This is a genomic window from Paenibacillus kyungheensis (assembly GCF_028606985.1).
GTDB classification, from domain to species: domain Bacteria; phylum Bacillota; class Bacilli; order Paenibacillales; family Paenibacillaceae; genus Saccharibacillus; species Saccharibacillus kyungheensis.
Map to the genome: position 1 here is coordinate 2,911,512 of NZ_CP117416.1, position 461,373 is coordinate 3,372,884.

At 38.8% G+C, this 461,373-nt stretch carries 410 protein-coding genes, 1 tRNA gene, 2 pseudogenes, 2 riboswitches and 3 other annotated features (2 of these 418 running past the window's edge); of the genes and pseudogenes, 82 read left to right on the forward strand and 331 right to left on the reverse strand.

What is annotated here, in order from left to right:
- The 5 genes from PQ456_RS12365 to PQ456_RS12385 all read right to left on the reverse strand — a co-directional run.
- Positions 1-756: the 5' portion of a cytochrome ubiquinol oxidase subunit I gene (locus PQ456_RS12365; RefSeq protein WP_273612557.1), read on the reverse strand. Its footprint begins 657 nt before the window's first position; the window shows 756 of its 1,413 coding nt (coding positions 1-756); the start codon lies at positions 754-756; the stop codon falls past the left edge of the window.
- Between the two features lie 216 nt (positions 757-972).
- On the reverse strand, positions 973-1,662 hold the full coding sequence (locus PQ456_RS12370) for an LrgB family protein (RefSeq protein WP_273612558.1): 690 nt from the start codon (positions 1,660-1,662) through the stop codon (positions 973-975).
- Positions 1,659-2,093 carry a CidA/LrgA family protein gene (locus PQ456_RS12375; protein ID WP_273612559.1) on the reverse strand — a complete coding sequence of 145 codons (435 nt, stop codon included), beginning with the start codon at positions 2,091-2,093 and terminating at the stop codon, positions 1,659-1,661. The genes PQ456_RS12370 and PQ456_RS12375 overlap by 4 nt, the downstream gene beginning before the upstream one ends.
- Before the next feature lie 171 nt (positions 2,094-2,264).
- On the reverse strand, positions 2,265-3,194 hold the full coding sequence (yidC, locus tag PQ456_RS12380) for a membrane protein insertase YidC (RefSeq protein WP_273612560.1): 930 nt from the start codon (positions 3,192-3,194) through the stop codon (positions 2,265-2,267).
- On the reverse strand, positions 3,137-3,481 hold the full coding sequence (locus PQ456_RS12385) for a hypothetical protein (RefSeq protein ID WP_273612561.1): 345 nt from the start codon (positions 3,479-3,481) through the stop codon (positions 3,137-3,139). The genes yidC and PQ456_RS12385 overlap by 58 nt, the downstream gene beginning before the upstream one ends.
- A 354-nt stretch (positions 3,482-3,835) precedes the next feature.
- On the opposite strand from PQ456_RS12385, the gene licT reads away from it, so the two are divergent.
- From licT to PQ456_RS12400, 3 genes are all read left to right on the forward strand, one after another.
- Positions 3,836-4,693 carry a BglG family transcription antiterminator LicT gene (licT, locus tag PQ456_RS12390; RefSeq protein WP_273612562.1) on the forward strand — a complete coding sequence of 286 codons (858 nt, stop codon included), beginning with the start codon at positions 3,836-3,838 and terminating at the stop codon, positions 4,691-4,693.
- 258 nt (positions 4,694-4,951) lie between these two features.
- A complete protein-coding gene (locus tag PQ456_RS12395) occupies positions 4,952-6,838 on the forward strand; it encodes a beta-glucoside-specific PTS transporter subunit IIABC (protein ID WP_273612563.1) in 1,887 nt (628 codons plus the stop codon).
- A 253-nt stretch (positions 6,839-7,091) separates the two neighbouring features.
- Positions 7,092-8,552 carry a glycoside hydrolase family 1 protein gene (locus PQ456_RS12400; RefSeq protein WP_204823925.1) on the forward strand — a complete coding sequence of 487 codons (1,461 nt, stop codon included), beginning with the start codon at positions 7,092-7,094 and terminating at the stop codon, positions 8,550-8,552.
- A 167-nt stretch (positions 8,553-8,719) separates the two neighbouring features.
- Here PQ456_RS12400 and PQ456_RS12405 read toward each other — a convergent pair whose 3' ends face one another.
- The 23 genes from PQ456_RS12405 to PQ456_RS12515 form a co-directional block, all read right to left on the reverse strand.
- Positions 8,720-9,169 carry a MerR family transcriptional regulator gene (locus tag PQ456_RS12405; protein WP_273612564.1) on the reverse strand — a complete coding sequence of 150 codons (450 nt, stop codon included), beginning with the start codon at positions 9,167-9,169 and terminating at the stop codon, positions 8,720-8,722.
- 29 nt (positions 9,170-9,198) lie between these two features.
- The gene (locus tag PQ456_RS12410; RefSeq protein ID WP_273612565.1) at positions 9,199-9,927 is read right to left on the reverse strand and encodes an SDR family oxidoreductase; all 729 of its coding nucleotides are present in this window, start codon (positions 9,925-9,927) and stop codon (positions 9,199-9,201) included.
- Positions 9,928-10,195: 268 nt separating this feature from the next.
- Entirely contained in the window at positions 10,196-11,335 is a 1,140-nt protein-coding gene (locus PQ456_RS12415; protein ID WP_273612566.1) for an SLAC1 family transporter, read from the reverse strand.
- 325 nt (positions 11,336-11,660) lie between these two features.
- On the reverse strand, positions 11,661-12,587 hold the full coding sequence (gene rbsB / locus PQ456_RS12420) for a ribose ABC transporter substrate-binding protein RbsB (RefSeq protein ID WP_273612567.1): 927 nt from the start codon (positions 12,585-12,587) through the stop codon (positions 11,661-11,663).
- Positions 12,588-12,621: 34 nt separating this feature from the next.
- Positions 12,622-13,590, reverse strand: a complete 969-nt coding sequence (gene rbsC / locus PQ456_RS12425; protein WP_273612568.1) for a ribose ABC transporter permease RbsC — start codon at positions 13,588-13,590, stop codon at positions 12,622-12,624.
- A 1-nt stretch (position 13,591) separates the two neighbouring features.
- Positions 13,592-15,073 carry a sugar ABC transporter ATP-binding protein gene (locus PQ456_RS12430; RefSeq protein WP_273612569.1) on the reverse strand — a complete coding sequence of 494 codons (1,482 nt, stop codon included), beginning with the start codon at positions 15,071-15,073 and terminating at the stop codon, positions 13,592-13,594.
- 58 nt (positions 15,074-15,131) lie between these two features.
- A complete protein-coding gene (gene rbsD / locus PQ456_RS12435; protein WP_273612570.1) occupies positions 15,132-15,542 on the reverse strand; it encodes a D-ribose pyranase in 411 nt (136 codons plus the stop codon).
- Complete coding sequence (gene rbsK, locus PQ456_RS12440) at positions 15,542-16,447, reverse strand: ribokinase (protein ID WP_273612571.1); 906 nt, start codon at positions 16,445-16,447, stop codon at positions 15,542-15,544. Before rbsK ends, rbsD begins: the two co-directional genes overlap by 1 nt.
- Before the next feature lie 111 nt (positions 16,448-16,558).
- Positions 16,559-17,536: a LacI family DNA-binding transcriptional regulator gene (locus PQ456_RS12445; protein WP_273612572.1), complete on the reverse strand. Its 978-nt coding sequence runs from the start codon at positions 17,534-17,536 to the stop codon at positions 16,559-16,561.
- A gap of 354 nt (positions 17,537-17,890) precedes the next feature.
- Positions 17,891-18,787, reverse strand: coding sequence for an aldo/keto reductase (locus tag PQ456_RS12450; protein WP_273612573.1), 897 nt, complete (start codon positions 18,785-18,787; stop codon positions 17,891-17,893).
- Between the two features lie 61 nt (positions 18,788-18,848).
- On the reverse strand, positions 18,849-19,511 hold the full coding sequence (locus tag PQ456_RS12455) for a hypothetical protein (RefSeq protein ID WP_273612574.1): 663 nt from the start codon (positions 19,509-19,511) through the stop codon (positions 18,849-18,851).
- A 6-nt stretch (positions 19,512-19,517) separates the two neighbouring features.
- The gene (locus tag PQ456_RS12460) at positions 19,518-20,159 is read right to left on the reverse strand and encodes a hypothetical protein (protein ID WP_273612575.1); all 642 of its coding nucleotides are present in this window, start codon (positions 20,157-20,159) and stop codon (positions 19,518-19,520) included.
- 30 nt (positions 20,160-20,189) lie between these two features.
- Positions 20,190-20,804, reverse strand: a complete 615-nt coding sequence (locus tag PQ456_RS12465) for a YdcF family protein (RefSeq protein WP_273612576.1) — start codon at positions 20,802-20,804, stop codon at positions 20,190-20,192.
- A 65-nt stretch (positions 20,805-20,869) separates the two neighbouring features.
- Positions 20,870-21,106 (reverse strand): DUF3953 domain-containing protein, encoded by a 237-nt coding sequence (locus PQ456_RS12470; protein WP_273612577.1) that lies wholly within the window; start codon positions 21,104-21,106, stop codon positions 20,870-20,872.
- Positions 21,107-21,256: 150 nt separating this feature from the next.
- Positions 21,257-23,923, reverse strand: a complete 2,667-nt coding sequence (locus PQ456_RS12475; protein ID WP_273612578.1) for a transglutaminase-like domain-containing protein — start codon at positions 23,921-23,923, stop codon at positions 21,257-21,259.
- 56 nt (positions 23,924-23,979) lie between these two features.
- Entirely contained in the window at positions 23,980-25,071 is a 1,092-nt protein-coding gene (locus PQ456_RS12480; protein ID WP_273612579.1) for a carbohydrate-binding family 9-like protein, read from the reverse strand.
- A gap of 240 nt (positions 25,072-25,311) precedes the next feature.
- Entirely contained in the window at positions 25,312-25,974 is a 663-nt protein-coding gene (locus PQ456_RS12485; protein ID WP_273612580.1) for a DUF2625 family protein, read from the reverse strand.
- 50 nt (positions 25,975-26,024) lie between these two features.
- Positions 26,025-26,600, reverse strand: a complete 576-nt coding sequence (locus tag PQ456_RS12490; protein ID WP_273612581.1) for a GNAT family N-acetyltransferase — start codon at positions 26,598-26,600, stop codon at positions 26,025-26,027.
- 58 nt (positions 26,601-26,658) lie between these two features.
- Complete coding sequence (locus PQ456_RS12495) at positions 26,659-27,093, reverse strand: YxiJ family protein (RefSeq protein WP_273612582.1); 435 nt, start codon at positions 27,091-27,093, stop codon at positions 26,659-26,661.
- A gap of 43 nt (positions 27,094-27,136) precedes the next feature.
- Entirely contained in the window at positions 27,137-27,433 is a 297-nt protein-coding gene (locus tag PQ456_RS12500) for an MbcA/ParS/Xre antitoxin family protein (RefSeq protein ID WP_273612583.1), read from the reverse strand.
- 457 nt (positions 27,434-27,890) lie between these two features.
- On the reverse strand, positions 27,891-32,609 hold the full coding sequence (locus tag PQ456_RS12505) for a fibronectin type III domain-containing protein (RefSeq protein WP_273612584.1): 4,719 nt from the start codon (positions 32,607-32,609) through the stop codon (positions 27,891-27,893).
- Positions 32,610-32,776: 167 nt separating this feature from the next.
- Positions 32,777-33,550 carry an SDR family NAD(P)-dependent oxidoreductase gene (locus PQ456_RS12510; RefSeq protein ID WP_273612585.1) on the reverse strand — a complete coding sequence of 258 codons (774 nt, stop codon included), beginning with the start codon at positions 33,548-33,550 and terminating at the stop codon, positions 32,777-32,779.
- A gap of 48 nt (positions 33,551-33,598) precedes the next feature.
- The gene (locus tag PQ456_RS12515) at positions 33,599-34,096 is read right to left on the reverse strand and encodes a GNAT family N-acetyltransferase (protein ID WP_273612586.1); all 498 of its coding nucleotides are present in this window, start codon (positions 34,094-34,096) and stop codon (positions 33,599-33,601) included.
- A gap of 167 nt (positions 34,097-34,263) precedes the next feature.
- On the opposite strand from PQ456_RS12515, the gene xerS reads away from it, so the two are divergent.
- Complete coding sequence (gene xerS, locus PQ456_RS12520) at positions 34,264-35,346, forward strand: tyrosine recombinase XerS (RefSeq protein WP_273612587.1); 1,083 nt, start codon at positions 34,264-34,266, stop codon at positions 35,344-35,346.
- A gap of 281 nt (positions 35,347-35,627) precedes the next feature.
- On the opposite strand, the gene PQ456_RS12525 is transcribed toward xerS, so the two are convergent.
- The 11 genes from PQ456_RS12525 to PQ456_RS12575 all read right to left on the reverse strand — a co-directional run bounded on the left by PQ456_RS12525 (position 35,628) and on the right by PQ456_RS12575 (position 47,114).
- Positions 35,628-36,170 carry an NADPH-dependent FMN reductase gene (locus PQ456_RS12525; RefSeq protein WP_273612588.1) on the reverse strand — a complete coding sequence of 181 codons (543 nt, stop codon included), beginning with the start codon at positions 36,168-36,170 and terminating at the stop codon, positions 35,628-35,630.
- Complete coding sequence (mobB, locus tag PQ456_RS12530; RefSeq protein ID WP_273612589.1) at positions 36,167-36,730, reverse strand: molybdopterin-guanine dinucleotide biosynthesis protein B; 564 nt, start codon at positions 36,728-36,730, stop codon at positions 36,167-36,169. The genes PQ456_RS12525 and mobB overlap by 4 nt, the downstream gene beginning before the upstream one ends.
- Before the next feature lie 4 nt (positions 36,731-36,734).
- Entirely contained in the window at positions 36,735-38,042 is a 1,308-nt protein-coding gene (locus PQ456_RS12535) for a molybdopterin molybdotransferase MoeA (RefSeq protein ID WP_273612590.1), read from the reverse strand.
- Between the two features lie 565 nt (positions 38,043-38,607).
- A complete protein-coding gene (locus tag PQ456_RS12540; RefSeq protein ID WP_273612591.1) occupies positions 38,608-39,369 on the reverse strand; it encodes a DUF4247 domain-containing protein in 762 nt (253 codons plus the stop codon).
- Between the two features lie 12 nt (positions 39,370-39,381).
- Positions 39,382-39,888, reverse strand: a complete 507-nt coding sequence (locus PQ456_RS12545) for a DUF4178 domain-containing protein (RefSeq protein ID WP_273612592.1) — start codon at positions 39,886-39,888, stop codon at positions 39,382-39,384.
- Between the two features lie 24 nt (positions 39,889-39,912).
- Positions 39,913-40,317 carry a DUF350 domain-containing protein gene (locus PQ456_RS12550; RefSeq protein ID WP_273612593.1) on the reverse strand — a complete coding sequence of 135 codons (405 nt, stop codon included), beginning with the start codon at positions 40,315-40,317 and terminating at the stop codon, positions 39,913-39,915.
- Between the two features lie 205 nt (positions 40,318-40,522).
- A complete protein-coding gene (locus PQ456_RS12555) occupies positions 40,523-41,194 on the reverse strand; it encodes a PspA/IM30 family protein (protein ID WP_069328148.1) in 672 nt (223 codons plus the stop codon).
- Positions 41,195-41,564: 370 nt separating this feature from the next.
- The gene (locus PQ456_RS12560; protein WP_273612594.1) at positions 41,565-43,235 is read right to left on the reverse strand and encodes a copper amine oxidase N-terminal domain-containing protein; all 1,671 of its coding nucleotides are present in this window, start codon (positions 43,233-43,235) and stop codon (positions 41,565-41,567) included.
- 360 nt (positions 43,236-43,595) lie between these two features.
- Entirely contained in the window at positions 43,596-44,624 is a 1,029-nt protein-coding gene (locus PQ456_RS12565) for an NADH:flavin oxidoreductase/NADH oxidase (protein ID WP_273612595.1), read from the reverse strand.
- Between the two features lie 293 nt (positions 44,625-44,917).
- Positions 44,918-45,640, reverse strand: coding sequence for an amino acid ABC transporter ATP-binding protein (locus PQ456_RS12570; protein WP_137221604.1), 723 nt, complete (start codon positions 45,638-45,640; stop codon positions 44,918-44,920).
- The gene (locus PQ456_RS12575; protein ID WP_420540613.1) at positions 45,627-47,114 is read right to left on the reverse strand and encodes an ABC transporter substrate-binding protein/permease; all 1,488 of its coding nucleotides are present in this window, start codon (positions 47,112-47,114) and stop codon (positions 45,627-45,629) included. The genes PQ456_RS12570 and PQ456_RS12575 overlap by 14 nt, the downstream gene beginning before the upstream one ends.
- A gap of 235 nt (positions 47,115-47,349) precedes the next feature.
- Here PQ456_RS12575 and PQ456_RS12580 point away from each other — a divergent pair, with 235 nt between their 5' ends.
- From PQ456_RS12580 to PQ456_RS12590, 3 genes are all read left to right on the forward strand, one after another.
- Complete coding sequence (locus PQ456_RS12580; RefSeq protein WP_273616313.1) at positions 47,350-48,522, forward strand: M20 family metallopeptidase; 1,173 nt, start codon at positions 47,350-47,352, stop codon at positions 48,520-48,522.
- A 178-nt stretch (positions 48,523-48,700) separates the two neighbouring features.
- Positions 48,701-49,807, forward strand: a complete 1,107-nt coding sequence (locus tag PQ456_RS12585; RefSeq protein WP_273612596.1) for a glycine-rich domain-containing protein — start codon at positions 48,701-48,703, stop codon at positions 49,805-49,807.
- A 129-nt stretch (positions 49,808-49,936) separates the two neighbouring features.
- Positions 49,937-51,172 (forward strand): MFS transporter, encoded by a 1,236-nt coding sequence (locus PQ456_RS12590; protein ID WP_273612597.1) that lies wholly within the window; start codon positions 49,937-49,939, stop codon positions 51,170-51,172.
- A 144-nt stretch (positions 51,173-51,316) separates the two neighbouring features.
- On the opposite strand, the gene PQ456_RS12595 is transcribed toward PQ456_RS12590, so the two are convergent.
- The 3 genes from PQ456_RS12595 to PQ456_RS12605 form a co-directional block, all read right to left on the reverse strand.
- Complete coding sequence (locus PQ456_RS12595; RefSeq protein ID WP_273612598.1) at positions 51,317-52,618, reverse strand: extracellular solute-binding protein; 1,302 nt, start codon at positions 52,616-52,618, stop codon at positions 51,317-51,319.
- Positions 52,619-52,772: 154 nt separating this feature from the next.
- Complete coding sequence (locus PQ456_RS12600) at positions 52,773-54,425, reverse strand: response regulator (protein ID WP_273612599.1); 1,653 nt, start codon at positions 54,423-54,425, stop codon at positions 52,773-52,775.
- A 1-nt stretch (position 54,426) separates the two neighbouring features.
- Complete coding sequence (locus PQ456_RS12605; RefSeq protein ID WP_337957854.1) at positions 54,427-56,334, reverse strand: sensor histidine kinase; 1,908 nt, start codon at positions 56,332-56,334, stop codon at positions 54,427-54,429.
- Positions 56,335-56,484: 150 nt separating this feature from the next.
- On the opposite strand from PQ456_RS12605, the gene PQ456_RS12610 reads away from it, so the two are divergent.
- Entirely contained in the window at positions 56,485-57,369 is an 885-nt protein-coding gene (locus PQ456_RS12610; RefSeq protein ID WP_273612600.1) for a carbohydrate ABC transporter permease, read from the forward strand.
- Positions 57,369-58,199, forward strand: a complete 831-nt coding sequence (locus tag PQ456_RS12615; protein WP_273612601.1) for a carbohydrate ABC transporter permease — start codon at positions 57,369-57,371, stop codon at positions 58,197-58,199. Before PQ456_RS12610 ends, PQ456_RS12615 begins: the two co-directional genes overlap by 1 nt.
- A gap of 62 nt (positions 58,200-58,261) precedes the next feature.
- Here PQ456_RS12615 and PQ456_RS12620 read toward each other — a convergent pair whose 3' ends face one another.
- The 4 genes from PQ456_RS12620 to PQ456_RS12635 all read right to left on the reverse strand — a co-directional run bounded on the left by PQ456_RS12620 (position 58,262) and on the right by PQ456_RS12635 (position 62,217).
- A complete protein-coding gene (locus tag PQ456_RS12620) occupies positions 58,262-59,074 on the reverse strand; it encodes a sulfotransferase family protein (RefSeq protein ID WP_273612602.1) in 813 nt (270 codons plus the stop codon).
- A 142-nt stretch (positions 59,075-59,216) separates the two neighbouring features.
- Positions 59,217-60,179 (reverse strand): ABC transporter substrate-binding protein, encoded by a 963-nt coding sequence (locus PQ456_RS12625; RefSeq protein ID WP_273612603.1) that lies wholly within the window; start codon positions 60,177-60,179, stop codon positions 59,217-59,219.
- A 194-nt stretch (positions 60,180-60,373) separates the two neighbouring features.
- Complete coding sequence (locus PQ456_RS12630) at positions 60,374-61,879, reverse strand: TROVE domain-containing protein (RefSeq protein WP_273612604.1); 1,506 nt, start codon at positions 61,877-61,879, stop codon at positions 60,374-60,376.
- Positions 61,880-62,152: 273 nt separating this feature from the next.
- Positions 62,153-62,217, reverse strand: a tRNA-OTHER gene (locus PQ456_RS12635).
- Between the two features lie 191 nt (positions 62,218-62,408).
- Here PQ456_RS12635 and PQ456_RS12640 point away from each other — a divergent pair.
- Both PQ456_RS12640 and PQ456_RS12645 read left to right on the forward strand, forming a co-directional pair.
- Positions 62,409-63,722 carry a helix-turn-helix transcriptional regulator gene (locus tag PQ456_RS12640; RefSeq protein ID WP_273612605.1) on the forward strand — a complete coding sequence of 438 codons (1,314 nt, stop codon included), beginning with the start codon at positions 62,409-62,411 and terminating at the stop codon, positions 63,720-63,722.
- On the forward strand, positions 63,697-64,506 hold the full coding sequence (locus PQ456_RS12645; protein WP_273612606.1) for a WYL domain-containing protein: 810 nt from the start codon (positions 63,697-63,699) through the stop codon (positions 64,504-64,506). The genes PQ456_RS12640 and PQ456_RS12645 overlap by 26 nt, the downstream gene beginning before the upstream one ends.
- Positions 64,507-64,613: 107 nt before the next feature.
- Here PQ456_RS12645 and PQ456_RS12650 read toward each other — a convergent pair whose 3' ends face one another.
- The gene (locus PQ456_RS12650) at positions 64,614-65,618 is read right to left on the reverse strand and encodes a hypothetical protein (RefSeq protein ID WP_273612607.1); all 1,005 of its coding nucleotides are present in this window, start codon (positions 65,616-65,618) and stop codon (positions 64,614-64,616) included.
- Positions 65,619-65,887: 269 nt separating this feature from the next.
- Here PQ456_RS12650 and PQ456_RS12655 point away from each other — a divergent pair, with 269 nt between their 5' ends.
- Both PQ456_RS12655 and PQ456_RS12660 read left to right on the forward strand, forming a co-directional pair.
- Positions 65,888-66,067, forward strand: coding sequence for a hypothetical protein (locus PQ456_RS12655; protein ID WP_273612608.1), 180 nt, complete (start codon positions 65,888-65,890; stop codon positions 66,065-66,067).
- Between the two features lie 20 nt (positions 66,068-66,087).
- Entirely contained in the window at positions 66,088-66,351 is a 264-nt protein-coding gene (locus PQ456_RS12660; RefSeq protein WP_273612609.1) for a hypothetical protein, read from the forward strand.
- Between the two features lie 23 nt (positions 66,352-66,374).
- Here the strand turns inward: PQ456_RS12660 and PQ456_RS12665 are convergent, their stop codons facing one another.
- The 3 genes from PQ456_RS12665 to PQ456_RS12675 all read right to left on the reverse strand — a co-directional run bounded on the left by PQ456_RS12665 (position 66,375) and on the right by PQ456_RS12675 (position 67,595).
- Positions 66,375-66,662 (reverse strand): hypothetical protein, encoded by a 288-nt coding sequence (locus PQ456_RS12665; protein WP_273612610.1) that lies wholly within the window; start codon positions 66,660-66,662, stop codon positions 66,375-66,377.
- 25 nt (positions 66,663-66,687) lie between these two features.
- Entirely contained in the window at positions 66,688-66,996 is a 309-nt protein-coding gene (locus tag PQ456_RS12670; protein WP_273612611.1) for a hypothetical protein, read from the reverse strand.
- A 155-nt stretch (positions 66,997-67,151) separates the two neighbouring features.
- Positions 67,152-67,595, reverse strand: coding sequence for a YybH family protein (locus PQ456_RS12675; RefSeq protein WP_273612612.1), 444 nt, complete (start codon positions 67,593-67,595; stop codon positions 67,152-67,154).
- A 151-nt stretch (positions 67,596-67,746) separates the two neighbouring features.
- Between PQ456_RS12675 and PQ456_RS12680 the strand changes: the two genes are divergently transcribed.
- A complete protein-coding gene (locus PQ456_RS12680; RefSeq protein WP_273612613.1) occupies positions 67,747-68,640 on the forward strand; it encodes an AraC family transcriptional regulator in 894 nt (297 codons plus the stop codon).
- Positions 68,641-68,722: 82 nt separating this feature from the next.
- Here the strand turns inward: PQ456_RS12680 and PQ456_RS12685 are convergent, their stop codons facing one another.
- The 4 genes from PQ456_RS12685 to glgB form a co-directional block, all read right to left on the reverse strand.
- Entirely contained in the window at positions 68,723-71,485 is a 2,763-nt protein-coding gene (locus tag PQ456_RS12685) for a PAS domain-containing hybrid sensor histidine kinase/response regulator (RefSeq protein WP_273612614.1), read from the reverse strand.
- 72 nt (positions 71,486-71,557) lie between these two features.
- Positions 71,558-72,397, reverse strand: coding sequence for a hypothetical protein (locus PQ456_RS12690; protein WP_273612615.1), 840 nt, complete (start codon positions 72,395-72,397; stop codon positions 71,558-71,560).
- A gap of 213 nt (positions 72,398-72,610) precedes the next feature.
- Positions 72,611-74,044 (reverse strand): glycogen synthase GlgA, encoded by a 1,434-nt coding sequence (glgA, locus tag PQ456_RS12695; RefSeq protein WP_273612616.1) that lies wholly within the window; start codon positions 74,042-74,044, stop codon positions 72,611-72,613.
- Positions 74,045-74,060: 16 nt separating this feature from the next.
- Positions 74,061-75,983: a 1,4-alpha-glucan branching protein GlgB gene (glgB, locus tag PQ456_RS12700; protein WP_273612617.1), complete on the reverse strand. Its 1,923-nt coding sequence runs from the start codon at positions 75,981-75,983 to the stop codon at positions 74,061-74,063.
- Between the two features lie 295 nt (positions 75,984-76,278).
- On the opposite strand from glgB, the gene PQ456_RS12705 reads away from it, so the two are divergent.
- Complete coding sequence (locus tag PQ456_RS12705) at positions 76,279-77,481, forward strand: glucose-1-phosphate adenylyltransferase (protein WP_273612618.1); 1,203 nt, start codon at positions 76,279-76,281, stop codon at positions 77,479-77,481.
- A 95-nt stretch (positions 77,482-77,576) separates the two neighbouring features.
- Here the strand turns inward: PQ456_RS12705 and PQ456_RS12710 are convergent, their stop codons facing one another.
- From PQ456_RS12710 to PQ456_RS12735, 6 genes are all read right to left on the reverse strand, one after another.
- A complete protein-coding gene (locus PQ456_RS12710) occupies positions 77,577-78,656 on the reverse strand; it encodes a GNAT family N-acetyltransferase (protein WP_273612619.1) in 1,080 nt (359 codons plus the stop codon).
- A gap of 26 nt (positions 78,657-78,682) precedes the next feature.
- Positions 78,683-80,086, reverse strand: a complete 1,404-nt coding sequence (locus PQ456_RS12715; protein ID WP_273612620.1) for a sensor histidine kinase — start codon at positions 80,084-80,086, stop codon at positions 78,683-78,685.
- On the reverse strand, positions 80,086-80,784 hold the full coding sequence (locus PQ456_RS12720) for a response regulator transcription factor (protein WP_069325954.1): 699 nt from the start codon (positions 80,782-80,784) through the stop codon (positions 80,086-80,088). The genes PQ456_RS12715 and PQ456_RS12720 overlap by 1 nt, the downstream gene beginning before the upstream one ends.
- Before the next feature lie 14 nt (positions 80,785-80,798).
- A complete protein-coding gene (locus PQ456_RS12725; RefSeq protein WP_273612621.1) occupies positions 80,799-82,064 on the reverse strand; it encodes a hypothetical protein in 1,266 nt (421 codons plus the stop codon).
- A 30-nt stretch (positions 82,065-82,094) separates the two neighbouring features.
- Complete coding sequence (locus PQ456_RS12730) at positions 82,095-82,820, reverse strand: phosphonate ABC transporter ATP-binding protein (protein WP_273616315.1); 726 nt, start codon at positions 82,818-82,820, stop codon at positions 82,095-82,097.
- 160 nt (positions 82,821-82,980) lie between these two features.
- The gene (locus PQ456_RS12735; protein WP_337957855.1) at positions 82,981-84,165 is read right to left on the reverse strand and encodes an MFS transporter; all 1,185 of its coding nucleotides are present in this window, start codon (positions 84,163-84,165) and stop codon (positions 82,981-82,983) included.
- 244 nt (positions 84,166-84,409) lie between these two features.
- Here PQ456_RS12735 and PQ456_RS12740 point away from each other — a divergent pair, with 244 nt between their 5' ends.
- Together PQ456_RS12740 and PQ456_RS12745 are read left to right on the forward strand one after the other, a co-directional pair.
- Positions 84,410-85,327: a winged helix-turn-helix domain-containing protein gene (locus tag PQ456_RS12740; protein WP_273612622.1), complete on the forward strand. Its 918-nt coding sequence runs from the start codon at positions 84,410-84,412 to the stop codon at positions 85,325-85,327.
- A gap of 12 nt (positions 85,328-85,339) precedes the next feature.
- Positions 85,340-86,107 carry an HAD family hydrolase gene (locus PQ456_RS12745; protein ID WP_273612623.1) on the forward strand — a complete coding sequence of 256 codons (768 nt, stop codon included), beginning with the start codon at positions 85,340-85,342 and terminating at the stop codon, positions 86,105-86,107.
- Between the two features lie 103 nt (positions 86,108-86,210).
- Here the strand turns inward: PQ456_RS12745 and PQ456_RS12750 are convergent, their stop codons facing one another.
- From PQ456_RS12750 to pdhA, 10 genes are all read right to left on the reverse strand, one after another.
- Positions 86,211-88,541 carry a type IA DNA topoisomerase gene (locus PQ456_RS12750; protein ID WP_273612624.1) on the reverse strand — a complete coding sequence of 777 codons (2,331 nt, stop codon included), beginning with the start codon at positions 88,539-88,541 and terminating at the stop codon, positions 86,211-86,213.
- Positions 88,542-88,862: 321 nt separating this feature from the next.
- The gene (locus PQ456_RS12755) at positions 88,863-90,350 is read right to left on the reverse strand and encodes a glutamate synthase subunit beta (RefSeq protein WP_204823856.1); all 1,488 of its coding nucleotides are present in this window, start codon (positions 90,348-90,350) and stop codon (positions 88,863-88,865) included.
- Between the two features lie 408 nt (positions 90,351-90,758).
- On the reverse strand, positions 90,759-91,247 hold the full coding sequence (locus PQ456_RS12760) for a dihydrofolate reductase (protein ID WP_273612625.1): 489 nt from the start codon (positions 91,245-91,247) through the stop codon (positions 90,759-90,761).
- Between the two features lie 412 nt (positions 91,248-91,659).
- Positions 91,660-92,454: a thymidylate synthase gene (gene thyA / locus PQ456_RS12765; protein WP_273612626.1), complete on the reverse strand. Its 795-nt coding sequence runs from the start codon at positions 92,452-92,454 to the stop codon at positions 91,660-91,662.
- A 307-nt stretch (positions 92,455-92,761) separates the two neighbouring features.
- The gene (gene rpmG, locus PQ456_RS12770) at positions 92,762-92,911 is read right to left on the reverse strand and encodes a 50S ribosomal protein L33 (protein WP_083243303.1); all 150 of its coding nucleotides are present in this window, start codon (positions 92,909-92,911) and stop codon (positions 92,762-92,764) included.
- Positions 92,912-93,183: 272 nt separating this feature from the next.
- Entirely contained in the window at positions 93,184-94,425 is a 1,242-nt protein-coding gene (locus tag PQ456_RS12775; RefSeq protein ID WP_273612627.1) for a GTP-binding protein, read from the reverse strand.
- 228 nt (positions 94,426-94,653) lie between these two features.
- Positions 94,654-96,078, reverse strand: coding sequence for a dihydrolipoyl dehydrogenase (gene lpdA, locus PQ456_RS12780; protein ID WP_273612628.1), 1,425 nt, complete (start codon positions 96,076-96,078; stop codon positions 94,654-94,656).
- Positions 96,079-96,081: 3 nt separating this feature from the next.
- A complete protein-coding gene (locus PQ456_RS12785; protein ID WP_273612629.1) occupies positions 96,082-97,422 on the reverse strand; it encodes a dihydrolipoamide acetyltransferase family protein in 1,341 nt (446 codons plus the stop codon).
- Positions 97,423-97,629: 207 nt separating this feature from the next.
- Positions 97,630-98,607: an alpha-ketoacid dehydrogenase subunit beta gene (locus tag PQ456_RS12790; protein WP_273612630.1), complete on the reverse strand. Its 978-nt coding sequence runs from the start codon at positions 98,605-98,607 to the stop codon at positions 97,630-97,632.
- 83 nt (positions 98,608-98,690) lie between these two features.
- The gene (gene pdhA, locus PQ456_RS12795; RefSeq protein ID WP_069325966.1) at positions 98,691-99,758 is read right to left on the reverse strand and encodes a pyruvate dehydrogenase (acetyl-transferring) E1 component subunit alpha; all 1,068 of its coding nucleotides are present in this window, start codon (positions 99,756-99,758) and stop codon (positions 98,691-98,693) included.
- 253 nt (positions 99,759-100,011) lie between these two features.
- On the opposite strand from pdhA, the gene PQ456_RS12800 reads away from it, so the two are divergent.
- Together PQ456_RS12800 and PQ456_RS12805 are read left to right on the forward strand one after the other, a co-directional pair.
- A complete protein-coding gene (locus PQ456_RS12800) occupies positions 100,012-100,746 on the forward strand; it encodes an alpha/beta hydrolase (protein WP_273612631.1) in 735 nt (244 codons plus the stop codon).
- Between the two features lie 239 nt (positions 100,747-100,985).
- Complete coding sequence (locus PQ456_RS12805) at positions 100,986-101,633, forward strand: thiamine diphosphokinase (RefSeq protein WP_273612632.1); 648 nt, start codon at positions 100,986-100,988, stop codon at positions 101,631-101,633.
- Positions 101,634-102,006: 373 nt separating this feature from the next.
- Here the strand turns inward: PQ456_RS12805 and PQ456_RS12810 are convergent, their stop codons facing one another.
- The 7 genes from PQ456_RS12810 to PQ456_RS12840 all read right to left on the reverse strand — a co-directional run bounded on the left by PQ456_RS12810 (position 102,007) and on the right by PQ456_RS12840 (position 108,603).
- Positions 102,007-102,564: a GrpB family protein gene (locus PQ456_RS12810; RefSeq protein WP_273612633.1), complete on the reverse strand. Its 558-nt coding sequence runs from the start codon at positions 102,562-102,564 to the stop codon at positions 102,007-102,009.
- A gap of 15 nt (positions 102,565-102,579) precedes the next feature.
- Complete coding sequence (locus tag PQ456_RS12815; RefSeq protein WP_273616317.1) at positions 102,580-103,638, reverse strand: MoeB/ThiF family adenylyltransferase; 1,059 nt, start codon at positions 103,636-103,638, stop codon at positions 102,580-102,582.
- Positions 103,639-103,640: 2 nt separating this feature from the next.
- Positions 103,641-104,408, reverse strand: a complete 768-nt coding sequence (locus PQ456_RS12820; protein ID WP_273612634.1) for a thiazole synthase — start codon at positions 104,406-104,408, stop codon at positions 103,641-103,643.
- A gap of 1 nt (position 104,409) precedes the next feature.
- Positions 104,410-104,613 carry a sulfur carrier protein ThiS gene (gene thiS, locus PQ456_RS12825; protein WP_273612635.1) on the reverse strand — a complete coding sequence of 68 codons (204 nt, stop codon included), beginning with the start codon at positions 104,611-104,613 and terminating at the stop codon, positions 104,410-104,412.
- Positions 104,604-105,881, reverse strand: coding sequence for an NAD(P)/FAD-dependent oxidoreductase (locus PQ456_RS12830; RefSeq protein ID WP_273612636.1), 1,278 nt, complete (start codon positions 105,879-105,881; stop codon positions 104,604-104,606). Before PQ456_RS12830 ends, thiS begins: the two co-directional genes overlap by 10 nt.
- 8 nt (positions 105,882-105,889) lie before the next feature.
- Positions 105,890-106,519 (reverse strand): thiamine phosphate synthase, encoded by a 630-nt coding sequence (locus PQ456_RS12835; protein ID WP_273612637.1) that lies wholly within the window; start codon positions 106,517-106,519, stop codon positions 105,890-105,892.
- Between the two features lie 236 nt (positions 106,520-106,755).
- Positions 106,756-106,865: riboswitch (TPP riboswitch) on the reverse strand.
- Between the two features lie 181 nt (positions 106,866-107,046).
- Positions 107,047-108,603 carry an ABC-F family ATP-binding cassette domain-containing protein gene (locus PQ456_RS12840; protein WP_273612638.1) on the reverse strand — a complete coding sequence of 519 codons (1,557 nt, stop codon included), beginning with the start codon at positions 108,601-108,603 and terminating at the stop codon, positions 107,047-107,049.
- Positions 108,604-109,153: 550 nt separating this feature from the next.
- Between PQ456_RS12840 and PQ456_RS12845 the strand changes: the two genes are divergently transcribed.
- Complete coding sequence (locus PQ456_RS12845) at positions 109,154-109,696, forward strand: tetratricopeptide repeat protein (protein ID WP_273612639.1); 543 nt, start codon at positions 109,154-109,156, stop codon at positions 109,694-109,696.
- A gap of 142 nt (positions 109,697-109,838) precedes the next feature.
- Here PQ456_RS12845 and PQ456_RS12850 read toward each other — a convergent pair whose 3' ends face one another.
- The 18 genes from PQ456_RS12850 to metH form a co-directional block, all read right to left on the reverse strand.
- Entirely contained in the window at positions 109,839-110,831 is a 993-nt protein-coding gene (locus tag PQ456_RS12850; protein ID WP_273612640.1) for a hypothetical protein, read from the reverse strand.
- The gene (locus PQ456_RS12855) at positions 110,818-111,369 is read right to left on the reverse strand and encodes a hypothetical protein (RefSeq protein WP_273612641.1); all 552 of its coding nucleotides are present in this window, start codon (positions 111,367-111,369) and stop codon (positions 110,818-110,820) included. The genes PQ456_RS12850 and PQ456_RS12855 overlap by 14 nt, the downstream gene beginning before the upstream one ends.
- 56 nt (positions 111,370-111,425) lie before the next feature.
- On the reverse strand, positions 111,426-111,806 hold the full coding sequence (locus tag PQ456_RS12860; RefSeq protein ID WP_273612642.1) for a hypothetical protein: 381 nt from the start codon (positions 111,804-111,806) through the stop codon (positions 111,426-111,428).
- Between the two features lie 10 nt (positions 111,807-111,816).
- Complete coding sequence (locus PQ456_RS12865; protein WP_204823836.1) at positions 111,817-112,302, reverse strand: ABC transporter permease; 486 nt, start codon at positions 112,300-112,302, stop codon at positions 111,817-111,819.
- A gap of 56 nt (positions 112,303-112,358) precedes the next feature.
- A complete protein-coding gene (locus tag PQ456_RS12870) occupies positions 112,359-114,428 on the reverse strand; it encodes a hypothetical protein (protein WP_273612643.1) in 2,070 nt (689 codons plus the stop codon).
- Positions 114,425-116,242, reverse strand: coding sequence for a P-loop NTPase family protein (locus PQ456_RS12875; protein WP_273612644.1), 1,818 nt, complete (start codon positions 116,240-116,242; stop codon positions 114,425-114,427). The genes PQ456_RS12870 and PQ456_RS12875 overlap by 4 nt, the downstream gene beginning before the upstream one ends.
- Complete coding sequence (locus PQ456_RS12880) at positions 116,232-117,071, reverse strand: P-loop NTPase family protein (protein WP_273612645.1); 840 nt, start codon at positions 117,069-117,071, stop codon at positions 116,232-116,234. The genes PQ456_RS12875 and PQ456_RS12880 overlap by 11 nt, the downstream gene beginning before the upstream one ends.
- Positions 117,068-117,793, reverse strand: a complete 726-nt coding sequence (locus PQ456_RS12885) for a hypothetical protein (RefSeq protein ID WP_273612646.1) — start codon at positions 117,791-117,793, stop codon at positions 117,068-117,070. Before PQ456_RS12885 ends, PQ456_RS12880 begins: the two co-directional genes overlap by 4 nt.
- Positions 117,794-117,842: 49 nt before the next feature.
- Entirely contained in the window at positions 117,843-118,868 is a 1,026-nt protein-coding gene (locus PQ456_RS12890) for an SAF domain-containing protein (RefSeq protein WP_273612647.1), read from the reverse strand.
- A gap of 27 nt (positions 118,869-118,895) precedes the next feature.
- Positions 118,896-120,380 carry a serine/threonine-protein kinase gene (locus PQ456_RS12895; RefSeq protein ID WP_273612648.1) on the reverse strand — a complete coding sequence of 495 codons (1,485 nt, stop codon included), beginning with the start codon at positions 120,378-120,380 and terminating at the stop codon, positions 118,896-118,898.
- A 238-nt stretch (positions 120,381-120,618) separates the two neighbouring features.
- On the reverse strand, positions 120,619-121,089 hold the full coding sequence (locus tag PQ456_RS12900; protein WP_273612649.1) for a DinB family protein: 471 nt from the start codon (positions 121,087-121,089) through the stop codon (positions 120,619-120,621).
- A 68-nt stretch (positions 121,090-121,157) separates the two neighbouring features.
- The gene (locus PQ456_RS12905) at positions 121,158-122,222 is read right to left on the reverse strand and encodes an SAM-dependent methyltransferase (protein ID WP_273612650.1); all 1,065 of its coding nucleotides are present in this window, start codon (positions 122,220-122,222) and stop codon (positions 121,158-121,160) included.
- 25 nt (positions 122,223-122,247) lie between these two features.
- On the reverse strand, positions 122,248-122,571 hold the full coding sequence (locus PQ456_RS12910; RefSeq protein ID WP_273612651.1) for a thioredoxin family protein: 324 nt from the start codon (positions 122,569-122,571) through the stop codon (positions 122,248-122,250).
- A 5-nt stretch (positions 122,572-122,576) separates the two neighbouring features.
- Positions 122,577-122,927 (reverse strand): cyclic-phosphate processing receiver domain-containing protein, encoded by a 351-nt coding sequence (locus PQ456_RS12915; protein ID WP_273612652.1) that lies wholly within the window; start codon positions 122,925-122,927, stop codon positions 122,577-122,579.
- A 33-nt stretch (positions 122,928-122,960) separates the two neighbouring features.
- On the reverse strand, positions 122,961-123,785 hold the full coding sequence (locus PQ456_RS12920; protein WP_273612653.1) for an Fpg/Nei family DNA glycosylase: 825 nt from the start codon (positions 123,783-123,785) through the stop codon (positions 122,961-122,963).
- Between the two features lie 26 nt (positions 123,786-123,811).
- Positions 123,812-124,618 (reverse strand): TIGR01457 family HAD-type hydrolase, encoded by an 807-nt coding sequence (locus PQ456_RS12925; RefSeq protein ID WP_273612654.1) that lies wholly within the window; start codon positions 124,616-124,618, stop codon positions 123,812-123,814.
- Positions 124,619-124,711: 93 nt separating this feature from the next.
- A complete protein-coding gene (gene rnz, locus PQ456_RS12930; protein ID WP_273612655.1) occupies positions 124,712-125,644 on the reverse strand; it encodes a ribonuclease Z in 933 nt (310 codons plus the stop codon).
- A 103-nt stretch (positions 125,645-125,747) separates the two neighbouring features.
- Positions 125,748-129,188 carry a methionine synthase gene (metH, locus tag PQ456_RS12935; RefSeq protein ID WP_273612656.1) on the reverse strand — a complete coding sequence of 1,147 codons (3,441 nt, stop codon included), beginning with the start codon at positions 129,186-129,188 and terminating at the stop codon, positions 125,748-125,750.
- 218 nt (positions 129,189-129,406) lie between these two features.
- On the opposite strand from metH, the gene PQ456_RS12940 reads away from it, so the two are divergent.
- Positions 129,407-129,946 carry a cupin domain-containing protein gene (locus tag PQ456_RS12940; RefSeq protein WP_273612657.1) on the forward strand — a complete coding sequence of 180 codons (540 nt, stop codon included), beginning with the start codon at positions 129,407-129,409 and terminating at the stop codon, positions 129,944-129,946.
- Between the two features lie 100 nt (positions 129,947-130,046).
- Here the strand turns inward: PQ456_RS12940 and PQ456_RS12945 are convergent, their stop codons facing one another.
- From PQ456_RS12945 to yneA, 4 genes are all read right to left on the reverse strand, one after another.
- The gene (locus PQ456_RS12945; protein ID WP_273612658.1) at positions 130,047-130,844 is read right to left on the reverse strand and encodes an HAD family hydrolase; all 798 of its coding nucleotides are present in this window, start codon (positions 130,842-130,844) and stop codon (positions 130,047-130,049) included.
- 92 nt (positions 130,845-130,936) lie between these two features.
- Positions 130,937-131,458, reverse strand: coding sequence for a methyltransferase (locus PQ456_RS12950; protein WP_273612659.1), 522 nt, complete (start codon positions 131,456-131,458; stop codon positions 130,937-130,939).
- 192 nt (positions 131,459-131,650) lie between these two features.
- On the reverse strand, positions 131,651-131,851 hold the full coding sequence (locus tag PQ456_RS12955; RefSeq protein WP_273612660.1) for a DUF896 domain-containing protein: 201 nt from the start codon (positions 131,849-131,851) through the stop codon (positions 131,651-131,653).
- 169 nt (positions 131,852-132,020) lie between these two features.
- Positions 132,021-132,581, reverse strand: a complete 561-nt coding sequence (gene yneA / locus PQ456_RS12960; RefSeq protein WP_273612661.1) for a cell division suppressor protein YneA — start codon at positions 132,579-132,581, stop codon at positions 132,021-132,023.
- Between the two features lie 267 nt (positions 132,582-132,848).
- Here yneA and lexA point away from each other — a divergent pair, with 267 nt between their 5' ends.
- Complete coding sequence (lexA, locus tag PQ456_RS12965; protein WP_069325997.1) at positions 132,849-133,475, forward strand: transcriptional repressor LexA; 627 nt, start codon at positions 132,849-132,851, stop codon at positions 133,473-133,475.
- Between the two features lie 118 nt (positions 133,476-133,593).
- Here the strand turns inward: lexA and PQ456_RS12970 are convergent, their stop codons facing one another.
- The 4 genes from PQ456_RS12970 to PQ456_RS12985 form a co-directional block, all read right to left on the reverse strand.
- A complete protein-coding gene (locus PQ456_RS12970; RefSeq protein WP_273612662.1) occupies positions 133,594-134,064 on the reverse strand; it encodes a hypothetical protein in 471 nt (156 codons plus the stop codon).
- Positions 134,065-134,338: 274 nt separating this feature from the next.
- Positions 134,339-134,575, reverse strand: coding sequence for a hypothetical protein (locus PQ456_RS12975; RefSeq protein ID WP_273612663.1), 237 nt, complete (start codon positions 134,573-134,575; stop codon positions 134,339-134,341).
- A 25-nt stretch (positions 134,576-134,600) separates the two neighbouring features.
- A complete protein-coding gene (locus PQ456_RS12980; RefSeq protein WP_273612664.1) occupies positions 134,601-136,577 on the reverse strand; it encodes a glycoside hydrolase family 127 protein in 1,977 nt (658 codons plus the stop codon).
- A gap of 54 nt (positions 136,578-136,631) precedes the next feature.
- Positions 136,632-138,029, reverse strand: a complete 1,398-nt coding sequence (locus PQ456_RS12985) for a glycoside-pentoside-hexuronide (GPH):cation symporter (protein WP_273612665.1) — start codon at positions 138,027-138,029, stop codon at positions 136,632-136,634.
- Positions 138,030-138,289: 260 nt separating this feature from the next.
- On the opposite strand from PQ456_RS12985, the gene PQ456_RS12990 reads away from it, so the two are divergent.
- Entirely contained in the window at positions 138,290-139,243 is a 954-nt protein-coding gene (locus tag PQ456_RS12990) for an AraC family transcriptional regulator (RefSeq protein ID WP_273612666.1), read from the forward strand.
- Between the two features lie 97 nt (positions 139,244-139,340).
- Here the strand turns inward: PQ456_RS12990 and PQ456_RS12995 are convergent, their stop codons facing one another.
- A complete protein-coding gene (locus tag PQ456_RS12995) occupies positions 139,341-141,452 on the reverse strand; it encodes a CBM35 domain-containing protein (RefSeq protein ID WP_273612667.1) in 2,112 nt (703 codons plus the stop codon).
- A 404-nt stretch (positions 141,453-141,856) separates the two neighbouring features.
- On the opposite strand from PQ456_RS12995, the gene PQ456_RS13000 reads away from it, so the two are divergent.
- Positions 141,857-142,336: a hypothetical protein gene (locus tag PQ456_RS13000; RefSeq protein WP_273612668.1), complete on the forward strand. Its 480-nt coding sequence runs from the start codon at positions 141,857-141,859 to the stop codon at positions 142,334-142,336.
- 169 nt (positions 142,337-142,505) lie between these two features.
- Here PQ456_RS13000 and glnA read toward each other — a convergent pair whose 3' ends face one another.
- From glnA to PQ456_RS13090, 18 genes are all read right to left on the reverse strand, one after another.
- Entirely contained in the window at positions 142,506-143,843 is a 1,338-nt protein-coding gene (gene glnA, locus PQ456_RS13005; protein WP_273612669.1) for a type I glutamate--ammonia ligase, read from the reverse strand.
- Between the two features lie 24 nt (positions 143,844-143,867).
- Entirely contained in the window at positions 143,868-144,281 is a 414-nt protein-coding gene (locus PQ456_RS13010; RefSeq protein WP_017812459.1) for a MerR family transcriptional regulator, read from the reverse strand.
- A gap of 209 nt (positions 144,282-144,490) precedes the next feature.
- Entirely contained in the window at positions 144,491-145,744 is a 1,254-nt protein-coding gene (locus PQ456_RS13015) for a methionine gamma-lyase family protein (protein ID WP_273612670.1), read from the reverse strand.
- A 211-nt stretch (positions 145,745-145,955) separates the two neighbouring features.
- Positions 145,956-147,242 (reverse strand): GTPase HflX, encoded by a 1,287-nt coding sequence (hflX, locus tag PQ456_RS13020; protein ID WP_273612671.1) that lies wholly within the window; start codon positions 147,240-147,242, stop codon positions 145,956-145,958.
- A 99-nt stretch (positions 147,243-147,341) separates the two neighbouring features.
- Entirely contained in the window at positions 147,342-147,890 is a 549-nt protein-coding gene (locus PQ456_RS13025) for a ribonuclease FAU-1 family protein (RefSeq protein ID WP_204823752.1), read from the reverse strand.
- Positions 147,891-147,995: 105 nt separating this feature from the next.
- On the reverse strand, positions 147,996-150,620 hold the full coding sequence (locus tag PQ456_RS13030) for a PBP1A family penicillin-binding protein (protein ID WP_273612672.1): 2,625 nt from the start codon (positions 150,618-150,620) through the stop codon (positions 147,996-147,998).
- Positions 150,621-150,804: 184 nt separating this feature from the next.
- Complete coding sequence (gene hfq / locus PQ456_RS13035) at positions 150,805-151,044, reverse strand: RNA chaperone Hfq (RefSeq protein WP_204823750.1); 240 nt, start codon at positions 151,042-151,044, stop codon at positions 150,805-150,807.
- 84 nt (positions 151,045-151,128) lie between these two features.
- Positions 151,129-152,106 carry a tRNA (adenosine(37)-N6)-dimethylallyltransferase MiaA gene (gene miaA / locus PQ456_RS13040; RefSeq protein ID WP_273612673.1) on the reverse strand — a complete coding sequence of 326 codons (978 nt, stop codon included), beginning with the start codon at positions 152,104-152,106 and terminating at the stop codon, positions 151,129-151,131.
- Positions 152,103-152,876, reverse strand: a complete 774-nt coding sequence (locus PQ456_RS13045; protein ID WP_273612674.1) for a class I SAM-dependent methyltransferase — start codon at positions 152,874-152,876, stop codon at positions 152,103-152,105. The genes miaA and PQ456_RS13045 overlap by 4 nt, the downstream gene beginning before the upstream one ends.
- 137 nt (positions 152,877-153,013) lie before the next feature.
- Positions 153,014-155,176: a DNA mismatch repair endonuclease MutL gene (gene mutL / locus PQ456_RS13050; protein ID WP_273612675.1), complete on the reverse strand. Its 2,163-nt coding sequence runs from the start codon at positions 155,174-155,176 to the stop codon at positions 153,014-153,016.
- An 80-nt stretch (positions 155,177-155,256) separates the two neighbouring features.
- A complete protein-coding gene (mutS, locus tag PQ456_RS13055) occupies positions 155,257-158,118 on the reverse strand; it encodes a DNA mismatch repair protein MutS (RefSeq protein ID WP_273612676.1) in 2,862 nt (953 codons plus the stop codon).
- 238 nt (positions 158,119-158,356) lie between these two features.
- A complete protein-coding gene (opp4A, locus tag PQ456_RS13060) occupies positions 158,357-160,153 on the reverse strand; it encodes an oligopeptide ABC transporter substrate-binding protein (protein WP_273612677.1) in 1,797 nt (598 codons plus the stop codon).
- 38 nt (positions 160,154-160,191) lie between these two features.
- On the reverse strand, positions 160,192-161,097 hold the full coding sequence (locus PQ456_RS13065; protein ID WP_273612678.1) for an ABC transporter permease: 906 nt from the start codon (positions 161,095-161,097) through the stop codon (positions 160,192-160,194).
- 60 nt (positions 161,098-161,157) lie between these two features.
- Complete coding sequence (gene opp4B / locus PQ456_RS13070) at positions 161,158-162,126, reverse strand: oligopeptide ABC transporter permease (RefSeq protein ID WP_273612679.1); 969 nt, start codon at positions 162,124-162,126, stop codon at positions 161,158-161,160.
- Between the two features lie 15 nt (positions 162,127-162,141).
- Entirely contained in the window at positions 162,142-163,068 is a 927-nt protein-coding gene (locus PQ456_RS13075; protein WP_273612680.1) for an ABC transporter ATP-binding protein, read from the reverse strand.
- Positions 163,046-164,086: an ABC transporter ATP-binding protein gene (locus tag PQ456_RS13080; protein ID WP_273612681.1), complete on the reverse strand. Its 1,041-nt coding sequence runs from the start codon at positions 164,084-164,086 to the stop codon at positions 163,046-163,048. Before PQ456_RS13080 ends, PQ456_RS13075 begins: the two co-directional genes overlap by 23 nt.
- Positions 164,087-164,278: 192 nt before the next feature.
- Positions 164,279-165,253 carry an aromatic acid exporter family protein gene (locus PQ456_RS13085; protein ID WP_273612682.1) on the reverse strand — a complete coding sequence of 325 codons (975 nt, stop codon included), beginning with the start codon at positions 165,251-165,253 and terminating at the stop codon, positions 164,279-164,281.
- Positions 165,254-165,450: 197 nt separating this feature from the next.
- Entirely contained in the window at positions 165,451-166,983 is a 1,533-nt protein-coding gene (locus PQ456_RS13090) for a carboxypeptidase M32 (RefSeq protein ID WP_273612683.1), read from the reverse strand.
- A 244-nt stretch (positions 166,984-167,227) separates the two neighbouring features.
- Here PQ456_RS13090 and PQ456_RS13095 point away from each other — a divergent pair, with 244 nt between their 5' ends.
- The 5 genes from PQ456_RS13095 (at position 167,228) to PQ456_RS13115 (ending at position 169,893) form a co-directional block, all read left to right on the forward strand.
- Entirely contained in the window at positions 167,228-167,566 is a 339-nt protein-coding gene (locus PQ456_RS13095) for an iron-sulfur cluster biosynthesis family protein (RefSeq protein WP_273612684.1), read from the forward strand.
- A gap of 41 nt (positions 167,567-167,607) precedes the next feature.
- Entirely contained in the window at positions 167,608-168,192 is a 585-nt protein-coding gene (locus tag PQ456_RS13100) for a beta-class carbonic anhydrase (RefSeq protein ID WP_069326019.1), read from the forward strand.
- Between the two features lie 278 nt (positions 168,193-168,470).
- Positions 168,471-169,031: a PadR family transcriptional regulator gene (locus PQ456_RS13105; RefSeq protein ID WP_273612685.1), complete on the forward strand. Its 561-nt coding sequence runs from the start codon at positions 168,471-168,473 to the stop codon at positions 169,029-169,031.
- 131 nt (positions 169,032-169,162) lie between these two features.
- Entirely contained in the window at positions 169,163-169,597 is a 435-nt protein-coding gene (locus PQ456_RS13110) for a hypothetical protein (RefSeq protein WP_273612686.1), read from the forward strand.
- A gap of 5 nt (positions 169,598-169,602) precedes the next feature.
- Positions 169,603-169,893 carry a YxcD family protein gene (locus PQ456_RS13115; protein ID WP_273612687.1) on the forward strand — a complete coding sequence of 97 codons (291 nt, stop codon included), beginning with the start codon at positions 169,603-169,605 and terminating at the stop codon, positions 169,891-169,893.
- A gap of 60 nt (positions 169,894-169,953) precedes the next feature.
- Here PQ456_RS13115 and PQ456_RS13120 read toward each other — a convergent pair whose 3' ends face one another.
- From PQ456_RS13120 to PQ456_RS13155, 8 genes are all read right to left on the reverse strand, one after another.
- Positions 169,954-170,988: a dienelactone hydrolase family protein gene (locus tag PQ456_RS13120; protein ID WP_273612688.1), complete on the reverse strand. Its 1,035-nt coding sequence runs from the start codon at positions 170,986-170,988 to the stop codon at positions 169,954-169,956.
- Between the two features lie 171 nt (positions 170,989-171,159).
- On the reverse strand, positions 171,160-173,163 hold the full coding sequence (locus tag PQ456_RS13125) for an HD domain-containing phosphohydrolase (protein WP_273612689.1): 2,004 nt from the start codon (positions 173,161-173,163) through the stop codon (positions 171,160-171,162).
- Between the two features lie 53 nt (positions 173,164-173,216).
- Complete coding sequence (locus PQ456_RS13130) at positions 173,217-173,528, reverse strand: STAS domain-containing protein (protein ID WP_273612690.1); 312 nt, start codon at positions 173,526-173,528, stop codon at positions 173,217-173,219.
- Positions 173,529-173,541: 13 nt separating this feature from the next.
- On the reverse strand, positions 173,542-175,602 hold the full coding sequence (locus tag PQ456_RS13135; RefSeq protein WP_273612692.1) for a FapA family protein: 2,061 nt from the start codon (positions 175,600-175,602) through the stop codon (positions 173,542-173,544).
- Between the two features lie 25 nt (positions 175,603-175,627).
- The gene (locus tag PQ456_RS13140; protein WP_307299050.1) at positions 175,628-176,758 is read right to left on the reverse strand and encodes a PP2C family protein-serine/threonine phosphatase; all 1,131 of its coding nucleotides are present in this window, start codon (positions 176,756-176,758) and stop codon (positions 175,628-175,630) included.
- A gap of 199 nt (positions 176,759-176,957) precedes the next feature.
- Positions 176,958-177,530: an RDD family protein gene (locus PQ456_RS13145; RefSeq protein ID WP_307299052.1), complete on the reverse strand. Its 573-nt coding sequence runs from the start codon at positions 177,528-177,530 to the stop codon at positions 176,958-176,960.
- Entirely contained in the window at positions 177,521-178,105 is a 585-nt protein-coding gene (locus PQ456_RS13150) for an RDD family protein (protein ID WP_273612694.1), read from the reverse strand. The genes PQ456_RS13145 and PQ456_RS13150 overlap by 10 nt, the downstream gene beginning before the upstream one ends.
- A 216-nt stretch (positions 178,106-178,321) precedes the next feature.
- Positions 178,322-180,412 carry a thioredoxin domain-containing protein gene (locus PQ456_RS13155; protein WP_273612695.1) on the reverse strand — a complete coding sequence of 697 codons (2,091 nt, stop codon included), beginning with the start codon at positions 180,410-180,412 and terminating at the stop codon, positions 178,322-178,324.
- 377 nt (positions 180,413-180,789) lie between these two features.
- Here PQ456_RS13155 and PQ456_RS13160 point away from each other — a divergent pair, with 377 nt between their 5' ends.
- The gene (locus tag PQ456_RS13160; protein WP_273612696.1) at positions 180,790-181,455 is read left to right on the forward strand and encodes an MBL fold metallo-hydrolase; all 666 of its coding nucleotides are present in this window, start codon (positions 180,790-180,792) and stop codon (positions 181,453-181,455) included.
- A gap of 106 nt (positions 181,456-181,561) precedes the next feature.
- Here PQ456_RS13160 and PQ456_RS13165 read toward each other — a convergent pair whose 3' ends face one another.
- On the reverse strand, positions 181,562-182,476 hold the full coding sequence (locus PQ456_RS13165; protein ID WP_273612697.1) for a methyl-accepting chemotaxis protein: 915 nt from the start codon (positions 182,474-182,476) through the stop codon (positions 181,562-181,564).
- Between the two features lie 348 nt (positions 182,477-182,824).
- On the opposite strand from PQ456_RS13165, the pseudogene PQ456_RS13170 reads away from it, so the two are divergent.
- Positions 182,825-182,923: pseudogene (locus PQ456_RS13170) on the forward strand (metal-dependent hydrolase); the annotation flags it as partial.
- Positions 182,924-183,208: 285 nt separating this feature from the next.
- Here the strand turns inward: PQ456_RS13170 and PQ456_RS13175 are convergent.
- Together PQ456_RS13175 and PQ456_RS13180 are read right to left on the reverse strand one after the other, a co-directional pair.
- Positions 183,209-183,697 (reverse strand): hypothetical protein, encoded by a 489-nt coding sequence (locus PQ456_RS13175; RefSeq protein ID WP_273612698.1) that lies wholly within the window; start codon positions 183,695-183,697, stop codon positions 183,209-183,211.
- Between the two features lie 36 nt (positions 183,698-183,733).
- A complete protein-coding gene (locus PQ456_RS13180) occupies positions 183,734-183,961 on the reverse strand; it encodes a hypothetical protein (protein ID WP_273612699.1) in 228 nt (75 codons plus the stop codon).
- Between the two features lie 262 nt (positions 183,962-184,223).
- Here PQ456_RS13180 and PQ456_RS13185 point away from each other — a divergent pair, with 262 nt between their 5' ends.
- Positions 184,224-185,459, forward strand: coding sequence for a PQQ-binding-like beta-propeller repeat protein (locus PQ456_RS13185; RefSeq protein WP_273612700.1), 1,236 nt, complete (start codon positions 184,224-184,226; stop codon positions 185,457-185,459).
- Between the two features lie 713 nt (positions 185,460-186,172).
- Here PQ456_RS13185 and PQ456_RS13190 read toward each other — a convergent pair.
- Complete coding sequence (locus tag PQ456_RS13190) at positions 186,173-187,033, reverse strand: Cof-type HAD-IIB family hydrolase (protein ID WP_273612701.1); 861 nt, start codon at positions 187,031-187,033, stop codon at positions 186,173-186,175.
- A 324-nt stretch (positions 187,034-187,357) separates the two neighbouring features.
- Here PQ456_RS13190 and PQ456_RS13195 point away from each other — a divergent pair, with 324 nt between their 5' ends.
- The gene (locus PQ456_RS13195) at positions 187,358-187,930 is read left to right on the forward strand and encodes a GNAT family N-acetyltransferase (RefSeq protein WP_273612702.1); all 573 of its coding nucleotides are present in this window, start codon (positions 187,358-187,360) and stop codon (positions 187,928-187,930) included.
- Between the two features lie 101 nt (positions 187,931-188,031).
- Here PQ456_RS13195 and PQ456_RS13200 read toward each other — a convergent pair whose 3' ends face one another.
- Positions 188,032-188,706 carry a hypothetical protein gene (locus tag PQ456_RS13200; RefSeq protein ID WP_273612703.1) on the reverse strand — a complete coding sequence of 225 codons (675 nt, stop codon included), beginning with the start codon at positions 188,704-188,706 and terminating at the stop codon, positions 188,032-188,034.
- A gap of 12 nt (positions 188,707-188,718) precedes the next feature.
- Positions 188,719-189,600: an RNA ligase family protein gene (locus tag PQ456_RS13205; protein ID WP_273612704.1), complete on the reverse strand. Its 882-nt coding sequence runs from the start codon at positions 189,598-189,600 to the stop codon at positions 188,719-188,721.
- Between the two features lie 134 nt (positions 189,601-189,734).
- Between PQ456_RS13205 and PQ456_RS13210 the strand changes: the two genes are divergently transcribed.
- Positions 189,735-191,261, forward strand: coding sequence for a hypothetical protein (locus PQ456_RS13210; RefSeq protein ID WP_273612705.1), 1,527 nt, complete (start codon positions 189,735-189,737; stop codon positions 191,259-191,261).
- 10 nt (positions 191,262-191,271) lie between these two features.
- On the opposite strand, the gene PQ456_RS13215 is transcribed toward PQ456_RS13210, so the two are convergent.
- The 7 genes from PQ456_RS13215 to PQ456_RS13245 all read right to left on the reverse strand — a co-directional run bounded on the left by PQ456_RS13215 (position 191,272) and on the right by PQ456_RS13245 (position 197,334).
- Complete coding sequence (locus PQ456_RS13215; protein WP_273612706.1) at positions 191,272-191,883, reverse strand: response regulator transcription factor; 612 nt, start codon at positions 191,881-191,883, stop codon at positions 191,272-191,274.
- Positions 191,861-193,306 carry an ATP-binding protein gene (locus tag PQ456_RS13220; protein WP_273612707.1) on the reverse strand — a complete coding sequence of 482 codons (1,446 nt, stop codon included), beginning with the start codon at positions 193,304-193,306 and terminating at the stop codon, positions 191,861-191,863. The genes PQ456_RS13215 and PQ456_RS13220 overlap by 23 nt, the downstream gene beginning before the upstream one ends.
- Before the next feature lie 266 nt (positions 193,307-193,572).
- On the reverse strand, positions 193,573-193,710 hold the full coding sequence (locus tag PQ456_RS13225; protein ID WP_273612708.1) for a type A2 lanthipeptide: 138 nt from the start codon (positions 193,708-193,710) through the stop codon (positions 193,573-193,575).
- Positions 193,711-194,020: 310 nt separating this feature from the next.
- Positions 194,021-194,155: a hypothetical protein gene (locus PQ456_RS13230; protein WP_273612709.1), complete on the reverse strand. Its 135-nt coding sequence runs from the start codon at positions 194,153-194,155 to the stop codon at positions 194,021-194,023.
- 73 nt (positions 194,156-194,228) lie between these two features.
- A complete protein-coding gene (locus PQ456_RS13235) occupies positions 194,229-195,035 on the reverse strand; it encodes a nucleotidyltransferase domain-containing protein (RefSeq protein ID WP_273612710.1) in 807 nt (268 codons plus the stop codon).
- A 640-nt stretch (positions 195,036-195,675) separates the two neighbouring features.
- Positions 195,676-196,722, reverse strand: coding sequence for an adenosine deaminase (gene add, locus PQ456_RS13240; RefSeq protein WP_273612711.1), 1,047 nt, complete (start codon positions 196,720-196,722; stop codon positions 195,676-195,678).
- 171 nt (positions 196,723-196,893) lie between these two features.
- A complete protein-coding gene (locus PQ456_RS13245) occupies positions 196,894-197,334 on the reverse strand; it encodes an SMI1/KNR4 family protein (protein ID WP_273612712.1) in 441 nt (146 codons plus the stop codon).
- A gap of 360 nt (positions 197,335-197,694) precedes the next feature.
- Between PQ456_RS13245 and PQ456_RS13250 the strand changes: the two genes are divergently transcribed.
- The 3 genes from PQ456_RS13250 (at position 197,695) to PQ456_RS13260 (ending at position 201,106) form a co-directional block, all read left to right on the forward strand.
- Positions 197,695-198,381 carry a response regulator transcription factor gene (locus PQ456_RS13250; RefSeq protein ID WP_273612713.1) on the forward strand — a complete coding sequence of 229 codons (687 nt, stop codon included), beginning with the start codon at positions 197,695-197,697 and terminating at the stop codon, positions 198,379-198,381.
- On the forward strand, positions 198,378-199,898 hold the full coding sequence (locus PQ456_RS13255) for a HAMP domain-containing sensor histidine kinase (protein ID WP_273612714.1): 1,521 nt from the start codon (positions 198,378-198,380) through the stop codon (positions 199,896-199,898). Before PQ456_RS13250 ends, PQ456_RS13255 begins: the two co-directional genes overlap by 4 nt.
- Positions 199,899-200,005: 107 nt before the next feature.
- Complete coding sequence (locus tag PQ456_RS13260; RefSeq protein WP_273612715.1) at positions 200,006-201,106, forward strand: WD40 repeat domain-containing protein; 1,101 nt, start codon at positions 200,006-200,008, stop codon at positions 201,104-201,106.
- A gap of 181 nt (positions 201,107-201,287) precedes the next feature.
- Here PQ456_RS13260 and PQ456_RS13265 read toward each other — a convergent pair whose 3' ends face one another.
- A complete protein-coding gene (locus tag PQ456_RS13265; protein WP_273612716.1) occupies positions 201,288-201,635 on the reverse strand; it encodes a hypothetical protein in 348 nt (115 codons plus the stop codon).
- A 175-nt stretch (positions 201,636-201,810) separates the two neighbouring features.
- Here PQ456_RS13265 and PQ456_RS13270 point away from each other — a divergent pair, with 175 nt between their 5' ends.
- The gene (locus PQ456_RS13270) at positions 201,811-202,311 is read left to right on the forward strand and encodes a hypothetical protein (protein ID WP_273612717.1); all 501 of its coding nucleotides are present in this window, start codon (positions 201,811-201,813) and stop codon (positions 202,309-202,311) included.
- Between the two features lie 146 nt (positions 202,312-202,457).
- Here PQ456_RS13270 and PQ456_RS13275 read toward each other — a convergent pair whose 3' ends face one another.
- From PQ456_RS13275 to PQ456_RS13290, 4 genes are all read right to left on the reverse strand, one after another.
- A complete protein-coding gene (locus PQ456_RS13275; protein WP_273612718.1) occupies positions 202,458-204,545 on the reverse strand; it encodes a glycosyl hydrolase in 2,088 nt (695 codons plus the stop codon).
- A gap of 184 nt (positions 204,546-204,729) precedes the next feature.
- The gene (locus PQ456_RS13280; RefSeq protein WP_273612719.1) at positions 204,730-205,101 is read right to left on the reverse strand and encodes a retropepsin-like aspartic protease; all 372 of its coding nucleotides are present in this window, start codon (positions 205,099-205,101) and stop codon (positions 204,730-204,732) included.
- Positions 205,091-205,345: a hypothetical protein gene (locus PQ456_RS13285; RefSeq protein ID WP_204823674.1), complete on the reverse strand. Its 255-nt coding sequence runs from the start codon at positions 205,343-205,345 to the stop codon at positions 205,091-205,093. The genes PQ456_RS13280 and PQ456_RS13285 overlap by 11 nt, the downstream gene beginning before the upstream one ends.
- 117 nt (positions 205,346-205,462) lie before the next feature.
- Entirely contained in the window at positions 205,463-205,870 is a 408-nt protein-coding gene (locus PQ456_RS13290) for a hypothetical protein (RefSeq protein WP_273612720.1), read from the reverse strand.
- A gap of 270 nt (positions 205,871-206,140) precedes the next feature.
- Between PQ456_RS13290 and PQ456_RS13295 the strand changes: the two genes are divergently transcribed.
- Complete coding sequence (locus PQ456_RS13295) at positions 206,141-206,518, forward strand: GNAT family N-acetyltransferase (RefSeq protein WP_475721673.1); 378 nt, start codon at positions 206,141-206,143, stop codon at positions 206,516-206,518.
- A gap of 99 nt (positions 206,519-206,617) precedes the next feature.
- Here PQ456_RS13295 and PQ456_RS13300 read toward each other — a convergent pair whose 3' ends face one another.
- From PQ456_RS13300 to PQ456_RS13325, 6 genes are all read right to left on the reverse strand, one after another.
- A complete protein-coding gene (locus PQ456_RS13300) occupies positions 206,618-206,857 on the reverse strand; it encodes a hypothetical protein (protein ID WP_273612721.1) in 240 nt (79 codons plus the stop codon).
- A 176-nt stretch (positions 206,858-207,033) separates the two neighbouring features.
- Complete coding sequence (locus tag PQ456_RS13305) at positions 207,034-207,915, reverse strand: hypothetical protein (RefSeq protein ID WP_273612722.1); 882 nt, start codon at positions 207,913-207,915, stop codon at positions 207,034-207,036.
- A gap of 111 nt (positions 207,916-208,026) precedes the next feature.
- Positions 208,027-208,659 carry a hypothetical protein gene (locus PQ456_RS13310; protein ID WP_273612723.1) on the reverse strand — a complete coding sequence of 211 codons (633 nt, stop codon included), beginning with the start codon at positions 208,657-208,659 and terminating at the stop codon, positions 208,027-208,029.
- Positions 208,660-208,745: 86 nt separating this feature from the next.
- Complete coding sequence (locus PQ456_RS13315) at positions 208,746-209,321, reverse strand: restriction endonuclease (RefSeq protein WP_273612724.1); 576 nt, start codon at positions 209,319-209,321, stop codon at positions 208,746-208,748.
- Between the two features lie 34 nt (positions 209,322-209,355).
- Positions 209,356-211,305: a 3'-5' exonuclease gene (locus tag PQ456_RS13320; protein WP_273612725.1), complete on the reverse strand. Its 1,950-nt coding sequence runs from the start codon at positions 211,303-211,305 to the stop codon at positions 209,356-209,358.
- A 320-nt stretch (positions 211,306-211,625) separates the two neighbouring features.
- A complete protein-coding gene (locus PQ456_RS13325) occupies positions 211,626-212,921 on the reverse strand; it encodes an alpha-galactosidase (RefSeq protein WP_273612726.1) in 1,296 nt (431 codons plus the stop codon).
- A gap of 345 nt (positions 212,922-213,266) precedes the next feature.
- On the opposite strand from PQ456_RS13325, the gene PQ456_RS13330 reads away from it, so the two are divergent.
- Positions 213,267-214,967: a methyl-accepting chemotaxis protein gene (locus tag PQ456_RS13330; RefSeq protein ID WP_273612727.1), complete on the forward strand. Its 1,701-nt coding sequence runs from the start codon at positions 213,267-213,269 to the stop codon at positions 214,965-214,967.
- 141 nt (positions 214,968-215,108) lie between these two features.
- Here the strand turns inward: PQ456_RS13330 and PQ456_RS13335 are convergent, their stop codons facing one another.
- Positions 215,109-215,714, reverse strand: a complete 606-nt coding sequence (locus tag PQ456_RS13335; RefSeq protein ID WP_273612728.1) for a DUF1836 domain-containing protein — start codon at positions 215,712-215,714, stop codon at positions 215,109-215,111.
- A 183-nt stretch (positions 215,715-215,897) separates the two neighbouring features.
- Between PQ456_RS13335 and PQ456_RS13340 the strand changes: the two genes are divergently transcribed.
- From PQ456_RS13340 to PQ456_RS13350, 3 genes are all read left to right on the forward strand, one after another.
- Positions 215,898-216,734 carry a DegV family protein gene (locus PQ456_RS13340; RefSeq protein ID WP_273612729.1) on the forward strand — a complete coding sequence of 279 codons (837 nt, stop codon included), beginning with the start codon at positions 215,898-215,900 and terminating at the stop codon, positions 216,732-216,734.
- Positions 216,735-217,099: 365 nt separating this feature from the next.
- Positions 217,100-218,824 (forward strand): methyl-accepting chemotaxis protein, encoded by a 1,725-nt coding sequence (locus PQ456_RS13345; RefSeq protein ID WP_273612730.1) that lies wholly within the window; start codon positions 217,100-217,102, stop codon positions 218,822-218,824.
- A gap of 336 nt (positions 218,825-219,160) precedes the next feature.
- Positions 219,161-220,267: a DUF4179 domain-containing protein gene (locus tag PQ456_RS13350; RefSeq protein WP_273612731.1), complete on the forward strand. Its 1,107-nt coding sequence runs from the start codon at positions 219,161-219,163 to the stop codon at positions 220,265-220,267.
- A gap of 8 nt (positions 220,268-220,275) precedes the next feature.
- On the opposite strand, the gene PQ456_RS13355 is transcribed toward PQ456_RS13350, so the two are convergent.
- The 5 genes from PQ456_RS13355 to PQ456_RS13375 all read right to left on the reverse strand — a co-directional run bounded on the left by PQ456_RS13355 (position 220,276) and on the right by PQ456_RS13375 (position 225,322).
- Positions 220,276-220,836 (reverse strand): VOC family protein, encoded by a 561-nt coding sequence (locus tag PQ456_RS13355; protein WP_273612732.1) that lies wholly within the window; start codon positions 220,834-220,836, stop codon positions 220,276-220,278.
- 75 nt (positions 220,837-220,911) lie between these two features.
- Positions 220,912-222,681 carry a SulP family inorganic anion transporter gene (locus PQ456_RS13360; RefSeq protein ID WP_273612733.1) on the reverse strand — a complete coding sequence of 590 codons (1,770 nt, stop codon included), beginning with the start codon at positions 222,679-222,681 and terminating at the stop codon, positions 220,912-220,914.
- A 210-nt stretch (positions 222,682-222,891) separates the two neighbouring features.
- Entirely contained in the window at positions 222,892-223,245 is a 354-nt protein-coding gene (locus tag PQ456_RS13365) for an ArsR/SmtB family transcription factor (RefSeq protein WP_273612734.1), read from the reverse strand.
- Positions 223,246-223,307: 62 nt separating this feature from the next.
- A complete protein-coding gene (locus PQ456_RS13370; RefSeq protein ID WP_273612735.1) occupies positions 223,308-224,276 on the reverse strand; it encodes an NAD(+)/NADH kinase in 969 nt (322 codons plus the stop codon).
- Positions 224,273-225,322 carry an SPFH domain-containing protein gene (locus tag PQ456_RS13375; protein WP_273612736.1) on the reverse strand — a complete coding sequence of 350 codons (1,050 nt, stop codon included), beginning with the start codon at positions 225,320-225,322 and terminating at the stop codon, positions 224,273-224,275. Before PQ456_RS13375 ends, PQ456_RS13370 begins: the two co-directional genes overlap by 4 nt.
- A 220-nt stretch (positions 225,323-225,542) precedes the next feature.
- Between PQ456_RS13375 and PQ456_RS13380 the strand changes: the two genes are divergently transcribed.
- The 3 genes from PQ456_RS13380 to PQ456_RS13390 all read left to right on the forward strand — a co-directional run bounded on the left by PQ456_RS13380 (position 225,543) and on the right by PQ456_RS13390 (position 227,684).
- Entirely contained in the window at positions 225,543-226,367 is an 825-nt protein-coding gene (locus tag PQ456_RS13380; protein WP_273612737.1) for a helix-turn-helix transcriptional regulator, read from the forward strand.
- A gap of 172 nt (positions 226,368-226,539) precedes the next feature.
- A complete protein-coding gene (locus tag PQ456_RS13385; protein WP_273612738.1) occupies positions 226,540-226,923 on the forward strand; it encodes a VOC family protein in 384 nt (127 codons plus the stop codon).
- Positions 226,924-227,255: 332 nt separating this feature from the next.
- On the forward strand, positions 227,256-227,684 hold the full coding sequence (locus tag PQ456_RS13390) for a hypothetical protein (protein ID WP_273612739.1): 429 nt from the start codon (positions 227,256-227,258) through the stop codon (positions 227,682-227,684).
- 111 nt (positions 227,685-227,795) lie between these two features.
- On the opposite strand, the gene PQ456_RS13395 is transcribed toward PQ456_RS13390, so the two are convergent.
- The 4 genes from PQ456_RS13395 to PQ456_RS13410 all read right to left on the reverse strand — a co-directional run bounded on the left by PQ456_RS13395 (position 227,796) and on the right by PQ456_RS13410 (position 232,538).
- Positions 227,796-229,550 carry a type 2 periplasmic-binding domain-containing protein gene (locus tag PQ456_RS13395; RefSeq protein WP_273612740.1) on the reverse strand — a complete coding sequence of 585 codons (1,755 nt, stop codon included), beginning with the start codon at positions 229,548-229,550 and terminating at the stop codon, positions 227,796-227,798.
- A 72-nt stretch (positions 229,551-229,622) separates the two neighbouring features.
- Positions 229,623-230,525: a carbohydrate ABC transporter permease gene (locus PQ456_RS13400; protein WP_273612741.1), complete on the reverse strand. Its 903-nt coding sequence runs from the start codon at positions 230,523-230,525 to the stop codon at positions 229,623-229,625.
- A gap of 27 nt (positions 230,526-230,552) precedes the next feature.
- Positions 230,553-231,491, reverse strand: coding sequence for an ABC transporter permease (locus tag PQ456_RS13405; RefSeq protein WP_273612742.1), 939 nt, complete (start codon positions 231,489-231,491; stop codon positions 230,553-230,555).
- 288 nt (positions 231,492-231,779) lie between these two features.
- On the reverse strand, positions 231,780-232,538 hold the full coding sequence (locus PQ456_RS13410) for an SDR family oxidoreductase (protein WP_273612743.1): 759 nt from the start codon (positions 232,536-232,538) through the stop codon (positions 231,780-231,782).
- A 251-nt stretch (positions 232,539-232,789) separates the two neighbouring features.
- Here PQ456_RS13410 and PQ456_RS13415 point away from each other — a divergent pair, with 251 nt between their 5' ends.
- Entirely contained in the window at positions 232,790-233,383 is a 594-nt protein-coding gene (locus PQ456_RS13415; RefSeq protein ID WP_273616320.1) for a TetR/AcrR family transcriptional regulator, read from the forward strand.
- 9 nt (positions 233,384-233,392) lie between these two features.
- Here PQ456_RS13415 and PQ456_RS13420 read toward each other — a convergent pair whose 3' ends face one another.
- The 7 genes from PQ456_RS13420 to PQ456_RS13450 form a co-directional block, all read right to left on the reverse strand.
- Positions 233,393-233,617 (reverse strand): bacteriocin immunity protein, encoded by a 225-nt coding sequence (locus PQ456_RS13420; RefSeq protein ID WP_273612744.1) that lies wholly within the window; start codon positions 233,615-233,617, stop codon positions 233,393-233,395.
- Positions 233,618-233,639: 22 nt separating this feature from the next.
- Positions 233,640-235,502, reverse strand: coding sequence for a cache domain-containing sensor histidine kinase (locus tag PQ456_RS13425; protein WP_273612745.1), 1,863 nt, complete (start codon positions 235,500-235,502; stop codon positions 233,640-233,642).
- Positions 235,499-237,166 carry a response regulator transcription factor gene (locus tag PQ456_RS13430; RefSeq protein WP_273612746.1) on the reverse strand — a complete coding sequence of 556 codons (1,668 nt, stop codon included), beginning with the start codon at positions 237,164-237,166 and terminating at the stop codon, positions 235,499-235,501. The genes PQ456_RS13425 and PQ456_RS13430 overlap by 4 nt, the downstream gene beginning before the upstream one ends.
- Before the next feature lie 6 nt (positions 237,167-237,172).
- Positions 237,173-238,537, reverse strand: a complete 1,365-nt coding sequence (locus PQ456_RS13435) for a glycoside hydrolase family 140 protein (RefSeq protein ID WP_273612747.1) — start codon at positions 238,535-238,537, stop codon at positions 237,173-237,175.
- 134 nt (positions 238,538-238,671) lie between these two features.
- Positions 238,672-241,869: a glycosyl hydrolase gene (locus PQ456_RS13440; RefSeq protein WP_273612748.1), complete on the reverse strand. Its 3,198-nt coding sequence runs from the start codon at positions 241,867-241,869 to the stop codon at positions 238,672-238,674.
- A gap of 63 nt (positions 241,870-241,932) precedes the next feature.
- A complete protein-coding gene (locus tag PQ456_RS13445; protein WP_273612749.1) occupies positions 241,933-244,653 on the reverse strand; it encodes a glycoside hydrolase family 2 protein in 2,721 nt (906 codons plus the stop codon).
- 165 nt (positions 244,654-244,818) lie between these two features.
- On the reverse strand, positions 244,819-248,124 hold the full coding sequence (locus tag PQ456_RS13450; RefSeq protein ID WP_273612750.1) for a chitobiase/beta-hexosaminidase C-terminal domain-containing protein: 3,306 nt from the start codon (positions 248,122-248,124) through the stop codon (positions 244,819-244,821).
- A gap of 340 nt (positions 248,125-248,464) precedes the next feature.
- Positions 248,465-248,710 (forward strand) — a binding site (T-box leader).
- 103 nt (positions 248,711-248,813) lie between these two features.
- Between PQ456_RS13450 and PQ456_RS13455 the strand changes: the two genes are divergently transcribed.
- The gene (locus PQ456_RS13455; RefSeq protein ID WP_273612751.1) at positions 248,814-249,989 is read left to right on the forward strand and encodes an aminotransferase class I/II-fold pyridoxal phosphate-dependent enzyme; all 1,176 of its coding nucleotides are present in this window, start codon (positions 248,814-248,816) and stop codon (positions 249,987-249,989) included.
- Positions 249,990-250,034: 45 nt separating this feature from the next.
- On the opposite strand, the gene PQ456_RS13460 is transcribed toward PQ456_RS13455, so the two are convergent.
- Positions 250,035-251,219, reverse strand: coding sequence for a saccharopine dehydrogenase NADP-binding domain-containing protein (locus tag PQ456_RS13460; RefSeq protein WP_273612752.1), 1,185 nt, complete (start codon positions 251,217-251,219; stop codon positions 250,035-250,037).
- Between the two features lie 332 nt (positions 251,220-251,551).
- Between PQ456_RS13460 and PQ456_RS13465 the strand changes: the two genes are divergently transcribed.
- Positions 251,552-252,676 (forward strand): LuxR C-terminal-related transcriptional regulator, encoded by a 1,125-nt coding sequence (locus PQ456_RS13465; protein WP_273612753.1) that lies wholly within the window; start codon positions 251,552-251,554, stop codon positions 252,674-252,676.
- 103 nt (positions 252,677-252,779) lie between these two features.
- Here PQ456_RS13465 and PQ456_RS13470 read toward each other — a convergent pair whose 3' ends face one another.
- The 7 genes from PQ456_RS13470 to PQ456_RS13500 all read right to left on the reverse strand — a co-directional run bounded on the left by PQ456_RS13470 (position 252,780) and on the right by PQ456_RS13500 (position 260,163).
- Positions 252,780-252,950 carry a hypothetical protein gene (locus PQ456_RS13470; protein WP_273612754.1) on the reverse strand — a complete coding sequence of 57 codons (171 nt, stop codon included), beginning with the start codon at positions 252,948-252,950 and terminating at the stop codon, positions 252,780-252,782.
- Between the two features lie 258 nt (positions 252,951-253,208).
- A complete protein-coding gene (locus PQ456_RS13475) occupies positions 253,209-254,090 on the reverse strand; it encodes a carbohydrate ABC transporter permease (RefSeq protein WP_273612755.1) in 882 nt (293 codons plus the stop codon).
- Between the two features lie 30 nt (positions 254,091-254,120).
- Complete coding sequence (locus tag PQ456_RS13480; RefSeq protein ID WP_273612756.1) at positions 254,121-255,005, reverse strand: carbohydrate ABC transporter permease; 885 nt, start codon at positions 255,003-255,005, stop codon at positions 254,121-254,123.
- A 169-nt stretch (positions 255,006-255,174) separates the two neighbouring features.
- Positions 255,175-256,497 carry an ABC transporter substrate-binding protein gene (locus tag PQ456_RS13485; RefSeq protein WP_273612757.1) on the reverse strand — a complete coding sequence of 441 codons (1,323 nt, stop codon included), beginning with the start codon at positions 256,495-256,497 and terminating at the stop codon, positions 255,175-255,177.
- 90 nt (positions 256,498-256,587) lie between these two features.
- Positions 256,588-258,384: a sensor histidine kinase gene (locus PQ456_RS13490; RefSeq protein WP_273612758.1), complete on the reverse strand. Its 1,797-nt coding sequence runs from the start codon at positions 258,382-258,384 to the stop codon at positions 256,588-256,590.
- Complete coding sequence (locus tag PQ456_RS13495; RefSeq protein WP_273612759.1) at positions 258,377-259,183, reverse strand: response regulator transcription factor; 807 nt, start codon at positions 259,181-259,183, stop codon at positions 258,377-258,379. The genes PQ456_RS13490 and PQ456_RS13495 overlap by 8 nt, the downstream gene beginning before the upstream one ends.
- Positions 259,180-260,163: a hypothetical protein gene (locus PQ456_RS13500; RefSeq protein ID WP_273612760.1), complete on the reverse strand. Its 984-nt coding sequence runs from the start codon at positions 260,161-260,163 to the stop codon at positions 259,180-259,182. Before PQ456_RS13500 ends, PQ456_RS13495 begins: the two co-directional genes overlap by 4 nt.
- Positions 260,164-260,290: 127 nt before the next feature.
- On the opposite strand from PQ456_RS13500, the gene PQ456_RS13505 reads away from it, so the two are divergent.
- Both PQ456_RS13505 and PQ456_RS13510 read left to right on the forward strand, forming a co-directional pair.
- The gene (locus PQ456_RS13505) at positions 260,291-261,265 is read left to right on the forward strand and encodes an aldo/keto reductase family protein (RefSeq protein WP_273612761.1); all 975 of its coding nucleotides are present in this window, start codon (positions 260,291-260,293) and stop codon (positions 261,263-261,265) included.
- Between the two features lie 74 nt (positions 261,266-261,339).
- Positions 261,340-261,888: an O-acetyl-ADP-ribose deacetylase gene (locus PQ456_RS13510; RefSeq protein ID WP_273612762.1), complete on the forward strand. Its 549-nt coding sequence runs from the start codon at positions 261,340-261,342 to the stop codon at positions 261,886-261,888.
- A 135-nt stretch (positions 261,889-262,023) separates the two neighbouring features.
- Here PQ456_RS13510 and PQ456_RS13515 read toward each other — a convergent pair whose 3' ends face one another.
- The 5 genes from PQ456_RS13515 to PQ456_RS13535 form a co-directional block, all read right to left on the reverse strand.
- On the reverse strand, positions 262,024-262,785 hold the full coding sequence (locus PQ456_RS13515) for a polysaccharide deacetylase family protein (RefSeq protein WP_273612763.1): 762 nt from the start codon (positions 262,783-262,785) through the stop codon (positions 262,024-262,026).
- A 237-nt stretch (positions 262,786-263,022) separates the two neighbouring features.
- Positions 263,023-263,712: a DNA alkylation repair protein gene (locus tag PQ456_RS13520; protein ID WP_273616321.1), complete on the reverse strand. Its 690-nt coding sequence runs from the start codon at positions 263,710-263,712 to the stop codon at positions 263,023-263,025.
- 90 nt (positions 263,713-263,802) lie between these two features.
- The gene (locus PQ456_RS13525) at positions 263,803-264,363 is read right to left on the reverse strand and encodes a methylated-DNA--[protein]-cysteine S-methyltransferase (RefSeq protein WP_273612764.1); all 561 of its coding nucleotides are present in this window, start codon (positions 264,361-264,363) and stop codon (positions 263,803-263,805) included.
- A 5-nt stretch (positions 264,364-264,368) separates the two neighbouring features.
- Complete coding sequence (locus PQ456_RS13530) at positions 264,369-264,971, reverse strand: bifunctional transcriptional activator/DNA repair enzyme AdaA (protein ID WP_273612765.1); 603 nt, start codon at positions 264,969-264,971, stop codon at positions 264,369-264,371.
- A gap of 165 nt (positions 264,972-265,136) precedes the next feature.
- Positions 265,137-265,844 carry a YceI family protein gene (locus PQ456_RS13535; protein WP_273612766.1) on the reverse strand — a complete coding sequence of 236 codons (708 nt, stop codon included), beginning with the start codon at positions 265,842-265,844 and terminating at the stop codon, positions 265,137-265,139.
- A gap of 217 nt (positions 265,845-266,061) precedes the next feature.
- Between PQ456_RS13535 and PQ456_RS13540 the strand changes: the two genes are divergently transcribed.
- Complete coding sequence (locus PQ456_RS13540) at positions 266,062-266,745, forward strand: response regulator transcription factor (RefSeq protein ID WP_273612767.1); 684 nt, start codon at positions 266,062-266,064, stop codon at positions 266,743-266,745.
- Positions 266,730-268,130 (forward strand): HAMP domain-containing sensor histidine kinase, encoded by a 1,401-nt coding sequence (locus tag PQ456_RS13545; protein ID WP_273612768.1) that lies wholly within the window; start codon positions 266,730-266,732, stop codon positions 268,128-268,130. The genes PQ456_RS13540 and PQ456_RS13545 overlap by 16 nt, the downstream gene beginning before the upstream one ends.
- A 129-nt stretch (positions 268,131-268,259) precedes the next feature.
- On the opposite strand, the pseudogene PQ456_RS13550 reads toward PQ456_RS13545, so the two are convergent.
- From PQ456_RS13550 to PQ456_RS13620, 15 genes and pseudogenes are all read right to left on the reverse strand, one after another.
- Positions 268,260-268,385: pseudogene (locus tag PQ456_RS13550) on the reverse strand (excalibur calcium-binding domain-containing protein); the annotation flags it as partial.
- A 320-nt stretch (positions 268,386-268,705) separates the two neighbouring features.
- On the reverse strand, positions 268,706-269,638 hold the full coding sequence (locus PQ456_RS13555) for a TIGR02452 family protein (RefSeq protein ID WP_273612769.1): 933 nt from the start codon (positions 269,636-269,638) through the stop codon (positions 268,706-268,708).
- 31 nt (positions 269,639-269,669) lie between these two features.
- A complete protein-coding gene (locus PQ456_RS13560; RefSeq protein WP_273612770.1) occupies positions 269,670-270,170 on the reverse strand; it encodes a riboflavin biosynthesis intermediates N-glycosidase in 501 nt (166 codons plus the stop codon).
- Between the two features lie 30 nt (positions 270,171-270,200).
- Positions 270,201-271,130, reverse strand: a complete 930-nt coding sequence (locus PQ456_RS13565; protein ID WP_273612771.1) for an NUDIX hydrolase — start codon at positions 271,128-271,130, stop codon at positions 270,201-270,203.
- A 327-nt stretch (positions 271,131-271,457) separates the two neighbouring features.
- Positions 271,458-271,787, reverse strand: coding sequence for a hypothetical protein (locus PQ456_RS13570; protein ID WP_273612772.1), 330 nt, complete (start codon positions 271,785-271,787; stop codon positions 271,458-271,460).
- A 185-nt stretch (positions 271,788-271,972) separates the two neighbouring features.
- Positions 271,973-272,545, reverse strand: coding sequence for a TetR/AcrR family transcriptional regulator (locus tag PQ456_RS13575; RefSeq protein ID WP_273612773.1), 573 nt, complete (start codon positions 272,543-272,545; stop codon positions 271,973-271,975).
- Positions 272,546-272,602: 57 nt separating this feature from the next.
- Positions 272,603-273,136: a GNAT family N-acetyltransferase gene (locus PQ456_RS13580; protein ID WP_273612774.1), complete on the reverse strand. Its 534-nt coding sequence runs from the start codon at positions 273,134-273,136 to the stop codon at positions 272,603-272,605.
- A 59-nt stretch (positions 273,137-273,195) separates the two neighbouring features.
- Complete coding sequence (locus PQ456_RS13585; protein ID WP_273612775.1) at positions 273,196-274,209, reverse strand: NADP-dependent oxidoreductase; 1,014 nt, start codon at positions 274,207-274,209, stop codon at positions 273,196-273,198.
- A 159-nt stretch (positions 274,210-274,368) separates the two neighbouring features.
- Positions 274,369-275,115, reverse strand: a complete 747-nt coding sequence (locus tag PQ456_RS13590) for an SDR family NAD(P)-dependent oxidoreductase (protein WP_273612776.1) — start codon at positions 275,113-275,115, stop codon at positions 274,369-274,371.
- Positions 275,116-275,270: 155 nt separating this feature from the next.
- Positions 275,271-276,056 carry an SDR family NAD(P)-dependent oxidoreductase gene (locus PQ456_RS13595; RefSeq protein WP_273612777.1) on the reverse strand — a complete coding sequence of 262 codons (786 nt, stop codon included), beginning with the start codon at positions 276,054-276,056 and terminating at the stop codon, positions 275,271-275,273.
- A gap of 488 nt (positions 276,057-276,544) precedes the next feature.
- Positions 276,545-276,868 carry a hypothetical protein gene (locus tag PQ456_RS13600; protein WP_273612778.1) on the reverse strand — a complete coding sequence of 108 codons (324 nt, stop codon included), beginning with the start codon at positions 276,866-276,868 and terminating at the stop codon, positions 276,545-276,547.
- Between the two features lie 106 nt (positions 276,869-276,974).
- Complete coding sequence (locus tag PQ456_RS13605) at positions 276,975-277,463, reverse strand: NUDIX hydrolase (RefSeq protein WP_273612779.1); 489 nt, start codon at positions 277,461-277,463, stop codon at positions 276,975-276,977.
- A 320-nt stretch (positions 277,464-277,783) separates the two neighbouring features.
- Positions 277,784-278,629, reverse strand: coding sequence for an NAD(+) diphosphatase (gene nudC / locus PQ456_RS13610; protein WP_273612780.1), 846 nt, complete (start codon positions 278,627-278,629; stop codon positions 277,784-277,786).
- A 1,120-nt stretch (positions 278,630-279,749) separates the two neighbouring features.
- A complete protein-coding gene (locus PQ456_RS13615; protein ID WP_273612781.1) occupies positions 279,750-280,349 on the reverse strand; it encodes a nucleotidyltransferase domain-containing protein in 600 nt (199 codons plus the stop codon).
- Between the two features lie 169 nt (positions 280,350-280,518).
- Complete coding sequence (locus PQ456_RS13620) at positions 280,519-281,478, reverse strand: NADP-dependent oxidoreductase (RefSeq protein WP_273612782.1); 960 nt, start codon at positions 281,476-281,478, stop codon at positions 280,519-280,521.
- 300 nt (positions 281,479-281,778) lie between these two features.
- Here PQ456_RS13620 and PQ456_RS13625 point away from each other — a divergent pair, with 300 nt between their 5' ends.
- Positions 281,779-282,720 (forward strand): HEAT repeat domain-containing protein, encoded by a 942-nt coding sequence (locus tag PQ456_RS13625; protein ID WP_273612783.1) that lies wholly within the window; start codon positions 281,779-281,781, stop codon positions 282,718-282,720.
- Between the two features lie 77 nt (positions 282,721-282,797).
- On the opposite strand, the gene cydC is transcribed toward PQ456_RS13625, so the two are convergent.
- From cydC to PQ456_RS13650, 5 genes are all read right to left on the reverse strand, one after another.
- Positions 282,798-284,522 (reverse strand): thiol reductant ABC exporter subunit CydC, encoded by a 1,725-nt coding sequence (cydC, locus tag PQ456_RS13630; protein WP_273612784.1) that lies wholly within the window; start codon positions 284,520-284,522, stop codon positions 282,798-282,800.
- Positions 284,519-286,324 (reverse strand): thiol reductant ABC exporter subunit CydD, encoded by a 1,806-nt coding sequence (gene cydD / locus PQ456_RS13635; protein ID WP_273612785.1) that lies wholly within the window; start codon positions 286,322-286,324, stop codon positions 284,519-284,521. The genes cydC and cydD overlap by 4 nt, the downstream gene beginning before the upstream one ends.
- A gap of 72 nt (positions 286,325-286,396) precedes the next feature.
- Positions 286,397-287,413 carry a cytochrome d ubiquinol oxidase subunit II gene (locus PQ456_RS13640; RefSeq protein WP_273612786.1) on the reverse strand — a complete coding sequence of 339 codons (1,017 nt, stop codon included), beginning with the start codon at positions 287,411-287,413 and terminating at the stop codon, positions 286,397-286,399.
- Positions 287,410-288,780: a cytochrome ubiquinol oxidase subunit I gene (locus tag PQ456_RS13645; protein WP_273612787.1), complete on the reverse strand. Its 1,371-nt coding sequence runs from the start codon at positions 288,778-288,780 to the stop codon at positions 287,410-287,412. Before PQ456_RS13645 ends, PQ456_RS13640 begins: the two co-directional genes overlap by 4 nt.
- Positions 288,781-289,198: 418 nt before the next feature.
- Positions 289,199-289,519, reverse strand: a complete 321-nt coding sequence (locus PQ456_RS13650) for an antibiotic biosynthesis monooxygenase family protein (RefSeq protein WP_273612788.1) — start codon at positions 289,517-289,519, stop codon at positions 289,199-289,201.
- A 191-nt stretch (positions 289,520-289,710) separates the two neighbouring features.
- Between PQ456_RS13650 and PQ456_RS13655 the strand changes: the two genes are divergently transcribed.
- On the forward strand, positions 289,711-290,559 hold the full coding sequence (locus tag PQ456_RS13655) for an AraC family transcriptional regulator (protein ID WP_273612789.1): 849 nt from the start codon (positions 289,711-289,713) through the stop codon (positions 290,557-290,559).
- A 133-nt stretch (positions 290,560-290,692) separates the two neighbouring features.
- Here PQ456_RS13655 and PQ456_RS13660 read toward each other — a convergent pair whose 3' ends face one another.
- The gene (locus PQ456_RS13660; protein ID WP_273612790.1) at positions 290,693-291,313 is read right to left on the reverse strand and encodes a hypothetical protein; all 621 of its coding nucleotides are present in this window, start codon (positions 291,311-291,313) and stop codon (positions 290,693-290,695) included.
- Positions 291,314-291,338: 25 nt separating this feature from the next.
- The gene (locus PQ456_RS13665; protein ID WP_273612791.1) at positions 291,339-292,508 is read right to left on the reverse strand and encodes a helix-turn-helix transcriptional regulator; all 1,170 of its coding nucleotides are present in this window, start codon (positions 292,506-292,508) and stop codon (positions 291,339-291,341) included.
- Positions 292,509-292,793: 285 nt separating this feature from the next.
- Between PQ456_RS13665 and modA the strand changes: the two genes are divergently transcribed.
- From modA to PQ456_RS13680, 3 genes are all read left to right on the forward strand, one after another.
- Positions 292,794-293,603: a molybdate ABC transporter substrate-binding protein gene (modA, locus tag PQ456_RS13670; RefSeq protein ID WP_420540670.1), complete on the forward strand. Its 810-nt coding sequence runs from the start codon at positions 292,794-292,796 to the stop codon at positions 293,601-293,603.
- On the forward strand, positions 293,600-294,280 hold the full coding sequence (gene modB / locus PQ456_RS13675) for a molybdate ABC transporter permease subunit (RefSeq protein WP_273612793.1): 681 nt from the start codon (positions 293,600-293,602) through the stop codon (positions 294,278-294,280). The genes modA and modB overlap by 4 nt, the downstream gene beginning before the upstream one ends.
- Positions 294,281-294,481: 201 nt before the next feature.
- Positions 294,482-295,333, forward strand: a complete 852-nt coding sequence (locus PQ456_RS13680; protein WP_273612794.1) for a GNAT family N-acetyltransferase — start codon at positions 294,482-294,484, stop codon at positions 295,331-295,333.
- 237 nt (positions 295,334-295,570) lie between these two features.
- On the opposite strand, the gene PQ456_RS13685 is transcribed toward PQ456_RS13680, so the two are convergent.
- The gene (locus tag PQ456_RS13685) at positions 295,571-296,353 is read right to left on the reverse strand and encodes a hypothetical protein (protein ID WP_273612795.1); all 783 of its coding nucleotides are present in this window, start codon (positions 296,351-296,353) and stop codon (positions 295,571-295,573) included.
- Positions 296,354-296,437: 84 nt separating this feature from the next.
- Complete coding sequence (locus PQ456_RS13690) at positions 296,438-296,890, reverse strand: flavodoxin (RefSeq protein WP_273612796.1); 453 nt, start codon at positions 296,888-296,890, stop codon at positions 296,438-296,440.
- 405 nt (positions 296,891-297,295) lie between these two features.
- Here PQ456_RS13690 and PQ456_RS13695 point away from each other — a divergent pair, with 405 nt between their 5' ends.
- On the forward strand, positions 297,296-298,165 hold the full coding sequence (locus PQ456_RS13695) for a class I SAM-dependent methyltransferase (protein WP_273612797.1): 870 nt from the start codon (positions 297,296-297,298) through the stop codon (positions 298,163-298,165).
- A gap of 10 nt (positions 298,166-298,175) precedes the next feature.
- Entirely contained in the window at positions 298,176-298,946 is a 771-nt protein-coding gene (locus PQ456_RS13700; protein WP_273612798.1) for an RluA family pseudouridine synthase, read from the forward strand.
- 498 nt (positions 298,947-299,444) lie between these two features.
- Here PQ456_RS13700 and gyrA read toward each other — a convergent pair whose 3' ends face one another.
- The 18 genes from gyrA to leuC all read right to left on the reverse strand — a co-directional run bounded on the left by gyrA (position 299,445) and on the right by leuC (position 323,676).
- The gene (gyrA, locus tag PQ456_RS13705; protein ID WP_420540614.1) at positions 299,445-301,907 is read right to left on the reverse strand and encodes a DNA gyrase subunit A; all 2,463 of its coding nucleotides are present in this window, start codon (positions 301,905-301,907) and stop codon (positions 299,445-299,447) included.
- Between the two features lie 9 nt (positions 301,908-301,916).
- Complete coding sequence (locus tag PQ456_RS13710) at positions 301,917-302,039, reverse strand: hypothetical protein (RefSeq protein WP_273612799.1); 123 nt, start codon at positions 302,037-302,039, stop codon at positions 301,917-301,919.
- A 46-nt stretch (positions 302,040-302,085) separates the two neighbouring features.
- The gene (parE, locus tag PQ456_RS13715; RefSeq protein WP_273612800.1) at positions 302,086-304,071 is read right to left on the reverse strand and encodes a DNA topoisomerase IV subunit B; all 1,986 of its coding nucleotides are present in this window, start codon (positions 304,069-304,071) and stop codon (positions 302,086-302,088) included.
- Positions 304,072-304,439: 368 nt separating this feature from the next.
- Positions 304,440-305,429 carry an ABC transporter permease gene (locus PQ456_RS13720; protein WP_273612801.1) on the reverse strand — a complete coding sequence of 330 codons (990 nt, stop codon included), beginning with the start codon at positions 305,427-305,429 and terminating at the stop codon, positions 304,440-304,442.
- Positions 305,422-306,426 (reverse strand): ABC transporter ATP-binding protein, encoded by a 1,005-nt coding sequence (locus tag PQ456_RS13725; protein WP_273612802.1) that lies wholly within the window; start codon positions 306,424-306,426, stop codon positions 305,422-305,424. The genes PQ456_RS13720 and PQ456_RS13725 overlap by 8 nt, the downstream gene beginning before the upstream one ends.
- A 40-nt stretch (positions 306,427-306,466) precedes the next feature.
- A complete protein-coding gene (locus tag PQ456_RS13730) occupies positions 306,467-307,297 on the reverse strand; it encodes a GDSL-type esterase/lipase family protein (protein ID WP_273612803.1) in 831 nt (276 codons plus the stop codon).
- A 222-nt stretch (positions 307,298-307,519) separates the two neighbouring features.
- On the reverse strand, positions 307,520-307,792 hold the full coding sequence (locus tag PQ456_RS13735; RefSeq protein WP_273612804.1) for a DUF1450 domain-containing protein: 273 nt from the start codon (positions 307,790-307,792) through the stop codon (positions 307,520-307,522).
- Between the two features lie 214 nt (positions 307,793-308,006).
- Complete coding sequence (locus tag PQ456_RS13740; RefSeq protein WP_373461969.1) at positions 308,007-308,534, reverse strand: CAP domain-containing protein; 528 nt, start codon at positions 308,532-308,534, stop codon at positions 308,007-308,009.
- Positions 308,535-308,680: 146 nt separating this feature from the next.
- Positions 308,681-309,136, reverse strand: a complete 456-nt coding sequence (locus PQ456_RS13745) for a GNAT family N-acetyltransferase (protein ID WP_161594173.1) — start codon at positions 309,134-309,136, stop codon at positions 308,681-308,683.
- Positions 309,126-310,313, reverse strand: a complete 1,188-nt coding sequence (gene purT, locus PQ456_RS13750) for a formate-dependent phosphoribosylglycinamide formyltransferase (RefSeq protein ID WP_273612805.1) — start codon at positions 310,311-310,313, stop codon at positions 309,126-309,128. The genes PQ456_RS13745 and purT overlap by 11 nt, the downstream gene beginning before the upstream one ends.
- Positions 310,314-310,575: 262 nt before the next feature.
- The gene (locus PQ456_RS13755) at positions 310,576-312,438 is read right to left on the reverse strand and encodes an ABC transporter ATP-binding protein (protein WP_273612806.1); all 1,863 of its coding nucleotides are present in this window, start codon (positions 312,436-312,438) and stop codon (positions 310,576-310,578) included.
- Complete coding sequence (locus PQ456_RS13760; RefSeq protein WP_273612807.1) at positions 312,431-314,263, reverse strand: ABC transporter ATP-binding protein; 1,833 nt, start codon at positions 314,261-314,263, stop codon at positions 312,431-312,433. Before PQ456_RS13760 ends, PQ456_RS13755 begins: the two co-directional genes overlap by 8 nt.
- 383 nt (positions 314,264-314,646) lie before the next feature.
- Positions 314,647-318,357, reverse strand: coding sequence for a dynamin family protein (locus tag PQ456_RS13765; RefSeq protein ID WP_273612808.1), 3,711 nt, complete (start codon positions 318,355-318,357; stop codon positions 314,647-314,649).
- A 250-nt stretch (positions 318,358-318,607) separates the two neighbouring features.
- Positions 318,608-318,886, reverse strand: coding sequence for an NAD/NADP transhydrogenase alpha subunit (locus tag PQ456_RS13770; RefSeq protein WP_204823577.1), 279 nt, complete (start codon positions 318,884-318,886; stop codon positions 318,608-318,610).
- Between the two features lie 16 nt (positions 318,887-318,902).
- Positions 318,903-319,616, reverse strand: a complete 714-nt coding sequence (gene nth, locus PQ456_RS13775; protein ID WP_273612809.1) for an endonuclease III — start codon at positions 319,614-319,616, stop codon at positions 318,903-318,905.
- Positions 319,617-319,937: 321 nt separating this feature from the next.
- On the reverse strand, positions 319,938-321,365 hold the full coding sequence (locus PQ456_RS13780; RefSeq protein WP_273612810.1) for an N-acetylmuramoyl-L-alanine amidase family protein: 1,428 nt from the start codon (positions 321,363-321,365) through the stop codon (positions 319,938-319,940).
- 269 nt (positions 321,366-321,634) lie between these two features.
- Entirely contained in the window at positions 321,635-322,237 is a 603-nt protein-coding gene (leuD, locus tag PQ456_RS13785; protein ID WP_273612811.1) for a 3-isopropylmalate dehydratase small subunit, read from the reverse strand.
- Positions 322,238-322,254: 17 nt separating this feature from the next.
- Positions 322,255-323,676: a 3-isopropylmalate dehydratase large subunit gene (gene leuC / locus PQ456_RS13790; protein WP_273612812.1), complete on the reverse strand. Its 1,422-nt coding sequence runs from the start codon at positions 323,674-323,676 to the stop codon at positions 322,255-322,257.
- 244 nt (positions 323,677-323,920) lie between these two features.
- On the opposite strand from leuC, the gene PQ456_RS13795 reads away from it, so the two are divergent.
- Positions 323,921-324,844: a LysR family transcriptional regulator gene (locus PQ456_RS13795; protein ID WP_273612813.1), complete on the forward strand. Its 924-nt coding sequence runs from the start codon at positions 323,921-323,923 to the stop codon at positions 324,842-324,844.
- A gap of 116 nt (positions 324,845-324,960) precedes the next feature.
- On the opposite strand, the gene PQ456_RS13800 is transcribed toward PQ456_RS13795, so the two are convergent.
- Positions 324,961-325,488: an NAD(P)H-dependent oxidoreductase gene (locus PQ456_RS13800; RefSeq protein WP_273612814.1), complete on the reverse strand. Its 528-nt coding sequence runs from the start codon at positions 325,486-325,488 to the stop codon at positions 324,961-324,963.
- A gap of 141 nt (positions 325,489-325,629) precedes the next feature.
- On the opposite strand from PQ456_RS13800, the gene PQ456_RS13805 reads away from it, so the two are divergent.
- Together PQ456_RS13805 and PQ456_RS13810 are read left to right on the forward strand one after the other, a co-directional pair.
- Positions 325,630-325,980, forward strand: coding sequence for a winged helix-turn-helix transcriptional regulator (locus tag PQ456_RS13805; protein ID WP_273612815.1), 351 nt, complete (start codon positions 325,630-325,632; stop codon positions 325,978-325,980).
- 138 nt (positions 325,981-326,118) lie between these two features.
- Positions 326,119-326,832 (forward strand): DsbA family oxidoreductase, encoded by a 714-nt coding sequence (locus tag PQ456_RS13810; protein ID WP_273612816.1) that lies wholly within the window; start codon positions 326,119-326,121, stop codon positions 326,830-326,832.
- Positions 326,833-327,040: 208 nt separating this feature from the next.
- On the opposite strand, the gene PQ456_RS13815 is transcribed toward PQ456_RS13810, so the two are convergent.
- The 3 genes from PQ456_RS13815 to PQ456_RS13825 all read right to left on the reverse strand — a co-directional run bounded on the left by PQ456_RS13815 (position 327,041) and on the right by PQ456_RS13825 (position 329,905).
- The gene (locus tag PQ456_RS13815; RefSeq protein WP_273612817.1) at positions 327,041-327,664 is read right to left on the reverse strand and encodes an alpha/beta hydrolase; all 624 of its coding nucleotides are present in this window, start codon (positions 327,662-327,664) and stop codon (positions 327,041-327,043) included.
- A 99-nt stretch (positions 327,665-327,763) separates the two neighbouring features.
- Positions 327,764-328,711, reverse strand: coding sequence for a ring-cleaving dioxygenase (locus tag PQ456_RS13820; RefSeq protein WP_273612818.1), 948 nt, complete (start codon positions 328,709-328,711; stop codon positions 327,764-327,766).
- A 378-nt stretch (positions 328,712-329,089) separates the two neighbouring features.
- Positions 329,090-329,905 carry a carbon-nitrogen family hydrolase gene (locus PQ456_RS13825; RefSeq protein ID WP_273612819.1) on the reverse strand — a complete coding sequence of 272 codons (816 nt, stop codon included), beginning with the start codon at positions 329,903-329,905 and terminating at the stop codon, positions 329,090-329,092.
- A 242-nt stretch (positions 329,906-330,147) separates the two neighbouring features.
- Here PQ456_RS13825 and PQ456_RS13830 point away from each other — a divergent pair, with 242 nt between their 5' ends.
- From PQ456_RS13830 to mtnB, 7 genes are all read left to right on the forward strand, one after another.
- Positions 330,148-331,368, forward strand: a complete 1,221-nt coding sequence (locus PQ456_RS13830) for a pyridoxal phosphate-dependent aminotransferase (protein WP_273612820.1) — start codon at positions 330,148-330,150, stop codon at positions 331,366-331,368.
- A 98-nt stretch (positions 331,369-331,466) separates the two neighbouring features.
- Positions 331,467-331,693, forward strand: a binding site (T-box leader).
- 92 nt (positions 331,694-331,785) lie between these two features.
- Positions 331,786-332,895 carry a glutamate 5-kinase gene (proB, locus tag PQ456_RS13835; RefSeq protein ID WP_273612821.1) on the forward strand — a complete coding sequence of 370 codons (1,110 nt, stop codon included), beginning with the start codon at positions 331,786-331,788 and terminating at the stop codon, positions 332,893-332,895.
- Between the two features lie 57 nt (positions 332,896-332,952).
- Complete coding sequence (locus PQ456_RS13840; RefSeq protein ID WP_273612822.1) at positions 332,953-334,200, forward strand: glutamate-5-semialdehyde dehydrogenase; 1,248 nt, start codon at positions 332,953-332,955, stop codon at positions 334,198-334,200.
- Between the two features lie 196 nt (positions 334,201-334,396).
- Positions 334,397-335,266, forward strand: a complete 870-nt coding sequence (gene proC, locus PQ456_RS13845; RefSeq protein ID WP_273612823.1) for a pyrroline-5-carboxylate reductase — start codon at positions 334,397-334,399, stop codon at positions 335,264-335,266.
- Positions 335,263-336,477, forward strand: a complete 1,215-nt coding sequence (locus tag PQ456_RS13850) for a 2,3-diketo-5-methylthiopentyl-1-phosphate enolase (RefSeq protein ID WP_273612824.1) — start codon at positions 335,263-335,265, stop codon at positions 336,475-336,477. The genes proC and PQ456_RS13850 overlap by 4 nt, the downstream gene beginning before the upstream one ends.
- Positions 336,474-337,151, forward strand: coding sequence for a 2-hydroxy-3-keto-5-methylthiopentenyl-1-phosphate phosphatase (locus tag PQ456_RS13855; protein WP_273612825.1), 678 nt, complete (start codon positions 336,474-336,476; stop codon positions 337,149-337,151). The genes PQ456_RS13850 and PQ456_RS13855 overlap by 4 nt, the downstream gene beginning before the upstream one ends.
- Positions 337,148-337,792, forward strand: a complete 645-nt coding sequence (gene mtnB / locus PQ456_RS13860; protein ID WP_273612826.1) for a methylthioribulose 1-phosphate dehydratase — start codon at positions 337,148-337,150, stop codon at positions 337,790-337,792. The genes PQ456_RS13855 and mtnB overlap by 4 nt, the downstream gene beginning before the upstream one ends.
- Positions 337,793-338,264: 472 nt before the next feature.
- Here mtnB and PQ456_RS13865 read toward each other — a convergent pair whose 3' ends face one another.
- The 7 genes from PQ456_RS13865 to PQ456_RS13895 form a co-directional block, all read right to left on the reverse strand.
- Positions 338,265-338,696: a LysM peptidoglycan-binding domain-containing protein gene (locus PQ456_RS13865; RefSeq protein WP_273612827.1), complete on the reverse strand. Its 432-nt coding sequence runs from the start codon at positions 338,694-338,696 to the stop codon at positions 338,265-338,267.
- A gap of 1,180 nt (positions 338,697-339,876) precedes the next feature.
- On the reverse strand, positions 339,877-340,578 hold the full coding sequence (locus PQ456_RS13870; protein ID WP_273612828.1) for a DnaD domain-containing protein: 702 nt from the start codon (positions 340,576-340,578) through the stop codon (positions 339,877-339,879).
- 51 nt (positions 340,579-340,629) lie between these two features.
- Positions 340,630-341,925 (reverse strand): asparagine--tRNA ligase, encoded by a 1,296-nt coding sequence (gene asnS, locus PQ456_RS13875; RefSeq protein ID WP_273612829.1) that lies wholly within the window; start codon positions 341,923-341,925, stop codon positions 340,630-340,632.
- A 218-nt stretch (positions 341,926-342,143) separates the two neighbouring features.
- The gene (locus PQ456_RS13880; RefSeq protein ID WP_273612830.1) at positions 342,144-343,343 is read right to left on the reverse strand and encodes an acetate kinase; all 1,200 of its coding nucleotides are present in this window, start codon (positions 343,341-343,343) and stop codon (positions 342,144-342,146) included.
- Positions 343,340-344,212, reverse strand: coding sequence for a 3-hydroxyacyl-CoA dehydrogenase family protein (locus tag PQ456_RS13885; protein WP_273612831.1), 873 nt, complete (start codon positions 344,210-344,212; stop codon positions 343,340-343,342). The genes PQ456_RS13880 and PQ456_RS13885 overlap by 4 nt, the downstream gene beginning before the upstream one ends.
- 263 nt (positions 344,213-344,475) lie before the next feature.
- Entirely contained in the window at positions 344,476-345,978 is a 1,503-nt protein-coding gene (locus tag PQ456_RS13890) for an AAA family ATPase (RefSeq protein ID WP_273612832.1), read from the reverse strand.
- The gene (locus tag PQ456_RS13895; RefSeq protein ID WP_273612833.1) at positions 345,978-346,505 is read right to left on the reverse strand and encodes a hypothetical protein; all 528 of its coding nucleotides are present in this window, start codon (positions 346,503-346,505) and stop codon (positions 345,978-345,980) included. Before PQ456_RS13895 ends, PQ456_RS13890 begins: the two co-directional genes overlap by 1 nt.
- A gap of 362 nt (positions 346,506-346,867) precedes the next feature.
- Here PQ456_RS13895 and PQ456_RS13900 point away from each other — a divergent pair, with 362 nt between their 5' ends.
- Together PQ456_RS13900 and PQ456_RS13905 are read left to right on the forward strand one after the other, a co-directional pair.
- Complete coding sequence (locus PQ456_RS13900; protein WP_273612834.1) at positions 346,868-347,899, forward strand: sugar ABC transporter substrate-binding protein; 1,032 nt, start codon at positions 346,868-346,870, stop codon at positions 347,897-347,899.
- Between the two features lie 24 nt (positions 347,900-347,923).
- The gene (locus PQ456_RS13905) at positions 347,924-349,612 is read left to right on the forward strand and encodes a methyl-accepting chemotaxis protein (RefSeq protein ID WP_273612835.1); all 1,689 of its coding nucleotides are present in this window, start codon (positions 347,924-347,926) and stop codon (positions 349,610-349,612) included.
- Positions 349,613-349,704: 92 nt separating this feature from the next.
- Here the strand turns inward: PQ456_RS13905 and PQ456_RS13910 are convergent, their stop codons facing one another.
- Genes PQ456_RS13910 through dinG form a run of 4 tightly spaced genes read right to left on the reverse strand, consistent with a single transcriptional unit; the run spans position 349,705 to position 355,119 of the window.
- Positions 349,705-350,250 (reverse strand): cell wall elongation regulator TseB-like domain-containing protein, encoded by a 546-nt coding sequence (locus PQ456_RS13910; protein ID WP_273612836.1) that lies wholly within the window; start codon positions 350,248-350,250, stop codon positions 349,705-349,707.
- Positions 350,251-350,280: 30 nt separating this feature from the next.
- Positions 350,281-351,588: an amidohydrolase gene (locus tag PQ456_RS13915; protein ID WP_273612837.1), complete on the reverse strand. Its 1,308-nt coding sequence runs from the start codon at positions 351,586-351,588 to the stop codon at positions 350,281-350,283.
- Positions 351,581-352,228: a redox-sensing transcriptional repressor Rex gene (locus tag PQ456_RS13920; RefSeq protein ID WP_273612838.1), complete on the reverse strand. Its 648-nt coding sequence runs from the start codon at positions 352,226-352,228 to the stop codon at positions 351,581-351,583. Before PQ456_RS13920 ends, PQ456_RS13915 begins: the two co-directional genes overlap by 8 nt.
- A complete protein-coding gene (gene dinG, locus PQ456_RS13925) occupies positions 352,225-355,119 on the reverse strand; it encodes an ATP-dependent DNA helicase DinG (RefSeq protein ID WP_273612839.1) in 2,895 nt (964 codons plus the stop codon). Before dinG ends, PQ456_RS13920 begins: the two co-directional genes overlap by 4 nt.
- A 454-nt stretch (positions 355,120-355,573) precedes the next feature.
- On the opposite strand from dinG, the gene PQ456_RS13930 reads away from it, so the two are divergent.
- Positions 355,574-359,293 carry an S-layer homology domain-containing protein gene (locus tag PQ456_RS13930; RefSeq protein WP_273612840.1) on the forward strand — a complete coding sequence of 1,240 codons (3,720 nt, stop codon included), beginning with the start codon at positions 355,574-355,576 and terminating at the stop codon, positions 359,291-359,293.
- A 483-nt stretch (positions 359,294-359,776) separates the two neighbouring features.
- Here the strand turns inward: PQ456_RS13930 and panD are convergent, their stop codons facing one another.
- From panD to PQ456_RS13980, 10 genes are all read right to left on the reverse strand, one after another.
- Positions 359,777-360,160 (reverse strand): aspartate 1-decarboxylase, encoded by a 384-nt coding sequence (gene panD / locus PQ456_RS13935; protein ID WP_273612841.1) that lies wholly within the window; start codon positions 360,158-360,160, stop codon positions 359,777-359,779.
- On the reverse strand, positions 360,153-361,058 hold the full coding sequence (panC, locus tag PQ456_RS13940; protein ID WP_273612842.1) for a pantoate--beta-alanine ligase: 906 nt from the start codon (positions 361,056-361,058) through the stop codon (positions 360,153-360,155). Before panC ends, panD begins: the two co-directional genes overlap by 8 nt.
- Positions 361,055-361,927: a 3-methyl-2-oxobutanoate hydroxymethyltransferase gene (panB, locus tag PQ456_RS13945; RefSeq protein ID WP_273612843.1), complete on the reverse strand. Its 873-nt coding sequence runs from the start codon at positions 361,925-361,927 to the stop codon at positions 361,055-361,057. The genes panC and panB overlap by 4 nt, the downstream gene beginning before the upstream one ends.
- 613 nt (positions 361,928-362,540) lie before the next feature.
- Positions 362,541-363,512, reverse strand: coding sequence for a biotin--[acetyl-CoA-carboxylase] ligase (locus PQ456_RS13950; RefSeq protein WP_273612844.1), 972 nt, complete (start codon positions 363,510-363,512; stop codon positions 362,541-362,543).
- The gene (locus PQ456_RS13955; protein ID WP_273612845.1) at positions 363,509-364,837 is read right to left on the reverse strand and encodes a CCA tRNA nucleotidyltransferase; all 1,329 of its coding nucleotides are present in this window, start codon (positions 364,835-364,837) and stop codon (positions 363,509-363,511) included. Before PQ456_RS13955 ends, PQ456_RS13950 begins: the two co-directional genes overlap by 4 nt.
- Before the next feature lie 12 nt (positions 364,838-364,849).
- Positions 364,850-366,010, reverse strand: coding sequence for an N-acetyl-alpha-D-glucosaminyl L-malate synthase BshA (gene bshA, locus PQ456_RS13960; protein ID WP_273612846.1), 1,161 nt, complete (start codon positions 366,008-366,010; stop codon positions 364,850-364,852).
- Positions 366,011-366,133: 123 nt separating this feature from the next.
- The gene (bshB1, locus tag PQ456_RS13965) at positions 366,134-366,832 is read right to left on the reverse strand and encodes a bacillithiol biosynthesis deacetylase BshB1 (RefSeq protein ID WP_273612847.1); all 699 of its coding nucleotides are present in this window, start codon (positions 366,830-366,832) and stop codon (positions 366,134-366,136) included.
- On the reverse strand, positions 366,832-367,251 hold the full coding sequence (locus PQ456_RS13970; RefSeq protein ID WP_273612848.1) for a methylglyoxal synthase: 420 nt from the start codon (positions 367,249-367,251) through the stop codon (positions 366,832-366,834). Before PQ456_RS13970 ends, bshB1 begins: the two co-directional genes overlap by 1 nt.
- A gap of 33 nt (positions 367,252-367,284) precedes the next feature.
- The gene (gene dapB, locus PQ456_RS13975) at positions 367,285-368,088 is read right to left on the reverse strand and encodes a 4-hydroxy-tetrahydrodipicolinate reductase (RefSeq protein ID WP_273612849.1); all 804 of its coding nucleotides are present in this window, start codon (positions 368,086-368,088) and stop codon (positions 367,285-367,287) included.
- Positions 368,089-368,125: 37 nt separating this feature from the next.
- Complete coding sequence (locus PQ456_RS13980) at positions 368,126-368,473, reverse strand: nucleotide pyrophosphohydrolase (protein ID WP_273612850.1); 348 nt, start codon at positions 368,471-368,473, stop codon at positions 368,126-368,128.
- 219 nt (positions 368,474-368,692) lie between these two features.
- Between PQ456_RS13980 and PQ456_RS13985 the strand changes: the two genes are divergently transcribed.
- A complete protein-coding gene (locus PQ456_RS13985) occupies positions 368,693-369,565 on the forward strand; it encodes a YitT family protein (RefSeq protein WP_273612851.1) in 873 nt (290 codons plus the stop codon).
- 337 nt (positions 369,566-369,902) lie between these two features.
- Here the strand turns inward: PQ456_RS13985 and PQ456_RS13990 are convergent, their stop codons facing one another.
- From PQ456_RS13990 to PQ456_RS14185, 40 genes are all read right to left on the reverse strand, one after another.
- Positions 369,903-370,541 (reverse strand): DUF1405 domain-containing protein, encoded by a 639-nt coding sequence (locus tag PQ456_RS13990; RefSeq protein WP_273612852.1) that lies wholly within the window; start codon positions 370,539-370,541, stop codon positions 369,903-369,905.
- 290 nt (positions 370,542-370,831) lie between these two features.
- Complete coding sequence (locus tag PQ456_RS13995; RefSeq protein WP_273612853.1) at positions 370,832-371,071, reverse strand: IDEAL domain-containing protein; 240 nt, start codon at positions 371,069-371,071, stop codon at positions 370,832-370,834.
- Positions 371,072-371,095: 24 nt separating this feature from the next.
- On the reverse strand, positions 371,096-371,602 hold the full coding sequence (locus tag PQ456_RS14000; RefSeq protein ID WP_273612854.1) for a gamma carbonic anhydrase family protein: 507 nt from the start codon (positions 371,600-371,602) through the stop codon (positions 371,096-371,098).
- Between the two features lie 97 nt (positions 371,603-371,699).
- The gene (locus PQ456_RS14005) at positions 371,700-372,281 is read right to left on the reverse strand and encodes a histidine phosphatase family protein (RefSeq protein ID WP_273612855.1); all 582 of its coding nucleotides are present in this window, start codon (positions 372,279-372,281) and stop codon (positions 371,700-371,702) included.
- A gap of 158 nt (positions 372,282-372,439) precedes the next feature.
- Positions 372,440-373,069, reverse strand: coding sequence for an anti-sigma factor family protein (locus PQ456_RS14010; RefSeq protein WP_273612856.1), 630 nt, complete (start codon positions 373,067-373,069; stop codon positions 372,440-372,442).
- Complete coding sequence (locus PQ456_RS14015) at positions 373,066-373,665, reverse strand: RNA polymerase sigma factor (protein ID WP_204823529.1); 600 nt, start codon at positions 373,663-373,665, stop codon at positions 373,066-373,068. Before PQ456_RS14015 ends, PQ456_RS14010 begins: the two co-directional genes overlap by 4 nt.
- Before the next feature lie 565 nt (positions 373,666-374,230).
- Entirely contained in the window at positions 374,231-375,073 is an 843-nt protein-coding gene (locus PQ456_RS14020) for a hypothetical protein (protein ID WP_273612857.1), read from the reverse strand.
- Positions 375,074-375,150: 77 nt separating this feature from the next.
- Complete coding sequence (locus PQ456_RS14025; protein ID WP_273612858.1) at positions 375,151-375,594, reverse strand: ASCH domain-containing protein; 444 nt, start codon at positions 375,592-375,594, stop codon at positions 375,151-375,153.
- Positions 375,595-376,096: 502 nt separating this feature from the next.
- On the reverse strand, positions 376,097-377,194 hold the full coding sequence (locus PQ456_RS14030) for a prephenate dehydrogenase (protein ID WP_273612859.1): 1,098 nt from the start codon (positions 377,192-377,194) through the stop codon (positions 376,097-376,099).
- Between the two features lie 117 nt (positions 377,195-377,311).
- On the reverse strand, positions 377,312-378,409 hold the full coding sequence (gene hisC, locus PQ456_RS14035) for a histidinol-phosphate transaminase (RefSeq protein WP_273612860.1): 1,098 nt from the start codon (positions 378,407-378,409) through the stop codon (positions 377,312-377,314).
- Positions 378,410-378,481: 72 nt separating this feature from the next.
- Positions 378,482-379,309 carry a tryptophan synthase subunit alpha gene (trpA, locus tag PQ456_RS14040; protein WP_420540615.1) on the reverse strand — a complete coding sequence of 276 codons (828 nt, stop codon included), beginning with the start codon at positions 379,307-379,309 and terminating at the stop codon, positions 378,482-378,484.
- Positions 379,306-380,499, reverse strand: a complete 1,194-nt coding sequence (gene trpB / locus PQ456_RS14045; RefSeq protein WP_273612861.1) for a tryptophan synthase subunit beta — start codon at positions 380,497-380,499, stop codon at positions 379,306-379,308. The genes trpA and trpB overlap by 4 nt, the downstream gene beginning before the upstream one ends.
- Complete coding sequence (locus PQ456_RS14050) at positions 380,499-381,206, reverse strand: phosphoribosylanthranilate isomerase (protein ID WP_273612862.1); 708 nt, start codon at positions 381,204-381,206, stop codon at positions 380,499-380,501. The genes trpB and PQ456_RS14050 overlap by 1 nt, the downstream gene beginning before the upstream one ends.
- Positions 381,199-382,035, reverse strand: coding sequence for an indole-3-glycerol phosphate synthase TrpC (gene trpC / locus PQ456_RS14055; RefSeq protein ID WP_273612863.1), 837 nt, complete (start codon positions 382,033-382,035; stop codon positions 381,199-381,201). The genes PQ456_RS14050 and trpC overlap by 8 nt, the downstream gene beginning before the upstream one ends.
- Entirely contained in the window at positions 382,025-383,065 is a 1,041-nt protein-coding gene (gene trpD, locus PQ456_RS14060) for an anthranilate phosphoribosyltransferase (RefSeq protein WP_273612864.1), read from the reverse strand. Before trpD ends, trpC begins: the two co-directional genes overlap by 11 nt.
- Before the next feature lie 52 nt (positions 383,066-383,117).
- On the reverse strand, positions 383,118-384,674 hold the full coding sequence (trpE, locus tag PQ456_RS14065; protein WP_273612865.1) for an anthranilate synthase component I: 1,557 nt from the start codon (positions 384,672-384,674) through the stop codon (positions 383,118-383,120).
- Between the two features lie 619 nt (positions 384,675-385,293).
- Positions 385,294-385,665: a chorismate mutase gene (gene aroH, locus PQ456_RS14070; RefSeq protein ID WP_273612866.1), complete on the reverse strand. Its 372-nt coding sequence runs from the start codon at positions 385,663-385,665 to the stop codon at positions 385,294-385,296.
- Between the two features lie 3 nt (positions 385,666-385,668).
- Positions 385,669-386,763, reverse strand: a complete 1,095-nt coding sequence (aroB, locus tag PQ456_RS14075) for a 3-dehydroquinate synthase (RefSeq protein ID WP_273616324.1) — start codon at positions 386,761-386,763, stop codon at positions 385,669-385,671.
- 8 nt (positions 386,764-386,771) lie between these two features.
- Positions 386,772-387,941, reverse strand: a complete 1,170-nt coding sequence (aroC, locus tag PQ456_RS14080) for a chorismate synthase (protein WP_273612867.1) — start codon at positions 387,939-387,941, stop codon at positions 386,772-386,774.
- A gap of 311 nt (positions 387,942-388,252) precedes the next feature.
- Positions 388,253-389,056, reverse strand: a complete 804-nt coding sequence (locus tag PQ456_RS14085; protein WP_273612868.1) for a CheR family methyltransferase — start codon at positions 389,054-389,056, stop codon at positions 388,253-388,255.
- 51 nt (positions 389,057-389,107) lie between these two features.
- A complete protein-coding gene (gene ndk / locus PQ456_RS14090; RefSeq protein WP_204823516.1) occupies positions 389,108-389,551 on the reverse strand; it encodes a nucleoside-diphosphate kinase in 444 nt (147 codons plus the stop codon).
- Between the two features lie 355 nt (positions 389,552-389,906).
- A complete protein-coding gene (locus PQ456_RS14095; protein ID WP_069327916.1) occupies positions 389,907-390,881 on the reverse strand; it encodes a polyprenyl synthetase family protein in 975 nt (324 codons plus the stop codon).
- A complete protein-coding gene (locus tag PQ456_RS14100; protein WP_420540616.1) occupies positions 390,878-391,747 on the reverse strand; it encodes a menaquinone biosynthesis protein in 870 nt (289 codons plus the stop codon). Before PQ456_RS14100 ends, PQ456_RS14095 begins: the two co-directional genes overlap by 4 nt.
- The gene (locus PQ456_RS14105; protein ID WP_420540617.1) at positions 391,728-392,360 is read right to left on the reverse strand and encodes a UbiX family flavin prenyltransferase; all 633 of its coding nucleotides are present in this window, start codon (positions 392,358-392,360) and stop codon (positions 391,728-391,730) included. Before PQ456_RS14105 ends, PQ456_RS14100 begins: the two co-directional genes overlap by 20 nt.
- Entirely contained in the window at positions 392,351-393,226 is an 876-nt protein-coding gene (locus PQ456_RS14110; RefSeq protein ID WP_273612871.1) for a UbiA-like polyprenyltransferase, read from the reverse strand. Before PQ456_RS14110 ends, PQ456_RS14105 begins: the two co-directional genes overlap by 10 nt.
- Before the next feature lies 1 nt (position 393,227).
- Positions 393,228-393,950 (reverse strand): demethylmenaquinone methyltransferase, encoded by a 723-nt coding sequence (locus PQ456_RS14115; protein WP_273612872.1) that lies wholly within the window; start codon positions 393,948-393,950, stop codon positions 393,228-393,230.
- 59 nt (positions 393,951-394,009) lie between these two features.
- Entirely contained in the window at positions 394,010-394,870 is an 861-nt protein-coding gene (locus PQ456_RS14120) for a heptaprenyl diphosphate synthase component 1 (RefSeq protein ID WP_273612873.1), read from the reverse strand.
- A 247-nt stretch (positions 394,871-395,117) separates the two neighbouring features.
- The gene (gene mtrB, locus PQ456_RS14125) at positions 395,118-395,354 is read right to left on the reverse strand and encodes a trp RNA-binding attenuation protein MtrB (RefSeq protein WP_204823510.1); all 237 of its coding nucleotides are present in this window, start codon (positions 395,352-395,354) and stop codon (positions 395,118-395,120) included.
- A 98-nt stretch (positions 395,355-395,452) separates the two neighbouring features.
- Positions 395,453-395,725 (reverse strand): HU family DNA-binding protein, encoded by a 273-nt coding sequence (locus PQ456_RS14130; RefSeq protein ID WP_069327910.1) that lies wholly within the window; start codon positions 395,723-395,725, stop codon positions 395,453-395,455.
- A 188-nt stretch (positions 395,726-395,913) separates the two neighbouring features.
- Positions 395,914-396,288 (reverse strand): 2Fe-2S iron-sulfur cluster-binding protein, encoded by a 375-nt coding sequence (locus PQ456_RS14135; RefSeq protein ID WP_273612874.1) that lies wholly within the window; start codon positions 396,286-396,288, stop codon positions 395,914-395,916.
- Positions 396,289-396,300: 12 nt separating this feature from the next.
- A complete protein-coding gene (locus tag PQ456_RS14140; RefSeq protein ID WP_273612875.1) occupies positions 396,301-396,918 on the reverse strand; it encodes a hypothetical protein in 618 nt (205 codons plus the stop codon).
- Between the two features lie 73 nt (positions 396,919-396,991).
- Positions 396,992-398,035 (reverse strand): NAD(P)H-dependent glycerol-3-phosphate dehydrogenase, encoded by a 1,044-nt coding sequence (locus PQ456_RS14145; RefSeq protein ID WP_273612876.1) that lies wholly within the window; start codon positions 398,033-398,035, stop codon positions 396,992-396,994.
- On the reverse strand, positions 398,028-398,663 hold the full coding sequence (plsY, locus tag PQ456_RS14150; RefSeq protein ID WP_273612877.1) for a glycerol-3-phosphate 1-O-acyltransferase PlsY: 636 nt from the start codon (positions 398,661-398,663) through the stop codon (positions 398,028-398,030). The genes PQ456_RS14145 and plsY overlap by 8 nt, the downstream gene beginning before the upstream one ends.
- A gap of 12 nt (positions 398,664-398,675) precedes the next feature.
- Positions 398,676-400,001 carry a ribosome biogenesis GTPase Der gene (der, locus tag PQ456_RS14155; RefSeq protein WP_273612878.1) on the reverse strand — a complete coding sequence of 442 codons (1,326 nt, stop codon included), beginning with the start codon at positions 399,999-400,001 and terminating at the stop codon, positions 398,676-398,678.
- Between the two features lie 454 nt (positions 400,002-400,455).
- Complete coding sequence (gene rpsA / locus PQ456_RS14160) at positions 400,456-401,691, reverse strand: 30S ribosomal protein S1 (protein ID WP_204823499.1); 1,236 nt, start codon at positions 401,689-401,691, stop codon at positions 400,456-400,458.
- A gap of 73 nt (positions 401,692-401,764) precedes the next feature.
- On the reverse strand, positions 401,765-402,343 hold the full coding sequence (locus PQ456_RS14165; RefSeq protein WP_204823498.1) for a lysophospholipid acyltransferase family protein: 579 nt from the start codon (positions 402,341-402,343) through the stop codon (positions 401,765-401,767).
- 3 nt (positions 402,344-402,346) lie between these two features.
- A complete protein-coding gene (gene cmk, locus PQ456_RS14170) occupies positions 402,347-403,048 on the reverse strand; it encodes a (d)CMP kinase (RefSeq protein ID WP_373461972.1) in 702 nt (233 codons plus the stop codon).
- Between the two features lie 110 nt (positions 403,049-403,158).
- Positions 403,159-403,803 carry a flagellar brake protein gene (locus tag PQ456_RS14175; protein ID WP_273612879.1) on the reverse strand — a complete coding sequence of 215 codons (645 nt, stop codon included), beginning with the start codon at positions 403,801-403,803 and terminating at the stop codon, positions 403,159-403,161.
- Between the two features lie 205 nt (positions 403,804-404,008).
- The gene (gene prsW, locus PQ456_RS14180) at positions 404,009-404,707 is read right to left on the reverse strand and encodes a glutamic-type intramembrane protease PrsW (RefSeq protein WP_204823492.1); all 699 of its coding nucleotides are present in this window, start codon (positions 404,705-404,707) and stop codon (positions 404,009-404,011) included.
- Between the two features lie 129 nt (positions 404,708-404,836).
- Entirely contained in the window at positions 404,837-405,448 is a 612-nt protein-coding gene (locus tag PQ456_RS14185; RefSeq protein ID WP_069327899.1) for a genetic competence negative regulator, read from the reverse strand.
- Positions 405,449-405,845: 397 nt separating this feature from the next.
- Between PQ456_RS14185 and PQ456_RS14190 the strand changes: the two genes are divergently transcribed.
- On the forward strand, positions 405,846-406,745 hold the full coding sequence (locus PQ456_RS14190) for a polysaccharide deacetylase family protein (RefSeq protein WP_273612880.1): 900 nt from the start codon (positions 405,846-405,848) through the stop codon (positions 406,743-406,745).
- 91 nt (positions 406,746-406,836) lie between these two features.
- Here PQ456_RS14190 and PQ456_RS14195 read toward each other — a convergent pair whose 3' ends face one another.
- On the reverse strand, positions 406,837-407,277 hold the full coding sequence (locus PQ456_RS14195) for a hypothetical protein (RefSeq protein WP_273612881.1): 441 nt from the start codon (positions 407,275-407,277) through the stop codon (positions 406,837-406,839).
- Entirely contained in the window at positions 407,274-407,867 is a 594-nt protein-coding gene (locus PQ456_RS14200; RefSeq protein WP_204823489.1) for a type II CAAX endopeptidase family protein, read from the reverse strand. Before PQ456_RS14200 ends, PQ456_RS14195 begins: the two co-directional genes overlap by 4 nt.
- Before the next feature lie 234 nt (positions 407,868-408,101).
- Positions 408,102-408,331 (forward strand) — a binding site (T-box leader).
- A 208-nt stretch (positions 408,332-408,539) separates the two neighbouring features.
- Between PQ456_RS14200 and serA the strand changes: the two genes are divergently transcribed.
- A complete protein-coding gene (gene serA, locus PQ456_RS14205) occupies positions 408,540-410,132 on the forward strand; it encodes a phosphoglycerate dehydrogenase (RefSeq protein ID WP_273612882.1) in 1,593 nt (530 codons plus the stop codon).
- Between the two features lie 130 nt (positions 410,133-410,262).
- On the opposite strand, the gene PQ456_RS14210 is transcribed toward serA, so the two are convergent.
- From PQ456_RS14210 to PQ456_RS14260, 11 genes are all read right to left on the reverse strand, one after another.
- Positions 410,263-412,371, reverse strand: a complete 2,109-nt coding sequence (locus tag PQ456_RS14210; RefSeq protein ID WP_273612883.1) for an alpha-galactosidase — start codon at positions 412,369-412,371, stop codon at positions 410,263-410,265.
- Between the two features lie 42 nt (positions 412,372-412,413).
- Complete coding sequence (locus PQ456_RS14215) at positions 412,414-413,259, reverse strand: carbohydrate ABC transporter permease (protein ID WP_273612884.1); 846 nt, start codon at positions 413,257-413,259, stop codon at positions 412,414-412,416.
- A 24-nt stretch (positions 413,260-413,283) separates the two neighbouring features.
- Positions 413,284-414,174 (reverse strand): carbohydrate ABC transporter permease, encoded by an 891-nt coding sequence (locus tag PQ456_RS14220; protein WP_273612885.1) that lies wholly within the window; start codon positions 414,172-414,174, stop codon positions 413,284-413,286.
- 91 nt (positions 414,175-414,265) lie between these two features.
- Positions 414,266-415,579, reverse strand: a complete 1,314-nt coding sequence (locus PQ456_RS14225; protein WP_273612886.1) for an ABC transporter substrate-binding protein — start codon at positions 415,577-415,579, stop codon at positions 414,266-414,268.
- A 116-nt stretch (positions 415,580-415,695) separates the two neighbouring features.
- Positions 415,696-417,324, reverse strand: coding sequence for a response regulator transcription factor (locus PQ456_RS14230; RefSeq protein WP_273612887.1), 1,629 nt, complete (start codon positions 417,322-417,324; stop codon positions 415,696-415,698).
- The gene (locus PQ456_RS14235; RefSeq protein ID WP_273612888.1) at positions 417,321-419,051 is read right to left on the reverse strand and encodes a sensor histidine kinase; all 1,731 of its coding nucleotides are present in this window, start codon (positions 419,049-419,051) and stop codon (positions 417,321-417,323) included. The genes PQ456_RS14230 and PQ456_RS14235 overlap by 4 nt, the downstream gene beginning before the upstream one ends.
- Positions 419,052-419,223: 172 nt before the next feature.
- Complete coding sequence (locus PQ456_RS14240; protein WP_273612889.1) at positions 419,224-421,488, reverse strand: carbohydrate-binding protein; 2,265 nt, start codon at positions 421,486-421,488, stop codon at positions 419,224-419,226.
- Between the two features lie 196 nt (positions 421,489-421,684).
- A complete protein-coding gene (locus tag PQ456_RS14245) occupies positions 421,685-423,133 on the reverse strand; it encodes an ATP-binding protein (RefSeq protein ID WP_273612890.1) in 1,449 nt (482 codons plus the stop codon).
- Positions 423,134-423,850: a response regulator transcription factor gene (locus PQ456_RS14250; protein WP_069327893.1), complete on the reverse strand. Its 717-nt coding sequence runs from the start codon at positions 423,848-423,850 to the stop codon at positions 423,134-423,136.
- 48 nt (positions 423,851-423,898) lie between these two features.
- Positions 423,899-424,621, reverse strand: a complete 723-nt coding sequence (locus PQ456_RS14255) for a pseudouridine synthase (protein WP_273612891.1) — start codon at positions 424,619-424,621, stop codon at positions 423,899-423,901.
- A gap of 152 nt (positions 424,622-424,773) precedes the next feature.
- Positions 424,774-427,407 carry a beta-mannosidase gene (locus PQ456_RS14260; RefSeq protein ID WP_273612892.1) on the reverse strand — a complete coding sequence of 878 codons (2,634 nt, stop codon included), beginning with the start codon at positions 427,405-427,407 and terminating at the stop codon, positions 424,774-424,776.
- Between the two features lie 339 nt (positions 427,408-427,746).
- On the opposite strand from PQ456_RS14260, the gene PQ456_RS14265 reads away from it, so the two are divergent.
- From PQ456_RS14265 to PQ456_RS14275, 3 genes are all read left to right on the forward strand, one after another.
- Positions 427,747-428,697 (forward strand): iron-hydroxamate ABC transporter substrate-binding protein, encoded by a 951-nt coding sequence (locus PQ456_RS14265; RefSeq protein ID WP_273612893.1) that lies wholly within the window; start codon positions 427,747-427,749, stop codon positions 428,695-428,697.
- Between the two features lie 77 nt (positions 428,698-428,774).
- Positions 428,775-429,791, forward strand: coding sequence for a FecCD family ABC transporter permease (locus tag PQ456_RS14270; protein ID WP_273612894.1), 1,017 nt, complete (start codon positions 428,775-428,777; stop codon positions 429,789-429,791).
- Positions 429,791-430,798 carry a FecCD family ABC transporter permease gene (locus tag PQ456_RS14275; RefSeq protein ID WP_273616326.1) on the forward strand — a complete coding sequence of 336 codons (1,008 nt, stop codon included), beginning with the start codon at positions 429,791-429,793 and terminating at the stop codon, positions 430,796-430,798. The genes PQ456_RS14270 and PQ456_RS14275 overlap by 1 nt, the downstream gene beginning before the upstream one ends.
- A 154-nt stretch (positions 430,799-430,952) precedes the next feature.
- On the opposite strand, the gene scpB is transcribed toward PQ456_RS14275, so the two are convergent.
- From scpB to ribD, 6 genes are all read right to left on the reverse strand, one after another.
- Complete coding sequence (scpB, locus tag PQ456_RS14280) at positions 430,953-431,690, reverse strand: SMC-Scp complex subunit ScpB (RefSeq protein WP_273612895.1); 738 nt, start codon at positions 431,688-431,690, stop codon at positions 430,953-430,955.
- Positions 431,659-432,453 carry a segregation and condensation protein A gene (locus tag PQ456_RS14285; RefSeq protein ID WP_204823481.1) on the reverse strand — a complete coding sequence of 265 codons (795 nt, stop codon included), beginning with the start codon at positions 432,451-432,453 and terminating at the stop codon, positions 431,659-431,661. Before PQ456_RS14285 ends, scpB begins: the two co-directional genes overlap by 32 nt.
- A 305-nt stretch (positions 432,454-432,758) precedes the next feature.
- Positions 432,759-433,226 (reverse strand): 6,7-dimethyl-8-ribityllumazine synthase, encoded by a 468-nt coding sequence (gene ribH, locus PQ456_RS14290; protein ID WP_137220647.1) that lies wholly within the window; start codon positions 433,224-433,226, stop codon positions 432,759-432,761.
- 24 nt (positions 433,227-433,250) lie between these two features.
- Positions 433,251-433,898 (reverse strand): 3,4-dihydroxy-2-butanone-4-phosphate synthase, encoded by a 648-nt coding sequence (gene ribB, locus PQ456_RS14295; protein WP_273612896.1) that lies wholly within the window; start codon positions 433,896-433,898, stop codon positions 433,251-433,253.
- 264 nt (positions 433,899-434,162) lie between these two features.
- Positions 434,163-434,834 carry a riboflavin synthase gene (gene ribE / locus PQ456_RS14300; protein WP_273612897.1) on the reverse strand — a complete coding sequence of 224 codons (672 nt, stop codon included), beginning with the start codon at positions 434,832-434,834 and terminating at the stop codon, positions 434,163-434,165.
- Between the two features lie 41 nt (positions 434,835-434,875).
- A complete protein-coding gene (gene ribD, locus PQ456_RS14305; protein ID WP_273612898.1) occupies positions 434,876-435,976 on the reverse strand; it encodes a bifunctional diaminohydroxyphosphoribosylaminopyrimidine deaminase/5-amino-6-(5-phosphoribosylamino)uracil reductase RibD in 1,101 nt (366 codons plus the stop codon).
- A gap of 467 nt (positions 435,977-436,443) precedes the next feature.
- Positions 436,444-436,603: riboswitch (FMN riboswitch) on the reverse strand.
- 249 nt (positions 436,604-436,852) lie between these two features.
- On the opposite strand from ribD, the gene PQ456_RS14310 reads away from it, so the two are divergent.
- Positions 436,853-437,224 (forward strand): hypothetical protein, encoded by a 372-nt coding sequence (locus PQ456_RS14310; RefSeq protein ID WP_273612899.1) that lies wholly within the window; start codon positions 436,853-436,855, stop codon positions 437,222-437,224.
- A gap of 109 nt (positions 437,225-437,333) precedes the next feature.
- Here the strand turns inward: PQ456_RS14310 and PQ456_RS14315 are convergent, their stop codons facing one another.
- The 3 genes from PQ456_RS14315 to lysA form a co-directional block, all read right to left on the reverse strand.
- Positions 437,334-438,935, reverse strand: a complete 1,602-nt coding sequence (locus PQ456_RS14315) for an amidohydrolase (protein ID WP_273612900.1) — start codon at positions 438,933-438,935, stop codon at positions 437,334-437,336.
- A gap of 83 nt (positions 438,936-439,018) precedes the next feature.
- Positions 439,019-439,450, reverse strand: coding sequence for a peptidylprolyl isomerase (locus PQ456_RS14320; RefSeq protein WP_204823474.1), 432 nt, complete (start codon positions 439,448-439,450; stop codon positions 439,019-439,021).
- 255 nt (positions 439,451-439,705) lie between these two features.
- Entirely contained in the window at positions 439,706-441,040 is a 1,335-nt protein-coding gene (gene lysA / locus PQ456_RS14325; protein ID WP_273612901.1) for a diaminopimelate decarboxylase, read from the reverse strand.
- Positions 441,041-441,320: 280 nt separating this feature from the next.
- On the opposite strand from lysA, the gene PQ456_RS14330 reads away from it, so the two are divergent.
- Positions 441,321-442,880 (forward strand): M14 family zinc carboxypeptidase, encoded by a 1,560-nt coding sequence (locus tag PQ456_RS14330; RefSeq protein ID WP_273612902.1) that lies wholly within the window; start codon positions 441,321-441,323, stop codon positions 442,878-442,880.
- Between the two features lie 756 nt (positions 442,881-443,636).
- Here PQ456_RS14330 and PQ456_RS14335 read toward each other — a convergent pair.
- The 7 genes from PQ456_RS14335 to PQ456_RS14365 form a co-directional block, all read right to left on the reverse strand.
- Entirely contained in the window at positions 443,637-444,461 is an 825-nt protein-coding gene (locus tag PQ456_RS14335; RefSeq protein WP_204823471.1) for a purine-nucleoside phosphorylase, read from the reverse strand.
- Between the two features lie 73 nt (positions 444,462-444,534).
- Complete coding sequence (locus PQ456_RS14340) at positions 444,535-445,725, reverse strand: phosphopentomutase (RefSeq protein ID WP_273612903.1); 1,191 nt, start codon at positions 445,723-445,725, stop codon at positions 444,535-444,537.
- Positions 445,726-445,753: 28 nt separating this feature from the next.
- Positions 445,754-446,653, reverse strand: a complete 900-nt coding sequence (gene xerD, locus PQ456_RS14345; RefSeq protein ID WP_273612904.1) for a site-specific tyrosine recombinase XerD — start codon at positions 446,651-446,653, stop codon at positions 445,754-445,756.
- A gap of 90 nt (positions 446,654-446,743) precedes the next feature.
- Positions 446,744-447,217 carry a ferric iron uptake transcriptional regulator gene (gene fur / locus PQ456_RS14350; protein ID WP_273612905.1) on the reverse strand — a complete coding sequence of 158 codons (474 nt, stop codon included), beginning with the start codon at positions 447,215-447,217 and terminating at the stop codon, positions 446,744-446,746.
- A 157-nt stretch (positions 447,218-447,374) separates the two neighbouring features.
- The gene (locus tag PQ456_RS14355; RefSeq protein WP_273612906.1) at positions 447,375-448,595 is read right to left on the reverse strand and encodes an endonuclease Q family protein; all 1,221 of its coding nucleotides are present in this window, start codon (positions 448,593-448,595) and stop codon (positions 447,375-447,377) included.
- Positions 448,556-449,116 (reverse strand): NUDIX hydrolase, encoded by a 561-nt coding sequence (locus tag PQ456_RS14360; RefSeq protein ID WP_273612907.1) that lies wholly within the window; start codon positions 449,114-449,116, stop codon positions 448,556-448,558. The genes PQ456_RS14355 and PQ456_RS14360 overlap by 40 nt, the downstream gene beginning before the upstream one ends.
- 45 nt (positions 449,117-449,161) lie before the next feature.
- Positions 449,162-450,301: a M20/M25/M40 family metallo-hydrolase gene (locus PQ456_RS14365; RefSeq protein WP_273612908.1), complete on the reverse strand. Its 1,140-nt coding sequence runs from the start codon at positions 450,299-450,301 to the stop codon at positions 449,162-449,164.
- Between the two features lie 138 nt (positions 450,302-450,439).
- Here PQ456_RS14365 and prli42 point away from each other — a divergent pair, with 138 nt between their 5' ends.
- Positions 450,440-450,535: a stressosome-associated protein Prli42 gene (gene prli42 / locus PQ456_RS14370; protein WP_137220660.1), complete on the forward strand. Its 96-nt coding sequence runs from the start codon at positions 450,440-450,442 to the stop codon at positions 450,533-450,535.
- Here the strand turns inward: prli42 and lipB are convergent.
- From lipB to PQ456_RS14425, 11 genes are all read right to left on the reverse strand, one after another.
- Entirely contained in the window at positions 450,530-451,222 is a 693-nt protein-coding gene (gene lipB / locus PQ456_RS14375) for a lipoyl(octanoyl) transferase LipB (RefSeq protein ID WP_273612909.1), read from the reverse strand. The genes prli42 and lipB overlap by 6 nt on opposite strands.
- Positions 451,223-451,296: 74 nt before the next feature.
- Positions 451,297-452,766, reverse strand: coding sequence for a dihydrolipoamide acetyltransferase family protein (locus tag PQ456_RS14380; protein ID WP_273612910.1), 1,470 nt, complete (start codon positions 452,764-452,766; stop codon positions 451,297-451,299).
- A 110-nt stretch (positions 452,767-452,876) separates the two neighbouring features.
- Complete coding sequence (locus tag PQ456_RS14385) at positions 452,877-453,863, reverse strand: alpha-ketoacid dehydrogenase subunit beta (protein ID WP_273612911.1); 987 nt, start codon at positions 453,861-453,863, stop codon at positions 452,877-452,879.
- Positions 453,863-454,891 carry a thiamine pyrophosphate-dependent dehydrogenase E1 component subunit alpha gene (locus tag PQ456_RS14390; protein WP_273612912.1) on the reverse strand — a complete coding sequence of 343 codons (1,029 nt, stop codon included), beginning with the start codon at positions 454,889-454,891 and terminating at the stop codon, positions 453,863-453,865. Before PQ456_RS14390 ends, PQ456_RS14385 begins: the two co-directional genes overlap by 1 nt.
- A 312-nt stretch (positions 454,892-455,203) precedes the next feature.
- Positions 455,204-456,628, reverse strand: coding sequence for a dihydrolipoyl dehydrogenase (gene lpdA / locus PQ456_RS14395; protein ID WP_273612913.1), 1,425 nt, complete (start codon positions 456,626-456,628; stop codon positions 455,204-455,206).
- 61 nt (positions 456,629-456,689) lie between these two features.
- A complete protein-coding gene (locus PQ456_RS14400) occupies positions 456,690-457,397 on the reverse strand; it encodes a class I SAM-dependent methyltransferase (RefSeq protein ID WP_273612914.1) in 708 nt (235 codons plus the stop codon).
- A gap of 869 nt (positions 457,398-458,266) precedes the next feature.
- Positions 458,267-458,680: a nuclear transport factor 2 family protein gene (locus PQ456_RS14405; RefSeq protein WP_273612915.1), complete on the reverse strand. Its 414-nt coding sequence runs from the start codon at positions 458,678-458,680 to the stop codon at positions 458,267-458,269.
- A gap of 118 nt (positions 458,681-458,798) precedes the next feature.
- On the reverse strand, positions 458,799-459,263 hold the full coding sequence (locus PQ456_RS14410; protein ID WP_273612916.1) for a MarR family transcriptional regulator: 465 nt from the start codon (positions 459,261-459,263) through the stop codon (positions 458,799-458,801).
- A gap of 289 nt (positions 459,264-459,552) precedes the next feature.
- Positions 459,553-459,768, reverse strand: coding sequence for a hypothetical protein (locus PQ456_RS14415; protein ID WP_273612917.1), 216 nt, complete (start codon positions 459,766-459,768; stop codon positions 459,553-459,555).
- Positions 459,769-460,050: 282 nt separating this feature from the next.
- Positions 460,051-461,244, reverse strand: coding sequence for a glycoside hydrolase family protein (locus PQ456_RS14420; RefSeq protein ID WP_273612918.1), 1,194 nt, complete (start codon positions 461,242-461,244; stop codon positions 460,051-460,053).
- Positions 461,241-461,373: the 3' end of a response regulator transcription factor gene (locus PQ456_RS14425; RefSeq protein ID WP_273612919.1), read on the reverse strand. The gene runs 1,481 nt beyond the window's last position; only the last 133 of its 1,614 coding nucleotides appear in the window; its start codon lies beyond the right edge, outside the window; the stop codon is at positions 461,241-461,243. The genes PQ456_RS14420 and PQ456_RS14425 overlap by 4 nt, the downstream gene beginning before the upstream one ends.

Consider the following 461,373-nt stretch of genomic DNA (forward strand, 5'->3'; position numbering starts at 1 on the left):
AGCAGCCATTTTCATCGGTTGCGTTTCTACTAGATATTGAGCTTGAGAGTGACCGCTAAAAGCTACTCCTAACGATGATACAATGCCTACAATAATCGCAATTTGAAATGACTTGCGGAATACTTCAATATCTTCACGCCGCAGCATTTTATATGCGCTGATTCCTGCCATAAGAAAGGCTGAAGTAACAAAAGCACCAAATACGGTATGTGGAAATTCAACCAACACCTGACCGTTGGTAATAAGAGCAAAAAAGTCATTCATTTCGGCACGTCCATTATTGATCGTGAATCCGACAGGATGTTGCATAAATGAGTTCGCTGTTAATATCCAGAATGCCGATAATGTTGTTCCGAACGCTACTAACCAGATACAGAGTAAATGTACTTTGGCAGACAAGCGTTCCCAACCAAAGATCCATAATCCAATAAAAGTAGACTCCAGAAAAAAGGCAAATAAAGCTTCTACTGCAAGTGGTGCACCAAACACATCACCTACAAAACGTGAATAATTAGACCAATTCATGCCAAATTGAAATTCTTGAAAAATCCCTGTAACTACCCCAACAGCAAAGTTGATCAAAAATAGCTTGCCCCAAAACTTGGTCATTACTTTGTACTGATCTTTTTTAGTGATAACATACATCGTTTCCATAATAGCTACCAATAATACGAGCCCAATCGATACCGGTACAAAGAAAAAGTGAAATACGGTCGTTAGTGCGTACTGAATCCGGGATAGCATAAGAACATCCATCCGATAACTTCCTTTCTTTTCTGAAAATTGATTAAAAAACTAAATACATTGTAGTCAAAAAGTCATAGATACGATTGTGATTAAAATCACAAATTTTCTTTGAAAATGTAACAAAAAGTGACAAAATGTGATTGAGATCACAAAATAAAAAAAGCCGATGAAATTCATCGACTTTGAGATCACTACTTTTATGCTATTTATTTACATGATAACAACTTAATGATAGATCGCTACTAATATTAATGGCCCGATAAAAGAAGACACAATCGCACTGATCGTTAATGCTAATGATCCCATAGACACTGCTATTTCTCCGTGTTCAAGAGCTTTAGCTGTTCCCAGTGCATGGGATGAGACACCTAGCGCAATGCCGACACTAATCGCATTTTTAACCCGAAATAATTTCAGGCAACCAAGCCCCAAAATAACCCCTGTAAAGCCAGCAATCATTACAAATACAGAAGTAAGCGAAGCTTCTCCACCTAGATTATTCGAAATTTGAAGAGCAACAGGTGTCGTAACAGACTTAGGAATAATAGAAATAATATAAGGTTCACTGAATCCTAATACCAAAGCCATACCTACTCCGCTCAGCATTCCTACGACAACACCAATCAGTGAACTTCCCAGAATAGATAACCCGTACTGCTTGAACAAATGTCGTTGTCGATACAGCGGATAAGCTAATGCTACCACAGCAGGCCCCATTAATTTACTAATCCATTCTCCACCGATCATATAAGTAGAATACGAAGTATGCGTAAGTAGTAAAATAACAACAATCATAAAAGTGGTTGTTAGTACAGGAATTAGAATCGATATCCGTACATGTTTGTACAATAGACTAGCTACAACATATAGCGCCAACGTCATCACAATCATTAATAAAGCTATACCTATATTCATTTGTGCTGATCTCTACTTTCATAGATCAATTTGTGTTCAGGTATAGGAGCAGGCGATTGTGTATTGGATTTGGATCGATCAGCCAGTGCAATAAGCCACTGTGCTACAAAACCTGTAATTCCGATCGTGAACAATGTACTAATAACAACAATTAGAATCAATAATAGTCCTTTACCTGCAAATAAATCGAGATGCTCTATAACTCCTACTGTCGCCGGGATAAAAAACAACGGTAAATAGAACAGTAAAGTATTGGCTCCTGTCTGAATCCACTTTTCAGGAAAAACATTTAACATTAATAAAGCAAATAATAACAACATTCCTAGCACACTGCCCGGTATAAACAAATGAAAATATTGCTGAATTAACGTTCCAATTATGTAAAATAGGTATAACACAGCAATTTGAAGCACCATTTTAATAATCTTCATACGTATAGCTCTCCTTTGTCTTTCACTCTCTATCTCTATATCTCTTTTGGTGTAAAACCTCTCCAAGTTTTACCCTTATAGCAAGATCACATCAAAAAGATCATCCTCTTCTTTTTAAGAGTGATGATCTTTTGTGATGTAAAATCTTATCTTACCTGGCACATATAAGCGTTATGCTTTTGCAGACTTATTTTTACTTTGATTGGCTTGGCGAGCCAGTTTTTTGGCTTTTGTATTACTTATGGCTACAGGCTCTAACGTTTCAGGTTCAGGTTCGACTTCAATTTCAAGTGCAGTCTGAACAGGGATACTATTCGGATACATTTTGCGGAATAGTAAAGTCTGTACTAATAAGAACGATCCACTCACCATCCAGTATAAAGGCATCGCTGCCGGTGCACTAAATGAGAAAAATGCCATCATAATTGGAGACAAATACCCCATAATTGCAAATTGTTTTTGTTGTTCAGGTGTCATATTATACTGTGAGACTTTGGCTTGAAGCATATACAGTAATGCTACAATAATCGCCATAATCCAGTTAGGCTCTCCTAATTTGAACCACAAAAATGAATGAGAAGCCAGTTCCGGTGTAGCACGAATCGCTGTATACATACCTGATAAAATAGGTAATTGAATCAAGATAGGCAGACAACCGATATTTAATGGATTAAAGCTATGCTTTTTGTAGATCTCCATCATTTCTTGTTGTTGCTTTTGTTTGTCTTCGGTACTGGTTTTATTCTCATATTTCTTTTTGAGCTGATCAAGTTCAGGTTGCATAATGCTCATTTTACGCTTCATGCCTTGTTGACCTTTAGCTTGACGCATCATTAATGGGAATAAAGCAAACCGTACTGCCAGTGTCAAAGTAATAATAGCCAGCCCATAACTTCCACCGAACCAAGTTGCAATATGCTGCATACTATAAGTTAATGGAAAGACAACATAATGAGTAAAAAAGCCGGGTGTGGATGAATTGACTTCTTGTACAGATGAGGTACCACATCCTGCTAATAATACCATCATCATTAAACCTAGTATTAAACCGTAAAGACGACCTTGTTTTCCCGTAAAAGTGAATCCCTTGAATAATTGCATGTTGTTCCTCCTCGTTGATGTTGTTGCTTATGGCTCAACGAGGATAGGCAATCTCCTGCATCTTCATCAGGAGCTTCTTTACGGCGTATGATTCGTGCCAGTGTTATCGGTGTATGATGTATCGTTTTGAAAATGATCAAAGGCAGATCATAATGTCCACGAAGTTGCCGGTTACTGATCCAAAATTCGGTGATTCCGCAATATAGATGAGCAATATATCCATAACTCACTGTAATTAACAGACCAATCGAAAATAAATACGGTATCCAATCATGCATTTCAAACAAGGTATTCACCCCCTCTGACTATCCTAAGATAGTTAATATGTTAATTATAACACTACTCGATCCTTTTTACATAAGACAAATTACGACAATTATAATATGATTTGACGAATAATGGATAAACATTAGAAAAAATCTGCAAATCACTCTTGTAATCGCTTTTATTATATACTACAATAAAGTTAGTTAAAGGATTGTGACCGGTTAAGCGGGCAATGCCTGAGATTATTGTAATATCATTTTGTAGAAAAATGGTATTGGAATGATTTCGGGCATTTTTTATATTTATATACATGTATTGCTGTATATTTTCTATAAAATAACCCCCGTTCATTTTAGAATTGTAGGTGGAAGATTATGATTATAGAGAAAATATTAAATAATAATGTACTACTGACCAAAAATCAAAAAGGCAAAGAAATTATTGTAATGGGTCGAGGTATTTCTTTTAATAAAGTGATTGGTGATCCGGTAGATGATACCAAAATAGATAAAATCTTTATGTTAAATGAGAACGAATTCACAGCCAAGTTAACCGAGTTGTTGAATGAGATTCCGGTCTCCCATCTAGAACTAGTCAATCAAATTGTAAATCATGCCAATGCGGTTCTAGGTACAACATTGAGCGATAATATTTATTTGACACTGACAGATCATATTCATTTTGCATTAGAGCGTTATGAGAAACAGCTTCATATCAAAAATGCGTTACTTTTTGAAATTCAACGCTTTTATAAAAAAGAATACAGTGTCGGTCAAGATGCTTTACAGATGATCAAAGACAGTACTGGTATTTCATTAGGCGAAGACGAAGCTGGATTTATCACTCTTCATATTGTAAATGCTCGTATGGATGGTAATGAAATGCAAGCTACGATTAAAATGACAGAGATCGTACAGCATGTACTCAATATCGTAACTTATCATTATGGCATTGTACTGGATGAATCGTCACTTAACTATTCTCGCTTTGTTACTCATCTGCAATATTTTGCGATGCGATTGTTGCGCAAAGAGATTCATTATAGTGGAGAAGAATTCCTTTATAATCAAGTCAAAACAGCATATAGCAAAGCATTTGAATGTGTCTCTAAAATCAATGATTATTTAGAAAAAACGTATGATCAATCATTGAGTAAAGATGAATATGTCTACCTCACTATTCATATTCACCGGGTAACCGAACGAACAACGATTGAAGAAGAACAATCATAATTAAATACATTCCATCCATTAGGATTGTGACTGGTTATGCAGGCAAAACCTAAACTGATGGTGAAAAGGACGCGCTAGTTCGCTGTCTATTTCACCACGAGTTTAGGTTTTTCTTGTTTATAAAAGAAAATAAAGAGTGCCGGCAATTTCTCTTTGTTCTTTTATTGACAGTAAAGCTTTCCTTTCACCCATGTCGGCCAACATGTCGTGAGGATCTTGTACTAATCGATGTATTTATTCATAAAGGAGCTATCAATCATGAGTAATCAAGATTTATCCAAACAAATTATTAATCTGGTCGGCGGAGAATCGAATGTCAATTCGGTATTCCATTGTGCAACACGTCTACGCTTTAGCTTAAAAGATTCCAGTAAAGCAGATAAAGCAACGCTCGAAAAAACACCGGGTGTGATCACAGTCGTCGAAAATAGCGGACAATTTCAAGTCGTTATCGGCAACTCTGTTAGTCAGGTGTACGATAAAATTATGGCGGAAACGAATTTGCAAGATGTAGAGAAATCGACTGAAGCATCAACGACGGCTACAGATAAAGATACCAATATACTAGGTAAAGCAGTCGATATTATTTCTAGCATCTTCTCTCCTCTGCTTGGAGCTTTGGCAGGTGCAGGGGTATTAAAAGGATTAGTCGCTTTATTTCTAGCACTTCACTGGCTAGATAACACATCAGGCACCTATCTTGTTCTGAATGCAGCATCAGATAGTGTATTTTATTTCTTACCGATCTTCCTGGCGGTTACATCTGCGCGTAAGTTCAAAACCAATCAGTTTGTATCGATTGCGATTGCAGGCGCGTTAGTCTATCCTACGATTTTGACAGCATTAGATAGTGGGATCAGTTTAAGCTTTCTGAATATTCCGATTGTACTGGTTAACTATACATCCAGCGTTATTCCGATTATTTTGGCAGTATGGGTACAATCGTATGTAGAACGATTTGCAAGCAAATTTATTCATGAATCTGTTAAAAATATCCTGGTGCCTATGGTGGCTTTGTTAGTTGTTATTCCTCTAACATTCCTTGTATTCGGTCCTGTAGGTCATTTAGTGAGTCAAGGATTAGCATCAGGATTCACATGGATTTATAATTTGAGCCCTATTCTAGCAGGTGGTATCGCAGGGGCATTCTGGCAAGTATTTGTTATTTTCGGCGTCCACTGGGGCTTTGTTCCGATTATGCTTGGAAATATTGCAGCTAATGGATTTGATCCAATGTTGCCGATGTTAACAGCTGCGGTTATGGCTCAAGCGGGTGCAACCTTAGGTGTATTTTTCAAATCAAGAAATAAAGATACCAAAGCATTAGCCGGTTCTTCTACACTTGCCGCAATCTTCGGGATCACTGAACCAACGATTTACGGGATTACATTGAAATTGAAAAAACCATTTATTTATGCTTGTATCGCTGGTGCTGTAGGTGGCGCGATTATCGGTGCTGGTGGCTCAAGAGCGATTGCTTTTGCTCTACCTGGTTTGCTTGCTCTTCCTACGTATATCGGTACAGGGTTCGCTGCTGTTGTGATTGGACTGCTAGTTGCTTTTGTTCTAGCTGCTCTGTTGGTATATATTCTTGGATTCAAAGAAGAAGCTACAGTCGTTACAGCCAATGATGCTCCTGCTCCAACAGGAAATGCAGCTACGACTACTGCAACAACCGCTTCTGTTATTGCGAAAGAAATTATTATTAGCCCATTACAAGGAACAACAATGCCACTGGAGTCACTTGAAGATCCAGCTTTTTCTTCCGGTGCTATGGGTAAAGGTATTGCGATAGAACCTACTTCAGGTCTACTGACTTCACCTGTAAATGGTACAGTAACGACTGTTTTCCCTACCGGACATGCAATAGGTATCACATCTAATGATGGTGCTGAAATGTTAATTCATGTCGGTATGAATACCGTTCGTTTGAAAGGTCAATTCTTTGAGAAAATGGTTAAAGAAGGTGATATTGTAGAGCAAGGACAATTGTTGCTCAAATTCGATATTGAGCAGATCCGCGCCGCTGGTTATGTTCTGTCTACGCCTGTTATTGTCACCAATGCAGCTAGTTATCTAGATGTACTCAAAACATCTGAATCCGAAGTCAACAATCAAGACTATCTATTAACCGCTGTTGTCTAAGATTCACGTTAGATTTATGGCAGGTGCTTGAAAACGCTATTCTTGTGTATTACAATAAGAAAAGATAAATAAATAACTCAGGATTGTGACTGGTCATGCAGGCAAAACCTAAATGGATGATGTAAAGGTACTCTTACGTAGAGACTTCCTTTCATTTTCTGTTTAGGTTTTTGTTGTTTTATAGGGTATTTTCGCCTGATCATCATAATTCTCAATTATAATTTTATACTCTATGACGAAAGAGGTAATGAACATGACGAATGTACAACAAGGATTTCCTAAAGACTTCTTATGGGGCGGAGCAACCGCAGCGAACCAACTAGAAGGCGCATATAATGTAGATGGTAAAGGTCTATCCAGTGCGGATATGATCGCTTATATTCCAAAAGAAGAACGCGGAATTACCAACCATGCTATGGAAGTTTCTTCAGAACGTATTGCACAAATTCTAAGTGGTGAATTTGAAGCACGCTTCCCTAAACGTGACGGGATCGACTTTTATCACCGTTACAAAGAAGATATTGCTTTGTTTGCAGAAATGGGCTTCAAAGTGTTCCGCCTTTCGATTCACTGGTCACGTATTTTCCCTAATGGTTATGATGAGCAACCGAATGAAGCAGGTCTTCAATTCTATGACAATGTATTCGATGAGTTGCGTAAATATAATATAGAGCCTTTGGTAACTCTTTCTCACTATGAGACTCCACTCGGTTTAACTGAAAAGTATAACGGTTGGGTAAATCGTGAAGTCGTTGATCATTTTGCTCGTTATGCAGAAACGGTATTTACTCGTTATAAAGACAAAGTAAAATACTGGTTAACGTTTAACGAAATTAACGTATTGACGATCAGTGCTTTTACAGGCGGCGGCGTTGTTATCGATCGCGAAGAAAACAAACTACAAGCAATGTATCAAGCATTGCATCACCAATTTGTAGCTAGCTCTATCGCTACTAAATTGTGTCACGAAATTATTCCAGGTTCTCAAATCGGCTGTATGTTAGCTCGTATGGAGACATATCCGTTCAGCAGTAATCCAGCAGATATTCGCCAGGCGCAACATGATAACCAGATGAACCTATTCTTCACTGATGTTCATGCACGTGGTGAATATCCAAGATTCATGAACCGTTATTTTGCTGAAAATAATATCGTGATTCAAAAAGAAGCTGGCGATGATGAAATTCTTAAAAAATATACTGTCGATTATATTTCCTTTAGCTACTACATGTCGATCACTGTAACTACAGGAGCAGATGGTGACAAAGCGGCTGGTAACTTATTCGGTGGTGTAAAAAATCCTTATTTGGAAGCTTCAGATTGGGGATGGCAGATCGATCCAATCGGTCTACGTGTAACATTGAACAACTTCTATGATCGTTACCAAAAACCATTATTTATCGTTGAAAATGGTCTGGGTGCATTTGATAAAGTAGAAGAAGATGGTTCTATCCATGATACGTATCGTATCGAATACTTGCGCAAACATATTGAGCAAATGCGTGAAGCAATTGCCGACGGTGTAGAATTGATGGGTTACACAAGCTGGGGCCCTATCGACCTTGTAAGTATGTCTACTTCTGAAATGTCTAAACGTTATGGATTTATCTATGTTGATCAAGATGACGATGGTAATGGTACACTCAAACGTTCCAAAAAAGATTCTTTCGAGTGGTACAAAAATGTAATTGCTACGAATGGAGCAGAACTGTAAAACAGCAACACACTTCATATGGTACTATGATTGCACTCTTTCTGAGCGATTAGCTGACTAGATCATCAATCTTCAGGTAACTAACAAGAAAGAGTGTGACAAAGTCATAAAAAAGACGTATCTTCTCTGCATAGAGGATACGTCTTTTTTTATATACAAATATACTTTTACGTGTGACGGGCTAACATTCGTTCGCTAACGACCGCATCACATTCATGACTATTGCGATCGGGATTTTGCGCTGTTTCCATATAATGTTCAATCGTATATTCCAAAAAACGCTGGGTTTCCAGTAATTGTGCAATACTTTCCTGCACTTTAAGATGATGTTCTTTAAGTATCTGTAATCTTGTATCTAATGTACTGTCACCGGTAACTGCTAATTCCCGATACTGCTTCATCTGTTCTAACGTCATCCCTGTTGCTTTCAAGCGGGTCAAAAAGATAATCCCTTGAATTTGCTGCTTATTATACGTTCGATGTCCATTCGGCTGACGATCTGCATAAGGCAATAAACCTAATTTTTCATAATACCGAATCGTGTCTTCGCTTAGACCTGTTAATTCAGAAGCCTGTTTAATCGTTGTATATTGTTCAGTATTATCGATTGTACTCATATTGTGATCTCCTTGATGTAGATTGGATATTACCAAGGAACAATTCCATTTTCATCAAAAAATTGTCCTGTTGGTCCATTTTCATCTAATGTAGCAAGTTTTACAATAATCGTAGCTGCTTGTTCTACCGAACGAGGCCCTGTATTACCATTAAAGTCAGTAGCCGTATATCCTGGATCAGCAGCATTGATTTTGAGTGCGGTATCTTTAAATTCTTTGGCAAACATCACAGTTACTGCGTTCAAACTTGCTTTGGAACTAGAATAAGCGAGTCCGTTAAACGCTGCATATTCATAATTAGGATCGCTGTTCTGAGTCAGTGAGCCCAATCCACTCGATACATTGACGATACGTCCTGCTGAAGATTTTTGTAATAAAGGCAACAATTGTTGTGTTAATTCAACGACTGCGAATACGTTAGTATCGTACACCTTGCGCATATTTTCTACTTTATATTGACTAGGTGGCGACATCTCGTCGATTGACACACCTGCATTATTTATCAATACATCTAATGATCCTGATTGTTGTTCGATCTGATGAACAGCAGATTGGATTGTTGAAGAATCAGTAACATCTAATAATACAAAATGGGCTTCTATTCCTTGTTGTAACAATTGATCTACAGCCGTCTGTCCACGAGACTCATCACGAGCTCCTATAAATACAATATACCCTTGACGACCTAATTGTTGTGCCGTCTCATAACCAATTCCTTTATTAGCTCCTGTAATTAAAACTGTTTTAGCATGACTCATGAATGTAGCCTCTTTTCTGATTTAGATTAATTGTGCTACATCTACTGTACAACTTGGAGTATACTCCAAGTCAATCATAAGATTTCAAAATGTGTAGTAGAGCGACTATCTAAAGCTCTATTAAAGGTGATTGGAAATGATTGGTATAAGTATAACATAGAAAAACATTTACACTATTTACGTTCATTCCATTTGAAATAATCACATTTTGATAAAAAATAACGAATTTTCTCAAAATTAAAGAAAATTCGTTATTTGTATATATCTATTATTTTACTTTTCGAGAATGTACATGAGGTATTCTTTGAACAGGCACTTCTGCAACTACAGGACGATGTCTATAGGCTTCGATCGATAGCACACACTGCCAGATCAATAATAATACGGTAATCCATGCTGTGATGATCACTATTCCACTCTGTAGAGCTGATGTCGATGAAGTAACAAGTGCACTTCCATTGAACATGATAAGACGCCATGTAAATAGATTGAATATTCCGAGTGTAAATATTCGACTCCACTGAGTCACATCATACGTACCGACTGCTGTTTTCCAACCATTTCGTCTGATTCTCATCACAGCACGAATCATTTCGATACATTCCACGACAAGTAAAATAGCCAATGTCACCCACCATAAGATAGATACAGCACCCAGTGTCCAGCTAGACGTTTCAATAACAGCTACACCTGTAATCGCCAATGCTCCATACATCATCACATTGTTGCTTTGTGACTGATTTGCTGTATTCCAGGCATACCGCACATAACGATAGATCATTAAGCTGGCTAACACGACATATAGAATCAATCCCCAACCAATCAGTAAACGGCAAATAATCAACATCGCTTCACTATGTCCAAAAATATCATATAACAACATCGCAATCGATTGAGTAGCTACTGTCGCCAGTAACACAATCCCATGCACATGTCGTCCACCTTGCATTCGAGCGATATCAATCATACTTTTACCAACCCAATACATAAAGAAAACCCATAATCCTATCGTCATTACTGCTAAGATCAATACGGTTTCATATACCCATGAAGATGGAAACGAAGTATAGATCGTAATCAGTAAAATCGATGTTCCTGCAATCCATGTTCCTATTGCAAATCGTCCGACCGGATCAGCCAAATGTATATTAAAAAATTCATCTTTACGAATAGAAGTAATATAACCCAGTAATAAGTAAATCCAAATAGCAATCAATATGATTACAAAGATAGAAGTCGCATAAGAATACACAGATAATCCTGTAATTTCACTCCAAGCTCCTTGTATAAAAATACCTCCGACCATCAGTATACTTCCTGCAGCAGTAGGCATATCAGACTTGCGCCTATACGTATGTGTAGTCATTAAACCTACAATGATGCAAGCGAGCATCAAAATAATCAGCATCTCTATTGATCTTCCTTTCGAGTTGTACAAAATGAAATATATTCATTAGAAAAAGTAGTTGCATTTGAGTCATATTAACTTCTGATTTCAAAATAAATAGTAGCTTTAGTATAGCATAGTATGTAATGAATGTAAGGTAATCGCTTTGTTCTTTCAGAAGCATTCTATTTTTCCAGTTGGATTTATTTGAGAACTTTACAATGTAACGATTTGCACATTTTTTGTTGATTATCTTTTTGTTTTTAAACACAAATAAAGAAGGCCAATAGTATATTGACCTTCTACATTATATGATTTAGTTTATTTTAGCTAAGTACTGCGTTTTTTATTGATCTTCTTTTGTGACTAATTTCAGAGGAGCTGGAATAGATTTCTCGACCGTTTTCCCTTGCAATACATCACGAGCAACATCGACTGCCATTTGTCCGATCAATTCAGGTTGTTGAGCGACTGTAGCCGTCAATTTGCCGTCTTTGATCGAATTCAGTGCATCCTCATTACCATCGAAGCCGATTACAGGAATGTCTTTGCCTGAACTTTGGATCGCTTCTATCGCACCGAGTGCCATTTCATCGTTATGAGCAAATACCGCTTGTACATCTGGATTCCCTTGAAGTAAATTTTCCATAACCGTTAGACCTTTGGTACGGTCAAAATCTGCTGCCTGACTAGCGACTACATCTAATTCTTTATCTGCGATATCATGGAAACCTTTACCACGTTCACGAGTAGCAGATGCACCGGGTACACCTTGTAATTCGATCACTTTAGCATCTTTGCCTAGTTGTTTGACAATATATTCAGCCGCCATTTTACCGCCTTTGACATTATCGGAAGCGACCAATGCTTTGACATCTCCTTTGTCCGCAGAACGATCTAACGTCACAACAGGAATATCTAGTGTATTTGCAGATTGAACTGCCGCCGAGATCGCTGCTGAATCAGTCGGATTGATTAACAGTGCATCTACCCCTTGCTGAATCAAATCATCGACATCATTGCTTTGTTTGGCAGAGTCATTTTGAGCATCAACAACGATCACTTGGATATTTAGCTTTTTCGCTTCTTTCAAGACTCCATCTTTAAGTGATACGAAAAATGGATTATTTAAAGTAGATACAGAGAGACCAATCTTAATCTCGCCTGCATTTGCTGATTTTTTGGATTTGGCCCATGCTGGAGGTTGAAGTGAACATCCTGCTAATAGGATCACAGTCATTATAACTGCAAGTAGCGATATACCTTTTTTCATACTGGATTCCTCTTTTCGTTTTAAAATCAATGTATTATGCAGATTTTTTACGATCAATCAATACCGCAATAACAATAACGATCCCTTTTACAACCATCTGATAGAAAGAAGATACTCCTAGCAAATTCAGACCGTTATTCAAGGTACCAATAATCAATGCGCCAATCAGTGTACCTACAATGCGTCCACGTCCACCCGAAAGACTGGTTCCGCCTAGTACGACTGCTGCAATAGCATCCAGCTCATATGATGTACCTGCTGTTGGTTGTGCAGAATTAAGACGAGATGTTAAGATTGCGCCTGCTAATGCAGATAATGCACCTGCTAAAGAGTAAATCATAATTTTAACGCGGGGTACTTTAATACCGGATACGATAGCTGCTTTTTCATTACCACCGATCGCATATGTTTTACGACCAAATGGTGTTTTGTGCAAGATCACCCATAATACGATAAATGTAATTGCCATCGTAATCGCCGGTACAGGAATCCCTAAGAAATACCCACGTCCGAATAATTGAAATGCCATACTGTCGCCAAGCCCTGTGATAGGATTACCATTGGTATATACGAGAGTCAGTCCACGGAATATGGTCATTGTCGCTAGTGTAGCGATAAATGGAGCCATTTTACCTTTGGTGATCATCAGTCCATTGACCATACCCATAACCCCACCTGCTGCACATCCGATAATAATCGCTAAGATCGGATCGACGCCTGCTAACATCAGATTCGCTACAAATGAACTGGATAATGCTAGAATCGAACCAACGGATAGATCAATACCACCTGTCAAAATAACAAAAGTCATACCAAATGCAATTAACGCATTAATCGCCACCTGGCGCAACAGATTCAAAATATTAAGCGGTTCCAAAAAGTCTGGATTCAATACCGATACAATAATGACTAGAATAATAAATCCAAGCAACGGACCGAGCTTTTGTGTTACATTCGATAATTTGAAATTTTTCTCTGGTTTTTCTTTCGTTATGGTTGTCATATTACTGTCCTCCTGTAGCTAACGTCATAATATTTTCTTGCGTAGCTTCTTGACTGGATAATTCTCCGCTAATCTTACCTTCATGGACAACTACAATACGGTCACTCATTCCAAGTACTTCTGGCAATTCAGAGGACACCATAATAATCGCTACACCACGATCGGTAAGTTCATTCATCAATTGATAAATTTCACGCTTCGCTCCTACATCTACCCCGCGTGTCGGTTCGTCCAAAATCAATACGCTTGGGCCAATACCAATCCATTTCGCAATTACGACTTTTTGCTGGTTACCACCGGAAAGGCTACGTGCAGGTGTCTCCGCAGATTGAGTTTTTACTTGCAATCGTTTGATTAATGTATCTACAAATTCAGCTTCTTTTTTACTAGAAATAAACCCTTTCGAAGAGAAACTAAATAAGTTAGGTAGCGCCATATTTTCACGAATTGAAAAATCAAGTACTAATCCTTCGTCTTTACGATCTTCGGTAATAAAACCTATACCATGCTTCACTGCATCATCAGGTCTGCGAATATTTACTTTTTTACCACGTATCCAGATTTCTCCGCTATCGAGCGTGTCTAGTCCAAACAACGTACGCATAATCTCTGTGCGTCCCGAACCCATCAATCCGGAGAAACCTACAATTTCTCCTGCATGAACCGTAAAGCTTACATTCTGGAATTGACCTTTTTTGCTGGCATTTTTCACTTCCAAAATTACTTCACCAGGCTGTGGGGTACGGGCAGGATAACGTTCTGTCAATTCACGACCTACCATTTTTTTGACTACTTCATCGAAATGAGTATGTGGAATTTCTTTGGTATCGACTGTTTTGCCATCACGCATAATTGTAATTCGATCACAAATCGCAAATATTTCTTCCATTCTGTGCGAAATGTATACAATCGACACACCTTCTTTTTTGAGCGCCATAATCACTTCAAATAATTTTTGAATTTCACGCTCGGTTAGTGCGGCAGTTGGTTCATCCATAACGATTACTTTCGCATCTGTCATTAAAGCTTTGGCGATCTCGATCATTTGCTGTTGTCCAACAGAACAATCTCCTGCTTCACCTTGCAAAGGCAAATCGACTGCTAATTTACGGAATTGCTCTTTTGCTAGCGTTTTCATTTGTTTGGTATTGAGTAAACCCCATTTGGATGTCATCTCTTTACCGATAAATAGATTTTCAAGTACGGTCATATCACGCCAGATATTAAGCTCTTGATGGATAAAAGCGATCCCTTTTTGTTCAGCCACTTTGGGATTATCAAAATAGGTCTCTTGTCCATCTATTACAATTGTGCCTTGATCGCGCTCATGCAGACCAATCAAAATATTCATTAATGTTGACTTGCCAGCTCCATTTTCACCCATCAGTGCATGAACTTCGCCTGCGCGGAGATCAAAATCGACTCCGCTCAAGACTTGGTTTGTACCGAAGGATTTGTAAATACCATTCATTTGAATCTGCATAGACAATGCCTCCTTTAAATCTGTTGTGCTATTTATGCGTCCTACTCATGCTGTTCTTTTACTGCTGTGTTGCTCCAAAATGAACACCTGCATGCAAAATGCAATTAGCATAGGGTCTGGATTCACCTGTACGAATAATTACTTTGGCTTTTTGACAGTAATGCTTGAATTCTTCATGGCTACATCTGGATAATGGGATACTTGCGAACTTATCTTGCATATATAAAAATGTATCTTCATTCTGCTGTACCATCTCTTCTGCGATTGTAATCTGTTCGATCTCCATATCTTCCGAGATCACATGAACGACATCGCGGAAGCTTGGTACTCCATACGTAAGAGCAAGATCAATTTTAGGCACTCCATCCGGTACAGGTAATCCTATATCAGCAATCACAATATAATCGGTATGTCCAAGATCAGCCAATACTTTAGCAATATGGCTATTCAAAATTCCACTTTTCTTCATTACAATTGTTCCTCTACTTCCTGACGTGTAGGCATTCCGCCTTGTGCACCAAATTTAGTGACTGAAAGAGAAGCTGCGCGATTGCCAAAACGTAGTGCATCTTGCAAAGACTGACCTTCTGCTAATGCCACCCCAAAAGCCGCATTAAACGTATCTCCTGCACCTGTTGTATCTACAGCGTCTACTTTGTACGTCGGCACAACTACTTCTTGTTGCCCATCATAATAACGAACACCTTTACTACCTTCGGTTACGAACAAACGGTTAGGATGTTGACGTAATGCTTCTTCTAATGTGAGCCCTTCAAACACGACACCTGCTTCATGTTCATTCGGTGTAATATAAGAAAGATTGTTGATCACAGTCTCATTCACATGACGAGCCGGTGCTGGATTTAACAATAAAGGCACATTAGCATCAGCGCATATTTGACTAACATAGGTTACCGTTTGTTCTGGAATTTCTTGCTGAATCATCACAATATCGGAAGCTTTAATCACATCAATCGCTTGAGCTACATATGCTGGAGTCACATGATCATTAGCTGCTTTGACGACAATAATACTATTATCTCCTTCAGCCAAAATAATATGTGCTGTACCGCTCTCCATATCTGTAACCGGTTCCACATAGTCTACATTTACATCATTATCTTTGAAGTTTTGTAAAATCGTTGTTCCCAAATGATCATCACCCACACGACCGATCATAGTCACTTCTGCTCCTAATCGTGCGGCGGCTACAGCTTGATTAGCTCCTTTTCCACCGGGAACCGTTTTGAAACTTTCTCCAAGAACGGTTTCTCCTGCACCCGGGCGCTTCTCAGAAGTAACTACTAAATCCATCGAACAACTACCAATAACACAAATTTTAGCTTTAGAAGAATGATGCTGAGATTGAGACATATTAAATTTCCACCTTTCTACTTCTTTTTATTGGGCAATCAAGACATGCTATTTTATATTTAGTATCAATTAACTGTACTTAACAATGATATCTTATACAAAAATAATAGATTACAGCTTACGTGTTGTCTCGCGTTCTATAAATTGAACAGGCATCTGAATTGTCCGTTGTTCTCCTGCTGTGCCTTCAATCAATTGAATTAATAAATCTGCCGCCGCTCTGCCCATATCATAGGCTGGTTGACGAATTGTAGATAATGCTGGTGATAACAGACTACTTAAAGGAATATCATCAAATCCGATAATCTGCACATCTTGTGGTACTTTTTTGCCCAGACGATAGGCTTCTTGTATTACTGCTGTCGCTACAATATCGTTGCTTGCAATCACACCATCTGTATCAGGATATTGTTCAAACAGCTCTTTTGCCCAGCGATCTGCATTGGTAAATGAAAAAGATGAAGTCTGTGTCGTATGATAATCGATCCCCATATCTTGTAACACTTCTATCGCTCCTTGAAAACGATCTTGCGCAGGACGAATATGAATAGGTCCTTGCATCACTGTAATATGATGGCTTCCACGCTGAATCATTTGCTGGGCTGCAAGTCGTCCACCTTCTCGACCATCTGCATACACAGCAGGACGATCACTGGATATACGATCCAAAAAGACGACCGGAATTTTGAGTGAGCGATATGAAGCTGTACCTGGATCATTGGTAGATGAGATCACACCGACAACATTGTTTTGGACAAAAGTCTGTATGTAATCTTGCTCTTTCTTCTGACTTTCGTCACTATTGCCAAAAATTAAGCGGAATCCACTTTCCTGCATCCGATCTTCTACCCCACGAGCTAATTGAGGAAAGTAAGGGTTCGTAATATCAGGTAGCAACAGACCAATTAATCTGGATTTACGTTTATATAAAGAACGTGCTACTTCATTAGGTGTATAGTTCAATTGTTGAACAGATTCTTCTACTTTACGCCGCGTATCTTCATGCACATAACCTGTTTCATTAATCACTCGTGAAACAGTAGCAACAGATACACCTGCATGGCGTGCTACATCTTTTATCGTTGTCATTTTCTTTTCACCTCGATGTGTAACCGGTTACAGGTATAAATTATCATATGTTTTTCATTTTGACAACTATTATTTTAGATTTTATATGTTGATGGGGATAATGAAGTCACCTCTTCCTTTTTACATCTTGGATTTAGATACCTTAGAAGTATGGATGATATGTGTAGTAGCAAAGTATATTTTTTGTTTTATTATTATGAATTTTTCATATGATGAAATTTAGTAAAATAGAGTTGATAAAGGCTATATTGTACCGACCGTATCGCACAAAAAAGCTACCTTCTATAATTTCTAAGAAGATAGCTCCTATTTATGATGAAAATAGATGTGTTTATTATATCAATCGAATCTATATTACGTTTGTCCTACCCATTCTGGTTCCGCAATTTCTTGCCAGCGACTGCGTATTGCTTCGAAATGTTCTTTGGATAGTGCTCCTTCTTTTAATAAAGCAGCATTTTCGGTCCAACGACTTGGCTTTGTTGTTCCAACAATCGCTGTATCTATTCCTTCAATACTCAATGTAAAACGTAGTGCACGCTCGATACTTTTTTGTACTTCTTCATCTTGCAAAAATCCATAATTCAGATCACGCAATCGATTCCAATATACAAACGGATATTCTTGCGCACCGACCGTTTCAAATGTCCATGCAGCATTAGCAATAGGACGCTTGGCAACAATACCCATTCCTTGCTTGCGTGCTTCTGGAATAGTAAGAGCGATCGCTTCTTGGTCAGCAATATTGACAGATGTTTCAAGACTATCAAATACGCCTGTATTGATAGCATACAGTGCATTAGTATGATCACCACTATAACCGATATAGCGCGTTTTGCCTGCTTGTTTGGCACGTTGTAGCACTTCAATCACTTCTCCACGACGAAGTACTTCTTCAGAGCAACTATGTAAATGAATGACATCTACATAATCTGTTTTGAGTCGCTTCAGACTGCGATCAATACTTTGCTCTAACATTACAGGGTCCCAGTCTGGTGCATCAAAATCTGCGGCATGACCACATTTAGTAAATAAATAATAATCATCCCGACGATGAGACAGTGTATTTCCAATTAGTTCTTCACTTTTTCCATAACATTCAGCAGTATCAATTACATTTAAGCCAGCATCTAATGCGCTATTCAGTAATTGTTTAACATCACTTTCGCTGACTCCACTGCCTATTTCAGAACCACCAAATCCCAGTACACTGACTTCCATATCTGTTTTACCATATTTACGCTTCTCCATGATTGTAGCCTCCCTGGTCATCTTGATTCGCTAATTTATTACCCTTCAGCTGTAAGCGTAATCACTTTATTGGAAAATATTGATTTGGATGATCCCAAGGAGGTTGATCCCAGACTACTTTTCGTGCAAATACAGTGTGATCTATTCTAGTTTCAGTATAAAACGTAGATTGTGGAGGTTGTATATTATCTGTATTCAATTGATTCGGTATAATAGCTGCATCAAATGACCAGTAATTACTTTGAATTTGCTTACTGATCAGTGCTTCCCAAGGTTGTCCATCTGTCGCTTCGTCCGTAAAGTATATAGCGGTCTCACTAAAATGTTTATGAAAAAGACATATAACGTCCCAAATTAACGGTTGCCATTCTTTTTTTAAATGAGCATTTATATAATCATCTATAATATGATCACTCTCAAAAAATAAAGCAAGTTCAACGACATTCTTTTGAAGCTCTGTAAAAATATACGGTGTTAATCCTATCAAAGCAGGTCGGATGCTTACCAATATATTATTTTTTAAAAGAGAAGTACGTTCTGCATTACAACCTGTATACATAAAAAAATTATCAGATAGCTCCCATTCAATCGTACCAAAATACGTTTGTAGATAACTATGTTCAAATCCATATTCAGATAAACATCGTATAAAACGATCTCTGACCTCTTTAAAGTCTGTTTCAGCACATTCTATATACAGTTGAACTTGAGAGTATTCAGGCATAATTGTTCATAACTCCAGATCAAATTCATCATCTTCTAAACGTTCTGGACTGATCCAGCTCATTTTTTGAAGATTCAGTATCTCTTTAAATTGATCCACCAAATCGTGCATAAAATCTAACTGATCTAGATGCTTTTGAGTCATAATCTGCTTTAATTGCTCAATCTGTTCTGGACTCACTTCAAATAGAGTAAATTGCTCTACATGACAATTTTGAAATAGCTGTTGGAGTTGTTCTTGATATGCCGGGTTCTGATGTAATTCAGTCAGCAATTGTGAACGAACTCCTTCAAAATCAGGATTAGTATATAACAGCTCTACCGGATCTTCTTTAGGGTAACGATCCAGTGCCATTTGATGCAAAGATATTTCTTCTAATTCGTAATTATAATCAAAGTGAGCTTTTGATATGCCGTTCGATATAATTTCATAACTCCAGCCATGATCTTCTGCATGATCAAAATGGAGCACAGGTACCGTATTGGAAATCTGATAAATAGAGTCAGGAACTTTTTTCTTAAAACTGGTATCTTTCATAAAAAACAAAGTCCAATGTTCATTAAGATGACCTGTAAAAAGAGGATTAAAATCTTCCAATAACTCACTATGTTTGCGCTGAATCAAATGTCCAATCGTATATTCACTCATTAGGCAACTCCTTATTGTATTAGAACTTTTTTATGGAAGCTGTAACATGGCTTTGATCATGGCTAGGTATTCACGCAACATATTTTGAGGCAATAAATACCCTAGTGATGGGCTTGCTATACCATGCACTTTGAAGCCAAGTGTAGAAGCAATCATTTCTGCACGATACAGATGATAATTGCTCGTTACGATCATAATCGAAGGTTGATGGATACCTCGTGCTTGCAAAATATCTTGAGAAAACTTCAAATTTTCAAAAGTGCTGGTCGAACGATTTTCTTGAATAATACGAGTCTGATCAATGCCTTGACGAACCAGATAGCGACTCATTGCTTCCGCTTCTGTAATATCTTCCCCCGGGCCTTGACCACCGGATACGATAACAGACATATGAGGGTGTTGCTTCAGATAAATAATCCCTGTATCGACTCGCTGTTGCAAAATAATCGATAACTGTGAACCTTTCAGCCCTGAACCCAAAATAATTATATAATCTACATGAGAAGCTTGCGTATCATTGATTTTAAAACCAGATATGATCATAGATTCAATAATTGCAAATGAAAGCACAACTACAAAAATTACTGTAACGATCATTCTTTTGAATATGTCGTGACTGCCTATTTTTCTCAAACGTGTTAACATGATTGTTCTCCTTATGTACAAGCGAATTGCTATTGAACCGATGATCTACTCTATTTTTTAGTTTTTTAAATTCCTACTGCAAAAGCAATCAAAATAAGTATGGCTGTTACCCAATACATATAGGCTAAAGATTTTCGTTGTTCTTTAAAAAGAGATATCCCTGCAGAAATCATCATTAATCCAAGAAACAAATAAGTATAGCCAGTATATTTTTTTGTGACAAATTCCCAAATAGAAAGACCAATAACTAATACTACCAAAACAATAGTAATGATTTTAAAAGATAATTTATTACGTAACATCATATCCCTCCTTTCTTTTTTAAAATTATAACATCATTACAGATGGTTGCGAAATGTATGCTAAATGTACAGCACATCAAAACCATCAAAAAGACTCCACTGCTACTTGAGCAACAGTGAAGTCTTTGACAAAGCAATTCTTGTAATTGTTTAGTTCTTTTCTTGATGTATATCTATGTTCATACCATTTACAATACGTAATAATTCTTTCCCTGTACCTAACTTGTAGCCTTGCAAGCAGTACCGAACTCGGTGTTGTGTATCTACAACGATCACAACAGGTAGCTGATCTCCTCCTAATGAGGTGAGGCAATCTGACCATTGTTCTAAGAATTGGTAATTTGAATCGATTGCAATCTGAGACTGAGCTGGCAAAGGATCTAAAATAACTGCTCCATATTCTTGCTCATCTGCAATCAATAAATGAATATCACCCGCCCATATTTCCAGTTCTGCTCGCAGTTCTGCCAATTCACGTAATAAATGCTTGGTCGGTTCACGTTCAGGCTCTAGCCATGCTAGAATATAACCTTCTTTTCTATCCTCTTTTTCATCGTTTGGTTGCAACGAATAAATATGATGTTGTAAAGGTTCTGGCAATGTTTCCAAAAGAACAGGTATCTGTTGCTGTTCTGTGCGGAATACTAACTCTACTTCTATTTGCTGATCAGGTTGTACGTTAAAGTAAGTAAAGGTACCTAACACACTTCCATCTTCAAGACGTGTTCCTGTTGTCAAACGATAATTCCCTGCTAATACATTATACGGTTGCTGGTACACCTCTTTTTCGCCATAAGGAATATCCAATGTGCGATAAATACCATTTTCAAAAATAGCGACCGTAAAATTATGCTGATATTCTGCAACCACTTCTACATCATCTGAAGCACGTACAAATTGTATTTGACCCGTAGCTGAAGCCAATACACTATCCTCAACAAATGTAGATTGCTCTTGCTTCCATTGAACTGAATGCCATGTACCTTGTAACTGATATTGGGGAATAGCATTTAACGGTTCTAAACGCGCCGCAATACCAAGACTACGTGCAGCCGCTACAAAAGCAATATCACGACTTACCGAATCAGTAACTCCTAATTGATGAGCAGCCGCAGGTGTTGCCATTCCTGTATAACGATCTATATGATTATTAACTGCGATCTCTTGTTCCAGTACAGTAGCTAATAGCATAGGATCAGAGCGGAATGCATGTTGTTGCTCTGTATTCCATTGATCAGCGAAATAGTTACGATACGGTGTAAGCATTTCAAAATGAACTCGTGGACATAGAACGTATTGATCCCAATCACTTGAATAGATATGAGATGCTTCGTCTAATGATATAACACCTTGCAGATGATCGTGTAATACCGGTCGAAACGTATCTGTTAGATCTTTAGGACGTAACGATTCTAATAAACGCAATCCTAATGCAAGTTCAGCCAGAGTACATTCGCCAAGAAAAGCGGCAATCTCCTCTCCGTTTCCTTTCGCTGTTTGCAGTATATTCCACAACCGATCTGTCGGTAACTGCCATTCTTCTGCATATTGACGCGCTTGTTCTTGATCTATAAATGTGTGTTCAAAAGCAGTCCGAATCGCTGTGCCTGCTTTGATTCTTTGTATATGTTGATGAGCAGTAGATTCGTCCACTTTCGCTCCACTATCAATAACAGGAGCAACAGGTGGAGTCATTTTCCATTCTTCTCTTACAACCGTTGGACTTGTATTAGTGGTAGTGTGTTCTGCATATACAGGAATGTTATACCTTTTTAATACTAATGTTAGTTCAGATGATGTATTCGTATTTAGAAAAGCTGTTCCCCATACAGAAGATGTATACGCATGAATAAACAAGTCACCATATCCTGTTGTTAACGAAGCATGTCCTTGATCATCGGTCATTAACGAAGTCAAAGGATAAAATTCAGCCGAGTTGTACAATTGAAATTGAACTTCAGCTACTACAGGCTTTCCTGCTTCATCGGTTACATGAATATGAATCGTTTTGACATCTGCATAATGAGCCAACAAATTAATTTCGGTATACCATGGATGTGTGGTTGTTACTTCTTCAGGACCATTATAATCTGCAAATACACGTGTGTGTACTAACATTGCACGCTTAGCAGGTAAGCGAAACCACCCTTCGTCAAGTACAGGTTCCGGTTCACATGCTCCTAAAAAGTGCCATTCTCCATCTGCCCATGCTTCTACCCATGCATGATTAGAATCGCAATGTGCCCAGCGCGGTGTGTAACATTGACGAGCAGGAATTCCAATACTACGCAGTGCAGTTACAGTCAATGTCGATTGCTCCCCGCAACGTCCGAGTGCAGTCCTCATGATTGTAAGCGGAGAAACAGTACGTATATCTGTTCCAATATAAGTTGCACGCTCATGACACCAATAATTCGTTTCCAATATAGCATCCGTCATAGATAAATGCTGTACCCGCTCTGCCAATTCCTCGTAGATCACTGATCGACTGTGATCGATATTCTCATTATTTACTCGATAAGGCAAAACATAATTTACAAAGATTTCATCAGGAATACGTGCGCCCCAAGGCATATCTGCTTGTACTTGTAGCACTTGCCGAATATGGTTTAGAAAAAAAGCACCATCATAATCAGCTAGATCATGTAATGGCATATACGCATATAGAAATTGAAGTAACTGCTTTTCCTGCTCTGAAAGGTCTTGTTCAAATACAGCAAATAATGATTCCTCGCGTCCTTGAGCTTGTTCTTTTTTCCAAGCAAACTTTTCTTCGATTACATCCATATTGAGTCCATAAGCTGTATTGACTGTCATGAATATACCTCCCGATCCATAATGACCATTGCACCATTATGATTGTAGTATTTTCCTTAATTAGCAATATTCATTCCCAATACTAAACAAGCTTCTTGCCATACCCATCCATCTTGCCGAATACAGAGACGAGTCTGCTCATCCGGTATTTTAATAGAAATCTGAAACATACTACTTGTCGTCTCCAATTGAAGTTGTTCTATATCTGCAATATTTTGAATGTCTTCGGGTAAAGTGTGATAGATCGTTGCCAGTTGATCACAATACTGTTGATGTTCACTTGCATACTGACGCTGACGATAATAGAGCTGTCGTAATAACCATTTGTATTGTTCAACCGTAGTCAGATGCAGTTGGTGTTCGGTATGATTGATGTTCTGCTCATCTGTAAAGATTACATATCCCCATAGCTCAGGATAGTGCATATTTACAATTCCCATTGGACTCCATACCCAGTTGTCTTCTGGAAAAGAACGACCTGTCGCTGGATCAATCCTTTTGACATATTGATCATCTATAATATCTACTTGCCATTGTACACGTGAGAAATTAACACGCCAGTGCTCACCAGCTAGCGGAGCACGTTTATGTAGCGAACACTCTTTCAAAATCGACCATGGCATGGCAATCTCTACACTCCATTTACGATTGGTAGCTAGCGGATTGTTCAACTCTCCATCAATATACACGGCTGTTCGTAGTCCGCTCATATCCCATCCATTTATTGCAGGGCCTTCATCTCGATACGGCTTCACCAGTAATAAATCCCAGACTGTATTAAGCGTATTGATTTCAAACTCATAATACTGATGCGTATCTCCGTCAGGATCGATAAAAACTTCAAAATCATTATCATAAAAAATAACAGAATCTCGCTCTGTCTGTGTTGCCCATATTTCATTGTCTTCTAATTCTGCACCTATATAAAAATAATCATCATCCCAAAGCATTTTAACACGTGTTTGCTTGGAAGGTAATGGCTTCAAATCACCTTCAATATCGACAAATGAATCTGTCCAACTGGTTTGCTCCCAAAAAGGCTGGTCTAATTTCCCACTCCAGTCGCTTTGTCCTTCTGCTCGTTTACATACATAATGTTTGGGTTGGTATTGAATATGAGGTTCAGGAACCGCAGATAGCTTATGCACGATGTCATCTCCTTTGTTTGTCAGCAATTCTTACATTTATTCTAAAGTAGATTATAATGTTCGTAAATATGGCATTTATACACTTCAATATATGTCGTATTTGTCTTTATCATCACTAAAATAGTACAAAACAGCGTTATTTGTACAGATAATAGTCAATGATGCTTACAAACAATAGCAAAAAAACTCCGGTATACGTGGATAGCGTATACTGGAGCTTTATGCTTGTGTTGCTTTATTTTATTGAGAAGGACTGATATGCATATTCCAAAACTCGGCGATCGGAACAGCTTTTTTACTACTTTGATCAGACGATCCTTCTTGCGTCCAAAGAGGTGGATAAAAATGAATCGCACAATCAGGCGCTAAGTTCGAGATATCTTCTTGCCAACCGTTCCAGCGCATCGTTTCATAAAATTGAGATAATCGTCCAGAAGCTAACCAGATCACAAATTCAGAATAAGATAACTCGGTATCTTCCCACTCTAATGTATCTGGAGCAAAATAATAGATGGTAGGCTCTTCACCCAACCCTCCACCATTTAAAGCGAAAAATCCTCCTACCACATCGTAAGCTACTACTAAGGCTTTGGCGATCGGTTGTATTGTATTAGACTGTTCGGCTTGAGATTGTCCATTCCATGATAACAAATCTCCATAAATTCGTTCGTTACCTGAACCTAATAGCTTAATCCAACCCTGATCAAATAAAATGCCGCCAGTTTCATATGCAATACAACCAAGATACGATTTCGTTGTAATTTGCATCTGCAACAATGTCGATTGTGCTTGTAGATCTTGTTTGGGCAAAATAGTATACGGCGTTTCGCCTTGATTCAAAACATCCTGTATTTCTTGCCAAGCATGTTCCTGTGTATTGACCAATTGTTCAATTGATTTCATATTGAGCTTCCTCTCTATTGTCAAAGTGTAGTCATTATGTAGATTGGATTTTAATATTCAATTCCGCGTACTTTTGCAAAAATCATAGTGCTAACCCATTGACCATCATTCATTTTATGATTTCGCAAAGTTCCTTCCAATGTAAAACCTGTACGTATAGCAACTTGAGAACTACTGGTATTACGATCATCGCAACGAATTTCAATACGATTAGCTTGTAAATGATCTATAGCAAATTGAGCAATTCCGGTTACTGCTTCTGTCATATAACCTTTACCTGTACAGCTAGTTCTCAACCAGTATCCAATTTCAAATTTTCGCGCATCCCAATCGATCTGATGCAGTCCACTACTCCCAATAAAATCACCTGTATGTTTATCTGTAATATAGAGAATCATATCTGTACGAGCCAAAAAATTCAAACGATGTTGTCGTGCATTGCTCTCCGATTCTTCTAATGTTGGTAGCGTTTTGGCAAAAGGTAACCATGGTTTTAGCTCAGCGATACTCTCATGGATGGCTTCATTAACCTGTATCCCATCTCCCCATTGAGGTGCACGAATACATAAGCGTTCTGTCTCAAAGCTTTCAGGAAAATCTATTAAAATAGGTGAAATAGATGTCATCGTTATTCTCCTTTAAAGTCATTGATGTTTATATTTGTCTCAACTATCTTCCTGTTGTCTAATTTTTGGGATTCCTATATTTTTCAGCTAAACTTTGCTCATAAGTATCAATAACCTGCAAAGCAACTGTACGTAATTCATTCATATAATTCAACTGATTGTTCAGTTTAGGATAATCACTTAAGTCGTATTTCTCAAGAAATTGGTATTTAGGAAACCACTCAAAAAAGCTTTTAGACAACCATTTTTTCATATGATAGCGATTTTCTGCATCCTGTATTTTCTTTTCTATTGTCTTATACTCACATGTAGGTTCGATATAGGCAGTATATGTGCTAAGATCAGCATTGATTACTTCATTGCGAGCATATCTTTTAAATTCATCTTCAAATTCTTCAAGTATTTCAGTAGTCCAACGACTAGAAACATCAGCATTGATTATATTTTGATAATACTTATCAATTTGTTCTAACTTTACTAATAATTCTTTCAAATAGACACCCTTTCGTATATTGCGTATTATTTTATTTTTTTAACTAATTAGGCATGCGCATGATGGCTGCTCTAAGTGCATTGGTTCCTTGTTCAGTTTGCAAATAAGACAGCGGTGTTTGATGATCTAACGCTGGGATAGTCCGTTCAATCCATTGGAATGTATATTCACCTAACTTAGCAAGTAGTACGATTTGAATGTCTTTTGGAATAGTAGTCTGGCTCATTTTTGTTTTTAATAAAGGATCGATAGGATCGTATAGCTCTTGATGAATATCGACAAATTTTTGCCAACTGTCTTTATTGTATTTTTCACCATAAATATCGTATATATCAGACATATCTGTTCTCCTTACAAAGTAAAATATATAACATACCAAAATACACTAAGCATGTATACTTAGTGTATTAAGAATGATAAGTAATAACAAGTTCTCTAAAATTCAAATACAGACATTCTACCATCTATCATAATCGTTTATCCTATAATATACCCTGCCGCTTCCGAAGCTAAAAAGACCATTTTGTTCATCAACATCATATCATTATACTTAGCAAAAATATGATCATTACTATTAAAACTATTAAAGAAAACACATTTTTTCTTTTCTCAATTTCAATTCCATATTTTCAAACTGCTACTGCTTAACCTGTTATAAAAAGGATCAATTCATTAGAAAATGCTATATTTAATTTCTATCTAATTGCTGATTTACTTTCTGTATAGATAATATTTTGCTATGCTACTCATTTTAACAGCATACTTTATTCCAAATCTAAATATTTGTTAAATAGTAATTATTTGCTTTCGATCATTCGATATAACAACATGGCCGCTTCTGCACGAGTTAGATTATTTTTAGGCTGAAAAGAATGATTGGGATAACCTAAAATAATCCCTTTTTGATATCCTTTTTGTATAGAGCCCGTAGCCCATTTTGAGATATAAGCAGCATCACTAAATTCAAATTGGTCTACATCAATAGAGTCTTCGATATTGCCTATGACAGCATTAACAATCATCTTAGAAGCTTGTTCTCGATTAACAGTTAGCGTAGGTGCAAACACCTTTTTACTAAATCCTTTGACATAATTATAATGAATAGCTTCTTTTAATTCTGGAATATACCATGCGCTCCAATCAATATCATCAAATACTATTTTTTTAGTTGTATTGATTGAAGACGTTTCTTTGTTAATATATTTTTGTCCTCTGACAATTAAAGCCATAAATTCAGCACGAGTCACTTCTCTTTCAGGTTCAAAATGAGTTTTACTAACTCCTTCTATTATTCCCATCTGATGTAATTCCTGAATTTGAGATTTACTAAATATAGAATCAATATCTTCAAATTCTTGATCATTATTTGTTGATAAATAATCATTTTTCTCAGGAACTGCAACTATTTCATCAAGAAGATCGGTTTGTTGAAGTTCTTTTTCATTTGTACTCTCAATAATCTTCTTATTTTTTTCTTTTTCTTTTTTAGTTCGAATAGTTATTGAAATAGGTGTTGATGCTTGTTTTTTACTATTTTCTGACCAGATTTTAAAAACATACGATTGATCTGCTTTCAATGTATCTTGTGTAAATGTATCTGTTAATCCTCGAAATACTATTTTATTATTGAGTTCAATAACTAAATGTTCTTTGACTAAAAAATGTTCTATTTTTAGAGTAACAGTTGATCTAGTAGCATCTGAATCAATAACTTTAAACTGATTAGAAGGAAGTGTTTCAAAAGAAAGAACATCTAATTTTTTGCCTTTGCCAGCAGTATTTAGAGGCACAATATACCAACCTTCATATGAAGTTGCTGAAGATAATTTATCAAGATGGGCAGTATTCTGAGTTGTTTCATATACTAAATGATCAGTATTATCATATAACTGATATTGGTCTGCGCCCTTAATGATATTCCATTTTAGATCGACAGAATCAACAGTAATATTAGAAATTCGAACTTTATTTGTATCTTGTGTAGTGCTTTCTGGTAAAGTACGATAAGTAAATTTATTCAATGAACTTGTTCCATTTTGGTTAGTTGCTGATATATAGAAATTATAAATTTCACCAGCGTTTAAATTCGTTATTACAGCTTGCTCTTCAGCAGTAGTTTTAATTTCTTTTTTATTCTCATCATAAATTGTATACGTATCCACATTATCAAGTTGATTCCAATGGAACGATAGACTTTGATCGGTTACATCAGTTAGTTTTACATCACTAGGAGCAGAAGGGCTAGTTAATAATGTTCCTATTAATGGTTGTGTCCAGCCTGCTGAATTGCCTGATGTAATAGAATAATTATAATAAGTAGATCCTGTTAAAGACGGAATCTGAAAATCGCCCTCTGGAATAATATATTCTTTTCCATCAATTTCGAGTCGATATTTAGTTGCTCCTTCAATCGGCTTTATTTCGATCACTGCATTACTTTCTGTTATGTCTTTAATAATTACACTCTCATTAAACATACTCTCAGGAAGAGTGGTTATTAATATTTCTTTAGAAGAACCATATCCGCTTGTATTATAGGGTGTAATCGTAGCACGGTATGTGAATCCAGGCTCTAGCCCTTTAACCTCAAAGTTAGTTAAATCATCTGAGATATTGTATTCTCCCACATTTTCTATCACAATACGATAACCAGTTGCTCCTCTTACGGCTTGCCAGTTTAAAGCGACTGAATGTGAATGAGCATCAACTTGTTCTAGTCTGCCTACAACTGAAGGCAACGTCCAAATATTACTCAAATACGAAAAGTTACTCCAACCTGTTGTATTTCCAGCTGCAATAGCATAATTAAAAGCACTTCCCGAACTTAAGCCACTATCTATAAACCGTTGATAAGGACCTTGATAAATATACGTCTCGCTTCTTTTTAAAGAATAATATGTATCTTCTTGAACCGATGACGTAGTATAGGTAGATTTAGCTACTGTATTCCAATCAAGTAAAATACTATTCTCTGTCATTTGTAAAAATCTAAAACCTGTAGGTGCACTAGGTAGAGATAGATAAGATACATGATAAGGAAGTCCATTACCAGATGGATTGATAGCTGTTACAACTATAGTATAGAAAGTATACGGTTTTAATCCAGAGATTTGCTGATATACATTTCCTGTAACTGTAGTATCCACATCTACTTGTTGATTATTTGCATTAATAGCTTGAATCTGATAAGCAGAAGCAGATTGTACTGGCGATATAGTCAATAGTGCTTTGTCATAATCTCTTTCTAGTCTTTCTACTAAAACATGAGTAGGAGCTTCAGGTAAAGTATACCCACTTATCGATTTACTTTTTTCACTCGATCCTACATGATTTTGTACTTGAATAGTATAGTGGTATATTTCTCCACCTTTTAAGTCTTTATCAATAATAGAGTTTTCTGGATATTCTACTTGAAAAGTTTTTCCAGTTTCTTGATTACGAATATAATAAGTATATCCGTCTGTAATAGAAGCACCAGTTGATAATTCCCAATTCAGTTGAATTTCTTCTGAAGAAATCCCTTTTACTTTTAAATTAGGTATTTCTGGTTGTCTCTGTAACTGATATTTTTTGGATGTAAATAATTGTTTATTACCCGCTTGATCTACTGCCATCGCATGCAAATACCATTCTCCCTCTTCCGTAATTGTTAGAGGTTGTTGATCTTTTTCGGCGATATTCCAATTTTCTGGATTATTTTCTGTTTGAGTGAGTTTATAATATAGTTTGTTTTTGTCCAAACCTGAATCTAAATCCTGATATGAAATAAGAATAGTAATAGGCTGATCTGTCCATGTAGATCCATTTACATCCACTTGGATTTGTGGTTTGACTTGATCGATATGTTGAACTTCGATTGATTGTAAATGATCATTACCTGCTTTGTCTGTAACTTTAAACGTATATTGGCCATTCGTATGTACAGTATACTCTGCATCTGTATTATGTACTCTTGTACCATCAGGTAAAGTAACAAAATCAATTCCAGATTCTTTATCACTTGTTGTAATTTTAAATGTAAGTTCTTGTTGAGGTACATCTGAATAAAATATATCGATAGTGGGCTGTTGTGTATCGATTGTAGAAATAATAATATTCTGTTCTGTTACGTTCCCTGCAATATCAATAGCTTTAAACAAATAAGTACCATTCTCTTCGATTATCGTTTCTGCTTGATTAGATCGTATGATTGATCCATCAGGAAGCACAATTTCTTTTACACCTGTGTCATTATCTTCTGCATAGATTTGAATAGTAATAGATTTAGCATACGATTTAGAATAAGTGATGTTTATAGTAGGTGGAGTTTCATCTAAATTTGAAATGTTTTTGGTTTGTGTTGTTGTTAAACCCATTTGATCAGTTGCTATAAATGTATATCTCCCATTGATTTTAGTATCAAACGTAGCAGTATCTGAATTAACTATAGATCCATTAGGTAAAGTAATACTTTTGATTCCAGAAGATGCATCAGTGGCTTTTGCAGTCAAGCGTAATGTAGATGAATCTATTTTTTGTTCCGTAATTGTTAGATCAGGCTGAATGCGATCAATTTTGATAGTACGCTCTACTTCTTGGCTAATATTTCCTACATTATCTATCGTTCTAGCATGAATAATAGTTATTCCTTCATTAGAAATAGTTGCACCATTTCCGTTTTGCCATGATGTAGAAGTCGCTCCAGATAAATAATATTCTGTTCGATTTATTCCTGATTGTGAATCGGTACCAGATCTAATATCTATATTCACATTGTTTGAATACCACTGATCTCCACCTCCATTTAAAATAGGTGATGTTGGAGGAGTATTATCTACAAAGCTAGTAACTGTAACGTGTTCACTCTGTAATCCATTCATATCTACTGCATAGGTTTCAATTGTATGTTGTCCATCAGGAGCTAAAAAAGGATTTTTATATTCAATGTATTCTTTATTATCTATTCGATACATATATCTTGCGATACCACTAGCATCATTACTTCCATCTATATTAATTAAAGCTGAAGTTGTCCAAGTAGAAGGTACACCATTAATAACAGGCTTTGTTGGAGCAGTTATATCTTCATAAAAAACTTCATACTTTAGCTCACTATCCCCAGTTTTCGCTGATCCGTTTAAATCTACTAACATAGTTATTGCCTCATAAGCTTTATTAACTCCAGTATCAGGGATTGGCACATCTATGTATCCATTATAAGCTCCTATTACTTTTGTATCAAAAAAAATAGTGCTATCCAGTTTAGCATAGATACGATTAGCAAGTGTAGGTGCACCTGAAGGTAAACGATAATGAAGCCGAATCATATAATCTTTACTTCCATCATAGATTTTTTTCTTGAAACCAACTGAAAATCCATAGTCTTCAATTTTATGAGTTGTTGTTTTATAAGTTTGCGAACCCGAATCTATTACTACTGAAGCAGCTTGTACCTCATTTATTAATATGCCTCTATAAGGAAATAGTAATGTAGTAATAGTAAATACAAAAAGTAACAATAAAACTCTTATTTTCATAATATAATCCACTTCTTTCTTCAATTATCTGGTATAACGACAAAAAGCACCCCGCAAAAAGACTATTGTCTTTTATGCGAGGTGCTTCCTCGTTAGTTATTCATTTAGATAGAGTATACAATGATTAGAAAAAGTAGTAAACCCTAAAATAATTTTATTCCTTATTATCAAAATCCAAATACAGACATTCCACCATCTACCATAATTGTCTGTCCTGTAATATACCCTGCTGCTTCAGAAGCTAAAAAGACTACTGGCCCTACGACTTCTTCTAGATTACCTACACGTTTCATAGGAGTGCGATCCAGAATGTCTTGCATGTACTGTTCATCTGCTAAGATCGTCTCGGTAAGAGGAGTACGGAAATACCAGGGGCCTACACCATTGACTTGGATGCCGTATTGTGCCCATTCCATAGCTAGAATTTTGGTCATATGGATGAGACCTGCTTTGGTTGCGCCATAGACTACACCTGTACGCAAAGCAGTATGCCCACCGACAGAAGCAATATTAATAATTTTGCCTCCACCATGTTCTTTCATTAAATGTGCAGCTATTTGTGAAGCGATTAGAGCTGAATGTAAATTCGTTTCTACAATCGTATGCCATTCACTGTCAGTGACATCCAGCGCTTTGGAACGAATATTCATCCCTGCATTATTAACTAGAATATCCGGTGCGCCAAAAGCCAACTCAAACCGATCAAAAGCAGCTTGCATTTGCTCACGATCTGTTACATCAGCAGTGATACAGATCGCTTTGCGACTGCTATGCTTTTCAATTAATTGTTTGGTCACTTCTAGATCTGATCCTGTTCTAGCGATCAATCCTACATCTGCTCCAGCTTGAGCAAGTCCAACAGCCAGAGCTTGTCCGATGCCTTTGCCTGCTCCGGTTACGATAGCTTTTTTATTAGATAATGAAAATGATGGTAAATACATAATGTGTCTTCCTCTCTATGCTGTGATTAGGTGTAGATGTACATAATATTATTCAGCTTGTTGTGTATCAAAATACTGACTAGGATTGCCATAGTGTGGATGAACCACTTCCCGATACTGCTCTTTTGTATACTCTCCAATCACCTGACGCCAAAATAACTGTGCCGGACGATTAGTCTGGACTTGGGTTACTTTCCATGTGCCTGCATACCGTGAGAACAATTGATGAGCAGCCCACTTACCGACTCCTGTACGCCTATATTTTTTTAACACAAAAAATTCGGTCATATAATAATCTGCTTCTAAAGGATCTTTCAACCGATCGACCAGAGCGAAGCCAGCAATATACGAATCGACATAAATTAAAAATGGAAACTTTTTACCAGGTTGACTCCAATATTGATTTAACCCCGGGTATTCTGGAAAGCGACCTTTCTCATCAAGATCAATACTCAAATAATATGTAAAATCATAAAGATACAATTGCATCATTTCCCGGATTACACGTCTGCGACTACGTGGCACTTGCTCAAGCTTTAATCTCATGATGAACCTCCATCACCGAAGTCAGGTCGTTTAGCGTTGCACATGTACGTTTTTCTTTTCCTTTTACTATATACTTTTCTCTCTAAAAGAAGCAAATCATTTCCAATTGAAGAAACAGATGATCTACTCCTATTTGTGCTACAATCGGATAAGAGGTGAATATCAACATGAGTGTACAAAAAATAGCAGATCGCTTGAAATTAGATGAAAAATTGCCTTCAATGCCATGGTTTGTAGAGCAATTTATCAATTATAAATTACCTGATCTTTCTCCATCTACGTTGCTGGAGTACATACGAGATTACGAGTCTTTTTTCGGTTGGATGATTGTAGAAGGATTATCTACAGCCACTGATTATAAACAAATTCAATTACTGGAATTGGAAACGTTACGGATGGAAGATATTACGAATTATCGTCTTCATTTAACGACTCGAACCGAAGGCACGAATACGCGTGTAACTGTATCTCGTAAATTATCTTCTCTTCGCTCGCTATTTCATTATCTGAGCCAGATTGCTGAAGATGATGATTTTTATCCTTTGCTCAGACGTAATATTATGGCAAAAGTTGAAGTGAAACGGATGCACAAACCCAAAGATACTGCCGCCAAATTAAAAGGTAAGATTTTGGAAGATGAAGAATTGTTGGAATTTGTCGGTTATATTCTGGAAGGATATCGTGAAGATATTGCCACTAACAAACAAGCACTGTATTCATATGAACTTAATCGTGAGCGGGATGCTTGTATTACGAGCTTAATTTTGAACTCAGGCTTGCGTGTATCAGAAGTGGTCAACCTTAACTTAATCGATCTTGATCTCAATCAGAAATTAATGTATGTATCGCGTAAAGGGAACAACGACGAGACATTTAAAACGCCTATCTATTTTCGTGAGCAAGCTAAAGACGAGATCCAAACCTATCTACAATTGCGTGAGACTCGTTATCGCACACCGAAAAAAGAAACGGCCTTATTTGTCGCACGTCCCAATGGACAGTCTTCTGGCAAACGAATGACCAAGCGAGCGATTCAAGCGATGATTATGAAATATGCTAAAAGCTTTGGCAAACCTTATCTTACGGTGCACAAATTACGACATTCGTTTGCAACCGATTATTATTTACAAAATGATATTTACAAAACAAAAGAACAGTTAGGTCATGCTTCTACCGAAACAACAGAAATTTATGCGCATCTTACCGATAAAACGATGTCCGAAGCGATCGAAAAAAGAACAGATTTGTAGTGTTCAGATTGTAACTATATGCCCATTCTTATGACACTGTATAACAATCTTATAAATTAGCAACAAATAATATCTATAACAAAATCCCCTTACTATGTCAGCGAACACTCACTATAGGAGTAAGTTCCATGCTTTTAGTAAGGGGATTTTGTTATTTCAATACGTTGTTGAATACAATACTTATGCTTGTGTATCCAAACAGCAAACTTAATATTGCTTTACGATCTATTTCATTCTGTATAAGTATACGGTCAAAATAGTACAGCTATACTAAAGTCAGCTTACGCAGACGCACTACTTAATTTGGATGCTAGCTCAATAAAGTTTTCAACTGCTTTGCGAATACGCAGTTCTGTTCCTTCATCGATCGGTTCTCCATTTTCATTAAATTCACGCTGTGATCCACCAATTGAGATCCATTCCGGACAATTAATCCCATGTACATTACGAACAATAGTCTGTAAATGTAACAAAGAAGCTGTACCGATCAATCCACCTGCTGAGTTCGCAGATAACACAGCTTTATTATTAAAATAATCGCTACCCAAGAAATCTAATGCATTTTTGAGTACGCCTGAAATCGAACCATGATATTCAGGTGTCGCTAATACAAGAGCATCCGCAGACTTCGCAGCTTGTGCAAGCTTCTGTACTTCTTCATGTCCATACGCTTCACCTGGTCCGTATAACGGCAATTGGTGTTCGTACAAATTAAATACTTCTGCTTCATGTCCATGCTCTTGAAGCAGACGGGCAATATACTGGCTAAGTAAAGTAGTTGATGCGTCCGGACGATTACTGCCGGCGATAAGTGTGATTTTCATTTCTGATGTTCCCCCTGAGCTTCAATGTAATTTTCCAATTCATGGATTATCGTTATAATACCATCTTTTTTAGCATCTATAAAAGTCATTTCTTTCAAATTTGAAGATATAAATGAATCATACCGATTGTAAACCCATTTCACATGCGATAATTCAGCAGGTAAAGAAATGCCTTCTTGATCGGCAACAATCACAATTTTGGGATAATGAGCTTGCTTGAATCCTTCTACCAGAATCAAGTCATATCCAACAGCAAATCTAGCGATTAATTGTTCTAATGATGAAGGTTGTTGCTCTATGATTGCTGTTCGTGTAGCTGAACTAATCGCTATCGCTGCGGCGCCTGATTGGGTATGAGCATACGTATCTGTACCTGCATGATCCATGTCAAATTCATGAGCATCATGTTTGATAACAGCAATTTTTTTTCCTTGCGCAGACCAGTGTTGCAACAGTGCTCCGATCAATGTGGTTTTGCCCGAATTTTTGTAACCTACAATTTGAATAACTATTGGCAAACGTACAGAATGATCATTAGATGAGGACATAGTATCTGTCATAATATCAACGACTCAGACGTAATACAGATACCGTCGTTCCAGCTGGCAGTACTTCGCTCGTAGGTGGAATGACGATTAAGCAATCACTATCTTTGATCGTGACCATTACACTTGATTCATCTAGGCTAGCCGGATAAGCAACAATCTTACCCTCTTCTACAGCTATAGTTCCACGTACATAACGGGTAAAGCTATTGATTTTGTGATAATCGTGCCCTAATGTTGCTGTCCATTCTGGTAAATAATCTTGCTTGGAGTTCATCATCTGCCGAATCGTTGGACGTACCAGTAATTCGCAACCCACAAAACAAGCACCTGGATTACCCGATAAGGCAAATAATAACTTGCCGTCTTTGACTGCCCCGGTAGTAACACTACCCGGACGCATAGATATTTTGTTAAATAACATCTCTACTTCATCACTACGTACCAGATCACCCATAACATCATAATCGCCTACAGACACACCACCACTTGAGATCACAATATCGTAAGAAGATAAAGCATGTAACATTGTAGTGCGTGCCAGTTCCAGATCATCCATAATAGCACCTAGTACATGTGGTTCTCCGCCTGCTGCTTTGACTTGTTCAGCTAACATGTATGAATTACTATTGCGAATTTTGCCAGGTTCAATAGGTTCTTCTACAGATAATAATTCTGTACCTGTTGAAAAAATAGCGACTTGCGGACGGCGATACACTCCAACTTCATGCACACCAAATGTAGCTAATACCGAAATTTCTCCTGCGCTAATCTGCGCACCTTTGGTTAATAAAATATCTCCTGCTTCGATTTCAAGTCCAATTGGCGTAATATTACGCCCCTGCTCCACCGAGCGCTTAAAGCCTACCCACTCTTGCCCTTCTGCTTGTCTTGTCTCTGTCATTTCTAACATTACAACTGTATCTGCTTCGTCTGGAACCATCGCTCCAGTCATAATACGTGCAGCTGTGCCCTGTATCAATTGCACCGATGGTGTCTGTCCGCAAGGAATATTATCGATCACTTGTAACCAGATTAGATGGTCACTTGAAGCTTGAGCAATATCACTAGCAATCACTGCATACCCATCCATCCCTGAACGTCGAAAGTGCGGATATGGATGAGGGGCTTGTACATCTTCCGCCAAAAATCGCCCGCCTGCTGTATAAATTGATACTTTTTCTGTATCGATTATACGTACATAATCAGCGATTTTTTGCTGTGCAGTTGCTGGAGTAATAGGCTTACGGTTAAATTTAGCTGGATTATGGTCAACAGGATTTGAACTTTCCTGTTTATCGAATAACGATGATTGTGGTTCCTTCATATCGATGATCCTCCTGTATGTAGCTATTTGGCATGTATATACTTTTCTATTCTTTTCTTTTATAGACTAACATCAAAGATCATGCAAGTTTTGTTGTTCATTTAAAAGCAGATCAATAGAGCTATTGTGTATATTCACTCCACGTTATTTATTGAATCATTTATAGTAGATATTTATTTTATATAGAAATCCTTTGATACGAGAACTTGGTTTGGCATTTAAGGTTTATGGGGTTGGGGTTGAGATCTTTTTTTGATTTATTATTATGAATTTTTCATGTAATGATATTTTATTATAATATTCCGTATAAAAAAATAAGTCATTTAATACTACCAAATCATATATCACTACTAAATAATCTTTATTTAGATTTACCTGTATATTTACCTAATTGAAGATTATAGATAGTTTATCTACAATAGAATAGCTATACAGTCATTCAATAAAGTCAAAAAAACCGTACCCCATAATATGGATACGGTCTTTTAGCAGATAAAATATACAATAATATAAAAGGTGGAGCTTGTTTCGATCATCCTATTTCTACACTTATACGTTTGACAGGCTACCTTCGACCTCGCTTGCGTATTTTGCCTGATCCTGAGCTGGTCTTCGGTTTACTGCTACGTGAAGGAGAAAAGAATCCACCACCTGATGAATCTGAGCGGCTGCCTCGATTGATTGTTCCACTTGATCCATTGGAAGAAGAGGAACCACGATTGAAAATACTACCGCTATCTTTAGAACGCTTGGAACTAGAAGATGTGCCACGCTTGAAGATAGAACCTGATTTGTTCACTGTTAAAGGTGGAGCTTGTTTGATATCTTGAGCGGTTGGCTTTTTGTATTGGATCGTGGGCTTGTAGGTGTTGTACGTTGTATACCCACGATAACTGCCACCATAATGATATCCACCGAATGAGTTAAATAAATTACTGATAATACTTGCTGTAAGATACCCTTGTAAAAAGCTAGAGTCATAATTTCGAGCAACATATTTGTCCGAATCGACTTCTATTAAAGTATCTTCTTTTTTCTCAGGGTCTTGTTGAACTTGGATCAATTCATTATCATAGACCAAAAACATCCGCTCAGGATCTTGTACACTCATCTCTTGCGGTGTGCGTTGATCCGATAATTGCTCTGCGACTACAGGAACGGTCTGTCCTGCTGCCCGGTATACATATGAAGTCGAATCGCCATCTCTACTTACTGATTCCAGTGGATAATTGACTTCAACTTTGGAATTACCACAGCCTGATAATAATGAAGTTAATAAGGCAAGCATTATTGCTATTTTGAGCAACCATGATGCACGTTGTTTCATTCTTCTTCGCTCCTAACTAGCACGGATAACATGAACGTCTCCGTTAAGTACGAATTCTCCTTCATACAAAGTAAAACGTCCAGCTTGCCATTCGACACGAAGTAATTTACGATCATCTGATTGATATTGCCATACCGATTGATCTCCACTTTGTAACGCTGGTGTTCTGCCTGTAGATATCACTGTTCCTTCATATTGTTCTTCTAAGTAATAATCAGTATCATCCATTTCAATATGGCTAGGTACTTGACTTGAATCTTCAAGACCACCATCAATTGGATAATACAGAGCATAGCGTACCGTTTCTCGCTCTTCGATATGCAGATAAGCAATCGCATTGCCATCTTGTATTGTGAGAACCACTGCATTACGAGCGCGGTTACGAACGCTTCCTTTAACTTCATATGTAACCAATGATACTTCACAAATATCCCCAACACTCAAGTCCATCGGGCTTTTTTCAACTTTAGCCGGTTCTGGCTTTGATACGAGGTTTGTAAGTCTTTTCCACAATCCCATCGTCACTCTTCCTTTCGTGATCTTTTATAATGAAGCTGAAATAATCAATGCACCTACAATTTGCAATGCTCCGCCAAGTAAACCGTAACCGATTTGACCTTGCTTGGTGCCTTCATCTAGATCAAGACCCATCATTTGTTTCAATAAGAAGCGTACGATTAATTCTAAGATTAATAAGATTACAAATGATACCACAGACACAAGAACAGCTTCGCCAAGACTCCATGATGTACCAATCGCTACCGATAAGATATACCCTTGAGCAAATAACTTCATAACCAGACGAGTTGCGACTGCATTATTTCCTGCTTTGATTTCTGCAATATCTTTGTACTTGGTAAATAAGGAATCGACATACATCAAAACAAATAAAAGTACTGCTCCTACTGCTGTCCATACCGCGATTGACCCTAAAATGTTCCAACTCATACTAGACATCCTCCACATATTCAACATTGTAAAACTATTTGTAGCGTATTAAAGCGTGTACTATTTTCGGCATATCAATTAACATCATCAACCAATCACGATTCATCAAAAATCCATACAAAAAGCGAAGGAGAACAAGCTGTATCGTTCCGACCTTCGCTTTGTAATAAGATATAAGAATAGCCTAATTTATATTGGGATGAAATTAAGATTTGTTTTCGTATTGTTTCATCAATGCTGCTAATTCATCTTCAACAGCTTTGTCTTTACCGAGCGATGCGAACTCATCATCTAGTGATTTGTTCTGACCATTCACTTCTTCACTCGCTTGTGCTTGAGCTTCCATTTGTAGCATTTTTTCTTCCATACGTTTCAAGCCAGATGTTGCAGAATCAGAGCTAAATTCGCTCATCGCATGATTGATTTCTTTTTGCGCTTTGGCTGCTTGATAACGAGCGATTAATGTATCACGTTTATTTTTCATTTCAGTCAATTGCTTACGCATTTCATTTAATTTGGCACGAAGATTATCTGCAGAAGCTTTGTTTTGCTCATAGTTCGCTTTGAACTCATCACGTTTGGCTTCAGCATTTTTCTTTTCTTCTAGTGCACGACGAGCGAGATCAATATTTTGCGCTTGAGCAGCCATATGCGCTTGCTCTTCACGTTTTTTGACCAATGCTTCTTGCTCTTCGTACGATTGTTTGAAACGTTTCTCAATAGCGATCTGTGATGCAACAGCCTTCTCTGCATCTTCAAGGTCAGCAGACATATCACGAATATATTGATCTGTCATTTTAATAGGATCTTCTGCCTTCTCAATCAAAGCAAACACATTGGATAAAGTTAGATCACGTAATCTTTTGAAAATAGACATAAATAATTACCTCCAATTTAATAATTGATCACTATTGTCGTGTCAATGATAGATCATAATACGAAGCATGATATTTAACGTTTCAATAATTTGTAATTTGACCGCTATTCATCGTTCTATATTCTGACTATATGACTGCATATAAACACCAATAGATTCCTTATACTACCTATTTTACGGGATTATGGGTCTTTCGTCTATATCACCCTGCTCATTGCAATCTATACATATAAAATTAAACATATTTGAAACTAAAAAAACACTCTCGGTCGATAAGACCAAGAGTGTTTTTATCTATATAGGCGTCAATCACACCGAGATGGGTTGGCTATGGGCATAACCGAATATCTCATTAGTAGTGAACGCTATCTTACATCGATTTCGTTAACGTAATTGAACCATCTGCTTTGTTCCATTTAACGTCCCAACCTAATAGTTCAGTAATCGAACGTAAAGGTACTAGTGTTCTACCGTCGCTATTCACCATAGCATTTGCACTTAACATTTTAGTAGTTCCATTTACATCTACTTTTTTGTTATTAATCCAGAATTTCATCGTATCACTGCCTGCCATTACTGTTACTTGACCGGCAGATTTATTCCAGCTTACTTTAGCACCGATTCCTTCACCCAGGTAACGAAGTGGGATATACGTTGTGCCATTTTTAACGACTGGAGCTGTATCCATCATCGTTGTTTTGTCACCAATTTTGAGCTGTTTGCTATTCAACTTCATCCATACCATCGTCATTGAATCATTCGATGTTGTAGGAGCAGTTGTTGTTGGTTGCGTTGGTGTTTGAGTAGTTGGCGCTGTAGGCATAGGTGTTGTTGCTGCTGTTTTGAATTTATCTGGATATTGCGTTACGATCGCACCACCCAATGCTTTACCAATACCGAACATCGTTTTGTATCCTTCACGATCTGCTGTATATGCACCTGCATAGTTTTTAGCTGCATATTGATCGATCACAGCTTGCACTTGATCTTCATGTGTACGTAATGCTGCTAAAGCTGCATCTGCTGGCAAGTTATTTGCTGTAGCTGTACCTAAAAATGTAGAGAATTCTTTAGTGAAGTCAGTAATACGATCTTTGACAGCTTGTAAAGAAGTTTGGTTATTTGATTTGAGTGCATCTACATAATCGCTTTGTGCTTTGATATGATTGGTCACCCAAATTTTTTCAAATTGGTTAGCACCTTCTGCACCATAGATTGATGAGATAGCTGCTTTAAAGTCTGCTGTATTGCCTGCTTCAGCTGCGATTAATGCATCAGAATCAGGTTCACCGTTATATTGTTTTTGCATTTGCAATACAGATAATGCAAAGTGTTCTGCTGCTAGATGATTAAGTGCTGAACGCAAATCTGCTGCTGGTGTATCGACAGAAGTGTTATCGAATTTAGCAGGGAATTGAGTTACAATCGCACCTGATAACGCTTTACTTACGGTAAACATCGTTTCCAAACCTTCACGATATTCAGTGTAAGCACCTGTATAATCACCGGCTACATATTTTTCAAATACATCTTGTACTTGATCTTCATGGAGACGTAAAGCATTTTCAGCGGTTTGTTCAGGTAATTTACCGCCTGTTGCTGTAGATAAGAATTTGGCAAATTCATCTACAAATCCTTGTACTTTCGCTTCTGCAGCTTTGATTGCATCTTCATTTTTCATTTTGGTCGCTTTTACCAATTCATCGGTATATTGATTATGAGCGCGGAAGATTCTTTCGAATTCAGCTGCGCCTTCTTTACCATACAAAGACTCAATAGCAGGTTGCATATCTAATGCATTTTTATCCAGTGCGTCTAACGCTTGTGCAGCATCAGGAGCACCTTCATATGCTTTGGTCATCGCTACAACAGCTAGCGCAAAATGTTCAGATAATAGATAATCAAGATCTGAACGAAGGTCTGCTGCTTTGGTGCTTACAGTTGGCATTGATGCTGAAGTCGCATCTGCGGCAAAAGCACCCGTAGTGGGAACTAACAAAGATAAGCTAAGTACCGGCACTATTAATTTTTTCATTTTCATCATCAAAACTCCTTTATGTGTTTGTTTTAGTTTTTGTTGTCGTCCTTACACAGATGAACGGAAGAGATTCATTTTTGGATCACTTTGTTATTTTAATTTTTAGAAATGGATTTCAAAAATAGAACGTTTCACGAATCGAATGTCAGCCTATGTACGATGCATTCCACTACTATTTTTGAGCAAAAAAGAGCCTGTATCCCTTGATATACAAAGGGTACAGGCTTTTTAAAATGATGACTTATAATTCGCTATTCTTTTTCTACATAACAGTTATCTAGCGTCAAAAAATTTTTATTATTGTTCAAAAAATACAATGACATGATAATCAATATTTTGGTAAATATACATATTTAAGTATAATTATCTATGATATCCACGTGCATATTGTACCGGAACTTCTACTTCTAATTGAAGTTCTTTGGCAGCATGAGTTGCCCAGTATGGATCACGTAACATAGCTCGACCTACTGCTACAAGATCAGCTTGATCGTTTTCGATCACTTTTTCAGCAACTTCATACTCATCCAAAAGACCTACCGCAATCACAGGCATGTTTAACGCTTTTTTGATATGAGTTGCTAATTCTACTTGATATCCCGGACCTACTTGCATACCACCTGAACCGACAGGGCCTTCACCACCAGAAGAAATATGCATCATATCTACTCCTGCTTCTTGGTAACGACGGCAAACGTCAGTAATATAATCGATACCGTATCCACCATCAACGTATTCACGTGCAGATACACGCATAATTACAGCCATCTCAGCAGGAACAACTTCACGAATCGCTTCTACTACACGTACACCGAACAATGCAAGATCTTGACCGTACTCGTCTTGACGTTGATTGACAAGTGGCGAATGGAATTGATGAATCAAATAACCATGAGCTCCATGCACTTCTACAGTATCAAATCCAGCTTCTACAGCACGACGTGCACCTTGACGATACGCTTCGATCATGTCTTCAACTTCTGCTGTTGTCAGTTCATGAGGTGTTTTGTAACCATCTCCATCATAACGAACAGCCGAAGGTGCCACCGGTGGATTAGCATCTTCTGCTTTGCGTCCAGCATGACCTAATTGAATACCGATCTTCGCTCCATATTGATGTACTCCATCAACAATTTTGCGATAAGCAGGAATAAAAGAATCGTCCCAGATCCCTGTATCGTTGTCTGTAATTCGTCCGTCTGGATGTACAGCAGTCATTTCAACAATAATAAGACCTGTACCGCCTACAGCGCGGCTAATATAGTGAACGTTATGCCAATCATTTGGCATGCCGTCTTTAGTATCTACAGAATATTGACACATCGGGGGCATAACTACCCGATTTTTAAGCTCTAAATTTTTGAATGTGTATGGTGTAAATAGATTGGTCATTATTTTCCCTCCAACAGTATATGATGATCTGTATTATGCCAAATTTATCGTAATAAATAATAACATACTTATTATTATATACTAAAATGAACACAACAAAACATTGCAAAAGACATATTAGCTATTTTCACTAAATCTTCATAAAGTTGTTCCAACAAATAATTGATATCATCCTTACGAGAAGTTTCTGTATTTCTTATTTCTATGCTTAACATAAAAAAGAGCTGATAAATATATCAGCTCTTTTTCGTATGCTTATTTTCACCTTATTTATTAGGTTACAGTTGATTGATTTATAATACTTTGCTCAAAAAGTCTTGGGTACGTGGATGGCTTGGAGCCCCGAATACTTCTTCCGGTGTACCTTGCTCTACAATTTGCCCTGCATCCATAAAAATAATACGGTCGCCTACTTCACGCGCAAAATTCATTTCATGGGTAACTATGACCATCGTCATGCCTTCATGAGCAAGCTTCTGCATTACTTCTAGCACTTCACCAACCATCTCAGGATCAAGTGCTGATGTAGGTTCATCGAACAACATCACATGCGGTTGCATCGCCAGTGCACGCGCAATCGCAATACGTTGCTTTTGTCCACCAGATAACTGACTTGGATAAGCATTGTATTTATCTGCTAACCCTACCGTGTGTAATAGATCTTCTGCAATTTTATTAGCCGCATTGGTATTCATTTTTTTCACTTTGATCGGTGCGATCGTTAGATTTTGCAATACCGTTTTGTGTGGAAAAAGGTTAAAGTGCTGGAACACCATTCCCATTTTTTTACGAGTATTATCAATATCATGCTTACGCGCTGTAATTAATTCATTTTCAAAATGAATCTCGCCTGCGGTCGGTTGCTCTAACAAGTTGAGACAGCGTAAAAATGTACTTTTACCCGATCCACTCGGTCCAATAATAACAACCACTTCACCTTGAGCGATATCCATATCGATGCCAGTTAATACTTCATTTTTGCCGTATGACTTTTTAAGACCTTTAACGTTGATCACTTGCACTCAACCTCCGTTCTACAATACCTAGTAGTTTGGACAATATAAATGTCATAACAAAGTAAATCGCTGCCGCAATAATCAACGGGCTCAATGCAGAATACGTAATACTACGAACTGCTTGTGCCTGGAACATCAAGTCGGCTACTCCGATAAAGGAAACGATTGATGATTCTTTGATAATGACGACAAATTCATTACCGATCGCTGGCAATACACTTTTGATTGCTTGTGGAATAATAATATGACGCATTGTTGCGCCATAAGACATACCTAGTGAACGTGCTGCTTCTGTCTGTCCACGATCCACGCCTTGAATACCTGCACGGAAAATTTCAGCTAGATAAGCAGAACTATTAATAGATAATGTGATAATACCAGATTCTAAGACGGTAAAGTTAATATTAAATGCTTGTGCGATACCGTAGTGAATAATCAACAATTGAACAAGCATCGGTGTCCCACGCAAAATCTCAATATAGGTCATCGCTAACCAGCGGAATACAGAGATTTGTGATAAACGTAACAATGATACAATCAATCCAATAATAAATCCGAACAATACACCCATCGCCGATAAGAACAATGTGTATTGAATGCCTTGCCAGTAGTAACTACGATAATCCCAGAAAATTTGGAAAATATTCGGCTTCGGTTTATCTTTGATTTGCTCTGCTGTTTCACCATCAGTTTCACCTGAATTAAGCTTGAAAGCTGCTTCTACGAATTTATCAATTTCATCATTAGCTTTGAGTTCTGCTAATGTTTTGTTAATTTGACCTAATAATTCAGTATTTCCTTTTTGGACAGCAATCGCCATTGGTGTATCGCTGTCTGGAATTTGAATATCGGTGATTGCAAGATCAGGATGATTAAGCACCTGACCTTCTGCTACAGGGCCTTCCATCACTGCTGCATCTACACGATTCGATTCCAATTGCAACATAATATCAGATACTTTATCAACTGGAGATAACTTAGCTCCTTGAATACCTTCTGCGATATCTTGTTGAATTGAACCTCTTTGTACACCGATCGCAGCCCCTTTCAAGCTATCCATCGTTTTATATTTTGTTTTGTCTTCTGCACGAGTTACAATCACTTGACGAGAAATATAATACGTATCTGAGAAATCTACATTTTGACGACGTTCGTCTGTAGGTGTCATCCCTGAAATAATCATATCAATCCGGCCGCTATCTAGCGCGGGTAACAAACTGTCAAACGCAATATCTTGAATTTGCAGTTCTGCTCCCATATCGGCAGCGACTCGCTTAGCGATCTCAATATCTGATCCTACAATCTCATCTTTGCCATTTATATTTTTACGAAATTCATAAGGTGCAAAATCTGCACTTAAACCTACAACTACTTTTTTACCTGTGTCTTGTGCGGCGGACGCCATCGGTGCTACTGCTAAAAATACAATCAGCACACTAAAGCAAACCGCAAATAACGATTTACATACTTTCAATTTTTTATCCCCTTCCATATTATACACGCAGACTTGACCAGTCTACCGGATCGAAGTAAGTTGACCTACAATCATATCCATCACAGAAACCTTATTAAAAAGTCTAACCGGGTTATTATAAATGAATATGTATGATTATTCAATCATTTTATCGTAAGTTTAGTTCCACTTTATGATATACTACTTTGGTCGAAACATTATATGATAACTTCTAAAGGAGACGATACTATTGTCTATTACATCCAACCTCAAATCACAAATAGCAACAACGATTGACCAACATGCCGAACGTTTCAAAGCAGTTTCTACATATATAGGAGATAATCCTGAACTAGGTAATGAAGAGTTCAAAGCATCTGCCAGATTAAAAGAAGAATTGCTATTCCATAACTTTACGATTGAAGCACCTATATTAGGGATCGAGACTGCATTTATTGCTACTTACACTGCTCAAAAGTCAGGACCTGTTGTCGCATTGTTATGCGAATATGATGCGTTACCTGAAATTGGACACGCTTGCGGTCATCATCTCATCTGTATGATGAGTGTCAGTGCAGCAGTAGGATTAAAAGCTGTAGTTGATGAGTATGGTGGAACGATTCGAGTCTATGGTACACCAGCAGAAGAAACACGTGGTGCTAAAGTGCCGATGGCAGAAGCTGGCTTGTTCGATGATTGTGATTTTGCGATGATGGCACATCCTTATTATGCCTATGAAGAATCAGGCATTTCTTTAGCAATGGATGCTTTGCAATTTGAATACTTTGGCAAATCTGCTCATGCCGCAGCTAGCCCGCAACACGGTATCAATGCACTGGATAGCGTGTTGCAACTATTCAATGGAATCAATGCTCTTCGTCAACAGACACGAAGTGACACGCGGATTCATGGCATTATTAATCAAGGCGGAGTAGCTGCTAATATTATACCGGACTACGCTTCTGCTCAATTTTATGTTCGTTCTGCTAGTCGTGAATATACCAATGAACTTGTAGAAAAAGTAAAACGTATTGCTGAAGGATCTGCTTTGCAAACAGGATGTACTTTAAAAGTGTCGAATTATGAATATTCGTATGATGAATTAATTACCAACACTACGTTATCCGAGGTATTCACTAATAATCTAGTCTCGCATGGAGTAGCACGCTCTGATATTCATAGTGGCAAAGACGCTGGGTCACTTGATCTGGGAAATGTATCTACACACTGCCCTGCGATTCATCCTTATATTCAAGTCACTACAGAAAAGCATGAATTGCATAGTATCGGATTCCGTGATCGTGCCCAGCTACCTGAAGCATTAGACGCAATGATATTCGGAGGCAAGATTTTAGCAGAAACAGCGTATGATGTGATAAGCCAACCTGAACTATTGCAACAGATTAAGCAAGAATTTGTAGCACGTTAAGATGTAATCATTTCCAGTCGGACTCTAACATTCTAATTAGCTATTATTTTATTCATTTAGCGATAATACTAGGTATCTGTCTGCTTAACTGTAATGCAAAAATGATTTTCGTATAGAGATCGTTTTCTACAAAATAACTTTATAATCGGCTGATTGTAAAAGACAGGAGTGGTTGTAAATGTCCTTTGATCTTTTATTATTAATAGCTTTTATTATTGTGTTTATTGTTATGTTCCGTAGAATCGCTCGTAGACATCAAGGCGATTCTTGGTCAATCAAAGCGAATCAGCGCTTTTTCCGGTCTGCTGTTGCGGCACCGACATCGATTGTGCCTGCTGGTCATCCTTGTGTACCGTTAGTTCTTAGATTAGAAAATGCTTTGCCTGCTGATTATGCTCATCAATTAAGACAACGTGTGATGACAGAACATCCTGATATGACAGAGGAAGAATGGAATTGGCGCTGGGTCGAAATGCGTCGCTACTTTTTGATCTGTGCGCTTTTCAATCAAATGCCGATGTTCAGCAGTAAAGTCGATGATATCTGGCATGAAATGTTGATGTTTACGCGTGAGTATCAGCAGTTCTGTGATCGTTTTTTTGGATATATGTTGCATCATTCTCCACATGGACAATCAGTATCACAGCCGGATCAATGCGCTTTATTTGACTGGGCGTACTCGCAACTGTTCCCAATTACTCGTCCTAACTCTAGATTGTGGAATGGATTTTTCAATTATCCGTTGGCACTTTCAACGATGAATAACTTATATTCTTTTAATGAGTATCGTATCGATCATAGTCTGTTTAACCGTCATACATTTAACCATATTCCTGAAGCCAAAACAGCCATTTTATATTTGAGCAAACAATTTCAGGATCACAATAAACAAGCATTGCAAAAAACACCACCGGCGCGGTATAACAAACAAAGTAAACATCATACCTACGATAACGGAAATTATACTTCGCCAAGTGATAATTATGGTCTGGGTCTGTCCGGTTGTGCTGCTGTATATTATTCGCAAAATGATGTACAACACTTCTGTCCGGCAGTTAATCAGTATTTGCCAGCAGATGTGCAGACGTTGCAATCGTATAATGCTAGTTCTTCTTGTGGTACAGGGTATATGTCTACAGACTCTGGTTCAGGACGATCAGGGCATCACAGTCATGGAAGCGATTCTTATGATTCTTCTCACAGTCATAGCGGAAACGATTCAAGCAGTAGTTCTTGCAGTAGTGATAGTTCTGGAAGTAGTTGTGGCGGTGGCGGAGGAGATTAATTATATTGATCTTGGGTGTGAGCCATACGTTGCATACAGACTTGGTCTGTATCTTTATTTGTGAGAGCGCTTTATAAAACATTTGTAGAAAATAAAAAATAAACAGATGATATGGTGGAGGATTATTGTATGGCTCGTTCTTTTTTTTCACGCTTGGAAGGCAACAGCCGCGGCTGTCTTGCCTTTGAACCTTTTTTTCTCATCCCTTATAGTATGTTTGCTACGTATGCGACATTATATATGTATCAACTAGGCATCAGTGAAACCAATATTGGTTGGATCACGACAATCAGTCTGGTATTTCAAGTATTTTCTTCATTTATTAGCGGTTATTTGACAGATCGTATGGGGCGCAAAAAAGCACTGCTCTATTTCGATATTTTTAGTTGGAGTGTAGCCACCCTCGTATGGGCGGTATCGCAAAACTTTTGGTTTTTCCTTGTCGCTGCAATTATTAATGGATTTCAGCGAGTTCCTGCGACTTCTTTTTATTGCTTGCTCGTCGAAGATACGAAACCTCAAGATCGAACATACATTTTTACATTACTTCAGATTATCGGTGTAATTGGCGGGTTGTTTGCTCCTTTGGGTGGTCTGTTGGTATATGAATATGGATTAGTTCCAGGAATGCGAATTATGTACGTCATCGCTTTTGTGTTAATGACTTTTCAATTTATTGGTCGCCATCTAACTACACGTGAGACAGAGATGGGTTATCGCAAAATGAAAGAAACACGTGAACTTGGGCTCAAGCAAAGCCTTGTCGACTACAGTGGTGCGATTCATGATATTTTGCAAAGTAAAGGATTGTTATTGATTTTTAGCGTATATATTTTGTTTAACTTTCAGACGACACTGAAAACGACATATCTTTCTCTATATCTAGCGGATTATTTACATATTGATGATGGCATTATCTCGCTCGTCCCTGCTATTTCGTCATTGATTATGTTGCTTACTTTATGGTTATTGACTCCGCGTATACCGGAAGGTGCTGTGTATCGGTCAATGATGGCTGGTTTTGCATTGTCTGTTGTTTCCAATATTATGCTTGTCTTCGGCCCTGTGCACAGTCTACTCTGGATTGGAATCAGTACGATTCTAGCAGCCGTTGGTATGATGATCAGCTCGCCTTATCTAGAAACGGCTGTAGCGAATGCGATTGATGATGAAAAGCGTGCCAAAATTTTCTCTATGTTGTCTGTATTGATTCTACTTTTCACTTCACCTGCTGGCATTATCGGTGGTTGGGCATATACACTTGATCCACGCATTCCGATTTGGCTCATTACCGGTGCTTTTGTCGGTTCGTATTTGTTAATTTTAATGTATCGTCAAAGTGTTAAACGTATACGTGCAGTATAAATATGTATTACAAAGGGATTTGATTAGATATATAAAATATCTTTTTGCTACCACGTATTAATCATCCCTTATTCTCAACTCAAAAAGCATCTTCTCCTCTGCATATTAATAACAGAGAAAGAAGATGCTTTTTTTCAATCTATATCACTGAGCTGATCCTAACTGAATCCATGCTTGTTGAATTTCTTCGACAGCTTGATCTTTAGTTTTGCTTTTACCGATATAGGCTTGCATGATCTCGCCGAATTTCTGGTGGAATGTATCTAATGAGTAGTTAACAGATAGATCGCCAGATTTTTCGGTTTTTAAGATTTCTTCCATTTCTTTAGGCATTTGCAAGTCTGGAAGTGGAGCGTCTTTGATCGGTGGAATGACTTTTGCTACTTGAGAGAACCAGTTTTTACCGTAATCTGATGTATACAACCAGTTGAAGAACTCAATTGTTTCTTTCGCTACAGGAGATTCCACGTTAATTCGCAACGCTTGATCTGCGCCTGTAATAATCATCGATTGATCGGCTTTATCACTCACAGGGTAACCCATGATTCCCATTTTGAAATCAGGATTGATCTTGATAATTGCTTCTTCATCCCAAGCCCCTTTACCTGTCATCATAGCAGCTTTACCAGAAGCAAAATCACTCACTTCTGCATTGCTATCACGTTCTAACGGCTTGTCTGTGCCATATTGTACGGTTGTATCGATAAAAGCAAAGAAGTTATTGTATAGTGCAGGATATTCTTTAATCGTTGTTTCACCTGCGATAAATTTGTTCACCAAGTCTTTGGAACTCATACCTGCATCAATTGCGGCTGCATCTACATAATGTTGGAAAATATGTTTCCATACCCACCACTCTTTGTAAGCGTTCGCAAAAGGTTTGATTCCTTTAGCTTCTAGCTTTTTGATGGCTTCATCCATTTCAGCAATCGTTTTAGGCGGTTCGGTAATGCCTGCTTTGGCAAATAACTCTTTATTATAAATCAGTGCAAATAGATTCCCTTTAACTGGTAAGCCTAATACTTTACCATCTGTAGAAGTCATATTCGTGCGCACAGCATCTGTCATAGCTGCTGCTAGCGGTTCATTGGTCAAGTCTGCGCTGTAATCAGCATACGTATCAATATCTCCTCCTGCTGTAGTCTGGAACACATCCGGTGTACTTCCAGCAGCGATCCGAGATTTGAGAATTGTATTGTAATCAGCCTGCATAATTTCAAGATTAATCGTGACATTCGGTTTTACTTTTTTGTATTCTTCGATATAAGCATTGAATGCATCTGTGTATTCTGGAGAAGCGGTAAACATATTGATTGTTACAGCACCATCTGTACTTCCACCTGAAGAAGCGCCCTTGTCTGTTGTATCTGTACTGTTACCACAAGCTGCTAACATGGATAAGCTCAGCACAAGCGTAATGGGTAAGACCATCATCTTTTTGAACATGTATATGCCCCCATATTTCAAATTAGTCAGCCCCAAGCATCGATCAACCAATGCCTCTGCTATACTGTATAGTCTTATTCTATTGAAACTCGGTTCAGATAAAAATGTAGATAAGTAATCTATTAAGGGTAAAAAAGTGAATTTATGAATACGCTTACTTATTTGATATTGCTGATCGTTGCGCTCTATATTCAGAAGGCGATAATTGATAATAATTACGAAAAGCTTTGCTAAAATAATTTTTATCTTTATACCCTAGCATCTCTGAAATTTCCTGTATTTTGAGTCCTTCTTCATTCAGTAATGTTTTGGCTTTGTCCATTCGCAGTTGCTGTACATATTCATGAATCCCCATCTGATACTCTTGCTTAAATAACTTCATCAGGTATTCACGACTAAGATAATATTTATCGGTGAACATCGAAATTTTGATTTCTTCAAAGTAATGCTGATCGATATAAGCTCGAATATCACTGATATGAAAAGATTGGCGACTCCCTCCTGATTTCCGTACCATTTCTGCATAATACGTAATAATATCATGTACATGTTGCTCCCACTGCGCAATATTCATCATATCCAGAGTATGAATCTGTATTCGTTCTTTTCTGGCATTCGTAATAGCTGAGTCATCTGCTAATAATCGCTGATCTAATTCTCTGGTGATCTCATACAGTTGCCCTTCAAAATCATGCAGACTGTATTCAGCCATATGCATACTCAGATAAGGAGACTGCTTAATCATCGCGATCAACTCATCTGCTATGCGGTGGATTTGTGGGAAATGTCCATTTTCAAGTAACGTACGTATCTGAGGCATGCGTGAGCAGAGACTATGAGATTCTGCGATAGCATTACGCTGTTCGTAAGGGATAATCATTGAGCGATTCAGCTCCAGGATATTCATTTGCTCAATCATATGTTTGCCTTGCTCATACGCTGTCGCTAATTGTTGAATATCATTCGAAGGTGTGCCTGATCCTGCTATAATATAGAGATCTAATAAATGCTCTAAAGTCTGAATCAAGCTTCGTACCCGTTGTTGTACAGCAAAACCAAGTTCTTGTGGATAACGATGCCTTGCATGATAGACCAGAATCATTTCACGTTCTAAGCGCTGATTAGCAAAACAAAAATATTGAATATCATCTTCTGTACATTCATTCAGCACATTAGCGATAGCAAAGTATAACAGACTGGTATCTCCATAAAAGCGCTGACGGCGCACTTGCTCTATATTAAGAATACGTAAAACAACAGCTCCATGATAACAAGTATCATCTTCTGCTCCAATCATAGCGAGCATATCTTCATTGCCTTGCTTTTTGAATCGTTTGTCGATCAACGATTGATAGATATTTTCTTTTAATTTAGGTAAAGACACATGCAGTGCACGATGTTGTTGAATCTTCTGCTGATGCTGTTGCTGACGTTCTTGTAATAGATGAACCGCTTTGCGTAATGTATCGTTTAATTCATGTCGATTAACAGGTTTGAGCAAATAATCTAATACGTTCGAGCGAATCGCTTGATGTGTATATTCGAAATCGTTATATCCACTAATCACAATGGTCAGCATATCAGGATATTCCTGCTTCACTTTTTTCAAAAATTCAACACCGTTCATTCCTGGCATCTTCATATCGACCATAATAAGATCAATATGATGTTCGCGTAAAATAGACAATCCTTCTTGCCCATTGATTGCTTCATAGATCTCACTAATCTTCAGATTGTCCCATTCCCCTAGAATACGAATCGCTTCACGCAACGGTTCTTCATCATCCAGAATTAAAATGTGATACATATTACTTTCCCCCTTGTGGTATATGCATACTTAATTCGGTACCTGTCTTATCACTAGCAATCAGTAAACCCGCTTGTTCACCATATAAAATTTGTAATCGGGTATGCAGATTTTGGAGTCCAATATGGCTGCCTTCACGTTCAATAAATGTTTGTTTAAATGATGCCAATACCTGCTCCAACCGATCTGGCGAAATACCGGGTCCATTATCGCGTACAGTAATCAACACATCTTGATCTGTTAAATGGGCTGTAATTGTAATCATAACCGGCTCGGATACTTGTTCGACTGCATGTTTAATTGAATTTTCGACCAAAGATTGAATCGATAATTTGGGGATAGGTAATTGAAGTAACGAATCATCCCAATGAACTGTCATCTGTAAACGACTGCCGAAGCGTGCTTTTTGCAATGATAGATAACGTTCTATATGTTTGAGTTCTTCGCTTGCCATGACAATGTCTTTGCCACCGATACAATAACGAAGCGTCTGCGCTAGATTATCAACCATATCCGCTATATCCAGTCTGCCACTACGCAGTGCTTTGGTTGAAATTGCTTGTAACGCATTATACAGAAAATGAGGATTAAGCTCTGCTTCAAGCGCTTTCAAAATCGCATTTTGCTCGACTAATTTCATTCGATAACGCTCATTGATTAATTCATTGGTATTGCGCACCATATCGTTAAAATGTTTGGTGAGATGAGCAATCTCGTCTTGTCCTTTTACAGTGGCTTCAATCTCAAATTCTCCACTGCTAAATCGGTTCATTTGCTTGGACAAATGCCCCAAAGGTCGAGTGATTTCATTCGCTAATACAGTCACCAGTGCAAATGAAATTAGCAAAAATCCTGTACCGATCAAGTAACTGAGATTACGAGTAGTATTAGCCACTTCATAAATCTGGCTATATAAAATAGGCTTCATTAATGTCCATTGATTAGAAGTCGATGTATTGTACATGACCATATACCGCTGCTGATCTATCGTCCATGTTAAAGGATCACTGGTCTGGTATTGCAATTGCTTGATCAGTCCACTTGCTAACATAGATTGATAAAAAAGAGGATCGTCTACGTAAAAAGGAATATGATTGGCATCAGTAAAAATAAGATGTTCACCTGCATCTATCGAAGTATCTTGCAAAATCGTATCTCTCGCAGAAGGATTGACATAGAAGGTTAAAATCGCTTGTGGTTGACGAGAAGCGATAGAGCGTAATACACGATGATATGCCATAAAACTATCAGACTGAGCCAAATGACTGTTATCTGCTGGAGTCAAAGCTAGGGATTGAAAGTATTGATTATCGGTTCGATGAAGCACTGTGTTATACCACGGTTGATTGGCAATATCTTGATCATATCCTGAACGAGAAGCAATATTGTATGATTCACGACTAACCGAATAATACTTCTGTTCTTGCACAATATATAGAGAAATACCATCCAGATCACTGCGACCAAAATACAATCGTCGTAAATAATTTTCCAGATACATACGTGAAGCATACTCTTGCTTCTCATTCATAATCGCATGAATCAGATCATCATATTGTAGTTGTGGCAAAGAATATTGAGCGATTCCATCCATATAATCTTGTAAATTGCGATTGACGAGCAGTAGATTATTCGCTGTACTCTCAATACTATGCTTAACTGATTCTTTGCGAATCATTTGATAAGAGATCACAGTCAATGAAGTAACCACCAAAATAATAATAGATGTGAATAAGATCACTAGCTTATACAACAAGCGACTGGATAAGACATGCCAGATCGCTGTTATTTTTAACTTTGTAACCTTTACATATCTACCAAAATAGGGATGTTTCGTGACCGGCAGACGATTCCCCTTTCTCCCCATTTGCTGTTCATCTCCTGTAATGATATTTCTTTTGCTGTTCACCTTTTTACCCTTAACTGTTTTCTTAAATCCATTTTGAAGAGCGTAACGCCATTCTATAATACAAGTATCAGAAAAAGCTATACATTTTATGTAACCGCTTTATTCTAGAATATGATATCGGATATTATTTTCGGGAAAGAGGTATAACTAATGAAAATGGGGCGAAAATGGTCTGATCGATTGCAATTTGGCATATTTACTTTACCGGTGCTGATCTGTATTGCGGTTGCTTTTTATATTCCATTTGTAATGACTGTACGTTATTCATTGACCAAATGGAATGGAATCGCCAAGCATCCTAAATTTGTAGGACTGGATAATTTCCATCAAATTTTTACAGGGGATGCGAATTTCAGTAGCGCGGCATGGTTCACGATCAAATATATGGTGCTGTATATTGTACTGGTCAATGTGCTGGCGATTGTACTGGCATTGATTTTGGATATGAAGTTACGGTCTACTACATGGTTACGGGCGGCATTTTTTGTCCCTTATATTCTGAGCCTCGTTATTGTGGGCTTTATCTGGAAATTTATTTTTATGCAAGGATTTGAATCGCTGGGAGCCACTACAGGCTGGGGGATATTTGCGATGAGCTGGTTAGGTGAACCCGGGCTTGCTTTTATCTCGATTCTAGGTGTGTCGATCTGGCAATCGGTTGGATTTTATATGGTGATCTATATCGCAGGATTGCAGGCTGTACCTGAAGATCTCAAAGAAGCCGCTACGGTTGATGGTGCAGGCGCATTTCGCAAATTTTTCAGTATTACTTTACCTCTACTCGCTCCATCGATTACGATCTCGGTCTTTATGGCGCTTACGAACTCAATCAAAGTGTTCGATGTGATTCTTTCACTTACCGGTGGTGGACCGGGTGGAACAACCTATAGTGTCGCTTATGATATTTATCGTGATACGTTCCAGAACAACTTATACGGCTATGGAACTGCCAAAGCACTTGTGTTATTTATAGCGGTACTTGTAATTACATTTATTCAACTTGGTATCTTCAAACGCAGGGAGGTTGAAGCCTGATGACATCCGCCAAAACAGGTCGCTTGATTCTAGAAATAGTGATGATCATTCTGTCGCTTTTGTTTTTATATCCGCTTATTCTGGCGATTATTAACTCTTTTAAAAGCTTTTCCGAAGTGATGAGTGATGTGATTGCGATGCCCCAACAGTTTAATTTTGATAACTATGCGTACGTATGGAAATATATCAATTATCCGCGTTTATTTATCAATAATACGATTATTACTTTGATTGGTCTGATTGGGATTATTTTATTTTCATCCGTTGCGGCTTACAAATTATCTCGTACCCAGTCCAAGTGGAGCAATATGATCTATCTGCTCTGTATTATACCGATGTTAATCCCATTTCAATCGATTATGTTAACGGTATTGCAATTAGCTAAAAATCTTCATTTGTCAGATAGCACATGGGGATTAGGCATTTTGTATTGGGGATTCGGTGCACCACTAGCGGTATTTATTTATCATGGATTTGTGAAAGGGATCCCACGGGAAATAGATGAGAGTGCTACCATCGATGGCGCTTCTGGCTTCAAATTATTTTTCTTAGTTATCTTCCCTCTGCTTCAATCGGTAACTACAACGATCATTATTATTGATGTAATGTGGATCTGGAATGACTTTCTATTGCCATTATTGATGGTAAATGGTTCACCTGCCACCAAAACATTAACGCTTGCCGCTTATACATTTGTCGGGCAGTATACCTCCGATTGGCAATATGCGATGACGGCTATGGTCATGGCGGTTATGCCTTCGATTATCGTATTTGTTCTGTTGCAAAAGTATATTGTTAGAGGGGTTGTAGCTGGTGCTGTAAAAGGCTAATATCTTTTCTATACCAAATAAAGAAAGAGTATTCCATAAGTTATTATACGGAATACTCTTTTTTACCAGGGATAAGAAACATTTAAATACTCAAACAATCTTTCATTGTACGGTTTAAAATGTTGCTGAAGAGTATGACGAATAGCTTCATTCTCTTTATCATCATAACCACCTTCATGTAAATGCTCATACTGTTCGAGTTGAACATCAGGAAGTCCTAAAAACCGGGTGACTTTTTGATACGTTTGTTCAGGATTAGTAAATAATTCTTCACTATTTATAAAGCACATCTGATCCATAGAAAACCATTTTAACCAACGACGAATTTGTTCTATATATTGTCCTCGGCGTACATACGAGTAGCTTGCTAGATCACCATTATGATAATTAGAGTCTGCCATCATTTGTAAATAAATTAATTCAGTTCGTTCCAATTCTGATGCTACTGCTTCTTCAAAAGATAAATTTTCTATTCCACGTCTTACCATCATTTGATAATGAGAATACGCACGATCTATAGGATTACGTAATAAGATAATAAGTTTGACGTCTGGTAGCATATGATATACACGCTTAGGGGCTTGAGGATGAAATAAATAATAAGGTGTAGCTTCACCAGTTATACTTTCTGTAAATTTGAGATAAGGAAAATGTGATTGATACCATTCTACTCCATTTCGCCATTGTTCATCAAAATAATGAACTTCTTTTACGATAGCGGGTTCAATCTGAGGATGCTGAATCAAATAATGATATAAAGAGGTAGTACCTGCTTTTTGTGCTCCTATAATTAGAAAAGAAGGTAGCGTATATTGGTTATCATTAGTTACAATATGACCTTCTCTAAACAAAGGAACTTTACCAGTAAAACCCACTTATTTTTCCTCCTCAATATATATAAATTGTACCGTCTAAAAATATCTTTAACTGTAATAGTATTATAATACAAAAAAGCTACACTCAACAGGGTTCTGTCAAGTATAGCTTTTGTTGCTGTGACTAGCTCAATCAATTCAATTATTGGCTTTTCACTTTACCATTGATAAAGTCCAATGCATTTTGTCCAATTTTTTCAGCAGGTGTGATGCCACGGAATCGAGTCCAGATATCACGATCTACCATAAAGACTTGGTTGTTTTTAGCAGCTTTCAAGTTTTTCCAGACTGGTGTTTCTTTCCACTTATTCGTGATCGCTTCAGAATCATCCGTTGCTATAAAGATCACATCTGGATCAAGCGTAGTAAGTGTCTCTAAGCTTAGCTCTACATAAGGTTCGTCAGTATTAGAGATAGCATTTTGGAAGCCCATTTCTGTCATGACCTGACCTGCATAAGAATCAGATGTATGTACATCAAATCCGTCTTTACGTGCAACTCCGATTAATACTTTTTTACTTCCCATCGCTTCTACTTGTTTTTTGAGATCAGCCATTATTTGATCATGCTGTTTGACACGTGCTTCTGCTTCTTTTTCTTTACCCACAGCTTTGGCAATGACTTTGAAATCATCAATACTTTCAGCATAAGAACCTTTACGGCTATTCAATACAATCGTAGGTGCGATCTGATCCAATTGATCTTTAATTTTGGTATGGCGATCGCTGTCTGCAATAATTAGATCAGGCGAAGCTTCAGTAATCTTTTCCAAATCAGGGGTCTCGCGTTTGCCTAAAGGCATATATTCAAATGCTTTACCTGCTAATTTGGTCATCGCTTCTGGCTTATCATCATCAGCAATCCCTACAGGTGTTATCCCAAGTGCCAATAGATCGTCTGCAAATGACCATTCCAGTGCAACGACTTTTTGTGCTGGCGCTGGCAAAGTCGTTGTACCGACTGTATCTTGAATTGTAATCGCGTTGGCGGTATTCGTACTGGTCGTAGCCGCTTGATTAGCTGTGCTTGTATTGCCACACCCTGCTAGAATCGCTGTTAATGCACCCACCGTCAAAATCGTTTTGTTTAGCTTTTTAAGTATCATGTTCCTGTCTCCTTCATATCCGTATCATTATCTTTTTTATTTTTATGATAATGATAATTATTCTCAACGTTTGCTATTATAATACGTTGTTCCTTTAAAGTAAACCTGTAATGTAAATTGATGAAACAACGCAGAAAATTCCCCTCTTCTATTGTAACAATACAAAAGGGGAACAAATCTTATTTTATAGAGTATTACAGGTCTTTTTCTAGATCGATCTGTTCTACTTCATGTTGCATATGATGGAATCCTTTAAGCGTTTGGGAGATAAAAGAAAGCACAGTATCACTCCAACCGTAAATATAAAACGTTTGACGATCTTTAGGTGGAACCATAGCAGTCTGATATGGAGCAATATCTACAATAAATGCTTTTGTGTGAAGGTTTATTTTTTGGCGATACTTTTGCAGTTCACTATAAAAAGCACTACCCGTGTTTTGCTGTTCATCTGTAATCATAATAATCTGATCTACTTTTTCTTTGATATCTGTTAACTGCTTAACAGGAGCTCCTGTATTGGTTCCTCCATATGCTTTTACCTGTCTGGCTTGACCCATAATGCTATCACGACGTGAAGGCTTGGCATCATGTACAGTTGTATTAAATAACCAGAATAAAGAATTCCCTTTAGTTTTTTTGTACAATGCATACGCAAATACAGCACCTGTCTGTAAATACTCACCATTCATCGAACCTGAAATATCTAAAAATATAGCTGTTCTTCCCGGTAGATCAGGTAAGTTATCAAACGATAAATCTACTGCTTCGCTTAACGTATCTCGTAATTCAGGATGCTTTACTTCATTGTAGGCTTTGGCAAATTGAAAAGGTAAAATCTTGGCTTTACGTAATGCTTCTACATCTGTTAAGCGTTGCTGTATATATTGCAAATGCTCGGGATGATCCAATACATCATGACAATGTAGCGTATTTAGATGACGTAACAATGCAAATACAGGCATCTGGTACAATAAATGTACCCAGACTTTAGGTGTGGGTGTAATGACACTTGTGACAATTTCATAGGGTAGCTTGCCTTTTTGAATCTGCTTGATACGATCTTTATCAGTGGTTACCTTTTTGAGTTTTTCCATTGCTTCGATCTGTGGAATCAATGCAAGATTTGTCTCATGTCCTCGCAGATAGCGGAATAATGCTTGTTGCTTAACATCTATAGGGATAGGATGAGAAGTCACAATAGCATCGCTCAGATTGAATCCACGACCACGACCGTTATATTTTAACGCCCAGTATTCAGAAGTGCGATTTAGAAATAAAGCAACTTGACGCTTCACTGCACGTCCACCCTGTCCACGACCGATACTTTCCAAAATAGTCAAAAATTCAGTTAGATCTGAAGGAATACGTACAACTTGTGCAAAAATACGGGCGAACAGTTGAGGACTAACTTTAGACAAGATTGCTAAGCCATAAAGCGGTTGTATTCTCATATATCCTTGATTACGTGCAAATACCAATGCTTTTGCCATAAATTCAGGATCAAGTTCACTCATTTCTTGATGTAGTACTGTAGCTTCGATTAATAGCTCACGATTGTTAGCATATACCGTATTTCCTAAAGTATTCGTTAACAATGTTTGTAAATAACGTTCTTGCAGATTGCGCTCATATGCCGGATAGACTGCTCGGTTTAACATTTGTGGTATTGCTTGTTGAAAAATATCTTTTGCCTGGCTCATTCTGTTCGCCTCCTTATAAAGTATGATATGTAACCGAGGAAGTAAGCTGAAAAGGTGTAAAATACGTCTCTACCATTGAGATATTCCGCCATATAGCGGAATCCGGATTCGAACCGGCAACCGTACGCCATGAATGCGAAGTAACCCTTTCAAGCGCCTCGACTATTTATGTGCTTATCTATGTTCCTATACATCTACTATTAAAAAGTATATCCGAAGAAAAAGGTGAAAAGGTACGTGTACCGCTCTACCTCTGAGCTATTCCGCTATATACAGCGGAAGCTGGACTCGAACCAGCGACCTGTCGATTAAGAGTCGAAGTAACCCTTTCGAACGCCTCGGATATACGATGAACTAACGTAAGCGTTATGCTTGTGTTGCTCTCTCTTTGATGAATTCATCTTCTCATGTTATCGTTCTAGCGAACAGGGCAAAAGTATGGCGACTTGTATAGAATAATAAAAAGCTTGATTTCATAGAGAACCTGTACAACACTAACATATAGAAATAAATGCTTGGAGGAACACAAATGGCTAAAGAAAGTTTTGATAAAGAAATTCAATATCTACGCATGTTAGCTTTGACAGGTAATGCGTATAATCGACAACAATTTGCTGGTAGATTGGGCATTTCTATACATACTTTTGATAAAACAATTCGTAAATTACGCGAAGTTAATGGAGAGCAAGATCTAAACGATCTATTTCGTTATAGCTATGTTGATTCCGCTGAACCTACCCTACTGTTTCTATACCGAGCCAAATCGATCAAAGAATCAGAAAGTCAGCGTTTGCCTATGATTTTGACTGCTTTAAAACAGCAAACAATGACTGCTACCCAGCTATTAGCCTATTGTGATGAGCAACTGATCGATAGTGATACTGTTCCACCGGATGAGAAAACGATTCGTTCGGATCTGCGATATTTAGAAGAGATCGGTGTGATTTGTCGTGAACCTGGCACTCGTCCATATCACTATCGCCTTAATAATGATCTAACCGATTGTCTCACTCAAGCGGAATTGATCGAATTGTATGAATTTGTAGATATTATGGCAAATACACAGATTCCTTCAGTACAAGGATATTTACTACGTGATAATCTCAAAAAAGCACTTCAAGCTACGATACCTGCTGAACAATGGGATCAGCGATTAATTGAACCGTTTCATTATAAATATCATTATGATGCTCGTATTCTGGATGAAGCACACCTATATACATTGCTTCAGATGATTCGTGCACGGCGACAAATATCGTTTCAATACTTTTCTACTAAAGTCAAAAATAATTACAGTGCGCGCCAGACCAATCCTTTATTTACCGATGAAAATACGGTTGTGCACCGGCATATCGTGTTGCCCCTACAAGTCGTCTATGATCATCAATACGGTCGTTGGTATCTGCTTGGCGTTAATCCCAAAGGACAAATCGTTAAATTTCGTATGAGCGGTATGATTGATATTGTAGAAGAAAAGCAACAATCTGAAGAACATGTTGCAAAGTATTTGGCAAAGTTACAACGTAAAACGCAATATAGCTGGTTAGTCGATACGGGAGATACGATTACAGTGCAAGCACGCTTTTACAAAGCAGATCCATTACCAACAGACTTTATTCGTGAGCGTGTCGTATTACAAGGACAATGGGGACAAATTACAGATGAGAACGATGAATGGTTTATATATGAGATCCAAGTGAATGGATATATCGAGATTAGACCATGGCTACGTAGCTTTGGTTCGAGCTGTGAAGTACTGGCTCCCGCAGAATTACGTCAGTCGTTGATCGATGAATGGAAGGAGATTCAAGCTTATTATGAATCTGTTCGAGAAGATTTTTAGTTATCAATTAACATCAGTCTTAGAAGAACATGGAACGTATACGTTAACCACTCAAGAACGGATATGGCTCAAAACGATGTTAGATCATCCTATTGCTGGTGAAGCATTATCTGCTGACCTGATTGCCAAAATCATAGATTGTATATCAGAAGAGCAACAACTTCTTTTTCAGCCTGCATTGGTCGAAAAAGCAGGTAGTCATCAATATCATATGTATCATACGTTAATTCAGCCTTTACGAAAAAGTATCCGTCAACAAGAATGTGTATCTATCCAGTATGAGAACAAACATGGACAAGTCACAGGAATGCAACCTGCGGTTCCCTGGCGTTTAGAATTTTCTATGGTCAAGCGTGAATGGTATCTAATCTGGTACAATTTGCGTTCTCAAGTAGCGATGACTACAAGATTGATACGGATTACCCAAATTGAAGATCTGCCTGCTATCGAGAGCACCCAATACAATCAGATTCAGCAATATATGGAGCAGAAAGCAACAGCGAATCAGCATCAAGCTTTAATCCAAATTCTCCCTCAATACAATATAGAACTCAGTCGTATTTTGCATGCTTTCTCATGCTTTGAGAAACAAGTGGAATTCAGTGAAGATACACAGACCTACCGCATCCATCTTGTATTTGATGGTAGTGAAACACATTATGTCCTTAGCAAGTTACGCTCACTCGGTAAGCGTGTTGTTGTACTTGAAAATAATTATCTGCAATGGCGATTATTCGATGCGTCTACCAAAGCTTTATCTAGGTACGGTATAGATCAGATCTAACAATAGTAGCAATCCACTCATCTTCTATTTACACAAAAATATACAAAAAGGAAGCCTGATTATACATATCGGCTTCCTTTTGTTTTATAGAAGATTGTGACGATACATTAGTTGGTATCTTTATAAATCGAGGTGCTATCCCAATCCCGATGTACATACGAGATAGGATTATCAATTGTTCCGTACCATTTGTTGTTTTTAAAATCGCTAGACTCTGGATATTGTGTCCATGGATACGCTTGGTCTTGATAAAATAAAGACACTTGTACATTATCATAACGTTGGTTCATCGTGCGACCTTCAATATTTGTACCATCAAAAGCTTTTTTAGCAATTGAAGTAACTTTCTTCACTGAAGTGGATTGAGCATCACTATCGGTAAATTTAGTCGGAGCAATCGTTACTTGCGTTCCACCTACGACCATATACGCATTGTAATACGTATCCGATGTTGCTGTTTTGGCTAGATAAAATTGTACGCTGTTGATACGGTTACCATCATACTTCTGGTAAGCAGAATCGGCATAATAAAAACCATTGGAACGAATATACGGCAACCATCTAAATGTACCTGTCTGATACGCATAACCTGCTTCAATAGAAGCATTATCAGAATCAAATCCATAATACACCCATGGTTGCTCGCCTGCACCTAGACCACTTACTTTAGGAAGAGTGATATCTGATGTAATACTGTCAAAGCCAGAGTATGCTAATTGCTTACGTTCAAAAGCTCCGGTTGTGCCTCCATTTACATCTTTAACCGCAGGCCCATTGCCACTGATGGGTGGACTGGGTTGATCGCCAACACGCGAAGCTTCCAGATCATCATCTTTTTTAGCTGCTCCTAAATAACCACGTTTGGAACTATACACCTGACCATCTTCACTCATATACAAGTAATCGGCATTTTCAAGCTTTTGTACTTCTTTGGATGCACTTGTATCATTACTGGAATGAGTCGTAGTCTGATCCATCACCACTTGCTTTTGTTTTTCAAAAAAAGCATTATCCACTTTCAATGGATCAGCAGAAGCTGTATGTACAGCTGTGAGCGATGCTCCTAGCATGAGCATAATGCTCACCGTTCGTAATGTTTTTACTTTTTTCATGCGTACATTCCTCTCTGTTGTGTAAATATAGCTGACTGCCTTCATGTCTCACTATCATGAGTAACCAAAAAAAGACACATAGCGTTCATTGTTACGTGACTATTCTATAAGAAAACGAGTCAGATAGCAAAAATCGCCTTTTTCATGTTACATAATCTATGAAATTAAATCTCTTATGCTAGCTATAACGTTATATTTTAGTAATGATTCTCTTTTTTTGATAATATTAGATTATTGTAGGTACTTGATGATGTAAGGAGGACGAATATATGTTGCTACAACGTAAAGTAATTGGGTTCATTTTAGCAGGTGTATGCTTGATTCTTCTGGGAATGTACAGCAAAAATATATTTGCTTATGCTCCAACTATAGGGTGGTTAGGTGGTTTGTTATGTATGATGGTTGCTACTTTTTTTGTATTAAATAAACCTTCCACATCTTCTAAATAATACGAAATGGAGTATTGACGATGAAGCGACTATTTAAGATTATTTTTATCACTTGTCCTATTGTAGCGGTGATTTGTTTGCTATTGAGATTAGTTTATCCGCAAGCTATTGGGTTACTGGCTTTAGCAGCTTTTGCCTACTTCGTGCTTACATTAACACAAGTCATCGAATTTTCTACGATCAATCCGCAAAAGTATCCTAAGTTTCATCGAATTTTAGCTGTTCTTGGATGTTTGGTTTGTTTAGCAGCATTGGTTTATATCGGTTTTATTTATAACCAATAATACTTAGATCGCTACATAATATTTCATTTTATAGAACTTAGCACATTACTATACCATTTCGCAGTAAATGGCATACCTAAACCTATGCCAAGACTAGCACCTGCAACTACTGCTATCACTAGCTTAGGAGTACCGATTACAAAATACGAGTTATGATAACTGGATGTAGAGGTGCTTTGGATAGTCGCCTCACTTTGTCTTGATCCTATTGTAAACACACTACCTAACAATCCAATGACTGCTACACTCCCAATAGCATTTCGAAGCCATTTCATTTTATGACTATGATGATTTGAAGAATGAATGTTCATTGACTTCCCTTCTTTCTACTTATAATTATTCTGCTAGATTAAAATAATCATCTTCTACATGATGATACTTGGTTAGTAGTGCATATCCTGACACGCTTTTCAGTTTTTTAAGAAGGATAGGTAAATCTTCAATTCCATATGTACCTACAGCAATGGTTATAAAACTATACGGTTGCTCTGCAATATAAATATCTGCTTGTGTAGTAGGCTTTACTTTAACCAGATGCACATGTTCTTCTCCTAATGTAATCGCATATGATTGATCTATCAGCAACCCTATTTCCACATACTTAGCATATTGTTCACCTTGTGGTATTACAATAATTTTTTTCACCGTTTTCCACCTCTACAGTATATTTTAATATTTATTGTATTAAAATAACATATATGGATTCAGCAAGTGGTACGCTATAACGCATCATAGCTAGAAAAAGAACTCTCCTAATAAATAAGAGAGTTCTTTTTAATATGCTATCTAGCATCTTTCTTTTAAAACGAATTCGGTCTCGATACAATTCCTGGATGTTGGACGAAAGACCAGTGAGCATTGACTGTACGCCACTTGCCATTAATTTGGCGAAAAACTGCTGTTGAGTTCCAAAAATTCTGAAGCTGTTCTTCTCCATGTTCTCCTGCTACAAAATTACGTAAATTGTAACTCAGTACAGCGAGATCACCAGCTTCGCTAATAGCTACATCTGGATCAATATATTCGCTTCGGATTATATTCGGATTTTTATAGTGTGCCAAAATATGCTTTTCTACAGCTTCTTTACCCACGAGAAGTTTTTCAGTAATTGGATCAAAGTAACTGATGTCGTCACTATAACTATCCAAGTAACCGTGGCAATCCCCCTGATTCCAACGCTCATTATTTGCGCGCTCGATATTCATGACAATTTCAGCAATTTCGTTATGGTTCATCGTATTCATTTTTCAAACTCCTTTTTTGTGTTATATTGATAAGATGCTATATGATCATTTTAGGTAATTTATAATACGAAATAAAGGCTATATAAGGACTAAAAAAGATATAAAATGGACATTCTATTTTTTCTCTTCTCACTGAAAGGAAAGATATACTATGAATTTCAAACTGAATAGTGATGCCAAAATAGAACCTTTAGGATATAAGCCGCCGTCACCTTATTCATACGATTTAGAAATTTTCAGTTTTTCCGAATTGAAAAAGCGTACACTTGAAGGAAGAATGTACATTACGTATAGATATAAATTCTATATGCTTATTTGTGTAACTCAAGGCGAATGTACTCAATGGATTAATTTTGAACCGGTTTTATGTAAATCAGGAACTTTACTTGTGGTCTCTCCTAATCAAGTCCATAACTTTGGAAAAGATGAAGATTGGGAAGGTTGGATTATTTTATTTCGTTCTGAGTTTCTGATCCCTATGACTTCAACTTTAAATGAGCACAAGCTAGCTTTTGATATTGAAAGACTACCCAAAGTGCTAACACTAACGAAGACAGAATTGGCACGAGCTGTTCATTCGATTACTAGAATGACAGCAGACTCTCTGATCCCAGAACCAACTGAAGATGTCCATATGTTATTACGTTATCAACTGTATGCTTTAATGACATGGCTTCATATTTTGCACAAAAATGCTCATTCTATGACATATACTCAATTGTCACCACGTTTTATTCATTTCCACAAGCTTGTTGAGATACATTTTACTGAATGGAGTCATGTTAGCGAGTATGCTCACTATTTAAATTGTACTGAAAAAACGTTAACAAGAGCTACCATAGAAGCAACCGGCATCACTGCCAAAGCTTTTATTTCTGCTCGAATGATCTTGGAAGCAAAACGATTACTTGTGCATACCGATCAATCTATTAGCCAAATTGCAGAACACCTTAACTTTAAGGAACCAACCCATTTTAGTAAATTTTTCAAAAGAGAAACAGGATGTACTGCTTCCGATTTTCGAGAACAAACCTTTGAATGGTAACTATCCAAAAGCTTACTTTGCATACAAAATAGTCAACAAAAAAACTCTCTAGCATTAAGAGAGTTTCTTTGTTGTGATATTATTATTTTCTATCGTTAGCATGATTGCGAATATACTCTGACCACTTCTCTAACTGTGCTTCAATATCAGTAATACGCAGTGGCTTAGAAACAAAATCTTGCATCCCACTTTCCATGCACAATAACTGTTCTTCTTTACGAGCAAATGCAGTAACAGCCACAATAATCGGTGTAGGCTTGTGACGATGTTGTTGACGAATACGACGGGTGGCTTCCAGACCATCCATAATCGGCATATTCACATCCATAAAGACCAGATCATATGACTTGCGATTGGTCGCTTCGACAGCGGCCGCACCATTTTCTACAAGATCTGCTTGATATCCTCGTTTACTTAAAATGGTTAGCAGTACTTTTTGGTTGGTTGCATTATCTTCAGCTACCAATATACGCAACGGGCCATATAATGAACTAGGAACAGATGGTGTAACAGGTAACAACTGTTCTGCTGCTGGAATTTCGGGATAATCGGCTGCATTCAGTGTGAGGGTAAATGCAAAAGTCGCTCCACGATTGCTATTACTTTCTACCCGAATAGAACCGCCCATTAACTCAATAATCTTTTTGCAAATCGATAATCCAAGCCCTGTTCCACCATATCTGCGATTGGTCGCTGTACCGATCTGGGAGAACGGTTGAAATAACTTCGCTTGTTGATCTTCTGGTATACCATGCCCTGTATCTTGCACAGAGAATTCGATAACAATAGATTGAGCATTATTTTGTGGCTTCAAGTGAGCCGAAATAAGAACTCCACCGTTATCTGTGAATTTGACTGCATTGCCGACCAGATTAATAAGAACTTGTCGCAATCGATCTTCGTCTCCTATCAGATAGGAAGGCAATCTAGGATCGATATGCGTATTAATAAATAGTTTCTTTTCTTGTACAGGCATCGCAAAAATATCGGTCACCTGATCTAACAAATGCTGAATACTTACTTCACTGTATTCCAGTTCCATACGCCCAGCTTCGATTTTACTAAAATCCAGTAATTCATTTAGAATTTTAAGTAATGCATTATTACTATCCATAATAATCTCTGCATATTCACGTTGTTCTTGCGTTTCTAACGTATCAAATAATAGCTCAATCATGCCGATCATCCCGTTCATAGGCGTACGCAATTCATGGCTAATAATCGCTAAAAATTCCGATTTGGCGCGGTCTGCTTGTTCGGCAACTTCACGAGCTCGTATAACTTCATTTTCTTCAGTACGATCTTGAAATACGATAACAGCCCCTACACGTTCCCCATTATCTATAATAGGGGTTACACGATAAGACGCAAGGAAGCTTGAATTATCTTGTCGCCACAGTACTGCTTCTTCCCGATAAAGCGGTTGCCCGTCTGAAAGAGAACGTAGAATCGGTGTATCTCCTGCTAGTGATGGGCTACCATCTGGCTCACTTTGCTCGATTTGCTTCAAGTGATACTCATTCATCATAGCATCCACATCATAGCCTAACATCGCTGATCCAGCCGGATTAATAAATGTGGTATTACCTTCCAGATCGACTCCAAATATCCCTTCAGATACCGAGTTCAGAATAAGCTCTTGTTGATTGCTTAGATTTTTGATTTTAGCTAGATAATGATTACGTTCTGTAATATCGTTAATAATCCCGTAGACACCTACGACTTCATTTTCCACATAGATCGGTACATTGGTAACATGTACTTCAATAATATGACCATCTTTGTGAAAAGTACGTATTTCGTATGTCTGTGTCTCGCCTTTTTTGGCTAACTCAAAATGATAGTTGGTTTTAGCGAGATCATCAGGATGAGCAACAGGTTCAAAAGGTTTATTTCTCAAATCCTCATTTGTATAACCTAAAAGTTCTTCCATGCTTTTATTCATAGACAGATAGGTTCCATCCATACTTAATGCGTTAATACCGATAGGATTATGTTCAAATAAAGATTTATAGCGACTTTCACTTTCACGCATTCTTTTCTCTTGTTCGCGTCGTTCGGTAATATCCCGTGACACAGCTACTACATATTCAAATTCCCCTTGGTCGGTATACGTATAACGACAAGTCGTTTCAGACCACATATACGTTCCATCTTTGCGCCGGAACCGAAAAATTACTGCTTCTGGATCAACTTGAACCTGTTGCACAGAGATTAAGTAGTCTCGTACTTTCTCTACGTCTTCTTCATGTACATAGCTAAGCCCATCTTTGCCTAACATTTCTTCAGGCTCATAACCTAATAATGTTTTACAAGCCGGCGAAGCATATAAATACTCAAGATTGTCTGATGCTTTATGACGTGAAATAAAGTCCGAGGTGTGATTGGTAATCAGACGCATTTGCCATTCATTTTGTTGTAATTGTTCTTCAATTAATTTACGTTCAGTAATATCCCGGGTGACTGCTAATACCTCAATTTCTTTGCCATACTCATCATAGACATAACGGCAGACAGACTCCGCCCAGAAATAAGAGCCATCTTTACGCAAAATACGATATGCCGCTGTAGCATAATGGCTAATAATCAAGCTCATATTGATATGCTCTATTACTTGTTCTACATCATCAGGATGAATATAACTAAATCCACTGGTACCTTTTAACTCTTCAGGCAGGTAGCCCATCATTTCATAAGCTACATTAGACATAGAAATATATGTCGATCCTTTGTCTATACGATGACGACTGATTAAGTCATTAGAATAATTAATAATATTGTGGTAATGCTTTTCATTTGATAATAGTCTTTCATATTCTTCTGTGCTTATCGTTACTTCGCTCATATCTTTCTAACGCTCCCTTATGTTGAGCAATGCTTTAGCCTACTATAATGAAATCGATCACAATACATAGGGCTAGGAAAACTGTTGTAACAATTGTTCCTTTACACATATATCGTCAGAACAGTGAGGACATTTCACTCTTCCTCCTAAATAAGGAAGCTGTGCTAACCAAGATGACATTTGTAATGAACCCATATACGTATATAACCAATTCAGGTCTATTTGGTGCGCATATTCTAGATCAGGTATTACTTTTTCAAATGTAGCACCTGTCTGAATAACCGGGTCTTCGCTATATGCTCGCCATTCAGTAATATTGCTATCGTTAACTGGCCAAATATAGATCGGTTGATCACAGTGAGAACAATCCAATATATATTCTTCACCATCACTGTACATTAACAAACATTTTGCCCACTGCCGATATCCATGCAAAGCTGCTGTTGCAGATAATATATACATTTTTTCACTTTCTTCTACTTGATCGATCTGAATTATCAATTCTGTCATGCGTTGCTGAAGCTGCATAAGTGAATCTGTATATGATTGATAAATATCTTTGACTTCATTTTCATCGAAATCTACAAAATAAGAACGCCAGGCATCTACAACATCTTCGTCATATGACGAAAGGGGTAGCTGATTCCATGCTTCAAACATGCCACATACGATATAAATATCTGTAAGAATATAATGTTCTGAAGTATGTAGAGCTAGCTCTACTAAATAAGGTACTGTTACATATGTACAAGGATAGATCGTATTTTGATGATACAACTCTTCATAATATAATGCTGTTGCTTGTTCTTGATCGTAGTCTTGTTGTAATTGCTGAATTTGTAGCGGAATATGTCCACCGTTACCATAAGGCCCATCTAAAAGTTCCCACTTTGTGCTTGTTAGGCTTAACATCGCTGCCTCACTCCTTACCAATGATTGAGATAATCTATAGCTTAATCCAAAGCAAGAACACGTTCTAGCTCTCGATTGATCTATAGATATGAATGATTAGCATATTAATAATATTGAAAATAACAAAAGGCTACCCGTTATTCTATATCGTTTGGGTAGCCTTTTGTCACATCTTACATGTTACACTTTGTATCTTTACAATTTTGCAATTATTTACGATTCCGATGCTTGGCGATACACTTCCAAATATTCTTGCGCAGATACCTGCCAGCTATATTCACCGGTTATCGCATTTTTCACAACTTTTTTCCATTCTTTTGGTTGATGATAAATGGATAATGCACGACGAATTGTAAACAACATATCATGAGCATTATAAGCGGCAAATGTAAATCCAGTACCTTCTCCTGTAAATTCGTTAAATGACTGTACAGTATCATTTAAGCCGCCTGTTTCGCGTACGATAGGAATACTACCATAACGCATCGCTAACAATTGACTGATCCCACAAGGCTCGAACTTAGAAGGCATTAAGAACATATCACTACCTGCATAGATACGGCGTGCCACGCCTTCGCTAAATCTAATCTCCGCCGCAAGCTTGGTTGAATGACGAGCCACTGCTTCGCGGAACCAATCTTCGTATTCTTGCTCGCCTGTACCCAAAATAACAAATTGCACATCATCATAATATAAAAATTCATCCAGTACACGAGTCACTAGATCCAATCCTTTGGATTCAGTCAGACGAGTAACCATCGCAATCATAGGAATTTTGGCATCAATAGGCAATCCCAATTCTTCTTGCAAAGCTAGTTTGTTAGCTGTACGTTTGGCAGTTGCACTACGATAATTACTAGTTAAATACGTATCTGTTGCCGGGTTATAACTTTTCGTATCGATTCCATTTACAATTCCATGTAATCGATCTCCCAGAGAACCCAGCAATCCTTCCAATCCATAACCATAGTATGGCATTTTGATCTCTTCAGCATATGTTGGGCTTACTGTAGTCACTTGATCAGCGAACACCAGTCCACCTTTCATAAAGCTTACATTTCCATGATATTCAATACCATCTGATTGGAAATAACGATCATCCATACCAAGCAAATCTCCTAGAACAGAGTAAGGGAAAATGCCTTGATATAATAGATTGTGAATCGTAAATACGCTGTGTACGTTAGCGTAGAATGGGTTATAACGATATTGTGCTTTAAGTAACATCGGTACCATTCCAGTATGCCAGTCATGAGCATGAATAATATCCGGTTGGAAATCGACTTCAGGTAAAATATCTAACACTGCGCGGTTAAAGAATGCGAAGCGCTCTCCATCATCTCCATATCCATAGATACCATCACGACCAAAATAATATTCATTATCTATCAAATAAACTGTCACGCCATTTTCGATATATTGCATAATTCCACAATATTGACTACGCCATCCCACTTGCACTTGAATAACTTTCAACAAAACCGATTTTTCGCGAATTGGTGCAGGAATACTTTTATAAAAAGGTAAGACGATCCGTACGTCTGCCCCTTCTTTTTGTAGCGCTTGAGGTAATGCTCCTATAACATCAGCAAGCCCCCCTGTTTTGATAAAAGGATTCGCTTCTGCTGCTGCAAATAAAATATTCATCGTTTATGTCCTCCTTCTATAATTTGCGTCTATTTGAAGTTCGACGCTTTAAAATAATGACACTAAGTGGTGGTAAGGTCATTTCAATACTTTGTTCTTGCTGATGGAACGGAACTTTCTCCGAGAATAACAACGATTCTGTCCGTCCACCTGTTCCGCCAAAGCGAGGTTCATCACTATTCCAGATTTCTTCATAAGTGCCTGCTTTGGGTACACCTACACGATAATTCACCTGCGGAATCGGTTGGAAATTAATCGCTATAATCAGTGTATCGTTTGTTTTCTTTCCTTTACGCATATACGTAATCACACTGCGTGCAGCATCATCTGCATTCAACCATTCGTATCCTTGCCACTCATGATCTTGTTCCCATAGAGCAGGTAATTGAAGGTATAGATGATTCAGCTCGCGTGTATAACTTTTCATTTTCTGATGCATATCGTACTCAAGCAACAACCAATCCAATTGATCTTGATCTTTCCATTCGATAAATTGTCCAAATTCGCCACCCATAAATAACAGCTTTTTGCCCGGGTGAGTCATTTGATACGCAAGCAATAGACGCAGACCTGCAAATTTTTGCTCATAAGCGCCCGGCATTTTATCTAACAACGATTTTTTACCATGTACTACTTCATCATGGGACAGTGGTAATGTAGCATTTTCAGCAAAAGCATAGGTGATCGGGAATGTCAAAAGATTATGCTTTTCTGGACGTTGCTCAAAATCAGATTCCATATAATCAAGCGTATCATTCATCCAGCCCATGCTCCATTTATAATTAAACCCAAGTCCATTTTCATGCGCAGGCTTCGTCACACCTGGCCATGCACTTGATTCTTCTGCCATCATTAACGCATGCGGGTAATATTGGAAGATCGTTTTGTTAAGCTGTTGCAAAAATAAAATAGCTTCTTTGTTTTCAGCTCCACCTTGTTCATTCGGCTTCCAACCTCCAACTGTTTCTCTACCGAAATCAAGTCGAATCATGCTGGTAACCGCATCAACACGCAGACCGTCAAAGTGGAACATCTCCATCCAATATAGTGCGCTTGAAATCAGAAACGAACGAACTTCTGGCTTGCTAAAATCAAACGATAATGTACCCCATCCGATTTTCTCTGCTCGATCTGGATCAGCATACTCATATAATGGTGTACCATCAAACATCCGCAGTCCATGTGCATCTTTGGTGAAATGCCCGGGAACCCAATCCAAAATCACTCCAATATTCGCTTGATGACAAGCATCTACAAAGTACATTAGCTCTTGTGGAGTTCCATAACGACTCGTTGGCGCAAAATATCCTGTACTTTGATACCCCCATGATAGATCATACGGATGCTCGGTTAATGGCATCAATTCTAGATGCGTATATCCCATGTCTACCAAATAAGGAATCAACAAATCTGCTAGCTCACGATAAGTGTAAAAGCTACCATCTTCTTTTTGTTTCCATGTACCAAAATGCATTTCATAAATATTCAGTGGCTTGCGATAAGGAGCACGACGTTTACGTCTCCACACCGCATCGTTCCATGTATATCCAGATAAAGAAGCAACTACCGAGGCTGTAGCTGGGCGTACTTCGGCATAATGAGCATACGGATCAGCTTTGAGAAACGAATCACCATTAGATGAAGTAATATGATATTTATATAAAGTGCCTTCATGAATATTGGGTAAAAATCCTGTCCATACTCCCGAGTTTGGAAGTTTATGTAATTGATAATGTTCTCCATCCCAGTTGTTCCAATCGCCTGCTACGCCAACACGTGCAGCATGAGGTGCCCATACACTAAAACGCACACCGGACTCTCCATTTTCTGATGTCACATGAGATCCAAAATGACGATACGTATGAAAATTGGTGCCTTCATGAAAAAGATAAAGCTCTTCTGGAGTTGGCTCTCCGTAGACTGTCCGTTTTTGACTCAAAACATCACCCCGCTAACTAATAAATGTATACATCATTTTATCATCATTTGATATGTTCTTTATCTATTCTAATTTATTATTGCCCTGATTAGAATAGGTAAACCATTTAAGTCACTAACTACAACTATTACCCTTATTTTGCACACTTGAAAAGACTACATTTGATGCAGAAAGGGGAACATAAGATTAAGAATGAAAATATTTTACAATAACTTGTTTCAAGCATTATCTTTCAAGGTTATAAATTATTACATCATCATGAGCGTTGTCATTATATAGTTGGAGGGAAAAGTTAATGAAAAATCAAAAGTGTGTTGCTATGTTGCTGGCCGGAGGAGAAGGGCGCAGACTCGCACCACTTACATCAATTGTGGCCAAACCAGCTGTACCGTTTGGCGGAGACTTCAAAATTATCGATTTTCCTCTTAGTAATTGCGTGAATTCAGGCATCGATACGATCGGCGTACTGACGCAATATGAAGCTGCTTCGCTTCATGACCATATCGATCAAGGGGATGCTTGGTCCACATCCAATCTTCAAATGAACATCTCTCTGTTGTCTTCAGAAGCAACAGGTGAATATATGGGAACAGCCGATGCGATCACGAAAAATATCGCTTATCTTGATGCGCTTAATCCTGAAAATGTTTTGATTCTTTCTGGTGATCATATTTATCATATGGATTACAGTGATATGATTGCTTACCATGAACAACATCAAGCGAAAGCTACTATTTCGGTGATGGAAGTACCATGGGAAGAAGCTAGTCGCTTTGGTGTTATGAGTACTGACTCTTCAATGAATGTTACTAAATTCTCTGAAAAGCCTGCTCAACCTGAAAGTAACCTGGCATCTATGGGTATTTATGTGTTTGACTGGCAATACCTAAGACGTCATCTGATTGAAGATGCTACCAAAGCAGATTCTAATCATGACTTCGGTAAAGATATTATTCCGCAAATGCTTGCTGAGCATCAAATTGTTGTTGCTTACGAATTCCAGGGTTACTGGAGAGACGTTGGTACGATTGATAGCTTATGGGAAGCTCATATGGACATTCTAAGTGACGGTCAACAATTCGAGTTGAAAAATGAAGCTTGGCCGATGTTCTCCCCTAGCTTAAATGTAGAGACTACTATTGTTCGTGAGCGTCAAGTACCGAATTGTTCTATGGTAAGTGACCAAGCTATTTTAGAAGGTGATGTACAACGTTCTGTTGTATTCAACAATGCTGAGATTGGTAAGTTTGCTCATGTTCGTCATAGTGTAATTATGCCTGGTGCTGTAGTTGGCAAGCATGCTCAAGTAGAATATGCTATTGTTGCTGAAGGTGCTGTGATCAAAGAAGGCGCTGTGATTAAAGGTACTGCTAACGATATCAAAGTAGTGGCTCCTTACGAAATCATTCATGCTAAACCTGTGGTTCGTACACAACCTGCACGTTTACTTCAAGAAGTATACGAGAAGTCCAGCCGACTACGTGCTGGTGGACTATAATTTAATTACGATAAAATACTGTTCATTCATTTATTGAATGATAGTCATTATAAATAAAAAAGCGGTAGCCATCAGGCTATCGCTTTTTTATCATTTTATAATGTGGAGCGCGATTGTAATGCTCTCCACTCATCTTCAAGAATACTCATTTCATATACACTATAATATTGTCCATCTAACCAAGAAGAATCTCGCATTAATCCTTCTTTGCTAAATCCACAAGATTCATATAACTTGATAGCAGATACATTATAATCGTACACACCCAATGTGATACGGTGCATTCCTAACGTATCAAAACCGATCCGTAATAACTCGTTAAGAATTTGGCGACCATATCCTTTACCTCTAGCTTCAGGATCACCGACTAATAATTTGGAGATACGTGCAGATCGATTAGTACGATCAATTCTACTTAAAGCAACATGACCAACTTTGTGATTGGTTATTCGATCGACTACGATATAGATCAATTGATCTGAAAACATAGGATGATTGGCACCTTCTATATGAGCTTCCAGATCGGAAGTATCTAGTGGATATTCCCACCCTATTCCACTCCACTGTTGCAGAAATTTAGCGTCTCCTGACCATTCTAATAACTGATCAAAATCTTTTTCCAGAAAATATTCTAACCGAATCTGATGATCTTCTGCGGGTGGAAGCTTCTCATAGAGACTTGCCAAGCGACCTTTTACATCATGAGTTCCCATATAGCGAAAATCTTGACTCTGATAAAAACGATTCAATGTAGGCAAATGCGCCATACAATCTAATCGAAGCCCTTTTTTACCAGATGTTAATGCATAATTGGTAGCCCACTGAATCAGAATAGCACCTAATCCAAGACTCCGAAAATCTTGATGCACCGTCAACCGATGCAAATATAAATAACGATCATCATCTAGGTGTTGCCAGTAATCGGGATCTCCTGATTGCAGAGTAAACATCGCTGCTGGTCGATCATCCACATAAAGAAGGAATACTTCTCGCTCCACAAAATAACTATGGATTAATTCAGAAGTAAACATTTCCTTTTTCCATTGTTCAATTCCTTGAGATTCCATCCATTCTGCCGCATTGACTAACAAAGAGGTTACCTGTTCGGCATGTTGCTCATTGGCTTGGATAATACGAAGTTGCAAATCTCCAACTTGAGGTTGTTGTAATGTCAAATGGTGTTCCTCCTTACATGATCAGTTTACGTAAGCTGTAAAATTTCTTGTTGTTTTGTTAAAGGTAGCTCAATCATAACGGTTGTACCTTTTTCCAGTTCACTATCAATATACATATCTCCATTATGCAATTGTACAATCTGCTGGGTGATGGCAAGCCCAAGTCCTGTACCGCCTCGGTTCGGATTCACTTGGAAAAAGCGATCTTTTACTTTTTCTAAATGTTCTTGGCTAATACCTATACCCGCATCTTGAATCGATATGCGTACTCGTTCAGGTGAAACTTCTGTTAGCATAATAAAGATAGTAGATTCTTCCGGTGAAAATTTGATCGCATTATCAACAATATTTAGAAAGACCTGTTTTAGACGGTTCCCATCAGCTTGTACGATAAATGGGCGTTCGCCCGGTTCTAATTTGAGCTGAATTTTTTTCTGTTCTGCTTTGGCCCAGACATTCAGCATCGTTTCTTGCAATACTTCTTTGAGATTCACTTCACCTATAACCATTTTCATCTGATTTTGTTGTAATTTTGAGAAATCAAGCATTTCTTCAACCAGTCCAATCAGACGATCGGTTTCTTTAGAAATAATACTCATACCAAGCTTTGTCTCCTCAGGATCGAATCCTCCCGAAACCAACGTCTCACTCCAACCTTTAATACCTGTAAGAGGTGTTCGCAATTCATGTGAAATCGAAGAAATAAAATCGTCTTTGATCTGATTACTACGAATAATTTCTTCCGCCATATAATTCAAGGTAGAAGCAAGCTCACCAATTTCATGAGGATAATTACCTTTGATGCGGGCGTTAAAGTCCCCTTTTGCCATTAGCGTAGAGACTCCAATAATATTGTTAAGTGGTCGCACAATAGAATTCGCTAATCCTAGACTTACTACCAGCACAATAATTAAGACAGCGGCTCCCACGCCTACAGCAACCATAGTAATCGTTAATAACTTCTGATTTACACGCTCTAGCGATGTCACATAACGCACCAGATAATTATCACCGTTCACTTGAATTTGTCTGGTCACTGCCATAACATTTTCACCAGTACCTGCTTGCTTACCAATCCAGCGACCGGTAGAACCTGCTAATGCTTGTGGAATATCACCGGTCTGGATCGGCTTATCTACTCTAAAATTGGTCGAGTTTTGCAAAACATTTCCCTGAGTATCCAAAAGTTGAACTTCAACCGTATCGCCTAACTCATAACGCTGAATAATCTCTTGATATTTCACAGGGCTCGACTGATCGCTGATAAAGTTTTGCGGTACATCTGTAGAACTATTGAGATAATTGTAAATACTGTCGTAATAATACGTACGCATAGAGAATAAAAACACTAACTCTACCAAGAGCAACGCCAGAAATACAACAATAAAGTAATGCAAAACAATCTGGCGGCTAATGCCTTTTTTGATCATTAGGACTCCCGGCCTCTCCATTTATAGCCATGTCCCCACACCGTTTGTAGGAATTCAGGTTCAGACGGGTTGTTTTCGATTTTTTGACGCAAACGACGAATATTTACATCTACAATTTTGGGATCACCCATATACTCTTTGCCCCATACATGATCCAACAGTAGATCACGACTAAGCGGTGTATTTTCTTTTTCAAGGAAAAATTGAACCAATGAGAACTCGGTTGGTGTCAATTCGATCTGTTGCCCTTTTTTCTTAAATTGCTTGGAGATCAGATCCAGTGTAAATGGGCCGGATTCAAAGGATACTTTGGTATTCGATTCACGTTGTACATTGACACGACGTAACAAAGACTGAATACGAGCAATCAATTCAGTAGGGCTAAATGGTTTGCTGATATGGTCATCTGCACCAACTGATAAAGCATATACTTTATCTTGTTCTTGTACTTTGGCTGTCAAAAAGACAATACCAATGCGTTCATTTTTTTCACGAATACGACGACATACTTCAAAACCGTCAATACCCGGAACCATGACATCAAGCAAAGCGATATCAATATCAGGAACAGTTTCTAACATATGCAAGGCTTGCTCACCGTTCTCTGTCTCTATCACTTCAAATCCATTTCGCTTCAAGTTAATAATAATAAAACTGCGGATTGATTCTTCATCTTCCATAATTAACACTTTACTCATAAAAATAGACCTCCTCAATTCAATATCAGATTATTTTTTGTGTTTTGCCAGAGTGCAATATATTGATCATTGGAGGTTGTAATAAGCTCCCAATCTTTATTTGTCTGATTGTTCCATTGAGCTGAAGTAAAGAAGCGAACTTCTGCTACTTTTTCTCCTGTATCTTTCAATATAAAGCGCAAATCTTGATCTTTGTTAGACTTCGTATCGAGAGTAATTTTATCGTTCCATTCCGGTGCAAATTTCAACACAAACCGTCCTTGATCATCTCGGTATTGCTGACTAACTAATTTGAGTTTGTTATCTCCATCCCACTGATAATAATATATAAAATAAGGGATTTCGCTTGTTTCGATATTTTCCCAGCCTAATGGAATTTGTAGCATTCCAATTTCCAATATGCCATCTCCATTTACATCATCACTATAGATCAAAGAATCTTTAAATGTAGCGGCTTTGCTAATCGGGAATACATCTCGAAGCTTATTATTGTCCATAACAATCAAATGAGTAAATCCAGAGAATGAACCTAGTAACTGATCCATAATGATTCCATTTTGATCTTTAGATACTTTTCCAGCGACTACATTATAAAATCCTAATGTAATTGTTGAATCCAGATCGATCGAATCGACTTCCTGGAACCCATCTTTGTAACGGAAATTCGTGATTGTTAAATAACTATTACGGCTCATGTACATCGTTGTCAGATCATCAACACCATCACCGTTCATATCCAAAATCTCATAATAAGTGTAAGGCTTTTTGTCTACAATATTCAACTCACCTTTGTCATAACTATAGATCACCAGATTTTTCTGCATGCTATCTACACCACTATTTGTCGTATTGATCGCATTTGAATATCCAACAATCAGATCTTTATGTCCATCATGAGTAATATCTTTGATTTCTACACTTTCCAGCACGTATCCTTGCCCTTCAATATCTCTTTTTTTAATCCAATCAGAACCGGATTGTTCAAAAATCATACCATTGATTCGAGCATCGGAAGTCGTGTAGAAAGCAATAGCTTCCATTTTGCCATCTCCATCAAGATCCGCTTGTTGAATCCAATCATTGGCATTACCATTTTTGGGGTTGGCAAGCTTGGCACCAGGGGGTAAAGCTGCTTGTATCGTACTACTTAATGTCTGCTTATCCGAAGGTAGCTGTGGTAATTGCATAAGCCCTTTCGGATCTGAAATGAGTTCACAACCGCTTAACAAGATCAATAACGTTGTTATTGTCGCCAAGCGTACCCATAGATTCCATTTCAATAGTATCACTCTTTTCATTAACTAAATCTGTTATAACAATCGACGTTCTGCACTGGTCAATCTCCGACCTTTAATATCAAAAGCAATATGTCCTTCTTGCAGTCCAATAATACGAGTCGCATATTTTTCTGCTAATTCTAAAGGAATTACTGTAATGATAGTGACACGCTCACTACTGCATAATGCACGCAGTGTTTTGATCACATCTTCTCCAGATTTGGGATCAAGCCCTGTGATAGGTTCATCTGCAAGAACGACTTTGACACCATGAGCAAGAGAACGAGCTATCGCTACACGTTGACGTTCGCCACCGCTTAATGTACTTGCTTTTTGATGAGCTTTGTCGAGCAATCCTAGACTTTCTAATACATCCATTGCTCCCATATAATCGTCTGAACGCACCATACCTGTGAGCATGCGCCAGATTGGTGTCTGTCCAGCTTGTCCAATCAATACATTTTTAAGAGCTGTTCGTTCAGGATGAAGCTGAGGGCTTTGTTCTACATAAGCCCATTCACGCGAGATTTTGCGTTTACCGCTAAAGCCTGCTTTCATAATATCGATATCGCCTACTTGAAAGCTACCGTCTGTCCATGATTCTTTCATCGCCAGACATTTAAGTAATGTACTTTTACCGCTACCGCTCGGCCCCAAAATAGCAATCATTTCACCATGTTGAATTTCCAGGCTAATCCGATCCAATACTTTGGTTTTATTTTCACCGACCGTTTTTGTGAGATTCTCTATTTTGATCATCGACATCTATCGTGAGCCGCCCTTCTCTATCTGGTGATTACTGGAATGTGTATGATTTCTATCGCTTCTCCTATTGATCTGTAGCACTTTGGTATGCACATAGAACCATTACTTATTAGTTTAGGGGAAAAAGCAAAGAAATGCCATCTACTGTACCTGATTATTTCGATTTTTCTTTAAATATAAAACCAGTAGCAGCAAAAATCATATAACAACCACCCAAAACCCAAAACAAACTAGCTGGTGAACCCATCTCTATTCCTTTTCCTCCAAGCGCTGGCCCAATAATACTACCTGCATTAAAATGAAAAGAAGCTAATACGTTAGCAGCAGGCAAATACACTTTCGGTAACATATCAGCCGCATACGCTAGTCCTAAAGAAAAGAAAGAACCGATCAATCCACCTGCTAAAGCAAAAATAGCAGCGATTGCGATCATATTCGTTTCTGCCATCGGAACAAATAAAAAGAGTAATCCACCCAATCCTCCGCAGATCATCAGCATCTTTTTACGTCCATACCGATCACTTAATATCCCCAAAGGAAGCTGAAGGATTAATCCCCCGATACCGATAAAAGGAAGTAAGAACGCAATATCACTTGTTGAAAATCCAACTCGCAATCCATACACAGGGAAATTACTGTTCATAGCAGCTTCCATATATCCATACAAGAACGCTGGAATAAGCGCATACCAGGCCCAGCTATAACTTTTCGTAAATCGACGTTGTGCAGGTTCATCGGTTGCGGTTTTCTCCGGTGTTCCATGTGGCAATTTCCAGATGACCAGAATAACGACAATTAAGAATAATCCTGCGAGTAATAGAAATGGAGCATATACTCCCCAATCAAGCAATTTGATTCCAAGCGGGCCGATACTGAAACCTATACCATACGACATGCCATAGATTGAAAGATTACGACCACGATGTTCGGAAGGCGTCATCATCAATACCCATAATTGAGCAGAATAATGAACAGCGCTGTCTCCAACACCGACTAATAATCTTAATACGAACCAAAAAATAATACTGGGATACAGCGGAAATAACGGCAATGTAATCAGCACCAGCAACAAACCGCCAAGCATTAATTTTTTAAATCCTAAAATGCCTAATAGTCGTTCTGCGACCAGTGTCATGCCGAATGAACCGATATACAATACAGCAGCATTTAAGCCGTTTAATGTTGAAGATACACCCATTTTTTCCAGAAAAATAGCCAGTACAGGTAACAACATCCCCTGACTGATACCAGCTACGATAATAGCAATAATCAAAATAGCAAAATGAACTTTGGATACAGAATGAATCGATTGCGAATGCTGGGACGATGTTTTGAGCACGATAGTTCCTCCAATTATGTAATGAAACAAGATGTAAATGAATCATAGAATTTCTCTTTTGCAAAATACCATCCGAACATTATAGTGGACAATATACAAGTAAACAAGCCATAATAACATGATAATAACCGATATATTGACTTGATTGTAGACGTATAAAAAGGTTATATTGTTACACTATGTTGAATCTGAAATAAGATTCATCTATTGTTGAATAGATATTATTTGGGAGGGTTCTGGTTTCATGAGCTATGACGTGAAAATAGATGTGTCTCCGATCTACGATTTACTCGGAAGTTTTATGGTCTATGTGACCAAAAAATGGATTCGTGATATCGATCTGGGTTCAGAATGGATCAGAGACATCGACAACCAACTAAGCCCTGGAGTGCGTTCTGCTATATTAGAAGCATCTTCGTGGCCTTTTGATGATTTTGATGTATTATATGCCTGGGCAAGCTGTCGTCATGCTGACGGTTCTGTTCGTGATTTTTTAAATCATTTAGAAAATGCTTCTGAAGATGATATGTGGAATGAGATTCATGAACTGCTACCGACTATGACTTTACTCGATACTAGACGTATTCAGACCAGTTATGCTCCACTATTAAAATTATGGTATGAACATTACTTTCATCATATAGAAGATGAAATTCTTGAATTAATCACAGAAGATGCCAAAGAGAAAAAAGGGTTACTGGACAAAATGGACCCTAGTGCATTAATTGAATATGCTTCAGGCGGCTTAGTGGTAGATCCTTTTCCCGAGTTAAATACGGTGATCTTATTCCCAACGGTACATAACCGCCCAATCAATACGTATTGCTTTTACGAAGGCGTGTTATTGATTCAATATCCAGTTGATGTACCTGAACAAGATGAAGAAGATCCACCAAATGTGCTTTTACGTATGACACGAGCATTATCAGATCCAGAACGCCTACGTATGCTGCGCTACATTGGCGGTGAACCACGTTCTTTACAAGATATGGCTCACTATCTATTACAACCTCAAGAGTCGCTTATGCATCATCTGATGATGCTTAGAGTGGCAGGCTTACTGCGTATCCACCTCGGTAGAGGGGATATTGAACGTTTTAGTATTCGACAGGACGGTGCTTCTGAGCTTCAACTGTTCCTCGAATCGTATATCCGTATTTAAGGAGTGAATCACATGAAAGACATCCGACATCAGCACCTTATCTTTGATATGGATGATACGCTGATCCATTGTAACAAATATTTCAATCTCATTTTAGACGAATTTATCAGTCTGTTATCCGAATGGTTCAATCATCCAGCAGTAACGATGGACGCTATTCGTCAAAAACAAATCGAAATTGATGTAGCTGGTGTGCATAGAGTAGGTTTTGCTAGTGAACATTTTCCCAAATCATTAGTTGAAACGTATCATCATTTCAGTCAATTAGTAGGACGACCTGTACATGAAGCAGAAGAAAATCAATTGCGTCTACTAGGCAATAGCGTATATGAGAAAGAAGTAGAACCTTATCCTGGCATGGTAGAAACGCTAGAAATTCTTCAACAAGCAGGTCATACTTTATATCTGTATACCGGCGGCGAGACTGTTATTCAGCAACGCAAAATCGATCAGATGAAATTAACATCTTATTTCGATTCTCGCATCTTTATCCGTCAGCACAAAAATATTCATGCGCTTGAAGAGATTATTAATTCTCATGTGCTTCCACGTCAGGACACATGGATGATCGGTAACTCTTTACGTTCTGATGTTCAACCTGCTCTACATGCTTCTCTCAACACTATTTATCTGAAACAATCCCATGAATGGGCATATGATGTAGTTCAACTTCAACACGACGACAATCTTCCGTTCTACACCATATCGCAATTGGTTGAAGTTCCTCAGGTCATTCATGAAAGTCTATCACAACAGCAAAAGAAACGGACATCGGGTTAATTCCCGGTCCGTTTTTTTGTTTTTCATTAAAAGCTTTGTTTTCCTTTTACTGCATAACATAGATTAGCCATTATCTATGATTATTTATCATCATCTACTACGTTTATTTCACAGCTTCTACGATCAATTTTCCAGATTCCTGATCGACCAGTTTGATTCGTCCTTTATGCGTTTCATTTCCTTTTTTGAAAGCAAGAGCTTGAGTCTCGCCTTTTTGTAATAACGTTTTGAGCATAGAGACCGATATTTTTTTACCGGCAAATTCTTTCCAGATCACAAAAGTACATCCTTGTTTGAAATGCGAACAACCGTATCCTTTGCGCCCTTCTATAATTTGTCCGCCACAATTAGCATTCGGGCATTTACCAAGTGCTGTATGTTTTCCAGCCGCTCCCATCGATACAGTAGCTGTAGCCGATTTGGCTGTTGATGCAGAAGAAGTGGATGCTGATTTAGCAGTTGATTTGCTTGTAGCACTGCTTTTACTACGATTGGTTGTACTTGCACTTCCTTTACTTGCAGTAGTACGTGTAGATTTCGATGAACGGTTACCTTTACCCGTTGAACGTGATTCATCGCCAAATCGTCCGGCAATAGCAGGTGATTGTGTTTTTACTTTTTCGATCACAGAGGCGGCGAATTTCTTCACACTTTCCAAAAAGCGATCAGAATCTGCTTCTCCACGTGAAATCTGATTAAGCCGACGCTCCCATTGCCCTGTCATTTCTGGCGAAGTGAGAAGTTCTACTCCAGCCGCACGAATCAATTCGATAGCAGCACGTCCTTTTAACGTTAACTCCATCTTTTTACCTTGAGTATTAATATATCCGACTTGCTTCAGTCGTTCTATCGTTGCCGCTCGTGTAGCTGGTGTACCCAGACCTGACTCTTTCATCGCATCACGCAATTCTTCATTCTCGATCTGCTTGCCTGCACTTTCCATCGCTTTGAGCAAAGTACCTTCTGTATAATGCTTGGGCGGTTGAGTCGCTTTTTCTTTCACTTCTGCTTTGCTACATTGCACAGGTTGCTTATCATCAATAACAAATGGTTCTTGTACTTCTTCCTCTGGCTCTTCTTCTTTACCATTTTCACTTTTGGTTGAAGATCTACTGGAAGATTTGGATTTATCTTTATCAGGCAATGTAGCTTTCCATCCCAAAAACAATAATTCTTTGACTGCTGTTTTGAATGTTTCCTGCTCTACAGTAGTCATTACAGTATGATGCTTGTATTCAGCAGGTGGATAAAATTGTGCTAGAAAACGACGTACAATCAGATCATACAATTGCTGTTCTTCTTTGCTCAGTGTACCCGGCTTTTTCAACGTAGGTAAAATCGCATGGTGATCTTCCACTTTAGAAGGATTGCAAACCGCTTTATTGTTAACATGGACGCGTTTGCCTTCTGCGCCTTCTGCCAGTTGTTCATACGGTGTGTTTTTGAGCATTCCTAACACTTTATGCATCCCATCAATATTTTGCTCGGTAACATAGTTAGAGTTGGTACGCGGATAGCTGATGACTTTATGCTTTTCATAAAGAGCTTGCGCGGTATCAAGCGTTTTTTTGGCTGAGTAACCAAATTTGGCATTCGCATCCCGTTGTAACAAGGTAAGATCATACAGTTTATACGGATACTCTTTACTTTCACGGATATCGTATTTGGTAATACGTCCTTGTTTACCTTTTACTTTATCAACAATCGCTTGTCCTTTGGCTTGATCGGTAATCCGATCACCTTGCCACACCCCTGTATAACTTTTGTCTGCCTGCTTGAATGTAGCTCTCACTTCATAAAACGTTTGCGAATCAAACGCTTCGATTTCTTTCTGGCGATCATAGATTAAAGCTAGTACGGGCGTCTGTACACGTCCTACAGACAATAAATTATTATGTTTAATCGTAAAAGCGCGAGACGCATTCATACCGATTAACCAGTCCGCTTCACTTCGTGCTCTCGCTGCCCGGGTTAAATTCTCAAATTCCTGTCCGTCTTTTAATTCAACAAATCCTTTGCGAATACTTTCCGGTGTAAGATCTGATATCCATAAGCGCTTGACAGGCTGTGTAAGCTTCAATTGACGCTGGATTAACGCAAATATATGCTGACCTTCCCGCCCGGCATCACAGGCGTTTACAATGCGGTCACAGCGCTTAGCAAGTTCTCCGATCGTATTCAATTGATCTTTGGTTCGAGGGTTAGGTACAATTTTGAATTGCTCTGGAATAATAGGAAGATCGCCGAAGTTCCATTTTTTATATTTGGGATCATAAGCATCGGGTTCTGCGAGTCCTATTAAATGACCGATTGCCCAAGTAATAATATATTGTTCCCCTTCCAAATATGTACGGTGATTGCGTGCTTTAGGCTCCATCACAGCAGCAATATTCCGTCCCATATCAGGCTTTTCTGCTACGATTAATATTTTCATTTCGTTCATTCCTTTCCGGGAATGGATTGTATCTTAGCGACAAAAAGGGACCACACCCTGGAGTGTAGCCCCCTTGCCCACGTACTTGCTATTGCTATTTATTATAACATAGCATCGTCCAAATTTCGATTGAAGTTTTGTGTTTCTATGTTTATGTCTACCTTGAAATAATAATGATCGATAAGACAGATCAACATAATAAAAGCTACCGTCAGCTAGAACTAATCTTAGCTAACAATAGCTTTTATTGAATGATATCTTGGTATGGCATTGGTTATCACATAGAGATCACTCTACTAATTCATTAATCTATGACTTCTGTTATACAAGCACTGTTGAACCCATCAAATATTTATCCACTTCACGCGCAGCTTCGCGTCCTTCATTGATCGCCCATACGACTAGACTTTGTCCACGACGCATATCACCAGCAGCAAATACTTTATCTACATTGGTATTGTATTTACCATAACGTGCTTTAACATTCGTCCAGCGATCTGTTGCTAGGCCTAATTGTTGTGGCAACGTTTGTTCAGGACCATCAAATCCGATAGCAATTAGTGCAAGTTCCGCAGGGAATACTTTTTCTGTACCTGGGATTGGTTGATAGATTTTACGACCGGTCTCATCGACAATACGTTGAATCTGAATCGTATGCAACTCTTTCAAGTTACCATTTTCATCACCAACAAATTTAGTCGTCATGATTGAGAATTCACGTGGGTCACTACCGAATATCGCTTTTGCTTCTTCTTGTGCATAATCCAATGTGTACACATTAGGGAATTGTGGCCACGGGTTACTAATAGGATCACGTTCTAAAGGCGCTTTGTCATGCGTACCGAATTGAGTGACTGTACTGCAACCATGACGAACCGAAGTAGCTACACAGTCAGAACCAGTATCACCGCCGCCGATCACAATAACATTTTTATCTTGAGCAGATAAATAATTACCGTCTTCAAGATTGCTATCCAGATAACTTTTAATCGAACCGTTTAGGAAATCCATAGCATAGACAACACCGTTTAACTCGCTGCCTTCAATATTGAATTCACGCGGTTTCGTTGCACCGCCACAAAGTATCACAGCATCATATTCATCAACCAATTGTTGCGCAGGAATATCTTTTCCAATTTCTGTACCTGTAATAAATTCGATACCTTCTGCGATCAAAAGGTCAACACGACGCTGAACAATACCTTTGTCTAATTTCATTGTTGGAATACCATACGTTAGCAATCCACCAACACGATCAGACCGCTCATAGACAGTAACAGAATGACCTGCTTTATTTAATTGTGCTGCACACGCCAGACCGGCTGGACCTGATCCGATAACCGCTACACGACGACCTGTACGTTTTTCAGGTGGTTGTGGAACAACCCAACCTTCTTCAAAACCTTTTTCAATAATCGCTTCTTCAATGGTTTTGATCGTTACCGGTTGTCCGATCAGACCTACCGTACACGAACCTTCGCACGGTGCTGGACAGATACGCCCTGTAAATTCAGGAAAATTATTTGTTTTGTGTAGACGCTCTAGCGCTTCTCTCCACAATCCACGATACACCAAGTTATTCCATTCAGGAATCAAGTTATGAACCGGACAACCAAAAGTTCCACCAGCCATATCCATTCCTGTGTGACAGTAAGGTGTGCCACAATCCATACATCTAGCGCCTTGTGTACGGAGCTCATCTTCTGCCATATGTTTGTGGAACTCTTGCCAATCTTTTACGCGTTCAAGCGGATTGCGATCCGCGGGAATTTGTCTTTTGTATTCCATGAATCCAGTTGGTGTAGACATTTTAACATTTCCCCCATCCGTTCTGTCACTGCTAAGCTTGTTGTACAGATATTTTTATGATATCCAATCTTGTTACCTTCTCTTTATTTAGTGAATCTAGGTGTCGTCTTACTACTTGTAAAACACAATACTTGCTTGTAATAAGTTTATTTTCTAGATTATCATTCACACAAATAAATACAAAATGGATTATGCGCATGATTGTTTGTACTTTTTACATAGAGATTACACCGTGGTGAAACATCTTGCAAGCTTATTTCTTGGCGTTGCGTAATTTTCCACTATAATCATTGAACGTTGTGATAGAGCGTATACTTTTAATACATGCTCAAATGAATATTAATGCTGATTATAGTTTACTGCATAGATAGCTGATTTTTATTTTCGCATAAATATCTCATAAAATGATTAAATATGCAAATATTCTTTAAAATAATAATTATAATCGTTTTTGTCATCTCGCACACCTTGAGTAGTAGAAACTTCTTTCCATTTCGACCAATCTACCTCTGGAAAATACGTATCTCCTGCAAAATCATGATCGATGTCTGTAACTAACAAACGATCTGCATGATCCAAAAACTGCTTATAAATTGTAGAGCCACCGATAACCATTAATTCCTGCTCTGGATCTGCAAGCTGGATCGCTTCCTCTACTGAATATACAACTTCAGCATCATTAGCTTGAAAATCATGACTTCGTGTCAGGATAATATTACGACGATTGGGTAGCGGCTTACCACCAAATGATTCCCATGTTTTGCGTCCCATTATTACTGTTTTGTGCTGAGTCTGTTGTTTGAAATAAGCCATATCGCGGGGCAATCGCCAGGGTAAGTCATTATTTTTGCCAATGACTCCGTTGCTTGCTTGCGCCCATATCATTGTAATCGTCATTCCAATTACGACCTCCATATGTCCAAAATATACGTTAAGACAGGTTTATACTGTATCATATCATCAAAACCTGTCATTGGCATCACATTATTATCCAAATCCCGAACCTTTTATAACCTTACATACTCAATCATTTGCCAAAAAGCAATATATAAAATATTTTATAGATAGTCATTCATAAATTTAATCATTACCTATCTTTTAGTTGAGCTGTTTCGTTCTTTTTGCTGATCTACTTCGTTTTTTATTGATGTAGTAATTTAATTCTAATCTACTGGGTGCACAGACTTGAGAGTAATACATATAGCGCTTCTCAAAGTTATTTTACTATACAAAAAAACTCTTACTTCTTTTTCTTGTTACAGAAAAGATGTTAAGAGTTCTTTGTAAAACAACAGAATAGGCTATTTTATTATACCGAAATAGGTGCTTTGATTCCTGGATGATACTCATAATTTTCAAAAACAAAATCATCAAAATGATAATCAAAAATCGAATCCGGTTTGCGAGCCAGACGAAGCTGAGGCAATGGATACGGTTCTCTGGTTAACTGTAATTTCGCTTGCTCCATATGGTTAGCATAGATATGAACATCTCCACCCGTCCATACCAGATCGCCCACTTCCAGATCGCATTGCTGTGCAACCATATGAGTGAGAAGTGCATACGAAGCCAGATTAAATGGCAATCCTAAGAAAGTATCTACCGATCGCATCTGGAACATGCAAGACAATTTGCCGTTGGCTACATAAAATTGGAAAGCATAATGACAAGGTGGCAAAGCCATCGCATCTACTTCTGCTGCATTCCAAGCATTTACAATATGACGACGTGAGTCTGGATTATTTTTAATACTTTCGATTACCGATGTAATCTGGTCAATCACTTCTCCACCGGGCCCGCGCCATGTTCTCCACTGTGCTCCATACACACGTCCTAGATTTCCTTCTTCATCTGCCCATTCATCCCAGATCGTAACGCCATTATCTTGCAAATATTTAATATTCGTACTCCCACTAAGAAACCATAACAATTCATGTATAATCGAACGAGTATGTAACCTCTTCGTTGTTAGTAAAGGAAAACCTTTTTGCAAATCAATACGCATTTGTCTACCAAAAACAGATGTCGTTCCGGTTCCAGTACGATCTGATTTTTCTGCACCATGATCCAAAATATCTTGTAATAGCTCTAAATATACTTTCATAATTCACCTCATCATAAGACTTCGCTAAACGTTCAATATGAGATATACCTATATCTGTATCTATCTAGCTTCTTATTATGATAGTAAAAATCAGATCAAGATACAACTCTTAGGTATTGATAAAATAGATAATAATTATATTCAATCCTAAAATAGATGTATGAAAACATAACGCTGAACAGCGAAGTACGGTTTTATACATTTCAATATCATGCTAAAAGCTACATAGTACTCTAAAAAGGTTCTAAAAAACACAAACACCCATCTGTATAAAACAGATGGGCGAACGTTTAGACGTTAATAGATATTAACGAGTTTCACGATGGATCGTGTATTTTTTTAGACGTGGGCAATATTTTTTCAACTCAAGACGTTCTGGATGATTTCTTTTGTTCTTGGTTGTAGTATAATTACGGTCGCCAGTCTCTGTGCATGCCATAGTTACGATAACGCGCATGTGAATTCACCTCACTTCACTAATTAATAGACAAAAATATTCAACTATACTAATGTACCCTAATTGTGAAAAATGTTCAACTTCAATTTTCAGAAAAACACCATATTCATTAAAGGATAGGTTAAATCTTTTCTCAATCTGTTCACTACCGAACAGATATGATGTCCAACAGCCTTTTCTATTATATCATAGATTGTTGTATATTTACATTGAATACGCTTGATTTTTTGAAAAGAAATGTACAACATAGGATATGAATTCACCTGCAATTATCAACCAAACAAATGTGTTACAGCTTCATTCACATGATCCTCTTCCGATGTTACCCAGGGTAACGGATTATTCAGTGTGGACCAATCTAGCTCCATCTCCTGATCGGTTAACAGGCACTGATCTAGTTCAGACTCCATTTTCAATTGATCCAATTCTATGCCGATAAAAACGACCTCTGTCATACGATCTCCCCACTGCTGATCCCATTGTTCCAATAGTTCTGGTTCTTCTGCTAAAATCTGCTGTCGTTCAACTTCAGGTAATGCTGCTACCCAATGGCCAGCAGGACCAAATTGAATTGATGTGCCTGCTTGTCCTAATGTAGCTGCTACATCTTCGCCTGTAGCTAACCAGACTAATCCTTTAGCTCGTATAATCGATTCAGGCCATTCTTCCATAAAATCGTACAATCGCTGTGGTGCAAAAGGACGTCTACGTCGATATACAAAAGAATGAATACCGTATTCTTCAGTTTCAGGAGTATGATGATCCTTTTGTAACTCTTGCATCCATCCTGCGGAAGTAGAAGCTTTCTCCATATCGAATAAATGAGTATTTAAAATTTCTTTAGGATCAATTTGACCTTTGGTAGTACGGATAATACGTGCACTTGGTTGAAGTTTATGAATAACCGCTTCTAATTTATTTAATTCTGATTCACTAACAAGATCGCATTTATTCAAAATAACTACATCACAAGTCTCAATCTGATCGATCAATAAATCGACCACATCCCGAGTATCATCCTCACCTACGGCTTCTCCTCGCTCTAGAAGTGTTTCGCCAGACTCATAATCATGCCAGAACCGATTACTATCTACAACAGTCACTAGACAATCCAGACGTGTAATAGTAGTTAAATCAAATGCTAGTGAGTCATCTGCATAACTAAATGTCTGAGCAACAGGAATAGGTTCACTAATCCCAGACGACTCTATCAGGATATAATCAAATCGACCTTCTTCTGCTAACTGCTTTACTTCTAATAAAAGATCGTCTCGTAATGTACAACAAATACATCCATTCGAAATTTCTACTAGCTTTTCTTCTGTTCGAGATAATGTACTTCCTGATTTGATTAAACCTGCATCAATATTCACTTCACTCATATCATTGACGATCACAGCTACTTTTAATCCATCACGGTTATTAAGTACATAATTAAGAACCGTTGTTTTGCCTGAACCTAAATAACCACTAAGTACGGTCACTGGAATTTTCGCTTGTTGATTGATTACCATAATATTGTCCCCCATCACACTTTTAATCGTAATAATTACTATTAAAAGATTATACACCTATTGATAGCATGATTGTCAATTATTTTGTGGAAGATTCTTATTTTATGTATTTATAAAAAACAGCAAAAAGCCGTCAGAAATGTATTCTGACGGCTTTGAGTAACAACTTATGCTATATACAGTGATGTAGATAAGAGTACGATGATATATAACATAACTGTTTATTTATTATTTTTTGCGTGGAGCGATAACATGGATAGGGTGACCCATAACCAATTCAGCCGCTTCCATTACGATTTCACCCAATGTTGGATGCGCATGGATAGTCAATGCCAAATCTTCAAGAGTTGCGCCCATTTCGATAGCAAGACCCATTTCAGCGATCATGTTAGAAGCTTCCAAACCTACGATTTGAGAACCAAGAACAAGACCTGTTTCTTCGTCTGCTACGATTTTCACGAAACCTTCTGTGTTATTCAAAGAAGTTGCGCGACCGTTACCTGCATAAGGGAATTTACCAGCAGATACTTTGTATCCTTTTTCTTTTGCTTCTGTCTCTGTGTAACCAACACTAGAGCATTCTGGATCTGTAAATACAACAGCCGGAACACATTTGTAATCAATTACAGAAGATTCACCAGCAATAACTTCAGCTACTACTTTAGCTTCGTAAGAAGCTTTGTGAGCTAGAGCAGGACCAGCAACGATATCACCGATAGCGAAGATGTGAGGAATGTTTGTGCGTCCTTGGTGATCAATTTTGATCAAACCACGATCGTCCAATTCCATCTCAATTAGATCAAGACCCAACTCACCATCAGTGTTAGGACGACGACCAACTGTTACTAGCAAGTATTCTGCTGTAACTTCTTTAGCTTCGCCACCAACGCTGAATTTAACAGTTACATCTTTATCTGTTTGCTCTGCGCTTTCCGCTTTCGCGTTCGTGAAGATTTCCATACCGGATTTCTTCATGTTTTTAGCAACAAGGCTAGTCATATCTTTATCGAATCCTGGCAATACTGTATCCAGACCTTCGATGATTGTAATTTTAGTACCGAATTTAGCATACATTTGGCTAAGCTCAGCGCCGATGTAACCACCGCCGATAACAACCATGCTTTTCGGAATTTCAGGTAAATTCAATGCTTCTGTAGAAGAAAGAATACGTCCACCAAATGGGAATGCTTTAAGTTCGATTGGACGAGAACCTGTTGCAATAATACAGTTTTTGAAACGGTAACGAGGAGATTCATGATCGTTGAATACACGTGCTTCATTTTGGTTAATGAACATGCATTCGCCTTGGAATACTTCTACTTTGTTACCTTTCAACAATCCAGCTACACCAGAAGTCATTTTTTTAACAACGCCTGATTTGAATTCTTGAGTTTTGGAGAAATCCACTTTTACATTTTCAGCTGTAATACCGAAAGCTTCGCCATGTTGTGCAGCTTCGAATTGGTGAGCTGCAGAGATTAGCGCTTTAGAAGGAATACAACCACGGTTCAAACAGACGCCGCCTAGTTCGGATTTATCTACGATCAAAACTTTTTGACCCAATTGAGCCGCACGAATTGCAGCTACATATCCACCAGGTCCTGCACCAATAACTAAAGTATCAATATCGAGTGAAGCATCGCCTACTACCATTGATTACACCTCCATAACCAGCAACTCGGGATTAGCGAGAAGTGATTTGATAAAGTTCATAAAGTTCTGTGCTGTTGCACCATCGATAATACGGTGGTCAAAGCTTAGGGATAGAGCCATTACAGGTGCTGCTACGATTTCGCCATTTTTAACAACAGCTTTTTCGCTGATACGTCCAGTTCCCAAGATCGCAACTTCTGGGAAGTTGATGATTGGAGTAAAGAACATACCGCCAGCAGAACCGATGTTAGAGATAGAAATTGTGCTTCCACGCATTTCATTAGCAGACAATTTACCTTCGCGACCACGTACAGCCAAATCATTGATTGTGCTTGCGATCATGAAGATGCTCTTACGATCTGCATCTTTAACAACAGGAACGATTAGACCGTTATCTGTGTCTGTAGCAATACCTACATCATAATGTTTTTTGTAAACAATTTCGTTAGAAGCTTCGTCGATAGAAGCGTTCAATGCTGGGAATTCACGAGTAGCAGCAACAAGTGCTTTTACGATGAATGGCAAGTATGTTACTTTGATGCCTTTTTTCTCAGCAAGTGGTTTCATACGCGTACGGAAAGCTACCAATTCTGTAACGTCTACTTCGTCCATAATCGTTACGTGTGGAGCTGTGTATGCAGATTTAACCATAGCGTTAGAGATCGCTTTACGAATACCTTTGAATGGTACGCGCTCTTCGTCTCCACCTGTTGCGATAGCTGTAGGAGCTGCCGCTGGTGCTACTGGAGAAGATGTTTTTTCTTCTGCTGCTACTTCTGTAGTTTGAGAAGAAACTTGTCCTCCACCTTGTTTGAAAGATTCTACATCTTCACGTGTAATTTTACCGTTGTTACCAGTGCCGCTAACTTGTGCTAGATCAACACCTTGCTCACGAGCAAATTTACGAACGCTTGGAGTAGCTAGAACATCTTTGTTAGGAGCTGCTGGTGTAGAAGCATTTGTTTCTTTACCTTCTTTTGCATCAGCAGGGCTGTCAGCAGCAGGAGATGAAGTTGTATCTACTCCGCCTTGAACAGATTCTTGTTCTTGACCGCTCTTTTGTTCTGGAGCTGTTTCTTCTTCGTCTTGATCTGGAATGTCACCTTCAGCTTCGATAATTGCTACCGTTTCGCCTACATGACAAATTTGACCGTCTTTCGTCAATACTTCAAGTACTGTTCCATCAACTGGACAAGGTACTTCAACTACTGCTTTATCATTTTGTACTTCCATGATGATGCTATCGTCTGTTACTTTATCACCTGGTTTGATATGCATTTTGATGATTTCGCCTTCATGCAAACCTTCACCAAGCTCTGGAAATTTATAAATAAATTTTGCCACTTGCAAAACCTCCCTATTTAGATTGCTGAACAATTGATTCCACTCCTATCATTCAGCAATATCTCTTTACCTAATCTATTTAGTGCATATTTCAAAGCCAAAAGGCGTCCGCAAAATTATATTCTTCGATTTAACGAGTATCCAAAGGACGATCATCAAACTGAATGAATATGCTCATGTACCCGCCTTTTGACAATAAAAACTATTTTAGAATTGAACTACTTTTTTGACTGCATCAATAACACGTTTAGGTGATGGCAACCAAGAATCTTCAATTTGTGCAAATGGATAAACAGTATCCGGTCCTGCTACACGCAGTACTGGAGCTTCCAAGTGCAAGATTGCTTTTTCATTGATTTGTGCAATAACTTCTGCCGCTACGCCAGCACTTTTTTGTGCTTCTTGAACAACGATTGCACGATTTGTTTTTTGGATAGAAGCTACGATTGTATCAATATCAATCGGGCTTACTGTACGAAGGTCAATAATTTCTGCTTTGATTCCTTCTTCAGCCAATTGATCAGCCGCTTTAGTTGCTGTGTGAACCATCATGCCGTAAGCGATGATTGTTACATCAGAACCTTCACGTACTACGTTTGCTTTACCCAATTCTACTGTATAAGCTTCTTCAGGTACTTCTGCACGGAATGCATGGTACAAGTTCAAATGCTCCATAAAGAATACAGGATCGTTATCACGGATAGATGCGATCATAAGTCCTTTAGCATCGTAAGGGTTAGAAGGGATAACCACTTTGATACCTGGAGTTTGTGTAAGCAAGCCTTCTAGAGAATCAGTATGCAATTCTGCCGCTTTTACACCGCCACCGAAAGGTGTACGGAAAACGATTGGAGAATTGTATTTGCCACCAGAACGGTAACGCATACGAGCTGCTTGAACAACCATTTGGTCAAGTGCCTCAAAAATAAAACCTACGAATTGGATTTCAGCAACAGGACGGAATCCTTGGATACCCAAACCTACTGCCAAACCACCGATAGCTGACTCAGCAAGAGGTGTATCAAATACACGATCTTCACCAAATTCTGCTTGCAGACCTTCTGTTGCGCGGAATACGCCACCAACATGACCTACGTCTTCTCCGAAAAGGATCACATTAGGATCATTTTTCAATTCAACGCGAAGCGCATCACGAATCGCTTCTTTCATATTCATTTGTGCCATTTGCTTCATTTCCTCCTTAAACATTTCACTGTTCATGTTCACGCATCAAGGATCTAGATTAACGCTCTATTTTTAGAAACCTCTTATTCGAAATCAGCTTTTTGCTCTTCCAAGTGTTGAGGTGTTTGTTCAAACATGCTATCAATCAAGCCAGAAACAGTCATTTTCTCTGTTTTCTCTGCTTTTTTGATTTCTTCGTTTACTTTAGCTTTAGCTTCTTCTCTTACGCGCTCTGTATCTTCATCAGTCCAGAGACCTTTTTCAGCCAAGTATTTAGCAAGACGAGCGATAGGATCTTTTTCACTCCAGATACCTTCTTCGTCTTTAGTACGATATTTACTCGTATCATCAGACATGGAGTGAGGACGGAAACGGTAAGTAACAGCTTCGATCAATGTAGCACCTTCACCATTACGTCCACGTTCAGCAGCATCTTGGACCGCTTTGATAACAGCAAGAACGTCCATACCGTCTACTTTTACGCCTTTGATACCTGCTGCAACCGCTTTATGAGCGATCGACAATGCAGCTGTTTGTTTTGCGAAAGGAGTTGTAATTGCATAACCGTTATTTTGTACAAAGAAAATAACAGGCAATTTGTATACACCAGCATAGTTAAGACCTTCATAGAAGTCACCTTCAGAAGAACCACCATCACCTGTGTAAGCAATAACAACTTGTTTTTGTTTTTTCAATTTGTAAGCCATAGCAATACCCATTGCATGCAAAATTTGTGCACCAATGATGATTTGCGGCATTAAAACGTTAACGCCATCAGGAATTTGTCCACCGTGTTGATGTCCACGAGAGTACAAGAATGCTTGATAAAGTGGCAATCCGTGCCATACCAACTGAGGAATATCACGATAACCCGGGCATACGAAATCTTCTTTTTGCAAAGCGAATTCGCTACCAACCATTGTAGCTTCTTGACCAGATACTGGTGCATAGAAACCAAGACGACCTTGACGACCTAAGTTAACTGCACGATCATCCCAACTACGTGTGAAGACCATACGATACATAATTTCTTTCAATTGATCATCGTTAAGATCAGGTAGTAAATCTTTGTTGACGATTTTGCCTTCAGGAGAAAGAACGGAAAGAGCTTCCACGTCCTCCGTATAAACTTCATAAGGAACCTTGCTCATTTTATTCACCTCAATAAAAAATTTGAATATCATGTCCCGCTGTTATAGAATTATTATACACCTGTTCTACTCCATTCGTCAAAACATACATTGAAATTTAGTAGATATGTGTATTATTGTATGTATAACAGCAGGTTAATATTTGTATAACAGTTTTGCGATCTCTGTATTCAAAGACTTTACGACCGCACGAAACAATCTTAACGCATTGTGATACGCAATGCAAAAAATATTCCCGAAAAAGGTGATCACTGTGACAGATTCCCGTTATCTTAAAAGAACAATACTGAAAGAACAAATCGAAAGCAGCCATCTTGGTGAAAGTCGTACATTACGGATTTACTTGCCGCCAGGCTATAATGAAGTATTAAGTTATCCTGTAGTATATTGTCAGGACGGTGAAGAATTTTTCAACTTTGGTCGAATTGCTACGTATGCCAACCAATTAATTTTAGATGAAAATATCGAGCCTTTTATTATCGTAGGTGTAGAAGTAAATACGAAGATTAGAACGCAAGAATATGCTCCATTTGGCGATCGCTTCGAAAAATACACCGCTTGTTTTGCTGAAGAAATCATTCCATATATCGAGCAAAAATATCCTGTGCGACGCACTCCAGATCAACGAATTCTAGCTGGCGATTCACTTGGCGGCAGCGTTTCGATCCATCTGTCCCTGTTATATCCTGAACTGTTTCAGCAGGTGATTAGTCTATCCGGTGCTTATTATCAACAAAGTCAGGATATTATCGCACAAGCTCAAAATCTTACAGATTTGAATGTATACATGATTGTCGGTCTGCAAGAAACAGATTTTGAGAGCGATACAGGTATTTACGATTTTGTACAATTAAACCGCGACACTCGTGATCTTTTGCAAGCACGTGGAGCAACTGTACAATATAGTGAAAAAGATGGTAAACATTTGTGGGGCTTCTGGCAAAAAGAACTTCCTGCTGCATTAAAATACTTTTTACCTGAAATCTAAAATTTGTAGTTCTTTAAGTACTTACAGTAGAAATCGAACTTTCAAACGGCTTATATTGATGTTCGCGCTTTCATAAGCAAAAAAATCTATAACTCGTTTGATTGCTCGTCTTTTCTATTGTATCTGTGTGATAGAAAGTTATGCAACTACAATTTCAATATATCTTTTTTTATTTATACCAAATTCACATATAAACGATACAACAGATCTCTAGTATGAGATGAAACGAGGGCTGATTCATGTTGATGAAGCGTGCTATTATTTTCTCGGGTGGTCAATTACATCCTGACTTTTTGCAACAAATTCAAGAAGACGATTTGATTATTGGTGCTGATCGTGGAGCACTATTTTTAATTGAACATGGTATTCATCCCCATGTGGCTGTAGGAGACTTCGATTCACTGACCGATCGTGAACATGATCTGGAAAATATCAAAGCTAACAGTGATCAATTGATTGTCTATGATTCGGTTGAAAAAGATTGGTCTGATACCGAAGCTGCTTTTGAAATAGCGATGGAACGTCATATTCGTGATATTTTAATTTTAGGGGCATTAGGTACACGATTTGATCATACGTTGGCAAATGTACAACTTCTTGTGCGCGCAGTTCAACATCAGGTGAGTTGCAGCATTATGGATATGAATAATTATATTTCCCTTACCAGTACACAAGCCGTTATTGAAAATCGTGGTTTCCCTTATATTTCTTTATTGCCTATTACATCTGAAGTGACCGGCATTAATCTTACCGGATTTCAATATCCATTAGAGCAAGCTACTCTACGGATGGGTCAATCCCGTGGTATTAGTAATCATCTAATCAACGAAGAAGGTACAGTCAGTATCGAAGGCGGTCTATTGTTAATTATTCAGAGTAGAGATTAATTGTTATATCGTTTCTGCAGTATAGTTCTCTACTCTATTGAATAAGTAACTACAATTGAATCGATTTGTTTAACTCTTTTATGCACTTTGCTACTTTTATTTACTTTGCTATATTTGTTTGATCCTTTTATTTTGCTACATATGTAAAAATAAATCATCACTAAAAAGCAACAAAATCAAAAATCCATCGACCAGAGAGCATTGCTGGTTCGATGGATTTTTTGTGTAATGAGCATTCGTAATGAGAATTAATGAAGCAAGTAGAATCTTCCGTATCTAATAACAAGAACAAAATAAGAAGTAATACACGCTTATCCCTTATGTTGATCAACTATACATAGATTCTTACTCTATACTCTTTCATTCCTAAAAATTATATTTTGTCATGATGATCTAGAATATTTTGTACAAACTCTGTTTTGGCTTGAGTGTATGCTTCTCGATCATCTTTGTTGTCTATCGCTAAATGTTGCTTTAATTGCCCGTATTGCTCTGCCCATTCTGGATGTGCGATCAATCGATCCCGAAACAGAAGTTGATTTTGCCATTGCTGACCTTGTTGCAATACGATATGCAAATGAGCTGCCCGCTTATCATTGATCACTTTGACAAAAAATCGGCGATGCTGTTTACCATCTAATTCAGGCGGAACGTAATGCCAATTTTCTTTTTCCAATATAGGAATAATAGCTGGTAATTGATCAAATGAATCTGTGATTGCCATCATATCTATAATAGGTTTGGCAGGAAGATTAGGTATCGCTGTACTACCAAAATGTTCAATATGTTGTATATCCACAGGAGATAGTAACTGCGTTAATTCATTTGTATAGAATTTGCCCTGCTCTATCCATTGTGGATCAGGTGGTGCAATCTCTACTGATTCTGTTGCCCAGATCGGCCATGTCGATTCATTCTCAATATTAGTCATCCTATTCCCTCCTTTTCAACCAAAATAACGATGATATAAAGTGCGTGCTTCTGCTATATCTTTTGTACCATGTATCATAACACGACCATCACGGAAAATAACAAAACGCTGTTCATTTGGCATCGTCATAGATACTAAAAAAGGAGTAACACTCACTTGATTTTCTTCAAGCCTAGCTAAGCGTTGAGCGGTCTGCTCTAGATCTATTATCATTTTTTGTGCTGGACGAATCTGTACCGTATCTCTACCGCATAGTACTTCTGTTTTACTTTGACCCGCTTGAGTGAGATGGGGATACGTAGGTTGGCTACCACAAGAAGGACAATTTGGCTTGCGTGCACTATTCATTTTGATAGAGACCTGTTCATTATTCCATAAGTCAAATGATAACAATGTACCACGTAATTGATCTGTATTACCACTAAGAATCTTAATGGCTTCTGTACACTGATGAGCTACAACCATCTGAACAGCAGGAGGAATAATACCTGAAGTATCACAAGTATCTCCTCCAAGTGGTGCAGATTCCATTAAGCATTGTAGACAAGGTGTCACTCCGGGAATAATCGTAAATGTAATGCCGTAGCTTCCTACACAACCACCATATATCCAGGGAATATTATATTTTTGCGAAATATCATTAATCATTAATCGAGTCTCAAAATTATCTGTCGCATCCATGATCAGATCTACCCCTTTGGCTAGATCATTCATTTCATCAGCCGTTACGTCTGCAATATGTGCTTCAATAGTTACGTCAGAATTAATCTGTTGTAGACGACGTTGAGCAGCGATAGCTTTGGGCATACGATCTTGAGCATCTTGTTCTGTAAACAGTTGTTGCCTTTGCAAATTACTCCATTCTACATAATCGCGATCTGCAATAATTACTTTGCCTACTCCTGCACGAACCAGTGTCTCTGCAGAGCTAGAACCCAAAGCTCCAGCTCCTACAATAAGCACAGTGGCTTCTGTCAAATGTTGCTGACCTTTTTGACCTAAAGGAGTAAATCGCACTTGTCTGGAGTACCGATTATGTTGTTCTGGTTGTTGATGGTTATTGGTATTATTCACCTTCAAGTCGTGATCATCCCTTCTGCTGGACTGCTCGCCACAGCATACTCACGTACAGGAATCATGCCTGCTTCCCTTCCTAATCGTCCTGCTTCTACACCTAGCTTCATAGCTGTTGCCATTTTGACAGGATCCGTTGCGCCAGAGACAGCACTATTAAGAAGTACCGCATCGGCTCCAAGTTCCATCGCATACGCAGCATCTTTCGGTGAGCGTATACCGGCATCGACAATCACAGGTACAGTCGCTTGATCAATAATCCATTGCAACGCCGAAGGATTAAGTATTCCTTTACCGGAACCGATCGGAGAAGCTCCAGGCATAATTGCATGTACACCAAGTTGCTGTAAGCGTTTGGCTAACATATAATCATCAGAGATATACGGCAGAACAATAAATCCTTCTGCTAGCAAGACTTCACAAGCTTTGACGGTCTCCAAAGGATCAGGTAAAAGCAACGTATCATCTCCGATAACTTCTACTTTTATCATATCACATAATCCAGAAGCTTTTGCCAGACGTGCTATCCGAATAGCTTCTTCCGCTGTTTTGGCTCCTGCGGTATTAGGCAATAGTTTATATTTTTTGAGATCTAACATTTCTAGAAAATTCGGTTCATTCACTTGCTCTAGATTCAATCGTCTTACTGCAAATGTTAGCACTTCTGTGCCTGATGCTTCTACCGCCTGATTCTGAATCTGCAAATCTGTAAACTTCCCTGTGCCTAGTAACAGTCTCGATGTAAATGTATGTGTACCTATCGTTAACAAATCAGCCACCTCCTACAAAATGTACAATCTCTAATATATCTTTTTCTGCCAGTGTAATATGCGGATGTTCTTCTTTTTGCAAAATTTGTTGATTATGTTCTACAATCACTGTTTTGTGACCTAATGATAAAGATTCTAGCAATTTGGATACCGTGTTGTATTCAGGTTCTACATATTTTCGATGACCATTGATAATTAATTCCATGTAGACACTCCTTTGGCTGTAGATCGAGATTTCGATGATAAAGATTTCGATTTTTGCAAAGCTCGTTCTGGTGAAAAGCAATCAGGAATATGCGCTGTATCATTATTTATTAATGCCTCTGCCATCCATTTGGCTGTGCCAGCAGCTAACAACATCCCATTTCGATAATGCCCTGAAGCTGTCCATAATCCAGCAAGCGGTTGAATCCTTCCTAAATAAGGTAATTCATCCGGTGTTCCAGGACGTATCCCTGACCAACAACGTTCAAACGTAGCTGATCCTATCGCAGGCAGAAATTGTTCTGCTCCCGACAATAACTGAGCAATCGCAGAAAGATCTACTGTTGTATCTGTACGTTCTGGTTTACTGGTAGCTCCAATCCAGATGCGATGATTACTTTTGGGAATGATATAAATGCCTTCTCCATAAATTGTATGTCCAAGATATTGAGAAGAAGTACTGACTTCGATGAGTTCTCCTTTGACCGGTACCAAAGGTAAACTATACTGCTCTGTTGCTAGCAATTGTTGTGTACTCAAGCCTGTTGTTAATACTACTTGTTCAGCGTAGATTTCTCCTTGATTAGTGATTACACCTGTAATATGATTTTTACCTTGCGAATGCAGTAAACGGTATACTTCTGTCTCAGGATAAAAATCGACATGATGCTGAATCGCTGCTTGAACAAGCGCTTGATTAAACAAAGCTGGAATTAATTGCGGTTCATCTGGATTGTAGATCATTCCAGAAGGAGCATAAATATGTGGCTCAACTTGTGCTAGATATGATGGGCTCCACCACTCTTTGCGATCTACTTTTGAATCGTTATGTGTAGAAGCAGAAGTATGACCTTTATTTGGTAAAGGAAATAAATTTTCATCAAATGTCTTGTCATATCTTTGATCTGCTTGAAGTGGTTCTTTATGTCTTAACTGTAATTCTAGCTTGGTCAGTGGTAGCAAAAATCCTTCTGTTCGCAGTTCAATATCAATTCCTGTTTTCTCCAATAGATCAGTCGCAAGCTTGCTATATAGCGATTGACTGTATAATGCCAACTGGTACAATTCTGGATGAGCAAAATGTTCAGAATGAGCGGCTAACATCCCTCCTGCTGCACCTGATGCGCCAGAAGCTGGTTGATTTTTTTCAAGCAAAGCTACTTTGACTCCTTGCTGTGCCAGTTCATAAGCAATAGCAGCACCGATCACTCCAGCACCTACAACGATTACGTCATAATGATTAGCTTTGAGATTAGATAGATGAACCATAAGCCGATTCACTTCTTTCCTAATGATTGTAGATGCGTAAAAGTCATATATTGAATACTTTGGCCATACAACTGACAGGCATGCTGAGGATGTTCCGCTTCAAAAATACCAGACATTACAGCTACTCCTCTAGCACCTGCTCGATGAATGTCTTGGCAGTGTGATGGCTGAATACCACCTATTGCAATAACAGGTATAGATACCGCATGACAAAGCTTTTCCAATTGATCCAATCCTCGTGGAATCAGATCAGGTTTAGAGTTAGTCGAATAAATATGACCATAAAAAAGATAATCTATCCCTTCACTTTGAGCTTGTAATGCTTGCTCTATACTGTGAACAGATCGCCCGACTTTCCATAGTGAAGGAGGATCATCTGCATTTACATAAGACATATGTTCACTTAAATGCACACCCCCTATTTTTAGATCCGCTGCTAATTGAGTTCGACTATTGATCCTTATTTTGGATAGTGGTACTCCTGTATGCATGAGCTGCTGGACAGCATTAATAATCTGAGAATCAGACCACTTTTTTTCGCGAATATGAATAGCGGTCGTCCACGGATGTATCTGTGAAGCTACCTTTACAAACTGGTAGATCGATTGTTGACCTGTACTGATTGCATGAAGTTCCATATCGGTATATGCCCTCCTTTCCTCAAAAGTGTATAAGCAAACGCAAAAAAGCCACTTCTTATTATTCAAGAAGTGGCTAGTATAGACCTAGAAAATAATGAGCCTTGTTTGAGAGCAAACAAGATTATTTTAAAATAACGGAAACCGTATTTTAGATCATAATAAGCTCTCCTGTACAAAATAATTGCTATTCTATACAGTAAAAGACTCTATCGTTCATATGATCTAACATTTCCGAAACTCTGCTACCACTTCCCTACGCTGGTATGATCCAGATCAGGTACAAAGGGTCCGAAAGCAATATCTGCTTTCATCTCAGCCTCAAGCGGCCCCCCTAGTGCATTCAAGCTATTCAATTTGTTATTCATCTTAGCAAAGACTATTCAATAAAGCAAATGATTCTCAGACTCTTTATAAAGTATTAAAAAAGATAAAGAACTACATACTTTACAAAGTCATCTTGTACAATTCAATCTAAAATAAATGAGTACAACTAGCGATTACGACTTAAAAAGATGGAAAATCTTTTATTTCGCTTTAGCTTCAGACCACTGCTCAACATCCCAAATTTTAGTAACCCAATCTTCATAAAATTCAGGTTCATGAGACACGAGCAATACTGTGCCTTTATATGCTTTTAAAGCGCGTTTTAATTCATTTTTAGCATGAACATCCAAGTGATTGGTCGGTTCATCGAATAATACCCAGTTGCTTTCACGCAGTAATAGTTTGCACAAACGAACTTTCGCTTGCTCTCCACCACTTAGCATACGCATAGGGCGCGTGATATGCTCATTTTTCAGACCACAACGTGCCAGATGACCACGTACTTCATTTTGACTTAAATGTGAAAATTCATTCCATACTTCATCTATCGGTGTCAATTGGTCTGGACGTACTTCCTGCTCAAAATAAGCAGAATGTAAATAATCACCCAGATATGTTTTACCACTAACCGGTTGAAGTTTACCTAAAATAGTTTTGAGCAATGTTGATTTACCTACACCGTTACAACCAACAATCGCAATTTTTTCACCACGTTCAATATTCATCGTCATTTTAGGCAATAGAGCATGTGTATATCCAATCTCAAAGTCTTTACCTTCAAAGACTGTTTTACTACTTGCACGAGCTTCTTTGAAATTAAATGTTGGCTTAGCAAATTCTTCTGGTTTGTCGATACGTTCGATACGATTTAATTGCTTTTCACGACTTTTTGCACGACCTGAAGTAGATGCACGCGCTTTATTTTTTTGAATAAATTCTTCTTGTTTTTTGATAAAATCTTGCTGTTTTTCAAAGGCTTCGATATGTTGATGCTTTTGAATATCAGCCATCTCTAGAAACTTATTATAATCAGCTGTATAACGATTTAATTTGGCAAATTCCAAATGATAAATCACATTCACGACTTGATTCATAAAATCTGTATCATGTGAGATCAATACGAAAGCATGTGGATATTCTTGTAGATAACGAGTTAACCATTGAATATGCTCTACATCGAGATAGTTGGTAGGCTCATCCAGCAACAAAACATTAGGCTTTTCGAGTAATAGCTTGGCAAGTAGTACTTTGGTACGCTGACCACCGCTCAAAGCTGTTACGTCTTTATCAAGTCCAATAACATTGAGTCCAAGACCGTAAGCCATATCTTCAACTTTAGTATCTAACAGATAAAAGTCTCCTATTTCCAGTTGCTCTTGAATATCGCCCATTCGTTCTAACAATACTTCCAATTGTTCCGGGGATGCTTCAGCCATCTGATTAGTGACTTCATTTAACTCTTGCTCTAATTCTAGCAACGGAAGAAAAGCATCTTTCAGTACATCACGTACTGTTTTTCCTTCTGTTAACTTAGTATGCTGATCTAAATAACCATAACGTACACGCGGAGCCCATTCGACTTTACCGCTATCTTTTAACAGTTTACCTGTCATAATATTCATCAATGTGGATTTGCCAGCACCATTTGCACCGACTAAGCCTACATGCTCTCCAGCAAGCAGACGAAAAGATACATCCCGAAATAATGTTCGGTCTCCAAAATTATGTGTTACATTTTCTACTGATAACAAACTCATACTAAATAATGCTCCTGTCTATGTTAAATATCTCTTTTTTAAATATACATCATCACAAAATTGCTACAGAATGTATTGTAACATAAGCAGAAGCTGTCTAGAACTGAAAATTTTCATTTTTTTACATTCATTTTCTGATATGTAGAATAAATGTATGCTTTTACGAACAGTTTGAAAGAATTGAAGTAATCTTATTATCGTTGAAGATTTTTGTCATTCTATGAAAAGATCAAAGCTTTTTTACTTACTTCTAAAAATTAAATTTAACTGTCGGTTGTTACTTTAAGAAGTAGATTGCATTAGTTTTAAGACATAGCTTGTTGATAATATTATAAACGACTGAATACTTTGAATTTGATTTTGACTTTAGTTAATAAAAAGCCTAGTATGAAAAAGAACCTTAAGGTTTATTCCTGATTTCTAAGGAGGAATTAAAAGTCATGAACATGTTTTTACAAAGTCACTTTCAAAATTAATTAACTCTCTCAAAGTATTGTTTTTATAATGTTACTTTGCTATTTGCAATACTACATTTGAGGGAGTTTTAAAAATGAATGATAAAAGAATAAATACTACAGCTGAAACAACATTGAATTTGCTCTTAGAAAAAGCCCACGAATTGCGTGAAGAAGGGCGTGCTAAGCAAGACCAAGAAATTCTGAAAAAAGCACGTTCTCTTCTTTTAGAAATGGTCGCTACCTATCCAGATCACGCTGAGGTAAATTATCAGACTGGAATGGTTCACGATAATTCCGGATATCCGAATGAAGCTATCCCTTATTATGTAAAGGCAATTGACCAAGGTCTTACAGGAGCAAATCTGCAAAGATGTTTGCTTGGTCTTGGCAGTACCTACCGTTCTTTAGGTTACTATCAAGAAGCGGTTGAAACTTTACATCGAGGTGTAACAGAGTTTCCTGAACACCGTGGCCTTCAAATCTTTTATTCAATGGCTCTGTATAATGCAAAAGATTACAAACAGGCTATGGAGATTGTTTTGGCTAATCTAATGGAAACGACTTCTGATGAACATCTTCAATACTTTAAAAGAGGAATTTCTTACTACGCTCAACACCTTGATGAAACTTGGTAAATTTTTATCGTTTTAAAATTAAGCTTGATGCACAACCTGCCAAACGATGATCGGTAGTTCAAAACCAAAAACCAGTAACCTTTTATAAGGTTATTGGTTTTTTTGTATGACTTTTGATTTAAAAAAGCTATTTTATACAACATTAATGAATTAAAGGATTACGACAATCGCGTAGAAAGTATCCTGATTTCGCAGCTTCTTTAGCATCGGTAAATAAATCTTGAGCTGGTGCAGGTAACTTACAACCATTAGGATAAGCATATTTGATACCTGAATCAGGATCAGTCGTTCCTAACCATGAAGTCTTTTTCACCAATCGTCCTCCGCCAAGCGCATAATTGTTATAATAACCGCTTCCTGTCGGAATCCCCTGCAAAAAAGAAATAATACTGATATCGTTAATACTATTGTTCCATTCCTCTTGCGATATCGTTGGTAATGTAAATGTATAAGAAATCCCATAACGAGAAGCATATTCATTGTGTTTATTGATATAGTAAGCCAAATCTTTTTGAATTGAACTCACTATCGCTGTACGTCTCACTTGCTCAAATGTATTGATCTGATCTAAAAGTGCTATATTCGTCTGATCCGCTAACTGCTCTGCTTCTCCATCTAACACTTTTCCTGTACTGGCTTCGACAACATGCACATAATGATCTAGCGTAAATTGGATACTATTGCCTTGTGCATCAGAATACGCATATGGCTTTTTCGGGTGCCATATATGTCTAGCATTAGGCAATCCATCACTTCCTGTATAATCTTCAGTCGCATAGATGTAATAACCATCATAATCAATCACTACGATTGCAGGGATATAGTGCAGTAGATTTTGCTGTGCAGATTCATCCCCACGAATACCAAAATTCAAATACAATGTATTCAAAAATGTATGTAATGCTAACTCTTTATCTGCTCGAAAAAACTTTTCTGAAGAGTATCCTGCTTCATATTGCTGCTGCTCATTCGTACTCATCACCTGACCTGCATCTTGAGCAGCTGTACGAAGTGCTGTAGTATACGAAATTTGTAGACTCGATGCTTGCGCCTGTTCGTCAGTATGTAAGCCACTCAGCCAAAATAGCGGAAAGAAAATAATAACAAACAAAATAGCAAAATCAGTAATCTTCATTCAGCACCATGCCTCCATAACGTGCAAGTACAGCAGAACGATTCTGATTTCCTTCGATCCCTAACATTCCGCGCAATATCGCTGCCATTGTTCGATTCGTACTTTCTACTTTCACTGTAAAATAATCTCCATTTTGTAAACGATATTGTCTGCTTTGATCGTCTTTGGGTGTGCTGTTATCTGGATACAATACAGGCATGATAGCATTCTCATAGTATCCCTCATATACAGTTGTAAATTTATTTTGAAAAGTATTTACGTTCGCTGGATCTGTATATTCAGGATGATATGTTTTGTGTAAATGTTCGATTTGAATAGTATACTCATTACCTGTTGCATTAATTTCACGTGTGAAATCATTATACATGGTAGGTGTTACGTATCCTTTGGTGCGTACAGCATCTGTAAATTGAACAACTGCATTATAAACTATCATCTGAGAAAGATCGTCTTGTCGCTCTGCCGCTTGCATCGTAGGAAATACATATAATAAAGCTACCGCAAGAAAAGCGGCAAATACTTTGGACATCGAATTCATAGCGTTCTCCTTGATCGTTCTGTGGTATAGCACTATGGGCTACTACATCATATTGATTAACTAAATAGAATAGTAACCACTTCACCTTGTGGATTCGTCTGGTAAGTCACTTGATACGTACGATTGACTTCTATTCTCAGTAATGCAGATGGTTCAGGTTTTACAGCATGAGGATAAAGCACATGATCGATTTGCATATCTACACCGATCTCTTGAATCTGAGCAATCGATTGTCTGACCTGTGCGCCTGTATACGTCAACGGTTCTGAAATGCCTATATACTGCTGAACGCTTTGCTTTTGTCCTTGCATCACAGGTTCTGATAATTGATTTACTTTCTGAATACCACCACTTAGATAAAGTGCCGCAAGGCAAGCTGTTCCGAACAAAAATAATTGAACAGCGAGCCACAGCATACTTTTTGTACTATTATCCATCGATTAGTCCTTACTGCTGAGTGAAGACAAGACCACGTACAACGTTAGAACGATCTTTAATAATCGCAGCTTTGAATTTACCGCTCGGATTGACATACTCTGGGCTTGATTCTGTCATCGTATTATTCATATCACCATTAGCTTTAGCTGTTACGGATCCATAAGAATCTGAAGTTAATTCTCCACTTGTGTTTAAAGTATTACCGTACCATTGACCATTTGAACCTTTGTTTTTACCCGTTGTTACCTGAACACCAAATTGTTCTTTACCGCTAAATTTACGTAAAGCATTGGTTACTTGAGAACCGCTGATAGTTGTACCATCATAGACTGTATAAGACGCTTGAGATAATTCAGTTTGGATATCAGCAAAGTTATTTTGTGCCGTCTTGGTAGCTTCTTGAGCAGAAATAAATAAGATTACTACAATCGTTATCAAAGCGATTGTTAAAAATATTCCTGCGGCTACTTTTAAAGCGGTTGAAGCATTATTCATTGTAAAATCCCCCGTTATTTGTTTTGTAGTTTATTAGTTTTAACGTGTATCAATAGCTATATTCTTTGAATCTGATCGTAATAGACTTCCATCTGACTAAAGCTCATACCTATCAGTGGTAAGACTAGATAAAGGAATATCAGAGCATACATCGGAGTAAAACCGATCATTTTGCCCCATGTTGCTTTTGTTTCGATCATTTTTTCGTATTCTTGACGACGTTGTTCAAAGTAATAGGACATATCACTTTCAAGATCATCAAATGCTTGCGGAATCGGAATTTTGTCTACTGCCAGATGTAGTTTGTCTACTAGCTTGCCGAATTCAGGAAACGATACTTCGTCTTTCAACTGCTCTAGCGCATCTTCAGGCCCATGCTCATAATGTAGTAAACATTTCTGTAGTGGCAATTTAAAAATCACAGCAAATCGATTCATCCATTCTAAAATCACTTCCACAGACATACGATCCATTCCACTTAGCATAGAGATCACTGTATGGAATTGATACACTTCATGCTTCATATCCATACTGCGTGCTTTTTTCTGGAAATAAAGCATCCATACAGGCACTTGATAAGCGATAAAAGAAGTAAGTAAAGCAATCAGTAATTCCCACCAGCGAAAATACTCGGTATCGTATGCTTTGAGCTTGAGCAAAATTCGATCAGTTGTAATATTGATTTGCTCTTGATCTCGAAATTTTCCCGAGTTGTTCACTTGTGTAGCAATCTGTTCATATGTCACTTTACTGGACAATCCAACAGACATCATAATTTGACGATCCAAAGTTGCTAATTCTTCTGCATTTTTTTGCTCATCTATAGACATAGAACCAAATAACATATCGTTTTTGACAGGTGCATACAGAATCATTTCTTTAGCTTGTTGGTGTAAAATAATTCCTGCTGACAATGTAATGCCAAAGCATAAAATACAAAGTACTAATCTACGTACTTGCAACCATTCCACTGTGATACGAGCATTGACATCATTCAGTAATTTGTCTAAACGATACTTATGAAGTGGATTTTCTCCAGCTGAGGCTAGAAATACGATTTTGCTAAACCATTTCCATTTCAATAACATTTGCTCCCAGGAGCGATAATCTTTGCCTGCTCGATAAGTCGTTTCATCGTAAGTCTGTAATTTTTGCAGTAACAGATAACTGATCAGAATAAGGATAAAAATAAAAATTCGTGCGATAAATCCTAATTTACTGGTATAAAAATCATCCATTGCTGGAAAGTTACTACGTGCCCACTGTTCAATCGGATTGGTAAAAAAGATCGGTACAAGCACGATAATATTTAGACTTTTGAGCAGATAATCGAGTTTATCTCGTCGTAAAATTTCTAAATGGATCTCTTTGGTCAGATTACTGAGTCCTCTAAGATACATCGATCCGTCTTGCCTTACTTTATCTCCGTATTCCATTACCATACCGGATATACCCGCAAAAGCTTTGAGAAAGCGATTAGGCGCTGTCTCGTAATATTGCTCTAATCGTTCTTCGGGATGTTGATCGGTTAATGCTTCTACAATCAAGTTAGCATGTAGAGCAATTTCAGGAGCAGCATATTCCGCCGCTTCATACAACGATTCATCGACCATGCCATGACGATGATAATGATGTCTAACATCAGCTAACAGATCAACCATTTGACGCAACAATCTTCGTTCTAATCGACCTGCATAAGCTTCGATAAACATGCTATTTAGTACGACTGCTGCAATACAAAGCATAATAAAGAATAACGGATCAGGATTGCGAATAATTAGGATGACTATTGATCCACCTAATATCCCTATAATCATCCATGTTACTGCCATTGTACGGCGACGTAATTCCCATTCTTCATAAGCATGAATACTGGTTAGTCGTTTGCGAATACGTAGAACGTAATGGCCTAGAAGCGGAATTTTCATCGCAACCATATAGGATTGTTGCAACGTTTGATAATGCCATGCTTGCCATTTTTTACGTAGATCTTGATTTTTTTCAGAAGGCATCATTGCTGTCAGATGTCGACTACGATTGTGTTGTATCCGATAAAGTAATATCACAACCGCCATTCCGACTGCGCATATAATCAAGACAGCGATAAGCAAATGCTTGATACTCATACAGCTTGCCCCCAATACGTATTTACAAAACGCTCAAATAAAACACGATCTTGAGTAGTCATTTGCTCTTGCATTTCGATTTGATTTTTTGTGGACATTGGATGAACAGCTACATAGACCCCATCATGATATTCAATAATATTACGTGCGATAAACGTATAACGCTGATTGTGACCTTCTTCTTCGCTTAAATCTGCTACAGGCACACACTCGGTGATCCGTTCGATATAACGTTGACCTTCGGCATCTCTTTTTAAATGGATATCAAAGTTAATAACGCTGACCACTTGCTCTTCGGCGATTACTTCATTTTGAAAAACACCTGTTTTGAGTAGTGAGTTACGTAAAGAATAGATCAGATCGCGAAACGTTTTCGCATGATGGGTGAAAATAGTGAACAAACTGGCAACCTGTGCCATCTGAATCATCCAGGCAGCTACTTCATCTGTAGCAACCTCTCCCAAAATATTAACTGTTCCATCGGTTTTCTTTTGAACATCAAGCCCTTGTTGACCTGATACATTCTCTGTTTCACGAAAGCTCAAAATATTACGACGACTATAGATTTCACGTAAATGAAGCTCTGATGCCATCTCTTGTACCCTTAACGTATAAGAAGCATAAATATGTTTTACCAATGCCATTAACAATGTTGTTTTACCGGAACCTTGAGCACCTGTAATCGAAGTAATACGTGCTCCTTTCATTAAGTAAACCAGCATTTCAATGACCATTGCAGATTGATCGCCACGAATCAGTTGTTCCAACGTAGCATTTTGCACATCGAACTTACGAACAAAAAATGCCCATGATTCGGCAAAAGGAGGACGCACCACAACGATCCGAGATCCATCTTTCATTTCATTCACTTTATAACCATTGGCTTCTGACAATTGGCCGGGATGATTGTATTTGTAAATATTTTGACAGACCCGTTTTAATTCACGTACAGAACCAAAGCTGAGAAACGACAAATGAATCGATTTTCCTTTATAAAATAGCCATACACTTTCCCATCCTTTGGCAGGTGGTTCTGTTACTTGGTCTTTAGGGTTAGGCATATAACGTGGTGTTAATTGGCCGGAATCTTCAAGTACACCACTTACCCCACCGCTGACGCCATCGACCCGTTGATCTCTAATTTCATCAATTACAGAGAATCCTTTATAATGCTGATAGACTTTTTGAGTAACGATATCTAGCTTTTCTTCAAAAGTTAAGGAGCGATATTCTTGTCTGAAAATTTGCTGGATATCATGCTCTGTAATTGCATAAGACAAACTGTCTCCATCCGTCTCGATTAACTTAGGCGCTGCAAGATCATATGTATCGATCAATATCGATAATCCATCACGTCCATATTCGCTAATGTAGCGATATAACAAAATATCAAACTGTTCGCCTGTAGTTAGGCGCTCTTCTTGATCAAACGGAATAATCTGATTAATATTAGTTTCGTTAAGCCCGTATCCTTTGTGCAATAGACCTGCGATAAAGTCTTTCACATAACGCTTATCCATCACATCTCCAGATATACATCCTTTTAACGCTTGACGTAATTCAGTACGTTTTGCTATTCTGCGTCGGTACTCTTCTTCATTCAGACCATAATCGGATAGACGGCTATGGCTCATATCATGCAATTGATCTTTGACGTATTGAATCAATGCAGACAATGTATGCTCTTGACTGTGATTAATAGCAATATCGTTACCTGCAAGGGCTGCGCGACGATGACGTGCAAATAATAACAGACCAAGAATCAGCAACACGATAATAATCAAAGTCATATTGATCCCATTTTCAAATAGCATGCAGCTTCCCCTCTCCAAGCCGCTTATGATCATGCCCTTCATTTAACTGTGCCAGTATATGTTCTGTTAACATCGTCGTCTGCTTAAACAACTCTGCATATTTACGTGGCTGCGTTACTCCAAGATTACGACGCACAAATGATAGTAATGTCTGTGCATTCCATGCATCTCTAAATTGAGCATCATTTTCTATCGCAAATATAGGTTGCTTTAAGCCAAATTTGCGACGAATATTAGCAACCGCACATTTGGAATCAGAGTCATAAGCTCCTAGAACTGTTGTCCATGGTTGTTGATGGATATTGGCCCACTGATTAGCAGTATTAAAAAAGGACTCTAAATGATTAATATTCTGGCTCATATTCACAACTACGCTATCTGCTTGCTTTAATAATTCCACTTTATCCATCCCTGACCCTACATCTACTATCACAAGATCATAATACTCATTAGCAATATTTAAAATGTCTTGCCAATCTGAACCTTCTTCCAGAGACGAAGAATGAGAAGCAATCATAGTTCCTGGTAACAGATCTAACCGATCTTTTAATAATGGGATTGTATAATCCGAGATATTGTTTTTGTTCAGCTTGCGCGAAGATAACAATCTACGCACACTATCAATGCCAATATCTGATTCTTGATAAGCAGTCGATACGATAGTTCCTTGTGCCATTAATCCACTTTCTATACTTTCACCTTGAGCTTGATTATGGCAGACCAATATCCGCAATCGATATTGTAATGCTGCTGTTAATGTCACTAATGCAGTATGTGAAGATGTTCTGCCATGACCTGCTTGTGGGCTCCAAAACATTACTGTACTCATGCTCTTTTCCTTTCTGCTTGTTTCAGCGCTCTTTTAATTTCTTTATTTTCCATGCCACTAATCTGACCTGTTAGTTCACATAATCCTTTTTTGAACAAACGAGACAATGGACGAATACGTAACTTTTCTGCATATTCATTTTCTAGTTTTAAAGCCATATCTGATTCTGTCCATGGAATCGTAATCACTTCTGTATTCCATGCAATATGCAAATGCTCTAAATGGCTACGAATATACTCTGATTCGAGCGAGCAATCTATCGTATGAATAAATGTTAATTGAAATGAGGGTACAAAATTAGCTTTGTCTTGAGCTTGCATCTGCTGATACCATTGCTCAAACCAAGCAATACTTTTGTCGATCGTTAAGCGGTCATAATCGCTCACCCAGACATGCTCTTGCGCATCTGTCCATTGTTCTCGATTATAAAAAGACAACTGTTCCAAATCACAAAGAATATAATCGTAATGAGTACAATCTTCACCTGTATGTGATAATTGCTGATTAATCTGTTCCAAAGATTCAAAACCTGTCGCCAAATCAAATCCGGCAAATTCAGTGATTGTCTGTATATATTCTGAATTGCCACTGTAATAGCGATAACGATGTTCTAGTGTAGCATCGATCAACAATACTTTTTGCCCGGCTGATGTCATCAAAGCACAAAGCGATAACATCAAATCTCGTTTATCGCATAATCCTGTAAATATCCAGGTTTTCAAAAAACTCAATCCCTTCTTGGTGTAAAAGGTTTATTTTATATGATTCTATCTATTGAGAAGTAAATGCTTCTGATGCGTTGTTTTTGTAAATAGTACTTTCGCTATTAGTAGAATTACTTGTATCTGTTGATGACTGTTCGTTGTTAGAAGTATTATTATCATTATTAGGATTGCTAGTATTCGAACTTACACCACTTGATTGATTATATGATTGTCGTGTAGATATAGCTGATTCGGCTGCTGATTGAGCAGACTGAGCAATATTGAGTCGTTGTTCATCAGATAACGCTTTGAGATCTAATTCTAATTGCTTGCGTACATTATCTAACAGATAACGCTCTGCTGTTCCTACAATATTAGGATCTGCTTTCATTAAATTAAGTACTTCTGCATTTGAAGGGTATGTCGGTATAGCTTCTTTTTGTAATTGTGGTTCTACATAACTAACTGCATACAGTGAAGCTTTGTGTAGTAAAGCATCAACGGTTGCACTGGACAATGCTAACATTTCATCTTCTTTTAACGTAGTCCAGATGGTTGGATAATCCAGATTGTTTAATTTCTTTTTGGTTAACACAATATAATCTTGTCCGGTTGGAAATTGAATTCTGATATCAACAGTATCTCCTTTTTTGATATCTGTAGGCATTAAGATGGTATTGAGCTCACGGTTACGCATATCATCTGTTGTCGGTTGTTCTTCATAGATCATCGAAGTGGTAATCGGCATATTACGAGTCAAATTAATTTTGGTCGTTTTACCTACAAGCTCATTAACAGTTGGTAACAAATGATCAGGTAAAGATTGCTTCGGTAAATAGATACCGATCAGGTCTTTTTTAGTGATTTCTTTGCCTGCGGTTACTTCTTGTGCCGGTACAAATACGGTGACACGCTCTGTACCTTCTTCTAATGTGCGTATCTGTTGTTCATATCGCGCCCTCAGTTCATTCTGATTATGCTTGAATTGAATACTAGAGTAGATGACGTATCCTGCAAAGCAAAGACCGATCACTCCTGCTCCACATAAACCCGCATAAATTAAATGCTTGGTGCGTTGTCTGATTTTAGACAATGTTATAATCTCCTTCATTTTCGCTTTTTAACGTAGACTAAAACGAAACTTTTTTCTTTTGATAGGTGCTGGAATAATGCTATTAAAAACACTTTGAAGCGCTGTATCCATCTGTGGATGTTGATCAAAAGGATCAGGTTGCCACGGTAACGCATATACTTGCTGAGTCTCTAATTCTTTGCTTATCCGCTGTGTCACTTCTAATGTAGCTAAAGGCAAACAATACTGCCATTTACTTTGAGGGTGACGTTGCAATTGTTCGGCAAACTTCAAAATATCTTGATACCGCCATTCTGCTCCTGAACCTACAACGATCGGAATATCTGCTCTCAAAAACTCTTCTAAGCGTTCATTGTCTTTGTAACATCCCAAATCAAGTACAAGAAAGCGATAACTTCCACCTAGCAAATTCACCACTTCAGCCCTTGCTGACTCTCGCCAGTAATCTACATGCTGGATTTGAAATTTACGTTCAAGATGGTGTGAGCTTCCTCCTGCAACCGCTTGAATTCGTGCAAATGTTCCAGGTATACCATTCATTTCAGCTAAAGCTACGCCACCACCTTGACGTGCCAGATAATGTGCAATCGCTATAGCGGTATGTGTCGTGCCTGTTCCTGATGCTGTACCAATCACTGCTACTACTATTGTAGCTTGCTGTACATGAACAGAACTGGAAAGTGAATTAGGATATATTATAGGTGATGTATTTTCTTGAACAGCTCTACGTAATGCTTCACGAGCTTCAGTAGCATTTTGAAACCGATCTACCGGACGATGTTGTAACATTTTGCGTAATACAGGAATCATGCCACGCGGAAGATCACTTCGGATAAATTTCTCCATCCCAGGCATCCATTCGCTATAATGACCTCCTGTAGACAAATAAAGAAGTAATGCACCTAACCCGTATAGATCTGAACGATTATCTGTCTGCCCACCGCCATACTGTTCTGGAGCTGCAAAGCCGACTGTACCCAATTTGACCGTATCTTCTGTTTCTTGTGGCTTAAAATTACGTGCAATTCCAAAATCAATTAATCTCATATCTTGCATAGGTGTAACCATTACATTGGAAGGCTTCATATCTCGAAAAACGATAGGTGGCTCTCGATCATGCAAATATTCTAATACTTCGCACAATTGATCTGCACAGCGCATAATAAACGATGCTGTAATCATTTCCGGATACTTTTTAAATTGTTGATCCAGTGTAATACCTTCAATGTAATCCATAACTAAGTATGTAAATCCTTCATCATCAGGCTCAAAAAAATCTACGATTCTTGGTAAAGAAGGATGACTAAGTGTAATTAACATCTGAGCTTCATCTGCAACATTTACAAATTGTGAAGGAGCAGATACGCTTTCTTTAATCGCCCATGATCTTCCGGGTAATTTCAAATCATGAGCCAGATAGACATGGCTCATACCGCCACTCCCTAACTTTTGCTCAATCTGATAGCGATCTCCTAATACCATTCCATAGGTTAATTTGGATGAATGAATCATATATATACCTCCTTGATCGCAGTTTTTTTATTGAGCTTTGTCGTCTCTATACCAAAAAATGCAACAAAAAAGGGAAAGCTTCCGCCACACTGAAAATAACCCTCTTAAGGATTAATTTCTTCAGTGGACGGGATGCTTTCCCTGTCCGTTGCATTTCAATTTGAGTTTATTATAAATGATAAAGTCGGGATTTGTAAAGAGTTTTTATAAGACTATTTTCCTACATAGTTCAATATGATCATTTTTGAGCAGCATAAGCATCGCGGTTACGTTGCACTTGTTTCACATGCAATTCTAAATGAGACACACAGATTTTCTCTGCAATCGTACGTGCAGTAAGTGTTCCGTCTTCTGTATGCTCACCTGTACGTTCCCAATCTTCATCACGAATCTGTTCTAGAACAGGTGCAAAAGCCCTACGCATCGCGATCAATGCTTGCAGATGATGTTCCATATTAAGCGAACTATACTTTAGATTTTGTGCCCATAAATCTTGATCAAATGCTCTGATGACAGGATTTTCTTCAGCTAAGACTGATTTCAATCGATATTGAAGCATAATTTCTACATCAAACAAATGAACAACAATTTCATGAATACTCCATGCTTCTGGTGCTGGTTTAAAGTCAATTTCTGCTTCAGGAATCGCGCGAATCTGTTCTACAAAATGCTCCATATCCGGTAAATAACGATAAATTGCGTTTTGCATAAGTACACATCCTTCTCCACATTGATCTTTGTTTGGGGTCTAGCCAATCATTTTAAGCTATTACATTATCAGTATTTGACCATATAAAGCGTAATCTCATCGCGATTATGGAATAGTTGCTTCGCACGTTGAACTTGCATACGAGTATCTTCAAATGTACTGATGACTTCTTTAATTAAAGCCAATGGCTTTTTGTTCATTAATTTGACGGTTACAATAACGGTTCCACCTGGAACAACAGCATCAAGCATACCGATCACAAGTTTGGCTGTTAATTTAGGACTCCAACTCATATCGCATACCAGTAGATCAAATTCATTCGGTTTGAATTTGACATCAGCTGCATTTTTTTTAACTACTTTAAGATTAGGAATATTTTGCAGAGAAGGATCCATTTTAGCTGGGTCTACTGCTGTAACTTGTAGTCCTTTATCCAGTAAAAACGAAGTCCAACCTCCAGGAGCTGCTCCTACATCAACGGCAGAACGAAAAGCGGTAAAGTCGATTCCAAATACACGTTCTGCTTCAAGTAATTTGAATTTGGCACGTGAAATTTGTCCTTCTTCTCGTTGAAAACGTACAGCTCCTCCATTCCAATCGGATAGGTTATCAGTTGGCACTGAAATACCTGCATACAGTCGCTCTGCTGTCCAAAATACAGATACGACCTTATCAGCATCCTGCACTGTAAAATCAGACTGCAAGCCCATTAGACGTTCTTCCAGCAAATGACGCAGTTCAGAAGCATTTTCTTCCGGTGTAGCATCTGCTGTTTTGCGAATATGAACTGCTAATTTGATATCTTTCAATTCATCGCGCTTCAATAATAAATGGGCTAATGCATCAAATGGATGTTGTTCAGAATCAATTTGATCCAGTACCAGATCATAATGAACCGGTTGAATATGACGTAAGAACATAGGTGGTTCTGCTAATAAGCGTTGTACGACTTGCTCTGTAGCCACAGGTAAAGTTAGTAAAAGGACTTCAGCAGGAACAAGAACAGAACTTTTAACAGCTCCAAATGCTCTTTTCAATTCTTCCTGTGCATAAGGAGCAAAGCCATGATTCGCTGTTCCGATCCAGCGAGAATCACTTTGTTGCTCTTGCGTATTGTTTTCTTGGTCATTCATGAGTTAATGTTCAGCCTCCAATAATTTATGCAATTGCACTACGGATATGTTCAAGTATACGCGGAACAGATTCCATGCGGTATAAAAAACGTGGAGTTTTTTCTCTCCACGCTTCAAATACGATCAGACACGGTATGCTGCTAATTTCGTAAGCTTGTACAAACGTAGGTGCAAAATTAACATTTAATGCATATACCGTATGTTCTGGTAAAAGCGGCAACGTGATTTCCAGCATCCGTCGTCCCATTTTGCAAGTACCACAAAGTGGTGTGTACGCATATATCGCAATTGCTTGTCCTGATGTAGTTGCCATCTCTAGTGCTTGCTGTTCTGTTAGTTCTTCAATCATTGCACTCAGCCTTGCCCTTTGGAAGACTGGTTAGCAATATCGTTCAGAACCTCAGCAGGCATAGCCCCATCATGCAAAATGACATGTTCAGGTTTTGCTTGATATAACAGTTCATACATTCGTTTGCGACCAGACAAGCTTGACGTATGCAGATAAATCTCGTTTGCAAATAGACCTTCATGCACCATTGCTTTGACTACATCGGTGCCATCCATTTGCCCAAAACCAAGCTCATGATCAAGCGAAAGAATATTGACTTCAATTTCTCTCAGCATCATCAGACATTCTTCACCATCTCTAGCTAGAGCAAAACCTTTGGGGCAAGGACGATAATCATCCAAATAAAGATTGATCATAAAGATTGCCTCCTCGGTTTATATGAATTGATATTACTTTTCAAATTGTGTAGCTGGACAATAATAGGCTTTTTTGCCAGACACTTCGGTTTTGACAATCAAATCTTTCGCAGAACGTACAGAAGGTTCACCTTCACGCTCATATACACGACGCAGCGCATGGAATCCACCTGTTAAGGAATCTGTTACTGTTAGCGGTTGCCCTACCAAATGTCCACCCGTCTGAATAGCTTCTTCCAATACATTTTGCATAGCAAAGTACAAGCGAGATAATGCTTCTTCATCCAATTCTTGTACTTTAGCAGAAGGCAATAGACCTGCTGTAAAAGCTATCTCATCTGCATAGTAACTTCCAATCCCTGCGACTAGATTCTGGTTCGTTAGCGCTGTTTTGAGCGAACTACGACGACCTTTGTATAATTTGATAAATAGTTCTTCTGTTAATTTGCGATCTGTAGCTTCCAATCCTAGTTCGTTCAACTTCGCTCCTGCTTCTTTGGCAGTATAGACGTAGAACATTCCTTGACGAGCACCTGTAAAGTAAAGCGAGTTATGATCTTCAAATTGAATTTCAACATCTGCTACACGATCAGCATTTTCTTTGGTTTTGCCATAAAATAAAGAACCACCTGCTGCAATGCTTAACAGCAAACGTTGTCCATTGTTTGTATGCAGATTTAAATATTTACCGCGACGCTCAATAAAAGCAATGCGTTCGCCTACGATTTGACGATTTACTTGCTCGGATTCTAAGTTAACTGCTTTGGCACGTTTTACCTCAATTTGAGTAATCGGCACATTTAAAATGTAATTGCTTAATTGCACTTTATAATTTTCTAATTCTGGCAATTCTGGCATAAGAATTCTTCCTCTCTCTATATCAATTAATGGGATGATGAATACAATCCAAGAGCCGAACTTACTTCGGCAAGATCTTGACATATGATATCTGCTTTGACCCCTGCTTTGGCTTCATGTGTAGACATATTATCTATTGTTGTAATACCGCTTAATACTAGCACTGTCACACAACCGGCAGCAGCCCCAGCAGCAATATCAGTCAATAGATTATCGCCTACTACAATAGCATCCTTTGCAGGTAGTCCCAAGCGTTCTAATGCATATTCCATCAAAATGGCTGATGGTTTGCCAATCACAACAGGTTCTATCCCTGTTGCAGCAACAATAGAAGCACCAATCGTACCTGCTCCTGGCAACAAACCATCATGTGAAGGAAGCTGAAGGTCGGGATTGGTTAGAACAAATGTAGCCCCCCCTGTAATCAGGCGCAATGCCTTTGTCAGCTTTTCATATGTAAATTGACGATCGATCCCTTGCAGGACATAATCGGGCTGTTCCTCTGTTAATTGTAACCCGTGTTCTGTTACCGCTTGTTTCAATCCTTCTTCTCCGATGACATATACACTCGACGCAGGCGATTGCTGTGCAATATAATAAGCGGCTGCCATTGCAGAAGTGCACACTTGTTCAGCAGTAGCAGGAATCCCTAAATGAGTCAGATGATCTGCCACTCCTTGCGGTGTACGAGAAGAGTTATTTGTAACAAATAAATAAGGAATCTGCTTGGACTGTAAATCTTGAATCCAAGCACTGGCCCCTTCAATAACGGTATCGCCATGATACAATGTACCGTCCAGATCAATCAGTAATCCTTTACGATTTGTTGTCATACAGACACCCTTTCTATCACTCACAATCTTCATTGTAAAAAAAGTTGCGGCATAAGGCAAACGGTATCCTCATATCGCCGCAACCAAAATGCTTTAAACCGACTTCGAAGTGATCGGAAATAACACATGTTCTTCTGCCAATAACGTATTTTCAAATATACTTTTGGCTTCAATTAACAACGGTTCAAGCTGTTCACGATCTTTATAACGGGAGCTAAAATGAGTCAAGATCAATTCATGTACATTCGCGTCTTTAGCCGCATGAGCTGCTTGTAAAGTCGTACTATGATAATAATTGTGAGCGGTCTCTTCCATATCTTGCAAAAACGTAGCTTCATGCACCAGCACATCCGCGTCTTGCGCTAATATACCTACATTTGGACAAGGTCTTGTATCTCCCAAAATCGTAATGATTTTTCCTTTTTTCGGCTTGCCTACGACTTGATGAGAATGTAATATTTGTCCATCTTCTAATTTGATACTGCCTCCATTTTTTAATTTTCCATATAGAGGGCCTGGCTTAATGCCATGATGTTTCAGTACTTCAAAATTCAATTGTCCGGGACGATCTTTTTCAATAATACGATATCCATAACTATCGATACGGTGTTCTAATAACGCTGATTCTACTCGAAACATATCGTCTTCAAAAACGACGCCACCTTCGTGTTCAACGATATTCAGTTCATATTCAATACGTGATTGACTGAGTTCTAGAGAAGTTCGAATATACCGTTCTAATCCGACAGGACCATATACCGTAAGCGGTGTGACTCCTCCTTGATAAGCACGACTCGATAATAGCCCGGGTAGACCAAATAAATGATCTCCATGCAAATGAGTAATAAAAATCTTTTCTAATTTACTTAATTTGAGCAAAGAACGTAACACTTGATGCTGTGTACCTTCTCCACAATCAAATAACCATAATGCGCGGCGTTCTTCATACATTCGTAATCCAATAGAGGTCACATTACGCTGAAGTGTAGGAACGCCTGCATTGGTTCCCAAAAAGTACAATTCCATCTCTCTCTACCTTCTTTCTGTATTCGCCAGGTTCCGTAACAAAAATCCCCCGATTTATCGGAGGATTCTGCAATGATAATACATAATGCAATACAATCTATAGTTATGCTTTATCTACATTAAAATAACGAGCTTGTGGATGACTAAATACCATAGCTGATACTGAAGCTTCCGGTTCCATCATAAATCCTTCGGTTAATTCGACACCGATATCTTCAGGCTTCAATAAAGCAAACAAAGGGCCTTGATCTTCTAAATCAGGGCAAGCTGGATAACCAAATGATACTCGAATCCCTTGATAACGTGCTCCTAAGCGCTGTTTCATCGTCATCGTCGCCGGATCAGAGAATCCCCAACTATCACGCATCATATGATGAACACGTTCTGCAAGCCCTTCTGCGGTCTCTAGTGCGACTGCTTGAAGAACATGGGAGCGTAGATAATCACCTTTGTCTTTCCACTCTGAAGCCAGTGCACTAATTCCCTGACCAGCAGTAACTACCATAAAGCCTACATAATCCATCATACCACTTTCTACAGACTTCAAAAAGTCAGCTAGACAGAGATAAGGCTCGACTTGTTGGCGCGGGAATGTAAATGTATGCAAAATTCGGCTATGATCTGTCGGATCATATACAATCACATCGTTCCCATTCGATTGAGCCGGGAAAAAGCGATACATCCCATGCGCTTGAATAATATGCTCTGTTAATGCTTTTTGCAATATTTCATCTACGACTGATTTGAGCTGTACTGCCTTCGGGTCTTGCTTCGCTAACAATTGCTCTACCGATCCTTTGAGTCCTAGATGATGTCCAAGAAGCATCTGCATATTCACATACGGTAAAATATGACTAAGCGGATAATTACGCAATACATGGCGATCCAGATCAGGTGGAAGATAGATCGGCATATTCGGATCAATATCCGATTTAACCGCGCGAGTGAGCACAGGTAATGGTGCTACTTCCACCGCTACGGCTGTATCGATCTCATTTTCAGCCGCTACTTCTGCTTCAATAATCGCTCGCTTTTCAGGATTCATAAGACGGTTGGCAATATCGAGACCATCCATAGCGTCTTTGGCGTATAATACCAAACCTTCATATTCCGGTCGTATCCGGTTTTTGGTGAATTTGCGTGTTAACGCTGCTCCGCCTACCATAATAGGAATAGCGATTCCTGCACTACGTAAATCTTGCGCGGTTGTAATCATTTGCTGAGCAGATTTAACCAAAAGACCGGATAGACCTATCGCATCTGCTTTTTCATTGCGATACGCTTCGATAATACGTTCAGGTGGGACTTTGATCCCTAGATTGATAATTTTATAACCATTATTAGATAAAATGATTTCGACGAGATTTTTACCAATATCATGTACATCGCCTTTGACAGTTGCCAGTAAAATCTTACCTTTTACAGACGATTCATTTTTCTCCATAAATTGTTCCAGATAAGCAACAGATGCTTTCATAACCTCGGCACTTTGCAATACTTCAGCTACGATCAGCTCGTTATTATTGAACAGCCGCCCTACTTCTTCCATCCCTGCCATCAGCGGGCCATTGATGACTTCGAGGGACGAGTATTTTTGCAATGCTTTTTCCAAATCAGGCAGTAGACCTTCTTTGGTTCCTTCTACCACATAAGAAGCAAGCCGTTCTTCTAACGAAAGATTAGAATCTTGCACTTTCTTTTCTACTTTTTTATTACGAAAAGCAGCTACAAATTCAGCTAATGTAGCATCGTTGGTATTATAAAGTAATTCTTCTGCTAAATGACGCTCATGTTCAGGAATAGACGCATACCGTTCTAATTTTTCGGTATTGACGATCGCGTAATCCAGACCTGCTTTGGTGCATTCGTACAAAAATACAGAGTTCAACACTTCACGTCCTGCTTCCGGTAAACCAAACGATATATTACTGATCCCCAGAATTGTATGACAACCTGGAACTTGTTCCTTAATTAAGCGAATACCTTCTATCGTTTCTTTGGCAGAACCAATATACTGCTCATCTCCTGTACCGACAGGAAATACAAGTGGATCAAAAATTAAATCTTCTGTTTGGAGTCCGTATTTGTTCACTAACAATTGTTGCGAACGCTTAGCGACTTCTAACTTATCTTGCGCTGTTATCGCCTGTCCTCGTTCATCAATCGTCCCTACAACTACAGCTGCACCGTATTTATGGATAAGCGGGGTAACATCTTCAAACTTTTCTTCCCCATCTTCCAGATTAATTGAGTTAATAATTGCTTTCCCTTGCGAATAACGAAGAGCGATATCAATAACAGCTACATCTGTTGTATCGATCATTAATGGAGCTTTAACTTTTTTGACGACTAAATCTAAAAATTTCTCCATATCATACGTTTCATCACGATCGGGATCTTGTACACATACATCGATGACTTGTGCACCATTTTTTACTTGAGCACGAGCGATCTCAGATGCTTCTTCATATTTACCTTCTACAATCAATCGCTTAAATTTACGTGAACCGAGAACATTGGTACGTTCTCCTACCATATAAGGACGATTGTCTTGCTCGATATAGACAGGTTCTATCCCTGACAAAGCAGGTGGATGTGTACCGATCATCGCACGCGGCGGATATTGAGATAATAATTCATCCATAACATGAATATGATCCGGTGTTGTTCCGCAACAGCCTCCTGCTATATTGAGCCAACCTTGCTCAGCAAAAGCCGCCATTTTGCGTCCTAACGATTCTGGAGATTCATGATAATTCCCATTTTCATCAGGCAAGCCTGCATTGGGATAACAACTAACAGCCGCTCCTGCCATTTCAGACAATGAACGAATATGATCACGCATAAATTCTGGTCCGGTCGCGCAATTCAAGCCTACTGAAATCGGGTTCAAATGTTCTAATGAAATATAAAAAGACTCTATATTTTGTCCGGCAAGCGTTGTACCCATCGGCTCGATCGTACCGGATATCATCAAAGGTAGCTCTATTCCTGTCTGCTTAAACGCATTACGGATACCGATACTACCTGCTTTCACGTTCAGTGTATCTTGCGAGGTTTCCAATAGAAGTACATCTGAGCCGCCTTCTATCAAAGCTACTGCCTGTTCCTGATAACTTTCTACCAGTTCATCGAAAGTGACTCCGCCTGTAACAGACAATGTCTTGGTTGTAGGTCCCATAGCGCCTACAACATAACGTGGACGTTCAGCTGTACTATATTTATCAACAGCTGCTCGGGCAAGCTTAACGGCTGCTAGATTTAATTCACGTGCTTGATCTTGAATATCGTATTCAGCCAGTACTACTGAGGTAGCACCAAATGTATTCGTTTCTATCAAATCTGCACCAGCAGCTAAATATTGCTCATGAATTTCTTGAATAACATCTGGACGTGTTAGAACCAGTATTTCATTACAACCGTCTAGATCATCACTGCCAAAATCGTCTGCCGTTAAATCTCTTTGTTGAATCATCGTCCCCATAGCGCCATCCAAAATCAGAATACGCTGTTCAAGTCTTTCTTGTAGGTCAGGCTTATTCATCTATTCGATCCTCCCCGCAAAACGTTAGGCTTTAGTTTAACAGAAACCTTTTAACTAGAAAAGAATCTTATTTGTGATGTATAAGTGTATTATACTTGTAATTATAAAAGTGAAGATTTTTTATTTAAACTATAAGATGAAGTTTGAATGAAAGTATCGACAAAAAACGCTTTTTCTTTTATAATACAACATAAAAACATTGAAAGAAGGGTAATCCGATGGCTGAAATCAGAATTAGAAATACCAATGAACGAATTGCTGGAGATGACAAGGTTCTGGAGTTTTTAAACAAACATGAGGTTGTGTATGAAAAATGGGATGCTTCCAAATTGGCTCCTGAATTGCAAGATAACTTCACACTGACAGATGAGCAAAAACAAGCGGTTTTAGATACGTACGAAGCAGAAATCAAAGACCTTTCAGCACGTCGTGGTTACCGCACATGGGACGTGATCACTTTATCTGAATCTACACCTGATCTGGAAGCTAAATTAGCTAAATTTGAAGAAATTCACACCCATACCGAAGACGAGATTCGTGCGATTGTATCAGGTAATGGTATTTTTATTATCAAAAGCCCTGAGCATGGATACTTCGATGTTGAATTAGAACCAGGTGATGTTATCTCTGTACCTGAGAATACACCTCACTTCTTTACACTGGTTGAAAATCGTAAAATTGTAGCTGTTCGTTTGTTTGTAGAAACAGACGGTTGGATCGCTGTTCCTTTCGAAGACAACTCTTTCCAAAAAGCTTAATGATAGAAATAACAAAATCCCTTACCGATCTACTCGGGCAAGGGATTTTTTGTTATGTTTTTAGCTATAGGGCTAAGAACTCATTTGGTGAAAATATAGTTTATGATACCAACTGAGTCGTAATCTGATGAATATCGGTTAAACGTGTAATTTCGTAATCTGGCTTAATCTCACTATCGTTGACTTTACCATTACGGTTCACCCATACCGACTTGATTCCTGCTGCTAATGCACCTTTGATATCTGTAGTCAGTTTGTCTCCGATCATCAACGCTTGCTCTGGCTTCACATCCAATAATTCAAGTGCATGTGCAAAAATCTCTGCATTAGGCTTACCTTTACCAAATGCACCGGATACAACGATCTGATCAAAATAAGGAGCTAACTTGGGTACACCGTCTAACTTCTCTTGTTGTAACGCCGGACAACCATTGGTAAGCAACAATAACTTGACCTTGCCTTGTAATTCATCCAAAATCTGAAATGTCTCTTCATAGATATGCGGACGATTACGTCGTTCTTGTACGAATCGATCAGACAGTTGGAGTGCTAAAGCTTCATCTTCGATCCCCATTGCACTTAGACCTTTACGCCACGATTCTTTGCGATATGTCGGTGCAATCTTCTGCAATTGACGGAATTCAGGTTGTTCGCCTGCGGAAAATTGAGCCCACAAGCCTTCAAACGGATTAATTCCAATCCATTGTGTAAAAGGAAAAGTCTCATAGGATTCATACAGTGCTCTCGCTTCTCGGCGTACTGCTTCTTCCAAAGCTATAGGATCAACACCTGTCGCTTGCTCAGCCACAAGACATGTCTCTGCAAAAGCTTCTTCTATACTGCGTTCATCCCATAATAACGTATCATCTAGATCAAACAAAACCGCTTCAATACTCACTGCCTGTACCTCCTCAACGATCATAATGACTTTAATTATGATAATAGATATTTAGATTAGATAGCATATATAACGATCGATCTCCAAAAAGCTTAAGCTTTTTCTTGAATCGAAATTTTGTGTTGTGCAGCAAATGTGCGTAAGTGCTCGCTCATTGCATCTGTATCATAACGGTTTAATGTGCGTGAGAATACCCAGCTTCCACCTTTAGAGCTATGTTCAATCACTACATAACCTTTTTGAAGGCGAATACTTTTCACTTGAGAAGAAGAGATGAGACGATCACGATTAAATTTGGTAGTGATCAATGAATCTCTGCCAATTTTCAAGTACGGTTTGCGGAAATAAAGCATTACGCCAAGTAAAATGTACAAAGCTACAGTAACGATAAAGATCACGCTAAAACCATCAGCTGTTGGATACATAATACCCATCACTGCATAAATAATTCCCAATATAATTAGAGCAGCTGGAAAAACAATGTTTCTTCCTTTATACGCTGTATATTCGGAAATACTGGTTTTGCCACCGATAGAAGATTGACCTTGCTTTCTACGTGCAGCATTAACTTGCTTTGAATTGCGTCGAACTTGCCTTTCCCAGGAACGGGACATACTTTGTTTCCCCCTAATAGATAATGTAAGCCTTACAACAAAAGCAGAAGACTTCGTTCTATCTTATCATGCCAGAACAAGCCCTAAATTTCCATAGCAAAATAGGATGCTCTCTGTAATAACAGCTAGAGCACCCTTGGGTTAGTTCACTTCTTTGTATTTATTAAAGCTGTTACATGATTCTAGTGCTGACTATTTTTTGGTATTATCCGCTTGTTCTGTATCTTCTACAAATTCAATTGTATCTAGTTGTTGACGAAAATTACTGCGAATATTATTTAAATAAATAGCACGTAACTCGTCACGCTCTACAGTTTCTTCGGCTGTAAGACCTGAACTTTTTTTCTTACGAGCTAATTCATTAATACGTGCAATGAGTGTATCGATATCCATAACTAACCTCCATGTAAGTAATCATCTTGTGACCATCACTAACTTTGACATGTAAAAAAAAGCTTGTCAAGATCAACAGATCTTAACAAACTTTCATCCCACTTAATGAATATATGTGCTTATCTAGTGATATCATTTATACCATAAATATATTTAGAGAACATGTAAATCAATCGTAAGGAATTACCAGAACATCGCCTGCTTGAATCTCACTTGTAGTTAATTGATTTTCACTACGAATCTCTGCTATATAGTCACGTGTATCTGTCTGGGCTGATTTGTATTCACTAGCGATACTCCATAAGCTATCCCCTGAATGAACAACAACTTTTTGTGCAGGGCCTTCTACTTTGTCTGCTACTACAAAGTTATGAATTACTCCACCGTATAATAATACACCTGCAAACACAAAACATACCATTAAACGTCCGCCGGATTTCCACTTCACTTTTTGGGCTGTGCTTTGAATAAGATGTAGCGTTTTTTGACGTAATGTTTTTTTGCCTTTAGGTTGAGCTGGTTTACGTATCTTTTGCACATTCGGCAAATATGTCCACTCATCCACCACTACATCTTTGTCCGCTCGTGTGGCATGAATAGCTGCTTGCTGTGATTGTTTCTCCGAATAACTTGTTGATGTATGATGTATATCTGATCCAGATGTATCAATCTGTTGTTCACCATCTTCAGATTGATTGTGGATGCTACGATATGTAGTATATTTTAACATTGTCATCACGCTCCAAACATTTGTTCTTGTTTTCTTAAATTCACTATAACACGAACATATGTTTTACTCAATAGTTTTTTACGAACCTTCGTTCGCGTTTTTTATTGCACCTTTTAGACTATAGATTATGCCTCTTATACGATGAATAGACTACAAAAAGTAATGAATAACAAAATAAATATACAAATTTTAGAACTTATGTTTGTACGAACGGTAGTTCTATGTTATAATTTTGCCAAACGTTACTAGCATTGGGGTTGATAAGGTATGTCAAAAGTTTCAAGTCGCCAACAGGCCATTTTGGAATTTATCCGAAATGAAGTCAAACTTAAAGGTTACCCGCCATCTGTACGTGAAATTGGTGAAGCTGTAGGTCTTGCTTCTAGTTCTACTGTACATGGTCATCTGGATCGTTTGGAGAAAAAAGGACTGATTCGACGCGACCCGACCAAACCTCGTGCCATCGAGTTGTTGGGTCAAGAAGAGTCTGAAAGTAATATTCTTTTCGCTCAAACGGTATCTCGTGTTCCTATTATTGGAAAAGTAACCGCCGGTGTTCCGATTACAGCTACAGAACATATTGAAGATTACTTCCCTCTACCACAGAATTTTACAGGTGAAGGACAAGTATTTATGCTTTCTGTAGTTGGAGACAGTATGATTGAAGCAGGAATCTATAATGGTGACTACGTAATTGTACGTCAACAACAGACCGCTGATAATGGCGATATTGTTGTAGCCATGACAGAAGACGACGAAGCAACTGTCAAAACGTTCTATAAAGAAAAAGATCATATTCGTCTACAACCAGAAAATCCAATGTATCAGCCACTTCGTCTGACACATGTTACGATTTTGGGTAAAGTTGTAGGATTGTTCCGTAACTTGCACTAAATCACTACTGTACGTTACAGTTCATAGAAGATAGAAAAAGACCGCTACTTTCTAGTAGCGGTCTTTTTTCTTATTTATATGAGAATAATTTAATTTATTTAGATTCAGCACAATGTAATTATTGTACATATCTCCACAATGCAGTTTTAATTACATGTTCGGCTTCTACTTCACTAAAAGCAACTTCAATCTCTTCTTTGCCTTGTAAAACTTTGTACATCCATACAGGATGCTCTGTTGGATTCAAGTACAATAATTCTACCGCAAGTTTAGGTTTTCCAGAATCATGAGAGCATTTGTATTTGAGATCAGCTTCTCCATAATAATGTTCACGTACATTTTTTTTAACTACAGTTATAGTAATGACAACGAGTGCAATTGTAATAACCAGTTGATTTTCATCTTTCTGAATACTGCAATCTTCTTTAAAATGTTTTTTGATCTCTTCTAAAATGGTAGAAAATTTCATCCATAAATTTTCACAATGTTCTAAAAAATGCTCATGAATTTTTAAAGAATATGAAAAAGCTTTTGCGTTCTCTGCTTTCTCTTCCTGTGCACGTATTACCGCAGATTCAATCCAACTCATAATTGCTACCTCCTTTAACTGTAATGACTGAACATATTGAGTACCCAAATTGCAACGTTTTTATCTAACCCTCTACTACTTATTGGATGCCTTTTGTACAAGCTGAATACGGTACTTTTGCTGATATGCTCTTAATTTTTTTATTTGATTTCTAATGTCACTCCTCTTAATTCATTATGTGATTTCTTCATCATAACCTAATAATAGGAAATTGATACCTTTTAATGCCAAATAATTACTAAATATCTTATATTTTTTTAATAGTAAGCTACATTTATCCAAACAGCTTTGTATCCATTAGTTTGGCAAGTAATGCTTTGAAATCTTTACTTTCTGCTTTTTCAGCCAATTGGGCTTCAAGTGTATTGAACTTTTCAGCTAGAAAATAAGCATTTAAAAATACACCTAGATGGTCTTTAGCCACTGCTTCGGCATTATCTTTATCTGATGAATAACTTGAAATGACAGTATACGCAAATTTCTCAGGATCTATTCTCATTTTTGATTTCATCAGGCACTCTCCTTTTCAGTGTTGATTATGTTTGGTTATGCCATACACGCATTTCACCAGATTGTCGGTTAGCCCAGCAATAATAAGGAATAAGTCGTAATGTTGTAGGAGCATACGTGGTAGCTGCTTGAGAAGCATATAATACATCTTCCCACTGAGAAGTAATGATTCTTTTACGTGCCTCTACATGGATCGTACCTATGCCTCCTAGCAACTGTGGATCAAATGTATATTGATAGGTCTGATCTTTATTTAACTGAATTAAATGCAAATGCTCTCCATTATCTACTTCTTCAGCGCAATAAATAAACGGGCCACGTCCTATAGCTACTTTGCCAATATCTGCTCTGACTAGCGGATGTGCGGTATATTGTTTGATCTCCATCGGTAAAACAAACTCGATCTTGTCATTAGACTGCCATACACGATCAATGTGTAGAAATCCGTTAATATTTTCCGCTTCTATATGCTCTCCATTGACTATCAATGAATAATCATCTGCCCAGTAAGGCAATCGGAGCGCCAATGTAAAAGCAGTTGGTTGTTCTGTCTGTGTCACAATCGAAACATGACCTTCCCACGGTAGATTCGTTGTTTGTTCAAGCTGTACTTTGTGATGATCTATCTCTAATGTTGCTGTGCTTGTAATAAATAGATTCGTATATATCGCTTTTTGCTCTGATTGAACCGTATATATATATTTATGAAGTGAAGTTAATAATCTTGCTAGATTCGGTGGACAGCAAGCACAGCCGAACCATTCGGGGCGTGTAAATTTCACATGACTTTTTCCCGGATCTTTACGGCTGTTCTCTGGACGTACTTCTAACGGATTCACATAGAAAAAATGTTTGCCATCCAGTGCCATACCGCCAATAGCTGTATTGTATAATGCTCGCTCTAACACATCGGCATATTCAGAACGTGCTTCATTTTTGAGCATATTAAAAGCAAAGAAGATTAATCCGATCGAAGCACATGTCTCACAGTACATCGTATCATTAGGCAAGTCGTAATCCAGTGTAAATGCTTCTCCGTCTACTGTTGATCCTATACCGCCGGTGATATACATACGTTTGGTAATCATATTTTTCCAAAGGCGACGACAAGCTTCTAACATTGCGGTATCGCCTGCTAATAAAGCAACATCTGCCATAGCTGCACACATATAGACAAGTCTAACAGCATGCCCTTCTGCGGTCTGTTGTTCCAAAATCGGTTGGTGAGCTTGATAATACTCTAGTGGACGATGACTCATGCCTGCTATAACTGGCTTGGTTCCTGTGTCTTCTGTCTGTTGTCTGGCGAAAAAGGTAGTATCGGTTCCTCGCTCATACAGAAAATAACGACTCAGATTCAGATAACGTTGTTCTTTTGTCAGTGAATATAATTTGGTCAACGCCAGCTCTATTTCTTCATGACCGTCGTATCCTTGAATCTGATGTTCTCCTTTGCCAAAAGAAGCATCTATACAATCCGCTAATCGGCAAGCAATCTGGAGCGCTTTTTCATTATGAGTCGATTCATAATAAGCAACTGCTGCTTCGATAAAATGACCTGCACAATACAATTCATGACTTTCAGCCAACTTCTTGAATCTGCGCTCTGGTTCTTCAATAGAGAAGTACGTATTGAGATAACCATCTTCTTCTTGCGCTAAAGCAATAAGATCAATCACCCCGTCAGCCAATTCTTGTAATTCAGTATCCGCATGAATAGATAATGAGTAAGCCACCGCCTCCAGCCATTTGTATACATCACTGTCCTGAAATACCCAACCATAGTGATTACCTTGCTTCAATCCAGCAGCAATCTTGAAGTTTTCGATAGCATGACTTTTTTCAGACGGAATACTGTTATCATTTCTTTCTTTTTCGATCGTAATATCAGCATTATCATTCAATACATTCCATTGATAAGGAATCATTTCTGTACGGACAAGCTCCCGATAATGAGACCAGAATTGATCTGTAATTGTAAGTGATTGTAAATGTAATGACATCGTATGTCTCTCCTCCTATGGTAGATACTCTATGATCGTCTATAAACCGAATATTTATTTCACTTGCGGTTCAGCATGGTGTTCTTTAATTAATAACTGTCTGCGAATATAGCCTTCATTTTTTTCAAAACGTCGATAAAATAACATTGGGATAATTCCTAGTGCAAATACGATAGCAGGCAACCAGATAAACACAAATTGAATACCTGATAGCGATTGTGTACTCTGCGCAACATTAGGCACATAACCGAAAGATGACATAAATTGTGTAGGAATAAATCCTCCTAATCCTGAGCCTGCTTTGATACAAAAAGCACTACCGATTGCTGTTAAAATCCCACTTCCACGTAGACCTGACTTCCATTCGCCATAATCGACAGTGTCCGATAACATTGCAAAAGGCATCGAGCAAGCAATACCTGATCCAATACAAGCAATAATCCATCCTACAATCAAAAAGCTGATATGATCTCCTGCAAAAAAGAGTACAATTTGTCCCAAAACAGCTAACACAAAGCCAAAAATCATCGTTGAATATTTGTTAGAAAATTTTACGATAAACGGAATCAATACCATACCAATCACTTGAATGACTGAAATTCCGTTAATCAATGGCACTAACTCTTTATGACCGATATTGTATTCAAAGTAATAGACTAATGTAGAGGTACGAATCGTTAAAGCGATCCAGAATAGTAAATTAGCGATTACTAAAATAATCCAGGGCCAGTTACCTTTCATCGCTTTAAAGCTTGATTTGAACGGAATCGTTTTGATCTTTTCGGTATTGATTTCTTTGAGATCAGCAAAAGCAATCAAAAACATAATGATAGATACTATCCCAAATACGCAAAGTGTCCAAAAAAATCCTTTCTGATCATTACCTGCTCCAAAAAAAGCGACTAATGGCAAAGTAAATGTGACTGCTGCAAAATTACCAACATTTCCGCCTACCATCCGAAATGAGTTCAACACTACTCGCTCATCGGTATTTCTACTCAAATTTGGCAAAATCGAAGTGATCGGTGTTGAAATTCCGGTATAAGCTATCCCTGCTAAAATATAGGTAACCGCTGCATAAACGACTTTCCATGTCCCATCCAAGTTTGGAGTGGTAAACGTCAATACTGTAAATACTGCAAAAGGAAAACATAGCCACAAAAAATAAGGACGACTTTGACCATACTTGGATCGGGTACGATCGACAATAATCCCCCATAGTGGTGCATCCACTGCATCCACTAATCGTGTTACCAACAATAAAGTACCTGCTACTCCAACCGATAAGCCAAATACATCGGTATAAAAATAAAGCAAGTAAGCACCAATAATGCTGTACAACAAATTGCCACCTGTATCTGTGAGCGCATAACTAATTCTGCGATGAAAAGGAACTTTATCATTCAGAAGAGTGGTTTGAGGCTCTGGCGAAGATTGAGGTGTAGACTCCATAATGTAACCTCCTGATTCAATCAAATAGTGATGATTTCTTTATCTAATAGTAAGCGCTTACGAAAAGAAGATAAACTTAGGATTTCGTAGGAAAGGTTTCTATTTCCGACTCGTTGAGATATTTAAAAAATTAATTATTTTCATATAAAATTGTGCTATACTACCTTCAAAGTGAAAGTTATTCGTAATGAATATGACTAAGGTTAACAAATCCGACTTTTCCTATCCAAAACTGACTTTTCGATAAGGAGTGATTACATATGCTGCTCAAACCGATTTCAAAAATAAATATCGAGCGTCCTCTTGCCTATTTTAAATGTGGACAATTTGTAAGTGATGAAGGCTGGCAACACAAAAAAATGAAGCTTGAAAAAGATTACGAAATCATTATTGGTTTAAAAGAAATTGTCTATCTTCAAGTTGGAGAAACACAGTATGAAATTAAGCATGGAGACGTGTTATTGATTAAGCCAGATGTAGAATATTTTGGTTATCAAGCTTCCACAGCAGGAGCTAGCTTTTTTTGGTTACATTTCTTTCCTCGAGATATTACCAAAACAGAATCAGGAGATGAATTTATCAATCATTTGTTTGGTACTATGATTACGGAACAGAAAAATGAGATTAATCCTTATGTATGCTTACCTGACTTCTTTTCATTACCTTATCTCGACAAGCCTATTATCCTGATGAAGCAGATTCTGGATACATCTAACACTTCGTATTACAGCACATATGCTGTCGATTATCTGGTGACTGAGCTTATGATCGAATTAACAGATAAGTATCTACAACCTCTTATTCATAATGAACTATTGCACAAAGAATACAATCAGAAGTTTATGCAAATTTTAGAATGGATTCGGGTGAATATTTATCATGATCTTACCGTACAGAAAGTAGCGGATACGTTCTGCTTCAACGCTGATCATTTAACCCGTTTATTCAAAAAAAATCTAGGTATGAGTACTATTCGTTATATTAATACACTCAAGCTCAGTCTGGTCAAAGAACTATTATGTACGACTAATTCATCGATCAAAGAAATTGCTTATGAACTACATTTTCGAGATGAGAAGTATATGATGAAGTTATTTAAAAATTACGTCGGCATGACACCTACACAGTTCCGTGATACGTACACAAATACCTATATCAATACAGTGACTGTAGATCCTGATATTCCTATACCTAAGCATCTTCTTACTGAATAGATAAACAATCATAACAATAAGAATTCACATCAAAAACCTTGCTCTCCTATTCTGTTATCGAATAGGGTGAACAAGGTTTTTGTATGTTGTAATAAAATTATTTCACTTCAATATAATCAAGTTCTGCATAGCTAGTACCTTTTTTAAATACGATCGTATTTTCTCCCTGTTTCAATGTTACAGGAACCGTCATAATTTGGCGTGTACCTACATTTGGTAAATTCGCAATCCAACCTCCTGTTTTTGGATACGTAATAACAGTAGATGCTTGATTGTTTACCGATAGATTGTGAGTCGAGTTTCCTGTGGTTCCATTACCATAACCGATCTCCATATGATACGTTTTACTTGCTGGAGCATAGACTGAGAACGATACAGAACTATCTGGATTATCTATTTTGCCTACAAATTGACGATTAGAAGCAAATGAACTTCTGGATACTGTTGCATCATTAATTTTAGCATCTTCGGCTTCTATTCTTACTTTGAAATCACCTACAGGTTGTAATTGGATATAATCAAGCTCTGCATAACCTGTTTTTCCTTTGTTGAATTTCAAAGTATTACTGCCTGCTTTTAAAGAAACTGAAGTCTGAAGCGTATTGCTATTTCCTTGAGATAACCAACCATCTGTTGTCGGATATTGAATAGTTGTAGACGCTTGATTATTGACACTTAATTCTTGTGTAGATTGAGCGTTTGTACCATTCGCATATCCAATCTTCAGATTATAATTACCAGCTACAGGAGCATTTACTGTAAATTGAACAGAGCTATCTTGATTGTCTATCGTACCAACATATTTCCGATTAGAAGCATTCGGGTTGTTAAAAATGTTAGCTGAAGCAATAGTTGCATTTTCTGCTTCATAACGACTGATCGATGATTGCTTGCCCGGAGTAATCACCAATCGATAAGCAGAAGATTCTTTTAACTGACTAAGCGGAACAGAAATCTGTCCATTTTCAATCGTAAAATCACCTTCAAATTCATTAGTAGGTTGACTTACTGCGGTATCTACTCCATACCATGGGGTGCTTTCTACTTTGACATGAGCATTACCTGAGAAATACGGTAATGAAGCGAATCCTTTAACGACTATATTTCGATTGCCATTTCCTCCGCCTACGATCACATCTGCTTGTTGTTTGGCATTATTTACACTAGCAATACCATCTAGATCCAAAGCCGTTGGATTAGCAGGTGTAGTCATCGCCATCTGACCAGACATGTCACCATACCATTTGTATAACCACCATGCACCATTAGCTGCTCCTTTGTCTGTCACAAGGTTGCTTAGACGACCTGGACGGAACCAAAATGCAATATTCGCTGTATCCACATCAGAACGTTCAAATTGAGCGATATACCGCGTCATATTGCCTGGAACTGCTTGTTCCGATACGACTCCATATTCGTTAATACTGATCGGTACATGCTTGATCCCTAGCTCTGTTTCCAAAGCACGATAAGCTTTCATATGATTCGAAATGTACTGCGGTGCAGGGCCATCTAAATATTCACCTTCCGGCGCTCCTAATTCGTGCCACGATATAATATCAGGTAATACATTGTTATCTCTTGCATACGTCAAAAAGTTTCTCAGCCAGCTTTCGTTGTAATGAGTAATACTTGGTCCTATGATTTTGGTGTTTTTATCTTTAGCTTTGACTCGCAAATATGTTTTTTTCCAACCTTCGTTAAATGAACCTGCTGCTCCGGTATTCCATGTACCATCGGGTTCATTCCACAATTCATATCCGTATATATTTGTAGCACCTGACTTCAATCTTGCATCTACAATACTATCTACTTTTTGATACCAATCGTCCCAACTTACCCATTGATACGGGAAATTCGGATAAATATCTGGCATCCGTATTGTCACTTGTGCTCCATTCCGTTCAGCGATCGGTGCTACTTTGAGTGCATCGCCAATAGGTGTTGTTTCACCATTAGGCAATTGACCACCATTTGGAGCCATTTGTGTAAACATTTTCGGCTTGGTCGGAGCGATTAGATTGTCTGCGGGTCTACCTTCTTCCGCTAATCCATACAATGAACCAGAAGCTACATGAGTAACCGGTCGATATTGGTTAGCTAGATCTACTGTAAATGTCGCTGGCACTGCTGCTGTAGCGGGTACAGGTGCAATAGGAAAAACAGTCAGTAAAAGTGCCCCACTTAATAAAACCGCTAACTTTTTCAATTCTCATCACCTTTTCTCATCATATTTTGAAACTAATTCTGCAAAATAGAACGCTTTCAAAATACGGTGGCCACCGTTGGTATCGATTAGATCAAGTTATAACTTACACTATAAGGTTATTGGTTTTCCATTTCTGAGTAAACTCCAAAAAACGTAGGAAGAGTGTAAATTACCGACTTATTGAATAAGATGTGGCGATATGTAAGTGATGTTGTGAATGGATACCAGAAAATAATCTGTACTTTTTCATATTATAAACTTGGCTTTTGTACATGCTTGATCAATTTAAGAGATCTACTTATATGATCACTCAGAGAATTACCGTTTTATTCTCCTATCTACTTTAATTGTTATCGTTTATTATAAGTAATATATTGGATAATATTACAGGTAGGAGAATTGATATGAAATTTGTTGTTATTTTGTTACTTGTATTTACATTATGCGGTTGTTCTTCACTCTCAAATACAGGACAACAAAATGAAGATGATTTTAGCAAAAATATGAATTCTGGAAAATCAGCTATGAAAAATGAATACTATCGTGCTGCTCTTCATTACTTTAGATTGGCTCAGATTGATAAACCAAATGATAAAGATTTAGAAGTTTTACTTAAAATAGCGAATGAGAATATAAAAAAAGAATTAAATAATATGAAGATGCCAGAACCAGATCATACTATGTATGATTTAACTGATAATTCTACATTTTTAGAGAAAGAGCGAGCAAAATCACATGAATATTCTATTAGGGATCAAGGAATAGATACTAATGGAGATACATTTGAAGATATAGTTACACAAAAAGAGTTATCTACTTCTGCTCCTGATCAAGTTGATTATGAACAAGTTTTTATCGATTGGAGAAAAAACTATCATCAATAAAAAGAACTCCTGACCATTACGGGCGGGAGTCCTTTTTACTTTATTAAGTCTGTTAGACTTTAGATCAATAAATATTTTGTGGGCATTGATTAAAAGATGCGCCATAAATGATATAGCTTGCCACAAAATAAAAACCCTCAATGCTGGTAGCATCAAGGGTTTAAAGGTATTAATACATCGTCAAGTATTGGTCACGTTCCCATTGGTGCACTTGAGTCCGGTACATATCCCACTCAATTTCTTTTAACTCATAGAAATGAGCAAGAGCATGTTCGCCAAGTGCAGAGACAACGATCTCGTCACGCAATAATTCGTGCAATGCTTCTTTCAAGTCGCCTGGAAGACTAGGAATACCTTCGTCAATACGCTCGTCTTCAGACATCACATAGATATTACGATCTACTGGTTTTGGCAAGTTCAACTTGCGTTCAATTCCATCAAGACCAGCTTTCAACATTACTGCTAAAACAAGATACGGGTTAGCAGTTGGATCTGGATTACGAACTTCGATACGTGTACTCAGACCACGAGAAGCCGGGATACGGATCATCGGGCTACGGTTACTTGCAGACCAAGCTACATAGCAAGGTGCTTCATAACCCGGTACAAGACGTTTGTAAGAGTTCACCGTAGGATTCGTGATAGCAGCCATTGAACGAGCATGCTTCAGAATACCTGCCATATAATAACGTGCTGTTTGGCTTAGACCCAACTCATCACTTTCTTCATAAAAAGCATTCACATCGCCCTGGAACAACGATTGGTGACAGTGCATACCTGATCCATTCATACCAAATAAAGGCTTAGGCATAAATGTAGCATGTAGTCCATGTTGACGAGCGATCGTTTTAACTACTAATTTGAACGTTTGAATTTGATCTGCTGCTTGAAGCGCATTGGTGTATTTGAAATCGATCTCATGTTGCCCTGGAGCTACTTCATGATGAGATGCTTCAACTTCAAAGCCCATTTCTTCAAGTGTAATTACGATCTCACGACGACAGTTTTCACCTAGATCCATAGGAGCCAAGTCAAAATATCCACCCTGATCATTCAATTCGTCTGTAGGATTACCATTTGCATCAGTACGGAACAAGAAGAATTCAGGCTCCGGTCCTACATTCATTGCTGTAAATCCTAGTGCTTCTGCTTCTTTTAGATTGCGCTTCAAAATACCGCGCGGATCTCCTGCGAATGGTGTACCATCTGGCATGTAAACATCACAAATCAGACGTGCTACACGATTCTCTGTTACCCAAGGGAAAATAACCCAAGTGTCTAAATCAGGATACAGATACATATCTGATTCTTCAATACGTACATAACCTTCGATTGAAGAACCATCAAACATCATTTTGTTATCCAATGCTTTTTCCAATTGACTTACTGGAATTTCCACGTTTTTGATTGTGCCCATCAAATCGGTGAATTGCAGACGGATAAATCGTACATTTTCCTCTTTCGCTATGCGCGAAATGTCTTCTCTTGTATAACTTTTGTAACTCACGCTACCCTCTCCTCTTTACGCTATTTATTTTTTGTTAAAGAATCGGGATAATTCCCCTTGGATAAGCGATACTTGTCCCGGGCGTTTGCCTGTGACAAGCTGCTGCTTAAGCATACGATGAAGTTGGGAATCTGACAATTCCCTACGACGTTCTTCTGTATCTGCTGTGATCACAGTAGCTTCTTCCGATTCTTTCGATACCGGATTCATCACTTGCTTGATACCAGCGATATTCACACCTTTTTCAATCAAAGCTTTAATTTCAAGTAAACGTTCTACATCATTAAAAGAAAATAAACGCTGATTACCTGACGTACGTGCAGGTACGATCAAATTATGCTGTTCATAATAGCGAATCTGTCTTGCAGACAAATCCGTCAATTTCATAACAATCCCTATAGGGAACAGCGCCATATTTCTCCGAATTTCATCACCCATATATTCATCAACCTTCCACTAATCTATTCACTATTCTGTTACCTATTGTACATATCCTGATATAAAGCGTCAATAACATGTTAACTTAACTTACAATAATTTTATAAAACACTAACATACTCATGATAATAGCACTTTAAATAAGTGATATTTTACAAACTTCTTGAAGAAGTCTTTACTATTTTACATTTGCTTGATATTGAAATACGTTATAGCAAGCCGCGCTCATGCATCGTCTGTAACGCCATTAGTACACCCAGCTTCACATGAGAAAAGGTAAGTCCACCTTGCATATATCCAATGTAAGGTGCACGAATCGGAGCATCTGCGGATAATTCCAGACTACCACCTTGAATAAATGTACCTGCCGCCATAATGACTGGATGATCATATCCTGGCATATCCCACGGTTCTGGTACTACATGGCTATCTACCGCGGCTGCACGCTGAATACCCTGTACAAAAGCAATCAGTTGATGTTCATCTTTGAAAGAAACGGCTTGAATGAGATCGGTACGTTTCTCCTGCCATGCTGGTTTGCTATTGAAGCCAGCCAATTCAAACATAGCGGCCGCATAAATACTTCCTTTAACCGCTTGCCCTACAATCGTAGGAGCCATATATAGCCCTTGATATATACTGCGGGTTGTACCTAACATCGCTCCTACTTCGCCACCGATACCCGGTGCTGTTAAACGATAAGCTGCCAGATCAACGTACTTTTGCTTACCACAGATATACCCACCTGTTTCTGCTAAGCCTCCACCCGGATTTTTAATCAAAGAACCTGCCATCAAGTCGACTCCAACATCAGTAGGTTCACGAGTTTCTGTAAATTCGCCATAACAGTTATCTACAAAAATAACAGCTTGCGGACAGATTTCACGAATCTGAACAACCATTGCTTCTATGTCTTCTATAGTAAAAGAAGCACGCCAATCGTATCCACGCGAACGCTGAATTCCGATCATTTTGGTTTTACTATGAACAAGCGATTTGACGGTCGCCCAATTGACTTGCCCTGCTTCATCCAAAGCTGCTTCTTGATACGTAATACCAAAATCAGCTAAAGATCCTGTTCCATCTCCCGGCTTGCCAATGACTTTATGTAACGTATCATAAGGTCTACCTGTAATGTAAAGTAATTCATCGCCCGGACGCAAAATGCCGAACATTGCTGTCGCAATCGTATGCGTTCCAGAAGCAAAATGAGGTCTCACTAGAGCTGCTTCGCTACCAAATACTTCAGCATATACACTTTCTAAAACTTCCCTACCTCTATCATTGTACGCATAGCCAGTCGAACCTGCAAAGTGATAATCACTAACCCGATATTTTTGAAAAGCTTCTATAACTTTCCATTGGTTGGCATCTACAATCTGATCGACTGCTTGTATTGCTTGTCCGATAAGTTGTTGTGCTTGTTCTGACCATTGTTGAATCTGTGTATCAAAAACTGCCATACCTTGTCTCTCCCCATAGTGATAGCCCGCCGTAATAATCTCTGGCAGGCTTCCACAAATTTATATCCAATTGTTGATTAGCGATAGCATTGACTACCGTTAAGGTCCGAAATCCACAATATAAACATTTAAAATGTAAACTTTCGCGCTTCATATTTTACACGTAACGGTAGGATGAAGGGAAGTCTATTATACAATTGTCGTAATTTTGTCACTTTATTTCATATTCTTGTAAGCGATAACCGTACTTTTCGTAGTCGACAGCATTAATTTCGACTTTGATTAAAGCTTCGTTTTCTTCGTACTCTTGTTCCAATACACTACTAAACTGATAGAGTTGTGAAATAAGATCACCACGTTCTGCCGGAATACGATACGTTTTGATGCCTCCAGCTAATTGATCTTGAATAACATTCAAAATGCGCTCCAGATCACTTTCTTTGTAAGCACTGATCCGCATATGTGTCTCATCATCGGGTAACATTTCTAACTGTTCCGGTGTACACATATCCGTTTTGTTATATAAAACAACATGTTGCTTCGTATCAGAACCTAATTCTTGCAGAAGATCATCGACTACTTTCATATGCTCGTCTCTCATCTCTGAAGAAGCATCGACAACGTGTAAAATCAAGTCTGCTTCATTTACTTCTTCGAGTGTTGCTCGGAACGCTGCAATCAGATCATGAGGTAGATTCTGAATAAAACCTACCGTATCGGTTAATACGACTGTTTTGCCACCAGGCAGATCCAAATTACGCGATGTTGGATCTAGCGTAGCAAATAACTGATCTTGAATATATACATCTGCATCGGTTAACTGTTTGAGCAATGTCGATTTCCCTGCATTGGTATAACCGACCAAAGCCACTTGTACAGCTCCAGACTTTTTACGGCGCTCTCTGTACAATGTACGGTGACGTGTCACTTCTTCAAGCTGGCGCTTCAAGTCAGTAATCCGCGTACGAATATGACGGCGATCCGTCTCTAGCTTGCTTTCACCGGGGCCTCTTGTACCAATACCCCCACCTAGACGAGATAAGTTACTTCCTTGTCCAGATAATCGTGGTAATAGATAGCTATGTTGCGCAAGTTCGACCTGAATAATCCCTTCACGCGTTTTGGCACGTTGTGCAAAGATATCCAGAATCAATTGGGTACGGTCAATAATTTTGGCATCTAAAGCAGCTTCTAAGTTACGTACTTGAGCTCCAGATAATTCTTGGTCAAAAATAACGCTATTGGCATCTAAAGAATCCATCAAAATGCGAATTTCTTCTACTTTCCCTTTACCGATAAACCATCTAAAATCAGGTTTTTCTTTATTCTGGATTACCTGTTCTAATACTTCTACCCCTGCTGTTTTGGCAAGGCTTACTAATTCTTGCATCGATCCATCTGCATTGACACCTGCGCGCTTGTCATTCTGAGTAACCAGACTAACTAAAATAGCTCTAGGTTGAATCTCTATTTCTACACCATGAGTTTCGTTTTTCATTTGTATATCCCGCTCCTTGTAATCTTACCTACTTCTTATTGGTATATTAAGCTTTATAATGGTCATGTTAACATACTTATCACATTTTTTGATATCAAATCATGAATTACTGTCTTTCCCAAATAGACTTTGCCGGTGCTTGATCGATAAGGTAAACAAAGGAAAAGCATGAGCATCGATCTGTACTAGCAACTTTTGAGCTGTCTGTTGAGCTAATTCATAATCTTGATCTGTAATAATCTGCTTGCGTAACGCATCATCTAATTCATCTTCATCGAGCAAAAACACTTGACCGTCTTTCATTACTACAATATCTAAATACAGATCGTCAAACCAGGGTACACCTTGATCTGTTAATCCTTGCGTTTTGCAAATATCAATATACCATTCGATAATTTCACGCTTATCATCAAACATTGCAGTGACTACATAGTTCGCATGTTCTGGATAATATTGCATCCACGAATAACCTGCTGCTGCAATACAGAATCGTCGTCCTCCATATATTTTATATAAGGGTTCACGTAAACGATTCATACGGTACAGCGTGACATACCCTGTAAATAAACTATTGTTTACATAGCGTCTAGAGTAATTACGTTGAATCACTCTCCGCCAGTTCGCTCGATCCGCAAATTTACGTTTCATGGAAGTATCCCTTTCCCAACAAAGTAACTTCAGAATAGCATATTTGCGCCACGCACTCAAAAAAAGCCTCCAATTATATCACTGGAGGCTTTTCTGATAACCGATTTAAGGGGTAGACGGTGGTGCAGTCGTCGGTGGTGATGTTGTACCCTCGGTTGTTCCTGCTGCTGGATCTGTAGTTGTGCCTGGTGTTGTGGTGTCAGGAGTGGCTGGTGGTGTTGTTCCATTTTGACCACTATCTGTACTACCATCCGGTGTTGTTGTTCCTCCATCTGGTGGAACTGTACCTTGATCAGTATTCGGATCTGTTGGTGTTGTTCCTGTGCCTTGATCCGTTCCTGTACCATTGTCTGTACCCGGTACTTCTTCACCTGTTGGTGGAGTCGTTGGTTCACCTTCTGGCGGCACTACACCACCTTCTGGATTTTCTTCTGGTTCAGCAGGTGTCTCTGTTGCTTCATCGACTGTAATCTGAACCGTATCTGACGCATCCGATTGTGATCCATCTTTCATCGTAGCTGTTACATAATACTCATACGTTTGTCCCGGAGCTGCACTGCTATCTTGAGCAGAAGTATCACTTAATCCGCTAGATATCGCGGTAAATTGACCATCTCCGCTACCTTTACGATAAACAGTATACGAGCTGGCATTTTCTAAAGCTTTCCAAGATAAAGCAACCACTTGATTATCTTTATCATAAGAAGCAGCCATACCGCTTACAGCAGATACTTCCGGTTCCGGTTCTTCTTCCACCGGTTGCTCGACAGGAGCACTTGGTGTAGGAGCTTCAAATTGCTGTACTGGATATCCTTCAAGTGAAGGCCCCATAACCGCTGCAAACATCGCTGCTGCCATTCCACTACTTTCATTCAATAAATGGGTACGGTCTGGCTTGTCATATCCCATCCATACAGCGGCTGTCCACTCTTTGGTATAACCGACAAACCAAGCATCACGGTTCGCACTACTTCTGAATCCTTCGATACCATGCTGAGTTGTACCTGTTTTACCTGCTACCGGACGGTTAATTTGAGCACGTTTACCTGTACCATCATTAACAACATCTTGTAACATTTGAGTCATTTCATTCGCTGTTTGTTTGCTCATGACTTGCGAAGTATCTGCTTTATTTTTGTAAATTTCATCGCCACCGCTATCGACAATACTTTTCACAGCATAAGCAGGAGTATACGTTCCTCCATCTGCAAATGTACGATACGCTTGTGCCATCTCTAACGTATTGGTTCCTGTGCTTAATCCACCTAGCGCAAGCGCTAAATTGCGATCTTGATCTGTTAACGAGAATCCTACCGATTTGGCAAAAGCAAGCCCTGAATCAATACCGATCTGATTCAGTGTCCATACTGCTGGGATATTAATCGAATCTTGAATCGCTTCATCCATCGTTACTGTAGATGAATATCCATGCAAGTTCGTTGGACAGTAATTGCCAAAACATTGCTTTTCATTACTTAATAATGAATTAGGATTGAATTTCCCTGATTCCAATGCAGGTGCATATGAAATAATAGGTTTAAATGCTGAACCTGGCTGTCTACGACTAGTCACACGACTGAAATTACCTGTGTTGTAGTTACGTCCACCGAGTAACGCTACAATACCTGCGGTATCGTTATTGACGATAACCATTGATCCTTGAACAGGTACATCATCTGAACTTTTTTCAAAGAGGTCGTTATTTTTAAACGAAGTCTCCAAGTTCTGTTGAGCTTTGGCATCCATGGTCGTGTAGATTTTATATCCACCACGGTTCAAATCATCCGATGTTAAACCTGTTACATCTTCTGCTTCTTGCATAGCATATTCTATAAATGCTTCATAATTTTTATCTTTATCATTGGCAGAAGAATTGTATTTATAATCCACTGCGGCTGCTTCTTTAGCTTCTGCTTGTGTAATGTACCCTTGATCTGCCATCAATTGCAGTACAACGCCACGACGTTCTTTCGATAGATCAGGATTCGATTGTGGATTGTAACGTGATGGAGCTTTAGGTAGACCTGCAAGTGTAGCAATTTGCCATACTTTTAATTTGTTCAAGTCTGTTACACCAAAGTACGTTTCTGATGCTTCTTTGATTCCGTAAGCACCTTTACCAAAGAAAATACGATTTAAATACGTCGTAATAATTTCTTCTTTGGTCATTTTGCGTTCTATCGCTAAAGCAATCGATAATTCTGTTGCTTTACGGAAAAACGTTTTGTCATCATTCAAAAATACGTTTTTCGCTAACTGCTGTGTAATCGTACTTCCGCCTTCTACAGCAGAACGTGCTACAACGTCACGAACAGCTGCACGACCGATTGACCAAATATCTACACCCTGATGTTCAAAAAAGCGACGATCTTCTGTTGCTACAAAAGCATCCACAAGCAACTTCGGAATTTCATCGTATTGTACAGGGTCACCTGTCCTCACAGAGCGTTCTTGAATCAATGTGCCGTTGCGATCAAAGATTTGTGTAGGGCCGTTAATCGCTAATTTATTAATGTTTTGTTGATAGATTTTTTCTCCACTTACCATAATAAACATGTAACCGGCTAGTGCACAAAATACGCCCAAAGCAGCGACAATAAATAATGTCCAAAATACACGTTTACCTGTTATTTTTTTCTTTTTCTTTTTTGGTGTTGGCTTGGACTGTCCCGGTCTTGTTCTTGTTTCCGGCTTACTTTTGTCACTGCGGGATAGCTGCTGTCTTGGCATTTTTCGTTCTGACTCCCTTTCAGTAAAACAATTTACATCATTTATACAGCAAATGATTTTGAAGTATAGACGTCGTTCTGTGATGCCTAACGCTAGAAAGAAAAGAACAACCTATAGAACAGGTTGTCCGATTCTTTGTCCTATAGTTAGACGATGTTGAAGCATAAAAAGTTTCATTTTAATGTTAGTTGTCGCTTTGATTATCCTGCATTAGGGATACGTTACGTGATGGTGTAAATGTAGATACAGCATGTTTGTAGATCATTTGCTGACGTCCATCGCTATCCACCATAATGGTAAAGTTATCAAAAGCTTTGATCGTACCACGAATTTGAAAACCGTTGACCAGATAAACAGTCACTGGAATATTTTCCTTACGCAATTGATTTAGAAACGTATCTTGAATATTAATAGACTTATTCATTAGCCGTACCCCCAAGTGATTATTAATTCAGCATTGAAAATGCTCAATTCATGTAAGAATGTAATCTCAGTGTAATCAATGTTTTTAGGTTGTTGATGTATATTCCATATCCGCAGGGAATGTTCCTGCTATGATATTATGAACTTCACGGGTATGTTCGTCGCTTCTGTCCACATCGCTAACATCAACCCAATGAATATTATTCATATGACGGAACCAGGAAAGCTGTCTTTTTGCAAAACGACGCGTATCTCTTTTCAGCAGCACTACTGCTTCTTGAAGCGATACATGACCTGCAAGATGAGCAGCAATCTCTTTGTATCCTAGCCCCTGCATTGCGACCATTCCGGGGGTATACCCTTGATTCAAAAGGTTTCTTACCTCTTCAACCAGCCCTTCTTCTAGCATCTGGTCTATACGGGCTTCAATACGTTTATATAGCATTTCCCTATCCATTGTCAAACCTACAAAACATAACTCGTAAGGAGATTGCTTATTTTGCCCCGATAATTGATCGGAAAGTTTGACTCCTGTCATATGATACACTTCCAGAGCGCGGATTACGCGTCTTTGGTCATTAGGATGCAATCGTTTGGCAGAAGGTGGATCAATCTCTGCTAGGCGGTCATGGAGCGCTTGAGCGCCATGCTCCTCCGCATACGCCGCCTGTTCCTGACGAAATGCTTCATCAGCTCCATTTTCACTAAATTCAAATTCGAAACATACTGATTCAATATACAACCCGGTTCCCCCTACAATAAAAGGAAGATTCCCTCTAGCTGTTATCTCTGGAATCAATTTGCGACAACGCTGTTGAAATTCAGCCACTGAAAAGGATTCTTGAGGATCATGAATATTGATCAAGTGATGAGGAATTCCTTGCATTTCTTCCGGTTTGATTTTGGCTGTCCCAATATCCATACCACGGTAGACCTGCATGGAATCACCTGAAATAATTTCGCAGCCAAATGTTTTGGCAATTTCTATACTGATTCCAGTTTTACCAACAGCTGTTGGACCCATTAGGACCAGTAGCCTTGGTTTTTTAACCGTTTGGGTCATGGATAAATCACTCCGTATTCAATTTTTGATGTTTTGCGCTGTATTCGCTTAAATCCAAGCCGTTCATATTCTGGACTATCCCATTTTTCTTTGAGCAGAACAGACTTACGAGCGACTCGAATCGCTTGCTTAACCGCTTCTTCTGTTAACGCATTATGATTGGAAAATCCTCGCAAAGGTGCGATCGCAGCCGACTGATGTACCGCTTCACGAAACATCGGATCGAAATAAATCACATCTACACTTTTATCGGGTTGGTTGCTTAAATACGTCACATGATCTTGCTGAATCACTTCGATTCTACGCATCGCTTCATTAACAGCTTCGAGAGCCGTTACATGACTTCGAAGTCCTTCAGTCAGCAAAGCTGCAAGTGGCATCGAACTTTCTAACGCCACTACTTTTCCCCGCTCACCTGTATAAAGTGAAAATACAAGAGAATCTGATCCTAGTCCTGCTGTACAATCGATCACATGATCTCCAGGCTCTATCAGCGAGTGAGTGATCATCGGGTCTGCTTCCCCTTTGAGCAAGCGCTTGGCTCTGACGTACGCCATACTAGGGTGAAACTGCATAATAGGCTCCCCTGGACGCATAATCCGCACTTCTTGCTCGACCAGTACGATAAAATCAGTCTCATTATAGGTAGAGGCTAGCTTGGGGATAGAGCGCCCTGCACGCTTAATATAAGGAACAGCAAATTCCGCCGCCAGCTTTTGTGCACGCTGGATTGTATAAGTTGCGGCATCATCGCCAGTTGTAATCATCATTCTGTTTTTCTCCATTCCAGCATTTAAAAATACAAATCTACATTCACTTTCGAATGCACTTCCAGATTGTTCAGTATGAGTATATGCATCATACAAATCATTCTAGTTATTGTATGCCATAATACCATAACTCTGCATTACATCACACGTTTGAACATTTTTTCCAGATCATACGAAGAAAAAGAAACCACTATTGGACGTCCATGAGGACATGTATATGGCTGACGACAGGTCGCCAGACGATCCAGTAACGATTGTGCTTCAGCCTCGGTTAGCTTCTGATTGGCTTTGATCGAAGCTTTGCAAGAACACAATGTAGAAGCTTGCTCCCGTAACTTCGCTAGATCAATCGCTCGTTCACTAAGCACCCATTCTGCCATCTCTTCTATAACTTGTTGTTCTTCGCCTTTAGGAAGCCAGTATGGATAAGCTGTTACTCGAAACGTCTGACCACCAAAATGCTCTAAATACACCCCTACCCGCTCAAACCAATGCAATCGGTCTTTCAGCTTATTGGCTTCTGCTAAAGTAAATTCAAGCGTAATTGGCAACAACAGTTCTTGCGATACCTCTTCAGGGCGACCGAATTTTTCATAATAAAATTCGTAATTAATTCGTTCATGAGCCGCATGCTGATCAATCAGAAATAATCCTTCGTTATTTTGAGCGACCAGATACGTACCATGATGCTGACCGATCAAAGTCATATCTGGAAATTGCGGAATCTCTGGTTCTTCAGCAGTGCCATATAACAATTCCGCACTAAAATTACGATTGTTATTGTTGTTATAATTGGGTCGTTGTGGTGCTTGTCTTGCAGATGAACTAGCCGTACTTTTGGAAGCTGTTGCATTCTGTTTCTGATATTGCCCTGTGTGACTGTGTTCTTGAATTTGCTCAGCAGGCTGTGTCTGGATCGGAGCCGTATAAGCAGGCGGCGCATAAGACGGCTGATCTAAAACAGACGAACTGGCTTTATTAGATGATGTAGCTTGAACAGGTGGTAACTCTTTTCTGTCTTCCTGCACATGTGGTGCAATAGTTTGTTCCTTTTTCTTATACGTTATATCTTCTTCATTTGAAACAGAAGGAGACTGAATTTTAGATTCTGGTGGTAGATCTGCATCTGTAAATGGCGGAATATACGGTGCATCCAGATCACCCAATTCGCTTGAACTATGGCTTGGATTATGAGTATTTTGTTGCGGTTCCAAGTATTCCACAGGTGCTTTGGTAAAATTAAATTGCTCTTGTATAATCGATTCACTATTGCCACGCTTAATCGTCTGCTTGGTTGCATGTGGGATCAAAATCTCTTTACGCAATGTCTGACGAATCGCTTCTTCTACAAACAACATTAATTCGGCTTCTTTACTAAAGCGCACTTCCATTTTAGATGGATGTACATTCACATCTACTAATGAAGGATGCATCGTTAATTGCAATACAGCTAATGGATACCGATTAATAGGCAATAATGTATGATATGCACGTAAAATCGCTTGATTGACTGCATAATTACGAATATACCGACCATTCACTACAATAGACATCGCATTGCGACTAGATTTGGAAATTTCAGGTCGTCCTATATAACCACCAATCTGATAATCCAGATTTTCACCTTCTAATGGCAAGACCATTTTGGCAGCTGAAGTACCATAGACTGCCGCAATCACTTGTAGCATATCCCCTGTGCCCGGCGTCTGGAGCAACAGATTACCATTGTGCCGAAACGTAAAAGCAATTTCAGGATGAGCCAACGACATCCGGTACATAACATCAGAGATATGTCCAAGTTCGGTTTGCACTGTTTTCATATATTTCAATCGTGCCGGTGTGTTATAAAATAATGAATTCACACGAAAATCTGTACCACGCGGCGCCGCTTCATCTTCATTGACTTTGAGTGTGCCACCTTCAATCACTAGCCGTCTTCCTGCACCATCATCTGTAGCACTGGATAGCAATTCTACTTTGGATACAGCGGCAATACTCGGTAAAGCTTCACCACGAAAGCCCAGACTTGTAATTTGATATAGATCACGATCATCGGTTAATTTACTTGTGGCATGACGATAAAAGGCAGTCTCACAATCATCTGCGGCGATCCCTTGCCCATTATCTTGCACACGAATATATTCAAGTCCACCTTCGCCAATATGAATATCAATACGACTAGACTTAGCATCTATGGCGTTCTCAACCAATTCTTTTACAACAGAAGCTGGACGTTCTACAACTTCCCCTGCGGCAATCTGATTAGCAATATGTTCATCTAACACACGAATTTGACCCATCTATAATTCCTCCTTCCATCATTTCATTTCGTAATATTTAGCAAAATAAATAGGGTATCGATCTATACCATCAACCGTTATTATGAATACGTTGCTTTCACTTTGAGATCGTTCAACAACTGCATAGCCTGTAAAGGAGTCATATTCATAATATCTGTATTTTGAATCAATTCTACGATTTGTTTGGCTATCGGATCTTCTTTGATTATCGTCTGAGTAACTTCTTCTTCATCTCCGAAAATAGACAACTGTACAACATCTTGAGCTTTGGATGTAGCTGAATTAGCAGAATGTCTGCTTGGTGAGACAGACTGTTTATTCAGCGTATTTATTTCTATATCAGATGGTTGATTGGCTGACTCTTGCTTATGATCAACAGAAAGTATAGAACCTTTTTCAGCAATCTGGACAGAAGAATGATTGTTATTTTCAGCAGAAAACGATGTTTGTGTTTGTTCATTGGATAACAGTTGAGATTGTGTATCATTATGTTGTTGCTCTTCTGATTTAGCAGATATCGCTACAGCCGATTGATCTGCTACAACAGTGCTACTCGCCTGCTCCATCCGGCTAAGTATACCATTCGCGCGATCAATAATACTTTCTGGTAAGCCTGCCAGTTGCGCGCAATAAATACCATAACTGGTACTAGCTGCACCCGGAACTAATTTGCGCAGAAAATGAACTTTATCTCCGCTTTCTTTTACAGCCATTGAGAAGTTTTGTAGATGCTCTAACGTTTCTTCCAAATGCGCTAATTCATGAAAATGGGTAGACACCAATGCTTTACAGCCGATCTCATGATGCACATATTCGATCACTGCTTGAGCTATAGACATCCCTTCACTGGTTGATGTCCCTCGGCCTAATTCATCAATAATGATAAGACTTCGAGGTGTTGCACGCTCGGTCATTACTTGAATATCTGCCATTTCTACCATAAAGGTACTTTGTCCACCGATCAGATCATCTGCGGCTCCAATACGGGTAAAAATGCGATCGATCATTGGAATTTCTGCTTGACTTGCAGGTACAAAACATCCAATTTGTGCCATAATAGACACCAAAGCCACTTGACGCATATACGTACTTTTACCAGCCATATTTGGGCCTGTAATCAGTAAAATATTAGCTTTATCTTCTGTGATTTCTGTACTGTTCGATATAAACGATGTATTATTCATTACTGCTTCTACTACAGGATGACGACCTTCTTTGACAATCAGATCATAACGATCTGTCAATACAGGTTTGACAAAAGCACGCTCTGCACTAATCGCGGCAAAAGACTGATAAACGTCGATCTCTGCTACTTTTTCTGCTAACTGTTTGAGTCGTGGAATTTCGTTAGCAACTTGAGTTCGCAGATCAGCAAACAACTCATATTCAATATCGACCATTTTTTCTTGAGCTTCCAAAATAAGTGCTTCTTTGGCTTTCAGTTCGGGTGTAACGTAACGCTCTGCATTTGCTAACGTCTGCTTGCGCTCGTATCTGCCTTCTGGTAAAGCATTTAAGTTAGAACGAGTTACTTCTATATAATAGCCGAAAATTTTGTTATAACCGATTTTGAGCGACTTGATCCCTGTTGCTAAGCGCTCTGCTGCTTCAAGTTCAGCAATCCAACGCTTACCGTTGACGCTAGCTTCACGTAATTCATCCAGATGAGCATGATAGCCTTCGCGGATCAATCCTCCGTCTTTTACCGATACAGGTGGATCATCTACAATCGCTGTACTGATTGCATCGGTTAAGTCTGTACATTCATCCATTAACTGCGCGATTTGTTGCAAGGTGGATGAAGAAGAATCTGTACATTGACGACGCAATTCTGGAATTTGAGCAAGCGAGTCACGTAAAGCTAACATATCCCGTCCATTTGCTGTTCCAAAAGCAATCCGTCCCACCAAACGTTCCAGATCATAGATCCCTTTCAATTGCGATCGCAAATCTTCGCGCAAAATTAATCCTTGATGAAGCTTCTCTACCGCTTCTAAACGCTCTTCTACTAATTTACGAGATAACAACGGCTTATCGATCCAGCGACGAAGCAATCGTCCACCCATTGGCGTCTCTGTACGATCAAGCAACCATAGCAATGAACCTTTACGAGAACGCTCACGTACCGTCTCTATCAATTCTAGATTACGACGTGTAAATGGATCGAGAATCATATAATGTTCAGGCTCATAAGCACTGATATGTGTTAATTGTCCAAGCGAACGCTTTTGGGTTTCACTTAAATAGCCAATGAGTATAGAAATACACAACTGACGTTCTTCATCCAGTCTTGCCCACGCTGCTTCACCAAATTGACGACGTGCTAATTCCTCGCGTGCTTTGTCCCATGGTGTATATAGTACTTTGCGTCCTAGTTGTAGCGCTTGACGATAAGATTCATCAATCAGATCGACTTGTCCAATAATTTCAGACGGTTCATACAATCCTAGTTCATCACGTAACCATTGTTGTGAAGATAAAGCAGATGTCACATGCAGTTCACCTGTAGACAGATCACAAGCCGCTAAAGCCATTTTCCCTTCACGTTCTGTCAAACAGATCATGTAGTTGTTCGCTTTGTCGGTTAACCCTTTACTTTCCATCATCGTACCCGGTGTAACGACGCGGATAATTTCACGTTTGACAATTCCTTTGCTTGCGCCTGCATCTTCTACCTGTTCACAGATAGCGACTTTGTATCCTTTTTCAATCAAGCGATGGATATAGTTCTCTGCTGAATGATAAGGTACGCCGCACATCGGAATCCGCTCGGGCACACCAGCAGCTTTGCCTGTCAACGTGATCTCTAATTCTTTAGATGCTAGAATCGCATCGTCAAAAAATAATTCGTAAAAATCCCCCAATCGGAAAAATAAAAATGCATCTTGTGCTTGTTCTTTTATTTTGAGATATTGCATCATCATCGGTGTATACGTAGTCATGTTTCCCCTCCAAAAAAGCATTCCAGAATATCGTTAAGCATAGATATAACATGCTTGTTTTTATCGAAATATTATCGTACTCATACTTATTGCGATATGCAATCTTTTTTCGAAATGCAAATACCTGTTCGTCTCTTTATTATAACGAAAGAGCTTGAAAAGTGCTACGGATCAAAAAAGAAGTGCAAACCTAATGTTACCGGTTTGCACTTCTTTGGTGGTACTTGTAGTGAATCTTTTATTGTTGTACTTCTGGTTTGTCTGAAGTCAACTCGATTTCAGCTAGTGAATCGTAGCTTCCACCATACGTAATGTCATAATTTTTAACACGTTTGTTTACAGCTTGTACTTCGTAACGATACAAAGTAGGAATAACCGGTGCTTGATCGATCATCAACTGCTGCCATTGATTGTAAATATCTTTACGATATGTCATATCAAATGCTTTAGGAGATACACCTTCTGCAAGCAATTTATCATTTTCTTCACTTACAAAGCGAGAATAGTTGAATGACGCTTTGCTACCGTACAATCCAGCAGGGTTAATATCTGTACCTGTTCCCCATGCTGCGCCATATACATCGATGTCTGGATCATCTTTTTCAATACGATCATAGAAAGAGTTGAACTCTTGTAGACGACCATCTAGTAATTGAACGTTTAGACCAATATCTTTCCAGTTTTGCAGATAGAATTGAGCACGAGCTTCTGAGATGGTATCTCCACTCATTGCAGCATAGTTAATCGTTAATTTGTTTCCTTTAGGATCTTCGCGCAATCCGTCTCCATCTTTATCTACATAACCAGCTTGATCCAGCAATTGTTTCGCTTTTTCAGGATCATAGTTATATCCTTTGATGCTATCATCGTGATATTGTGCAAATGCAGGAATAATCAATGAAGTTGCAGGTGTACGCAGACCGTGATACAACTGTGTACCTACTTGTTCATTATTCAATGCATAACCCATCGCTTGACGTAACTCTTTGTTCGCCATTTTAGCATCCGGGTTCATTACACTTTCACCTTTAGCTTTATCGAATTTACCTAGTTTGAAGCCAATATAATCATAAGACATTTCTTGTCTACCCAAGAACTCTACGTTAGTTGGTACATTTTTACCATCATATAGACTGTTAGGGAATGCAGCTAAATCAATATCACCTTTTTTCAAAGATTCAATGACTACATTAGGGTTAACTACTTTAAGATTTACACCAGCTAATTTAGGTGCGCCGTGGAAATAGTCTTTGTTCGCTTCAAATTGTACAGATTCACCTGTAACCATCGCTTTGATTTTGTAAGGACCATAACCGATAGGGTTTTTACGCACTGGATCAGAAGAAGACATGTCTGCTACTGGAATATCTCCAAATACTTTTTTCTCTAAAGGATAAGACCAAAGACCCGATTTTACAGAAGGATCTGCTTCTTTAAAGTCGATTTGTACTTCTTTATCGTTTATGACTTTGATACCTGAGATTGTTTTCGCTTTGCCAGCATGGTAATCTTCCATACCTACAATATTCATAAAGCTTGTATCATAACGTACGCCGTCATAATCTTTGTTACCAATCACTTCAAAAGCAAAAACATAATCTTCTGCTGTAACAGGATTACCATCAGTCCAGTTTAATTTGTCGTCAATTTTTACATTTACAGTTTTGTTATCGTTGGAAAAGCTAATATTAGCAGCTCCACCGTCTTTCACATCAAAGTTCTCATCTGTAGCAAATAAAGAAGGATAGAAGAATTGAATAACTTCAAAATCCGGATTACCACTGTAGAAAATAGGATTCAAAATACCTTCAAATGGAGTATCCGAAATCAAACCGTAATTCATTGTTCCGCCTGCAATAGCAGCAGCAGTGTTCGTTGTTGCTTTTGGAAACTTACCTGATTCCTTTACACTTTCGCTTGTTGCTGGTGTTTCTTGAGCAGTTGGTGTTGACTTTCCACTTGTACAAGCAGATAGCACCAACACAAATGCAATGAACAGAATAGATACGATTTTCTTCTTTGTATTTCCCAACATAAATCTTCCTCCTTTTTGATGATCGTACTGTAAATTTATTATCCTAATCGCTGTCTAGCATCTGTCGCACGTTTGAGCGCTTGACCGACAAAGTTAATCGCTAGAATAAGTACCAAAATCAGCAGCGATGCTGGTAACCACATCCACCAATAGTTCTGCAAAATATCAGGATCTGTTGCATTACTTACAATCGTACCCAGACTCGGCGTACTCTGTGGCAATCCAAATCCTAGAAAAGATAAGCCTGTCTCAATCCCGATATTACCAGCAAGATTCAATGTCATATTTACAATAACGATTGAACTCAGGTTAGGAAGTATACCAAAAGCGATAATCTTCCAGTTAGGTGTACCTAATGTTTTGGAAGCTTGTACATAATCCAATTCTCGTTCAGCAAGGACTTTGGCTCGAATTAGACGAGCTTTACCTACCCAGAGAAAGGCGGTCATAATGAAAATAAATGACCATATATTATATTTAGGTACAATCGTTACAAATACGATAACTAACATTAAAAAAGGAAGTACAAGAATAAAGTCGATAAAACGCATAATAATATTATCTACGATTCCGCCAAAGAAACCTGCAATTAAGCCAATACTCAGACCAATAACAGCAGCAAAAATCGTAATTGCAAAAGCAATCGTAATTGAATTACGTGCTCCTATAACGACCTGTCCAAAAATATCACTACCAGCGCGGTCTGTACCTAACCAGTGATCTGCACTAGGTGGAGCTTTAATAGAAGTTAGATCCACTTTAGTTACAGCTTCTTGGTCGATAAAAAATACAGAACCATAAATAACAATCAAAAATAAAGCTAAAAAGATTAATGAAAGCATAGCCATTTTATCTTTGATTAATTCTTTACCTAAAATTGACCAACTTGAAGGCGATTTTTGAATCGTTTCTTCAGGCGCAAATGTTTGAGCTCTCATTCCCATTACAGGCTTCCTCCGTTCTTATTCTGATAGTACATGCCAGATGTATTGTTTTGCATTAGCTTAGCCAATCCGAATACGTGGATCAACCCAACTCAAAATGATATCCGACAACAATGTACCGATAAGAGCAAGTAAGCCGGAAAGCATAACCAATATGGTGACTACAGAATAATCACGCTGTGTAATGGATTGTAAAAATAGTTGCCCTAATCCTGGATAACCAAAAATAGATTCAATAAATAAGTTTCCAGCCAATACTCCTGTTAAGTCATAACCAAGAAATGCAGCAATAGGAAGTAAAGAGTTACGCAAAATGTGTTTTGAATACACTTTGGATTCTGGAACACCTTTAGAACGAGCTGTTTTGACAAAATCTTTAAGTCTAGTATCGATAACTTCATTACGAAGGTATTGAATCGTTGCTGTAGTACTCACTAGTGCCCCTGCAATAGCAGGTAAAATCAAGTGATAAAACTTATTCGCATAATAGGAACCAGATCCTGGCTCTATTCCTACATCTACACTACCACTTGTTGGAAACCATCCTAATTGGAATCCAAAAACGAATAGAATTAACAATGCAAAAATAAATAACGGTGTCGCAAAACTGAGATACGTGTACCCTGTAATCGTTTTGTCTAACAAACTATTCTGATAACGTCCACTCAAAATCCCCAGTGGGATCGAAATCAGATACGTTAATACTAGAATTGCTACACCGAGGTAAAAGGTATTCGCCAAGCGACTGCCAATCAAATCAGCAACGCCTATTTTATGTACATATGACTTTCCCAGATCCCCTTGTACTAAATTTCCTATCCAACGTCCATATTGTTGCCATGCTGGATCATTTAGACCTAATTTCTCCCGTTGTTCTGCTAATACTTGTGGACTGACATTCGGATTCGCTTGCATAGCACCCGTTAAAGCATCGCCCGGCATTGCTTTCGCTAAGAGGAAGATCAGCACGCTCAGTACGAACAATTGGGGAATCATGATCAGAATGCGGCGAAGCGTAAATTTCCACATAATTTAATTTCCCCCCTATGGTAATGCGACTTGATGTGACGAGCTGATCGACTTCAATGCCAATGGCTTGCCCTCTGGGTCTAATAGATTATTCAGATCTTGTTGATATGAAGATAAAATCTGTTGACGTGCTTGTGTGCTTGCTTGACGCTGAGCAGGATCGATATTCGGAATAGCCGATATTAATCGCTTGGTATAAATATGCTGTGGATTCTCATAAATATCTTCTGTATTCCCTTGCTCGACTAAGCGACCACGATACATGATCCCAATCTCATCACACATATGACGCACAATCCCTAAGTCATGACTGATAAATAAATAGGTAAGGTTAAACTCTTTTTGAATTTCTTTCATAAAGTTAAGCACTTGTGCTTGCACTGATACATCAAGCGCAGATACAGGTTCATCTGCAATGATCAGCTTCGGATTCAGTGTTAATGCTCTCGCAATCCCTATCCGTTGACGCTGTCCACCTGAAAATTCATGTGGATATTTAAATGCCGCTTCTGGATTTAGTCCTACTTTTTCAAGTAAATCCTGCACCCGTCTACGCTCTTCTTCTTTAGTAAAATTCTCAAAATTACGCAATGGTTCTGCAATAATATCCAATACGCGTTTTCTACCATTAAGCGAAGAATACGGATCTTGGAAAATCATTTGAATATCACGACGTAATGAATGTTGATTTTTGTGAGCAATCTTAGTTAAGTCTTGCCCTTCAAATGTGACATTTCCATCTGTTATTTTATTAAGTCCGATAATTGCGCGTCCTGTTGTTGTTTTGCCACATCCGGATTCACCGACAAGCCCGTAAGTTTTACCTGCTTCGATCTGAATCGATAGACCATCTACTGCTTTGACATGACTGACAACACGCTGGAAAAAGCCACCACGAATCGGATAATGTACTTTTAAGTTATTGAGTTCCAGCAATGCCATTCAACACAATCTCCTTTCCATCTTCTACTTCATCTTCAAAATGAAAATTCTGGTAGCATGTACAACGTACCCAATGATTTGGAGCCACTTCATTCAGCTCAGGGTGTTCTGCATGAGCAGTCTGTGGAATCCATGGAATACGTTCTGAGAAGCGACAGGAACCACGAGGAATATTCTGTAATGAAGGTACACGACCATCAATTACATGTAAGCTCTCCTGCCCTACATTTGCTCCCGGCATCGAAGCCAGTAATGAGCGGGTGTACGGATGTTTGGGATTGTTGAATAACTCATTTACATCAGCAATTTCTACAATTTCGCCAGCATACATGACGACAACACGATCTGCCATTTCAGCAACAACACCAAGATCATGAGTGATCAGAACAATACCAGCGTCGTTTTCGGCTTGCAGTTGCTTCAATAAATCCAAAATTTGAGATTGAATCGTTACATCTAGAGCTGTTGTTGGTTCGTCAGCGATAATCAATGAAGGGCGACATGCAATCGCGATCGCGATCATAATCCGCTGTCTCATCCCACCAGATAACTCATGTGGATATTGGGCATATACCCTCGTTGGATCAACAATGTTTACATTTTCCAATAATTCGATAACACGCTTTGTTTTTTCTTTTCGAGATAACGACGTATGATAATCGAGATTTTCTTCGATTTGTTTGCCGATGGTCATCAAAGGATTCAATGCTGTTAATGGGTCCTGAAAAATCATACCGATTTCGGAACCACGAATTTTGTTCATTTGTCCAGGTGACAATTTGTTCAAATCCTGCCCTTTAAAAAGCAGTTCACCTTCGATGTGCGTATTTTTGCTATCATGAAGTCGTGTCAGAGAAAGTGCCAAGGCACTTTTACCACAACCCGATTCACCTACAATAGCCAAAACTTCGTTTTTGTTGATCGTTAAGTTCAGTTGATCGACAGCAGGATAATACTCATCTTTGATACGAAAAGCTACTGTCAGGTCTCTGATTTCCAATACCGATTCTGTGTTCAAAATTTGGGTTGCCTCCTCGCTTCAAACTTTAACGCAATGTAAACATTTCTTGTTAATTGTTATCATTTTATATTTATAATCTTCCAAAGGTCAATAAAATTTAACTTTTTTCCAAAATGGTGAAAAGAATTTAGCATAAAAGCTATCATAACGTGTGACGATATAGATAGCTTCTATGATTAAACTTATATTCTATTTTACCTTATTATCCATACCTAGCAAGGGGTTACGCAATTTATCACGTTTGGATATTTTTAGGTATTGACCCAATTCTCTGCATAATTGCAATATAGCGGAACGCATTTCAAATTCTTCACGAGTTACTGGTAAATCCATATTTTTAAAATCTTCTTCCAGTGCTAATAACAGACTTTCCGTCTTGCCTGTATAATATGGCGTCTTCACATCTCTAGATAATTGTTCAAACATTTCTGCTGCTGCATCCGCTTGAGGCATTTTACGATACACTTGCGCGACCAGTTGCATCATATTCTGAATCGAATCTAAATGTTGTTTTCGCATATAGAAATATACTGTCCATGACTCATCTGTATACAACATCTGATTTTCCAGTTCACGCTTTGATTCTATTAGTCCCTGCTCTACTTTGGCATACGCTTCGATCACTTCTTTACCATCCCAGGCAAACGAAGGACTTCGTAGCGTTTTGGCAATCTGTTCACACATTTGAGATAACAGTTCATTGACTTCACTGCGAATCGCATCAAGACGCTGATGCGGATTAGGCATATAGACCAGATTGACAACGGCTGCTGCACCCAGACCAATCAGTAGCAATTCAATCTCTACTAACATCGTATGAGCTGTCAAAGTTGCTCCGTTAAAAATATGCACAACCACTACAGAACTGGTCACAATTCCTGCACTAAAACCTGCTCGTGTAATCAATGGGAAAGCCACCAAAATATAAAGTGCAAATACCCAGTGATGAAAACCAAATAACGAAAACAATACAAAAGCACAAATCATTCCAATCAACGAAGCAAAAAATCGAGCTGCAATTGTTTTAAGACTTCGTTTACGTGTAACATCGACTCCCAGTATAGCTAACAAAGCTGCTGACATCGCACTTGGAACGCCTAGCGTACTAGCTACAACCACTGCTAGTAATGCTGCAATAGCTGTTTTGATCACGCGAAAACCCATGCGTCTGTCTCTCCTTACTCCACTTCTTTTTCTCTATCTGTATTTTATAATATTTATTACTCTTTTGGAGTATAGGTTTTATCCTACTTGATTTATAAGTATTCGACAATATCGATTTGGTGCTATATCGTACAATTGTTTAACAAAATAAAAGCTTTCACCTGTTTCGTAGTGACCACAGATGAAAGCTTTTTGTGTTATGAATTCGTAGATTGTAGACGGTAAATCTCGTTATACTTTTCTTCCAAATAATCAGCAAGATAGTCCGGGTTCAACTCTTCACCGGTAATATTCTGAATCAACTCGGAAGGAGTACGGCTTTTACCATATTTATAAATCTTATCTGTTAACCATTCTTTGATCGGTAACAGATTTCCTCCAGCTATCCATTGTTCAAAATCAGGTAATTCTTTACGCATCGTATGTGTCATTTGCGCAGCATACATATTTCCTAAAGAATATGAAGCAAAGTATCCGAAGTCTCCACCAGACCAGTGCACATCTTGCAATACTCCTAATGAATCGTTTGGAGGCGTAATCCCTAGATATTCTTGATATTTGCTATTCCATACTTTAGGCAGATCTTTAACATCTAGATCTTCGTTAAATAACATTTTTTCAATTTCATAACGAATAATGATGTGTAAATTATACGTTAACTCATCTGCTTCAATACGAATCAATGTATTTTCTACGCGATTGGCAGCACGATAGAACGTATCTAATGATACCTCTTTGAGCTGTTCAGGGAATAAAGCTTGTAGATCACTATAATAACGATCCCAGAACGAACGGCTACGTCCCACTACATTTTCCCAAAAACGAGATTGAGATTCATGAATCCCCATCGATGTTCCTGTAGCAAGCGGAGTTCCTGCTAAATCATGTGAAATGTTTTGTTCGTATAATGCGTGTCCACCTTCATGAAGAGAACTGAAAATCGCACTCATCACATCTTCAGGCATATAATGCGTTGTGATACGCACATCCCCTGGGTTTAGACCTGTAGCGAAAGGATGTACACTTTCATCCAAACGTCCTGCGTCAAAATCAAAGCCCATTTCTTTTAACAATAAATGACCGATCTTTTCTTGTTGACCGATATCATATTGTTGCTTCAAGAAATCGTTATCTGGTTGATGCTCTGATTGTTTGATTTTTTCAAGTAAAGGTACAAGACGTGATTTTAAACGATCAAATACAACATCTAATTTGGCTACTGTTAAATCAGGCTCATACATATCGAGCAATGTGTCATAACGTGTGTCTTTAACACCCCAATAATCGATAAAATCACGTTTCATTGCTACAATTTCACTAAGTAATGGCTCAAAGCCTTCAAAATCATCATTATGTTTGGCTTCTTCCCATACCGTTTGTGCATGAGTCGTTAAGCTGGAGTATTTTTGAATTTTTTCAGGTGGAATTTTTTCATTCAATTCATACTCTTTGCGTACATCTTGTACAATACGCTTGTCATTGTCTTCTAACTGTTCAAAAACATCTGGACGTGACAGCACTTCGATATAACCGCCCATTTCTTTCGATACAGACAGTTTGAAGTGTTCTGTCGCTAGTACCCCAATCGTATCGGCACGTAGCTCTGCTCCTTTACGTGGAGCTCCTGTGCGCAAGTCCCATCCCATTAGTGCAAGCGCTTCACCATAACTGCTAATTTTGCGAACCAATTGCCGAAATTGTGTTAATGTCTCTTGTACATATTGTTCCATAATAAGGTTCACCTCTCTGCTTACATACACAACACTTGGTTATGGCATGCAATATTGTTATTTTTGTAAAAATACACCTCTTGATGATACGTTCTTCTAGTCGTATAATCAATGGTACACAATTAAATATTATAGACATATTTGATTGTATTGTGCTATATGCACGGATGGATTGTCTATAAGAATACATTTAACCATTTTTGCTCATGTCATAATATAGATAACTTCTAAGGAGTGAATATCGATGGTAAAAGTAAATGTAACCCCTCAAGCAGAACAATATTTATCACGCAAAATTGGTGATAAAAAAGCGGTCATTCGTATTTTCGTAGATAATGAAGATTGCGGATGTACAGGCGGTATTCCGGCACTTCGTTTAATTGACGAGCCAGGTAAAAGAGATACTGTTGTAGAAAGTAACGCATTGTCTTTAACTATGCATCAAAGTGGCGAATCTTATTTTGATGATGATGAACTTACTTTATCGACAGATGATTTGGGTTCTTCGCTCAGACTTAGTAGTGCTTCTCAGTATTATAGTCGAAGCATACGCGTTCTTGACGGACGCAAAGCATTAGCCTAATTTTATATTATTAATCTGTAAGATGACCAGGAGGATACTCAATGAACTCGATCACAACGATTATGCAACACAATCAGGAATTTGTGACTAGCAAAGAATACGAAGCTTATCTTTCCAGTCCTTTCCCTGAGAAAAAGTTGGTTATTTTGACTTGTATGGATACCCGTTTAACCGAATTATTGCCTAAAGCAATGAATATTCGTAACGGTGATGCCAAAATTCTAAAAAACGCAGGTGCTATTATTTCACAGCCTTTTGGTAGTGTAATGCGTAGTATTCTTGTCGCTATTTATGAATTAAAAGCAGAAGAAGTGATCGTAGTTGGTCATCATGGATGTGGTATGGCATCACTGAACTCAGATCATATGATCGAAAAAATTCATGAACGTGGAATTGCACCAGAAGTGCTAACTACGCTTGAAAATTCAGGGATTAAACTTAAAAGATGGCTTCAAGGTTTTGATAATGAGAAAGAAGGCGTTATGCGCAGTGTAGATATTATCAAAAACCACCCTCTACTCCCTGCTAGCGTACCTGTACACGGTATGATTATTGATCCAGCAACAGGACAATTGGAGTTACTTGTGAATGGTTATGATCAAGTTGAAGTTCCTTCTAACTCATAATCAGTACACCATATTAGCTTGAAAGAATGACATAATCAACTATAGATAAGTGTGGACGTGGATGCGATTGCTCCACGTCTTTTTGCTGTTTATTTTTTGTGAAATGATGGAAATATCGCTCTTTTATTAAATTTGAACATTCTTTGTCTATCTTTTTTATATTTCAATAACTTTATATCAAATCGCTTCTAGCTTCCTTGCGAAAGCATACAGTTGTAGTGTACACTTTATCTTAAATCGGCCAAATGGCTGTTTTAAAAGATAGGAGAGAATGCCCTATGAACACGCTATCTTATGGTTTACTCGCTTTGCTTGCACGCAATAATTCGTCAGGTTACGACCTGATGCTCAAGATTCAACCGTTTTGGCAAGCAAAACATAGTCAAATTTATCCACTGTTGTCACGTATGGAAGAGCAACATTTGTTATCCGCAGAATGGATTCAACAAACTGATAAACCGGATAAAAAGATTTACGCAATTACTCCACTAGGAGAACAACGTCTGAAAGAATGGATGCAACTTCCTGCAGGCGAACCAGTCAGTCGTGATGAATTAGTTCTCAAAGCTTTTTGCTTATGGACAACTGATCGCGAAAACGCTATCTCATTGTTTGGTACAAGATCAATTTATTACCAAGAACGTATTCATTACTTTGAGCAAGCGCTTCACAAAATGCCTGAAGAAGTTCGTCAATTTGGTACACGTGATTTTGGATTGTACATTTTGCGTCAAAAAGCTTTATCAACAGCTAAAGCAAATTTGGAATGGACGACATGGGTTATCGACATGCTCAAAAATTCTACAACTGAAAGTTCCTCACAACCTCAACACCAATGAACAGTTGATACGAGGCTAATGGTTCAAAATCAAGAGAATCAATATTAAAACATTTTGAAACCGAAGCAGATGTCATGCGTATATTAACTATACTGTCATTGAAGACAACTACTAGGAGGATCATGAACACAATGAAAAAAATGCTGATGGTTTTTGTAGCATTCACATTATTCTTCACTTTATTTAGCGGCTTTGCTAATGATGCCGATGCAAGACGTGGTGGCGGATTCAAATCTTCACCGAAGTCATACACAACAACACCTAAAAAATCAACAGATAGTAATAGCAGTACGATGAACAGCACAAACCGTACAAAAAATACTACAGCAGGTTCAACAGCAAATCGTGGATTTTTTAGCGGTGGTAGCTTTTTCAAAGGATTAATGATTGGTGGTCTTGCCGGTATGTTATTCGGCGGAATGTTCGGTAATATGGGAATGTTCGGAGACTTGTTAGGATTAGTCATTAACTTATTCGCCATTTATATTCTATTTATAGCGGCTCGTGGAATTTACCGTATGATCCGTCAACGTAAAAAATCTGCTGACCCGTACAATAGACGTTAATGCCTATGCGACTCAGTATGGATGAAATTATCAATGCAGTATGCTTGAATATCGCTGAACGCAAAGGACTGAAACCTACTGATGTAACGGTTCAACTTTCCTGGGAAGAAGATACTGGTTATACCGCAGAAGTATGGACAGAAGGACGAAGCCAATATTTAGTCGAAAGTAATCTGAACGAAGCGATTTTACGTTATATGTTCAGTGAGTATAATGCACGAGTATTTAAAGAACAAGTAGAATTAGTTATCAATGATGACGAAGAAGAAATTCAAGCGATCATTCACGATAACTAATGCCTACACTATTCATTTTATAAGTTCTATTTTGTAAAGCTTGCGAGACAGACTATCTGTTCAGTCTAGGATCGCAAGCTTTTTTTGTATCCAATCATAAGCATATCTTCCACTGATCTCATGAGCACCTTCAAAGATATCACTTGCAAATTGTTGTTCAGCATCATGTTGTTGATAGATCTGTTGTAGCTGTGCTATAGCTTTCTGAACACCTTGTATCGGGAAAATACGATCATGTCTCCCTGCTTCTACAAATAAAGGTCGTGGCGCAATCAGACCGATCCATTGTGGTAAGTCTGCATATAATGCCTGACCCGGAATATAGTTACAGATACAATGATGAATATGAAGAATACTATTCTGATATGTATTAGGAAATCCGGTTAAAACAGTAGCACGTATACGCTGATCTAATGCTGCTGTAAGATAAGCGATCAACGCTCCGCCTGAAAATCCCATAATCCCGATCCGCTCTGAATTTACTTCTGGCATATCGCTAACAATATCAATCACTTTGAGCATTTCGTGTACTCTAAATCCAGCTAATGTTTTACCCATTAACAGCATTCGACTGGAAAGCGAATCACACGAATTAGCGATATCCGCATGGTTAGCCATATCTTCTGCCAATCGTCTTTCGCCAAATCCGATCACATCAGGAGCAATAGTAATCAATCCCCGATTCACTAACTGAATAGCATAATGCTGATGAATACCCGGTGTATTCAGATCCGGCTTGCCATCAGGTAACAATCCTACAATTTCACGACTTCCATAGCCATGGCCATGCACAGCAATCACTGCTGGAGCAGGAGCTGTAATCTGTTTAGGAATTAACACATACGCTGCAAAATAACTATAAGGTGAAGCAGAACATTCTATCCGTTTACGAATATAAGTCCCGCAATCTACTGTTTCCAGAAGTGTGATCGAATGATCATCCTGGGTAGCAAATGTACCGATTAATTGTGGTAATATGTTGCGTAATTGAGTCTGTTGCTCGATGATATTCGAATAAGAAGAACGTTCTGGATGATTAGATATCAGTTCTGCATACCATTGTTGTAGCAATTGATCTCCTTGCCATCTATTCATAAGTATTCCTCCTTTTCAAATGCACACGTTATCATTTTATAATATTCCCTTTTCATTTCTTTATCCCTGCATTGTAGATACTCTTATTTCTATATCTTCTATTGTGTCTATGCAATATATACTATCGTAATTGATAAGAAGCAAGTTAATGATAGCTACTTTCTACTATCATTAACTTGCTTCTTCTAAAAGCATATCAAATTCTAACAAAATTGAAGTTCCTTTCGAACTGGTATGCACCATAATTCGATCGGCTGACGTATACATCAAAGCAAATCCTTTACCTAATGAACGCTTACTACTATAACCAGAAATTAATATCATTTTAGGCAATTCATGAATCGGAATACCAGAGCCTTGATCAGTAATATAAATTTGCAGTACGTTACACTTGCTATAAACCGACAATTTACCATTGGCTGCGTGTTTGATCAGATTGGTTACACCTTCCGATACAGCCAGCTTAATATGCATCAATTTTTTCGGTTGATTGATTTTTAACTCTTCAGGGATATATTCCATCACTAAAGAACGACCTGAAGATACGTCACTTTTAGTTATAATATCCATTTGAGCTAAAGGTATTCCCAAATGCTGTTCTATTTCTTGTTGTTCTAAGCAGATATCGATTTTACTTTTTGAAAGTGTTTCGATCACATCTTTATACGACCGCATAGTACTTTGATGTAATTGTTCACGGTATTCTAGCGCAGGCGTAATATCGGTTAATACGATGGCTACCCAGCTATTTTCAGGATAAAAATGAGCTTCAAATGTTTTGTTTTTACTTTGAATGACTTCATAAAAATTCTCGGACACACGAAGCGCATGTTCAGCCAATATCGCTAATTGTTCTTTGAGATTAGCATCTTCCATATCATGCAAACTATCGTTGTCTCTGTATTTAAGCAATACCGTACCACCTGTAAATCCGCTCATTTCTTTATGTTCTTCAATCGATTGGAGTTCCACATGAATCAAATCGGTTTCTTGCAATAATGGCTTGGTAATAATCAACTGTCGTACTGTAGTAATCATTTCTAACGTGATCGCTTGAATTAATTTGGGATCTAATACTTTACCAGAAAGTTGTTGTAATTGACGTAACACTTCCCCATCTTCAGCATAACGATTAAGCAAATGTTCTAGATGATTACATAATGCGATAATTCGTGATTCATAAGGGATATCGTTTCCTTTTAACCCTGCCGGGAATCCTTTTCCATCATAACGTTCATGATGATGAAGTACCCATTCTGCTGCTTTTTTATCTCCACTAATCGATAAAATAATATTAAAACTTTCTGTCGTATGGGATTGGTATTCTTTTTCTTCTGTTAAAGAGAGCGCACCGCGTTTTGTTAAAATTTCCATGGGCAATAACGATTTACCGATATCGTGCAATGTGGTGTAATTGATCAAATCTGTTCTTCTTTTTTTCGGATAGGCAAGTAGTTCTAACATGTATTGACAAAGAATACCTGTATTTTTGCCATGCCCTTCATTTCGCTGTGAGATTCTTAATTCACTCAAGCGAATAAATTCTTCAGAAGATTTCATGCGAATCTGCAATTGACGAATAAAGCCATGAGATAAAAAGATAATCAGTAATAAAAACAATAAAATGTAGACCGTTTCATACATTATATTTCCTAATGAGATATGTCTCAAAAAGTGCGGAACAATAATCGTACATAATAAAACAGGTACAATTAATTCTTTTAATTTAAGCACCATATCATTGAGAAAAGGAGTACCGATAATCGTAGTCGAAGCTCCTGCCACTAGCAACATATAGACCAGACTAAATACCAGTGAACCTAATCCTGCTCGTAGATACGTTGAAAATGGATCAAAAAACTCCATGACCTGATATGACAAATACAGACTAATCACACTTTTGCCCAGAGCAGAACATATTCGAAATAGATTCATTTGCCGAATATCAAAATTCTTTTTACGTGCATACGATACAATCGTGCTAATTACGATCCCTAAAATAGCCGGGCTATATCCAAAAGCAAGTGCAAGAATAAGAAATCCAACCAGACTTCCGCTATATTCCTCACCGCTTAGTAATCTGACCGGAAACAGATCGAGTAAAACGATAAGAAACAAAATAGGCGCAATCGTAAATAATACAATTGAATGCCACTCGCGGACCATATATACCATACTAGCCAATCCTACCAGGCTGAGTAATATGGTATAGCCGTTCTTTTCTTTCATTATCTAAAAATTTCCTTGCCCAGAATCTCATCCAGTTGAAGCAATTCAAAAACTTCCATAACCTCCGGTTGAGTCTGTTCAATATACACATTACGTCCTAACTCTTGTAACACTTGTACCAAACGAATAATAAGACCGATCCCTGAAGAGTCTACAAAAAATACTTTTTCTAAATTTAATACAATATTCGTATACGGCGATACAGCCGGCTCAATCTCATCTTCCAATACATCTCCAGCATCTATATCAATATCACCTTCAAAATGTATTGTGGCCTGTACTTCATCTGTGATTATTTTATATGCAAACATGCTATTCACTCTCCTACCATACGAATTGGCGATCATGATTCAATCGTGCTTTGACATTCAAGGTATCTTCTTTAAAATGATGCATTTTAGATCCGATCTGTAGAATAGTTCCGCCTAGTAACTTATCTACATGAATAACTGCATCTTCTTTGACTGTTAATTTGGTGGAATTGCTACCTATCGTTCCTGCTTCTTGAATATGCATTCCTTTGGCAGCATAGTAATCGCCACCCCGTAGAAATCCGGTTACTTCTAGCACACCAGAGCAACGTAATTGTGTGTTATAACATCCTTTTTTTACTTGTACGGGTCCACCTGCAAGAATCTGACTATTCTGAATATAATGAAATTGTGCAAAAATATGATCCAATTGAGGCAAAACGACTCGATCTAACAGGTAAGCTGTTCGTTTTACAAATCGTTCCAAATCATTTGCTGTTCTAAAATGACTCATCGCCACATTCAAAAAACCATTTTTAATTTCTTTAATATATTTTTGCCATTCTTCATTGATTAACGATTTGTGTTCTTCAGTGGTACGAATAAATAATTGTAATTGTTGATGCAACTCTTTAAACCGTCCACGAAATAACACATCAAGCAGAGGAGCAAGCCCATGTTGATCAATATCTGTTATTTTAAAAGCTGCTGCGCGGTTTAACTGCTCTATCGCTGTCGTCAAAAACTCGGTCTGTTCTAAAATCATTTGCAAAATCGGTTCAGCTTGACCGTAAAACAGAAATAACTGCCCGACTGCGATTTCGCTTCCGATAACATTAGCAGTTACTTGTAACGATTGAGTCGCTATGATTTCCGCCATATTCACATTGCCTTTAATCTGAATATTTCCATCTGCTTCGACTTTCATCGTATCTTGTACAGTTCCATTAATATCGACATCGCCTTGAAAATGAATATTGCCTGTTTGTAAAGTAACATCTCCGCGATGATCCAACTTAGGAATAATAGCAAGCTTAATATGACGACCTTGTGTAATCACTTCTGGCATACCCGTACGCGTAGCAGTCACTTCTAATCCATCTTGAGATACTTGGACACCTTGCCCTGTTAACAAAATAACACCGGTGACAGGCGGAGCAGGTATAGATTCTCCAAAAATATTTAATCCGTTAATTCCCAAAATAGGGGGATGAACAATCCCTATCAAATCCCCATCATCTACACAAGGGAACTCTTTAATTTCACGATAATCGATCGTTCCATTTTCACGCATTTTAGGTTGTACTTTACGAGTTTTGGTATCGACTTTGATTTCAAAATGTCCATTTGTTCCAGCAACAGGTGGTTTTCCTTCTCCAATTAGAAATGCACCATTGACTGTTGTTGCACAAGCCCGCTTAACTTCATCATGATCCAAGCCGTAAATTACTTTTTGCTCAACCAATTGCTTGCGTACTGCTATCGGTTCGATCGGTATATACTGCTTCTCTTCTTCCGCTCTAAGTACCAATCGTAACGTAGGTTGCGCAGAAATAATTTTTCGGATAATGACATAGCCCACTTCGATATTCAAGTTGACCTTCATCGCTTTATCATCAATATGAATATTCCAGACAGGTTCTACTATTTTATCTTCGACTTCATATCGTACAATATCGGTAGCTGCTAACTTTACAGTCTCTCCTGCTATAATCGGCACATCATTAATCCAGAGATATACATTATCGGTTGTACTAATAGTGGGTTGTTGATGCCCTTGTGAATGAAAATGTATCTGTCCTTCTTTTACCCATATTTTTCCTTCTGTTGCATCCATAGCAGGAGAAGCTACTGGCTGTTCGAGATGTAGCGCTTGCATATTAATGATCGTTTCAGCTTCTGCTACTAATATCGGTAACGATTCTTGTGTATCTTCTATCGTCTGCTCAGTGATTTCTTCTGTTTTCAAAGTGACTTTGACTACCGCTTGTTTGGAATAGAGCCCTAGCATGCCTTTAGCTTCACTTTCCATCACTTCAATGCTCACTTGTTGCTTGGTGGCATCGAGTAAAGAAAGTGCTTGTTCTACGGCTTCTTGCACTGTTTTGGCTCTAGCTATCACACTACGCTCCATCAGGGGTGCCTCCTCCATACCTTGCTTATGGTAACTCGATCGAAATAATACACACATCGTCTTTACGATGCTGAATCAAGCGTTCTAACTTTACAACAAACGCTTCATTTTCCAAATAATATAGACTTTGAGCATAATGCTCTAGCTTTTCAATACCAGCATGAATAGAGACACCGGGTTTTTCGACTAATCCATCTGTATATAAAACGATTCTTGCAGGAGTATCGTACGTCACGATAGCAGTATCCAATTTCATATCATTTTGGATACCGATTGGTACGGTGGTTCCTGTCAATTGTGTAGGATACTGGTCTTTGAGAAATAGCAATCCCGGCGGATGACCTGCATTAAAATATTCGATTTGCTTTCGTTCCAAGTCGATAAATAAATAGATTGCTGTAAAGTAAGCAGCCCTACGATTTTTACCAAACAATGCTCTCATCTTTTTGTTCAATTCTTCGCATACCAGATGAGGTTCTTTGACTACACCTACAATACCATCGAGCAGTGAACGAATCGACATACTGATCAGGGCAGCAGATATTCCATGACCGGACACATCGATCAGCAGTACACCACAATGCTGTGGATCGAACATTTTCCAATACAGCATATCACCGGATACTTCTGTTGATTGTAGGTAGCTGCTGTGCACTCGAATCATAGTTTCATTGATCGGCGGACTGAGCACGCTACGTTGTAAATGTTTGGCCAATTGAAGCTCTTTGTGTACTTTTTCTTCTCGAACTTTGCGCGAATCCATTTCTTTTTTGAGTCGAATTGCAGATTGAACTCGTGCTAGCAGTTCGTAATCAGGCCCGCCTTTTTCAATAAAATCCATACCGCCTGCATTAAAAGCTTCTTTGAAATGAATCCGATCTGCGGTTAGAAAAATGATAGGCAAATCCTGATAAACGGTACAACTTTTAATAATGCGACAAGCTTCAATACCATCAATCCCTGGCATCACAATATCAAGTAAAATCAAATCGATTGCCGCTGCTTTACGAGGAGAGAGTTGATCTCGAATACTCAGAATATCAAATGCTTCTTGAGCTGAAGAAGCGGTCTGTATATTCTTGTATCCTGCTGCATCAAGTACATTTTGCAAAAAGACAAGATTAAGTCTGGAGTCATCTACAATCAATATACTCATGATACTTCTCCTTCAGAGTAGGTTTATATGTTTATTTTCGTCATTTTCTTCCATTTATGTGATAGGTAACGATTACAATTATGTAGAGTAAGCGATTGTATCAGATTATTTGGAACTTATTTTAATAAAAAAAGCCTACTTTGCTTGCAGCAAAATAGACTCTCAATATACACACCCATGATGATAAAGATGCTCATAATTACATATTTTTATTCAAATTCAAAGGATATTCGGTCTGTGATTGTGGCTGATATTGCTGTTCATATAAGTAATTATCAAGCGCTCGATTATTTACAATATACGTATCTGCAATCATATCATGAATCCCTTGCTTATACTTGGTAAATCCGATAATAATATATCCTATCCCTAGTGTGAGATTACATAATAATCTTAACCAATAACGCGCTACTGCACGTCCAAAACCTATACGTTGCATAGAACGATTAACAACTTTGATGCCGAGTAGCATTTTACCTGGAGTCGCTTGGTATTTAGACTTTTCAAAACATCCAAAATACAACCACGTTGTTAATCCTGATAATAATTGAAAAATAACAGGCAGTAGCGAACCTATAGATACTTCGCTCCCAAGTGAATCATCTGTTACATGGACAATACCGACAATAACTATACTCAATATAAAACTGATGATCAAATATGAAATGCTTAAAATAACGACATCTATTAATATCGCTGCGAACCTCTTCCAAAACCCTGCATACAGTATAGTAACCACTCCTAGATTAATCTTCTTAAAACTTATTTCCACTCTTGCTGATCTTTTTGTAAATAAGGAGACATCTCTGGTTGATTCCAAGATGCTGCTTGTTGCTGTTGTTGCATATACATATATTGTTCCCAGTCTTTTTTATTTACAACATACGTGCTAGCGATCATATCATGCAATGCTTGCTTGTATTGTGTCCAACCTGCCATCATATAACCGATACATAAGATCATATACGACAAATTTTTAGCCCAATACCTTCCTGTTGCTCTACCGAAGCGAACCGGTTGAAAATAACGATCAACTACAATAATACCTACAGCCATTTTACCCGGTGTGGCGTGGTATTTGGATTTCTCAAACAAGCTATAATATAGCCAGGGCACTACCAATTCAACAATGGCATAGAAAATATAAAACATAATCAGAAAAGTGATATCTTGCGTAGTATATTCATATTCTTCTTTCAACCATACTCCATTCACAAATCCGAGGATAAACGGAATTCCTAGCAAAATAGATACCCCAAATCCTATAATAAAACCATCAATCAATGTAGCCGCTGTTCTTTTCCAAAATCCTGCGTATCCATAAGTCGTTGTTGCTACTCCATTCATTTCATCTAACTCCTATTCATCTATGTATATTACTGCTAACTTTGTTATTTTATACGATACGATTTTAAATTACTAGAGAATCATAGAGATAAAAAATAAGCGCACTCTACTTAACTACATGTAGAATACGCTTATATGAACTATTGACAATAGATTGCAGTAATATGTTGTTATTATTTTAATAGTATAGAAAATAGTAGATCAGGCTTTGTCTTCTTATAGACTTAGCGCTGATTGATGCACATTTTCACGTAGCGCTTCGACTGTCGTCAATGGTTCATGACATACAAAGCCTTCACAAATATACGCAGTCGCTTGACTCTGCTGCATCCCTTTGTCTTGCAAGTGAGGAAGCAACTCACGAATCGCTTCACCTGATGTACCATCAGCATGAATAATAAGAGAAGCAAATGGTAAATAAGCTTTTTGCACTTCAGCAATCATTTCTTGAAAATGGATATCTTCCACTTTCCCTGCAAGCACAATTTCTTGATTACCTTGTAATAATTGTAGCCCTGCTAGCAGTAACATAGAATAACCTGTTGGATATTGCTCAGCAGTCCCTGTAAATGTAGTCACAATTTGTTCGGCATATTGACGTAATTCTATATCTTGGGTCACCGCAGCTAATTTGGCTAACGTCCATGCAGCCACAGAATTACCAGATGGCATTGCTCCATCATAAATTTCTTTTGTACGCGTAATCAGTTGCTCTCCATCTTGACCTGTAAAATAAAATCCGCCTTGCTGTTCATCCCAAAATAGAGTAATCAATTGCTCTTTGAGCGTTATCGCATATTGCAGATACTTCGCCATGCCTGTCGCTTCATACAACTCCTGTAAGCCCCAGATTAGATAAGCATAATCATCTACATAAGCACTATAGGCAGCCTCTCCATCACGATAACGTGCAAGTAGACGACCATCTTCGCGGCGCATATGTTCCCAAATAAAATCTGCCGCTTTGACTGCTGCTTGTGCATATTCAGGCTTTTGCAACGTTTGGCTGGCTCTAGCGAGAGCCGCAATCATCATACCATTCCAAGCGGTTAATACTTTATCGTCTTTGGAAGGATGAACACGTTGCTCCCGGTAATCAAATAATTTCTGACGAGCCTCTTCTAGATCGGTGCGTAATGCCAGTTCATTGAGATCACGTTGCTCCGCTATTTCTGCTGTCGAAAAAGGAATAAGGTTAGGAATATTGTTACCTTCAAAATTGCCTTCTGGTGTAATATCGTACACATTACAATACTTATGCATTTCTTCTAACCCTAACACTTCTTCAATCTCATCGCGTGTAAATACATAAAACTTTCCTTCGACCCCTTCGGAGTCAGCATCTTCTGCACTGTAAAAAGCACCTTCAGGTGAAGTCATATCACGTAATACATACGTAAAGATCGATTCTGCAATATGTGCATATTTGGTATCACTTGTCAGACGATATCCATCCAGATAAGCAATCGCTAACAGTGAATTATCGTATAACATTTTCTCAAAATGAGGAACTAACCATTTCTCATCTGTGGAGTAGCGAGAAAATCCAAACCCAATATGATCATAAATCCCGCCACTGTACATATGATCTAACGTTTTGCGTACCATATTCAATGCTTGAGGTTCTTGATACACATGAGAATAAGCACTTAGAAACATCAAGTGATGAGGTGTCGGAAACTTAGGTGCTCCTCCAAACCCACCATACACTTCGTCAAAAGAACTGACAAATGTTTTGTACCCACGATGTACAAGTTCTTCGCTAAATTGACCGGACTGTGTAATCTTCGTCTGCTGACGGTTCATTCGCTCTACAATATCATCGCCAGATTTAACAATATTTTCACGATCTTCTGTCCATTTATCACGAATCTGAGACAGCATATCCATCATACCGATACGACCATACTTAGTGTCTTTTGGAAAATAAGTGCCCGCATAAAACGGCTTCTGGTCAGGAGTTAGCAATACCGTTAAAGGCCATCCCCCTTGCCCGGTAAGTGCCTGACAGTACGCCATGTATAAATTATCGATATCCGGTCGCTCTTCACGATCGACTTTGATCGAAATATAAGATTCATTGAGAAGCTCAGCTACTTCGTCGTTTTCAAAAGATTCTTTTTCCATTACATGACACCAATGACAGGTAGAATATCCTACACTGAGGAAAATAGGTTTGTTTTCAGCTTTGGCTTTGTTAAAAGCTTCTTCTCCCCAAGGGAACCAATGCACCGGATTATGAGCATGTTGGAGCAAATAAGGAGATTTTTCTTGTGCTAATCTATTGGATGTATTACTCGTTGACATAGGACACCACCACTTCTAGTTTAGATTATATACTTGATATTATTTTACCCTAAATAGATGTGAGCAATCGGAAGAGAAGAAAAAAGCTTATTCACTTCAAACTCAAATAACGTATACTTGAAAACATTTCGAGTGTGTTCAAGGTTAAAATCATTCTGTTTGAGCTTCATGGTTATTGTTTTAACAGTAGGAGATTCGTCGGATTATGTATGATTATTGTGAAACTATGATTCGCTTGCGTATCTTTTGATCGTCTTTATTCGTTTACAAAGTGAACGATTAGATCGATCTTTCTTTTGCTATAAATAAACTTTACTCGATCATAAAAATTTTAATATTTATGTACACATATTTTTAAATTATGGAGGGGTAAAATAATGGAAGTTGCTAAAGGGGTAGACATGCTTGAACTTGATTTTCACGGAAACAAGATTCATCCTGTGCTTGTGTGGGACAAAGAAATGGCTATTTTGATCGATACAGGATTCCCGGGACAAATAGAAGATTTACGCCTAGCTATAGAACAAACAGGTGTATCATTGGATCAGCTCAAGGTGATTATTTTGACCCATCAGGATGTAGATCATATCGGTAACCTTCCAGATATGTTACAGAAGCCTAATCACTCTATTACAGTGTATGCACATGAACTGGATAAACCTTATATTCAAGGAGAATTACCACTATTAAAAGATAGTCATCTCCATAACCCTCCCAAGGGTAAAGTAAGCGATATCTTAGTAGATGGTCAAGAACTGCCTTTTTGTGGTGGCATTCATGTTATTCACACGCCAGGGCATACGGCTGGTCATATTAGCCTTTATTTAAAACAAAGCAAAACGTTAATTGCTGGTGATTCGATGTACAGTGTAAATGGACAACTCCAAGGAATTCATACCCCCACTACGCCAGATATAGATTCAGCTCGTCGCTCGTTACGAAAATATTTGAATTTCGATATTGCATCTGTTGTTTGTTATCACGGAGGTTTAAGTAGTATAGAGGTGAATAACCAAATAGTACAACTGACTCAAGAACCCTAAAATTCCTTTTTTAATACACATCATCATAAACAACTCACTATTACTGATGAAAGAACAGCAAAAAGAGCTTTATAGGATATAAAGCTCTTTTTTACGATGAATCTTCTTATATAATCTTCGCTACCTTCTGCGCCTGAATATCTAATATCTGAGCAGAGTAAGCGATATCTGTAAAAGCTTTCATTGCCGTATTGACTTGCTCTTCCCCTTGTTGCACACTTTGCCTTACATCGTCTGTGCCATTAGAAATTTTCTGCACTTCTAGACTCATCGAATCTACGCTTTTTTTCACTTCGATAATCGAATCTTGTACCATCGAAGATAGCTTACGTACTTCTCTAGCCACTACATTAAACCCTCGTCCAAATTCACCTGCATGTGTAGCTTCTATCGCTGCATTTAGAGCCAGCATATGTGTTTGTGATGCTATTTTACGAATCGTCTGTACAATGCCTTGAATCTCTAATGCTTGTTCTTGCAAATTAATCAGTGTTGTTGTATTCGTCGTCGATGATTCCACAATTCTGTTCATGCTATTGAGTAGTTCTTGACTCTGCTCGATGCCTGCGGATGAACGAATGTTAAGTGCTTGTGCTGTTTTTTGGAGATCATCTACGACACATGAGAGGTCACCTTGACGCTCTGTAATATCTGTAGCCACTTTGGTCACGCCAATGACTTCATTTCTATTTTTGTTCCATACCGGCATATAAGTGGCTTCTAGCCAGATTGCATTACCGTGTGCATCTTTGCGTTCTATTTTATCGTGAAAGGTTTCGCCAGAAAGTAGACTATCCCAGAACTTCTCATACTCGATACTATTTGCAAATTCAGGAAAACATAAATTTTTATGAGGCATACCAATCATTTGTTGAGGAGTATACCCAACAACTTCTGCAAAAATAGGATTCACATAAGCAATTTTACGATTCGTACCAAAACGGATAATAGCCAAATTATCTTGCAAAGTACGTATCACCAATTCGTCCGTCACCATTTCAAGCTGACTCATTTCGTTCATGATTTCCCTCCAATGTATGTGTAACATTATCGTTATTCATTGCTCAATATCACTCTATTTTACTGTATAACAAATATTTATTTAATGTGTAAATTTAACCAAATTAAGTATTCTTTATGTATATCGGATAAAAGACAAAAATAATAAATTTACAAAATAAAATAAAAAAGCAATAAAGTTAGGCTTACATCTAACTGTTATTGCTTCTTTAATATGATTTATATTTTTACTGCTGGTTTGGCATTTCCCATCGCTATTCCGATCTTTCAGTACTCTAGCGTCTCCGTATCATTCATTACATCATCGATACATCATCGATGACTATTGTATCTTCTCGGGACATTCCTAGATGTTCAAGCAGATATCATTTTATTAACTCATGTTCATGGTGATCATGTAGACGACACCGTTGAGATCGCTAAGCGTAATGATTCTTTGGTAATCGCTTCTTCTCCCCAAGGGAACCAACTCACAGGGTCATAAGCATGTTGGAGCAAGTAAAGAGATTTTTCTTTAATTAGATTGTTTGTATATTGAGAAATTTTTTCGATAAATTTGTGCAGATATTATATTATTCCCCATTAAGATTGTTATTGATAATATAACCAAATGCGGAAGAAAAGAAAAAGACCTCCATTTAAAATATGAAGATCTTTTATTATATTTATAGAAAATCATCATATGATAGCAATGAAATTTTTCTAAACAATATTGAAAATGCTTTTGAATATGCTAAGAAGAAAATAAATTAAAAATTTTGATTAAAGCTAATTGATGTTGATTAGAATCTTCTTGAGCAAAGCGCTTAAGTACTATAGATTCATTTTCTGACAAATTAACTTTTATTATTTTTTTGAGATTGTCAATTTGTAAAACTGTTAACTGGCTCTCAATAACGAATTGTAAAAGAAAAAAACAAGTTTCGATATATTGTTTAAAGTTCTGACGATCTTGATAACTTAGAGGAGAACGTGTTGGCTTTCTTGAATCATCTGCCAGAATATTCAAATAAGAATCCAAACTACCAAAAGAACTTATGACTTTTGAAACTTCTACAGAGTATGAAGTTTCAATAGAAACTAATATACCCGATTTGAGCTTAATTAGATCATTTACAGTAGTTAATATTAATTGGTAATTCATTAACTGTTGTTGCATCTCTAATTGATCTGCTGACCGAGTAGTCTCTTCACGTTGCATTTTTAATTCTTCTGTCTGCATTTCAATTGCTTTTCTTTGGAGACTCAATTCATCTGTTTACATTTCTATCGATTTTCTTTGTTGTTGTAATTCCTGCCGCTGAACAGAAATAGTATATATCAAGCCTGCAAATGCTAATCCAGAAAATAAGGCATTTATTGCACCAAACATATCTCCAGTTATTCCTCGAAAATCTTTCTCTACAAAAAAGTAAATAATTAATGCAGATCCAGCCCAAACTATAAAAACTGATAACCCTATTATAATTATTCTCATTTTTTTCATTATTAATATTCACCTATTTATAAACTTATTTTTCAGTATATTATATATTAATTCAGATCAAGACTGTATTATCAACTTTTAATAACATATTTATTTTAATCCCGACCCAAACCAAACTAATATTCCTTACGAAGTTAGAATGAATATTGAGAATAAGTTCTGTATCAACAAATTATAAATTCAATTTTTTACATATAATGTCTGCGTTCATAAATAAGTATACCCGATATAAGAAATAAAATACTCTAAAGGAGATTTTAAATTGAACAAAGAAAAATATACATTGCTATGGAAAATTATCGTTTTAATTTTTTTGATTCATCTAATACCTTTTAATGTTTCTCATGCAATTGATTCAACAGATTCCTCAGAAATACCTGTTACTGATTCGTTAACTGATATAATCAAAAATTCTATTAAATCAGTACAACTTGCAGATGAAAATGGCAAACTCAAGTCTGCGACTTATCAAATGGAATTTGCACGGAGCATTGCTAATTTTGATAGTATTGATTCTGTATTTCCAGATCGCTCAGGTAATAATATTATTGTTGTTTATTTTGATAAAAATAGAGTTGTAAAATTAGCTTCTTTTCAAGCATCCAACGGTAAATTTCTTTGGGAAACAACTCTTAGCAAAGGTTTCGTTAGACAAACAATTTATGAAGTTCAAGATAATGGGGAAATTTTCTGTACAACAGAAGATAAAAATAATTTTTATTTATATACTGTCAACGAGAAAACAGGAAAAATAACAAGATTTATAACACAAGCACTCCCATCGAAACCATCTTTTTTAGATTGGAATTATTGGATTTTAAATAATAACGAATTATTGATGTCATTTTCTATGAATAACAAATCAAAATTACGCTATTTTGATCATAATGGAAAAGTAATAAGAACACAGGAACTATCTGGGATTTTAAGGGATGTTCAAAATAATAATCTGCTTATTACTAGTGGTACATCTACTAATGTTCATTTTAAAGTTCAGGATCTACACGAAAAAGTTAGATTTACAGGAGAATTGAAGGATGGAATGATTTGGGAATCATATCTTTTTCCAGACTTATCTGTTGCTCTTGAAACAAATATCGGAGGTATAGGAGAAAACACATTTCGATTACATAAATACAACTCAACCGGGAAAAAGGAATGGATCCACACTACCATTAATGCTTATTCTCCTTATAAACATATTGGAGATCACATTATCGTAATCACTCCTATATTATCTAAAGTTATATCTTTAGATAAAGGAAAAATTTCTAAAGTATTAAAAGATCGAAAAGATGTAAGTATTTCCTTAAAACATAAACTACTTTACTTTTCAGATAAAACTGTACGCATTGCTGATTCAAAAAAAATGAAATGGTTAGCTGAGATAAATTATATACAAAATCACAGCTATAATGCTTGGTTAAATAAACAACAGTTAGCAATAATTGATTACGACAATAAAGTGCTCGCTGTTATAAAAATTACAGAAAAATAATTTAAAAATTTCCTAATATCATATATTGAATAATCTCAGGAAATTTTTGTGTCTGAATAGCAATTATTTGAGCTAATAAAAAAATTGGTAAGATCTGTATAAATACTTTTTAGTTCTAAACCTTATAAATGGAGTAATAATTACTATCAGGGTAAAGTTCCAGCAGGTATGGTTGGAGAAATACTGGTTGTTCAAGACGATGGCAATCTAGTAATGTATTCTAGTGGTGGTAAAGGTCCAATGTAGGCATCTGATACGAGTGGACATTAATATCAACATTCTAAACTAAAAAATCCCTTGAGTTTGTAACCTAAAAGACATGATTAAATGACTTTTACGTTGCATTTCTCAAGGAATTTTTTTAGTTAGTCGATCAAATCATTTTCGCTACTTTTTGCGTCTAAATATCTAATATCTGAGCAGAGTAAGCGATATCTGTAGCCACTTGGGTAACGCCAATAACTTCATTTCTATTTTTGTTCCATACTGGCATATAGGTAGCTTCTAGCCAGATTGCATTCCCTTTTGCATCTTTACGTTCGATTTTATCGTGAAATGTTTCTCCCGATAAAAAACTGTTCCAAAATTTCTCATATTTTATACTATTCGCAAATTCAGGAGTTCGTCCGTCACCATTTCAAGCTGACTCATGTCATTCATGATTTTCCTCTAATGTATGTGTACAAGCATGATACTTATTTTGGTAAAGAATCTTATCCAATCAACTCGTACTTTTGAAAACTTAGAAACAGACCATCTTCTTCTACCGTCGTTGTAATATGATCTGCTATCGCTTGCAGAGCTGGTTTGGCATTTCCCATCGCTATTCCGGTCTTGCAGTACTCTAGCATCTCCGCATCATTCATTCCATCACCGATAGCTATGATATCTTCTCGGGACATTCCTAGATGTTCAAGCAAATCTGCAATAGCTAGAGCTTTATGTATTCCAGGGATAATTAACTCTCCACTGCCTTCGCCAAATATAGGGACAGTACATTGCATCACATGAAACTTCCCTTCAAATTCTTGCTTGATCTGTTCAAAAGGAATAGTCGAACTTTCTAGAAAACAGACTTTATTTACATCATCTTTGTACAGATTAGCTTCGCCATACGTTAATCCTGTGATAAAAGGATGAGGGGTTAATGCTTTCTTTTGCTGTGCAAGTGGATCATTCTCTAGATCTCCATAGATGCGTCGTTCCAAATGAGCTTCAAGCTGGCTACTCGCATAGAGAGCTGAATTGGATTCCAGATAAAAATCGATCTGATGCTGGTTAAAAAAGTCCACCATATGGCGTACATCTTCTTCTGTTACTTTTTTGTGGTATAAAATATCTTCTCCAAACTCGACATAACCTCCACCTGCTCCAATCAGTCCATCGAATCCAATCTCCCAGATACTATCGTAAATCTCAGCTTTGGAGCGACCTGTACATAGATAGAGTAAGTGTCCGTTGTTACGTGCTTGCTGACAAGCTTGTTTTGCAGACAAGGGGATATGTCCATCATCGTCTACCAGTGTGCCATCTATATCAATAAAGACTATTTTTCGGTGAGTGTTTTCTGTCATGATCTAACCTCCATAATGTGTAAAGAAATTAATTGAAGAATATACTACAAGCAGACATCTTATTTTATCTATCACTATAAATAGAACCCTGTAAGAATAAAACAAATATGCTTTAGTATTGCTTCTCTTTTACATTGTTTTGTCTGAGAACTCTAGTTTGCGTTTATTTAGCATATCGAATATTTTATCTACCTTATAGTGGTATTCCGAACTTTTCGGTATTATTTGTTATTTTAGAACTATTTTCATCAATAATTGTCTTCTTTTTTCTGATATACTAAATATGTAAAAAATATATACATATAGAAAGAAGGTCTCTACTCTATGCGTGCTATTGATTATCATCACTATTTTTGGCAAGATGATAAAATTCGATTACGAGCTATCCAAGACGAAGATTGGGAAAGTCATTATATTAATCGATTTGATTCTGAAGCTAGACGATTATTAGAAACAGCGATCGAACTTCCTCCCACTGCTAGTGAAGCACAGCAATTTGTAGAAAGATTTAAAGATTTCGCTAATCAGCAATCTCGTTTGATGTTTGCTATTGATACACTCGATGGGGAACATGTTGGAGCACTCAATATGAACAGTATTGATGAACGTAATGGAACATTCAGTATTGGTATACAAATAGATAAAGATCATCGTGGTCAAGGCTACGGTACACGAGCTATTAAAATTCTGCTTACTTACGCCTTTTTAGAACGAAGATTGAATAAGTTTAATGATTATGTATTAGAAGGCAATGAAGGCTCTATTCGTATGATGCAGAAATTAGGGTGTGTGCAAGAAGGAGTACGACGCCAAGTCATTTATACTCATGGAAAATATCAAGATTTGATATTATTTGGCTTAACCAAAGACGAATTTATTGCTTATCATAACATCTAAATAAAAAAGACCATTCTTTGTACAAGAAGTGGTCTTTTTTATTTAGAATTTAGATATTCTTATACAGCCTGTTCTAACTTCTTCAAGATATAATACTCTAATTAATAACATTCTTCATGTTCTAATATCAATTGCGCTTGCTGATCGACCGTATACCAGGTATCTACATCTTCATCATCAGTATACTTTTTCCAAGCTATATAAAAATGGAACTGGCATAGCTTATAACTTGCTATCGAAGGCAAATACATACCTATTGTATTGATATCACTAAACGTTAACTCATTCTGATCTTTGATCTGAATAGGCATAAGATTATGAGTACCACTTCGATCTTGCAAAGCTTCGGCATCCTCGGTTCCTATAGATACATAATGAGTATCGCTTTCCCAAGTGGAAGCTTCCAAATATTGACCTGTACTACTCCCACCTGTTATCCATTGCTGTTCTGCCCAATACGCTGTACATTTAAGCGATACATCATCGTTACTCACATTCATGACTCTAATCAATAGACCGCAACTACCATCTACTCGCATATGTAGAGGAAGTGGAATGATAGGATGAGCCATCATAATTTCAATAACCAATTGCTCAGATTTCCACGTATACATATAACTTCCCTGTTGTAATTGCTGGCATATATAGCTGGTATCCAGCAGATTGCCTGCTCCAATATCCAATGCTAATCGAATAAGTCCTAATGGGGTAACTACCTCTAGTGGTTGATGAATCATCTCAAGCTCATCATTCTTTTTGGATTGAAAAAGTTCCATACTTTCCATCCTTTACTCTTTAGCTTCTACGACTTCTTTTATCAATACAGGCAAGTGTTTACCTATGATTTTACGAATATCTTTTACATCAAATGAAACAATTCGGTCGCCTTCTTCTTGCACTATATCTTCTACAATTCGCGGGGTTATTTGCTTTAAGATTAATGCCATGTCTTTCATACCGTAGTCTGCTTGAAGTGAACCTTCATCTATTAATTTATAGATCCACTTTTCGACGCGCGCTCTAGTTAATACAGATTTTACAGCTTCGATTTCAGCAGATTGAAAGTTAGGGTCTTTGGGCTTTTTGATACGTTGTACTTCTTTGAATGCATCAATAACAAGCTTTACAAAGAGCTGTTTGCCATATACATCATGATAATCTACATTTTTGACAACAATACCTTCACCCTTTTTGACACCTAATGCTGTCTGTCCGATAAATGATTCTAAATGTTCCAGGGATTGATATTCTCCTTCGTAAAACACAGGAATTAAGTGTAAACCCAATCGCTCTGCTTCTTGTTTCACTTCGGTAAAATGAAGATACTTTTCGTTATCTACATCATACAGATCAAATAGAAAAAACTGTTTGGTTAGTTCTCCATAATTGATTTTATGCTTGGTAAGCCATTCACCAAAATAGACTACATCGCTTCGAAGTAAACTAGCATCCAGTGTCTGTGTCCACTCATAAAAACCTTGTAGATTATTTTGCTCGGTCAATCGCTCATTTCTTGAAAAAGCTACTACTTTGCCGTCTTCTAGCTTGAATGATCCATTGGCTCCATCTAGTTTTTCTTGAATAATAATAGGATCACCGGGTTGAAGCACATTTTCGGTCGTTTTGTGCCCCATTCTGACTACACTCATATACTTCTTCATCTCACTCATTATGTAAGCTCCTTTGGGATTAAGTCATACTACTTATATTGTATATTCTAATAAAGATACGATTCGTATTGCCTACATGCTTTTGCTATAATAATTACAATCTATTCTATATTTATACACGAAAGGAAAAAATGATGCTACCTCAAGTTGGAGATATCTATTGTGTTTTTTCTCAAAAACTACAGCAATATGTAGCCTGTCAGGTCACTCATCTTAAAGAAGGATCATCTCCAAAAGAACCTCCACTAGCCGCTATTCTAGAATTAGACTGGACAGGAGATACACTGCCCGATGAAGATACTTTACATACGATGAAGCCGTTAGTGTGCAACTCTTATTTTTGGAATGATCAATTTGATCATAAATATGTGAGTGCCAACGTGCCTCCGGAATACTCATTTGTAGGAAATATTTCTCCTCTAGTGAATCAAGAAGTAAAAAGCTACGCTGGAGGTTGGCATATCGGCAATAGCATCCATAACCAACGTCGCTGGGAACGTATTGATGTAACGAAAAGAAACCTATTCAAATCGGCTTCTCCAGATATTGAAGTAGTCGTAGGGGGTCAGACACTACCTCAAAATACGACAAGAATTAACGATCTGATCTTGCAAAAGATAGAAGATTTCTCTGAATTGGATAAGCTTCCTTGCCTGATATCGATTGAGACTGAACAAGGTACCCTAGAATTGGCACACTATATCAACCAGAATCCTCTTATTCATGAATTACAATGGAAATCTTTGATAGTGACTGAACTTGATCTCAGGCAGAGCCATTTAAATCGTTTGATGCTAGAACCAGATCATCTTATTACAATTTATCTTAATGATGATCTTATACATTTTATGCTCAATAGTGAACCTTCTCCTGATCTTCATATTCATAGTGTGTCTGATGGACGATTTATTGATTTACAATGTTGGAACCATTTTTTCCAGTTTCATGGTCTAGATCATTTAGCCGGACTATCTCTAGTTCGTATACAAGAGATAGATATCAACACTATAGTGGAACGCTTTCCTTATTTGACCGAACTGCGAGTATCAGGCAAGCCAGGTGTTGTACACCATATACAAAATCTAGCAAAACTACCTCATTTGCAAATTTTGAACACAGATGATCTATTCGGATTCGAAGCAGATGAGTTCCCATCTCCTGAGCAGTTACCCAAGTTATCGGTGTTATGGATGAGCAGTATTCCAGCCAATGTAGCCAAATCGGTCAAAACGAAATATAAAAAAGCTGCTACTCTCGGGCTGGATCTGTCGATCACTCAACCACGCAAACCGGAATGGCTGGCTGAAAATTTACTCAACCCTTTCCGCGATTGGGATGGACGTGAACATATTTCGGCTGCAAATGCTAAGAAAGCTGCTCAATCTTATAAAAAAATGCTTACTACTACACGTATGATCGATGCATCGATTCAGGCAGATACAGTATATTCGATGTTGGAAAAAATGGTCACTGAATATACAGAAACGTTTAACAAAATGGATCGGGGTCGGGGCATTATTGACACGATTGAACGCGAAGAAATCTATACTGTGTTAGACGAACTCTTAACAGAACTACAAGAACAATTAGGTGAGCAAGGCAAATTGCTTGTAGATAAAGACAGTTTGTACGAACTTTTTGATGAACTTCGAGATTTTTAAGTGTACACAACTATGACTGCTTATATGTTTTGACATACCCTAATTTGATCCCTTTAGTTACAGCTTCTAATGCTGAACTGACATGCAATTTATCAAAAATATGTTGAATATGATTAGATACCGTACGTTTACTAATAAATAGGCTATCTGCGACCTCTTCTCGTTTGTACCCATCGCTTAACATTTGCAAAATTTTGGTCTCTTGCTCAGTCAGTTGCTCGATCTCTTCTTCTTCATCGGGAAAATATGTACAGCCTGCATGAATATGAAGCAAGATATGTAACAACTGATCAGGAGATACATTTTTGTTGATAAATCCACGTGCTCCTGCTTTTTTCGCTTCATAACGGTAGACCGGAAGGTCAAATCCTGTCAAAATCACTATATTCAAATCTGGATATACTTTTGATACCGATTCAGCTACGATCAATCCGTCCTCTTCACTAATATTGCTTAAATTGATATCTACTAATAAAATATCTGGACGTTTTACCTCTATCATCTTCATCATTTCTGCTACTTCTTGTACCGATCGAAAGCTACTGACTTCTGAATAATCTTCAAAAGCAATTTCCAAACTTTTTGCAAATAATATATGATCATCGATTAATAAAATATTCATAAGATTGCTCACCTTTCATTTGAAGTATAATTTGAATACTCAATCCATGGGGCTTACGTATACCAAACTTCATTTCACCTTCCAACAAGGTAATCTGTTCTTGAATAGAATACAATCCTCTGTATCCCTGGCTATGCTTATATTCGGTAGGATCTAGACCGACTCCATCATCTTCTACTATTAACTCAACCTGCTCCATATGCTGTGTCAATTTGATCCAGATCTGACTTCCATGCGAATGTTTAAACGCATTAGTAGTAAGTTCTTTGATTAAGCGGTAAAAAATAAATTGATAGGGTTCAACTAAAAACAAATCATCTTTACAATTAAATGCAACTATGATCTTTTGATTGGCATGTGTCTTTTTTATAATTTGAAGCAGATTTTCATAATTTTGCTTGAGTGTTAATGAGCTGAGTAACGTTGGATGATACTCTTGCATCTGATTGCGAATTGATTTATTTAACTCTGTTAACGTATCTGTAATCATCTGTTGTACTTCCACTTTATTCGATTTGTTCATCATATTTTTGACAGCTAATAAATCTTGTAATATTTCATCATGCAGATAATTAGAAAAATTTTTTTTGAGTTGTTCTTCTTTTGCTACTTGTGCTACTCGACCGACATAAGAATCAAATTGCTTCTGGTGTGTTGATTGCTTGACTTCTAAAGACTGTTTGATTTGTTTGTAAAGCAACAGATAGTAAAAGATTGACAACCAGACTATAGAGTGAAAAACGATCATATAAAATAAAGGAGCTACTCCGAATACTTGACCGATCAACCCGACACCTATAATAGATACTACGATCATCATCCATTTGTGCAATGAACTGAGCTGTGTAAGTTGTATAAATCCTTTAGCATTATGTTTTACAATACTGTAGACTGCATATAATGGAAAAATAAAAATAAAATAGAATACAAGATTGGTAAATACATTTTTGGCTTTATCCATAAATAAAATATAAGTACCAAAAGGAATAGCTGTCATCATCAGCGCATAAGTTAGACTTTTGGATTGTTTATTCAGAAAAAACTTGATACGTTTTTTATTTTTAAATATTGTGATTACAATTAAAATTCCACTAATCACCCATTGCCAGAAAAACATGATTGAATACAGTTGCTTATTGTAAATAGAGATTAACGTTAAGAAGGAAATCACTTTTAATATCCAATCCACTTGTTTTTTATGCATATAAGCAGAATCTTGAAAAATAAAGCGTAACAAAAAACGCAATAGAGTATAAGACACAATCACATTTAAAAAGATCACTATGTAATAAAAAAATGGATCTTTACCAAACATCAAAAGAATTTGCCACGAATATAACAATAATAAATTCGCAAACTGATTTAAAATCACACTTCCTTTTACATTCGTCATTTTAATATACGATAAAACATAGATAGCCATTGATATCACCACTAGCGACATCATATTTGATACGCTACTATTCAGATGCTGAACATATTGATAATATAAAAAAAGAATAACAAATGTCTGATTAAACAAGGTGAATACCTGTTGCTTTATGTATTTGTCATACATATAAGATACCTCTCTACACTCTGTCGTTAACCATTATCTTCTAATTGTATAATATACCATTTATTTGTGAAAAAAAGTAAATCCGATATCCTTATATATCGGCTCTGTATTCTTTATAATTATGCAATCATTTAACAGCAAACAATAATGGAGTTCGGGCAATCGTCTGTCAAAGTTGTAATCCATCCTTCGCTTGGAGCTACTGCTTCTTGTAACTCCACTTCTGTAATATCTTCGACTGCTGAAAAATCTACAAATAATTCTTTCATATAGCATGCCTCCCCCTACATCATTTATAGTTATTCATAACTACATATTTTAGAATCAGTAAAAAGCGCAGTTTTATTAGTTTATTTAAAATAATTTGTTTATTATACGAAAACAACATAAACAAAAAAAGAAACACACAATTGCTGTGTATTTCTTTTCCATATCTATTTTCTATATTCAATTGCTGATAATTAGAAATGGTAAGATCGTAGAAATGATGTTATTTATAACTCAGAACAAGATCTATCTTCTGCTGCATCCAGTGTAAAAAAGGATATGTAAATATACCATGTACTGAATACCTGGGATTTATAAATTGTTATTTGCCATATTAAAGACTTTATAGTCCAATCCTGCAAATAATTCTGGATTGGCGTAAATATGTACACTTCCCTCAGAAAGCTTCACTTCATGAATATAAGAAGATGATATTGGAGTACTCATAATTGGTAAAACTTCTTTCAGGTCAGCCCCTCTTTATTCAGAGAGGCTTATTTATTATTGTAAACGAGTCTGCTTACAAAAGCGAAACTTCGTTTGGATAGGCATACTGCAATGCTTCACGGAATAACTGATCCAGTAGATCATCTTGTAATTGTTCCAAAGTTGACATATGCACAACTTGTTGTTCTAAAATATCGATCATATCGTTTAAAAAAGACTGGATCGATAGAATTTTTAGTTCTAGATGGAATTCTTCGCCTGCTTTTTTGCGAGTCAGCAACTCATCGATATCGCTACGTAATTGTCCCGTTGGCAACATTTCTTCGATCAACTCATCAAAGCCTACAGGCGGCATGGTTCCTTTTTGATCTATCCACAGGCAAGCTAAGATCGGACGCAATACATAAAAGTATTTTTTGATCTTCACAGTATCCCCTTGCAAGTATCCACGGAAGTTTCCTTTTGCCATATGCAGGTAGTGATACATGCAAACACGCGGAGAAAAATGAGTTGATGATACGTTTCGAATTCGCTCAGCAAGTGAACTATTTTCTGTATATGGAATAGGAGAGTGCAACCATTCTATCAATGGCGGATTGGATTTGCGGAATAGATTTAGTGCTTTACGCAAGTCCCAACCGTTAATATCTAACTGCTCACTGATCGGATATTCAATCACGTCTCGCCTGTTAAAAATCGACAAATACCATTCTGGAGGATGAACATAAATAAAGCGCACATCATAATCGCTATCTTGAAAAGGGAACCCCCATGCACGACTACCTGATTCACAGGCATATAAAATACGAACTTGTTGTTCTTGTTCAATACGTTTTAATTCAGTCTGAATGATAGAAGTCATGGCTTGAGTAACGGGCATGATCGATCACTCCTTTCATATGAGGGAGATGGGTGAAAATTCGCTTAAAATTGACGGTTATTAATAAAGACCATTACAGAAATAGAATGGTTCTTGTCGTCGCTGTTGAAATGGAATCCCTTGATAAGACTGCATACAGTCGGGATTCCACTTCGGATGTTCGGTATGAATATGTCCTTTGATCGCATACAATACACTTTCATTGGCATTGAACATACTGATTAATTGTTGCAGATCATCAATCCATTTCTGTTGATCTTCTAACTCTATTTCTGGAGCTGGTGGATGAGTTAATGAATTGAATTTTTGCTAGGATTTACTATAACTTTCCAAAAAGACCTGTCTATATTGAACAGGTAATTGAATATATTCTGTCCATTGTTCTAAGGCTTCATTCGTTGTAGCTACAGGCTCTGTGATGATTTGCTCTTGCAGATATCTAATAAGGTTATGGGTACTCTTCCCCTTTATGTTAGGTGGCAATTATTTCTTTCTGAAGCTATTATAATCGTGATCTTTTCTATTGGATTGAGTATTACACGCACACTTGCGCATGATAAGGCGTATTTTTAACAAAACACGCAAAAAAGACTTTCCACAGATTGAGGAAAGTCTTTTCATCGCTATTGTTTACTTTAATTCACACTGAAATGCCCAAGCTGGCAAATTCTTCTCGTAATTCTCGCTTTAACTTCGCTTTTTCACTTTCTTCTAGAAAAGCAGCATGAGCTCCATTCATAGCGATTTGACCTAATTCCGATGTAGTGAACCCGAAGCGCTCTGCTAAAATACGATATTCTTTGGTCATACTTGTTCCAGATACACCAGGATTATCAGTATTTACTGTAATCATCAATCCACGTTCAAAATAATCACGAATTGGGTAGCTTTCCCAGTTGGATACCGCTTTGGTCTGAATATTGCTCACCGGACACATTTCAAGCGGAATCTGACGGGCAATCATCATATCCATAATCTCTGGTGCTTCTTGCAATCGTACGCCATGACCGATTCGAGTAGCGCCTAGATTGGATACTGCTTCATGAATATTAGCAGCTCCTGCCGCTTCTCCAGCATGAATCGTAACTGGAATATCTCTGCGATGAGAAGCTGCAAAAATCTCACGAAACAACTCGGGTGGATATGACGCTTCATCACCGGCTAGATCGACAGCAACCAGACCTTTGCCTATATATTTTGAAGCAGCATGAATCACTTCCATATTTTGTTGATGATCATGATGACGCATGCAGATCGCGATACCACGTGCTCGCACACCGAACTGTTGTTCACCGCGCTTCAGACCTGCAAGCACATAATGAATCACTTCTTCTGTATAAAGTCCGCGTTCCCGATGCAATTGAGGAGCAAAGCGAATTTCGATATATTTACAATGATGTCTGTTTGCTTTTTCTACAATTTCAAAAGCGACCCGTTCTAACGCAATAGCCGTTTGTAAAAAGCGAGTTGTAAAATGAAATTTGCTTAAATAGTCTTGCAGACTACTACAATCTTCATTTACCTGCATATGGGAGAGTAATGCATGCTTATCTGTCGTCGGCAATTGAACCCCATGACTTTCAGCTAAATCAAGTACTGTCTGCGGGCGTAAGCTTCCATCCAGATGAACATGTAAATCTATTTTGGGCAGAGAAGATATATCAATACCGTTCAGATGAATATTCATTATTATTCCCTCCTCTTATGATCAGACTCATTTTAAAATGCGTCATTTAAATGTTCATTAATATAACATAATAAGACTAAAAAGTACATCTTTAATTTATTTAATGTTATATTAACTAACATACAAGAGGTTTTATATTAATTTAGCAATAATAATGTTAGACATATGGTATTAATCTATATCTTCATCATCGTCTATGTATTCCTCTTCTTCAGATTCCCCTAATTCTAACCCTTGATTTACCCACCGGATAAAATGATCTGTAACATGTATTCCATCATCAGGGCTCATACTTCCGCCATCCACAATCCATACGTCTTTCGCTCCTGCTTCAGCTAGCATAATCAATACTCTGCCGCCGCTATCGTCACCAACAGCTACATATCCTTCTGCATACAGATCGGTCTCCCATGTCTGATTACGTTCTGCAATTTGTTCTGCTCCATAGATCAATACGCCTTCATCTGTATATAATCCATCACTTTTTTTCCATAATTGTTTTAAAGCTTTGGGAAATGTCGTATTCATCCATTTCTCTGCATCACGAATCGTACTATTTTCAGCCGGTGGATAAAATTCACATGATCCTAATTGAGACAATTCTAATTCCATCTTCAACACTCCTTATTTGGCTAACGGATATAAGCGATATGATCTATTATAGTATAACTATACAGACGGTTGCATCTACACATCATTACTGGAAATATTTTGAATGCGATCTTTTCTAGATTTCTTCATAACAGGATAGTTAATAGACTACGATGTTGTTTACTTTCTACAGGCACAGGTATTTCACCTGTTACTGGTGTCATGTCATAGTAAATTAAACCTTAAATCACCTATAAATCTGTTGTAATGATGATCTGCCTGGGCGAAGCAATGTCTGTTATACTGTTTGCATTAGCAACACTGTTGTATACGATGTGCAGTATGAGAATGAAGGATCTTTATAAAGAGAGGGTTACACTCATGTCCAAAAAAATACTAATCGCAGATGATGAAGAAAGTATTCGTAACTCGATTGCTTATGCTTTGAAACGAGAACATTTTATAGTAGAAACAGCGATAGATGGTGAAGACGCTCTTGCCAAAACAGCTATATTTCAGCCCGATGTTATCGTGCTTGATGTGATGATGCCTAAGCTTGATGGATATGGAGTATGTCGTGAACTGAATCATCGCAAAGGTATCGGTATTCTTTTGCTTACTGCCAAGTCTGATATTATCGACAAAATACTAGGTCTCGAAATGGGAGCAGATGATTATCTGTCCAAGCCTTTCGATATTCGTGAATTAATCGCTCGTATCAAAGCTTTGGCACGTCTGATGGAACGTGAAAGTACACCTACCGTTAATGATCTACCTGCCACTTTAGGGTCTGTGGAAGTGTACAGCAGTAGCCGTAAAGTATTGGTAGACCAGCAACCAATTGAACTTACACCCAAAGAGTTCGACTTATTGGCTTTACTGGCTAACCATCCTAATCGAGTGTATACACGTGAAGAACTATTAGAACTAGTATGGGGAATGGATTATCTAGGAGAAACGCGCACGATCGATATTCATATTCAGCGATTACGTAAAAAAATAGAACCTCATCAAGCTTTACTGCAAACCGTCTACGGTGTTGGCTACAAAGCAGAACCGCTATCGTGAAAAGTTCTCTATCCAGCCATACTTCACCGGATCGTAAAGCACCGTTCTTTTGGTCACGCGGACTTAGCTTACGCTGGAAGTTTCCACTGCTTTTAGCAGGATTACTTCTATTTACGGTAGGTGTATTAAGTACGCTAGTGCTGATCGGCATTCAATCGAATCAGAAAAACCAGATCGAAACTACACTCAAACGACAAAGCGAAATCATAGGTCTTACTATACGTCAGGAATATCTAGCAGGTAATCAAAAAGACCCTCAGCAATTTATGAAGTTGCGTGCTACCGAACTTGCCGGTCAACTTGGAATATCCAGTAATATGCGTATTATTCTGTACGATGCTACAGGGCAATTATCCGGCGATTCATTACCCGTTGCTCCTCAAGTGAATGTAAAGCAAGCTCTTGCTTATGCTTTGAAAGGTCAGATCGCTTATATTACAGCAGGTTCTTCGGTTATCTATTTGTCTCCTATTCAAGGACCAGATGGTCTGCTTGGCGTCGTTCAGCTTCATCTTTCGATTGCAGAACAACAAGCATTTTATCAAGATATTGTACAATTACTTCTTACAATAGGGGTATCGGTGTTGATTATCAGTTTTGTAGTCGGTTGGTTATATATTCGTAAGCAGATTGCCGATATTCATCGGCTGACTCAAGAGACTCATTCGATATCTCAGGGACACTATCCTCTCCCTCACACTGTTCTTTCTACTCGTAAAGACGAATTAGGGCAACTAGGAGACGACATCGTACAGATGGGACATATGATCGCTCAAAGTGTGAACGATCTGGAAAATGAAAAACAACAACTGGAACAAGCGATTACAAAATTAACAGCGCTAGAACAATTGCAAAAAGCATTTATCGGCAATATCAGTCATGAACTCAAAACACCGATTACATCGATTCAAGCATATGCCGATTTACTGAATATGTATGGTGACGATCCTACACTGGTGCATGAAGCTAGTGAAAGTATTGCCAAAGAAACCAAACGACTGATCGAATTGATCGAAGATTCGATTCGTTTGTCATTGTTGGAGAAATACGACTTTGAATTACAAGTAACTTCTGTGCAATTAGATGAACTGTTAAGCGATGTCGCCAAGCGTACACATGGCAAAGCATCGACTTCAGGTATTGATCTACAGGTACAGACAGTTGCTGTAACATTGACGACCGATCCCAAGCATCTGATGCATATTTTATTAAATTTGCTAGATAACGCAGTAAAATATAATCGTAATGATCATGGATGGATTACACTTTCTAATGAACTGTACGATCACAAGACGATCATTCGTATCATTAACTCCGGTGCTATTATTCCAGAAGATCAATGGGACAATGTATTCGAACCTTATGCTACATTAAGCAGTGATCGCGCACGTACAGGTAGCGGAACAGGTCTGGGTCTTCCACTTGCCCGCCGTCTAGCAGAACGTCTACAAGGCAAGTTGTATATTGCTCAATCGAATGATTCGGGTACCGAATTTGTTTTGGAACTTCCGGTGTAACTTACTTATCGAGTACATTATTTACAACTTGGATACAATTCGATATATTTACGAAACGTCTGCTGATTATAGTAAAGACATCGATCATATAAGGGAGATGTTTTTTTGTGAACAAAATAATGTTATTCTGCCGATTCTATCGTCTCTACCGGCTAAGTATCGGCATAGGATGTATGCTATTGCTCAGTGCGTGCAGTATGTTGACCAATACAGGCGGACTACGTTCATCAGAACCACAACTGACAGTATTACCTCTGGATACTTTGATGCAAAAACAAGCCGATGAAGTGATGTTGACCTCGGTAGCACCATTAAAAAATGTATATGGACGGACATGGTTATCGGATACAGAGCTGATTATCAACAAAAAAGATCGACTATACATGTATCATCTCGAAAATGGTAAAGAAAATGCTTTAACACCCGGGCGCACATCACCTCAATATCTTGCGCTGACGTCTCAAGATGGTCAGCATGTGTTTTTTACAGAAGGTGTAGACGGTGATCCTTATCAGATTCTAGGATATATATGGGATGTATCAACAGGCAAAGTAACATCGATTGGTCAACTGGATATTACCAGTACAGTGAGTTGGGCAGATAATAAGCACTTAATTACTACTAAAGTAGGCGGCGGTATACTCTTAATCGATCTGAACGGACACTCTTCCAATGTGGTTCTGCCAGATGCGGTGCAACAACAAGACAGTCTGGATTCGGTACAAAAAGTCGGCAAAATTATTTACTATTTGAGTCCAGATACCATTGTCTATCGACTAGTACAATATGCGAATCAACCCGAGCCTACGATCACTCCGATCGCCCACGATGTTAGAGCCTTCACCGTATCTCCAGATGGACAGCGAATCGCGATAGAACAACGTGTGTGGAATACAACTGAGCCTGCCAAATTAATCATGATCGATACAGAAGGTCATGTAGAAGGCACATTAGGTCAAGGAAGCTTAATCAGCCATAGTGTATGGTCTCCAGATAGTCGGATGCTTGCGTTCTCTATCCATCAGGTGAATCAGCAAGGGATGAACGGGCTGTATATTTTCGATCAACATACAGGTAAAACAACGCTGGTTTTTGCCAAAATTCAAGATGCCAACACTTCCATGCAATGGAATCCGTCGGGTGATCACTTGTCACTGTATGATGAGAGTCGCGGAGTCATGACCTATATTATAGGAATCGAAAAATAAGCTAAAGCCAAGATGATTGTAATGTATCTGTGGCTCTAGCTTATTTTTGCTGTTTTAGATTATTTTTGTCATGATAAATGATGAATGTAACCTGCTTCTATTTCATCCAAACATCCTTATAATATTCAGCTTAAAGATTGTAGCTGTCATGCGTTCCAAATACAATAACACTTCTAAAGTGTCACGATTTTACTTCTATATCTGTCTTACGAAATAATTGATATTCTCCATTCAACTGCTGGATTAACAAATGGTGATCTGCCGTCTGAAAGATTGGAGTACCTTTATCTACCGCATTAGACATCAGATGTTCTGGCGGGTACATCCCTGCATCCACGCGTTGTACAATTTCACCGACTGGCTGAATATCTGTATACTGCTTCATATCTACAGATTGTCCGCCTATATATTGTTGATCATTATAATTAATAATAGCTGCATAAGAATCCGTATGATCTGCACTAGTATTACAACCTACAAGAAATAATGAATATCCAAGTATACAGCAAGCCATAATAAATAGTCTCATGCTTCACCTCTTTGGTTCTGAATAGGTTGCTTTCTCATATGTTTTGCTTTCATTTGATTTTTCTATGCTATTTCTTTACACTACAACACAATTAGGCATATCATAATTTTGTAAGATTATAACACAAAATCCATTTAACTATCGCCAATATCTTATACATAAGGAGTACACTACAATGAGTAAATCGTTATACCAACTTTTTCAAATCAAGCAAATTTCTTATCAGTATGATCTAAAGTTCGTCGATCAGTTGCTTCGGACTAAATATGGTGCTATCGAGGTTAGTAAAAGTACTGTAGAAGATTTAAAAAACGATCCGATGTGTTATTTTGATGCTATTTATAAATGTTATGTCATTACAGATGCAGTAGTTCTTGATTCTTTATTTACACCAGAAGAACGTTCGATACAATCAGAAATGGCAAAAGAAAATTCTAAATACCCAGCAGAAGATGATAATGTTTGGAGAGATATCCAAGAAGGTCGAATGATTCGAGTGATTGTAGACTCGGATAATGGTAACACGATGACAGGCTTTAACTTACAAGGTTTATGCGAGGTGTTGATGTATGAACTTTATGTACTTAAAGGCATTAAGCCGGAGGCTTGTACTGATCCTAATGATCCTTATTTTGCCCATTATCTGGAGTGCTTAGACAAAGCCGGTTATCTATAACTAAATACCTTATATTACAAAACAGTTCTGGATATATTCAGAACTGTTTTTCTTATAAACAATCTGGATCATTATTATTTACCTTTTCCACCTACTATGAAAGAAAAGCCCTTCAAAAATTCAAGGGCTTCTGCAATATCCTTCTATTACTCGGGTACGTTCGTACTTCCATCATGGTAAGCTTCAATATCATCGAAATACAACGTGCCTGATGTCACTGAGGAACTTTCACCTTTATTGACATAGATTGAGAACATTCGTACATCTTTCAAACTTGATTGTGTAATCACTTTATTAGCATTCGCTGTGTCCCATGGTGCTGGCTTGAAGTCGGTAAAAGGAATCTGAATCATCCCTGCTTCTGTTCCATGAAGCGAAGGATAGGCTTCAAAAGAAGTGCCATTGATGTTGATCTGAATGACTAGCTTATTATCGCTACCATCGGGCTTCATCCAGAAACGAACTGCATTAGCGCCTGACCAGTCACTATTTTGCATATTTTTGGACTCACCTGTATAGCCTTGGCTGTTCAGCGTATAGTCATATTTCAGACCGTATTTGCCACTATTTTTGCCATACGTACTGAGTGTGACTGTGTTCGGATCGCCTGCCATCACATACGCTTGATCTAGCAATTCATTGCTACCTTTATACGTTTCAAATGGATCGACTACCCATGGATCGGTTATCCCATCACTATCACTTACATACAATTGCACCGTTTGGGTAAGCACCTGACCACCTTTGAGATCAACTTGTACAGTTAATGTGGTTCCTTCTTCTGCAAGAGAAGCATCCGGTGTCCAATCGGCAACATAATAGAATCCGTCTGCATCTTTTCTCATTTTATATTCGGTGCTACTACCCTGCACTTGATAGGTCACTTTCGCAATCTTGGCTTCATTCACTCGTACTCTAATCGTTGTCGGCTTGCTCAGTGGAATCGTTGCATTGTTGATCGGTGAAACGATATGCATAAATGGTTGCTCTTTGGCTACTTTGGACTTCTGCTGATACGGGCGATCTGCCACCACTTCCTGACGGAACGCAGTATATGGGTCATTATAAAAAGCTTGGAAATCTGGTAACAGTTCATGATCGCCTAACCCATTTGGTGCATCCCGATAAGGGACAAAGATAGAATCGGTATTAAAGTTCGCCCATGTTAGCATATACGCCATCTTTTTCGCTTGAGGATCAGACTGCAATGCTTTTAACAGCTTGGTAAAAAACTGCAAATCCTTCGTCCCTGTCGGCTTCACATTCGAATAGCCAAATTCGGTAAAAGCAGAAATTTTGCCTTTCTGCTCTGCAATCTCAGCGACTAATCGTGCATCTTGGACTGCTGCATCGTACCATGTCGGTGTATTGCCATCATAATACGTATCAAATCCCAGAATATCGACATAATCATCCCCTGGATACGTCTCCAAATAAGTATCTGCATCCTGATTGAATGGACTACCCGGTGAGAACGCATACAAGAAATTATGCACCTTTTTCACATCGCGTAAATATTCTACTGTATACCGATAAATCTCAACATACTCTTCTTTCGTCCGATAAGGCGCACCCCACCAGAACCAACCGCCATTCTGCTCATGGAAAGGACGGAAAATCACAGGAATCGCTTGTCCACGATCATCTTTAAGATGATGAGCAAAGTCGGCAACCTGATCGAGAAAAGCATTATAATCTGCATGCTTGTCTCCACCCGGCAAGATATGGCTAATTACATTCCCTTTGGTATCATAAAAATCATTCCCTGTCACAAAGTTAGGCATATGCGAACTTAAGTTGAGCACACCACCTTGCTCGTAAGCCGACTTCATTACCTTAACCAGATTGTCCCGATTCTCCGTAGCTGATCCACCATATACTCCGGGCTTCTCAAATCCTTCTAGACTTAACGTATCCCATCCAAATACTCCAGGTAGATCGCCAACGGATCGTTCCACTTCAGATTGTGTTCCATCTTCGGCTGTAATCCCGATCCCTTCCGTAGTGGCATGTTGGTGACCGAATAATATGTCTTTGCCTTCGTTATTCAGTAAATACGTAAATAGCGAACGTGTAGCTTTGGTTGCGTCTGCATCTGCTAGATTCACGATCTGCGATTGAGATGTTTTACTATTGACCGCTTCTGCCTCATCTTCTGCCTGTGCCACTTGCCCTACTATTGGTGATACTGCCAGCACTATTGCCAATACCCCTATCGCCCAACGCTTCCTCATTATCACAACTCCTCTGTTGTTGGAATAACTATCTGTGTAGATAGCGCTTACAGAGTTAAATATACAAAAGTATAAGGGAGGATTATATAGGAAAATAAGGAAAAAATAGTGTTATAACAAACATACTCTTTTCCTTATTCTTGTCTGTACACTCTTTATGTAAAACTAATTATAATAATGCCAACTATACATACAACTCTAGATTTTTAAGATCAATAATAAAAGAATGACTGAGCAAGATATCTAATCCTAATAATCCTTGATGATTCTTAGGTAGAATACCAACATCTATTTCAATATTACTAATAATTTCTGAATCAATCTGAATTGAATCTACTACTTTTGTAAAAAATGGGGCGCTCCCACCTATTCCATATGCTTCATAAATAGCATCCCCATTTTCATACACTAAACCTATTTCTTCTAAAATATCAGGGCTAAATATAGTGTGAGAAGAACCTGTATCTATAATAACATTGTTAATTTGCACTGACTTCCCTCGAAATTTAACAGTGAGTGAGATAGTCATTAATTGCCCATCGTAATTAATTTTCATTCAAACGTCTCACTCTCATTAAAGGATCTTTACGCAAATGTATAATACAATCTGGATTAGCAGTATGATACACCAAATTACCTTCCCCAGCTTGAAAAAATTCTTTATTTGCATCTTCAGCCAAAACAGTGCGAATAGGAGCGACTTCATCTACGATTTTCTTGTTATCTTCTTCATGATATTGAAGGATAGATACTAATACAAATTGATCTGGAAACAGTTCCCTTACTTCCTGCCATTTCACGATAATACCCTCCCAAATAATAATAGCTATATTTTATTTTCACTTTAATTTTATCATATCCATTCAATCGTTATATACGTAATTTGATATTTCAGCATAACTATAACGATACTATACTTATCCTTCTTCAAGCGCCTTGTATACTTTATAGTAATCCTTACCTTTAATAGCAAGTTGATCTATATGAACTGCATTTTTGATTTGATATATTTCGGTTCCGATTGGAAGTATTGTAGACATGAACTCTGTAAAAGATTCATCGGATTTATAATGATGTTGAATCGTTCCTAACTTCTCTCCGATCTGGTTATTCTTTATGGTGAGCTGTTGATCCACAACATATACACGATCACCAAATATAAATAAATCTGCGTATGGTGAATCACGGATCGTTTCTCGGGCTAAAATTTCTGTCGTGCTGATTTCTGTAATGTTGTTAGATTGTACTCCTTGCTGGGTATGTATGGTATTGGGACTACAACCTAGCAGTGTCGCTAATAAGGTGAGTACTATGGCTGATTTCAAATTAAAGTTCTCTCCTCTCTAATTTATTCTCAAATGGGTATGTAGATTCTAAACAGATATAATATTTCAAACCATACTAGATTCTGCTATTATAAACAACAAATAAAGAGCCTAAGGAGTTTACATATCTTGCACATTAGAAAAGCAACACTTTAAGATGCAGAAGATATTGCCAGAGTTCATGTAGACAGTTGGAAAACAACCTATAAAGGCATCATTCCAGACGAATTTCTTAACAATCTATCCTATACCCAGCGAAATGATCTATGGATGCAAGCCATAACACAACAAGATCACTTCATTATGGTAGCAGAGAATTTCGAAGGTCAGATTGTCGGATTTGCAGATGGTTGGAAAAAAGAAACCAACATCGTCCCTCACTCGGGTGACTTAACTTCGATCTATATACTGGAGTCTTATCAAGATAAAGGTATGGGTAAGCAACTACTCCAATCTTTATTTAAGATATTCAAGCAATTGGGCTGGCAAAAAGTATTTGTTGAAGTGCTAGAAGATAATAAAACATGTGAATGGTATGAGTATTATGGTGCGACATTGTGTAAGACTGTGCCTATCCAAATAGGTGGCGTGCTTCTCAATGAACGAATCTATGAATGGAATAATATCGACGACGTATTAGCAAGATGATGAACATAAATTGATACTTCTTCAAGTAAAAAAGCCTATTCGGTAATAGTCGAATAGGCTTTAACATTAAACAGCATATGATGCAATGTAAAAGTAGGGTTAGGCTTCAAGATCGGGTTGAATATAAAAAGGTTCCATATTGATCGTGGACAAATATTGGCGGAAGCGGGATAGTTCTTGGGCTGCCCTCTCCTTATGTTGAAATGTACCTACCGCAAAAGCAGATTCGACTGAGCCGTCTCCTACATAAGCAGAAAGAACAGCTCCTTCGGTTGATGTTTCTAGGGTAAGGGCAACAGATTTGACGATGGTTTGCTCATCTTGACTGATGATCCACATGTTTGTTTTCTCCTCTCGGGCTATGTATAAGAGGAGTATAAAACAATTTAGTGAAAGATAGAATATGAGGCAACAAATCGTTGCATTATTATAATTATAAGAGACTGATTGTTATGATATATGATTACATTATAGTTTTAAATTTAATTTGATAACTTTTCAAGAACTAGAAGCATTTAATTTTTTTTATTTAGAAATTGAAAAATAATTGTTATTATTAATCCAATTACAGTTAAATTAGCTGGTATTTTTGAATAATCTTCAGTTTTATTTATATAGATAATAAGTAATATACCTAAAAACGATACTACCGTGATTCTAAACACGACACTATTGACTATTTTAACAATCCAATCAATATTTTTTTTCTTTTCTATTTCTGTTCTCATTTTTAATTTACATTCATTTAGTATAGTCTTTATACAATTTGTATTAAAAAATCTTTGTTCATTCTCATGATAAATTGGTTTTTCTGAATTCGATATACAATATATTGAAAGATATGTTTTTTTTATCTCACTAATTAATAGAAGAATCACATCTTTAGTTTCTTTGTTATTATCTTTTTGGTAAATTCTCCATAAATCCCTATTCCAAAAATTTTTTAAATCTTCTATTAACTCTATATCAAATGTTGAGTTATTAAAAATAAAAAGATTCTGAGTATTTTTTTGTAATTTAGTATAATGATTCACTAATCTTCTTGTGATTATTCTAATTTTTTCTGTATTTTTATCTTTAGAAATATATTCTTCTAAAATACAATGATAAATATATAATTTAACATTTAAATTTTTTCCAGATATCGGATCTTTTTGTGCTATTAACAAAAGAAATACAGATAATATATAATTAAAAACATTTATTATTATCCATTTCTCAGAGAATGCATTAAGAATTGAAAGAATAAATCCGAATAATAGAAATCCAAATGTAGAAAATAGCAATAAAAAAATTCCAACGTAAAAAAAAATTATACTTCTAGTAATATTTTCATGTATAGAATTTCTTTCTTTAAATGTAAGCACATCTTCTAAATATTTTTTATCATTAATCATAACATCCTCCATTTTCTATATACTAATGTTATCTATAAGCTGATATTACTAATAAAGTATGATCTTTTTGATATAAATTCTATTTATTAAAAAAATTAAAAGATTCTGAAATCAAACTTTCTTTCCATAAATTTCTCCTAAAAACTTATTTTGTATTTCTTGAAGAAGTTTATTTATTCTCAATAGATCTTCTGAGGTTTCTTTAGCTATTTTTTCTGCAAGTGCTCCAATGTATTGATCGCTATATCCTATGTTTTCAGTGAAATAACTATTAAATTCGTTAATTAATATTGCGATACTTCCTCCCTTTTCATAAATCCATTCAATCTCTTCCGAAAAATCCTGTAGAATAATTTCTCTTTTTTTATATTGAATGACAATTTGTATAGTACTATCGTGCTGTTTTTTCTCTGCTTTAGAAAAGTACTGTTTAAAAGTATCTAAGTCGACCTTACCATTTAAAAATATAAGATAAATTTCTTTTATAGCTAAAATTTCTTGCCAACTTGTCTTGACAAGAGTAATAGCTTCTATAAGCTCATCAGCTGCTTTTAAACCTAAATCTCTTTTGAACTTTTCAACATCATTTTGTCGATTCCTCTTTTGTGTTCTATCTACATTAAAATATACTATTAATATAGAAAGTGATGTTAACAACGGACCTAATCCAGATATTATTTGAAAAAAGTATGCCACTTCGTTTCCAAGTAACTTTAAAAATTCTAAATACTCTTTTATTATCATTTTTTCCTCCTACTCATATTACATTATTTATATATTTTAACTTTTGGAATTTTATCATAAAAAAATATATTTTCTACTCCTTTAACTTATTTTATAATTTCCTTCACTCTCAAAATCATCTCAACCAATTCCTCACGATCAACCAATCGAACGTTATTCGATCTTGCAAGGTTTATTGCAGATTGAGTATAGCCACTGTTTGTTACAACCCAACCCGCAGAAGCTTTATAGTGCGCAATCGCTCCATGCACTTCTTGTACAGCTTTTAAATTTACATTTTTGCTATACCGCTTAGCTTGAACCACAATCCGCTTGCCATCTTTGTTCAATACCAGATCAGCCCCATAATCGCCTTGCGCTTGAGTGACCGTGGCATTGTATCCTTGAAGCTTGAATAGTTGTCCTAAGTAATGCTCAAATTGTGTACCTGTCATTTTGTCAATCTCTGCTATCCCAGATCTTCTCAGTCTTTTTAATTTGGCTTCTTCAATCGAATTTATAATTAACGCTAAAACAACAATAACAACTATTAATGTAATCACAGAAATAACAGCATTTTTAGTTAGATAAAGTGCAATAAGACTACTTAGTATGCTGACTCCTCCTACTAAGCCTAATGTATCATCTTGCTTTTGCTTCTTTTTGCTCTTTCTACGTGCCATGTGTAACTCCCCTTTGAGAATGTTCTATGCTTTTCTAGGATTTGAATCGTTGTTGCTTCTTCTGTTCCACTGCATCACTTGCTTCGACAACCTTTTCTTCAAGCCACCCTGCAAATCCCTCCACCTTGCTATAACTCAAGAACAACCAATCCATCGCTCTCGTCATCCCAATATAAAATAACGATACTTCTCGCTCTGGATGTTCTTCTAGCTTGAAGGGCATGCTGTCGACATTGACGATAAAGACGGCTTTGAAGTCTAGACCTTTAGAGCTGTCGAGTGTGGATAGCTTGACGGCTTCTTGGTGGCGTTCGAATGTGCGTTTGGATGCTGTATTTTCGGTGAACCAGTTGTATGGAATCTCATGCTTGGATAGTTCTTTTTGTAATACGTCTATATAAGAGTACGAATAGCGCTTTTGTACCCGATACAGAACAGCCATTTCGGCGTAAGGTACTTTTTTCTGCTCATGTAATATCTTCATCTGCTGTGCGACCCATTGTACTTCTTCTGCAAATGAAGCGCAGTGCTTGATCTGTGGCTCTATCCCTTTACGCTTGGTGCTTTGCGGTGGGATAATCTCTACGCCTTCTATACTTGTGCCTTCTTTGACCTTTTCCCCTAAGCTCGAATGGGTACGATAGAAGTCCCATGCGAAGTTGACGATCTGAGCGGTGTTACGGTAGTTGATACTGAGAATCTTGGAGCGTCCACGAAAGTCGAGTCCGGTGTTCTGGCTCAGGCTGGTTTTGCGTTTGTAAATATTTTGCGCTTTGTCTTCGACCAGTAATAACGATTGGGTCTCCGGGTTAAGCACCTTACTTAGCAATTCTAGCCATGACGGTTCGAAGTCTTGTCCTTCGTCGATCAGGATCGCATCGTATTGCGGTAAGATCGTCTCGCCACGATTGATCTTTTCCAGATAAGATTCGATCAGCTCGTCTTTGATTCGCATCGTACTCCACAGCCATTCGTGGAATGTAGCAATCTGTAGATTGGATGACTTCTCTATAGAAGGTGTAGCCGATGAATTCGTCTGACTGTTGGCAAAATCGAACAAATCTTCCGGTTCTTCGAGCATCCGATCAATCTGACTGCGAATCACTCTTGATAATGGAATGCCATAACAGAGTACAAGAATTTTCCAATGTGGATGGTCTTTGATTAACATCTTCGCTCTAGCGGCTAGAATTAAAGTCTTGCCACTACCTGCTACACCGCGTATTAATCGATTCTTATCTCCCAACTGTCTGGCAAGTGATTCCTGATGCAAGTCCATCGCTTGAATATTATGAAGCGATAGTAAGAGTTGGTCTTGATAATAAGCAGGCTCCCGATATTCTGCACTAATCCGTACTTCGGGAAATAGATGATACCGAATCGCTTTGATATCTTCGTCGGTCAGCATCTGATTCATATGAAAAGGGGTATCGAACATATTGGTAATGCGCTCTAGTAGATGATCTGCGGTGCAATTCTCATCTTCCAAGTCTATTTCTTCTCGTGTGAGCATATATCTAGGGTCGATCACCCGATGTAGACTATGCTTGACGATATGAGTCTGCTTGAGACGGGTAAAAACAACTCCATGTCCATAGCGGAACTTGAGGTTATTCGCATACACGCCGCTTTGTTGTGTAAGATTCTGATCTTTTTTAAGCTTATTATTGATTCGAAAAGCATAATCTCTTGCTTGGAGTAGCGGATTTTTGACCGTTTCTACCGATCCTGTTCCTTTTTGGGTATGTAGCTGCCATTCATGAGTATTGAGTTCGTAGAGGGTATTTTCGGTGTAGTCTTTCACTTCTAACACCAATAGTCCAAGATCCGGGCCGATAATGACGTAGTCTGGTCGTCTGCCACCGATCTCTGGTTCGTAGTAGACAATATAATCGTCTGGAAGATGTTCTTTGAGCGTTTGAAATAAAAGGCGTTCGCCTGCGGTTGCTTTTCTCGGGATGGTGTCTGGAATCGTATATGCCATAGTTGTGTTCTCCTTAGTGCAGGCAGAAGATGTACGAGTTAGAGTCCAGTTCTTCTGGAAATCTGCGATAATTTTGCTTTAAAATGAAATATTTCAATTTTCTTAGGTCTTAGGTAGCGTATACATTTACCTATATCATACTTCGTTTGACTCATATTGGAAATACTTTTTTTCAAGATAATGGATTTAAACCAAAAAAGCAGGACATCTTCCATCGTAAAATGGAAAAGCCCTACTTTTATTAGGTCTGTTGGTAGTGATCCTCTTTAGTTGCTATATGCTTTAATTCTGTTTTTCTATTGGAGATACAAGTATTCTTTTTAAGCTAGTGGCTCTAATCGATATACGACACATCCGTGTGGTGGAAGTTCTATTTCCCATTGTCCTTGTACGGTTAATTGTTCTGTAGGCTGCCATAGATTATGCAGATTCACTGGCACTGTTATATCTAATAAAGATAGATCCAGTGTTAGTGTATTCTGCTCTTCTCCTGCATTGAATAGAGCAATGTAGCGGTTATGCGTTCCATCTTCCTCTGCTACCCAGATGATTCGATCCTGCTCATCACGAGAAAGCTGATAGGCTTGACGGCTCTTCTGGTTCATTTCTAAAATCAGCGGATTGTTCAGCAATGACAATGTCCATTCATCGTTATCCCGTAATTCTCCTCCGAACATTAATGGCGAACGGAAAATCGACCACAGTGTCATCATAGTGCGCTGTTCATTAGGTGTGAATCGTGTCCAGCGATCTGCTCCGCCTCCATCTACAGAGCGAATACCGATATGACCGAGTGGCAACATATCACAATCCGGCCAAGAACCTTCGCCTACATACGGTGACCATTTCTCACACCGTTCGAACATCGCATATAATAATGACCAGATATCCCAGAAATCATCGGTAACACGCCACATATTCGCATGGTCTCTTAATTGTTGTTGGTATTGTAATGGCGCTGGCCCTGGAGATAGACTGAGTACCATCGGACGACCACACTGATCAATTGCGTGACGAATTAGTTCAATTTCTTCCAGATGAGTATCATACAGACGTGAAGCCGCAATATCATCGACTTTGACAAAATCGACTCCCCACTCTGCATACATTTCAAATAATGAATTGTAATATTGTTGTGCTCCTTCTTGCGAAGCATCTACCCCGTACATATCTGTATTCCACGGACAGATCGAATTAGGATGTGCAATCTGTCTGGCGGTGATATGTGTTCCTTTGATCGCTGTATTCTGATGCACCGCTTGTCTTGGAATACCACGCATAATATGTATACCGAACTTCAATCCTAATTGATGTACCCGATCAGCTAACAGACGGAATCCTTGACCATCTTTACTGGAAGGAAAACGATTGACTGCTGGAATTAATCGGGAATAGTTATCCATTTCTAATGGCTCAAATTTGCGATACGCTGAGGATACAGCCCCTGCTTCATACCACTGAATATCCACTACAATATATTCCCAACCATGCTCTTTGAGATGAGTAGACATATACTCGGCATTACCTATAATTTCTTCTTCTCGTACAGCGGCTCCATAACAATCCCAACTATTCCAGCCCCGGGGTGGATATTGTGCCCATAGATGATGTTCCATATTGAATCTCCTTTAGATATATATATTTTGGAATAATATGCTGTATTTATTTTAAACTTTTTTTGGAAACGGTTGCAATAAATAATATATATATTAACCTACATTATTTATAATTTTATAATCATTTTGCATCATTAATTCTTACAACAACGGATACACGACATTATATTTTGAAATAAAATGTATTTGATTAATTTGAAATATATAACTATTAAAACATTTATTAGTTTTTTAATTATTTATTAGCAATTTTATTTTTTTTAATCTGTAAGACCTAAATATATAGCGAATTTTGTCGATATAGGTATTACGTTATATGTTTAAACAATGATGAGGAGTGAAATAATGCGTATTAATATTCAAACTAAATTATTAGTCGGCTTTTTTAGCGTGATTCTATTACTGGTATTGGTTAGTCTTTTATCACTATTCAGTATGAATACGTTAGGATCGCAAGCCAAGCAAATTGATAGCAAATGGATGCCTAGTGTAAGCACAATGGGTATGATGAATGGTGATATCTCTGATGTACAGCGTCTAGTCCTGAACATGGCTATCGAAAATGATCCAGAACGAATTACTAAAATTAACACTACATTAGATGAATTGTTAAAACGAATCGAAACCGAACGTCTACAATACAAAGCATTGATTCAATCGGATGAAGAATCCAAATTATTTGAAACATTCAACACCAATTATGATCAATTTTTAACAACCTTTCCTGCCTTAGTTGATGCGGCTAAAGGCAATGATATGGATAAAGCGCGCGAATTGCATCGTGCTTCTTATGATGCCTGGTATACTGCTAATGACACAATTGCTCAATTAATTGCTTATGATAATGAACAAGCAGGTATTTTGACAGATCAATCTGTAAAATCAGCAACTTCTGCAAGCATGAATATTATTATTTTAAGTATTATCGCTATTCTAATCGCTGGCGTTATCGCTTACCTTATTGCTAGATCTATATCCCGTCCGGTGAAACAAATTCAACAAGCGGCTGAACGTATCTCTGCTGGTGATCTAACAGGCGAAGCGATCATTATTCGTAATAAAGACGAAGTCGGTCTACTGGCTGTTGCTTTCAATCAAATGGTAGCAAATCTTCGTAGTTTGCTTGAATCTGTAGCTGCTACTTCTGAATTGGTTGCCGCTTCTTCAGAGCAATTAACAGCAAGTAGTGAGCAGAACAAACAAGCTTCTGAACAAATTGCTGAAACGGTACAAGAAAGTGCTAATGGCGCTGCTACTCAAGTTGATATTGCTACCAAGTCTGCTCAAGCGATGCAAGAAATGGCGATCGGTGTAGAGCAAATTGCTGTTCGTGCACAGACAGTATCCAGTTCAGCAACCGAAGCAGCAAGCAAATCGTCTAATGGTAACAAAGCGATCCAACAAGCAGTTAATCAAATGGATTCGATTCAGACTTCGCTACACTCGTTAGGTTCTGTCGTGAAAGAATTAGGAAGTCGTTCACAAGAAATTGGAAATATCACTAAAGTCATTACAGGTATTGCTACACAGACCAATCTGCTTGCTTTGAATGCTTCCATTGAAGCGGCTCGTGCAGGTGAAGCAGGTCGAGGATTCGCTGTCGTTGCTGATGAAGTCGGTAAATTAGCAGAACAATCTTCTCAATCGGCGAAGCAAATTATTGAACTGGTTACATTTATCCAGAAAGATACAACCGATGCCATTGACGCGGTAGAATTGAATAATCTTGAATTTGATAAAGGATTGGCTTCTGTATCGATTGCAGGTGAAGCGTTCCGCGATATTTTACAGGCTGTCAATCAAGTGGCTGGTGATATTGAAGAAGTCTCCGCAGGTGCAGAACAATTATCAGCAAGCACGACTGAGATTGTCCAATACTCCAAACAGATCAATCATATCGCTCAAGAATCTTCTGAAGGTATGCTAAGTGTATCTGCGGCTACGCAAGAACAACTGGCTTCTATGGAAGAGATTACATCCTCATCGTCTTCTCTAGCACAGACAGCAGAACAACTTCATAACGAAGTTAGCGCATTTAAAGTCTAATATTTTAGCTTACTTTTGTTACTAGCTTTATAGCAAATAGGCAATACCCCGTATCCTTTTATGATCAGAAGATCGCATATAAAGGATACGGGGTATTTTGGTATATCATTGTGTACCATGTGTAAAGATAATGACTTAAATTTACATTTTGATCTTTTTCGTTTTTTTACCATGATCATCTAGCGTAGAGAGCTTTCCTTCTGCTCGCTCCATTTCTATAATCTTTTCCGCCAAAATCTTACTGGAGTTCGCCAATACTGCCATTTTGAGCGAAAGATTACTTAACATTTCTTGTTCTGTCGTAGTCGTCTGACCGAGCAATCTGCTCTCAGCTTTGGCTTGTTCCATCGTATAACTGGATGCTTGCTCTTGTTCTGTCACAAAGTGATCATACACTTCAGCAAATGTTTTGGTCTGTAATTGAAATTCGATAATACCTTGTATGACTGCTAAAGGTAATACAGGTTTGAGGGTGCACAGCATCATCAAGTAAGCAATATGCGTACGGGAATAGCGCTTTTTGATCGTAGGTGGAATAATGCCCTGTTTGACATAATTGTTGATCATAGAGGGTGAGATTAACTTGCCTGCACTCTCCCCGGGGAATTTGTGAAAATGCTTTTCTAATAAAGCGACCACTTGATCCATATATAAATCAATGTCGGGAATCTGCTCCCATCTGGGAAACTTATAAGCCACTTTCTCTTTACCCCATGCTTCTAATTCTTGAGCCAGTTTGTCTTCCATTATGTATTCCTCCTTGAGCTGAGCATGTATGATAAGATTCATTGTCTGTAATTTGTGTTTATGATTGTATATGGTTATAATAACTATATCATAAAGTTATTAGTTTTATATGTTAAAATTTAAATAAAATGAATATAGTATTTTTAGTATATTCTATCTCTGTGTAAAGAAAGAGTGGTTTGGATGAAATCAATTGCTTGGGTGACAGATAGTACAGCTATGATCGATACTGATTTTGCAGCAGAACATCATATTTATATTGTACCTTTACGTCTGATTGTGAACAATGAAGCGTACAAAGAAAATGTTGAAATTACAGCAGAACAATTTTATGAGAAAATGCGTCAAAACGAAAGTGTAGGTAGCTCACAGCCACCGATTGGCGAATTTATGGAATTATACGAATCTATTAAAGATAAATATGACGATATTATCGTGATTCATTGTTCTTCTGAATTAAGTGGTACGTATCACACTTCACTACAAGCGGCTGAGATCACTGAAACTTCTGTGATCGGGATTGATTCCAAAGTCGGCGCTTTTCCTTTACGTGAAATGGTTATGCAAGGAGTCAAATGGCAACAACAAGGCGATACGGCTCTGGAGATCAAAGCCAAAATCGATATGATTATTGAAAATATGGACTTTTATCTGATTCCAGCAAGTCTTTCTCAATTGCATCGTAGTGGACGGGTATCCGGTACTCAATTGGTGATCAGTCAGTTACTACGTATCCACCTCCTATTGCGTTTTGTAGAAGGTAAAATTATTGTAGAAGACAAAATTCGTACTTTCAAAAAAGCCAAACACAAACTGATGGATATTCTCAAAAAAGATATCGATCTGGTCAAAAGTGTATGTATTATGCACGCTAACAATATTGAAGAAGCATTTCAAATGGAGAAAGAAATCAGTGTATTTGCTCCGCTACTCAAAATTGAAATTGCTCCCTTTATTCCTGTTGTCGGTGTTCACGCCGGTGAAGGTACAATGGCATTAGCATGGATTCGTCAAAATTAAATACTATTTAACACATTCATTCTATATATAAAGGATTACCTATAGATCTCATCAAAAAGCAACTTGTAGCTATATGCTACAGGTTGCTTTTTTGTTGTCTGCGTTCACTGGTCAGCATTTATAACTATTCAATAAGATGATCCAAAAAATGAATAATGACTCTGACCATATCTTTTTTTGACTATTCTTCACAATTACAGCTTCTACCTGTGATTTATTAAATTGAAATGTAAGCATTTGCATTTAGAACCTTAAGAACTATATCTTAAGCACTAAAATTTACAAAATTGTCTAATATATAAAAAGAAATTGTCGATATAGATAAAGTTGAATGCGTTACACATTACATATTGGGGGACAATATTATGAAACGTTTGCGTGTTGGTAAAGTCAAAATGAGTATACAGACCAAATTGTTAACTGGCTTTTTAAGTGTGATTCTTTTGTTAGTCATAGTAAGTTTACTTGCTCTAACAAGTACACGAAGTATGGGCAATCAAGCAGTCGATGTAAATACGAAATGGATGCCAAGTGTTACTTTATTAGGAACGCTTAACGGGGATGTGTCCGATCTAGAGCGTCTATTGCTCAATATTATTGTAGAAAATAATCAAGATGAAGTTGCCAAGCTTAATCAAGATTACGAGACATTACTGAAAAAAATTCAAACAGAACGTACTGCTTATGAAAAGTTAATCGAAAGCGATGATGAACAACGTCTGTATCAACGCTTCTCTACACAATATGAAGCGTATATTAAAGTTTCACCTAACGTGCTTAATGCAGGTCTGAATAATGATTTGAATAAAGCGATTGCTTTGCACCGTAATGCGTATGCTTTCTGGTACACGGCTAATTCTACTATTGCAGAATTGGTAGCTTATGATAACAAACAAGCCACTCAACTTACAGATGAGTCGGTAAGTACATCGCGGAAAGCAAGTTTTAATATTATTTTGTTAAGTGTAATCGCTATTATTGTTGCTTTGGCTATTGCTTTCCTTATTGCTCGTTCGATCTCCAAGCCTGCTAGATCGCTACAAAAAGCAGCTGAACAAATTGCTGCCGGTGATCTGACTGGATCTGATTTGATTATCAAAAACAAAGATGAGATCGGTTCATTAGCGGTTTCATTTAATGATATGAAGCACAATTTGCGTCAGGTGATCGAATCGGTCGCTTCTACTTCCGAATTGGTCGCTGCTTCTTCAGAACAATTAACAGCAAGTAGTGAACAAAATAAACAAGCGGCTGAACAAATCGCGGAAACCGTACAAGAAAATGCAGTCGGTACAGCCAAACAAGTCGATATTGCCAACAAGTCTTCTCAAGCGATGCAAGAAATGGCGATCGGTGTAGAACAGATTGCGGTTCGTGCACAGACAGTATCTAACTCTGCTGTCGATGCGGCAAGCAAATCTTCGGATGGTAATCATGCTATCCAACAAGCGGTATCACAAATGGATTCAATTCAACAATCCTTACATTCTCTAGGCTCTGTAGTAAAAGAATTAGGTAGTCGCTCTCAAGAGATTGGTAATATTACCAAAGTAATCACTGGCATCTCTTCGCAAACGAATTTATTAGCGCTGAACGCTTCAATTGAAGCCGCTCGTGCAGGCGAAGCAGGTCGAGGATTCGCAGTCGTTGCTGATGAAGTCGGCAAATTAGCAGAACAATCTTCCCAATCAGCGAAGCAAATTATTGAATTGGTCGCTTTTATTCAAAAAGATACGTTAAATGCGATTGAAGCGGTTGATCTAAACAATCGTGAATTTGATAAAGGGATGGCTTCTGTCGCGATTGCAGGGACTGCTTTCCAGGATATTTTACAAGCAGTTAATCAAGTAGCAAGCGATATTGAAGAAGTATCTGCTGGTGCAGAACAGATGTCTGCAAGCACGACTGAGATTGTAGAGTATTCCAGACAGATTTCTCATATCGCTCAAGAATCGGCTGCCGGTATGTTAAATGTATCTGCTGCTACACAAGAACAGTTAGCATCGATGGAAGAAATTAATGCTTCCTCTTCTTCGCTAGCAGAGACGGCTGAACAGTTACACAGCGAAATGAATGAGTTCAAAATTTAACTCGGGACAAACTGTACTAGCACTACGCTAAAATAGATATTCCAACCTATAGATCAAAAAGCCCACATTACTCTAAAATGAAAAGGATTGCTTTTCTTTAAAGAGCTGGCGGGCTTTTTGATGTCTACTTGTATTGGCTATTCGTAGTAAGATAAAATAAAGAATATCTATAGTTAGAGGTTAGCAGAAAAAAGTAACAAAAGTAGCTTTACCACCGATATATACAATAAGCACTTAGCAGACCAGAAATTTAAAAATAAGGACAGTACATTTTATAATTATGCCTTATAACTAAGCAACTTCGTCAATTATTCTGAATCAGGAGGAATGGTAGCTATGAGCACATCCAAAAAAGATTCTTCTCAACCATCTAACTCTCACCTACATACAGAACAACCTTCTCTATCTCAAATGTCTCATACCTCTACTCTTACAGATGAGGAAGATGTACTAGAAGCCAAACGAATGCAATCACGTTTTCCCTGGTTGGATGCTCGCTTATTAGTCGTTGTAGGCTTTACTTCGGTAGTTATGCTGATCCTATTGATCGTTCCGATGCCTACACAAAGCACGTATACCACTGCTAATTCATGGGGCAAATTAGAACCTTTTCACCAGTATCAAAGTGATGTTATCCAGAACCAGAGCTTAATATCTGCTATCAAGCACAACTATATCCAATACGTAAATGAGAGCGCTGAAAAAGACGGCTATATCGTTACTGTCAATGCTGTGACCGCTGATGAAAATCAATTGATTCTCCTCTATACCGCCAAAAGCTTAAATGGACAAGAAATATACGGGATGAACAGTGTCAAATTAAGCAGTATCGCTACAGGCAAGCCTCTAGGTCATTCACGCAATAATGGAACTCATGACGCTGATAGTGAAAATGTATTTCGTGGCACGACCACTATTCGCTTGAAATCAAGAGAACCTTTCCCACAAGAAATTGCCGCCAAATTCCAAGTTGCTTCTGTAGATGATGGCAGATTAAGCGATCCAGTAACCAATACTAGCACAGAAGATATGCATTATTCTCCTACCCTGCTGATTCATTTCTCATTAGCCGGTCAATTCAAACGACCTGAGACTGAAATTGTCTATCCGAACCATATTATTGAATTAGGAGATCACAAAGTTGCTCTGACCAGAGTCGAAATGTCTCCTTTAGAGATGCGTGTTCGCTTTACATTAGATCAGCCCTTTGAACCGTATAACACCAAAAAATCATGGGTAGAAGCGACAGGCATTATTGCAGGTGAAGGCGATCAAGCAGTGCTGTTACGGGCGTTAAATCGAAAAATGGCTTTCGATGATCCGAACAGTTATGAATATATCTTTTACAGCAATTTACTCGATCAACCCAAAACCCTGCAATTGCAAGTCGTTACCCGAGAAGCTGATAATATTGGAGATACCCAACTTATACAAATCAAATAAGCATCAAATTATGTAACTGCTGGCGGTGTCCAGCGGTTACTTTCGCTTGTCTGCGGATAATCGATTCCATGTGGATAAGACAGTAATTCTATTAATGTTCCCCACGGCGCACGTCCATACACAAATAAATGCCCTTCTCCCTTTTCTTCATTAGGTAGCGGATTAGGAGAAGACAGCAAAATGCCACCCGCCGATTCAAAATGACGGATAGCTGCTGGCATATCATCTACATATAACGCTATATGTTGGATACCATAATCTACTGCTAATGCGGGAGAGCGCTGTTCTGTATTTTCAAATTGGAACATCTCGATACTTGCACCCTGACCGATCTGAATCAGTCGCATATGACGCACTTTAGCGCCTTGTGGCAATCCTAACTTCTGTTCAGTCTCTGCGCCTTCTTGAGCAGGCTGTTGAGGGGTAAGCGTATCATAACAAATCGAAGCTCCAAATGCTTGCTTAAAAAACCGAGTCGCTTCTTCGATATCGGGAACGGTTAGACCGATATGATCGATACCTCGTATAGATCGATAATCTTGATGTGTATATTGAGATGATGCAGACATATGTATCCTTCCTTTCTAAATAACAACAGATTGGATATGATGCGTATGTCTTTTTTTACACTTGTTTTCTGAAAATTAAACGGTAGATCCTAATGCTTTTTTCAATAATAACGGTGAGCTTACTGGTGAAGTGATAATTCCAGCAGATAACGCCTGACATTCGTGAAAAGCAAAATGCTGACAACCACGACAACGTTCTAGATCAAGATACCCCAGCGCTTTATTAATCGCAATACCTGTCCGCTCATAGAAATGCTCTGCTCCAATCATCGTATACAAGCCTGTTTTTTGTAACAATTCAAGCGGTTGGTGCTGGATACCAGAGACAATCACTATGCCACCGTACGATTGTACTTTACGTACTAAGATTGTCAGGTTAGCATCTCCTGTTGTATCAATCATCGGGACTCTACCCATACGAAGCAATACGATCCGAGGTTGATTCGCAATAGCTTCATCTATCGCTTGTTCGATCAGATGGGTACTACCGAAAAAGAGTGCTCCTTCAATCGTGTAGATACTAATCTGAGGGCAATCATGATTTTCAGTAACCATATGACTTTGTACTTGCTGATTCACAGCTTCTGGATCAGGGAGTACTTTGGTTATCGTTAATCCTTGACTCATTCGTTTGACAAACAATATAACTGCTAATAACAATCCTACTTCAACAGCAGTCGTCAGATCAGCAAATACGGTCAATATAAACGTGATCGCCAAGACGAGCGAATCACTTGTTTTGATTTTCAAAATATGCATAAAATGCTTACGCTCACTCATATGCCATGCTACTAACATTAAGATCGGAGCCATACTAGCAAGCGGAATATTGGATGCATAAGGAGCAAATAACACCAATACAAGTAAAACCACAATCCCATGTACTACACCGGAGATAGGCGATACAGCGCCATTTTTGATATTCGTAGCTGTCCGAGCGATTGCTCCTGTAGCTGGAATACCACCAAATAAAGGAGTTATCATATTGGCGATTCCTTGTCCGATCAACTCTCGATTACTGTTATGACGTGTGCCTGTCATCCCATCAGCAACAACGGCTGATAACAAAGACTCTATACTGCCTAACATTGCAATCACTAATGCAGGGCGAATCAAAAAGGTAATTTTATCCCATGTCAAATCTGGAATATGAAAATGAGGAAGCGCTCCTGAGATGGCGCCAAATGAAGATTCGATAGTAGCCACTTTGCCTTGAAAAAACAGCACAGCCACTCCTGTCGAGATCAATAATCCGATCAATGAACCTGGCACTTTAGGGAAAAAGCGTGCGGTTACTATCATAGCTAAAAAACAGGTCAATCCGGTGATAAGGCTGTATATATTAAATGTGTTCAGATGAATAACGATTTCACGCATATTCGAGAAAAAATCTTCATGTTTGGCAAGTCCACTCAATCCTAAAAAATTGGCGATCTGTCCGCCAAAAATAGTGACAGCAATACCTGCGGTAAATCCTATCGTGACCGGTCTTGGGATAAAGGCAATTAATTTGCCTAATCGACACAATCCCATCATAAGCAAAAAGACACCTGCCATAAAACCAGCAATCAATAAATTTTCATATCCATATTGCATCACTACAGCGAATAATATAGGAATAAATGCACCTGTCGGCCCACCGATTTGAAATTTGGAACCTCCACACAAAGAAATAATTATACCTGCAATGATAGTTGTATAGATTCCATATTCAGGCTTAACTCCTGAAGCAATAGCAAAAGCCATCCCGAGTGGAATAGCGATAATACCTACGATCATGCCTGAAATCAAATCTTTGCGTAAACTATTGCGGTTATATCCAGCAAATCTTCCTGTCCACTTCATTTGTCTACCTTCTTTTTGCATATTTTAATATTTAATTTCAAATATCTGATTATTTGAATATACAGAGATAGTACGCCTGCATGCAGATTGTGTCAATGATATTTTATTCACATCAAAAAAAGTATCCCTTATTCATAAGAGATACTTTGATTGTGTATAGACAATTGTGGTTTGGAAATGATCTATTTATCGTAAACAGGTTCGCTTATTTTATTTCTCAAGATGTCTGCTTGCTTCAGGTTCATTGCGCATGCCTTCCAATAAAGAAATCGCGTCTACCAGATGATTATCAAAAATGCGCTTAGCTACTGCTAACAATTCTTGAATAAGCGGATCACGTAGTGAATAGATTACCGAGGTGCCTTCTTTGATTCCTTGCACTACATTTTTGCTACGTAATATCGACAGTTGTTGAGAAACAGCCGATCCTTCTGATCCGACAATCGTTTGCAATTCATTAACTGTCTTATCTCCTGTACAAAGTGCTTCTAAAATCTGGATCCGCATCGGATGGGCTAAAGCTTTGAAGAAATCAGCTTTGAATTGCTGTATATTTTGATTCATGAATCCATACCCCTTACTGTATTATCTTCAACAGATACGGATATCATAACACAAAATAATCATCATACCACCAGATGCCCCCGCTTCTCGGCTAGACCGATCGTTGCTGTCATGCCTGAATTGAATTCCAGAAAGTCACTTTCTACGCCATCACTAAAGATTACGCCATTTTCAGGCATCTGCGATATAATGCGCAATGGCTGCTGTTCGTGAATCTGTCCAAAAACACATTCGGTAGAAGTGGTACGGCTAGGAAATGGTTCTCTCACTGTAAAATACAACTGTGGTGTATCCCATGCCAATGAAGTATAAGTGGAGCTGTGAGTCTCTTTATACTGCATACTACCTGTTATCTGCTGATAGCTTTCACTGTGTACAATACCGTTTGCTCCTGCAAGAACACTTTTGAACCAACCTGTTGCACCCATCCCTGTTGATACAATAATGCCACTTGAAGATTGTTGCTCGGTATGCCCTGCTAACTGCAATTGATAACGAGCCGAGACATGTGTTTTGCGCCCGATAAATAAATCATTTACACCGTATAACGTCTGTCCGTCGTTCAATTCTGCTTTGGCTAACATCACTTCTTGGATCGCGCGGCGACGATTCAATACATCAGGTACCACCTGGATCAGATCACGAACTTGAAAAGGAAGCAAAATGCCATCCCAGCGTAGTGGATCAGGATTTACACCGATTAACGGTTGATGCGTGACATATTTCATCGTATTTGCAACCAATCCATCTTGCCCGAGCACCACTACAATATCATCTTCACCAAAAATAAAATTCGGTACATGTTCACGCTCTAACAGTTGCACTCTTCCGATCGTTTGTAACACAAGCATCGATTGTTCTACAGCATGACGATAATTCTGATCTTCTTGTATATAGTCGGTAAAATCAACACCCAGACGCTCAATATAAAATTGTGCTTGCTGGATCGTATTGTAACGAACAATCAATTCTTCTAATCGTGTTTTACGCTTGACGAGTACAATTTTATTTTCGCTTATCCGGCTATTCATATATTCCGACCTCCTTGCTGTTGTTGATGGTTATTTGATTCTGATAATAGTCCTTGCAATAGATCCGGTGTGATATTCAATTGTCCGATACGACCTGCATTTTCAGCTAATCCCTGGAAAGCAATCGCGATCAATTTATCAGGATTCATGCCCATATTCGCCATCGATTGTAACAATGCAGGATTAACGCCTTCAAGCGACTTCATCACTGCAGACATTTCGTAGGCTTTGGCATCGGCTTGTGCTTTGGAATTGGCAATCGATAGTTCTGTTAATTGCTGTTTCTTTTCTTCCATCATCGTATCGAATTGCAATTGTTCTTCTTTGATCTCATTCTTTTTCACACTTACCGAGCGTTCAGCATCTAATTGAGTTTCCCGAATTTGTTTTTTCTTGGTTTCTACTGCAATTTCGGTATTCAATTCATTTTCTTTGACCCGTCGTTCTTGTTCAATCGAGGCATTACGGCGTTCATATAGAGCATCATCGGCATTGCGTAGAATCTGCTCACGTGCTTGTGCTTCTAACGCCCTCATCGTTTCTTTATTAGGCAAAATCGCCAAAACAGAGAAGCCCATCAATTCGATGCCTAACTTTTCTAATTCAGCATTTTGCATAATTTCGCGTGTAATACTTTGAGCTAAACGTTCACTGGATTGAATCGCTTCTCGCAGTGGCATTTGCTCCAGATGTTTTTTAGTTAATACTTTGGCAATATTGATCACCCGTTGAGCCAGTTTGTTCGGATCATCTGAAATATATTGATTTTTGCGTAAATTATACGTGTAATTTAAGATTTGAGTGGTTTTTCGGTAATCCACAATCCGGTATGTCAATTGCCCTTGTACGGTTACAGTCTGATAATCATTCGTTATTTCTTCAAATATAAAAGGAACATCTATCGACGATACCGGTACTACGATCACAGAAGTAGTCGGTGCATAATAGCGGAAAGATAAGCCAACTCCTTCTTTTACTATTTTGCCATTTCTTACTTTCATCACATATTCACTGGGTTGAAATTTGACGAAGCGAAATCCAAACATAATCACTCTCTCCTTTGTTATTTCCTTTTTGTTAATAACAATATAGCACGCTATTTTGATATTTACAATATGATAATAACAATTTGTTAATTATTATTAGATTACGATCATTTCAAATCATGTTACACTAAACGTAAATATCGATATCTGGTGATATTGCTGTTATTAATGTTGTTACAGACATCCATCGGATGCTATGTATTAGAAAAGGAGTGCTGGCATGATATATCGTCCTCTTCAGCCGCCTAAGTTACAATCTCACTTACAGAATGATTATTATCATTATCAGGAATATGCTCCACAACCGGTATTGCAATCTACAGTAGCTTGTTACTGGTCGTCTACTTTTCAAGTATCTTCTACTACTCTGCCTCATACTTCTGCTTATCGTATTATTCCAGATGGATGTATAGATATTATTTTTGATCTGGATGCTATCTCTGTAACTCAAGGGGCTTTTGTCTCTTCATGGATGTCTACGTATGAAGTTTTTTATCCTAAAGAATCTATGAATTTCTTTGGTATCCGAATGTATATTCAATCTGTACAAGCGATTGTTGGGTATCCTATAGCTGATCTTCAGGGACAAATATTATTAGAGGAACTGTGGGGACATTCTGCAAGCACGTTTTGGGAGCAAGTGATAGGTGCAACAGATACTGCGATGCGGATCAATATTATCGAGCAATACTTACAACAAGCGCTATATACATATGATATTCACCCTCGCCCTGCTCATCCGTTACTAGCGCACAGCTTACAGTTAATGTATGCCTATAATGGACAGATAGATCTAGCGACACTTGCTCAACAAGTACATTACAGCGAACGAACTGTACGCCGTATTTTCCAGCAAGAATTCGGTATTCGTCCCAAAGAAATATTAGATATTATTCGCTTTCAGTCTATTTTGCAGATGATGTATCGCTATCCGCAGTATAGTCTTGGGGAATTAGCCATCTCTGGTGGTTATTATGACCAATCTCATTTTATTCATCATTTTCAGCGTTATTATGGTCTATCTCCAGGGCAATTATCTGTATAGGACGTTATCCAAGCTTAGTCTGATTCTGCACAATAGATATTTATCAAATATCCCCAAGGATATGACCGTTTTTTCCAATCTTTTTGCAGGAAGATCATTCATAATCAAACTAGATCAGAATCATCATGATGAACTGACAATAGAAGTGACTAAGAAAGGGTTGGATCAATCTATGAAATTAGCGATGAAGTATATTATTTTGTATATTCATGATGTAGAGCAGACGATGCATTTTTACAGAGATATTCTACAATTACCGGTCAAAATGCAAGTGGATACTTATGTGGAATTTGATACAGGCATGACTACATTGTCGTTTAACACACGCCAGTCTGTACGACAAGAGATTGGACTTGAAGTTGCAGAAGAGATCGCAACCTCCAGTACATTTGAAATTGGATTTGTCGTCGATGATGTAGTAGCAACGATAGAACAATTGCGTCAACAACAGGTAAAGATTGTCAAAGAACCTGTGGTTAAACCATGGGGACAGACAGTCGCTTATATCGCTGATCCTGATGGACATTTTATCGAAATCTGTAGTGCGTTAGAATAACATTATCGTTGTTAACCGCTTGCGATTTGGAGTCTTATCTACTGTTTATTTGATCTATCAACAACTTGCCATCAAGAAGGCGAGTTGTTTTTTTTGTACTAAAGTGATTGAAATTTTTGCGATTGCTTTATATAGTACAGGAACTTACTTTGTAAATGTGTTAATTATGCTATTATTACCCTACAAGCCCTAATACCTACATACTCAGGATTATTTTATTAATTTCGACAAATTTCATGTTTTTTGTATACTGTATTGTGATCTTATAACCGATATAGTATTATGTACCTATATCTTAAAGACTAAAAAAACAGATGTAAGGGGTGATTGTGTTGACTCTAATGGTGGATTATTGTGCGAAATGCGGTTCTATTTTCCAAAAAAATATGCGTAACTTATGCTCTTCTTGTAGTAATCAATTAGATCTGGCTTTGAAAAACTGCATGGATTACATGTGGAGATTTCCTAAAGCGACGACAGAAGCTTTAAGTGAAGCAACCCAGGTCCCTTTAGCAGAGTTGCACGATCTGATCAAACAAGGCAAATTATCTAACGGATACAAAAATTTGACTTATCCTTGTGAATGTTGCTTGCAGCCTATTGCTCAAGGACGTCTATGCTCAGGTTGTTCTACTTCGTTCAAAGATGCTTTTCAAGCGACTCCCAAAGCACAATCTACAGTGGTACATGGTGCACCTAGCCTGAATAGCACCGGACAGAAAGTATTATTCACTTCCAAAACACGTTCATCACGACGTTAAAAGTATCGTATAGCCGCCACTATACGCTATATATAGCCAAATCATATACAGCAAAAAACCGCCAATCTGCTTTTACAGACTGGCGGTTTTTTGTAACGTATTATACATTTTCTATTTAGCTTGCTCTGCTGTTGCTCTAGCTTTGGCGTATTCGGTATTCATATAAGTAGACAATTCGTCTGCTCCTGAACTTTTGAACGTTTCGATCGCTTTTTGCTTATTGGCTGCAAAGTCTTCATCCGTTTTGGACAGAATCATAGTCGCTGCTGTACGTGCAGCCACTTCTTTGAGCTGTGTTTCTTTTTTGAGTAGATCATCGGTAAGCACTGGCAACACAATCGTATTTTCTATAATAATCTGTTCTGGTGTCAAATTTTTGAGCGGTGTATTTTCATCGTTCAATTTGCCTTCTTTGACCAAATTAGCGACCACTTCGCCTGAATAAGAAGCATGATAATATTGACTAAAGTCTTTCTCTAATGCCGTCGCATTGTTCGCTAGTGCTTCTTCTGTAGCAAATAGATCAAGTGGTGTCTTGGTCTTAGGATCAATTACATTTCCACCTAATCCGATTAAATTAGGATCAAGCGCAATCCCTGTACGTTCCCAAGCATCGCCTCCTGTGACTTTGAGCTGAGAAACTTCTTTGCTTAATTGCGGTACACCTTTTTCAATCGTCCAATTAGTTCCTTCAATACCGCTATACATCGTTCTGGCACCTTCATATGAATATATATAATTTAAAAATTCCATCGCTTTCTCTGGATATTTAGAACTTTTTGAAATAGCATAGCTTTTGTCTGCCCAACCGATCGGACGAACGCCACCTGACCATGCTTGCTTGCCTACAGGTAATACAACAAATCCTTTGCCATCTTTAGCATATTTGGAATTAAAATCTCCCATTGCCCATGTAGCTGGCCCTAATATAAATTGCCCTGCTGTCGCTTTCGCCATATAATCATTATTTTTCATCGTTAATGCATCTGGATCAAGTAGTCCTTCACGATAAGCTTTGTTATAAAAATCTAAAGCTACCCAGTAATTTGAATTGGCATCTGTCAGTACATTAATTAGCTCCTTACCACCTAAAGGCTTCGCAAACAAATCGGAATTGCCTGCTGCGGTCTGTTGAGTAATCCATGTGAACGGAATAATATACGGCCACAATCCCCAATCTTGCCACATCGAGACTCCATATACTTTTTTACCTTCATCGGTAGTAGGGTGTTTGGCTACAATTTGTTTGAGTACATTTAGCATATCGGTTGTACTGTTAATAGCAGGTGCTCCTATTTCTTTATAGTAATCCCAGCGAATTGTTGGGCCGATTGAAAGATTAGCGTAGACCGGGCTAGGATCTGCTTGCACTTGAGGAGGTAAAAAGTATAATTTGTTTTGCCCTTCACTCCAATTCTTTTGACTGTATTCTACAACGGTAGGGATATTTTTAGAAATGTCTTTACCATATTTGGCAATTAGATCATCCAGCGGAATGACCAGATTTCCATCTATTAATTGCTTTCCATATTGAGTCGGATCGGAGCGCACGATATCTGGCAAATCTCCACCTGCTAGCAATACATTCATTTTATTAGAATCAGCTTCTACATATTCGATTTTGACACCGATCTTTTTTTCAATCGCTTTGGCAATTTCATTATCTGGATACGTGTTCCATTTGGTTCCTGTCTCATTCACCAAAATACGCAAAGTGACAATACCATTCGCATCTACTGTGCCTGCTTGTGTAGCCGAACCATTAGTATTAGCTGTATTATTCGAACATGCTGTAAGCGTTATCAAAATTAGTACTAACAATACACTAATAGTACGCTTGAACGGCTTGATTCTCTCATCTTTCATAAAGCTTCCTCCTCATATTCTTATATATTGCTACCAGTTATCATTGGTTTATGCAATGATAAGATTGTTTGTTTATCCTTTGACTGCACCCATCATAATGCCTTTGACAAAAAAGCGTTGCAACATAGGATATACAATCACAATAGGTAATGTGACTAACATCGTAATCGTCATCTGAATCGATTGAGGTGTCATCACTCTAGCTTCCGCAGACATCGTCAAATCAGCAGCACTCATATTTGAAATACTATTAGATTGGCTCAAAAAGTTATAAAGTAACAATTGTAATGTTTGTAATTTGGGATTTTCGACTAAGAAAAAATTATCAAACCATGTATTCCATTGTCCGACAGCCGCAAATACAGCTATAGTCGCTATAATCGGCGTAGAAAGTGGAAAAATAACTTTGGTAAAAATAGTGATATAACCAGCACCGTCTATTTTAGCAGATTCCTCCAGCGCAGGTGGTAACTGCTCAATAAATGTTTTGATCAAAATAATATAAAACCCTGTTAATGCAGTAGGCAAAATATATAACAGAAAATTATTTTGTAATCCGTACATTTTCATCGTTAAGTACCATGGAATAAAGCCTGCATTAAAATACATCGTAATCAGTACAAATCGGTAAATAATTTTGCGAAAAGGCATTTCTCGCTTGGTGATCAAATAAGCAAAAAAAGAACAACATACCACCGTAATCGCAGTTCCTAATACGGTACGCAACACAGAAACGATTGCGGCATCGCCTAATCCTTGAAGCTTAATCGTTGCTTTGTAACTTTCTAGCGAAAAGCCAGCAGGCCATAAAAAGACACCGCTCTGGGCACGAAATGAATCGCTAATCGAATAAATAAAAATATAATAAAATGGATAGATTGTCACAATTAATAAGATCGTCAGCAATGTGTAATTGATTGCATTAAATAGCCAGTCTGACCATTGAATCGATTTGGTATTTTCCGCTCTGATCATGGGTTATCCTCCTTATGCTCTTAATGATTAAATAATACTTTCGCCACGTACTCGTTTGGATAGGCTGTTGATCATAAATAACAGCGCAATACTAATTACAGATTTGAACATACCTACAGCAGTGGAGTACGGATAGTCATTAGTGACCAATCCCAGACGATACACATAGAGGTCAAGTACTTCAATTTTGTCAGCAACCATAATATTGTTAAATACCAGATATTGCTCAAACCCTGCTGAAAGCAAATTACTAACCGCTAACAAAAGTAAGACAATAAACGTTGGCATAATATTCGGAATGGTAATATACCAGATACTTCGTAATCGTCCCGCTCCATCAATCCTCGCTGCATCATATTGTTCTCCATCAATTCCTACAATCGCCGCAAGATAAATGATCGCATTCCAGCCAATCGTTTTCCAGATTAATAACAACGTCTGTACTAACCAGACATGATCTGCATTTCCCAATACATTGAGCGGAGTATCACTTAACCCCAGTCGATCTATTGCTGTATTAATCGCCCCTTCAGAACTGAACATACTGAAAGCTAATGAGAATACAATGATCCAGCTGATATAGTTCGGTAATGTAGTCGTTGTCTGAATAAGACGTTTAAAAAATCCATTACGCACTTCTGACACCATAATCGCTAACACTAGCGGCAAAGGGGCAAATAAAATAGATAATACACTCAAAGCTAATGTATTGATCATGACTCTTCCCATATCGCGGTCATGCAACATTTCGCGGAAATGTTCTAATCCTACAAAAGCTGTCTGGCTGAGTGGTATACCTGGCTTGTAATCAAAAAAGGCATACACCCAACCAAACAGTGGCACATAACTGAAAGCGATTACAAAAAGAAGGAAAGGAATAGTCATAAGTAATAAACGAATTCCATCGGCATTATATTTCCGCCTTTTGATCTGAACGACCTTTTCTTTTTTGTACGTAATATCCATAGCGGAACCCCCTTCGATAGATGACTATTGAGTGCAGAATCTATAGATTCAATAGTTGTATAAAGATCGTTTGCTTGCTTTTAATAGTAAAGGTATACCGGTACAGACTGAATGAACAATCTGTAGATAGAATTGAATAATATACAGATGCTTCTTCGCTATTCTTGAATCATTTACAGATTAAGTTGAACAAATACAACACAAAAAAGCATTCCAGATTCACTCTAGAATGCTTTACACGTTATGATTACTTTATATTCGGTTAGATATTATTCAATCGTGTATATCTTAATAAGCTGTCCAACCAGCATCAGCCACAATCACTGTCCCATTTACAAAGCTAGCATCTTCTGAAGCTAAAAACAAAGCCACTTTAGCAATATCTTCTGGCTGACCATTTCTAGGATTTAAGCCCATGCCAATCATAGCCCGTTCCATCCCAAATGGATTCGGTTCACTAATCGTAGTGCCAATATTAGTAGCAACACCGCCCGGAGCAATTGCATTGCACCGTATCCCTAATGGAGCATATTGAAACCCGATATTTTTGGTTAATCCTACAACAGCATGCTTGGAAGCAGTATAAGCCGCTCCTGCTCTTGATCCATTTAATCCACCTGCTGAAGCGATATTGATAATAATCCCGCTTTGTTTCTCTGTAAAAATAGGCAATGCTTGACGGACTGTTCGCATCGTTCCTGTTGTATTAATCGCAAATACTTTTTCCCATAATTCATCGGTTACATCTGCTGCCGGTACAAAGTTATCCATAATGCCTGCATTATTTACGAGAATATCTAGTGTGCCATAGTGTTCAACCGCTGTCTGAATAAGCAATTGTACTTGCTCTTCTTGCGTGACATTGGTAGCGATAGCGACAGCCTCACCACCTTGAGCCAAAATATCATCAACAGTCAATTGTGCTGATGCTTGCGCAATATCAGAAACGACCACTTTAGCGCCTTCCTGTGCAAACAGTAAAGCAATCGCTTTACCCATTCCTGAAGCGGCTCCTGTAATAACAGCAACTTTGTTTTCTAATCTCATCGTGATTCCTCCTGCGATCTATGGCTTCTATCGTTATTAATCAACATCTGTTGGTTAACAAACATCTGTTATAATTATCTTAAAATCTAAAACATAGACATGCAATCAGCAAAAAAGAATCATTATGTTGAAAAATAAACAGTTATCATACTGATTGTTGATTATCTTTTTTTAGACTCGATAAAATTACAGATTAATCACAGACTAATTATTGCTCAATGACGAAATGATGCCAGAGGAGAGTCACTATGATAGATCGACGAATACGCAAAACCAAACAAGCGTTAACAGATGCGTTGTTATCGTTGTTGCAAACAAAAGAATTTCGCAGTATTACCATCACCGATATCGTCACGATAGCAGACGTGAATCGTGGTACATTTTACAAGCATTATACGTACAAAGAAGACTTGCTCGACGATATTATTGAACGTGTAATTGTTGATCTCAAAGATTCGTATGAAGAACCTTACCGTCATGTCAGCACATTAATTATTCAAGAAATGGTAGCATCGGCTATTAAGATTTTCGATCATGTGGCGACTCATCGGAACTTTTATCAGTTGATTACACATTCCAACGCTTTGCCCGGATTTCAACAACGTATTTGTTATGAATTGCAACAATTGTGTATTCAGGATATGCGCAATGTAGAAGCGATTCGCGCGATGAATCAAGCAGGGATCAATATCGATCTATATGCTAGTTATCAAGCTTATGCTATATGGGGACTTATTATTGCCTGGATCCAAAATGACTTCCAATACAGTGCCAATTATATGTCTGAACAGCTACTACAGATCATTACTCAACAAAATGGACACCGGAATAATCCCTTATCTTAGTCTATTGGTTCAAGATGGCGGTGGTAAAATAATCGGCTGATATGCTAACACTTCGTCTACAATTTGAGTCGCTGTCCACTCTTCTTCATTCCAGAAAATCAGATTGCTGATCTCAGGATGAGGTACATGTTGCTGTACAATAGTTAACCAATCATCAATCTCTGCTTCACTGCCTTCTGCGCTGATAATGCGTTCAACCAATTCTATTAATTCGGTTCGTGTAAGCTGGCTCATAGTGATTAGGATATCCTTTCTTTTATAAGATATGATCTTTACTTTCTAATAAGCGAGGCAAATGAATAGCAACTTCTGCTCCATAAGGAACTTGAGGCAATTGAATACCGTACTCTTTGCCAAAATAAAGCTGTATGCGCTTATTCACATTATATAATCCGACTCCACTGCTGTATTCTTGTTGTTCCGAAGTATAGCTGTCTCCGCTCTGCAACTGATTATTTAATTGTTCACGCATCTGTGGATCGAAGCCACGACCAGAATCTATCACTGAAATCCATAGATCATTATCCTGTTCATAGACTTCTATCGCTATATCAATCACGTTATCATCCGGTCTGCCTGATTTGGTCGAATTCTCAATTAACGGTTGCAAAATAAAGCGTGGAATTCGATAGTCCAAATAAGAAGGTTCAATATCAAATGTGAATGTAATCGTATTATTAAAGCGATAATTGATAATTTTGATATAATTCTCCAAATAATTAATTTCATCACGTAAACTACACATCGTATCTTTACTTGCAAATACAGGACGCAAAATATTGCCTAATGCTACTACACTATTAACAATGTGATCTGCTTTTACAGCGGAAGCCATCCAGCGAATCATATTGAGTGTATTGTATAGAAAATGCGGATTGATCTGATATTGTAACGCTTCAATTTCTAATTCGCGTCGTTTCTCTTGAATCTCATTATTGCTACGAAGCAATTCTACAATACTCAGCGACATCTCGTTAAATCGCCTCATCACCATACCAAATTCATTGTTAGGAATCGTTGTAAATGTTACTCCCAATTCTCCTTGACTGACATTTTTCATTTTGTGAGCCAATAAATGAAGTGGACGAATTAATTTACGTAACCAAAAATAAGTCGCGCAAAAAATAACCAGAATACTTAATGAGAATACGATTAACATAATCCGCTGTACTGCAGTAATCTGTTCTGAAAATAAAGTCAATGGCACTTCACGTACCAGATACCAATTGGCATCTTGCAGTTTGTAATAGACGACTTGTAACGGCTCATGATCGCGCGTAATATCATAACTACCAAAATTAGCATAACTGTTTTGCAGCGGACTATAAGGACTTTGTGTACCTACTTGTTCAGCCCGATTAGCCGAAATAATCACGCCTTGCTCATTAACAATATACATATCTCCTTCTGCCATATCAAGAGAAGCTGCATACGTAGAAGCCAAGTACGTTTCATCAATATTGAATACCAGTGTAGCAGTGGTACGTGGTTCATAAATAGGTCTAACTCCACGAATCAAGCTCACCAGATTGCCATCGGATTGACCTACATTATAAGGATTATAGTAAGATTCTTTGATTCCACCTTCGATGATTAGATTAGGAAAAGCTTGCTTTGCTTTCTCATATCCATCGGATTGAAAAAAGCGATCTGTCCATGCTTGCTCTCCATGTACCAGTGTCTGCGTGGTATTGCCTCCTAACGCTCCCCGTGTATCTGAAATGATATAGATCGAATGAATATAGTTATAGTTGCTGATAAAATTAGTGATCCGTCCATAGATCGCCTTTTTCAAATCAATCATATCGATTTCTGTGTTCATATTCGTATTTTGAATATAATTCTGCACATGATCATCCAGCAGAAAAAGCTTGGATAAGCGATCTACATCTCCTACAAGACTATGAATATTATGATCCAATTGCTGGAATTGTTGTAATAACAACTTTTCGTTTTGTTCTTTGATCAATCCCAACATAAATGAATACAGCGAATACGAAGCAATCGAAAATACAATAATACTAATCGCCATAAAAAAGACGATTAATTGCGTACCCAAATGTTGCACTTTACCAATCTTTTTAATTTTTTGTATTTTACGCCAGCGTAGCTTTTTCATAACGTGCCTTTCAGCGATTCAGATGGTGAAGAATGATGTAAATTAGAAGTCCCTTCTCCTTGTGTCCAATATTGACGGCGATATTCATTAGGATTCAGTCCGGTTACTTTTTTGAACACTTTACTAAAATACGTATATTCTGGTGAAAATCCGACTTGAGCTGCAATATCGTACGATTTGAGCGAAGTGCCGACTAATAACTCTTTTGCCCGTTCGACCCGGTAGCGATTAAGATAGTCTATAAACGTAATTTGCAATTCTTTTTTGAACAAATTACTCAAATAACCAAAACTCAAATTCACATGGGCAGCCACTTGTTGCAAACTTATATTTTCGGTGTGATGTTGCTTAATATATTGAATCGCTTTGGTAATTTCACTGCTCATATGCATCATTGTGCGTGATTGCTCTACCACTTCAGACAGATATAATTGAATTTGGGCAAGCATTTCAGGCAATGTATCACACTGTTCTAGCTGATCTGTAATATTGAACAAAATCGTTTTTTCATTTTGATGATAATCATATAGACTGGTACTGATCCATTGTATCAATTGAAATAGCAAATGCTGAATCGATCGCCGATCTGCATATAAATGTTCATCCAGTATACGGATATAATCGTCATATCGCTCTTGCTTCATCGGAGATAATAATTCGCGTAAAGGACGATACAGACGAATCTGTTCTAATTGAGCTTGAATCGGCGCAACATCTATATGTTCCTGCCCTGTATGATACAATCCTGTACCGATAAGAAATTTATGCTGTAATCGTTCATAAGATTCTACATACAAGCGAGGAAGCGATTTGTAAGCGTTATCTATTTCACTTATACCAAAAGAAACTGAACTATTAAAATACGTTCCGATCACATGTTGTACCCGTTGTAAAATTAATAATGTCTGCTGACGGATCTGTTGCTCGGAGAATATATCTTCAAAGCTCAGCAATACAAGATAATGGGTCTCATCAATATAAAGACTTTCTCCTTTTTGAAAAGCAGTCGTAATTTCATTTAACATATTAAGTAATGTCATTTTGATTAGATGACCATGTTCATCTTTAAATTTTTGCTTTAATTTGGAATAATGATCCACTTCCATCACACAAGCAACCAGACGTACAGGTGACAATTGCATCTGACTCTGTACAGCAAATCGTTCAAATTCCTCGACAGAATAGATACCGTATAACAGAAAATCTTTAATATACTTTTCTTTGATCAATTCGATATTAGAAGGCAACAATGAAGGGTTATCTTCGACTACTCTGGCACGTTGCTGATGATCTAGTTCATTACGAATCGTCTGTAATATCGTTTGAATTTCTTCTTCAGTCATCGTTAGTTTGAGGATATAACCGGATACGCCTAGAGACATTGCTTTACGTGCAAGTTCAAATTCTTCCAGACAAGATAAGACAACAATCCGAGTCGATTTATCTTCTGCACGCACATGAGCGATCAATTCCATGCCGTCCATTTTGGGCATTCGAATATCGGTAATAATAATATCAGGGCGCTCTTGATGATACTGCTCCCAGGCACTTTGCCCGTCTGGCAGATCAGCAATCACCTGCATATTGAACTTGCTCCAGTCTACTGAATTTTTCAACCCGATGCGTACAAGCATCTCATCTTCTACAATCATCACTTTATACATTCAACCTCACTCCTTACGTACAGAATGAATATATAACACCCAATCCTGACCTCGTCCACTGGATGGAGCGATTAGTGTATGTACTCCATCATTTGCCACTATAGCGATCGGATATAATTGTCCGCTTCGTGGACAATACCAGTTCAGACTGACTTGATCTGTATTCAGGATACCTAATCTTACTTTAACATACAGACCTTGAGGGCAATAGACTAGAATGTAATCTACGCCACGACTAGCCACTTGATAATTAGCTCCTATAAAGTTAGCTGTTACTACTGATTGATCAGGTACACCTGTTACAAAATCAACCGATTGCATCAGTTGGCGCAACCACTTCATCTGCTCAGCACCAGGACGAGTTAATGCTTGTTGCCACGACATTATAATAAAATCACCGATTTCATCCAATGCTGTAGAAGCATACATCCCATCACTCATACACCATACTGAATGATGCCCATACGTATACCCCAGTGAACCAGCAAGTACAGCATAATAAGCAGTCTGCCGTACATCTACCTCGTCAAAATATCCATTACTGGCTTGAAAATCTATCGGAATATCTTCATAACAGGGTTCTGCTTCAAGTACAGGTTTGATCGGTTGTAATTCATAATCATGCTGGATCATCACATAATTATTACGTACACCTGCGGCATGACCGGATTGAATCATATGAAAGTCTAGCCACGATTTGGGATGTACATATTGAGATGAAGAAGCTGAACCTTTCGGATGAAATGTAATCAGATGAGTATGACCATCACCTGCTTGTAATCCTTCTGCGAGACGATCGATAATTTCTATATGATGAGGTTGATCGAGCGAACGATCTCCACCGAGTACCCATATAATATTATTACAATTCCGATACCGTTCTCCTAACCATTGCCCATATGTATATGCGTTATCTGCTGTAAATATTTCAGGGCCTTTTCCCCATAACTGATTGTATTTATCGCCCCATGTTGGCAAAAAAGCAATATAGATGCCAAGTGTGGCCGCTGTATTTACAATATAATCAACATGATCCCAGTACGAATAATCTCCTGTAGTATCAGGCAGACAAGGATCATATACCCCTGCTTTATTCATTAGCAAAGGCATTCTATGATAAGCATTTCCTGTTGTGATACCATCAAGCTCAGCTAGCGCGACAGCTTGCACAACATTAAAACCTTGCTCTGCCCGGCACGTTAAATACATCAATGCTTGTTCTCGATCCAAGCGGTGAAATAATTCCCATGCAGTATCCCCCAACCAGAAAAAAGGCGTACCATCTTCCTGTATGACAAACCGCTGATTCGGACTGACTTTCAAACGAGACATCTGCGGAATAGATTCATGTTCATCATATATTTCACTCATATCTATAACACTCCTCTCAAACTCAAACTCAAACTCAAACTCAAACTCAAACTCAAACTCAAACTCAAAAAAAGGATGCAACCGCTGATGTATGATTGCAACCTTTTTTAAGATATTGTCTGAACTGTATATTTTTAATACATACAAATAACAGGGTTGCTAGTTAAGCCAAATGTCACCATACAATAATGTGGTGTATAGATATGTTCGGTATCAATATCACCATCTGTCCAGCTCGGTGTATCTTTAAAGCTATCCGGCCCTACCATCGTTAACTCCCCACGAATATGATGATGCGGCCCTAACAGATTACGACAACTGGAAAACAATTCGATAATCACTTCATTTGCACCGCTATGCACATAAGAAGTAATCTCCACCTCATAAGGAGCCCACAAAAAAGTATGCACTTCTTGCCCGTTCAACCATAGCTTGGACAATACCGCATCAGGACGATCCCACTGAAAATAGATTCTGCGATCCGCTATATCTTCTGGTAACGTTATAGATTGTTGTAATTTTACATTACCTGCATAAAATAAAAGCCCTTGTGTAGTTAAATCTCCTGTCTGCGCTGTAGGAGTGACTTCTTGCAGTACAAACTCCCCTTGAGTATACAGACTATGATTGTCGCCTGTTTCGTATTCATACGGGGTAAGACTATGCACATCAAAATCTCCCAAAATATAAATACTTTCAATCTCTGCTTCATAACTCAACTTGTTGCTTTCAGATTCAAAGGCTTGTGCTCGTGCTACCGCATCAAATGTAGTTTGTGAATTTTGAAAATGACGTTCTAAAACGATCTGATTCACACCTTGATGCAAATGATTTTGAATATTGATTTTGCGAAATGAAATATCTCGCCACCACCCACTATCCTGAAGATCTACAGATGTTCCATTGATAGTCATACGATAATAGTGAGGTTGTTCTATCACCAGATACATTTCTTGATGATTTTGAGGTTCATATTGTAGCTGTAATTCAAAAGACAACCCAATATCAACTGCTCTTCCTATTTTCACTAATTGATCTTGCAAAAAAATAATCGGTTGCGGTTCACTCCATTCATTTTTATCAATCTGTAATCGACACCGATCTAAAGTTAAACTGTTCAGATCACTTCGCATCACTTGCCAGTTCGAACTCATTTCTACACTATGCTGGTCGCTTATAACCGAACGAGAATGTAGCGAAGATTCAGCAATCGGTAACAGATCAGTTGCTTGTTGAGCTGGCAATATGCGAAATAGATAAGATTGAGCTGGTGCAAATGTAAGCTTGATACTCATGGTATGACTATCACTTGCAACAATCATTGCTGTAGATACAGTACGAATATGACCTGTCTGAAGATTGATCTTTTCTAGATGCCCCTGACAAGGAAATTCAATCTCTGTCGTATAACTGGTATGACGATCAGTATTGACGAGATAATATAATTCGTATTTCTCCAATGTACTTCGCTGGGTCAGAATCGGAGAATGATCTGTCGCAGATAAAGATATTGACTCTTGCTGTGCAGGTACAACAGGTGTGAGCTGATGAAGCTTGATCGTCGCAGATAATCGTTGATCCAGTTCATGCGATATTAATTCTCGATCAATATTCAATACAGTTACATGCTGTTCAAGTTGAAGCAGACGTTGATCTGGTTGTCCATCAATCAAGACAGGTAATGTACCTAGAGCTATCGCCTGTCCTCCTTGTGCTAGCCATGACAGTAACAAGTCTATTGTCTTACTCGCTATCGTTATCATCGGAGGCAAAATGACTAATTGGTACGAAGCTTCACCTATCCACAATTGCTGATCTTGTATACGCCCATGATGAGCTATAATCGATTCTGAACCGTAATCATGACTACGCTGAAGTTCACATAACCATTGACTAATTTGCACAAAATCTTGATGTATCCGTTCACCTTCGGTATTGATCTGATCATTATAAGCAATCCATGACGAACGAATAGGATGTAACAACAGAATATCAATATGCTTGTGACTTTCAGCCATTAGCATAGATAGTCGCCCAAAATAATCATTAAACTTATGATATTCTTCCCACCAGGGTTGCTGATAATACAATGAAGGTGGATAATCCCGTTTACGGATTCCGCGCAAGCTATACCCTTCCAAATGCTGACACATCAAATTAACACCATGTACATATTGCCATTCTGCAATCCATTTTAGATCTGCAAAAGATACATTCCATCCACTACAGCCAAATGTTTCAGATAAGACGAATTTTTGACCTAATTGATGTGCAACAGAACTCACTTGCTTGGGTGTTAATGGATGATCGATGCCTCTGCCTAACCAGTCGATTCCCGGAGTCTGCATATACTCGTAGGAAGCCATAGCGTCGCCTACAGAACCGACTTGAGCTGTCAAATGATCTTCACATACCACATGCCCGGTTAAGCGTATATGTCGCTCTTCACACCAATCCCCTATTTGCTTCATAAACGATTGACTGAATAATGCGGTAACCAGTTGCCAAAATTGATAGCGAAATGTTTCATATCCTTTGCTTTCTTGAAAAAGAAGAGGTAATTCGGTAAGAAGCGAATATCCATATGTCTGTTGAAATTGCTGTTCTAATGTAAAAGACCATGGAATCTGATAACGTCCATATTGAGGTTCATCTGTAAATACACCTGCAATCGCTTGTCCAAAATGGGTAGCAAATTGTTGATGATATTTTTCATACGTAGATTCAATAAAAGCTTGTACCACTTGAGCATCTAATGTATCAATATAGTATGGATTCACTTCATAATAAGCTCGATATTGAGCAATTTCTTTATAGCGTTCGTCCATCACAACCCATTGTTCATTTTCGATTCGATACCATGCAATTGTAGTATCATCTTGTATATTATGATCTTCTTGTTCTGATAGTGCTTCTAATTTAAGCCATTTTTGCTGATAGTCCAGCCCTAACTGGGGCACTACACCATCGGCGAATCCGCTAGGCCAACCATTTTCGTCATAACACCAGACATTCATTCCTAATCGTTGCCCTTCTTCAATACCAGCCTGAATACATTCCATCCAACGTTCGCCCATGTAGGGTGTTTCTAATCCTGCACGAGCGTGCATAATATATCCACCTAAGCCAGCCGCTTTCATTTCACCGACTTGTCGACGAATTTCTTGCGGGTCGAGATCATCATTCCATGACCAGAAAGGAATCGCTCGATACATCGTTGGCGGATTCTGCAATGTATCAAATATTGATACCGAGGATTGCTGATCAATATTAGGCTCTGCTGATTGATCTGTTGATATATGATTATTGTCTATCCATGAAGATCGGTTCATCTATATCTCCACCTTTGAAGTTATCTGCTGATTAGTAGTAGATCATACGCAATAAAGTTCTCATTATTGAGACTGAGAATAAGCTTGTCCTGTATAACTATTCCATGCTTTTACGTGCAAAGAACGATGATCGGTTACGCCGATCCAGCGACTTTCTCCGGCATCTAACCAAAAAAAGTTATCACTTGCTACCAAAATAGACTGCTCTACATCATCCGATTGGTTATACAATTCTACGCCTACTGCGGGTAATGTCCCTGTATTTTTCACTTCAATCTCATAGGGAAAATCAACAGAGGAATCCAATAGTGACACCTTAGAGGCTTGAGGCTGACCCACTGTTAACGAAGTCTGTGGTAAGTTCCATAGCACTCCCTGACGATCAGCAAAATTTAACCAGTAAAACGTGCGACATTTGACTTCATTACCCTGCATAATCTCAGATACGATCAATAACGGAGACTCTGCTAATGGTGCCTGTTGAAGTTCGATAGTACCGATAAGATGTACTGATGGCATTGTGCCCTCTTGTTGCCAATTTTCTGCCTGAATCACTTGTAATTGCTGGTCATAGACGCGTACCCCGACCGACCATGATTGATCTAATACGCCTTGATCGTCTAACACATAGACAGGTAACGACTGATCTTCATGAGGACTGTTTAATTTGTTAAATAACACAGAAGCTAACAACGGTTGATAAGCATCCTGTGTAAAATAGTGCGACATTTTCGGTACCCCGTACCAATCAATCGTCGCCCACGATACGCCGATATACACATCATTTAATTTATAAGTCACTACACCTATTTCAGCTGGAAAATGACAACGAGCAGATTCCATTTTGTGACGTAATGAAGTAACTTGAGCAAGCTGTGTTCCGATAACAAAGTGCTCCAGTCGATCACATATTATAAATGCATCTGCAAATTCTGATAAAATGCGTAACTCATCTCGCGTATCAAAAGCAGGAAGATGATGATAAAAACTTTTGTCCGGTAGCGGAGGCCATTGCTGCTGTTCTTCTGCTGGCATATAACGCAATACCGATTCCAAGTTAGGTGCAGATGCTAATCCAAATTCACTAAGCATAATACCGCCCAAATTAGCGTAATAATCAAAGCTATATGCTGGTGTCCATCCATTCCATACAATATGATCATGTGTACTTCCACCCCATGGATCAGTGCGGTGAAAAGGTCGAGTATTATCAAGTTCTATACTGTAACGTCCCATCATCTGGATAGCGGGATGATCCAGTTCAGTACTGGTCTCATTGCCACCACACCACATAACAAGAGAAGCATGATTACGCAACCGTAATGTATTCAGGCGTACTGTTTCTTCTAAAGCATCCTGCGGTTGACGCGCATGACTTCCCCAACACGTTGGCCATTCCTGCATCACCATAATCCCTTTGCGATCACATAGATCATAAAAATCATCTGTCTCTGGAATACCGCCACCCCAAGCACGCAAAAAATTAGTATGTTGCTGAGCTGTCAAACTCAAAAAATGATCATATCGTTCTCTTGAAAAATCCATCAAGGCATCTAACGTGCACCAACCACTGCCCTTAATAAATACAGCACGATCATTTACGGTTAACGTCCAGTTGTACATATCGGCTTGTTGACCGGAAGGTAACGGTTTCATTTCGATATATCGTAATCCAAATGTAATCTCTTGTTGATCTATCAATATACGATTGTGCATGATCATAGAATTTTCTGATATGGCTGGACTATCTGGAATAAATATTAGTTGTAATCGGTATAAATATGGCTCACCCATATCTAGCGGTGACCAGAGATGTGCATCTGGAATCGTCAATTGTAGATGTACATCACAAGTGTAATAAGTAGATACATGATCTGGTTCAGATAGATAAGAATCCTGTTGGATAGATTGTTGGAACTTGATCGATTGCCCTGCAAAATTATCAGGAACAATTTCACCATACAACACACCTTTATATGCTGATTGCTGACTTGCTAATGTCAAAGCAAGATCAATCTCTCCTCGCTTGGCTTGAGCGGTACTGTTTACTTGAACAAAAGGATGTTGGATCTGGACTAACGGAATAGCTTCAATACGTACAGAACGCCAGATACCGACTGCTGGTAAATTCACATAGTGCCATCCGTAATTACAATTAAATACAACTGTCGACTCCCATATATTCCATTCATTGCCGAGTGGTGCTGGATGAACTTGAACGATCAATGTATTGGTTGACTGCAACAGGGAACCCAGATCATATATCGGCCCACCAAATGCTCCTTGATGATCACCCAGACGAGTACCATTTAACCAGACATCACATGATGGAGACACACCTTCAAAGATCAATCGGGATGAAGCAAATACAGCGATATCTTCGATATCAAACGTACAGCGATACCACCATGTTTGATGACTATACTGTTTGGCTTGAGCGGCATGTTCACCGAAAGAAGGATCATCTAATATACCTGCTTGTACTAACCCTTGATGAATACTGCCAGGTACAGGAACGGAAATAACCGATTCCCACGATTGATGGATTCTTTGTTCTGCTTCACCTCCCTGCACCATTTCCCAGTTGCCATCTAAATATTGTTGTGGAGCTTTTATATAAGATGGATTGACAGAATACGTAGCTAGTAAATCATTCATATTATTTGAAGAAGCTGTTATAGGTTGTACTGAGATTTTTTCAGCAGGTGCATCCCATGGTGTATGTGTAGCAGCAAAGCTTTGTCGATCTTGTTCGTCAAGACTGCGGGCTTGCTTTAGATTCATATTGTGATTCTCCTCTTGATAACAACAACCGATAAGACAGATAGAGAGCGTTCGTCTTATCGGCAATTGTTATTTTATCTGGGTAAAGTGATCTGTATGAGATACCTATTCACGATTCACAATTACGTTTTTACGTTTTCATCTTTTACTTTTTTTATAAAAGTATTATTTTTGAATGAGTTTGACTTGATCGATAAAAGCAGTATTGTCTCCAGTCGATGTGGTAGCTACGAATTTGATAGTGTGCTCTCCGGCAGTAACTACAAAATTATTAGTTGTATATGATGTATATGTGCCTGATGTTGGCGAATATGAACCGACCACTTTGTTATCTACATATACATCAAATGTTTGCGTTCCTCCTACACTGGTTCGTTTGGCAGCTTGAAATGTTAATGCATAAGTGCCTGCTGGAAATGTAATACTTTGACTAATCGATCCTGCTACTCCACTATCTGTTTTGAGATAAGCCGTTTGTACTCCGTCTGGAGCATTGGCGGCTGGATTGAATACACTACCATTACGCTGAATACCTGAACGTGTACTAAATACCCAATCGCTTGTAAACGGGCCTACTTTGGTATTGGTTGTCGCAGGATTTTCAAAGCTTGTATTGGCTATTACCGCTTCAGGATTTGACGGTGGTACTGATATATCGCTAGCTAACTGGATCGAGATTTGATCAAGAAATGCTGTATTATCGCCTGTTGTGGTTGTCGCTACAAATCGTATTGTACGTTTTCCATTGGCTGTAAAAGCATTGGTAGTATACGTTGTATAATTACCAGACGTAGGAGCATATGATCCAATCTTGGTCTGATCTACAAACACATCAAAAGTCTGTGTTCCTCCAAAACTGGTTCGCTTAGCAGCTTTGAAGCTAAGCTTATATTCCCCTTTAGGAAAGTTTAGTTGTTGCGTAATACTACCGGCTACACCGCCATCGGTTTTGAGATAAGCGGTTTGTTGTCCCTCCGGTGCTGTAGTTGCGCCAAAAGCACTGCCGTTTCGCTGTACTCCAGACCGACTATCGAATGTCCAACCACTTGTAAACGGCCCTGTTTTGGTAGTAGATACTGTTGGCTTTTCAAAGCCTGTATTATAGATCGCTACAACAGGTGTCTGCTCGGGTACATCATTGGTATAATAGCAACGCTTTGGTAGATTAGGTGTTGGATCACCGCCAAAAGCTTCATCTGTACATGCTACGCCATTCGTAAATGTGCCATATTTGAACAATCCATCTGCTCCATACGCTACACTGGCTGTGCCGTCAAAACTACATGTACCTCCTTCATACATACAGAATTGATACCCTTCAGGTCCTGTGCTATTTTGCAATATTTTGTACAAAGCAGAAGTAACACCTGAAGCAGTTAATCCTGATTTAAACGCTTTTGCTTTGAATACTTTTGTTCCACCTTCAGGTAAAATAACAGGCTTGGTATAAAGACTTGAAGAAGTGGTAGGCACACTACCGTCTAACGTATAACGAATCTCTGCTCCTGCTGTGCCTGTTTTTACAGTGACCGCTTCAGATGTATCATACACACCGGCCTTTAAGCTCAGTGTTGTTGCGTCTACCCGACTTGCTATCGATTGCGGAATGACTTTAATTAAAGCAATTCCATATCCCTTCGGGTCTGCTACACTTGTCGCTTTGATAGCTACCAATTTCTCGGTCGTCACATCAGGTGGAGAATATACGCCGGTACTGCTGATTGTGCCATTGCCTGATCCAACCACACTCCAGGTCACATCTGTCGATGCAGAAGCCAGTGTATATTCTTCCGCTGGAGTAACATACGTATCTGAAGTTGCTGTAGTGGTCGAATAATTATTGAAAATATCCTGTTTCTCTTTCGTTTTTACGTCATTTTCAGTAACAGGTAATATATCGTCTGTCGTATACGTATCTGCTGCTACACTTGTCTGACTATAACTAGCGTCAATCACTGTCGCATTCAATGTTAATGTACTGCCTGAAGCTACGGTTGATTCGATCGGTGTCATCTTCACCTGTGCCTGTGGCTTCGCTGTTGTATAAATAGACACGTTATATTCGCTATTGATAGCAGAATCGGTGAATGATTGGTTCGCTGTAAATGAATTTTCTACTGCTGGCAATAACGCATTACCATCGCGCTGTACATCATCTTGATAATTCATTTTGTAAAACGTTTTGCCGATCGTGGTTGTTCCAAAATCGAACGTAACATTTTTGCTTTGTCCACTTTTCGATTCCAATACAATCGTATAATTACCATCTTTGGCTTTGAAAGCGGCTGCACGAATATCGCTGGCTCCGCCTGTATTTACTGCAAGCACCTGACTGTGTTCAGGTACATATCTAGCTAACAATCCGGCAGAATAATAAGTTTTATTAGGTTTTAGCCCTAACGGTAATCCATCCCACATCGTATAACTGCCGTTTGTATCACCATCAGGATCAGATGTCCATGCACCGTTAAGTTGCCACATTAGTGCTCCTTGTAGACCATCATTAGCAGCGCGAATGACAGAATTGGCAAAGCCTGAATCCCAATTGCTCGCATTATCATCGCCCCATCCAAATTCAGTCATCACAATCGGCTTGGAACCAACTGCTGATTTGCGTTCTGCGATTCGTGCTCCCAGATCGTTATAGCTGGCTCCATAGACATGAAAAGTATATGCATCGAATACATCATCTGCATTTTGCTTCATGTATTGTGTCCAATCGAGCGCTCCTGTTTCTTCCGGTCCCCATAACTGAATCCGATCACGTAATCCATCTGCTTTTAACTGTTCACTAACTGCTCGAGACATTTGAGCAAAATACGCTTTCTGATCGGTAGGTCCTTCAAAATCCCAGCTTCCATTAGGTTCGTTATAAAAAGTCATATATTTGATATTGTCGTATCCACGCTTATTGATTAATTCGTTCAACAATGCTGAAGCAGAACGAGCATACGCCGGCAGATCAGTCGGTGCGCTGACATATGGATCTTTTAGATTAGGAAAGTTAAACCAGCTTTGAATACTGGAACCTACTTTCCATCCAAAGTTCAATTCCACTTCGGTTCCTGACGCTTTTAAGGCATCAATATACTGATAAAACTTCTGCATCTTTTCACTGTTCCATGTATATGTTCCTTTACTTGGTTCCATCCAATCCAATTGAAACCAGACACGAGCTACTTTAGGTTGAAATTGATAAATACGTTGCGTATCCATCGCCCAATAAGCGTCGTTATATCCATATTTAGCACCCAGCGCCATCAGATTGGTTGGAATAATATTAACGCCTATCCCCAAAAAGTCGGACTGGACTACATTTGAGGTGTTAATAGTGACTGTGCGGTTAATCTCTGCTGACGCTGCTGTTGAGGTTGCTGCCAAAAGAGGGCTTTGAAAACATGGCAGTAAAAGGGATAACATTAAGATCGCAATTCCAATACTACTGCATACCGATCTTGCTTTTTTCTTCATCCTGTTCTCTCCTTTTATGATAAGAATAATAAACAGTTCGTTTGTGAGCTTCTTAAGCATATTACAAAGATAACGCTTACAAATTGAAGAATCGTTAGAATTAATTGAATAATCTACAGATCCATTTGATTATTTCTGCACAAACTATTGAAAAATCTAATGATCAACTTGAATAAAATCACAGCTTATTCGAGTCGTGCACATTCTTATTTTCCAATTCAGGTATTGCAATTCTAAAAAAGAGGGATTATACTAAGCCTACGATTTTGATCGATCAATCGCTAATCGTTTTTATCTATTGCATGTAATGATTTCACTTATAAATAATGATGAAATATATACACATTCTATGACGAGAAAGAGTACGCTTGTAATCTGATCTACAGAGAGTTGGGTACGGTGCAAACCAACGTTCAGATGCTAGCTGAAGCCATCTCCGAGAAGCAGGCTGAAATAACCAACTAGGTGCTGCCGCATGTCCAGCGTTAACGGGAACACGTATTGATAGATACGTAGCAGAGTGTCATTTTGTGTACGCACAAAGTGGAACTAGGGTGGTAACACGGGTAAAAGACTCGTCCCTTTTTAGGGACGGGTCTTTTTTGTTTTCTTTTCCCTCATCCTCTACTGAATCTTATACGTGAACAGATCGTTATTCACTATTCAAAGACTTTTGAGGAGGAACAATCATGACAACATCAACTATTAGCCAATTTTTAACCCCTTCTATACAGCAAATGAAACCTTCAGGTATTCGCAAATTTTTCGATTATTCGTCAGAACGTACCGATATTATTTCACTTGGTATCGGTGAACCTGACTTTCCTACACCTCGTCTAGTACGTGAAGCTTGTGTTCGTGCGCTAGAAGAAGGCAGAACAACGTACACTCATAATGCTGGCTTACCTGAATTACGCGAAAGTATTGCTGATTACTTGCATACGAATTTCCAAGTTACTTACAATCCTGTCCATGAAATGATGGTGACCATCGGTAGCAGTGAAGCACTTGATCTAGCATTACGTGTATTGATTAACGAAGGTGATGAGATTCTTGTCCCTGCTCCCTGTTATGTATCGTATTCACCGATCACGAATCTAGGTGGTGGTGTTGCTGTTGAGGTAGAGACGTTTGCTCAGCACAATTTCAAATTAACACCTGCTTCACTACTTGCAAGTCTCACACCACGTTCCAAAATATTGATTTTGAGCTATCCAAGTAACCCGACAGGTGGAATTATGACGTATGAAGATTGGTTGCCAATTGCTAAGATTGTCGAAGATCATAACCTAGTTGTGATTACCGATGAAGTATATGCAGAATTAACATACGGGCAAAAGCATGTGAGTTTTGCAAGTCTCCCGGGTATGAAAGAAAGAACATTGTTACTTAGTGGCTTTTCCAAAGCTTTTGCTATGACCGGTTGGCGTATTGGATATGCTTGTGGCCCTGAAGAATTAATTCAGGCTATGCTCAAAATCCATCAATATACTGTTATGTGTGCACCGATTCTAGGTCAGATTGCTGCGCTGGAATCGCTCAAACCTCATGGTCTGGCTGCAAAAGATGAAATGATGGCTTCCTATAATGCTCGCCGTATATCTTTTGTACAAGGATTACGTCAAATCGGGCTACAATGTCATGAACCACTCGGTTCCTTTTTCGCTTTCCCTTCTATCGCTCATACAGGTTTAACTTCAGAACAGTTTGCAGGTCGATTGTTACAAGAAGTGGGTGTATTGGCTGTACCGGGTACAGCATTTGGTAAAGGTGGCGAAGGATTTATACGTTGCTCTTATGCTACATCTTCTGTGCAATTGGATGAAGCATTAGAACGTATGCGTCAATTTTTGCAGACTCTTTAGTAGATCTTTTTATAAGATAAATGCAGTGATGTATGATCAATCATTTTAGAGCTGAACTGATATTGAAGATTCAGCTCTATCGATTGGATCATGTTCTATTCCCCACTCGATATGGATCACTTGTTGCAGACGTGTGATTACTTGCTCCCAGCTTATTTGCTGTTGTAGATGATAAATACCGTAAGGCATATTTGAAGTATAGAGTATCTCTGCAACAATCGCTGTCACTTCAGCAGTAACAATCGACTGACGATAACCTGTTAACCAACCAGAGACCGATACTAATTGATTGTCGTATAAGCCAATCACTTCTGCTTGGATACCATATTGCTCACTCCCTATATGCATATTGCTAAATATAGCCACAATAGCTCTACGTATCCATGAGATTGATAATAAACGGAAACAGCCTATTTTTTGTAGACTAGCGATTATTCTGGTTATTGCTACTGAATCAAATCCAAGACGTGTAGATATGGTTGGTATCTCTGTTGTTCTGGCTAATGCTTGTTGATCTGAAAATGGAAAACGATATACATATTGATAAGGTAATGCTGTGCCTAATAACACCCTGCGTCCTTCGGTAAAACTATGAACTTCGCTCCATTCTCCTTGCTTTTTCACCGAAAAAGAGGTATTCAACTGATCGACTGTCCATTCGATCGCTGCTTGACCATGATGTTCTCCTAATCCCAATACAACAGACAATTCTAGTTGATCGATATGATCCAATAAGGTACAGACATGCTGTGCTAGTAAATTGGTTAATCCAGGTGCTAGCCCTACACTCAGTAATGCTGTCGCTTGCCAAGAAGCTGAATTCAGTTGTTCTAGCTGATATAGAAAAGAATCTTTAGCCGAGATATCAATATAATGAATACCTGCACTCAAGCAATATTGCACCCATATCGTATCATGCTGATCCAGACACATAATAACTAATTTTACGTTCGACCATTGATATAATTGTTCAAATTGTTCTTGAATATGAGGCTGGATAATGACATGTGATTCTGTATAATCATGATCTATAGTAATAGCCGGATGTTGCTTGATATCCCATTGTAATGGCTTTACTTTTCCTTTGGTGGTACGGCTAAATTGCTCTGCTCGGGCTATATTTCTTCCAGCAGCATACACTTGTTCTGGAAATAATTCACTTAAGCGCTGACAAATAGTCTGCCCTACACTTCCATATCCTCCTACAACAACAATCTGTTCTTTTTCCATCGGTTACACCCCTACTATTTATCTCTATATTTTGGATATGATTTATGCGTTGATTGCACTTGAAGTCCATCTTCTGTTAGCCTGTATAGATACTCATAATCTGGAATCTTGTGATAAATACGCTCTATGTACTGTTCTGCTGGGGAATCGTTACAGCTTATGGATATATCGGAATTGGTCATAGTCATGCTCCTTCTGGTATAATCGGTAACTATTATTAAGTATATAGAGTTATCGTAAGATCACTATCCCAGAAAGATGGGATTTGTATCGTATACATGAGCAAAGATAGAACTGATAGGACAGAAATCTAACAAAGGTAGGCGATCATTATGAATACACCGACTTACATGCAAAAGCTCGAAGAATTCGCGCAACGTTCTCATTCTTCTTATGCGTATATCCACTCTTTATTAGAAGAATTAAAACCAATGATTCCTTTTGCAGGTGCTTGTTGTACAAATATTGATCCGTATCGCTTACTGTCTACTGGAGCAGTAGTCGAACACAATATCGAATCCATTCATCATCAATTGTTAGCTTATGAATACGGACATGAAGATATCAATCACTATGATGAACTGGTTTATTCCGATCATCCTGTAGTGACATTGCATCATATTACAGAAGGTCAACCTGAACAGAGTTCGCGATATCGAGATATTTTGGAGCCTGCTGGCTTTGGAGATGAATTACGGGCAGCTTTATTATATAAAGGTAAATGCTGGGGATATTTGACCCTTTTTCGGAAAAAAGATCAATCTTTATTTAGCGAACAAGAATGTGGGGTATTAAGTGAAATTTCTCCTCTGATTGCCCGGCATTTGCGTCAATTCAGTCTAGCGATTCCTTTTGTCAATGAAATCAAATTACGTTCGCCTGGCATTATGATGTTCTCCGAACAATTAGAATTGTTGTCATCCAATTCGGATACTTGCCACTGGTTGGACGTATTACGTCAACATGAAGGCATTACCGAATCTGTACTTCCACGTCCTATTCTTGCTGTAGCTAGTATGGCATTAGCTGATTATACTCATACAGCAAAATCATCACACCAGTGGGAGCACCCTTCGACAGAAAACTCACCTATTCAAGTATGTGTACCTGTACGTCAACATGATTATGTACATATTACAGCGTATGGTCTGTATGGCAAGAACACCGGTGTCCAATTGATGATAGCGATCCAATCGGCTTCTCCACTTGATATTTTGCCATGGATGATGGAAGCTTATCATTTATCTGAACGTGAACAGCAGATTGTCGATCAAGTGATCGAAGGATTATCAACACGCAAAATTGCTGATATTTTGCATATTTCACCGTATACTGTGCAAGATCATCTCAAATCTATTTTTAGCAAAACAAAAACGACCAGTCGTAGAGAACTGATCGCTCGTCTATTATCCCGAACAACATGTCTAGAAGATAATAATGTACCTTTATCATTGTAAAATCTCGACATAATAAGTAGACATTACACATATACATGAGACATTCAAATCAAAGTGATTTTTCGATTAAATATCAACTTACCCAATCGATAGCACTCTTCGTTTATTTCCAGATTGCAGTAATATGCTTGCTTTTACGTCTCATGTATCGTTTCAGCGCACTTTCGCTTTTGCGAGTCGCCAGTGTCTGCTTAACACCTTGCATTAACAATTTATAGCGCCAATCATCATCATGGCTAATTTTGTGTAATTCATCCAAAAATTCTTCACTCATTGTAATCACTCCAGTTCCAGAATACGAACTCTATACTTATATTATACCCAATGTATATGAATTCTTTATGGAAACTAGCTTAAGATTAGCTGAAAAATGTATGAAGAATAATTACTTATTCTTGTGCTCACGTTTAAGTCTTATTTCGATTCGTACTACACATGGTAGAGCATTTGCTATTACAGGGCTGGTATTAGGATCAGTGCAGATCTTTTTTGTACTTCTACTTGTGTTTCTAGTCAATTAAGTCGATAAAACTCAACCTTTGATCGCGCCTTCAGCCATTCCAGCTAATACTTGTTTGTTGAACACAGCGAATAAAACTACTGTTGGAATGGTAGCGATCATAATCGCTGCGAACATCGGTGCATAATCGGTTGTATATTCCCCTGCAAAACGGGTCAGACCAACAGGAAGCGTGAGTTTGTCAGGATCAGAAATAAAGACAAGTGCTAATAACAACTCGTTCCAAACCCCCACAAAACTCAAAATCGTAACTGTCATCAGCGCAGGCTTCGAGATCGGTATAACGATCCGCCAAAAAATACTATATACTGTACAGCCATCCATCACAGCAGCTTCCAACATTTCTTTCGGAATACCTGTAAAAAATCCGCACAATACCAGTACAGCCGCTGGCAATCCAAATGAAATATAAATCAGAATCAGACCGAACTGCGAATCCACTAATCCGACTTTGGTAAAATATACAAACAGTGGAATCAATGTCGCATGAATCGGAACCATCATTCCTAATAGAAAATAAACAAACGTCGCTTTTGATAATTTCCAACGTAATTTGGTTAAAGCATATGCCGACATCGCGCTAAATACCAGTACAGCGACCAAAGTAGCTGAAGAAATCCAGACCGAGTTCAGCAGATATCTGCCTGTATTACCTGTTGTCCAGGCATTCCAATAATTACTCCACATCCAGTGTTGGGGCAATCCCCATGGATTAGTATAGATTTCAGGTGTTTCTTTGAGCGAATTAAGCAATAACCATAACAATGGATATACATAGAAAATCGCTACAAAACACAGCACAGCATAAATCATGATTTTACCTAGCGGAAAAAAACGTCGTGTATCTACATTACTTTGCCGTTTGGTTGTCTCTACATAAGGCGAAGATTTCATCCTTCCTGTTCACCCCCATCGCTATCCGATTTAATATTCAATACTTGATTTGCGGAAAATCATATTGATCAGCACTGTTGCCGCCAGACACATTAACAACAAGATAACAGACAAGGCGTCTCCATACCCGTATTCAAATTGACGGAACGATCTACCGTACAGATAAGAAGCGAGTACCTGTGTCTGATTGGCAGGCCCTCCACCTGTCATGACAAATACGAGGTCAAAGAACTTGAGTGAACCAATTGTTATCAGAATCGTTGTTACTTTCATAATCGGTTGTACCAGTGGAATCGTCATATGCCAGACAACTTTCCAACCTACCGCACCATCGATCCGAGCCGATTCAAAAATATGCGCAGGGATATTCTGAATAGCAGCAATATACAGAATCATCGTATACCCGAGATATTGCCAGCCTACGACAAAAGATACCGCCCACATTGCTGTATCCGGTTGAGATAACCAATCGTTAGCCAGTGAGGACATCCCCAGCACTTCTAACAATTTATTAAGCATGCCAATTTCAGGATTATAGATAAAGCTCCACATCATCCCTACAGCCACACTAGAGATAACCGCTGGAAAAAAGAAAATATTTTTAAACCATTCTTTGCCTTTGATCGAACCTGTAATCAAAATAGCAAGCAAAAATCCGAGTCCTTGCTGAATAACCAGACTGACAAACAATAAAATCATCATATTTTTGATACTGGTAAAAAAGACCGAATCTCTGGTAAACATACGTGTGTAATTATCCAGACCGATAAATTTCATCGGACTAATAACATCCCATTTGAAAAAGCTAAAATAAATCGAAGCCACAATCGGAATAAATACGATCGCTGTATACAGTAGCAATGCAGGCAACAAAAATACAATAATCGCTGACTTATTTCGTAACATTCGTTCCATCATCTTCCGCCTTTCCAGAACTACAATGGTGTCTAATATTTACTTTGCAGATTATCTAGCTGAGGAATAAGCAGTAAGAAATCACTATCACTAAGGCTCCTTATCATTCAGATGCCAGAGAATTATGATTTCTTACTGTATTTTTTTGTAATGAATACTTTGCTGTTTTTTATTCTTTGTTATCTTGCGTGAATTGCTCTAGACTTTGAAAAGCTTCTTCTGGTGCTTGTCCTGCTAATATCGCTTGAATCGTTGTATTGTATTCATCGCCGATCTTCGCACCCAGACCTACATCGTAGAAAATAAACATGCCTTTCATATCAGACATTTCTTTTTGCAAATCTTGTGCAACAGCAGGCACTTTGTCTTTATCCAGCTTCACATTGACTGCTGGAATATCTCCATTTTCTTCTGCCAATTTGGTCTGGACTTCATTACTTGTCCAAGCTTTGATATATTCAAGAGCCGCATCTTTATTTTTGGTATTCGCGCGAATGACTAGATTGTAACTAGGTTGCCCTAACCATGTGTTTAGATCACCTTTACCGCCTTCAAATGTAGGGAATTTGGCGATTCCTATTTTGCCTTGAACTTTGGAATCTGCTGCTTCTACTGAACCTACTGCCCAGCTTCCCATCACGAACATAGCTGCTTCACCATTTTTGAACATATTCGTAATTGCAGTATTATCCAATCCTAAGAATCCGGAAGGAAAAGCACCCATATCTCGTAATTCATTCATTACATTTCCTGTCTGAATATACGAAGGGTCCATCCATGTGCCTGTTCCTTCCATCAATTTGTTAAATGGCTCGTCTCCACCGATTCGATTCGCTACCATTTCGCTAAATAGAGCGCTTGTCCATGATTCTTTGGCTCCAAATGCAAATGGTGTAACGCCATTATCTTTAAGTACTTTAATAACATTTTTGAGTTCTTCGTAAGTAGTTGGTGGAGTCAGATTATATTTTGCAAAAATTTCTTTGTTATAAAAAAGAGGCACTGTCGCAAATGCTGTCGGGATCGCATACACTTTATTATCAAATGTCAGTAGATTGAATGCCCCTGAAGTAAAGCTTTTTTTCCATTCAGGATCAGCATTCAAAATTTCAGTCAAATCCATAATTCTGCCCGAATCTGCATACGTTTTTAACTTACCAGCAGCATGACTTACAAATACATCCGGGCCTGCATTCGCCGCAAGCTCTGCATTAAGCTTCGGATAATACCGATCAGTTCCCGGGATATGCTGTACTTTCATCGTGGTTGTCGCATCTTTACGTTCATTGTATTGTTTGGCTAGTTGTTCCGACATCTTATACACATAACTGTCTGCATTTTGCCAGTCATAGATAACCGTTTCACTTGTTCCTCCTGTAGAACCTGATCCTGTAGACGATTCTGAACTATTCCCGCATCCTGCAAGTATACTGCTTAATAAAAGAACACCTGTGAGTACACCGATACTTTTTTTCCAATACCCCTTTGTCATGACTCTTTTCATCCTCTCATGCTTTCGGTATAGAATACGCTTTCATCATATAAGGTGATCGGCATATCGACCATGTGGTATTTCTGACATTTAGCTTGAAAATTCCGACCTTTTTTCCATTAAAAGTCTATTAGGAATACGCAAAATGATCGTTGTTCCTTGCTCTTCTATACTGTTAATCTTCAGACCATATTCTTCTCCATAATGCAGTTGTATTCGTTGATGCACATTCAGTAGCCCTATACCTGATAATGTAGAATCCGAAGGATTTTCCAGATAATGACGTAACGTTTCCAGTTGAGCGGCGCTCATTCCCAATCCATCATCAGCTATCGCTAACACCAGCGTATCTTCACTTTCATACGCATGAATACAAATATGTCCATTATCCATCTGCATCTCTAATCCATGTACAATCGCATTTTCAATAATCGGTTGCAAAATAAACCGCGGTACAATAACCGACAGTACCGCTGGATCAATATCATATTGCATATCAAATTTATCGACGTATCTTACTTTTTGAATATAAATGTATTTTTTGACGCTTTCTAATTCTTCACTCAGTGTAATAAAATCTTTGCCTTTGATTCCTTCTCGCATTAGATCGCCTAACGCTTTGGACAGTTTACCTACTTCCGGTACCCCTTCGATTCGTGCCATCCAATTCATCGTTTCAAGCGTATTGAATAGAAAGTGCGGATTGATCTGGAACATTAGAAATTTGAGTTGAGATTGCTGACGTAGACGTTCTTCTTCATACACTTGATTGATCAAATAATGAATACGGGCGATCATACGATTAAAGTTCAGACTAAGAATACCTATCTCATCTCGTGACGGATAATTAAAGCTAATCGACCAATTTTCACGTTCGGTATTTTTCATAATCGAAGATAATTGACGAATCGGTCTGGAAATACTCACTGACAAATAATAGCCCAAAATAAGAGTGATCAAAGCAACAACGACAAACAAAATAATCATCCATTGTTGCAACATAATCGATTGTTCCGAATAGCGAGCCGTCGGAATAATACTTACAATTTTCCAGTCTGTATTCTGAATACGTTGATACGATACTATCTGCTGTTTATCATCAATATCGTCTGCAAAATCACCTGTATCGCCACTGGTAATAATCTTTTGTAAATACGATTCTGATGGGGTATGGTGAATCAGTTCTTTGTGCCTGCTTGAGATAATCTGTCCATGACTATCAATAATAAATAGCTCACCCTGTTCATTGAGCTTAATCTGACTGTACACTTTATAGAGAGCTTCCTCATGATAAGTCAACAAAAAATAGCCTATCTTTTGCAGGCTATCGACATCATAAATAGTACTTACAGCGGCTACTACCGATTGTTGCCCCGAAGGATTGAACCATGACAAATCACCGCGATTACGTTGAAGCACTTGCCAGTTCTGATCACGCAAGTCTAACTTTTTGGCATACATACTGGTCTGAAAAGAAGTGCCATTGAGCGCATACAGACTAACCCCTTCTACGTCTTCTCGATCGCTGATTAATCCATACAAAATATTGCGTATCTGCTTATCCGCAGAGACGTATTGCAGATCTGTCCATTGTTGTCGATTGACTGCTTTGAGCGATTTGCGAATTTCTTGATTGGTAAAAATCGAATAATACAATCGCTCAATATCATGCATATGCAGTTCTATATTTTTACTGACTTCACTTAGCATATCCATCGTATAAATATTGGTCTGTTCTTGAATAAGCGAGCTAGATTTCTGGTACGTCCAGACGCTTATCACTGCTAACGGAATCAGATTCAGTACGATAAAAGCGATAAATAATTTATTGCGAATATTAAGATCACGAGCCGCTTGAATCAGTCGATACAACATCACTTCAAGCATGAGGATAATCTCCTTTTTTGCGAAATTCATTCGGTGTTAATCCATATCTTTTTTTGAATACTTGTCCAAAATAGCGAGCATCACGAATCCCGACTTGCTCGGCAATTTTGTAAATTTCCAGATGAGAATTACCAAGCAATTGAACGGCTTTTTGCATCCGAATCCTTGTAAGCGTATTCAAGAAATTATCGCCTGTTTCTTTTTTAAATAACCGACTTAAATAGTCTGCATTAAAATGATTTTTGTCTGCCATCTGTTCGATAGTAATATCTTTCATATATTGCTTTTCCATTGTTTGTAGCATCTGCTGAATCACAGGATGTAGCGAAGGCTGATCAGGATGAGCGGTATGCTTGCCTTGTAAAGTCAGTGCATATTCTTCCAACTGGTCACGTAACTCTTCTTCTGTACTCTGCCGCTGGCGTTCTTCTATAATCATTGCTTTGGCTTTGAGACAAGCAGCGATAATCTCATCTGGATCAGTCGGCTTCAATACAAATCCTAATGCTCCCAACTGAATCGCTTTGAGCGCATAATCCAATTGATGATAAGCGGTAATAAAGATCACTTTAGGTGCACATTGTTGCTGATTCAGACTGTCCATAAGTGCTAACCCATCCATGCCTGGCATACGAATATCGGTAAGCAATAGATCAGGTTTTTGTGTAAGACTTAATTGTCTGGCTTCGATTCCGTTTGCAGCTATGCCAATCAATTGAAATCCATGATCATGCCAATCTAACATTTCAAGCCCTCTACGAGTCATCGCTTCATCATCTGCTATCATCAATGTAATCATCTGTTCTCCTCCTGTATTCCATGAATTAAGCAATGAAAAGGTATATTTGTCGCCTGACTCCATTGTGGTGCACGCTGCATATGATCGTTATAACTCCAGACAAATTTGAAATGATGTCCATAATCCCAATCGGCTTTGGCTAGATTTTGTTGCCAGAATTCAATATCTGTATAGCGAAAAAGTACAGGAATAGCCTGTTGAAGTGGCAAGCGATCTACTGGTGAATACAGACTATGTGTATCTGTTGTGTGTCCATCCCAATGACGACTAGCTCGCAACACTTTGCACATTTGTAATAAAGGATATAATCCACGTCTAAATAATGAAGATTGTCCTAGATCATGCAATATATTCAGCGCATGAGAAAAGGTTAACGTATGACCGATCAGATCGTGATGAGCTTCGGCGATATAGATAGGGTCGGTCTCTGCTAATTCTTGCAAAATAAACGCTGACAACTGCGCAGGAGATTCGATACTTGGAAATGAATCGGTAGCAGTAATCTCTAATCTTTTCACTTCAGATGCTTTGTATCCAATCCATGAACGTCCAGCAATGGTACGATCAAAAGCTTGAATTAATTGCTGAATATGTGTGATATGTTCTAGACTTCCCCATGCTTCTAGTTCTCGAATAGCAAGTAATGAGACAGCAGTATAGATCACATTATGCCCGACCCAATGCAGTTGATCGATATTGGCATCTAATGCAGGTAGAATAATAGATAACGCTTCAGCATAAGTCACAGGCACAGACTCTACCAATAAAGCCGCGTTAGATTCCTGTGTATGTTCTCTAACCATCTGTTCTGCTTGATTGATTATCGCTTGCGCGACTTCAGTAGTGATCGAAGACGATTTCGCTAGAAACGATGCTGCTATACTGGCTGTTCCATAATGAGCATCCCAGATATCTCCTGTCTGCTTCTGACAATCAGCAATAATAGCTAGTCCTTGTTGCAAAAGTGATCGGGGTGACATATATATCCCTGCTTTCTAATCTGATATAAGGTTGACGAATCATTTTTTTTCGTTAATGATAAAAGAAGTGAGTTATTACGGTAGCTGACGATGATTGATGAATCTACATAACAGAGGAGCGTTTATAATGAAATATCGTAATTTGGGTCGTACAGGACTAAAAGTTAGTGAGATCAGCCTTGGAAGCTGGTTAACATATGGCACAGCGGCAGAACAGCAAGCAGCCGATGATTGCGTACGCACTGCTTTTGAATTAGGGATTAATTTTTTCGATACCGCAAACGCTTACAACCGTGGTGAAGGTGAAAAAGCGATTGGAGCGGCTCTTCGTTCCTATGAACGTTCTAGTTATGTATTGAGCACCAAAGTATTTTTCCCGATGGGCGATGGGCCGAATGACCGCGGATTGTCACGTAAGCATATTATGGAACAATGTGAAGCCAGTCTCAAGCGTCTCGGTACAGATTATATCGACGTTTATTTCTGCCATCGATTCGATACAGAGACACCAACGGAAGAAACATTACGTGCACTAGATGATCTTACATCACAAGGCAAAATTTTGTATAGTGCTGTAAGTGAATGGACAGCCGCGCAGATCAGTGATGCGGCTCATATTGCGGATCGTCTACGCTTACGCCCACTTGCGGCTAACCAACCGATTTATAATCTATTTGAGCGTTATATTGAAGATGAAGTTCTAGGTGTATCCGAGCAACATGGATTGGGACAAGTTGTCTTCTCCCCTCTTGCTCAAGGTATTCTGACAGGTAAATACAAACCAGGTCAAGCACCAGCCGCTGGAACACGCGCAGCCGATGATTCAGTCAACCATGTTATCAATAGCTATCTACGAGATGATGTACTGGAAGTAGTCGGCAAATTAGATCAATTGGCTCAAAGTATGGATATCAAATTATCGCAATTAGCACTTGCCTGGGTTCTTCGTCAACCTGGTGTCAGTTCAGCGATTATCGGTGCTTCCAAGCCTCGTCAGATTCAAGAAAATGTAGAAGCGGTAAATATTAGTTTGAGCGAAGATACATTATCACAGATCGATCAGATGATGGAAGATATTCAAGATTTCTCACCGATGCGTTAATGATATACAGATACATGGGAGTAAATCTGAATATGTGAAATAGATCTGATCCATCATTGCTAGGAGGAGAAGATATGGATAATATTCAGATTGGACAGACGCAGATTGGACTACTTCAAGGAGATATTACAGTCCAACACGTTGATGCTATTGTGAATGCTGCTAACTCTAGTCTTCTTGGAGGTGGTGGTGTTGATGGAGCTATTCATCGCGCAGGTGGGTCTGCTATTCTAGAAGAATGTCAGCAGATTCGTAATCGTCAAGGCGGCTGCCCGACAGGAGAAGCTGTGATCACCACAGCCGGACGCTTGCCAGCCAAGCATGTTATTCATACGGTAGGCCCGGTATGGAATGGAGGGTCTAACAATGAACGCCAGTTACTGGCTCATTGTTATGTTCACTCTCTTCAGCTAGCAGATGAGCATCAGGTTACATCGATTGCTTTTCCTAATATCAGTACAGGGATTTATAATTTCCCCAAAAAAGAAGCAGCTACAATTGCTTTGCAAACAGTAAAAGAGTATATAGAACAACATCCAGACACTACAATACAACAGATCATTTTTGTCTGTTATGATGCAGATAATCTTGCACTGTATCAACAACAAATACAAGCTTTATAGATTGATATCATTGTATAGTCAGTACCGATCATCATGAAGAAATATAATCGATCACAGCCAAAAAAATACCCTGCTCTTTCTATCACAGTACTTGTCTGTGAGAAAGAGCAGGGTATTTGTGTACATTAGCTATAATTAACGTTCGTCATTCCAGAAATTGACCGGATGGTTTTGTTTGCTTAGTATTTTGAACGTATAACCATCTTTTTTCAACGTTTCTAATACTAATGGCAATACTTTAAGTGTAGCAGGTTGATCATGCATCAATACAACAGGAGCTGTACCACGTTTTTCTACAGAATTGACCTGACTCATAATATTTTTGTAGACACGTTGATGATCTTTTTTGTATTTCCAATCCAATGAATCTACATTCCAATCCCATAGATGGAAGCCACCTTGATTCAGCATCACATCACGATAACCTTGTTTCATATAAGGCTTACTACCATAAGGCGTACGCACAAGACTGGTACGAACACCAGCTACTTCATACAGACTTTCGTTTGCATCACGCATTTCTTTATAAGCACTGAATGGTGAATTATAGAATTTTTTGACAACATGAGTAACTCCATGCAATCCCAGTCCATTGCCTTCTTTTACAATACGCTTGGTTGCTGTCTGATACTGTTCCATATGCGGTCCTAACATAAAGAATGTTGCTTTAGCATCGTATTTGTCCAATATATCTAGCAATTGCATTGTATGCGCTGTTGGGCCATCATCAAATGTTAGATAAATAACTTTTTCTGCTTTCTCAGAACGTGTAGTACTTTGACTCTTTGTAGCATTTTTGCTTGTGTGTGCACTGGCTACCACAGTTTGTGTAGCGAATTGCGGAATCAACAATCCAATTAAAATCGTAACTAACATCCATTTTTGATAACGTGACATAATAATGTTTCCCTCTCCCTTATCTTATGTACTTTCGACATCTCTCGTCATTATTATATCTAATATGCGCAATACAATTCATCCTTCAATAGCTACTTTCAGATCACATTTTTGTTACGATTGATAAAAACAAAAAACAATTTCGTAAATTTATCTGTTATAAAATGCACAAAAAGACTACATTTTTACCTGTAGCCCTTTTTGATCGTATGATATTTATTACTTGTGTAGCTGTATTTATGACTGTGCTGATTTGCGTTTCATCAGGCGTATCTTTGTTTTGGTATCGGAATCTATTCGATATGATTCGGTTATTTTCTGTAACGCTTTATTGTACGTAAATATATCTAAGTGATTATGTTGCAAATAATCCATCGTCGGTTCAGGCAAATGAATATAACAGATCGAGATCGCCCATGCGACAGCCATTTTGACATAATATCCGTTATGCTCAATCCGATCCAAGCGTTCCAATACTTCTTGAATATAGACATCATCTACATAATACGTCAGTAACATCACGACTGCGAAGCGAACTTCATATTCATGCTCAGAAGAAAGATAAGGTGTAATGAAATTCCATACTTGTTGCTGATGGAATGTCGTACATTTTAGCCCACCACAGAATCGATCACATACAGACCAATTATCAATTTTCGGTAAAAATGAAGTGATATATTGTAATCGTTCATCAATATCCATCTCTGCATACCCGATGACCATTCCTTGTAGCATCACTTCTTCAAAATATTCCTGCTCTGCTTCTTGTAAATACGTACGCCAATCGGCTTTGGCAATATGCTGAGCCATGATCCGCAACTGCGGTATACGTACTCCTAATATGTTTGTAATTGTGGGTAGCAAGCTTGATGCAAATTTCTGATAATCATGATCTACTTTAGCTAGTATTTGCTCGCGAATAATAATACCTCCTTGATAACATTGGATAATCTAACCGAACGATCATTTAAAACTCCAATTTATTTGATAGTACAAAAAGATAGCTTAGACGTATACCTATATTGTTTTCCCTACTGGAAGCAGTTCTTTTTCCAAATCCAATAACGTTGTTTTCATATCCAATCCTCCGCGATATCCTGTTAATGCTCCACCTTTTCCAATGACCCGGTGACAAGGAATCGTTATTAAAAAAGGATTCGCTCCGATTGCTGCTCCAACTGCACGTACTGCCGCTGGTCGTCCGATATGCTTAGCGATATCCGAGTATGACCATGTCTGTCCATAAGGAATCTGCAATAATGCTTGCCACACTTGTAATTGAAAAGGAGTCCCTTGAAAATCATGAGCAATCGTGAATTGTTGACGCTCTCCCTGTAGATATTGAATCAATTGCTCGGCATATGGTTCTAGCTTCTGCTTATCTTCGACTAGAACACTTCCAGTCCGTCTAGTGTGTATCCATGTCTCCATTTCTGCAAAAGGTTGACCTTGCGAGCCTACATAACATAGTCCATTGCTTGAGGCTGCAATATAGAATTGCCATAGATGGTGATTGATCTGTGTCCAGTAGATAGTGGGCTGAGCTAGATCTTTATTTCTATTGTCTGTTGTTGTCATAAACTCTACTCTCCTTTTACTGATTGGTCAGCATGATGCTGTTTGCGATATTGTGCGGGCGTGATGCCGATTTTCTTTTTGAATAAAGTAACAAAGTATGAAGTGTTCGGTATGCCTATATTCAATCCGATCGCAGTCATACTATGATTCGTAGTGATCAATTCCTGACAGGCTTGATTAATACGACAACGCTGAATATATTCTACCGGCGTAATATTCATTACTTTTTTGAATGTACGATGTAAATGATACGGGCTACCATGACCTATCTCTGCTAATCCATGTAATGTTAATGGCTCTGTATAATGCTGATCGATATATTGTGTAATGACAGCGATCCACTCCTGATCAGGTAATCGTTCTCCTGTAGGCTTGCACCGTTTGCAAGGACGATACTGAGCAATAAGCGCTTGATCGGGATCTGCAAAAATAGTTACATTCTGTGGTCGAGGTGCTTTCGATTTACAAGAAGGACGGCAAAATATGCCTGTCGTCCGCACTGCATACCAAAACTGACCATCATATGAAGAATCATTATTAACAATCGCTTGCCATTGTTCGGTAGTGATATGTGGACTATCTGTTATATGCGTTGCAGTATCATTCATCGCTTTTCACCTCTACCTGTAGTATATCTGTTGAATATGTATTTGTACGCTGTTTGGAATGTAAAAGCAAGATAACAACATTTTAAGATAGATAATACCTATTCAGCAAGATAGCAAAAAAAGCACCCCGTTCGTAAAGAACGGAATGCTTTGGACGTGATTGACTTATTTGTCTAATGTTAATTCCAGTTGAACACCAATATCATTTTGGGTACTCAATACTACCGAGTGAGGATTTTTCATACCAAAATCTTCAAACGTTACTGTTGTTGTACCGGATAGTAGAATTTGTCCACCTTGATATACGGCTTTACCTGCAACCGTTACATCTTTATCAATACCTTTAACAGTTAATGTACCTTTCATTGTAAAATCGTTAGTAGCGCCTTCTGTCCATGTTGTTGGCAAGCCTTCAAAAGAAGTAGCTTTGAAAGTCGCTTGTGGGAACTTGGCAACATCGAAGAAATCAGCTTCTTTCACATGCTCATCACGTTGAGCTGTTCCTGAATCAATCGCGCTCATATCGATTTGTCCTTCAGCTACCATTTTGGTAGGATCGTCTACATTCACTGTCCAGTTACCCGTTACTTTGTTATCTACAAAGTTTACTGTTTCCTGTGAAGTCGTTACAGAGAAGTATACTTTAGAAGAATCGGTATTGATTTTCCAATCGCCATTCAGTTGGTCTCCTGCTACACTTGCGCCAGATGCTGCTGTTCCGCTAGCTTCAGTAGAAGTGTTTGTCGCTGGAATAACTTGCTCAATAGCTACTTTGTTCCCCATATAACTCTTCATAAATTGATAGCCACCAATCGCCACGATCACTACTACAATAGCAACGATAATGAGGATATTTCTTGTTTTTTTATTCATGATTTTGATCTCCTTTTATAAATGCTTCTTAATATCCTTATCTTAAACGGCGAATGTGTCGAGAAGATGTCCAAATGTACAAGAAGTAGAAAAAAATAAAGATTATTATAAATCCACTTGATAGTTAAAGAACGGTAGGTACAATAAGTAGACAACAGATAATGTACTTATTAAAATATAGTCCATGCTAAACGTAGATATAAGGAGCCTTTGAAATATGAACTTAATACTTATCGTAGAAGATGAAGAAGGTATTGCCCGCGTTCTATCTGCTTATTTGAAAAAAGCAGGGTTTGAAACGTTGCGCGCTGCCGATGGTCATCAAGCATTAGAACTATTCAATTCCTCTTCCCCTGCACTGGTGATACTGGATATTATGTTGCCAGGAATGGATGGCTGGGAGTTGCTCAAAATGATTCGTAGTAAAAGTGCTTGTCCGGTGATTATGCTGACTGCACGTGACGATATTCAAGACCGACTCACTGGACTTGATGGTGGAGCCGATGATTATATGACCAAGCCTTTTATGCCTGAAGAAGTAGTAGCTAGAGTAAATGCTGTACTACGTCGTCGTCCACACTGGAATGATGGCATCAGCAAACGTAATTTCGGAAATCTGGTGATTGATATGGCAGCCAAACGTGTGTATTTGAATGGTGCTGAAGTGGCACTTAGTCCACGCGATTTATCGTTGTTACTTTTTTTATCAGAGCATCCGAACCGTACCTTTACTCGTGATCACTTGATTGAACAGGTCTGGGGAATGGATTACGACGGAAGTGATCGAGCAGTCGATCTATCTGTCAAACGATTGCGTCAGTCACTTTCTCACTGGTCATCGCAAACAGGTGAACTTCGAACATTGCGCGGAATGGGGTATCAATTTTGGCTAAGCGAATAAAAAAATCAAAACAAACATCTATTTTATCGTATTGGACGATTCGTTATTTTATTATTTTATGTATCGGATTGTTGATTATTGCTACGGCTGCGGTCTATTGGGTTCGAGATACAGCGATGGATAGTCGCCTAAAAACAGCAGGTTTACTCGGTCAAGAAGTTGCTGATCGGGTCACATCTGCTAATGGAACAATAGTTATTCCGAATAAGCTGGATAAGATTATTGATAATCGGCTGAAATTTTTTAATTTGGATGAATATATGTGTATTATGATTGCGAATGAAAAAGGTCAGTTCTTATTCTCTATGCCTAATCTTCCGCAAGATAAACTAAGTAAAAAGTTAACGCCTGATCTTTCTGAACCGACAGATAATCGGTATATGGCTGTGAACACTCCTATTTACAATGATCAAGGAGTCAAGATTGGACAGGTGACGTTACTTCAATCCAAAAAGTCTCTTACGTATAGCCCTAATGAAATTGTGTTAGTAGTGGTTCTGTTAAGTACGCTTATTATCTCAGGCTGGCTAACGATCTACTGGTTATCTCGCAAATTATCCCGACCGATCCAATTAGTAGCCAATGCAGCCAAACAGATTCGTGCAGGTAACTACGATGTGAATTTGCAAATAGATACGAAAGAACAAGAAATCACAGAGCTGGTACAGTCTTTCGAAGAAATGGCACAGCGATTGAAACAGTTAGAAGAATGGCGCGCTCTATCTCTAGCCGGTGTCACCCATGAATTAAAAACACCTGTTACCTCGATCAAAGGTCTGGTGATGGCTGTACGAGAAGAAGTGGTCACTCAAGATGAAGCCAAAGAATTTCTTGATATTGCGCTCAAAGAATCAGAGCGTATGGAGCGTATGATTGCAGACTTACTGGATTATAATGCTTTTACTTCTGGTAGTGTAGAGATTCAGAGTGATCGGTTACACTTGCAACTGCTCATCTCCGAGATTGCTTATCAATGGAAATTAACACATGAATCGTATCCAGTCGATATGGTTCTCGATCTGCCTGAAGAACCACTTTATACGATGGGCGACTCTTTACGGATTCAGCAAATCTTTGTGAATCTGCTTAATAATGGATTACAGGCTGTGGATAAAAGTATACCGATTCAATTCCGTATTCGGATGTATGCGGAACAGCAATATATTCATGTAGAAGTAACCGATAATGGTACAGGCGTAGCCCCTGAAGATCAGTCTCATATTTTCGAACGCTTTTATCGGGGAGATCGCAAAAAGCGTAGTGTGCGTGGCTTAGGATTAGGGCTTACTTACAGTCAATTGTTAGCCCGTGCTCAAGGTGGCGAATTGCGATTGCGTCAGAGTTCTTCGTCAGGCAGTACATTTGCTTTACAATTGCCAAGATAAATAAACAGCCGATATTATCGAGTTTTTTATAATCATTCAATATCTATGTATACAATGAAAAAAGGAACCTTGACTCTCTGCGAAGAGGACAAAGGTTCCTTTTTATTTTTTATATGGAAAAGGAATAAACTATTCGCAAGCGACTCCATCTTTATCACGATCTAATTTTTTGCTATATCCCGGTTGTCCTTTGTATAAAGGAGCTTTTCCTGCTTTGCGAACAGCACTACAGTTTTTGTAATATACTGTTTTGGATTTGGTAGCTACATAACTTCCAGCTTGACTGGATTGTGCTTGTACTGTTGGTGCAACGGCTACTGTTAATCCTGCTAGCAAAGATAATGCAATTAATCCTGAACATGCTTTGTTCATTTTTTTCATGAGTATACCCCTTCGCTTATGAAATATTATTTTATACTTTTTTGGTACTATATGGATTATATCGGATAGTTATCTAAATTGGTTAGTTTATGTTATAAGTTATTTTTTCATAGCAAAAAGCGTACCTTATGAATAATCTATTCAAGTACGCTTTTATATAAGAAATAAGTTAACTTTGTGCGATTTTATTATGTTCATGCTTTAAATATTTTTTCAAAAGCTTGAATTACTTGCTGATCTTTGGAACGATCATAGACTGCGAAAATAATCTGTTTGAACAATAAAGCATACTTTTCTTCTAGTAGCACCTGACGGAACCACGTTGCCACTTCATACGGATCATTACGGAATACACCGCATCCGAAAGCTCCTAATACCAGATATTCATTGCCCTGCTCTGCCGCTACAGCTAAAATATATCGAATCCGCTCTAACATGACTGTGCCGATCTGGTCTACATGTTCAGGTTCTCTTTCTCTAACTACCCCTGCATTTACAGCCGGTGCCGTAATGATAGATACTTGATAGGTCTGTGCTCTCAGCGAACCGCCGTCTTCCCGAAAGACCGTTACCTGTGGCGAGTAGATCATATAATCAGAGTACAGACAACTTTTTTGCTGTCGATTATAGTTATACATTTCAGTCATCTGAATCTGGCTAGGATAAAGGGAAGATGAACGAGCTAGACTTTCTTCTTGTGCCTGACTTCCTCCTAGAAATCCACCACCTGGATTACGTGCAGAAGCAAAATTGAGACAAGCAACTTTATCACGTCGTTGTCTCATGGTGAGTTGTTCGACTGCTTTGAGCGTTGAATATGGGTTTACAATAATCTTTGACGCACAGCGCTCATCATCCGACAATGACGACTCTTCCGGTTGTAATGACTCTGCTGTATATGGACTTTTGATGTCATTTGTATGTTGTACAAGAGTGTTGATCTTTGCGACTGCTTTTTCTTTGACTGTTGGTAATTTTTCAGGTGTATACAGAACAGAATTGTTGATAGTATATTCAACTTCTGATTTGATATCAACCTGTTTACCTGATAGGACTTTGTAATGACCTCGTTCTAAAATATCTAATGTTTCCTGCGCCCATTTGGAGCGGATTTCTCGTGATGTCATGATTGGCAACTCCTTACTTCTCTTTTTCTAGTTATACTTGTGATAATAAATCTTCTCGTAATTGTGTTAATACTTCGCCTAACCAATTCGTTCCCCGCCATGTAGCGCGTTGATGAATACGAGGATCATCTTCAGCAAGCCCGATTCCCCAGATTCGGTCTGTAGGGCTGGCTTCCACCAGCGTATGACCAGCTGTAGCCAATAGAACCAATAATAATTCTGGATTCTGGGTAAACTTGGCATGATTCCCGCGATACACGATATTTTTGGCTTCTTGATTCCAGAGATCGTTATCGAATCGTTGCACTTGCCGTCCTAATGCTTTTTGCTGACGAGGATGTGGCGCTTCTATTACTCGTCTAGCAATTTCATGATCGCCAAACAATTGAGCTTTGCCATACATCATATACTGCTCTGCCGATGTAAATTGCTGTCCTTCTAATATAAAAGATGCTGGATACCACTGCGAAAATGGAGAAGCATCCCGATAAAAAAATAAAAATGATTCTGATGGCGATTCAGATCTACTCATTGTGTGATTCCTCTTTTCTTGATCCAAAAACTATTTAACAACCTCTTCCCAGGCGGGACGAAAACGAAACAGTTGGGACGGTCGATGTCCTGCATCTTTCGTATATTCATTAGTCGCTATAACTTGTGAAGCGATTTTTCGACGAAAGGCAGGTGCTAATAGTTCTCGATCCAAAATAATTTCATACACTTGTTGCAGTGCAGATAATGTAAATAACGGTGGCATCAAATTAAACGCAATATCGGTATACTCAATTTTACTACGTAGGCGTTCTACACCATATGCAATCATTTTAGCATGATCAAAAGCAATGCCTTCACTCTCAATCACTTCCCAGCGTACATCATTAATCGTTCCGCGATAGACATGAGTAACCCGAACCAATCCAGATAACTGATACTCTCCATGATGCAAATGAATCCGAATATCTCGCTCGATCTCACATCCATCAGGTAAGCGAACTTTCTTTTCCTGCATAATATGATAATCTAGCTTAAACCATCTAGCATCATCTGCATCTTCCCCTGCTTGTACTTGTTGGGTGCTAGAATCCACTAATGCCATGTACGAACAACTAATAACCCTTGTACGAGGATCTCGATCCACTTCACCCCAAGTATATAATTGCTCCATATAGATATGTTCTAGGTTCGTTTCACTTCGCAATTCACGTGCGGCGGCTTCATCCAGACTTTCATCTATAGAAACGAATCCCCCTGGCAATGCCCACTGTCCTTTATACGGATGTTCACCACGTTGTATCATCAATAACTGCAATGACTTTTCCGGTAATTTACGATAGTTATCTTGCTCTTGATTCATTACAGTAAAAATCAGCATATCAACCGTAGCTGAAGGTCGCTCATATATACCAGCATCGTATTGTTCCAGAAACTGTTGTTCAGTAAGTCCGTTATGATTAAGAATGGGATTAGCATCGTTGATTGACGAATCCGGCATAGATATAACCTCCATATAAGATATAAGTACGTTTAATTTAATCATTGATATTCACTTTTTGTTATTAACATATAGTTATTATTAATCAAACTCATTTGAAAAGTCAACCATTTGCAGAAATTGGATATAAAAAAGACTTCCTCTATTTCTAAAGAAAGTCTTTTTTGAGTGCTATACATCATGTTACCTATTTACGTCTACCGCGTTTATTTTTACGATTGGTTGTAATCGTCATAAAAGCAAAAATAACAAATACTACGCCTGCACCTACTAACATTTGTATAAAAAAATCCATTCATTCACCTCAAGATTGTTGTTATGTATAACTTATTGATAACTTAACCGTTTACGTAACGCACGCCACACTTTTACAAGTAAATAAGCTGTAATATAACAACCAATTAATGATACAAAAAAGCTATCTGCTCGAAAATATACTTTTTCAGTATGCATTATAATATACAATAGATTCTCATATCCTGTCAGATCATCACTTGTCTGCAATGTCAAAAACGAGGAAAACTGACCAAAATGATATTGCTTCACAATCTCTGGCGGGAAATTCCAGACAATATTGACTCTACTCGGCATAATCATAAATAGCAACATAACGATAATCGTTACGAACCATACCTTTTTGTGATCGAAAAAAGTCATCGCTTCCTCCTTTGTTAAGATACATCGTATATTCAGATTGTATACTTGATTGCGAAATAGATCAAAATCGATAGTAGAAGTATCTTTATTTGCTCAAACAAAAAAGCCTGACATATGATCACTCTCTTGCGATAGCGACTTGTTAGGCTGTTATGGTTGGTTGAATACCCCATTATGATATTGTATTAATCCAAAATACGTAATGTTGTATCAATAATACCGTTTAATTTTTGCTGGTCTGCTGTTGTTTTGACCATAGCACGCAAACCTAACCATGCATTCATAAAATAGTGAGCGAGAAATTCGGTATCAACATCCGCTTTTATTTCACCGTTATTTTGACCGATCAGAAGTAGCTCACGCAAGTATTGTTCTGTTTGTGTATAGCCATTTTCTACAAAGGTAGATACTTCGGGATCAAGTATACCTAGCTCCACACCCGAGTTCACCATCATACATCCTTTAGGAAAATCTTTGTTATCCACCATAGTGGTTAGAAACCGTCGCATCAGTTCTTTAACAGGTGCTTGTTTTTCTATTAACAATTGTAATCGTTCTGCTTGAAGAGATTTGTACCGTTGTAGTGCTTGAATAAACAGAGCGTGTTTGTCTCCAAACGTATCATAAATACTTCTTCGATGAATTCCCATCGTATCAACCAATTGTTGCATCGATGTTTTCTCATATCCTTGCGTCCAGAATAAAAACATCGCTTTATCTAATACTTCATTAATTTCAAATTCTTTATGCCTTGCCATTGTCTTCACCTCGCTTATTTATTATATAGGGAAGTGAACGATCAGCAAACCTATGACTTATTCAAAATCCAAATAGTAATAAATATCAGAATTGCCTCGTTCAGATGTAAAATGATAGCTTTTATTATTCAAACCGCCGATTTCAAACCCATATTTTAAATAGAATTTGTTAGCAGCGAGATTATACGATTGAGCAATAGTACTCAAACCTTTACAATTCTTTTCTTTGGATATAGTCATTGCCAAATCAAGCATGTCTTTAGAGATACCACTTCTACGATATTTTTGATTTACTTTCAGATCACTAAGATAGCAATATTTATTCCATTCGATCTCAAATACAGCCAGTCCAACACAGATATCATGATCAAATGCAACTATAGCAAAACCATCCTGATCGATTTTGGCAAATGAATAGTTCTCTTCTGGAAATATTTTTTCTTTGATCTCATCAAAGTATTTCTCTTGATATTCCCATGTATCATTAGGCTTTGTCACAACTAATTCACCAAACAAATAAAATGTCTCATTAGGTAATTGCAAACAATCTTTGGTTGCTTCTGTTATCAATTCAATTCTAATACGATTCAATGTGTAGCCTCCTTCAATCTCTAAATATTCAGCTTCCAGAGTCTACAAAACTGAACGTATCAGAATTGTATAATAACTTTACCTTTTGGTCGACCATTGGCTACAAGCTCTAATGCTTTATTGATATCGTTTAGCGTAAATGATTGAGGATGAAGAAGTGGAACGATATCATTTTTTTCAACGATTCCCGTAATTTTTTTCAATTGTGTACCGTCTGAACGAACAAAAATAAAGCGATATTCTATATCTTTTTGCTTCGCTTTTTTATCGAATTTGGCACCAACAGCACCAAAAAGTTTTTGTTTCCACCATGGGAAGCCTTGATCCTCTGCAAAACGTTTATTAGGTCCTGTACGAAGAGAAAGTAATCGTCCTCCGGGCTTGATAATTTGTAATTCATTATCAAATTCTTCTGCTCCTAACGTATCGATTACATAATCAATCTGGGATAAAACATCTACATAGTTTTCTTTCGTATAATCCAAATATCGATCTGCACCAATTTGTAGTGTACGTTCGCGTGTCTGTGCGTTACCGCTTACGATGACTTGTAATCCCATATCTTTAGCGATAGGGACAGCGATTTGACCAAAGCTACCTGATCCACCTGGAATAAAAACAGACTGCCCCGACTTTGCTTCTAGTTCTTCATGTAGTCCTTGATAAGCCGTAAGTCCGGTCAATGCTACCGCAGATGCTTCTGCATAAGACAAATTTTTGGGCATATGTGCAATAGCACCCGCGTCTACAGCGACATACTCTGCAAAGGCACCTATTTTGTTCAAAGGTAAACGTGTATAAATATCGTCGCCTACCTGAAATCCATGTACATTTTTGCCTACGTTTTCAATCACACCTGCCAGTTCATTGCCGATCGTGAGCGGAAAATTATAGTCTTGAATGAATTTGACACTGCCTGTCATGATTAACATTTCCAGTGGATTCACAGCGGCGGCTTTGACTTTAACTAGTACTTCATGATCTGCAATATCTGGAATTTCAATAGTGTTCACTTGTGCTTTTATTTGTTTAGAATATTTCGTAATCTGAGCGGCTTTCATAGTGCGCTTCATATCTGGATCAGCATCCTTTTTCTCATAATAAATACATCAATAACGGTTCATGTATAGAATAAAAATGACGTACAATTCTCAAGTTGTACGTCATTTGCAATAGTATTCATAATAGAGCTCTAATACGCATCATTTACTATCTAACGATCATTAACAAAATTATGAGATCGTAGGGTAGATAGGTGCTGTTAATTTAAAGTTATACTCTGAATCAACAATACCTACAGTCTCATTGCTTTCATACAGATTAACCATGAATCCTGCCATTTGCTGGGCTGTGTGGTATTTAGGAATATTGTTCTCGTATTGATAGTCTTCCACATCATTAGATACTTTGATAAAATCTGTTTCTGTAATAGCAGGTGCTAATACTTTAGCTTTGAGATGAGCGCCTTTGAGTTCTAACTCTTTAGCAAGCCCTTCCGTAAATGCACTTACATAATATTTAGAAGCAGAGTATGCTACAGTTCCTATAGCAATAATATATCCAAGTGCTGATGATACGTTAATTAATTGAGTACCTTCAACATTTGCATAATCTCTAACATAAAGGGTAGACAGAATCGTTAAAGATTCTATATTCACTCGTAACATCGTTTCGACTTTTGTTAGATTTTGATCGACAACCATTGCACCTTCTCCAAGCCCTGCATTATTGATCCATGTTTCGATTTGATAATTTTTCAAGTTATTGTATAGCTCATAAGCTTGCTCGGTAACAGAAAGATCACTTGTAACAACCACTACATCTAATTCTGGATGTAATTCTTTAATTTTGGCTTGAAGCTCTTCTAACTTGTCTACTCTTCTTGCTACAATAATCAAATTTTTTCCTTTAGCAGCAAATGCCAATGCACTTTCATAACCTATTCCTGAGCTAGCTCCTGTAATAACAGTATATTTCATTTTAGTTACTCCCTTTAGTTCTATTTTTGCTTTCAAGAACGATCGTTCTAATTTGGTTATAAGCTATTCTTATTCTCTTGTTCGCTATAAGCATATCATTTATAGAACGATCGGTAAAGTATTATTTCACAGCTTCACGGGTGTCTATGAACTGCTTAGTGACCGGCTCGATCTTGCATCGATCTTACAATACGAGTGATCCATTTGCGTGGTAATAATCGTGGGCTAAATGCTAAAAAGCGGTTACGTGCTCCCGGTATAATAATAGTATCTCCTCGCAAAAATCCGCGATATCCCATTTGGGCAACTTCGTCTGGCTTCATAATAGAACCATTTTGTATCATTTTAGATGCGCCCATACCTGAACGATCTACAAATCCTGTAGCTGTGACTCCCGGGCAAAGTGCAGTCACGGTTACACCTGTTCCACTTAATTCATTTTCAAGTGCTTCTGTGAACGATAATACATACGCTTTGCTTGCATAATAGACAGACATCATCGGTCCAGGGAAAAAGCCTACTAATGAAGCTACATTCATCACGCCGCCCTGTCCTCGCTTCACCATATCCGGTACAAATAATTTGGTCATAATCGTTAGCGCTTTGATATTTATATCGATCATATTGGTTTCTTGTTCCCAATCTGTTTCTAAAAATTTCCCGTATAAGCCAAATCCAGCATTATTCACAAGATAATCTACCACAATTCCTTTTTCTTTTAACTCTAGAAAAATAGCTTCCGGTACACCTGTAACCGATACATCTTTGGGAATAACGATAGAATGTGTACCATGTTTTTGTTCATAATCTTTCGCCATTTCTTGCAATTTCGCTTCATTACGTGCGACCAACACCAGATTATATCCGTCTTTAGCAAATAGATTAGCTAATTCTTTCCCAATCCCGCCAGATACACCTGTAATCAATACTGTTTTTTTCATAGTTATAACTCCTATTCAGCTCATAATTAATATTAAAACCTTTTTAAGAACGATCATTCTAATAAGGATAAAAAAATAAAGCTTGCTGTTGGAAAATGTTATTGTTGTAGGAAGGTGGTTGTTATATGGTTAGTTAGCAACTTCTTATTTAGAACTTTATCATATTGAGAACGATCGGTAAAGTATTATTTTTAAAAATTGTTTATATGATTTCTGTAAGTAGAAAGCCTCTAGCTTTTATTAGCAAAAGACTTTCTTTTACCACTACCTGTATGATTGAATTAAGCTTAGTTCTCAAGCACCTGCACTCACATTGCGAACTACAAAAACTAATACCAACCATAATAGAAATATGATGCCAACCACTAATAAGATTTTAGACTGTTTACTTCTGAACATGTACTATTCTCCTTTCTATGCTCTATTTGTTGTATGCTAACGACTATGTAACTGTTATCAAACTCTTTGGTTATTGTTCTACTTATCATCTATTTGATTAGAATATTAAAATTACATTCTTCCATATTATACCATTCTGTTAGCAAAGTATAGGCAGAGATCGTTTGTAGATGATGGACTACCTTTTCCAATTGTTCTATAGAATCTTCACCACAAGCCACTTTAATATATTGATGACTATGTACGGCTCTATAAATATCCTTGTGATCTGTAGGTTCGACCTGTACCAGATGAATATGAGAATCGGCTGTATGTCCACTGCCTACGATAGCATAATGACCATCAATGAGAAGAGCTTTATCATGATGATATTGTAAATGTTTTTCATGCGGAACGACCCAGATTGGCTTCATATGTAGATGTCCTCCAGTACACTAATATGTAATATCATCAGTATACTGGCTAGAACAACATACGGTAATAGGTTAAAACGTATCAATTGTATGATATGTATACGTATCACACGTTTCTTTGCAAATGCACATCTAATTCTGATTCTTCGTCTGTAACATAAGATATATAATTTACTGACCCGCTAAAGTCTAAATACGCTTGATAACGAAAACGAATAGACGGTAATGTTATCCAATCGAGAACCGATTCTTTTGGAATCCATTTACAATCACTGGTCTCGTCAGAAGTTGTTAATGTTCCTCCTTCACATTTACATACAAAATCAAACATTACTTTTGTTGGTACATCTGTTATGCCATCATGCCATTTAGGTATTCCCGTATTTGAAATAATGCTTATAAGCTGAACTACGGTTGCATCGATTCCACTTTCTTCTTTGATCTCACGTATTACTCCATCAATCAAATTCTCTCCAACTTCGGTGATTCCACCAGGATATACCCAACCATCGTGTTGTGTCTTAACTAACAAAATATTACCCTGACCATCTTCTACTATTCCACCTGCAGATACAATATGTGTCGGGAAATTCATTATGTAACCTCCTATTATTGATATACCTGTTCTGTATTGGTTTTTTCTTTGCTTATTTGCAAACGCTCTATTTATATTACTCATCTCATCTTAAATTTTTCAACCATCGATGTTCTTATAAAAACTATTCTTACAACCCAGATACTACATATTCTTTTTCCTCTACCATTTAATAGAGAAATCATGATAAATATTAGATAAAATGTATCCATCGTTTTCTTCGGCATAAATATAGCTATAGTAAGCAAAAATGAAAATATAAAAGCAGCAGACTATTCGGTTCGTATAGATACCGGAGAGCTGCTACTTTCACATTTTATCTAGCTTTTATATTCTTCTACATACCAGTCAATCATCTTACGTGCAATACTAACTCGCGGTGGAATATTAGGAAGTTCGTTCGCATGGAACCACTTCGCTTCGGCGATCTCTTCACCATCTACTTGAATCTCGCCGCTATCATATTCAGCGATAAATCCGATCATAAGTGAGTGTGGGAATGGCCACGGTTGACTATCATAATAGCGAATATTTTTGATTTTGATGCCGATCTCTTCCATTGTTTCCCGTTGTACACAGTCTTCTAGTGTCTCTCCAGGTTCTACAAAGCCTGCAATCAGACCGTACATGTTATTTGGAAAATGACCTGCACGAGCGAGCAAGATCTGATCGCCTTTTAAAATAATCGTAATCACAGCAGGTGATAGACGAGGATAATGGGACAATCCGCAATTTGGACAAACTTTGCTACGCTCATGATCTGCATGATTCAGCGCATTGCCACAGCGTCCGCAGAACTGGTTTGTTGCATCCCATGAGAGCATTTGCAGACCACGTCCGGCAACATGGAACAAATCTTCATCAATTCGATCATATAGGGCAAAGAGAGGTAGAAAAACCATCCCTTCCGGTACGGTACTATCTTCTGCGACTTCAGCTGTATAACAGGAAGCCCCTTCGATCGAACCGAGATAGAGTGTGCGGCTAGATGTTAATTCATACTTGTCCAGACGATCTCCAACTGGAACAGCCAATAAGTCGCCTGTTTCATGAACAAGTAGTTGGTTCCCGCGAAAGATAAACCAGTACCCTATGGAGTTTTCCTGCTCTACAGGTCGAAGTGCAGGACTATATCGTTTATAAATACTTTCAATTGTCGGTTGCATGGGCTCAGAACCTTTCATGTACGTACTTTTTACGTCATTTATGATATGTTGTACATCATTAGTTTACCCTAAGAACAGAAGGGATCAAACTTCAATATATAAGTCTTTACATTATCTAGGAAAAGGGTGCTAGTTCAGATGAAATTTACTGGTAGCAAGTGTACAATAACTTACTATCTAATAAGATGATGCCACCAGAATATACCCAACCATTATGCTGAGTCTTAGCTGACAAAGTATTGCCTTGATCCTCTTCTCCTATTCCACCTGCGTATACAATATGTATAGGGAAGTTCATGTTGTAACTTTGTATTATTGGTATACCTATTCTGTACTGATTGTTTCTTTGCTTATTTCAAAGAGTTCGATTTACATTACTCATATCATTTTCAATTTTATATTTTTAACCATCGATGTCCTTCTGGAAACTGTCCTTTCAACCCCGACACCACCCGTTCTTTTTCCGCTATTGTTAAATGTGGCAACATCATTTGCCAATCTAGATCATCCTTTTCCCGAATCACTGCACTGCCTGCTTTATTATAGAAGCTGAATCTCAGGTTGAAGATAGCGAATATGATCCGTCGTCGTTAAAAAAATGTCATTAGCTTTTCGACGAATTGCATGATGTCTGCAACAGATAGTGATACATTTTTTGCAGATCTTAACAAAGTACAATTATTTTTATCTTATATATATGTAAATATTTTAATTTTTTTAAAAATATCATGCTACTATTAATATATCTCCTATTTAGATTTAAATTTAGAAGATAGATGTTATAAAAATTCTCGCAAAAAATATTGAATTATTTGTAAATAAGATAACCTTTTTAATATAATTATTTATTTTTTTTGACAGTGTGAATTAATTGAATAAGTAAGCCAATAATCACAGCTAGAAATCCATCAGATAATTCTATATTACCTCCATATAAAATCGCAGATAAACCTATTCCAATGATGAGACAAACAAATATATTTAATATAATTATCATACATCGATTTCCTTTCTAAATATAAAATTTAATATATGTAATAAAATCCATTTAATGATTAAAATGAATTTTATTCATCATAACATTTGTTTTATAAATTATAAAAAGAATACTTTATTCACATCATATACTTTCAGTCTTTAACCAGCGATGTCCTTCTGGAAACTGTCCTTTCAACCCAGATACTATCCATTCTTTTTCCTCTACTGTTAAATGCGGAAGCATCATCTGCCAATCCAGATCATCCTTTTCTCGAATCACTGCACCGCCTCCTTTGTATAGAAGCTGAATCTCAGGTCGAAGATAGCGAATATGATCTGTCGTCGTTAGAAAAATGTCATTAGCTTTTCGACGAATCTCCGGATGTCTGCGATATACCCAATCTTTATCCACTTGATCTACAAACATCAATTGAAATGCCCATGCAGAATGCTCATCTTTTTTCACCCATATATCATTCACTTGCTCTAACTGTTCTCCTTCCCAAAGCTCTAATGTGCCTTTATATGCTTTGTACAATATCCAATCTTTGCTCAAATATTGATATACTTTATACTGATCTTTGCGAAATAAGATAATATCGATATCTTTATGTTCTCGGGTTTGTCTACCTACATGTAGATCCAAAGCCCATCCTCCTGCAATCCCCCAGATAATTGATATATCTCGGAATAATAAGCTGACTTCTTCTATAGTAAGCGGTTGCCAGTTGTGGATATCCATAATGTCTCCTTTTTTTGTGGTGTATCGTATGCATGGAATAAAGTACGTCTTTTGTGTTGATCCTATTATCCAATACGCACAATTGCTATTCTGTATGACTATAGCAACAAAAATCCCCTTTATATTCAAAGGGGATACTTTTAAGTATTTGTTTTACTATCCGTACGTATTATTCTGCTACTGTAATTAACACTTTACCGCGAACTGTTCCTACTTCTGCGCGGTGATGCAGTTCAGGGAGGTCTTTGAGTTTTACTTTTTCAGCAATCACAGGTTTGAGCACACCTTCATCGGCAAGTGCAGCAATCTGAGCCAATTGTGTTCCACTTTGCTGTACGCTCATATTGACTACATTGACTTTGAGCTCTTTAGCGACGGCTTCATCTGCCGGGCTAGTGACCGAGACGAATGTTCCACCTTCACGTAGTAAATGAAGCCAGTTGCTTACTTCATTTGTGCCTTCGGGCGATAGATTAAAAATAAGATCAAGCTTGTCTTCAATACGATCTTCGACCATTTCTTGATTGTAGTCGATAAGCTCATCTATGCCGATTTCTTTAAGCATTGGGAAACTGGCTTCGGATGCAGTACCGATCACATAGGCGCCTTTCCATTTAGCCAATTGTACCGCTAATGTACCTACTCCACCTGCGGCTCCTGCGATTAACACACGTTGTCCACTTTCCAAATGACCATGATCGAATAGCGCTTGCCATGCGGTTAAGGCACCCACTGGAAGAGCAGCTACTTCTGGAAGTTTGATCTTTTTCGGTGCTGTCGCTACATATTCTGCTTTGGTCGCTACATATTCGGCAGCGGCTCCATTAGACAGAATATTTAACAATGCAAAAACAGGTTCGCCTACTTTTACATTCTTCACGTTTTTGCCTATTTCTGTAATGGTACCGGATACTTCTACATTCGGAATATAAGGTAATTTATGAGGGAACGTTTCTTGCACCACTCCCATACGAATCAAGTGATCTAACGGGTTAAAGGCTGTTGCCGAGACTTTGATTAATACTTCATCTGCTTCAATCTTCGGCATTAATACGTTCTCATAGTGCATTTTTTCACTATTACCATAAGCATGAACTCTTATCGCGTGCATCATTTCTGGAGCTGGCATCTTGAACACCTCTTTGGTTTTTTGAGTAGCACATTCCAATAAATAAGCGCTTACAAATATTTGCTCATTAGATTTATTTTACGCTTAACTTGAATGTAATACAATGAACAATAAGATAGACCACTACAGAATAGCCTTTTATCGTATAATATAGACACTTGTTATAGCATAATGTATGGCTATTAGCTTATATCGAGGTCTAATCCATCAGATCGTTTCATATACAGTTTCTCATATTGTGCCACTCTACTTTGTTTTAAAAGTTGGATAGCAATCATTCAACATACAGGAGGCGATTCGATGGAACCTATAAATTACATACAAGACTTGATCTATCGGATGAGTATCAAAACCGACGAACAAGGTCAAGCCGTAAGAAGTTCAGGCGATAGTGTAGGCTGGAAAGCTCGCAAAGAAGCCAAGCAATTGAAAGAAGAGTATTGGATAGATATCGTAGACAAGGTATGGACACAGACTACTGATGTGAATGATCGCGAACATCTCTTTTTTATATGGAGTTATCTTGCATGTCATACTCAAGGTACACGAGCTGTAGACAAAATGTTATTGTATTTCCGCGCTGCTCCTCCTCGTGAACAAATGGTTCTTTTGTATACTTTTACCTATGTGCCCTTTATTCCAGATGCTACACCTTTCTTATCTTTGTCTTATGCCAAAAAATCTTCAGTACGTCATCATGCTATCGAAATATTAGGTCGTTGTGATCGTGAAGTTGTAGGTGAACGCCTGATTGAACTATTATCGATATCCAAAAACTATCTTGATTTATTTCATATCCTTTTGGCTATTCAAAAGGTAAACCTACAGATGGCTGCTCCTTACCTAGTTCCTCATTTGCGTTCCAACAAAGTCGATATTCGTGCATTATGTATTGATATGTTGTCTACATTCGATGGCAATCATTATCTATCTATTTTTGAACATCATTTAGTCAAAGATTTATCGTCTTCTGTCAAATGGAATGCGATGAAAGCTATTGCCGAGCATGGCACTCCTTCTCAAGTCAAGCTAGTGCTCAAACGAGTTAAATCTATCGTTTCTAGACCTCGTGCAGGTCGACAACATCTTATCAGCGAGTTGATGTATGGCATATCGTTTCTCCATCGTGTAGCGAGTGACGATCCTGCTGTAGTGAAATGGTTACAAGAGCTGCGAACCACTAAGTATGATAATCTATTTGAACATGAGCAAAAGTTGCTCAGCGAATTATTGGCTGAATGATATACTAACCACTTATTGATATCCTTTTCTCAAGAAATAATAACTTTTGTACATATCCCTTGAGAAAAGGACTTTTTTTATATAGCCGCTTCTCCGATCATTTGCCACTCGATTTGTTTCATTTCATAGAAATAGCCCTGTTTCTCCATAAGTTCTGAATACGAACCGATCTCTACCATCTTGCCTTGATCCATCACTATAATCTGATCCATCTTTTCCAATCCAGTCAGGCGATGCCCTATCAGCAGAAGAGTATCTTCAGCCGCTCTCGCCAAAAGTTGTTGTAAAACACGTTGTTCAGTTACATAATCTAGCGATGATGTGGGTTCATCGAGAAGCCATAATCGTCCTTTGCGCAATAATGCACGTGCTAGAGCCAGTCTTTGCTTTTCGCCGTCTGAAAGATTTTCCCCTTTTTCATAGATCATATCGGTTAACAGAAGATGAGGAAGTTGCATCTGATGCAGTACCTGTATTAATTGTTCGTCCGAGTATAATTCATCGCTTAATAGCAGATTGTCACGAACAGTCCCTCTAAAAAAGTGCCCTTGCTGTAATACCACATTCGTGTTCTGCCAGATACTTTGTTCATCCAGTTCTTGTACAGATATATCATTTAATCGTACAGTTCCTGCTATAGGTGTACGAAGCTTGAGTAACAGATCGATTATCGTGGACTTACCTGATCCACTTGCTCCTACAATTGCTGTTTTGGAACCTGCATCAAGACGTAATGACAATTCTTGTAAGGCTGGTCTCCATTCATCTTCATATTGAAAAGTCACCTGATCTACATCGATCGAAATAGCTTGATCGTTAGATAATTTTTTTGATGATGTAGGTTGTATAGCTGTATGCCCTACTGTTTCATTTAGTCGTGTAGCCGCATGTTCACTATCTTGCTTGTACGCGGGTAAAGTAGCCATCGCTGCCACTTCTTCAAAAACAGTCATCGAAGCCATAATCAGCATAGCTAAAAACACACCTTGAAGCGTACCCTCTATAATCAACCATGCTCCCAACGCCAGCACACTCCATGAAATAAAAAAGGAGACAAATGTATGCATAGATTGTCCACGTAGTAGATTGTCAGCGGCTTGTTGTTGTTCTTTGGTTAAAATTGTAGCCGCTTGTTCCAGTTGCTTCTCTCGCTCTGTTAATTGTCCGTAAATTTTCAAATCTCGAAAGCCGTATAGTACCTCAGTTACTTCTGTAGAAAGTAATGCTCGTTGCTCGCGAACACGTCCATTGATTTTGCGCTGTCCGATCAGTACGATACCTGGCACCACCAGTGCTGTTAATAACATCCCAACGACTAATACACAAGCAATCCAGATTGAAAAAGCAGAAGTAAATAACATAGTCGCCAAAAAGACCGTCATAGCAATAATAGGCGGATAAGCTACACGCAAAAAGTAATGTTGTAGACTTTCTACATCACCTACGATGCGTGCCAACAGATCACCACTGCGTCGTTTGTTCAATATACCGGGTGTAATCGGAATAAGCTTGGCGAAGAATGTGACCCTTAATCGGCTTAACATTGAAAATGTTGCCCGGTGTGAATATAGACGTTCACCATACCGACTTGCTGCTCGAAGCAGGCCTAATAGCTTGACCATAGAAGTAAGAATAATCAATGTATATAGTGGTGGCGCAAATACAGTCTGTGAGATCATATATCCACTTGCTGAGAATAGAGCCACTCCTGCGATGCCGGCAATAAATCCTCCCACTATCGAAAGAATGATATCTTTGCGCTCTTGGAGCATCGCTTTGGACATTATAGCGAGATCATTCATACTACTACCACTCCTTTTTGTTGCACATTCACCATATCTGCATATGGAGATAGACGAGCTAGTAGTTCATGATGACGACCTGAATCAACTACTACCCCATTGTCCATATACAGGATCTGATCAGCATCTTGAATCGTGTATAATCGATGCGCTACTGTAATCATCGTTGCTGTTTGCGATAATATAGCAATAGAGCGTTGCAAGATTTGCTCGGTGTGCAGATCTAATCCTACCGTAGGCTCATCGAACAAAATAATATCCGGTCGCTTGAGAAAAGCACGTGCCAGAGCAAGTCGTTGTTTTTCCCCACCTGAAAGTCCTCTACCCCCTTCTCCAATCACCGTATCTAAGCCCTGATGAAGTTGAGCGATTAGCGGGGTAAGTCCAGCTTCTGTGGCAGCTTGTTGAATCTGCTTACGTGTCACTTCTCTCCCTGCTCCTATAGAAATATTTTCAGCAAATGTCCCTGCAAATATATAAGGATGCTGTGTAATATAGCTAATATGTTGGAACCATGCAGACTCGTTAGATGGCGATAATATATTTCCGTTGATCACCACCGAACCTGTGGTAGGCTTGAGCAAGCCAGCAATGAGATGAAGTAGTGTTGTTTTTCCAGATCCACTTTTGCCCACGATAGCAATATGTTCTCCTGCTATAATCTTAATTCGCCCTGTCGCCAGTTCAAAAGAATCAGGAGCATATTGAAAACCCACCTGCTCTAACTCGATCAATAACGGTGTAGAATCTGTTGCTGTAATTGATCGATTACTCGCTTCTGTTATTGGTTTGTTGATAGTGCTTGCTGATTCTTCTATTTCGTTGTCTGTTGAGTCTGATATACGGGATTCCGCTAGCAACTGCTCTACTTTACGAACAGCTCCCATACTTGTGCGACCACTATGAAAAGCAGTTCCTGTATTTTTTAATAAACTATAAAATTCAGGGATCAACAACAAAATAAGAAACGCACTGTGAAAAGTCATCGATTTGAAAACAAGCAATTGAATAGCGAGTTCTAAAGCAACAATACCAATACTCAGCATTACTATAGATTCCAGCATAAATGTATTGGTAAAGGCAATTTTCAAAATACTCATCGTTGCATCACGATACCCTAGACTACTACGTTCAATCTGTTGTTGCTGATGATGCGCACGTCCGAATATTTTTAACGACACTAGCCCTTGAAGAGAGTCTAGAAATGTACCGGAAAATGCAGCTAGCTGTTCATACTTTTCTTCTGACTTATGCTTTGTTTTTAACCCTACCAAAACCATAAATAAAGGAATAAATGGAGCAGTACAGATCATAATTAAGCCTGTATTTACATGAAGCGAAAATGTAAATACCACAATTAAAATCGGAATAATAGCCGCTTCCATCATTCGAGGCATATATTGGCTAAAATAACTGTCTGCTTCATCTACCGCATCGAGAGCTACACTGACTTTTCCACCGGTCTGTCCGACTAACATGCCAGGCATAGACGTGCGAGTTAAGCGTTGTATAACAGCCGCTCGCATATTCGTTTTGGCATGAGCAGCCATATGTAGCCCTACTTTGCCATTGCTATAAAACAATAATGTCCGTAATGCCATCACAATCAGCAATAATCCTAGTAATACTGTGACTGATGAGAAAGATGCTTTTTCAACAAAGATCCGTTGCACCACTTCAGCTAATAATACCGCTTGAGTAATTATCGTAATGCCTAAGATCAATGAAACGATCATCAGTAGAACTCTATTTTTTCGCTGTAAAGACATTTGTTCACTGATAAGACTGGATGTTCTGCTCATAGCACTGTCCTCCTTTATCAATCAAGGCATAGTCGGAACATCCTTCTATGCCACTATAATTTGTAACATGCTTTATTTTTTCCCTTTGACATAATCTGCATCAAACAAAAATAGCTTGAATACTAGAATGAGCGAAGGAATTAACAGACAGAGCCCACCTATAAATACAACCACTAATGCAAAGCCCATCGCCGGTGAAGTTCCACTGCTCTGGATAGTGATATAGGGATCGAGAATATATGGATATTGCCCGATACCATAAGCAAAAAATGCACAGAAAAACTGTAGCATAATACAACTAAATGCTAAGCCGTAGCGACGTCCGTTATATAACAGCCACATAGCGATCATAAAGAAAGCTATCGAAAGAGCAAGCAACCACCATAAATCCATCATATTTTGAAAATGTCTTGCATTGTGCTGACCTAGATAAATAAAAGCGGTTAATGCCATCACAATAGTAGGTGTACTCCAAAATAAAGCATACCCTCGCATCAACTTTAAAGCAGATTCATCTTCTGCACGTGAAGCATAAAAGGTTAAAAAGGAGCCACTAATAAATAAAACAGATACAATTGCCAGCCCGACAATACTCCATGACAATGGGTTGGTGAACAGTTCCCAATAATCCAGAGACACGATATTTCCTTGCTTGAGAATAAATCCTCCTTCAGCCAGCGTCAGGGCTACAGATAACGAAGCTGGAATCAGCAATCCTGTTGCTCCATACAAAAATAGAAATACAATATTATTTTTGGAACCATAATTTTCAAAAGCATAAAATGAACCCCGGATCGCAAGCAGAATAATAGCAATACTTCCGGGAACCAGTAAAGCAGATCCATAATAATACGCAGTATCCGGGAAAAATCCGACAATCCCAATATAGAAAAAGACAAAAAACACATTGGTGATCTCCCAGACCGGTGACAAATATCGTGAGATCAGTCGGTTAATCAGATGATCTTGCTTCGTTAAGCGTGCATAGAAAGCAAAAAATCCTGCGCCAAAATCGATTGAAGCTACTATTAAATAGCCATATAAAAATAGCCAGAGTACCGAGATACCAATCAATTCATAACTAATCATGAGTGCCCACCTTTCTCAGCCTTATTGTCAGGATGGTCTTTGAGCCACTTCTCGATCTCTACTTCAGCAGGATTGTTATTGAATAGTCGTCGTAATACCAGAACACATATTGTGCCAAGTACAATATAAAGAAGTAAGAAAACAAAAAACAAAATGCGGACACTTGGCGAAGATGTTGCCGCTTCTTCTACACGTATATACCCCCGAATAATCCACGGCTGTCTTCCTAGTTCTGCATAGAACCAACCCATTTCAACAGCTAAAAAGGCAAGCGGCGCAGATAGTGCAACCATACGAAGCATCCATTTATTAAGGTTAAGCTCCTTGCGCTTCTTCAAGAACAGCAATAGAAAATATAGACTGGATACGGCAAGCAATGTAAATCCAATTCCCGCCATTGCATCAAACAAATAATGGACAAGTAGTGGTGGACGTTCATCCAAAGGGAATTCATTCAGTCCTGTAACTTCTGCATTAAAGTCACCGAATGCTAGAAAACTAAGTACTTTCGGCAAGTGAAGTGCGCCTATTACTTCATGCTCTGCATTCAACCATCCCAACAGAATCAAGTCTGCTCCACGTTCAGTTTCAAAATGCCATTCTGCCGCAGCAAGTTTCTCCGGTTGATGTTCTGCCAGAAATTTAGCTGACACGTCGCCAGCTAATGTATTGAATAGACTGAATAACAACACCACTGCCATCATCAGATTTAAGCCTTTTTTGTGATAAGCAGATACACCTTTTCTCAACATAGCAAAAGCAGCAATTCCGGCTAATAATGCCGCACCTGTAAGATAAGCTGAACTCAGTACATGGAATACTTTAGAAAATGTCGCTGTATTGAGCATCGCTTGTACAGGATTTATAGCTACAAATTGCCCTGCCTCCATTAGAAATCCTCCCGGTGTATTCATAAATCCATTGACTGTTGTAATAAATACAGCCGACATTCCAGCTCCAGCCACAATCGGAATCGTTAATAACCAGTGTAAATATGGATTTTTGAATCGATCCCATGTATACAAATAAATTCCTAAAAAGATCGCTTCAAAAAAGAACGCAAATACCTCCATAAATAAAGGCAATGCAATCACATTTCCAGCTAATTTCATAAAATTAGGCCACACAAGAGCCAGTTGTAGAGAGATTGCTGTACCTGTTACTACACCGACTGCAACAGAAATCACAAATCCTCTTGACCATCTTTTTGCCATAAGTATGTAGTGATGATCTTTTTTGCGAATACCGATCAACTCCGCTATAGCGATCATTAATGGAATGCCGACACCCAACGTTGCAAAAATAACGTGAAACCCAAGTGTCAGCCCTGTTACAAGCCTGCTCCATAACACCGTATCGATCTCCATCTTTATCGTTGTCCCCTTTCATCTTGCAGAATAGATCAAGTTACTATATCCATAGATATTTAAAATTTATTGTATTCTAATTTTGACCCAATACAATCGCAGTCACATTTTTGTCCTTAATCGTTCCAAGAAGAATCATATCTTTCTGACAAGTTGGTGAAAAGTAAGAAAAAGACTCGAACGGGCTATTGCGTTATTTTCTCTATCCCCGTATACATACCGATCAGTTCAGCCTTAGATAACAACATTTGAATGATAAAAAAACAAAAAAAGCCGCTATAATAGCGACTTTGTCTGTAGATAGAGTATATTTAAAAAGCTTAGTGTACTGATCTTTTGATCAAAAAAGGATGGACTACTTATAGGTAGCTCATCCTTTTTGTGTATCATTTTATTCTATGATCATAGTTATTGATGGTTATTCTTTACCTTTTTTAATCGCTTTGATATCATATTTCCCGTTTGTAGAGTTAATGATATAGTCAGGTTTGGGTTGACCTGCTTTTTGGCGATGCCCTTGAATATGAGCATCACTTTTCTCCCAGTTCTTCCATGCTTCTTCAGACTCCCAGCGGAATAAAAGCACAACTTCTTCTTCCCCTTTACGAGTCTGCTTAACCAAAATCGTCAAATCGACAAAACCAGGCTGTTCTTCCAAAATACCAGGTTGGTTAAAACGCTCTACCACTTGATTGGCGTTACCTTCTGTTACTGTGATACTACGCATAATAGCAAACATAGCCAAGCCTCCTTCAAAATCTGTATCTTACACTATTATAAATGATAATCATTATCATTGTCAAAACAACTATAGCCACACCTATTATATTCATAATCTGTTCTCTATAAGACAGACAAAACTGCGCACAAAATGACCGGATAGAGCGATTGCTTTCCTTTATAATAAACAGCAAGGAGTGAACAATAACGATGAACTGGATAACCTCTTTACAGACAGCTATTCACTATATGGAAGAACATTTGTTAGAGCCGATAACGATCGAACAAATTGCTGCTCAAGCGCATCTGTCCCCTTTTTATTTTCAACGTAACTTTTCGTTGTTAACGGATACCACAGTGGCAGAATATTTGAGACGTAGACGATTAACATTGGCTGCACATGAACTTCTACATAGTGAGCACAAAATTATTGAGCTTGCGCATAAATATGGATACGATACACCGGAATCTTTTTCCAAAGCTTTCCGCAGGCAACATGGGATTGCACCTAGTGAAGCACGCAAACACAGTAGTTCACTCAAGTCTTTCAATCGCTTAACGATTCAAGTCAATATTAAAGGAGCGGAACCGATGAATTATAAAATAATCGAACATCCTGCATTTTCATTAGTCGGCATCAAGCAAACATTCTCTTATGAAAATGGTGAGAATCTGCGCGACATCCCTAAAATGTGGGACAAAGCGTATCATGAAGGTGTAGAAGATCGTTTATTTGAACTGAACAACGGTACTCTAAAAGGATTACTAGGAGTCTGTGTAGATCAGACTGAACTGCAATCTAATCAAATGGAGTATTGGATTGCTACGGCTTACGATGGGGAGATTTCTGAAGGATTATCAAGCTTACACATTCCTGCTTCCAAATGGAGTGTATTTGAAGTAGAAGGCCCGATGCCATCTAGTATGCAAAAAGTCTGGAAGCAGATTATCTCCGAATGGTTTCCTTCTAATGCTTATGAACATGCGTATCTGCCTGAACTAGAAGTATACGGCGGCCCTAACGTGGCTCCGCAAATCTGGATTCCAATCACCTCTTAATTGCAATCTGTTACTTGTATTGTGTTAGCTAACTTGTAGTATGCTGGCATGCTAGATAACAAAAAGCTGGAACTCGTGTGTACACTAACGAGTTCCAGCTTTTTGAGTATTTCATATCATCGTTATCGTTTGTTTAGAACATCGATGTAATCGCACCTGTTTTTTTATCTACATAATACCATCCATAAGTAGCAGTATGACCTTCGCCTGTCGCTGCATCATCAACTACATTTTCATAGACATGGACAACATACATATTGTCTTCTTCATGATCTACATCTGCCACCAGATAAGAAGAACCATTCAACTTATATTTGTCTTTCACCAATTGAATCGCTTGGGCTTCGTTTATTCCAGATGTATTGGTAGTAGTAGATGTACTGGATGATGAAGATGGTGTAGCCGGTACGGTAGGCGCACTTGGAGTTGGTATCGTTGGAGTTGGCGTATTTGCCGAATTAGAAGAGGATGATGAACCTGCACTATTCGTCTGATTACTTCCAATATACAAATTATTGTTCGACAAACGAATATCTTTGCTCATAGCTGTACTCATCGTTCTAGCTGGTACATAGGTTGTTCCTTTATAAATAATGACATTGGCGTCTGATTTTTTGACTTGATCGATATATAGACCTACATTTTTAAAAGCTACCTGAATACTGGTCGTATTTGCTGCCATTGCTACACCTGTCCCTGTTAACAATGAACCGATTGCTATCCCTAATACCAATCCTTTTACTTTGTCTTTCATCGTTATTTCCTCCTTATTCGATATATTAATATTCACTGGCGTACAATATTTCCCCTGTACGAGATAGATCATATCCACCGATTGCTTGTAGTTCACGCTTAAATTCATCGGATGATAGTATTCTTCTTAATGTAGCTATCCATTCTGCATTTTCGGTTTTATTGAGTATTACCAGATCATAACGCTCAACCGTTAATGGGATAAACTCTACTCCTACTAAAGCAGCAGCTTTCTCGCTTCCGACCCCTACATCGGCTTGACCACTAGCTACTTTGCCAGCGACTGCTATATGAGAAGATTCTTCCTGTGCATACCCTTGTAACTGTGATGTACGAATATCGTTCAATCGTAGTTGCTCATCCAGTAATACACGCGCTCCTGCTCCGCGTTCCCGGTTCACCATTGTTAGTCCAGCTTGAGCCAAGTCTTGCCATGAACGAATCCCTTTTGGATTGCCTTTAGCTACATATAATCCTGCTCTTCTCGATGCTAGATTAATCACTGTACAAGGATGAGAAACTAGAATTTTACGAATATACGGCAAATTATAATCGCCTGTCTCTCCATCAAATAAATGAGTGCTAACAATATCGGAATTGCCCATATACATAGATACCAGACTATCCATACTCCCTGCAAAAGAACGAAGAGGACGATAGCGACTATCTTCTTTTTCCATATAACGTGCCAGAATATCCAGACTGCTATCCTGCCCGGTAATCACAATCGTTCTTCCACTGGTTGGTGGGGTGACAGGTTCCTGTGTTATAGGATTCATCGTTCCTGTATTCCGCAAAATCTCTTCTGGACGGGCATAAGCTGCATGTACAAATTCAGGTGTAACTGTTGCTTCCGCATCAGATGTATGATCTTCATAATCCATATGTGGAATATTACCGACTCCCGGTTGAAGTGGAGAAACGTCTGTTGAATCAGACGATGAAGAAGTCTGCAACATGCTATCTAGTGGAGTAGCTGTCATATTAAGCTGTCCCGCATTTTCTCGATTTTCACGAATCATGCCGTTTTTGGCTTTTTGTTTGTAAGCTTCTAGATCATAATGATCGACTCGCATTTGTTTACCGACACGATAGGCAGGCAGATCGCCTTTTTTGATCAAATCATAAACCGTTAACTTGGAGACTTTTAGTAATTTGGCGATTTCTTCAGTTGTGTATGACACCTGCTCATTCATAGGTGGTTCCTCCCTAACAATATACGTTTATCTTAACGTGGATCAGAAGTGTTTTCAATTTAATCTATAAGTGAATCGCTTATGAATCATTATATTTAATTATAACTAGATATAATTAGAATGATTTAGTATGATCTAATATATAATAATGAGTGTAATACATAGTTGTATTATAACTTTAAGGAGGAATATTTGTTGAAATCTCTAGTTTCTTTACGTTCACTTCGTTCTGCTTCGCTTACATCACGCCTAAGTATGACTGCTATGCTTGTATGTGTGCTCTTGATGCTCAGTGCTTGCTCATCCACCACAACAACATCCAGTACAGATAACTCTACTACTCCTACAACAACTTCCACAGAAAATAGTGCTACAGCTACTCAAGATGCACCTGTGCAATTAACGATTTCAGCGGCGGCAAGCTTAACCGATAGTCTGCAAGAAATTCAAACGTTATATCAGCAACAACACCCTAATGTGAGTCTTACTTTTAATTTTGCCGCTTCAGGTACATTACAGAAACAAATTGAGCAAGGTGCTCCCGCAGATCTTTTCTTTTCAGCAGGTAGCAAACAAATGGATGCTTTACTAAGTGCTAAGCTGATTGATACAGCTCACGAAAAAGATCTATTAGCTAATCAGCTTGTACTTGTAGTACCCAAAGATAACTCTTTCTCTTTAACTTCACCAAAAGACCTCACTAATGAAAACATCAAAAAAATAGCTGTCGGTACACCTGAATCTGTTCCGGCAGGTATGTATGCGAAGCAGACTTTAGAATCTGCAAATCTTTGGGATTCATTGCAATCCAAACTTGTGCTTACCAAAGATGTGAAGCAAGTTCTTTCTTATGTAGAAACAGGGAATGCTGAAGCAGGATTTGTATACAAAACAGATGCAATGGATTCAGATGGCGTAAAAGTTGCTTTTACCACAAAAGCAGATAGTCATGATCCGATTCTATATCCTGCTGGAATCGTCTCTGCAACTACTCATCCTCAAGAAGTCGCTGACTTTTACGATTATTTGCAGACAGATGAAGCGCAAGCGATCTTTGTCAAACATGGATTTGTGAAGGCTTCTTCAGGCTCATGAGTTCTTTTGTCTGGTCATGGGATATAATCGGTTCGCCGATCCTGCTTTCTTTACAAATTGCTAGTATCGCCGGAACACTTGCTTTTTTACTGAGTATTGTAATTGCAATGGCAATGAATCATTACTCTTTTCCCGGCAAATCTATAGTAGAGACTGTATTTATGTTACCGCTTGTCTTGCCTCCTTCTGTTGTCGGTCTACTATTATTAACGATATTGGGTAGACGCAGTTGGATTGGACAATTAGCAGAATGGCTTACACATCAACCGATTGTATTTAGTGTAACAGGAGCGATTATTGCTGCTACTGTAGTTTCATTTCCACTCGCTTATCAGACACTCAAAACGGGATTCGCTCTGGTCGATAAAGATGTGCTAGAATCTGCCCGCTCTCAAGGCGCTACCGAATTGCAATTACTCTGGCATATGATTTTGCCACTGGCATGGCGCTCTCTGGTTACAGGATTTGTGCTTGCTTTTGCCAGAGCACTCGGAGAATTTGGAGCTACTCTTATGGTTGCTGGTAATATCCCGGGTAAAACGCAGACCCTCCCGACAGCGATTTACTTTGCTGTCGATGCTAACAATATGCCACTAGCATGGAGCTTAACGATCATTACGATTCTAATTTCATTTATTCTATTATTATTAACTGGACGCATTCGTGGTTCTACCTGACCGGTGACTACGAATGCTTTTTTATTTTGTAAAACTTAGATAGCTTTATCTAGTATATTCCTTATATAATTATACGTAGACTGACCAAAATAATAGGCATTGGTTACATGTGCAAGATCAACTTTATGATCTTATCGGCATAGCCATCGATAATGTCTATCGATCATCTTTTTATTAAATACAGAAAAAAGAGGTACAGCTATGCTCAAACTTCAGCAGTTATCAGATATATTGGAATTGCAGGCTCTTTGTGAAAAAGAAGATTCTATTATGCTCAAATTAAACTGGGATATGCTTAAAAATCGTGCTCCCGGAAGTGTAGAAGACTTTTTCCATTATGAAGGTAAATTATTGATTGGCTTTCTAGGCATTTATCGTATGGGACAAAATATTGAAGTATGTGGAATGACTCATCCTCTTTATCGTAGACGAGGTGTCTTCACAAAATTGTGGGAACACGCGGTAAGTCGCGGGCAATTGGTAGACGCCGAGCAAGTACTGCTCAATGTGCCTCGTGATTCGGTCTCCGGTCAAGCATGGGTGCATACCAGACCTGTCGTTCTACACAGTATTGAGTACACGCTCAAACTGGATAACGAACACAATCATCTTATTGTAGATGAACCGGAAACAGCGGTATTGCGTCCCTTTAATGATAGCGATATTCCTTTGTGGTTACGATTGGATGCAGATGCTTTTGCTATTAGTGAAGCTTCTACACTAGCGACACTCGCCAATCCCAATCGTTCCAAAACGCGTAAATTGATCGTTATTGAGCATGCAGGAATAGCTGTTGGGAAAATAGAAGTGGATTATGAAGGAGAACATAGTTGGATCTACGGATTTGTGATCGATCCAGCGCTACGTGGACATGGTATTGGACGAAGTGCATTGCGTCAGGTCGCTCTTACTGAAAGTCAAGCAGGTCATAGTGTGTGGCTTAATGTAGTGTCTGATAACGATCGTGCACTTTATCTGTATGAATCATGCGGGTTCCAACATCAAGATATTCAAGATTATTATCTGTACTCTCCACCGATGCCTGAAATTTAAACCTAATAGCAAACACAGAAAAAGCGTTTATACCAAGCACGGAGGTCCGGTCCATGCCTGGATAAACGCTTTTTCTTAGAGGTTCATCTATCTTAACCGTATCATGTGACTGGAACGGAAGGATAAATGGTCTCTATCCCTGTAACAGGAAAGCCGTATGTTCGTTGGTCTTGCTTATATTGTGAAAAGAATCCGGGTCAAAAAGATGGGGGGATTTTGACCCGTTTCTTGGTCCACCTACATGAGGCTCCACGAAGGAGCTAGGGATGTCACACCAGCGTTCTGTCTGCAATGTTCACAGACTTGAGTTCCGCCTGGTACGACATGTTGTAATAAATGAAGATAATCCAGTGAGGCAGACACTTTTTCCGGTGAAGGATAATGTCGCTGTACTGTCCCTTCCATAATCGAAAAAATATCGATTCGTTCAGGTAATCTACCAAAAGCAGACTGGCAAAACACGGAAGATAGATGAATAAAAGCTTCTGCTGTATAAGGATCATCATCAACGATAAACTTCTGAACGATCAGGCTCTTGTGTCCGGATGAATGATCCGGTTGCGCTGTTGGTTCAGACACTTGCCATGCTACTTGAAAAATAACCGACAAGTCTGTTTGCAGTTCTGGAACCAAAGTCTGATACTGTTCATACAACATCATCGGGTAAGGTGCATATTCATTAGCTGCAAGCAACTTGCGAATATTATTTGTTACCAGATCTTTGACTTGCCAGTACTGTTGTTCATGATCAAAGTAAGAGATACGCTTGGGCCAACGGAAATCAACCAGTTGACCAATATCACTAATCCCTCTTAGCTCTGGTGACATACTGTAATAACGATTAATCGCATGTCCTATCGCAAATTGTACCCGTTGCTTCCAATGAATAGGCGAAGCCTGGTTACGTGATGCTTTGCGTGTAGATACGGGCTGATCTTGATTACGATATGTCATGCGTAGCCATTCTTCCAGCTTGTAGTCCTGCAAAACAGGTGAAGCCTGATCGGTAGAATAATTCATATATGCTTAACACCTGCTTTCCAGTCATACGAAGTCTTTTATTACATCTACTTTTGTGTCAGCTAGTGAGCAAGTTATTAGGAATTACCCTACACTTACTGCTACACTTGCAAATTTTTTACCGAATTCACGACAAGTTTCCTTCTCGTCGGATGAAGGATTTAATTCGATCTTCAGCCCTTCTACTACGATATCTGCACCACGCTCTTGCAACTTATTCGAAAGAATATCGACAGCGGCTGCAAATTGTTCGTAACACGTGTCTCCACTTCCGAATACAGCGGCTTTTTTACCGGCAAGGTCTAATTGATCCATATCTTCGTAAAAGTCGAGGAATTCATCTGGCAATTCGCCATCTCCCCAAGTATAAGCGCCAAGGAGTACTGCGTCGTATTCCAAAAGAGTATCCGCATCACAGTCCATTGCTTGCTTGAGTTCAACCTCTCCACCTGTGGATTGTATTCCTTCAGCAATCAAATCTGCAATTTCTTCTGTATTCCCAGTCATGCTGGCGAACACCACTAATATTTTAGACATTGTAATCCTCCCGCATATGTGTTTTCCATGGATTGATCATACTTGATAATGATTCTCATTGTCAACAACGAATTTTAAATTTTTAATTTATTTTTGTTTTACGGATATTTTCGTCTGTTATCTAGATGTTCTTATTCTTCTGACCAATAGATAATGCGTAATAAAGTGTATGTAACAGCAAAATATTTGCTTCATTTATTTTAGCTAATCTAATATGATATAAAAGATTTATACCGTACTTTTTGTTTTTTTGAGAGTAGAAATCAAATATAGCTTCCTTTCATCTATTGTTATACAATGAAATGCGGTAAACTGATAAAGATGGCTTTATAGGCTACTCTGTATATAGATGATTGTACCTAGACAATATCTATCGAGAAATAAAATATAAGGATGGATTATTACATGTATATTGCTGATCAATGGAAAGATTATGAATTAATTGATACGGGCGCAGGTGAGCGTCTGGAGCGTTGGGGCGAAATCTTATTACGTCGTCCAGACCCGCAGATCATCTGGCCTCTTCAATCCGCAGATCGAGACCCGCGTTGGAATCAAGTCCACGGGCATTATCACCGTAGCGCTTCAGGTGGTGGCGAATGGGAATGGAAACGCAAAATTCCAGAACGCTGGAATATTCGCTATGGCGATCTGAATTTCCATATCAAACCAACAAATTTCAAACATACCGGTCTATTCCCTGAACAAGCAGCAAACTGGAGCTGGATGATGGACAAAATCAAAAATGCAGGTCGTCCTATCACTGTGTTGAACTTATTCGCTTATACTGGTGGAGCTACGACTGCTGCTTCTTATGCAGGCGCTGATGTCGTCCACGTAGATGCGGCTAAAGGCATGGTGCAATGGGCAAAAGAAAATCATCAATTGTCTGGTATCGGCGATCGCCCGGTACGTTTTATTACAGATGATGTATTTAAATTTGTACAACGTGAGCAACGTCGTGGTAACAAATACGATGCAATCATTATGGACCCTCCTTCCTATGGACGTGGCCCTGGTGGCGAAATGTGGAAATTGGAATCCAGTCTGTATCCGTTCCTGGAATCTTGCTTGTCGATTATGTCTGACAATCCATTATTTATGCTGATCAACTCGTATACAACAGGAATCGCTCCTACCGTGTTGTCTAATATTTTGAATATGACAATGCAACAACGTTACGGTGGTACCCTTTCTTCTGGTGAAATTGGTCTACCTATCACGAACTCAGGTCTGAATTTACCTTGTGGTATTCTTGGACGCTGGGAAAGCTGAGGAATAACAAATGGAACAACATTCAAATACTAAAGGCAGAGAACCGATTCCTGTTCTTTATGAAGACAATCATATTATCGGCGTTGTAAAGCCAGTAAATATTCCTTCTCAAGAAGATCCAACAGGCGATCCAGATATGCTGACGTTGATCAAAGAAGATCTGAAAGAGCGTTATAACAAAGCAGGCAATGTCTATTTGGGATTGATCCACCGTCTGGATCGTCCGGTAGGCGGAGCGATGGTATTTGCCAAAACATCCAAAGCGGCTTCTCGTTTGTCCGAATCTGTACGTAGTCGTACGATGGTGAAACGTTATGTGGCGGTTGTACGTGGTATTCCTACTGTATCCAAAGCAACACTTAAAGACGTGCTTCTCAAAAATGCACGCACTAATACAGGCGCAGTAGTACCAGCAGGAACTACGGGTGGTAAAGAAGCTGTACTGGATTATGAAGTACTGGCTCAAAATGAGGATTTGAATCTAGCGCTAGTGTTAATTCATTTGCATACTGGACGTTCTCACCAGATTCGGATTCAAATGTCTCATGCAGGTTATCCGTTATTCGGGGATCAAAAGTATGGTGCTGAAGTAAACCGTCGTGGTGAACAATTAGCATTGTGGTCAGTACTGACTGCTGTTCCTCATCCTGTCGGTGGTCGAATGATCTCTATGATCTCACTTCCTCCGCAGACTAAGCCGTGGATTGAATGGTCGAGTGATATTTATGAGCAATTGAAGCAACGGTTGGAGCTTGAGTTGGAGCAAACGAAGTTGAAGTAAGTAGAACAAGATTGAGATAATGTGTGAAATTAATCTCAGTATTGTATAAATAGGATACAAAAAAGCTTTTCCATTGCCTTGTAATCAAGGAGCGGAAAAGCTTTTTTCATTTATATTGGAATATTAATTCAGCAGAGATTTAAATTTAGAGATTTGTACTGGTAGTTTGATGTACAAGCGCTTCGAGAATAGCTATTCTTTCCGTCGCTGTTAAGAAGGGATATTTTGAATCACTGCTTAGGGCAGTAAATATCCCTTCTTAAAGGCGAGCGCTTCGCTCTTTCAGAATCATCTATTCTCTTAGCTTCGTGCATAAAGATACTTTGAGTTTCCACTATTTCAAAATATAATATTATAACTGTATCGTTTTTTTGCTTCACTATTTAACATACGTCAAATTGTTGTTAGGCGATGAATATGTACAAAAAACTTCTCTTGCTGTCTGTAGATAGCAAGAGAAGTTTATTTTATAGCATTATTTTATTTTCACTTAAAAAATCAGGTAGAGCCGTTAGAAGATAAATCTTCTACAATTCCGGTAATACTATCTGCTTTGTCCATTTCGACAATCTGTTTACCAATATGTCTACGTTCATCGGTTTGTAGTGCGGCTTTGCTATTGAATCCGATCATGCGATTAGGAGGTAAAATAGCTAGGAATGAACGATGTTCTTCGCAGACAAAAGCACCGATAATGCGATTGCCGTTAGGTTTGGAACGTTTACCTTCTTTGAACTCAAAAGTAGATAATCCTTTACCACCGCGACTTTGCGTCTGATACTGTAACAATGAAGTACGTTTGGCATAACCGAGATCGGTAATGACCATCAATTGTCCTTCTTCTCCATCTACCCATAAGACTACAGCAACTTCATCGTCTCCAACCAATTGAATCCCACGTACACCTGCTGCTACACGACCCATTGGATTCACTTCTTCGGCGCGGAAACGGATACTCATACCGTCTTTGGTAATTAGCATCAAGTCTCTTGCTTGTCCTGCCCGGGTGACTGAGATCACTTCATCCCCATCCCCTAGCTTACAAGCAGCAACTGCTCCTGAACGCTTGGTTGCATACTCTTTAATTTCTGTACGCTTCACTTGACCTCGCTTGGTGACAAAGATCAAATCTGCTTGTTCTTCTTCAAAATTGCGAACCGGAATCATCGTTACGATTCGATCTTCACGAGTCATCGGGATGATATTTACAATCGCTTTTCCTGTTTCTTTCCATTTGAAGTCAGGAATCTGATGAACAGGCAATAAGAAGTATTGTCCTCGCTGTGTAAATACAAGCAGACTATCCAGTGTATTTACATTTATCACATCACGAATATAATCATCTTCCTTAGCGCCTGATCCATTACGTTCTCCACCGGAACGATTGAAAGACATCATACTGGTACGCTTAATATAACCATCGTTAGAAAGGCTAACCAATACATCTTCGGAATTAATCATCACTTCAAGATTAACTTTTAATTCTTCAACTTCATCTTGAATAATCGAACGACGATTAATACCATGCTTATCATGAATTTCCAGTAATTCTTTTTTGATCAATCCAACTAGCTTTTTATCGCTACCAAGAATGGCGCGGAAATTCGTAATTTTTTTCTGGATATCATTCAGTTCTTTTTCAACCTGATTAATTTCTAGATTGGTTATGCGATACAATTGAAGCGTCAAAATAGCATCTGCTTGGCGTTCAGTAAGACCAAACATCCATTGCAAATTATTTTGTGCATCCTGACGGTTTTTAGACGCTTTGATCGCTGCAATCACTTCATCTAATACATTTAGCGCTTTAGCCAGACCTTCTAATACGTGTGCACGATCTTCAACTTTATCAAGATCATGTTGTGTACGACGTGTCACCACTTCACGTTGATGAGCAATATAAGCTTCTAGAATACTTTTAAGTCCCATTTGCTGAGGAGCTTTATTTACGATCGCTACCATATTGAAATTATAAGTAACTTGTAGATCGGTTTTTTTGAGCAAATAAGCAAGAATTCCTTGTGCATCTGCTTCTTTTTTCAGTTCAATAACGATCCGTAGTCCATCGCGTCCACTTTCATCACGAACTTCAGCGATACCTTCTACTTTTTTCTCAAGCCGTATATTTTCCATCGCAGTGACAAGGCGAACTTTGACAACTTGATAAGGAATCTCGGTAATAACGATCTGTTGTTTGCCGCCACGTAATGTTTCGATTTCGGTTTTGGAACGTACGTAAATACGTCCTTTTCCTGTGGAGTACGCATCTCGTATGCCGTCTCCGCCCATAATTGTACCACCTGTTGGAAAATCAGGGCCTTTGATATAATTCATCAATTCAGGCAATTCCATTTCTGGATTTTCCATTAACGCAATACAGCCTTCAATCACTTCGCGCAGACTGTGCGGAGGAATTTCAGTAGCAAAACCAGACGAAATTCCGCTTACTCCGTTCACTAACAAGTTAGGATAACGAGAAGGTAGAACGACCGGCTCTTGCGTCGTATTATCGAAATTATCTTTAAATTGTACGGTGTTGCGATCAATATCACGCAAAATTTCCATCGCTATCGAAGATAGACGTGCTTCTGTATAACGCATCGCTGCTGCTGGATCATCATCAGGAGATCCCCAGTTACCATGTCCATCGACAAGCGTATGACTCATTTTCCATGGTTGTGCCATCCGTACCATACCATCATAGATCGATGAATCACCATGAGGGTGATAATTACCCATCACATCGCCGACCGTTTTGGCAGATTTGCGGTATCCTTTTTCAGGAGTATTGCCCGAGTCGTACATCGCGTACAAAATACGGCGTTGTACCGGCTTTAATCCATCACGAACATCAGGAATTGCGCGGTCTTGAATAATATATTTAGAGTAGCGACCAAAACGGTCTCCAACGATTTCTTCTAGAAATGCTGGCAAAAATTTATCGTTATTTTCAATAGCCATCCGTTCACCTTACCTTCCGAGCTTATCGCCGGATAATTTTGAAGCCGCCGCAGAGTACAGAGGGAAGTGAATACCATTCCAACCAAGTACGGTATGATGCTCACTTCCATCTGCACTAACGCAGCGGCTCATTTAGTTTCATCATTACTAAAATTCAATTTACATATTATCTAGTGTATTACTCTACATATTCTGTAAAGTCTACATTTTCTACAATCCAACGTTTACGAGGATCGACTTTATCACCCATCAGTGTAGATACACGACGCTCTGCTTTGGCAGCATCTTCGATCTGCACCTGCAATAACGTACGACTTTCAGGATTCATCGTTGTCTCCCATAATTGCTCGGGATTCATTTCTCCTAATCCTTTATAGCGTTGCAAATCGACATTTTTGCCAAACTCTTTCATCGATTGGTTCAGTTCTTCGTCTGTCCATACATAACGTTCTTGCGATTTTTTACCTGCACGTTGAGAAATTTTGTACAACGGAGGTTGAGCAATATAGACTTTACCATTATCGATCAATTGCTTCATATAACGGTAGAAGAACGTTAGTAATAAGACTTGAATATGAGCACCATCGGTATCCGCATCGGTCATAATAATGATTTTGGAGTAGTTGCTATCTTCTATCGCAAATTCTGTTCCTACTCCTGCTCCAATAGCAGAAATAATCGCCCGATACTCTTCATTTTTCATCACATCAGCAAGTTTGGATTTCTCCGGATTCATTGGTTTACCTTTGAGTGGTAAGATCGCTTGAATTTTGGAATCTCGTCCTTGCTTCGCAGAACCACCTGCCGAATCTCCTTCGACGATAAATAGTTCATTTTTAGAAAAATCTTTGGATTGCGCAGGGCTTAGCTTACCGTTCAGATTCGAACTTTCACTGCGTTTGCGTCCTGTACGCATGTCGTCACGTGCTTTACGAGCCGCTTCGCGTGCACGAGAAGCTTGAACCGCTTTTTTAATCAGTTTTTGGCCGACTTGTGGGTTTTCTTCAAGAAAACGTTGCATATTTTCAGCGACGACAGCATCTACTGCTCCACGTGCGGAAGAACTACCCAGTTGGTCTTTCGTTTGACCCACAAATTCTACATCTGACATTTTGACGCTGATTACCGCCATCATGCCTTCACGTAAATCTCCACCTTCGAGGTTTTTATCTTTTTCTTTGATAAGCGCTGTTTTGCGAGCATAATCATTTAATACGCGAGTGTATGCTGTTCTGAATCCCGTCTCATGTGTACCGCCGCCCCGTGTAGGGATCGAATTAACAAATGAAGCAAGCGTCTCAGTATACCCTGCATTGTACTGCATCGCTACTTCGACTTCGATATCTTCACGTTCAATATTGAAATGAATAACATCATGCAATACATCTTTACCTTCATTCAGAAATTCTACGAATTGACTGGCTCCGCCTTCATAATAAAAACGATCTTCTTTATCATTACGGTCGTCTTTTAGCAAAATTTCTAGTCCTGAATTTAGAAAAGCAATCTCTTGCAGACGTTCAGCAAGCGTATCATAATTCAATGCTATCCCTTGTTGGAACACACGAATATCTGGTTTGAATGTAACTTTTGTTCCTGTAATTTTGGTTTTGCCAATCACTTCTAGACCACTTACAGGTTCACCTACATGTTCTTTGCCTTTTTTATCAACCCAATATTCAAAACGTTGACGATGAATACCACCATCACGATAAATTTCTACTTCCAGCCACTCGGATAAAGCGTTGGTTACAGAAGCACCAACTCCATGTAAACCTCCGGACTTTTTGTATCCTCCACCGCCGAATTTACCTCCGGCATGCAAAATGGTAAATACAACCTGTGGTGTAGGTACTCCACTTTTATGCATTCCTGTCGGAATACCGCGTCCGTTATCAAAAACTGTAACTGAACCATCTTTGTTCAGTGAAATCTCAATTTTTGAACAATGTTTTGCCAAATGCTCGTCAACTGCGTTGTCCACAATCTCCCATACGAGATGATGAAGCCCAGATGAACTTGTACTACCGATATACATCCCCGGACGTTTCCGTACGGCAACCAGCCCTTCAAGCACCTGAATGTCGTCAGCATCATACCCGGAAACTGGCGGATTAACATTACCACGGGATGAATTTGTGAGTGAATCGATCTTTTCGACCATTCATGGTCCCCCTCTTTAATCTAAATATTGCTTTGTTCTGTTAGACCTTCGATTAGCATTATAAATCTTAGTCGAAAATTATACCATAGGTAAATCAATAATCGCGCTTGACCCCGAACTATCATATCATACGCTTTTATTTTGTCGACCATTTTAATTTACATAAAATGTAATTATCGCTTAAGTTATTTCTATAATGCAAACACATGTTTCCATTTATCTTTTAAGTGTAATCTAATCTTTTCATTTCGTAAAGATACTTCTAGCATTATTCTACGATTTCCCATTATATTAGCATGGATGATCTTTTGTAAATAAACTTGCCTGCTGATCCTAAATAAGATTAGCAGGCATAAAAAACATACTTTTTAATTGAGTACATCTCTTTTTGTAAAAACAGCAAACGAAATAATAACAGATACGAATGCCCATACAGCTAATACTCCTAATGAGAATGGCAAAGTCATTCCTTCTATTGGTGCCGGGCTACCTGACAGGTAATTTGTTAATCCTAGATTGACCATAAATAAATACTTAGCTGTGCTCCAAGAAGCCGCCATATTGGTCAATATCGTTCCTGCGATCAACGAAGCCATCATAATCACAATACTGGCTGCGGTACTACGCACCAACACAGATACCATAAAGGCAAGTAACCCAACTGTCAAACCGACAAACCAGATCAGTCCCATTTGCATCAAAATAAATTGCCATTGTGCTACAGCATGTACTGTACTCATATCGGTTCCGGTATCGCTTGGCTGGAATCCGGTAAATACAGGAATATTAAATCCACTATAGCCAAATGCTGCACCTGAGATCACATAGGAAATAATAAAGGTACAGACGACAATCAGCGAGACAAACATCGTCAGCGTAATCAATTTACTCAATAATACTTTCCACCTGCGAATCGGCCTTGTCAGCAACATTTTAATCGTTCCGCCTGTTCGTTCAGCGGATACAAGGTCAGAAGCGATGGTCATAATCAGCAGTGGGATAAATAAACTACTGGAATTGTCCAAAAACTCACGCGTAAATGTAACTCCGCCTGGTTCATTTGGATTCACATCATTTTCTAAATAATATTGCATCTGTTGTACAAACACACGACGATACTTTTTCCATTCTTCGGGTACACGATCACTACCTAAAGAATTCTGATTATCGGTGATCGCTTGCTGTAATTCCACACGCCAGTCTTCACCAAACTTTGTACGATTCTCCTGAGCTTGACGCATCTGTGCATAAGTAAACATCGGTACCAGTACCAATAAAACCAATAGCACGACATAAAATCTTTTTTTCTTAATGATTTTGATTGTCTCATTCTGTACCAATGGCCATATACTATTCAATAAATTCACCTTCTGTCACGCCCAGAAATAGTTGTTCCAGCGTCGGGCTAAGTTTGCGTACATTATGAATCTGAACCCCTGCTTGCACAAGAGTCGCTATCGTTGTCGAGATGTCTTCTTCCGGTGTCGCTGTGATAATGGAGTTCGTTCGAAGCGAAGCGGCTGTATCGTTATCGATATTAGAACTTTCTAAATCAAGCACTTGAATAGAAGGAATAGATTGTAGAATCTGTTCTCCTTGCATCTGAGGCTCTAGTTCCCAAATCACCAGATGCTGTGTATCTTCTACCAGTTCAGTTACTCCACCTACAGCAATCACGCTTCCCCGCCCTACAATCGCTACCCGATCACAAAGCAGTTGGATCTCACTTAATAAATGACTGGATACAAATACAGCCATACCTTGCGCTGCTAATTCACGAATAAAAATACGCATATCTCGAATCCCTTTAGGATCAAGTCCATTGGTTGGTTCATCCAAAATAAGCAATCTAGGGCGACCTAACAACGCTTGAGCAATGCCGAGCCGTTGACGCATCCCTAGTGAGTACTTGCTTACTTTATCGTGAATACGCTCATCCAGACGAACGATTTCAGTCACTTCTTGAATCCGTTTCTCATCAACTCCTGGCTGCATACGTGCAAAATGCTCCAGGTTTTCCCAGCCTGTCAGATAGGGATACATTTCAGGATTTTCAACGATTGAACCGACATAAGCTAATGCTTTTTCCGGTTGCTTGGTGACATCGTAGCCACAAATATTTATTGTTCCTTCAGTCGGACGAATTAAATTGACTAACATTCGAATAGTCGTTGTTTTACCTGCACCATTGGGTCCTAAAAAGCCAAAAATTTCACCTGCTTTGACTTCGAAAGTAACGTCTTTGATAATCCACTTTTTGCCGATTTTCTTTTTGACATGTTGCACAGATAATACAATCTCTTCTTGAGATGATGTAGACTCCGAATGGGTAACTGTAGACTTCGAATCGATCATGGTCTAGCTCCTCTCTCATTTCCATATACGCTATCAATCATTATTCGATACTTTGGACGACACGTTCTGCAATTTGTTCATAACCTGTACCATTAGGATGGAAATGATCAGAAGATAAATATTTATTTATATTTTGCTGAAATAGATCAAAGGTAGGAATCAGCGACATATTAGATTGACTATTAATAATAGTCATTGCTGTCGTATTCCACGTGGTAACCGCTTCATTACCGGGTACACGCAGTTCAGGTAAATCAGAAAATGGATTATACAGTCCGAGGTACAAAATATGAGCATCTGGATTAATTTTAGCGATCCGCTCTAATATTTGTTGTAGTGTTTTACTTGCTTTGGGAAGATTAGCTAGTAGTTGTTGTTGGGTTGGTGCTTGTTGCTGATTATTACCTAGTGCTTCACCGGCGTTAAATAAATCATTAGCACCGATCGATACAAAAATCATATTCGATTGTTGCAAAACATGTTGTACACCCGGTTGTTCTAGTGAAGATAAAACCGATGCTGTTTTTTGTCCGTTAATGCCTAGATTAGCGATTAATTTAGCATCTTTGCCGTCTTTTTGCAGTAAATCTACAGTACGACGAGCAAATCCGCTACCATCATCGTCTCCTGTACCTTTAGCAAGCGAATCGCCCAACACTGTCACCCGAAAAGAACCGTCTGCATTAGCGGTGGATGTCGCTGTTTCACTTGTGACAGGATCTGTAGATGCCGTACCTGTATACGTGCTACCTACAGGATGTAATACATCAGAAATCGCATAAATAAAGCCGCCAATCAATACAATCGTGGCTATAATAGATGAGATACCTGTGATTCGCCAGATACGCACTGACGATTTGGATGATTTCATAATTTGTCCTCCTGTGCTGAAAATATGAACAACATCTGCCACTTGGTATGATGACTCGCGGTTCATTATTAAGATAGGTTATCTATCTATTATATACAGTACGTACGCAACTTCCAAACAGTTAGAAACTATCACATCGATTTTAATAATAAATATAGCAAAAAGAAGATGGTTGAGATTGATCTACCACCTTCTTCATATCTACTTATTTACATTTTAATATTATTGTTTTGCTTTCTTTTTTTCTTTTTTCCCTTTTTTATCATCCGAAGCATGAATCATTTCGACCAATTTGGCATACAATAGTTCAGGCGTTTCTTCGCATATAAGCGTTTTTTTACCTACTAAAGCGATCGGTTGTTTACGACAGGATTTACATTCACTCAAGCAACTTTTTTGTTTTTGTTTGATATCGGGGAACTCTTTTTTAAGTGCTTTATATACTTGCTTTGTACCTAATTTTTCATTTTTTGTACAATATTTGATCGTTTTCATCGCTTGTTGTCTCCTCTATGTGTTGCTACATGACGATAATGTACTCTTCTTTACCCTAATCACTATCGTTATGTAACGATTATACTTCTTATAAGTATATAAAAATACCTGCTTCCTTCTCAAAAAGAAAGGAAACAGGTATTTGGGTATTTCTTTTTAAATCTTATCACTCAAAAATCACTATACTGTTCTTTAATTTTACTTTTGTCTGATTTTATTTTCCTATAAAGTCCTGTACCCATACTCCATTCTGGTATCCTACGCCTATGGCAGTAAAATTGGAACTAAGAATGTTGGCTTTGTGACCGGAGCTGTTCATCCATGACTTCATAACTTGAGCAGGAGAAGTCTGTCCTTTGGCGATATTCTCCCCAGCGGCACGATAACTGATCCCATAGGTTTTCATCATTTCAAAAGGGGTTCCGTACGTTGGTGATGTGTGATCAAAATAATTATTTTTGAACATATCGATTGCTTTATCCTGTGCCATCGTTTGGAGCTTGCTGTCTACAGATAACGCTTTGAGACCTACTTTGGCACGTTCCTGATTCACTAGCTCTACGACTTGGTCTGCAAATGCAGAGGTATCGGCTGTAGCGCTCTGACTGGCATATAAAGGTTTAGAAGTTGATTTCACATGGTACGTAGCAGCTTGGGCAGGAGCTGCTATCGTTACGGCTACAAGGACTGCTGCGGCAGCAGTTGAGGTGATACGCTTGAATAAGGTACGTTTATTGTTCAATGGTGTTCCTCCTTTAGATTCAGAATCACCATGTATTTTACCATCTAATGGTATTTCATTTCCAACTTTGCTCCAAATTCCAAAGCAAAAAGGCACCAGAGATAGCTCTGATGCCTTTTCGAAAGGTGTGGCTGTGTATAGCGGAATTACATTTTTTTAATGTACCGGCATCCGATCTTCTCATAGCCCATATGTTGATAAAAAGAGCATGAGGATAGACGTTCGTCACGGTTCATTCCTGTTACATAGACAGAGTGATCTCCAGCTTCATTTGCTTGCTTTTCAGCTTGAGCAATCAATTCACGTCCAATACCTTGACCACGATAATTCGCAGAAATGATTAGACCTGTAATTTGTGAAGTCTGTTGTCCTGTCTCATATGAAGTCTCACGGTACATAGCGATCATACCGACGACCTGTCCTTCACGTTCTGCAACAAGAGTCAAAAATTGCGGTTTGCCTTCCAGCGCTTCCATCCGGTCGCGCAGTACACTTTCCGTCATCGGATAACGAAGTTCACGCATTAAAGCAGTTAGAGCTTGAACATCTTTACTTTCGAATTTACGGACTTCTGCAACAGGCATTAATACACTAGTCGACATGTACATACTCCTCTTTTAGCAGAGCTGCCGCTTGCACGGCTCGCTTCCGCGCGATTTCCACACTTTCATCCGCACTGAGAGCTACAGCCATTCGGCGACCCGGCTTGGTCTCCGGCTTACCGAATACACGTACTTGCGTACGAGGTAACTTCAATGCTTCATCTATTCCGCCAACGACAAAATCTTTGGAAGCTTGTGTTGCTTTGAGTGTCGCTGATGCACCAGGGGTTAACAAGTGAATACTCGGAATCTCAAAACCAAGAATCGCTCGCACATGCAGAGCAAACTCTGATAAATCTTGAGTAATCATTGTAACCATTCCTGTATCATGCGGTCTTGGCGACACTTCGCTAAATACAACACCATCCGGGGTTAAAAAGAGTTCGACACCGAACAATCCGTATCCACCCAGACGTTCTGTAATGGTTGCAGCAATACGTTGCGCTTCTTCTAGCTGTGATGCAGTCATTGGGTGCGGTTGCCACGACTCCACATAGTCTCCATCGCGTTGAATATGACCGATTGGCGGACAAAACAACGTTCCAGAGGCACAACGCACCGTAAGCAGTGTAATCTCACTTTCAAAATGAACAAAAGCTTCTACAATAACACGAACTGATTTGCCTCTTGCTCCTTCAAGCGCCGCATCCCAACATGCCGAAGCATCTTCAGGTGTACGACATACGCTCTGCCCTTTGCCAGACGAGCTCATAAGCGGCTTTACTACGCAGGGTGTTCCAAGTACTGCAACAGCCTCTTTCAGTTGCTCCAAATTATCAGCGAATCGGTACGCAGCAGTAGGCAATCCAAGTGTCTCGGATGCCAGACGGCGTATCCCCTCACGATCCATCGTTAATTGGGCTGCAACTGCGGTAGGCACTACATTGTAGCCTTCTTGCTCTAGTTCTACCAGTACATCTGTCGCAATCGCTTCAATCTCAGGTACAATGTAATCCGGTTGTTCACTGATAATGACTTCTCTTAGCTTGTCGCCATCGAGCATATCAATCACATAAGAACGATGAGCAACCTGCATCGCAGGTGCATCCGGATAGCGGTCAACAGCAATACATTCAATACCGAGCCGCTGAGCTTCGATCACTACTTCCTTGCCAAGTTCTCCACTCCCAAGCATCAACATCCGTTTCGCTTGACGAGAATTTGGGGCCCCCCACATGATAGACAGCACTCCCTTATACACATGTTTTGCACTGCAACCTACATGGTACTGCTTACGTCATTTTGCGTATTGAATCTGTTACCATTCAACATTTGCTAGCACATTGTAAAATTTCCGACGAATTTCCTTTTAAACTTTACAATGTGATGACACTTTCTATTCTCTTACCTAATGAGCAAGATTGCAAGTCACTTTACCTAAATTTTTTGACAATTCTCGTATAATTCGTGGTTTCAAAGCTTATTTAAGTCGAAAATTGTCACAAAAAGCGGAATTGCGCTTCGATTAATCCATTATAAATTCCCTGTTTTTGAATCAATTCTGCATGTGTTCCTTCTTCTTTGATCTGACCATGATCCAAAACAACAATATGATCAGCATGACGGATCGTAGATAGACGGTGAGCTACGATAAAAGAAGTTCGTCCTTGAAGCAGTACTTTTAGCGCTTCCTGAATACGTAACTCTGTCTCGGTATCAATGCTGGCTGTCGCTTCATCCAAAATCAAAATTCTTGGATCAGCAAGTAATGCGCGGGCAAATGATAACAGTTGGCGTTGTCCCATAGAGAGCACATTTCCACGTTCTTCGACTTCTGTATCATATCCTTTAGGAAGCTTCTCGATATACGCATGAGCATGTACTGCTCTGGCTGCATTTTCCACTTCTTCATCGGTTGCATCCAGTCGTCCGAATCGAATATTATCTCTAATCGTGCCTGAGAAAATAAACGTGTCTTGAAGCACAATACTGATCTGTCCACGTAGACTTTCCAGCGTCACATCGCGGATATCATACCCATCGATCTTAATCGTACCGCTTTTAATATCATAGAATCGACTAATCAGATTAATAATCGTCGATTTACCTGAACCGGTATGTCCAACAAGTGCAATAGATTGTCCTGCCGTAACATGTAGATCAATCTCGCGTAGTGCAGGACGATTGGCTACATATTCAAAAGTGACTTTGTCAAAAACAATATCTCCGTTGATACGTGGTATCGGTTGTGCACCAGGCTTATCAGCGACTGAAGGCTGTTCATCCATAAATTCAAAAATACGTTCAGACGATGCCATCGCTACAAGCAATTGATTGTACATGTTGCCCAGACGGTTAATCGGGTCCCAGAAGTTCCCTACATAGCTGGCAAAAGCAACGAGTGTACCGATCATAATCTCGCCGCTCGCTATCAAAGTCGCTCCATACCAGAACAAAATCATCGATCCCAGTCCACCGGTAATCTCTATCAATGGCCCAAACGATTGGTTAAGCGCAGATGCTTTGTCCCACGATTTTTTACTAGAAGCGTTCATATTATCAAAGTATTTCATATTTTCTTTTTCCTGTGTATATGCTTGTGTAACACGAATACCTTGAATCGATTCGTTCAAATGCGAATTGATACGTGAGTTTTTCATCCTTACTTCTTGCCATGATAAACGAATAATTTTGCGTAGCTTGGTAGATACGAAGAACATTAACGGTACGGTTAGCATGACTGCCAGTCCTAATTTCCAATTGATCAACATCAAAATAACGACGATACCGAGCAATTGTACACAGTCGATCATGACGTTAACTGCACCGTTAGTAAATAAATCTTGCAAAGAGTTCACATCATTCGTAACCCTTACCAACACAGAACCCGCAGGACGTTTATCAAAAAAGGAAAACGATAAGCGCTGAATATGACTGAACAGATCGGAACGAAGATCGTAGATCACGCGCTGTCCAATAATATTTGTATATTTGATCCGGTAGGCATTGGCTGCCCATTGAATCAGGTATAATCCCAATGCTAATGCGGTGAGACCATAGAGTAAGGTTAGACTAGGAGCACCTGTAGCTGGTTGAATAGCTTTGTCAATCGCTACCCCTGTAATGTAAGGAACAGCTAACTTCGTGACTGTACCTAGCACCATCATTAAGATAATAAAAGGTAATAGTTGCTTGGCATAAGGCTTAATATAACCAAATAATCGAGCAAATTGTGACCAGTTAAAGGCTTTATCAATCAGCTCATCATCTTGATAGACAAATCGATCTTCAACACGTGTTATAGATGAAGATGATTGCTTTTGTTGTTCTTTCAACGATTCTTTGGCTGAAATATTACTCATATGTTCTCACCTGCTCACTATGTGTATCACTAGGGACATCTCTTTGATGCTCATCATGAGAGAGATACAGATCGTCTGCTGCTTGAAGCCGTTCGATATGATCTGCATACTGAACACGATAAATATCTTGATATGCGCCAGGTACATCGATTAATTGTTCATGCTTACCACGTTGTACTACCCGTCCTTCTTCTAGCACTAGAATCTCATCGGCATGTCGTAAAGAAGAAATACGGTGAGCAATAATAAAGGTGGTTCTGCCTTTCATTACTTCCTGAAATCCAGATTGGATCTCGTGCTCTGTCTCCATATCTACTGCGCTGGTTGCATCATCAAGAATAAGAATTTTGGGATTTTTAAGTAATGCACGAGCGATAGCAATCCGCTGTTTTTGTCCACCGGATAATCCCATACCTCGTTCTCCTACAAGCGTATCGTATCCTTGAGGGAGCTCCATAATAAAATCGTGTGCTTTGGCAAGCTTGGACACACGAATAATATCCTCCATTGTTACTTCGTTCATGCCATAAGCGATATTATTTTTAAGCGTAGAAGAGAATAAGAATGTCTCTTGAAATACCGAAGCAATCTGAGAACGCAAATCTTCAATTCGAATATCTCGGATATCTACTCCGTCTAATTTGATACTTCCTTCACTCACATTGTATGCGCGCATCAGTAACTGAATAATCGTTGATTTACCTGAACCTGTTCCACCTAATAAGCCAATAACCGAGCCTGGAGGCGCATCCAAATTAATATCTATAACAGCAGGCAATTGATTACCATAAGTAAATGTCATATGTTCAAATGTAACATGACCTTTCACTTCATGGATGTTCATATGACTGATAGTATCTTTATCTTTGACATCTACGCGCTGATACAATATTTCTAAAATTCGTTCGGTAGAGGCTTTGGATTGTGTGTAGTTATTAATATGAAATCCCAGTCCCCACATGGGCCCGATAATATACCAGATCAGTGTAAAGAAAGCGACCAATTCTCCGAGTGTAAGCGAACCGTTAATCACTAATGTTCCGCCAAATCCAAGCAAAATCACTATACAGACCGAAGCCAGTAATTCCATCACCGGAAAGTAACGACTCCATAGAGTTGCTGCATGAATCTGATTGGTACGATAGCGTTCATTACGAACAGCAAATTTATCCACTTCATGAGGCTCACGAGCAAAAGATTTGACGGTTCGTACACCTGTAATATTTTCTTGAACCGCTGTTGTTAAAGAACCCAGAGCAAGTCTCATTTCTTGAAAAGCAGGGTGAATACGGGATTCAAATTTGAGAGCGACAAAGACAAGAAAAGGGATCGATATCAGTGTAACCAGTGTCAGTTGCCAGTTCATTGAAAACATGACGATCGAACCAAAAATAACCATCATAAACACATTCAATAACTGAGCAAATCCAAAACCGATAAAGTTACGGATTGCTTCCAGATCACCTGTTAGACGTGACATTAAATCGCCTGTCTTCGCCGTATCATAATAACGGAAGGATAAAAATTGTAGTTTTTCGTAGCAAGCGTTGCGAAGTCGATATGCAATATAATTACCAAGACGTCCTCCAAAAAAGCCATGTAAAAATTGCATAATTCCTTTCAAAATAGCGACACCAAAAATAGCTAGTGCTAGCATCGGAACCTGATCAAATCGCCTCAGCTTAATCACATCATCAATCAAAATTCTGAGTAAATTTGGATATACCAGTCCGAGCGCGGTAGCGGTTGCAAGACATAAAATAGAAAGGTACAAATAACTCCTTTTACTGCGATAGTAGTCATGCAATTGCTTGAGAACGTCCATGTGTCTCCCCCTTTGATTCTCTTGTCGATTATTAGCATAATGAAGCTTACCACCGTCCTCAAAAGCCCGCAAAGCGGATACATGTTCGTTTATCGTCAATGTCCTTAAATTTATGCCATAATTTAGACATAAACCGTTAATTTTAATGAAATAATACAAAATACTACGGTTCACGACCATTTCGTAACAGAAGTCAAGTTTTGTAAACTTGTTTATGCAATTATTTGGTAAAAGCGTTATCGTTTTAGGCATTTTATTCTGTGTTTATTTTCACAAATATAATAATAAGGAAATTTTATATAGTTAAAAAAAGAACGCATGTCTTTTGACAGTGCGCTCTTTTTATTTATTATTTAGTTCTGATATGACTTTATAGTCTAACTTTACAAATTATAGGCTTGCTTGATTCTTTCTTGATCTTCTGCGGACACATGATGACTTAATTCATACAAATCACTCGCTAATGCTGACCAACGGTCTGCGCTAACGTCTGTTTGTAACGATGCTTCTGTTCCTTCGACCCATTCTGCAATTTGACGCTGCATATCGTCAGCTGCTTCTTGTAATCTTTCATTTAGTCCGACAATATAATATTGTGACAAACGTTCACGTTGCTCATCCAACATCGTCGCAATCAGCTGATCCAATCGCGCAGATACTTCTTCACGGAATTTCTCACGTCCACCTTGCTCGAAGAAATAGCGAGGATTACGGAACAACGACCAGAGTGACTTCCAATCCAGTACATCTGCTATTTTCATTTGTGCTAATTCGGGTGTCTGCCATTTCGTTAATTCTGGCTTAGACAACGTCAAACCTGCGGCTGCCGCTTCTGCTTCACGTCCATACACTTCTAATCGTTCACTTACCACTCGTTCAGAAGCTTTTTCCATACGTAACGTTGTCGCTAGCACTTCTTGTTCTAATTCTGTTGATAAACGGCGCAATAGCTCTCGTCCACAAGCGGCAAAATCTGCTTTGAGATCAGGAGATTCACTATTAAGCAGAGATGGATTAAAGATTTCAGGCATCCAATCTAGCGCCTTCAAGCGTACCCGTTGACGAACATGGAATAACAATTCGCCACTTTCTTCTTGAATTCGTCGATCAGGTTCAGTCTGGAACATACGCATAGCGGCGGCATGTGCGGCGGCTCGTTCTTGCACCAATTGTTGCATCCGTTCTACACGATAAGCTTCTCCACGCTTCGCCGCATCTTCCCATGTGAGTACCGTTTTGCGCACCCGCTCCACTTCGTCATAAGCGGCTTGAATAGCAAGCCCTGCTAATGTCTCATCGGCAAAGCTTGTAAAATGCTGTTGGAATTGTCGGAATCCTTCATCATTTCCTTGAATCGCTCTACGACTAGACAATGCATAGATATTAGGTTTGCGAATTCCGGTTGTATTTAACTCATGCACTATACGTTCTACTACTTGATTCTTTTCTTCTTCTGAAGAAGCAAGATCAGAAGCATTAACTACAAAGAACATATTGTCTAAAGCAAGACTGCCTTTAACCCGTCCTAATTGTTCTAACAACTGACGATCTCCATGAGTAAACGCATGATTATAATACGTAACAAATACGAGTGCATCTGCTGATTTCATGTATTCAAAAGTAACTCCGGTATGACGAGCATTAACAGAATCGGCTCCCGGTGTATCTACCAATACCATCCCTTGAGCTGTTAATTCGCAATGATAATACAGATCAATACGGCGGACAAAACAAGATTTGGTTTCTTCGGATACAAATCCTCTAAATTGATCCAGCCCTATTTTCAGTTCTTGTCCAAGCAAAGGTTCTGCTTCTTGCCAGCCTGCCGCTGCTGCGATCACAAAATTATAATGAGCGCGCGCAGATGGATGAATACGGGCAGGAGATAACGAAGATATCTGTTTACCCCAATCTTGCTCTAACGTCATCTCAGGCAATCCTAATAAGCGAAAAGCACCGCTAATATCTTCTTGCATTTCGGTTCTGCTTTTCATAAATACTTGTGCTGTACCATGACCATACTCACCTTCAGGTGCCATAATCTGTGTAATAGCAGCTGTCATCGGATGCGGCGAAACAGGAAGAACCGCTTCTCCTAGCAAAGCATTTGCAAAAGACGACTTGCCTGCACTAAAAGCACCAAATAAAGCAAGCGTGAATTTACCATTTTCCATAACATGTGCACGACGACGCAATTCGGTAGCCGGTAGGCTTAATCCTTTAATATGTTCAATCATATCGGACGCTTGACGTAATTGCACAGCCGTTTGTAACAGACGCTCTTTGCGGTGAGAAGATACTGTATTCCCTTTTGCTAATGCTGGTACATCATCTGGATTATTGCTTGCGCTTTTATTGAGTATAGAAGCATCTGGTGATTGTTCTGCTGTTGCTTCTTTCTGTACTGTCTGTGGTGCATTGATCTGATCTACAGATTGAGCTTCTATAGATTCTTCTTGAATAGCAGGTAGCCATTGTGCTTGAAGTTGTTCACGTGCAGGCAATAACTTACGTACTGCTTGATCGCTTTGTTCTTTTTGCTGTTCTAACTGCTGTTGATGCATCAAAGATTGATAGCGTTCAGATAATTGATCACGTTCTTGTTGTAATGTATGCTGTTCGGCTTCTACTTTGGGTTGTAATTGCTCAAATAAACGCTCTATTGCATCCAGTGCAGCACGACGATAAATAGCTACTGTTTTTTCACGTAAGGCACGCGTATAGTTCAGTACATATTCACCTGATATCGCTACATCTGAGCCTGCGCCTGCTTCAATATCACGTTCTGTGATCTGGGGCAAAGAAGAAGTTAACAATGTTTCTTGTTCTTCTGTCCATAGCTGTTGCTCCTGACTCCATCCACGCAATAAACCACGTACATGAACATCCAGATTAGCAGCAACTTGCTCACGATAAGCGTTCAAAAAAGTAGACTTGCGTTGCGCACGTTCTTGCGCTGTTTTGTCTTTTGAAGCGAAAAATCCTTTTTTAAATCCAGGTCGTTCACTTTCCAGATACAGTTGAGCGAGATCGCGTACAGGTGCAGGCGTAATATTCGCTTGATCGACCAGACGTCCGATTTCCCAGCTCCATGACTTGCGATAATCTTCGATTTTATTTTGCGCTGTAACGATCTGTTGTTCAAATTGTTCTAATTGAGCATTGAGTTGTTCTACAGTCATATCATCATGCTGTTCATCTTCAGTATCAGACTGCTCTTGTTCATGGTTCATTTGCGCTTGTAGCCATTTGGTATGTTCTTCTGCTAATTCCCATATCGCTTGTGACAGGCTATACATCCGTAACGGCTCACGCTCTACAAGCAATTCACCGATCACTGTCCGCAGTCGTTCTAGCTTACCATGACGATGCTGAGGTTCCTGTCTGGAGACATACAGAATACCTGCTGGCTCAATGCCACGTCCTGCAAAAGACTGAGCTACACCGCGCTGGTAGTCGGCAAAAGGCAACTCTAGATCATCATGCTTATCAATTTGATTGACGATCAAATATAAAGGTTTGCCTCGTTCTGATAGTGTTTTGGCAAAAGAAAGATTGGTTTCGGATTGAACATGATTATAATCCATCACATAAAATACAACATCAGCACGATGCAGAGCAGAGTACGTAGCCGCTTCGTGTGCCGCATCTGTCGAATCTACACCCGGTGTATCTAGTAACACACCATGAGCGCCTAGAAGCTTAATATCGTCCCATAGATCGACAGATTCGTACTCACCGCCGTTTTTGCAATATTCATCTAATTCATCTAATCCTATTTCAAATGATGGCTCTTGATTATTTAAATGTACAATAGCACGCGGTTCTCCATCACGAATCGCGGCAATATTTGCTGTTGTAGGAATAGGACTGGTCGGTAATACCTGTTTACCACATAACCAGTTCATCAGGCTAGATTTACCCGCAGAAAAGTGCCCACAAAAAGCAAGCACCAATTCTTCGGAACGATGCTTCTGGATTAAATCTTGTGCTTTGTTCGCAGCAGCCGTATTTCCTTGTTGTTCCAGTGTTGATTTTAATTGTTCTAGTATATGATCGAACGAATCTTTCGTTGTTGGTGTAATCGCTTGCATCAGTATGCCCTCCATCATGCATGATCTCTGCTCAAATTTACTTTGCTGATATTGTACCATTGTGATACACCTGCTGTAACTATTGGATTACAAGGTAGCCGATCTTATATGCTACGACAGACTTTTCCACTTCTTGTATTTTAATCATAAAAAAGGCTTTTTACGAATAGCATCTATAATAACCGATCGGAAGATCGTATAGATACTTTCATAAAAAGCCTTATTTGAGCACTGTTATAGTATTACTGAATTAGATAACGCTAGCTTCTTTTTCAGCAACAGGAACTAGAATTTCGAACAATTTACCATGTTGCAAAATAGTAATTCCTTTACCTTTGTCTTTCATCACAACAACATCGCGTTTTTGTGCCATACGCTCGATATAGTAATCAGGTACATCGCCAGAATAGTTAACAGTAATACCGTCAACTTCTTTTTCTTCGTTTTCAGCCAATTCTTCTGCTACCACTTGCTCAAAGATATCAGAAAATTGTTCAAAATTATCAGTGTATACAGAAATGCATTTCATAACGTTCGACCTCTTTTTATGTTGTAGTGTTGTTTTTCTCTACTGACTTTGAGATTTTAGGTTTGACCTTTTTCTCTTTGATCACTAGAGAAGTTTTCATTCTTTTTTTGCCTTCACGACAAATGTCCAATAGTGGACATACCTGACAAGCAGGATTTTGAGCTTTGCAATGATACCGTCCGAAAAAAATAAAACGATGATGACTAATCGTCCATTCATCCCGGGGTACACGCTTGTTCAGCTTGTTTTCCACTTCGGTTACATTGTCTTTCCAGTTTGCGAGTCCTAGCCTTTTGGATACACGTTCAACATGAGTATCTACTGCAAAAGCCGGCACATCAAATGCATTGGATACGACCACATTCGCTGTCTTACGTCCAACTCCTGGAAGCTGTACAAGCAGGTCATGTTCACCAGGCACTTCTCCACCATATTTTTCAATCAGGATCTGGCATAAATTTTGAATATGCTTCGCTTTGTTGCGATACAATCCAATACGCCGTATATCTTGTTCCAATTCTTCGAGTGGTACAGAGATATAATCCTGTGGTGTGTGATATTTCTGAAATAAATCTGCCGTCACCTTGTTGACTGTCGCATCTGTGCATTGTGCCGAGAGCAGTACAGCAATCGTCAGTTCAAACGCATTGTTATGATTAAGTTCGCAGTGCGCATCTGGGAACATGCCAGCGATGGTATCTAAAATATGTCTCACTGTAGTGGCATTCATTAGTATTCCTCCTGCAAAAAACCGCCTGTCCACGGCATTTTCCGCGACTCAGACGGTATCGTCTCACTGTACCTGCATGATAGGGATTGCTGCGTCTAGCATTAGATCTCGTACCCAATCTTCAATGACAATACAATTCGTATCTTAACATGTTCTGTGACGAATTGCACGCATCGTTTACATGAATTTTCAGTAATTTTTTACTTACGTCAACAAATCGTTAAAAGTTATCTCTGATTTATTTTTTTCCAAAAACAAAAGATCAGTCATCTATGGAATATATCCTATAGGACTGATCTTTTGGCAATTTTGTATTTTGTTTTAGGATACACCTAAATATTCTTTGATTCCTTTAACGACACCGTCAGCAACCGCTTGTTGTCTGGAAGCATCATTCATTTTAGCTTCTTCGGATTTATTACTGATAAATCCAACTTCTAACAATACTGCTGGCATTGTCGTTTCGCGGATGACATGGAAATTACCATATTGTACACCACGATCTTTAAAGCCTGTTGCAGCTACTAGATACTTGTGAATCGTCTGTGCTAGCTTTTTGCTATTGCTGCGTTGGTAATATGTTTCTGTACCGGAAGCCGCAGAAGAACTACTGCTGTTCGCGTGAATCGAGACGAATAGATCTGCATTCAGCTTTTCAGCTACTTTGACACGTTGTTTCAGTTCAAGGAATGTATCATCTGAACGTGTAAGAACTACATCAATATTTGGATCTTGTTTTAAAATAGCTTCTACTTTCAAAGCGACTGCAAGATTCAATGCTTTCTCACTACTTACAGAACCGATCGCTCCTGGATCTTGATATCCATGTCCTGCATCAATAACGACAACTTTTTTGCCATCATTTCCTACAGAAGATCCACCTTGCGTTGTTCCTTCTGTCGTTGTTGGAACAGTAGGCTTAGGTGTCGTGCCGTTATCTGGTGTTAGATCAACGATCAACAATCCATTGCCTTCGTTAAAGACTTCATAATTCTGCTTGTTGTTCAGATCAATAACGATCCGAACAGAAGAAGGATCTGTGCTGTACTGTGAGTAACGAATTTGAGAAACTTTATCATTGTTCTCTACAGCAAGCGTTTGAATTTGTCCGGCACTTGCTGATTGACCAAATCCTCCACCAAAATCAGAGTTAGGCAGATCAATCACAATCCGATTAGGTGAATCCATTTTGGATACTTTCGGTGCTACGTTTTTGTCCAGTGTAACCAATAAGCGGCTTTCACTGAAGCTAATACCGTTCACCAGTGCAAGACCGTTCTCGGCGTTTGATCCTGATTCCGAAGTCGTTCCTCCGCCGGTGCTCGTGCCTGTTGTTGCCAACGTGACAATTTTGTCGCTGTTATTCCAGTTTACTTTGATCCCCATCTGTTCACTAACCAGACGAATCGGTACCAATGTTGTTCCATTTTGAACCACAGGTGCTGTATTCAGCGTGTACGTTTGGTTGTCGACAAAAGCCGATTTTTTGCCAATATTCAATGTGATTGATTTACCTTCACCATCAATCGCAACCTTACCAGCATCTTGATCCCAGGTTACTTGATAACCCAATTCCTGAGAAATCACACGAATCGGCACCATCACCGAACCATCAATATTCTGCACATCTTCCGGAATACTAAGTTGCTGTCCATCTAGTACAACACGTGTGTTCGTGGCAGCATCACTGATGTGGGGAAAGGACCACATAAACGCAAACAAAAATAACAAAAAAGCAAATTTCTTCATTCTTCACCCCTACCATTCCCGTTTTTTATTACCGAACTTCTTGTACGGCTCCTACCGGTTTTCACATACAACCAGACGATTTATTAGACGCTTAACTTTATCAAAAGTTGCGAGTCTTTTACAATCTTAACAGAATGAGCGCGAGCTTTCCTTAAATTTAAAAATGTTACGTCAATGTAACCTTAAAATCCAAAGCAGATTTGGCAAAATAAAAATGCACAACCCGCTGTCATAAGTACTATCGACAGGGTTATGCATTTTTTTAAGAATTATACGAATAAATGTTGAGCTTTGTTTTTTTCGTATGCTGTAATATCAGCTTCATGTTGTAACGTCAAGCCGATATCATCCAGACCTTGAAGCAAAAATTGACGACGATGCTCATCAAGATCAAAATCTATCGTCAGACCATAATCATCAGACAATTGTTTGTTCTCCAAATCGACTTTTAAGCGATATCCTTCATGATCGGCAGTACGTTGGAAAATATCCTGTACTTGCTCTTCTGATAATTTGATTGGCAAAATACCATTTTTAAAACAGTTGTTGTAGAAAATATCAGCAAATGATGGTGCAATCACACAACGGAATCCGTAATCCATAATCGCCCACGGCGCATGTTCACGAGAAGAACCGCAACCAAAGTTGGCACGAGAAACAAGTACAGAAGCACCTTCGTAGCGAGGTTTATTCATTTCGAATTCTTGATTCACATTCCCTGCTTCATCCCAGCGCCATTCGTAAAATAGAAATTGTCCAAAACCAGTACGTTCAATTCTTTTCAAAAACTGCTTCGGAATAATAGCATCTGTATCTACATTCACGCGGTCTACAGGAGCCACGATTCCATTTAATTGTTTAAATTCTTCCATGGATAATTACCCCTCTCCTAGTTCAATACTTCTGATTTGAAATTCCAGTCACGTACATCGGTAAAGTGTCCTGTAATCGCCGCTGCTGCTGCCATTGCTGGAGACACAAGATGCGTACGTCCGCCACGTCCTTGACGACCTTCAAAGTTACGGTTCGATGTCGAAGCACAACGTTGTCCCGGCTGCAATACGTCAGGGTTCATCGCCAGACACATACTGCATCCTGCTTCACGCCATTCAAAGCCAGCTTCTTTAAATACAACATCCAAACCTTCTTTTTCCGCTTGAATCTTCACACGTCCAGAACCTGGAACAACAATCGCTGTCAAACGGTCTGACACAGTATATCCTTTGGCTACAGCCGCCGCTGCGCGCAAATCTTCAATCCGTCCATTCGTACACGAACCGATAAATACATAATCGACTGGAATTTCAGCCATTGGTGTACCTGGAGCCAAATCCATATATTCAAGTGCTTTTTCAGCAGCTCTACGTTCATTTTCAGTAGTGAAATCAGCAGGGTTCGGTACAGAAGAAGTGATATCAGTACCCATACCTGGGCTTGTTCCCCATGTTACCTGTGGAATCAAAGCATCGACATCAAATTCAAGTACAGTGTCATACTCTGCACCTTCATCTGTTGTTAACTGTTCCCAACGTGCTACAGCTTCTTCAAATGCTGCACCTTGAGGCACATATTGACGACCACGAAGATATTCTACAGTTGTTGCGTCTGGTGCGATTAATCCTGCTCTTGCGCCACCTTCAATAGACATATTACATACAGTCATACGCTCTTCCATCGTCAAATCACGAATCGCTTCACCTGTATACTCCAACACATAACCTGTTGCAAAATCGGTACCGTATTTAGCAATAACGCCCAAAATCATATCTTTAGCTGTTACACCCGGTTTGCGTGACCCATTAAAACGAATTTCCATCGTTTTGGACTTGGATTGTTGCAAACATTGTGTTGCCATTACGTGTTCTACTTCACTTGTTCCGATTCCGAAAGCAAGAGCACCAAAAGCACCATGAGTCGATGTATGGCTATCTCCACATACAATCGTTTTGCCCGGATGAGTCAATCCTAATTCTGGACCCATAACGTGGACAACCCCTTGATCAATCGTATCCAGATCGAACAATTTCACGCCAAAGTCCGCACAGTTCTGACTTAGTGTATCAATTTGTTGCTTGGAGATTGGATCTTTAATGTTGAAACGATCTGTTGTCGGTACATTATGATCCATCGTTGCAAATGTTAATTCAGGACGACGCACTTTACGATTGCTCAAGCGCAAGCCTTCAAAAGCTTGTGGAGACGTTACTTCATGCACTAGATGTAGATCGATATACAAAATACTTGGTTGATTTTCTTGTTGAAAAATAACGTGATTATCCCAAATTTTCTCGTACAATGTTTTTTTACTCATTATTTTCACCCCATCATAAGATTCGGACTAAGTCAGTGAACATTCTCTTGCAGCAAATAGTGATGGCTGCAATGAAATCTTGGACCTGAGAATGAAGCACCGCTTTATATTGAATCTAATATAACATTACGTGCTATATTGTTCCAAGATATAATAACTATAGAAGTTATAGGCTATACTTATAAGTGAATTTTGATTAAAATAGATGTATAAAAATAATACGTGTACGAAGGAGCAACGTCATATGGAACTTAGACAACTGCAATATGCACTACAGATTGCTGCTGAACGTAACTTTTCGCGCGCAGCAGAGAAACTACATATCGCTCAACCTTCACTTAGTCAGCAATTATCCAAATTAGAAAAAGAATTAGGTGTGCTCCTTTTTCAGCGCAATACCAGTACAGTTGAATTAACACATGCAGGTACTAATTTTGTAGAACAAGCCCAAAAGATTATTGATGCTGTAGAACAGTTGCGTCAAGAAATGGCAGATATTTCACAATTACAAAGTGGACGTGTAGTAGTCGGTAGTATGCAGATTACCGGTTCGCATCTTCTTCCTCATGTACTCCCTGCTTTTCGTGCTGCTTATCCGCAGATTGAAGTGATCTTAATCGAAGATACATCACTCAATCTAGAAAAGTTAACCGCCAGTGGTAAAACAGACCTTAGTCTACTGGCTCTTCCTCTTACCGAACCGTCACTCACGTATGAACCGGTAGGTGATGAATTGATCGATCTGGCTGTACCGCCTAATCATCCGTTAGCCCAGCGATTTGCGAATGGTGATCATCGACCTGTAGAATTGAAAGAATTAGAACATGAACCTTTTATCGTGCTCAAAAAAGGACAAGGATTCCGCAAAATTGTATTCGATGTGTGTAAAGAAGCAGGTTTTGAACCGCAGGTTGTATTTGAAAGTAATAATATCGAGACAATCCAATCTTTGGTCGCTACAGGAATGGGTGTTACTTTTGTTCCTCATTATATAGCGCGCGCCAGACGTGGCGAATTTTTACCCATCTATCTTCCTTTAGCAGAACCGATTCCAAGTCGTACACTTGTGATAGCACGTCGCAAAGGAAGATATCTATCCAAAGCGGCTGAAGCATTTGTAAATACGTTTAAAGAAACAATGATTAATGTAGTACATCCTGAACAATAAAATAAGGAAATGCAGTCTATGTATTCCCTTATAATTTTATTTTGTTTCTATATATATGCTAATTGCCAGAGGTGCTATATATGATAGGTGTTAGTTCATTAAGAAATGTATTCTTTTTAAATATGTTGTAGAAAATGAATATATTCAGAGATATTTTCTTCAATCCGTACTGGTGTCGATTCATGCTCTGCACTATAAAAAGCGGTAAAACCTTGATACGAAGCATGAATATAATCAAATGTCATTTCAAAAGGCAGTAATATTTGTTCTAACGTATAGCGGTATTTTCCGTCAGGTTGGTAATCTGCTTCACTAACGCCTACAGTCACAGCGATAGCAACTTTGCGATCGGTAAAGTGTTTACCTGTTGAACCATACGCCCAGCCATACGTTAATACTTCATCAAGCCATTTTTTCAACAGCGGCGGGCAATTAAACCAGTACAACGGAAACTGAAAAACGATATGATCATGTGCTTCAACAAGTGCTTGTTCTTGCTCTACATTTATGTTTTCATCAGGATAGACTTTGTAAAGTTCATGAATCGTGAATTGATCAGGATACTTTTCCAGTTCTTGAATCCAGCGTTTATTGATGACGGAATCTTGCATATTAGGATGCGTTACAATTACTAATGTTTTCATATGATAAACCTCCATTATATTTAGCTTGGTTGGACTTGCTAAACCTATTGTAAGACGGATACTTATCATAAAAAAGTACGCACTTTAAAGTTAGGTACTAACCTCAAAGAAAGTATGGAATGCCTGAAAGGAGAATTAGCAATGCATATTGGTGACTACAGTCTGACAGGTGTTAACCTGAAAGATACGGGATTTGGCTATACGCTTTCACTGGTAGGCGGAAAATATAAAATGATTATTATGTATTGGTTAGCAGGAGAAAATAAAGTAATGCGTTACAATGAACTCAAGCGTTCAATCGGCACGATTTCTTTCAAAACGTTAAGTGCTACATTAAAAGAACTAGAACAAGATCAATTGATTATCCGTACAGAATATCCTCAAGTGCCGCCAAAAGTAGAATACCGTTTATCAGAACGCGGGCAATCGTTAATTCCAATCTTAGATATGATGTGTGATTGGGGCGAACAGAATCAATTAGAAGAGGTTTAATTACAAAAAGTAATAAAAATACTATTAATAACAATCAATTCAGGTTATACTATTTCTAATGCAACTATAATGGTTACACCTTTTGCAATTCTATTTTTGAATATCATTATAAATTTATTGTAGTGGAGGATTATCCGTATGAAAATTGAAGTGTGGTCAGATTATCAATGTCCTTTTTGTTATATCGGCAAAGCTCGTCTAAATAAAGCTCTGGAACAATTTCCTAATCGGGATGAAGTTGAAGTGAGCTTCCGTAGCTTTGAATTAGATCCGAATGCAGCTAAAGATATTCCGATGAATATGTATGAAATGTTGATGAACAAATTTGGCTTAACCTTAGAACAAGTCAAACAAAACAGCGCTAATTTATGGCAACAAGCCAAAAACGAAGGTTTGGATTTCCAATTTGATACGATGGTATTAACAAATAGCTTTGATGCGCATCGTTTACTTAAATTTGCTACTGCTCATGGTAAAGAAGCTGAAATGAATGAAGCTTTATTCCGCGCTTACTTTACAGATTCATTGCATATCGGCGATCATGCTACATTGTTAGATATTGCTGAACGTGTAGGCTTGGATCGTGCAGAAACAGAAGCATTTTTGAACAGTGAGCAATTCGGTAAAGAAGTTCGCCAAGATGAACAACAAGCGAATCAATTAGGCGTTACCGGTGTTCCTTTCTTTGTTGTGAATAACAAATATGGTATCTCTGGCGCACAACCGACAGAAGTATTTCTAAATACATTGCAAGATGTATGGGCAGAAGATCATCCTTTGCAAATGATTAACAGTACCGAAGGCGATATATGTGCTGATGGATCTTGTATCGTACCTGATACCAAATCTTAATTCTTCTTGGATCATCTCTAAATTAGATAGATATCATGATAAGTAGAATAATGAAATAAAAACGCTATTGCTGCACTAAAAGCAATAGCGTTTTTTATTTGAATTGATAACGATAGATTGCGCTTTTTATTTGGGTACAAACAATATTTTCATAAAAAAATCTATAATCATAGCTGTCTATCCAATAGCATAATTACTACATTTCTTTTTACGATGTGAACTGTTGATTATACCATTGTACTGCTGCTTCCACTTCCGTTGCTGTTAACTGGTGACCGTAATTTTCCCAGTGTAAATGCACTTCTGCATTCGCATCGATAAAATATTTCGCCAATTCTTCTGTCTCAGCGCGAGGAATAATCGGATCGTTAGTTCCTGAACCCATAAAGATAGGAATGCCAGCTAGATCAGGTAACGCTATACTGCGAAGTGGAACCATCGCATGATGCAGAACAGCGCCTTTTAACGATTGATTATCATGGAAAAGTAAGCTTGCTGCAATATTCGCACCATTTGAATATCCAACGGCTACAATATTGCGACGATCAAATCCGTATTCTACCGCTGCTTCATCCAAAAATGTATTAAGCTCATGAGTACGAGCAATCAAATCGGGTTCATCGAATACCCCTTCAGCCAAGCGACGGAAAAAGCGTGGCATTCCGTTTTCCAACACAGCTCCACGTACACCCAAAATCGAAGCTTCCGGCGCAAGACGTTCTGCTAACGGAATCAAATCGTTTTCTGTTCCTCCTGTACCATGTAACAATAACAAAACAGGTTGTGATGCATCTGTACCTTGCTTGAAAATATGTTTTAATGTTAGTGTCATCTCTGTTCCTCCTCTATACGTGCTTGATAATATACGGACAATTTTTTCTCATATTATAAAATGATGGGTGCAAAGTAAAATATCTTATTGAAGTTGTTATTACGATTGAGGAGATATTTTACGAACTTCGATCGGTAATAGATTTTGTTCAATCAATTCACGTTGTGGTTCATACCATTCTGGTAACATTAATTTTTGTCCTAATTGATCTGCTGGTTCATCATTTGCAAATCCTGGAGGATCTGTAGCAATCTCGAACAAGATGCCACCTTCTTCACGGAAGTACACTGCATTGAAATATTGACGATCAATAACAGGTGTAGGTTGGAAGCCACCCGCTTGTACTTGTTCACGCCATAGTTCATGCTCTGCAAAGTCAGCCGCACGCCATGCGATATGATGCACTGTTCCTGCACCGGCAATACCTCTTGGTAATTCACGAGAATTTACATCAATAATATTTCCGATTTCGCCATCTGCTTGAAAACGAACATATCCGTCTTCTTCTGCAATTTTGGTAAGTCCAAGGACATGTTCTACGGTATGCAATGTTTTTGCAGGGGCTGCACTGAACAATACTCCGCCACCAAATCCTTTAATCGCTTGTGCAGACGTGATACCATCCCATTCCCATGTACTTGCTGCGCCGCCTTCACGTTCAACCAATTCAATTCGTAGACCATCATGATCTTCAAATCGTAACAATTGTTCGCCAAAACGTTGTACTGGTTCAAAACGAATACCTAATCGTGTTAACCGTTCTTTCCAGAAATCAAGTGATCCTGTAGGAACAGCAAATACGGTAATTCCCAATTGCCCTGCTCCAACAGCACCTTTACGTGCACCTGGTTGTGGGAAAAAAGTAACGATTGTTCCCGGGCTACCTCCAGCATCTCCAAAGTATAAATGATAAACATCTGGTGCATCAAAATTGATTGTTTTTTTGACCATGTGTAGTCCAAGTACACCTGCATAAAAGTCAACATTGCGTTGTGGATCGGCTACAAAAGAAGTGATGTGGTGAATACCTGCTGTACGAAGTGTCATAATAATGATCTCCTTTATGTTTCATTTTTTTAGTATTACATCATGTTTGAATGCTCTTATTTAAAATATCTTTAAGTTAAACTAATTACGTATACCTATTTCGTGGTGATGTGTCACTGTTGTATATCTTTATTATAAACAGTTTGCGCAATAACAAAAGACCTTTGCAGAAGAATGTTGCTGAACACCGAACTAACTAACTTTTAGTAAGTAATATAAATGAATTTGATGAGTTTCTTTTTTGGTACAGGGCAGTTGTTTTCCATTTTCATCTACTCTTACAGAATAACAGTATACAAAAAGCAGAAATAATAACACACCATATGTGCTGTATTATTTCTGCTTGTGTAAAATCAATCTTTTTACTATTGTATTGTTTTACTTTTGCTTATGAATATACAATTCAGGACGACGATCGGCAAAAACAGGAATACGTCCACGTACTTCATCTGCTAGATCAAGATCGATTGTTGCGCTAATAATACCTTCTGCTTCATCACCTTCTGCTAATACTTCGCCCCATGGATCGATAATCATCGAATGACCGAAAAACTCACTATTTTCATCACGTCCTACACGATTACAAGCCACCACATACATTTGATTTTCGATCGCACGTGCTGTTAATAATGTACGCCAGTGATGCATACGTGGATGAGGCCACTCCGCAGGAACAAACCAGATTTGCGCACCTGCCAGAGCAAGACTACGCGCTAACTCAGGAAAACGAAGATCGTAACAGATCGAAGCCGCAGCAGTTACATCATGTAATGGAAATAAAGCAGTCTGCTCGCCGGGTTGCATAAACTTCTCTTCATTCATTAATTTGAACAAATGAATTTTGTCGTATTTGGCACTACGCTCACCATCCGCGTCATACACATACAATGTATTATAAAATCCACTTTCACGTTGTTCTGATATGGAACCTCCTACCAGCACAATCTGATACCGCTTAGCTATATCACTCATCCATGTAGTCAGCTTCCCATTTTCAGGTTCAGCTAATCCTGCCAAGCGATCCAGAGCATACCCTGTATTCCACATTTCAGGCAGTACAACAACATCCGGCTTCTGCTCTGCTGTCATCGCTTGAGCAATCCACTCTTCAGCACGTTGTTGATTCACTGTAGGATTGGCAAGTTCAATATCCATTTGAATTAAAGCAATATGTAATTGGCGTGTATTTGTCATTAGTGATCATTCCCCTTTATCCAAGCTTAAATAATAGTACAAATCTGTTCTACTTTTAATGTATCATGAGTTTATTGTTTTTGATATCCTCTATATACCATTAGCTAAGAATAGAAACTACTTTCTATTCCTTTAAATCTCCTCTATACTGATCGGAAAAATCATGATAGATTAGGAAGACTTGAGTTCTTTTAAAATTGTAGCAATCATAACATGAATTTACCAGATACGGAGTGATAATGATGAACACCCATTCAAACCCTAACTCAACAACAAATAACGTGCCAAGTATATCTATTACACCTGCTAGTGTGATGAACCAATTGCCAGAACAGTTTTTTGCGAAGCTTGTACAAAATGTGAATCGTCAGGTTGCCGCAGGACATGATGTTATTAATTTGGGACAAGGCAACCCGGATCAACCTACACCTGCGCATATTGTTGAAGAGTTACGTGAAGCCGCAGGCAATCCCCAATATCACAAATACTCTCCTTTTTCAGGCTATTCTTTTTTGAAAGAAGCAGCCGCGCAACGTTATAAGGAAGATTATAATGTCGATCTTGATCCTGAGACCGAAGTGGCTATTTTATTTGGTGGCAAAACAGGGCTGATTGAAATAAGTCAGATCATGCTAGAGCAAGGAGATATCTGCCTTGTCCCTGATCCGGGATATCCTGATTATTGGTCTGGTGTCGCTTTATCCGGTGCAGAGATGTCATTTATGCCTTTAACAGAAGAAAATAAATATTTGCCAGATTACAGCGCTATTGCACCTGAAGTATTAGAAAAAGCCAAGCTGATGTTTCTTAATTATCCGAATAATCCGACATCTGCTACAGCTCCTTACTCTTTCTATGAAGAAACAGTACAATTTGCAGCCAAACATAATATTGTAGTTGCCAGCGATTTTGCTTATGGGGCAATTGGATTTGACGACGAACAACCAGTTAGCTTTTTACAGATTCCCGGCGCCAAAGAAGTCGGTGTCGAGTTTTATACGTTGTCCAAAACGTATAATATGGCAGGTTGGCGGGTTGCTTTTGCTCTAGGAAATAAAGAGATTATTCGCCTGATCAACTTGATGCAAGATCATGTGTATGTGAGTTTGTTTGGAGGTATTCAAGCGGCGGCAGCCAAAGCTTTGACCGATTCTCAACAATGTGTAACTGATCTAGTCGCTACCTATGAATCCCGCCGGAATGCTTTTTTTGCGGAATTGGAAAAAATCGGTTGGGAAGCAAAAGCGCCTAAAGGCTCGTTCTTTGCATGGTTACCTACGCCTAACGGAATGGGTTCAGAAGAATTTGCAACCTTATTACTGGAAAAAGCACATGTTGCTGTAGCTCCAGGAGTTGGCTTCGGCACCAAAGGTGAAGGATATGTGCGTATCGGTCTACTCACTTCAGAAGAACGATTGCAAGAAGCAGTTCGCCGAATTGGGAAGCTAGACTTATTCAAATAAGATTCAAGTGTGTGATGCGGTGCTTGGCAAAAGCGCTTGATCATGCTATTCTAGTTTGCAACAGTTAACATGACTTTGATGCACGTTATTGATATGAATCAATCGTGATGACGGGAACAGTACGTAAGCCCGCGGTGTGTATAGAGAGTGAATCCCAGAGGCTGAAAGGATTCGCCACCAGCTCTTACCGAAACCTACCCCCGAGCTTTTAGCGCCTATAACGCTGAACGGATACCTACCGTTATCTTGGACAAGTAAGCCGGATAGAATGATAGAGTCTATCAATAAAGGTGGTACCGCGGAAGCTCAGACTTTCGTCCTTTGCATCGTATAATGATGTAGAGGATGAAAGTCTTTTTTGTCTATATTTTCAAGAAATATTATAGTAAGTCAGGCAGTTATAAAGGAGTGAAACGATTGTCAAATCAGCGTATTGTTGTCAAGATTGGGAGCAGCTCGCTAACCGGATCACAAGGAGGACTCGATCATCAAGCTGTTGATTTTTTTGCAGATGAGATCGCATCATTACAACATGCAGGCTACTCTGTGCTATTAGTCACTTCTGGAGCAGTAGCCGCAGGTTTTAGAGAAATTGGATATCATTCACGCCCCAAATTATTACACGAAAAGCAAGCCGCCGCATCGGTCGGTCAAGCGCTATTAATGCGTGATTATCAAGAAGCTTTTGCCCGTCATGGGATTGTCAGTGGACAGATTTTGTTAACACGCAGTGATTTTAATAATCGTAAGCGTACAGGTAATGCGACGATGACGATCGAAGAATTGCTCAAGCAAGGGGTTATCCCTATCTTTAACGAAAATGATACAGTGTCTGTCGATGAATTAAAATTCGGCGATAATGATACGTTATCTGCACTTGTGGCAAATCTAGCTCGTGCTTCGCAATTAGTTATTTTGACAGATATGGAAGGATTGTATAGCGCAGATCCACGTCATGATCCTACAGCTACACGATACGATCGAATCGATGAGATTACCGATGAGATCTATGCAGTTGCTGGAGGTTCAGGTTCAGCGGTAGGTACAGGCGGAATGCGCTCTAAGCTTGATGCTGCCAAAATCGCTACTCGTGGCGGTGTGCCTGTCTTTGTCGGTCGTGTACGCGAAGTCGGCGATCTCAAAGCTGCGATTGATCATCATGGGAAAGGGACTTATTTTGCTACTCATGTGTCTGCTCTTTCGATCAAAAAACAATGGCTTGGATTTTTATCAACTCCGCTTGGTACGCTAATTGTCGATGATGGAGCAGCCTATGCATTGAGTCGTGAAAATCGTAGCCTATTGCCTGTCGGGATCAAGCAAGTCGAAGGACAATTCCATGCCGGTGATGTGATTGAAGTTGTTAATCTTCAACGTGAAGTACTTGGTCGAGGTATCGTCAATTATGACCATGATCAATTACAATTAATCTGTGGTCTTCCAAGCTCTGAAATATCTACACGATTAGGTATTGAAGATATCCACCGATTAGAAGCTGTCCATCGAGATGAATGGGTTTCTTTATAATGATTGATTTATACGTGAACTGATTATGACTGATTATGATAGAGGAGGTTTTTTATTATGAGTGAAGTAGTAGACAAGTCCACTCTTTCCAAACAAGCTTCGACTAGACTAGGAGCACTATCGACTCAAGACAAAAACGAAGCATTGCTGATGATGGCAAAAGCATTAATTTCTCATACCGATGAGATTATTACAGCAAATATAGAAGATTTGGAACATGGACGTGCACAAGGAACTTCTGAATCTATGTTAGACCGCTTGCGTCTGGATAGCGTACGTATTGAAGGCATTGCTTCTGCTTTACGCCAAATCGCTGATCTGGATGATCCTATTGGTGAGCTATTAGAAACACTAGAACGTCCAAATGGATTAATTATCGAAAAGCTACGCGTTCCTATTGGTGTGATTGGCATTATTTATGAAGCTCGTCCTAATGTGACTGTAGATGCCGCAGGATTATCGCTCAAAACAGGAAATGCAGTCGTGTTGCGCGGTGGTTCAGCCGCACTTTCATCCAATCGCAAAATAGTAGAGATTCTTCATCAAGCCTTAGAACAATCAGCTATTCCACGTGATGCTTTACAATTGATCGAAGATGCTGATCGTGCTTCTGTCAATGAAATGATGAAGCTTAACGGTATTATAGATGTGATTATTCCGCGTGGTGGTCATTCGCTAATCCAAAATGTTGTGCAAAATTCTACAGTTCCTGTTATTGAGACTGGCGCGGGGATTTGTCATACTTTTATCGATGCGACAGCAGATCATCAAATGGCGCAAGATATCGCTATCAATGCTAAAGTACAGCGTCCTTCAGTCTGTAATTCGATGGAAACCCTGTTGGTGCATACCGATTACGATCAGACTGCTCTTACAACACTTGCAGAAGCGCTACGCCAGGATCAAGTAGAGATTCGTGGATGTGCACTTACACGTGAACGCATTTCATGGGCACATGAAGCAACAGAACAAGATTACGCTACCGAGTATAGCGACTATATTCTCAATATCAAAATCGTAGCCAACCTTGATGAAGCTCTGGAACATATCGCGACTTATAGCACAAAGCATTCAGAATGTATCGTGACGGCTGATGAAGAAAATGCAAAACGATTTATGCAAGAAGTCGATGCGGCAGCTGTATATCATAATGCTTCTACTCGTTTCACCGATGGATTTGAATTTGGATTTGGCGCAGAGATTGGTATTAGCACACAAAAGTTACACGCTCGTGGTCCTATGGGATTGCCTGCTCTTACTTCCACCAAATATCGTATTTACGGAAACGGTCAAATTCGTCAATAATATAAATATGAAATTGCCAAGCACATGACGTAAGATATTTTGCTTTGCAAAAATCATGTTTGATTTGACTAGAAGATAGCGCGCTTATATTGCCAAGCGCGTGACGTAAGATATTTTGCTTTGCAAAAATCATGTTTGATTTGACTAGAAGATAGCGCGCTTATATTGCCAAGCGCGTGAAAGGATGGATATAACGATGAGTCACCCTCAACCGATGCAAACGTTAATAACAGAACCTGTTTGTTTTTATGGATCAGGTTCTATGGCAGAAGCTATTTTACGAGGTCTAGTGAATCGTGCTGTAGTGGTTCCAGATCAAGTGACGATGCTGAATCGTGGTAATCAAGATCGTTTGAATTATTTAGTTCAACGTTATGGCGTATCTGTAGCTGGAGAAGAATCGGCGCGTGCTGCTGCTTTACAACAATCCAAAGTTATTGTACTTGCGATGAAGCCTGTCGATGCGGCTAATGCGCTTCGTCAATTAGGCCCCACATTAACAGAAGATCAACTTGTTGTATCTGTGATTGCAGGCTTGGAAGTCGCAACGATTCAGCATCTACTTGGTCGCAAGCAACCTGTAGCACGTACAATGCCTAATACGTCTAGCAGTATTGGACTTGGAGCGACAGGTCTTGTCTTTTCCGAAGAAGTCACTCTAAAACAACGTCAATTGGTTCATCATTTATTTGAAGCGGTCGGTACTGTAACTGAGATTGAAGAATCGCAAATGGAAACATTGACTGGTATTTCTGGAAGTGGACCTGCATACATTTATTATGTGATGGAATCGATGATTCGTGCTGGAGTCGAAGGCGGATTATCAGCGGAACAAGCACGTGAGCTGACTGTTCAGACAGTGATCGGCGCTTCTCATATGGTACAACAGACTGGAGAAGAACCTGCTGCTCTACGTGCCAAAGTCACTTCACCTAATGGATCAACCGCAGCCGCTATCAAAGTATTTGAAGAGGCTCATATGCAAGAAACGATTATGCGTGCTGTAGAACGCTGTGCAGAACGTTCCCGCGAGATGGGCGCTGCACTCAAGGAGGACAATTCATGAGTTACTGTATCGCTTCTTATCGTTGTTACGATAGCAAAGCTGATTTTCATAAAAAAGCATCTTCGATTGCAATCGGAATGACTGTCGGTAGCTGGACAGAATTGCCTGCTGCCAAGCAACAATCGATGAAAAAGCATCTGGGTGAAGTTATTTCAGTAGATGTGCATGAATCCGAACAAGGTGAGCGGTATGCTGATATTCAGATCGCTTATCCTGATGCTAATTTTAGCTCGGATATCCCTGCTCTACTTATTACAGTGTTTGGTAAAATTTCGATGGATGGTCAGATCAAGTTAACTAATTTACAATTTTCAGATACTTTTTTAAAAGCTTTTACAGGTCCTAAATTTGGTATTGAAGGTGTACGCCGTATTCTTGGTATTCCTGAACGTCCTTTATTGATGAGTATTTTCAAATCGGTTATCGGTCATGATCTGGATGAATTAACACGTCAATTTACCGCACAAGCGTTAGGTGGCGTCGATCTGATTAAAGATGATGAGATTTTGTTCGAAAATGATTTAACACCGATTGAGAAACGGGTAGCAGCTTGCCGTAAAGCTGCGGATGATGTACAAGCTCAAACCGGTAAAAAAGTACTTTATGCTGCGAACTTAACCGGTCATACTTTTCATCTAAAAGAACAAGCCAAAAAAGCGATTGATTCCGGCGCTAATGCACTTTTACTTAATGTATTAGCTTATGGATATGATGTTCTTCATGAACTGGCACGTGATCCTGAAATTAATATCCCAATCATGGCGCATCCATCGCTTGCAGGAGCGTATTATCCTTCGCCTTATTATGGAATCTCTGCTTCGGTATTGCTCGGTCAATTGATGCGTATTGCGGGTGCTGATCTGGTACTATTCCCTTCTCCTTATGGCTCTGTTGTAATGCCTAAAGAAGAAAATATGGCTATTCGCGAGCAACTGGTTTCTCCAGAACTGCCTTTCCGACATAGCTTCCCTGTACCATCAGCCGGGATTCATCCAGGGCTTGTACCGTTGATTTTAAAAGATTTTGGTAATGAAGTGATCATTAATGCAGGTGGCGGTATTCATGGTCATCCAGAAGGTGCTAGTGCTGGCGGTAAAGCGTTCCAACAAGCTATTGATGCTGCACTAGCAGGTACTTCACTGGCTGATTATGCCGCTCAAGGACATCACGAACTTAGACAAGCTTTAGAACTTTGGGGTGGAGAACGATGAGTGTAAGTAAACAACCGATTATTTTTTGTGATTTTGATGGAACAATTACGAATTCAGATAATATTGTCGCTATTATGAAGCACTTCTCCCCTCCTGGTTATGAGAAAATTATGAATGAAGTCGTAGGAGGACAGCGCTCGATTCGTGATGGTGTAGGCAAAATGTTTGCACTACTTCCTTCTTCACAAAAGCAAGAAATTGTTGATTATGTGATGAGTACAGCAGGAATTCGTGAAGGATTTAGTGATTTTCTAGCTTTGGTTCATCGTCATCAAGTTCCTTTTTATGTGACTAGCGGTGGAATCGACTTTTTCTTAAAACCATTATTAGCACCTTTTGATATTGCAGAAGATCATATTTTCTGTAATGGTTCTGATTTTAGTGGCGAGTACATTCAGATTGTATGGACACATCCTTGTGATGAACATTGTCAAAATGATTGTGGAATGTGCAAAACAACAGTCATGCGTCAATTCTCACCGGATCAATACGAGCGTATACTGATTGGTGATAGTCTAACCGATTTTGAAGGAGCTAAGATTGCAGATCTAGTCTACTCCCGCTCTGTATTAACAGATAAATGTGTAGAATTAGGTGTAGATCATGTACCTTTCCATACGTTTCATGATATTATTTCAGATTTCGGACAAAGAATAGGAGCGATACATTCATGAGTTTTGTTAATATCCCTTTAGAGCATAAGCAAGCAACATTACAAGAGCTTAGTGGTATCAAAGAGCAATTTGCAGCAAGACATTGGTTTCCAGGTACAAGTGGTAACTTATCGCTGCGTGTAGGCGATTATACGCCTGAGAACTTCCATTTTGCGATCACAGCTAGTGGAAAAGATAAATCGGCAAGTACGCCATCCGACTTCTTATTCGTCGATCAAGATGGACGTCCTTGCGAGACTACAGGATTGAAGCCAAGTGCAGAGACATTGATTCATTGCGAAATTTATCGTGAAACAGGTTGCGGGGCTGTATTCCATGTGCATACTGTATTTAACAATCTAGTGAGCGAATACTTCGGTGAACAAGGCGCAGTACCAATACAAGGACTTGAATTAATCAAAGCATTCAATATCTGGGAAGAAAATGCGGCAATTACGATTCCTGTATTACCTAACTACGCTGAAATTCCTAAAATTGCAGAGTTAGTACCGGGTGTATTGAATCAATCTATTCCAGGTATACTTCTACGTGGACATGGTATCTATGCATGGGGTAAAAATGCGTTTGAAGCAAAACGCCATCTTGAAGCATTTGAATTTATTTTCGAGTATATTTATCGTGATTTACTATTGAAAAAATAATACAGGTCTCTGGCTATTTTTAGATAATCGCCGAAATGATAACAAGATCTATAAGCGAACTAATGGTATTGCTCAGTGATTTCACGAATATCAGTTGTATATTGATTCTGATCCGTTCGGGTTTAGCACTTAGATACGGATCAGAATCGTATTTTTTCACAAATGAAGCGTTATCATTTTGGAAATATTTGAAAAAAACGTACAAAAAAGCTGACATTATGGTTAATGTCAGCTTTTTTTGTATGTAAAACACAAATAGTTGTTGCCCTTCATTACAAATACCCGTATACTGATTATAAATTAATAACAAGCAAACAGATCAACTGAGTTATCTGCATTCCTTGACTTAAATATGTTGCATTTCGTATAAGAAATACCATAATAGAAACCATCTATGGCAGTAGATGGCTTCATGTATATCTTTATTGGTATTTTTCTATCCTATGCTCTTGGCCGATCAGATGGATAAATCTTATTTTTGCGGAATAGTCAATTGGTATCCAGCTGGAAGAAGATTGTTAGCAGCAATCAACTCATCTACAGTTACACCATATTGAGCAGCGATTTCAGTAAGGCTAGCACCTTGTGGAACAACTACAGTTACGTTTGTTTTAGCTTGAGTTTCAGTAGCAGGTGTCTTAGCGGCATCTGTTTTTTCTTGTTCTGGAGCAGTTGTTGTTTCGTTAGAAGAACCGAACATTGCATTTACTTGTGCAGATACAGCAGCTTGGTAAGCAGCGTTGTCAGCACGTTTTTCTGCTTTATCTTTGTTTTTCTCATGGTTAGAATCGTTACTTGCAGCAGATACTTGGTGTGCTCCCAAAGGTGCTACTACAGATACTGCTCCCAAACTTGCTGCTACTACTGTAGACAATAATACTTTTTGAATTTTGCTGTTCATCATTTTGTATCTCTCCTAATTGAATGTTTTATTTTGTATTACTCTGTGTTACGTGTTTATCTTGATTTTAGATCACTCTATACTCTAACCACTTTAGCTTGTTATGAATAATTATGAGGTAGTAGTCATGTATTTGTAAGTATTCAGTACTTGTTTATCAGGGCAAAAGTAACTTTACTCCTATTTCAAATAAATTGCAACCCTACTGAAATTGATTTTATTATATTTTGCAAAATTAAATGTGCACAAAGAATAGAAACATACCTAATTAGTTTAGCGCTTACATTTTTAATAAACTTTTTTCCAATTTAATATTTACTGTATATTTTTTCACATTCCGTTTACATTTCTGATTTCCTTCTCTTTTGTCCATAATATGTACACATTTTCGTATTTGTGTTATATAAAGTGACATGAAAGTTCATAATTATATAAAAATAGTTTCATATAGTTACTTTAAATAAGGTTATTTTCTTAGATTCATCTTCTTATTCCTTCCAAAAATCTTTCTTTTTTATTTGTTAACCTACATAAATTCCTTTGATAGCCTATACTTATTTGTTTATATGTTAACATTTCTTATCTATTATTCATTTTTAAGTATCACATTATGATATTACTCCTCATGTCATATATACCTCACACCTAAGTAGCTAACTATAATTTATGCTACTCCTACATTTAGTCAAACTCCTTTTTACCAAATATAGGGTAATGTATAATTATACTTTTATATGAATATTAAGTCTAAAATATAAATTAATTATCTTTCTTGATATTACCTCTGAAAATGTACAAAAAACGATGATTTCATAACGAAAAAAAATTTAAAAATATTTTTTAAAATCTTATTTTTCCGTATGTTTTGATGTTATTTTCATTAGATTTAATCGTGACTATACTATCTTTTTCTGTATCGAGCATTTTATTTTTTTAAAAATATGATGCTGTATAATTTCGCATATACGTTATATTTTGATAGTTATAACGTAAGTATATTTTAATACAGGGCTACAATCTGAGGAGAAAGCTTCTTATCGGATCATAGTTAGACCTAATATATTTGTACATATGATAAAAAGAAGGCTATCTCCTCGAATACATATCGGGAAATAGCCTTCTTTCGCTCTGACTCTATCTATAAGGTTATACTTTTGCTTCATGTACAATAGATAATTTCCACTTACCGTTGACGGAATTTTTGGGTATGTGCACGAGCGTCTTCTACGGTGCGTACACGATTCCGATTCCATTCTAGTAAAATACGATCAATGTATCTGAAATGAAGCTTACCAGCAAATACAGCTTCTTTGAGCGCCATTAGAATCAATTCTTCTGCATACCGATCCTGATCAATCCAACTTGAGATGGTTTCACATTCCATCGGAGATAATGGACGAGCGAATTCTTTTTCAAAAATGATAAAAAGATTACGTTCGTTTTCTGCTTGCTTATCGACTTTGGACATTGGTTTAACCGGTTCTGGTAATACGTCTGAAGAATCGATACGATCTTGCTGCTCTGTCGCCAGTACAGTCCCCAGTTTCTCATACAATCCGCTTAGATCATAACGCTCATAGCGAATCCCTGTTAATGGGTCTTCTTCATCCTCAATCAAAATAAATCCTGACTTCATTAACTTCTGGATACGAGTAGCGATCAATGAAGCATCTGCTCCTGTTCTCCACTGTAGTTCTTCAAGTGTCGGAAATTCATTATTTTCAACTTGTCGAAAAGATAGAATTTGAATGAGCAACATTGCTTCCGCATCATCCAGATCTAATGCCTGATAATATTTGAGCAATGCATACGGCACATTCGCTGTCTGCAAACCCAAAGCAAAGGCAGCACCTTTAGACCAGGACTTCCATTGTTCTCCGCCCATGTGATTCACCCTTTCTATTGCTCTACGATTAGACATCATCCTACGTAGAGACTAAGGGTACAGACGGTACAACATACGTGGGAAGGCAATCGTTTCGCGGACATGATCCAATCCACAAATCCATGCCACTGTACGTTCTAGACCTAGACCGAAGCCAGAATGCGGTACACTTCCGTATGTGCGTAGATCTAGATACCATTTATAAGCTTCTTCTGTCAGGTTATGCTCTTCAAAACGCTGTTTCATTAATTCTGGATCGTCGATACGTTGTGATCCACCAATAATCTCTCCATATCCTTCAGGTGCGATCATATCTGCACACAATACTACTTCAGGACGTTCAGGATCAGGTTTCATATAGAATGCTTTGATATCTTTAGGATAATTGGTGATAAATACAGGTTTGTCATACGCTTCAGCAATCGCTGTTTCGTGCGGCGCACCAAAGTCATTACCCCAAGGAATATCGAAATCTTTACCTTTTAAGAACTCAATCGCTTCGTCATAAGAGATACGTGGGAATGGTGCTTGAATATTTTCCAATTTGGAAATATCGCGCTCCAATGTTTCCAACTCTGTACGACAGTTTTTAAGAACAGATTGTACGACATATGATACAAATTGTTCTTGCACACGTAGACTTTCTTCATGATCGGTAAATGCCATCTCAGGCTCGATCATCCAGAACTCGATCAAATGACGACGTGTTTTGGATTTTTCAGCACGGAATGTAGGTCCAAATGAATATACTTTCCCCAGTGCCATAGCTGCTGCTTCCATATACAACTGTCCACTTTGTGTTAGATATGCATCTTCATCAAAGTATTTGATATGGAACAATTCTGTAGAATCTTCTGCCGCAGACGGTGTCAAGATTGGTGGATCGACTTTGGTAAATCCGTTGGTGTTGAAAAACTCTTGTACCGCGCGAATAATTTCGGCACGAATCACCATAACCGCACGCTGTCTATTCGAACGCAACCATAGATGACGATGGTCCATTAAGAAATCTGTACCATGTTCTTTAGGTGTAATCGGATAGTTTTCAGTTAAATGAATAATTTCGATACCTGTAACAGTCATCTCATATCCAGATTTACTGCGTGGTTCTTCACGAATAATACCTGTTACATACAAAGAGCTTTCTTGTGTTAAGCTTTTCGCATCGTTCCACAATTCTTCGGACACTTCGCTTTTTACAACAACGCCTTGAATATATCCTGTACCATCACGTAATTGTAAAAACTGAATTTTACCGCTAGAGCGCTTATTGTTGATCCATGCGCCAATCGTGACAGTCTGTTCAACATGCTCATTTACTTTTTTTATAACGGTTTTGGTAGACATTTATATACTCTCCCTTTTGCTTATTGAGCAACATCAATGAAATAGGTAATGACTACAAGCGATTTTCAGCAAGAAATCAAAGCAAAAAACGACTTTGCTTTGATTTCTACTGAGAAGCTTTTATATTATCATTATTCAAATCATTTGAATAACATCCATTTACCTATTTTAAATCATTATACAATAAACATCTGCTTGTTTATGATCTATTATGTTGCTTACTTTTGAATCAACTTGTACGTATCACGTGCAATAACAAGCTCTTCATTCGTAGGAACAACCAGTACTTCTACTTTGGAATCCGGTGTAGAAATACGACGTGGATCGCCAGAACGGATTTTGTTCAATTCTGGATCCAATTTCACACCAAGATATGTTAAGTTTTCGCATACTTTTTCACGAACGATTGCAGAGTTTTCACCGATACCTGCAGTAAAGACGATAACATCTACACCGTCCATAGCAGCTACATACGAACCGATGTATTTACGTAAACGATATTCAAACATTTCAAAAGCAAGTGTTGAATTAGCATCGCCTTCTGCCATAGCATCTGTAATTTCACGCATATCACTGCTCGAACCAGAAATCGCCATAAGTCCACTATGTTTGTTCAACATAAAGTTAACTTCACCGATACTGAGTTCTTCTTTGTTCATTACATAAGGTACGATCGCTGGATCAAGGTCACCACTACGTGTACCCATGATTAGACCTTCAAGCGGTGTCATTCCCATTGATGTATCTACAGAGATACCGTCTTTAACAGCTGTTAAGCTACCACCGTTACCGATATGGCAAGTGATTACTTTAAGCTCTTTTAACGGACGTTTAAGGTATTCAGCCGCTGCAAGACTTACATAATAATGAGACGTGCCGTGGAATCCATAACGACGTACTTTATGTTTTTTGTAAAGTACTTTAGGAATAGCATACAAATATGCTTTTTCAGGCATCGTTTGGTGGAATGCTGTATCAAATACAACAACCTGTGGTACGTCAGGCATATTCAACTCAACCGCTTCAATCCCCATGATATGAGCAGGGTTATGAAGAGGAGCAAGATCGAATAAGCGACGAATTTCTTTTTTCACATCTTTGTCTACAAGCACAGATTCTTTAAATGATTCTGCCCCTTGTACTACACGGTGACCTACAGCATCAATTTCGTCTACAGATTGCATAACACCATGTTTTGCATCTGTTAAGCTTTCGAGTACACGACGAATCGCAATTGTATGATCTAGAATTTCGCTTACAGTATTGTATTCTTCGCCGCCTGTAGGCTCATGAACAAGGATAGAAGAATCCATTCCGATTCGTTCTACGCGTCCTTTGGCTAGAACACTTTCGTCTGTCATGTTGTACAACTGGTATTTTAGAGAAGAACTACCTGCATTAATTACGAGTACTTTCATATCCGGTCACCATCCTTGTCATACTTGAAGAATCCTTCGCCTGTTTTCACGCCAAGACTACCTGCACGAACCATTTTTTTCAAAATGATCGCTGGACGATATTTCAACTCTCCGTATTCGCGGAACATACGCTCAAGTGCTGCATTTACTGAATCCAGTCCGAAACGGTCAGCCATTTCAAGCGGGCCATATTGGAATTGGTAACCAATGCGCATCGAATCATCGATATCTGCAGCAGAAGCTACGCCTTCTTCAAGTACATGCAATGCTTCATTGATCAATAAACAAATAATACGACTTGTTACAAATCCAGGAGATTCGTAAACCATGATTCCGCGTTTGTTTACTGTTTGCTCAATAAAGTTTTTTGTCACTTCAAACGTTTGATCGGATGTACGAAGACCACGAATGATTTCTACAAGATCAATTTTGGATACTGGATAAATAAAGTGCATTCCAATAACACGTTCTGGATACATCGTTGAACTCGCAAGTTCTGTTAAGCTCAGTGTAGATGTGTTACTTGCTAGAATAACGCTGCTTGGACATACTTGGTCCAATTGAGCAAATACTTCTTTTTTCGCTTCTGGATCTTCACTGATTGTTTCAATAACAAGTTCACATGTACCCAGGTCTGCAAAATGAGTCACTTTAGTGATTTTGGACAAAATCAATTTTTTCTCTGCTTGAGTTAATGCCCATTTTTCCATTTGCTTGTCTAAACTTGTCTCAATCATATCCCAAGCATGGTTCAGCTTGTCCTGTGTTTTCTCAACAAGTAATACCTCGATGCCCTTTTTAGCAAGCATTTCAGAAATACCTTGTCCCATTGTACCGCCGCCGATAACGCCGACTTTTTTAAAATTCATGGTTTCTTTCCACCCTTCCAATATTCATAAAGTGTACAGACTATATATGCTCAGCCTATATCCTTTGAAGCCTTCTATTCGTTGTTGTGTCTTCTCTAGCTTGCCTTTATACAAAATACATAGATACTTCAAAACCAATCTTGTGTACTTGCGTATTGAAGCCGAAAAAATCAAAACATAATGTCAGGCTTTGATATACTCTCCAACATCTAATAATAGCGTAGCGCAGGCAAAAAGTAAAAAAAAAGTACCAGCATTTTAAATTATGCTGGTACATTTGAACTTTTATTGAACTGTTGTCGAAATTGTTCGCCGGATAACACTTCTTCTTTTAACAAAATGTCTAAAGATGTGTCAAAAATAAGGCGACGACTATCTAGAATTTCTTTGGTACGTCTGGTTAAATCTTCTAAAATTGCATTATTTTCTTTCATAATTTGCTCTTTAGGAACCATATTCATACTGACGATGCCAAGCTTCGTAAGACCGGATTCCATCATTGTCTGAACAATATTGAGCGCTTGATCGAAATCGCCTCTAGAACCTGTACTGCGTCCTTCATAATACATTTCTTCAGCAGCAGCTCCGCCGAGAGCAATCATAATTTGCTCTTCCAAAAATGGCTTCGTATACAAGTATTGCTCTTGTGCAGGGTTGTGACGTACATAACCTAGTGCTTGTCCACGTGGGCTAAGTGCGACTTGCCCTACACTACCCGGACGAACCACTTCTGCCATAATCGCATGTCCTAGTTCATGAATCGCTACACGACGTTTTTCTTCGATACTGGATTCACGATCTGTTTTTTCACCCATCATAACTTTATCAATCGCCATCGATAAATGACTTTGTAAAATATGATCTGCATTTTGACGCATCGCATAAATAGCGCCTTCATTCATTACACTTTCCAATTGAGCACCAGAGAAACCATACGCCTCTTCTGCTAATTTATCTAGATCGGTTTCTTTTGCAAGCGGTTTGTTCGCTGCATGAAGTTCCAAAATGTGTTTACGACCTTTTTTATCAGGTAGATCGACTTGAATATGACGATCAAAACGACCTGGACGTAACAATGCACTATCCAGCATCTCTTTACGGTTGGTAGCAGCAATAATCAAAATACGTGGTGCTTCATTGCTATAAATTCCATCCATTTCAGTCAACAACTGATTCAGCGTCTGATCATACTCTCGTTGTTGTCCACCTTCACGTTTCCCACCAATAACATCTATTTCATCGATAAAAATAATCGCGCTTTGCTTATTTTCTTTGGCAGCACGTGTACGAGCATCTTTGAACAAATCACGAATACGTCCTGCACCAACACCAACATACATTTCTACAAATTCACTACCTGACGCACTGACAAATACAGAATCAGTATAATGAGCAGCAGCTTTGGCCATCAATGTTTTACCTGTCCCCGGAGGACCTGTAAGTAGTATTCCTTTTAACGGACGAATTCCGAATTTGTTCATTTCATCATGACGTACTAGAAAATCAAGAGCTTCGCGTAATTCACGCTTCGCATTATCCTGGCCACCAATTTGTTCAAATGTTAATTTAAGTGGGCCATTTTTTTTACGTTTACGTTCTTGCGCAGCACCGACGGCTAAGCCACCACGCATTTGCATCACCAAGAATGTTCCACCTACTAGAGCAGCAATCAACAACAACGGTAAAATATTATATCCTACAAAAATAAGAAAAATTAACAAGACCGGCACAAATCCAACAACAATCTCTTTTGTCCATTTTGGCATTAGGCGCTTCCTCCTGTGACTTGAGAATTACGTGGCAAGATCAGGAATTTGCTTCCCTTCCCATTGCTCAAAGATACGTATACGTTACGTTCATCCATTTCTGCTTTAACTTGAATATTTTTATTTTGTTGCATGATACTTTCAACAGTTTCCGGAATTTCAGTATATTTTTGTGTAGCCATTGCTTGAGAAACAGAGAACATTGCATTTTCCCATACTTTGTCGAGTTCTGTATTCGAGTGATCTGTTACTTCTAATTGGAGTGTACGTGTACCCCAGATATCGGTTCCTTGCTTATTCAAAGTCTGTACCAAACCACCTAAATCTGCAGAAGGAGCAAGATCGAGTTTCAACATGACTTCTTTTGGGTTAATACTAATATGAGAGGCATTTACCCCAGGATAGTTCTGTACAATTTTCGTAAGCGGACTGTAGAGAGTCAACTGACGATACGTAAACCATCCACCAAATAATACAGTGGCAGATACGATGACTGTTATAAAAATAGGCATGACACGGAGTTTCATATACGTCCTCCTTTAATGTAGTAAACACGGTGTACATAACAACATATATTTTACTTCGGTATTTTAGCGCCTATCGGTAACAGTAAATAGATAGGTTTTTTGGTGTGTTTACAATTATTCATCTATATATAGTATATCATACGTGTTTTTTGATTTCTAATACCGCTACTTTTAGATACCAGAGTAGAGGTATTTTTATTTATCTATTCCTTTCTTAGTAGAATTTAAATCGGCTCTAACAAAACCCCTACCCTTTGTCGATAATGCCTTTATAATCTTGTCACATTTTGTCTTTATTTTAGATAATGTACAAAATGTAAACGTTATATTATTTTGAAAATGAAGAGTATGGAGGTTAGATAATGCGCCTATGGTTTAAGTATCCCCCTATTTTGTTGGTAGTAGCTCTTTTTATGTTTACGGCAGGTTGTTCTGCAACTTCATCTGTAAGTCCTAATTCCTCAACTCCTACTGCATCTACTTCCACTACTACTGAAGCAACACCCACAACTACGACTAACACAACTACAACAGGAAAAGTCACCATTGGAGTATCTATCCCAGATATGAATGACCGTTTTATCAGTTATGTAGCAGCCGGCATGGAAAGTTATGCCAAAAAACATCCTGATGTGAATGTGATTTATGCTGATGCCAAAAATGATGCTTCTACTCAACTTCAACAAATTAAAGAATTTATTGCGCAAGATGTCAAAGCTATTGCTTTTCTACCGATGGACCCCTCGATTTCAAAAACGATTGTTGATCTAGCCAATCAAGCGAATATCCCGATTGTAGCCGTCAATCGTACTTTCAAAGAATTAGATACCCTCACTTCCTATGTAGGTTCAGATTCATTAACCGCTGGTAAGCTTCAAATGAATGAAGTCGCCAAGCTTTTGGGCGGAAAAGGTAATATTGCTATTATGGATGGCGATATGGGTAGTGATGCACAGGTTAACCGCACCCAGGGAAATAAAGATGTTATCGCTAAATATCCTAATATGAAAATTGTTTTTGAAGAAACAGCGAATTATGATCGCGCTAAAAGTATGGCACTAATGGCCAAATGGTTAGCATCCGGTCAACAAATTGATGCGGTTGTTGCCAATAATGATGAAATGATTATTGGGGCTATTCTTGCAACTCAAATTAATGGAAAAGATCAAAATATTGTATTTGCAGGTGTAGATGGTACGATGGATGCTTTGAATTTTATGAAAGCTAATAAATTAAAAGTTACCGTTTTTCAAAATGCATCGGCTCAAGGTAGTCAAGGTCTTCAAACAGCAATAGAAGCTGCTAATGGTAAACAAGTTCCTAAAGAAATCAGCATTCCTTATGAACTGATTACCCCAGCTAATGAAGAAAAGTATATAGCGAAATGGAAATAAGTATATATGAAGGAGTGGTCTGCGATGCGTCTATCTATCCTGCATAAGCTTTTAGCTGGATTTCTTGCTATTGCCCTTATTGCTGGCTGTGCGGGAGTGGTCTATATTATGTCTCTTCAACAAATTCAGCAATCGATGAGTACAATTTTGGATCGTTATGTCACTCTAAAATCACAAGCAGATAATTTGAAATTTTATGCTACTACTCAAAATGGATATATGCAGACCTACATGCTGAGTCGCGATTCGTACTATGGTTCTCAATTATTAAGTACGAATGATCAGACAACCAAACTTTTGAATGAGATGAAAAGCTTAGTCGTCTCCAAAGAAGATACCGCTCAATTAGATTATATGCTGAAAATGAACGAGTATTACAAAACCCACGCTCAAGAACTGTTCAATCTGCCTCCTGCTCAAGTGGATCAATCTTATCTTGATGTGATTACCAGTGTTATTCCTGTAGGAAGTATTATTGTTAAGTTTGCTCAACAATTTTCGGATCAACAAGATGCTTTGATGACGGCTGCCAAAGATGAAAATACACAAAAAATAGCACATGTTCGCCAGCTAGCTATCGCAATCAGCATCATTAACTTCGCATTAGCAATTATTATTGGCATCTTTATTTCACGTCTTATCTCCAAACCATTACAAAAATTAAGTAAAGCAGCCAAATCTATTTCTACAGGGGATCTCAATATTGAAGATGTTAATGTTAAGCAAAAAGATGAATTAGGGGAGTTAGCGGTTTCCTTTAATAGTATGAAAAATAACTTGCGTCATCTTGTTCATGAAATTAATGATAATGCTTCACAGGTTATTACAATTTCTAAAGATGTTGCTAGTGGTACGTCTGAAACAGGTAAAGCTGCTGAACACGTTGCAGACATTATGTCTGATCTATCTAGCAGTACACAGGATCAAGTTAAAATTGTAGAAGGTGGATTACAAACTGTCTATGATGTTAATAAGGATATTCAGCAGATTGATCAAAGTAGCCAGCAAGCGATGAGCGTTGCGCAACAAGCACAAAGTCAAGCGCTACTCGGCAATCAAGAAATAGTACACGTTATGAACCAAATGGATCAAATTCACCAACGTATGAGTAAATTGGAAGTGATTATTTCTTCGTTAAACAAACGCTCTGGAGAAATTGAAGAAATCAATAATGCAATTTCTTCGATTGCAGCTCAGACGGGTCTTCTTTCTCTCAATGCAGCGATTGAAGCTGCACGTGCAGGTGAACACGGACGTGGATTTGCTGTAGTTACTTCCGAAATCCGTAAACTTTCTAACGAAACCAATGAATCCGTAGATCGTGTGAGAGCACTTGTCAATGCTATTCAAAGTGAAACAAAAGGTGCTACTGAATCGGTGGAAAACATGGTTAAAGAAGTAAGTCAAGGTATTGCTGCGGCTCATTCTGTAGGTAATTTGTTTAATACCATTAAATCTCTAACCGATCATACCACTTCTGAAATTAAAGAAGTGACTGATTCTATCCATCATTTATCGGAACATTCACAGAAGATTGTCAAATCTATGGAAAATATCTCAAGCTTGACCGATCATGTTGCTTCTAACACTGAAAGCGTAAGTGCAGCTACAGAAGAACAATTAGCTTTCTTGGAAGAAAGTACAGCTCATACCGCTACACTTCATTCTATGGCTGAAAAATTACAAAATACGGTACTACAATTCCGTTTATAATCTATGCTTAATTAACAAAAAAGCATGATCTTTGGATTCAGTATATGAATTCCTTAAATCATGCTTTTTTATATGGTTTAAGCTTGATGATGTTACTCTTGCCCTGTTCCTTTTAAAGTTGCAGGCAATTCCATAGGTCCACCTAATTTGGTTCCATCACGGAAATTGTAGAAAAGATAATAATAACGTTCATTCAGTTTGGCAAAAACTTGCCATGCATATTTTCCATTATATGAGCCAGGTACAATTCGTACAGCTTCTGCTCCAGGCAAATCTTTTTGCAAAAGATCGGTGGCGGCTTGATAGGATACTGTACCTGCTGTTTTCTCAACATGCACTGCATTAGCTCCTTCTGCTACCGAACCGTCTATATTAAATTTGACCCAGACCATTAGATCTTCTTGTGCTGTATTTTTACCTTCTACGACCCAATACGTTGAACTATCTGTCCAGACGGAATTGAACGTACGCGTCACAGATACAATATCCGCTTTTTCCTGTGCGCTATTAATAGCCAGTTGTTCTTTACTCCATGGCTTTGCCATTACATGTACATAAAATTGATTTACACCTAAAATCAGCAATCCCAATACAACGATAATGATTGCAATCCACTTACCACTTCCCAAATTTCGCAAAACACGCCATCCTTTCCTATCGACTTCCAGTTAGCGTTTAAGCAAACCTTCAAAAGCACTTTGGGCTTCATGACGAATTTTTTCTTCATCCAATGTTAATGATATACCGTCTTTGATCAATTGCTTACCGTCTACCCAGACATGCAATACATCTTTGGCAGATGCAGAATAGATTGTATGTGAAATAAAATCAGTACGTGGTAAGAAATGCGGTTGATCTACATTAAGTGCTGTAATATCAGCTTTCATTCCTACAGCGAATGTACCTACATCATTCAAAAATACAGATCTTGCACCGTATTCAGTACCCATTTTCAATGCTTCTAATGCAGGCACAGCTGTTGGATCGCCGGATACTCCTTTGTGAATAAGAGCAGCCAAACGCATTTCTTCAAACATATCCAGATTGTTATTACTTGCCGGGCCATCTGTTCCCAAAGACACAACAACGCCTGCACGCAACAGATCCGGCACACGTGCTACACCACTTGCTAATTTGAGGTTACTACCCGGGTTATGAGAAATCGCTACTTTATTCTCAGCAAGTACTTCGATCTCTTCATCATTCAAATGAACAGCATGCGCTAACAATGCTGGACGAGTGAAAAATCCTAATTTCTCCAAATGAGCTACAGGACGTAATCCATAATCTGTAACGTTTAATTGAACTTCTGCTAGTGTCTCAGACATATGTGTATGCAGCGGCAAATCCAAATCATGAGCTGCTTGTACAAATTGTTCGATGTATGCAGGTGGACAAGTATAAGGTGCATGTGGAGACATCATCGTTGTAATACGTCCATTCGCTTGACCATGCCAATCACGTGCAAAGTCGATTGATTGTTTTAGCTTTTGCTTTTGTTCTTCTTCTGAACACAAGCCGATTACACCACGCATCAATACTGCACGCATACCCGATTGTTCTACCACTTCGGCTACACGTTCTGAGCGATCATACATATCGAGGAATGTAGTTGTACCGCCTTTTAACATTTCTAATACAGACAGAGCAGTTCCCCAGTATACATCGTCACTTGTAAATTTCGCTTCCATCGGCCACATTTTTTCTTGTAACCATACTTGTAGAGCAAGATCATCTCCATATCCGCGTAACAACGACATCGCTGCATGACCATGACTGTTGACTAGACCCGGAATAAAGAACAAATGATTGCCATCCACTACGGTTGTGTCTTCTTCGATCACAGGTTCTTCTTCTCCAAGATACGTAATCCATCCATCTTCAATCACCATATGTCCAAAAAGCATTGATTTCTCTTCGCTCATTACAGCAAACATACCGTTTTTGATGACCCATTTGTTCGAGGTGTTATTCATTAGTTTCATGTTCCTTTCCATCTTCCAGATAATAGGCAAGGCTTAATAAATCCGTTGTAAAATCAGCAGTATGCACACGAATATGCGGTGGAGCTTTCAAAATAATCGGTGCAAAGTTCAAAATAGCCTCAACCCCTGCTTCAATTAACTGATCCGCTACACGCTGTGCTTCAACATTAGGCACTGTAACAATTCCGATACGAATACTTCTCGCTTTGACTGTAATTCCAAGTTCATCAATAGGCTGGACGACTAATGTATTGATTAAAGAGCCTACTTTCGAATCGTTGGAATCAAACACAGCTACGATTTTCATTGTTTCTTTTAGATACATATTATAGTTAGAAAGGGCATGCCCTAGATTACCAGCGCCTACAAGTGCCACATTGATTTGTTGATCTAATTTTAAAATATGACGTATTTTCTCAATCAAATATGATACATCATAACCGATCCCTTTACGTCCAAAATCTCCAAAATAAGCTAAATCTTTGCGAATTTGTGCTGGATTCAAGTCTAGTTTTTGTCCCAGTTCTTGCGAAGACACTGTAGGAACTTCACGTGTGTGAAGTTCGTTCAGATATCTAAGGTATACAGGTAGTCTTCGCACGACTGCTTCTGATATTTTGTCGGATTTCATGCTTGCTCCCCCTCTTGATTTACAGTTTCCTTTTCAGGTTCGGCCTGGCTAAGCCATTCTGTAATACGGGGTACCATCTGCTCTGTCGGCATATGTTCCATTTTGGGACCGGGCAATGAATATAGAAAATGCTTGCCATAATAGGACTCGATCACACGAGTGTCATAGACAATAACGATTCCCCGATCACTAGATGTCCGTACTAATCTACCAAAACCTTGTTTGAAACGGATAACTGCTTGCGGTACAGATAATTTCATAAATGGATTTTTCTTTTCTTTTTTCAGCCGTTCACTTTTGGCTTCAAGCAATGGATGATTGGGCGGTTGAAAAGGTAAACGTACGATTGCCAGACAGGTTAATGCTTCGCCTGGAATATCGACTCCTTCCCAGAAGCTACTTGTACCCAGTAACACCGAAGCTGAACGCTCTTGGAATCTTCGAGTGAGCTTGGTACGACTTCCTCCATCGACCCCTTGTCCAAATACTGCAATATCGCTATGTGATAACTTCTCTTTCAATGGCTCATACACCTGCTTGAGCATCCGATAAGAGGTAAATAACACCATCATTCGTCCATTGGTCGCTTTGGCAGTCTCCGCTAATGAGTTCGCTAACGTATCTACAAAGAACGCATCACCAACACTGCCTTTGACACTTGGAAAATCGCGCGGAATTAACAACAGCGATTGCTCACGATAATTGAAAGGTGAAGATAACTGTTCGGTCATCAATCGACCTTCTTTTTCCGCTTCTACAAGCCCTAACTGTTCAATCATATATTGGAATTTCTTTTCTATTGATAATGTCGCTGATGTCAAAATAATACTTTTCTTTTTATCAAAAAAGTACTCTTTCAATTGCTTGCTCACATCTACCGGTACAGCATACATCTGTAAAGACTTGCTACGGTAATTCCCATTAGCTTCATACCAGTAGACTGTATCTGTACTTTCCAGCTTCACAAATTGACGCAGATCATCTCGTACCACTGTTAAGTCTTTGAATAGACCTGATACGTCTGTTACCAGACTATCTGTGCCTAACTGCTCATCGCTGTCTTTGATCTGATTCATCACTTGCTCGCCTTTACGAATCAACTGGCTCAGTCCGATATGAATCTGATTCTCAAGCTCTGTAATCACATTCCATTCGGTCGGTTGCTTTTCCGGTAAAAGACGAAGCGTAAACTGCCCTGCTTCACCAGGAGCGGCATCACTACGCTGAGGCAACAAAGCAAATAGTAACTCACTTAATTTATCCCAGTTTTCTTTAACATCTACAATTTCAGGATATAGATTATCAATCGCTATCGCCCAATCCATACCACGTTCATTGCCAGAAGAGCCTAATTGTTGACGCAAAATCGCTAACTGACCATTTTTGCTGTCTTTGAACAATCGTAACAGTGGATGAACCAATGTGAAATATTTCATATGCATACCCAAGTGCTTGCCTGCGACATCTTCTAAATGATGTGCTTCATCAATAACCAAGCGATCATAAGCAGGTAACAATTGATGTCCTGCTTTGACATCGGTAAATAATTTCGAGTGATTGGTGATGACTACATCTGCTGTACCTGCTTCATGCTTCGCACGATGGTAAAAACATTTGCGGAACCATGGACATGCACGACCCAGACAAGAATCGGTATCACTGGCTACCGTTTCCCAGAAGTCAGCACCACGATTACCCATATTGAGTTCTTCATCATCTCCGGTTTCTGTCGCATTTAACCAGACAATCATTTGAGCTGCAATCAATACATCTTCTTTAGGGCTTTGAAATTCTTTTGTATTTATTTTATGCTCAAATTTGCGCAGACACAAATAATGCTGGCGTCCTTTGAATACGGCAGCACGAAATGCAAATGGAACAACTTGAGTCAATAATGGAATATCGCGTTCTCGCAACTGTTCTTGCAAGTTAATCGTATGCGTACTTACCATCACACGATCGTTTTCTTTGACACTATGATAAATCGAAGGTAATAAGTACCCTAGCGATTTGCCTGTTCCTGTTCCTGCTTCGATCAATAGATGCTTATCATTGGTCATCGCTTTGATCACTTCTTCAAACATACGATTCTGCGGTTCCCGTTCTTCATAGTTAGGAAGCAGATTACGTAAGTTTTGTTTCACTTGCTCTAAAAATTCATCAAATGAAACATCTGCAAGTGGCATATTACCTCGCTCTTCATGAGCCGGCAAAATTTCATTCCAATCGCCTACTTTTAATGCCAATTGACGGAAAAAGCGATGTTCGTCTAAATCTTGAATCGGCTGTGCTTCTTTCTCCATCCGTACGCCATCAAAATACCAACCCAGATCACTATCCTGATTATCAAATAATTCAGATAGACGCTGGACTGTAATCAATGGTAGATCATTTAACTCTTCCAAGCACTTTAGAAATACATGAGCGGTCGCTAACGCATCACTATCTGCTTGATGAGGACGATCATGAACGAATCCCAAGTCTTTACTTACCATGCTTAACTGGTAGCTCGATAGATTCGGGAAAAAGATACGTAACAGATCCATCGTATCCAGCACTCGACCTGTAAATGCTAAATATCCAGTCTGATCTAAAGCACGTTGCAAAAATCCTAAATCAAAACCGACATTGTGCCCGACAAGCACAGCATCTTCTAATAGAGGAATCATCTCCAAAATAACATCGTCTAACTCTGGAGCGTTCTCTACATCTTCATTTTTAATTCCTGTTAAACCTTCTATAAAAGGAGGAATCGGCACTCCCGGCTTCACCATAGAAGAATATACAGTAGAAATACTTAAATCATGATCTATAATGGCAAGCCCAACTTGAATAATATCATCGGTGGACTGAGTACCTGTGGTCTCAAAATCCAGTACGGCAAATTTCATGGATGTCTAAATCCTCTCCTTGCTGTCGTCTCAACCTGATGTCGAAATGTTCACCTATCAGCATACCAGAAGAAGACCGTTTTGAAAATCAAAGGGTGGGGAGTTATTCAAATTTTAGATTTTTTATGGGAGACGCTGCGAGGAGGAAATCGTTCTTGTCGTCGCTTGTTGCAAATGAATCCTTTGAATGACTGCTTCGCAATCAGGATTCGTTTACAAAGGCGAGCGCTTCGCTCTTTCAGAACGATTTTCTCGTCTCCGCTGGTGCAGGTGGATAAGCATAATGTTGAATAACTCGTTTAGGAGGAAGCAAGAAATGAGGAATAGATATAGAGTTACATAAAATATCATACAGCTTTAAATTGTGTAAATTTTAATTTACCCATATTGAGTAGCATCTGTTATATTAGTAAAGGATTTCAATATAATTATAAATGGAGGGAATTTAAGTAAAATGAGAAAGTTTATGATGATGTTTTTGGTTTTGGTGGTGACATTAATAGGGTCAGCGCCTGCTACGCTTTTTGCAAGTGAGGAAGGAACAAGTAATTTGGTAGCAAGTAAAGAAAGCCAGGATTCAAGTTTCTTAAATTTATTTCTTTATGGAGACTATAATATGACATTAAAACAAGGAGAACCTTTTATTGAAGAAGGTTGGAGTGTAGCAGACAGTGTATATAGTGAAAATGAGTTAAAAATAAATATTACATATACATTAAATTCTGTTCCAGTAAATCAAATTGATACTAATATACCTGGAATATACGTAATCACATATATTGCAGAAAATCCAGCTGGAAAACGTTCTTATCCTCAACAACGTACTATTGATGTTGTTGCTACTGAAAAACAGAAAGATCTTGATCAGCTAAATATCCGTGGTGCGTTAGGTATGGCATATCATAATGGTTCTGTCTATGTTGCACAAGGCAGTTCAGGAATATCAAAAGTCGAATTAAGCTCTGGAACAGTTACTTCTATCGTGTACGGTGGATACTATGCCGATAATGTTGTTACTGTTGCTTTCAATCAAGCTGGCGACCTATTTTATACTTTAGAAAACAAGTCAATCATCAACAAGATAGATGCTCAATATTTACAGGATGCTGCGTTAACTCCAGAACAATTTAAGAAATATAGTTCACTTTATTTAGACCTTAGTGACAAAGCATCTGATGGTAACGATCCTATAAAAAATATTTCTAATATTGCATTCAATTCTCAAGATCAGCTTTACATTGCTATTCCGCTTGATTTTTTTGACACTACTCTGTATAGATGGAATTCAAATGATCAATTGTTGGAAAGAGTCACACAAGAAGACCTTGAAGATTTACAAGTGATGACATTCGACGAAAATGATAATCTATTCTTTAAAGCTACTTTATATAAACCAGATTTTTCAGACCGTGGATTTTTCAAAATTTCTGCCAATGAATTAAAAAACTTACCAGTAGCTGATACATCTTTCAAATCATATCTCGAAATTAATACAATGAATATTAATTCAGACGGCATCGTTTTTTTACCTGATGGTCGAGGTTATTATAGTGAAAATGGTAAAATAAAAGCAATTTTTCCTCGCTCCGCACCTTTAATTGCCTTAAAAGGAAATTATAATCCTGTTCTTTTTGCTGGAGATACTTATATTGAAGAAGGAGTAACAGTACAAGATGCTACCTATTCTAAACTGGATGTAAAAGTCACTTATACTTTAGATAGTAAAGCTATATCTTCTATAAATACGTCTATTCCAGGCGAGTACACGGTTCATTACAACGTGACCAATCCTGCAAATATCTCAGCGCTAGAAGTAACAAGAAGAGTAACTGTTAAACCTCTTCCTTTAAGTATAGAAGGATTAGATATTCGCAAGATAGCAACTATGACTGCTTGGAAAGATCACTTATATATTGCAGATTTTCAAAAAGGATTTTATGAGGTTATTAAAACCAGTACTGGTTACAAAAGATCGTTGCTTGCTGCAACGCCTCTGGCAAATGCTGTAGCTGTAGATCAACAAGGAAATTTATTTTTCTCAATGAATGCTTATCATTATATCTTTAAATTAGATGCTCAATATTTAAATCGCTCAACCCCATTAACTCAAGAAGAGCTCTTAACATTAAGTCAACCTTATTATCATTTTACAGATACAGGAGCAGTTTTTATAGATGGGTTAGCTTTTGACCATCAAAATCAGTTGTATATGTCTGTAACTAAAAATAAGACGAGTCAAATTTTGAAAATGGATGGTTCTACTGCTACCACTCCGATATTAGTAATTGATTACCCTAGTCGCACAAATGATATTGATATAAGTCCTGCTGGAAATTTATATATTAATGCAAATAACACACATATATTTCAAGCAACATCTGCATTATTAAAAAACTTGCCACTTGATATTAATGATTTAGTAGACATGGGAAGAAATAATGAGGATAACAGCATCGTTTTCTTACCTGATGGTACTGCTTATGGAAGTAGTATTCAGCGCAGTGTAACTGGAGAACAAGTTATTCAAAAACTAGACTTTACAGATCCTAAGCAAACTGTAGATGTTACAGGTATTACACTAAGTACTTCTACACTTACAATCAACAAAAAAGATCAACCTTTCACTCTTCAAGCAACAGTTGCTCCTGTTAACGCAACTCAAGCGGATATCACTTGGATGAGTAGCAATGAGAAAGTCGCACTGGTGAAAAATGGAGTGGTTACACCTATCGCTAAAGGAACTGCAATCATTACAGCAACGACTGTAGATGGCAATTTTAAAGCAACTGCAACAGTGAACGTCAAAGAATCTGATGATAAAAATACCAATTCATCGAATACAAATAGTAATTCTAATGTAGCAACCAATACTGGTAAATCAACTGTACTATCTGCTAATAATATAAGTAGCACAACACAAATATCTTCAGCAAATGGACAGCCACAATCCAGTATTTTATTTTCTACAGACAAATTGCAAACAGAAATTAATAAATTACAAGCAAACAATCAGAAAACAGCAACTATTACTATTCCAAACACTGCTAATTCATTGAAAATGACGATGCCACAAACAGCTATAAACAGTCTAAATCAAGCTAATATGAACTTGGACTTTAATACAGAACATGTTCAATTGGCTATTCCAACAGCATCCTTACAATCGTTGAAAAACGATTTGCAATTTCAAGTCATTCCTTTAACTTCTTCTACCGATCAAAATGCTGTGAAGTTACGTGCACAACAACAATCACTTGTTAAAAATGTATCCAAAGATGGAAATATCACAGTCGTTGGTACACCGATGAATATTGAAACGAATTTGCAGAATCAGTCAGTAGATCTGGTTATGCCTGTAGATGCTAACGCTATTCCTCAAAATGCGATTGCTAAAACAGCATGGTTACAACAACTTCGCATTTTTGTAGAACATAGCAATGGAGAGCATGAGTTAATTCAACCGACTGTAGTTAATGAAGCTAACGGTCAGACAGGTTTGAAATTTACAGTGACTGCGTTTAGCACATTTACGATTTTGGATATACCCTCTCCAAAATTGGAAGCAACGACTCCAGTACCAGCTAACCCATCAACAGTTAGCCAGAATGTGTATCAAGCGTATATTCAAGGATATAGCGATCAAACATTCCGTCCAAATCAAAAAGTGACTCGTGCTGAAATGGCTTCTATGCTATCTCGATTAAGTACACACTCTACATCTGATCCAACTACAACGCATTACTCAGATGTTCCGAGTTCTCTGTGGGCATACAAAGCGATTCAAGAGGTTCAAACCAATGGCTTAATGAGTGGACTGCCTGATGGTACATTTAAGCCAAATCAAGCGATTACACGTGCTGAGATGGCAACGATCATTAGCCGCTGGCAAAAACTAAGCGGTACAGGAACATCAAATGCGACAGATATTCAAAACAACTGGGCTGTTTCTGATATTAAACGAGTAACTCAAGCTGGATTTATGCAAGGTTTAACGCCAACAACGTTTAAACCCAACCAACCACTCACTCGTGCTGAAGCTGTAACCACTCTTAACCGAATTCTCAAATTAGATAAAACTCAACCATCAACAACCCAATGGACTGACGTGCCATCCACCCACTGGGCAAAAGCAGATATTATAGCCGCTTCATCTAACTACACCACTACTAATTAATAGGTATCATATAAAAAAAGAAGAAGTATCCTCACAAGGATACTTCTTCTTTTTGCATTATCTACAGCATTCATTTCTATAACTTCCAAACAAAAGAACCTAGTCACTTACCCACTAGATCCTCTCACTAATACAATCCTTCATCCTTCAATCCTTCAATCCTTCAATCCTTCAATCCTTCAATCCTTCAATCCTTCAATCCTTCAATCCTTCAATCCTTCAATGTATAAAATGTTCTCCTGCCAAGAATGTCCTGGCAAGCCAACCTGAATAAAATCTTTGGATAGCGTAGTAGATACCTCCTCTAGCGAAGGGAATGGAAATTGTTCTGAAAGAGCGAAGCGATCGCCTTTTTACTATAATCCCTACCGCTATGCGGTATATTCAAGGGATTCTAGTAAACCAGTGACGACAAGAACAATTCCATTCCCGAAGCGAGGTACCTACCAACACTACCAACCCACTTTTATTCAACCCTCATTCTCACATGATGGTTGCGTGTACTTCTTTATGAGCTTCCATGACAGGTTTGTTTGTTTCATCTACAAATACAACCGTTGGGCGGTGAGTCGCTAATTCTTCAGAACTCATCATCGCATACGAGATAATAATTACAGTGTCTCCCGGCTGTACTAGGCGTGCTGCTGCTCCGTTCAAGCACACTACACCACTACCACGTTCACCAACGATAACATACGTTTCTAAGCGAGCACCGTTGTTGTTATTAACGATTTGTACTTTTTCATTTTCAAGCAAATCCGCTGCATCCATCAAATCTTCATCTATCGTAATACTACCTACATAATTTAGATTAGCTTCAGTTACAGTAGCGCGGTGAATCTTGGATTTCATCATCGTTCTATACATGTAAGGCAACACCTTTCGTTTCCAAAATAACATTATCGATCAGACGCGTACGTCCAAATTTCACAGCTAGTGCAATAATCACTTCATGATCCAATGTAGCTAAAAGGGTATCTTCTGCTAATGATTCTAATCGTGGAAAACTTAAAATGTCTGCATAATCGATTTCAGCAATATCGGACTGACCGATCGAGGTACGCAGAAATGCTCGTACTTGTCCTGCTGTCATCTCTTCTTGCTCACGCATTTGTTGCTGTACCTGATGTAAAGAACGTGAAAGTACTAATGCTTGCTCCCGTTCTTCACGAGATAGGTACACGTTACGAGAACTAAGCGCTAGACCATCTTGTTCACGTACAATAGGGCAAGGGACAATTTCAATATCCATATTCAAATCAGTCACCATTTGACGAAGCACAGCGACTTGCTGCGCATCTTTGGTACCGAAGAAGGCATAATCTGGTTTCACAATATTAAAAAGCTTGGTCACTACTGTAGATACACCATCAAAATGACCGGGACGCGAAGCACCACATAGGGTATCGGTAAGATCTGCTACAGTAACATGAGTTTTGATCGGTGTAGGATACATATCTTCTACACTAGGCATAAATACCAAATCGACTCCATTTTTTTCAGCTAAGGCTAAATCACGTTTTTCATCACGAGGGTAACGTTCGAAATCTTCATTCGGTCCAAATTGAATCGGATTAACAAAAATACTGATTGCTACGATATCGCTCATTTCAGTTGCTTTTTGCATAAGGCTTGCATGTCCATCATGCAAAAATCCCATCGTGGGAACAAGTCCAACTGTTGCTTCATGATCTATAGTAGAACGCTGTTTGCGTAATTGTTTGACTTCTGCTCTCATTTCGGTGATGCTACGTACAACTTTCACGATTGAGTCTCCACCTTCCGTTTGGCTCCATATAACGATCCCAAAGCTTCTTGATCTCCACTGAATACATGCTGTTCAGCTGGAAATGCACCGCTTCTCACTTCATTAACGTACTCTTGCAAAGCAGCACGAATCGTATTCCCTACATCTGCATACGTTTTGACAAACCGTTTTTCACGGTAAGACGATGTGTACTTCACAGCATCATGAAAAACAAGCACTTGACCATCACAGCCACGCCCTGCTCCAATACCAATCGTTGGGATCGATAATTGTTGGCTAATTGTGGTAGCTGCTTCTTCGGTAACCAATTCCAATACAATTCCGAATGCGCCTGCCGCTTCTAATGCAAGTGCATCATCCAATAAACGTTGTGCATCTTTTTCGTCTTTCCCTTGAATCCGGTATCCACCAATTTGGTGTACAGACTGTGGAGTTAGACCGATATGCGCAATCACAGGTACCCCTGCTTGCACAATAGCTTTGACTGTATCTGCAATCTCTGCGCCACCTTCAAGCTTGATCGCATGAGCATGACCTTCTTGCATTAATCGACGTACACTTTTCAGTGTCTCATCAATACTTCCGTGATACGTCATAAACGGCAGATCAGCTACAATAAATGTTGATCCCGCACCGCGAGCAACTGCACGCGAATGGTACACAATATCATCTATAGTGACAGGAATCGTCGAATCATATCCAAGCACGACATTACCTAACGAATCTCCAATGAGTAACATATCTACGCCTGCTTCTTCAGCAAGCTGAGCGGTTGGATAATCGTAGGCTGTAATCATCGTAATGGGATGACCTTCCTGTTTCATTTTTTTCATTTTCAAAATATTAAGCGGCATTTTGGCTGCCATGGTGACATCAAGCTCCTTTTAAGTTGGGTATAGTCTTTCGGACAAAATAAAAAACCTTTTAGTCTAGTCGTTCACTAAAAAGGTCCTGAGTCCAAAAAAGAGTCACTTTGCGATCATCTCTTCTGTCTCGGTCCTATAAAACGGCTCAGAGCAGAATTGAATGTAAGCCAACACCTCGCTTCACATATGTATCCTGGATGGGATACCTATTCAGTTAGTACTCTAATTAGCGACTCAAAAATTGTAGGTTTATTTCTGCTGAATGACAGTGATGTATTCAACAGACAGATAACCCCGGTTATTGAGCTAATCCTTAGAGTGGCTTGCATAATGTGTTTCTAGTGCCAAGCGCTGATGGAAAGATATTTTGCTTTGCAAAAATCATTTTCCTATTGAACTTGGTCACGCTTATAACGCCAAGCGCTAATAGAAAGATATTTTGCTTTGCAAAAATCACTTTTCCATTGAACTTGGTCGCGCTTATAACGCCAAGCGCTGGTAACATCAAGTTAACATCAGAAAGTACGGTTCGGTCTTGCCGATACCGTCTTCCGATATAGTATACCAGAACAAATGGTTAAATTCACTATTTTATCTAACAATTATTTCTAGATTAAAATTCAATATCTCCAGAATAAATAGGAACAACCCGATCATCAGCAAGACGTAGTAAAAGTTCACCGTTCATTCCTAAACCTTGAGCGATCCCTTGAAAAGAACCTTGAGCATTGTGTACTTGAATCGATTTGCCGATCGAAATCGCCATACTTTCCCATAGCGCAGCAATCGGGGTAAAGCCTTCGTCTGTATACAATTGATACAATGACTCTAATTCAGAAATAACTTCTGCTACTACAGCTGTACGATCTATCACTTGACCGGATTCGATACGCAATGAAGTCGCGATCGATTGCAAATGCTCTGGCAAATCTTCTGCTGTTAAATTCGCATCTATACCGATGCCTGCAATCGCATAACGTACACGCCCATCTTCTGCAGCCGATTCAATCAGAATTCCGCATACTTTGCGTCCATCAATTAATAGATCATTCGGCCATTTGATCCCGATATCTAATTGTGTAGTGTTACGTAACGCTCTACATACCGCTACAGCAGCCAGTAATGTCAATTGAGACATATACTGCAAAGGTTGTACTGGACGCATCACTAAGCTCATCCAGATGCCTCTACCGGATGGTGAGTAAAAAGGTCTGCCTTGTCTGCCACGACCTGCTGTCTGTTCTTCAGCAATTACTAACGTTCCTTCAGCAGTCTGTTGTTCTGCAAGCATGCGTGCTTCATCTTGTGTAGAAGCCACCGATTCAAACAAATGTAACGGCTGACCCCATGATCCTTTTTGACTCAAAGCTAGTTGCAAAGCTGTCACATCGAATCGATCCGGTCGACGTGTGATTCGATATCCTTTGCGAGACGTTGATTCAAATTCATAGCCTTTTTCTTTCAAACGATTAATACCTTTCCAAATCGCTGTACGACTAACAGACATTCGGCGACTGATTTCTTCGCCTGAAATGTATTGTCCTGGATGTTCATTCAGCAGTTGAAGCAGATGTTCATCATTCATCGTAATCCCTTCCTTCCTGAGGCTTGATCCGCATAATGCAATATAACCTCTTTGTTATTGTCCAATTGTCCTGTAGCAACTAGAAGTAAAATTTCATGCAGTAGTTCACCTAGCCATTTGCCTGCGGCAATTTCTAAATGTTGAAGAACGTCTTGCCCTTTGACAGGTAAATCAGCCAGACTATATACCGTTAACTGTTCTAACCATCTATCTGCTTGATTGCCTATGATCGCTAAATGTTGTTGATAGGCGTGCGGCAATACAGGAAAAAGAGCATGCCAGTATTGTGCAATCTCTTTGCCATAGTCCAATACACAACTTACAAATAGCACATACGAGTGATGTCTATTTGCATCTGTATCTATAGACTCTTTATGTTCTATAGTAGCTAAAGGTACAGCTTCACGTTGTACTATCCCATTATATAAACGCTCATTCATCCGTATTATTTTGGAGACTTGATCGGTTATGATATTCGGAAATGTCCAGGATTTGAAAACAATTTTGATCTGCTGTTCATCCATGCCAAGTCCTAGTGCAATTAAAGCCCAGCGCAAAATAGATGGTGATGCAGGTAATTGTTCTAATGAACGAAGCAGATCCTGATCTAATGCCTCACAAGGTACAGACACTTTCATATGTGGAATCAATCCACTGCTTAATAGTAGTTCAATACCCTGATAAGGATAAGGCCCAGCAATCATTTTTTCCATTTCGACACGAATGCGTTCAGTAGCAATATGATAGATTAATGCTTGATGATGCAGAAGAGCTTGCCAGGTCTGCTGTTCTATTTCAAAATGAAATACAGACGCAAATCGAATCCCTCTTACCATGCGTAACGCATCTTCTTCAAAACGTTCATCAGCGATACCTACACAGCGAATAATTCCTTTATTCAAATCATCAATCCCATGAAAAGGATCGGTATATTCTCCATCAATTCCACGTGCAATAGCGTTCATCGTAAAATCACGACGACGTAAATCTTCACTCAATTCTCGCACAAATTGTACTTGTTCTGGACGGCGATGATCAACATATTCAGTTTCAGTACGGTATGTAGTGACTTCAAAAGGCTCATTGTCAATCAAAACGGTAATCGTGCCATGTTCTAGTCCTGTAGGAATCGTACGTTCAAATAGAGCAATCACCTGTTCTGGTGTTGCATTGGTTGCAATATCCATATCATTGACCGGTCGTCCTAATAATTCATCACGTACACATCCACCTACAAAGTATCCTTCATATCCCTGATCAGTCAAACGGCGGAGCAGAGATTGCCCCCGCTCCGCCGTCTGCGGATCTACCCAATTCCATTGCATGGTATAATCCCCTCAACCACATACCGGAGAAGGCTGAGACAATTCACGTCCAAGTACCCGGTAATAAATTTTTTCGTATTCAGCCATCATACGTTCATTGCTGAACTCACTTTGTGAACGATCCAGACAATTTTTGATCATCGTCTGCATCAATTGATGGTTGGTTAATAATTCGATAGCATGTTCTGCCATCTTGTCTGTATCACCGATTGGCGCAAGAAATCCAGTCTCTCCATGAATAATCAATTCCGGAATACCACCTGCTTGTGATCCTACGGTTGGAACACCACATGCCATTGCTTCCAGTGCTACCAGACCGAAGCTTTCTTTTTCAGAAGGAAGCAACAAAATATCAGCTAGTGAAATCACTTGCGGGATATCATCTTGTTTCCCTAGAAACATAACGCGCTCGGTTAAGCCTAGTTCTTGAATCTGAAATTGAATTTTGGGCAGATCAGGGCCTTCGCCAACCAGTAGCAACCTTGAAGGAATCTTCTCATTGACTTTGGCAAAAATCTCTACCACATCGCTAACACGTTTGACCGGGCGAAAGTTAGAGACATGCATTAGCACACGATCATCACCGAACGCATAATCTTTGTGCAGTTCTGTTGTATCGCGTGGATAGTACATTCGTTTATCTACAAAATTGTAAGTTAGATCAATATTACGTGTAATATCTAACAATTCATGTGTCTCACGAATCAAATCTTTGGATACCGCTGTTACAGCATCACTTTCATTGATCGCTAGCCGAATCAAGTCTTTTAACGATTCATCCTGTGCAAGCACTGTAATATCTGTACCATGTAAAGTGGTTACGACTTTTAAATGATCGCCTACCATTTGCTTCGCTAAAAAAGCACACACGGCATGAGGCACAGCATAATGCACATGTAACACATCCAACTGCTGCATTTTAGCCACTTGAGCCATTTTATTAGCTAACGTTAGATCATACGGTGGATATTTAAACACATAATAATCATTAACTTCTACTTCATGATAAAAAATATTTTTATGAAATGTTCCTAATCGAAAAGGAACACTGTGCGAAATAAAATGCACTTGATGCCCTTTTTCAGCAAGTAATTTGCCTAATTCTGTTGCCACGACGCCAGAGCCGCCAAGCGACGGATAACATGTGATGCCGATTTTGAGCATCGTGTCCATAAGGGCTGTCTCCTTTCACTTACCTCATTAATCATGATGTAAGCTCTACGTTTTATATCAGTAAGTTCATTACTTTATATTATATACATACTCTTTATAATTGTGTTAGCAAAAAAAGAGATTTTAACGAAAAAGATCAACGACAAAAGGAGTCTTAGTTACAAACCCTTCCGCATATTGAATCTGACTGCGTTGACCTGCCAGACTATCCCGATATCGAACACGCTCTACGTATCCTTGGGTAAGTGGCGTCTCTACCATATCTACATCTGCTAAGCCGCCAAATTGGGAACGATAACAAAGCAATGCTTGCTCTTTCTGTTCATATACATCGGTGACATCTACAAGTAGATCTGTAGGTGCAGGATCATTAATAAAATAATAATACGTCTGTTGTACGGTGACTGGAGGTAGTTCTGGCATATAACGGCGTAGCTTCGCATTGAATACTGCTTCTTCTACAAGCTGACTACAGATCATATGATCTGGATGACGATCAATCCAATAAGGAGCAAATACAATCTTAGGCGACAACTTACGAATCTCCGCAGTAATCGCATCCAGTTGCTCTGTAGAACGTGCTAACCGGCGATCTGGCAATCCTAAATTACTGCGATACGCTAATCCCAATACTTTGCCAGCGGCTTCTGCTTCTTGCTTACGCAATTCTACATTCCCGTTAGAAGACATCTCTGCTTCAGTCAAATCACAAATACCTACTTTTAGACCTGCGGCGGCATGCTTGGCAATCGTACCTGCCATTCCAATCTCTGCATCATCTGCATGAGCACCAAATACAAGAATATCGACAGAAACACTCATTATAGTGTCTCCGGCTTGTATTTATGAACTAACTCACGCCATGCAAAATCGCCACGATCTAACGCTTTGACCAGAATCTCAGCTGTTGCAATATTGGTAGCAACAGGAATTCCTTGTACATCACAGATGCGAAGCAATGCACTAATATCCGGTTCATGAGGCTGTGCCATCAATGGATCACGTAAAAAAATAATCAAATCCATATCATTTTGCGCGACCATCGCACCAATCTGCTGATCTCCACCTAATGGGCCTGATAGATAACGATGGATTTTCAAATTCGTATGTTCCATAATACGCATACCTGTAGTACCGGTAGAATATAATTGATGCCCGTCAAAAACATTTTCATATGCAATCACAAAGTTGACCATCTCATCTTTTTTGCGGTCATGGGCAATAAAAGCGATATTAAACATCGAAATCTCCCCTATACTTCTGTATTATTCAAATTAATCGATAAAACGCTCAAATCCATACACCATACCGCTATATTCCATTACTTTCTGAATACCTAGCTTCACGCCTGGCATATAGCTAGAACGCTCATACGAATCATTACGGATTTTGAGTGATTCTCCAGCACCGCCAAAAATCACTTCTTGTTGAGCAAATACGCCTGGCAAACGGACACTGTGAATACGGAATCCATCATATTCTCCGCCCCGAGCGCCTTGTATATTCTCTTTTTCATTAGGGTTACCTTGTTTGATCGGTTGACGAACTTCTGAGATCATTTCTGCTGTTTTGACAGCTGTACCGGAAGGAGCATCTAATTTCTGATCTCCATGATATTCAATAATCTCTACATTTGGAAAATGCTTCGCCGCTTGCGTTGCAAAACGCATCATCAAAATAGCTCCAATCGAGAAGTTCGGAGCAATCAGTCCGCCTAGACCGGCTGTCTGGCATTTCTGATCTAATTCTTGTATTTGCTCCGGTGTATATCCTGTAGTACCCATAACCGGACGAACCCCTGCTTCAATCGCTAACAACGCATGTTCATAAGCAAATTCAGGTGTTGTGAAATCCACCAGTACATCTGCTGGATAATCTGCTAATGCTTGCTTCAGATCAGCCACTACTTCTATATTAGCTGTCGGCATGCCAACCAACTGACCTGCATCTTTCCCGGCATCAGAACGCCCGATCGCTGCGGCTAATTCTAACTGTTTGTCACCTAGTACTAATTTTACAACCTCTTTACCCATACGACCGCCTGCTCCGGCGACAATTACTTTAATCAATGTTGTCATCATAGACTCCTTTTACTTGGGAATAGATTTCTTGCACTTATTTTTCTTTCGTATTATTTTCTTCTATACGTGTCCAGCGATCTTTATCGCGTGTATTAAATTTATGCATTACTTGATTGTGTGCTTGTGTCAGATCAATTCCTAGTGAATTGGCAAAACACATCGTAATAAATAAAATATCACCAAGTTCCAGTTCAATCGAATTGTCATCTTCATCATTTTTTTTAGGTTTTTCGCCAAATGAATGATTGACTTCACGCGCCAATTCCCCTACTTCTTCAGACATGCGCGCTAACATTGCAAGTGGTGAAAAATAGCCTTCTTTAAATTGCGAGATATACGCATCAACTTCACGTTGCATTTCTGCTAAAGATTTCTCTGTCATTAATTATAGCCTCCATTGCACATTTTCAATCTTATGTACCTTTTATACCCAACAAATAAACGGTATTCATTGTTACTACAATGTTATCCTAAAGCGATTTTGAACACAAATCAATATTTTCAATATTTATTCACTTGCTTATTTTTATAACTTTTATGCAATTATGCATAAAAAAATGTATACTATTAAAGGTTAGTTTATTTTACGGAGGTATCGGCGATGTCGAAGCACAAATATTGGAATCAGCTCAGATTGATTATTCCGATCATATTCGGAGCCAGCGTGTATGCATTTGGTTTGTTGTATTTTATTATTCCCAACACCTTGATGGAAGGTGGAGTTACAGGAATTACAGTGCTTTTGAATTATGCGTTTGGTATATCGCCCTCCTTATCTACATTAATTCTCAATATTCCTTTATTTTTAATTGGGCTCAAATTGCTAGGTAAACGTCAAATGATTTATACCGGAGTCGGAATCGCTTCGCTTACCTTTTTTTTATGGTTATTTGAACGAATGATCAAAATAGGCTGGATTGGTACATTTCAGACCAAAAATGATTATATTTTAGCTGCTTTGTATGCTGGGGTAACGTTAGGTACAGGGCTGGGAATTGTTTTCCGCTTTGGTGGGACTACAGGTGGTTCGGATATTATTGCACGTATTCTTCATTTGAAGTTCGGCTGGAGTATGGGACAGATTATGCTTGTGATTGATATTGTGATTATAGGCTCGTCGTTATTTTTTATTAGCAAAGAATTAGTATTGTACACATTAGTGACTGTCTATATTGCTTCGAAATTAATAGATTTTATTCAAGATGGTGCTTATTCCGGAAAAGCATTTACGATTATTAGCGATCATGCTGGTGAAATTGCTGAAATTATTATGAAAGAACTGGATCGAGGAGTAACTTTGATTCCTGCAATCGGCGCCTACTCCAAGCATGCCAAAGAAATTGCGTATTGCGTTGTATCCAGACAAGAGATTCGACGTGTACAAATGATTGTACGCTCTATTGATCCACGTGCTTTTATGATTATTAATGAAGTCAATGATGTGCATGGCGAAGGATTTCGTGAAGATAGCTGAGTTGGTAAAATTGAAGTAAACGAAATATTCGCTTTTGCATCATCCACTCTAGCAACATCGCTGTTGTCATCGTCGCTGTTGTAAACGAACACTTTGCTTAACTGCTTAGCAGTCGGTATTCGTTTACAACAGCGAGCGATTCGCTCTCCAGAACAATGATTTTACTTACGCTACGCTATGTTGTGAAGTGCTATATGTTTCTTTTCATAGATAAAAAGAAACACAATCCTTTTTAAGGTTTGTGTTTCTTTTGTTAAATATACTATTTTAGTGAATCTTTGTAACGTGTTCTTACATTTGCAGGTTTTTTCAACTTCTACAGATATGCAAAAGTCTATTAATCAAACGACCTTATTTTATGGGCTTGCCGTAATGCTAATGATCCAGCTAATGCAGATACAAAAGTTAGCACCACTGTGAAATTACGGACTTGATCTAGACGTTCGACTAAAAGTGGAGTCAGCCACGGATAGATATGTTGTGAATAATCCATATAATCGTTAAGTAATGTCCATGCCAGAGCGATCACAAGATATTTCCAACCAAAAACAAAAAAACGAACAAATAACAGCGATTCTATTGCCATAGTCAAATGTGAAGCGGTTAACATCCAATCTTGCCAGTATAATGGATCACCTAATGCTACGCCCCAGAAGATCATAACGACTGCCCAGACCCCGTATTTAACAGAAGTGACAACAGCCAGTGCTTCAAATAATTTACGAATAACAATCAGCCATTGCTGCTTGGGTGGATATAAAATAAAAGCTAATGCTACTGTAAAAAATAAACTTGCGGTTGGACTATCAGGTACAAAGATAATCATCCAGGTTGGCTTGATCTCTAATGTGTATTCCAACTGTAATCCATACCATATGTATCCATACACTGTTCCTATCGCATTACAGATAAGCAGTAACCATAACACTCTACGATCGGTTAACAGCGCTTTACTCCACAATAATGAAATCGACATAAACATTCCCCTTTATCTATTACCACTCTGCTGTATTCTTGGTTAGCCACGAATCTATATCATTTTAATAGGATGTCTAATTACACGCAAGTGCTATGAAATTTTTATCATTTATGAATACGCACAAAAAAGCCTGCCTGATATAGGCAGACTCCGCCGGCTAGTATACATTGCCTTTTATAATCAAATTCCGTTTCTTCCTAAACGTCCGACAACGGCATCCATACGACTTCTGATGATTCTGCTTGTTACGCTTACAAACAGATATTGAGCATCATACACTTTTGGCATTAAAACGATAATGATTTGCGTTCAACGATTTCGACAACAGGCTCTAACACTACAACCGCAGAAGCTAACGTACGCAATTCATTCGTTAAACGTTGAAAAGCATCTTCGTCTCTTTCTGCAAGTGCTTGATCAATCAATAAGTGTAATTCATTCATACGATGCTCACGTAGTACTTGATCCCATACCATTTCAGCCGCTAGTCCCAGCATAACTTCATAGGTTACTTTCATCTTGTACATAGGGCGCACCTCCATAATGCTATTTCATGGATTCCTGAACTCTGCTCCTTTGTCCACATAACTCTGTGTTGTACGTGCCATCCGCTCTAAATCTTGTTCGGTTAGCTCTCGTATAACGCGTGCCGGTGAACCTAAAGAAAGAGTATAAGGTGGTATTATTGTGTTCTCAGTGACAAGTGAACCTGCACCAATCAATGCATACTCTCCAATATCAGCGCCGTTCAGAATAATAGCTCCCATTCCAATAAGAGAACCTTTACCTATTCGGCAACCATGTACGATAGCGGAGTGTCCGACAGAGACATCATCTTCGATCCATAACGGATGTTTCTCATGTACATGTCCTACAACTAAATCTTGAATATTGCAGCGTTCCCCAATGATGACTGGAGCTAGATCGCCACGCAGTACAGCATTGAACCAGATACTGCTATCTTTGCTAGCAGTCACATTACCAATTAATTTGGCACCTTCTGCAACAAAAACACTGGGATCGATATTCGGTAGTTGATTATGATAAGGCAATAACATGTGATTAACCCCTTAATGGCATTTAACCAATTTATTTGTAAGCGCATCACTTATTATACAAAAAAATAAAATAAAAAATAACCCGTCAAAAGAAGGGTTATTCTAAATGCTGGATATTGTTGTACAAAATCGTAGTCCATTCCTGTTCGGTACGCTCCAAAATCGTCAACGACAGATTACCTATTCGCTCGGTATGAGCCTCTTTTAACAGGAGAGTAAACAGTTGAGACAGAAATCCGCCATGACTAACCACTAGAATATTTTGCTCAGGATATTGCTCTATCGTCTGATTCAAAAATTCCATACCCCGGGCTTGAATATCTTCTATTTTTTCTTGACCTAGTTCTAATGTCTCCCAATCTGTACCCCACTTTTCTTCGCGCTCTTGCCATGTTAATCCTTCAACTTGTCCAAAAGCACGTTCTTTTAAACGTTGATCTGGTTCCAAAAGTGGAATATGTAACCGATCTGCTATAATTTGAGCGGTCTCTTGTGCGCGGGATAATTCACTAGCCACTATAAAATCCCATGATATAGCTTCACTTTCTGTAGCCAAACGTTCTGCTAATCGTCTCGCTTGACTTCTGCCTTCATCATTTAATGGAATATCGCTATGTCCTTGAATACGTCCCAAAGCATTCCAATCGGTTAGTCCATGTCTGATTAATCCTATACGCATCGATAAATATCCTACTTTCTATTGATATTGAATATAAAAGTGATACAAATGAATAATCTATACTACCACAGTTTGCACCTATTCCAAACAAAAAAGCAGTTCACAATCTCCATGTTCCGTTCATGGATACGATTGTGAACTGCTCTGATACCTATCAATTATGAATGACGTGCTTTGGCAAGCCATCGTAATGAAAGTAATGCTAGCATCATACCTACTACTGATAAAATCATCCAGTATTGAGGATGACTTGGACTCATAGGAATAACCAAAGGATCGATCAGACCGCGCTCAGAGCCTACAAAATGTAACGAAGAATTCGCTACTGTTGCATTATCGCTTGTAGCAATCGCTGTAGGTACAATCCCTGATACACGCTCTTGTGCTGCATCCCGATCGAATGTTCCTGAGAAATCGAGTGTTAGATATAATGAACTACATACAAATATAGCAAACAAGCAGAGAATCCAGGCCGATAAACGACGGCGGAACAAACGCAATATAGGTCCATGCTTACGATCAGTCTGTAACACCCATGGAGATTCAGCGTAAATACGATCCATAACTGTAAGGTTTATTTTTTCTGCCTCAGCAGTCATTATCAGCTCAGAAGCTTTGTCTTCTTCCACCTGAGCCTGAATTAAATCATAACTTTCCTGCCATATTTGAAATTCCGCCGCACAAGCCGGACACTGTTCTATATGACGGTCAAGTGCCTGGCGGCGCGAATCATTTTTCGGAAGATCATGATATATCCCGAATAACTCTTCGGCCTCTCTGCAATTCATTTTCTTTTCATCCCTTCAATAGGCTCATCATAGACCGAATCATAGAAGTACGGTTCTAACCGAACTTTTACACTCGCTCTTGCCCGGAACAAAAGAGACTTGACGGAGCTTACACTCTGAGAAAGAATTTCAGCGATTTCCTGATAATCCATCTGGTCATATTCGCGGAGGATCAATGCAGATCTTTGCTTTTCAGGTAAAAGATCAATTGCTTCACGTACCATCTGTACACGTTCGTTACGCAATGCAGCTTGTTCTGGCACCATGCTGTTCGGTGCTAAAGGAACAAAACCACTTTCTTCGAGTGGTACACTGCCATTTTTTTGTTTGCGCAGTTCACTAAGTACGGTATTGCGTGCAATTGTATATAACCATGTCGAGAACGAAGCATCTACTTCCCGGAAGGAATGAAGGCTTTTGTAAGCCTTGTAGAACGTCTCTGAACATAAATCTTCTGCCATCATCTCGAGATTGGAGTTTTTAAGCATATGATATACAAATGCCAAAATTTTGCGCTGATAACGACGCATCAGCTCTGAATATAACTCCACGTCACCGTTTTTAATTTCCTGAATCAACAGGGAATCATCTGTCATTCTAATGCGACCCTCCTCGTTGCTGCCGCCGCATCTTTCCGTTCCTTGTATATTAAGTAATACCGAAACGGACGGCAAAAGTTGCGGTAGAAAACGAATTTCCCACAACTTTACAACAACTTCTCTAGTTTAAAATGGATTTGAAATGATAAAACTACGAATGTGACTAAACTGCAATATAATAAGCGATGAATTATCGTTAGTTGGTACGATTGAGAGAGCTTTATTTAATAAAATAAGTCTCAGAAAAATGTCCTTTTGTATCCTATCTAATTATCAGACGGAGTACAAACAAAAAAGGTTGCTGATTTTAGAAAAAAAATTTAAAAATTCATTATTCTTTTTGAAGCTCGATTGCAAGATGGACAAAGAGGATGTTGTGAAGGTGATACATTCCCTTGATTTTGCTGTATCTATGCTTCTTTATGTAGGTCTCCTTTTGACTATAAATCATTATCGGTTAGAGATAGATATTTTATGAAGTTATTTAGCAAGGGAATTAAAATAAATCTAAAACATTTAATAAAAAAAGACTGCTGATTTTCAGCAATCTTTTTTGTAATAATTATTTTGAATATTCACTTACTTCAAAAGTAAGAACTTTATTAAAAATGATATAGTCTTTCCGACTAGTAAAAGGCCCTTTATTATTATCATGTTTATCTATAGCATATACTGCTTTCCCTGTTCCTGCTTCTTTCAATTCATACCATGTAATGAAATCCTGTACTTCAGCGCTAGTTAGATCAAACTCTTTTTCAAGACCTGTATCCAAAGTTACTACTAGAAGAGCACGTTTACCACTTGGTTGAGGTGAAGTAGTTGGTTCTTCCGGCGTTGTTGGTGTAGGATCTTCTGATGGTGCTGGGATAGTTTCATCGGGAGTTGTAGGTACAGGTGTATTGGGATCAAGAAAGATGCCTGTAGCATCTATATCTATAGCATCTAAAGTTAAGTCTAGCTCATATTTCCCACTTGTTTGTTTACTAATCTCTACAATATGGAATCCCTTACTTAATCCTTGTTTTTCATAAGTCAAAGCTTGGTTTGTATCTGATGAAGCTGTTTGTGCATATTTTTCTGATACTCCATCTATAGTTACTAATAAATTATCCGTATAGCCAGAATAAGCTGAGCTGATAATTCTAAACTTTGTTCCTTCAAACTTTATAATAATCTTATCATTGAGTTGCTTGTTTGTTGAATTATGTCTTGAACCCAAATAATATTCTGATCTATTAAGTACACTCCATCCACTTCCAACATATTGAATATTACTATTCTTATCATCTATTCTTTGCCAACCTTCTTCTGGTGCCTTTAAAACCTGCCCTAATGTAGCAGCATAAGTGTAGTTAGGCAAAGCGAAACAAAATACTACAACAAATAATAAAGCTAATTTTTTCATATGTATTTCCCCCTAAATTTTTATTAACTTCTTTAATATACCCTAAAAAGAATCTAATTATCTATAGTTAACACAAATTAAATGCTACTTTTTTCCCAATGCCAAAGACTCAAATATCCTTTAGCAGGTACAGGATTTTGCAATCTTTTCATTTGATCCAATTCCCACGCGTAACGGCCTTCCGTATAATCCCCTACTTGTTCTTCAAAATCTGTAATTGATCTCATTCTTCCTGCCGATTCTAGAATTACCTGATCTTCCTGTGTAAAAGACTGCCAGCAATCGATTAACATTCCTGTGGCAATAATAGCTCCTGTCGGAAGATCACCTGGCGTCATATATCCATGCTTGGTCAATATGATTTTTATAGCTGGATCTTCACAAGCTTTTTTATCTATGGCTTTGCCAGCATGAATCGCTATTTCTCCGCGATGTTTGGTTGCCCAACTACGAGTTTCAAATCTTTTTTCTCCGATAGCAATCAATGTTGCCCATGGTTGTCTGATCGTGACTGCTCTCATCTTTGCCTCCTGTTACGATAAATATTCATATATAATCTGATAACTGTAGTCCATAGGAATTGTAAGATAGATTAGATCATTCTACATCAGACACTCCCTGACTATTATATTCAATCTTATCGTCTATATACAATCTTGTTCAAAGATCGTTTCTTATAGTGTATGTATTTGGGGTATAACAAAGTATTAACTATCCATTTTACTGTAGTCTTACGATATCAAAATACAAAAAGAAACCGCTAACATAAGTTAGCGGTTTGTTCCCACCTAAGAAGGGGGAGCTAGTATTGGATAGGAGTGGAGAGAAACCATACTGTACTTTCAGTATACTGTATACGCTTTCATTCTGTCAACACTCTTAGCTAATATTTTCATAATTTCCTAAAAATAATTTAAAAATCCATATTTGGAAGCCAGTTTACTGTGAGATGTAGACTGGTTTCCTTAATATTTTACTTTTGATGTTTCGATTATTCGCTGAACAAATGGTTGCTCTTACTACTTATACAAACACACTGTATTGTTGATCTTGAAGCATAATCTTCGCTTTTTCCATATCGTGTTCTTGTCTAAATGATAACCGCATAACGCCCGGTACATCTTCTCGGCTCTCTACGATCTGAACATTGCTAATATTGATACCTTGATTACCGATTTCCGTCGTGATTTTGCCTATGATCCCTGGATGATCGGGAACTTCCAAATATAGATCATATAACGAAGCAATCATGCCTTTGCGGCGTTCAGGCAATTGATCTCGAAAAGCACCGGCTTTTTCAAATTGTTCTTCAATGCCACGAGAATCTTGTTGACGTAATAGCTCGATAAATTCAGCTATCCCACTATTCCAATCTTCTAGCAAAGACAAGATAATCTGCCGATTATTGAGCAAAATATCGCGCCAGACGATCGGATCACTTGAAGCGATACGTGTGATATCACGAAATCCACCTGCGGCTAACATACGATATAATGGATTTTCTTGATTGTACTGACGAATCTGATTGACCAGTGCTACAGCAATCACATGTGGTAAATGACTAATGGCTCCCACAATCTCATCGTGCATCACAGGTTCTACTTTTACAATCTGTGCTCTTGTTGTCTGCTCTATCAGATTCCCTAATCGGTCTACAACGTCCTGTGGTACGTTTTCAGGAGGAGTCAGTACATAATATGCATTTTCAAATAAAAGCGCTGAAGCCGCTCCTACTCCTGCTCGTTCTGAACCCGCCATAGGATGGCCACCTATAAAATAAACGGAATCTAGATTCAATTGTGCAGCATGAGCAATAACAGATGCTTTGGTACTACCTACGTCTGTAATAATGCAACCTTGTTTCAGAGGTAAATGGCTTAATTTATCCAAATAAGTACCGATCAGACTCACAGGCACACATAAAAAAATAAAGTCGGCATCCAGTGCCGCCTCTTCGATCGAAAGTGTAGCATGGTCAACAACTTCCCGTTCTTGATACGTATGTATTAATTCCGGGAGGTGCGTGTAGCCCGTTACATATAGATCAGGCTTGCCTTTAAAACATAGTGCAAGCGAGCCACCAATCAGCCCTACACCGAAAATTGCAATTTTAGTTGTCATCACATATCCCACTCATTCTTTATCTGATATCAAGTATGATCAATATCAGGACCATGTCTGCTTATCGTTACAAAAGTTGGCATAGATCCTGATATTGTTATACTTGCACTTACGAAGTTACACTGTTGTTGATTGCTCTTGCATAGATTCTTCTAATGCACGAATAAAGATTTCATTTTCACGTGCTGTTCCGACAGTAACACGAATGTACGTTGGGTATTTCTGATGCCCTGCACGTACAATAACGCCGCGACGCAGCATCGATTGGAATATTTCCAGTGCTTGATGCTTCACATCTACCATAATGAAATTAGTCTGTGACGGGAAGTAATGAAGTCCTAGACGATCAAATTCTGCTGTTAAATATTGAATGCCTTCTTTGTTTTTATCATGACATTCTTGAACAAAATGTTGATCTGCTAATGCTTGACGTGCCGCAGCTTGACCAATTCGAGACGTATTGAACGGTTCACGTACTTGGTTGATCAACTTGATCACATCAGCATGACCTACACCATAACCAATACGAAGCGCAGCCAGACCATAAATTTTGGAGAATGTACGCAAAATGACGACATTTGTATATTTTTCTAGTAACTTAAGACTTTGCGGGTAAGCCGCATCTGTTACATATTCATAGTAAGCTTCATCCAGAACAACCATTACACTACTCGGAACCTGTTCCAAAAAGCCGATTAATTCTTCATGCGATACAATCGTACCTGTTGGATTATTGGGATTACACACCCAGATAATTTTAGTACGTCCATTGACTTGCGCCATCATACCTTCTAGATCGTGTACACCGTCTTTTAAAGGCACTTCATGGACAAGTGCGCCTTCGATATCGGCATTGCTTTTATATACCGAAAACGTCTGATCTGCCATAATAGTCTCATCACCCGGCTCTAAAAAAGCACGTGTAATCAAAGCAATAATTTCATCTGAACCACAACCAAAAATAATCTGATTCGGTTCAACACCCAAATGTGCACCTAGCTGTGCTGTTAATTCTACAGCTCCACCATCAGGATAAATATGTAGCTGAGTTAATTCTTTAGCAATCGCTTCTTGTACTGATGGAGCAGAACCGTAAGGATTTTCGTTAGATGCTAATTTGATCACTTCACTTAGACCGAGCTCACGTTTAACTTCTTCTAAAGGTTTACCTGGTTGGTATACAGGAATGTTAACAATACGAGATTTAGGCTTCATTCTTTTTAACTCCTTCATGTAAAAGTTGGAGCCGCTATGATAGGGCTCCATCTTTATTAATATAGTAATTTTTTATTCTTTTAATTCTGCCACAAATTTGCGAATTTGCAATAATCCTTCGATTTTGCGTTCAGGATTGGTTAAAAGAGGAATTTGTGATTCGATCTGACGTACAATCGCACTACCTACTACCACGCCATCACAGAATTTAGAAAATTCTCTTACTTGTTCGCTACTCGAAATCCCAAATCCAACGGCTACTGGAAGATCGGTATTGCTTTTCACATCGCGGATAAATTGCTCTACATTATTATGAAACGAAGCTCGTTCTCCGGTTACTCCCAGTGAAGATACGCAATATACGAATCCTTGAGCACCATCTAGAATCGCTGCGATTCGGTCATTGGATGTAGGAGCTACAAGAGGAATCAAGCTCACACCTGCTGCTTTGGCACGTTCTCTCATTTCACCAGACTCTTCAACAGGTAGATCAGGAATAATCATCCCGCTGATCCCATGAGCTTGCATCGTTTCAAAAAAAGTATCCAATCCAAATTGCAATATCGGATTATAATACGTAAACAAAATAAATGGCATTTCTACTCCGCGCTGACGTGCTCCATCTGCTACTTCTAGACAAGTATGAATCGTCACCTGATGAGTAAGCGCACGCTGAGAAGCACGCTGAATTACAGGTCCATCTGCTAGTGGATCGGAATAAGGTACTCCTAACTCCAAAATATCGGCTCCAGCCGCTTCCATTTCTACAATAATATCAATAGTAGTCTGTGGATCAGGATCACCTACTGTAAGAAAAGGAATTAAAGCTGTTTTGCCTTCTTCTTTTAGGCGGGCAAACGTAGCATCCATACGATTCTGACTTTGATCGGTCATGCTCATTGTACGCCCTCCTCATACTGCATAATGGACTCTACATCTTTGTCGCCACGACCAGACAGGCAGATCACTAGAAGTTGATCACTGCTCATATCTTTTGCGATTTTGACTACATGCGCAATCGCATGCGAAGATTCTAAAGCAGGAATAATACCTTCGGTACGGCAAAGTAATTTCAAAGCATCCAAAGCTTCTGCATCGGTTACAGGCACATACTGTACACGCTTGATGTCTTTTAGATAAGAGTGTTCAGGGCCTACTCCCGGATAATCGAGACCGGCTGAGATCGAATGTGCAGGTTGAACCTGTCCGTATTCATCTTGCAATAGATAACTCATCGATCCTTGAAAAACACCTTTGGTTCCCAGACTCATCGTTGCTGCATGTAGAGGTGTATCAATACCTCGTCCAGCGGCTTCGACACCGATCAGGTTAACATCTGTATCTTCTATAAACGGGTAAAACATACCGATTGCATTACTACCGCCTCCGATACAAGCAACAACTGTATCTGGTAAACGATTTTCGATGTCTAAAATTTGACGGCGTGTCTCGTCTCCAATAATGCGTTGGAAATTACGTACCATCATTGGATATGGATGAGGCCCTACTGCTGAACCTAGGATATAAAATGTATCTTCTACATTACTTACCCAGTAGCGTAATGCTTCATTTCCAGCATCTTTAAGGGTCATTGTACCCGAAGTAACGGGAACCACTTCTGCTCCTAACAATTTCATCCGAAATACATTTAACTGCTGACGACGAATATCTTCTTCGCCCATAAATACTTTACATTCAAGCCCGAACAATGCCGCTACAGTAGCTGTAGCTACACCATGTTGACCTGCACCCGTTTCAGCAATCACTTTCTTTTTCCCTGTGCGCTTAGCGAGTAACCCTTGAGCAAGTGCGTTATTGATTTTATGAGCCCCTGTATGATTCAAATCTTCACGTTTTAGATAGATTTTAGGGCCGCCCAATTCTTCGCTCAACCGTTGTGCATAATATAATGGTGTTTCCCGTCCAGAATATTCTTTAAGCAAATATTTGAGTTCTGTCTGAAATTCTTCATCTTCTGCATATTGATAATAAGATTGTTCCAATTCGATAAGTGCATTCATCAGAGTCTCAGGCACATATCTTCCTCCAAAATCGCCGAAACGTCCTTTTGCATCTGGTAATGTAGTCATTATGCCTTCACCCTTTCTACAAATGTTGTTATTTTCGTGATGTCTTTCATTCCGTCCGTTTCTACTCCACTTGATACATCGACGCCTTCAAGCGAATGATGATGGAGCAGAGATGATACATTGTCTGGTGTTAATCCTCCAGCAACAAGCAATGGAATATTATGTGTAACTGTCCACTGATGATAAGGTTCTATTTGGTCCCAGGCAAACGTTTTACCTGAACCTCCTCCATATAGAGGATCATACGTATCTAATAAAAAGGCATCGACAACGCCTTGATAAGGTAAAAGTTGTTGTTCTACAGATTGTTGTTGTGCTGTATTTGTCAGTGAAATCACTTTGAATACCTGCTTCTGCAATTGCTCTTGAATCTGTCTGCACAGTTCAGGAGACTCTTGACCATGAAGCTGGATCACATCAAGTGGTGCTACCTCAACGATATCTTTTAATTCATCCAATGTCGGATTTACAAACACACCGACACTTTGAGGAACTGTATCGTTTTGCCATTGATGCAACGTTTTGATCAGCATAGCTGCTTGATCACGATTCACTTGACGCTTGCTTGTAGCAAAAACGAAACCGATGTAATCAATCGGTAATTGTATCATAGATTTTAGCACTTCAACGCTTTGAAGTCCACAAATTTTTACGTATTTTTTTTCGCTGTTACTTTGCTCAGTGGATGATTGTTGAGCTTTATTCATGTGTGCTTTTGGAATCATTGAAGTTGGCAGTTTTGGTAGGTTCCATAAGCGTTGTTACAGCGTTACGGATATCGTCTTTACGCATAAAGTACTCTCCAACCAATACGCCTTTAGCTCCTGCACCTGATAAATAAATCATATCATCCACTCCAGAAATTCCACTTTCACTGATCAAAGGAACATTGGCTGGAACGAGATTAATCAGTTCAACCGTAGTCGCAAGTGATGTCTCAAATGTTTTGAGATTGCGATTATTTACACCAATTAATCCATGTTCAGCGGCTCCTTTAATTTGTAATACGGTCGCTAGTTCTTCGCGATCATGTACTTCAATCAATACATCCAGTCCAATAGATAATGCCAGATCAAAAAACGATTGTAATTGTTCTGGTGTCAAAATAGCTGCGATTAACAAAATAGCATCTGCACCGATTAAGCGTGCTTCATAAATCTGCACCTCATCAATAATAAAGTCTTTACGCAGTAACGGAAGCTGTACTGCATGGTGAATAGCGGTTAAGTATTCTTTATTTCCCTGGAAATAATCGACATCTGTTAATACAGAGATACAATCTGCCCCTGCATCTTCATACGCTTTAGCAATTTCAACAGGATCAAAGTCCGGACGAATCAATCCTTTCGATGGCGAAGCTTTTTTCACTTCAGCAATCAATCCCATCGAATGATGAGGATGTTGGATTAATGCTTTTCGAAAACCTTTTGTTGCAGGTAAAGTTTTAATCTGCTCTTTGGCTTGTTCTACCGAAAATGACTTTTTCAATTGTTCAACTTCCTGTTGTTTGGTTACTACAATACGATCAAGATACATGGCTTAATCCCTCCGTTGTGTCTATTAATTGTTGTAACTTATGAGCAGCAGCTCCTGAATCGATAGCTTGAGCTGCTATAACGGCTCCTTGCGCAAGTGAATCGGCCTGACCTGAAAGGTAGATACAGGCTGCACTATTTGCGACTACGACATCACGATAAGCACTTTCTTCTCCGCGCAGTACACTGCGAATAATATCAGCATTTTCCATAGCGTCTCCGCCTAATGTATGTTCTATTGGATGTGTAGGTAGACCAAAATCTGCCGGGCTAATCTCATAGGTGTGTACTTGACCATCTTTTAGCTCTGCTACTCTTGTAGGGGCAGATATACTAATTTCATCAAGTCCATCCAGACTAGCTACAACCAGTGCACGCTTCAATCCTAGTAAATGAAGTGTATGGGCTACTGTCTCAATCTTACTAATATCGTACAACCCAATCAACTGACGGTCGGCTCCGGCTGGATTCGTTAAAGGCCCTAACATATTAAAGACCGTACGCACCCCTAACTCACGACGTGTAGCAGCGGCATACTTCATAGATGGATGAAACACTTGCGCAAACATAAAGCAAATACCGATATCTTCCAAACATGCAGCCGCTTGCTCGGGATTTAGCGTAATATTCACACCGAGAGCTTCTAATACATCTGCACTTCCTGCTTTCCCAGAAGCAGATCGATTACCATGCTTGGCAACACGTACACCGATAGAAGAAGCAATAATCGCAGATACCGTTGAAATATTAAATTTATGAATCCCCGAGCCACCTGTTCCGCAAGTATCTAACAACCCATCTGATAATACAGGAACACTACCTCCATTAGTACGCATCGCTTCTGCTAGACCCGTAATTTCTTCTACTGTTTCTCCTTTGATTCGAAGAGCTGTCAGTAAGCCTCCGATTTGAGAAGGAGTAGCAATACCGCTCATAATTACATTCATCACTTGACTCGACTGTTCGCGTGTTAAGTGCTTGCCTTCAATAATGGTAGCAATTGCTTGTTGCATCAGTTCATTTCCAACCATCTCTGTCTCTCCTTTACCTCTTTTATCTTTATCTATTTATTTACAAGGATGTTTAACGATCATATCCGTACATGTAATCTTGATTGATTTCAGACTCGTTTTCTTGCTCTTTTGGTAAAAACATCGCTTCAGCAACACGAATCGATTTGAGCATTCCTTTAGCTTTGTTCACTGTTTCTTCGTATTCTTTTTCTGGAACCGAATCCCAGACGATACCTGCTCCTGCTTGTACATAAGCTTTCCCGTTTTTGAAAATAATCGTTCGAATCGTAATACAAGCATCCATATTGCCGGAGAATCCTAGATAACCGATTGCTCCTGCATAAGCACCACGTGCTTCATTTTCGATTTCAGCAATAATTTCCATCGCTCTTAATTTCGGTGCACCAGATACGGTTCCAGCAGGCAGACAGGATAAGAACGCATCGAAAAAGTCTTTATCTTTGTGCAATGTACCTGATACGCCAGATACAATATGCATCACATGGGAATACCGTTCGATTTCCATAAATGTATCTGTTTTGACACTTCCGAATTCAGATACTCGTCCTAGATCGTTACGACCGAGATCGACTAACATTAGATGTTCTGCACGTTCTTTCTCGTCTTGAAGCAATTCTTCAGCTAATGCTTGGTCTTCGGCTTCTGTCTGACCACGAGGACGCGTTCCGGCGATAGGACGTGCCTCTAAGCGATCTCCTGCTACTTTTACAAGTGCTTCTGGCGATGTACCTACAATAATCTCATCATCCATTTTCAAATAATACATATACGGTGATGGATTCATTGTGCGTAATACACGATATACTTCAAGCGGCGATACTTCTGTCTCAATATGAAACCGTTGAGATAAAACCACTTGAAAAATATCACCAGCACGAATATATTCTTTTGCCCGATCTACACCGTCCAAATATTCTTCTTTGGTCATATTGGATTGAATTTCGCCCATCTCTACATCTTCTGATACCGGGCTACGTCCCATCGTACTGATAGAAGGCTGCGTTTTTAATAAATCTTCTGTCGCTTCTAGCTTACGGCTCGCTTTGATATAAGCTTCACGAATTTGTTGTTCTGTAGCGTTATCCGGCACATGCACATTACCAACTAACAAAATATGTTGTTTTACATGGTCAAATACCACAATCTGATCACAGAACATAAATTGAATATCATCCATCTGCATATCATCTATCCGATGAGCAGGTAATTTTTCATAATACTGTTGTAGATCATAGCCGAAAAATCCGATCGCTCCGCCTGTAAATGGAGGCAATCCATCTACTTTGGGACTACGGTAACGTTGCAATAATGTTTTGAGTTGTTCAATAGGCTTGCCTGCTAATTCGGCTTCCTGACCGTTGATTTCAAGTTTGATTCTGCCCTTTTTGCCAGAGATCAGAAGAAATGGATCACTACCGATAAACGAATATCGCGCCCATTTACTACCGCCTTCTACACTTTCCAGTAGAAAGGCACGCTTATGATCAGCATAACGTTGAAAAATCCGAATCGGGGTCTCCATATCGCCTAGCAAACGTTTGACAATAGGAATCAAATTATATTCTTTCGATGTTGCAATCACTTGTTCAATATTGGGCTGAATCATAGTATTCGCTCCTCAGATTTGTATTTTGGGTACTAAAAAAGCCTTCACGCGTGTCGACGCATGAAGGCTGCAATAGACGTACAAAATGTACAAATGTCAGAATCGATTACTTGGGATTCCGGCAGAATCGAAGTATTCCCACTACAAATAGTACAAAGAAATAAGTAAACAGATATTATACATCTGCATACTGATATTCATCATCTGTCAGCTATCTAGTTAGCACCACTTTGATATGATTACCCATTTATGATAACAGTGATACACTCTTGTATCTCTCGTTATATCCATCATTCTGATAATCATCATTTTAGGTGATACTTACGATTGTGCTATACAGATACTTCTATTGTCTATTTCTAGCTGTACCACGTTATACTGCTTGAAACGTCTTCGCTATTGTCTTCCTGCTGGCACACGATCCGAATTGAATAACATACAGTGTCTTCACACTTATGGATCAATCCGCTCTGCCCGCCGACAAGGCTTACGTTTCATTCTCATCTATACTCTTCTCTACCTCTACTTGCATCTCAGCTCATTACACGGCTCTTACTATTTATCTTAACGACTACTATACAGCAAAAGAAACGTCTAACGCAACCCTTACATCCTATCCCTATTCTGAAATGACTAAATCTGGACGTAATCGCTTGGCTTCGTTTAAATAAACATGTTTGATTTCTTGTTGTGATTTTGTCGTATTTACTTGAATCATCAGTCGGATACATTTAGGTAAGCTGTTCTGTACTGCTGCTTCCACCGCACACATTAAAGGAACCATATTCCAACCTTCCATTTCACGAATCGCTAATGCTGGAAAAATAGCATCCAGATCAGGTGTCATCGTAATCCAGATACAGCTGATATCTTCAGGTTCAAATTGATTACGGCCTACAATCTCCTTCAGCAATACTACGGTTTCATCCAATATTTCCTGTTTGTCATTATTGATTACTGTAGTAGCCCCACGAATTCCTCGATTGTACATCGTTTACACCTCTTCCTTTAATTGCTCGACTACACGGCGTACCAGATCATAATCAACATTGTGATTGATCTCTACAACACCAATCGATTTGGGAACGATAAATGTCATTGATCCTTCTTGAAATTTTTTATCATGCATCATCGCTTCCATAATCCGATCAGTATCCAGACGTTCAGGCAATACAGTAGGCAGTCCAAGTGCTGTTAACATACGACGTGTCGTATCCACCAGACCGGGTTCTCCACCTAATTGTTCACCGATCAGCGCAGAACCGACCATACCAATAGAGATCGCTTCTCCATGAATAATCTCACCATATCCTGCTACCGCTTCAATAGCATGTCCTATAGTGTGTCCTAGATTAAGAATTGCTCGTAGATCATTTTCGCGTTCATCACGTGAAACGACGATTGCTTTGATCGAACATCCTTTTTCCAATCCATAACCCATCACTGTCATGTCTACAGATTTCAATTCTTCAGCATGCTCCAGACACCAATAAGCAAATTCTTTATCCCAGATTAAACCATGCTTCACCATCTCTGCAAGTCCAGCATTAATTTCACGTTTGGGTAATGTTTGAAGTGTTGTCAGATCATATAATACGAACTCTGGTTGATGAAAAACACCGATCATATTTTTAGCCAGACGATGATTAATCGCTACTTTTCCACCTACACTGCTATCATGTGCAAGTACGCTAGTCGGCATCTGAATAAACCGGATACCGCGCATATAGGAGCCAGCGACAAACCCAGCCAGATCACCTACTACACCGCCACCCAAAGCGATGACAGTCGATTTGCGATCCAGACCACCTTGAATCGCTTTGGTCATGACTTCTTCAAATACAGACATCGATTTGGACTGTTCCCCTGCACCTACAATCGCGGTCACGACTGTAAATCCAGAAGCAGTCAATGACTGCTCCACAATATTCAGATAAGGATCAGCCACATGTTCATCGGTAACGATCAATACCGGGCTTTGCTTAGAAATGTGATGATTGTCTAAATAATTTCCTGCCTGTTGCAACAAATCTTCTCCAATATAGATTGGATAGGAACGTTCGCCAAGTTGGACATCAACGGTTCTCACCGCAGACATTAGTATTGCTCCACTTGAGTAAGGTAATTTTTAAGATTGTTACGAATCTCATCCATTGAATCGCCGCCAAATTTCTCAAGGAAAGCCTTGGCTACTTCCCAGGCAACAACACTTTCAAGCACAACGCTAGCGGCAGGTACAGCACAAGCATCAGAACGTTCCACTTGAGCAGTAAATGCTTCTTTGGTATCGATATCTACACTTTGTAGCGGTTTGTACAATGTTGGAATAGGCTTCATTACTCCGCGGACAACGATCGGCATACCATTCGTCATTCCACCTTCAAATCCACCCAGACGGTTGCTAGCACGATGATATCCACGCTCTTCGTTATATAAAATCTCATCATGTACTTGTGAACCACGAAGTTCTCCTGCTTCAAAACCAATACCGATCTCTACACCTTTAAAAGCATTGATCGACATAACGGCTTGAGCGATACGTGCATCAAGCTTACGGTCATATTGAACAAAACTTCCCAGACCGACAGGAACGCCTTCAATAATGCATTCAACCACTCCACCGATCGAGTCGCCTTCTTTTTTGATTTGTTCGATATAAGCTTCCATTTTTTGCTCGGTTTCTTTATCAACCACACGTACAGAAGATTCTTCCGTTTGCGCAATTAACTCATCCAGTGGAAGATTATGAGGTGGTGCTACAATTTCACCGATACGAATGACTTGTCCGGCAACTTTGATACCAAATGCTTCAAGAAATTGACGTGCCACAGCTCCACAAGCGACACGAATCGCTGTCTCACGTGCACTAGAACGCTCTAACACGTTACGCAAATCTTTGTGATTATATTTAAGACCGCCATTCAGATCAGCATGACCTGGACGTGGACGATGTACACGACGTTTTTCTTCGTCTGTACCTTCCATCGGCTCAATATTCATAATTTTAGTCCAGTGCTTCCAGTCATTATTAGCTACAACCAAGGCTACAGGTGCTCCTGTTGTATATCCATGACGTACACCGCCTACGATATCGGCTGTATCTTTTTCAATTTGCATGCGGCGACCTCGTCCATACCCTTTCTGACGACGTGCCAATTGGAAATTCAATGCTTCAAAATCCAGCTCTAGCTGGCTTGGTAATCCTTCAATAATCGCAGTCAATTGGGGACCATGTGTCTCCCCTGCTGTTAAATAACGTAAACTCATTGTTGCGTTCCCCCTTTAAACTGTTAAACTGTGCATTGCTAAAATCCGTAATTATCTTTGCTTATTATAGTACAGCATCTATTGGTTTGACAAGAAAGGGTAAAACATTGATGTAATCTATTGTTACTAGCTATTTATCATAAAAAACACGCCACCTTTTCGTCATAGACGATACCAGCAGCGTGTTTTTATTTAAATGGATTGCATAGATTCTCTGTAGATTAGGTCTAGAAAATGAGTCTATACATGAATAAGTATCGCGTATTTCTAGCCTCAATCATGTGCACTTTTTATTACAGATCAAGCGAAAATCAGCCTTTTTTGTAATAAAAGAATGTTTCCGATGTCTCGAACCCATATTGTGCCGGAGAAAAAATCTGCTCCGTACTGCCTACAAATAATACTCCACCAGGACGCAGACTGTTTGCGAATTTATGATACAGCATGTTTTTGGCTTCTTCTGTAAAATAAATCATCACGTTGCGACATACGATTAGATCGTATCCTGTTTCAAACGTATCGGTCAGTAGGTTACCTTTACGGAAATTTACCGCTTTTTTCAGCGAGTCACTAATATGGAACATGTGACCATCTGCTGTAAAATGGCGTTTGGCAACATCAGCAGGAACATCTTTTAATGAACGTTCCAAATACATTCCTTTTTTAGCTTTTTCCAATGCACCGTCATCAATATCCGTAGCATGTAAAGTAGTACTGGATAAAAGATTTTTGTCAGACAGGATCATCGACAATGTATATGGCTCTTCACCTGTAGAACAAGCTGCGCTCCATACTTTTAAGTTTTTACCGTTGTTTTTTTGCAATTGCGGTAAAATCGAATCACGCAATACTTCCCAACGGTTCGGGTTACGCCAAAATTCAGATACGTTGATCGTCATACGATCCAAAAATTCATAAAATAACGTTTTGTCTTTCAACATTGCATCGAAAAACGCGCTAAATGTAGAAAATCCATTTTTGGTACGTAATGTTGTCAGACGGCGCTTCATTTGAGCTTCTTTGTATTGAGACAAATCGATTCCAGTATTATCTTTTACTTTTTTTATAAAACCTACATAGTCCGGGTCTGAATGAATAGTATCATTAATAAGCATGGGATCACTTCCTTGATCATCATTATAAGTGCAGTCCATGCGAGGGTATGTTTAGATCCATGCTGAAATATTTTTGTCGTAAACGCTTAATTCGTTCTCGTCAAAAAAATTAGCAATCTCCCGTTCAGCACTTTCAACTGAATCGGAACCGTGAATCAGATTGAGTGGAGTATGATTAGCAAAGTCACCACGAATCGTTCCAGGTTGTGCTTCAGTTACTTTGGTTTTGCCGATAACCATGCGAGAGATTGTGATAATATCATCACCTTCCCAGACCATAGCGAACACCGGACCTGAAGTAATAAAGCTGATCAAACCATCATAGAATGCTTTGCCTTCGTGCTCTGCATAATGACGCTTTGCCTGTTCCTCTGTTGCGGTTACGAACTTGCCACCTACCAGCTTAAAGCCTTTGTCCTCCAAACGACTGACAATGCGTCCTATTAACCCCCGCTGCACACCATCAGGTTTAATCATCAAAAATGTGCGTTCCATTGGTTCACTCTCCCATTATCTACAATGTGATCTGCTACTGGGCATAGTTGGTAATGATGCCCACCTGTGTATTCTAACAGAAACCACTGTTTACAGAAAGGAAGCGTTTCATAGCAATTTTCGACATTTTCTGATTGTACTCAAACCTGAACGGTATACATTACTGGACATATCGAATATTTGGACAAAATAGTGATTTGAACCGCTATTCAATATGCTTTGTAATGTATATATCGACCGTATGATCCCACTCTATTAGCAATTAGTAAATATTTTACGTATAGCCAAGCATTTTATTTTGCACAATCTTCTATATTCTGCAATAAAACATAAAATTGTCGAACATTGTTGTAGATTAATGTGAACGATTAGCTACAAATTTAGCAATCTCTTGCAAGTGCTTTTGCGTTCTACCTGCTGGCAACTGACTAAGCGCATGCATCGCTTTTTGAATATAACGATCCGCTAATAATTCAGCTTCTTGTATTCCCTGACTTTCACGTACCATACGTACTGCTGTAGTGACATCTGTCTCGCCATTAGCATTATGGATTCTTGTAATCTCTGCAAGTAACGGCTCTCTACGTGATTCATCTTGAAGTGCATACAAAACAGGAATCGTAATATTCCCTTGACGCAGATCGCTACCAGGTGGTTTACCTAGTTGTTTCTCGGTTCCGCAGAGATCCAGCACATCATCACGAATCTGAAAAGCCATACCGACGTTATAACCGTATCGGTATAATTCACGCGTGATTTCTTTGGGCGCATTAGCAGCAATTCCACCCAATTGACAACTGATTGCGATCAATAGCGCTGTTTTGCGACGAATCCGTAGTAAATAACGACGAATACTTTGTCCTGTATTGAAAAAGTCTCTAATCTGTTCCATCTCACCAATAGACATCTGTACCATCGCTTTCGATAATACCTGATGAATTTGCGGATTTTCCAAACGTGCTACAATCATCAATGCTTTGGCATAAATATAATCGCCTGTGTACATGGCAATCCGGTTATCCCATTTGGATTTGACGGTCGGTTGACCGCGGCGTGTGTCTGCATCATCAATTACATCATCATGTACAAGTGAAGCCATATGAATCAATTCCAAAGCAACGGCTACATTGCTTAGACGATCCAGATCGTACGTACCATACTTGCCTCCAAGCAACACAAAAGCGGGACGAAGCCGTTTGCCTCCCGCTTTGAGCAAATGAAGTGATGTTTCATTTAATAGAGGATGTTCACTGTCTATACTATGACTAAGCTGTCGTTCTATCACATTCATGTCTTTTTTTAGTGTCCCGAAAATATCCAGTAGTTTCATTCGTTCACCCGTGTTAGTGTATTGTCAGTCCATAATTCCATGTGTACTTCATGATCTAGCAATCCAAGCTCATATGCATATTGAAAATACAATGCTAAACCTTTTTGCTCTGCTTCTCCAAAATCATACCATAATTGCTGAAAATAGTGTTTCCAATACGCATGATCGCCACCCATTTTTTGCTGAGCCTCTTGAATCACTGGATTCAGATCGGCGATAGAACGCTGTTTACTTTTTACCAATTGCTGTGCTGTTTCGGTTACAAATTCAGGATATGTAGCTGCAAATTGTTTGTTAACAGCCCATACAGCAAATGTCATACTTAGTCCTGTCCATGACTTCCATTCTTGTCCTAGATCAGTCACGATATAACCTGTATCTTTTTGCGCGGCGGCAATCGCATGATCACCGATCAATAAAGCTGCATCCGCTTGTTCCATCATTTCATCCAAGCTCGGATCCATCGAAATGTATTCTGGCGTAAGGTGATAACGCTTATTCAGAATAATTTTGAGAAGATTGATAGAAGTAGCTGACGTATTAGTCAGCGCGATCGTTCCATTTCCCAGTTCTGCAATTGGCTTTCTGGAAAACAGAAGAATCGATCCGACTGCATTTTTAGCACTCACAGATAGATCAGGCAATAACCAGAAATCAGACGAGCGCGTACCATAAGCAAATGAAGACACCGGTGTAAGATACAATGTTTCTTCTAACAAACCCCGATTCAAGTTAGCAGGAAGATCGCTATGAATCTCTGCGGGCAAGGATAGAGCCGACGGATCAAAATGATGATACACCGGCCAATCGTTTGTATATTCTATTTTACCAATTTTGAAAGGTTGTTTAAAACTTTTCACGACCATTCCCCCATCGTTCAAATAATTGATGTTCGATGTCCAGAATATCGAGCACCTTGCCAACCATGAAGTCGACCGTATCATCCAATGTTTTGGGACGATAATAAAAAGCAGGCATAGCCGGAACAATACTCACGCCCATACGTGCTAGTTTTAACATATTTTCTAAATGTATCGCTTGAAGTGGAGTCTCTCTTGGTACTATAACCAATTTACGCTCCTCTTTAAGCACAACATCTGCTGCTCGTGTCATTAAGTTCGCTGACATTCCACCTGCAATATTAGCAAGAGTCCCCATCGAACAAGGAACAATGATCATCGCTTTAACCCGAAAAGAACCGCTAGCAATCGTTGCTCCGATATCAGAAAAGGAGTGATATACCAATTGTTCTGACCATTCACCGAAATATTGCTCTAACATTTCTTCTCTGCTAGACGCTTCCCAGTCCATCTCTTCTTTAAGTACGCGCCAACCCGCATTTGAGATCACTAAATGAACAGTATAACCGAGGGATAACAACACCTCGGTTAATCGAATACCGTATATAGAACCACTAGCTCCTGTAATTCCTACAATATAGCGTTGTTTCGCTGTATGTTCTGTAGAATTTACCACCACTGTTTCACCACCAGATCGATCAATGTAAATACAAATACGATCAGACTAAGTGTACTATTTAAGGTGAAAAAGGATGTTTGTAGACGGCTTAAATCTTTTGGTGTCAAAATATAATGCTGATAGAACAAGATAGCCAGTGCGATCACAGCACCGATAAAATACCACCAGCCCAGTCCAGCCATAACGCCAATCGCAATCAGACCGATTGCTGTAATCACATGAAATCCTTGCGCAATTTTAAGTGCTTTAGCAATTCCGAAGCGACTTGGAATCGAATATAATCCTTCTTCGCGGTCAAATTCTTCATCAGCACAAGCATAAATCACATCAAAACCTGCTGTCCAAAACGTAATCGCAATATAAAATACAATCGCTGTCCAGCTAAATTGACCGGTTACCGCTATCCAACCACCAAGTGGTGCTAGACCTAGCGTCATACCAAGCACGACATGACACAGCCAAGTAAAACGTTTGGTATAGGAATAGATCACAAGCATAAAGATAGCAATCGGTAATAATTTTAATGCTAACGGATCTAATTGTGTTACTGCCCAGAAAAAGATAACTAACGAAATTAGTGTAAATAGTACAACTTCGCTTGAACGCAAAAGACCAGCTGGAATCGCACGCATCATTGTACGTGGATTTTTACCATCAAACACCTGATCAATTAGACGGTTAAGACTCATTGCAGCAGTACGCGCACCAATCATCGCTAGCAAAATCCAACCAATCTGTATCCATGAAGGCAAGTGACCATTGATTACATATGATCCTAAAATGGTTCCCATAAAAGCAAAAGGCAACGCAAACAGCGTATGCTCTATTTTAATCATTTCTAAAAACACTTTAAATTTCTTAAACATTCTACTTCTCCTTGATCCCAATATGAAGTGCCGCAATACCGCCTGTTAAGGGGTACGCCTGAACATTATCTAGCCCAACATCTCGGAATATTTGCGCCAGTTCTGCACGTCCCGGGAACAGCTTGAGTGAATCAGGCAGCCATTTGTATTGCTCGTAATGTTTGGCTACAAGTTTGCCCATAAGTGGCAATAAGTTTTGGAAATAAAAATAATACAGCCCTTTAAACGGTTGCCATGTTGGTTTGGATAGTTCTAAACAAACAACCATACCGCCAGGCTTTACCACACGCTGCATTTCTTTTAACACTTGTACCAGATCTGGCACATTACGTAGTCCGAATCCTATCGTTACATAATCAAAAGAATTATCTTCGTATGGAAGATCCATTGCATTCCCTTGAGTAAGTGTAATATTATCTCTCCAGCCATCACGATTGATTTTGTTCTGACCGACTTGTAACATATTTGGACTGAAATCCAGCCCTTTGATTTGACCGGTACCGCTAGCTTCAGCAATACTGAGTGTCCAATCACATGTTCCACAACATACATCCAGTGCTGAACTGCCTGGTTGTACATTCATTTTTTTCATTGTAAATTTGCGCCATGCTTTGTGACGACGGAAACTAAGCAAATCGTTCATCATATCGTATTTTGGAGCAATCGACTCAAAAACGGATTGTACGAATTGCTCTTTCGGTTTGACAGCTTCTGGTTTGGTCACGATACAATCACCTCATTTTAAAATAGGTACTCTGGCAATATTCTGCTTTCGCACTAACATTATTGCTCTTGATTCAACACTAATGCTTGATAAGAGTCCGTTAACTGTAATACTTCAGTCTGCAACTCCGCATGACCTGCTTGTTCTAGACGTTGTGAGATATCTGCTAATACACTGCTTAGCTCTGAACGAAGATGTGCAGTGATCTGATAAGTCTGATCCCATTCATTCCATTGTTGTACTGTTACGTGATCACTCACTAGATGTTCTTTAGTCTGTGCTTGTACATGCTCAAGTACCTGATACAAAGCAAAGCTGCCAAATGGACCTTGTTCTCCATGTAGACGTGTTAATTCGTTAGCCAGAATCTCAGCGCGGCTAAAATCAGTTAACAACGCTTGCCACAATGAAGATACTTCTGTAGAAATATACGGTGTAAACAAAATAAACAGCTCCATTTTAAGCTGTGTAAGCGACTGCACATATTGCTCAGCAGTAAAGTGTTTACTTTGAACATCATGATATAAATTCATTTTAAGACGGTTCGTTTCGCAGATTGCCGCGCTAAGCAAAGAAATCATCTCAATCTCGCCAGCTTTAGCTAACAACTCGTAAAAGCGGCTACTGAAAAAGTCTCCTGCTAATACATTCAACTGTCGAGAACGCATCGCTTCTTCTTCCTGATGGACAGCCAGTGTATCGATCATATCATGAGTATCCATTGCCATCTGCACAATACCTGCTACAAGTGGGAATAATTCTCCACGATGTGAGACACTTTCATCGTGATCTGTCATATTCAAAAAGGCATGAAGTAAATGTACACGAGTGTCTGGAAACTCGGGAACTCCTGTATGCTTTTGAATCATATCGTATTCTGTGTATTTTCGGGATGTTTCCAACAAACGGTATGGTTTCATCTCAGCCTCCGACGCCTTTATAGTGCAAGTCTTTATTTTCACAAACATAGTATAGCCTAAAACATAACTTTTAAGCCATTTCAGTTCATTATACCATATGTTTTTTTGACAAGACAGGGCTAGTGAAGATTTGTAAGTCAATGAATGGCATAGAAAAATACTGGTTTCCTCAACCTTAATCAACTATTAAACATGAGGAAGCCAGTATTTAGGTAGATTGTTTATTTGCGATCAACCGTAACATATATCAATCTTCTGTATTCATAGAGCCATGCTTGGTCATCACTTCTGCTTTGCCACGTACTTTAATCGCTGATGTATTCTCTGTAAATTGAACGACCATGATTTCGCCTTTATCTAACTTCTCTGTATGATGAAAACGAGTATCGCGTCCGCGAGTTAGACCGATTACCTGTACTCCGTTGTCTTTCGCCTTGATCACAATATAGTCACTATTCGTATAATGGTTGTCCGGTGATTCCATAAATGTTATCCCCTTTTCGTATTTAACGTAGATCAGATATGGAAAAGACCGTGAACATGATCGTCACGGTCTTTCCTGCACATGGAATATGTAATAACTTATTTAATTCCATCTTTCAATGCTTTACCAGGTTTAAAAGCCGGGATTTTACTAGCTGCGATATCGATCTCTTCACCTGTTTGTGGGTTACGTCCTTTACGTGCAGAACGCTCACGAACTTCGAAGTTACCAAATCCAACCAATTGTACTTTATCACCACTTTGTAGTGCACCAGCGATAGCTTCAAAAACAGCATCAACTGCTTTAGTTACATCTTTTTTCGGCAAATCAGTCGTTTCTGATACTTGCGCGATCAATTCGGATTTGTTCATATATTTCACCTCCCAAAGTATTTATATCGATTGCTCCACTTGCTGCTTGGTTTTTCGTTTGCACGAAATATAAGTAAACACCGCGGAATTTTCGAAAATATCACCTGCTGCCTATAGAGCGCAGAAGGCGGAACAAACCTATAGTAATATACTCAACCTTTAATTTCAAGCATTTTGCGCTTTTTTGTCTACCAATCACTCAGATCTTCGTTTTGTTGCTCCATTTGTTTGCGAATCGCGGCTTTTAGTCGATCTTCGGGTACTTCCACTGTCAAATCACCAAGTACTCTAGCCTGACAGGATAATCGTACACCTTGTCCTATCGAACTTCCTAATTTACGTGATTCGGCTGGCTCTGCGGCTGAAATACACAAATGACCTTCATCATCATAAGGATGAGGGGTATTCACTTTGCACATCAAACAAGCAGCTTTGCCGTCACAACGCACTGCAATATGAACTCCTGCTTTGCGTGCAGCTGTCAGCACTGTTGTTCCTGTATTGACCTGAATAGATTTACCGGATGGCAAAAAGGTGACTTGAGCTTTGTCTGTTCTGGACATTGTTTTCTCCTTTTACCGTTCTATTCCAGCTAATCGAAGGATACGTTGTCTAAATTGAGGATGAAATCCATTATGTTGTATCATCTGCTCGATAAGTAACGCATGATCCTGAGAGTTCTCACGTATTCGTTCACTAATCGGCTCATAGCGATCTGGTCGATCACGTAATAGATTAAAAATCAATTCATGTGCTAATGGCATCAAATGAACATTTCCAGCCTCTAGCGTATATACAGGAGCAGCAGGATAAAGAACAGGCTCTACATGTACACGATAATACGATTCTCTCGCCCGCACTTCAAATCCACCGACTAATTCGACGGTGTACGCATCTAACTGGTAATGACTAAGTGTCGAGCGATATGTTCTTGTCTCGTCAAGTACTGGATAATCTAACACAGGCAATTTACTAGCTAACTGTCCATGAATATGTTCTATTCGAATCTCATCTGTATAAAGATCTATATCGCGTGGAGCTTTATCTAACTTCACACCATGTAGTAAAAGACCACAGCTTCCACCAAGCAACCAGGGAGATTGCTCCTCCAACGGTTGAAGCAGACGAACAAGCTGCTCCAGAGATGGTATCAGCTCTTTTTTCTGCTGTACCTGCTGCTGCGTTTCCACCATGATTTCCTACTCCTTCCTGTGCAAAAAGAACGAAAGGATTATTGATACCCCATCGTTCCTGCCTAATTCTTTATTAGGAATGCCATTGTTGCCATGTTTCTAGCTTCATGACTTCCATTTCATTTTTGGGATTACGTCCCATAAGTGTCTCGACGGCTGTACGAGGATCACTTTGCTCAAATAACACATGATACAACTGCTCTGCGATCGGCATTTGTACATTGTATTTTAGCGAAATATCACGTGCTGCTTCTGTAGTGCGTACACCTTCGACTACCATATTCATCGAAGCCATCACTTCATCTAGTGATTTGCCTTGACCTAACATATAGCCAGCTCTCCAGTTACGACTGTGTTGACTGCTTGCAGTTACCATTAAGTCACCAATACCTGCAAGTCCAGAAAAGGTCAACGGATTAGCACCCATTTCACTACCAACACGTACCATTTCAGCCAATCCGCGGGTAAGTAAAGCCGCTTTGGCATTATCACCAAATCCAAGACCATCTACCATACCGGCTCCCAATGCAATAATATTTTTAAGTGCACCGGCAAGCTCTACTCCGACCAGATCCAGATTCGTATACACACGGAAATATTCTTCATTCATAAATAAAGATTGTGCCGCTGCTGCCGCTTTGGCATTGTGAGAAGCGACAACTACCGTAGTCGGTAGACGCTTAACCACTTCTTCCGCATGGCTAGGACCAGACAAGACCACTACATCTGACTCTAGACAGTCCAGTTCTTCGCTGATGACAGTAGACATACGTTTGAGTGTCTTCGTTTCGAATCCTTTGGTAGCATGAATACAGAGCATATCAGGATGGTAATATGGTTTAAGATCGCTACATACTTGACGCATCGCTTTGGAAGGTGCCACAATCACAACTGCTTTTGTTCCATCCATAGCAGCAGCAAGATCAGAAGTTGCTGTAATTTGAGTGGACAGAACTGCATCTGGCAAATACTTTGTATTGGTGTGCTGTTGATTAATCTCGGCAACTTGCTCTTCACTGCGTGCCCATATTGTCACTTGTAGACCATTGTCTGCAAGAACAGAAGCAAGCGCAGTTCCCCAACTACCAGCTACTAGAACGGTCACTTTTTCAGACAACTTTGTTTCCTCCCTTGTCCGCTTTGGATCCGATTTTATTTTCAGTGCCTTTGAATATTTTGACAATATTCGTCTGATGCCGCCATACTGCAAGCAACCAGATGATAATGCTCACTGTAATGATCGGTGCAGAGTAACCCTGAATCAGTAAAACAATAGGTGTTAACGTTACAAAAATTAACGATCCTAAAGATACATAACGAGTGATAACAATCGATGCAATCGCAAATACACCTGCAATTAATGTAGGCACAATACATAATGTTGCCAACACACCAATTGTTGTCGCAATTCCTTTACCTCCGCGAAAACGGAAATAAATCGGCCAGTTATGCCCTAAAATAGCAGCTATTCCGCACAAAGCAGGAACCCAGTACATGGTATGTCCTGATAACCCGATACTGAACCAAACGCCAAGCCATATAGCTGCCACACCTTTGAGCGCATCTAACAAAAGTACAAATATAGCAGGTCCTTTGCCTAGTACGCGCAATGTATTGGTTGCTCCGGCGTTGCCGCTTCCGTGATCACGGATATCGATTCCTTTCAGCCATTTAGCAATAAGTACACTAAAGCTGATCGAACCAATCAGATAACTAATAATAATAGCCACGACTGATAAAATCACATGCTTCTCTCCTTAATTATCTGATGCTGATTTTCGACGTGTAAATATTCGAATCGGCGTACCGATAAAGTCAAATGCCGCTCGAATTTTATTTTCCAAATAACGTTCGTACGAAAAGTGCATCATTTCAGGTTCATTTACAAATACGATAACGGTTGGTGGCTTAACTGCAACTTGAGTTACATAGTTAATACGCATCCGTTTTCCTTTATCTGTAGGTGGAGGATTAATAGCAATTGCATCAGATACTACATCATTTAATAAATGAGTAGGAATACGCAATGCATGTTGTTCAGCAACTTGTTGTACAACCGGTAACAATTTGTGAACACGTTGTTTGGTCAATGCAGACAAAAATACAACAGGAGCATAACTCATAAATAAGAAATGATCGCGGATATTCGATTCGAATTGACGCATCGTTTTGTCATCTTTTTCAACAACATCCCATTTGTTTACTACAAATATAGCTGCTTTACCTGCATCATGTGCATATCCAGCTACGTGTTTGTCCTGGTCGATAATACCTTCTTCACCATTGATTACAGTTAATACAACATCTGCACGTTCAATCGCTTTCATTGCACGCATTACACTGTATTTTTCTGTATTCTCATAGACTTTACCACGCTTACGCATACCTGCTGTATCAATTAATACATAACGTTGTCCATCACGTTCAAAAGGCGTATCAATCGCATCACGAGTCGTACCTGCTACATTACTTACAATAACACGTTCTTCTCCCAAAATTGCATTCACCAATGAAGATTTACCTACGTTAGGACGACCGATTAGAGCTACACGAATGACATCATCGCCGTACTCATCATCAACGGTTTCAGGTAATTCTTTGACAACCGCATCTAGCAAATCACCCATACCACTACCATGACTTCCTGAGATTCCAATCGGATCGCCAAATCCTAAATTATAAAATTCATAAATATCATTCATACGACCCATGTTATCTACTTTGTTAATCGCAACAACAATCGGCTTGCCTGAACGATATAGTATTCCAGCTACTTCTTCATCAGATTGAGTCAATCCGCTTTTGACATCACACATAAATACGATAACATCCGCTTCTTCGATTGCAAGTTCAGCTTGCATACGAATCGACTTCAGCATCATATCTTCCCCATCTAATTCGATACCTCCGGTATCAATAACACTGAATGCTTTACCATTCCATTCAGATGTTCCATAGATACGGTCACGCGTAATACCAGGTTTATCTTCGACAATTGCTAGCCGATCACCGATCATGCGGTTAAATACTGTGGATTTTCCCACATTCGGGCGGCCCACGATTGCAACTACAGGTCTTGCCATACGATCCATTCCTCCTGTTCATTCTTTCCGCTTTTCATCATAGCAAAAAACATTGCACTTGGCTAACATTATGATGAACTTTACAGCGGATTCATTTATTCCTTTAAAAGCAATAATCGACGAATCCATTGCGGATTCGCCGATTGATTGAGTGACTTTTACTAGAAAGGCGGTCGCTTTACTATCAATGGACCGTCCATAAAAAGCCCGTGCTATGATTTAGATTATTTTGCGAGAGGATCAATCGCTCTAATTTTGAATTTAAAGTAAAGCGTCTGTAAAACGTTACAAACATTTAGGTTTGCGTTGCTTTACATTCTTTTTGTTCAAAACTTTGCAAACATCATTAAAACGTTGATATTTGCTTGAGCGAGAAAATCACTCGCTTATGATTAAGGAGTAAACGTCATTAGAACGTTGACGTTTACCGAGCGAGAAGATCACTCGCTCGTAATCACTTGAATTTGCTTAGTTTGTCACCGAAACGTTCGCCAAGAGTGATGCTCAATCCCTGGTTGCTTAAAGATACGTTAGGGTTGTTTAATTCTTCTTGTTTAGGAGCTCTGTCGCCACGGTTGTTGCTGCGTTCTGGTTTAGCAGATTGCGCAGGAGCTTCTTCTGTTTCTTTAATACTCAAACTAACACGTTTTTCTTCAGTGTTCACATCAAGTACTTTAACAGAAACCGTTTGTCCTTCTTCAAGAACTTCTTGTGGAGTACCAATGTGTTTGTGAGAGATTTGGGAAATATGAACCAAACCTTCTACTCCTGGAGCGATCTCAACGAAAGCACCGAAGTTCACAAGACGTTTTACTTCACCAGTAACGATATCACCGATGTTGAATTTGTCAGAAGCTGAATCCCAAGGCCCTGGTTGAGCAGCTTTGATACTCAAGCTGATTTTACCTTTTTCAGGGTCAACACGAAGTACTTTTACTTTAACTTCGTCGCCTTCAGACAATACATCAGATGGTTTGTCTACGTGATTCCAAGCGATCTCGGATACGTGAACCAAACCGTCTACGCCGCCAACGTCTACAAAAGCACCGAATTGAGTCAAGCGTTGTACTGTACCTGTCAATTCTTGTCCTTCTTTAAGACTTTCCATCACTGTGTGTTTGTTAGCTTCGTATTCAGCTTCCAAAACATCTTTTTGTGAAAGAATGACTTTGTTGTTTTCGCGATCCAATTCTTTTACTTTAACGCGCAAAGTACGTCCTTTGTAATCGCTGAAATCTTCTACGAAATGACGTTCTACCATAGAAGCCGGGATAAAACCGCGTACGCCAACATCAGCAACTACGCCACCTTTAACCACGTCTGATACAGTCACTTCAAATACTTCGCCTGATTCGAAATTCTTTTCAAGAACTTCCCAAGCATTTTCGCTGTCAATCGCACGTTTGGAAAGAACCAATTTCTCTTTCTCATCGTCTATACTTACAACTTTACATTCTACTTCTTGTCCTACTTCAACAGCTGCAGCAGCATTGTCTACTTGTAGTGAAGAAAGTTCACGGATCGGAATGATACCGTCATATTTATATCCGATGCTTACATAAGCTTGGTTATCTTCAATTTTGACGATCGTTCCTGTGACAGTGTCACCTTTGTTCAGTGAGACGAACTGATCAAGCGCCTCCTGGTTTGTAACTTCGGTAGTTTCTTGGTTATTATTTTCTTCCGACATGTCAATACCCTCCTCAATTCAAACCCCATTTATTTAAACCCGCAAAATGCAGAGTTCAAAACATCATTAAACATTATTGATTTTCTTGAATTAATTGGCGTATAGCTAGCATGATTTTGTCTGTCGCTTCATCTACAGTACCTATTGCCCCTTTACCTCGATAATCATCAAGATTAATAGGTGGCCCATAGACTACTTTTGTTTTGCCGAATAGCTTGTAATGACCTACAATCGCTACAGGCACGACAGCCGCATCTGTTCGTAGTGCAAAGCTTGCAGCACCATTTTTGGCAGCAGCATCCCCTGCATTACGACTACCTTCAGGAAAAATCCCCAACACACCGCCTTCACGTAAAATCAGAAGAGATGTTTTGATCGATTCTTTACTTACACCGCCACGTTTGACAGGATAAGCACCAAGTTGTCTAATCAAAGGCCCCAAAACAGGAACTTTGAATAACTCTTCCTTAGCCATAAAGCGAACTTTACGATTCAGCATAATGCCTACAGTAGGTGGATCTAAATTACTAATATGATTAGAACAAAGTAATACTCCACCTTGCTCGGGAACATGCTCTTTGCCTACAGCTTTTAGCCTAAATAAAAACATATACAAAATGCGTAGAATCGTACTACAAATGGTGTATACCATGAATCAGACTCTCCCTGACTGCACACTCTGTGCCATTGCAATAATACTCTCAACAACTTCTTCGATAGACATCGAAGTCGTATCCAGCACTGTTGCGTCTTCTGCACAAACGAGCGGAGAAAATTCACGCTGTTCATCCAATTGATCGCGCGCTGCAATTTCACGTTCAAGTTGCTCTAATGTAATACTTTCCGAACCATCCATTTCTGCAAATCTTCGTCTTGCTCGCTCTTGGACAGTAGCAGTCATAAATACTTTTACTTCTGCATCCGGAAGCACATGAGTACCGATATCGCGTCCATCCATTACAACGCCTTTGCGCAAAGCCATTTGCCGCTGTAAAGTTGCAAGCTTCACTCTCAGCCCCTCGATTTGCGCATATCGTGACACAATCCGGTTTACGGCAAGACTACGAATATCTGCTGTAACGTCTACTTCATTAGCTAGAACTTTTTGTCCATGTTCATCCGGTATCAATTCAATCACCAGATTCTTCGCCTCTTGAAGCACTTCTACAGTATTTTCTGGATCGATATTTCGCTGTAGCATATGCCATGTTACTGCTCTGTACATTGCACCGGTGTCCACATATACGTAACCGAGACGTTTAGCCACTAATCGGGCTATTGTACTTTTACCAGCCCCAGCAGGACCGTCAATCGCAATGTTCATTTTCCCGCTATATTCTAATGCTTGGCGTACCAATCGGGAATCCCCCTCAACCTTCATACTACAACTCGCTAAAAAAGCAGGCATTGCCTGCGACAAGCAAATTATACCACAGTCCTATATAACATGCAAAAACCCCGAGTCATTTACAACACTCTAAAATCGAATTGGCGTTCAAAACAATAGCGGATCATTTTTTGCCGATCGGTTTCCGATATCACTGTATACTCTAATAAATATCTTGGTGTAAGTGATGTGGAGTCAAGCACATTCATTACTTTCGCTGTTAATGGAATATGATCGATCTTTCCATTTTTCATATGGATCAATAACCAGCATTCTAAAACATCATTTTTTTGCACTTTGTTCATTACATCTGTTGTAAATGATAAACCGCCAGCGCTTACATTATCAGTGATAGCTACAAATCGATGATCTTCTTTTTTGACTGCTACTTCTATTTGTGCTTTGACTCGTAAATATTGCCGTCTTTGAACGACTGAAATTTCTTCTTGAAGAGGTTTGCGAATACGACTCAAGGAAGAGGTGGAATCGAAGCCTGTTACAATAGTACTGAAATAATGTTTGATTTCGTTGTCGATTAAATAATAAGCATACAACTCTTCGCCCAACGTTAACTTTTTGCCAGAAGAAGATTTTTTATGACTTAATGGGCCGATATATAATGAATCGTTATCCGCTCGTCCTACAATCGATTGATATATCTCTGTCTGATCTCCTTCTACCGCTTGAAATTGAAAATAAATCATGTCACCTGACTTCACTGACATCCTTTCTTCCCCCTTGAACAATATCTAACCATTTCTATACTTTTTCTATATTTCTGCCTTGTTTCTTTATGATCATATAGTTATACGAATTATACCATCTTGTTGTATAAATGATACTTCATAAATTGCTATTTTAGACAAAAAAAAGCAATCACACTTTTCTGTACTATAGCTACAGATTCGTGGATTACTTTTGATGACAATATTACAAATTAACTTCTTCCTCACGTTTGATAAAGCGGAAAGGTGAACGGTTGCTCGCTCGGGTGATCTTACTCATTCCTCCATACCAGAGAACGATCATCAACGGGATAATGTACCATAACCAATATTGACTCATCATATGCAAAATCAGATCATATAATCCATGCCAGAAAATAGGAAGAATTAATCCTAAAGCAAGGAATATATTACGTTTGCGTTTGGTGGTAGTAAATTTGGCTTTACCAATATAGTCACCCATGATCACTCCAAAGAGCGCATGTCCTGAAACAGGAAGCAATCCCCGTAACAATAACGACATGACCGACATCGAGTTATATAAGGCATATAGCACATTTTCCAAAGTTGCAAATCCTAGTGATAGCGCTACTGTATACAGTATTCCATCATAAGGCTCGTCAAACTCCGTATGATTGTACAAAATATGATAGATAATAAACCATTTGGCAAATTCTTCTACACCTGCTGAAGTCAGAAAGGAAAACACATAAGGACTATCGCCTAATCCAAGCACCATAGCCCGTTGTATAATCATAAGCGGGAATACAATCGCCACGCCTAAGAAAAAGAATTTGATGACCAAATGGAGTGGTTCTGGTTCATATCTGTCCTTGAGGTAAAAATAGATCAACAGAGCAATACCCGGAGCTATTGCTGCCATCATGATCGAAAATAAAGACACTCGATATTCTCCCTCCATTCTTGCGTAAACCCAGTCCGACGTTGTGCCAAATCATAATATTAGGAACTCCTTCCGGTCGGTTCACGCTATGAATATGAAGGATATACCTGAGGTGCCTTTATATTGGACTTAGTCGTTACGATCAAAATGTTCACAGATTGTCGCAATTGCATTTTCTGCCATAACAACTTTTCCGTATTCTTCTAATACTGCTTCCGTTAACGATGTGGTATCGCCAAATTCAGCTAATACCGCGATCAAAGCGGCGTGTTTGGTCAAATCAACATCCGCAGGATCCATAGTCAAAATCCATTTATCTTTATAATGGTACAGCCGTCCGGCTTCAGTGACATTTTTGGAGAGAGTATGAGCTGCTTCGATAAGAACTTCAAAATCTTTGAAAGAATACGCAATAAAATCAGTTTCTTCTAGCGTAACTTCCATTTCATATATTTCGTCAGCCATATCTTCTTCATTGATCGTGCCCAAGTGTTGGTCATACTTGCCACGCGTCACGATAACAACCATTCCTTGCGCAGGAAGTGCAAATACTTCGACTGCAAGAGGACCGGTAGCATCAAATCCAAGCTCGCTATAAGCTTGATCCATCATTTCGGTAAAAAGATCATGGACTTTTGGAATTTCCTGCCACATGTCTTCTTTTTGAATTCCACGCTCAGTAAGATCATCAAACGTAAGGAAAATCCGTATTTTGTCTGAGCTTAGTCGTTCTATTTTCATAATAGGATCCCCCTTGGAAAACATAGGTCATAACCATCGTAGAATACAGGTTATGTCACTGCCTATTTATATCGATGATAGATATAGCAATGCTATATTAGGTATGTTACCATTTATTATCCTTAAATGCACGCACTAAAACGCCTGAATAAGAATAATACGTATTGTCAATCTTTTTTTCGGAATTTGTTTCATTTCTTCCTCTTTTGGTTTAAAAGATAGTTTGTGCATTTAAGGTCGACTGCTATTTATGGCTATATTGTAACTTATCGTTACATATTTATGGTTGACCTTACGTATGCTTTAAGGATTTAATTTACATATGCGGAATTTTGCTCCACCGTGCTTTTGATTGATTTTATTTTCTAACAATTCAGACAGAAAAGAGCGTGAATGTATGTTAAAAAAAACAGCAAGTTGGTTGTTGTTATCTGTAATTATGTTGTCTGCTTGTAGCAATCAAGCTCCAGCATCCACTACAGAGACACCTGCCGCCACTACCGAACAAAGTACCAGTAACACACCTGCAACAACGCCAGAAAGTAGCGAAACAGCTACCACACCAGCAACCGAGGGTACAACTTCTACTGAAGCGACTACACCTGAGCAGTCTTCTGAAAGCACAACTGCTAAAGATACCGAAGCTACCGCTCCTGCTGAGTATACATATCATATGAACAAAAATTATGATATCGTACCTAACGAAGAATCTAAAGAAACTCCTAAAAAAGTAGTTCTTTTGACTTTTGATGACGGTCCGAAAGAGAAAAAAATGATCAATAGTATGATGGATACATTGGACAAACATCATGCCAAAGCGATCTTCTTCGTAAATGGCTATCGGATCAAAACTCATCCAGAACTGTTAAAACTGATTCATGATCGTGGTGGTATTATCGGTAATCATACACAAGATCATATCGTACTTAAACATGAATCTAAAGCTAAAGTAACTCAGCAAATTGAAGACACTCAAAAGCTGATTGAAGATACGATCAATGAAGCACCACGCTTTTTACGTGCTCCAAATGGTGCTACCAACGATACAGTACATGCATTAGCGAAAAAGCATGACATGCTGTATATGAACTGGTCTGTAGGTTCACTTGACTGGGTCAATCAAAAAGATCCGGACGCTGTTATTTCGAACGTTATGGATCAATTGCACTCCGGCAGTATTATTTTGATGCATGAATTGCCTTGGACGGTAGAAGCTTTGGATGAACTTTTGACCAAGCTTGAAGCTAAAGGTTATACCTTTGTTGATCCAAATGCGATTGAACCTAAAATGCGTTAATTCACTTTAAACAACGATAAAAAGCAAGGGCACCGTTGAATAACTGGTTCCCTTGCTTTTTTCATGTTCATGATGATAACCAAGCTAGTTATTATAGACCTGAACGACCCGCTAAATTCTGAAGCCAGTACCAATTCGGCATAAACCCAGACAGCTTAATCCCCCACCATAACAACATAATCGTTAATGCAACAAATAAGAAAATAAGATACCCGTAAAAAAACTTGGCAATTTTAATTTTGCGAGATGGATAAATCGTACTTCTAGGTACGTAATCTTTATCTTTTTCGTTCTCTTCTTCGTCTGTTTCACTAACTTCACCTGTTCTAGAACGCGTCAACACTCCTTGTTCGTTAATAGCTCCACGAACAGTGTTGGTAGCATTCTTTTTACGACCCGCAGGTAAGCGAATACGACTTCCTGTTAGAAGCCCTTCTTCTCCAGAACTATATCTGGCTACTCTACTCGATTGTCTGCTTTCTCGTGTTGCTGTATTACTATAACGTTCTAACCTGCTTAGGCGCTCGCTCATTTTTCCCTCCGCAATGAAATAATTAGACCGGATATCAGGTCAATCGCAAAGTGACATAATATAGGTGCCCACAATGTTCCGGATTCAATATATATATACCCAAGTGCGTAGCTACTGACGAATACCCATGCTGTAGGAATCCAATGTCGTAGATAACGGAAATGAATAGCTGCAAATATAATGCTGGTCCAATAAGGCCCAACTGCATATTGAATAGCTCCACGGAACAATATTTCTTCGCAGACCCCTACCAGTAGTGTAATAATAATAATATGCCATAACGGGCGATTTTTGAAGATCATTTCATTAATTCCGCCATCATCCATACTATTTTCAGGAACAACTTTGGAAATAAATAGATCTACGACGAGCATCAGCGCTGCAAGTCCCAATCCCCATGCGATAAAAGTAAGTTCTGTTGGCAATTGTAATAATGTTAAAGGGTTGCGTCCTTGTAACCAAATCCATATCAGTCCAACAAGCAAGGTCAATCCTTGAGTTAAATACAAATTAATCAATAATAATTTATCGGTTAATTGTTCAGGTTGTACGCGTTTAATTTTGAATGAACGGAACTTGCTTTTTTTCATAATCACAATCCTTTGGCTGCATAAAATAGTGTATCGGTCTATTATATCACTTTATTGAATACAAGCTTCTATCTCTGCTCCTAATTATTCAAGATTGGCTGTTCTCACATCTTTACGTTAGAATACAATTATCGTTTCGTGTAAAATTCATTTTGAAATTTTCTGATTACTTTCTCTCTTTGCTGTATTGACATGATATGTAACCCATGTTACATTATGAAAAATTAAATGATTCTAACGTCTATGAAGGAAAAAAGTAGCATGATGGTTTTCAGAGAGCCGGTGGTTGGTGCAAACCGGTAAGCCAAATGTTATCTTTGAGCGATCCTGAGTCACTGTATTGAAACCAAGTAGGTACAGTCGGTTGATCCCGTTAGCGATCCGGTCAAAACATTGACCATAAGGCTGATTCTTGTGAGAGAACAGCGAATTAGGGTGGTACCACGACAGCTCTCGTCCCTTTGCTACAGTAGTAGTGTGCGGATGAGTGCTTTTTTTGTATGATTTTCACTTTCACGCGGTAGTGCGTTCACCCGTTGAATTTTCAAATTCAATTAGGTACGATATTAACATTGTATCGCTGTTTTAGCGCTGACAGCAGATACGAATGTTTATATAGATGATAACTCATTATTTTACAGAGACTGACCATTTTGGAGGAGGAAAGAAATAATGTTTAAGGTATTGGTATCAGACCCGATCAGTGATCTAGGAATTCAACAATTGGTAGACGCTCAAGATATTATTGTGGATAAGCAGACTGGACTTAGCGAAGATGAATTAGTCGGTATTATCGGTGACTACGATGCTCTACTTGTACGTAGCCAGACGACAGTAACCAAAAAAATCATGGAAGCTGCCACCAAGCTCAAAGTCGTTGGACGTGCGGGTGTAGGCGTAGACAATATTGATCTAAATGCTGCAACAGAACGCGGTATCATTGTGATTAATGCACCAGACGGTAACACCATTACTACCTGTGAACATACTTTTGCGATGATGATGGCTCTTGCTCGTCATATCCCTCAAGCTTATGCCAAAACGATTAGCGGTACTTGGGATCGTAAATCTTTCCTCGGGGTTGAATTACGTAACAAAACATTAGGCGTACTGGGTATGGGCCGCATCGGTAGTGAAGTAGCGAAGCGTGCCAAAGCATTCGGTATGGAGATTCTAGGATATGATCCTTTCTTAACACAAGAACGTGCAGATAAAATGGGCGTTACTTTAGCGAGTGTCGATGAAATTATACGTAATGCTGATTTTATGACGGTACATACACCGTTAACACCAGAAACGAAACATATGATCTCTACAGCACAATTCCAGGTCATGAAAAAAGGCATGCGTATTATTAACTGTGCACGCGGTGGTGTTATTGATGAGACGGCTTTGATTACGGCTGTGAATGATGGTATTGTTGCAGGTGCTGCTTTTGATGTATTCGAAAGCGAACCTCCTCAAGCTGATCATCCATTTTTGAGTCATCCGCAAATTATCGTTACTCCACATCTAGGTGCATCTACGATTGAAGCACAGGAAAATGTAGCGATTGATGTATCCGAGCAAGTATTACACATTTTACGTGATGAGCCGTTCAAAAATGCGGTTAATATGCCTCCAGTCGCTGCAAGTGTGATGAACAAATTACAACCTTACTTCTCCCTGGGTGAGAAACTAGGTAGCTTTGCTGCTCAAATGGCAACACAAGCGATTCAAGAAATTCGTATCGATTATGCAGGCGATCTATCTGAAGTCGATACACAACCATTAACACGTTATATTCTAAAAGGGATTCTTGCCCGTCATATGGGTGATGAAGCGAATATCGTGAACTCGATGCACCTTGCCAAAGTACGTGATCTTAATGTGATTATTACAAGCGCTCCATCGACAAAAGGCTTTACGAACTTGATCACTGTGAGTCTTAAAGGACAAAACGGTGAAGAACCTCGTGTAGCAGGAACATTGTTAGCAGGTTACGGCGAGCGTATCGTGCGTATCAATGATTACTCTGTCGATGTATTGCCAAGCGGTCACCAAATCTTAATCTCTCATACAGATAAGCCGGGTATTATCGGTAATGTAGGTTCATTGCTTGGACAAAAAGATGTCAATATTGCTTCGATGCAAGTAGGACGTAAGCAAGAAGGCGGCGAAGCGATTATGATCTTAACAGTTGATAAAGATGTCAACAAAGATGTTCTATCCGCTCTTGTTGAATTGCCTAACTTGAACAAAGCACAAGAAGTGGTACTGGTATAAAACACTTCTATTATAGTAGTGACTCATATCTCACTTCATAAAATCAGCAAAAAGCCAACTGTTTTAGGGTATCATACCTAACGACAGTTGGCTTTTTGTTTTGCTTTTCAGAATAAATTATGAACCCGTTCTATATACCATGTATTTCATAAAGACGTGCCGAATATGCTGAAGGTAATTCTATACTGAGTAATCCAGTAATCGGATTCCACTCAAATGTACTGTCTTGTACAGCAGGATAAGCTTGTTTTATATGCAGTTGTTTATTAGTCCAATCAGATAAAGGTATAGATTGTACAGGTTCTCCTGTCATACGCCATACCGCCAAATAAATGACTTTATCACAATTCATTGCGAAGGCAAGCCAATCATCTCCAAAACTAGGTAAGCCTAATGGCCAAAAAGGTTGCCCTTGCGCTAACTGTTGACGAATCGTTTTGTAATACGTTATAGCTTCACGAATAAAGGCTATATGATCTGCTTGAATTTCTGCTATATGTCCACTTTGATGAATACGCAATAATAACGTATTAACCATATTCATAATCACTTCTTCGCTATGCCCGTCACGCAATGGATAAGACCAGACAGCAGCTTGCTCTGGTGTCACAGCTGAAGCCGATGCAGCTGCAATCACAGCATTTTTGCGATAATCTGTTTGATCACTTGTTGATTGAATACTATGTCTACTGAGCAAAGCGTAATCCATTCTCAATCCACCACTACCACAGTTTTCAATCACAAGATCAGGATATTGTAACCAGATCTGATCAAGCCATTTAAGATAGGCTTGATTATGTTGTAACAATCCATCTCCAAAACTATCTGCTTGCCACTCGGTGCCTACACCTGCATTGATATTATAATCCATTTTGATATAACCTACTTTGTATTCGTTCACTAAGCGGTTAATCACACGATCGGCATGCTCAATCACTCCTGGATGGCGGAAATCAAGCTGATAACGAGCATGATCAATGACACGATGTCCATGACGTGTAAAAAACCATTCGGCTGGTACTTGATCCGCTAACTGGCAAGCAACTCCCATCACTTCAAGCTCTAACCATAATCCCGGCACCATACCTTTTTGACGAATATATGCTAATACTTCTTCAATTCCATTAGGAAAACGAGCTTGAGAAGGCAACCATTCCCCTACTCCATCCCACCAATAACCGTCTGAATACCAACCACAATCAATACAATAATATTCACATCCTATTTCAGCAGCGGCATCAATTAAAGGAAGCAATGCTTCTGTAGTCGGTTCTCCAAACAGACAATTCATATAATCGTTAAAAATGACAGGCAATTGTTGATTATCTTTATTAGGTCTACGGATAACACGACGATAATCTGTCAAAATGGCTAATGCTTGGTCTATACCTTTTGCTGATAAGGCAACACTAACAGGAACAGAAGTAAAACTCATACCTGGTTGTAGATTTTTCCACCATTGATGTTCTTGTTCTGTCGGTCCGCTCGCCTGAATATACAACATGTCTACCATATCACTTATTTCCCAGTGCCAGGACCCGTTGTGCTCAATTTGCCATGCTAGACCTGATCCCGTTTCTTTATTTTCGATATAAGCTAAAGGTAAATACTGAGAACTTGACCATGTTCCTGTCGATTGATAACTCAATCGTTTCATCGAAAATTCATTGACATGATGCAATCCAAGCTGTGCTAGAGTATAGTGTTGCCATTGTACTTCACCGTACCACGTATTATGTGGAATCGATAATTGATAACGCTGATCTCTCGGTTGCTTCCCGCCGGGCAATAACCCTGTATACGCAAACGATGAAACATATTCTAATCCAACTGATTGGTTTCCTTTATTCGTAATAGTGGTCCAACAACGAATTACTGGAATTTGATTATAAAACTGAATATGAACTTCTACTTCTAAATCTGTTTTTACATCTATCATCTGAAATACAAGTTTTCGACCTTTATCTGTAGGCATATCTTCTATCTGCTGTAAACGAAGTCTTTTAGCAGGTAATGTACCGGTGTGCTTAGAACCATGATGATCATCGTGATTCTCACCACTGGCTTGTATTTCTACCATTCTGAATTTAGCTCTCTTTTTTTCAGACCATTGCTTGGCTTCTGGATAAGCATGTGTCCCAATATACAATAATCGTACATCTTGATCTTCAGTAATTTCGATTAATATATGAATACCATTTTCTTCAATTTCTAACCATTGAGTTGGTTGTAAAAACATAAAGTAGGCTCCTAGTTCATTATTTTTATCATTGCGTTATAGTTAACCTTTTACTGCACCTGCTGTCATACCTTCTACAAGGAAACGTTGTAGAAATAAAAACATAATAACTACAGGAAGTACGCTCAATACAGAAGAAGCCATCATGCTACCCCAATCGGTCTGATACAATCCTTTAAATAAGTATATTCCCGGTGTTAGTGTACGGTGCTGTTCATCATTAATAAATACGAATCCGAACATAAATTCATTCCATGAATTCAAAAACCCGAACATACTTGTAGAGACTAGACTGGGTAATGACACAGGTAACAAAATCCGAAAAATAGTACCTACTCGTGTGCAACCATCGATTTCGGCAGACTCTTCCATATCAATTGGAATCGAGTCAAAAAAACCTTTCATCATAAATGTACATAATGGCACTGTAAATGTTGTATACGCCAATATAAGCGAATTATACGTATTAATTAAATGCAGTTCTTTCATCGTTAGGTATAAAGGAATTAATAATAACACTCCTGGAATCATCTGTGAGAGTAACATCGCTACCCCAAACAACTTCACACCGCGAAAGCGAACAAATCGACTTAACGCATATCCTGCAAAAATAGAAATGATCAATGAAGCTGCTGTCACCACTAAAGAAACATACACGCTATTTTTGAAAAAGGTTAAAAAGCTAGAACCTGTTAATACATTAATAAAGTGTTCTATTGTAGGATGCTGAATCAAAAAACTGGGTGTTAATGTACGAATCTCATTATCAGGTTTTAATGAAGTCACTACCATCCATAAGAATGGAAACAAACAATAGAAAGAAAATCCGATGAGTACAATATAAGTAATACTTTGTACTATCCATTGTTTCCGTTTGCTTATAAGCATATCTATCTACTCCTTACCTATAGTCTAGTTTTTAGATTTACGACTATTGATCACATAATACATAATAAATGCTGTCATCATTACTCCAAGCATCATAGAAGATAATGCCGAAGCATTTCCAAAGTTATAATCTTCCATCGCATAGCGATAAATCTGAATCGGCAACGTCTCTGAAGAATACAATGGGCCACCTTGTGTCATAATCCATATAAAGTCGAAGTTGATAGCTGTCCAAATTAAATGTACAAAAATAAGGGTTAACGATATCGTTTTTAACTGTGGTAATACGATATAAAAAAAGCGCACGCGGATGCCTGCACCATCAATAGCTGCTGCTTCCATCACTTCTTTGGATACAGTTTGTAATCCAGCTAATAAGCTGATTGTAAAGAAAGGAAAGCTTCTCCATATGTTCACAAAAACGATAGTGAATAAAGCAGTATTCATTTCTCCTAACCAATAGTACGGTTTATCAATGACACCTAATTGGATCAACCAATAGTTAATTACGCCATAATCAGGTGCAAGCATCCATGTCCAAGTCATCCCTGCAATAACGATCGGCACTACCCACGGTATAATAATGATTCCACGAAATAATGTTCTCCCACGTATAGGTTGATTCAAAGCAATAGCTGAACTTAAACCAAGTATATATTCTCCAGTTACAGACAATAACGTCCAGATAATTGTATTTCGTAATGCAGTCAAAAAATATTCATTTGATAATACTTCTCGATAATTGGCTAAATGAGCAAAACCCGTTTGAGTTGCATTGAGCATATTTTTGAATTGAAAACTATCCCACACTACTGTAATTAAAGGGTACGCATTTAAAAGTAAAAAAAAAGCAAAAGCAGGTAAAACAAAATAATAAGCAACTAATCGTATTCGTTTTTCTCTCAATGTCAACATCATATTCACCACTTTTTTCAAGATAGCCTAAATAAATAATGTGGTTTGAACAATATCTATTTAGGCTTTAGCTCGTTCAAGTTAAACGAAATTAACTGCCACTCAATTGATTGGTTTTTTGCAAATTCTCATTAATAGCTTGTGACAACCAAGTAGCTATTTGTTCAGGTGAATCGTTTTTGAGCATCAAGCGAGCAATAGAGTCTTCCATTGATTGACTGATCCCACTTAAAGATACTGGCGGAAACGAAACGCCTTGCGAGGTCAATTTCATAAACTCTTTGCCCCATTTATCACTTTCTACATCGGTTCGAGCAGATTTGGATGGGTTGACAGCTTGTTGATATTCTTTGCTCATTAAAAATGAAGCAAATTCCCAAGCTTGTTTGGTATGTTCGGTGTTATACACAAATAATGGCGCTACCTCCATAAACGTAGCTGGTTGGTCGCTATACGGTGGAGCAGCAATTTTGACATCACTCATTCCTTCTGGATTTTCGGATGTACGTCCTTCAATCCAAGCTCCATTTACAACCATTGCGTATTGAGCCAATACAAAGTTCTGATCTTCTTCTTCCCAACCCCATGTTTTGGCATTAGGATCTACTACCTGTTGCGCATTCATATCTTTATAAAATTGGAACACTTCTGCTACTTTTTGTAATGCTTGCGGATTATCTTGCCACGTATTTTTATATTTTCCATCTGCTTGTTTTTCTGCTATAGATAGACCTTTTTGCGCTAAATATGTCATCAACTCTTGTGAAGCACGAACTCCTGTACCAGCAAATCCAAAAGCATATTTGTTTGTTTTTGCTTTGATAACAGGTCCCATTTGAAGTAACTCATCCCACGTTTTTGGTGGTGCATCATAACCAGCTTGTTTTAAAATATTCTCATGATATAGCAATGCTCTTATACCTAAATAGTTAGGCAAAGCTTTTACTTTTTCATCAATTGTTAACGCCTTCATTACATTTGGATAAAAAATATCTTTGTCTTTCCATTCATTCATATAAGGTGTCAAATCAGCAAGCGCATTCATTTGATTAAACTCGCCTACCCATTCGCCTAGCCCCCAACTAAGGTCAGGAGAATCACCGGCTGTTATAGCAGCTACTAATTTGTCATGCAATACATCATACGTAATCACTTGTAGATTGATATTGATATCTGTATGTTCTTGATCGAACTTTTTGATCTGTTGTTCTATCGTTTTACCTTCCGTCGTACTAGGATCAAGTGCAGCCCAAAAATTTAGAGTTACTGCTTGATCAGTGGAACCTTCATTAGATGTTGTAGCGTTAGAAGCACTGCCACTACAGCCTGTCATCATAACAATTGCTGCCATAGCTACAATCGCTAACTTGCTCATCTTTTTGTATCTCATTGGTTGTTGTCTCATGGTCTTCTCCCCTTTATATTTCATGAATGAAGTAGTTTCTGAATTTATTGTAAGCGATATCAATAATCCTTTATATGTGAATAAATTCAGATAAATGTTTAATTTATTCAACATTATTAAGACTCATTATTTTCGGTTTTATGATGTTGCTTAAATAGACTTGGTTGAGTACCTACTATTTTTTTAAACACCTGACTAAAATAACGTGCATCGCTATATCCTACTTTTTCAGCAATCTCATATGTTTTTAAATCTGTGCTTACCAATAATGTTTTAGCTTTTTCTATCCTGATTTTTGTCAAAAACTCTAAAAATCCTTCACCTGTTTCGTTTTTAAATAACGTACAAAAATAATTTTTATTAATAAAAAATCGTTGTGAAATATTTTCTAAAGTGACAGTATTATAATTTTCTTGGCTGTATACTTTGATTGTTTTGATTAACTGACTACCTGATTTGGTACGTAAATTCCCGGAAACTTGTTGTACATGTAGCTCTATTATTTGTTGAAAGATATATTTTACTTTTTCAATATTTAGCTCTACTAAATGGAATTTGGCTTCTACTAATAACAACATCATTTGAGCATGATCAGTGCTTGCTTCGACCCGGTTAAGTAACTGAACAATACCTATCTTGATTTCTCGACTACTCATCTTGTCGATTGCTTCCTTTTTAAATACGTGATTGAGCTTGTCTATAAATTGTTGCCCACTACGTTCCGAGGCGGTTTCAATTGTAATTTTCAACAATGTATTTAGCTCTTTCCATATTTCTTCACCAACAGATTTATGATGTTGAACTTCAGCTTCATCTTTACCGAAAAAAGCAATGGTATCTGTGTGGGATAGTGTTAAATGATCGATAGCATGAATCGATTCAGTATATGCTTTCTTTATAGCTGTAATACGCTGCTTTTTAGCACTCACACCAATTTTGATTGTAATATGCAAATAAGCAGTTAATGCAGTATGAATTCTTTTAAGCCAATGTGTAAACAAATGTTCCGATATATCTGCACGTACAAAAAATAAAAATTCATTCAATTCATTCAAGTTTCTAAACACTTCTGTGTCTGCGTAATACGTTGCAACGTTTTCTTTAATAATATTTCGAGCAGCAAAATAAAAAATAGACAAATCTCCTTTGTAACGACTATTCATATTAGAGGTTAAATCAAATAATTTGATAGTAACGATATAATACGGATACTCTGGTAATGGAAATTTAAGTTGATCTGCTTCAACAATCAATTCATTTTCTTCTCGTTGTGCTGTACTTAGAAGATGACTTAACCATTCATCTTGCATTAATTGGATACCTTGATATAATCGAGCATTCTGATTACGAGATTCATGTTGTTGTTTGGATTCTTGTTTTATTTGCTCTTCTAATTTACTTAGTAAGATTAGCAATTCAGCTTCATTTAACGGTTTGAGTAAGTAATCGACTACATTTAATAAAAAGGCAGGACGTGAATAATCAAAATCGTTATATCCGCTTAAAGCAATCGCTTTGGCAGTATAAGAGGAATTTTTTAACCATGCCAAAAATTCTAAGCCATCCATATGAGGCATTCGAATATCAGTTAAGATCACATCAGGTTGATGTTGTTCTACCATTTGACATGCTTCTTCTCCGTTATACGCATGACCTACAATAGACCAACCATAGTGTTCCCAATGGATACATTGTTTTAATTGATTGTGTATAGTCATTTCATCATCTACAATAAGAACTTTCATCTGGGGTTAAACTCCTTTAAGGGCAGACGGAACACAATCATTGTTCCAGTACCTGCTTTACTATATACTTGTATGCCATATTGAGTTCCACAAATGAACTTAATACGTGTCTGAATATTAATTAATCCGATAGAATCTAATGTTTGTTGTGAAGCGGTATGATACTGCTCTAACACAGATGATAATTGGTGAAGATTTTCTTCAGATATGCCTATTCCGTTATCTAATAATCGAATAATAATTTCAGAGTGAATATAGTCTATAGAAGCGGTAAGACGCATTAGTTTCCTACTATTCAGCTGTGGAATTAATCCATGTTCGACTGCATTTTCAATAACAGGTTGCAAAATAAGTTTGGGAATCCATACCGAGTTTATTTCAGGACTTACATGAATACGAATTCCTATGCCTTCTGGCAATCGCTTGTTGATAATTAATAAGTAATTACGAATATGAGAAATTTCACTTTTGACTTGAACCCATTCTTCATTGATATTGATATTGTATCTATACATATTGCTAAGCGATTGACAGATTATACGCATCTCTGGAACTTGATTTACAGCAGCAATATTGGAAATTAGTTGTAAGGTATTGAACAAAAAATGGGGCGATATCTGAGCTTGTAATGCTTTAATTTGTGACTGTTGATTAATCAATTGTAATTTCAATTCATAGTTCATATGATTTTGGATTTTGTCGATCATACGATTAAAATGTTTACTCAAAAATCCGATTTCATCATAAGCTAAAATCTGCACTCTAGCATTGTAATTACCTTTTTCGATTTCATTCATTTTTTTCCGAAGTTCAATAATAGGACGAGTGATACTATAACTCAGCAAAATAGATAACAAAATCATAATAACAAGCGAACCTATGATAATTGCAAATGCCAAATGTCGAAAAAAGATTAATTGCGGATTGGTTTGAAATTCATAATGCAAAATAAGACCATTTGAACCGAGTGGGGTTTGGATCATTTTGCTCTGTTTATCACTATCCGCATAATGATATGTTTTGCCGATCTGACTATGATCAGAATGATAAATAATGTTTTGATCATGATCTGAAATAATAATTTTACCTTTATAAAAGGTATTGTATCGTTCTACCATCGTTGTGAATGGTTGTACTTGCATATCAATAGTTAACACAGCGAATGGATCACCCATCCATTTAATAGGATATAAATAATGAATAATAGGCTGATTATAAGGACTGTTATAATCAAATACGAGTGTTGGGGTTTTGTAAGGGGCATGCAAATGGTTAATTAGCGATTGATTATAAGAAGATTCTAATTGCAAATAATAATTAGGAAAAAATCCATTGTAATGTCTGCCTTTAAAATCAATTACATACATTCCTAAAATATGTTCGATATTAGAATTGTTATATATATTTAAATAAAATTGTTTGATTTGTAATCTTGTTTCATAATCCAATTCTTGTCGTGAATTAGACTTGCTAATAGTATGTAGACTGTTCACAAGTTCATATTGAGAATAGATTAAATAGGAGCTTTCTTGTAACTGATCTAGATACTGCTCTAATTGGATTCTCAAATCTTGTTGGATTCGATTTTGAGCAATCTTTTGGTCTTCTCGATCATTTTGAGAGATTTGATATAAAATAATAAGCGAAGTTAAAATTAGTGGACAAATCGTGGTAACTAGCATTGCTAATAAAATTTTTAAACGTACACTTTTATGCTTTATAGACATCAATCATCCCACCTCATTCTCGGATGTATTTATTATAATGAATATATTTAAAATTTAGTTAATATCTTGTCACTCTTATTTTCTTAGGTATGTAAGGATTAAGCATTGCGATTTTTGAAAGAAAACAGAGAGAAAACTGCCTTGTATCAGACAGTTTTCTCTGCAATGTAGTTTAGCTTTGATTCGAAGAATAAACATCAGCTATAACCGAATCGTTATTTGCTATTGAATTGCCAGTATTATTAATAATCGGCATTGCGATTTGAATACGATCGATGTTTGGCGCATAGGCTGAAGCGTTAGTAAATTTAATCGTATTTGTACCTGCTTTCAAATTCACATCAAATACCATAGTCTTATAATTATTCCACTGACGCGTATTAAAGAAATTAGGACTTTGCGCTTGATCTCCATTAACTGTAATAGTAGCTACACGTTCGACAACGTTATTATTGTACGAATGTTCCCCTTTTACTTCTGCATTTGCAAATGTGACAACCATTCGGTACTTCCCTGCTTTTGGCGCAGTAATATCGTTAAATTGTAAAGTGTTACTCGCTCCATTGCCGATATAACCAACATATTTTCCACCAGATGCTGCTGCATCATCTGTTACAATTGCAGTCCCTCCTAATACATTGCTGTTACTTTCAGCTTCATATGAATTGATCGCTGTTGTATTAGGGCTAATCTCTAAATAATCCAAGTTCACTGCATCGGATTCATCCGTTGTGAAGGCATTGTAACTGATACGATTAATACCTGCATTTAAAAATACAGAAGTTGTTTTTGTATTCCATGTATTCCAATTTGCTGTAGAATCCAGATTAACAGTTGTTAAATCACTTCCATTGAGAACTAATTTTAATTGACGGGTAGTAGGTGCATTGCTAAATGGGCCAGCACTATAGCGCAGATTCAAATTATAATAACCATTTGTAGGTGCACTCACTATAAATTCTGTTGACGCATTATTTGTATTTCCATAACCTTCTACAAAATAAGTGCCAGAATATCCTGTATTTGAACCATAAGTCACTTTAGCTGTTCCATTTAATTTTGCATATTCAGCTTCATAACGATTTGAACTGTTGTTAATTGTTTGGCTATTTGTATTAGGACTTACAATAATTTGATAAGCAGAAAGAGCTTTTAAATTATGAATAGGTACTGTAATCTGACCATTGGTAACTGGATAATTTTGCTCTTGCACACTATAAGGATCATTTGCAGGATTGGTACCTGAATTATTTACGCCTATAATAGATACATGCACATTTTTGCTCATGTATGATGCAGTATCCAAACCTTTAATCACAACATCTGTTGAGTATACATCTGAAGGATTAACAGAACCGCCAAATAGGATTCTAGCTTGTTTTTTATCGGGATCAAGAGCTGCTAATGCTTGTAATGATCCATTGGTTGTTGGTGGAGTAACTGTAACCGTATGACCTGTTAATTGACCATACCATTTGTACAACCACCAACCGCCTGTAGGTTTGTTGTTCTCGGTCACTAGATCATTTAATGTTCCGGCAGCCGTCCAATAAGCTAGCATTCCATCTACTTTGCTATTTTCTAAACGAGTCATCCATTGTATTAAATTACCAGGTACTCCAAGATCGCCAGAAATACGTGCATATTCGTTAATTGCAATCGGTATAGCTGAAATTCCTAATTTTTTTTCAACATTACGATAATGATTGTAATGGTTATACCAGTCTGTAAAGAAATCATTGCCCAGCTCATGCCATGTGGTGACATCCGGTAAAACATTATTATTTTTGGCATAAGTAAAGAAATCATCATAGAATTGAGCATGATAAGCAGCGAGATTTGGCCCAGCTATTTTGGCTTGAGAGTCCAATGAGCGAATATGATTATAGACTGTTTTCCAATCTGCAAAAAATTTATTTCTTGCTTCTTGTCCACTCGCATTATTGTAATTATTTATGCCTTGATACCAGATGCCATCAGGCTCATTAAAAGGAACATAGACAAATTTGGAATGATTAGGATCTGCTACTACTTTGGGTACCATTACGTCAATCTTTTTCAAATAATCTTGTAATCCCAAATTCTCATAAGGCCAATTTTCATAAATATCCTGCATATAAATTTGAATTTCTTTGCCGCCTGCTTTAATAAATTCCGGTGCTACTTTTAAAGCATCCCCATTCGGATGTTGTGCGCCATCAGGAGCTTTCTGCGCAATCGCTTGAGGATTTAGAGGTGTTAACATAGTAGATGAAGGAACTCCATCGCTGCCCAACCCATATAAAAAACCAGATGCTCCGTACTTCATACTGCCAGTATTGCTAGCAAGGTCTACTACAATCTGCGGGCTAGCTGCTTTAGCTGATCCTGATCCTCCCCATATACTCACCAGTACAGTTGTCACTACTAAAACTGAACTCCACTTTCTACTTCTCATAGCATCAAGCTCCTTTTAACATATAGTTTTTACAACCATCAAAAAAAGTAAGCGATTACATTTTCGTTTACAATACATACTTTATCAGTTACAAAAGCGGCTTTATAGGAGACAAAACTTAGAATACTGTTTTTTATATTCAGAAATTCGATATTTTTGACAAAGAAAAAAGACTAGCATATTTGCTAGCCTTTTTTTATTTGTTATATGTTCCTATTGCATTTGACGACACTTCTTCAGAATGCTGAATCGGGAGCAATAACGTAAATTCAGTGCCTTTGCCGATAATACTATCTGCTGTAATACTTCCATGATGAGCTTCTACGATATTACGTACAATCGCAAGACCCAGACCTGTACCACCAGCTTCGCCGCGTACACGAGCTTTATCTGCTTTGTAAAAGCGTTCAAAAATAAAAGGAAGATCGTCCATCGGTATACCTGCTCCTGTATCCTGGAATACCACACGCACATGCTCTTTTTCCATATGAGCTGTTACGGTAATTGTTCCACCAGCAGAAGTATGGCGAAAAGCATTATCAAGCAAGTTGGTGAATATTTGCTCTAACCGATCGACATCGGCATACAAATGCAAGAACTCGTCACGTACAAAGTTAAGTTTGAGTTCTCTTTCTTTGGCTCGAACAGTAAATTTGCGATAGACTCGATCCATTAATTCATTTAGATCAATCTCATCAAAATTCATATCGATATGACCAGCTTCCATGCGTGCAAGATCTAATAAATCTTGCACTAATCTACCCATACGTAATGATTCATCATAGATGACCTGCACCAATTCGTCGCTTTCTTCTTTGGACGTAGCCATCCCATCAAGCAATGCTTCACTATACCCTTGAATCATCTGCAAAGGTGTACGAATCTCATGAGATACATTAGCTACAAAGTCACGACGCATCTTCTCTGCTTTGACCTCATCTGTCACGTTACGCATTACCGATACGGTTCCGCGTACATCGTTACCCGAGTATAAAGGAGCCATATTAACAGACCAGACTTGCTGTTTGACATGAATATTAGAACTTTGATCCTGACGTTCTCGAATAACGCTCTGGAACATCGGATATAGAGGTTCTGGCACTTTGCTATCAGCCGTTGTTCCATCTTGTTCTTGACGTTCCCAGCCTGCTTTGTGCCACGTATCCATAATCATTTCGCCTGGTGGATTATGCAGAATCATATTTCCGGATTTATCGAATGTAATCACTGCATCTCCCATACTGCGGAGTATGCTTGCCATTTGTTCTTTTTCCAGCTGTAAATTCTGAATATTTTTTTCCAATTCTTCTGCCATATGATTAAATGCGCTTGCTAATTGACCAATCTCATCACTGGTTTGCAAAGATACGCGGGTATTGTATTTTCCTTTGCGAATCCCGTCTGCGGCTTGAATTAATTGCTGCATCGGTTGTGTAATTTTGGTCAATAAAAAAAGAGCAAAAAAAGTAGTCATCGAGAATCCTACGATCGAGACATAGGTAAATAACCGTTTGATCGAACCGGAATTGGTAAATGTACTATCGATATAAGGTAGCAAAAATAAACCGAGTGTTAACAGTACACAAGCCACTAATGCGCTAATCGTCAGCCACAACTTACCGACAAGCGTTCTCCAGAAGTCCACTTATTTTGGAACCTCTAACTTGTAACCAACGCCCCATACCGTAGTGATCATTGCGGCTGATTCAGGTGATACTTTATTTAGCTTCTCACGCAACCGTTTTACATGGGTATCTACTGTACGCAAATCACCAAAAAACTCGTAATTCCATACATCTTTGAGCAATTCTTCACGTGAGAATACTTTATCCGGCGATACCGCTAGAAAATGGAGCAATTCGTATTCTTTCGGCGTTAAGCTAATCTCGTGTCCACTTGCGGTTACACGATGCGCATCATGCTCAATAATCAGGTTTGGAAATACGATATTGTTGCTTGAATTGTTTTCTTGAGAAAGGTACGCTGTTGCTGAAGAGCGACGCATAATCGCTTTGACCCGATAGATCACTTCACGCGGACTGAATGGCTTAACGACATAATCATCTGCGCCCACTTCAAATCCTTGCACACGATTGACTTCTTCCCCTTTAGCGGTAAGCATCAATACGGGTGTTGATTTGACTTGACGTAGACGACTACATACTTCGATACCATCGATTCCCGGCAACATTAGATCAAGCATAATTAAGCCGTAATCTTCTGCTACTGCTTTGCGTAGCGCAGCTTCTCCGTCTTCAGCTTCATCAATCTCATAGCCTTCTTTTTCTAAATACATGCGTAGTAAACGGCGAATACGTTCTTCGTCATCCACTACTAAAATGCGATTCATCTGGTCACTCATTCACTAAAGCCTCCTAGCTGTCATCAATGGATATAAATGATCTCTATGTTATGCTTTACCGCTGCTTTTTAGCTTATCAATTTCTTCTTTGGTCAGGTGGCGATATAGACCACGCTTCAAATTACCTACGAGTAATTCACCAAAAGAAATCCGTTTCAACCGAATCACTTTATGAGATAAAGCTTCGAACATACGACGAATCTGACGGTTTCTACCTTCATGAATCGTTACACGTATCGTTGCTTGCTTCTTCTCTGTATCAATATCATAATAATCCGCTTCAGCAGGTTGAGTCATTCCATCTTCCAATTGAATCCCTTGGCGGAATTTCTCTAGTGCTGTACCGTGTGGTACGCCTTCTACCGTTACATGATATGTTTTGGGTACGTGATGTCTTGGATGAGTTAAGCGATTAGCCAGTTCTCCATCATTCGTCAAAATTAAAAGACCTTCTGAATCGTAATCCAGTCGTCCTACAGGATATACACGTTCACGAACACCTTTAAGATAATCGCCTACAATTTTACGTCCTTCTGGATCAGAAGCACTTGTAATAACCCCTTTAGGTTTGTTGAACATAATATATACTTTTTTCTCCGCAGCAATCGATCGTCCATTAACAATAATCTCGTCCACTGTTGGATCTGCTTTGGTTCCAAGCTCAGTGACAACTTCACCATTGAGAGTTACTTTACCTGCTACAATTAACTCTTCACATTTACGTCGGGAAGCTATACCTGCTTGTGCTAATATTTTTTGCAATCGTTCCATAATAGTTAATTCACCTCACACTAATGATACTCATCTATGCACAAAATCACAAGACACTCCCCAAGTTTATTGTGATTTTAGGGAGTTTCATGTGATTTTGAAAGAATATATAGAGAAGCACAACTGACTATTTCATCAATCTAGATCAAATCTTACGAAATATGGATAAAATCTGCCATCGATTGAACTTGCAAATCTTCTGGCTTCGCAGGTACAAATTGTGGTGAATGAGATACCGATGGTTGTACAATATTGGATTCAGACTGCATTTCGTTAGCATGGTGCACATCTTCTAGTGTCTGTAATTGCTTGAATTGAATTGTTTTGGTCACTCCAGGAATCAGATCAAAGAAGTTATCGCTAAATATGCCTTCGCTTGCTGTATTTAACCATACCTGACGTGCCAACACATCTGTGGTCAATTCATAAGCAATAACGCCATCGACTTCTGTTTCTGCGATTTGAATATTCGGTTGTTGTAAAGGTAACTCGGTTGCAGATACAAAATAAGCAATCTCTGTATGAAGTAGTTGATTTTCGTGCTCTAATTCTGCTACCAGAATCGCTTCTGCTGGATTGACGTCTCCAAGTAACTGTTCTGTCGTCAAAGATAGTAATTGAATCGCTTCTCCGCCTGCAAGGGTAAGAGATTGCGGCATTTCTTTGTACAATGTACCGTCTATTCCAAGTACTTTGACACGAACTGTTAATGATTTGGGTGCAATCAGATCAGAGACAAGATGAATATTGACTGTACCTGAAGCTGAATTATCAATCGATAATAAAATATCTTCAAAGCTACGTTTAGCATAATATTGAACAGCTTTCCAGCGACCATAGTAATCCATACTTGACCATGATGCGACAGGCCAGCAATCATTCATTTGCCAGTATAATGTTCCCATACAATACGGTTTACGGCGACGATGAGCTTCGATGGCAGTTTTCATCGCTTCAGCTTGTAGAACCTGACTCATATACAGAAACGAAGGAAAATCTTTAGGTGCTGGTAAATATTTATCCATGTATTCTTTGATCAATCGATTGCCTGCTCCATTTTTCTGATGACGAAGCATGACTTCAGATTCTAATTCCAAATCGGATTCTTCAGCATACGTACGAACCGATTTGTACTCTGGAAACGATTGGAACCCATACTCACTCATAAATCGACCGATATACGTATTGTAGCGTTCAAATGGCTCACTGTTATGCCATACACCCCAATAGTGGATATCTCCAGAATCTGTTATGCCATGTGTATGTTGTTTTTCATTATTTGTCACTGCAACGATTGGCGATGACGGCCAGTATGAGATACCCGGATGCTCTACTCGCACTACTTCTGGTAATAACTCATGGAATAATGACTCATAATCAGCCCAGATCTGTGCACGCTGTTCTGTATTGTAGTCTTTTTTCCAACCCCAACCACCATCTTCTACATATTGAGACCACGCAGAATCGATCTCATTATTACCACACCAGAGTACAATACTTGGATGATTACGTAGTCGGCGAATATTATCTTCGGCTTCGGCTTGAACACTATCTAAAAACTCTTCATCACCTGGATACATACTGCAAGCAAACATAAAATCCTGCCATACCAGAATACCGTATTCGTCACAGAGGTCATAGAATTCATCATTTTCATAAATACCGCCACCCCACACACGAAGCATATTCATATTGGATTCTATAGCGGTTACAATCTCATGACGATAACGCTCTAATGTCACTCGTGGTGAGAAGCTGTCATTCGGAATATGGTTCGCCCCTTTAGCAAAGACAGGTACACCATTCAGTTCAAAATAAAACGAAGTGCCCGGATAATCTGGATGAGGTTCAGTCACCAGACGGATGGAGCGAATACCTGTCCGTTCTGATTTCACAGCCAGTGTCTGATTCTGCTCTAACACCTCTACTGTAAACGTATACAGATGAGCGTCTCCTAGACCTCTTGACCACCATAATTTAGGATTATCCAGTAAAAGTGGAATCTGTACAGCATCTGTACCTTCCGCTAATGTCACTGTCTGTTCCCAATTCTGTCCATCCGTATATACACGCAAGTTCACCTGACGTTCTTGTTCTGAATAAATTTGGACAACAGCTGTAAGATCAGCAGATTCTACATGCACTTGATTTTGACGAATATATACATTTTCGATACGTACGTCTGACCATGCGACTAATTCAGCTTCACGCCAGATACCACTAGTTACAAAACGTGGACCCCAATCCCAGCCATAATGATAAGGAGCTTTACGAGCAAATATACTCACTCTTTGATCTCCTAGCTCACCAACTTCAGATTGATCATTGCTCGCAGGTAATCCGTAACCTAATGCTTTTAGCTTCGGTAAGTCTTCCATAATAGGAGAGCGGAAATGAATACGAATATCGTTAGCGCCTAATTTTACATAGGGCTTTACATCTGCACGCCATGTGCGGAACATATTATCTGCTGATAGTACATGCTGTTCATTAACATATACATCTGCATAGGTATCCAGACCAGCAAATACAAGTTCAATATGCGAATGATTGAGCACAGGTGCTTCTACATCAATCGTTGTTATGTACTCCCAATCTTTTTTATCAATCCATTGTACGTCTTTTTCATTCGTACCATAAAAAGGATTCGAAATTTTACCATTATCTAATAAGTCAGTATGCACTGTTCCTGGCACAGTAGCCGGTAACCATTCTGATTCATCGACAGCTTTGAAAGTCCATTGCTTTAACGATTGACGAAATTGTAGCGCTTGCAAATTAGTCATAAGACAAATTCATCCTTCCAATATTAGGTTATGAGTACACCTTACTACGACTGCATTTAAGAAGCAAATCGACTACTACGCTCTAACGTCTATGTTACTAGATTACATGACTGAATACGACAATTTGCAATCGATTACACGGTTTTACTGTTTTTAAGACTGACTTATCAATTGAATATTTTGGTATCTATTTTGCTTTCAAACTTACCCTCTTTCTGCATGATTTTGATTACATTTTTAAAATAAATATTGACAAAAAAATCACATCGTTTTAAAGTTTGAGAGTCGTTGTATGATAATGATTATCAATTTCATTCTATATTAAAGGGGAATTTACGTATGAAAAAAATGTTGTTACCATTAATGATGGTGATTGTGTTGGTATTAAGCGCATGTGGCAATCAGTCTGGTAATACGGCCACTACCGATAAAGCAAGTTCTACAGAAACAGGCACTTCTGCTCCAGCTACTACTGGTACTATCACTTATCAATCCGAGACAGGCCCTGTAGAAGTTCCTGCTAATCCACAACGTGTAATCGCTCTAGCAGGTTATGCAGGTAACTTAATTGCTCTTGGTGTTCCTCTAGTTGGTGTAGATTCATGGACCAAAGCTGATCCTAACTTTGCAGAGCAATTAAAAGATGTCGCTGAAGTATCTGATGATAATTTAGAAAAAATAATCGAACTCAAACCAGATCTAATTATTGCGGCAAGCGATACTAAAAACATAGAAAAATTAAAAAAACTCGCTCCAGTTGTTACTTATACTTATAACAAAGTCGATTATTTAACACAGATTGAAGAAATCGCTAAAGCGGTAAATCAAGCAGACAAAGGCGCTGCGTGGATTGCTGACTTTAAAGAACGTGCACAAAAAGCAGGTGCTGAAATCAAAGCTAAAATCGGTGATGATGCTACTGTAACTGTTATGGAAGGCGATTCTAAGCAGCTGTATGTGTTCGGTAGCGCTTGGGGGCGGGGTACAGAAATCATTTATCAAGCGATGGGTCTGAAAATGCCTGAAAAAGTAAAAGAAATGACTTCGAAAAAAGGATATTATGATCTATCGCTTGAAGTATTGCCTGAATATTTAGGAGATTATGTTTTCTATAGTAAAGATCCTAGCGTAGATGCTTCGTTCCAGGATACAGATACGTACAAAAATATTCCGGCTGTTAAAAACAAGCGTGTATTTGAAGTAGATGCACGTGGATTCTACTTTAATGATGCAGCATCACTTGATTATCAGCTTGACTTTATTACCAAATCGTTGCTAGGTAAATCTTAAATGTAAATGACAAATGAAAAGAAGGAGCGCCTAGCGTTCCTTCTTTTCTAAATACAGAGAAGGAAACGATCCGTATAATGAAAAATGCTATGACTACCAAACATTTTCAAGCTTTTCTGATCAAGTTAATATTGATGTTGTTGCTATTTGTTGTTGTATTTGTAATCGCTATTATGGTCGGTGCTAAAAATATTTCATTATCTGATATCTGGAATGCGATATTTCATCCGCAAATCACAGGTGGCGATATTTCGATTATTCGTGAATTGCGTCTGCCGCGTGAGATTGGCGGCGTGCTGGTAGGAGCTGCGCTGGCTGTTGCCGGGGCTATTATGCAAGGTCTTACGCGTAATCCTTTAGCCGATCCCGGTTTACTCGGATTAAGTTCTGGTGCAAATGCTGCACTGGCTGTCGCTCTCGTTTTTCTACCAAGCGTTGGTTACTTCGGTATTATGATCGCTTGTTTTATCGGGGCTGCTGTAGGCATGTTACTTGTTTTTGGATTGACCGCACTGCGTAAACGGAATATGTCGCCATTGCGTATGGTGCTGGCAGGAGCAGCCGTTTCGGCTTTGTTATCGGCTGTCGCTGAAGGAATCAGTCTACAATTTAAAATTTCTAAAAATGTAACGATGTGGACATCTGGCGGATTGATCGGTACTACATGGGGACAGATTCAAAGTATTACCCCTGTTATCGTAATCTGTATTGTGATCGCTATTCTCTGTTCACGTCAATTAACCATTCTTAGCTTAAATGAAAGCACTGCTGTAGGATTGGGTCTGCAAACACATCAGATCAAAATGATTTTATTTGTACTAATTACATTACTTGCAGGAGCATCAGTAGCATTGGTTGGAAATCTGGCATTTATCGGGCTGATGATTCCTCATCTTGTACGTATGATTGCAGGTACTGATTATCGTACGATTTTGCCACTATCTGCGATTGCTGGCGCTACCTTTATGGTATTCGCAGATACGTTAGCACGCATGATCAATGCTCCTTTTGAGACACCAATTGCAGCTATTATCGCTATTATTGGACTGCCTTTCTTTCTACTGATTGTGCGGAAAGGAGTGCGTTCATTATGATGAAGCAACTACAACCTGCCCGTCAGCAAAAAATGATTCTTGGTATATTGACCATTATTATTTTAATTACAATGGTGATTGCACTCAGTGTTGGTGCTTCTTCTGTATCGTTTGACCGACTGATTCCTACATTGCTGGGGAACGGTACATTTGTAGATGACTTTGTACTGTTCTCGATTCGATTGCCTCGTATGTTAGTGACATTGCTAGCAGGAATGGCGCTTGCTTTGGCGGGTTCTGTGTTGCAAGGTGTTACTCGCAATGAATTAGCTGATCCCGGGATTGTCGGTATTAATGCAGGTGCAGGTCTGGGTGTAACTGTATTTTTCTTATTTGCTCCACTTGAAGTTGGAACATTTGTCTACATATTGCCTGTCGTTGCTTTTGCAGGAGCATTGATTACCGCTGTATTGATTTACCTCTTTTCCTATAGTCGTACTGAAGGTATGCAACCGATGAAATTCATTATCACAGGAGTCGGATTTTCATTAGCATTATCCGGTTGTATGATTGTGTTGATCTCTTCGGTAGATCGAGTAAAAGTCGATTTTATTTCAAGATGGTTAGCTGGCAATGTGTGGGGAACAGATTGGCCATTTGTGATCGCACTGTTACCGTGGTTGATTGTGCTGGTTCCATTTGTATTGTACAAATCCCGTTCATTGAATCTATTAGCACTCAATGAAGGAACAGCGATTGGTGCAGGTGTACCGATTCAAAAAGATCGCATTTTGCTTATGTTAGCTGCTGTCGCTCTTGCCGCTTCTGCGGTATCTGTTACAGGCGGTATTGCTTTTATCGGGCTGATGGCTCCTCATATCGCGAGGGCATTAGTAGGCCCACGACATCAACTATTTGTACCTGTATCGATTTTGATCGGTGGTTGGTTATTGTTGCTTGCAGATACAATCGGTCGTAACCTTGCTGATCCTGATGGAATGCCTGCGGGAATCGTAGTCGCTTTGATCGGAGCACCGTATTTTCTTTACTTGCTGTTGAAAAAGTAATACTTATCGAAAATAACTGTATAATTAACAGTAAAAAGATACGCAAAAAGCCAAAATGATTGTCGGATCAATTCCCAATCATTTTGGCTTTTTTTGGACTATATCATCTTATCTAAGATTCTATTCAGATTACTTGTGTGCTGGATAGCTCAGGTTAATCTAGTGGTGTATTTTTGGAAGAGTCCGACGGTGTAGCGATAGTCTGATCAGAAGTAGAACGTTCTTCTGCACCTAATCCCTGATCAGATACAATATCTTCTGCTATTTCTGTGAGCTCTTCACCCAATTCTTCTAACGCTTCTATATCTTCACTATGAACCTGTTCTTCCAAACGTTCGAACAATAGCTGTGTTTCCCCTTCGAGATCTTCCGCATTTTCAAAAGCAGACGCATCGGGAAGTTCACGAATATTGCCAAGTCCGAAATAATCTAAAAATGATTTGGTCGTACCGTATAAAATAGGGCGTCCTATTGCTTCAGCCCGTCCAGTTTCTTGAATCAAATCTTTATTGACTAATGTGTAAATTGCACGCTCGGATTTGACACCACGAATCTCTTCAATCTCAATTCGTGTAATCGGCTGGCGATACGCTACAATCGATAATGTTTCAAGCGCAGCTTGAGATAAAGAAGAACGGGAAGGGGAGTATGCCAATCGTTCATAATATTCAGCATGTGCACGTATCGTAGATAACTGATAGCCACCTGCGATATTAACCACCTGAATCCCCCGTCTTGCTTTTTTCAGATCAGCTTGCAGTTCTTCGATAGCGATCTGTACCGTTTGTACCGGTTGATCGGTCACTTCTGAAATCTGCTTCGCATTCAATCCTTCTTCTCCAGCCAGAAATAACATACCTTCAATAATCGACTTCAATTTCTGGGACTTCATTGTTACTTATTTCACCTCTCCACTCCATCACGATATCGTCAAAAAGCCGGCTTTGGTAGCAGGAAATTTGCTTCATTTTCATTAATTCCAGCACAGCCAAAAAAGTCACCACGATCTCATGACGATACATTTCCTGGTGTAGCAGTTTGGAAAACAACAAGCTTTCTCCTTTTCCTAACCCTTGAAACCGGGTAGACACTTCACGTATCCGATCCTTCACCGAAATCTCATCACGCTGAATCCGGGTCACCTGTGTACGGCGTACGACTTTACGAAGAGCTTTACGAAAAGCCTCCATCAAATCTATCGTATGCAGACCTTCCACTGGATTCACATCGTCTTTCGGCATAAAAGGGGTCAAGTCTTCCGGCTCTTTTGTAAAAATCAGGCTACGCTCGGTTTCCATTTCTCGCAAATGCACAGCAATTCCTTTGTACTTGCGGTATTCCACCAGCTTGCGTACTAACTCTGCACGCGGGTCCAGATCGTCTTCCTCATAATAATCAAAATCATCCATCTCCATCACAGGCGGACGTGGCAATAGCAATTTGCTTTTGATCGACAATAATGTCGCTGCCATCACTAGAAATTCACTGGTCACTTCAAGTTCCAATTCTTTCATGCTATGAAGATATTCCAGATATTGATCTGTAATTTTGCTGATCGGAATATCCTGGATATTAATTTCAGATTCATCAATTAAATGAAGCAACAAATCGAGCGGCCCTTCAAACGTTTCCAGTTTGTACAGTACAGTCGTCACTGGACCACTCCTCTTAATCAATAGATTCTCATCTCTTATTGTATCTTAATCGCGCACTTTTCACAGTATATATTCAGCAAAAAAAGGGCAATCCCTGTTTCTGCCCTTTTTTTCGCTTATTATTTTATTATCATACGATAAATATTGTAGATATAATATATACATTTGCAGTAAACACGACATCAATAACATCAAAACAATCTTTTATTGTACAAGATGAATGATTACCAAATGAACTAAAACATATACCATATCAAACTACATTCAAGCGTACGTGCTTATTGCTCAAAGATAGACTTGATCTATTATTTCATCATTTTAGTTAAATTCGCCATTTCGATCGCTGCGTTAGCTGAATCCCAACCTTTATTACCTGCTTTGGTTCCTGCGCGTTCAATCGCTTGTTCAATACTTTCAGTCGTTACAATACCGAAAATAACAGGTACGCCTGTTTTCAAATTAATCGCAGATACGCCTTTAGCTACTTCATTACATACATAATCATAATGAGTTGTAGATCCGCGGATTACTGTACCTAATGTGATCACTGCATCATACTTTCCGCTTTCAGCCATTTTTTGCGCAACTAAAGGAATTTCAAAAGCTCCTGGAACCCATGCCACATCAATATCATTTTCAGCAGTACCATGACGCTTGAGTGCATCAAGTGCTCCACCTAACAATTTGGTGGTAATAAACTCATTAAAACGTCCAACAACGATACCAAATTTAAGATCCTGCGCGATTAAATGTCCTTCAAAAATATTAGCCATAGTGTTCATCCTCTTTTCGGTAGATTAGTTTGAGTGGGTATTCACAGTTGGAGACGTCTGCTCCAAATAAGCTATTAAAGCTTGAATGCTGATCAATTGAAGATGGTGTTGCTTGGCGATTGCTTCAAGCTCCGGTAAACGCGCCATCGTGCCGTCTGTATTCATAATTTCACAGATCACACCAGCAGGTGGAGCATCACATAAGCGTGCCAAATCAATCGCTGCTTCTGTATGCCCGGGACGTTGCCGTACACCGCCTTCACTTGCAATCAATGGAAACATATGACCCGGACGGCGAAAATGGGCTGGTGTAGCTTCTGGATCGGTCAGACCTATTACTGTCATAGATCGCTCTTGTGCAGAGATACCTGTAGAAGTGCTAATATGATCGACGGATACCGTAAAAGCTGTGCCATGATAATCAGTATTTTGTGCTACCATCGGAATCAGTTCTAACTCGGCAGCACGTCCACTTGTGATCGGAGCACATACCAAGCCTCGACCTTCTGTGACCATAAAGTTGATCACTTCAGGGGTAGCACGATCTGCCAAAGCGATAAAGTCGCCTTCATTTTCCCGATCTTCATCATCGACTACGATAATCACTTTGCCCTGTTTAAGATCAGCTACTGCTGCTTCTATCGCATCTAAGTTTGTAGATTTGTGATTCATCGATATAACCTCCCTCTTGAACCATGTCGCGCTTATAGTACCAAGCGCTTATTGTAAGATATTTTGCTTTGCAAAAATCATTTTTTTATTGAAACCTTGTCGCGCTTATGGTGCCAAGCGCTTACTGTAAGATATTTTGCTTTGCAAAAATCATTTTTTTATTGAATCTTGTCGCGCTTATGGTGCCAAGCGCTTACTGTAAGATATTTTGCTTTGCAAAAATCATCCTTTATTAAACCTTGTCGCGCTTTTACTTCCAAGCGCTTACATATATCCATTTTCTTGCAAAAATCGGCTTGTGATTGATGGCTTTTTCTGACTGGTGGCATCATTCGCTGTATTCGATTGGTATTGTAGTAAATGCTCCACATACTTACCAAGCACATCGCATTCAATATTGACCATATCGCCTGCTTTTCGATAAGCAAGTACAGTTTCTTTGAGTGTATGTGGAATGATAGAGATTGTGAATGAAGTCGTTGTTACCGATACAACCGTCAAGCTGATGCCATCGACAGTGATAGACCCTTTCGGAATAATATAACGAAATAAATCATGATCGGTCGGAGCAATCTGGAAAATAACAGCATTCTGGTTGCTTTGTATTTGTTCAATATGTGCTGTGCCATCCACATGACCTTGTACGATATGCCCTCCGAAGCGTCCATTCGCTATCATTGCTCGCTCTAGATTAATAGGGCTGCCTGTTTTTAACTGTTTAAGACTAGAAGAACGATACGTTTCTGGCATGACATCTACAGTAAATAGAGAATCTGCTATCGTGGTAACCGTTAAGCATACCCCGTTGCATGAGACACTATCTCCAATCTGAAGTCCGTCCATAATACGTGATGCTTGAATACCAAGAACCATCGTTTCACCGCGCCGTCCATTTTGTCGGAGTGTACCTATTTCTTCGATTAGTCCGGTAAACATAGACATCCTCCTTTCTACCAAGATGGTCTGCTATTTGAATATTAGAGATGATGATAACGTGGTAATCCACTGATATAAATATTGTCATCTAACGTCTCTATTTCGATCTCATCTAGTGTTACAGCTTGATTCATTTTTTCAAATCCATCAAAAGCGAATGTTGATAACGTACCGCCAATAATCTTAGGAGCGAAAAATAAAGTAACTCGATCGATTAGTCCTGCTTCAAGCATCGAACCATTTAAGGTACCGCCACCTTCTAACAAAATCGAAGAAATCTCAAGTTCGCCAAGCTTTTTCATCGCAAAAGGAAGATCTACATACGGCCCGCTACCACAGATGATAACGGTGATACCACGTTCTTGCAGTTCATGGATACGATCCCGATCCGCTTGATAAGTAGTGACAATAATCGTAGGCGCTACGTCTGTATTTAATAACTTGGCGGTATCTGGAATACGTAGTTGTGAGTCAATCACAATACGGGTAGGCTGAACGCCAGTCACTTCTGTACGTGTCGTCAGCTCAGGATCATCGGCTAATACTGTGCCGATTCCCACCATAATACCTTGATGACGATGACGCATCGTATGAACAATCGCACGAGCATCGCTATTGGAGATCCATTTGCTATCACCGGTACGAGACGCTAGACGACCATCTAACGTACTGGCTGTTTTGAGCGTCACAAAAGGGAGCCCTGTTGTAATATATTTGTTAAACGTTTCGTTAAGTCGTGCCGAGCGCTTCGCCAATACACCGGTCACCACTTCGATTCCATGATTACGCAGTCGTTCGATTCCAGAACCTGCTACCTGTGGATTCGGATCTACAGCAGCAACAACGACTCGTTTTACTTTTTCTTTGATCAGACGATCACTACAAGGTGGCGTTTTGCCATAATGACTGCATGGTTCTAACGTCACATATGCTGTAGCGCCTTCTGCTTGATCTCCTGCCATATTAAGTGCATGTACTTCAGCATGTCCGGTTCCTCGCTGTAAATGTGCACCCATTCCTACGATTCTGCCGTCTTTCACAACCACACAACCGACCACAGGGTTAATATCTGTCTGCCCTTGAGCTTTTTCTGCCAAGTCCAGTGCTAGGGTCATGTAAAATTCATCATTGATTACGTTCATTATTCAGGGCTCCTTTGACACCATAAAAAATTCATAACTGCATGCTTTGTGCTTGATCAAAGTGCTGTTACGAGTTTGATCGTAGTATCATCATATTTAGTTACTATTCATAATTTAATAACTAAATTATAAAGTGTATACCGATATAATGACAAGCAAAAAGCCCTGTAAACCGGAAGAGTATCCGAATGTTTACAGGGCTTAACATAATAATGTATAGGAGTAAGAATCTAATGTACCTCTTATAGAGTGCGCATATGTCTGTATATCTACAGCGCAAAGACTGTATACGTACTACTGGCTTCAGTTTGATCCACTGATCCAATTTTTACATATGTGCTACATATAGAATCTATTTAGATGCCAAAGAAACCTAAAGATGCTCAGGTATCTTGCTTCATCAAAATAGTAAACTATACACTCAAATAAGTGCACCTTAATTCAGAAATCGCTGTGCAAGCGACCTCTGTATCCCTCTCCCATCCAGACTATACTGTCGGCTCCGGATTCTCACCAGATCCACCGTCTATGGTTATTACACATAGCCGGGTCACGGACTTAGAGATCACATATTATCTTGATCTCAACACCGCCGGTGGGGAATTTCGCCCCGCCCCGAAGGATAAATTATGAAGTTATTATCACTATTTCACTGTGATGCTGAAATCATATCATCCACACACGCAAAAATCAAGAAACCTAACTTTTTCTATACGCTACATGCTGTGATATCATCATTATTTATTTTATCTACAAGTGCTTTCATGATTCTGCTACCTCTATTGTTGTATAATAAATTCGCGTTTTATTTTTTAAAATGATAGATTGTTTTTCGTCTAATATCCTTACCATTATACTAATCGAAAGGTGATTATTATGTTTTTAATCAACAAAAAACTAATCCGCAAATTGACTGCACCTTATCAAGAAATGAATATGCAGATCTGTTATGCTACACCTCAACACTTTTCAGCGTATTCCAGTAAAGCTGTATTGCTACTTAATGATGAGAAACTTATCGTTTTATTTCTTAACTTCTTTTCTTCCAAAGTGATCCATACCGTTGAATTACCGATTGCTGATCTACAAGAGCATCATTATAATCAAGGAATTTCACTGGCTTCAACATGGTCATTTCAAAGTAACGGACAATCGTGGCGCTTTCAGATTCTCAAAAAGATTATCCCACTTGGTAAGATGCAACAACAGTTTTTAGACTTTCTACATGACCATATAATCTATACATAAATAGAACGCAAAAAAACCCCTAATAACCCTCTGCTACAGTTGTAAAAGAAGGGTTATTAGGGTTGTGAAATATCTGCCTCTGTGTATTTAGTAGATATCTCCTAACCGTTTACGCTTGATAAGCAATCTGTCCATTCACCACTGTCATACGCACAGCCGTCTGCAACAGAGATTCGGAATCGGTAGTAATATCTCGATCAATTACTGTAAAATCAGCCGCTTTGCCAACGTGAATACTACCACGTTCTTGTTCTTCGCCTGCTGCTTGTGCACTCCCTACTGTAAACAAATGAATCGCTTCAGCAATACTAAGTCGCTCCTGTGGGAAATATCCTTCGGCTGGCTCTGTAACATAAGGTCTACGACGGGTAACTGCGGCATGGATACCGAGCATCGGGTCAAGCGGTTCAATAGGTGCATCGCTTCCACCTGCACAGATCACACCAGCATCTATTAACTTTTTCCAGGCGTACAAATAATCAGTACGTTCTGCACCTACACGCTCCATCACCCAGGGAAAATCACTGGCAACAAATCGAGGCTGGATATCTGCAATAAGTGGTAATTGCGTCATTCGCTCAAGCAGTTGTTGATCCAATACCTGCGCATGGATAAATCGATCGGGCAAGTGTGAAATACCTTGCAACGGATGAGCTTCCATCGTTGATAATGTAAGATCTGCCGCACCATCACCAATGGCATGTACAGCAATCGGATAGCCTAGCGAACGGGCATAGGATGTAATTTCATTTAACTGTGCCGTCGTATGAATCGCCATTCCGCGTGTATGAGGTGCATCACTATACGGTTGTTGTAATAGCGCTGTACGCCCTCCAATCGCTCCGTCAGAGAACAATTTGGCTGCACCAATACGTAACCATTCATCTCCGTCACCTGCCCGTAATCCCAATGCTTGGGCTTCTTGTAAATGAGTATAAAAAATCAATTGATGGGTGCGGAATGGTAGTCCTTCTGCATGCAATTCACGATAAATCTGTAGCATAGTCTCTATACTGCCCAAAAATCGTAAATCTTCGGTATGGGATGCGGTTAATCCTAATCGAAGTGCATCCTGACAAGCGCGCCGAATCGCTTCTTTTTTGGTAGTATAATCTGGTTCTGGCTGTACTGCGGTAAAAGCTGCTGAAGCTTCTTCATAAATCCATCCGTTCAACTCTCCAGCTTCATCCCTTCCAAACGAACCTGCTTCAGGATCAGGTGAAGATGAGGTCACTCCTGCTTTGGCAAAGGCTACACTATTACCTAAAAAAGCATGAAAACAGGTACGGGTCAGATAAATAGGATGATTTGTCGTAATCTCATCTAACTCTGTTCGTAGTGGCGGAATCGGTGGATCAAAATTATTCTCATTCCAGTTCAATCCAACAATCCATTCCCCTACAGGCATTACTTCTGCACGCTGACGGATCAACTGAATCATATCTTCTTTGGAGGTCACGTCTGAGAAATCGAGCATAGATAATTTCATTCCATGCATAGATAAATGCATATGCGAATCGACTAAGCCGGGCAATACATAAGCGCCATCCCAGTCCACTTGACGGTAATCTTTGCCTGATAATTGTAGCGATAATTCTTGCGTCGTACCGATTGCAGAGATGATTCCATTTTCTATGTAAACTGCATCTGCTTCTGCGGGAAGATGAGAGCTAAATGCAAATTTGCCATGGGTGAATAATGTTCCTGACATTGGTTTACACTCCTTTAGCAGATTTTTAGTAAAAAAAGAGCCTGCATTATAAATGCAGACCCTTATTGCTGTTGGAAAAAAGCTTACGCTTCTACAACTGCAACAGTTTCCATTTTGTCGCTACCTTTAAGAGCATCAACATATTCCAAACCTTTTACTACTTTACCGAACACTGTATGTTGTCCATCCAAGTGTGGTTGTGGTTGGTAGCAGATGTAGAACTGGCTTCCGCCTGTGTTGCGTCCTGCATGAGCCATAGCCAAAGAACCGCGCTCGTGTTTGTTCGGGTTGATTTCGCAGTTGATTGTGTAACCTGGGCCACCAGTACCTGTACCGTTAGGGCATCCGCCTTGTGCTACAAAACCAGGGATAACACGGTGGAATGTTAATCCATTGTAGAAACCTTCGTTTGCTAATTTTTCAAAGTTAGCAACCGTATTCGGTGCATCTTGTTCAAACAGGTCGATTACTACTTCGCCGCCGTTTGCAAGTTTGATGTTCGCTTGTTTAGACATAATATAATAAATCTCCTCTCAATTAAAAACAGAAATTAGGATGCTTGCCTCTACTTCACTCTAGTACGATTAAGCAAGAATTAGTTCTGTAGGACAGCATCCTATTTAGTTTACTATGAAAATGAATTCTGCGCAAAGGCATGTTCACTTGTTTATCGTTTTATATGGTGAGCAATACACTCAAAATTCCAGTTCATATAGAGATAATGACAGCATTTTTTTATATACTATCGTTGCTATAGTGATTCTATTTATTTATGAAGCGGTAATCGTAGCTTTGCTTAGGCGTGCAGGAATAACGTCATTGCCTGTAATATCTGCAAGTGTTTCCCGCTCTACAATCACATCACTTTTGCCGTCTTTGACTAATACCACTGCCGGGCGACGAATTCGATTGTAATTGCTTGCCATTGAATAATTGTATGCACCTGTGCACGCTATAGCTAATAGATCGCCAGCTACCGGAGAAGCAAGTTCAATATCCCAGATCAACATATCGCCACTTTCGCAACATTTACCAGCTACGGATACCAGTTCTGTCTCTTCATCTGTTGCTCGATTGGCAATCACTGCTTCGTATTTCGCTTCATATAGAGCGAGACGCGGATTATCTGTCATACCGCCATCTACTGATACATATTTACGTACATTAGGAATATCTTTGTTCGAGCCTACTGTGTATAATGTCGTTCCGGCATCGCCTACAATACTGCGACCGGGTTCTACCCAGATTTGCGGTAATGTTCCTTCTAATTTGGCAAAGTGTTCTTTCACCGCTGTCGTGATCGCTTCTACATAATCAGCTACTTGTAATGGCGTATCTTCGGCTGTATACCGAATACCAAATCCTCCACCCAGATTAATCACCGTAAATGAAATGCCTTCTTGTTGCTGCACTTCAAGCGCAAAAGCCGCAACACGCTCTACAGCTACTTGAAAACCATCCACTTCAAAAATCTGTGAACCGATATGAGAATGAATACCAAGCAATTTGACATTTTGCAATTGATGAGCTTCTTTAACGGCTTGATAAGCTGTTCCATTGCCTACATCGAATCCAAATTTGGAATCTTCTTGACCGGTTGAAATATATTCATGGGTATGTGCTTCTACCCCTGGCGTTACACGTAACAAAATATTAGGAATCAGATTTTTGGAAGCGGCTATCGCATTTAATACTTGCAGTTCGACAAAGTTATCGACTACAAAGCAACCAATTCCTGCATCTAAAGCCATCTCTAATTCATCAGGTGTTTTGTTATTACCATGAAAATGTATCCGTTCTACAGGGAATCCAGCTTGCATCGCTGTGTATAATTCACCCTCAGATACCACATCCATCGACAATCCTTCTTCTTCTACAATCCGGCACATCGCCATCGTACAAAAAGCTTTGCTAGCATAAGCTACTTGAAAAGTTAATCCTGATGCTTCAAAAGCTTGCATATATTCCTGACAACGACTACGAATTAAATGTTCATCCATAATATATAAAGGTGTACCATATTGTTTTTTTAACTGAACGGTATCACAACCACCGATCACAAGATGACCTTGATCATTTATTTGACTTGTTCCATGTAAATACATCTGTTGTCCTCCGTTCATTCACTTGAAGTGTATAGTCAGTATAACCATTGTGCATATTATAGCAGAATGGACTATTTTGCTGAACATTTGTGTTTTATGTGACTTTACGAAGAGTGGACTTGCTTATTAATGTACTTACATATGGAAAAAATAAGCATTTACGATACTTCAAACAAGATGCTACTATGCTGTATAGAGACACCGTAATATCGCATTACATCAGGGTTGTAAATGATTACAATCCCTATATTTTATCATTTATTTACCGAGGAGGATGGCATTGAAAAAGATTGGATACCTTATGCTTACATTTATACTATTTGTACCGACTCTACTATTGCAGAATGTAGCAGAAGCGGCAAATCATACGGTGGTTAACCCGTCTGTCACCTATACATATGCAGCGATGACCCGCCATATTCAATCGTTAGCTCAGAAGTATCCTGATCTGATCCAGTACAAATCGATAGGTAAAACCAAATATGGTCGTGATATATGGGCAGTAGGACTGGGTCATGGACAAGCTACTGTATTTATCAATGGTTCTCATCATGCCCGCGAATGGATGACGACTACAATCAATATGTATATGTTAGAACAATATGCGATAGCGTATAGCGCCAATCGTCCATTTGAAGGATATAATACACGTCAGATTTTAGACCGGACAACGATCTGGTTCGTCCCAATGGTCAATCCAGATGGAGTAACATTACAACAGCAAGGAACCGATGCTTTTCCAGCTTCAGTTCGGCAAGCGTTAGTACAAATGAATGGCGGAAGCACCAACTTTAAACGCTGGAAAGCTAATGCTCAAGGTATCGACCCGAATCGCCAGTATGATGCTTATTGGCGCACGATAGAAGATAATATTCCATATCCATTCTGGAAAAACCATAAAGGAACATCTGCTGTTCAGACTGCTGAAAATCAAGCGACCACTTCATTTACATACGAAATCGATCCTGAGATCGCTGTTTCGTATCATTCTGCAGGACGTATTCTGTATTGGAATTTCCATACCCTTCCACAAAATCTCAGTCGTGATAAACGATTAGCGAACATCTTCACAAGCTTTACCGGATATCGACAGGTGCGTCCGAACAACAACCCTTCTGGTGGCGGATATACGGATTGGTTTATCACTACCTTTGGCAGACCTGCGTTTACACCGGAGATCGGAATCAAAACAGGCGAGACCAATTTGCCTTTATCTGCTTTCAACGAAGAATGGCAACGAAATAAAAAAGTCGGACTATGGATTGCTCAAGAAGGATATTCACTCTGGTTGAAAAAGAATCCAACTACACCTGCTTCACCGACAACACCAACACAGCCACCAGCTAATCCATTACGTCGATCTTTAAATGTCACTTTAGATGGTGTAAATGTGAAAAAAGAAATCCCTGCTTTTGTCCAAAACAAAGTTGCTTATATTTCTTATAAACCATTACTCACACTGTACGGATTCGCTTTTTTCTGGGATCAAGCTAACCAGAAGATTACAGCAACATCCAGCGCTTCCGGGACAGCCACATTTACACTAAACCAAACAGCCGCTGAAATTAACGGCGTATCGTCCGCACTTCAAGGCGCACCCATAAATGTAGATGGAACCGTATATGTACCTATTTCATTGATTAGTCAATTGACAGGAATAGCAATGACTATGAATGAAAAAGGAGACACTGTAATACTAACCAGTCCAGACACAACTATTCCGTCACCAGCAGCAGAAATCATAACAGAAGATGCTAACCCTTCTTCAACGCCTATACCAGAGCCATCACCTACAGAACAACCCACTGTAGCCCCCGACCCTGATGCAGGCGAATCCTAAGTAAAACAAGCATCACTTTCTTCTCCAAGCTTATTTGCACTATGACAATAAAACGATAAACCATCAAAAATCTCGCTAGATCATAATGACCTAGCGAGATTTTTTTAATCCCATTATACATTCACAATTATTTCTATCCTGCAATCATTGCCAACCTATAAATAGCTAAAACAAAATATTTAAAATAAAAAAATCTATCTAACATCTATAAAATCATATCACCATACCCATAAACAAGTAATATTCCCCATTCTTATACAAAAAATCTATAAAGAAGCTTAAATACATTTCATAAATAAGCTATTCTTAAATCAAACTAATTTCAAAACCCATTTTGAAATCAGCCTACTTCTAAAAACGAAAGGAATCATGACCAACAATCATCATTATTTTTCCCATCTAACATAAATTCTCTCGAATACTACATCCTTTTCATATCATCAAATAACGAAAAAAAGCTTCCAATCCTATACCATAGGATTCAGAAGCCTTTTTCACATTATCCTTCTTTCAAGCACTTAACTTACTTATTCACTACCTGCCAACCCCACCATAAATCTGGCTTTTGTTTCATGACTGCGGTCTTCCTCAGCGGAGCGAAAGGAAAAAATCATTCTGAAAGTCGCCTTTGAAGTGGAATCCCGACTGTATCGCAGTCTAATCAAGGGATTCCATTTCAACAGCGACGGTAAGAATCATTTTTTCTTGTAGCGGTCTCCACCCACCCCAGTCATCTTCAAAACCACCCCAAAACCATTACATTTGAGGAATAATCGCCAATACCAATTTCAAGAACTGATCACGTACACGATCAGCTGTCTCCATTACTTCATCATGAGATAACGGTTGATCCAAAATACCTGCTGCCATATTCGTAATACAAGAAATACCTAATACTTCGATCCCTGCATGACGCGCTACAATCGTTTCTGACACCGTAGACATTCCTACAGCATCTGCACCTAATGTACGCAACATCACGATCTCAGCAGGCGTTTCGTACGTTGGACCAAGCAATCCAGCATACACACCCTCTTGAACTTTCAAGCCTTGTTGTGCTGCTGTTTCTTTGAATACCGCACGTAGACGACGGCTATACGCTTCAGACATATCAGGGAAACGTACACCTAGTGCAGAATCGTTCGGTCCGATCAATGGGTTACGACCTGTCATATTCAAATGATCGCTCAGTACCATCAGATCTCCTGGCTCGTAAGAAGTATTTACGCCACCCGCTGCATTGGTAACCAGCAATGTAGAGATTCCCAATTCCTTCATAACACGTACAGGGAATGCTGTTACTTCCGGGCCGTATCCTTCATACATATGGAAGCGACCTTTCATCATCACTACAGGGCGACCTTGAATCGTACCTAGTAACAATTCGCCTTCATGACCTTCTACTGTCGATACAGGGAAATGTGGAATATGATGATAATCAATCGCTACGCTATCTTCGATCAAATCTGCTAAAATACCTAAGCCTGAACCCAAAATCAATCCGATTTCTGGTTTGATATCACTTTGACTACGAATATAAGCAGCTGCTTCTTGAATCGTTGCTTGTGTAATAGTTGTCATTACTATATCCTCCTTGAATATCTATTCATTTATAAAATGACTGCAAGCCACTATATACATAGTCGTCTGCATGTTATTTTAATTTATCTAAAAAGCTTTCTCCATGCAATGGACCACCTGTTCTAAAATTATCTGCAATCGTGGCACCAATATCACTATACGTAGCCCGAATGCCTAGATCCGTACCCGGCTGAAGAGATGGACTATAGACTAACAAAGGTACATACTCGCGTGTATGATCGGTTCCTTTGTGCACCGGATCATTACCATGGTCTGCGGTAATAATCAGCAAATCTTGTTCACCTATAGCAGATAACATATCAGGCAAAGCTTGATCGAATTGTTCTAATGCTCTAGCGTACCCTTGCGGATCACGACGATGTCCGTATAACGAATCAAAATCAATCAGATTGGTAAATAACAATCCGTTAAAGTCCTGTCGCAACAAGTTGGTTGTCACTTGAATCCCATTTTCATTTCCTTTGGTCGGATGGGTTGCTGTGATGCCGTGACCTGAGAAAATATCGTTGATTTTGCCGACTGAAATAATATCATAACCAAAGTTCTGCAGTGTATTCAATATAGTAGGTTCTGGTGGATTCACCGCAAAATCACGACGATTGGCGGTACGCACAAATTGTCCAGGTTCCCCGCGATAAGGACGGGCAATAATACGTCCAACAGAATGTTCAGGCGACATGGTCAGTTGACGTGCAATTTTGCAAGCTTCATACAATTTATTTAGTGGAATAATATCTTCATGAGCCGCTATCTGCATCACACTGTCGGCAGAAGTATAAATGATCCATGCTCCACTTTTCATCTGTTCTTCGCCATATTGTTCGATCATATCTAACCCTGCACCTGATTTGTTACCGATTACACGTCTACCGGTAAGCTTTTCGAGTTCAGTGATTAGATCCTGAGGGAACCCATGTGGATACGTATTAAATGGAGAGCTAATCTGCAAGCCCATCATTTCCCAATGACCGGTCATCGTATCTTTGCCGATCGACGTTTGTGCCATTTTGCCATAATACGCTTGTGGTTGTTCTACCGGTTCCAATGGTGATAAAGACGTAATATTTGCGAGTCCCAATTGTTGCAAATGAGGGATCTTAATATCTGGAACTTGTTCCAAAATGTGACCTAATGTATGTGCACCTTTATCACCGAATTTCGATGCGTCAGGTAATTCACCGATACCTACACTATCCATTACAATAACGCTAATACGTTTAAACCGTGTGTCTGATTGTGTCATGATCAATGCCTCCCTATTCTGTGGTGAATCAGGTTACATTGGCACGTGGATGGTGAGCTTCATACACATCTTTCATATTCTTTTTGGATACCTGTGTGTAAATCTGAGTCGTCGAAATATCAGCATGTCCTAACATTTCTTGTACTGAACGCAAGTCGGCTCCGCTCTCCAACAGATGAGTCGCAAAAGAATGACGCAACGTATGAGGTGTAATATCTGCTTCTATTCCAGCTTCACGAGCATACTTTTTGATAATTTTCCAAAAGCCTTGTCGTGTAAGTCTTGTGCCAAGCTGATTCACAAAGAGTGCCAGTTCTTCAGGATGATTACGAATGAGTTGCTGGCGACCCTGTTCTATATATTCACCTACACGCTTCGCTGTGACACCTGTGATCGGAATAATCCGTTCTTTGCCTGCATTATTCGCACAGCGCAAAAACTTCAAATCCAGACGCACATCATCGACATTGACCGATATTAATTCAGAAACGCGTATACCTGTAGCATACAACATTTCTAACATGGCACGATCACGTCTGCCTTGCGGTGACTGACGGTCAGGAGCATCGATTAAATGTCCTACTTGTTCGATCGTCATCACATTCGGTAGACGCTTTTCTGCTTTGGGCGCTTCCATATGTACTGAAGGATCTTGCTGAATAATCCCTTCTCTTACAAGATGATGACAAAATGAACGAATTGAAACAGTCATCCGCGTAATCGTGGACGATGCTCTCCCCATTTGTCTCATTTCTCCTAAAAAAAGAGCGATATGTGTTTTACGAATTTGATCCGGCGTTTGTAAATCGCGCTGTTTTGCAAATTCTAGAAATTGATTCAAATCACGTTGGTACGATTCTAGGGTATTTCGAGATAGTGCTTTTTCTTCGGCTAAATAGCGGATAAACGTCTGCAAATATTCATTCATCGGAAATCAGGTCCCTTCATAGGAATGGTTACGGCAAAAAGACTCTCTCCCGAACAGCCAAATATCGGGCGAGAGTCTCTGGTATCCATTTTAGTTGTCAGGTTGTTCGTCTTGATTGCTATCGTTTTTGTCTTTGCAACGGTAGCAAATTCCGTAAAAGTCGAGTCTATGGTCCAGAACCGTAAAATCGAATTCTTTATCCAGTCGTTCTTCGAGTGGTCCTAGCCAATCTTCGCGGATCTCATCCATACTTCCGCATTGCACACATATAAGATGATGATGATGGTGCTTGCTGGTGTCGGTACGCAAATCATATCGCGCTACACCGTCACCGAAGTTGATTTTTTCCACGACATGCAGTTCACTCAGAAGTTCAAGGGTACGGTACACAGTGGCAAGACCGATTTCGGGAGCTTTTTGCTTCACTAACATGAAGACATCCTCTGCACTTAGATGATCTTCTTCATTCTCAAGAAGCACTCGAACGGTGGCTTCCCGCTGGGGCGTTAATTTATAACCTTTGGATTGCAATTGTTGTTTAATTTTATCGATCCGTGCTTCCATTCTATACCTCCCCCTGTGGAAATCACTGCATCGTGTAAATGCTCACTTCTATTATTATAGGGGGAATTCTTTGACAAAGTCAAACTTTTTAGAACAGGTGTGTCTGCTTGCAATTCAAAGCAAATCCCTAAGTTTATCACGTCAATATGCTATGATGTTACTTCTTCATGACTTTGCCATATGTTCCGCCACCACCGGAGCTTAACAGCAGTTCGCCACTGCGCGCTTGAACAATCGACAAAGCTATTTCAGCACCTACAATATCGGTGAGTTGTTGAGTCGAACTCTGGTGCAATATATTCATCTCTGTCCCAAATTCAGCCAGCAATCGATTCATCTTCGCAGGTCCTAAGCCCGGAATAAATGAAAGGGGCACCTGATAATGATATGGAGGACGCTTAGGATCAACAATCGATTGTTCTCGATCTGCAATCTGAAGAATCCGATCCATCACACCTACTGTTAATTTGGTACTACCACAATAAGGGCAACGCTCAATAGCCGGTGAAGCATCATCAATAATGCTATTACAGTTCATACAGTACGTACGATGGTATTTGCCAAGTCTAGGATCTAGTCCATAATTCGCAACAATATGACGTCCTTCTTCTCCGCGTAATACCGATACCCATTCATCAAAACTTGCTTCACGCATCGCAAAAATATTGTATTCCCGTCCAATTTTGCCAAGTGAATGCGCATCTGAGTTAGTCAGTAGCGGATAGCGATCAAGTTCACTAATATAACTAGACATCGTAGTGTCGGCACTTAACCCCAGTTCTCCACCATCTATCTGATTCAAATCTAACACTTCACTCATACGTGCTACTGTACTTCCGTAGATTCCTTTATGCGGAGTAAACATATGAGCAGGCATAAAAATGCCGTTACGTTGTTTCACTTGCTTCTGTAATTCGTGAAACGATACATACAGACGCTGTGAACTTAGTTGGACATTTTTCATATGCTTGCTCATCCATTGACTAAAGTCAGTGATCGTCGCTAGATCACGAAAATAGACCAGTACATGGGCTTCATGATAACCAGGTTCACGTATCTCAATCTCTGAACCCAGTAGAATGGTTGTATCCTGATAACGAATCCCTCCACCGGGCACTTCGACCATTTCACCGCTAGCGATATAGTTGCGGATATCTTGCTGTACACCGGGAGAATGACAATCGATAATTCCAGTTAATCCGATTCCTTTGCGTTCTGAAGATTCTTTGGCGATATTAGCAAAAGTCAGATTACGGCTACCACTGATCTTCACCGGTTGTCCATCTTCACTCCTACCGATATGAATATGAAGATCAGCGTAGACAGATTGCAATTCACTCACAGACTTGGTTTGCCTGTCACTTTGATTAGATGCCAAGCTTGTACCGCCATAATCGTCTTCGCATCGCTAATACGTCCGTCACGAATCTGTTCATATGCTTCTTCCAGTGTAATCTCTGTCACTTCCAGAAATTCATCGTCATCTGGATTGAGCTCACCTGCTTCTAGATTTTCAGCAAGGTATAAATGAATGATCTCATCTGCAAATCCTGGTGATGTATAAAAGGAGTTCAGCAAGGTCACTTGATCACAACGATAGCCTGTTTCTTCTGCCAGTTCACGCTTGATCGCTTCTTCAGGTTGTTCCCCTTTTTCCAATTTACCAGCAGGAATTTCCACTTCTGTCCGACCTAATGCTTGACGATATTGCTCTACGACTAACATACGATCATTGTGAATTGCCAATACAGCTACTGCTCCCGGATGACGAACAATCTCGCGCTTACTGGTATTACCATTGGGAAGTTGTACAGTATCCACTTGTAAAGAGATTACTTTCCCTTCAAAGATAGATTCGGTGGACAGTGTAATTTCGTCTAATGCTTTGTTCGCTGTCATCTCAATTCCTCCACTTATCGTTTATCGTTCAATACGTTGGTTGTTTTATTTCCACTCTGTTAATTGAGCAGTCTCACGTACAATTTCTGTTACTAGATGGGCTGCACGAATCAATTCGTCTTTGTGAATACGCTCATCTGTTGTATGAATAAATTCGTAGCCTACCGCTAGATTCGCTGTCGGAATCCCAAAGCTATTGAAAATATTCGCGTCACTACCGCCGCCTGTATGGAAAATATCGTTAGGTACGCCTAGCTTGCTCGCTGCACGTTGCGCCAGTTGTACTACTGCATCATCTTCTGTAAATTTGAACCCTGGATAGACGATAACACTTTGAAATTTACCGGTCGCTCCAAAATCAGCACATGTGCTCTCTAGAGATTGCTTCATAGCCGCTAATTGCGCTTCTACTTTTTCATGTACAAGACTGCGTGCTTCTGCTTCCAAGCGTGCATAATCACAGATTACATTGGTTGCTTCGCCGCCTTCAAATTTACCAATATTCGCAGTAGTCTCATGGTCAATCCGTCCTAATTTCATTCGTGAGATTGCTTTGCCAGCCACTTGAATCGCACTGATGCCATCTTCAGGATTTACCCCTGCATGAGCAGACTTGCCGAAAATCTCCATAACGATGCGTGCTTGAGTAGGTGCAGCCACAGCAATTGTACCTACTGTTCCATTGGAATCAAGCGCATAGCCAAAGTCAGCATCGACCAAAGATGAATCCATTGAACGTGCACCCATCAGACCTGATTCTTCACCCGCAGTAATAATCAGTTGAATCTGCCCATGCTCGATTTGTTGTTCTTTTAATACACGAATCATTTCAAAAAGAGCAGCGATGCCTGCTTTGTCATCTGCACCTAGAATCGTATCGGTAGAACTTGTAATATAACCAGCTTCATCGATAACCGGTACGATACCAATACCCGGCTTGACTGTATCCATATGAGAAGTGAAAAATAATTTAGGAATTGCTTTGTCTGTATTAGCAGGCAATGTCGCAATCAAATTCCCTGCCGCATGACCGGTCTTAGCAGCAGATTCGTCTTCAATCACCGTGAATCCAAGAGCGATTAGCTTTTCAGTCAAATGATCGGCTATTGCACGTTCTTGTTTGGTTTCACTATCAATTTGGACAAGCTCTTTAAATTCTTCTATTAAACGAGATTCAGATATCACAATATTCGCCCCTTTGAGTTTACGTAAATATACACATATTCGCGTACTTCCTTTTGCAAAATAGCCTTATAATCGGTATGATGAGATGGATTGGTACATGTACCAATCCCTATTTTACAGACATAAAGGAGTACACTTATGGAAAAGAAAAAATGGTTCAAAGTCTTTATTTATATCATGTTGATTGCAATGGTCGGTTCTACTCTACTGATGGTCATTCAACCGTTTTTATAAGGATAATGGTTCGTCCGGCTGTGCATACTCAAAATGGCGCATAAAATGTGGCAAAATCTCCTGGGCCACTTGCTCAACTGTAAATGTACGGCCGGTGATATCCTCCAGCGAAGTCACTCCATATTGCTCGATGCCACATGGAACTATACCGCTAAACCCTTCATTTTGAATCCCCGAAGAAATATTAAACGCAAATCCATGACTGGTAATAAACCCTTTACGATGACGACATTTATTAAATTTAATGCCTATCGCAGCGATTTTGAGATCACCGATCCATACGCCGGTGTATTCTTCTTTGCGTCCAGCTTCAATACCCTGCTCTGCTAAATAATCAATAATAACTTGTTCCAGTGTTCTTAAATATCGATGAGGATCGATGCCTTTGGCGGCATCCAGTAACAGAATCGGGTAACCGACTAACTGTCCTGGGCCATGGTATGTAATATCACCGCCTCGATCAATCTGAAACAGTGTAATGCCTCGCTCTGCCAGCTCTTGTTCATTCCATAACAAATGTTCTGGATGACGCTGAGAACCGATAGTATACGTCGGTGGATGCTGAAGAAGCAGAAGGTGTTCCTCTTGCTCACCGGCATCAATCCCGCGAACAATCTCCTTCTGCTTCTCCCACGCTTGCGCGTAATCCATCGAGGGCGTATAGGAGACTTGAATGAATTTACTCATATGCAGACACGTCCCTTCCCTGATGACTATTCTATTGTAGTGTACCTTTATCTTAATTTACCGTATTGAGGTTCTTAATACAACTTTGTATCGGTATTATAGCTTTCCAGATTGTCTTTGACACGTTGTAAGAAACGTCCACAGATAACACCATCTAGAATACGATGATCTAAGGATAGACATAGATTCGCCATTGAACGAACAGCAATCATATCGTTAATAACAACAGGTTTTTTGACAATCGATTCAAATGTCAAAATCGCTGCTTGTGGATAGTTAATAATCGGATACGATAAAATCGAACCAAACGAACCCGTATTATTCACTGTAAATGTACCGCCCTGCATATCATCCAATTTGAGCTTACCATCACGTGTACGGCGTGCCAAATCTTCAACTTCATGGGCAAGACCAGCGATATTTTTTTGATCTGCTTTGTGAATAACAGGCGTCATCACTGAATCTTCTGTACCTACAGCAAGCGCAATATTGATATCGCGTTTGACAATAATTTTGTCAACTGCCCAGACAGAGTTCATAATTGGATAATCTTTAATCGCATTGACTACCGCTTTGAGTAAGAACGATAGATAGGTTAAATTGATGCCTTCTTTACGCTTAAATTCATCTTTTACTTTGTTGCGTAACATAACTAGATTCGTTACATCGACTTCAATCATGGTCCATGCGTGTGGAATCTCGGATACACTTTGACGCATATTACGTGCAATCGCATTACGAAGAGGTGTAACATTGATCAAATGCTCGCTTTGACCCAATTGATTTGCTTGATCTTCTTCCATAACGATTTTAGGAATAGCTGGTGTCTCTGATAAATGAATACCGGAATGACGTACTTCATATTCAGTAGAAGACGTCGGCATATTTGCGGCTGTTGGTGCTGTTGTATTGCTAGCTGTTGAAGGTGCTTGCTGTGCTGCATTGCTATTATTCGAAACAGGTGTAGCTGTTGGTGTATGAGCTGTGCCGTTATCCAATGCTTTGAGCACATCACGACGAGTAACACGTCCACCTGCTCCTGTACCTTGAATACCGGATAGATTCACATTATGTTCTGCTGCAAGAGACTGGACAGCAGGTGAATATCGTCCACTCATTGATCCATTATTAGAACTTTGAGCTGTTGCCGGACGTGCAGATGGTGTAGATGCTACAGATGATGCGGATTGAGAAGTAGCTGGTGTTGCTAACGTCTCTGCAGGTAGATCATCATGCACTGTAATTTCAGGTGAGGCTGGAGAAATATCTTCTGTAGTCGCAGATGGTGCTTGCTCGGTATGAATCTGACAGATCACTTCACCGACAGCTACTTCCTGACCTTCTAATGCAATAATATCGCCCATAATACCTTCTAATACAGAAGGAATCTCAGCGTTGACTTTATCGGTGATCACTTCACAGATCGGTTCATATTGATCTACAGATTCGCCTGGTTGTTTGAGCCATTTGGCAATCGTTGCAGATACAAGAGATTCCGCAAGTTGTGGCATTACCACATCTGTCGGATTTCCTTTTGCAGACATATCATTTCACTCCTAAAGGATTAGATATTTTGCTATGCAAACATCTTCTCACAATTTGTATAGTTACGCTGATGGCATCAACACATCAGCGTTAAAGTCATTCGTTCATTTTAAAATAAAGCTAGATCACGCATAGCTGTTTTTACTTTATCTTTGTTCAACATAAAGAATTTCTCTTGCGGTGGATTGATAGGCATTGGTGGTGTATCCGGTCCAGCAAGACGACGAATAGGCGCATCTAGTTCGAATAAACATTCTTCTGCGATAATCGCCGCAACTTCTCCGCCTACACCGCCTGTTAGATTATCTTCATGCACAATCAATACTTTACCAGTATGACGAGCAGCATCAATAATTGCTTGACGATCTAAAGGTTGAATCGTACGCAGATCCAGAACATGACTGGTAATGCCGTCTTCTTGTTCTAATTCTTCTGCCGCTTGCATAATAAAGTGTAACGGTAAGCTATAACTAATCACTGTAATATCATCGCCTGAACGTAGCAGATTCGCTTCACCGATTGGCACAACATAATCATCATCAGGTACATCACCTTTGATTAGTTTGTAACATTTTTTATTTTCAAAAAAGAGTACTGGATCAGGGTCACGAACAGCGGCTTTCAATAGACCTTTAGCATCATAAGCCGAATAAGGTGCTACAATCTTTAATCCTGCTGTACCAAAAAATACAGATTCCATACACTGAGAATGGTAAAGACCTCCGAATACGCCACCTCCGATAGGAGCACGTACTACTAATGGACAACTCCAATCGTTATTGGAACGGTAACGAATTTTGGCAGCTTCACTAATAATTTGATTCGTTGCTGGTAACATAAAATCAGAATATTGCATCTCTGCGATAGGCTTCATCCCGTACATCGCTGCTCCGATGGCTACACCTGCGATAGCAGATTCTGCAAGCGGTGTATCCATTACACGATCTTCTCCAAATTGTTCCTGCAATCCTTTGGTGGTTGTAAATACGCCACCTTTAAGTCCTACATCTTCTCCCAAAACAAATACATTATCGTCCAGCGCCATTTCTTCTTTCATTGCCAGACGAATTGCATCGATATATTCCATCATAGCCATTACTGATTACCCTCCTCATCGCCTGCAAACACATGCAGCAATGTATCTTCAGCACGCGGATAAGGGGCATTGTCCGCATATTCCGTAGCTTCTTTCATAATTTGAACGTATTCTTTGCTTAATTCTGCATCTTGCTCTTCTGTCCAAATACCACAATCCATCAGGTATTTTTTATAACGAGGCAAGCTATCTTTTTTCCAGTTTTCATCGACTTCTTCTTGAGTACGATAAGCCAGATCATTATCTGATGTAGAGTGCGGAGACAGACGATATAACATCGCTTCAATCAAAGTAGGTCCTTCACCATTGATCGCACGTTCGCGCGCTTCTTTGGTAACACGATATACTTCAAGCACATCATTACCATCTACTTGTACACCCGGGAATCCATAACCTAATGCACGGTCGCTGATTTTACCACTGATCTGCTTATGTGCAGGTACAGAGATCGCATACTGGTTATTTTGACACATCATAATAACTGGCAATTTATGTACGCCAGCAAAGTTACAGCCTTCGTGGAAATCACCTTGATTGCTTGATCCTTCACCAAATGTAACAAAAGAAACTAACTTTTTCTTTTTCATTTTGGCTGCAAGTGCAACACCGACTGCATGAGGAACTTGAGTCGTTACCGGGCTGGAACCTGTCACAATGCGTAGACGTTTGCTACCAAAGTGACCTGGCATTTGTCGTCCACCACTATTCGGATCTTCTGCTTTGGCAAACGCAGACAACATCAATTCACGTGCTGTCATACCGACAGATAGAACGAATCCATAATCACGATAATACGGTAAAAAATAATCTTCTTCCCGATCCAGAGCAAATGCAGCACCCACTTGTGCCGCTTCATGTCCTACACCGGATACGTGGAAATTGATTTTACCTGCACGTTGTAATAAATGACAACGTTCGTCGAATTTACGTGCCAAAAGCATATATTTGTACATCTCGATTGCTTGAGCATCGGTCAATCCTATTTGTTCATGTCTAGTTTGTTGGTCAATAGTACCTTCCGCTTTCATAGCAGGTACCTCCTTAAAATTAGATAAGCTTTATAGCGAAGCTAGCTTGTCTTTTTGATTAAAATAGAAGATTGTACAATACGTGTCCGTCACTACAACAACCTTTGATCAGTTATTTTAAGCTACTGGAACAGATTATTCAACAATCGGGTTGTTCGACTTCAAGTACAGGTTAATGCTTGTCTTAAAACCTGGTACTAAGACTTGAGCCTAAACCTATTATAATCACATCACGGGCAAAAAGAAAAGACGGATTTCTCCATCTTCGCTTATAAATCGTTATATTTAGTGTCAAAAAGAGTAGAATTAAGATTACATTCCGATAGATTTACCATCTACAGCTAACATCGCTTCACCCAAAATTTCGGCAAGTGTCGGATGAGCATGAACCGTCTGAGCAACTTCCCACGGCGTGGCATCAAGGAATTGCGCCAGTGCCGCCTCGCTAATCAAGTCGGTCGCTTGTGGTCCTATAATCTGAACGCCGAGCAGATCATCTGTCTTACGATCGGCGATCACTTTCACAAAACCGTCACTTTCTCCATAGACTAGAGCTTTACCGATCGCTTTGAAAGGAAACTTGCCTACTTTGACATCTATTCCTTGCGCTGTTGCTTCTTGTTCTGTAATACCTGTGCTTGCCACTTCCGGACGTGTATAGACGCAACGGGAGACTTGAAGCGGATTGTAGTGAACCTCTTCTCCGCAAATATGATTCACTGCTGCGATGCCTTCATGACTGGCTGCATGTGCTAATTGAAGCCCGCCAATGACATCGCCAATTGCATAAATATGTGATTCTGTAGTCTGCATCTTGTTATTGACTTTGATAAATCCGTTCACGATCTGTACATCGGTATTAGCAAGTCCGATCGTTTCGGCATTAGCTTGGCGACCGATCGATACCAGTACTTTGGATACGGTTAACACATGCTCTTGTTCTTGATGACGGATCGTAATTGATAATTGCTGTTGATCCGATGCAGGTGCATATGTATCTGTAAGCAAAGTCGCTTCTGTATAAATAGTTACTCCGCGTTTTTCGAGCAATTTACGCAATTCGCGAGCCACTTCTTGATCTTCAGCAGGTAGAATTTGAGAAGCCGCTTCAACCACAGTAATCTTCACACCAAAATCACTTAACATCGAAGCCCATTCCATTCCGATCACACCGCCACCGACAATTAACATCGATTCAGGCAATGATTCCAATTGAAGCGCATGATCACTATTCAGAATAAGTTGACCATCTGCTTCAAGACCTGGAAGAACACGAGGACGAGACCCTGTAGCGATAATTAGATTTTTGGAGACTACCGTTTCCATTTCGCCATCTTCATACTCTACAGCAACTGCTCCACTTTGCGGAGAAAAGATAGAAGGCCCGATTACACGTCCTTTACCTTGAACAACTTTGATTTTATTTTTACGCATCAAATACTGTACACCTTGATGCAATTGATCGACAATACCTTGCTTACGGGCTTGTACTTTGGCAAATTGTAATGTGATATTGTCTGCTGCGATGCCATAGTCTTCGCTTTCTTGCATAAGTGCAAACACCTCTGCACTACGCAGTAAGCTTTTGCTTGGAATACAGCCGCGATGTAGACAAGTTCCGCCTAATTTATCCTGTTCAATAATCACTACTTCTTTCCCTAATTGAGCCGCACGAATCGCAGCCACATAGCCACCTGTTCCTCCACCTAGTATTGCAATATCACAATTAATCGTCATCGTTAACAGTCACTCTCTTTTCTATATCTATATACAATACTATTGCGTTAAACTGAGTATTTTACAATTTTCGTTTTAAAATAAGCATTGATTCTGCACCTTTTTGAAAAATGTAAGGCGTCGGCTTTTCTTCGCTTATCCATTCTCCTGCACTTGCTGTAAAGATCGCTTCTTCTATAAAAGAAACACGTTCTCCTTGCAGATTGACTAACGGAAAAATGCGTATTTCTTGGGTAGTTACACGCATCATCTCACGCAAACATTGAATATGAAACGACAAATCTAACCGATCTGCATACATAAACAAAAAATGAGCTGATAACGTCAAATCTACAGACTTATCCGGTAATTGTAACTGTGGCAAAGTAGCCGGAATATAACGTTGATCATACTGTGCTCGATCCTTACAGAACGTTTCCAGTGCAAATAGTCGTGTATTTCCTAATTGCTCTACCGTTCCCATCATCGTCCAGTCATATTCATGGTGTGCCGTCTGCATATGTTCTAACATATGGGCAATATCTTGTGTTCCTTTAGCGTGCAGAGCATCAGTATCAAATGTATACGCGATATCTGTAGCTATCACATCCAACCCATGCTTTGAAGCTTCAGCTGTAAACGAGCATGCACCTGCTGGACAATCCAATATTCGCCGTCCTTGCAACTGCTCTTTGGTTAGATCAAACATCGACATATACTCATTGTACGTTCTGCCTATAAATATAATCCGATCTAAATGAAGACCACCTGCCTGTAACTTTTCACTCATCTCAGCTCAATTCCTTTCTCAGCTCAACTATGCTCGGCTCATCTATCCTTTTGGTGCAACCTCTATGTTGCCCGTCTATTTTAACATATCTATAGCTACAAGTCTGCTCAGTTCTTATGCTGCTGCGCTCATTACCGTACTGCACAGCCTGTTCATGATGTTCAATGATACACAGATGCAGGAAATGATTGAACGGCTGCAAAGTATCGAGACTATTCAGCAACTTTGTATATGGTTATTCATTTTAGGTATCCAAAGGAGAGCTGATTCATGAACACTACCGTCAAGAACATAATACATTATGATTTACAAATGAGGCGATTTTGACCCACTTATAGGAGCAGCCTGCTTCCTTATTTCATGAGGAAACAGGCTTCTCCTATGCTACGATATCGGCAACAGTTGCTCATCTGTATGTGGTCGATCATATATAAATGCAAAAAAAGAATGCCGCCGCATCCTATGGTTGAAGAGCTATAATCAATTCTTGATTGAACTATTTTAGCATATCATAATGTGGGGTCGGCATAGAATGAATAATTATATATAAAAAATCCTCTAAACTGTGGAATAGACCACAATTCAGAGGATTTTCGTTGAGAGAGATTATACTATAATTACGTCCACAAGCGAAGTAGATCAATAATCCTACCAACAACCAGATAAAGAACACGATTCCAATCAATGCTGTAAGGCGAATCATTAGGTATAAGCAGAGGCAATAGTCCTTAACTGGCTCACTTGATTCAGTTTAATCATTTACTCGTAATCGGTCATAAATTATTGATGCCAGACAGCTACAATTTAGGACTGCGATTGGACAGTGAGCATGTTGTAGTGAATATGGAGATTATGGAACTTCTACAGCGTTAGCTCAAGCTGGCAATTTCCTTAAATTCAGCTTTTTGGTCTAACGGACAGGACAACTCATAGCAACGCAGTATCTTCTCTCCTTGTAGCTCAAAAATAGCAATTAGCTCCACCTGTCCACGCTTGCCGTTTTTCTTTTCCACATCGACTGTATAACGTAAAGTGGCTGTTTGTAACGGTTCGTCATACACATAATGGGTAAATGGCGAAATTTGTACAGATTGTAACTCTTGTCGCAGCATACGAATATGATGCTTAAATTCCGCTAGATCACTACATACACCATCGGTAACCTGTACGTATTCTGGTACAAAATACTGATCAATACAGGTATCATCCATACCGATAACAATATCGCGGTACATTCCGTTTAAAAATATCATTGCTTCGGATTTGTTTAATTGTCTAATCATTGTGTAATCCTCCAGTTTGTATAAAAGTGATTTATCTATATTTCATTAGATGCGCGCGTTTTTGTACATTCAGGCAGATTCAGCTACTAAGCCATATTGATATCAAATATCAAAGTCATTATATATACTCTGTCCACGTATGCAAAAAGCGAATAATTGTAGACAGTTCTGCCTCATCAAACTGACTAAACAACTGCTCATATTGTTCCAGTAGACGATCATGAAGTCGTTCATGAATGGTGGCGAGCTGCTCGCCTGTTGGTGTAAGTGTATAATAGACTTCTTTCAGGTTATGGGGGCTGCGCACTTCTCGAATTAGCTCATGCTTCAGAAGTATAGCGGTCGCTTTTGTAACAGCTGGTCGTGAAATGCGTAATTGCTCAGCCAGATTCATATTGTTTACCTCTCCCTGGATGTGCAAAATAGACAATAGATGTAACTGCGTAATCGTCCATTTGCGAGCGGGCGCCTCCATCTCTGCTGCCATTTGTTCAGCCAGTTGCTGTTGTCGCTGTATATTATCTTCACGTTTCAGCAATAGCTGCTCTACCGCTTGAAATGCTTTCTCATGCATTGAATTCATAACTGCACTCCTTTTTACATTATTAACCGGTTAATAATAATAGTTTACTGGTTAACAATATGTCTGTCAACCATGCTTTTTTGCCACACTGTTCTACCTGTATGAGTTGTATAAACCATATCAAGCCAGTTCTCCTATCCAACTGATTATGAAATACAGTGGGTAGAGAAGCTGGCTTGTTATTGATCGGGATAGCTGTAAAGTAATAGTCTTATATCCGGTAGTTAACTATTCTATGCAATGTATTCGTATCACAATGATGTGTTTACTCGTGATTTTTTCAGAAAAATTATTCGTACAATGCATCACGTAAACGACTGGACATTTTGGGCTGTTGAGCATTCACTTTAAGCAATGCTGTACGTAGACGTTTATTTTCGGCAGACACGGTCTGTAACGTATGAAGTAATTGCTCAATTAAAGGAGCATCACCTGCTGTCCATTCTGATCGTGTTAACAACTCATTCAGTTGTTGTTCTAAAGAAATTCGCTCTTCTTCAGTCATCGTTATTCTCCTCTGTTATACATTATTATTCATTATTGGGTATGTTGCTTGATCATCATTGGATTCTACCTATACAGGTTATATCCACACCCTATCATATTTTACGATGATCGCTATGGTATACACTGTATCTGTAACATCAACAAACCGGGCAACAGTATGCGCCCGGTTTAATACTAACAATAGATTAATACTTATCAGGTACATCAGTACCCTTTTATAGTTCCACAAATGATAATAATCGTCAATCTATTTACGTTACAGATAGATCAAGCCTATTCTTCAATAAGCTTCCGGTGTGAACAATCCTTGCTTACCTTGAAGTTTCACTAACGCTTCTGCAAAAAAGTAATCTCCATAAATAATCGAGACATTTAGATACTTCTGCTCTGGATAATGAACCGTTCCTTTGGAGATCAATCCTTCGCCCCCTGTTTCTCGCGACGAAAATTGTTCATATAATCCTTGCACTAATAATTCACCTGCACGTTGATAAAAAGATTGCTCTTGCTCGGGTACATGGCGAGCCAGTTCTAACAATCCACTGGCTGCTATGGCTGCGGCTGACGAATCCCAAGCTATCCGATGCTCATCCGGTGCACGAAAATCCCAAAAAGGCACAATGTCTTCGCCTAATTCGGTCAGGAAAAATTGAGCTGTCTGCTTGGCAATCTCCAGATAACGCTGTTCTCCTGTGTAGGCATAAGACAAAGCAAATCCATGAAGTGCCCATGCTGTTCCTCTAGCCCATGCGGAACCGGGAGCGAATCCTTGTCCGCCATGTTCTTTTACCTTTTCTCCGGTAAATGGATCAAATTCAACTGCATGACAGATCGAATGGTCTTCCCGTACAAATTCTTTTGCTATCGTATCGGCATGCTCTATTGCAAGTGCTTGATAACGTGGATCTCCTGTTTCTTTGGATGCCCAGTACAGTAGCGGTAGATTCATCATACTATCAATAATAGCAACCCCGCGTGTATCCATAAAAGTAGAACCAAAATTCCATGCACGAATATAACGACCACGCACATTATATCTGGCGGCTAATAGATTCGCTGCTAACAATCCACGACGACGAGATTCTAAATTACCGGATAATCGGTAATGTGCTACTCCGCTAAGAAGCCATGTGAATCCTAGATCATGATCGACTTTTTCTGGATCATAGAGACATTGCTCCAATTGAACTTCACAACTTTCCGCCCATGCAGAGACATCGATGCGGTTGTTAATCGCTTGTTCTTGCGTAGAGGAATCTGTAGCTGAATTCGGGCGTGCAGGTGTAGAATGCACCAACCATAACAATCCCGGCCAAAATCCTGCTGTCCACCACTCTGCTTCACGACGATCATATTCACCTTGTTCAGCCACATGAGGAAATTGATCTTGAATCACTGTGGCTGTGGTGGATGTTTGTTGAACGACCCAATTCCATGCTTCTGTCTGCCAGACGGTCGGTGCTGTAGTATTCATATCGTATCTCCTTTGCTTTTCACAGGCGTATGCCCTGTATACAATTTGTATAGCTTGAGAAAATAACTTTTGTACTGATAACCTAACATCTGGGATACTTCATCAACTGTACCATTTCCTGCGGTAATC

Coding starts and splice junctions, on each gene's coding strand:
- PQ456_RS12370 (WP_273612558.1), bottom strand. CDS start 1,662: ATGAATATAGGTATAGCTTTATTAATGATTGTGATGACGTTGGCGCTA.
- PQ456_RS12375 (WP_273612559.1), bottom strand. CDS start 2,093: ATGAAGATTATTAAAATGGTGCTTCAAATTGCTGTGTTATACCTATTT.
- yidC (WP_273612560.1), bottom strand. CDS start 3,194: ATGCAATTATTCAAGGGATTCACTTTTACGGGAAAACAAGGTCGTCTT.
- licT (WP_273612562.1), top strand. CDS start 3,836: ATGATTATAGAGAAAATATTAAATAATAATGTACTACTGACCAAAAAT.
- PQ456_RS12395 (WP_273612563.1), top strand. CDS start 4,952: ATGAGTAATCAAGATTTATCCAAACAAATTATTAATCTGGTCGGCGGA.
- PQ456_RS12400 (WP_204823925.1), top strand. CDS start 7,092: ATGACGAATGTACAACAAGGATTTCCTAAAGACTTCTTATGGGGCGGA.
- PQ456_RS12405 (WP_273612564.1), bottom strand. CDS start 9,169: ATGAGTACAATCGATAATACTGAACAATATACAACGATTAAACAGGCT.
- PQ456_RS12410 (WP_273612565.1), bottom strand. CDS start 9,927: ATGAGTCATGCTAAAACAGTTTTAATTACAGGAGCTAATAAAGGAATT.
- PQ456_RS12415 (WP_273612566.1), bottom strand. CDS start 11,335: ATGCTGATTATTTTGATGCTCGCTTGCATCATTGTAGGTTTAATGACT.
- rbsB (WP_273612567.1), bottom strand. CDS start 12,587: ATGAAAAAAGGTATATCGCTACTTGCAGTTATAATGACTGTGATCCTA.
- rbsC (WP_273612568.1), bottom strand. CDS start 13,590: ATGACAACCATAACGAAAGAAAAACCAGAGAAAAATTTCAAATTATCG.
- PQ456_RS12430 (WP_273612569.1), bottom strand. CDS start 15,073: ATGCAGATTCAAATGAATGGTATTTACAAATCCTTCGGTACAAACCAA.
- rbsD (WP_273612570.1), bottom strand. CDS start 15,542: ATGAAGAAAAGTGGAATTTTGAATAGCCATATTGCTAAAGTATTGGCT.
- rbsK (WP_273612571.1), bottom strand. CDS start 16,447: ATGTCTCAATCTCAGCATCATTCTTCTAAAGCTAAAATTTGTGTTATT.
- PQ456_RS12445 (WP_273612572.1), bottom strand. CDS start 17,536: ATGACAACGATAAAAGATGTAGCACGCCATGCAGGTGTATCTGTTGCT.
- PQ456_RS12450 (WP_273612573.1), bottom strand. CDS start 18,787: ATGGAGAAGCGTAAATATGGTAAAACAGATATGGAAGTCAGTGTACTG.
- PQ456_RS12455 (WP_273612574.1), bottom strand. CDS start 19,511: ATGCCTGAATACTCTCAAGTTCAACTGTATATAGAATGTGCTGAAACA.
- PQ456_RS12460 (WP_273612575.1), bottom strand. CDS start 20,159: ATGAGTGAATATACGATTGGACATTTGATTCAGCGCAAACATAGTGAG.
- PQ456_RS12465 (WP_273612576.1), bottom strand. CDS start 20,804: ATGTTAACACGTTTGAGAAAAATAGGCAGTCACGACATATTCAAAAGA.
- PQ456_RS12470 (WP_273612577.1), bottom strand. CDS start 21,106: ATGTTACGTAATAAATTATCTTTTAAAATCATTACTATTGTTTTGGTA.
- PQ456_RS12475 (WP_273612578.1), bottom strand. CDS start 23,923: ATGACAGTCAATACAGCTTATGGACTCAATATGGATGTAATCGAAGAA.
- PQ456_RS12485 (WP_273612580.1), bottom strand. CDS start 25,974: ATGAAATCAATTGAACAATTGGTCAATACACAGGAACATGCTTGGCAA.
- PQ456_RS12490 (WP_273612581.1), bottom strand. CDS start 26,600: ATGACATCTATTTCACCTATTTTAATAGATTTTCCTGAAAGCTTTGAG.
- PQ456_RS12500 (WP_273612583.1), bottom strand. CDS start 27,433: ATGTCTGATATATACGATATTTATGGTGAAAAATACAATAAAGACAGT.
- PQ456_RS12505 (WP_273612584.1), bottom strand. CDS start 32,609: ATGAAAATAAGAGTTTTATTGTTACTTTTTGTATTTACTATTACTACA.
- PQ456_RS12510 (WP_273612585.1), bottom strand. CDS start 33,550: ATGTATTTACCATCATTTTCATTATCTAATAAAAAAGCTATCGTAACC.
- PQ456_RS12515 (WP_273612586.1), bottom strand. CDS start 34,096: ATGAGATTAAAGCTTGAGCAAGTGCCACGTAGTCGCAGACGTGTAATC.
- xerS (WP_273612587.1), top strand. CDS start 34,264: ATGAGTGTACAAAAAATAGCAGATCGCTTGAAATTAGATGAAAAATTG.
- PQ456_RS12525 (WP_273612588.1), bottom strand. CDS start 36,170: ATGAAAATCACACTTATCGCCGGCAGTAATCGTCCGGACGCATCAACT.
- mobB (WP_273612589.1), bottom strand. CDS start 36,730: ATGACAGATACTATGTCCTCATCTAATGATCATTCTGTACGTTTGCCA.
- PQ456_RS12535 (WP_273612590.1), bottom strand. CDS start 38,042: ATGAAGGAACCACAATCATCGTTATTCGATAAACAGGAAAGTTCAAAT.
- PQ456_RS12540 (WP_273612591.1), bottom strand. CDS start 39,369: ATGAAACAACGTGCATCATGGTTGCTCAAAATAGCAATAATGCTTGCC.
- PQ456_RS12545 (WP_273612592.1), bottom strand. CDS start 39,888: ATGGGATTGTGGAAAAGACTTACAAACCTCGTATCAAAGCCAGAACCG.
- PQ456_RS12550 (WP_273612593.1), bottom strand. CDS start 40,317: ATGAGTTGGAACATTTTAGGGTCAATCGCGGTATGGACAGCAGTAGGA.
- PQ456_RS12555 (WP_069328148.1), bottom strand. CDS start 41,194: ATGTCTATTTTCAAAAGATTACGTGATCTAACTTTATCCAATGTGTTT.
- PQ456_RS12560 (WP_273612594.1), bottom strand. CDS start 43,235: ATGAAAATGAAAAAATTAATAGTGCCGGTACTTAGCTTATCTTTGTTA.
- PQ456_RS12565 (WP_273612595.1), bottom strand. CDS start 44,624: ATGACCAATCTATTTACACCATACACATTCAAAAATTTAGAGCTTAAA.
- PQ456_RS12585 (WP_273612596.1), top strand. CDS start 48,701: ATGTCCTTTGATCTTTTATTATTAATAGCTTTTATTATTGTGTTTATT.
- PQ456_RS12590 (WP_273612597.1), top strand. CDS start 49,937: ATGGCTCGTTCTTTTTTTTCACGCTTGGAAGGCAACAGCCGCGGCTGT.
- PQ456_RS12595 (WP_273612598.1), bottom strand. CDS start 52,618: ATGTTCAAAAAGATGATGGTCTTACCCATTACGCTTGTGCTGAGCTTA.
- PQ456_RS12600 (WP_273612599.1), bottom strand. CDS start 54,425: ATGTATCACATTTTAATTCTGGATGATGAAGAACCGTTGCGTGAAGCG.
- PQ456_RS12610 (WP_273612600.1), top strand. CDS start 56,485: ATGAAAATGGGGCGAAAATGGTCTGATCGATTGCAATTTGGCATATTT.
- PQ456_RS12615 (WP_273612601.1), top strand. CDS start 57,369: ATGACATCCGCCAAAACAGGTCGCTTGATTCTAGAAATAGTGATGATC.
- PQ456_RS12625 (WP_273612603.1), bottom strand. CDS start 60,179: ATGATACTTAAAAAGCTAAACAAAACGATTTTGACGGTGGGTGCATTA.
- PQ456_RS12630 (WP_273612604.1), bottom strand. CDS start 61,879: ATGAGCCAGGCAAAAGATATTTTTCAACAAGCAATACCACAAATGTTA.
- PQ456_RS12640 (WP_273612605.1), top strand. CDS start 62,409: ATGGCTAAAGAAAGTTTTGATAAAGAAATTCAATATCTACGCATGTTA.
- PQ456_RS12645 (WP_273612606.1), top strand. CDS start 63,697: ATGAATCTGTTCGAGAAGATTTTTAGTTATCAATTAACATCAGTCTTA.
- PQ456_RS12650 (WP_273612607.1), bottom strand. CDS start 65,618: ATGAAAAAAGTAAAAACATTACGAACGGTGAGCATTATGCTCATGCTA.
- PQ456_RS12655 (WP_273612608.1), top strand. CDS start 65,888: ATGTTGCTACAACGTAAAGTAATTGGGTTCATTTTAGCAGGTGTATGC.
- PQ456_RS12660 (WP_273612609.1), top strand. CDS start 66,088: ATGAAGCGACTATTTAAGATTATTTTTATCACTTGTCCTATTGTAGCG.
- PQ456_RS12665 (WP_273612610.1), bottom strand. CDS start 66,662: ATGAACATTCATTCTTCAAATCATCATAGTCATAAAATGAAATGGCTT.
- PQ456_RS12675 (WP_273612612.1), bottom strand. CDS start 67,595: ATGAATACGATGAACCATAACGAAATTGCTGAAATTGTCATGAATATC.
- PQ456_RS12680 (WP_273612613.1), top strand. CDS start 67,747: ATGAATTTCAAACTGAATAGTGATGCCAAAATAGAACCTTTAGGATAT.
- PQ456_RS12685 (WP_273612614.1), bottom strand. CDS start 71,485: ATGAGCGAAGTAACGATAAGCACAGAAGAATATGAAAGACTATTATCA.
- PQ456_RS12690 (WP_273612615.1), bottom strand. CDS start 72,397: ATGTTAAGCCTAACAAGCACAAAGTGGGAACTTTTAGATGGGCCTTAT.
- glgA (WP_273612616.1), bottom strand. CDS start 74,044: ATGAATATTTTATTTGCAGCAGCAGAAGCGAATCCTTTTATCAAAACA.
- PQ456_RS12705 (WP_273612618.1), top strand. CDS start 76,279: ATGAAAAATCAAAAGTGTGTTGCTATGTTGCTGGCCGGAGGAGAAGGG.
- PQ456_RS12715 (WP_273612620.1), bottom strand. CDS start 80,086: ATGATCAAAAAAGGCATTAGCCGCCAGATTGTTTTGCATTACTTTATT.
- PQ456_RS12720 (WP_069325954.1), bottom strand. CDS start 80,784: ATGAGTAAAGTGTTAATTATGGAAGATGAAGAATCAATCCGCAGTTTT.
- PQ456_RS12730 (WP_273616315.1), bottom strand. CDS start 82,820: ATGATCAAAATAGAGAATCTCACAAAAACGGTCGGTGAAAATAAAACC.
- PQ456_RS12740 (WP_273612622.1), top strand. CDS start 84,410: ATGAGCTATGACGTGAAAATAGATGTGTCTCCGATCTACGATTTACTC.
- PQ456_RS12745 (WP_273612623.1), top strand. CDS start 85,340: ATGAAAGACATCCGACATCAGCACCTTATCTTTGATATGGATGATACG.
- PQ456_RS12750 (WP_273612624.1), bottom strand. CDS start 88,541: ATGAAAATATTAATCGTAGCAGAAAAGCCTGATATGGGACGGAATATT.
- PQ456_RS12755 (WP_204823856.1), bottom strand. CDS start 90,350: ATGTCTACACCAACTGGATTCATGGAATACAAAAGACAAATTCCCGCG.
- PQ456_RS12760 (WP_273612625.1), bottom strand. CDS start 91,247: ATGACGATTACAATGATATGGGCGCAAGCAAGCAACGGAGTCATTGGC.
- thyA (WP_273612626.1), bottom strand. CDS start 92,454: ATGAAAGTATATTTAGAGCTATTACAAGATATTTTGGATCATGGTGCA.
- rpmG (WP_083243303.1), bottom strand. CDS start 92,911: ATGCGCGTTATCGTAACTATGGCATGCACAGAGACTGGCGACCGTAAT.
- PQ456_RS12775 (WP_273612627.1), bottom strand. CDS start 94,425: ATGGTAATCAATCAACAAGCGAAAATTCCAGTGACCGTACTTAGTGGT.
- lpdA (WP_273612628.1), bottom strand. CDS start 96,078: ATGGTAGTAGGCGATGCTTCACTCGATATTGATACTTTAGTTATTGGT.
- PQ456_RS12790 (WP_273612630.1), bottom strand. CDS start 98,607: ATGGCACAAATGAATATGAAAGAAGCGATTCGTGATGCGCTTCGCGTT.
- pdhA (WP_069325966.1), bottom strand. CDS start 99,758: ATGAGCAAGGTTCCTTATGAAGTTTATACGGAGGACGTGGAAGCTCTT.
- PQ456_RS12805 (WP_273612632.1), top strand. CDS start 100,986: ATGTTGATGAAGCGTGCTATTATTTTCTCGGGTGGTCAATTACATCCT.
- PQ456_RS12810 (WP_273612633.1), bottom strand. CDS start 102,564: ATGACTAATATTGAGAATGAATCGACATGGCCGATCTGGGCAACAGAA.
- thiS (WP_273612635.1), bottom strand. CDS start 104,613: ATGGAATTAATTATCAATGGTCATCGAAAATATGTAGAACCTGAATAC.
- PQ456_RS12830 (WP_273612636.1), bottom strand. CDS start 105,881: ATGGTTCATCTATCTAATCTCAAAGCTAATCATTATGACGTAATCGTT.
- PQ456_RS12835 (WP_273612637.1), bottom strand. CDS start 106,519: ATGGAACTTCATGCAATCAGTACAGGTCAACAATCGATCTACCAGTTT.
- PQ456_RS12840 (WP_273612638.1), bottom strand. CDS start 108,603: ATGAGTTTGTTATCAGTAGAAAATGTAACACATAATTTTGGAGACCGA.
- PQ456_RS12845 (WP_273612639.1), top strand. CDS start 109,154: ATGAATGATAAAAGAATAAATACTACAGCTGAAACAACATTGAATTTG.
- PQ456_RS12850 (WP_273612640.1), bottom strand. CDS start 110,831: ATGAAGATTACTGATTTTGCTATTTTGTTTGTTATTATTTTCTTTCCG.
- PQ456_RS12855 (WP_273612641.1), bottom strand. CDS start 111,369: ATGAATTCGATGTCCAAAGTATTTGCCGCTTTTCTTGCGGTAGCTTTA.
- PQ456_RS12860 (WP_273612642.1), bottom strand. CDS start 111,806: ATGGATAATAGTACAAAAAGTATGCTGTGGCTCGCTGTTCAATTATTT.
- PQ456_RS12865 (WP_204823836.1), bottom strand. CDS start 112,302: ATGAATAATGCTTCAACCGCTTTAAAAGTAGCCGCAGGAATATTTTTA.
- PQ456_RS12870 (WP_273612643.1), bottom strand. CDS start 114,428: ATGAGTATCAAGCATTTGCTTATCGCTGTCTTGATTATATGCGCAGTC.
- PQ456_RS12875 (WP_273612644.1), bottom strand. CDS start 116,242: ATGCTATTTGAAAATGGGATCAATATGACTTTGATTATTATCGTGTTG.
- PQ456_RS12880 (WP_273612645.1), bottom strand. CDS start 117,071: ATGAGTACAGTAATGTTTTGGAGCCCACAAGCAGGTCATGGCAGAACA.
- PQ456_RS12895 (WP_273612648.1), bottom strand. CDS start 120,380: ATGATTCATTCATCCAAATTAACCTATGGAATGGTATTAGGAGATCGC.
- PQ456_RS12900 (WP_273612649.1), bottom strand. CDS start 121,089: ATGCAAAACGCAATTTATCGTTATTTACCGGATATGGAGCATTTTGTA.
- PQ456_RS12905 (WP_273612650.1), bottom strand. CDS start 122,222: ATGAATGACCAAGAAAACAATACGCAAGAGCAACAAAGTGATTCTCGC.
- PQ456_RS12910 (WP_273612651.1), bottom strand. CDS start 122,571: ATGATTGAAGAACTAACAGAACAGCAAGCACTAGAGATGGCAACTACA.
- PQ456_RS12915 (WP_273612652.1), bottom strand. CDS start 122,927: ATGATCAATCTTTATTTGGATGATTATCGTCCTTGCCCCAAAGGTTTT.
- PQ456_RS12920 (WP_273612653.1), bottom strand. CDS start 123,785: ATGCCAGAATTGCCAGAATTAGAAAATTATAAAGTGCAATTAAGCAAT.
- PQ456_RS12925 (WP_273612654.1), bottom strand. CDS start 124,618: ATGACAACAAATCGTAAAGGATTACTGATTGATCTGGACGGTACATTG.
- rnz (WP_273612655.1), bottom strand. CDS start 125,644: ATGGAATTGTACTTTTTGGGAACCAATGCAGGCGTTCCTACACTTCAG.
- metH (WP_273612656.1), bottom strand. CDS start 129,188: ATGAATAAGCCTGACCTACAAGAAAGACTTGAACAGCGTATTCTGATT.
- PQ456_RS12940 (WP_273612657.1), top strand. CDS start 129,407: ATGGCTGAAATCAGAATTAGAAATACCAATGAACGAATTGCTGGAGAT.
- PQ456_RS12950 (WP_273612659.1), bottom strand. CDS start 131,458: ATGTCCCGTTCCTGGGAAAGGCAAGTTCGACGCAATTCAAAGCAAGTT.
- PQ456_RS12955 (WP_273612660.1), bottom strand. CDS start 131,851: ATGGATATCGATACACTCATTGCACGTATTAATGAATTAGCTCGTAAG.
- yneA (WP_273612661.1), bottom strand. CDS start 132,581: ATGTTAAAATATACTACATATCGTAGCATCCACAATCAATCTGAAGAT.
- lexA (WP_069325997.1), top strand. CDS start 132,849: ATGTCAAAAGTTTCAAGTCGCCAACAGGCCATTTTGGAATTTATCCGA.
- PQ456_RS12970 (WP_273612662.1), bottom strand. CDS start 134,064: ATGAGTTGGATTGAATCTGCGGTAATACGTGCACAGGAAGAGAAAGCA.
- PQ456_RS12975 (WP_273612663.1), bottom strand. CDS start 134,575: ATGAAATCAAAAATGAGAATAGATCCTGAGAAATTTGCGTATACTGTC.
- PQ456_RS12980 (WP_273612664.1), bottom strand. CDS start 136,577: ATGTCATTACATTTACAATCACTTACAATTACAGATCAATTCTGGTCT.
- PQ456_RS12985 (WP_273612665.1), bottom strand. CDS start 138,029: ATGGAGTCTACACCTCAATCTTCGCCAGAGCCTCAAACCACTCTTCTG.
- PQ456_RS12990 (WP_273612666.1), top strand. CDS start 138,290: ATGCTGCTCAAACCGATTTCAAAAATAAATATCGAGCGTCCTCTTGCC.
- PQ456_RS13000 (WP_273612668.1), top strand. CDS start 141,857: ATGAAATTTGTTGTTATTTTGTTACTTGTATTTACATTATGCGGTTGT.
- PQ456_RS13010 (WP_017812459.1), bottom strand. CDS start 144,281: ATGGGTGATGAAATTCGGAGAAATATGGCGCTGTTCCCTATAGGGATT.
- PQ456_RS13015 (WP_273612670.1), bottom strand. CDS start 145,744: ATGGCAGTTTTTGATACACAGATTCAACAATGGTCAGAACAAGCACAA.
- hflX (WP_273612671.1), bottom strand. CDS start 147,242: ATGAAAAACGAAACTCATGGTGTAGAAATAGAGATTCAACCTAGAGCT.
- PQ456_RS13025 (WP_204823752.1), bottom strand. CDS start 147,890: ATGAAACGTAAATTTGCGGATCGAGCGAACTGGCGGAGAGTGATTCAA.
- PQ456_RS13030 (WP_273612672.1), bottom strand. CDS start 150,620: ATGCCAAGACAGCAGCTATCCCGCAGTGACAAAAGTAAGCCGGAAACA.
- hfq (WP_204823750.1), bottom strand. CDS start 151,044: ATGAATAAGTCTATTAATATTCAAGATACGTTTCTAAATCAATTGCGT.
- miaA (WP_273612673.1), bottom strand. CDS start 152,106: ATGACCCAAACGGTTAAAAAACCAAGGCTACTGGTCCTAATGGGTCCA.
- PQ456_RS13045 (WP_273612674.1), bottom strand. CDS start 152,876: ATGATGATTACAACTGGCGATGATGCCGCAACTTATACAATCCAGCGT.
- mutL (WP_273612675.1), bottom strand. CDS start 155,176: ATGGGTCAAATTCGTGTGTTAGATGAACATATTGCTAATCAGATTGCC.
- mutS (WP_273612676.1), bottom strand. CDS start 158,118: ATGACTACGTATACACCGATGATGATGCAATATCTCAAAATAAAAGAA.
- opp4A (WP_273612677.1), bottom strand. CDS start 160,153: ATGTTGGGAAATACAAAGAAGAAAATCGTATCTATTCTGTTCATTGCA.
- PQ456_RS13065 (WP_273612678.1), bottom strand. CDS start 161,097: ATGGGAATGAGAGCTCAAACATTTGCGCCTGAAGAAACGATTCAAAAA.
- opp4B (WP_273612679.1), bottom strand. CDS start 162,126: ATGTGGAAATTTACGCTTCGCCGCATTCTGATCATGATTCCCCAATTG.
- PQ456_RS13075 (WP_273612680.1), bottom strand. CDS start 163,068: ATGGCATTGCTGGAACTCAATAACTTAAAAGTACATTATCCGATTCGT.
- PQ456_RS13085 (WP_273612682.1), bottom strand. CDS start 165,253: ATGGGTTTTCGCGTGATCAAAACAGCTATTGCAGCATTACTAGCAGTG.
- PQ456_RS13090 (WP_273612683.1), bottom strand. CDS start 166,983: ATGGAACAATATGTACAAGAGACATTAACACAATTTCGGCAATTGGTT.
- PQ456_RS13095 (WP_273612684.1), top strand. CDS start 167,228: ATGGTAAAAGTAAATGTAACCCCTCAAGCAGAACAATATTTATCACGC.
- PQ456_RS13100 (WP_069326019.1), top strand. CDS start 167,608: ATGAACTCGATCACAACGATTATGCAACACAATCAGGAATTTGTGACT.
- PQ456_RS13105 (WP_273612685.1), top strand. CDS start 168,471: ATGAACACGCTATCTTATGGTTTACTCGCTTTGCTTGCACGCAATAAT.
- PQ456_RS13110 (WP_273612686.1), top strand. CDS start 169,163: ATGAAAAAAATGCTGATGGTTTTTGTAGCATTCACATTATTCTTCACT.
- PQ456_RS13115 (WP_273612687.1), top strand. CDS start 169,603: ATGCGACTCAGTATGGATGAAATTATCAATGCAGTATGCTTGAATATC.
- PQ456_RS13120 (WP_273612688.1), bottom strand. CDS start 170,988: ATGAATAGATGGCAAGGAGATCAATTGCTACAACAATGGTATGCAGAA.
- PQ456_RS13125 (WP_273612689.1), bottom strand. CDS start 173,163: ATGGTATATATGGTCCGCGAGTGGCATTCAATTGTATTATTTACGATT.
- PQ456_RS13130 (WP_273612690.1), bottom strand. CDS start 173,528: ATGTTTGCATATAAAATAATCACAGATGAAGTACAGGCCACAATACAT.
- PQ456_RS13135 (WP_273612692.1), bottom strand. CDS start 175,602: ATGGAGCGTAGTGTGATAGCTAGAGCCAAAACAGTGCAAGAAGCCGTA.
- PQ456_RS13140 (WP_307299050.1), bottom strand. CDS start 176,758: ATGAGTATATTGATTGTAGATGACTCCAGACTTAATCTTGTCTTTTTG.
- PQ456_RS13150 (WP_273612694.1), bottom strand. CDS start 178,105: ATGAATGGAGTAGCAACAACGACTTATGGATACGCAGGATTTTGGAAA.
- PQ456_RS13155 (WP_273612695.1), bottom strand. CDS start 180,412: ATGTCAACGAGTAATACATCCAATAGATTAGCACAAGAAAAATCTCCT.
- PQ456_RS13160 (WP_273612696.1), top strand. CDS start 180,790: ATGGAAGTTGCTAAAGGGGTAGACATGCTTGAACTTGATTTTCACGGA.
- PQ456_RS13165 (WP_273612697.1), bottom strand. CDS start 182,476: ATGAACGAAATGAGTCAGCTTGAAATGGTGACGGACGAATTGGTGATA.
- PQ456_RS13175 (WP_273612698.1), bottom strand. CDS start 183,697: ATGCAGACAGAAGAATTAAAAATGCAACGTGAAGAGACTACTCGGTCA.
- PQ456_RS13180 (WP_273612699.1), bottom strand. CDS start 183,961: ATGAAAAAAATGAGAATAATTATAATAGGGTTATCAGTTTTTATAGTT.
- PQ456_RS13190 (WP_273612701.1), bottom strand. CDS start 187,033: ATGACAGAAAACACTCACCGAAAAATAGTCTTTATTGATATAGATGGC.
- PQ456_RS13195 (WP_273612702.1), top strand. CDS start 187,358: ATGCGTGCTATTGATTATCATCACTATTTTTGGCAAGATGATAAAATT.
- PQ456_RS13200 (WP_273612703.1), bottom strand. CDS start 188,706: ATGGAACTTTTTCAATCCAAAAAGAATGATGAGCTTGAGATGATTCAT.
- PQ456_RS13205 (WP_273612704.1), bottom strand. CDS start 189,600: ATGAGTGAGATGAAGAAGTATATGAGTGTAGTCAGAATGGGGCACAAA.
- PQ456_RS13210 (WP_273612705.1), top strand. CDS start 189,735: ATGCTACCTCAAGTTGGAGATATCTATTGTGTTTTTTCTCAAAAACTA.
- PQ456_RS13215 (WP_273612706.1), bottom strand. CDS start 191,883: ATGAATATTTTATTAATCGATGATCATATATTATTTGCAAAAAGTTTG.
- PQ456_RS13220 (WP_273612707.1), bottom strand. CDS start 193,306: ATGGCTATCTATGTTTTATCGTATATTAAAATGACGAATGTAAAAGGA.
- PQ456_RS13225 (WP_273612708.1), bottom strand. CDS start 193,710: ATGAAAGAATTATTTGTAGATTTTTCAGCAGTCGAAGATATTACAGAA.
- PQ456_RS13230 (WP_273612709.1), bottom strand. CDS start 194,155: ATGAGTACTCCAATATCATCTTCTTATATTCATGAAGTGAAGCTTTCT.
- PQ456_RS13235 (WP_273612710.1), bottom strand. CDS start 195,035: ATGCCCGTTACTCAAGCCATGACTTCTATCATTCAGACTGAATTAAAA.
- add (WP_273612711.1), bottom strand. CDS start 196,722: ATGAATATTCATCTGAACGGTATTGATATATCTTCTCTGCCCAAAATA.
- PQ456_RS13245 (WP_273612712.1), bottom strand. CDS start 197,334: ATGGAATTAGAATTGTCTCAATTAGGATCATGTGAATTTTATCCACCG.
- PQ456_RS13250 (WP_273612713.1), top strand. CDS start 197,695: ATGTCCAAAAAAATACTAATCGCAGATGATGAAGAAAGTATTCGTAAC.
- PQ456_RS13265 (WP_273612716.1), bottom strand. CDS start 201,635: ATGAGACTATTTATTATGGCTTGCTGTATACTTGGATATTCATTATTT.
- PQ456_RS13270 (WP_273612717.1), top strand. CDS start 201,811: ATGAGTAAATCGTTATACCAACTTTTTCAAATCAAGCAAATTTCTTAT.
- PQ456_RS13275 (WP_273612718.1), bottom strand. CDS start 204,545: ATGAGGAAGCGTTGGGCGATAGGGGTATTGGCAATAGTGCTGGCAGTA.
- PQ456_RS13280 (WP_273612719.1), bottom strand. CDS start 205,101: ATGAAAATTAATTACGATGGGCAATTAATGACTATCTCACTCACTGTT.
- PQ456_RS13295 (WP_475721673.1), top strand. CDS start 206,141: ATGCAAGCCATAACACAACAAGATCACTTCATTATGGTAGCAGAGAAT.
- PQ456_RS13300 (WP_273612721.1), bottom strand. CDS start 206,857: ATGTGGATCATCAGTCAAGATGAGCAAACCATCGTCAAATCTGTTGCC.
- PQ456_RS13305 (WP_273612722.1), bottom strand. CDS start 207,915: ATGATTAATGATAAAAAATATTTAGAAGATGTGCTTACATTTAAAGAA.
- PQ456_RS13310 (WP_273612723.1), bottom strand. CDS start 208,659: ATGATAATAAAAGAGTATTTAGAATTTTTAAAGTTACTTGGAAACGAA.
- PQ456_RS13315 (WP_273612724.1), bottom strand. CDS start 209,321: ATGGCACGTAGAAAGAGCAAAAAGAAGCAAAAGCAAGATGATACATTA.
- PQ456_RS13320 (WP_273612725.1), bottom strand. CDS start 211,305: ATGGCATATACGATTCCAGACACCATCCCGAGAAAAGCAACCGCAGGC.
- PQ456_RS13325 (WP_273612726.1), bottom strand. CDS start 212,921: ATGGAACATCATCTATGGGCACAATATCCACCCCGGGGCTGGAATAGT.
- PQ456_RS13330 (WP_273612727.1), top strand. CDS start 213,267: ATGCGTATTAATATTCAAACTAAATTATTAGTCGGCTTTTTTAGCGTG.
- PQ456_RS13335 (WP_273612728.1), bottom strand. CDS start 215,714: ATGGAAGACAAACTGGCTCAAGAATTAGAAGCATGGGGTAAAGAGAAA.
- PQ456_RS13340 (WP_273612729.1), top strand. CDS start 215,898: ATGAAATCAATTGCTTGGGTGACAGATAGTACAGCTATGATCGATACT.
- PQ456_RS13345 (WP_273612730.1), top strand. CDS start 217,100: ATGAAACGTTTGCGTGTTGGTAAAGTCAAAATGAGTATACAGACCAAA.
- PQ456_RS13350 (WP_273612731.1), top strand. CDS start 219,161: ATGAGCACATCCAAAAAAGATTCTTCTCAACCATCTAACTCTCACCTA.
- PQ456_RS13355 (WP_273612732.1), bottom strand. CDS start 220,836: ATGTCTGCATCATCTCAATATACACATCAAGATTATCGATCTATACGA.
- PQ456_RS13360 (WP_273612733.1), bottom strand. CDS start 222,681: ATGAAGTGGACAGGAAGATTTGCTGGATATAACCGCAATAGTTTACGC.
- PQ456_RS13365 (WP_273612734.1), bottom strand. CDS start 223,245: ATGAATCAAAATATACAGCAATTCAAAGCTGATTTCTTCAAAGCTTTA.
- PQ456_RS13370 (WP_273612735.1), bottom strand. CDS start 224,276: ATGAATAGCCGGATAAGCGAAAATAAAATTGTACTCGTCAAGCGTAAA.
- PQ456_RS13375 (WP_273612736.1), bottom strand. CDS start 225,322: ATGTTTGGATTTCGCTTCGTCAAATTTCAACCCAGTGAATATGTGATG.
- PQ456_RS13380 (WP_273612737.1), top strand. CDS start 225,543: ATGATATATCGTCCTCTTCAGCCGCCTAAGTTACAATCTCACTTACAG.
- PQ456_RS13385 (WP_273612738.1), top strand. CDS start 226,540: ATGAAATTAGCGATGAAGTATATTATTTTGTATATTCATGATGTAGAG.
- PQ456_RS13395 (WP_273612740.1), bottom strand. CDS start 229,550: ATGAAAGATGAGAGAATCAAGCCGTTCAAGCGTACTATTAGTGTATTG.
- PQ456_RS13400 (WP_273612741.1), bottom strand. CDS start 230,525: ATGATCAGAGCGGAAAATACCAAATCGATTCAATGGTCAGACTGGCTA.
- PQ456_RS13405 (WP_273612742.1), bottom strand. CDS start 231,491: ATGGATATTACGTACAAAAAAGAAAAGGTCGTTCAGATCAAAAGGCGG.
- PQ456_RS13410 (WP_273612743.1), bottom strand. CDS start 232,538: ATGAGATTAGAAAACAAAGTTGCTGTTATTACAGGAGCCGCTTCAGGA.
- PQ456_RS13420 (WP_273612744.1), bottom strand. CDS start 233,617: ATGAGCCAGCTTACACGAACCGAATTAATAGAATTGGTTGAACGCATT.
- PQ456_RS13425 (WP_273612745.1), bottom strand. CDS start 235,502: ATGAAAAAGCTACGCTGGCGTAAAATACAAAAAATTAAAAAGATTGGT.
- PQ456_RS13430 (WP_273612746.1), bottom strand. CDS start 237,166: ATGTATAAAGTGATGATTGTAGAAGATGAGATGCTTGTACGCATCGGG.
- PQ456_RS13435 (WP_273612747.1), bottom strand. CDS start 238,537: ATGAGTGAAATATATGATGAACATGAATCTATTCCGCAGATGTCTCGT.
- PQ456_RS13440 (WP_273612748.1), bottom strand. CDS start 241,869: ATGAACCGATCTTCATGGATAGACAATAATCATATATCAACAGATCAA.
- PQ456_RS13445 (WP_273612749.1), bottom strand. CDS start 244,653: ATGAATCTAAAGCAAGCCCGCAGTCTTGACGAACAAGATCGACAAAGC.
- PQ456_RS13450 (WP_273612750.1), bottom strand. CDS start 248,124: ATGAAGAAAAAAGCAAGATCGGTATGCAGTAGTATTGGAATTGCGATC.
- PQ456_RS13455 (WP_273612751.1), top strand. CDS start 248,814: ATGACAACATCAACTATTAGCCAATTTTTAACCCCTTCTATACAGCAA.
- PQ456_RS13460 (WP_273612752.1), bottom strand. CDS start 251,219: ATGGAAAAAGAACAGATTGTTGTTGTAGGAGGATATGGAAGTGTAGGG.
- PQ456_RS13465 (WP_273612753.1), top strand. CDS start 251,552: ATGAATACACCGACTTACATGCAAAAGCTCGAAGAATTCGCGCAACGT.
- PQ456_RS13470 (WP_273612754.1), bottom strand. CDS start 252,950: ATGAGTGAAGAATTTTTGGATGAATTACACAAAATTAGCCATGATGAT.
- PQ456_RS13475 (WP_273612755.1), bottom strand. CDS start 254,090: ATGAAATCTTCGCCTTATGTAGAGACAACCAAACGGCAAAGTAATGTA.
- PQ456_RS13480 (WP_273612756.1), bottom strand. CDS start 255,005: ATGGAACGAATGTTACGAAATAAGTCAGCGATTATTGTATTTTTGTTG.
- PQ456_RS13485 (WP_273612757.1), bottom strand. CDS start 256,497: ATGACAAAGGGGTATTGGAAAAAAAGTATCGGTGTACTCACAGGTGTT.
- PQ456_RS13490 (WP_273612758.1), bottom strand. CDS start 258,384: ATGCTTGAAGTGATGTTGTATCGACTGATTCAAGCGGCTCGTGATCTT.
- PQ456_RS13495 (WP_273612759.1), bottom strand. CDS start 259,183: ATGATTACATTGATGATAGCAGATGATGAAGCGATGACTCGTAGAGGG.
- PQ456_RS13500 (WP_273612760.1), bottom strand. CDS start 260,163: ATGTCACCCCGATCACTTTTGCAACAAGGACTAGCTATTATTGCTGAT.
- PQ456_RS13505 (WP_273612761.1), top strand. CDS start 260,291: ATGAAATATCGTAATTTGGGTCGTACAGGACTAAAAGTTAGTGAGATC.
- PQ456_RS13510 (WP_273612762.1), top strand. CDS start 261,340: ATGGATAATATTCAGATTGGACAGACGCAGATTGGACTACTTCAAGGA.
- PQ456_RS13515 (WP_273612763.1), bottom strand. CDS start 262,785: ATGTCACGTTATCAAAAATGGATGTTAGTTACGATTTTAATTGGATTG.
- PQ456_RS13525 (WP_273612764.1), bottom strand. CDS start 264,363: ATGACAACAACAGACAATAGAAATAAAGATCTAGCTCAGCCCACTATC.
- PQ456_RS13530 (WP_273612765.1), bottom strand. CDS start 264,971: ATGAATGATACTGCAACGCATATAACAGATAGTCCACATATCACTACC.
- PQ456_RS13535 (WP_273612766.1), bottom strand. CDS start 265,844: ATGAATAAAAAAACAAGAAATATCCTCATTATCGTTGCTATTGTAGTA.
- PQ456_RS13540 (WP_273612767.1), top strand. CDS start 266,062: ATGAACTTAATACTTATCGTAGAAGATGAAGAAGGTATTGCCCGCGTT.
- PQ456_RS13555 (WP_273612769.1), bottom strand. CDS start 269,638: ATGACATCACGAGAAATCCGCTCCAAATGGGCGCAGGAAACATTAGAT.
- PQ456_RS13560 (WP_273612770.1), bottom strand. CDS start 270,170: ATGAGTAGATCTGAATCGCCATCAGAATCATTTTTATTTTTTTATCGG.
- PQ456_RS13565 (WP_273612771.1), bottom strand. CDS start 271,130: ATGCCGGATTCGTCAATCAACGATGCTAATCCCATTCTTAATCATAAC.
- PQ456_RS13570 (WP_273612772.1), bottom strand. CDS start 271,787: ATGACTTTTTTCGATCACAAAAAGGTATGGTTCGTAACGATTATCGTT.
- PQ456_RS13575 (WP_273612773.1), bottom strand. CDS start 272,545: ATGGCAAGGCATAAAGAATTTGAAATTAATGAAGTATTAGATAAAGCG.
- PQ456_RS13585 (WP_273612775.1), bottom strand. CDS start 274,209: ATGAAGCGCACTATGAAAGCCGCTCAGATTACGAAATATTCTAAACAA.
- PQ456_RS13590 (WP_273612776.1), bottom strand. CDS start 275,115: ATGAAATATACTGTTATTACAGGAGCTAGCTCAGGAATAGGTTATGAA.
- PQ456_RS13595 (WP_273612777.1), bottom strand. CDS start 276,056: ATGAAAAAAACAGTATTGATTACAGGTGTATCTGGCGGGATTGGGAAA.
- PQ456_RS13600 (WP_273612778.1), bottom strand. CDS start 276,868: ATGAAGCCAATCTGGGTCGTTCCGCATGAAAAACATTTACAATATCAT.
- PQ456_RS13605 (WP_273612779.1), bottom strand. CDS start 277,463: ATGAATTTCCCGACACATATTGTATCTGCAGGTGGAATAGTAGAAGAT.
- nudC (WP_273612780.1), bottom strand. CDS start 278,629: ATGCAACCGACAATTGAAAGTATTTATAAACGATATAGTCCTGCACTT.
- PQ456_RS13615 (WP_273612781.1), bottom strand. CDS start 280,349: ATGGATATCCACAACTGGCAACCGCTTACTATAGAAGAAGTCAGCTTA.
- PQ456_RS13620 (WP_273612782.1), bottom strand. CDS start 281,478: ATGCCAGCTCCAGAAATGATGCACGCGATAAGAGTTCATGCTTATGGT.
- PQ456_RS13625 (WP_273612783.1), top strand. CDS start 281,779: ATGGAACCTATAAATTACATACAAGACTTGATCTATCGGATGAGTATC.
- cydC (WP_273612784.1), bottom strand. CDS start 284,522: ATGAATGATCTCGCTATAATGTCCAAAGCGATGCTCCAAGAGCGCAAA.
- cydD (WP_273612785.1), bottom strand. CDS start 286,324: ATGAGCAGAACATCCAGTCTTATCAGTGAACAAATGTCTTTACAGCGA.
- PQ456_RS13640 (WP_273612786.1), bottom strand. CDS start 287,413: ATGATTAGTTATGAATTGATTGGTATCTCGGTACTCTGGCTATTTTTA.
- PQ456_RS13645 (WP_273612787.1), bottom strand. CDS start 288,780: ATGGAGATCGATACGGTGTTATGGAGCAGGCTTGTAACAGGGCTGACA.
- PQ456_RS13650 (WP_273612788.1), bottom strand. CDS start 289,519: ATGTTTGCTATTATGCGTAGTATCACAGTAACAGAAGGTAACGCCAAT.
- PQ456_RS13655 (WP_273612789.1), top strand. CDS start 289,711: ATGAACTGGATAACCTCTTTACAGACAGCTATTCACTATATGGAAGAA.
- PQ456_RS13660 (WP_273612790.1), bottom strand. CDS start 291,313: ATGAAAGACAAAGTAAAAGGATTGGTATTAGGGATAGCAATCGGTTCA.
- PQ456_RS13665 (WP_273612791.1), bottom strand. CDS start 292,508: ATGAATGAGCAGGTGTCATACACAACTGAAGAAATCGCCAAATTACTA.
- modA (WP_420540670.1), top strand. CDS start 292,794: ATGCTCAGTGCTTGCTCATCCACCACAACAACATCCAGTACAGATAAC.
- modB (WP_273612793.1), top strand. CDS start 293,600: ATGAGTTCTTTTGTCTGGTCATGGGATATAATCGGTTCGCCGATCCTG.
- PQ456_RS13680 (WP_273612794.1), top strand. CDS start 294,482: ATGCTCAAACTTCAGCAGTTATCAGATATATTGGAATTGCAGGCTCTT.
- PQ456_RS13685 (WP_273612795.1), bottom strand. CDS start 296,353: ATGAATTATTCTACCGATCAGGCTTCACCTGTTTTGCAGGACTACAAG.
- PQ456_RS13690 (WP_273612796.1), bottom strand. CDS start 296,890: ATGTCTAAAATATTAGTGGTGTTCGCCAGCATGACTGGGAATACAGAA.
- PQ456_RS13695 (WP_273612797.1), top strand. CDS start 297,296: ATGTATATTGCTGATCAATGGAAAGATTATGAATTAATTGATACGGGC.
- PQ456_RS13700 (WP_273612798.1), top strand. CDS start 298,176: ATGGAACAACATTCAAATACTAAAGGCAGAGAACCGATTCCTGTTCTT.
- gyrA (WP_420540614.1), bottom strand. CDS start 301,907: ATGGCTATTGAAAATAACGATAAATTTTTGCCAGCATTTCTAGAAGAA.
- PQ456_RS13710 (WP_273612799.1), bottom strand. CDS start 302,039: ATGAGCCGCTGCGTTAGTGCAGATGGAAGTGAGCATCATACCGTACTT.
- parE (WP_273612800.1), bottom strand. CDS start 304,071: ATGGTCGAAAAGATCGATTCACTCACAAATTCATCCCGTGGTAATGTT.
- PQ456_RS13725 (WP_273612802.1), bottom strand. CDS start 306,426: ATGATCGATTCGAAGTCTACAGTTACCCATTCGGAGTCTACATCATCT.
- PQ456_RS13730 (WP_273612803.1), bottom strand. CDS start 307,297: ATGAAATCATCCAAATCGTCAGTGCGTATCTGGCGAATCACAGGTATC.
- PQ456_RS13735 (WP_273612804.1), bottom strand. CDS start 307,792: ATGAAAACGATCAAATATTGTACAAAAAATGAAAAATTAGGTACAAAG.
- PQ456_RS13745 (WP_161594173.1), bottom strand. CDS start 309,136: ATGTCGACTAGTGTATTAATGCCTGTTGCAGAAGTCCGTAAATTCGAA.
- purT (WP_273612805.1), bottom strand. CDS start 310,313: ATGTGGGGGGCCCCAAATTCTCGTCAAGCGAAACGGATGTTGATGCTT.
- PQ456_RS13755 (WP_273612806.1), bottom strand. CDS start 312,438: ATGAGTAATATTTCAGCCAAAGAATCGTTGAAAGAACAACAAAAGCAA.
- PQ456_RS13760 (WP_273612807.1), bottom strand. CDS start 314,263: ATGGACGTTCTCAAGCAATTGCATGACTACTATCGCAGTAAAAGGAGT.
- PQ456_RS13765 (WP_273612808.1), bottom strand. CDS start 318,357: ATGCAAGCGATTACACCAACAACGAAAGATTCGTTCGATCATATACTA.
- PQ456_RS13770 (WP_204823577.1), bottom strand. CDS start 318,886: ATGAAATGCATTTCTGTATACACTGATAATTTTGAACAATTTTCTGAT.
- nth (WP_273612809.1), bottom strand. CDS start 319,616: ATGAATGCCACTACAGTGAGACATATTTTAGATACCATCGCTGGCATG.
- PQ456_RS13780 (WP_273612810.1), bottom strand. CDS start 321,365: ATGAAGAAATTTGCTTTTTTGTTATTTTTGTTTGCGTTTATGTGGTCC.
- leuD (WP_273612811.1), bottom strand. CDS start 322,237: ATGGAAGAATTTAAACAATTAAATGGAATCGTGGCTCCTGTAGACCGC.
- leuC (WP_273612812.1), bottom strand. CDS start 323,676: ATGAGTAAAAAAACATTGTACGAGAAAATTTGGGATAATCACGTTATT.
- PQ456_RS13795 (WP_273612813.1), top strand. CDS start 323,921: ATGGAACTTAGACAACTGCAATATGCACTACAGATTGCTGCTGAACGT.
- PQ456_RS13800 (WP_273612814.1), bottom strand. CDS start 325,488: ATGAAAACATTAGTAATTGTAACGCATCCTAATATGCAAGATTCCGTC.
- PQ456_RS13805 (WP_273612815.1), top strand. CDS start 325,630: ATGCATATTGGTGACTACAGTCTGACAGGTGTTAACCTGAAAGATACG.
- PQ456_RS13810 (WP_273612816.1), top strand. CDS start 326,119: ATGAAAATTGAAGTGTGGTCAGATTATCAATGTCCTTTTTGTTATATC.
- PQ456_RS13815 (WP_273612817.1), bottom strand. CDS start 327,664: ATGACACTAACATTAAAACATATTTTCAAGCAAGGTACAGATGCATCA.
- PQ456_RS13820 (WP_273612818.1), bottom strand. CDS start 328,711: ATGACACTTCGTACAGCAGGTATTCACCACATCACTTCTTTTGTAGCC.
- PQ456_RS13825 (WP_273612819.1), bottom strand. CDS start 329,905: ATGACAAATACACGCCAATTACATATTGCTTTAATTCAAATGGATATT.
- PQ456_RS13830 (WP_273612820.1), top strand. CDS start 330,148: ATGAACACCCATTCAAACCCTAACTCAACAACAAATAACGTGCCAAGT.
- PQ456_RS13840 (WP_273612822.1), top strand. CDS start 332,953: ATGAGTGAAGTAGTAGACAAGTCCACTCTTTCCAAACAAGCTTCGACT.
- proC (WP_273612823.1), top strand. CDS start 334,397: ATGAGTCACCCTCAACCGATGCAAACGTTAATAACAGAACCTGTTTGT.
- PQ456_RS13850 (WP_273612824.1), top strand. CDS start 335,263: ATGAGTTACTGTATCGCTTCTTATCGTTGTTACGATAGCAAAGCTGAT.
- PQ456_RS13855 (WP_273612825.1), top strand. CDS start 336,474: ATGAGTGTAAGTAAACAACCGATTATTTTTTGTGATTTTGATGGAACA.
- mtnB (WP_273612826.1), top strand. CDS start 337,148: ATGAGTTTTGTTAATATCCCTTTAGAGCATAAGCAAGCAACATTACAA.
- PQ456_RS13865 (WP_273612827.1), bottom strand. CDS start 338,696: ATGATGAACAGCAAAATTCAAAAAGTATTATTGTCTACAGTAGTAGCA.
- PQ456_RS13870 (WP_273612828.1), bottom strand. CDS start 340,578: ATGGGCGGAGAACAATGGAAGTCCTGGTCTAAAGGTGCTGCCTTTGCT.
- asnS (WP_273612829.1), bottom strand. CDS start 341,925: ATGTCTACCAAAACCGTTATAAAAAAAGTAAATGAGCATGTTGAACAG.
- PQ456_RS13880 (WP_273612830.1), bottom strand. CDS start 343,343: ATGAAAGTACTCGTAATTAATGCAGGTAGTTCTTCTCTAAAATACCAG.
- PQ456_RS13885 (WP_273612831.1), bottom strand. CDS start 344,212: ATGAATTTTAAAAAAGTCGGCGTTATCGGCGGCGGTACAATGGGACAA.
- PQ456_RS13890 (WP_273612832.1), bottom strand. CDS start 345,978: ATGCCAAAATGGACAAAAGAGATTGTTGTTGGATTTGTGCCGGTCTTG.
- PQ456_RS13895 (WP_273612833.1), bottom strand. CDS start 346,505: ATGAAACTCCGTGTCATGCCTATTTTTATAACAGTCATCGTATCTGCC.
- PQ456_RS13900 (WP_273612834.1), top strand. CDS start 346,868: ATGCGCCTATGGTTTAAGTATCCCCCTATTTTGTTGGTAGTAGCTCTT.
- PQ456_RS13905 (WP_273612835.1), top strand. CDS start 347,924: ATGCGTCTATCTATCCTGCATAAGCTTTTAGCTGGATTTCTTGCTATT.
- PQ456_RS13915 (WP_273612837.1), bottom strand. CDS start 351,588: ATGAATAACACCTCGAACAAATGGGTCATCAAAAACGGTATGTTTGCT.
- PQ456_RS13920 (WP_273612838.1), bottom strand. CDS start 352,228: ATGAAATCCGACAAAATATCAGAAGCAGTCGTGCGAAGACTACCTGTA.
- dinG (WP_273612839.1), bottom strand. CDS start 355,119: ATGAAATTTGCCGTACTGGATTTTGAGACCACAGGTACTCAGTCCACC.
- PQ456_RS13930 (WP_273612840.1), top strand. CDS start 355,574: ATGAGAAAGTTTATGATGATGTTTTTGGTTTTGGTGGTGACATTAATA.
- panD (WP_273612841.1), bottom strand. CDS start 360,160: ATGTATAGAACGATGATGAAATCCAAGATTCACCGCGCTACTGTAACT.
- panB (WP_273612843.1), bottom strand. CDS start 361,927: ATGGCAGCCAAAATGCCGCTTAATATTTTGAAAATGAAAAAAATGAAA.
- PQ456_RS13950 (WP_273612844.1), bottom strand. CDS start 363,512: ATGAATGATGAACATCTGCTTCAACTGCTGAATGAACATCCAGGACAA.
- PQ456_RS13955 (WP_273612845.1), bottom strand. CDS start 364,837: ATGCAATGGAATTGGGTAGATCCGCAGACGGCGGAGCGGGGGCAATCT.
- bshA (WP_273612846.1), bottom strand. CDS start 366,010: ATGGACACGATGCTCAAAATCGGCATCACATGTTATCCGTCGCTTGGC.
- bshB1 (WP_273612847.1), bottom strand. CDS start 366,832: ATGAGTGTTTCTGTCGATATTCTTGTATTTGGTGCTCATGCAGATGAT.
- PQ456_RS13970 (WP_273612848.1), bottom strand. CDS start 367,251: ATGTTTAATATCGCTTTTATTGCCCATGACCGCAAAAAAGATGAGATG.
- dapB (WP_273612849.1), bottom strand. CDS start 368,088: ATGACAACATTGATTAAAGTAATTGTCGCCGGAGCAGGCGGTCGTATG.
- PQ456_RS13980 (WP_273612850.1), bottom strand. CDS start 368,473: ATGACAGAGAAATCTTTAGCAGAAATGCAACGTGAAGTTGATGCGTAT.
- PQ456_RS13985 (WP_273612851.1), top strand. CDS start 368,693: ATGTCGAAGCACAAATATTGGAATCAGCTCAGATTGATTATTCCGATC.
- PQ456_RS13990 (WP_273612852.1), bottom strand. CDS start 370,541: ATGTCGATTTCATTATTGTGGAGTAAAGCGCTGTTAACCGATCGTAGA.
- PQ456_RS13995 (WP_273612853.1), bottom strand. CDS start 371,071: ATGTACAAGATGAAAGTAACCTATGAAGTTATGCTGGGACTAGCGGCT.
- PQ456_RS14000 (WP_273612854.1), bottom strand. CDS start 371,602: ATGTTATTGCCTTATCATAATCAACTACCGAATATCGATCCCAGTGTT.
- PQ456_RS14005 (WP_273612855.1), bottom strand. CDS start 372,281: ATGCGTATAGGATTAATCAGACATGGACTAACCGATTGGAATGCTTTG.
- PQ456_RS14010 (WP_273612856.1), bottom strand. CDS start 373,069: ATGAATTGCAGAGAGGCCGAAGAGTTATTCGGGATATATCATGATCTT.
- PQ456_RS14015 (WP_204823529.1), bottom strand. CDS start 373,665: ATGACAGATGATTCCCTGTTGATTCAGGAAATTAAAAACGGTGACGTG.
- PQ456_RS14020 (WP_273612857.1), bottom strand. CDS start 375,073: ATGAAAAAATTAGCTTTATTATTTGTTGTAGTATTTTGTTTCGCTTTG.
- PQ456_RS14025 (WP_273612858.1), bottom strand. CDS start 375,594: ATGAGAGCAGTCACGATCAGACAACCATGGGCAACATTGATTGCTATC.
- PQ456_RS14030 (WP_273612859.1), bottom strand. CDS start 377,194: ATGACAACTAAAATTGCAATTTTCGGTGTAGGGCTGATTGGTGGCTCG.
- hisC (WP_273612860.1), bottom strand. CDS start 378,409: ATGAAGCCTAAATCTCGTATTGTTAACATTCCTGTATACCAACCAGGT.
- trpA (WP_420540615.1), bottom strand. CDS start 379,309: ATGAGCATGACCGATCAAAGTCAGAATCGTATGGATGCTACGTTTGCC.
- trpB (WP_273612861.1), bottom strand. CDS start 380,499: ATGACTACATTACCAGATGCAAAAGGACGTTTCGGCGATTTTGGAGGA.
- PQ456_RS14050 (WP_273612862.1), bottom strand. CDS start 381,206: ATGAATAAAGCTCAACAATCATCCACTGAGCAAAGTAACAGCGAAAAA.
- trpC (WP_273612863.1), bottom strand. CDS start 382,035: ATGTATCTTGATCGTATTGTAGTAACCAAACAACAGGAAGTTGAACAA.
- trpD (WP_273612864.1), bottom strand. CDS start 383,065: ATGGTTGGAAATGAACTGATGCAACAAGCAATTGCTACCATTATTGAA.
- trpE (WP_273612865.1), bottom strand. CDS start 384,674: ATGATTCAGCCCAATATTGAACAAGTGATTGCAACATCGAAAGAATAT.
- aroH (WP_273612866.1), bottom strand. CDS start 385,665: ATGTACAATCGAGGAATTCGTGGGGCTACTACAGTAATCAATAATGAC.
- aroC (WP_273612867.1), bottom strand. CDS start 387,941: ATGAGTTTACGTTATTTAACAGCAGGGGAGACACATGGTCCCCAATTG.
- PQ456_RS14085 (WP_273612868.1), bottom strand. CDS start 389,056: ATGCTTATTAATGATACTATTCATTCAGACCCGGACTATGTAGGTTTT.
- ndk (WP_204823516.1), bottom strand. CDS start 389,551: ATGGAACGCACATTTTTGATGATTAAACCTGATGGTGTGCAGCGGGGG.
- PQ456_RS14095 (WP_069327916.1), bottom strand. CDS start 390,881: ATGAAACTACTGGATATTTTCGGGACACTAAAAAAAGACATGAATGTG.
- PQ456_RS14100 (WP_420540616.1), bottom strand. CDS start 391,747: ATGGTCGTGAAAAGTTTTAAACAACCTTTCAAAATTGGTAAAATAGAA.
- PQ456_RS14110 (WP_273612871.1), bottom strand. CDS start 393,226: ATGTTTAAGAAATTTAAAGTGTTTTTAGAAATGATTAAAATAGAGCAT.
- PQ456_RS14120 (WP_273612873.1), bottom strand. CDS start 394,870: ATGAAACCATACCGTTTGTTGGAAACATCCCGAAAATACACAGAATAC.
- mtrB (WP_204823510.1), bottom strand. CDS start 395,354: ATGGAATCACCGGACAACCATTATACGAATAGTGACTATATTGTGATC.
- PQ456_RS14130 (WP_069327910.1), bottom strand. CDS start 395,725: ATGAACAAATCCGAATTGATCGCGCAAGTATCAGAAACGACTGATTTG.
- PQ456_RS14135 (WP_273612874.1), bottom strand. CDS start 396,288: ATGTCCAGAACAGACAAAGCTCAAGTCACCTTTTTGCCATCCGGTAAA.
- PQ456_RS14140 (WP_273612875.1), bottom strand. CDS start 396,918: ATGGTGGAAACGCAGCAGCAGGTACAGCAGAAAAAAGAGCTGATACCA.
- der (WP_273612878.1), bottom strand. CDS start 400,001: ATGGCAAGACCTGTAGTTGCAATCGTGGGCCGCCCGAATGTGGGAAAA.
- rpsA (WP_204823499.1), bottom strand. CDS start 401,691: ATGTCGGAAGAAAATAATAACCAAGAAACTACCGAAGTTACAAACCAG.
- PQ456_RS14165 (WP_204823498.1), bottom strand. CDS start 402,343: ATGGTATACACCATTTGTAGTACGATTCTACGCATTTTGTATATGTTT.
- PQ456_RS14175 (WP_273612879.1), bottom strand. CDS start 403,803: ATGTCAGTGAAGTCAGGTGACATGATTTATTTTCAATTTCAAGCGGTA.
- PQ456_RS14185 (WP_069327899.1), bottom strand. CDS start 405,448: ATGAAAATAGAACGACTAAGCTCAGACAAAATACGGATTTTCCTTACG.
- PQ456_RS14190 (WP_273612880.1), top strand. CDS start 405,846: ATGTTAAAAAAAACAGCAAGTTGGTTGTTGTTATCTGTAATTATGTTG.
- PQ456_RS14195 (WP_273612881.1), bottom strand. CDS start 407,277: ATGAGCGAGCGCCTAAGCAGGTTAGAACGTTATAGTAATACAGCAACA.
- PQ456_RS14200 (WP_204823489.1), bottom strand. CDS start 407,867: ATGAAAAAAAGCAAGTTCCGTTCATTCAAAATTAAACGCGTACAACCT.
- serA (WP_273612882.1), top strand. CDS start 408,540: ATGTTTAAGGTATTGGTATCAGACCCGATCAGTGATCTAGGAATTCAA.
- PQ456_RS14210 (WP_273612883.1), bottom strand. CDS start 412,371: ATGTTTTTACAACCAACTCAATGGTTAGAAATTGAAGAAAATGGTATT.
- PQ456_RS14215 (WP_273612884.1), bottom strand. CDS start 413,259: ATGCTTATAAGCAAACGGAAACAATGGATAGTACAAAGTATTACTTAT.
- PQ456_RS14220 (WP_273612885.1), bottom strand. CDS start 414,174: ATGTTGACATTGAGAGAAAAACGAATACGATTAGTTGCTTATTATTTT.
- PQ456_RS14225 (WP_273612886.1), bottom strand. CDS start 415,579: ATGAGACAACAACCAATGAGATACAAAAAGATGAGCAAGTTAGCGATT.
- PQ456_RS14230 (WP_273612887.1), bottom strand. CDS start 417,324: ATGAAAGTTCTTATTGTAGATGATGAAATGACTATACACAATCAATTA.
- PQ456_RS14235 (WP_273612888.1), bottom strand. CDS start 419,051: ATGTCTATAAAGCATAAAAGTGTACGTTTAAAAATTTTATTAGCAATG.
- PQ456_RS14240 (WP_273612889.1), bottom strand. CDS start 421,488: ATGAGAAGTAGAAAGTGGAGTTCAGTTTTAGTAGTGACAACTGTACTG.
- PQ456_RS14250 (WP_069327893.1), bottom strand. CDS start 423,850: ATGAGTGACCAGATGAATCGCATTTTAGTAGTGGATGACGAAGAACGT.
- PQ456_RS14255 (WP_273612891.1), bottom strand. CDS start 424,621: ATGGAACGATTGCAAAAAATATTAGCACAAGCAGGTATAGCTTCCCGA.
- PQ456_RS14260 (WP_273612892.1), bottom strand. CDS start 427,407: ATGACTAATTTGCAAGCGCTACAATTTCGTCAATCGTTAAAGCAATGG.
- PQ456_RS14265 (WP_273612893.1), top strand. CDS start 427,747: ATGAAAAAAATGTTGTTACCATTAATGATGGTGATTGTGTTGGTATTA.
- PQ456_RS14270 (WP_273612894.1), top strand. CDS start 428,775: ATGAAAAATGCTATGACTACCAAACATTTTCAAGCTTTTCTGATCAAG.
- PQ456_RS14275 (WP_273616326.1), top strand. CDS start 429,791: ATGAAGCAACTACAACCTGCCCGTCAGCAAAAAATGATTCTTGGTATA.
- scpB (WP_273612895.1), bottom strand. CDS start 431,690: ATGAAGTCCCAGAAATTGAAGTCGATTATTGAAGGTATGTTATTTCTG.
- ribH (WP_137220647.1), bottom strand. CDS start 433,226: ATGGCTAATATTTTTGAAGGACATTTAATCGCGCAGGATCTTAAATTT.
- ribB (WP_273612896.1), bottom strand. CDS start 433,898: ATGAATCACAAATCTACAAACTTAGATGCGATAGAAGCAGCAGTAGCT.
- ribE (WP_273612897.1), bottom strand. CDS start 434,834: ATGTTTACCGGACTAATCGAAGAAATAGGTACACTCCGACAAAATGGA.
- ribD (WP_273612898.1), bottom strand. CDS start 435,976: ATGAACGTAATCAATGATGAATTTTACATGACCCTAGCACTGGACTTG.
- PQ456_RS14310 (WP_273612899.1), top strand. CDS start 436,853: ATGTTTTTAATCAACAAAAAACTAATCCGCAAATTGACTGCACCTTAT.
- PQ456_RS14315 (WP_273612900.1), bottom strand. CDS start 438,935: ATGTCAGGAACATTATTCACCCATGGCAAATTTGCATTTAGCTCTCAT.
- PQ456_RS14320 (WP_204823474.1), bottom strand. CDS start 439,450: ATGTCTAAACAAGCGAACATCAAACTTGCAAACGGCGGCGAAGTAGTA.
- lysA (WP_273612901.1), bottom strand. CDS start 441,040: ATGTATTTACATGGAACAAGTCAAATAAATGATCAAGGTCATCTTGTG.
- PQ456_RS14335 (WP_204823471.1), bottom strand. CDS start 444,461: ATGACAACTATTACACAAGCAACGATTCAAGAAGCAGCTGCTTATATT.
- PQ456_RS14340 (WP_273612903.1), bottom strand. CDS start 445,725: ATGACACAATCAGACACACGGTTTAAACGTATTAGCGTTATTGTAATG.
- xerD (WP_273612904.1), bottom strand. CDS start 446,653: ATGAATGAATATTTGCAGACGTTTATCCGCTATTTAGCCGAAGAAAAA.
- fur (WP_273612905.1), bottom strand. CDS start 447,217: ATGGAAGCACGGATCGATAAAATTAAACAACAATTGCAATCCAAAGGT.
- PQ456_RS14360 (WP_273612907.1), bottom strand. CDS start 449,116: ATGACAGCGAACAAAGCATTAGACGAAATTACACTGTCCACCGAATCT.
- prli42 (WP_137220660.1), top strand. CDS start 450,440: ATGGAAAAGAAAAAATGGTTCAAAGTCTTTATTTATATCATGTTGATT.
- lipB (WP_273612909.1), bottom strand. CDS start 451,222: ATGAGTAAATTCATTCAAGTCTCCTATACGCCCTCGATGGATTACGCG.
- PQ456_RS14380 (WP_273612910.1), bottom strand. CDS start 452,766: ATGTCTGCAAAAGGAAATCCGACAGATGTGGTAATGCCACAACTTGCG.
- PQ456_RS14385 (WP_273612911.1), bottom strand. CDS start 453,863: ATGGCTATGATGGAATATATCGATGCAATTCGTCTGGCAATGAAAGAA.
- PQ456_RS14390 (WP_273612912.1), bottom strand. CDS start 454,891: ATGAAAGCGGAAGGTACTATTGACCAACAAACTAGACATGAACAAATA.
- lpdA (WP_273612913.1), bottom strand. CDS start 456,628: ATGACGATTAATTGTGATATTGCAATACTAGGTGGAGGAACAGGTGGC.
- PQ456_RS14400 (WP_273612914.1), bottom strand. CDS start 457,397: ATGAGTGAAAAGTTACAGGCAGGTGGTCTTCATTTAGATCGGATTATA.
- PQ456_RS14405 (WP_273612915.1), bottom strand. CDS start 458,680: ATGATTAGACAATTAAACAAATCCGAAGCAATGATATTTTTAAACGGA.
- PQ456_RS14410 (WP_273612916.1), bottom strand. CDS start 459,263: ATGAATTCAATGCATGAGAAAGCATTTCAAGCGGTAGAGCAGCTATTG.
- PQ456_RS14415 (WP_273612917.1), bottom strand. CDS start 459,768: ATGACTGAAGAAGAGCGAATTTCTTTAGAACAACAACTGAATGAGTTG.
- PQ456_RS14420 (WP_273612918.1), bottom strand. CDS start 461,244: ATGAATACTACAGCACCGACCGTCTGGCAGACAGAAGCATGGAATTGG.